Origin of the sequence: Enterobacter hormaechei subsp. xiangfangensis (assembly GCF_001729785.1) — a bacterium.
In the GTDB taxonomy this organism is placed as follows: Bacteria; Pseudomonadota; Gammaproteobacteria; order Enterobacterales; family Enterobacteriaceae; genus Enterobacter; species Enterobacter hormaechei_C.
Genome location: NZ_CP017183.1, coordinates 801,933 through 1,263,305, shown reverse-complemented (window position 1 = coordinate 1,263,305; position 461,373 = coordinate 801,933). Strand labels below are relative to the sequence as shown.

The following is a 461,373-nucleotide window of genomic DNA, read 5'->3' as shown; positions in this document are numbered from 1 at the left end:
ACGTACTGAGCCGCTTTCACTTTGCGCAGCAGGTCAGATGCATCACGGCCGATACCTTCAGCGGTAACTTCGATAGCCTGGATAATGCCCTGCGGGTCAACAACGAAGGTCGCGCGGTCTGCCAGGCCTTCATCTTCACGCATGTTGTCGAAGTTACGGGTCAGGGCGCCAGTCGGGTCGCCGATCATCGCGTATTTGATTTTCGCGATAGTTTCAGAGCTGCTGTGCCACGCTTTGTGGGTGAAGTGGGTATCGGTAGAAACAGAGTAAACGTCTACGCCCAGCTTTTGCAGTTCTTCGTAGTGGTCTGCCACGTCGCCCAGTTCGGTCGGGCAAACGAAGGTGAAGTCAGCCGGATAGAAGAAGAACACGCTCCAGCGGCCTTCGATATCTTTCTCGGTTACTTCGATGAACTCACCGTTTTTGAACGCCTGGTTTTTGAAAGGTTTAATTTTAGTGTTAATCAAAGACATCTGTACTTCCTCCGTGTTTTCGTTGAGATGTAAGGTAACCAACTTTATCCATCGGGGCTAATGCGTATGCTTTATCAAATCAATCAGCCAAACCTTACAACAGCAACAAGACAGCAAGGTGAACCTTTTACAGGAAAGCCTGAAAGTAAAAAAGCCGCCTCAACGGGCGGCCCTGATACCTGAATTCCCCGCAGGTACATTCAGTGCCAGCCGAAGCTGGCGTTGCGTTGCGCTCTACATACCTTGTATCAAGGCCGTAACAGCGCTTTGATTACAGCACCCCTGCGCGCATTGAGCAATGCATAAGAGGGATAGTCCTGCCTATGGCTGTGATAGGCAGTATCGAAGAGGTCTCTGAAAGATTATAAATTTAATTTCATTATGGGTTTCACGCTATATATAAACACCACTTTTCATTCAAATAATTCAATCAAACTTTAAAGATAAAATTATCTTAATTAGTCTTGAAGTTATGTTTCAATAATCCAAAGCCGTGATATATTAAGATCACTTAAATTTTAAATTAAGCGAGTTATTCACACGGATTGTAAAGGGTAACTTCGCTCTGTCGTACTCCAGGATGGGATAACGACAGCAAACTCAACTCACTCAGGACGAAACATGGCAAACCTCTACGACCTAAAAAAATTCGATCTCAATCTGTTAGTCATCTTCGAATGCATTTACCAACATCTCAGTATCAGTAGGGCTGCCGAGACGCTTTATATCACGCCATCCGCCGTCAGCCAGTCGCTGCAACGCCTGCGCGGTCAGCTTAATGACCCCCTGTTTATCCGTTCAGGGAAGGGAATTACGCCAACCACGGTAGGTACCAACCTGCATCATCATCTGGAAAAAAATCTCAATCAGCTTGAGCAGACGATCAACATGATGCATCACTCGGACATCAAAAAAAAGTTTGTTATCTATTGCTCTCAAATGGTGTCTCCTGGTTCGATGCTCGAACCGTTGAAGCTTTTAATATCTGAAGAGAGTTATGAGATAGAGCAAAGAGACATGCTCATTTCCTCCGAATCAGCGGAAGATTTGTTGGCCTATCGTAAGGCCGATCTCATCTTCTCTATCGCACCTATCCACAATCGCTCTGTGGTCTGCACCCACTTCACCACGGTGCCGATAGCCTTAATCTGTAGAGCAGACCACCCAAGGCTCGCTGACGCAGTCACGCTGGAAGTGCTATACCAGGAGAAATTCACTTTTTACCAGAGTGCTCATCCGGGTGTAAAAGAGTTTCAGAGTCGCGCAAATGACGCGTTTCCGGAAAGAAATATTGCTTTTCGTACGGACTCCCTTAGCTCTCTCATCTCCATGGTCTGTTCATCTGATCTGTTAGGCTTCATCCCCGTGTCGATCTATGAAACATATAAAGAACCGTTGAAATTAAAAAGGCTTGAGCCACCGTTTGAGCTGCCTGAATTAAAGATCTATATGCTCTACAGCCGTTCATCACTGAATAGCACTGTTTTTTCAACATTCATTGAAAAAATGCATAAGCTCTGCGTTTCTCCGCCGTCTGCGTAAAATACATTTGCATGGTGAATGCAAATAAGGCAACCCGAAGAAAATGCCCCCGTGAAATTAAGGACAAATAATTCCATAATATCGTTTTGTTTTTTTCCAGACATTTAACACGCAGGACGCGATTAATCATGTCGATCTATAAAATCCCTTTACAGGAAAATGTTTTAGACGCTTCTGCGGAACGCATAGACTGGACGCTTAACAATTTCTCCAGGGTCTGCGTTTCCTTTTCCGGTGGAAAAGATTCTACCGTGATGCTGCATCTCGTTGCCCAGAAAGCACGGCAATTAAAGCGAAAAATAGATGTCATCTTTCTGGACTGGGAAGCGCAATTCTCCTCAACCATTCAGCATGTTGACACGATGAGAACGCTGTATCGGGATGTTATCCATCAGTTCTGGTGGGTAGCGCTTCCGCTCACGACCCAGAACGCCCTGTCACAGTTTCAACCTGAATGGCAGTGCTGGGAACCCGGGACAAACTGGGTTCGCCAGCCACCGGAAGACGCCATTACCGATTACCACTATTTCGATTTTTATCAGCAGGGAATGACGTTTGAAGCCTTCGTGCGCGAGTTTGCCGAATGGTATGCACAAAAACGTCCTGCCGCCGTCATGGTGGGGATCCGCGCCGATGAATCTTACAACCGCTTTCTGGCTATCGCGTCGGCGCGTAAGCAGCGCTTTTCTGACGATAAACCCTGGACGACCGTCGCCCCGGGTGGGCACGCCTGGTATATCTACCCCTTGTACGACTGGAAAACCGCCGACATCTGGACGTGGTTCGCGAAATCAAAATGTTGCTATAACCCGTTATACGACCTGATGTACAAGGCGGGGGTGCCGCCGCGTTATATGCGCATCTGCGAACCGTTTGGCCCGGAACAGCGTCAGGGCTTGTGGCTCTATCATGTCATTGAACCCGAACGCTGGGCGGCGATGTGTGAACGCGCCTGCGGCGTGCGAAGCGGAGGTATTTATGCCGGGCACGATAACCATTTTTATGGCCACCGGAAGATCCTGAAACCAGACCATCTCGGCTGGCGCGAATACGCCATGCTGTTACTCGACAGCATGCCGCAAAATACGGCGGAACATTACCGCAACAAAATCGCGGTTTATCTCCACTGGTATCAAAAGCGAGGCATGAACGATATTCCCGACACGCAGGAGGGTGACATTGGTGCAAAAGATATCCCTTCCTGGCGACGCATTTGTAAGGTTTTACTCAACAATGACTATTGGTGCCGGGCACTTTCGTTTAGCCCAAATAAGCCTAAACACTATCAGCGCTACAGCGACAGAGTGAAAGCAAAACGCAAGGAATGGGGGATTTTATGCAACAACGAATAATCACCGAAATGGAAACGTACCTTCAGGCACTTTCAGAAGAAGAGCGAATAGCCGCTATTAATGCGTTTCGTCAGGCATTACATGAAATCAGCCCTTTTCGCGATCAGCCCGTCGATTGCGTATTGTGGATAAAAAAGACAAACATCACCGCTAACGATTACAACCCAAATAACGTCGCGCCGCCGGAAAAGCGGCTGCTCAGCAAGTCACTGGAGCTGGATGGATTCACACAACCTATCGTTGTGACGGAAAATGCGCCACAGCACTACGAAATTGTCGATGGTTTTCACCGTCATGATATCGGCAGTAACCGGGCGATCCTGAAGCGCCAGCTTAAAGGTTACCTCCCTGTTACCTGCCTGCGTAAAGCGCGCCAGGAAAAGTTCGATCGCATGGCGGCAACTATTCGTCACAACCGCGCGCGTGGACGCCACCAGATCAACGCCATGTCAGAAATCGTGCGAGAACTGGTGCTTATGGGCTGGAGTGAGCAGAAAATTGGCCAGGAGTTAGGTATGGACAGCGATGAAGTGCTGCGTCTGAAGCAGATCAACGGTCTGCTCGAACTCTTCGCAGACCGTCGTTTTTCAGAAGCCTGGACGGTGAAATAGTCAGAGCGTCGCCAGACGCTCTGCCGCAGCGAGCAGCGTCGATTCCTGCTTCGCAAAGCAAAGACGAATCAGCTTATGCGGGAAGGGATCGGCGCAGAACACCGACAGCGGAATGGCCGCCACTCCCACCTCTTTCGTCAACAACTGGCAGAAACTCACGTCGTCCAGATCGGAAATCGCGCTGTAGTCGGCCAGCAGGAAATAGGTTCCTTCAGACGGCAAAATTTCCAGGCGGCTTTTGCTCAGGGCCGCCACAAACAGATCCCGACGTTCACGATAGAAGTGCGGCAGCTCGCGGTAATGCCCGGGTTCCGCACGCAGCATATCCGCCAGCGCCAGCTGAGCCGGTGTGTTCACGGCAAACGTCAGGTACTGATGCACTTTGCGCAGCTCAGCGCTAATGGCCGCCGGGGCCACGCAGTACCCTACCTTCCAGCCGGTCATATGGTAGGTTTTGCCAAATGACGATACCGCGATTGCACGCTCGCGAAGTTGCGGATGCGCCAGCACGCTGGCATGCCCCTCTTCGGCGAAGCAGATATGCTCATACACCTCGTCGCTCAGAACATATATTTCACGTTCGGCGATGGCCTGCCACAGCGCAGCAAAATCGGCTTTTTGCCACACCGTCGCCGACGGATTATGCGGAGTATTCAGGATCACCAGACGGGTTTTGTCACTCAGCAGCGCAGCAAATGCCTGCCAGTCAGGGCGAAAATGCGGTGGCTGGAGCGCCACGCGCTTCACCACGCCGCCGGCCAGTTCAATCGCCGGGGCGTAGCTATCGTAGCTCGGGTCAAAACAAATCACCTCATCACCCGTACGCACCAGGGCGGTTATCGCCGCATACAGCGCTTCGGTCGCCCCTGCCGTCACCGTAATATCGCTGTTCGCGTCAGGCTTATGGCCGTATAACTCCGCCGTTTTATCCGCAATGGCTTCACGCAACGTCTGCACGCCGGTCATCGGCGCATACTGGTTGGCTCCCTGCGCAACGTGGTACGCCAGACGCTCCTGCAAATATTTCGGCCCATCAAAATCCGGGAAACCTTGTGAGAGGTTAATGGCGTTGTGCTGCTGCGCCAGGGCGCTCATCTGCGTAAAAATCGTCGTGCCGAGATTGGGAAGTTTACTCTGCGGGATCAACGGGTTATTGCTCATTGTAGTGTGCCTGCCTGTAATACTTATGTTGCTGACACTATAACACGATGTTAGTCTTTGGCAATCAAGACGCTTAGACGTCTAAACGATATAAATATTCCTGGCCGAGAGGGTAAAAGGAAATGACAGACAACCTGCAACTCACACACCTGGTCGAGGCCTGCCGCTGGATTGGCGCTAAAGGCTGGGCGCCCGCTACCGGCGGCAATATGTCCGTGCGTCAGGATGAACACCTGTGCTGGCTGAGCGAATCCGGAAAAGATAAAGGTAGCCTGACCACCGCCGATTTTCTACAGGTTGAAATCGCCACCAACCGCGCGCCGTCTGGCCGTAAACCGTCGGCAGAGACCGGGCTGCATACCCTCATCTATCGCCTGTTCCCCGAAGCTAACGCTGTCCTGCACGTTCACACCGTCAATGCCACGGTGCTGTCGCGGCTGGTGAACGAGGCCGAGCTGAAGATCACCGGTTTCGAGATGCAAAAATCCCTTACCGGGCAGACCACGCATCGGGATACGGTGTCCATCCCGGTGTTTGATAACGACCAGGACATCGACGCCCTCGCCTCGCGCATCGCCCATTACGCGCAGGAACGCCCGCTTAATTATGGTTTTCTTCTGCGCGGCCATGGCTTAACCTGCTGGGGACGCGACGTGGCCGAAGCCCGCCGTCATCTGGAAGGTTTAGAATTCTTATTTGAATGCGAAATGCGTTTACGACAATGGGAGAGAGTATGATTCGCGCGATTGTGACGGATATTGAAGGGACCACCAGCGATATCCGTTTTGTCCATGATGTTTTGTTCCCCTACGCGCGTGAGCGGCTGGCGGCCTTCGTGACCGCGCAGCAGTACGCCGAGCCGGTCAAATCGATTCTGGACAACCTGCGCGATGAAATCAGCGCTCCGCATGCCAGCGTCAGCGATCTCATCAACGTGCTGTTTACCTTTATGGATGAAGACCGCAAATCGACGGCGCTCAAAGCCCTGCAAGGCATCATCTGGCAGGACGGTTACGTCAACGGTGACTTTACCGGACACCTCTATCCTGACGTACTGCCCGCGCTGGAAAAGTGGAAGGCACAAGGGATTGATCTCTATGTTTATTCCTCTGGCTCCGTCGCCGCGCAGAAACTGTTATTTGGCTACAGCGACGAAGGTGATATTACTCACTTATTCAGCGGCTATTTTGATACCCACATTGGCGCCAAGCGCGAGGTGCAGTCTTATCAAAATATTGCGGCGCAAACGGGCATCGCCCCGTCGCAGATCCTGTTTCTGTCGGATATTCATCAGGAGCTGGACGCGGCTGAACAGGCGGGTTTTCGCACCCTGCAACTGATTCGCGGTGAAGATGACGGCGCAAGCCATCACCATCAGATCCACCAGTTTGACGAGATTAATCCGGAGCAGATCCCTTCATGAGCGCATTGACCATTTATTCCGATAAAGACGCCAGTCAGCACCAGTGGCACAGCACCGACGCCGCCGAGATTGCCCAACAGCTCAACGCAAAAGGCGTGCGGTTTGAACGCTGGGCTGCGGATCGCGATTTAGGACACGATCCCGCGCCTGAAGCCGTGATCGCGGCGTATCAGCATGCGATCGACAAGCTGGTGGCAGAGAAAGGTTACCAGAGCTGGGATGTGATCAGCCTGCGCGCCGACAATCCGCAGAAAGAGGCGCTGCGCGCGAAGTTCCTGAACGAACACACCCACGGCGAAGACGAAGTACGTTTTTTCGTGGAAGGGGCGGGATTATTCTGCCTGCACATCGGCGATGAGGTGTATCAGGTGCTGTGCGAGAAAAACGACCTGATTTCCGTGCCCGCAGGCACGCCGCACTGGTTTGATATGGGCTCAGAGCCGAACTTTACCGCCATTCGTATTTTCGATAACCCGGAGGGTTGGGTGGCCCAGTTTACCGGTGACGCAATTGCGGATGCGTATCCACGCCTGGCCTGATCTTTTCTCCCTCTCCCTGTGGGAGAGGGTCGGGGTGAGGGCACCAGCGCGCACTAAGCGTTAAGCCTTTTCACATACCCCACCAGCTGATCCAGCACAATCCCCCACCCTTCGTGAAATCCCATCTGTTCATGCTGCTCACGAATTTCCTTCGTGGGGTGGCGCGCTATCGCCGTATAGCGGGTTTTGCCCTCGCCCACCTCTTCCAGCAGCAGGATCGCCGTCATAAACGGCGTCTCGGCCGGTTTCCAGCCTTCGGTATAGCCGTCGGTAAAGACCAGCTTTTTCCCCGGGTCGATTTCCAGGAAGACCCCCCGGTTATCCATCCGCTGGCCGTCCACCTCAAACACGGTGTTGAACCGTCCGCCCACGCGCAGGTCGAGGTCGCATTCGGTCACCTTATGGGGAGCAGGAATGAAGAAGTTTTTGATGTGCTCTGGCGTAGTCCAGCAGAGCCACAGCAGATCGCGCGGTGCGTCCACTACGCGCTCCAGTTTTAAGTCTGTTTCAGGATCGAGCGTCACGATGTTGTCCTCTTAAGGGAGCCCCTTAAAGGATAGCCGGACTCAGGCAAATTTCCCTTCCGCCACCTCGTCCGGAGTGACCACGCCTGTATCCAGTACCCAGCCGCTAATCAGCGAGGCGGGGGTGACGTCAAACGCCGGGTTATAGACCTGCGCTTCTTGCGGCGCCCACTGCACCGCGCCAAAGCTTCCGGCGACGCCCGTCACTTCGCTGGCCGCACGCTGCTCAATCGGGATTGCGTCACCGTTCGGGCAGTCCGGGTCGAGGGTCGTTTGCGGCGCGGCGACATAGAACGGAATGCCGTGGAATTTCGCCAGCACCGCCAGAGAGTAGGTGCCGATTTTGTTCGCCACGTCGCCGTTGGCCGCAATGCGGTCTGCCCCCACCCACACGGCGTCCACCTGCCCTTTTGCCATCAGGCTGGCGGCCATGGAGTCGGTAATTAGCTGATACGGCACGCCCAGCTCGCCGAGTTCCCACGCGGTCAGCCTGCCGCCCTGCAATAGCGGACGGGTTTCATCCACCCAGACGTTGCTTACCTTGCCTTCCTTATGCGCGCGAGCAATCACCCCCAGCGCGGTACCGACGCCCGCCGTCGCCAGCCCGCCGGTGTTGCAGTGGGTCAGCAGACGGCTGCCGGGCTTCACCAGCGCGCTGCCCGCTTTTGCAATCGCGTCGCAGAGCCGTTTGTCTTCGTCAATCAGGCGCAGCGCCTCAGCCACCAGCGCCGGAACGAAATCCTCTTCCCACAGCGCAAGCTTCATGCGGTCGAGGTTGTTCATCAGGTTTACCGCCGTCGGGCGGGATGCGCGCAGGGTTTCCATCGCCACCGCCAGCTCGTCGCGGCTTTTGCCGCTTTCCGCTAACAGCGCCAGCAGCAGGCTTGCAGAGAGACCAATCAACGGCGCGCCACGTACGCGCAAAGCGTGGATATGCCCGACCAGCGCCTCGACCGTCGAGGCATCCACCCAGCGTTTCTCCTGCGGAAGCGCCTGTTGGTCGAGAATAAAGAGCTGATTATTCGCCACCCGCAGGCTGGTCGTCTGTAATGTCTGCATGTCGTTAATTCCCTGTTGCGTTGTTGTAGCACATTGTGTCAGGATGAAATCCAGATGTATAGACGTCTACATGTCTTAATTAGCAAAACTGAGGAGCAGGCCATGTCGCAATACCGTACCTTTACCGCTCAGGACGCCGTGGAGTATGCCAGGCAGTTTGGCGGACTTGACGATCCGTCATCGCTGGTAGAGGCGCAGGAAATCGGCGACGGCAACCTCAATCTGGTTTTTAAAATTTTCGACAGCGCGGGCGTCAGCCGCATCGTCGTTAAGCAGGCGCTGCCCTACGTACGCTGCGTCGGCGAATCCTGGCCGCTGACGCTGGATCGTGCCCGTCTTGAAGCGCAAACCCTGGTCGAGCATTACCAGCACAGCCCTCAGCACACCGTGAAAATCCACCACTTTGATCCGGAACTGGCGGTGATGGTGATGGAAGATCTCTCCAGCCATCGCATCTGGCGCGGCGAGCTGATCAGAAATAATTATTACCCACAGGCAGCGCGTCAGCTGGGGGAATATCTGGCTCACACCCTTTTCCACACCAGCGATTTTTATCTGCATCCGCACGAGAAAAAAGCGCAGGTGGCAAAATTCATCAACCCGGAGATGTGCGAGATCACCGAAGATCTGTTCTTCAACGATCCGTACCAGATCCACGCGCGCAACAGCTACCCGGCCGAGCTGGAAAACGATGTTGCCGCCCTGCGCGACGACGCCCCGCTAAAAATCGCCGTGGCCTCCCTCAAGCACCGCTTTTTCGCGCACGCCGAAGCCCTGCTGCACGGAGACATTCACAGCGGTTCGATTTTTGTGGCCGAAGGCAGCCTGAAGGCCATCGACGCTGAGTTCGGCTATTTCGGGCCGATTGGCTTTGACGTTGGCACCGCCATCGGCAACCTGCTGCTGAACTTCTGCGGCCTGCCGGGGCACCTCGGCATTCGCGATGCCGCCGCCGCGCGCGAGCAGCGCCTGACCGATATTCAGGAACTGTGGAACACCTTTGCGGAGCGCTTCCAGGTGCTGGCAAACGAGAAAGCCCGCGACGCCGCACTCAGCGCACCGGGCTATGCCTCCGCATTCCTGAAAAAGGTCTGGCACGATGCCATCGGATTCTGCGGCACCGAGCTGATTCGCCGCAGCGTCGGGCTTTCCCATGTGGCGGATATCGACACCATTCAGGATGAAGCGATGCGTCACGAATGCCTGCGCCACGCGATATCCCTCGGTAAAGCGCTGATTGTGATTGCCGACCGCATCGACAGCGCGGAAGAGCTGGTGACACGGGTGCGGCAGTACAGTTGATTTTCTCCCTCTCCCTGTGGGAGAGGGCCGGGGTGAGGGCATCAAACCGCACTCACCCCAGATACTCAATCACCGACAGCCCGCCGTTATAGTCCGTGCTGTAAATAATCCCCTGCGCGTCCACAAACACGTCACACGACTGGATCACCTGCGGGCGATTCGGCCGCGTATCCATCATCCTCTCCGGCGCCGCGGGCACCAGCGCTCCCGTTTCCACCGGGCGATACGGATTGGAAATGTCATACGCGCGCACGCCCGCGTTCTGATACGTCGCGAAGATCAGCGTGGAGCTGACAAAGCTCCCCGGCCGGTTCTCGTGCAGGTTGTGCGGGCCAAAATGCGCCCCTTTCGCCACGTAGTCGATTTCATCCGGCTGCGGGAAGGTAGAGATACTCACCGGGTTCGACGGCTCGCGAATATCAAACAGCCAGATCAGCTTCTCGCCGTCTTCCTGGTTATCGAGCACCGCTTCGTCCAGCACCACCAGCAGATCGCGGTCCGGCAGCGGCAGCGCGGTGTGCGTCCCACCGCCAAACGGCGGGCTCCAGTTACGGTGGCTAATGAGCTTAGGCTGGGTGCGATCCTTCACGTCCAGCAGCGTCAGGCCGCCGTCGCGCCAGCTGCCGTACGCGGTATCCCCCGCAATAATCGCGTGGTGCAGCGCGTAGCGTTTCCCTTCCGGCCAGTCCGGCTGTTCGCCTGCGGCCTGGTTCATCCCCGGCAGCCACCAGCGCCCCGCCACCTCGGGCTTGCGCGGGTCCGCCAGGTCAATGGTCAGGAAAATGTAGTCGGTAAAACCGTCGATCAGCGCCGACACGTACGCCCAGCGGCCACCGACGTACCAGATGCGGTGAATGCCGATGCCGCTCAGCGACAGAAAGCCGATTTCGCGCGGCCTGTCCGGCGTGGAGATATCAAAAACGCGAAGCCCGGCGCTCCAGCCCCTGTCCTGAACGTCGCTGACGGTCTCTCCTACCTGACGGGTGTAGTAGACCTTCTCGTCGGCGAAGCGGGCATCGGCAAACAGATCCCGGGCGTTGATCACCAGCAGCAGGTCGTCATGCGCCTGGAGGTGCACGTTCCAGGTGCCCGGCGGCGCGGGGACATAGCCCGCGGGTTTCGGATTTTTTGGATCGCGCACGTCGACAATCGAAAAGCCCTGCGACACCATATGGCCGATATACGCAAAGCCGCGGTGCACCATCAGCTGCACGCCATCCGGACGACCGCCCTGGTCGCTATGGCCAATCAGCCGCATATTGCGGCTGTATTCTGGCGTAGGAAGCATGCTCATTTATTTTTCGCTTCCAGCGTCGCAAACCACGGCGCGATAAAATCTTCCGTCTGGCCCCAGCCCGGAATGATTTTGCCCAGCGACGCCACGTTCACCGCCCCCGGCTGCGCGGTCAGCAGCGCCTGCGGGATCGCAGCGGCTTTGAAGTCGTAGGTGGCAGGCGTGGCTTCACCGGCAATCTTGTTGGCGATCAGGCGTACGTTGGTCGCGCCAATCAGCTTCGGATCTACCGCCACGCTCACCTTCCACGGGCTACCCGGCTCGCGCATCAGCTGTAAATCCTGGTTGGAGATGTCGATGCTGTAGAGTTTGATCTCGGTGCGGCCGTTCTCTTTCAGCGCCTTATACGCGCCCTGGCTGAAGGCATCCCAGGTCCCCCAGATGGCGTCGATTTTGCCTTTCGGGTATTTCGCCAGGATCGCACCCACCTTGTTGGCGGTGTCGCCCTGCACGTCAGAGGAGACCGCGCCGATGGACTCCAGCTCTTTAATCTCCGGGTATTGCTTTTGCAACTCTTTATACGCCGCCTGACGACGCTCCATCGGCGGGAAGCCCGCTACCCACAGCTTGACGATATTGGCCTTGCCGTTGAAATCTTTCGCCAGCTGGCCGAAGGAGAGATTGGTCAGAGAGGCATCGTCCTGTTGGGTAACGGTCACGCCCGGGATCTCGCCATTGACGGCGGTATCAAATACGGCGACCTTGATCCCGGCATCCACCGCCTTTTTTACCAGCGCGGTGGAGTACGGATCGCGGCCCTGCGACAGGATGATCCCGTCATATTTCTGGCTGATGGCCTGGTTCACGAAGTCCTGGAATTTAGCGTCATCCCCGTTGCTCAAAAAGGTGCTGACCTTAAAGCCGAGCTTTTTCCCTTCCTGAATGGCCCCGGCAACAAACTGCGTGGTGTTGTCGTCTGAGCCGAGGTTGCGGATCACCGCAATGCGAATGGGGCCGTCATGGTTGGCAATGGCCGCCGGGAGCGGTGCGGGCGTGGCCGCGAAGCCAGGCAGAGCGGTGAATAACCCTAATGCCACCAAAGAGAGTGCAATCTTTTTCATTTTTTATCCCGTTGTGTTGTCAGCGTTTTTGTATGTAGGTAATCGCCAGCGCTACCGCGAGCACCAGCCCTTTTATAATGTCCATGGCGTAATACGGCACGGAGAGCATCACCAGCCCGTTCGACAGCACGCCGAGAATCACCGCCCCGACCAGGGTCCCCAGGGCATTCGGCTTGCCGGACCCGGCCAGCGAGAAGCCGATCCACGCCGCCGCCACCGCATCCATCAGGTAACCGCCGCCCGCGTTCACCTGCGATGAGCCAATACGCGAGGCCAGCAAAATCCCGCCCAGGCCCGCCAGCAGGGAGGCAATCACGTAGGCCGCCACCTTGTAGCGCGTGGTGCGAATCCCCGAGAGGCGCGCCGCTTCCGGGTTACCGCCAATGGCGTACATCCGACGACCGTGAGTGGTCAACGAGAGGCCAAGCTGCGCCAGCACCGTCACCACCAGCATGACGATCACGATAGTCGGTACCTGTCCCAGCAGGCTGAACGTCGCAGGGATGGTGCCTTCCGCCATGTCGCCGCTCGGCAGCACCATGTTCTCAGTAATCGACCCGCCGTAGCTGTAGGTCATCGCCACGCCCTGGATGACAAACAGGCTGGCGAGGGTGGCGAGCATGTCCGGAATGCGCAGGATGACGATCAGGAAAGCGTTAAACAGGCCGACCAGCGTGCAGAGCGCGAGAGTGATTACAATCGACTCGGTGGTGCCGAAGCCGTGCCAGACGAAGAGCGAAATCACCAGCGCGTTCGCCAGCGACGCGGTGGATCCCACCGAGAGATCGAACCCGCCGACGGTCAGGGAGATCGACACGCCGATGGCAATCACCGTCACGATGGCAATCGAGCGCAGAATGTTAATGATGTTGTTCGGATCGAGGAAGCTGTCCGACGCCAGGCCAAAAACGGCCACCAGCGCGACGACGGTCAGCAACATGCCCCACTTGTAGAGAAAATCGAAAATCTGCTGACGGCCAGACGCCGCCGCGCTCACTGAAAGGGCCTTGCTCACGACGCCGTTCCTCCGGTTGAATAATAAAGTAGTGTCTCTTCACGGGCCTCGGCCCCGGCGATTTCCGCCACGATGCGCCCGTCCCACAGGACGCAGATGCGGTCGCACAGCCCGACCAGTTCGGCAAATTCGCCCGAGGCGTAAATCACCCCTTTGCCCTCGCGCGCCAGGCCGTCGATCAGCTGGAACAGATCGGTTTTGGCCTTCACGTCTACGCCTTTGGTCGGCTCGTCGAAGATCAGCACGCTCGCGTCATTGCGCAGCCACTTGCCGATGGCGACCTTCTGCTGGTTGCCGCCGGAGAGACGTCGCAAAACCTGCCCGGGACCGCGGGCGCGAACGCCGACGCGGGCGATCACCTCCTCCGCCCAGCGCCACGCCTGACGATGGCCGAACAGGCTCCAGCGCGAGAAGCTGTTATCGGCGCACACGGCAAGATTCATGCTCACCGTCTCGTCGATAAAAATGCCCTCTTTGCGCCGCTCTTCCGGCACCAGCGCCAGGCCGCGCAGCACCGAGTCTGCCGGAGCGCGCGGTTTCCAGGGCTGATGGTTCAGCTCGCCGTTCGCGACGCGGCTTTTACTGGCGCCAAACAGCGCCTTACAGAGTTCTGTTTTGCCCGCGCCCGCCAGCCCGGCAATGCCGAGAATTTCGCCCTTGCGCAGGTGCAGCGAGATATCTTTCAGCAGCGCGTCGTCGTGCAGCCCTTCTACCCGCAGCAGCGTTTCGTCGCCGTGCGGCGGGCGCGCGGGCGGGTAGATATCGCTCAGCACGTGGCCGAGCATCTTCTCAACGATCGCTTCACCGCTGAGATCGGCCATCGGGCCAGACTCAATCAGCCTGCCGTCGCGCAGCACCGTCAGGGTGTCGCAGATAGCTTTTAGCTCGTGAATGCGGTGTGAGATAAACACCACGCCGATGCCCTGCTGTTGCAGACGTCTTACTACCGCAAACAGACGCTCGCTCTCGTGCGCGTCCAGCGGCGCGGTGGGTTCATCAAGAATCAAAAAACGGCAGTGATGAGATAACGCCCGCGCCAGCAAAATCTGCTGTTTTTCAGCCAGCGTGCAGCTGTCGATGGAGCGGCGAACGTCGAGCGAAACATCCAGCTGCGCCAGCGCCTGCCGCGCCTGCTGGCGGATGTCGCGCCAGCGGTAGCGGTACCCTGGCTGCGCCAGCTGGTCGAGCATGATGTTTTCAGCAATGCTTAACCCCGGGATCAGCGCCACGTCCACCTCCTGCTGCACGAGGTGGATGCCCAGCCGTTTGGCGTCCAGCGGCTCGCGGATGCTTACCGGCTGGTTGTTAATGCAGATTTCGCCTTCATAGTGGTCGTGCGTCCCGCACAGCACCGCCATCAGCGTCGATTTCCCCGCGCCGTTGGCGCCGGTCAGCGCATGCACCGACCCGCCGTTCAGCGTGAAGTCCACGCGCGACAGGGCCTGAAAGCCGGAAAAGGCCAGGCTGATACCGCGCATCTCTAGGCGACTGGAAACCATCCGCGTAAATCCTTCATTACTCTTCTGATTTAGCGAATTTTTCACAGCTCCGGTTGACTGACAACGACGGAAAAGGCATAAGATAAAGCTAAATATTATTAGCCATCCGGATGTCCAGACATAACATCAGGTTAGCGCTTGCTAAAATAAGGACAACTCCATGAGCAACACCGATATCCGCGTCGTGCCCGGCCCGGCGAACTACTTCTCTCATCCGGGAAGCCTTGCGCGCCTGGATGATTTCTTTACCCCGGAACAGCTTTCCCGCGCGGTGTGGATCTACGGCGAGCGGGCGATTGAGGGCGCACGCCCTTATCTGCCGCAGAGTTTTAACGCGACGGGGGCAAAACATCTGCTGTTTAAGGGCCATTGCAGCGAGCGTGACGTCACCCGTCTGGTGAACGAAGCGGGAAGCGAAGCCAGCGTGGTGATTGGCGTGGGCGGCGGCGCGGTAATGGATACCGTCAAGGCCGTGGCGCGTCGTCTGGGCGTGCCGTTCGTGGGCATTCCCACTATCGCCGCCACCTGCGCGGCGTGGACCCCGCTCTCCGTGTGGTACAACGATGCCGGTCAGGCGCTACAGTTTGAGATTTTTGACGACGCCAACTTTCTGGTGCTGGTGGAGCCGCAGATCATCCTTAACGCCCCGGCGGAATACCTGCTGGCGGGCATCGGCGATACGCTGGCGAAGTGGTACGAAGCGGCGGTGCTCGCCCCTCAACCTGAGAGTCTGCCGCTGACCGTGCGTCTTGGCCTGAAAGGTGCGCTGGCGATCCGCGACGTGCTGCTGGAACGCAGCGAAGAGGCGCTTGCAGATCAGCAGCGCGGCGAACAGACGCAGGCGTTCCGGGACGTGGTGGATGCGATTATTGCCGGAGGCGGAATGGTCGGCGGTCTGGGTGAGCGCTATACCCGCGTGGCGGCGGCGCACGCGGTGCACAACGGCTTAACCGTGCTGCCGCAGACGGAAAAATACCTGCACGGCACCAAGGTGGCCTACGGCATTCTGGTCCAGAGCGCCCTGCTCGGCCAGGACGACGTGCTGGCGCAGCTGGTGGCGGCATACCAACGCTTTAACCTGCCGATCACGCTTCGCGAGCTGGACGTTGATGTAAACAACCGCGACGAGCTGGATAAGGTCATTGCCCACACCCTGCGCCCGGTGGAGTCGATTCACTATCTGCCGGTGACGTTAACGCCTGAGGTGCTGCGCGCCGCGTTTGCGAAGGTGGAATCCTTCAGTCGTTAATTGCGCCGACGGGCTATACCTAATGATGATTCTCTCCACTCTTGCAACGAGGTCATCATGCAGATCGATTTAACAGGTAAAAAGGCGCTGGTTACCGGCGCCAGTCGTGGGCTGGGTCGGGCGATTGCGCTGTCGCTGGCGCGCGCCGGTGCCGATGTGGTTATCACCTACGAAAAATCCGTCGATAAAGCCCAGCAGGTCGTCGATGAGATCAACGCGCTGGGGCGACACGGCGAGGCGATTCAGGCCGACAGCGCCAGCGCGCAGGCGATTCAGGATGCGGTCACGCAGGCGGCGCGCGCTCTCGGCGGGCTGGATATTCTGGTCAATAACGCCGGGATTGCGCGCGGCGGCCCGCTGGAGTCCATGACCCTGGCGGACATCGACGCTCTGATCAACGTCAACATCCGCGGCGTGGTGATCGCCATTCAGGAAGCGCTGGTGCATATGTCGGACGGCGGACGCATCATCAACATTGGCAGCTGTCTGGCGAACCGCGTGGCGCAGCCGGGGATCGCCGTCTACTCGATGACCAAGTCTGCCCTTAACTCTCTCACCCGAGGTCTGGCCCGTGATTTAGGCCCGCGCGGCATTACCGTCAACCTGGTCCACCCCGGGCCGACCAACAGCGATATGAACCCGGAAGACGGCGAGCAGGCTGACTCTCAGCGTCAGCTTATTGCCCTGGGCCATTACGGCCAGCCGGAGGATATCGCAGCGGCAGTCACCTTCCTCGCCAGCCCGGCTGCGGGGCAAATTTCCGGCACCGGTCTGGATGTCGACGGCGGTCTGAACGCCTGATCGCAAATTTACTGTATGCCTCTGTCGCCCGGCAGAGGCCTGTTCGAGCCGCCTCGACGATTCGCGTTTTGCCGCTTTCTCGCGGTTATTCTCCGCTCTACAGTACCTCATTAGAAATTCGGAATTTATCTAATAGTCTTATTATTTCCTTATATTTTGTGTGGGCGTACAGTGGAGGTACGGATGAAGATTGTGTGGTCTAAAACAGCAGAGAAGCAGTTTTCTAAAATCGATCCTCGATATCAGAACCGCATTAAATTCAGGCTGGAGAAGATGGACGATAAAACATCACCTGTCGCGGATATCAAGAAATTATCTTCTCCCGAAAACCACTACAGGTTGCGATTAGGTGATTACAGGGTCATTTACACCTTCGGAGACCCGCCGGGTGATATCTGCTACGTAGTGGCAGTAAAACGCCGGACAACCACTACCTACCTTCATGAGGAGCATACGGAATATGACTATTCAGTTCATCAAGGATGAAGAAGGAAAAAAACAGTATGTTGTCATACCCTACGGTGAATATTTTCGCATGCGTTTAGCCATGCTTGAGTACGATGACGATGATGAAAACGACTGGGAAGACATCCCTTACGAATCAGACATCTACGATAACGTAGGTTTACCGGGTGAAGTGTGCGACATCATGCATAACGAGAACGTCAGCCTACAGGCCGCCTGGCGCATTTTACGCGGCATGTCCCAGCAGGAGGTGGCGGAGAAGCTTGGCATCAGCCAGTCCGCCGTGTCACAGCTGGAAGCGCTGGACTCCCGACCGCAAAAGCGCACCCGCGAAAAGCTGGCGGCAATTTACGGCTGTAAACAGGAGCAGATTAGCCTCTATTTACCAAAAGAGGGTTAACAGCACTTCGCCCCGCCCTTGCCGCCGTAGCGGGCGTCCTGACGGTCGCGGAAAAATTCTTCGTAGGTCATGGGCGTCTGGTCCGGGTGGTTGACGCGCATATGCTCGACGTAGTTGTCGTAATCCGGCACGCCAATCATCATTTTAGCGGCCTGGCCCAGGTATTTACCTGCTTTGGAAAGGGTGTCGAACATAATCAGTTTCTCGTTTGTATTCCCCTCACCCTGACCCTCTCCCCAAAGGGGAGAGGGAACTTTAACACCCTCTCCCCTTTGGGGAGAGGGGTGGGGTGAGGGGGTTTGGTAATGTTAATGCGCCCCTTTCGCCTGGGTGACAATCTCGTCCAGGTTCTCAGGCATTGGCTCATACGGCGTCTCTTTCGCCGTCGGTTTGTCGACTTTCAACGCCGCCAGCGCGGTTTTCAGAGAATACAACGCCAGCACCACAACCACCACCATAAAGAAGATGGTCAGCCCGGCGTCCAGACGGTTGTTAAACACCAGCTGCGACAGCTGAGATTCGGTGTACTGTGCCGGGATCTTACCGCTGTCGATCATCGCCTGGAACTTGTTGGCGATCGCCAGGAAGCCCACCTTGTTGTCCGGGCTGAAGGCTTTCTGCCAGCCCGCGGTCAGGGTACAGATCAGCAGCCACGCCGTTGGCACCAGCGCCACCCATGCGTAACGCTGGCGCTTCATCTTGAACAGCACTACCGCGCAGAGCATCAGGGCCATGCCCGCCAGCATCTGGTTGGCGATACCGAACAGCGGCCACAGGGTGTTAATCCCGCCCAGCGGGTCGACCACGCCCTGATGCAGGAAGTAGCCCCACGCCAGCACGCACAGCGCTGTCGCCAGCAGGTTAGCCGGGAGTGAATCGGTACGTTTCAGGTTCGGGGAGATCACCCCCAGCAGATCCTGCAACATAAAGCGTGCCGCACGCGTACCGGCATCCACCGCCGTCAGAATAAACAGCGCCTCGAACAGAATGGCGAAGTGATACCAGAACGAGACATCCATCAGCCCGCCCAGCGCGCCGTGCAGGATGTAGGCCATGCCCACCGCCAGCGTTGGTGCCCCGCCTGCGCGGGAAATAATCGACTGCTCGCCGACCTCATTAGCGATATGCGTCAGCGTTTCAGGCGTAATCGCAAAACCCCAGCCGCTCACCACCTGCGCGGCGGAAGCGACCACGTCAACGGTGCCCGCCGGAGCCAGGACCGCCATCGGGCTGTTCATCGCGAAATACACGCCCGGGTCAATAATGCAGGCGGAGACCAGCGCCATAATCGCCACGAAGGACTCCATCAGCATGCCGCCGTAGCCAATCAGGCAGGCCTGATTCTCATTCGCCAGCATCTTCGGCGTGGTCCCGGAGGCAATCAGCGCGTGGAAGCCCGACACCGCCCCACAGGCGATGGTGATAAACAGGAACGGGAACAGGTTGCCGGTCCAGACCGGGCCGGTACCGTCGATAAATTTGGTCAGCGCAGGCATGGTCAGGGTCGGGCGCATAATCAGAATGCCGATCGCCAGCCCGACGATGGTGCCGATTTTCAGGAAGGTAGAGAGGTAGTCACGCGGGGCCAACAGCAGCCATACCGGCAGCACCGCCGCCACGAAGCCGTAGCCTACCAGCATCCAGGTCAGCTGCACGCCGGTGAAGTCGAAGAACGGTGCCCAGGTCGGGCTTTCCGCCACCCAGCCGCCGGAGATAATGGCGAACACGAGGAATACCAGGCCAATCACCGACACTTCACCAATGCGCCCCGGACGCAGGTAGCGAATGTAGATCCCCATGAACAGCGCCAGCGGTATGGTGAAGGCGACGGTATAGGTTCCCCACGGGCTGTGGGTCAAGGCTTTCACCACGATCATCGCCAGCACCGCGAGGATGATCACCATGATCATAAAGGTCGCCACCAGCGCAATCACCCCGGCGGTTGCCCCCATCTCTTCTTTCACCAGCTCACCCAGCGAACGACCGTCGCGACGGGTGGAGACGAACAGCACCATGAAGTCCTGCACCGCGCCCGCCAGCACCACCCCCGCGAGGATCCAGATCATCCCCGGCAGGTAGCCCATCTGCGCGGCCAGTACCGGCCCCACCAGCGGGCCTGCCCCGGCAATCGCCGCGAAATGGTGACCGAACAGCACTTTTTTATCGGTCGGCACGTAGTCCAGACCATCGTTGTGGCGCACGGCAGGCGTCATGCGCGTGCCGTCTACGCCCAGCACCGTCTTTGCGATATAGCGGCCATAAAAACGGTATGCGATCAGATAAATGCAGACGGAGGCGACGACGATCCACAGCGCGTTGATCTGCTCCCCCCGGTTGAGGGCGATATAGCCCAGGGCAAAGGCTCCCACCACGGAGAGCACCGCCCACGTAAGGTATTTCCCTGAGTTGTTCATAGTTGTTGTCCGTTGTTGTGAAACAGTGAGATGTTACATTTTGTTTCTAGAACAACGGGTAAAATTTAACAACTTTGAAACGCAATAATGCGTGGTCAAACCAGAGATTTACACCACAGTGTTAAGCCGATCACTTTCAGCTGAATGACTTACCCCAACACCATCGTACTCAACCGACAGGTACAGCACCGCCGTCCCTGCTCGTCGAACACCACGATCTCCCAGCTCTGGCTGGAACGGCCCAGATGCAGCGGCTGACACACGCCGCGTACCTTACCGTGTGAGACTGCGCGGTGGTGCGTGGCATTCAGTTCCGTACCCACCACGTTCTGCCCGTCACGGGTCATCAGAAAACCGGCCATCGAGCCCAGCGTTTCCGCCAGCGCCGCCGAGGCGCCGCCGTGCAGCAGGCCAAACGGCTGATGGGTGCGCGCATCCACCGGCATCTCCGCTTCCAGCGTATCGTCCCCGAGGCGGGTATAGACGATGCCAAGGTGCCCCACCATCGTATTCAGGCTGGTGGCGTTCAGCTCCTCGAGCGTTAAATGACGTTTCCAGATCATTACGCCCCCAGCGTGGAGCCGCCGTCCACCACGATATCCTGCAAGGTGATATGGCTGGCGGCATCGGATGCCAGGAACAGCACGGTCGCAGCAATCTCCTGCGGACGGGCAATTTTACCGAGCGGAATGCCAAGCTTGAACTGCTCGCCAAAGCCGCGAATGCGCCGCTGTTCCGCATCGTCGCTGGTCCACAGGGTGCGCTGCATGTCGGTATCCGTTGAACCCGGCGACACCAGGTTACAGCGTACGCCGCTGCCCGCCAGTTCCAGCCCGACTGTCAGCGCCAGGCTTTTCAGCGCCGCTTTCGACGCGCCGTAGGCGCTCATGCCTATGCGCGGCGTGTGCGCCGCGTCAGAGGCTACGGTCACAATCGCCCCGCCCTGCTGACGACGGAACTGGCCCATCGTCTGCTGGAACAGGTTGAACGCGCCGCCGACGTTGACCGCAAAGGTCTGCTGCCAGTCCTCCGGCGAAAGCTGATCCGTCGCGCCCATACGCAGAATGCCCGCTGCGTTAACCAGCACGTCGAGCCGCTCAAGGCTGCTGAGCAAATGCCCGCAGACGTCACTCGCCTGCGCCGCATCCGCCACGTCCAGCGTTTCGGTAGCAAACGGATATTCGCCGTGAGGGAAAGCCAGATCGAACCCGGTCACCTGCGCCCCGGCCTCCACAAATGCCAGCGCGGTCGCATAGCCAATGCCCTTACCCGCGCCCGTCACCCAGACGGTTTTACCGGTAAAATCAAAAGCCATCACTTCACCTCGCGGGAGAGCAGCGCCCACCAGGCATCGAGGGTCGGATTTTTTGCCAGCATCACGAAATCAATGTCGCCGTGCACTTTGCGCCAGCGGGCGGCGAGCGCCATCATCCGTACTGAATCCAGACCATAGTCGATCAGGTTTTCATCATCCATCGGCTCGTCGGACTCGTCCAGCAGCGGCAGGATCAGCTCACGCAGCGCGGCTTTCGTTGCCGGAACGGACGGCAGCAGCTCGTCGGTCATCACCACGCGGCCCGAACGCCCTGCCACGTATTTCAGCGACATCAGGTGCTCGTCGCGGGTGAAATCCGCCAGCGCGTCGGCGATAAAGAACGGTTTAATGTCGCGCATAAAGGCGTCGGTGGCGGTGGTCATGCAGCCGATGTGGGCGTATACGCCGGTGATCAAAAGCTGGTTGCGCCCGGTCTCTTTCAGCATCTGCTCCAGCGGCGAGCGGTGAAACGCGCTGTAGCGCCACTTCACCAGCACGGTGTCCGCTTCATCCGGGGTCAGCTCAGCGACGATGCGCTGCTGCTCCGGCGAACGGGTCAGGCCCGGCCCCCACATGTCGTTCAGCAGGGCACGGTCTTCATCGCTCTGATCTTTCGGCTGCGCGGTGTAGTACACCGGAATATTGTGCTCTTTGCAGTACGCGCGCAGTTTAGCGATGTTCGCCACTACCTGCTGCATCATGTCGCTATTTTCGCCCCAGAAGTTCAGGAAGTACTCCTGCATATCGTGGATCAGCAGCGCGGCGCGCTCCGGTTCAAACGCCCAGTTCACTTTACTGGTCGGCAGTTCGGCGGCGGTTGGCAGCGCGTATGCGGTTAATTTTGGAATGGCCATTCTCTGTTCCTCAGCCCCGGGCGCGTTCAGCAAGCCACAGGCGCAACTGTTTCTTATCAACTTTGCCGACCGGCGTGAGCGGAAGCGCATCCACGCTCTCCACGCGGTCCGGCAGCTTAAATTCGGCAACGCCCTGCTCGCGCAGGAAGCGTCGCACCTCCACCGCGCGCAGGGGCTGTTTCACCACCAGGTACGCGCAGCTTTTTTCGCCCAGCAGGCTGTCCTCCATGCTCACCAGCGCGGCGTGGATCACCGCGTCGTGGCGCAGCAGCAGGTTTTCGATCTCTTCGGCGGCGATCTTCTCGCCACCGCGGTTGATCTGATCTTTCTCGCGCCCCTGCACGGTGATGTAACCCTGCTCGTCGATGGCGATCAGATCGCCCGAGCAGTAGAAACCGTTGGCATCAAAGGCGCTGGCGTTGTGTTCCGGGCTGTTGAAATAGCCGCGGAAGGTATACGGGCCGCGCGTCATCAGACGCCCGACTTCCCCGCGCGGCAGCGGGTTGCCGTCCTCATCCGCCACCCACACTTCATCGTCCGGGCACATCGGGCGGCCCTGGGTATTGATGATGCGCTCCGGCGCATCGTCGAGGGCGGTGTAGTTCACCAGCCCTTCCGCCATGCCAAACACCTGCTGAAGCTGGCAGCCAATTTCCGCCGGAATGCGCGCCGCAAGCGTGGCGGAGAGACGTGCGCCGCCTACCTGGAGCAGTTCGAGGGATTTCAGCTGGGCGTTCCCCGCGCCGTCGGCAATCGCCTGCAACCACAGGCTGACCGCGGGCGGCACCAGCGAGGTGACGTTGATCTGATGCTGCTCAATCAGCGGGAAGCAGAGCGTGGCGCTCGGATCGTTCGCCAGCACCACGCAGCCGCCCGCCGTGAAAACGCCTAACGATCCCGGCGAACTCATGGCGTAGTTGTGCGCCGCGGGAAGCGCGTTCAGATAGCGGGTGTGCGCAGTGATACCGCAGATTTCGTTGCTGCGGCGAATGCTGTAGTCGTAGTCGTTGTGCGTACGCGGGATCAGCTTCGGCGTGCCGGTGCTGCCGCCGGAGAGCTGGAAGAACGCCACTTCGTCGGCGGGCGTCGGGTTCGGGATGAAATTGTCCGCCGGGCGTGAAATCGCCGCCTCCAGCGCGTGTTCGCCCTTATCGCCGCGTAGCAGCACAACGCGTACCGAGCGATGCGCATCCACAAAGGTGTTGAGAAAATCATCGCCCGAGAACAGCGCGTGGTCGCGATCGGCAATCAGTACGGCGGGTTTGATCTGCTCCGCGTAGGCGTTGAGTTCACTGCGCTGATGGCTAAAGAGCGCGTTGACCGGCGCGACGCCGATTTGCAGTAGCGCGAAGAAGGTGATGTAGAACTCGGCCACGTTGCCGAGCTGCACCAGCGCGGTCTCGCCGCGATGCAGCCCCTGCGCCTGAAGGGCGGACGCCAGATTCGTCACCGCCTGATTAAACGCGCGGTAGGTAATGCGGCGATCGCCGTCAATTATCGCGACCGCATCGCTGTCCGCATGGTCCGTCAGGATGTGGGTCAGCGGCAGATCCTGCCAGTAGCCTTTTTCACGGTAGCGCCGGGCAAAATCCTCAGGCCAGCGGGTAAAAGGGATGGTCATGAGTATTCCTTAGTGCAAACCAAACACGTTGAGCATGGTGGAGAGCTTCACGCCCGTCTCGCGCCACTCGCCCACCGGGGAGGAAGCAGGCACAATGCCCGCGCCGGCAAACAGGCGAACGGTATTTTGATGCAGCCGCGCGCAGCGGATAGTTACCACCCACTCGCCGTTACCTTCGCTGTCGCACCAGCCAACAATGCCGCCGAACAGTTCGCGGTCGAAGGGCTCCAGCTCGGCAATGAGTTCTTTTGCCGCCTGATGCGGGAAACCGCTCAGGGCCGGGGTCGGGTGCAGCAGGCAGGCCAGCGTCAGGGCGTTCTCGTTTTCACGCGCGTCACCCTCAACCGGCGTGGCCAGATGCCACAGCGTTGGGGTGGTAATGAGCTGCGGGGAAGCCGGCATGCTCAAATGATGGCTGCGCGGTTCCAGAATGGTTTTCATCGCCTGGGTTACCAGGTCGTGCTCGTGACGGTCTTTTTCGGAGGCCAGCAGCTTAGTGCCCGCTTCGCGATCCAGCACATCGTCCGGCTGACGGCGCGCAGAGCCCGCCAGCGGCAGCGAACTAAAGTGCGCGCCCTCTTTACGCAGCAGCAGTTCCGGGCTGGCGCCCAGCAGCACGCCGCCGTCTTCCAGCGGTACGTGGAAGTTAAAGCTCGCCGGGTTCTGGGCGATAAGACGCTCCATCAGCGCGCTGCTATCAATCTGTTTGTCGGTGGCAATATCAATCAGGCGCGACAGCACCACCTTATTCACCTGCGGCGTGGCTGTGAGCGACGCGGCGCGGGCCACCATCTCCTCGAAAATCGGCTGCGGCGGGATCTCGGTGCGTTGTTGCACGTTCAGCGTCTGCGCGCCGGAGGCGTAGCGTGCGGACTGCTGACGCGCCGGGCGGGAGAAGGTTTGCCAGCGTTGCGGAATAAACAGCGATGACGGTTTGCGGGTATCGAAGGGGATCGCCCCTACCATCACCGGATGGGCAATGCCGCTGTTTTTCGCATTCCGGAAAGCCTGAGCTAATTTCTGCTGAAAGGGACCCGCCGGATCGTCACCGCCGACGGCGGGTTCAGAAAAACGGGCAAAACAGCCGGACGTGGTAAAACTGCGGTAAGGCGACATAAAGAAAAAGCTATCTGCTTGCAGCGTAGTCGCGGTGTGCTGAACTTCCTCAGCCAGGGACGTGTCCATATCATCCTCCTTAAAATGATAAAAGAAGCAATAATGATTATCATTTATATTTTCGTCGGCTAACCTAATCCCACATCGCCCCGCTGTCAACCGTCGGGCAAATAACTTGTGCGACAAACGCTTGCATCCCTTCCCTACAGCCATGAAAATGAGAAGCATTATCTTCAATAAAATCAGGATGCCGCTCTGTGAAAATCGCTGCCGTTTGCCGCAATGCCCTTCTTTTAACAGGACTTTTTGTTTTAGGACTAACCTCAGCCGCCGCCGACGACTGGCCGCGCCAGGTCTCCGACAGCCGCGGCGTTCACACGCTTGAGAGCAAACCGACGCGCATTGTCTCCACCAGCGTGACCTTAACCGGCTCCCTGCTGGCCATTGACGCGCCGGTCATTGCCAGCGGAGCGACCACGCCGAACAACCGCGTGGCGGATGCGCAGGGCTTTTTACGTCAGTGGGGCGATATCGCGAAGCAGCGTAAGGTTGCCCGGCTGTACATCGGCGAGCCGAGCGCCGAAGCGGTCGCGGCCCAGATGCCGGACCTGATTTTGATCAGCGCCACCGGCGGGGATTCCGCGCTTGCGCTCTACGATCAGCTTTCCGCCATCGCGCCGACGCTTATCATCAATTACGACGACAAAAGCTGGCAGGAACTGCTGACCCAGCTGGGGACGATCACCGGGCAGGAGACACAGGCCGCAGAGCGCATCGCTGCCTTCGATAAACAGCTCGCCCAGGTGAAGCAGCAGATGAAGCTGCCGCCACAGCCGGTGAACGCCATCGTTTACACCGCCGCGGCACACACGGCGAACCTGTGGACGACAGACTCCGCGCAGGGCAAGCTGCTGCACCAGCTGGGCTTTACGCTGGCGGACCTGCCTGCCGGTTTGCAGACCTCAACAAGCCAGGGCAAGCGCCACGACATTATTCAGCTGGGTGGAGAAAATCTGGCGACGGGGCTGAACGGCGAAGGACTGTTCGTGTTTGCCGGCGACCAGAAAGACGTGAATGCGATTTACGCCAATCCGCTGCTGGCGCATCTGCCGTCGGTGAAGAACAAGCGCGTCTGGGCGCTGGGAACGGAGACGTTCCGCCTGGATTATTACAGCGCGATGCTGGTGTTAGACAGATTGAATGCGTTGTTTAAGTAGGCATTTTTCCTCCCTCTCCCCGTGGGAGAGGGCCGGGGTGAGGGCATCAGGCCGCACCGTCGTTCAACGCGACCTCCTGCCTGAACCGCCGCAATTCCACCAGCGTCACCAGTAAGATCGCGCCAACCATCGCTAACACAAACCCGCTGCTGCTCGCCGACGCCACCGGGGTCATTATCGCCCCCATCCCGCCGAGGATCGCCGCGCCAATTGCATCGCCCGTCACGTTCTGCGCGGTCCACAGGCCGTTAATGCGCCCGAGCATCCCTTCCGGCGTCTGGGTCTGGATCAGGGTGTACTGTAAAAGCGAGCTGACCGCGCTCAGCCAGCCAAAAATCACCAGACACATCACCCCCAGCGCCCACACCGGCATCAGGCTGAAGAAACCAATCGCGATAAACGAGGCCAGCGTCGCCACCAGCATGATCAGCCCCGGTCTCGCGCTCTGCGCCAGGTTGCCGCTGGTCAGTGCCCCACACGCGGCGCCAAGCGGAATGGCGGCGTACAGCACGCCAATCTCTGAGGCGCTCATCTGCCACTCGCCCGCCAGCGCCGGGTACAGCACGCGCACGGCGCTCGCCATCGTCAGCAGGCCGCCGAGCAGCGCAATGCCGCCAATTAACGGGTTGCTGAACAGAAAACGAATCGCGGCCATCAGGGACTTCAGCGGATGCTCGCGCGGCTGCGGCGGCGGTGGCAGGAGCGGCAGACGCAGCAGCGTCAGGGTGGTGATAAAGGTTCCGGCTGCGGCAAGGCCGTAGTTCCACGCCACGTTGCCGGTCGCCAGCAGCAGACCGCCCACCATCGGCGAAATCACCGAGCCGAGGCGCACGGTGAGCATGGTGATCGCCCCCGCCTGCATCAGGTTCTCGCGCCCGACCAGCGCGGGCGTGGCCGCCAGCAGCGCCGTCACGCCTAACGAGGCAAAAAAGCCGTCCCACAGGCCCAGGGCATAAATCACCATCAGCGACGGCTCCGGCAGCATGGCGTTCAGACACAGCCCGACAAAGCCCACCCCGCAGGTGCCGCGCGCCAGCAGGATAAGCTTTTTACGCTCGTAGCGGTCCGCCAGCACGCCGCCCACCATCAGGCCGATAAACATCGCCCCGCCGGTTAAGGTGACGGATAGCCCTACCAGCCAGCTGGAGTGAGTGATGGTCTGGATTTGCACCGGCACGGCCACACCAAGCAAACCGAGGGACAAAATGGAGATAAAGCGAGCGATAAAAACGGCGCGATACGCCGGGTGTGTTTTGAGCAGGCTGAGGTTAAGCAGCCAGGATTTTTGATTCATGACAAAGCCTTGAGTCTATTTCTACCCATTCCATGGGCGCACATGCTAACATAGCCAAATAAGATAGATAACGATAATCACTATCATTATCAAATCATGGATGTTGCTATGTCGTTTTCCTCTTCTGCGGTGCGCGCCCTTGCCGTGCCCGTTTTATTGCTACTGCTAATCCTTGCGATTGCACTCAGCCTGCTGGTCGGCGCAAAACCGCTGCCCGCGTCCGTTATTGTCGATGCGCTATCCGGTACCTGTCAGAGCGCCGACTGCACCATCGTGCTCGACGCTCGCCTGCCCCGCACCCTTGCCGGCCTGCTGGCCGGTGGTGCGCTCGGCCTTGCCGGTGCCCTGATGCAAACCCTCACCCGCAACCCGCTGGCGGACCCTGGCATTCTCGGCGTGAACTCTGGTGCCAGTTTCGCCATTGTGCTCGGCGCGGCGCTGTTTGGTTTCACCTCTCCGTCTGAACAGCTGGTGATGGCCTTCTGCGGCGCGCTGGCCGCCTCGCTGGTGGTGGCGTTTACCGGCAGCCAGGGCGGCGGACAGCTCAGCCCGGTACGCTTAACGCTGGCGGGCGTAGCGCTCGCGGCGGTACTGGAAGGCTTGTCCAACGGCATCGCCCTGCTCAACCCGGACGTGTATGACCAGCTGCGCTTCTGGCAGGCGGGTTCGCTGGATATTCGTACCCTTGAAACCTTAAAAGTGGTGGTGATCCCGGCGAGCGTCGCTGCCGCCGTGGCGCTCTGTTTAAGCCGGGCGCTGAACAGCCTGAGCCTCGGCAGTGACACCGCGACCGCTCTCGGCAACCGCGTGGCGCGTACGCAGCTGACGGGCCTGCTTGCCATCACCGTGCTTTGCGGCAGCGCGACCGCCGTAGTCGGCCCGATTGCCTTTATCGGCCTGATGATGCCGCACATGGCGCGCTGGCTGGTGGGGGCGGATCACCGCTGGTCCCTCCCGGTAACGCTGCTGGCGACCCCTGCCCTGCTGCTATTTGCCGACGTGCTGGGCCGCCTGCTGGTGCCGGGCGAACTGCGTGTCTCGGTGGTCAGCGCCTTTATCGGCGCGCCGGTGCTGATCTTCCTGGTACGACGCAGACGCGGGGGTGGCGCATGATGGCCCCGTCCCGTCGTTTACTCACCAGCGTCGCCCTGCTGGTCGTCGCCTGTCTGCTGCTGGCGGTCTGGAGCCTGCAAAGCGGTGCCGTAACGCTTGATTTCGCGCAGGTCTTTCACGCTCTCACCGGCAGCGCGCCGCGTAACATCACCATGGTGGTCACCGAATGGCGACTGCCGCGCGTGGCAATGGCGATCCTGGTTGGCGCAGCACTTGGCGTCAGCGGCGCGATATTCCAGTCGCTGATGCGTAACCCCCTCGGCAGCCCGGACGTGATGGGCCTGAATACCGGCGCGTGGAGCGGCGTGCTGGTGGCGATGGTGCTGTTCGGGCAGCATCTCACGGCCATTACCTTTACGGCGATGGCGGGCGGCATTCTCACCTCCCTGCTTATCTGGGCCCTGGCCTGGCGCAACGGCATCGACACCTTCCGCCTGATCATCATCGGGATCGGCATCCGCGCGATGCTGATGGCGTTTAACACCTGGCTTCTGCTACAGGCGTCGCTGGAAACCGCACTCTCCGCCGGGCTGTGGTACGCCGGTTCCCTCAACGGTCTGACGTGGGTAAAAACCTGGCCCGCCGCGCCGCTGATTATCCTGATGTTTATCGGCGCGTTGCTGCTGGTCAGGCGCATGCGGCTGCTGGAGATGGGCGACGACAGCGCCTGCGCGCTGGGCGTGAGCGTAGAGCGCTCGCGCCTGATGCTGATGCTGGTGGCGGTCTTGCTGACCGCAGCGTCTACCGCCATCGCCGGGCCGATCTCGTTTATTGCCCTTGTCGCGCCGCATATCGCGCGGCGACTTAGCGGCACCGCGCGCTGGGGATTAACCCAGGCGGCGCTGTGCGGTGCAGTATTACTGCTGGCCGCCGATCTCTGCGCCCAGCGGCTGTTTACGCCTTATCAACTGCCGGTGGGCGTGGTGACCGTCAGCCTCGGCGGGATTTACCTCATCGTCTTGCTCGTTCAGGAGTCACGCAAGAAATGACAGATTTAACCACCCGCTTGCGCGGCGAAAACTTGACCCTCGGCTACGGCAAAAAAATCATTGCCCGGGACTTATCCGTTGCCATTCCGGACGGCCACTTCACCGCCATTATCGGGCCAAACGGCTGCGGCAAATCAACATTGCTGCGCACGCTGAGCCGCCTGATGTCGCCGGTTGAGGGCTGCGTGTTCCTCGACGGGGAGCAGATCCAGCGCTTCGCCAGCAAAGAGGTGGCGCGCCGAATTGGTCTGCTGGCGCAAAACGCCACCACGCCGGGGGATATTACCGTGCAGGAGCTGGTCTCCCGCGGGCGCTATCCGCACCAGCCGCTGTTTACCCGCTGGCGCAAGGAGGACGACGAGGCCGTGAAGCGCGCGATGCAGGCGACGGGCATCACCGAGCTGGCCCAGCAAAGCGTCGATACCCTCTCCGGCGGACAGCGCCAGCGCGCGTGGATCGCAATGGTGCTGGCGCAGGAAACCTCGATCATGCTGCTGGACGAGCCGACGACCTGGCTGGATATCAGCCATCAGATTGACCTGCTGGAGCTGCTGAGCGAGCTGAACCGTACGCAGGGGTACACCCTGGCGGCGGTGTTGCACGACTTAAACCAGGCGTGCCGCTACGCGACGCATCTGATTGCGCTGAGCGACGGCGAGATTGTGGCGCAGGGCGCGCCGAAGGAGATTGTGACGCCAGAGCTGATCGCGCGGATCTACGGCATGCGCTGCATGATTATTGACGATCCGGTGGCGGGTACGCCGTTGGTGGTGCCGCTTGGAAAACGTGCGGTCTGATGCCCTCACCCCGGCCCTCTCCCACAGGGAGAGGGAGCAAACCATCCCCTCTCCCCGTGGCAGAGGGTTAGGGTGAGGGGCATTTGCACTATCCTAAAATTTCCTTCAGTACCGGCCCAATTTTCTCAAACGCCTGCGGTGAAATAATATCCACGTGGGCGCAGTCCTGGCTGTAGACCTCCAGCTCGCCCACCCACGGCGCCCACGCGGCCTGAGGATCCTGGGTTCGCGTTCGCTCGGCGACAAACAGCGTCGCTTTACCGTCAAAGCGCGCGCTGTGTGCGGTGGTGAGCAGCCGCACCGCGTCGGCGTAGTTGCCCTCAATGGCGTTAAACAGCTCGCTGGAGCCCTGCCCCTGCTGGGCGGCGATAAACGCCTGACGTTCGCGCTCGATCTCTGCCAGCACCGCCGGATCAAGACCGTTGGCCTCTTTCTCCGCCCAGTTCTGGGTTTCCGGCGGCCAGGTATCCAGCAGGCCGAGGAACGCTACGTTTTCACCCTGCTCGCGCAGACGCGCCGCAATGCCCTGCGCCAGCGTGCCGCCGAGGGAATAGCCGAACAGGTAATACGGCCCCTGCGGCTGCTGCTTACGCAACGTGTTCAGATGATGTTCGATCACCCCATCGAGATCCGCGCACTGCTGCATCGGGCCGTTTGGCCGCGGCGACTGAATGCCGACGATGGACCAGCGCGGGCTGAGGTAGCGCGCCAGGACGCTAAACTGCCAGGCAAAGCCGGACGCCGGATGGAAGCAGAACAGCGTCGGGCCGTTGCTTTCACGCAGCGGCAGAAGGGTTTCATACCCCAGACGCTGCGCCTGCTCGTCGCTCATCTGCGAGTCCAGCAGGGCGCTAAGCTTGCTTACCGTCGAGGCGACCATAATCTGCCCCGGCGTGACCTTACGGCTGAACGCACGGCTGAGCTGAGCCGCGAGGCGCATCGCCAGCAGCGAGTGGCCGCCGAGGGCAAAGAAATCGGCCTCGATATCGTTCACCGCGCAGCCCAGCAGGGAAGAAAACGCCTGCGCCACGGCCACTTCGGTTTGCGTCTCAGGTGCGCGACCGGAAGTTCTGCTGGTCAGCTCCGGCAGCGGCAGCGCCTTGCGATCCAGCTTGCCGTTGGCGCTCAGCGGCAGCGCGCTGATTTGCAGCAGCACCACCGGCACCATATGCGGTGGCAGCTGGGCTTTGAGTGATGCAAGCAGCGCGTCGCGGTCCAGCGGTAAGCCAGATTCAGAAACCACGTACCCCACCAGCTGGCGGGCATCGCCACCCGTCGCCGCTGCCTGGTTGAACACGCAGGCGTGCGCCACGGCCTGAGCCACGTCCGGCAGCGACAGCATCGCCCGGTCGATTTCACCCAGCTCGATGCGCTGTCCGCGGATTTTCAGCTGGTCGTCGCTGCGGCCCAGATATTCCACCGCGCCGTTATCCAGCCAGCGGGCAACGTCACCGGTGCGGTACATCCGCTCGCCCGGCGCGAACGGGTCGGCGATAAAGCGGCTGGCGGTAAGGTCGGGGCGTCCCAGATACCCCTGCGCCAGCTGGATGCCGGTGAGATACAGATCCCCCGCCACGCCGAACGGTACCGGGCGCATCATCGCATCCAGAATGCGCAGCCCCGTATTCCATACCGGGAAACCGATCGGCACGCTGTTGCCCTCCACCGCCGCCAGCTCGGGGCCGTACGCCGGATACCAGCTGACGTCCACCGCTGCTTCGGTCGGGCCATAGAGGTTGTGCAGCGGCGCATGGGTGAGCAGTTCCCACTCGCGACACAGCGCAGTCGGCAACGCCTCGCCGCTACAGAACACCTGCTTCAGCGTCCTGCAACAGTGGGCGTTTTCCGGCGTCAGCGAGGCGACGAACGCCGCCAGCATCGACGGCACGAAGTGGGTGGTGGTTACGCCATATTCTGCGAAGAAGCTCTGCATCGCCTGCGGATCGCGGTGCGCGTCCGGCTCGGCCATCACCAGCTTCGCCCCGGCGATAAACGGCCACCAGAACTCCCACACCGACACGTCAAAGCTGCACGGGGTTTTCTGCGCCACCACGTCATGCGCCGTCAGTGGATAATGATCCTGCATCCACTTCAGGCGGTTAACGATGGCGGTATGGCCGACCATCACCCCTTTTGGACGTCCCGTCGAACCGGAGGTAAAGATGATGTACGCGGTTTGCTCCGGCTTCGCCAGGCGCAGAGGTTCAGCATCGGTGGCCGGTAATAGTGTGTTGTAACTAAAGGTGGCGATCGGCAGATCGCTAAAGCGCGGAAGCTGCTCGTCGGTGGTAATGAGCAGGGACGGCTTCGCGTCCTCGAGCATCATCCGCAGGCGATCGTCCGGGTAGCCGGTGTCGAGCGGCAGCCACGCGGCGCCCGCCTCCACAATGCCGTGCAAGGCTAACGTCAGGAATACCGAGCGCGGAAGCGCCACCGCCACGCTGTCGCCCGGCTTCACGCCGCGCGCGCGCAGCAGGTTTGCCAGCGCGACCACCTGCTCGCGCATCTGGCGGTAGTTCAGTTCAGTATGGGCATCCGCCAGCGCGGGGGCGTCCGGCGTTTTGCTCGCCTGCTCCGCGACCAGATCCGCCAGCGTGGTGGACGGCAGCGCCAGCCCGGTATCGTTAATGCGCGCCAGCCGGGCATACTCCTGCTCTGATACGGTTTCCACGTCGCCACAGCGCAGGTCCGGGTTGGCGGCAAACTGCGTCAGCATTGCGTTCAGCCGCGCCGCGTGACCCTTTAGCGTCGCCTCGTCGTAACGCTGCCCGTTGGCGAGGATCTCAATGCTCAGTCCGCCCTGCTCGTCCGGGAACAGCGCAAGCTCCAGATCGTTCACCGGGCCGGTCGCCAGCGTGTGGGTAATGGCCTCCACGCCGTCGATATCCAGCTGATAATCGAACACCTTGACGTTCAGCACCGGACCAAACAGGGCTTCATCGCCTGCGGCACGTCCGCTGTCGCGCACGATCTGTTCGGCGTCGTAACGCTGATGGCGACGCATCTTTTTCAGCTGGTTCGCCAGGCGCAGCGCCAGTTCCGGCAGGCTCTCGTGCGGGCGAATATTCACCGCCAGCGGCAGGACGTTGAGCACCGGTCCGGTCGCGGTCAGCGCGGCGGAGCCCATGCGGCGCATAAAGATAAACCCGGCGGCGTAGTCCAGCCGTCCGGTCAGGCGGCCCAGCCACAGCACCACCAGCGCAAGCGCCAGATCGGTACGCTGCGCCTGGCCTGCCATCTGTGCAAGCTGGCTGAAAGCACGTCCGTCCATCGCCATTTTCAGGCGCAGGATGTCGGTGGTGGCGGCGTGTCCAGGCAGGGGCGCGGAAGAGAGCGAGACCGGAGAAGGAAGCTGTTGGCGCTGTTCGGCCCAGAAAGCACCGTCGCGCTGATACGCCTCACTGTCGCGATAGCGCTGATACTCCTCCACCACCTCGGCGAAAGGGGTAAACGGGGAGGCGGGCGCGGGTTTCCCTTTCTGCCACGCAGCGTAAATGGCGGCGATCTGACGCGTAATGGCCGGGAAACTGAAGCCATCTACCACCAGATGATGATACCGCTGATACCAGTACCAGTGGCTTTCTCCCACCTGAATCAGCTGGTGAAACGCCAGCGGCTGACCGCTGTCGACGCGCAGGTTCTGCTTGAGATCGGCCTCCATCAGCGCCACGGCGGCGTCGTGGGAGTCAACGCGCACGATGGACGGCTCCGGCAGGAGCATGGCCTCATCGATCCACTGCCACACCTCACCGTGATCTTCGGCAAAACGCATCCGCAGGGTGTCGGCCTGCATCATGCCTTCAGCGATGGCTTTTGCCAGCAATGGCGCATCGATAGCGCCTTTCAGCTCGGTATAGTGCGCGACGCTCCAGGCGTTTGGCAGGGAGGAAAGCTGCTCTGCCATCCAAATCCCCGGCTGGGCGGCGACAAGAGGGAGACGGTTCATGCGCGCTCCCCCGCAAAATAAAACGGCTCAAGCGTCTGCCACTGTTCCGCCAGCCACTGCTGGCACGCCTCCTGAGATTGCGGTTCGCAGACCACGCGCCAGCCCGCGGGCAACTCGCACTGCTGCGGCCACAGGCTGTACTGCCCCTGGTCATTTTGCAAAATGGCGAACTGTCCCTGCGGATTATCGAAAGGATTGCTGAATTCCATACAGACTCCGTTATTGAATAAGCGGCTGCCAGAGGGTCATCAGCCCCTGCGTCAGCCCACCGCGCCAGCAAAGCGCATCGTGTCCGCCGTCAACCTGACGCCAGAAAACCGGTTGCTGAGTGTGTAGTTCGGCGAGGATCGCCTGGTTTGCGCGCAAAATAAGCGGCTCGTTGCGCCCGGCCTCAAGGACGATGCGCAGCCCGCGAGCGGTTTTTTCACCCGCTTTGAGTTGTTCGATGAGCAGCCCGTCCTGCTGCGCGCCGCGGTGCGGCCACCAGTAGGATCCGGACTGGCTGAGGATGCAGCCAAAACGCTGCGGCCAGTTGAGGCCCGCATAGAGGGAAGAGAGTCCGCCGAAGCTCTGACCCGCCACCACGGTATGGTCGGCGCGGTCGCTGAACGGGGCCATGCTTTTCACTTGCGGGAGAAGTTCTTCCTGCACCGCCAGCCAGAAATCAGGGTTGCACGGCAGCTCGCGGCTGCGGTGTGCGGTGTCAATGACGTCAATTAAGACATAAACCGCAGGCGGCAGTTTGCCTTCATGGGTGAGCGACGCCAGAGCAGGCCAGACGGGCATGCTTTCGGCCCAGAACTGCCCGTCAAGCAGCACCGCCAGCGGGCGCTCGGGGCTTTCATCCCCGGTGGTAAAAATCCACACGCGACGACGGTTCTTCAGACGCGCGCTGTGCCAATCAATACAGACAGGCTTATTGTAAGGGGTATCGGGATGGTTCCAGCCGGGCTGTACGGGCGCCTCCGGCATCTCCAGCGCCGAGACGGCGTGCCCGCGCCCGCCGCGCCAGCTTTGCGGATTCAGCGGGTCGGACACCGCGTGCGGCAACAGTTTACGCCAGCCTTCGCGCAGCGCCATGCGGTCCGGCTGCTCGCCTTCAAACACTGCATCGGCAAAATCGTTTTCGTTATCGGAGGGGATAAAACAGTAGCTGCCGCGCCATTCGGGACTGAACTCGCCCTGCCACTGCCAGACGTCGGTATCCGGGATACGTTCAAGGGATTGCGGACGGGCATTTTGATGGTGATCGGTCACGCCGGTGACGTAGAGCCAGACGCGTTTCACCGTCGAGGTTTTCTGCGTTCCCGCCGGGTCCCGCCACCAGAATGTCACGCGATAGTTTTCCTGATGACGTTCCCGTTCCGGCCCGTTTTTCGCCTGCCACCACGCTTCACTTCCGGTTGTTAACACCGTCACCCTTATAACCCCATGTTTAACAGTCTTTTTTGTTTCAGAGCAAATTTTATTGATAATATTATTGATAACTATTTGCATTTGCAATAGCGTAATGCCCGCGCTGTGGGAAGCGCGCTCATTAAATAACCATAAAAGCGGGACGTACAATGAATAAGAAGATTCACTCTCTGGCCTTGCTGGTCAATTTAGGGATTTATGGTGTCGCGCTGCCCGCCATGGCAGACGACAACACCGCCTCCGCGCAGCACGAAGACACCATGGTGATCACTGCCGCCGAGCAGAATTTGCAGGCGCCGGGCGTGTCGACCATCACCGCCGATGAGATCCGCAAAAACCCGCCAGCGCGCGACGTGGCGGAAATCATCCGCACCATGCCGGGCGTTAACCTGACCGGCAACTCCACCAGCGGCCAGCGCGGGAACAACCGTCAGATTGACATTCGCGGCATGGGCCCGGAAAACACCCTGATCCTGATCGACGGCAAGCCGGTCACCAGCCGCAACTCCATCCGTCTGGGCTGGCGCGGCGAGCGTGATACCCGCGGCGATACCGGCTGGGTCCCGCCGGAGATGATCGAGCGCATCGAAGTGATCCGTGGCCCGGCTGCTGCCCGCTACGGTAACGGTGCGGCGGGCGGCGTGGTGAACATCATCACCAAAAAATTTGACGACCAGTGGCACGGCTCCTGGAACACCTACCTGAACGCGCCAGAGCATAAAGACGAAGGTTCCACCAAACGCACCAACTTCAGCCTGAGCGGCCCGCTGGGCGGGGATTTCAGCTTCCGCATGTACGGTAACCTGGATAAAACCCAGGCCGACGCGTGGGATATCAACCAGGGTCACCAGTCTGACCGCACGGGCGCTTACGCCAACACCCTGCCCGCAGGCCGTGAAGGTGTGGAAAATAAAGACATCAACGGCGTGGTGCGCTGGGACTTCGCGCCGATGCAGTCGCTGGAGTTTGAAGCGGGCTACAGCCGCCAGAACAACCTGTATGCGGGCGACACGCAGAACACCAACAACGACAACGCGCTGGTGAAGAAGAACTACGGTAAAGAGACTAACCGTATCTATCGTCAGAACTTCGCCGTGACCTGGAACGGCGGCTGGGATAACGGCATCACCACCAGCAACTGGGCGCAGTACGAGCACACCCGCAACTCTCGTCTGGGTGAAGGGTTGGCGGGCGGTCTGGAAGGCCTGTTCAACAGCAATAAATTCACCGATACCGATCTGGCCGACGTGATGCTGCACAGCGAAATCAACCTGCCGATTGATTTCATTGTGAACCAGAACCTGACGCTCGGCACCGAGTGGAACCAGCAGCGCATGAAGGACTCAACCTCCTTTACACAAACCCAGCAGGGGGGCCCCATCCCGGGCATGAGCGAAGATCGTAGCCCGTACACGTCAGCGGAGATCTTCTCCCTGTTTGCCGAAAACAACATGGAGCTGACCGACAGCACCATGCTGACCCCTGCCCTGCGCTTCGACCACCATACTATTGTGGGTAATAACTGGAGCCCGTCCCTGAACCTGTCGCAAGGTCTGGGGGATGACTTCACCCTGAAGATGGGCATCGCGCGCGCCTATAAAGCGCCAAGCCTGTATCAGACCAACCCGAACTACCTGCTGTACAGTAAAGGCCAGGGCTGCTACGCCAGTTCCGACGGCGTGGGCTGCTACATGATGGGTAACGACGATCTGAAAGCGGAAACCAGTATCAACAAAGAGATTGGCCTGGAGTGGAAACGCGACGGCTGGCTGGCTGGCGTGACCTGGTTCCGCAACGACTACCGCAACAAGATTGAAGCGGGCTACGCGCCGATTGGCCAGACGTCCACCGGCAAAGTCACCACCGATATCTACCAGTGGGAAAACGTGCCGAAGGCGGTAGTGGAAGGTCTGGAAGGCTCCCTGAACGTGCCGGTCAGCGACACCATCAACTGGACCAACAACATCACCTACATGCTGCAAAGTAAGAACAAGGAGACCGGCGATCGTCTGTCGATCATCCCGGAGTATACGCTGAACTCTACCCTGAGCTGGCAGGTACGTCAGGATGTCTCATTGCAGTCGACCTTCACCTGGTACGGCAAGCAGCAGCCGAAGAAGTACAACTACAAAGGTCAGCCGGTGACCGGGTCTGAGAAAGACGAAGTCAGCCCGTACAGCATCGTTGGCCTGAGCGCGACCTGGGACGTGACCAAAAACGTCAGCCTGACCGGCGGCGTGGACAACGTCTTCGACAAGCGCCAGTGGCGCGCGGGTAACGCCCAGACCACGGGTAATACCACGACGGGTGCGTATATGTACGGCGCGGGTGCGTATACGTATAATGAACCGGGTCGCACCTGGTACATGAGCGTAAATACGAGGTTCTGATACAGGCAGTGACTTCCCCCTCTCCCTGTGGGAGAGGGCCGGGGTGAGGGCGAGGTAAAAGCAAAACGGCAACCCCGTTGCCGTTTTTAGTGTTTGCTCCCTCTCCCTTTGGGAGAGGGCTGGGGTGAGGGCATCAGGCCGCACAATACAGAAGGAAAACCATGCACACCACCCACAGCACATTTTCTCTCGCTGGCCACACCCTCCACCGCATCACCTTCGACCCCACCACCTTTACGGACGCCGATCTCCTCTGGCTCCCCCACCACGCCCAGTTGGCTAACGCCGGACGCAAACGCAAGGCCGACCACCTCGCAGGCCGCATCGCCGCCGCGCACGCCTTACCTGACTACACCATGCCCGCCATCGGCCCCAGCGGGGAACCGCTCTGGCCGCAAGATATTTCCGGCAGCATCACCCACAGCGGCACGCAGGCGATAGCCGTCGTCACGCAATACCCGGTGCTTATCGGCATCGATTGTGAAACGATCCTCTCCGAAAACGAAGCCAGGGAAATCAAAGACGGCATCATTGATACACAGGAAGAACCTGTGCTTTCCCGCCTGGGTTACCCGTTCGCCCTCGCCCTGACGCTGGTTTTCAGCGCCAAAGAGAGCCTGTTTAAGGCCCTCTTTCCGCAGGTACAGGCCTGGATGGGTTTTGACTGCGCCCGCGTTACCAAGCTCGACGACAAGACGCTCACGCTGGCATTGACCTGTCAACTAGCAGACTTTCAAGAAGGCACCGCCTTCCCCCTGCACTGGCAGCAGCACGGCGAACAGGTCATCACTCTGCTGTCACACGCTCCTGCGACGAGCCTTCACGCTGGTCACCACAAACGTCACGATAAACACCATCGCGAACAGGACCACAATGGTCGGCGCAGGCGCGCTGTCGAGATAAAACGAGGCATACACGCCGCTTACCGACACCAGCGCTGAAACGGCGACCGCCACCAGCAGCGCCATGTGAAAGCGTCGGGTAATCAGCACCGCCACCGCGCCGGGGGCAATCAGCAGGGAAATCGACAGAATGATCCCCACCGCTTTCAGCGTCGCCACAATGGTCAGCGAAACCATGCACAGTAAGCCGTAGTGCAGCCAGCGGGTGCGCAGGCCACTCGCCTGCGCCTGCTGATAGTCAAAGCAGAACAGCAGAAAATCGCGCCACTTCAGGCCAATCACCAGCGCAATCATCCCCGCGACGAGACCGCTTTGCAGAATGTCCATCCCGTTAATACCCAGCATATCGCCGAACAGAATGTGGTCGAGATGCACCTCAGGTTTGACGGCGATATAGAGGATCAGCCCGGCGCCGAACATGCCGGAAAAGACGATCCCCATGACCGTATCCTGTTTGATGCGGCTGTTATCCTTCAGGTATCCGGTGGCGACCGCGCAGAACAGACCGGCCACGAACGCGCCCAGCGCCAGCGGCAGGCCCATCATCCAGGCCAGCACGACGCCGGGAAACACCGCGTGGCTCATGGCGTCGCCCATCAACGCCCAGCCTTTCAGTACCAGAAAAACCGACAGCAGCGCGCAGGGCACGGCCACCAGGAGTGAAATCAGCAGCGCGTTGTTCATAAACGCAAACTGGAAGGGTTCGAGGAGCAGCGTCATCATGGGTGTGCCTCCCGCGCCCGACGACGGCTGGCAAGCAGTCCGTGCTTCGGCGCAAAGACGAACGCCAGCAGGAACAGCAGCGTCTGGGCGACCACGATAATGCCGCCGGTGGCGCCGTCCAGGTAATAGCTGGCCCACGCGCCGAGGAAGCTGGTGATGCTGCCAATGGCGACGGCAATCATCAGCAGGCGCGGGAAGCGGTCGGTCAGCAGCCACGCGGTCGCGCCGGGCGTGACCACCAGACAGATCACCAGAAATGCGCCGACGGTTTGCAGCGCCGCCACGGTAGAGACCGCCAGCAGCGTGAAGAAGAGAATTTTCAGGCGTTCAGGACGCAGACCGATGGCGCGGGCGTGGTTCTCATCAAAAAAGGTCACCATCAGATCTTTCCATTTGAACAGCAGGATAACTATCGACACCACGCCGATAATCGCCAGCTGGACGATATCTTCCGGGTCGATAGCCAGAATATTGCCGAGGACGATGGTCTGAATGTTCACCGAGGTCGGGTTGAGCGAGACCATAAACAGCCCCAGCCCGAAAAAGGAGGAGAAGATCAGCCCGATAATGGCGTCCTCCTTCAGGCGGCTGCGCTGGTTGAGAAACAGCATGCTGCCCGCCGCCAGCCCACCCGATAAAAACGCCCCCAGCGAGAACGGCAGCCCGAGCATGTAAGCGCCCGCTACGCCCGGCACGATGGAGTGCGACAGCGCATCGCCGATCAGCGACCAGCCTTTGAGCATGAGATAGCAGGAGAGAAACGCGCACAGCCCGCCCACCATCGCCGAGACCCACATCGCGTTGAGCATGTACTCGTAGCCGAAGGGTTCGAGAAGCACGTTCATTTGGCCTCCTGACGGTGCGTGACGAAGGGGCGTTCGTCGTCGGTTATGATGCGATCTTCCGAGCCGCTGAGCACCACGTGGCGCAGCACGCCGCTGAAGGCGCGCTCGAGATTCTCGGCGGTAAAGGTGGTTTCCGTCGGGCCGCTCGCCAGCACGGTGCCCTTGACCATCACCGTGTAATCGCAGAATTCCGTGACCGAGCCCAGGTTATGGGTCGAGACCAGCATCGTTTTACCCTCGTCGCGCAGCTCCCGCAGCAGGCTGATGATCCTGGCTTCGGTTTTGACGTCCACGCCGGTAAACGGCTCGTCGAGCAGGATCACCTCGCCCTGCTGGGCAATCGCCCGCGCCAGAAACACGCGCTTCTTCTGCCCGCCGGACAGCTCGCCAATCTGCCGATGGCGCAGCTCGAGCATATCCACACGCTTCAGGGCGTCGGTGACGATCTGCTTATCGCATTCTTTGGGACGACGCAGAAACCCCATATGCCCGTAGCGGCCCATCATCACCACGTCCTCGACGAGCACCGGAAACGACCAGTCGACCTCTTCCGACTGCGGCACGTAGGCGACCAGGTTCTGACGCAGCGCCCGGTGAGGCGGCAGCCCCAGAATGGAGATAGTGCCGCTCGCCGCCCGCACAAACCCCATCACCGCCTTAAACAGCGTGGACTTGCCGGAACCGTTCACCCCCACCAGGGCAGCAATCGATCCGCCCGGCACGCTGAACGACGCGTCGCGCAGCGCCGTGTGGCCATTGCGGTAGGTCACGGTCACGTCGGTTACAACAATACCTTTCTGCATGATTACTCCTTCATCCCGTCGCGGATGCCCTGCACCAGCGTGCGGGTGGTGACGTTCAGCAGATCGATATAGGTTGGCACCGGACCGTTTTCCGCGCTCAGAGAGTCGACGTACAGCACGCCGCCATAGTGGGCGCCGGTTTCACGCGCCACCTGACGGGCGGGCTTATCCGAGACCGTGCTTTCGCTGAACACCGCCGGAATGTGATGTTTTTTCACCAGATCGATAACCTTGCGCACCTGCTGGGGCGTGCCCTGCTGATCGGCGTTGATCGGCCACAGGTAAAGCTCCTTCAGGCCCAAATCCCGCGCCAGATAGGAAAAAGCCCCTTCGCTGGTCACCATCCAGCGTTTGTCTTCCGGTATCTCCGCGACCTGCTTGCGCAGCGGTTCGAGAGTGGAGGTGATCTTCTGCTTGTAAGCATCAGCGTTGCGCTGATACGTCTGTGCGTTGGCCGGATCGTACTTCACCAGCGCGTCGCGGATGTTATCGACGTAAATCAGGGCGTTGTCCGGCGACATCCACGCGTGCGGATTGGGCTTGCCGTTATAGGGCCCTTCGCTGATGCCCATCGGGGTGATGCCTTTGGTGACAATCACCTCCGGCACACCGTTCAGATGCTGATAAAAGCGCTGGAACCACAGCTCCAGATTCATGCCGTTCGCCAGGATCAGCTGTGCCTTCTGCGCGCGTTTGATATCGCCCGGGGTGGGCTGGTATTCGTGAATTTCCGCGCCCGGTTTGGTGATGGAGGTGACCTCTGCGGCATCCCCCGCCACGTTTTTCGCCATATCAGCGATAACGGTAAAAGTGGTGATGACCTGGAACTTTTCAGCCGCCAGCGCGCCCGTGGTGGTCGCGGTCATGAGCAGCGCGCCGAGTAACAGACGCTTCAATCCTTGCCGTGGATGCATCGCAGAAGTCTCCTGAGGTGATTAAAATCAAAGCAAAATTAGCCTGTGCTATAAGGTATAGCACAGGCTATATTTAAATGAAAATAATTATCATTAAAGCTGTGTCAACGGAGGGAGAGCCTGATGGCGCTTCGCTTATCAGGCCTACGGTAAAGCAGTTTTGGAGTTTTGTAGGCCGGGTAAGCGCAGAGCCACCCGGCATAAGGGCGACTCACTGCCCGGCAAGTGCCTTATAAAATGCAGGATTCTCCCGAATCACATTAAGTACCTTCGCCGCCAGCCCGGTTGGGTTGCGACGTTTAGACTCCCAGCTCTTTATCGTATCGACGCTCGTGCCAAGCGCCTTCGCCATTTCGCTTTGCGTGATACTGAGCTGCTCTCTGATGGCGCGCACATCAGCAACTTCATAGCGGGTTACCCGGGAAGCGGCTTTTCTTCCGTTATGGATCTCAACGGCCTCTTCAAGCGAAGATTTTAATTCATTGAAAATACTCATTATCAGCCTCCACCTGCCTGATTAGGGTACATAGTACACCTCAAATTTACGGCACTGGAAGCAGTATTTTTCAGAATGGAAGTCAGCTTTTTAAGTTCTGCTTTCTCTGTCTCTGTCAGGCTGTCCTTTATGCATTTTGGATAGGCCATAATGAAATAGATCACCTCCTCTGTGGCAAGAAAGTAAATCACTCTGATCCCCCCTCTCTTTCCCTTTGAGCCTGCCGCCATCCTTATTTTACGTAACCCCCCCGTCTGCTGGATCAGGTCACCTTTATCAGGCCAGGCAATAAGTTCCTTTTGCAGATCCTTTAATTCATCATCCGTAGCAATGCTTTTAATCTGTCGGGTAAAGAGTGATGTTTCGATAAACTCTATCGCATGACTCATCCATAGTTCCTTCCCTAAACGCAGCAAAAGCCCGAATGCTTCAGCATCAGGCTCTTGCTGCATGGTTACTCTTCCTTGAGTAATGCTGCGCCAAATAACTGTATTTATATACAGTCTGAAGGTATTTTAAGAATCCGTTTAGACATCCGGGAACATCACGCTATTCCCCGGTGCTTCCCTGTGCAGATGGATAAAGTTCAGGTGCCGTTCATACTGGTCCAGAATGTCCGTAATCACCTGCTCCTTGCTGTAATCCATCAGATCATTCCCCTGGCTGCCTTCCAGCAGGAACGTCTCCAGGCGGTAGTAGGTCGACTTCCCGCTGCGCGCGCGGTAGGTGAACCCGGGCACCGAATACTGCTGCGGCCAGATCTGATAGACAAAGTTCTGCTCGTCGCCCATGTGCACCAGCAGATCCAGGTGCCCCAGATTTTCGCCCTCTTCCGGGGGCAGGTTTTTCAGCTCCACGTAGGCGCCACGCAGCTTCAGCTCCTGGGCCACCTCTTCCATCGCCGGGAAACAGACCGTCTCCATCATCTGTTTGGTGTAGCGCGTACCGGGGTAATTCATCAGGCGCGAGAGGCGTTTTTTCCAGCTCAGCCTGTCCTGCGCGCCCAGCGGACGCGGGGCGGTGTCGCGGCTGGCGCTGACGCGGCGGTAGTCTTCCACCTTAAGCGATTTATACAGCCCGGCCATCACGAAGAAGATCACGAAGCTGAACGGCAGGCCCATGATCACCGTGGTGTTCTGCAACGCAGAGATACCGTTGGTCATCAGCATGCCGAGCGTCAGCAGGCCGATGGCGACGGACCAGAAGATGCGCAGCCAGTTCGGCGCGTCGCTGTTAATGTCCTTGAGCTTCGAGGTGAAGTTCCCCAGCACCAGCGCGCCAGAGTCCGCCGAGGTGACGTAGAACAGCAGGCCGGTGATGGTCGCTACGGACGCGCTAAAGGTGAACGCCGGGTACTGCGCCAGCAGGCTGTAGAAGCCGCGCTCCGGGTGCGCCATCGCTTCCTGGGCAAAAGTCGCATTGCCGTGGATGATCTCGTGCAGCGCGCTGTTGCCGAAAATCGACAGCCACAGCAGGGTAAAGGTGAACGGGATGATCAGCGTGCCCATCACGAACTGACGGATGGTGCGCCCACGCGAAATACGCGCCAGGAACAAGCCGACAAACGGCGACCACGCCACCCACCACGCCCAGAAGAACAGCGTCCAGTTGTTCATCCACTCTGTCGGACGGTCAAAGGCGAAGCTGTTCAGCGTCATGCCCATAAAGCGGTTCACGTAATCACCCACGTTCAGTACTAAGGCATTGAGCAGGAACGAGGTGTCGCCCATAAACAGCACGAACAGGATCAGCCCCAGCGCCAGCGCGACGTTCAGTTCGGAGAGCACGCGAATCCCTTTATCCACGCCGGAGGTCACCGAGATGGTGGCGATAATCACCGACAGCGCAATCAGCGCCGCCTTCGCCGCCATCGAATCCGGGATGTCAAACAGCACGCTCAGCCCGTAGTTGAGCTGCACCACGCCAATTCCGAGCGTGGTGGCGATGCCGAAGATGGTGCCGATCACCGCCGCAATGTCGACGCTGTGGCCAATCGGACCGTTGATCTTTTTGCCGAAAATCGGGTACAGCGCGGAGCGGATGGTAAGGGGCAAATTATAACGATAGCTAAAGTATCCGAGCGCCATGCCCATCAGGGCGTACATCGACCAGCCCGTCAGGCCGTAGTGGAACAGCGTCCAGACCATCGCCTGGCGCGCGGCCTCCATCGTCTGCCCTGCCCCTTCCGGCGGCTGCATATATTGCGTGACCGGTTCCGCCACGGAGAAGAACATCAGGTCGATGCCGATGCCTGCGGCAAACAGCATTGCGGCCCAGCTCAGCAGGCTGAACTCGGGCTTAGACTGCTCTGGCCCGAGCTTTACCGAACCGAAGCGCGAGCAGGCAATGCAGACCACGAACACGATGTAAAGCGTCGCGGCCAGCAGATAGTACCAGCCGAAGGTCTTTGACACCCAGTCCAGAGTGCGCCCAATCCACTCGGCAGAAAAATCACGAAAGAAGATGGTCGTCAGGGAAAACAACAAAATCAGCCCGGCGGACGTATAAAAAACGACCGGGTTGATTTTGTCTTTTTCTCTGTCTTGTGAAAGGTCTGTCATCCAGTATCCCCACTGTTTTTGTAACTATTGAAATCCAAAATCGCAACAATTAAGACACATTTTATATTGAACGTCCAATCAAAAACCGCTTTAATAGATTACCAACGCTGATGAATGGAGTGGCAAAAATGCCCAAAGTGGGGATGCAGCCGATCCGGCGCAGGCAGCTAATCGATGCCACGCTGGAAGCAATTAATGAAGTGGGAATGCATGACGCAACCATCGCGCAGATCGCCCGTCGGGCGGGCGTATCTACGGGGATCATCAGCCACTATTTCAAAGATAAAAACGGTCTGCTGGAAGCGACCATGCGCGACATCACCGGTCAGCTGCGCGACGCGGTATTAAGCCGTTTACGCGCCCTGCCGGACGGCAGTGCAGAGCAGCGCTTGCAGGCGATTGTCGGCGGCAATTTTGATGAAACTCAGGTTAGCGGCGCGGCGATGAAGGCCTGGCTGGCCTTCTGGGCCAGCAGCATGCATCAGCCGATGCTCTACCGTTTGCAGCAGGTCAGCAGCCGTCGGTTGCTCTCAAACCTGGTGTACGAGTTCCGCCGCGAGCTGCCGCGTGAACAGGCTGAAGAGGCGGGCTACGGGCTCGCCGCACTGATTGACGGGCTGTGGCTGCGCGCTGCGCTCAGCGGCAAACCGCTGGATAAAACCCTGGCCCAGTCGCTTACCAGCCACTTTATCAGCCAGCATTTACCGACCGACTAACCGAGGAGAATTTATGTCCCGAATGGCAGAACAGCAGCTTTATATCAATGGTGGTTATACATCCGCCACCAGCGGTCGCACCTTCGAGACCATCAACCCGGCGAACGGTGAAGTTCTGGCGACCGTGCAGGCCGCCGGGCGCGAAGACGTGGACCGCGCCGTCGAAAGCGCAAAGCGCGGGCAAAAAATCTGGGCGGCGATGACCGCCATGGAGCGCTCGCGCATCCTGCGTCGCGCCGTCGATATCCTGCGCGAGCGTAACGACGAGCTGGCAACGCTGGAAACCCTCGACACCGGTAAAGCGTATTCCGAAACCTCGACCGTCGACATCGTCACCGGCGCGGACGTGCTGGAGTACTACGCGGGGCTGATCCCGGCGCTGGAGGGCAGCCAGATCCCGCTGCGCGACACCTCGTTCGTCTACACCCGCCGCGAGCCGCTGGGCGTGGTGGCGGGCATCGGCGCGTGGAACTACCCGATCCAGATCGCCCTGTGGAAATCCGCGCCGGCGCTGGCGGCGGGCAACGCAATGATCTTCAAGCCGAGCGAAGTGACACCGCTTACCGCCCTGAAGCTTGCTGAAATCTACACCGAAGCGGGCCTGCCGGACGGCGTGTTTAACGTCCTGCCGGGCGTAGGCGCGGAGACCGGCCAGTACCTGACCGAGCATCCGGGCATCGCGAAAGTCTCCTTTACCGGCGGCGTCGCCAGCGGCAAAAAGGTGATGGCCAACTCGGCGGCCTCGTCCCTGAAAGAGGTGACGATGGAGCTGGGCGGTAAATCCCCGCTGATAGTGTTTGACGATGCGGATCTGGATCTCGCGGCAGATATCGCCATGATGGCCAACTTCTTCAGCTCCGGCCAGGTGTGCACCAATGGCACCCGCGTGTTCGTGCCCGCGAAGTTCAAAGCCGCGTTTGAGCAAAAAATCGTTGAGCGCGTGGGCCGCATCCGCGCGGGCGATCTGTTCGATGAAGCTACCAACTTTGGTCCGATGGTCAGCTTCCCGCACCGGGACAGCGTGATGCGCTACATCGCCAAAGGCAAAGAGGAAGGCGCGCGCGTGCTGTGCGGCGGTGACGTGCTGAAGGGTGACGGCTTTGACAACGGCGCGTGGGTGGCCCCGACCGTGTTCACCGACTGCACCGACGAGATGACCATCGTGCGCGAAGAGATCTTCGGCCCGGTGATGTCCATCCTCACCTATGACTCTGACGAAGAGGCCATTCGCCGCGCCAATGACACCGACTACGGTCTGGCGGCGGGCATTGTCACCGCCAATCTGAACCGCGCCCACGGCGCTATTCATCAGCTCGAAGCGGGCATCTGCTGGATCAACACCTGGGGCGAATCCGCCGCGGAGATGCCGGTGGGCGGCTACAAACACTCCGGCATTGGCCGTGAGAACGGCGTCATGACGCTTCAGAGTTACACCCAGGTGAAGTCCATCCAGGTTGAGATGGGTAAATTCCAGTCCATATTTTAACCGGGAGGTTTATTTGCAATTTGACTACATCATTATCGGGGCCGGCTCTGCCGGCAACGTACTGGCAACACGACTGACTGAAGATCCAAACACCACCGTCCTGCTGCTTGAGGCGGGCGGGCCGGACTACCGCTTTGACTTCCGCACCCAGATGCCTGCCGCGCTGGCCTTCCCGTTGCAGGGCAAGCGCTACAACTGGGCGTATGAAACCGAGCCAGAGCCTTTCATGAACAACCGCCGCATGGAGTGCGGACGGGGTAAAGGGCTGGGCGGCTCGTCGCTGATCAACGGCATGTGCTACGTGCGCGGCAATGCAATGGATCTGGACAACTGGGCGAAAGAACCGGGTCTGGAGCACTGGAGCTATCTCAACTGCCTGCCCTACTACCGCAAGGCAGAGACCCGCGACGTGGGGCCGAACGACTACCACGGCGGCGACGGTCCGGTGAGCGTCACCACCTCTAAGCCGGGTGTGAACCCGCTGTTTGAAGCGATGGTGGAGGCAGGCGTGCAGGCGGGCTACCCGCGCACCGACGATCTCAACGGCTATCAGCAGGAAGGCTTTGGCCCGATGGATCGCACGGTCACGCCGCAGGGCCGACGCGCCAGCACCGCGCGCGGCTATCTGGATCAGGCCAAACCGCGCCCGAATCTGACCATCCGCACCCACGCCATGACCGATCACATTATCTTTGACGGCAAGCGCGCGGTGGGCGTCGAGTGGCTGGAAGGCGAAAGCACCATTCCGTCAAAAGCGACAGCGAAGAAAGAGGTACTGTTGTGCGCGGGCGCCATCGCGTCTCCGCAGATCCTCCAGCGCTCCGGCGTGGGCAACGCTGAACTGCTGAAGCAGTTTGATATCCCGCTGGTACATGATTTACCCGGAGTGGGTGAAAACTTGCAGGATCACCTGGAGATGTATCTTCAGTATGAATGTAAGGAGCCGGTCTCCCTCTACCCTGCCCTGCAATGGTGGAACCAGCCGAAGATTGGCGCGGAGTGGCTGTTTGGCGGCACGGGCGTGGGCGCGAGCAACCACTTCGAAGCAGGCGGGTTTATCCGCAGCCGCGAGGAGTTCGAGTGGCCGAACATTCAGTATCACTTCCTGCCGGTGGCGATTAACTACAACGGCTCGAACGCGGTGAAAGAGCATGGTTTTCAGTGCCACGTTGGCTCCATGCGCTCCCCGAGCCGCGGCCACGTGCGCATCAAGTCGCGCGATCCGCACCAGCATCCGGCGATCCTGTTCAACTACATGTCCCACGAGCAGGACTGGCAGGAGTTCCGCGACGCGATCCGCATCACCCGCGAGATCATGCATCAGCCGGCGCTGGACAAGTATCGCGGTCGTGAAATCAGCCCGGGCGTCGAATGCCAGACCGACGAACAGCTGGACGAGTTCGTGCGCAACCACGCCGAAACCGCCTTCCACCCGTGCGGTACCTGCAAGATGGGCTACGACGAAATGGCGGTGGTCGACGGCGAAGGCCGCGTTCACGGGCTGGAAGGGTTACGCGTAGTGGATGCGTCGATTATGCCGCAGATTATCACCGGCAACCTGAACGCCACCACCATCATGATTGGCGAAAAGATTGCCGACGCCATTCGCGGGCGCGAGCCGCTGGCGAAGAGCACGGCGGCTTATTATGTGGCGAACGGGGCGCCGGTTCGCCGCTGAGTGCGAACTTCTCCCCTCACCCTAACCCTCTCCCCAAAGGGGAGAGGGAACTTGAACACCCTCTCCCCTTTGGGGAGAGGGTTGGGGTGAGGGGTAAGGCTTTTACGTCCGAAATTCCTCTAACCGCCTGACCTGCCGCCCTTCCCCGTCAAAATTCTCCGCTGCCAGCCAGGCCTGCAGAGCCGCATCCTTTTCCGGCCATTCGCCGTCAATAATCGAAAGCATATCGCTGTCGCGGTTGCGTCCTTTGCGTACCAGCTTCTGGCGCAGCCGCCCTTCCCAGACAAACCCCAGACGCTCCGCCGCGTTGCGTGAGGCGATGTTCATCGAATCGCACTTCCACTCCAGCCGGCGATATTGATGCTCAAAGGCATTTTTCAGCAGCAGCCACACCGCTTCGGTACCCACGCGGGTGCCCTTCATTCTGCGCGACCAGGTGACGTGGCCGATCTCAACCGAGCCCTGGAAGCGTTCTATCGCCATATAGCTGACCAGCCCTACCGCCTTTTCGGTGCGCAGATCGATAACGGCAAAGGGCACCAGGTCGTCATCCAGCACCTTTCCCAGCACCCAGTGCGCAGTGGCCTCAACGCTCACAGGCTGGGTGCTGGCAAGCCACGTCCAGTCGCTGTCGTCACCCAGCGCATAGGCTTCAAACAAATCAGCCGAATGGCGGTCAGCATCCAGCGGCTCCAGGCGGCAATACTGGCCGGTGAGCAGAGTACGGGTTAACGCGCGGGCGCATTTCCAGTCTGGGACAATATCGTTAACGGTTTGACCATGTTGATTGATTTCGGGCACGGCGGTGACTCCCTGAAAGGTAAGGAGTTTGTTATAGCAGGTTAAAAAGCGAACGAAAAGAGAGGTGACTCATAACCAGACCGAATGCGTTATTCCCGGATGGCATAAGCAAAGCAGAATTTCGACTTTGAGGAAATCCTCAGCCAGCCTACCGTAACGGTGCATAAAACAATCACAATATATTTTATTCAGGGATCGCTATGACTAAAAAACTGCTGCCGTTACTGGTGCTGGCTGCGCTCTCAAGCGCTGCTCACGCCGCTACCCCGCCCAACACGCTGGTTGTCGCCCAGGGTCTGGATGATATCGTGAGCCTTGACCCGGCCGAAGCCAACGAGCTTTCCAGCATCCAGACCGTGCCAAGCCTGTACCAGCGTCTGGTACAGCCGGACCGCGATAATCCGGAAAAAATCACGCCGGTTCTGGCAGAAAGCTGGGACGCGGACGCGGCAGCAAAAACCCTGACCATCAAGCTTAAACCCGATGCGAAATTCTCCTCCGGCAACCCGCTGCGCCCGGAAGACGTGATCTTCTCTTATACCCGCGCCGTGACGCTGAACAAATCCCCGGCGTTTATCCTCAACGTACTGGGCTGGGACGCCAGCAACATCGCCAGCCAGCTAAAGAAAGTGGACGACCATACCCTCACGCTTCACTGGACGGCCGACGTTAGCCCGTCGGTGGCGCTGAATATTCTCTCCACGCCGATTGCCTCCATCGTCGATGAAAAACAGGTTGCGGCGAACGTGAAGGATAACGACTTCGGCAACGCGTGGTTAAAAATGCACTCTGCGGGCAGCGGCGCGTTCAAAATGCGCGTTTACCAGCCGCATCAGGCCATCGTGCTGGAAGCCAACGACTCCGCGCCCGGCGGCGCGCCGAAGCTTAAAAGCATCATCATTAAAAACGTCCCCGATCCCGCTTCCCGCCGCCTGCTGATCCAGCAGGGTGATGCGGACGTGGCGCGCGATCTGGGTGCAGACCAGATAAGCGCCCTCAGCGGCAAGCCGGGCGTGAAGGTACTGAGCATCCCTTCTGCCGAGCAAAACTATCTGGTGTTTAACACCGGCAACAGCGCTAACCCGCTGCTGAATAATCCAGCGTTCTGGGAAGCCTCGCGCTGGCTGGTGGATTATGAAGGCATCACCAAAGACCTGCTGAAAGGCCAGAATTTTGTTCATCAGAGCTTCCTGCCGGTCGGCCTGCCGGGCGCGCTGGAGGACAATCCGTTCACGTTTGACCCGGCAAAAGCAAAAGCGATCCTCGCCAAGGCGGGCATCAAAGACGCGCATTTCACGCTGGACGTGGAGAATAAACCACCGTTCATCACCATCGCGCAATCCATGCAGGCGAGCTTTGCTCAGGGTGGCGTGAAGGTGGATCTGCTGCCCGCTGCGGGTAGCCAGGTGTACGCCCGCGTGCGCGCTAAGCAGCATCAGGCGGCGATTCGTCTGTGGATCCCGGATTACTTCGATGCGCACTCCAACGCCAGCGCCTTCGCGTGGAACGACGGGAAGTCCAGCACCGTGGCCGGTCTGAACGGCTGGAAAATCCCGGAGCTGAACAAGGCCACGCTGGCGGCGGTTGCCGAGCCGGATCCGGCGAAACGTCTGGATCTGTATAAGAAGATGCAGGAACAGTTACAGCATACCTCGCCGTACGTGTTCGTTGACCAGGGCAAAACTCAGATCGTGGTGCGCGATAATGTGAAGGGGTATCAGCAGGGGCTGAACGCGGATATGGTCTGGTACGATCGCGTTATGAAGTAGCTTTTCCCCCCTCTCCCTCTCCCGTGGGAGAGGGGGTCGTTCGTGCATATTTTCAGGATAACGATTTTCCCATGCCACATCTTTCCACCCGCGTGCTTCAGGGTCTGCTGACTCTCCTGCTCACGCTGTTCGGGCTACTGCTGGTCACGTTTGCGCTCTCTGCCTTTTCCCCGGTCGATCGCGTATTGCAGATCGTCGGCGATCACGCCAGCCAGTCCACTTACGATCAGGTTCGCCAGCAGCTTGGGCTGGATCGGCCCCTGCCGGTGCAGTTCTGGCACTACCTGCAAAACCTCGCTCACGGGGATTTAGGCACCGCCAGCGCTACCGGTCAGCCGGTATTGCAGGACCTGCTGCACGCCTTTCCCGCCACGCTGGAACTGGCAACGCTGGCGCTAATTATCGGCACAGTACTCGGCGTGATTGCGGGTGTGCTGTGCGCCCGCTACGCCGGTTCGCCACTGGACTTAGCGATCAGAACGCTCACCCTGCTCGGCAATTCGGTGCCGATATTCTGGCTCGGCCTGCTGATGCTGGCTATGTTCTACGCGAAACTACAGTGGAGCGCTGGCCCCGGCAGGCTGGACGACATCTGGCAATTCACCGTCGAGCCACGAACCGGATTTGCGCTGGTAGATACCTGGCTTTCCGGCGACCGCGAGGCGTTCCGCAACGCCATCAGCCACCTGGTGCTACCGGTGCTGCTGCTGGCCTACTACTCGCTGGCAAGTATCACCCGCCTGACGCGCTCCGCCTGTCTGAGCGAGATGAACAAAGAGTACATATTGCTCGCCCGCGCCAAGGGCGCCGGAGAGATGACCATCCTGCTGCGTCACGTGCTGCCGAACATTCGCAGCACGCTGCTGACGGTGATTGCGCTGGCCTACACCAGCATGCTGGAGGGCGCGGTATTAACCGAAACCGTCTTCTCGTGGCCGGGCATCGGGCGCTACCTCACCACGGCCCTGTTCGCCGGTGACACCACCGCCGTGATGGGCGGCACGCTGCTGATTGGCGTCTGCTTTGTTCTGATCAATAACCTTACCGACCTGCTTGTGCGGGCGACCGATCCCAGGGTGCGCTAATGCCGTTTTATCTCTTCTTACGCCGCCTGCGCCGCTCCCCTGCCGCGTTTTGCGGGCTGATCGCCATCGCGCTGCTGGTGCTTATTGCCCTGTTCGCGCCGTGGCTTGCGCCGCAGGATCCCAACTGGCAGGACGCCGCCGCGCGTCTGCAACCGCCCAACGCGCAGCACTGGCTGGGTACTGACAGCTATGGGCGGGATCTGCTCTCCCGATTAATCTACGGCACCCGTCCGGCACTGGGGCTGGTGGCCTTAGTCACCGTTATTACCCTCCCCGCCGGTCTGCTGGTGGGGATTTTGTCAGGCTACTACGGCGGCTGGATGGAGCGCATCCTGATGCGCTTTACCGACGTGGTGATGTCGATGCCGCGCCTGATCCTCGCCTTCGCATTTGTCGCGATGCTCGGCCCCGGTCTGGTGAACGGCGCGCTGGCGCTGGCCTTAACGACCTGGCCTGCCTATGCGCGCCAGGCGCGCAGTGAAATCCAGCGTCTGCGCCACAGCGATTATCTGGCCGCCGCGGAGATGATGGGCATTCGCGGCCCGCGCCTGCTGGTCGGCCATATTCTGCCCCTGTGCCTGCCCTCCGCGATTGTGCGACTGGCGCTGGATCTGGCCGGGATTATTCTGGCCGCTGCCGGGCTGGGCTTCCTTGGTCTGGGCGCGCGTCCACCGATGGCGGAATGGGGCGCGATGATTGCCGACGGCATGCAGGTCATTTTTGACCAGTGGTGGATTGCCGCCATTCCAGGCGGGGCGATTCTGTTTGCCAGCCTGGCCTTTAACCTGCTGGGCGATGGCCTGCGCGACGTACTGGAGCCACAGCATGACTGAACACCGCGTCATCGTCGATGCGCTGAATATCGACTACCCCGCCGCGCGCGTGGTCAACAACCTGAGCTTTACGTTGGGCAAAGAGCGGCTGGCGCTGGTAGGAGAATCCGGCTCCGGCAAGTCCATGTCTGCCCGCGCCCTGATGGGGCTGGTGCGCAAGCCCGGCATCGTGAGCGCTAAGCGGCTTAACGTGCTTGGCAACGACCTGCTGACCCTGAACAGCCGCCGCTGGCAGGCGCTGCGCGGCAACGGCATAGCGATGGTTCTACAGGACCCGCGCTACGCGCTAAACCCGGTGAAAACCGTCTCCGCCCAGCTTGATGAGGCGCTGACCCTCCATCAGCGCCTGCCCCGCGCCGAACGACTGGCGCGCATTCACGATATCATCCGCGCCGTGGGGCTGAACGAGCACGTGCTCCAGCGCTATCCCCGCGAACTTTCCGGCGGCATGGGCCAGCGCGTGATGATCGCCATTGCGCTCGTCAACAACCCGCAGGTGCTGATCGCCGACGAACCGACTTCCGCGCTGGACGCACGCCTGCGCAACCAGATCCTGGAGCTGCTGGTACAGCAGTGCGAGGCGCGGCAGATGGCGATGCTGTTAATCAGCCACGACTTGCCGCTCGTCGCGGAACACTGCGACCGCGTGCTGGTGATGTATCAGGGTGAGAACGTTGATGAAATGGCGGCGAGCCAGTTGCCGCAGGCAACCCATCCCTACACGCGCACGCTCTGGACCTGCCGCCCGAACGCCGGGACGTTTGGCAAGATGCTGCCGACGCTCGACCGTTCGCAACCGTGGAAGGAGGACGACAATGGCACTCGTTGAGGTTAACCAGCTCCGGGTGAGTTTTGGTGAAAAAACGGCGGTTTCCGCCGCCAGTTTTGCCATCGAAAAAGGTGAAACCTTCAGCCTGATCGGTGAATCCGGCTGCGGCAAATCGACTCTTCTGCGCGTGCTGGCGGGGCTGCTGCCCGAGTGGAATGGCCACATTTCCGTCCTCGGGGAAAATTTACGGCCAGGACGACGTTTTGAAGGCGCGCTTCGCCGCAACGTGCAGATGGTGTTCCAGGATCCGTGGGCGTCTTTGCACCCGAACCACACCATTGCCCGCACCCTGTCGGAGCCGTTAAACATCCACGGCGAAAGCCAGGTTGCCGAAAAAGTGGCGGATGCGCTGCAACAGGTAGGTCTGGCTGCCGATGCGGGCAGGCGTTACCCGCATCAGCTTTCCGGCGGACAGCGTCAGCGCGTGGCCATTGCCCGCGCGCTGCTGCTGCGCCCGCAGCTTCTGCTGCTGGATGAACCGACCTCGGCGCTGGATATGTCGGTACAGGCGGAGATTCTTAACCTGCTCAACCGCCTGAAGGCGCAGCACGGCATGACCTACCTGCTGGTGAGCCACGATGCGGACTTGATTGCGCATATGTCCGACCGGGCGGCATTTATGGCGCACGGGGAGATCCAGCGGGTATTTGACCGTGAAGCAATGTTACGGGGCGAGCACAGGATGGGGTAAACCGTGCGGCGGCGAGTGCCGCACGCATTTTGTAGGCCGGGTAAGGCGTAACCGCCACCCGGCAAAACGTTACTTCAGCAGCTTCACCGTGGCGTCGATGTCGATCTCATCTTCAGTGAAGATCAGCGTCGTGTTCTGGAAGGTAGTGATCGCCAGCTTCTTCACCGTGCGCATTTCGCCCGGCTTTTTCTCGGTTTTTGGTTTGATGCTGTTCATCAGCAGCCCCACCGACAGCACCGCATTCTCTTTGTCGATTTTAGTATCAACGGGCTCTTCTTCGCTGAACACCACGAAGGATTTAATTGAGGTGAGCTTCACGCGCTCGCCTGCAATATAGAGGTGCTTACTTTCGGGGATCACCTTCACCGCATACGCGGAAAGGCCTTTGCTGTTGGTGGTTGGCTCGAAGGTCACCGCCGCATCTTTCTTAATCAGATCAGGGTTGGCGACCTTAATCACATGAAAGTAGCGGTTGTCGCCGTTTTCATCTTTGATAAATCCAAAGCCTTTATCTTTAAACCACGTTGTGATTGTACCGTTCATCGCTGTTACCGCCTGTCAGATCTTAAGACTAAAGTTTTGCAGCGCGCAGTGTAATGCACAATGGCTGAGGAGACAAAAAAAAGCCCCTGCACGGGAGCAGGGGAAAGTTCATGTCAGAGCTTATTAGAATTTAGTTGAACACCATCCCACCATCAATCAGCAGCGACTGACCGGTCATGTAGTCGGAATCCGGCCCGGCGAGGTATGAGACGCAGGCGGCGACATCTTCCGGCTCGGACAGACGGCCAAGCGTAATGCGTTTGGCAAAGGTTTCTGTCCCGTAGCCGAGCGGTTTACCCGCCGCCTCGGAGACCTGACGGTCGATTTCCGCCCACATCGGCGTTTTGACGATGCCCGGGCAATAGGCGTTAACGGTGATCCCCAGCGGCGCGAGATCCCGCGCAGCGGTCTGGGTTAAGCCACGCACCGCGAACTTGCTGGAGCTGTAGACCGCCAGCTCCGGGTTGCCGGTATGGCCCGCCTGGGAGCAGGCGTTGATAATTTTTCCGCCGTGCCCCTCTTTGCGAAAGGCGTCAATTGCGGCCTGAATGCCCCAGATCACCCCTTTCACGTTGATGTTGTAGACCTTGTCGACAATCTCCGGCGTGATGGATTCGATGGGCGTGGACGGCGCCACCCCGGCGTTATTAACGATGACGTTAAAACCGCCCAGCGCGGTGCGGGCCTTTTCCACCGCCGCGAACACTTGCTCGCGGTCAGAGACGTCCACCTTCACGGCGACGGCCTTCCCGCCGTTGCGGTTGATCTCATCCGCGACCGCTTTCGCCGTCTCTTCGTTATAATCCGCGATAGCAACGGCAAAGCCGTCCTTCACCAGGCGAAGCGCGATCGCTTTGCCAATCCCCTGGCCGGAGCCGGTTACGAGAGCCACTTTTTGCATTTCTCTGTCCTTATATTGATTCACAAAATCTGGCTGAGATGGAGCTGGCCCATCAGCAGCGGGTTATCGCTGTAGTCGACGGGAATGGCCACCACGGCCGGGCCATCGACATCCATTGCCGCACGCAGCGTCGGTTCGAGCGCATCGGCGCTCTCGACGGCAAAGCCTTTTGCGCCGAATGCGTCGGCATAGGCTTTGAAATCGACCGGGCCGAACTCGACGCCGGAAAGACGCTGATATTTTTTCTCTTCCTGAATGGCAACCATGTTGTAGGCGTTATCCACCCAGATGATGTGCAGCACGTTGGCGTTGAGGCGCACGGCAGTTTCCAGCTCCATGCTCGACTGCAAAAAGCCGCCGTCCCCGGAGACCGAGACCACCTTGCGCCCCGGGTTGACCAGCCACGCGCCAATCGCCCACGGCAGCGCCACGCCCATGGTCTGCTGGCCGTTGGAGATCATCACCTGACGCGCCCGGAAGCTGTAGAGGTAGCGGGCGATCCAGATGTGGAAGCTGCCCATGTCGACGGTGAGCGTCACGTCGTTGTTCACGATGTCCTGCATGGCGCGCACGATGCGCAGCGGATGCAGGGCAAACTGGTTAAGCGATGCGCCGCGACGGTCGAGGAGGTCCCGCTGATGCTGGCGATCGACAAGAATTTCCGAGGCGCGCTGGCTGAGTTCAAGTTTGTGCTCGATTCGGCTGGCAAGCAGATTCAGCGTGGCGGCAATATCCCCGACCAGTTCCAGATCGGGAACATATTTGCGCTCCTCATAGGCGGGCAGCACGTCAATGTGCACCAGGGTGGCGTCGCCGCTGTTCCACATGGACGGCTCGTATTCCACCGGGCTGTAACCGATACAGATGATCAGATCTGCCAGATGCAGCAGCCGATCGCCCGCCTGGTTGTTAAACAGACCGACGCGTCCGGCGAAGCGGGTGAAGTGTTCCTGATTCACCGCCCCGGCGGCCTGATAGGTGCTGGTGACCGGAATACGGCTTCTCTCCAGCAGCTTATGCAGCGCGGCGCTGTTGGCGGGCTGGCTGGCCATCAGGCCGAGTAAGATGACCGGGTTTTTGGCCTTCGCGATAAGCTTCGCCACCTCGTTGATGGCTGACTCCGGCGCCGGGCCCATCAGCGCCGCGGTGCTGGCGGGTAAAATCGCCCCCGTGGTGGGCTGGTCGACAATATCCTGCGGCAGGCTGACAAACGCCCCGCCCGGCCTGCCCTGCTCGGCAGCGCGAAACGCGTTCGACACCACCTCGGCAATCGCGTCAGGCGAATTGACCTCCACGGCGTATTTGGTCACCGGGCTGAACATGGCGACGGTATCCATGCTCTGGTGCACCAGCTTCGCTTTATCTGCCCGCTTCACCGCCCCGCCCAGCGCGACCACCGGGTCACCTTCGCTGTTGGCGGTGGCGATGCCGGTGATCAGGTTGGAGCAGCCCGGCCCGGATGTGACCAGCGCGACCCCGGCCTTGCCGGTTAGCCGCCCTACCGCTGCCGCCATAAACGCCGCGTTCGCCTCGTGACGCACCGGGATAATCTCGATGGAGGAGTCCAGCAGGGAGTCAAAGACCTTGTCGATTTTTGCGCCCGGTATGCCGAACACCTGCTTCACACCCTGCGCTTCCAGCTGGCCGACAACCATATCGGCGCCGTGCGCCCACTGACGTGACTGTTTCTCACTGTTCACGGTAGTTCTCCTGTTAGTTTTCGACGGCGCGGATAGCCGCATCAAGGTTGCTGGGGTGCAGATTGGCCTGTAAAAACGCGCTGTCGGCGGGCAGGTCAATCATCAGCTTGTGGATTTCGCCGAAGGTGAGCACGCCGTTCTCCAGCTGATAGTCGAGCAGGTGGCCCCCGCCCTGACGGTCGTCGGTGATAAAGTGTTCGTGATAGCCCGCCACGTTAATGCCCTGCATATGCTGCGGGGTGCGGAACCCGACCAGCACGCCCTCGCGCTGGTTAAAGCGGAACACCGGCTGGTCATCCAGCACGTCGGTCATCGCCCGGTACGGTGGCGTCTGGCGCGGTACGGTGCGGGTGTGCGCGTGGCGGAAATTGCCGTCGATGCGCAGCGCGCAGAACAGGTTATCGGAGGGGATTTGCTGGTCGATCACGTCGTGGATCTGCTGACGGCTGACCGGCCCGTCGAAGGCTTTGCGGTACTGCGGCTGGAACCAGGTCATCACCGCGAACGGCGTTTTTTGCTCCGGCTTCGCGGCGCGGGCGCTGCCGTCGGCGCGCAGCTGGTACACCTGGCTGCTGAAGGCAATCATTTCACCGTCCAGCTCGTTAAAGGTACCGAGACCAAAATCGCCGTGCGCCAGCAGGTCGGCGATGGTGGTCTCCCCTTCGTAGACGCCGCTTAGCAGGGCGCTCATTAGCGATGTCTGATAGATCACGCTGTCAGGATGCTGAGCCGAGAATCCGCGCAGGGTCTCGCATAAGCTCGCCTCACAGTCGCATGCAGATGAATGCATCATCATGCCCGTCCTCTTCAACTTTATTTATAAAGGTTAAATAAATGTTGACCCGATTCAGCAGAGAGTTCCAATATAGAATCCATGCTGGTTTGAGACGTTTTTGATATGGAACTTCGTTATCTGCGCTATTTTGTCGCGGTAGCACGCGAGCGACACTTCACCAGGGCGGCCAAAGCGCTGGGTATTTCACAGCCTCCTCTGAGTCAGCAGATCAAACGGCTCGAAGAGGAAGTGGGCACGCCGCTGTTCAGGCGCCTGACGCGGGGCGTGGAGCTGACCGAGGCGGGAGAAGCCTTCTATGAGGACGCCTGTAAGATCCTGGCGCTGAGCGACGCCGCGCTGGAGAAAGCCCGGGGCATCGCGCGCGGGCTGAACGGCAGCCTGTCGATTGGCATCACCAGTTCAGATGCTTTTCATCCCAAAATCTTCGCCCTGATTCGCCAGTTTCAGGTGCAGAACATGGCGGTGCAGGTTCACCAGGTGGAAGCCAATATGTCGTCGCTGACGACGATGCTGGCGGAGGGTGAGCTGGATATCGCCTTTGTGCGCCTGCCGTGCGAGAGCAGTAAGGTGTTCGAGCTAAAAATCCTCGACCGGGAGCCGATGGTGGTGGCGCTGCATCGCGATCATCCCCTGGCAGCGTGTGGCGATCTGGCGCTGGAGGAGCTGCGGGATACGCCGGTGGTGCTGTTTCCCCAGGAGGTCGCGCCGGGGCTGTATGACCGCGTTTACGGCAGCTGCGAGCGGGCCGGGATCGATATGCAACACACGCTGCAATCTTCACAACTTTCCTCTTCCCTGAGCATGGTCTCCGCGGGCGGCGGGTTCGCGCTGGTGCCGAAATCCATGGCCGCTATTTCGCCGCCGAATGTCACCTACCATGCGCTGCGCTCGCCAGAGCTTTATACCGATATCGCACTCTGCTGGCGGCGATTTGAGCGTTCGCGGACGGTGAAGCGGTTTCTGGCGATGATGAGCGAGGGGTAGCTACGGTGTGGCTGTGCACGGCGGCGCTGCGCTTGCGCGGGCCTACGGTTCGTGTCGCGGGTTGGTTGGCTTGTTGGCGGTTTTGTAGGCCGGGTAAGGCGCAGCCGCCACCCGGCAATGCCCTTTGGAAGCCGCCTCGCAAACTTTTAAGCAACCTTATGTAATTCAGGGGCATCCCTTTTCATCCCTTCTCCGCGGTCGTAAAGTGCCTGCGTTGCGGCACATCCGTAACCGGGCGTAGGAACCCGTTAGCATGACATGACATTTTTTTTGGACAACGAGGATGCTAAATGGCGACTACCCCTGGATTTTCATACGTACACGCTGAAGAAAGCGCTGTTCATCACCTTCTTCACCTGCAACTTCCCGATTCTGCGGATCTCTTTGAACTGGCTGGCACCTGTGCGGCGTACGTGAGCGTACTGGTGGAAATGGACGATGCGGTGACATTTTCTACGCTCTGTAAGCAACTGCTGGGTTGTTAGCGGAGTTTGTGAAGGAGCCTTATATAACGGCTCACTGAGTCGGCCTTACACAAAGGACAACGTTGTTTGATGAATGACGGTTAAGAGCGTTCAGCAGGCTTCGATGCCAGATCGACTTTCAGCCATCTCATGACTAAAAATTACTGTTCGTGCCGGGTGGGGCATGCAATTGTTAGAGGAATGCACAGGAAGGCGGTCACGCCACAGAGGGCGTGACATAAAATCAGGCCTGGTCGTCTTCTTTACCGTAGTAAAGCTTACCGATCTGAATGAGAGGACGGCCCTGGGATTTGCGGTGCAGGTTGCTGTCACGCAGTGAATAAACGCAGCCGCAGTATTCCTGCTGGTAGAACTGCTCGCGCTTGCTGATTTCAATCATGCGCGACGAACCGCCCTGTTTCCGCCAGTTATAGTCCCAATAGACCATACCCGGATAGTGGGCGGCGGCTCGCTGACCGCAGTCGTTGATTTGCTGCATATTTTTCCAGCGAGAGATGCCCAGTGAGCTGCTAATCACGTTGAAGCCATTTTCAGCGGCGTAAAGCGCAGTCCGCTCAAAGCGCATGTCAAAACACATGGTGCAGCGAATGCCGCGCTCGGGTTCCCATTCCATGCCTTTGGCGCGCTCAAACCAGTTATCTGTATCGTAATCCGCATCGATAAACGGTACGCCGTGCTGTTCGGCAAAGCGAATATTCTCATCCTTACGAATCAGATACTCTTTCTGCGGATGAATGTTCGGATTGTAGAAGAAGATGGTGTAGTCGATCCCTGAGGCCTGGATCGCCTCCATTACCTCACCAGAACACGGAGCGCAACAGGAGTGCAGCAGCAGTTTATCAGCCCCGTTTGGGAGTTCTAGTTTAGGGCGTTTGAAATCAGCGGTAGTCATAAATTTATTTGATGAGGTAATGAGGACTGAAAACAGTGTAGCATCAGAGCTGTGCTATCGGGAATGGCGGCCAGTCTCATACATATCCCGCAATGCCTGTTATTGACACATAGCGGACGCATCTTTCACACGTTTCTATATAACCTGGTTAGCAAAACTATCTCCGCTGCACTTCTTCTCAGCAAGCAATTCCTGAATACGCTACGCAAATTAAACAAATATTTCAGACCAAGATAGATCAGGCACGTTAACGCTGGATCATATGCGCGCTGGCGAAGCGTTTTGGTTTGCCGGTGAGTGCGTTTGTAGGGAACTGATGCGAGGTTTTCACCCAGACCAATTCCCCAGACGTTAATACCACTATCTCTCTCACCCCGGCCCCTCGCTCCCCGCCGCCAGCAGCGGCACCACCACATCGCTGACGGGCACCGCAATCCCGTGCCTGCGGCCATAGCGCTGGATCACGCCGTTGCGTATGTCCCACTCCATCAGGCGATCCGCCTGACGGTCGGACAGGATCGACAGCATTAAAGATCTGCACTGGGACATTCGCCCCAGCCCGCACATTAGCACCATGCAGGTGCGGTCGACGGATAAGCCGCTGACGCTCAACAACGCGATTAATATCGCCTGGCTGATCCAGGCCACGTCACACTGGCTGCTGACCACGCGGCCTTATAAGCATCAGGAACGGGATTTTCTGCGGTACCTCTTTACCGTTTTCAGGTGTGTCGCTACGGATAGGTGGATATTCAGACGAGCCGTTATGCGTTTTTAAACAATTAATAAAGAGTCAAATAGACAGAATACCCAATAAACATTCAAGTATTTATTACATCTTCAATTAATATTCACTTAATTATTATTTAAGCAAAACCACCGTATTAATCATTAACAATTTATCCAGATCCAAACCATAAGCCCCCATACTTTCTTAATTTGCATCAACGAAACCGCAGATCGTTTTATATCCACCCTGTACAAAATTGACGGCCAATTTTGTACGCGCTAGCGTTGCACTAGTTACGTAACTCGCTAAACCATAAGGTCTTTTCAGGATTTCCTTAAATGGAGTTTTAAACAAATGGCTATTCCAGCTTATTTATGGCTTAAAGATGACGGCGGCGCCGATATAAAAGGCTCTGTCGATATATATGGACGTGAAGGTAGCATCGAGATTATCGCCTTAAATCACGGCATAATGCAGCCCACGGACAAGCATAACGGCAAGGCGACAAGTCTTCGCATCCATTCCCCCTATTCTTTCGATAAAGAGATCGACGCTTCCAGCCCCTATTTGTACAAGGCTGTTAGCACGGGCCAGAAGCTAAAATCCGCAGAGATAAAGTTTTACCGTATCAACGATGCTGGTCAGGAAGTGGAATATTTTTCCACCCTTCTGGAAGGCGTGAAGATCGCCAGCGTCTGTCCAATGATGCTTGATATCAAAGATCCTGACTATGAGAAGCATAACCATCTTGAGCTGGTAGAGCTGCTCTATGAAAAAATTACCTGGCGCTACGTGGACGGTAACATCATGCATTCAGATAGCTGGAATGACCGTAAGACGGCATAAGGAGAACGTTATGGGATGGAAGTATGAGCAATCAACTGGCAAGATGTATAAAGACGGCAAATTAATTGAGACAGGATATTCCGGTGCCCTTACCAATAAAAATAATCCGGACCGTCAGCATGTGAAGGGTCTGGGTCCATTGCCGCGCGGAACATATAAAATTGCGGGACATTCGAATTCTAAAGGACCCATTACCATTATCCTTGAGCAAACTTCGGGAGAGAGTTTTGGTCGTTCAGAGTTCCGCATTCATGGTGACCATAAGTACGGTCCAGCCGGATTTGCTTCGGAGGGGTGCATTATTCTCTCACTGTCAACGCGACGTAAAATCCTTCGTGACGGCGGTGAGCTTGAGGTAGTGCGATGAAATATCCAATCGTCCTGCTGCTTTGTGCGCTCACTGTCCCAGCCATTGCAGCCAGCACTGACTGGCCATCAGCACTTCATGGAATCGCCTCAGGTGACACACACTGGATTGAGCAAGCCCCAACGCTGGCTGCCACGGCTGACGTCAGGCAGGCGCAACTGCTGGAGGATGCTTTGGCCGCAGCGCTCACAACAAACACCAGCGCCACACTGAAAGCGCTCCAGACCATTGACGCGGGAAAGTGGCCGCACATGGTTGGCAGCGATATCGTCTGCACGCCGCCTCTAGAGAAATCCCCCGCCGAAGTCGACGCGTTCTATCAGCGCACCCGCCGGGCGCTGCTGGATACGGTTGAGGGTGCTCAGTGCCTCTGGATCCTGGAAGCAACAATGGAAGAGCTAAACGCTGAGAAAGCCCGTCAGGGTAAGTAAGAGAGTTACCCGGCGCACAACGGCCGGGTCTTTCCCTTTCGCCAGCCCCTGGCTCACCCCGGCCCCTCGCTCCCCGCCGCCAGCAGCGGCACCACCACGTCGCTGACGGGCACCGCAATCCCGTGCCTGCGGCCATAGCGCTGTATCACGCCGTTGCGGATATCCCACTCCATCGGACGATCCGCCTGACGGTCGGCAAGAATCGACGTGCCCAAATCCACTGGCGCGCGCTGAAAGTTCGCCAGAATCTCCTCCGCCACCGCATCGTCCAGCTTCGCCCCTTCGGCGCGGGCGACGGTCAGCCCCTCGCGCAGGTAGGCCAGCGCCAGCTCGCTGATATCCTCGCGCCTGAACATCCCGGCGCGGCGATTGGCCAGCACCATCAGCCCGGCGACCGCGTTTTGCAGCAGCTTGCGCCAGGCGACGGTGGGGAAATCTTCCGAGAGCTCAACCGCGCAGCGCGTATCACGAAGCGCTTCGACCACCCGCTGCGCCTGCGGCACGTCCGGCAGCGTCAGGCGCGGTTTGGCGCGCAGCCAGACGGAGGCATCCGGCTCGCGCTGGGCAGGGAACCAGACCACCGAGGGCAGTACCGTTGCGCCATTAACCAAAGGCGCAAGCTGGGCTTTCTGCTCCACGCCGTTTTGCAGCGCGCAGACCACGGTGTTTTCATCGCACAGGGCACGCAGCCACCCGGCGCTGTCGGCATTTTGTGTCGTTTTGACCGCCAAAAAAACGAGGTCAACGGGGCGCGTAATGACGCTGGGATCGGTGAGTACCGGACCGGGCACCACAGTTTCACCCTCATCATGACGCAGGCGCAGTTCCGGATGCGCGGTGCGACCACACAGCAGCGGCGTGCGGCCCGCTTCATGCATCACCGCGGCGATGGTGGTCCCAATCGCACCGGGTCCTGTCAGCGCAATGGTTGGATAGTCAGACATGGGTCACTCCCCTTTTGCTAAGCCTGCTATCAGTTATACCACCCTGAAAAGAGCGCGCCACGCCCATTGTCTATACTCAATTCATAACAGACAACGGAGTGCGCCATGCCCTTACCCGACTTCAAATCCTCTGAACCTTATACCCTCGGCATTGAGCTCGAACTCCAGGTGGTTAACCCGCCGGGTTACGATCTGAGCCAGGACTCCTCTGCCCTCATCGCCGCCGTCAAAGACGACATCAAAGGGGGCGAAGTCAAACACGACATCACCGAAAGCATGCTCGAAATCGCCACCGGCGTGTGCCAGACCATCGACCAGGCGGCGGCGCAGTTCTCAGTGATGCAGCAGAGCATCCTGCGCGCGGCGGCGGAGCATCACATCCAGATCTGCGGCGGCGGGACGCATCCGTTCCAGAAGTGGCAGCGTCAGGAGGTGTGTGACGACGAGCGCTATAACGTCACGCTGGAGCGCTTTGGCTATCTGATTTTGCAGGCAACGGTGTTCGGCCAGCACGTACACGTCGGCTGTCGGACCGGGGACGACGCAATTTATCTGCTGCACGGCCTGTCGCGCTTTGTGCCGCACTTTATCGCCCTGGCCGCCGCATCACCGTATATGCAGGGCACGGACACGAAGTTCGCCTCATCGCGTCTCAACATCTTCTCGGGCTTACCGGATAACGGACAGATGCCGTGGGTCAACAGCTGGCAGGAGTTCGAGGGGCTGTTCCGCCGCCTGAGCGCTACCAGCATGATCGACAGCATTAAGGATCTGCACTGGGATATTCGCCCCAGCCCGCATTTTGGCACCGTGGAGGTGCGGGTGATGGATACGCCGCTGACGCTCGGCCACGCGATAAACATCGCCGGGCTTATTCAGGCCACGTCGCACTGGCTGCTGACCACGCGGCCGTATAAGCATCAGGAACGGGATTTTCTGCTGTATCGCTTTAACCGTTTTCAGGCGTGTCGCTACGGGCTGGAGGGGATACTGACGGATGTGCATACCGGCGAGCACAAAACCGTGGCGGAAGATATCGCCTGGCTGCTGGAGCAGGTGGCGCCGTCGGCCGAGAAGCTCGGCGCGACAAGCGCAATCAAGGAAATTGCCCTGCTGTTAAAGCAGGGCAAGAGCGAGGCGCAGCGCATGCGGGACTTTATCGCCGATGGCGGCTCGCTGATTTCTCTGGTGCAGAAGCACTGTGAGCTGTGGGCGACGAGTCCGTAAGGCCGTGGCCCCACTCGCGCAGGCGCTGGAACAGCACGAACAGCGCCGGGATGAACACTATCCCCACTACGGTCGCCACCAGCATGCCGCTGAAGACCGTAGTGCCGATGATGCGGCGGCTCTGGGCGCCCGCCCCGGTCGCCAGCATCATCGGCAGGACGCCGATAATGAACGACACGGCGGTCATCATTACCGCGCGGAAGCGGCGCGATGCTCCCTCCCGTGCGGCATCGACAATCGCCATTCCGTCCATGCGCCGGGCGCGGGCAAACTCCACGATAAGAATTGCGTTCTTGGCGGCGAGGGCTATCAGTAGCACCAGACCAATCTGCACATACACGTCGTTGGCGTAGCCCGCCAGCCACAGCCAGACCAGCGCCCCGCCGATGGCGAACAGCACCGAGAGCATCACGCTCGCCGGCAGCGTCCAGCTCTCGTACTGGGCGACGAGGAACAGCCACGCCATCACCACCGCCGCCAGCACAATCCATATCGCCTGATTGCCGGTCTGCTGCTCCTGATACGACATGCCGCTCCAGGCGTAGTCGTACCCGGCTGGCAGGTTTTCCGCCAGAATCTCGCCCATCGCCGCCATTGCGGTGCTGCTGCTCACCCCTTCCGCTGCCGAGCCGCTCACCGATACCGACGGGAACTGGTTGTACTGCTGAATAAATGGCGCGCCGACGGTCGGCGTGATGGTGACGAGGTTGCTCAGACGCACCCGCTCGCCGCTGTTGCTGCGCACGAACAGCTCGCTGATTTGCTCCGCGCGCTCGCGCCACTGCATCTCGTTCTGCATCACCACGTGGTAGACGCGGTTGTTGACGCTGAAATCCCCGGCGCGCGTGCCGCCAAAAGCGGTTTGCAGGCTGCTGAAGATGCGTGACACCGGCACGTCGAGGCGGGCCGCGCGCTCGCGGTCAACGGTGAGCGTCATCTGCGGCACGTTGCTGCTCCAGGTGGTGAACACGCGGCTCAGCTGCGGGTGCTGGTTGGCTTTCGCCAGCACCTCACGCGTCACGCGCTCCAGCTCCGCCGGGCTTTGCCCCGCCTGCGCCTGAATGCGCAGGTCGAAGCCGGAGGCGTTGCCCAGCCCCGGCAGCGTCGGCGGCGCAAAGGTCATGATGGTGGCTTCCGGCAGGGCCAGCAGCTGTCGCTGAAGGGTGCCCATCACCTCATCCAGCGGCGGACGCTCGCTCCAGTCTTTGAGCATGATGGAGATAAACCCGCCGTTCGATGCGCTGGTGCCGTTGAGGATGTTAAACCCGGAGACCTGAATCACGTCTTCTACCGCCGGGTTTTTAACGATCAGCTCGCGCGCGGTGGTCATCACCGCTTCGGTGCGCTCCAGCGAGGCTGCCTCCGGCAGTTGGACGCTGGCGAAGAAGTAGCCCTGATCCTCCTGGGGCAGGAAGCCCTTTGGCATCGACATAAAGCTGAATACCACCACCGCCGCCGCGCCTGCGGTGGCCAGCAGCGCCAGCCACGGACGGAGGTTGAACACGCTCACGATCCGGGTGTAAAGCATGCGCGTGGCGTCCAGCCCGCGGTTGAACCCACGGAAAACGGCGGCGGGCTGTGCCGGACGCGGGCGCAGCAGCAGCGCGCAGAGCGCGGGCGTCAGGGTCAGCGCCACCAGGCTTGAGAGCGTGACGGCGGTCGAGAGCGTCACCGCAAACTGGCGGTATAGCTCGCCCACTATCCCTGGCAGGAGCGCCACCGGTACAAACACCGCCAGCAGCACCAGCGTGGTGGCAATCACTGGCCCGGCAATCTGACGCAGCGCCAGCGCGGTCGCCGCCGTGCGGCTCTGCCCTTCCGCCATCAGGGTTTCGACGCTCTCCACCACCACGATGGCGTCATCCACCACCATGGTCAGCGCCAGAATGATGGCGAACAGGCTCAGCGTATTGGCGGAGTAGCCGAGCGTATAGAGCACCGCGAAGGTGCCCACCAGCGACACCGGAATGGCAAGGGCGACAATCAGCGTCGCGCGCCAGCTTTGCAGGAACAGGGACACCACGACCACCACCGCCAGCATCGTCAGCGCCAGCGAGACGCCAATCTCTTTGATGGTGGCGGCCACAAACGAGGTGGTGTCGAATTTGACTTCATAGACCAGATCGTCCGGGAAGCGCGTGGATAACCGTTCCAGCTCCGCGCGCACCGCATCGGCCACGCGCAGGGCGTTGGCGGACGGCGTCGGGTAGATACCCAAATAGGCGGAGTCATGCCCGTTCAGCTGCGCGCCAGAGCTGTAGCTGCGCGAGCCAAGCTCGATGGTGGCGACGTCCTTCAGGCGCACCAGCTGCCCCATCTCCCCGGCGCGGATAATGATATTGGCAAAGCCGTCGGCCTGGTTTAAGCGCCCCAGCCCGTTAATGGTCAGCGTCTGCTGCTGGCCGTTAAACACCGGCGGCGTGCCGACCTGGCCCGCCGCCCCCTGCACGTTCTGCTCGCGCAGCGCCTGCGCCACGTCATCGCTGGTCACGTTCAGGGCGTTCATGCGGTCCGGCCTCAGCCAGATGCGCATGCTGTAGTCCCGTGCGCCAAACATCTGTACCTGCCCGACGCCCGGCAGACGCGACAGCGCCTCGCGCACCTGGGTGCTGGCGTAGTTGCTGACGAACAGCGGCGTGTGGGTGTTGTTCGGTGAGTAAAGGCTTACCCCCATCATCAGGTTGGTGGCCCGCTTGCGCACCTGCACGCCGTTTTGCTGCGCCTCGGTCGGCAGCTGCGCCACGGCCTGCGCCACGCGGTTCTGCACGTCGATGGCGGCGAGATCCGGATCGGTGCCCGCCGCAAAGGTGATGTTCAGGCTGTAAGAGCCCTCATCCGAACTGGTGGACTCCATATAGAGCATGTGATCCACGCCGTTCAGCTGCGTTTCCAGCGGCGTGGCGATGGCCTCCGCCACGTCAGCCGAGCTGGCGCCCGGCCATGACGCTGACACATTCACGACCGGCGGGGTGATCTGCGGGTACTGCTCCACCGGAATAATCCTCAGCGCGATGGCCCCCAGCAGGGTGATGACCAGCGCAATCACCATCGCAAAGCGCGGGCGTTTGATGAAAAACGTCAGCATGATGGCTCCTTAATTCAATATCTGGACGGTTGCGCCTGGCTGCACGCGCTGCGCACCGTCAGTAATCGCTCGCTCACCGGGCTTCACGCCGGAGGCAATCTGGAACTGCTGGCCGATCTGCCCGGCGACCTTCAGCGGACGCATTTCGGCTTTATCCTCGGCGTTAATCACCCAGGCGAAGAACCCGTCGCCATTCTGCTGTACGGCAGCGGCGGGCAGAGTCAGCACCGGTAGCTCGCTTGCCGGACGCAGGTAAACGTTCACATTGCCGCCGGGCAGCAGCTGATGGCGCGGGTTGGCGAACTCGGCACGCAGCATCACGCTGGCGGTACGCGGGTCGATGCGGTTGTCCACGGAGGTGAGTTCCCCGCTGATGCGCTGGCCGTTGCTGTCAATCAGCGCCTGCCAGGCCTGCTTCATGGCGCTGATATCCGCATGCTGTCCGGCTTTGGTGGCAAACGCGCCCTCTTCCAGCGCAAAGGCGATACGGATCGGATCGAGCTGCACCACCTCCACCAGCACACCGCTGGCAGGATTCACCAGGCTGCCGACGTGAAAGTTGCTGTGCCCCACGCGTCCGTCAATCGGTGAAATAATGCGCGTGTAGTCGAGAGTGACGCTGCGGGTGTCGAGCCGGGCTTTCGCCTGCTCCAGCGCGGCGCTGGCGACGTCGCGCTGCATGCGGGCGTTGTCCACGTCGTGGCGGCTGATGGCGTTGCTGCTGCCCAGGCTTTCGAAGCGGGACAGCTGCTGCTGCGCCTGACGCAGCGTGGCTTCGGCGCTTTTCACTTCGGCCTGCGCCAGACGCAGGGCGGCGCGCGGCTCGGCGTCGTCCAGTTCGAACAACACGTCGCCTTTTTTCACATACTGGCCATCGCGGAAGTGGATTCTGGTGATGACGCCTTCCGCACGTGCACGCAGTTCAACGGTGTGGATAGCTTCAATGCGGCCCGGAATTTGGCGCTCGGCGGCGTGGGCGGTTTGCTCCACGGTGGCAACACGCACGGGAATGACTGCGGCGAACGCGGGTTGCAGGGTGCAGGCGAGGAGCGCGAACAGGAGTGGGAGTTTCATTAAGAAGTACCTCGGCGTTGTTTTCCCTCACCCCGGCCCTCTCCCACAGGGAGAGGGAGGTCAGGGTTCCCTCTCCCTGTGGGAGAGGGTTAGGGTGAGGGCAAAAAGTTATGCAGCCTTACGGAACCTGCGGGTCAGTCGCTTCTCGATTTCGACGACGAAGAACATCACCCCCGCCACCGCCAGCGTCACGAACCAGTAGCGCAGCGGAAGCGCTTCGGTGCCGAACAGCATCTGCATAAACGGCAGGTAGATGATCGCCGCCTGGAGCAGGAACAGCACGCCCGTTACCAGCCAGATCCCTTTGTTCGCCAGCAGGCCGCGGTTCAGGGAGAACCCTTCGGTATTGCGGCAGTTAATCATGTACACCCACTGGGCGCAGACCAGCATCTGGAGCAGCACGGTGCGGATGAACTCCGCGCTGTGCCCGCGCGGGGCCAGCCAGGCTTCCAGCGCAAAGGCGGCGATGGCAATCATGGTGCCGACGAAGGCCACGCGCCAGACGGCGTAGGCGTCCATTACGTGCTGCCCGGTCTGGCGCGGCGGGCGGCGCATGATGTTGCGCTCGGCGGCCTCGAAGGCCAGGCCGAAGGAGAGCGTGGCGGAGGTCGCCATGTTCATCCACAGAATCAGCACCGGCGTCAGCGGAATGATGTTCCCCGCCAGCAGCGCAATCACAATTAAAAGCCCCTGCGCCAGGTTGGTCGGCATGATGAACAGGATGGTCTTCTTCAGGTTGTCGTAAACGCGACGCCCCTCTTTCACCGCGCTGGCGATGGTGGCGAAGTTATCGTCCGTCAGGACCATGTCCGCCGCCTCTTTGGTGACTTCCGTGCCTTTGATGCCCATCGCGATACCCACGTCCGCCTGGCGCAGCGCCGGCGCATCGTTCACGCCGTCACCGGTCATGCCGACGATTTCGCCTTTTTCCTGTAACGCTTTCACCAGGCGCAGCTTATGCTCCGGGCTGGTACGGGCGAAGATGTCATATTTTACCGCCGCTTCCGCCAGCTCGGCGTCGTCCATTTTCTCCAGCTGATAGCCGGTAACCGCCTGCTCGCTGTTGGTGATCCCAAGCATCTGGCCGATGCTCATCGCCGTCTGCGGGTGATCGCCGGTGATCATCTTCACGCGGATCCCCGCCTGCTGGCAGGCGTTAATCGCCTCAATCGCTTCCGGACGCGGCGGATCCATCATCCCGGCGATGCCGAGGAAGATCAGGCCGTGGCTCAGATCGTCGTGAGTCAATGCCTGCTCACCGTTCGCTGGCTTGAACGCCGCGGCGACCATGCGCAGCCCCTGACGCGCATAGCGCTCCATCTCCGTTTCCCAGTACGCGCGGTCAAAGGCTTGCGCACCGTTGCGGGTCTGCTGCTGCTCACACAGGGCGAAAATCACGTCCGGCGCGCCGGTGATCAAAATCTGCTCCTCACCGCCAATCTGGTAGTGGGTGCTCATGTACTTGTATTGAGAGTCGAACGGGATCTTGTTAACCAGCGTGGTCACGACCGGCTCGAGGTGGGCCTTGGCCGCCAGCACCTTCAGCGCGCCCTCGGTCGGGCCGCCGGTGATGCCCCACAGGCCGCGCTCGTCCTGAATCAGCTGGCTGTCGTTACACAGGTCGATGGTGCGCAGGTACTGCTCCAGCACGGTGCCCGGCTGGATCTGCACCGGCTCATCGCTGCCTTCGAGATAGATGTTGCCCACCGGCTCGTAGCTGTTGCCGTCCACGCGGTAGCAGGTGTCGGCGGTGATGATGGCTTTCACCGTCATCTCGTTCATGGTCAGGGTGCCGGTTTTATCCGAGCAGACCACGGTCATCGCGCCCAGGGTTTCAACCGTCGGCAGCTTGCGGATAATCGCCCGCTTGCGCGCCATCGCCTGTACGCCCAGAGAGAGGATGATGGAGATAATTGCCGGCAGACCTTCCGGTACGGAGGCGACCGCCAGGCTAATCAGGGAGAGCAGCAGCTCGCCCATCGGGATCTCGCGGAACACCAGGCTGAAGACAAACAGCGCGGCCATCATCGCCAGAATGATGGCGAAGATCGCTTTGCCCAGCTTGTCCATCTGCACCAGCAGCGGGGTGCGGTGTTTTTCAATGCCCGCCATCATCTGGTTGATGTGGCCGAGTTCGGTCTCCTGGCCCGTGGCAATGACCACGCCCACGCCGCCGCCCGCGCTGACCGTCGTACCGGAAAAGACCAGGTTCGTACGGTCGCCCAGCGGTAATTCGCCGCTCAGCGGGTTCGTGTGTTTATCCACCACGGTGGATTCACCGGTCAGAATAGCCTCTTCCACGCGTAAATTATGCGCTTCGATTAAGCGCATATCCGCCGGAATACGATCTCCTGCGCGCAACACAATAATATCGCCCGGGACGATTTCCGTCGTCGGGATAGTTTCATGGTTGCCGTTACGAATAACACGCGCCTCGCTGGAGAGCATATTGCGAATACTCTTCAGGGATTTTTCCGCGTTACTTTCCTGAATGTGGCCAATTAAGGCATTGATTACCGCCACGCCCAGAATAACCAGCGTATCAACCCAGTGTCCCATTACAGCCGTTAATACGGCGGCTGCCAGCAGGACGTAAATCAGGACATCGTTAAAATGCGCGAGAAAACGCAGCCAGCCCGGCTTGCCTTTTTTCTCCGGTAGCGCGTTCGGGCCATGCTTCTGTAAACGCGCCTGCACCTCGGCGCGGTCCAGGCCATTAGCCTGGCTCTGCGCCTGAGCAAGCACCTGCTCTACGGTCTGCTGGTACGCCTGCCCGCCTGCGGGTGGCATATTCTGCGAGAAATTTTTTTTGGTCATGGTATTTTTCCTTCAATATCCGGTGGACGGAAGCCGGAATTCCTTTCTGGCTTTAAATAATTCATTTTTAAGTCTTGCGGGTTAAATTGATCTACCGCAATATATTGACTACCCGGTTATTCAAAACTGATTAAAATTATTTCGACGCGTTGATTTTTACAAAATATTTCTAAACCAACACTAAACGAGGAGGAAGCATGTTTGGTATTTATCGCGGACGGCGTCTGGCGTTATACATTGTCGCAGCCATTGTTATTGCGACGTTAATTGGATATAGCACCTATAGCTTTGTAAAATTATTTTCGTGAGAAAGACGTTTATTTACATAACGCGATATTAATTTAATCGCCCCGAAAATATTATTTGTTTTCTGTTATTAATTCGCAGAATAACGGTGGCCTTTCACCCAATTTTGCCAGCGGGGATGATATTGCTTTACGTTTCAGGATGCCGGACAATGACATTTTTAACTGACGATTAACATTACGATGAAACACCCGTTAGAATCGCTGCTCACCGCAGGGGGCATTTTGCTGATGGCCCTGCTCTCCTGCCTGCTGTTACCTGCGCCGTCGCTGGGTCTGGTGCTGGCGCAGAAGCTGGTTCAGACCTTTCATATGGTCGATCTGAATCAGCTGTACACCATTCTGTTCTGTCTGTGGTTTTTGGTGCTCGGCGCCATCGAATTCTTTATCCTGCGTTTCATCTGGCGCCGCTGGTTTTCACTGGCGTCGTAAGCCAGTGAGATCGCGCATCCCGTGGATCAGCGCTTCACACCAGGCCGCGTAGTCGTGGCCGCTGGATGAGGGGTGGAAGCTGACGCGGTAGCCTTTTTCCCTCAGCACCTGTTCAAAATCCTGCGTGGTGCGATAGATGCCGCCGCCCGGCCCCGCGGTTTCAAACTTCCCGGCCTGTAACCAGAAGCGCACCGGATACGGTGGAGACTGTTGGTACTGACGCGTCAGCCAGCCGGGAGTGTCACCTTCTGGCGCCCACCAGTATGAACCGGAAAGGCTCAGCACGTTGCCAAACAGGCGCGGATAGCGCAGCGCCACCCATGAAGAGGCAATTCCCCCGTAGCTGGATCCTGCCAGTACGGTTTTCTGCCGCTGCATGCCGATGCCCTTCTCTCGCAGCCACGGCAGCAGCTCGTGCGCCATAAAGTCAGCAAAATCCGGGTTCGGCGGCAGCTCGTTGCCGCGACGGGCGTGATCGAGGCTGTCGATAAACACCACGTTAATCGGCGGCAGGTGATGCCGGGCAATCAGACCGTCCAGCACGTTGGCAAAATGGTATTCGTCCTGATAAACCTGTCCGTCGAAAAGGATGAGCGTCCAGCGTGCAGGCTGTGCGCCGCGCGGTTGGTAGATCATCACGTCGCGGGCATTGCCGAGGATGTTGCTGGAAAAACTCTGACGGCTCAACGTCCCGTGCACCAGCGGCTTTGCCGTGGCCTGAACGGAGCAATAGCGCGCCGGGCTGAGATCGAGCAGAGAAAAGCGATTCCAGCGATCGGTCTTCTGCTCCCCGAAGGTATTCGGGTTAAGCGGATCGGCCTGCGCGCTTACCAGGATGGCGCGGCGTTGATCGCGTGTGGAACCCTCGACGATCGGCACATCGGGCGCGAGCTTGTACTGCATTACCGTATCAGCGGGGACTACATAGCTGCGGAACCAGACGTCGCTGTTGCCCAGGCGGAACAGCGGATCGTGATCCCCCGCCGGAGAGCCGAGAATGAAGACGTTATCCCGCGCGCCGCGCCACAGAAAGGTCACGCGCTTATGGCTCGCATCTACCGGCTCCACCATCGGCGTTCCCTGTCGACGCTGCGCCTGCCAGAACGCCTCGGTACTTCCACCGGCAGAAATGACGCTTGCCAGCGCCTTCAGCGTCGGGCTTTCAGGCGCCAGCATCTGCACGCGTGGTAACGGAGAGGTCTCTTTCATCCGCCACTGAAAACGCCACGGCTTACCGGCTTCTCCGTGTAGCACCAGCGAGGTGTTCTGTTTCACCGGCAGGGCAAACAGCAGCGTGTGTTCCCCGTCCGCAGGACCATTTTCGATCAGCGTGCGGATGCGGCGGTTTTGCCCATCAAGCAGGCGCGCATCCGTCACGCCATTCAGCGTGGCGGAAACGTAGTTTTCACCCAGTTCAGGCAGGGAGAAGCAGACTTCGCCGCTGGCATCAAACTTTCCCTGAATATCGCCCTGCCGGGACGTCTGCTCGCACGTTGCCGCCACGGCGGGCAGCGCGCCGATCCCCAACAGCAACCCACTCCATACCCTCTTCATTACCGCTTGTTCCCCAACGAAATTTGTTAACAACGCTAATGCAAATGGTAATAATTTGCAATATCATCAACGGCGATTTACCGGTGATTTTATGGCGATAGCAACCAAGGACGTTCAATAAAAATGTTTAAAAATAATAAGATAATGCGGCTCTGGCTACTGAGTCTGGCGACGACCAGCGTCGCGGCTCAGGCAGAAACGAAAGAAGAAACGATTACGGTGACGCAGGGCGTGAGTGAAGAGCCCACTGCGCCCGTAAAAGGCATTGTGGCGACGAAAACGCTCTCCGCCACCAAGACCAGCGCGGAGATCGTGAAGACGCCGCAGTCGGTATCGGTGATCACCCGCGATCAGATGAACATGCAGGACGTCACCTCCGTTTCGCAGGCGCTGCGCTACTCGGCGGGCGTGTTTACCGAGTACCGGGGCTCGTCTAACCGTAACGACGAGGTGTTTGTGCGCGGCTTTAGCTACGTGCCGAAATTCCTCGACGGCTTAAGCTTTGGCGCAACGGCCTCATCACAGACGGGCACAGTTGACCCGTGGCTGCTGGAGCGCGTGGAGCTGGTGCGCGGCCCGGCCTCGGTCCTGTTTGGACAGGTGAATCCGGGCGGGTTAATCAGCATGACCAGCAAGCGCCCGACGGCGGAGGCCATTCACAACGTGCAGTTCCGCACCGGCAATAACGATCTCGCCGAAGGTGCGTTTGATTTCGGCGGCAGGCTGAGCGACGACGGCCGCGTGCTGTATCGCGTGAACGGTATCGCCCGTACGCAGCATAATCAGGTGGACGATTATAAAGAGACGCGGATGGCGATCGCCCCGGCAATCACCTGGTACCCGAACGATCAGACCCGCTTTACGCTGCTGACCAGCTACCAGAAAGATCCGGATGCCGGATACCGCAACTTCCTGCCCGCGTATGGCACGGTGAAAAGTGCCGACGGGAAGTACATCCCGCGCGATTTTAACGTCAGCGATCCGAATTACAATCAATCCTGGCGCGAGCAGACGATGATTGGCTACGAGCTGGAACACCAGTTCGCCGACAACCTCACCTTCCGCCAGAACGCCCGTTACGCCACCATCAAGCAGAAATATCGTTATCTGGTTTACGCCAACAGCGCGGCCAACAGCACGGTGTTGACCCGTCGCGCCCAGCGTGAAGCGCGCACGACCAACGAATTTGGCCTTGATAACCAGCTGGAATATCAGCTGGAGACCGGAAGCGTCAGCCACACCCTGCTCGGCGGGTTTGATTACAAGACCAGCAAGGATAAACAGCTGCTGGCGCGCGGGAGCGGCTCACAGTATGACCTTGACTGGACAAACCCGGTTTACGGCGTGAACGTGGATGAAAGTACCTTCAAAACGGCGTCCGACGAGCAGCAAAATCTCGACCAGATGGGCCTGTATCTTCAGGATCAGATGAGCTGGAATAACTGGGAGTGGCTGGTTTCCGGGCGCTACGACTGGAGCGAAGTGCGTACCAGCGACTTCACCGATAACAGCGTTACGCAGCAGAACGACAGCAAATTTACCTGGCGCACTGGCCTGCTGTACGCGTTTGATTCTGGCCTGTCGCCGTACATCAGCTACAGCACCTCGTTTGAACCGAACCTGCAAACCAACCGTGCGCCGGGCGTTGCGCCATTCAGGCCTACTACCGGGGAGCAGACCGAGATTGGCGTGAAATATCAGCCGGTCGACACCACGCTGATGACCCTGGCGCTGTACGATTTAACTCAGAACAACGTCGCGACCTATAACAGCGCTGAAGGCTGGTTCGAAAATGCGGGCAAGGTGCGTTCGAAAGGCGCTGAAGCGGAAATCCACGCCACGCTGATGGATAACATCAACCTGATTGGCTCCTACACTTACACCGATGCAGAAACCGAAAGCACCACGGTGGCGGGAACTGAAGGCAAAACGCCTGCACGCATTCCGGCACATATGGCATCGGCGTTCGCCAGCTATACCGTTCCGGGCGGCGCGCTGAAGAGCCTGACCGCTGGCGTGGGGATGCGCTACATCGGCACCAGCTACGGCGATGCGAAGAATACCTTCAAGGTGCCATCGGTGGATCTGTATGACGCGATGCTGCGCTACGACCTGGGCGAGATGAACCGCAGCCTGAAAGGGGCAAGCGTGCAGTTCAACGTCAATAACGTGGCAGACACAAAGTATGTGGCGTCGTGCGCAAGCGATACGGCGTGCTTCTACGGGATTGGCCGGACGGTGACGGCGACGGTGAATTACAGCTGGTAAGCATGGTGCGGTCTGATCCCCTCACCCTAACCCTCTCCCCAAAGGGGAGAGGGGACGATTACGCCCTCGCCCCTTTGGGGAGAGGGCCGGGGTGAGGGGATGTTTTTCAGTGCGCCCGACCGTGGTTTTCTTTGCGGTACGCCCCGGGCGGCTGGTTGAAGGTGCGGGTAAAGATGCGGGTAAACGTCTGCTGCGAGTCAAACCCGTAGCGCAGGCAGATATCGTACACGCGCTCGTCTGATTCACGCAGATCGCGCGCCGCCATCAGCAGCTTGCGTTCGCGGATGTAGCGCCCCAGACTTTCGCCTTTGTACTGCATAAACAGACGCTGTAAATGCCATTTTGAGTAACCCGCATGGCGGGCAATCTCTTCGATGCGTAACGGCTGGTGTAGATTGTCATCAATCCATTCGACAATCGTATCAATGACCTGAGCGGAAATCGTCATACTGCTCTCCCCCTCTGCTTCTCGCTTAAACATTATTCCCACCACTCGCGAAATTGTTGCGTGGTATCACTCACCCGCACGGGCTCGCCCAGCTCCGGCGTCAGCAGCCGGTAGTTTTTATCCTTGCTGGCTTTCGCCAGCTGGATCAGTGGATCGTTCCAGGTATGTTTCGCCAGCACAAAACGCCCGTTATGTCCCGGTACGACCGCTTTGGCATTGAGATCTGCCGAGGCCTGCGCCGTTTCCGCCGGATGCATATGGATGTACTTCCAGCCCTGGTCGTACTGCCCGTTTTCCATAATGGCTAAGTCCACTCCGCCAAACTGCTCGCCAATAGCCTTGAAGTGCGGGCCGTAACCGGAGTCTCCGCTGTAGTAAACCTTTCGCTCTGGGGTAACAAACATAAAGCTCCCCCACAGGGTCTGGTTACGCTTAATGCCGCGCCCGGAAAAATGGCGCGCGGGCAGAACATGTACCCTCAGCGCATCGCTGATATGCACCGACTGGTTCCAGTCCCGCTCGTCGATTATCTCCGGGGTCATCCCCCAGTAGCGCAGATGCGAACCCACGCCCAGCGGCGTGACCACGCGCTTAACCTTCGGCAGCAGCGCCTTGATGGTGGCGTAATCCAGATGGTCATAGTGATCGTGGGAGATAATCAGCAGGTCGATCTCCGGCATGCTCTCCGCACGCCACGGGTACTCCCCCGCAAATGCTTTATTGAGAAACGAGAACGGTGCGGCGTAGCTACTCAGAACCGGATCGATCAGGATGCGTTTCCCTGCAAGCTGCATATACCAGGAGGAGTGGCCGAGCCACACCAGCGTGTCCTGTTCAGGCGACAGGCTCGCCAGATCGGTTTTCACCAGCGGCAGCGGCTGCGCAGGACGGGCGTTTTCGGTTTTACGGGTAAGGAACTGCCACCACGCCACCAGCATATTTTGTTGCCCGGTAAAGCCCGGCGTAGGGAGCGTGTTATGGAATTGCCCGTCGCGATAGTGCGGAGAGGCTTCCACTTCAGAGAGGTGCGCACCCTGCGGTGGCTGGCCAAATCCGGCATTCAGTACAAACGGTAAACTGGCAGCTGAAGCAATAATCATGACTAACACCACGCAGATGAATAGAGGCTTTTTCATTTCCTGACCCGCCTACGCGCCCCATCCGATGGTTTGCGCGTGTGATACTTGATTATGAGTGAGTAAGCACTCATTATAGATAGGGTGATTACGCCGTCAAGAAGGTTTTCGATCTTTGACATTCCGCGTTGCAGCGTATCAAGGCTCGTGTTTCAATCAGGGCTTTTACAATTGACGGGAGGAAAAATTTAGTGGCACGTCCGAAGAGTGAAGATAAAAAACAGGCCTTACTGGAAGCAGCAACGGCTGCGTTTGCGCAGTCAGGTATTGCCGCCTCAACGGCGTTAATTGCCCGTAATGCGGGCGTCGCTGAAGGGACACTGTTTCGCTACTTTGCTACCAAAGACGATCTGCTGAATGCCCTCTACCTGCATCTGAAGCAGGATCTCTGCCAGACCATGCTGGCGAATCTCGATCGCACCATCACCGAGCCAAAAGAGCATACCCGCAATATCTGGAACAGCTATGTGGACTGGGGCATTCGTAACCCCCTGGCGCATGCGGCTATCCGTCAGATTGGCGTCAGTGAAAAGCTGAACGCCGAAACCGAGCAGGCGGTGAAAGACATGTTCCCGGAACTGCATGAACTGTGTCGTCGTTCGATCCGCCCGGTGTTTATGTCTGACGAGTTTAAGACCTTCGGTGATGCAATGTTCTTATCGCTGGCTGAAACCACCATGGAGTTTGCCGCCCGCGATCCGTCCCGTGCCGTCGATTTTAAAGCGCTGGGCTTTGAAGCCATGTGGCGCGGGCTTGCTGAGGAAGATAACCATGGACAGTAAATCCTTGCAGGAACATGCCAGACGCGTCGCGCTGGAGATGCCTTTTACCGAACATTGCTGGCCGTTTGGCCCGGAGTATGACGTGTTTAAGGTGGGCGGGAAAATTTTTATGCTGATGGCGACCGCACACGGTCGGGCCCACGTCAGCCTGAAATCCGATCCGGAAAAATCGCTGCTCAATCAGCAGATCTACCGTGGCGTGGAGCCCGGTTACCATCTGAATAAAAAACACTGGATCTCCCTTTATGGCACGGACGACATCACGCCTGAACTGGTCACCGACCTGATTACGGATTCGTGGAATCTGGTCGTTGATAAACTGCCGAAAAAAGATCAGAAGTGGATTCGCCCAGCCTGATTGTTCGTCTCAGACGAACAGAATAAGCGCTCGAATCGCACTTATCTTTTCCCGCTTCGCGCGGTAATCTGCTTTCCTTTCACGCCCGCCCGCGGGCGAATTTCATCACCAGGAGTTGTTATGGATATTATTTCTGTCGCCCTGAAACGCCACTCTACCAAGGCGTTCGACCCAGCCAAAAAACTGACCGCAGAAGAAGCGGAAAAAATCAAAACGCTGCTGCAATACAGCCCGTCCAGCACCAACTCCCAGCCGTGGCACTTTATTGTTGCCAGCACTGAAGAGGGTAAAGCGCGCGTGGCAAAATCCGCGGCGGGCACCTATGTGTTTAACGAACGCAAAATGCTGGATGCCTCTCACGTAGTGGTGTTCTGCGCGAAAACCGCGATGGACGATGCCTGGCTTGAGCGCGTTGTCGATCAGGAAGAGGCTGACGGCCGTTTCGCCACGCCAGAAGCAAAAGCCGCGAACCACAAAGGCCGCTGCTATTTTGCCGACATGCACCGCGTGGATCTGAAAGATGACGACCAGTGGATGGCGAAGCAGGTTTACCTTAACGTCGGCAACTTCCTGCTGGGCGTGGCCGCGATGGGCCTGGATGCGGTACCAATCGAAGGGTTTGACGCCGCGATCCTCGACGAAGAGTTTGGCCTGAAAGAGAAAGGCTTCACCAGCCTGGTGGTGGTCCCGGTCGGGCATCACAGCGTGGAAGATTTCAACGCCACGCTGCCGAAATCTCGCCTGCCGCTGAGCACGATTGTGACTGAGTGCTAAGCGCTTCTGGCACGCCGGCTATCGGCGTGCCCGTTTTCAGTAAAGCGTTATCTGCGGATGCTTTACCCCGCACACCAGCGCATAACGCGTTAATGTATCGAGACTCGCCCGGGTAATATTTGCTTCCATTCGTGATACCGTCGGTGCGCTGACGCCCATCCGCTCCGCCACCTGGGCGCGCGTCAGACCAGCATGATTGCGCCATTGCGCCAGCATCTCCCGCAGACGCTCCTTGCGCTCTTCTGCATCAAAGGAAGCCTGAATTTCTGAATCGCTTAACAGTTCAGCTCTGAGTTCATCCCAGTCAATAATCTTCTTGCTCATCCAACATCTCCTGTTGTCGTTTCAGTGCCAGACGGAGTTCAGCAGAGGGCGTTTTTTGCGTCTTCTTGATAAACATCCGCAGGCAATGAGAGGATCTCCTCTCTGACTGCCGCATGAACGATAAGTCTGAACACTGTATTTCATCCCTGATAATATTAGCATGTAAGGCAATTTGCATTAAAGGCTAATTTTGCCTTTCGTGATTCACCTTACCAGCTTATTCCAGGCAGGACCGGAGCAGCGTTGATTCCCTGAAAGCCCCTCGCAAAAAATTTATATCCCCTGCTCCGCCAGCCATGCCATCGCCCTCTCCCCTGCCTCATCCACGGGTAAATAGACCAGCAGCCGCGATCCGTTTCGCGGGGCGGAGTACCAGTACATCTGCTGGAGATGAAAATCCCCCAGCTCGGGATGGGTGAACAGCTTGAGCTGGTTCTCCACGCCGCGCACGTCGTTACGCTGGTGCCACAGGGTTTTGAACTCTTCGGACACCGCAAAAAAACGCGCCAGCTTCGCTTCCCAGAGCGGGTCGCCACGGTGCTCAGCCATTGCCGCGCGGAAGTAGGAGACGAAAATCGGCAGCACGTCGTCACGTTTGCCGAGCCGCGCGCGCCACGCCGGATGGGTGAGGAACAGGTAAATACAGTTGCGATCTTCCGGCGGGATAGCGTTGAAATCGACGCCCATCAGGTGTCCGAAGCTGTCGTTCCACGCCACGATATCAAAGTTCGGTTTCTGAATGCTGGCGGGTTTCGGCATCAGGGTATCCAGCAGGCGACGCGTGCCTTCGCTGATCCCCTCACAGCACACCGCCTGCGGGGCTTCGCCCGGCGGCAAACCGGCGAGCACAAAAAGATGCCGGGCTTCGGTCGGGGTGCATTGCAGCGCTTTTGCGATGGCGGCCATCACCGCGCTGGACGGATTGACGTCCCGACCCTGTTCCAGCCAGGTGTACCAGGTCACGCCGACATCCGCGAGCATCGCCACCTCTTCCCGGCGCAGGCCCGGCGTGCGGCGGCGGCCGCTGCGCGGTAAGCCGAGGCGCTGCGGATCGAGGCTTTCGCGCCGGGCACGCAAAAACGCGCCCAGCTGCTTGCGGGTGTCATCCTGGAGAGAGGTGACAGGTTCAGACATCAGCGCCATAACATCTCCTGCATGGTAGTGTCAGTACCAGTATAAGTAAGAACTGGTACCCGTTTATCAGATGATTGATGCTACGACTCTACGCTGTTTGACGCAATGGAGTCACCATGAATACGTCAGTTGTTTCACCGGGTCGTGCGGGCCTGATATTGCTGTTAACCGGCCAGATGCTGCCGTTGATTGATACCTCAATCACCAACGTGGCGCTGGATTCCATCACCCATTCATTACACGCCACCGCCACTGAACTGGAGCTGATCGTCGCCCTCTACGGCGTGGCCTTTGCCGTCTGCCTGGCACCCGGCAGCAAGCTGGGCGATAACCTTGGCCGCCGTCGCCTGTTTATGTGGGGCGTGGCGTGTTTTGGCCTGGCCTCACTGCTGTGCGGCATGGCGGGCAATATCGAACAGTTGCTTGGCGCGCGCATTATTCAGGGTGCGGGCGCCGCGCTGATCATGCCGCAAATTCTCGCGACGTTGCATGTGACGTTAAAAGGAACGGCACACGCCAGAGCGATCAGTCTGTTCGGGGGTATCGGCGGAATTGCGTTTATCGTCGGCCAGATGGGTGGCGGCTGGCTGGTGTCGGCGGACATCGCCGGGCTGGGCTGGCGCAACGCCTTCTTTATCAACGTGCCGATTTGTCTGGTGGTGCTGGCGCTGAGCCGTCGCTACGTGCCGGAAACCCGCCGCGACACGCCGTCGCGCATTGACTGGACCGGGACTGTCCTGCTGACGGCAATACTGTGCTGTCTGCTGTTCCCGATGGCGCTCGGCCCGCAGTGGCACTGGTCGTGGCCGCTGAAGGCCGCACTGCTGGCGATTGTGCCGCTGGTCTGTGTAATGGTGCTGAACGCGCGCAAAAAAGAGCGTGAGAATGCCCACCCGCTCATCGCGCCGCGCCTGTTGCAGCTGCGCAGCATCCGCTTTGGCGTGCTAATCGGGATACTCTTTTTCAGCGTCTGGTCCGGGTTCATGTTCTGTATGGCGCTGACCATGCAAAGCGGTCTGGGGATGGCGCCGTGGCAGTCCGGGAACAGCTTTATCGCGCTTGGCGTCACCTATTTTATTTCTGCCTGGTTCGCCCCACGCCTGATTGCCCGCTACAGCACCAGCGCCATCCTGCTGACCGGACTTGCGATTCAGCTTGTCGGTCTGGTGGCGTTGATCGCCACGTTCCGTCACTGGGGAATGCAGAATACCGCGCTGACGCTGGCCCCGGCCACCGGGCTGGTGGGTTACGGGCAGGCGCTGATTGTAAACAGCTTCTACCGTATCGGGATGCGTGATATTCAGCCTGACGACGCGGGGGCCGCGAGCGCGATTTTAAGCACGCTGCAACAGGCTGCGCTGGGGCTTGGCCCGGCCATTTTCGGCGCGATTTTGCTGCACGGGCTGCAAAATCATCACGGAGATTACACCCAGGCGGTCAATGTCTTCCTGATGGTGGAAACGGCCATGATGGTGGTGCTGGCGCTGGTCACGCTGCGTATGCGCCATCGTCTGTGTTTACCGGTCGTCAAGGCCTGTCCGGCGACAAAATAAAACTGCCTGAATTTGCATAATAGATCCGCAGCCGCCATTATGGGGCTGCATCAATACAGGAGACGTTATGCAGGAATTAATTGCTCAGGTTGAAGAGTTAGGGATTGAAATTAATCACACCACCTCTTTAGTGATTATCTTTGGTATTATTTTTCTTACGGCCATTATCGTTCATTTTATTCTGCACAAAGTGGTGCTGCGCGCATTCGAGAAACGCGCCCAGGCCAGCAGCCATTTATGGTTGCAAATCATTACGCAGAACAAGTTATTTCACCGTCTGGCGTTTACCCTCCAGGGGATAATCGTCAACGTTCAGGCGGTTCTGTGGCTGCAAAAAGGCAGCGAAGCGGCGGAATTACTTACCACCTGCGCGAAATTGTGGGTGATGGTTTATGCCCTGCTCTCCTTCTTCTCGTTGCTGGACGTGATTTTCAATCTGTCGCAGAAAATGGCCACCGCGTCACAGCTGCCGCTGAAGGGGATATTCCAGGGCATCAAGCTGGTGAGCGCCATTCTGGTGGGGATACTAATTATCTCCCTGCTGATCGGTCAGTCACCCGCCATTCTGATAAGCGGCCTGGGTGCGATGGCTGCCGTTCTGATGCTGGTCTTTAAAGACCCGATACTCGGCCTGGTGGCCGGTATTCAGCTCTCCGCCAACGACATGCTCAAGCTCGGCGACTGGCTGGAGATGCCGAAATACGGCGCCAACGGCACGGTGACCGACATCGGCCTGACCACCGTTAAAGTGCGCAACTTCGATAACACCATCACCACCATCCCGACCTGGGCGCTGGTGTCCGATGCGTTCATCAACTGGAGCGGCATGTCCGCCTCCGGTGGTCGCCGCATCAAGCGCAGCCTGAATATCGATACCACCAGCATTCATTTCCTCGACGAGCAGGAGCAGCAAAAACTGATTCAGGCGAAACTGCTGAAGCCTTATCTGGCGGCGCGTCATGAGGAAATTAACCTGTGGAATCAGCAGAACGGCGAAGGAGAATCGGTATTAAACCTGCGCAAGATGACCAATATCGGCACCTTCCGTGCCTACCTGAATGAATATCTGCGTAACCACCCGCGTATTCGTAAAGATATGACGCTGATGGTGCGCCAGCTCGCGCCGGATGCTAACGGGCTGCCGATTGAAATATATGCCTTTACCAACACGGTGATCTGGGCGGAATACGAAGATATTCAGGCCGACATCTTCGATCATATTTTCGCGGTGGTGGATGAATTTGGCCTGCGTATTCACCAGTCGCCAACCGGAAACGATATTCGCTCCCTGGCTGGCGTCATCGCGCAATAATCAGGTGCTGGCGCGGGAAATAAAGCGCCAGTCCATCATCACCCTTTCCGTGGGCGCGTCCGGGTTGTCGATCTTATTTAAGAGCAGATCGACCGCCTTGCGCCCGATATCCCGCGACGGCTGTTCGATGGTGGTGAGCGAAATCATGTCCGCCAGCTCCGTACCGTCAAAGCCGACCACGGCAATATCCTCCGGCACCCGAAGACCTGCCTGCTGAATGGCGCGCAGCGCGCCCGCCGCCAGCGTATCGGAAACGGCAAATACCGCATCCGGCGGATTATCTTTTAACAGGTTTTGCATCGCCGCCATGCCCGCCCCGGAGCTGAGATCGCTGGCATACTCCACCGCCTGATAGTCCAGATCCCGCAGGTGGATCACGCTCTTGTAGCCGCGTTCGCGCAGGCGGGCATATTTGTAGCTGAGATCGTGGTTGATCATCGCGATACGCTTGCGGCCGCCGTCGGCCAGCTGGCTGACGGCATGCTGTGAAGCGTCCACATCATTGATGCCGACGCAGGAGACCGCGCCCGCATCGGCGTATTCAGCGCACTGTACCCACGGCGCGTTGCCAATCAGCGCGGCCAGTTCCGGCAGTTTCGAGAATGCATCCATGGTGATAATGCCGTCGACGATTTTGCCGGAGAGCAGGCTTAAGCCCGAGCGGGAGCGCTCAATATCCGAGCCGGAGTTGCACAGCAGAATGCGATAGCCGTTCTTTTCCGCCTCGGCTTCGATGCCCTTCACCACTTCGGCGCAGAACGGGTTGGCAATGTTGGACACCATCACCAGGATCATATAGCTGCGGGCGGTGCGCAGCTGACGGGCGAGCAGGTTTGGCTGGTAGTTGCTCTCCTGAATCGCCCGCAGAACGCGCTCGCGGTTTTTCGCCTTCACGGTGTCGCTGTTATTCAGCACGCGGGAGACCGTCGCCACGGAGACCCCGGCCAGCTGAGCGATTTTCTGAATTGACATAGCGACGACACATCCTGCGGTTAGCGTTTTGTGCAGGCTACCATAAATTTATTGCCCGGCGAACCGGGCAACGCGTTATTGTTCCACGCGCACCCAGCGCTGCTGCTGATGGCTTTTCACAATGGCATCAATGATATACATCACGTTTGCGCCATCGTGAAACGTCGCAAACTGCGGCGTATCCGGCATCGCGCCCGCCTGCACGGCGCGGTAGAACTGCGCCATCATATTTTTGAAGGCGTCCGGCCAGCCTTCGATATGTCCGCCGGGGAAGTGGGCGCTGTCGGCCACGTCAGGGTTCATCAGGCCTGGATCGTCGGTGAGCGTCTGGTTTGCCCGCGCGCGATGGCCGATCCACAGCTGCTGCGGGATTTCCTGATCCCACGCCACCGACTGCTCGCTGCCGTTAATTTCAAAGGTCAGGCGGTTTTTTCGCCCCGCGCTCACCTGCGAGACGCTAAAGCTGCCCTTGCTGCCGTCGTCAAAGCGGAACAGCACCGAGCCAAAATCTTCGGTGGTGACCGGTTTGACTTCATACTCCGCCTGCTCGTCATGGGAGAAGGTCTGATAACCACCCGCGCTGGCCTTGCGCCTCGGCCAGACGATGGATAAATCAGCCATCACCTCGGTAATGCGCCTGCCTGTCACATACTGTACCGTATCGCACCAGTGGGAACCGATATCCGCCACCGCCCGCGACGCGCCGCCGAGCGCGGCATCCACCCGCCAGTTGTAGTCGGTTTCCAGCAGCATCCAGTCCTGCAAATAGCTGCCGTGCGAGGCGAACAGCCGCCCGACGGTGCCCGCGCGCATCATGCTCGCCGCCTGGCGCACCATCGCAAACTGACGATAGACAAAGCTCACGCCATGCACCACGCCCGCCTGCTCTGCCAGCGCCACCAGCTCGCGCGCCTCGTCCGGCGTCATGCACAGCGGCTTTTCGGAAAACACGTGCTTGCCCGCGCGCAGGATCTGGCGGTTAATCTCCGCGTGCAGGTGGTTCGGCGTGCAGTTGTGCACCGCATGCAGATTGGGGTGCGCGAGCAGTTCTTCCACGCTGGCGTAAGCATGCGGGACATTTAGCTGGCGCGCCTTTTCCTGCGCCTTAACGAGCGAACCGTCGCAGAGCGCGACCACCTGCACAAACCCGAGACGCCTGAGCGCCTCGATGTGTGCCGGGCCAATAAACCCGCTGCCGATAATCCCGACGTTAATCATGGCAGCCCCCTGCGGCGAAATCATCAAACGCCCGTCCGGAAACGGGAATAATGTGCCGGCGGATAAATTCGCTGCCCTCACTCGCGCCGGTATCGCCATCCTTCAGGCAGCACTCCCACTCCAGCACCGCCCAGCCGTCGTAGTCGTACTGGGTCAGCTTGCTGAAGATGCCCTTAAAGTCGATTTGCCCGTCGCCGGGCGAGCGAAAGCGTCCGGCGCGGTTGATCCACGGCTGGTAGCCGCCGTAGACGCCGCTGCGCCCGCTGGGGCGGAACTCCGCGTCCTTCACGTGGAACGCTTTAATGCGCGCGTGGAAGATATCGATAAAGGCCAGATAGTCCATCTGCTGAAGCAGCATATGGCTCGGGTCGTAGAGAATGTTGCAGCGCGGATGGTTATCCACCAGCGCCAGAAAACGCTCGAAGGTCACGCCGTCGTGCAGATCTTCCCCCGGATGCAGCTCAAAGCAGACGTCCACCCCCTGCTCGTCGAAGGTATCCAGTATTGGCCGCCAGCGGGTTGCCAGCTCCTCGAACGCTTCCTGAAAACGCTGCTGGTTATGCGGCGGCCACGGATAGAAAAACGGCCACGCCAGCGAGCCGGAGAAGGTCGCGTGCGCCTTCAGCCCTAATCTGGCCGAAGCGACCGCCGCCTGCTTCAGCTTTTCCGTCGCCCACGCCCGGCGCGCCGCCTCGTTACCGCGCACGGCGGCGGGTGCGAAGTGGTCAAACGCCTCGCTGTAAACCGGATTCACCGCCACGAGCTGCCCTTCCAGATGGGTCGACAGCTCGCTGATAACCAGCCCGTGTGCGGCCAGCCTGGCGGTGATGTCGTCGCAGTAGGCCTGGCTCTCTGCGGCTTTCTCGACGTCAAAGATGTGCGGATGGTTGCAGGGGATCTGCACCGCCTTATAACCTTTACCTGCCGCCCATTCAGCAAGCCCGTCGAGCGAATTAAACGGCGCTTCTGCGCCAATAAACTGCGACAGAAAAATGCCCGGTCCTTTCATTGTCCTCATACCACCTCCTGAACGTTACGCCTTGTCATCGTCATACTTAAACGTGAGAAGGAAAATCAGCGCGATCGCCGCGGCAGCCACCGCCGGTATCCACCAGAATGTGACCCACGCCTGCGGCACGGTCTGTCCTGCCACCAGGCGGTTGTAGAGCGCGCCGGAAATCTGCGAGCCGAGCAGCATGCCGACGCCGTAGGTGAACATCACGATCATGCTCTGGGCCTGGCCTTTCACCTTTTCGCCCGCCACGCGGTCGGTATAGATAAAGCCGACGACAAAGAAGAAATCGTAGCAGACGCCGTGCAGCAGAATGCCAAGGTACAGCAGAATGCGCCCCTCTTCGCTGACGCCCAACGCGAACATGGCATAACGCACGAACCACGCCAGCATGCCGATCAGCAGCATGACTTTCACGCCCAGTCGGCGGAACAGCAGAGGAATGACCAACATGAAGACGATCTCAGACATCTGCCCGAAGGACATGGCGGTGCTGACGTCGGCAATGCCGGCATCCGCCAGATACGAGGCGGTGTAGGCGTAATAGGTGCCGAGCGGGACAGAGATCAGCATCGCGCAGACGGAGAAGACGAAGAAGTGGCGGGTTTTAAGCAGCGCGAAGGCGTCCGCGCAGAAGAGATCCCGCACCTTAACCGGCAGGCCTTTTGCCGGCGCTGGCGTGTGCGGCAGCGTCAGGCTGTAGACCGCCAGCAGCACGGAGCTGACCGCCGCCACCTGGAAGATGGTGACGCTGGACGCCACGCCGGTGACGCCGATGAAAATGCCCGCCGCGATCCAGCCGATGGTGCCGAACACGCGCACTACCGGGAAGGTTTTATCCACGTTCGCCAGGCTGTGAAACGCAATGTTGTTGGTCAGCGCCAGTGTCGGCATATAGCAGAGCGTGTAGCCAAACAGCAGGCCAATCAGCAGCGCGCCATTCTCAGCAATCAGCGCCCCCGGCACGAACCAGAGGATCACCGCGCCCGCGAGGTGCATCACCGCCATCACCTTCTGCGAGGCGAAGAAGCGGTCCACCAGCATCCCGAGCACGAACGGCGAAAGAATGGAAGCGATGGGCCCGGCAGAGAACGCGTCGCCAATCAGCAAAGACATGTTGTGCCGGGTCATCACCAGGCCAAGCGTGACCGACCAGCTACCCCAGATAAAAAATTGCAGAAACATCATCAGCGACAGACGCGGCACCAGCAGCCGGTGTTGCGTTATCGCCTTTTCACTACTCTCAGTTGACACCATGATAAGCCTCACCCGGAAAAAGTAATCGATTACAAAACAGTTCAAATAAAAAGTAATCGATTACAAAATAAAGATCCTGTGGATCGAAACGGAATTGGGAGGGGGGTCACGATAAAGGTGGAGTGATACTTTGTAGGCCCGGTAAGCGCAGCGCCACCGGGTGTGAAGGCAGGCAGTGTGGTGCGGTCTGGTTTGGTGCGGTCTGGTGCCCTCACCCCGGCCCTCTCCCACAGGGAGAGGGAGAAAACCGCGCTACTTTTTGCGCGAGAGCTTAAATGCAATAAACAGGAACACCACCCACACCGGCAGCAGCATCGCTGACAGGCGCATCTCATCCATGGTGCACATCAGCACCAGAATCAGGCCGAGGAAGGCGATACAGAGGTAGTTCCCCGCCGGATAAAGCAGCGCTTTGAACTGCGTCTCGCGCCCCTTGCGGCGCATCGCCGCGCGGAAGCGCAGGTGCGCCAGGCAGATCATGATCCAGTTAAGCAGCAGCGTGGCGACAACCAGCGCCATCAGCAGGCCAAACGCCTCTTTCGGCAGCAGATAGTTGATCAGCACCACCAGCGAGGTGATAGCGCCAGAAAGGAACAGCGAGTTGACCGGCACGCCGCGACGGCTGACGCGAGTGAGGAACTTCGGCGCGTTGCCTTGTACGGAGAGGCCAAACAGCATGCGGCTGTTGGAGTAAACCCCGCTGTTGTAGACCGACAGCGACGCCACAAGAATGACGAAGTTCAGCGCCGAAGCGACCACGTTGCTGTTCAAATCGTGGAAGATCATCACGAACGGGCTACTGTCAGATTTCACTTCCACCCACGGGTAGAGCGCCAGCAGCACCACCAGCGAGCCGATGTAAAACAGCAGGATACGGTACACCACCTGGTTGACCGCTTTCGGAATGCTTTTGTGCGGATCGCGCGCTTCAGCCGCGGTGATGCCAATCAGCTCCAGCCCGCCGAAGGAGAACATAATAACCGCCAGCGAGAGGATCAGCCCTTTCCATCCAGTCGCCAGAAAGCCGCCGTGCTGCCACAGGTTATCGATCGTGGCGCGCTCGCCGCCGTGGCCGGAGAACAGCAGCCACAGGCCAAAGCCGATCATGCCGATAATCGCCAGCACCTTGATCAGCGCGAACCAGAACTCGGTCTCGCCATACAGGCGGACGTTCACAAGGTTAACGGCGTTAATGATGATGAAGAAGGCCGCGGCCCAAATCCACGTTGGCACGTCCGGGAGCCAGTACTGCATATAGATGCCGGCGGCGGTCAGCTCGGCCATCCCGACCAGCACGAACATCACCCAGTAGTTCCAGCCGGAGAGGAAACCTGCGAACGGCCCCCAGTATTTATAGGCAAAGTGTGCGAAGGAGCCGGACACCGGCTCTTCAACGACCATCTCGCCGAGCTGGCGCATGATCAGGAAGGCGATAATCCCGGCGATACCGTAACCCAGCAGCACCGCCGGACCGGCCATCTGAATAGCGGGGCCGATGCCGAGAAAGAGCCCGGTACCGATTGCGCCGCCAAGGGCAATTAACTGAATATGTCGATTTTGCAAACCACGTTGCAGCGTCGGATTCTGATCCGACGAGGCTTCAGCGCTACCATGGCCTGAAGCGGATGACGCGTCTTTCACGCCCTACCCCTGTCTCTTTTTTAGAAGGGGCACGTTTTAACACTTCATGCTGGTGGTAGCAAGCTTAACGCCGGGCCAGCGCATGCGCCCGGCGGATAAACGTCACGACCCGATGATCCCGCCGTCCGCTTTGGTAATCACCACCGTTGACGATCGCGGACGCCCGTTCGGGCTGGCGTCTGGCCAGTTGGAAACAGCGCGCGGATTGGCCGGGTCGGTAATATCATCCCCGCCCTCCCCCGGATGCTGAATGTTGATAAACAGCGTGCGGTTGTCCGGCGTAAACGCAATGCCGGTGATTTCGCACCCGCGCGGCCCGGTCAGGAAACGGCGATACTCGTTGGTGCCCGGAATGGTGGCCACCATCTGGTTATTGCCCATCCCCTCGTAGGCTTTCTTATTGATGGTGCTGGAGGAAACGTCGGTCTGGATCCACAGCACGCCCTGGTGATCGAACGACAACCCATCCGGGCTGCCAAATGCCGCGCCCTGCATCGAGCCTTTGGCTTTGGGATCGTCGCCGTCGGTGCGCCCGGCCATGACCAGAATATCCCACTTAAAGCGTGCGGCGGCAGGATCGGCACCCTCTTCGTGCCAGTGCATGATGTGACCAAACACGTTATTAGCGCGCGGGTTGGCGGCATCCACCGGCGCCTTGCCCTCTTTACCGCGATCGCTGTTGTTGGTCAGCGTACAGTAGACGCTGCCGCTGGCGTGCGGATCGACGGCTATCCACTCCGGGCGATCCATTTTCGTCGCCCCCACCACGTCGGCCGCCAGACGGGTTTTAATCAGCAGATCGCCCTGGCTTGCAAAACCGTTGCTTTTATCCAGGCCATTTTGCCCGAAGATCAGCGGCAGCCAGTCGCCGCTGCCGTCCTCGTTGAACCTGGCGACGTACAGCGTGCCGGACGTCAGCAGCTGCATATTGGCTTCCCGGTTCGCGGGATCGTATTTTTTGTCGGAGACAAACTTATAGATGTACTCAAACTTCTGGTCGTCGCCCATGTAGACCACCACGCGATTATCGGCGGCGAGCGTGACGGCGGCCCCCTCATGCTTGAAGCGGCCGAGCGCGGTGTGCTTGCGCGGGGTGGAGGTCGGGTTGTAGGGATCGATCTCCACCACCCAGCCGAAACGGTTGGGTTCGTTAGGGGTTTTATCAACGCTGAACCGCTCATCCACCTCGTTCCAGCGGTACGATTCATCGCTGTCGCTGATGCCGTAGCGTTTTTCCAGCGGGTTGAGATCGGCTTTTTTGACAAAAATGTCCGACCAATTCTCCTCGCAGGTGAGATAGGTGCCCCACGGCGTGTGGCCGTTGGCGCAGTTCTGCATGGTGCCCAGAACGCGTTCCCCCTGCGGGTCGGCGGCGGTTTTCATTAAATCCTGATGCCGCGCCGGGCCGGTAAGCTGCATCGGCGTATTGACGGTAATACGCCGGGCGAAGGAAGACGGACGCACTACCTCCCAGCCGCTGCCCGTTTTTTTCACTTCCACCACCGACACGCCCATCGCGTTCTGCCCCTTGCGGGCTTTGTCGAGACTCCAGTTCGCCGTACCGTCGGTAAACAGCATTCCGTTGTCGATGTACTCATGGTTCAGCGCCAGCAGTCCATGCTCCGGGTTTTGCGCCCCCTGCGGCAGGCTAAACCACGCCATGCCGTCGTGGTGCATGCCCGCCTGCACAGCCTGTTCGTCTGTGGTATTGCTGGCGTCCGGCTTAAAGGCCGGCATGTTGTCTTTGATCCCCGTCGGATCGCCCCAGCGATAGAACGGGCGGGCGATATAACCTTCCGGCACCCTGACCGTGTCTTCCGTAGAGACGTCGATGCTGGTAAAGCCCAGGGAAACCGCTTTTGCCAGCGCGGAAGGCTTCGATACCGCGGCAATCGCATTTTCGGGTGTGATCAGATACGGGAATGATACGGCAGCCCCCGCTACGGCCCCCATCTGGAGAAAACGGCGGCGCGAGAGGAACACTTCTGCAACCTCGGAGAATACCGGGTTAGCGCTGCGGTTACTGATATCGTCGCGATGTTCTTTTTTAAATACGGATTTGAGGGGTCTGCCCATAGCGGCTTCCTGTCATTGGCCAAGAGGTAAGGTTGTGGCGACCAGTGTAAGAAGCTTTTATTACAATTTTATAACACGACAACGAAGGGATTGGGGCGTCCCTGCCCCGGATAACGAGGTGGAACGCTTAGAACTCGTAGCCAACCGAGACCTTAAAGGTACGCGGCTCGCCCTGAGTAATGTAAGTACCGGAATCGTCCACGCTTGACCAGTAGTTCTCGTTGGTCACGTTGTCGATACCTGCCCGTACGGTCATCTGATTTTCATTGTGGTTCACCGCGAAGCGATAGCGCATGCCCAGATCCAGCGTGGTGTAGCTGTCCAGCTTTTTGCTGTTCGCAAGATCGGCATACTGCGTGCCGGAGTGGTTAACGCGCGCGGTCGCCGTCAGGCCTTCAATCGGCTTGATATCGTACTCTGCGCCCAGCACGGCGTAGAAGCTCGGAATACCGATCGCATCGTTGCCCTGATTGACGCCGTTTTTGGTTTTGGTCAGCTCGGCCTGCAACCAGGTGGCGCTGGCGTTCAGACGCATCCCGAGCATTGGCTCGCCGAAGACGTTCAGCTCCACGCCGCGGTTACGCTGTTCTGCATCCAGGCCGTAGTGACCGCTGTCGTCAAGGATCGCCGACGGCATTTTGATCTCAAACAGCGCCAGGGAGCCGCCCACGCGGCCAAAGTCCGCCTTTACGCCCACTTCGTTCTGCTTAGAGTGAACGATACCGGTGCTCTGGCCGTAGTTGTTTGCTGAGCGAGGCGCGGTTTCACCGGGCTGTAACGCCTCGGTGTGGTTGGCGTAGAGGGAAATTTCCTCCCACGGTTTATAGACTACGCCGTAGGTGGGCATCCAGCGGCTGCCGTCGAAACCGTCCGCGTCGTTTTCCGCACCGGTGATTTTGTTGTACCCGCGAATCACCACTTTCTGATGCCGCGCGCCTGCGGTGAACAGCAGCTTGTCGTCCAGCACGCCCAGGGTATCGCTCAGCAGCCAACCCTGCGTGCGGGTGCGCCCGCTGGTCAGCGGATCGCTGTATTTGCCGCCTGAGCCGTTGAGGTTGGAGCTGTCCGGCATATCGACGCCGGTGTTGTGGTAGATGTTGGTGGTCGGATTATCCTTCGTCGCCGACATTTTCCACGCGATCTTTTCGTTTTTGGTCATCGCCGAATAGCCAACATTGACCTTGTGCGAGACGAATCCGGTAGTGAAGTTACCGCGAATGCCCGCCATGCCGCTGACAGAATCGCTGATGCGGTTGGTATCAAGACGGCTGACCACCGCATTACCGCTCTTATCGAGGAGCTTCGGCGCGCTGTAGATCCCTTCTTCGTGCGCGTGCTGCGCGCCGAGACCGGTATACGCCGTCCAGCTATCGGTGATGTCATACTCGCTGCGCCACATCCCGAACTCGTTTTCGATATCGCTGTAGGCCCACTTCTGCGAGAAGTTGCGATCGTTCTTCGGCGGTTCAGGCACAAAATCCACCGCCGAGATGTTGACGCTGGTCGGGCTGCCGTGGAAGGTTTTTTTCTGGTAGCCCAGGTCCAGCGAGGTGCGGAAACGGTCGCCCTTGTAATCCAGGCCGGTGGAGAGCAGCGTGGTGCGGCGGCGGTCGTTCGGCACGCCGGTTTCCCCTTCGCGATGCACGAGGTTCACCCGCGCGCCAAACTGGTCGTTATCGCCAAAGCGGCGGCCCGCATCCAGCGTGGTGCCAATCTGGGAATCCGAGGTGTAGTCCACACCCACTTTCGCCTGCGGGGTGTCGCCCGCGTGTTTAGGCTCAAGGTTGATCATCCCGCCCACGCCCGAGCTTGCGGCACCGTTCATCAGGGAGTTGGCCCCTTTGAAGATCTCGATGCGGTCGACCATCTGGGCATCCACCACCTGACGCGGCAGCACCCCGGACAATCCGCCAAAGGTCATGTCGTCGCCGTCAAACTTCAGGCCGCGAATGCGGAAGGTTTCCGCGCTGTTGCCGTAACCCTGAACGAACTGCACGCCCGCGTCGTTGGCAACCACGTCAGCAATGGTTTTTGCCTGCTGATCTTCCACCAGCTTCGAGGTGTAGCTGATGATGTTGAACGGCACGTCCATGGCGTTCTGCTGACCGAGCATACCCATGCGCCCGCCGTTCGCCACCTGCCCGTCAAGGAAGGCGGGCACCAGCTGGTCGCCGCCGGGTTTGAAATCACTCCCCGCCGTGGACTGGACGACGATGGTGTCCTCTTTTTTCTCATCCGCCGCAAAAGCGGAGTGGGTTACCGCGCCGATGGCAATCGCCAGCAGCGTTTTGTGCATTGTGGTGTTGTTCATAATGAGCTCTTAACGTGCGCGCAAAAATGACCCGTTGTCGGGCCTTAAAAGTTATTAAAAGAAATGCAAATGAGAACTATACGCATTATGTATACGTAATCAAGTGTCAACGGCCTCTCTGAGCGAGAAGCGGCAAGAAACAATGTTGGGAGGGAGGTAGGGCGCGCAACCACCCCGAAACAGGGGTGGTTACTAAGGTATTATTTTTTCTTGTAAATATCGGCGGTGCCGTGAATTTTGTTGTTTGTATTACCGGAAGTCAGCACCAGTACATCAGCACCTTCTTTATCGGCCTTTTCGACCAGCTCTTTTTTCGCATCGTCGACAGAGACTTCGTTAGCCGTGCTCACGGTACCGATTTTTTCATACTGAGACTCAACTTTCTCAAACTCGTTTTTCGTCAGCAGTTCAGCCGCAAAGGTATTGGTGGTAAACAGAAATGCAGCGCCCATCAAAATAGCAGTCGTTTTTTTCATAACCTTTTTCCTTGAGATTAATCAGCAACTACAAAAAGCCCCACGAGTGAGAGTGAGGTGATATGAGCATGGTAGAGGAATAACAAAATTGCCACAGCGTAAGAAAAATACTGTTATAACAGTCAATTGTGCTGTGAAAAATGTGCGTTAACGCTACTTTCGCGATGGGTGTTTCATGAAGAAAATCAGGCTGGCTTGAAACTGGCGTAAGCGCCTGTTTTTAAATGGCACGCCCTGTAGGATTCGAACCTACGACCTACGGCTTAGAAGAACGTAGAGTACTATTTAACGCACTGTAATATCATTGGTTTTTCCGCGCTCGCAACGCGTTTGTGTCATTACGTGTCGTTACCTGCTTTCTCGTTTTCTTGTGATACATCCATGCATGACACATCTATGACACAGAGAATGCATAGCCATGCCACCAGACATCGCTATGTAATTTCCCGATCCACCAACTTTGCGTAGCTCCTTCCAGTTTCGCAACTTGCCGCTTTACGCCCAATGCCTTCATCAGCATAATCACCACCGATCCGATTGTAAGATTTATCAGGTGCGCACCTCTTTTATCGGACAACAAGCAAATCTGAAAATCTCGTAGTATATCGAGGCGACAGCATTTCACGCTTCATCTGCCACTGCTGCTGTATACCCTGCCCGGCAAAATAGAGCGTGCCCTTTCCGTCCTTTGCATTCAGGTGATCCAGTACTTCCATTAACTTCTCGCTACCAGCTCGAGGCGCACTGTCGTCGAACAGATTGAGCTGGGCCACCCCCTGACTGAAGAAGTCACCCAGCATGACGCCCGCTTTCTGGTACCGGTGACCGTCCTTCCATATTTTGTCCAGACACTTTACCGCGGCGTTGATGATGTCTCTGCTGTCCTGAGTTGGCGTGAGCAGCCTTACCGATGCGCTGTTTCCGTAATACGGCTCATTAAGGGCAAATGGAGAGGTCTTGACGAAAGCGGATATAAAACGGCAATACTGGTGCTCGCCGCGAAGCTTTTCAGCACCACGGGCCGCGTAGCTGCAAATAGCCTGCCGCATTTGCTCATAGTCAGTAATGCGTTCGCCAAAAGATCGGCTGCATACAATTTCCTGCTTCACCGGCGCGAACTCTTCCAGATCCAGGCATGGCTCGCCGCGCAGCTCACGGACGGTTCGCTCCAGCACCACATTAAAGTGCTTACGGATAATCCACGTGCTCTGTTCTGAGAGATCCAGCGCCGTTTTGATGCCCATAGCGTTCAGCTTCTTGCTGATGCGCCGGCCAACGCCCCAGACATCCTCCACAGGAACAAGCGCCAGTAGCCTTCGCTGCCGGTCGACGTTTGAGAGGTCAACCACCCCGCCCGTCTGCCGCTGCCATTTTTTCGCAGCATGGTTAGCCAGCTTAGCCAACGTCTTGGTCTGAGCTATGCCGACCCCCACTGTAAGATGCGTTCGCTGTAATATCGTCGCGCGGATTTCTCTCCCAAATTCAGTCAGGTCCCGGCAGTTTCTTACGCCGGTCAGATCGCAGAATGCTTCGTCTATGCTGTAAATTTCCACGCGCGGGCTCATTTCTTCCAGCGTGGTCATTACCCGGCTGGACATGTCTGCGTAGAGTTCGTAGTTGCTACTGAAGCAAACAACCCCGGCTCGCCGGAACAACTCCTTTTGCTTGAAGAACGGCTCTCCCATCGCTATCCCGGCAGCCTTTGCCTCAGCGCTACGTGCTATTACGCAGCCGTCATTATTCGACAGAACGACAACTGGCCGCCCGCGCAGGTCGGGTCTGAATACTGTTTCACAGCTGGCATAAAATGAGTTCACATCGACCAGGGCAAACATCACATCACCGGATTGTCGTCTGTGAACGCCGCAGCGCCATTGATAAAAAAGGTCACAACTCCCATGACATCGACTTCATCTAAAGCATCACCTTCTATGCATTCACCGTCTTCGGTGATGAGCGAACCGCCCATAACGACCGCGAACTGTAGTTGTCCGAACGCATTTACCAGCACGCGTGTTCCGTTGGATGGCACAAGATCAGGCTGAAAAAGCGCATAACCGCCTGACGTTTCAACCAAGCAGGAGTAGCGGTTAACGCCACATAATTTATCAAGCCTGAATCGCTGAGCTTTTGCCTCCATGGCCACCTCCCAAAACAACTGTATTTATATACAGCATCGTCAAATATGAGAGTCGATCAAGTTGGACAGTGATGCTAAACTTCAGACCTTTCCGAATTCACTGATTTCTATAATGTTAAAGTTATTCGCCAAGTACACATCAATAGGTGTTATCAACACGCTCATTCATTGGGTGGTGTTCGCCGTTTGCATTTACGCATTCCATACAGGTCAGGCACTTGGCAACTTCGCCGGTTTCGTCGTAGCGGTGTCGTTCAGCTTCTTTGCAAACGCCAGGTTCACTTTTAAGTCCTCCACAACCACCATGCGCTACATGCTGTATGTTGGATTTATGGGAACCTTGAGCGCAGCTGTTGGTTGGGCTGCCGATAAGTCCGGTATGGCCCCTATCATCACATTAGTCGTGTTCTCCGCCATCAGTCTGGTGTGCGGTTTCATTTATTCAAAGTTCATTGTCTTTAGGGATGCGAAATGAAAATTTCTCTGGTCGTTCCCGTCTTCAACGAAGAAGACGCGATACCTATTTTTTATAAAACCGTTCGGGAATTTGAAGGTCTTAAGCAGCATGAAGTCGAAATAGTCTTCATCAATGACGGCAGTAAAGACGCGACAGAATCAATTATTAAAGCGCTTGCTGTTGCCGATCCGCTGGTTGTTCCACTGTCATTCACAAGAAACTTCGGTAAAGAGCCCGCGCTGTTCGCCGGGCTTGACCACGCAACCGGTGAAGCAATCATCCCCATTGACGTAGATTTGCAGGACCCTATAGAGGTAATCCCACACCTGATTGAGAAGTGGCAGGCCGGTGCGGAAATGGTTCTGGCAAAGCGTTCTGATCGCTCTACCGACAGCAGATTAAAGCGTAAATCTGCCGAGTGGTTCTATAAACTCCACAATAAAATCAGCAATCCAAAGATTGAAGAAAACGTGGGTGATTTTCGCCTGATGTCGCGTGATGTTGTAGAAAACATAAAGCTCATGCCAGAACGCAATCTGTTCATGAAAGGCATATTGAGCTGGGTTGGTGGTCGCACTGATGTTGTTGAATACGCGCGTGCTGAGCGCGTTGCCGGTAATACAAAATTCAATGGATGGAAATTGTGGAACCTTGCCCTTGAAGGGATCACAAGCTTTTCCACATTCCCTCTCCGTATGTGGACTTATATAGGGTTGTTTGTTGCGGGGCTTTCATTCCTGTACGGTGCGTGGATGATTGTTGACACGCTGGCATTTGGAAATCCAGTTCGTGGGTATCCATCCTTGCTAGTATCTATTTTGTTCCTTGGCGGCGTGCAGCTTATAGGGATCGGTGTGCTTGGTGAGTACATTGGCAGAATATATGTTGAGGTCAAAAACAGACCTAGATACATTCTTAAGGGTAACAAATGAGCATTGAAAACAAAAACAACCAATATTTTGCATTATTTTTAATGCTCTTGGTTATTTTTCTACCTTTTATTACGTCAAATATCTACTACATTGATGACATTGGTAGATCTTCCGAAGGATATACCCGATGGGGAATAGACGGCAGGCCTTTTGCCGATGCCGTTATGATTGCATTAAACTTTGGAAAGCATATCGCTGATATGCACCCACTGCCACATATCTTAGCGCTCGGGTTTATTTTATTTACATTTTATAACTTCAGAAATGAATATGTTGGTAAAGACATTTATGCATCACTTGTAATGGTGAGCTTTTTTTCATCGCCTTTTATATTCGAGGTTTTAACTTATAGATTTGACGTGCTAACAATAATGATTGGCATATCGCTTTGCTTTAATGCTTTTTACGTGAGATGTAAATCTCATTTGTTATCATATGTTACACAAACGCTTATCTTAGTTGCAGCGTTATCATCGTATCAAATAGTAATTAATGTGTTCTTGATTCTAGTCGTGATGGAGTTCGCGAGCTCTGTTGCAAAAAATATAAACAATAAAGATATAATTATAAGAGGGGTGACTAGATTATCGCAGGCATCCTTATCTCTTCTTGTTTACATGAAAATAGTATTACCTGCATCTTTCGATGGGGAGCATGGAGATAATCACCCAAGTATATCAAGCAACCTTTTTAATTCTTTAATTGAAAACTCGAACAGTTATTACAAATATTTTTGTGAGTCACTTTTCGGGGGCGCAACTACTTATATACTAGCAATAGTGGTCGCAATTGGGTTTGTTAGTTCATTAATAATATCGTCCGCTTACTATAAACAAAATGGGTCAAGGGGTTTAATTTGCTCACTGCTTTTAATAATTACTCCTTTTTTAGCCATTCCATTGACAATGGTAAGCTTGCTTGCTCTTGATTCATCAATCTCTCACTTCCCAAGAGTATATATTGGTATTTCAGCTTACATAATGTATATATGTTTTCTTTTTTATAAAGCATGCAGTATTTCTAAGCTAGAAACATTAAAGGCCATGATTCTCATCCCAATTATCTATGGAACTGGATATGGTTATTCATATGTCAATGCATTATCCGATCAAGATAAACTTAACAGGCAAACTATCTACTCGATTAAAGAAAGCACGAAGGATATTGATTACAATACTGTATATCCGATATTTGTTGGTAATGCGCCAGAGTCCCCAGTGCTCAGCAACGCAAAAAGGAACTACCCATTAATTTCCAGTATGGTAGTAAATTACTTCAGCACATGGTATTGGCCGCATCGCTACTGGTCATTTAATGGATATCATCAACTGTATCTTAGAAAGAAAACCGGATTGATTGATTATAATAAAAAAATGATGTGTTCTTTTGAAGTATACAAAAAAACCCAGGATTTCACTATAAGGAAGAACGGCGACATAATTATAATCGACTTTAATAGGTCGAAATGTTAAATAAATAAAGGGCGCTAAACGCGCCCTTCCATTCACACATTTCCTACATTGAACTTCTTGTTTGTTAGTCCTAGAGTGGTGTTATTAGACCCTCCTGAATATTCATTGTAAACCATTGCAATATCGCACGTTATGAATGCATCAAGCGACTCCCACCCTGCAAATGTAATTATAATCCTGCCGTCTGTTTCACACCTAATAGACGGATTTAATGCCGTTCCTGTTGTGTACAAAGTATTTGTATTGCCCGTTAATGTTACATTTCCTGCTGTAGTACCTTGTACCAATTGTCCAACTACACTGCCACCCCATGTACTTGTGCTTCCTGATGAAGGGGATGTCGCTTTAATATTAACAGAAAGGAAACAGATTGTTCTATATACACTCATCGATCCAATCTGGAAGCTTGATGCATCACCTGATGCTTTTCTTATCGTACATGTGGTTTTAAGCGATTGATATGCATTTTTAACAGCATTTTTAGTTGTGAAATCATAAAGATTGCAGTTATTAAACATGACCTTATCGCCATAGTTTTGAGCATACAATGCCATTTCTGGTGCAGAGACATTATCCAAAACTATTTGCCCACTAGAGGTCGCCGCCCCTGCTAATTGGTTAGTGTTTAAATATACACTACCACCATTCAACTTTCTTACTACAAGATCTTTTAGGTAAAACCCATTTACGCTATCACCAGATTTCCAGTTATCTCCACTATTGAAATTATATACCCAAGCGTTATTGCCGGAATCCCCACCTCCTAACTCAATCCTACCTTTTATATATATGTTGGAATAAACATATCCTCTTGCTGTCACATCTCCTATAGTTTCATCAATCATTTTAGTAGTACCTATCACACTCCCCCAATTCCCACCAACAACATCGTAATCTATTGTGATATTTCGCATCACTCCTGAGATAAGTGGCTCTGTTATTGAGCTGTCCCATCCCCAATCCAACCATATTGGTGCTACACGATAAGGAAGTGTGTATCGTCCTGTGCTCCGATATTTATACTTAACATATAAATTACTAACCTGATTGTCCATATTTCCGTTAAAGAAATACATCTTTATGGGGGTACCCTGCTGGGTGTCAACGGCATCAACGGTTATCTGTCCGCCTGCGCATTTATTCTGCAAAAAGAAATCTCGTCTACATCCATTATTAGTTGTATAGATATCAACTGTTCCAATGTCAGTAATTGAGTGTGGATATCTGGTGTCGTTGTTTACGCTTCTTGCATAAAGATTTTTTACCGTATGCGCTTCATATCCTTGGTAACACTTATTAGTCTTACCAATAAATGTGAAGTTATCGCATCCATTCAGGCGCAGTGGGGTCAGTCCGCGCTTATCATCACCCACATACTCAAGGGTGGAAGATGCATCCACTTCAAACACCAGATTGGTGATATTCGTCAGGTCGAACACGCGCGTCAGGTCAAATGCACCGGAGTAAAGCAGGGTGTCCCTGATAACCAGTCCGCGGATTTCAAGCCAGTCCATATTGCTCAGGGTTACGATCGTACCTAAGCCACCGCTACCTGGGCCAAAGTTCACAACCTGGTCAAAAATAATTTCAACGTTTTTTAGGTTATTAGATGTGATGTAAGACTGCAAAGATTGCAGCGTACCGAATCGGGAGAAGTAAAGGACACGTTTATTTACAACCGAATCAAGAGCATCTTTTACTGTAGATGAGCCGTAGCCGACCAGACTTGCCTTTTCACCGCTGGCAAGATCAGTTCTTAGTGATGCATCGCCTACGCTAAGCCATGCACCAGGTCCGATTCCTCCTGATGTTTCCGGCGTAGAGCCAGGTGCTACGCTCTTTGGTAACTCGCCATCCCAACGATAATATTCGCCGGTAGCCTCATAGCGTAGCACCTGATTAGGAAGCGTAAGATTATTCCCATCTTCGAAGCTATCAAGAGTGATATACCCGAGGCTTGAAATAGCCGTTGATGCTGTGTAATTGATGCCAGCTATTGTCCAGTGCTGATTACCAAACCTGTCAGCGTATGTATGAGCAGGCGATGTAACGAATTCGTCAATTTTCCCCGCGTTATACTTCAGGTCGCGATAAGATTCGCTTGGTACTGGCAAATTGGTAGGTTGAGTAGCCATATTGATTCCATAAAAAACCCGGCGCGGTGGCCGGGTTCGGTTGGTCGGGGACGGTTCTTATTGGTAGATGGCGTCGCTGTATTCCGCGACGGTCAGGGAAACCGTGTTATCTGTGTTCGGTTTGATGCTGTTGACCGTCCATAGCTGACTGTCCAGTTCCTCCACTGTCGCAATGAGGTAGCGCGACGGAAGCTGCACAGTGTCACCGTTCCATATGTTGAGCTGAATGTTAGGGATAGCCGCGGTGAATCCGTACTTCGTGTCGCTACGGGCGGTGGCCGGATAACGAAGAGTTGGGTTATGGGCCATGCGGCTCATCTGCTCCCGGTCGTGGTTACGCATCTGCTCTGCAAGAGATTTCATCGAATCACCTCATAGGCCCAGTCAGTGTTGTTGAAGTCCAGATCCGGCTTAGCTGCGCGCTGCTCGCCTCCAGAATTACGCTGCATTGTCAGCTTGTCCCACTGCTTACGCAGGCTTTCCGGGCTCAGGATGTTGGTCTGCCAGAAGTGGTGTTTGCTTGCCCAGTCATACAGCGCGCAGATGTCCTGGTGCGACCGGTTGTCTATCTGGCGCATCAGGCGAACGGTGTTAGACCAGGAGGTCATGTCCGGGGCTTTGCAGGTTGGGTTAATCAGCTTCACCCTGGAGGAAATCCACTTAGCGATCTCGAGGTCTTCAGCCGATCCCCACTTCGCACCGGATGGGGTGTAAACCGCAGCTTCTGGATGAGCTGATAAAAATTTCTTCAGGCGTGCGTCAGAGGATTCGTCAGAATTCTCGGACGAAGATCTTTTAATGTTTTTATTGTTGTTATTACATTGTTGTTCATGATTCTCGGTGAAACGCTCGGGTAAATGCGCTCCGTTATGCGCGGCATAACCTTCCGAAGCCGCGCCATTACTGTATTCGCCATGCTCGGCATTAAGCGCGGAGATATGCGCGGTGATACGCTCGGGTATCAAACACCAAATCGAAGCTGGCGTGGATGTACCTGGCGCGCAAATAAAACTCGGCAAACCTTCACTCATCATCAAGTAGGTGGAGCCATGAAACGCACACCCTTCTACCGCAGGCCCGGGCGAACCGGGCAATTCTCAGGCCTCCGTGAGCGCGTTATCTGGATGATTCAGACGCGCGGCCGCCCGGTCACCGGCAGCGAAATCGCTGAGAAGTTTGGCGTAACGCTCATCGAGTTTAACCGTGTCGCCAACGGCATTACCCGCGGCTCCGGACAGATTGCGCAGATCGTTGAGTCGGAAAAATGGCTCAACGAAGACGGCATCTGTGACCGGACATTTAGCCTCGTGACGAAACCGAAGGTAGTGACACCACAAGGTAAATCGCGGCTGTTCACCCGACGCGCCATAGAGCAATCGCAGCAAGGCAGACGGCAGGAGTGCATAGCGCGCGCCGCCCGCCGTCGCCGCCTGATTGCTCAGGGCCTCTACATCGACGAAATGGAGTCCATTCTATGACTCATGCTCACGACGACATCAGGGTTGGCCCTCTGTGCCTTGCCTTCATTGGTAACGGCTGGCTAATGCCATGGGGTGAAGTGGTCAGCAATCCATTAAAGGCGCAGCGGCTCGCTGAGGAATATCGGGAAAGGCAGGAGGCGGCATGACAGCGAAATACTCACTTCTGTATGTCGATCCCCCTTGGTCTTACGGCAACACCATCAGCAACGGCGCCGCTGCCGATCACTACTCCACCATGAAGCTCATCGACATAAAGCGCCTGCCGGTTTGGGAGCTGGCTGCCGAAAACGCGGTGCTGGCGATGTGGTACACCGGCACGCATAACCAGGAGGCCATCGAACTGGCTGAGGCCTGGGGCTTCACCGTTCGCACGATGAAGGGCTTTACCTGGGTGAAGCTGAATCAGAACGCGGAATTGCGCATTAACAAGGCGCTGGACGAGGGTGAAATCACCGACTTTTACGACTTCCTCGATCTTCTGAACGCCGAGACACGCATGAACGGCGGCAACCACACCCGGGCCAATACCGAAGATCTGCTGATTGCTACCCGCGGCGCCGGGCTGGAAAGAAAGCACGCCGGGATTAAGCAGGTGGTCTACAGCCCGATCGGCGCGCATAGCGAAAAGCCGTGGGAAGTGCGCCACCGGCTTGAGCTGCTTTACGGTGATGTTCCGCGCATTGAGTTGTTTAGCCGCTGCGCGGCGCCGGGCTGGGATCACTGGGGAAATCAGTGCGACACCGCCGCGGTAGAACTGCTGCCCGGCTGCGCCATTGATGTTGTGAAAACGGAGGCCGCATGACGCCAGAAACAGACAACGCCATCCGCGCCGCCTGCCGCCGCTGCACCGAGGAAATTCAGCAGGCCATGCGCAAGAAGCCAAAGCCTAACTGGAACGAAACGGTGCCTCCCATCATCAACAAGCATCACAAGAAAATTGAAGCTCTGGGAGTTAGCCTCCTTGAGTTCGTCGTCAAAACTGGCCGCCTTAACGGGCGGTTTGGAGCCGAACAATGAGTAAATACAGAAAAGGCGCGTTTTATTTCCGCAAAATGAAAGCTGGCGATAAATCGAATGACTTTCGCACTTATATGCGCATGGCGATGTTCAGTGACAAAAAGGCGTGGAAACACCCCGAGAAGATTAAGCCTGTCGTGCTCATTCAGTATGGGATGAAGAATATCGTAAGTGTCTTCATGAATATGGATGACGCTACCGGCTGCCTGTTCAGTGGGTCGATTGAAAAGCGTGCGCGTAACTCCCGACACAATCCGCGCCGCGGCACGCGTTACACAAAAGGCGATCTGAAGAAAGCTTTCCGAAAGTGGGCATTCAAACACAACGCGGAGCGCGCCATATGAATGCACTAATCACCCAGGAGCTTAAGGCTCCTTTTTTATTGCTGGCGTTCACCTTCAACCGAATTAACCGACAGTTTCAGGAGTAGTGATTATGAAAGATTTTAAGGGCACTCCGGGAAAGTGGAGCTTTTCTCACAATTGCGTAAGTGACGACAACGTGGCTTGCATAGAAATTAATTCATCAGAATCGCTGCACGAAATTGCTTATCTCCAAAGTACACCACCAAACATCGGAGGAGACGGGCAGACATCTTTCGATAAAACAATTGCGAATGCGCATCTGATAGCAGCCGCGCCTGATTTGCTGGACGCGCTGCAATCCCTGTTCGAAAACTATAAGCAGCTCGCTGATTCAGGCGATGCCGGTAACTGGCGGCTAGAAGATGAACCCGCCGGAAAGAAGGCTCTGCACGCCATCAACAAAGCCCTCGGTAAGGAGTGACCATGGCCGATATCATCGACACAGCAGCAGAGATTGAAGAGCTTCAGCGTAACGCTGCCCTTTCCGCTCACCGGATCGACCGCAACGCCGTATCAGCTGAACGTTGTGAAGAATGCGGCGAACCAATTCCCGAGCCGCGGCGCGCTGCCGTTCCCGGCTGCCAGACGTGCGCGGAGTGCCTGGGTGTTATCGAACTAAGGAATAAGCAGAGGGGGTTCTAACTCATCCTTGCTACCTTACTTAACAGCGGCATTTACGTCCTTCACGGTGTCAGCCTAATATTTGTTAGTCTGTATTCAGGAGATCATAAGATGAAAGATATTATGCTTTTTGGTGCTGGACATGAAGGCACAAAGAAACAGGTTGAACCCGGGAAAGAATCCTACTACTTCAACAGCATGCCAGTACCATCGCCTACAGGCGCAAATATTGTTAGTCATCGTTCAGAGCAGGTTTCATTCCGGGTTAGCACTGTTTATCCAGAAAAAGGTGGTTTTTTGATTGGAGTAAATGGTGAAGAGCCTTCAGATAAAACAATATTAGAAGCCATATTTAAGTACAACCCTACCCCGCTAAACTGAAAACAGTGTACTGAAACGTACCTCGCCCTGGCGGGGTTTTTTATTGGATAAAACTCGCTGCGCCCAGCGCGCGGCATGAGGAGAAATTATGGGAAAGATGACGTTCGTATTTGAGTATGAGGACGGTAAAGAGCCGCCGGTTAGCGCTGGCATGTCGTTTATGGGTGGGAAGATTGTCGCCGCGTCTTTCCGTGACGTGCTAGAGGACAATGAGCCAATTGATAACGAAATGGCAAGCGAAGGGCTGACCGTCGATATCATCGTTTCAGACCTGAAAAACGGCGGCCCAATCAGCAGCGCGCTGACCGGAAACTTCGCGGTGAAGCGGAATAACCGATCGCAAATCTAACTCACGCAACTGATAGCCAGTTATGAGCCGGCTATTGGGTGCGAAAACGCCACCTCTTGATCCCTTTTGCCCGGCCCCGCGCCGGGTTCTTTTTTGCCTGGAGGAAATGCATGGTTGAGGCAAAAACACTGACAGCCAGACAGGCGGCCGATCTACTAATCACCTCACCGAGAACTGTCTACCGTCTTATCGACTCGGGGCAACTGGCCGGGAAGAAGATCGGGAACAAATACCGCACAACCGACGTTGCCTGTATTGCGTATTTACATGACCCGCGCGATCCTGTTTCCGCGAGCGCGGGTGAACATAAAGGAGAAATTTCATGTCAATCACCCTCAGAGGCGGCGTCTGGCACTGTCATTTCGTTACGCCGTCAGGGAAAAGAATTAGACGATCTCTTGGTACGGGGGACAAGAAACAAGCGCAGGAGCTGCACGACAAGCTGAAGGCTGAAGCGTGGCGGGTTGATAAAATTGGGGAACTACCGACGAGGACGTTTGAGGAATGTTGCATCAGGTGGATCCGCGAGAAGGAGCATAAGCGGTCACTCGATGACGATAAGACCAAAATCGAATATTTCCTGCGGCATTTCTCCGGCCGGGATATTTCAACCATCACAGCTGATCAGGTTCATGAGGCTGTTTCGAAGATGGTCAATCGTAAGCATATTCAGGTCTGGGAGTCGCGCAGGGACGCGGCTATACGCCGGGGGAAGGAACCGCCTCCGTATGTTGAGAAACCGGTAAGCCAGGCCACAAAGAGCCAGCACCTTTCGTTCATGCGATCTCTGTTCAAGGCTGCGGCTAATGACTGGGGCTGGATTAAAACGGCCCCGGTTATAAAAACCAAAAAGCCGATCAGCAAACGCATCCGATGGCTGACCAGGGAAGAGGCAGAACGGTTAATTGCCTGCATGCCGGAGTCGATAAAGCCGGTGGTGATATTTGCACTGGCAACCGGCCTGCGCCGCTCCAACATCATTGATCTGGAGTGGCAGCAGGTCGATATGCAGAGAAAGGTTGCATGGGTAAATCCGGAGAACGCGAAGGCGGGCAAGGCTATCGGCGTGGCTCTGAATGATACCGCATGCAGGGTGTTAAGGGATCAGATCGGGAAAAGTTCCAGGTGGGTATTCGTTCACACGAAGCCATCAACGCGCCCGGATAAAACCGTCACTCCGGCTGTCCGAAAAATGCGAGTGGATGACAATGTCGCCTGGCGCATTGGACTGGAAAGAGCGGGTATAGAGGACTTCCGTTTTCACGACCTCCGGCATACCTGGGCGAGCTGGTTAATTCAGTCCGGCGTGCCGTTGTCCGTTCTGCAAGAAATGGGCGGCTGGGAGTCCATCGAAATGGTCCGTCGATACGCTCACCTGGCACCGAACCACTTAAGCGAACACGCACGGAAAATTGATGCCATTTTTGGCAACCATGACACAAATACGACACAAGGAGAAAATCAGGCTGGCTTGAAACTGGCGTAAGCGCCTGTTTTTAAATGGCACGCCCTGTAGGATTCGAACCTACGACCTACGGCTTAGAAGGCCGTTGCTCTATCCAACTGAGCTAAGGGCGCACGGAGAAGAGTGTACTTCGCGGTGGTGAAACGCCTGGAATTATACGGTCAATGCGTAGTGAGTCAATGCCTTTTCCGCCTTCTCTGGCGATAATGACTAGCTGATTGTAAATACGGCTGTTTTTTCAACATTTATCCCTCTTTTACGGGCTGCGAAAAGGCTTAGCCGCTTTTAAGTAACGCCTGCTGTTTTCCTGTTTACTTCACCTTCACACTGTCCTGCGGTATCCCGGCCGCCTGGAGGCTGGAAGTGAACAGGACGACGGAGTGACAGCGCCAGAGCAGACAGGTTTTCCCGCGTGCGTGCAGCACATCTCACACGACATTACAGGCATTAAGCTTGAACCTATTGTCGCCCTCTCCTCTTCACGCGCGGTGGGGGCCGAAGTGCTCAGCGTGCTGTCGCCGCATCAGCAAAGCGAAAGCTTTTTCCAGGACTGGTCAGCCACCCGGGCGCTTATGTTGCTGGAAGCACAGATCGCCGCGTTAAAAAACCCCTTCCCCTGTGACAACCTTTTCATAAATTTGCCGATAACCGTTCTGACCATACCGGAAATGTTCCAGCGTTTACTGCAACTTAACAGCCCACCGCTGAACATTGAACTCGTGGAACCTGCCTCGTTCTTTTCACTCTCAGACCCGGTACGTCAGAGGGTGAGTTGTGCGCTTCAGCAGTTGACCGCGCGGGGACACCGGATCTGGCTGGACGATATTGATGAAGCGTCAGGGCAAGCATTTTTATCCTGTCGCCTGCCGTTATGCGGAATAAAAATCGATAAGATCGCTTTCTGGCGTTTACGTGAAACGCCGGCGCTGACACAGCTGGTCACCCTTTGTTCAAAAATTGCTGCGAATGTGCTTATTGAAGGCATTGAAACAGAACGGGACCGTACATGCGCGCTTCATGCTGGCGCGCGCTTCGGTCAGGGATATTATTGGCCATCCTGGAGATGGCAGGAGGACTGAACGGTCATCGCCAAGAGGGAAGCTATGCGAATGACAGTACGCCGTTACCGGCGTCGTCGGACAGGAAGTGATTCACTGGGTTCTACGCACTCGCCTTTTGCTCTCCCATTTTTTGATCGTCTCGAATATTTGAGCCAGTCAATCAACCAGACCCGCAAAACCGATGCTCCCTTTATCATTCTGGTCACACAGGATAATTATTTCCGTTCCGGTTTTCTGAGCGGGCAGTCGCCCCTGAGCAATTGCTGCGACTATTCCACGCTTGATGCCGCTCTCAGTGATTTAAATCACTGGCCTTCATCGCGTCTGGTAGTTGACATTGAAAGCCGCGCCTCGCCGCTCATTGACCTGCTGGACCGATTACGCCGCCACAGCCTGTTCGCCCCCTACCTGACACCCTACCTGCTCGTCCGCGCCGATGATTATGATGCTCGCCTGTTTTGTAAAGCGGCTGGCCCTTTTCATGTGCTTGAACGCCAGCTTACGGCGTTGGCTATGCAACAAACCTTGCTGGAAGCACCGGCACCCGCCGGCAACCGCAAAGAGTGGTTTTCACGGGATGAATGGCCGATCTTACAGGCGCTGTCACAGGGTAGCTCCTTGCGTCAGATCGCGCAGTTACAGAACCGCCCATATAGCCGCATTATTTACCGTCTCAGCTGCATCCTGGCGAAACTTGGACTGAATCATCGTCATGAGTTGCTACATCTTCTCAACAACCTCTCAGATTTCACGTATTAACGTATTCAGTAACTTCTTAATTCCTAAAGACCTTTAGGAAATTACTTAGGATGCATGTTAAATTTTTGTGTTTTTTAACAAAACTTTCGATTTTATAACTATTCCTAATTCTTGACCTTAAACCATGCGAAATGCTGCTGGTACGCTCAACGAGAGTGATTTTATCCATGCGTTAAGGTTCTGGCGCTTCCGTTAACAGGATGATAATGGTGTAAAAACAAGCGATTTACCTGTAAAAGAATGCGATGAGAGGTGAAGAAAACAGCAGATAGTGCTGTTCTGTTGTTGGGAACGGCAATTTGCCAGGAGACGTTTGAAACGGAGAGATGACGCACGAAATGGCGGATTTCAGGGATGGCGGGCAGGCGGGATGCTGGTTGTCACAGCCCGCTTACTGTTAACATTCATTTAACATACAGTAAAATCGTTTATTTTTTGTTATTACATAAAGATGAAAGTGTGTGGTAAATGCAATATCAGGACATTTTTGCTAATTTTAAAAAGTTAGTGATTCAGATCCAGAACATAATAATCAGCAATATATGGATATTAATTTACAGGCTTTTCGGACAATACTTAAACGGTATAATAAGACGTGTTTGACACGCGAATAAGAAAAATCATTTTGCCATAACCAGCCTTATGAGATAACTGCGCTGAGGCATTGATATCACCACTACGTAAACAAGGATGCTTTCGCTCTTCCCAGGGACATTTACCGTACAAGGATCTGCGCAATTATCCTTCCGGCTTTTCGAGAGTTTTAACAAAACTCAGCATAACGCTTTTAACAATCTGAGGCATAAAAAATGAAACCGGCATCCGTTATCATTATGGACGAACACCCTATCGTCAGAATGTCGATAGAAGTCCTGCTACAGAAAAATAAAAACATCCAGGTCAAACTGAAGTCAGGCGACAGCCACGAAGTGCTTGACTGTATACGCAACCACCCCATTGACCTGGTCATTCTCGATATTGAAATGACGGGCACGGATGGGTTCGTATTACTGAAAAGAATCAGGAACTTAAATAAAGACATTAAGGTTCTTTTCCTCTCTTCAAAATCTGAAGCCTTCTACGCAGGACGCGCCATCCGCGCCGGGGCAAATGGTTTTGTCAGTAAGCGAAAAGATCTGGGGGAAATTTATAACGCGGTGGAAATGATACTGACGGGCTATTCTTTCTTCCCTTCAGAAACATTAAGTTTTATAAACCATCTGGGCTCGCGGACGGGCGCCGCTGTGGATATGCCATTATCGAATCGTGAAGTGACGGTTCTGCGATATCTGGCGAACGGATTATCTAATAAGGAGATTGCGGATCAATTATTACTTAGCAACAAAACAATTAGTGCCCATAAGTCTAATATCTTTTCCAAGCTGGGCGTGCAAAGTATCGTTGAATTAATTGATTACGCGAAAGCGCACGAATTACTGTAATCCCTCTCTCTCCCTGCAACATATAATCGTCACAGGGAGAGTGGATACGATTAATTATAATTGATCATGAACGTTGCATCGGCGTCAGCCCGGCCCGGCTGCGGATTATCCGCCGTGGCGATATAATTGGCATAAAACGACAGTTCTGCATTTCCCTGCGCATCCACCGCCACCGTCTGGCTGGCCTGCTGCAACGCGAGGCGCGTTTTATCCCGGTCAAGGATCTCCACGGCCACGTTGCTGGCCGCGCTGGCATCATTCAGCGCCAGCAGGCTGTTATCATGCCCGTCCATCTTCCCCGTAAATGTGACCGAAGCTGCCCCCGGCGGGCATCCGGTCAGCTTCAGGGTGAACGGCACAGGCTGCGTCCGGCTCCCCGTTGTGCGGAGCTGTTTCGTGGGCCAGGTGCCGAGCGTGACGGTTTTATTGCTGTCGTCCCCCTCCGCCACGCAGGTAAAATCCACGATATTGCCGTAGAGCTGAATGTTAATTTCCCCAAGCGCCGTCTCTGCGTGTGCAGGGGAGCAAAGCGCAAAGAGCGCGACGGCTAAATACCGTATTCCGTTTCGCATATCTGCTCCTTAGTCGTAGTCGACGCGTAAATAGCCGCGAGAGGTAAAACGCCCCTCGGCAGGTTTTTTACCGGTCACGCTGACGGGCCACGCGCGGATCCCCACCTGTGCCTGAGCGCTGTCGTCCAGACGGAACGGGATTTTGCTGGTCAGGTTGTTGGGCGTCAGCGGCACGCCATTACTGTTGGCAATCACAAAACCCACATCCGCGTTATCGGAAACCAGCGTACTGCCTGAAACCTTCTCCGCTTCAACACGCATCGTGAGCATGGCGTTCGCCTCGACGTTGGTGCATTTTATGCCGATGGTTTTGCTTTGCGCTGAGATCCCCTCCGGCTTATTCCCAATGCCCGCTTTACTGAACAGGGAGGCGCCGATGTCTCCGAAATCGAACTCCACCACATTCCCGGCATTAATTTCACAGCTCTGAGGCACCTGAATGGTCCCGCTGTAGCTGATGGTATAAACCGGCGTGGTGAGCGGATCCGAGGAGGTCGTGGTGACGTAAACCCGGAACATGGTCGCCCGGGGGATCACTACCATATTGATAAAGCGTCGGGTCACCTTAAGCCGGAAGACGAGGCTGGAATCCTGTACACCAAACGGTTTGTTTTTAGACACGTTCGGATGGCTCCCCATCTGAATGTACTTTCTGGGTGGATAGAAGGTGCCAGCGTAGCTGTCGGTGATTTTCATCGCTCCGTCCAGATAGTCGTTAAGCTTCAGATACTGGTAGCCATCGCTGGTGCCCGTGACCGGGTAATCGGTAACATAGCTGCGCTTGGTGGTGTTCCCGGACGTTCCCTTAGGACAGACGGCGTTAACACCCACCCACTGAGACTTCTCGCTGAGTGTGACAATCTGCCCCACCTGGTTATTGGAGCTGTTGAATTTATCCGTCAGGTCGTAATACACCTCCGTCGGCACGCCATTTTCATTGACGCAGACGGTGGCGAACGCCTGAGATAGCGGCAAAAATGCCAGCAGGGATAGCCCCAGATAATGGATTTTATTCACAGCGGATCCCCTTAAGTGTGATCGCCTGTTGCAGGCTCTGTTCTGGCAGGCTGTAGGGCGCACGACACTGGGACTGCTTCCCGTCTCCCCACTGAATCAGCAGCTCCCCGCTCAGTGGCAGCCCGCTCAGGTAAATCTGACCGTCATCTCCCACCATGCTGGTTACGCCGCTCTGCGTCTCACGCACCACCGCCCCAAACGGCACAGGCTGGTTATCACGCTTAACGGTGAGCAACGCGCGCACGCCGATGCGGGTGTCAAAACTGGCGCGCACCAGCGCACCGTTCGTCGGCACGACGCTGGAAACGTTATTTTCAATGTCGGTGTTGTTGCTCATGGTGTTAGTGTCGAGCGCCACGCGGTTGTAACGGTACACCGTGGCGTACGGCATCACCGCATAGCCACGCCAGTCGGTTTTGACACCGGTCTGGTTTTCGACGCTCACGCCTGACGCGCCCGGCGCTTTGATCAAGACGTTGGTATCGCCCAGCGGCTGACTGAATGTGATGCCGTCTGAATGCCCTACCACACCGCCGGAAAGCTGCCAGTTGAGGTCGTGCTGATCCCGCGTGTAGTTGTAGCCCACGCCCAGCGTACCGTACGTTGCCTGCCAGTTAGCGCTGGCGCTGCCGCTGGCACCGTTATTGCTGGTGTGGCCCTGCGTAACGCTGTAGTTCAGGTTACGATCTTTTAGCAGCGTTCCGCTGATCCCGGTCTGCCAGCTGGTATCACCGTCGCTGTTACGGCTGGCAGAGGCCGTGGCATAGGCCCGATCGATCGCGTTATCGCGACGGTAGCCGTGACGGGTGAACAGGCTGAACGGGACGGAGACGTTGAACGAGGCGATCCGGTCGGTTCCATCAATGCCGACGGCCTTGTTCCACGACCAGGATAAGGCGTAGCTGACCCCTTTCACCCCGCCCGCGTAGCCGAGCTGATACCAGACGTTGGATTCGCTGGTGCCCCAGTAATTTTGCTGGCTGCCCGACACGTACACCGAGCCGTAATCGCCAAGAGACTGGGAGATATTGAGCTGGAAACGCCCTTTTTTATTCAGCGTCAGGTTGTGATAGCTCTGCACGTCCGGCACGCCGTCATCGTCCTGATCGTCGCCATACTGGTAGCCTTCCATTGTGCGCCAGGCCACATCGTCGAGGGTGTAGAAGCCTTTGGTCGAGTAGCGATAGCCCAGCAGCTGGAAGTTGGTGCCGAATCCGTTAAGGGATTTTGCGTACAGGAACCGCAGGGACTGCCCTTCATGGCGGCTATCATCGGCAAGCTGGCTGCGGGCATGGGTGAGATCAAGTGAAACCGCCCCCCAGTCACCGAGGTTTTTACCCGCGCCAATGGCGATGGCGGTATAGCGCGAGGCCAGCTGCGTTCCGCCGTACAGCGTGTAGCCGTCGGCAAGACCCGCAATCATCGTACCCTGAGTAAAGAACGGCGTGTCCTGCTCGCTGTTGCCGCTGCGATAGTCCCCTGCCACCAGATCGTATTTCCAGCGTCCTTCACGCTGGAGCAGAGGAACGGTGGAATACGGGACGGTGTAGCGCTGCTGGCTGCCGTCCTTCTCTTCCACCGTCACCTCCAGGTCACCGCTTGAGGAGGTCGGGTTAAGATCAGTTATCGCAAAAGCCCCCGGCTGCACATAGCTCTGGTAAATCACGTATCCGTTCTGGCGGATCACCACTTTGGCAGGGGTGCGGGCGATTCCGCGCACGGTAGGCGCGTAGCCTTGCAGGCTGTCCGGGTACATACTGTCGGACGAATAGAGGCGACCACCGCGAAAACCGACGCTGTCGAAGACATCGTTACCGGTGTTGCTGTCACCCAGCACCAGCTCGCTTTTCAGCGGGATGATCGTACGCTGCGCCCAGGTACCAATATTTTGCCAGCTGCTGTGCCGCTGGCCGTTGCTTTCGGTATAACGCCACGCGCCGTTATTGCGTAATCGCCAGGCGCCATAGTTCAACCCGCTTTGCAGGTTCAGATAGTAGCTGTCGTCGTCGCTGCCCCGGTTGCCGGTAAAGCTGTAGTTCAGCAGCGCGGCGGGGATGCCTTCATCCCACTGTTCAGGCGGAATATACCCGCGGGCGCTGTTTTGCATCGCCACCTGAGGCAGGCTGACGTTCAGGCGCAACGAGGCGAAGTTGAACGCTGTTTCGCTGCCCGGAATCGCCGTGGTGAGCGGAACGCAGGTATCACCCTGCACGTTGCTCAGTTCCGGGAAGGCGGCGATATTGACGCCAAAGCGATCGAGCATCGCGCGCGTTATACACGGCGACAAACCGCCCGCGACCGGCGGCGTGTTGTCGGCTTGCTCAAACCGCACGTCCTGCGTGCCAATAAACTCATCGTTACGCCAGATATCGACGCGATAGACGCCCGGTGCCTGCTGGTGGCCTTTTTCAAAACGCGACAAATCCGCGACGTTCGCCGTGTCATCGGAGAGAAACGCCGGGTTAAAGTAGCTTTCGCCCCAGCCAGCGAGTGGCCAGAGCGTTGCCATCAGTGCCAGCGCAACCGGGCAGTAACGCCATTGAGTGTTCATCGCCCTGTCTCTGCTCACAGGCTGACGCTACGCGCCGGCGTAATGGCGCCATAGTCATTCACACTCTGCCAGGAGAGCGTGCCGCTCGTAGCGGCAGGCAGCACCTGCTGCGCCGAGCTTTTAGGAGCAACCATCAGGTTATCCAGCGTCTGTCCGCCGAGCTTCAGATTGACCAGCGTGACGTAATACGGTGAGGCATTGCTCACCTTAAGATGGTTGCCGACGCGCTCAAAGCGCAGCTGTGAGAGCGCCTCTTCCGGCGGCATCGCCAGGTTAGACGGGCGAACAAACAGCTTGATACGTGACAGAATAGCCAGTTGCAGGACGTTGTTGCCGTCCTGATGTTTTTTGCTGACGGAGGGAATCGCTTTGACGTTCATGTAAAAGAGCGATTCGCGATCGGCAGGCAGCGCCGGGCCTGCGTAGATAATGCGCAGGGTGTTTTCGCTGGCCGGCTCGCTGACAAACAGCGGCGGCGTGACGGCAAAGGTTTTTTCCTTTTGCCCGTTGGCATTTTCTATCCACGCGTTAATTAAATAGCGCTCTTGTTTATTGCTGTTGGTGATCGCCAGCGACGTTTGTTTGGCATCGGCCGGATAAATAACGCGCGTCGCGCCCAGCGCAATTCCGCCGGACGCATTCGCGCTGGCAGAAACCATCATCAAAATAAAAGATAAAAACAGTCCAGGTTTAATCAGGGTGTTCATCACAACCGTACCTTTAATAATTAGTTCGCAGGCGTCAGGGATAAATCAACGTAAACCAGACATTCGACTGAATAGTGCCTGGGACAAGGTGTTCGGAAATTGCCCGGTAGCGGGCGCTGAAATGAAATACCAGCTCGCGGGTGTTAATGGGTAACCAGCTCACCGCCGTCGCGTTCGGGATGATCTGACGTTGCTGTTCGTCAAAAAGCGCCAGCCCGACACCACTGCTGACCGCATTTTCCCCCGGCCGCGATGTCGCCAGGAAAACCTGCGGGTCTTCTGCCGGTGTCACTCCCTGGAACTGGATCCCCACGGTGCGGGAGACGTCCACGCTGCAATCCAGCAGACGTACGGTGAAAGGCACATTAACCGTGGAAAAGCTGCCGACGCCGGAAAAGGCGTTTGTGCGGTATTGCCCCATATCCACGCGCATATTCTGGCTGTCCGGAGCCACGGCGCAACCGCCGTTAACCAGCTCTCCCCTGAGGTGTACTTTGCCGCCGTCAATAACCACGGTATGTGCGTTTACCGCTGGGGCAATCGCAAGGGCGCACAGCAGTATCCCAGTCCTTGTCATCCTTCGCTCCCGGTATAGGCGATCAAAAGACCTCTTCCCTGAGGCCAGCCACATCCCTGTACTCAGGCATTACTCGTATTTCATTACGAATGTTGCGTCCGCGTTTGCCTGGCCTGGCTCGGTGGTCGCCGCCGTGGCTTTGTAGCGCGCGGTGAAGTTCAGGGTGTTAGTCCCTTCAATCAGGTTCTGCGCCGCAGAGAAGGTTGCGCCGTCCGGGGTCAGCGTGGAGGATTTGCTGTCGAGGATCTCAATACCTACGCCCTTCGCGGAGTTGTCGTTGTTACCGGAGCTTACCGCCAGCAGCGTTTTGTCGGTGGCGTCGATCTGGCCGGTAAACGCGACAGCAGCGGTTTTCGCTACCGCAGGATCGCAGTCGTTCAGTTCGATGGTGAACGGAATATTGGAGGTGGTGTCACCCACTTTAGTGAATTTCGCGGTACGGTACTGGCCAAGATTAACCGTCTGCTCTGAAGAGTCAGTATTCACTGAACACGCGGCATTCACTAACTCACCTTTAAAATGCACCGTACCACCGTTTACAGATACAGGCGCTACCGGATCTTCTGCGTGAGCGGCACCCGCGACCAGGGCCAGAGTTGCAATAACAGTAGAAGCAATGTTGCTGAGTTTCATGTCTATTCCTTTAAAATGTAAATAACCCTTCCCGCGCATATTCGGGAATAAGAAATACGTTCAATTAAAAAATTGAAGGCTTATTTCGGAGAGGACAAAGTAGCTCAGGAATCTATTTTGTAATATGTCAAAACGCTGCCATTTAGCCAGGTCACATCCTAATCACCTCTAAGAAATTGACCATGCCCTGAGAAGGGATTTTGCGGGACATCGATGAAATCTCGTAAAGGGTGACTGACAGCGGCGCTCGCTTCTGACAAAATACAGGCAATTCCCCCTTTCTAACGTTACAGACGGAATCTTCTCTCTGATGGCAGCAAAGATTATTGACGGTAAAACGATTGCGCAGCAGGTGCGCTCTGAGGTTGCGGAAAAAGTGAAGGCGCGTAAAGCCGCCGGATTTCGCGCCCCCGGGCTGGCCGTTGTGCTGGTTGGCAGCAACCCGGCTTCGCAAATTTATGTCGGCAGCAAACGCAAAGCGTGTGAAGAGGTGGGGTTCGTCTCCCGCTCTTACGATCTGCCGGAAACCACCAGCGAAGCGGAACTGCTGGAATTGATCGACACCCTGAATGCCGATAAAGAGATCGACGGTATCCTGGTTCAGCTGCCGCTGCCTGCGGGCATCGACAACGTGAAGGTGCTGGAGCGTATCGCGCCGGACAAAGACGTTGACGGTTTCCATCCGTATAACGTAGGCCGCCTGTGCCAGCGCGCGCCGCGCCTGCGTCCATGCACCCCGCGCGGCATCGTGACGCTGCTGGAGCGTTATAACATCGATACCTATGGCCTGAACGCCGTGGTGATTGGCGCCTCCAACATCGTGGGCCGTCCGATGAGCATGGAGCTGCTGCTGGCGGGCTGCACCACCACCGTCACCCACCGCTTCACCAAAAACCTGCGTCATCACGTCGAAAACGCCGATCTGCTGATCGTTGCGGTCGGCAAGCCGGGCTTTATTCCGGGCGAGTGGATCAAAGATGGCGCAATCGTCGTGGACGTGGGTATTAACCGCCTGGAAAACGGCAAAGTGGTTGGCGACGTGGTGTATGAAGATGCCGCAGCGCGCGCATCCTATATTACTCCGGTCCCGGGCGGCGTTGGCCCGATGACGGTAGCAACACTGATTCAGAATACCTTGCAGGCGTGCGAGGAGTATCACGACGTAGAGGACGCGTAATCATGGCAACTTTTTCTTTAGGTAAACACCCGCACGTTGAGCTGTGCGATCTGCTGAAGCTGGAAGGCTGGAGCGAAAGCGGCGCGCAGGCGAAAATCGTCATCGCCGACGGGCAGGTAACAGTAGACGGCGCGGTGGAAACCCGCAAGCGCTGCAAAATTGTCGCGGGTCAGACCGTGAGCTTCGCAGGTCAGAGCGTGACCGTGACGGCCTGAGCTGTCTGATGCCCTCACCCTAACCCTCTCCCACAGGGAGAGGGGATAAATATCCCCTCACACCCATCACGGTTAATTATCGATCAACTTCAAATAATCACTATTCCCTCTGGCGAAATGTGAAATTTAAGTTGCGCGATTTTCAGACTTTCCCCACGATAAGTAGAACGTTCTACTAAAACGTTCTACTTACAATAACAGCGCAAAAAAAGCGCTACTCGGGGGAAATCAGCATGAGCCTGATATCAGGGTTTGTTAAATCGCTGTCTAAGTTATCGATGATTGGTCGCGCCTTAATGCTGCCAATTTCACTGCTTCCCGCTGCGGGCCTGTTGCTGGCCTTCGGCGATAAGTTCCACTTGCCGCTGATGATGAACGCAGGCGGGGTTATCTTTGATAACCTGCCAATGCTCTTCGCCATCGGCTCTGCCGTCGGACTGGCTTCGGAATCCGGCATTGCCGCTCTCTCTGCGGCGGTCTCCGTGTTTGTCACTAACATCACCATCAGCACCGTGCTGAGCATTACGCCGGAAATGGCCTCCCAGGGCGGGAAATACGCCATGGTCGTCGGCATTCCGACGTTACAGATGGGCGTCTTTGGCGGCCTGATCTGCGGTATTCTTGCGGCCTGGTGTTACAACCGCTTCCACACCATGCAGCTGCCGGAATTCCTCGGCTTCTTCTCCGGCAAGCGCTTTGTGGCGATTGCGACGGCGTTTCTGTCGTTCCTGCTCGGCCTGCTGCTGCCGTACGTCTGGCAGCATATTCAGTCCGGCATCGACGCCCTGTCCGTGGTGGTGAACGGCGATAACCAGGCGGCCTCGACCTTTATCTTCGGGCTGGTGGAGCGCGCGCTGATCCCGCTCGGCCTGCATCACATCTGGTATCCCTCCTTCTGGTATTCGTTCGGGGATTACACTACCCAGGCGGGCCAGGTGATCCACGGCGACCAGACCATCTGGTTCAAGATGCTGGAAGAAGGGGTGAAATCCTTCAGCAGCGACACCTACCAGAACGCCGGGAAATTCATGCAGGGCGAGTTCCCGCTGATGCTGTTCGCGCTGCCCGCGGCGTGCCTGGCGATGTACCACGAAGCGCACACGAAGAATAAGAAAATCGCGGCCGGTATTCTCTTCTCCGCCGCCCTCACCTGCTTCCTGACGGGCATCACCGAGCCGGTAGAGTTCACCTTTATCTTCGTGGCGCCGATCCTTTACGTCTTCAACGCCATCATGGCAGGCCTGGCGTACATGACCATGTACCTGCTGCATGCGCATATCGCCAAGTCGTTCTCGGCGGGCTTTATCGACTACCTGTCGTTCGGGATCCTGCCGTCGTTTAACGGCTATCAGACCAACTTCCTGAGCGCCATTATCATCGGCATTCCGATGGCATTAATCTACTACTTCACCTTCCGCTTCGTGATCCGCCGTTTCGACGTGAAAACGCCGGGCCGCACCGAAGTGACCGCCAGCGCGAATGACAAGTCCGATTCCGAACTTGCCACCGAAATCATCGGCCTGCTGGGCGGTGCGCAGAACATTGATTCCGTCGGCTCCTGCATCACGCGTCTGCGTCTGGAAGTGGCGAAGAGCGAAGCGGTGGACCGGGACGGGCTGAACGGGCTTGGCGCGCGCGGCGTGGTGTTCGTGGGCGATAACGGGATACAGGTGATTTTCGGGGCCAGAGCACAGTTTATCGCCCAGACGATGTCTACGATGATTGGCAAATAATAAGATGCCTGAAGGAGGCGTCTCCTGTACGCTGGGGGTCGCCTCTTATCTGGCTGATAATCGGTAAATTTCAGGGAGCGGTTTTGAAGAAAGTCAGCATTATTGATGTCGCAAAGCATGCGGGCGTGTCGGTTTCTACCGTTTCGCTGGTGCTGCGCCAGAAAGGGAAGATCTCAGAAGCGACGATCGGGAAGGTCAATGCCGCCATCACAACGCTGGGCTATGTTCATAACGTCGCCGCTGCCAATCTTCGCGCCAACACCTCCAACTTAATCGGCCTGATCCTGCGCGACTTCAGCGACAGCTTTTCCATCAAGGTGATGGCGAGCATCGTTCAGGAGCTGGAGAAGCAGGGTTATATGGTTTTTCTCGGTCAGCCGCTGAATGACGGCGAACATCTTGAGCGTACCCTGCTCTCGTTTAAGCAGCAGGGCGTGGCGGGCGTCATCTACCTGGCGTCGGACACCCGCACCGCCTCTCTCCCGGAACACATTCGCCACTGCCCGCTGCCGCTTGTGGCGGTTTCGCAGTCGTTGCTGGAAGAGAAATGCAATCTGGTGATGCGCGATAACCGCCAGGCGGCGAACCTGGCCGCGCGTTATCTTATCGAACGCGGGCACCGCACCATCGCCTATATTGGCGGGCGCGACGGGTGCCGTATCCGCGAGCAGCGCCTGCTCGGTTTTCGCAGCGCGATGACGCAGAACGGCCTGGTCTGGCGTGAGGAATATTCTCCAGCCTGCACCGATGACACGCAGGCGGCGGCCATGGCGACTCGCCAGCTGCTGGAGAAGAACAACACGATTACCGCCCTGCTCTGCCATTCACCGGACGCGATGATCGGTTCGATCTCAGGTATTCACCAGGTGGGGCGCACGGTGGGTAAAGACGTGTTTTTAACCCAGCAGGTGGCGCTGATTGGTTTTGAAGATATGCTCCACGTTAATCTCACGTCGCCGTCACTGACTTACGTTTCGTCTGCCAGCGAAGAGACCGGCCGCCAGGCGGCAGGGCTGATGATCCGCAGGCTGAAAGAGCCGGACCTGCAAACGCAGCGCATAACCCTCTCCGGGCAGCTTATCGCGCGGGAATCGGCGTAAAATCAGAATTTAGCATGGGTCTTTTAGCGCGAGATGACTGCTATATTTCCATGATTTGCAATGGATAAATGCAATGCCTACCGTTATCACCCACGCTGCCGTACCTCTGTGTCTGGGCTTAGGGCTCGGAACCAACGTCATCCCACCCCGCCTGCTGTTTGCCGGGATCGTCCTCGCCATGCTGCCCGATGCCGATGTACTGGCGTTTAAATTCGGTGTTGCCTACGGGAATATTTTCGGCCATCGCGGTTTCACTCATTCGCTACTGTTTGCCCTGGTGGTGCCGATACTCTGCGTGCTGGCAGGCCGACGATGGTTCAGGGCCAGCCTGACGCGCTGCTGGCTGTTTTTAACCGTGTCGCTGCTGTCGCACAGCCTGCTGGATTCGATCACCACCGGCGGGAAAGGCGTCGGCTGGCTGTGGCCCTGGTCAGATGAGCGCTTCTTTGCGCCGTGGCAGGTGATCAAAGTCGCGCCGTTTGCGCTGTCGCGCTATACCACGCCATACGGGCATGAGGTCATTATCTCAGAACTGCTGTGGGTGTGGCTGCCGGGGATGGTGCTGATGGGGATGTTATGGTGGAGAAAACGTGCGCGCTGATGCCCTCACCCGGCCCTCTCCCACGTGGAGAGGGGGAAAACCTAACAATTCCCTCTCCCTGTGGGAGAGGGTTAGAGTGAAGAGAAAATTACTTACGACGCCAGGTGGTTCCCTGCGGGCCATCTTCCAGAATAATGCCCATCTCGGTCAGACGGTTACGCGCCGCATCCGCCGCCGCCCAGTCTTTCGCCTGACGCGCTTCCAGACGCGCTTTAATCAGTGCTTCAATTTCCGCCACTTCGCCGTCGTCCGCCTGCGCGCCGCTTTGCAGGAACACATCCGGCTCCTGCTCCAGCAGGCCGAGCACGGAAGAGAGCTTACGCAGATGAGACGCCAGCGCATTGGCCGCCGCCATATCTTCTGACTTCAGGCGATTCACCTCACGCGCCATGTCGAACAGCACGGAATAGGCTTCAGGGGTGTTGAAGTCGTCGTTCATGACCTCAACGAAGCGGGCTTCGAACGCCTCGCCGCCTGCGGCCGGAACAGACTTGTCGGTGCCGCGCAGTGCGGTATACAGACGCTCCAGCGCAGCGCGCGCCTGCTTCAGGTTCTCTTCGCTGTAGTTCAGCTGGCTGCGATAGTGGCCAGACATCAGGAAGTAGCGCACGGTTTCCGCGTCGTAATACTTCAGCACGTCGCGCACGGTAAAGAAGTTGCCCAGCGATTTCGACATCTTCTCGCGGTCAACCATCACCATCCCGGAGTGCATCCAGTAGTTCACGTACTCGCCGCCGTGAGCACAGGTGGACTGCGCGATTTCGTTTTCGTGGTGCGGGAACATCAGGTCTGAACCGCCGCCGTGGATGTCGAAATGGTTGCCCAGCTGTTTGCAGTTCATCGCGGAACATTCAATGTGCCAGCCCGGACGCCCTTCGCCCCACGGGGATGGCCAGCTCGGTTCGCCCGCTTTGGACATCTTCCACAGCACGAAGTCCATCGGATTACGCTTCACGTCAACCACGTCCACGCGCGCACCGGCCTGGAGCTGGTCCAGATCCTGGCGGGAAAGCGCACCGTAGGTTGGGTCCGTCGGCACCGAGAACATCACATCGCCGTTGTCCGCCACATAGGCGTGACCGCGCTCGATCAGCTTTTGGGTGATATCAATGATTTCATGGATATGGTGGGTCGCACGCGGCTCGCTGTCCGGGCGCAGAATATTTAAGGCGTCAAAATCCTTGTGCATTTCGGCGATCATGCGATCCACCAGCGCGACAAAGCTTTCGCCATTTTCATTAGCACGTTTAATGATTTTGTCGTCGATGTCGGTGATATTGCGCACATACTTCAGGTTGTAGCCCAGGAAGCGCAGGTAGCGTGACACCACGTCGAACGCGACAAAGGTACGGCCATGGCCGATGTGACAGAGATCGTAAACCGTAATACCACACACGTACATGCCGACTTCCCCGGCATGGATAGGTTTAAATTCCTCTTTTTGGCGCGTCATTGTATTAAAGATTTTTAACATCGAAGATTCCATGTAAACACGTGTGTGGATTGTTTGTTCCTTATAATACCCATAATTCGGAGTACGGTCAGCACACAATGCAAGGTGATCGTGTCCTGTGGTTATGCTATAACAAGCCCCTATATGTGACCCGAGCACGGGTCGACGCACCACAATAACGGAACAGGATGCAAAAATGGTTACTTTCCACACTAATCATGGCGATATCGTAATCAAAACCTTTGATGACAAAGCGCCTGAAACAGTTAAAAACTTCCTGGACTACTGCCGCGAAGGTTTCTACAACAACACTATTTTCCACCGTGTGATCAACGGCTTTATGATCCAGGGCGGCGGTTTCGAGCCTGGCATGCGCCAGAAAGAGACGAAAGAAGCGATCAAAAACGAAGCGAACAACGGCCTGAAAAACACCCGTGGTACGCTGGCAATGGCCCGTACTCAGGCGCCACATTCTGCAACCGCACAGTTCTTCATCAACGTAGCGGACAACGACTTCCTGAACTTCTCTGGCGAAAGTCTGCAAGGCTGGGGCTACTGCGTATTCGCAGAAGTGGTTGAAGGGATGGACGTGGTCGACAAGATCAAAGCCGTTTCTACTGGCCGCAGCGGTATGCACCAGGACGTTCCTAAAGAAGACGTTGTGATTACAAGCGTGACCGTCAGCGAGTAATTCGTGGCGACACTCTTTATTGCGGATCTGCATCTGCAAACAGAAGAACCGGCGATAACCGCCGGTTTTCTGCGTTTTTTACGCGGTGAAGCGAAAAACGCCGACGCGCTGTACATTCTGGGCGACCTGTTTGAGGCCTGGATTGGCGACGACGATCCGAACCCGCTGCACCGTGAGATGGCTGCGGCCATTAAAACGCTGGTGGATTCCGGCGTCCCCTGCTATTTCATTCACGGCAACCGTGATTTCCTGATCGGCCAGCGCTACGCCCGCGAGAGCGGCATGACGCTGCTGCCGGAAGAGCAGGTGCTAAACCTCTATGGCCGCAATATTCTGATCATGCACGGCGACACGCTCTGCACTGACGATACCGGCTACCTGGCGTTTCGCGCCAAAGTTCACACCCCGTGGATCCAGAAAGTGTTCCTCGCCCTGCCGCTGTTTATTCGCAACCGCATCGCCGCCAGAATGCGCGCGGGCAGCAAGGCCGCCAACAGCAGCAAATCGATGACCATCATGGACGTCAACCCGCAGGCGGTGGTGAAGGTGATGGAGAAGCATCGCGTTCAGTGGCTGATCCATGGCCATACCCATCGTCCCGATGTGCATTCCCTTATCGCCAACGGCGAGCCCGCCCATCGCGTGGTTTTAGGGGCCTGGCACAGCGAAGGATCGATGGTCAAAGTCACGCCGGAAGGTGTTGAATTGATCGCCTTCCCGTTTTAACCCTCCCCGTCTTTTCGCCCATTTCCCGACCACGCAACCGTTTTCCTTGCCGGTATTACATGCTATTCTCTGTGCCCTCGAAAGCAGTGTGTTCCGCACCACAGGAGTTTTAAGACGCATGTCTTCCCGCAATAATCCGGCGCGTGTCGCCATCGTGATGGGGTCCAAAAGCGACTGGGCTACCATGCAGTTCGCCGCCGAAATCTTTGAAATCCTGAATGTTCCGCACCACGTCGAAGTGGTTTCCGCGCACCGTACGCCGGATAAACTGTTCAGCTTCGCCGAAAGCGCCGAAGAGAACGGTTACGAGGTGATCATTGCCGGTGCGGGCGGCGCAGCACATCTGCCGGGCATGATTGCCGCCAAAACGCTGGTGCCGGTACTGGGTGTTCCTGTGCAAAGCGCCGCGTTAAGCGGGGTTGATAGCCTTTACTCTATCGTCCAGATGCCGCGCGGCATTCCTGTCGGTACGCTGGCGATTGGTAAAGCGGGTGCGGCAAATGCCGCCCTGCTGGCCGCGCAGATCCTGGCGACGCATGATAAAGAGTTACATCAGCGTCTGGCGGAGTGGCGTAAAGCCCAGACCGACGAGGTGCTGGATAACCCGGATCCGCGGGGTGCAGCATGAAGCAGGTTTGCGTTCTTGGTAATGGTCAGCTTGGCCGGATGCTGCGTCAGGCCGGTGAGCCGCTGGGTATTGCCGTCTGGCCCGTCGGGCTGGATGCCGAGCCGGAAGCCGTGCCGTTCCATCAGAGCGTGATCACCGCCGAAATTGAACGCTGGCCGGAAACCGCCCTGACCCGCGAGCTGGCGCGTCATAACGCCTTTGTAAACCGCGACGTCTTCCCGATCATTGCCGACCGTCTCACGCAAAAACAGCTTTTCGACAAGCTCGGCCTCGCGACCGCGCCGTGGCAGCTGCTTTCCGATAAGCGCGAATGGGATGACGTCTTTGCGATGCTGGGAGACCTGGCGATTGTGAAGCGTCGCGTCGGCGGCTACGACGGCCGCGGGCAGTGGCGCCTGCGCGCGAACGACACCGCCGAGCTGCCGGATGACTGCTACGGCGAGTGCATCGTTGAGCAGGGCATTAACTTTAGCGGTGAAGTGTCGCTGGTTGGCGCGCGCGGGCATGACGGGCACACCGTTTTTTACCCGCTAACGCATAACCTGCATCAGGACGGGATTCTGCGCACCAGCGTCGCCTTCCCGCAGGCCAATGCTGACCAGCAGGCGCAGGCGGAAGAAATGCTCTCTGCCATCATGCATGAGCTGGGCTATGTGGGCGTAATGGCGATGGAGTGTTTCGTCACGCCGTCGGGTCTGCTGATCAACGAACTTGCGCCGCGCGTGCACAACAGCGGTCACTGGACGCAAAACGGCGCCTCCATCAGCCAGTTCGAGCTGCACCTGCGCGCCATCACTGACCTGCCGCTGCCGCAGCCGGTGGTGACCAGCCCGTCGGTGATGATCAACCTGATCGGTACCGATCTGAACTACAACTGGCTGAAGCTGCCGCTGGTGCACCTGCACTGGTACGACAAAGAGGTACGTCCGGGGCGTAAGGTCGGTCACCTGAACCTGAACGATACCGACACGGACCGCCTGAGCGCTACGCTGGAAGCGATTGTTCCCCTGCTGCCGCCAGAATACGCGAGCGGCATTGTCTGGGCGCAGTCAAAACTGAAGTAAGTATCCCCCGCCGGGGAGTTGACCTTCCCCTTCCCCGGCGTACAATTCCCGCCCATTGCTGCTCAGTTTTCTTCTGGAATCACCATGAACGATGGAACGGACTATCGCGCGATCCTCGCGTCCGATACCCCTTTAATCGACGTTCGCGCGCCGATCGAATTTGCCCAGGGTGCGATGCCCGCCGCACTCAACCTGCCCTTAATGAACGACGACGAGCGTGCCGCCGTCGGCACCTGCTATAAACGCCAGGGTCCGGACGCCGCGCTGGCGCTCGGCCATAGCCTGGTCAACGGCGAGACGCGAGAGGCGCGCATCAACGCCTGGCGGGAAGCCAGCCTGGCCCATCCTGAGGGCTACCTTTGCTGCGCGCGCGGTGGCCAGCGCTCACACATCTCCCAGGCCTGGCTGAAAGAGGCGGGAATCGATTATCCGCTGATCCGCGGCGGCTATAAGGCCCTGCGTCAGACGGCGATTCAGGTGACCATTGAGCAGTCACAAAAACCGATGGTGCTTATCGGCGGCTGTACCGGAAACGGTAAAACGCTGCTGGTTAAGCAGCATGCGCAGGGCATCGATCTGGAAGGGCTGGCGCACCATCGCGGCTCATCATTTGGTCGCACGCTCACCCCGCAGCTTTCCCAGGCCAGTTTTGAAAATCACCTTGCCGTCGAACTGCTAAAAAAAGACGCCGCGCGCTGGGTGCTGGAAGATGAAGGCCGGATGATTGGCTCTAACCACCTGCCGGAATGCCTGCGCGACCGCATGGTTGACGCCCCTGTCGTTGTCGTCGAAGACCCCTTTGAAGTCCGCCTGGAGCGCCTGCGCGAAGAGTATTTCGACCATATGTGGGCCGATTTTTCTGCTGCCTACGGCGAGAAAGCGGGCTGGAAAGCGTATAGCGAATATCTGCATCACGGCCTGTACGCCATTCGTCGCCGTCTGGGGCTGCAACGCTTCGCGGAATTTACCGCCCTGCTGGATGCCGCGCTTGTCGAGCAACAGCGTACTGGCAGCACTGACGCGCACTTCAGCTGGCTTGTGCCGCTGCTGAAGGATTATTACGACCCGATGTACGGCTATCAGCTGGAGAAAAAGGCGGAGAAGATTGTGTATCGCGGGACGTACGAAGAAATTGCTGAGTGGCTCGATCGCTGAAAAATAAAGCCGGGTGGCGAGGTAAAAGCAAAACGGCAACCTGGGTTGCCGTTTTTAATGTTTTTTCCCTCTCCCCGTGGGAGAGGGTCAGGGTGAGGGCATCAGGCCGCACCCTACATGACAACTTAGAAGTCGTAACGCAGACGCACCAGGTTCATGTCGCCCAGGTTGTCGGTGCTGGAGGTGAACACGTGTTCGTAATCCACGCGGAAACCGTAATCCAGCTGGAAGCTGATACCCACACCGTTGTCGATGCGCTGGTAGTTACGGCCATTCACGTACTCGATACGGTCGCCCATGAAGTACGGCTGGATGGATTTCACCGCATACTGACCAACAGGGAACTTGTAACCCGCAAAGTATTCAATACCCCATGCATCACCGGCGAAGTAGTCGTTAACGGACACTTTTTTGGTGGTCAGGAAGTTTTGATACCAGCCGCCGCCTGCGGAGAAGGTCCAGTTATCCGGCGTCCAGCTCAGGGCGGTACCAAGGATGTTCTGGTCGTAGGATTTGCTGTCGCCGTTGTCCGGGTTACGCATGTCCGCGCGGGTGTAGTTCCACGCTGCGCCCCAGGTCAGATCGGTGGTCAGGTGATAATCGATACCCAGTGAACCGCCGCCTTTACGCTTGTAGCGCAGGCCGTTGCCCGGCAGGTATTCGCTGTCTTCAAACAGGTAAGAGGCGTAGATGTCAGCATCGCCCACGGTTTTCTTGTACTTCAGCATCTGGCGTGAACGGTAAGAGCCGTCGTAGTCGCCATTAATCCCGTTACCTGGCGCCTGACCAATCATGTCGTAGTCCCAGATATCGGTTTTTGCGCCCACCACGTCATAGTACACGCTGTTCTGCTGGCCGAAGGTCAGCGTACCCCAGGTGTCGCTCTTCAGACCGGTGTAGAGCATACGGCGTGAAGTATCGTGCGCGCCGTCGGCGTAGTGGTTATCCCAGTTAAACTGCGCCGGAATGTTCACACCCAGCTCGTAGTAAGTGATCCAGCTGATGTCATCGAACAGGTAGTAGTCTGCCGCGAAACGGAAGCGGGTACCGCCGTCAAAGCCGTTGCGCTTGTAGCCGTTTTTGCCGTCATCGCCGGTCATGTTCTGGAACTGAGGACGAATACTACCGCCAACGGTGAAGTTCAGGCGGCTCAGCGGGTTACCCGCCTGCGGATCCTGTTTCAGAAGAGTGATTTCCGCCTGGGATGCGAAAGAAGCCAATGCCACTGCTGCGCCGATCGTTGTCGCCAGCGCTGTTTTTCTTATAGTCATTCTTTTTCCTTGATAGACACGCTACTAAATATTTAGCTGGTGAATATTAACCGGAAAAATTCGGGCTGTGTGGGCGGGTTTTTAATGTTTTGTGCTACTAAATGCAGGGACATTAACGATTTGTGCCGTTAAGCAATGACGCACCAGCAGAAATGCCGGTGCGTCATCATCACGTCAGTAAACTAGCTGACAAACTGGCGGAATAGCGCTTTACCTTTCAACAGCCGGGATCCGAGCCAGCCGCCGCACAGGGACAGCAGCACGGCGCCGCAGACGGGCAGCGTGAGCCACAGCCGCCAGTCGGGCTCCCACGGGAAGTCGAAGACTTTGCTCTGGAGTACCGCCAGCGCCGTTTCCGCCCCGATGGCCGCCACCAGGCCCGCCACCAGCCCGAGCAGGGCAAATTCGCTCCACAGCGTGGCGCGCAGCAGCCGTTTACTGGCCCCCAGCGTGCGGTAGACAACCAGCTCCTGATGACGCTGACGCATGCCGACCTGCACCTGCGCCAGCAGCAGCAATATGCCACAGATCGTCACCAGCACCACCATCACCTCCAGCGCGCGGCTTACCTGCTCCAGCACCTGCCCGACCTGTTTAAGGATCGCGCCGATATCCAGCAGGCTCACCGTCGGAAATTCCCGGTTAAGCTGCGTCAGCATGCCGTTGCCGTTTTCCCAGCGGAAGCTGGTGAGCCAGCTCTGGGGCTGTCCGTCCAGCGCACCCGGCGGGAAGATGAAGAAGAAGTTTGGCCGCAGGCTTTCCCAGTCCACTTTACGCAGGCTGGTAACTTTGGCGGTGAAATCCTGGGTATCACCGGTGAAGGTCACGCTGTCGCCGAGGTTCACGTTCAGGCGTGTCGCCAGCCCCTCCTCCATCGACACTTCCCCCGCTTTCGGCGGCCAGGTGCCAGCAACGATCGGGTTATGGTCCGGACGTTTCGCCTGCCAGGTCAGGTTGAGTTCGCGGTTGAGCGATTCATCCTTATTTCCCTCCGTCGACTGGCCGTTGATCTGCGTCAGTCGGGCGCGCACGATCGGATAGAACGACTCGGGAATAATGTGATGCTCGGACAGGAAGCCCTTCAGCGGCGTCACCTGCTCGGGCGCGATGTTGATCAGGAAATAGTTCGGGCTTTCTGGCGGAAGCTGCTGCTGCCAGCGATCCAGCAGATCCCCGCGCAGCACCAGCAGAAGCGCCAGCAGCATAAACGACAGCGAAAATGCCGAGAGCTGGCTGAGGGTAGACCACGGCTGGTGCAGCAGTCGGTTAACCGCTAACCGTATGGAAAGTGATTTAACTGTCAGCTTTCTCAGCACATTAAGCAGTATCCAGCCCACTACGCCGCACAGCAGCGCCAGCACCACCGCGCCCGCCAGCACCGCCCACAGCAGCGTACTGCCGCCCATCAGCCAGGCCAGCAGCCCGACCGCTACCGCAATAATCACCGGCAGGTAGAACTTCAGCGGCCAAACGCTGGCCACCACATCGCGGCGCAGCACGCGCAGCGGCTGGGTGGCGAGTAGCAGCCGGTACGGGCGTAACCCCACCAGCAGGGAGATCGTCGTCATCGCGCCGATTGCCCACAGCCACGGCCAGAGGCTGGCAGGCGGTAATGCGGCGGGCAGTACCGGTTTGAGCAGCACCATCAGAAGCTTTTCAAACAGCAGCCCTATCGCCCCGCCGGTCAGAGCCGACAGCGCCAGCACCATCAGCCACTGGCCGACAATCAGCTTGCGCAGTTGCGCGCGGCCCGCGCCGAGGGTTTTGAGGATCGCCACCAGATCGTAACGGCTGCGGCAGTAGTGCCCCATCGCCACGGCAACCGCCGCAATGGCAAGCAGCAGGGTTAACAGCGCCGACAGCAGCAGGAACTGCTGAGAACGCTCAAGAGATTTGCCGAGCGCCCCGTCATCCTGCTCCAGCCCGTACCAGCGGTGTTCCGGCTTGAGCTGCGGCAGGAGCCATTTTTCGTACGCCTCCAGCTGAGCTGGCGTTCCGCCAAACTTATACCGCCAGGTGACACGGCTTCCCGGCTGGACGACGTGGGTTTTCGCCACATCCGCGGTGTTCATCAGCAGGCGCGGCGCAAGCTGGAACGGATTAAATCCGGAGTCGGGCTCCTGCACCACTTCCCCGGCAATTTTGAGTGTCGCGTCGCCGACGTCGATACTGTCGCCGGGTTTCAGGTTCAACAGCGCCATCAGTCGCGATGCCAGCAGGACCGTACCGGCCGTCGGTTTTAGCCCCGGCGGGCTGGTTTGTAAATCACCGTACATCGGGTAGATGTCATCCACGGCTTTTACGCTGGCAAGCTGCGGCGTGTCGCCCGCAAAGGTCATGGTCTGAAAGGTGATCTGCTCCCCTACTTTCAGCCCCTCTGTGCGCGCTTCCTCAATCCAGCCCGGCGGCACGGGGCGAGAACTTTGCAGAGCCCGGTCCCCGGCCATAAATTCCCGACTCTGCTGGCTAAGCCCTTTCTCCATACGATCGCTGACGCTACCGAGCGCCAGCACGCAGGCCACCGCCAGGCTCAACGCCAGCCAGACAATCAGCAGCGAGGGCGAGCGCCACTCGCGCCAGAACCAGCGGGCAATCATGCTTCCTCCTGAAGAATACCGTTCACCAGCCGCAGGCGGCGGTCGCAGCGGGCGGCCAGCTGCGGGTCGTGGGTAACCAGAATCAGCGTGGTGCCGTGCTCGCGGTTGAGGGAAAACAGCAGATCGGCAATTTTGTCCCCGGTTTTACGGTCGAGATTGCCCGTTGGCTCATCGGCAAACAGCACTTCCGGGCGCCCGTTAAACGCCCTGGCCAGCGCCACGCGCTGCTGCTCACCGCCGGAAAGCTGTGCCGGAAGGTGGTCGAGACGTTTTCCCAGCCCCAGCTGTTCCAGCAACGCCTTCGCGTGATCGCGGCTTTCACGGGTATTTTCACCGCGCAGCAGGCCAGGTAGCTCAACGTTTTCCAGCGCGTTCAGCGTCGGGATCAGCATGAATGACTGAAAGACAAACCCGATATGCCGGGCTCGCAGCGCGGCGCGGGCCTCTTCATCAAGCGCGTGGAGGGGCTGGCCGACCAGGTTCACTTCCCCACTGCTGCCATCGTCCAGACCGGCGAGAATGGCCAGCAGCGTGGACTTACCGGAACCGGATTCACCAATCAGGGCGATGGTTTCGGCACGTTTGACAACGAGTTCAACTCCGGTGAGGATGGAAAGCTCGTGTTCCCCCTGACCGACGGACTTCTTAAGACGATGAACTTCAACAATGTTTTCCGCTGGCATTTGCCCTTCCTGTTTTTGATGCTGATGACCTTCCGCGCGGCGGCTGCGGACACGTTATTGATTCTGGGCGACAGCCTGAGCGCGGGCTATCGTATGGCCGCCAGTGCGGCCTGGCCCGCCCTGCTCAATGATAAATGGCAGTCCCGGGCCTCTGTCGTGAACGGCAGCATCAGCGGCGATACGTCGCAGCAAGGCTTATCGCGCCTGCCTGCCCTGCTTAAGCAGCATCAACCGCGTTGGGTGCTGGTCGAACTGGGCGGTAATGATGGTTTGCGCGGCTTCCAGCCTCAGCAAACGGAGCAAACGCTGCGGACCATTTTGCAGACCATTAAGGCCGCCAATGCCCAGCCGCTGCTGATGCAAATTCGCCTGCCCGCTAACTACGGCCGTCGGTATAATGAGGCGTTTAGCGCGATCTATCCTAAGCTTGCCAAAGAGTTTGATATTCCGCTGCTGCCATTTTTCATGGAAGAGGTCTATCTGAAACCCCAGTGGATGCAGGATGATGGCATTCACCCCAATCGCGATGCCCAGCCGTTTATTGCCGACTGGATGGCAACCCGGCTGGCTCCTTTAGTAAAACATGACTCGTCAAACAGCTGAGAACCTGACAGGTAAAGTTATGCAAAAATCGGTCTTAATAACAGGATGTTCCAGCGGAATTGGCCTTGAAAGCGCCCTTGAACTGAAACGTCAGGGGTTTTGGGTGCTGGCAGCCTGCCGCAAACCCGAGGATGTCGAACGCATGCGAGGGCTGGGATTTACCGGCATTCTGCTGGATCTCGATTCGCCAGAGAGCGTAGAGCAGGCCGCCGATGAGGTTATCGCCCTGACCAACAACCGTCTTTACGGTCTGTTCAACAATGCGGGCTACGGCGTGTACGGCCCGCTACAGACTCTCTCACGGGAACAGCTGGAGCAGCAGTTCTCCGCAAACTTTTTCGGGGCGCATCAGCTTACCATGCGCCTTCTCCCGGCCATGCTGCCGCACGGCGAAGGGCGGATTGTCATGACCTCCTCGGTGATGGGCCTGATCTCCACGCCGGGCCGCGGGGCTTACGCTGCCAGTAAATATGCGCTTGAAGCCTGGTCCGATGCGTTGCGCATGGAGCTGCGCCACAGCGGTATTAAGGTCAGCCTGATTGAACCCGGCCCGATCCGCACCCGCTTTACGGAAAACGTTAACCAGACGCAGGCGGACAAACCGGTCGAAAATCCCGGCATCGCGGCGCGTTTTACGCTTGGGCCAGAAGCCGTCGTTGCCAAAGTGCGCCACGCATTTGAGAGCGATACCCCTAAAATGCGCTATCCGGTCACGCTGGTGACCCATGCCGTCGGCTGGTTGAAACGCCTGCTGCCGGGGCGGATGATGGACAAAATTTTGCAGGGTTGAGTTGAAGCGACCACGCTTACCCCCATGTAAAGAGTAAACCGATAAAAGAGAATGCCGCATGTCCGTACAGAATATCGTCAACATAACTGAAGCTAACCTGCAACAGACGCTCGAACAGTCAATGACTAAACCGGTGCTGTTCTACTTCTGGTCTGAACGCAGCCAACACTGCCTGCAACTGACGCCGGTCCTGGAAAGCCTTGCCGCGCAGTACAATGGTCAGTTCATTCTGGCGAAGCTGGATTGTGACGCCGAACCGATGGTGGCTTCCCAGTTTGGCCTGCGTGCGATCCCAACCGTCTACCTGTTCCAGAACGGTCAACCGGTAGATGGCTTCCAGGGGCCGCAGCCCGAAGAGGCGATCCGCGCCCTGCTGGATAAAGTCCTGCCGCGCGAAGAAGAGCTGAAAGCGCAGGAAGCCATGGCGCTAATGCAGGAAGGCAAGTACGACGAGGCGCTGCCGCTGTTAAAAGACGCCTGGCAGCTGTCGAACCAGAACAGCCAGATTGGTCTGCTGCTGGCAGAGACCCAGATTGCACTGCACCGCCCTGAAGACGCGGAAGCCGTGCTGAAAACGGTGCCGATGCAGGATCAGGATACCCGTTATCAGGGTCTGGTGGCGCAGATTGACCTGCTGAAACAGGCGGCGGATACCCCTGAAATTCAACAGCTTCAGCAGCAGGTTGCGGACAACCCGCAGGATGCCGCGCTGGCAAGCCAGCTGGCGCTTCAGCTTCATCAGGTGGGGCGTAACGAAGAGGCGCTGGAGCTGCTGTTTAGCCATCTTCAGAAGGACCTGGGCGCCGCAGACGGACAGGCTCGGAAGATGTTCCAGGAGATCCTGGCCGCGCTGGGTACCGGTGACGCGCTGGCGTCGAAATATCGTCGTCAGCTGTACGCGTTGCTCTACTAGCAAAAAAATGCCCGGTGGCGCTAACGCTTACCGGGCCTACAAAAGCAGATATTACCCCGTCTTTTTCAACTGCGTCACCACCAGCTGGTGGCGCGCGTTGTAAAACTTCCGATAGGTCAGGTAGCAGGCAATGATGGTGGACAGGCTCGCCGTAGAGAGCAGCATAAACGTCACCATAATCTGGTATTTAATGGCTTTTACCGGATCGATACCGGCAAAAATCAGCCCCGACATCATGCCCGGCAGGCTCACCAGCCCCACCGTTTTGGCGGAATCCACCGTTGGGATCAGCGAAGAGCGAATGCTGTCGCGGATCAACCTCGCCGAGGCCACCTTCGGCGTCGCGCCAAGGCTTAGCTTCTCCTGAAGCTGCTGCTGTTCACTGCTGAACCGTTGCCCCAGATTGTTGTAGCACAACCCGACCGCCACCATCGCATTGCCCGCAATCATCCCGGAAATGGGGATCACCTGCATCGGCGTAAATTCTATCGAGCCGGAAAGCACCAGCACAGCCAGCGTTAACGCGGTCCCGGTAGTGATGGCGATCAACGACGAAATGAACGCTTTATCGATGTATTTACTGCGTTTCTGCGCGTTCCATGCCGCGTTAAAGCAGATAAACAGCACCATCAACAGGGTCAGCACGGCATGATTGACGTTGAAGATGTATTTCAGCACATAGCCGACGATGATGAGCTGAATAACCGCGCGGGCGATACTCCAAAGAATATCTTTTTCCAGCCCCAGCTTTTCCCGGTAGCTGACCACAATCGCCACCAGCACCAGGACCATTGACAGCGCCAGCGATTCGTTAGTTATGTTATGTTCACCCACGGTGAGCCTCCTCCATTTTCCCGCCCTGCGGCCTGAGCGTGATGACATCATCCGCATGGGTAATTTCATTTGAATCATGCGTCACCCACAGCACGGCAATATTCTGCTCCCGGGCGTAGCGATGGATAATGTCATTGACGTTGCGCTTGTTAGCGTCATCCAGCGCGCTGGTGATTTCGTCCAGCAACAGCGCCTTCGGCAAGAATTGCAGGTTACGGATCAGCGAGACGCGCTGCTTTTCCCCGCCCGACAGTTCGGCGATCGATTTGGTCAGCGTCTCCGGCGAAAGCCCGAACCGGGTCAGATCGTCGGTAAACTTTTTCGGATCAGGCGTTTGGTTGCGGATGTGCCAGGGGAAAACCAGATTGTCGTACACCGTGTCGCCAAACAGGGACGGCGTTTGCACGCAGTATGACACCTGCTGGCGATAGCTTTCCGGTGAAAGCGTGGCGATATCTTTTCCTGCAAACAGGATGGTTCCCTCCGTTGGGCTCAGTAGCGAAGCCACGATTTTCAGGAGGGTGCTTTTGCCGCAGCCGGAGGGACCGGTTATCAGTTTAAATTCGCCCGGAGAGAGACAAAAATCGACGTGCTGAAGGATGGTGTTATCACCCACACGAAAGCCAACATCCCTGATATCCAGAAGATTTTTTTTATTATTCATTCCGATTCCATTAACCGCTGTGATAAGAAGAGCCTTAAGCATAATCCTTTCCGCTACGCAGCGCGAATAGCCTTAACCTATAGCAAGTGTTAAACTTTTTGCCTGTTTATTGTCACCTCTATAACTACAGGAAGTCAGCAACATGACACATATCTTTTATGAGTTCTCCTCCCTGAAGCCTGGTGTTCCTGATGTGGAAACATTAATGGAAGTCATCAATTCTTCTGAACTCACGCGTTTTGTCATGGGGGCAGAGGTGGTCGATTTTGTTAAGAAGGCGCTCATCGTTAACACCACAATCGGTAGCTTTAAAAACTGCTATTTTGCTTTCGATGATGGGGCTTACTTTCTCGAGTTTGACGGCAAGGGTAAATCCAGACGCTTTACTGAGGTGCCTGACTGGTTCGTTTCCCCTGCGGAATTTGCCCGCTCGCAATGGCTGATTAACCATGACCTGGCCGATGTGAAGGCGACGGCGTTTATTGACGTGCTGATGTCCTACCCGCTTAAAGAGCGCCGGGCGCACTGCAATCTGCTGTTTGGTCTGGATCTGCATAAGGTCAATGTGGTTCCGGCACCTACAGCCCCTGCCGGAAAAATGGGCAATAAAAACGGAAAAACTACCAAGCCTCGCGTTACGGATCTCGGCTCTTTTGAGCTTTTTACCGCGTTCTTTGCGCGTATGAAAACCGCCGTCAATGCTAATGAATTCCCTACCCTACAGGTGCTGACCGGCCAGGAGGATCTTACAAAAGCGCCGCACAACTTAAAGCAAGGGATCAGAACCTGGTTTAAAGCGATTACTGGCGATCTGCCGCCGAACAACAAACGTGTCGGAGCGGGCAATGCGGTGCTGTTCTGCGCTCCCGTTCGCGAGCAGATCCAGCAGATAGAGGCCATCGGCCTGGAAAAATACTATCAGGGATTATCAAAAGCCATCGCTGACGCCGGGGATGGGTTTATCACTGACTTCAGCTATACCTGGTCTGAAAAGTAACGCTTTGCGCCCCGCATCCCGAACGGGGCGTTTTATTTCTGCCAGTCCGGTTCCCACCTCTTTACAGGGGCGAAATCCTGTTCGTTAGCCGATATACTTACGTTCAACAAATACGCAGTTTTTCTCGTTACGGCATGCAAAACAGGAGGTTTTTATGCTCATCGTTGTTCCCGTCCTTATTTTCGTTGCGCTGGTTATCGTGGGCGCAGGCGTCAAAATTGTCCCGCAGGGTTACCAGTGGACCGTCGAACGCTTCGGTCGCTACACCAATACCCTTCAGCCGGGTTTAAGCCTGATCGTCCCGTTCATGGACAGAATTGGGCGCAAGATCAACATGATGGAGCAGGTGCTGGATATCCCTTCTCAGGAAGTCATCTCCAAGGATAACGCCAACGTCACCATCGATGCAGTGTGCTTTATTCAGGTGATTGATGCGCCAAAAGCGGCCTATGAGGTGAGCAACCTGGAGCTGGCGATCGTCAACCTGACCATGACCAACATCCGTACCGTGCTTGGCTCGATGGAGCTGGATGAAATGCTCTCCCAGCGCGACAGCATTAATACCCGCCTGCTGCACATTGTGGATGAAGCCACCAATCCGTGGGGGATCAAAGTGACACGCATTGAGATCCGCGACGTGCGCCCACCGGCAGAGCTGATTGCTTCCATGAACGCGCAGATGAAGGCCGAGCGTACCAAGCGTGCCTATATTCTTGAAGCCGAAGGGGTGCGTCAGGCTGAAATCCTGAAAGCGGAAGGGGAAAAACAGTCGCAGATCCTGAAAGCCGAGGGCGACCGTCAGTCTGCCTTCCTCCAGGCGGAAGCGCGTGAACGTTCGGCAGAAGCGGAAGCCCGCGCGACGCAAATGGTCTCCGAGGCGATTGCCGCCGGGGATATCCAGGCCGTGAACTACTTCGTCGCACAAAAATATACCGATGCGCTGAAGGAGATCGGCTCCGCGAACAACAGCAAAGTGGTAATGATGCCGCTGGATGCCAGCAGCCTGATGGGGTCTATCGCCGGAATTGCCGAACTGATCAAAGACGGCGGAAACGAGCGTAAAAAATGATTGAGCTCATCGTTGCACATCCTCATGCGTTCTGGCTAAGCCTTGGCGGACTGCTGCTGGCCGCCGAGATGCTTGGCGGCAACGGTTATCTGCTGTGGAGCGGGGTTGCCGCGGTGATTACCGGGCTGGTCGTCTGGCTGCTGCCTGTCGGCTGGGAGTGGCAGGGCGCGCTGTTTGCCGTGCTGACGCTGCTGGCCGCTTGGCTGTGGTGGCGCTGGCTGAACAAACGGGTGAAGGCGCAGAAGCCGGTCGACGCGCATCTCAACCAGCGTGGGCAGCAGATCGTGGGTAAACGCTTTACGCTTGATAACACGCTAATAAACGGACGCGGTCATATGCGCGTGGGGGACAGTTCGTGGCCGGTGGTGGCCGATGATGACCTCAGCGCCGGCACGCGGGTTGAGGTCATCGCGGTGGAAGGTATTACCCTGCGGGTTAAAGCCTGTTAGGCGTGGGTTTTACGGTGGCAGCAGCCGGAAAGATTGTCGATAATCGGGCACTCGGCGCTGTCATCTCCCGGGCAGGATTCTGCCAGCTGTAACAGTTGCTCACGCATCGCCTGTAATTCGATGATATGGCGTTCGATCTCCGCCACTTTTTCCAGCGTACGTTTTTTCACGTCGGCACTGTGGCGTTTCGGATCGTTAAACAGGTTAACCAGCTCGCCGCACTCTTCAAGGTTAAATCCTACCTGTCTTGCCTGGCGCAGTAACGTCAGTTCATCAAGATGCAGCTGCGTATAGCTGCGGTAGCCGTTCTCACTGCGCAACGGTGGCGTCACCAGCCCTTTTTCCTCATAAAAGCGAATCGCTTTGCTGGTTAAGCCGGTTTTTTTCGCAACATCGCTGATATTCACATTTCCCCCTTGACCTTCCCCTTGATGGAAGGTTTAACCTTCATAACAGTTAGCGAAAAGCAGAGTGAAGGTCAACAATTGACCAGAACATTATACGGGAGTTTTGTTATGTCTCACACTATTGACCTGACACTGGACGGCCTCTCCTGCGGCCACTGTGTCAAACGCGTTAAAGAAAGCCTGGAGCAGCGTCCTGACGTGGAAAGCGCTGAGGTGACTATCGATCATGCCGCCGTGACCGGCAGCGCCAGCGCCGACGCGCTGATTGATACCATTAAACAGGCCGGTTACGGGGCGGAGTTAAGCCACCCAAAGGCTAAACCGCTGGCAGAGTCATCATCCCCGTCGGAAGCACTGACAGCGGCCACTCCTGAGCTTCCGGTAGCTGATGACATTGATGACAGCCAACAACTGCTGATCAACGGCATGAGCTGCGCCAGCTGCGTTTCCCGGGTACAAAACGCCTTACAGGCGGTACCGGGTGTAGCACAGGCACGGGTAAACCTGGCGGAGCGTACTGCGCTGGTGATGGGCAGCGCCTCCGCCGCAGAGTTAGTGCAGGCCGTGGAGAAAGCGGGCTACGGGGCGGAGGCCATCGAAGATGATGCCGAGCGCCGCGAGCGCCAGCAGGAAACGGCTGTCGCCACCATGAAGCGCTTCCGCTGGCAGGCGATTGTCGCCCTGCTGGTCGGTATTCCGGTGATGATGTGGGGCATGATGGGTGACAACATGATGGTCACCGCTGACAACCGCACCCTGTGGCTGGTGATTGGTCTGATTACCCTTGCGGTGATGGTGTTTGCAGGCGGGCATTTCTATACCAGCGCCTGGAAGAGCCTGAAAAACCGCACCGCGACGATGGACACGCTGGTCGCCCTCGGGACCGGCGCGGCGTGGCTCTATTCCATGAGCGTGAACGTCTGGCCCCAGTGGTTCCCGCTGGAAGCCCGGCATCTCTATTATGAAGCGAGCGCAATGATTATCGGCCTGATCAACTTAGGCCATATGCTGGAAGCCCGCGCCCGTCAGCGTTCCTCGAAAGCGCTGGAAAGATTGCTTGATTTAACCCCGCCGACGGCCCGCGTGGTCACGGACGACGGGGAAAAAAGCGTTCCGCTCTCAGAGGTACAGCCGGGAATGACGCTGCGCCTGACCACCGGCGACCGCGTGCCCGTCGACGGTGAAATCACCCAGGGCGATGCCTGGCTGGATGAAGCGATGCTGACCGGCGAGCCGATCCCTCAGCAGAAATCTCAGGGCGATGCGGTGCATGCGGGTACGGTCGTGCAGGACGGCAGCGTGCTGTTCCGCGCCAGCGCGGTCGGGAGCCATACCACGCTGTCACGCATCATTCGCATGGTCCGCCAGGCGCAGAGCAGTAAGCCGGAGATTGGTCAGCTTGCCGATAAAATCTCCGCCATTTTTGTGCCGGTGGTCGTCGGTATTGCCCTGCTGAGCGCGGCAATCTGGTATTTCTTCGGCCCGGCGCCGCAGATTGTCTACACCCTGGTGATCGCCACCACGGTGCTGATCATCGCCTGCCCTTGTGCCCTTGGCCTGGCAACGCCGATGTCGATTATCTCTGGCGTCGGACGCGCCGCCGAATTTGGCGTACTGGTCCGTGATGCTGACGCCCTGCAACGGGCAAGCACGCTGGACACCCTTGTTTTTGATAAAACCGGCACGCTCACCGAGGGCAAACCGCAGGTGGTGGCCGTCAGTACCGTTGGCTGTACGGAGACGGATGCCCTGCGCCTGGCCGCCGCGCTGGAACAAGGCTCCAGCCACCCGCTGGCGCGCGCCATCCTGGAGAAAGCCGGTGATGCCCGTCTGCCGCAGGTAAGTAACTTCCGCACCCTGCGTGGTTTAGGGGTCAGCGGTGAAGCCGAAGACCATACGCTGCTGCTGGGAAACCAGGCTCTGCTGACTGAACACGGCGTTGATACGTCCGTGCTGGACGCAGAGCTGAACGCGCAGGCCTCTCAGGGCGCGACGCCGGTTCTGCTGGCGAGGGATGGTCAGGTGGCGGCGCTGCTGGCCGTGCGCGATCCGTTACGCCAGGACAGCGTAGATGCCTTACAGCGCCTGCACCGCGCGGGCTATCGTCTGGTGATGCTGACCGGGGACAACCCGACCACCGCTAACGCCATCGCCAAAGAAGCCGGTATTGATGAGGTGATCGCGGGCGTGCTGCCGGACGGCAAAGCGGACGCCATCAAGAACCTGCAAAGTCAGGGTCGCCAGGTGGCGATGGTGGGCGACGGCATCAACGACGCCCCGGCGCTGGCGCAGGCTGACGTAGGTATTGCGATGGGCGGCGGGAGCGATGTCGCCATTGAAACCGCGGCGATCACCCTGATGCGCCACAGCCTGATGGGCGTGGCGGACGCGCTGGCGATTTCGAAAGCCACGTTGCGCAACATGAAGCAGAACCTGCTGGGGGCGTTCGTCTATAACTCGCTCGGCATTCCGATTGCCGCCGGGATTTTGTGGCCGCTGACCGGTACCCTGCTGAACCCGGTTGTTGCGGGTGCGGCGATGGCGCTCTCGTCAATTACCGTGGTGAGCAACGCTAACCGTCTGCTGCGGTTTAAACCGAAAGATTGAACCTTGTACCCGTACGCGCTAGCATGAACCTTTCCGTTTATGGAGCGCGTATGGGTCTGTTTAATCGTATAAAAACATCGTTTCGCGCCCTTTTTCCCCGCCGTTATGCCTGGCCCGGTATGGATATTTCGCTTCCGGGCGGGCAGCATCTGCACCTGGTGGGAAGCATTCATATGGGCACGCAGGATATGTCCCCCCTGCCCTCCGGCCTGATTAAACTACTGAAGCGCGCCGACGCGCTGATCGTCGAAGCCGACATCTCCGGCCATGAATCGCCGTTTGCCGGGCTGGAAAGCGACCGCCCCCTGGCGGAACGTCTTAACGAGACGCAGCTGGCTGAGCTTACCCGTCTTGCGGATGAGACCGGCGTTTCGCTCTCTATGCTCGACACCCTGCCCCTGTGGCAAATTGCCATGGTGCTACAGGCAACCCAGGCGCAGCGCCTGGGGCTGCGCGGCGATTACGGTATCGATTATCAACTGCTGAATGCGGCAAGGGCGCGCAACCTGTCCATCATTGAACTGGAAGGCACGGACAGCCAGATTGCGCTCCTTCGCCAGCTTCCCGATGACGGCCTGATACTGCTGGATGATACCCTGACCCACTGGCACACCAACGCGCGTCTGCTGCAAACGATGATTGGCTGGTGGCTGGATGCGCCGCCCGCAGACGGTAAGCTGGCGTTACCGTCGACGTTCAGTGAATCGTTGTATGATGTGCTGATGAACGCGCGCAACCAGGCGTGGCGGGAGACGCTATATGCCCTGCCTGCCGGTCGTTATGTTGTCGCGGTTGGCGCGTTGCATTTGTACGGAGAAGGGAATTTGCCGTCGCTGCTGAAATAAAAAAATGGCCAATATCTCTATTGGCCCGTCAAAGAGGAATTTCATCGTTTTTATTATACCGAAGTGACCTTCGGCTACGCCGATTGTCGCTCAAAGTAACCATCACTGCCAATACTATTGCGCAAGATGGTGCTATTTTTTAGACAAACGTCAGGCGTATGCTGCTGGCATGAATCGTCTGTCGTAAGAAGGATAGCCATGACTCCCGCCGTTAAATTACTCGAAAAAAACAAAATTTCTTTCCGGATCCACACCTACGATCACGATCCGAACGAAACCAACTTTGGTGATGAAGTGGTGCGCAAGCTGGGGCTGAACGCGGACCAGGTCTACAAAACGCTGCTGGTCGCGGTGAACGGCGATATGAAGCACCTCGCTGTGGCAGTGACGCCCGTCGCCGGACAGCTTGATCTGAAGAAAGTGGCCAAAGCGCTGGGAGCGAAAAAGGTCGATATGGCAGACCCGATGGTTGCGCAACGCACAACGGGTTATCTGGTCGGCGGGATCAGCCCGCTCGGTCAGAAAAAGCGTCTGCCCACGCTGATCGATGCGCCTTCGCAAGAATTTGAAACGATCTATATTTCTGGCGGCAAACGCGGGCTGGATATAGAACTGTCCGCAGGCGATCTGGCGAAAATGCTGGACGCGAAATTTGCGGATATTGCGCGCCGGGATTGAGAAAATTGTCCGGTGGCGCTGCGAGGTAAAAGCAAAACGGTAACAGGCGTTACCGTTTTTTGTGTTCGCGCCCTCTCCCGGTGGGAGAGGGTTGGGGTGAGGGCATCAGGCCGCACAACACTACTGCCAGCTCACCTCACCTTTCGGCTCATACGCGTTCACGTCAATCGGTGAATTTTGCTGGATAAACTGCTTCAACACTTCCGCATCAATAAACCCGGTATTTACATAGCCCGGTTTGTTATCGATATGCGGATAGCCGTCGCCGCCGGTGGCGTTAAAGCTTAACGTTGCCAGGCGGTAGGTTTTCGCCGTATCAACCGGTTCGCCTTTGATTTTGAGATCGTTAAGCTTACCGTCCTTCGCGACGAAGCTGACGTTAGCAAACTGCGGATACGCCCCGGAATCTGGCTTCATCTGCGCCACGGCGGTCAGGTAGTCAATCACCTCCATCCCGCTCATGTCCGCATAGACCACCACGTTGCCAAACGGCTGCACTTTGAGCACGTCTTTATAGGTGATGTCTCCGCCTTCGATGGAGTCACGAATACCGCCGCCGCTCATCACGGCGAAATCCGCATTCGTGCGCGCCATCTGCGCGGCCAGCACCAGACGCCCCATATTGGTCTGCACGAAGCGGACTTTGCTGCGGTCTCCTTCCAGTCGTCCGTTAAGCGTGCCAATCTTCACGTCCAGCTGCGCTTTCCCTTTGCTCTGGAACGGCGTCAGCAGAGAGAGCATCTGCTGGTTTTCAGCGATCTCTGGCGTGTAGAGTACCCGCTCGCTTTTGCCGTCCGGGTAGGTCACTTTCTTCTTCAGGTTGACCGGGATGAGCTGATAGTGCACCAGCTTCATCTCGCCGTTACGGAATTCGAAATCCGCGCGGCCAACGTATTTACCCCACTCGTGGGCCTGTACAATCCAGATCCCGTTCTGACGATCCGGCGCGCACGGCGTGCCGGGCACATAATCTACCTGCTTTTTATTCTCAGAAGCCATGCAGACCGGATCCTGCGAATGACCGCCCACAATCATCGCCAGCGAGCCCGCTGGAAGGCTGCGCGCCATCTCCACGTCGCCCGGCGCGTTAGAGCCGTGCTGACCGTTATCGTAATGCCCCATGTGGGTGGTCGCGATAATCACATCCGGTTTTTCATTCTGCTGCAACTCCTGGATCACCAGCTTCGCTTCGTCCGCCGGTTTACGGAATTCGATGTCGGTGAAAAATTCAGGGTTGCCAATTTTGGCCGTATCGTCGGTGGTTAAGCCGATGACCGCGATCTTCAGATCCTGACGCTTGAACAGCGCCCACGGTTTAAACAAGCGCTCGCCGGTGCTTTTCTGATAAATATTGGCGGAAAGGAACGGGAATTTGGACCACTTCTCCTGCTGGCGCAACACGCTCAGCGGATTATCAAACTCGTGGTTTCCGACCGCCATCGCATCGTAACCAATTAAATTCATGCCGCGGAAATCAGGCTCGGCATCCTGCAAATCAGATTCCGGTACGCCGGTATTAATATCCCCGCCCGACAGCAACAGCACGCTGCCGCCCTGGGCCGCGACCTCTTTACGAATGCCATCCACCAGCGTTTTTTGCGCCGCCAGGCCATATTCACCGTATTCGCTGCGCCAGAAATGGCCGTGATGATCGTTAGTATGCAGAATGGTAATTTTATAGGTTTTATCTTTTTCATACGCCTGCGCGGGCAGGCTTGTTAGCCCCCATGCGGCGATGAGCGCCAGCGCGACGCCACGCTTCATTAACTTCATCTTCTCTCTCCCTGACCCATAGACAAACGCAAAAATTACAGTGACTCACAAGAATAGACAAATAAGTTTTCAGAATTGCGACTTTCTTCAAATGTCACGGACGGGTATGTTAGTCGGATAATAATTACTCCCTGCATCTCTAATAACAAATCGACGTGGTATTTATGGCAATCAGTGAATCAACCCAGCCCGTCCAGGGCGCTCCGGCGTCGCCGCCGAAATCGCGCACTTCCTTTAAAGTATTAGGCGCAATCAGTCTCTCTCATCTGCTCAACGACATGATCCAGTCGCTGATTCTGGCGATCTACCCGCTGTTGCAGTCTGAGTTCTCATTAACCTTCGTGCAGATCGGAATGATCACCCTGACCTTCCAGCTGGCCTCTTCGCTGCTACAGCCGGTGGTGGGCTACTGGACGGACAAATACCCGATGCCATGGTCGCTGCCCATTGGGATGTGCTTCACCCTGAGCGGGCTGGTGCTGCTGGCCATGGCGGGCAGCTATGAGGCGGTACTGGTTGCCGCGGCGCTGGTGGGAACCGGTTCATCGGTGTTCCATCCGGAATCGTCCCGCGTGGCGCGTATGGCCTCCGGCGGACGCCACGGGCTGGCGCAATCTCTGTTCCAGGTGGGGGGGAACTTTGGTAGCTCCCTCGGTCCCCTGCTGGCGGCGGTGATTATCGCGCCCTACGGTAAAGGCAACGTGGCGTGGTTTGTGCTGGCCGCGCTGCTGGCGATTGTCGTCCTGGCGCAAATCAGCCGCTGGTATGCCGCGCAGCATCGCGTAAATAAGGGAAAACCTGCCGCGAAGATAACCAACCCCCTTCCGCGCAATAAGGTGATCCTTGCCGTCAGCGTGCTGCTGGTGCTGATTTTCTCGAAATATTTTTATATGGCGAGCATCAGCAGCTATTACACCTTCTATCTGATGCAAAAATTCGGATTATCGGTACAAAATGCCCAGTTCCACCTCTTTGCTTTCCTGTTTGCGGTGGCGGCAGGCACGGTGATTGGCGGCCCTGTGGGGGATAAAATCGGACGTAAATATGTGATTTGGGGCTCTATCCTCGGCGTTGCACCGTTTACGCTTGTTTTACCCTACGCAACGCTGGAATGGACCGGAATATTGACGGTGATTATTGGTTTTATTCTCGCATCGGCATTTTCAGCCATCCTGGTCTACGCGCAGGAGCTGCTGCCGGGACGTATCGGTATGGTTTCCGGCCTCTTTTTCGGTTTTGCCTTTGGCATGGGCGGCCTTGGCGCAGCCGTTTTAGGGATGGTTGCCGACCACACCAGCATCTTCCTGGTCTATAAAATCTGCGCTTTCCTGCCACTTCTGGGGATGTTGACCATATTCCTGCCTGACAACCGTCATAAAGCGTAACTTCACGGCTGCCAAAGTTAAACTTTGGCAGCCGGATAACCTGATGCCATAAGGCTTTCCTCTCCCTCCCCTCAGCAAATTTATCAAAATCTGCCTTTTTTCATGCTTATTGCCTTTTTATTGTGTTTTCAACAATTATTCATAAACATAAGCGTAAAAATTGTCATAAACTATTAATCGGCTTTTTGGTATTTGCACCAAAAATGGATCACCCATCGCAAAAGGAGACGGAATGCACCACGCCACACCGCTTATCACCACCATTGTTGGTGGACTTGTGCTCGCTTTTATTCTCGGCATGATTGCCAATAAACTGCGTATTTCGCCCCTGGTAGGCTATTTGCTGGCGGGCGTGCTGGCAGGGCCCTTTACGCCGGGTTTTGTCGCAGATACCAAACTGGCGCCTGAGCTGGCGGAATTAGGCGTGATCCTGCTGATGTTTGGCGTCGGGCTGCATTTTTCCCTGAAGGATCTGATGGCGGTAAAGTCGATCGCCATACCGGGAGCGATCGCCCAGATAGGGGTGGCGACGCTGCTGGGCATGGCGCTTTCGGCGGTGCTGGGCTGGTCAATCATGACCGGTATCGTATTTGGGCTGTGTCTTTCAACCGCCAGTACCGTGGTGCTGCTGCGCGCGCTTGAAGAGAGGCAGCTGATAGACAGCCAGCGCGGGCAAATCGCGATAGGCTGGCTGATTGTTGAAGATCTGGTAATGGTGTTGACGCTGGTTCTGCTGCCCGCCGTCGCCGGGATGATGGAAAAAGAGAATATCGGCTTCGCCTCGCTGGCACTGGATATGAGCATTACCATCGGTAAGGTTGTGGCGTTTATCGCCATCATGATGCTGGTGGGCCGCCGTCTGGTGCCGTGGATCATGTCCCGCAGCGCCGCCACGGGCTCGCGTGAACTGTTCACGCTTTCAGTCCTTGCGCTGGCGCTGGGCATTGCCTTTGGCGCCGTCGAGCTGTTTGACGTCTCCTTTGCGCTGGGCGCGTTCTTCGCCGGGATGGTGCTGAACGAGTCCGAGCTGAGCCACCGCGCCGCGCACGATACCCTGCCGCTACGTGATGCATTCGCGGTGCTGTTCTTCGTCTCCGTCGGGATGCTGTTCGACCCGTTGATCCTCATCCAGCAGCCGCTGGCCGTGCTGGGTACGCTGGCAATCATCATCTTTGGTAAGTCCGTTGCCGCCTTCTTCCTGGTGCGGATGTTCGGTCACTCGCCGCGCACGGCGCTGACCATCGCCGCCAGCCTGGCGCAGATTGGCGAGTTCGCCTTTATTCTTGCCGGTCTGGGGATGGCCCTGAACCTGCTCCCACAGGCTGGGCAAAATCTGGTGCTGGCGGGGGCGATCCTCTCCATCATGTTGAACCCGGTATTGTTTGCCCTGCTGGAGAAATATCTCGAGAAGACCGAAACCCTCGAAGAGCTGACGCTGGAAGAGGCGACAGAAGAAGAGAAACAGATCCCGGTGGATATCTGCAACCACGCGCTGCTGGTCGGTTTTGGCCGCGTCGGCAGCCTGCTGGGTGAAAAACTGATGGCTCAGGGCATTCCACTTGTAGTGATTGAAACGTCACGCACCCGCGTCGACGAACTTCGCGAGCGTGGCATCCGCGCGGTGCTGGGCAACGCGGCTAACGAAGAGATTATGAATCTGGCGCATCTGGACTGCGCTCGCTGGCTGCTGCTCACTATCCCGAACGGTTACGAGGCTGGTGAAATTGTCGCCACAGCCCGTGAAAAATGCCCGCATATCGAAATCATTGCCCGCGCCCATTATGATGACGAAGTGGAGTACATCACCGAGCGCGGCGCGAATCAGGTGGTGATGGGTGAGCGTGAGATTGCGAATACGATGCTGACAATGCTGACGAAACCGCCGGTTGAAGAGGCAGTAACGGGGTAAGTTTTGTGCTGCCTGATGCCCTCACCCTGACCCTCTCTCGCAGGGAGAGGGAACAAACACTAAAAACGGCAACCACAGGTTGCCGTTTTACTTTTACCTGTCCCAGTACGCCTCTTCGAGGCTGTCTTCCCGTTCCGGCAGCCCCCGCGTTAAGCGCGGAGAATGCTGGTTCAGCACCTGATAACTCACGCGGTTCGCGTACTTACACACCTGCGCCAGCGAGGAATAGGTCAGCCAGTCGAAGGTATGTTTGCTGGAATTCGGCACGTTGGTTTTGTGGTAGGCGTTGGCGGTAATGTCGTGCAGCAGCGCGGCCAGCGCGCCGTCGCCCGCGCCGTTGGTGTTCATGATCTTCTCAGGGCCACCCATATACGGTGCGATGTGAGAGAAGATACGCAGCGGGTTGATGCAGTCTTTATGACGCATAGCGCGGCTGAACTCGTACTGGTTAAATTCGGCGATTGCGCCCGGCAGCAGCGGGTGCTGGGTTTTACGCTTGCTCTCTTCTTCCGTGAAGCCCGCCATGTACAGCCCGACCGGCCCGGCGGTGCAGAGCACCAGGTCCACCCAGTCCAGCGCCTTATCAGACGCCAGCAGCGGATCGCTTTCGCCGGTCAGCGCTTCGGCTTCTTCTTCATTCATCGCCAGAATCGAGACGTGTTCTTTCAGGAAGGCCTGCCACCACTCCGGGTTGTCGGCAATGACGAATTTGGTGCCCAGCGTCAGAACCACAGGCACGTTGTATTTCTTCGCGTACTCAATTGCCTTCATGGTTGCGTCCGGCATTGGTTCGCCCGGCTTGCAGCGCACCAGATAGGAGGTCAGTACCAGCGCAGACGCGCCCGCGATCACCTCTTCCGGGATACTTTCAGCGCGCAGCTTATTCATATGGCCGGGGCTGATGGCAAAGGTACGCTCGCCGGAATCGCTTATCAGCGTAAAGCAGCGGCCAATCGGCCCGTCAACGCCCTGTAAATAGTTCAGATCGGTGCGGCTGGAGGTATTGCACAGGTAGCGGTAGGCGTAGCCACCGATTTCGATATTGCTGCACATCACGCCAAGCAGCACCGAGCGGTCGTCTGCCAGTACGGAGTAGTTGTGCATGGTGTTGCCGATAGTGCCGCCGGCAAACTGGTGGGTGATAAGATTTTCGCGCACCAGCTCCTGATACAGCGCTTCAGCAACGTCATCCTCAATCACCAGCGAGTGCCCGGCGCTCAGACCGTAACGTGCGACAAACGCATCATCCACTTTGGCTTCAATGTCCACCAGCGTCTGATCAATACCGACCACCCAGGCAGCGCTGGTTTCGCTTTCCTGCTGAATTTGCTGTAACAGCGGATCGCGGGCATCGACGGGGAAATAGTGTTTGGACTTACGTTTACCGGGAAATTTCATGGTCTGAACTGTGCAAAGAATACGGGCCGGGAATGGTAGCACAAACCCGGCCCGTAACGCGATCAGCGGCGGGTGGTGACCAGTGACACCATCATGTCGATGTGTTCAGGGGAGTCGTTAAGCGCAGGAATATATTCGTATTTCGTTCCGCCCGCCTCCATAAAGAACTCTTTGTTCTGGACGGCAATTTCTTCCAGCGTTTCCAGACAGTCCGCCGAGAAGCCCGGCGACATCACCTGAATGTGCTTCACGCCCTTCTCGCCCAGCATTTTTAGCGTTTCATCAGTATACGGGGTCAGCCAAGGTTCACGGCCGAAGCGCGACTGGAAGGTCATCATCACCTTCTCAGGCGGCAGGCCGAGGGCGGAGACCAGCTCGCGGGTGGTATCGCGGCAACGCTGGGGGTAATCGTCCCCTTCGTTCGCGAAACGCTGCGGAATACCGTGATAGGAGAGCAGCAGCAGATCCGGCTCGCCGTGTTTTTCAAACGACGCGCGCACGCTGCTGGCAAGCGCCTGAATGTACAGCTCGTTATCGGCGTAGTCGCGGATAAAGGTGATACCCGGTATACGGCGGCGGGTCGCCAGAATGCGCCCCAGTTCGTCCCAGACGGCAGCTACCGTGGAGCACGAATACTGCGGATATAGAGCCAGCACCACAATGTGTTCAACGCCCTGCGCCAGCAGAGAGTCAACGGCGCTTTCCAGGGACGGCTTACCGTAGCTCATGCCGAGCGCAACGGGCATGTCCGGCAGGCGGGCGGCCAGCGCCTTCTCCTGACGACGGCTGTACACCATCAGCGGCGAGCCCTCTTCCATCCACACGGACTGATAGAGCTTTGCCACACGCGGGGAACGAATCGGCAGAATGACGCCACGCAGCAGTGGCCACCACAGCAGTCTTGGGGTATCCACGACGCGCGTGTCGCTTAAAAATTGTCGCAGGTAGCGTTTTACCGCCGCTGGAGTAGGTGCTTCTGGGGTGCCCAGATTGGCAAGCAGGATGCCGGTTTTCGCCTGACTCATTCACGCCTCTTAACCATTTGATAGGCTGTCAATTGTAGCGGAAATGCGTTTAAACGAAACCCATTGCTGCAATAGGTAAGATGAGAATTTTTCTCACCCGGGGCTCCGGGTGAGAGAGGTGCGCTTAGCCGAGAATTTTTTCCAGCTCTGCACGTACGTCAGCCACGGCTTTGGTGCCGTCCACTTTCGCGTATTTGGTGTTACCCGCCTGCGCTTCTTTGGTGTAGTAGCCGATCAGCGGTGCGGTCATCTGATGGTATTCCACCAGGCGTTTACGCACGGTTTCTTCCTGATCGTCTTTACGGGTGGTCAGCTCTTCGCCGGTCACGTCGTCTTTGCCTTCAACCTTAGGTGGGTTGAATTTAATGTGGTAAACGCGGCCAGAAGCAGCGTGTACGCGACGGCCAGCGATACGGTCAACGATCAGCTCGTCCGGTACGTCGAACTCCAGCACGTAATCCACGTTGATGCCCGCTTCTTTCATGGCGTCAGCCTGAGGAATGGTGCGCGGGAAGCCGTCCAGCAGGAAACCATTGCGGCAGTCTTCCTGAGCAATGCGCTCTTTTACCAGCGCGATAACCAGTTCGTCGGTCACCAGCTTGCCTGCGTCCATGATGTCTTTAGCTTGTTTGCCCAGCTCGGAGCCAGATTTAACAGCGGCACGCAGCATGTCACCAGTAGAGATTTGCGGAATACCGTATTTCTCCATGATGAACTGAGCCTGAGTTCCCTTACCCGCGCCCGGAGCGCCAAGCAGAATAATACGCATTGCGAAAATCCCCTCAAATGTCGATTCAATTTTTCAAAAGCGCTAAACAATACCACCAGAACGGGTATCGCTCAAGGAAGGCGGGGAGGCTGAAACGGTTAATGAGGGGAGATAATTTGGGAGAGTGCGGTCTGGTGCCCTCACCTTAACCCTCTCCCACAGGGAGAGGGAACTCTTTCACCCTCTCCCTGTGGGAGAGGGCCGGGGTGAGGGAAGATTACGCCAGCAGCAGCGCATTCACACGTTTAATGAACAGGTTAGGATCTTCCAGCGTACCGCGCTCGGCCAGCAGGGACTGATCCAGCAGCAGTTCAACCCACTCCGCAAAGCGGGCGTCGTCCTGGGTATCCGCCGCGCGTTTCACCAGCGGATGATCCGGATTAAGCTCAAAGATATATTTCACTTCCGGCACGGCCTGGCCCGCCGCAGCGAACAGTTTCGCCATCTGGGTGCTCATTTCGTCCGCATCGGTGGTGACAATGGCTGGCGTATCGGTCAGACGGTGCGTGAAGCGCACCTCTTTCACGCGGTCACCCAGCAGGGTTTTCACGCGCTCAATGAACGGCTCCAGCGCCTTCTCGGCTTCTTTCGCGCTTTCGTCCACTTCATCTGCCAGCTTGTCGATGGACTCGTCAGCTTTGGCAACGGACTGGAACGCCTTACCGTCGAACTCGGTCAGGTAGTTCATCATCCATTCGTCGATGCGGTCAGACAGCAGCAGCACTTCGATGCCTTTCTTACGCAGCAGCTCCAGGTGCGGGCTGCTCTTCGCTGCCGCATAGCTGTCGGCGGTGATGTAGTAGATCTTCTCCTGCCCTTCTTTCATGCGGGAGACGTACTCTTCCAGCGACACGGTCTGGGCGGAGGAGTCGTTGTGCGTAGAGGCGAAGCGCAGCAGTTTAGCGATAGCTTCCACATTCGCGGTGTCTTCCGCCGGACCTTCTTTCAGCACCAGGCCAAACTGTTTCCAGAAGGTCTGGTATTTTTCCGCATCGTCCTTCGCCAGTTTTTCCAGCATCTGCAACGCACGTTTGGTCAGGGCGTTGCGCAGGTTACGGGTGACGGTGCTGTCCTGCAGAATTTCGCGGGAGACGTTCAGCGGCAGATCGTTGGAATCGATCAGGCCGCGCACAAAGCGCAGATAGTTCGGCATGAACTGCTCGGCGTCGTCCATGATGAACACGCGCTGCACGTACAGCTTCAGGCCGTGCTTGTGATCGCGGTTCCACATGTCCCACGGTGCCTGTGCCGGGATGTACAGCAGGCTGGTGTACTCCTGCTTACCTTCCACACGGTTGTGGCTCCAGGTCAGCGGATCGGTGAAGTCGTGGGCAATGTGCTTGTAGAACTCATTGTACTCGTCGTCTTTAATTTCAGCTTTGTTACGCGTCCACAGCGCCTGCGCCTTGTTGATTTTCTCCCAGGAAACCACGGTTTCGCCGTCTTTCTCTTCCTGTTTTTCAATCTCAACCGGCAGCGCGATGTGGTCGGAATACTTGCTGATGATGGAGCGTACGCGCCAGTCGTTCAGGAAATCGTCTTCGCCTTCACGCAGGTGCAGGGTGATTTCGGTGCCGCGATCCGCTTTGGTGATGTCATCAACGGTGTACTCGCCTTCCCCTTTGGATTCCCACAGCACGCCGTTCTCGGCGCTGTCGCCCGCGGCGCGGGTGCGCACGGTGACTTTGTCCGCCACGATGAACGCCGAGTAGAAGCCTACGCCGAACTGACCAATCAGCTGGCTGTCTTTCGCCTGGTCAGAGCCCATGGACTCAAGGAACGCTTTGGTGCCGGATTTGGCGATGGTCCCGAGGTGGTCGATCACCTCGTCGCGGTTCATCCCGATGCCGTTATCGGCAATCGTCAGGGTGCGGTTCTCTTTATTGAACGAGACGCGCACGCGCAGTTCGCCGTCGCCTTCATACAGATCCGGGTTAGACAGCGCGCGGAAGCGCAGCTTGTCCGCCGCATCGGAGGCGTTGGAAATCAGCTCACGCAGGAAAATTTCTTTGTTGGAATACAGGGAATGGATCATCAGGTGCAGAAGCTGTTTTACTTCTGACTGGAAACCACGGGTTTCTTGTCCTTTCATCTAAGTCGACCTCAACAATGCCATTTAATGGGGTTGTAAAACGTTGAGTGAGAGATGGGGATAAGGGGGGAAATTTTCAAGCGGAGGCCGCGCGCGCAGCCTCCGTTTGGTCAGAAAATAATCTTGTGACGTCCGGCCAGCGAGTGCGACAGCGTGGTGCCGTCGACCATCTCCAGCTCACCGCCGACCGGCACGCCGTGGGCGATGCGGCTGGCGTCAACGCCGTACTGCGCGCACAGTTCGGCGATGTAGTTGGCGGTTGCCTCCCCTTCCACCGTGGGGTTGGTGGCGAGGATCACCTCTTTGATGGTTTCCGACTCCAGGCGCTGCTCCAGGCGGTCAAGACCGATATCGTCCGGGCCGATGCCGTCCAGCGGGGAGAGATGCCCCATCAGCACGAAATAGCGGCCGGAAAACTGCCCGGTTTGTTCGATGGCGTAGATGTCCGCCGGACTCTCTACCACGCAAATCTGACCGTTTTCCTGACGACGCGGGTTCGTGCAGATGTTGCATACGTCCTGCTCGGTAAAGGTACGGCAATCCGCACAGTGACCAATTTCTGACATGGCGCGGGTCAGAGCCTGCGCCAGGCGCATCCCGCCGCTGCGGTCGCGCTGCAATAGCGTAAACGCCATACGCTGCGCCGACTTCGGGCCAACGCCCGGCAGGCAGCGCAGTGCTTCCATTAACTGCGTGAGCAGCGGACTGGTTTGCATCAGAATGGCATCTTAAAGCCCGGCGGCAGTTGCATACCGCTGGAAACAGAGGCCATTTTCTCTTTCTGGGTTTCGTCGATACGGCGAGCGGCATCGTTAAACGCGGCTGCAACCAGATCTTCCAGCATCTCTTTGTCGTCTTCGAGCAGGCTCGGGTCGATTTCCACGCGACGGCAGTTATGCGCACCGTTGATGGTCACCTTGACCAGACCGGCACCGGATTCACCCGTGACTTCCAGTTGAGCGATCTCTTCCTGCATCTTCTGCATTTTTTCCTGCATCTGCTGAGCCTGCTTCATCAGGCCACCCAGACCGCCTTTTCCACCAAACATAGGCTTCTCTCTTCTTTCACGTTAAGGATTACAACCGTAAGTCAGACTCACGATCAAATGGGGCGAATACTCTCTTCATCCAGATCGGCGTCGAAGAACCGGCGCAGGGTCTGGATGTTGTTATCCGCAATTATCGCCTCGCGCGCCTGCGCGAGCTTCTCTTCATAAATGGCCTGACGCCACTCGAGCGGCGTTTTCACCGCCGGATTATCATCTTCAATGATAGTCAATTCAACCGGCACACCCTGTAATGCGGTAAGCGCCTCGGCCAGCGCCTTTTGCGCGCCTGGGGAGTTGAGGTGCCGCTGGCCAGGGCGCAGGTGCAGACGCACCTGATTACCGTCCTGCTCTTTCCAGGCGTTCAGCGCGACCTGCTCCACCAGCTTCGGCAGCTGAAGTTTGCTGACCTCAGCGGCCCAGGCGTCGCGCTCGATGGACTCTTCCGCGAGCTTCGCGGACAGCTCCGGCGTTTTTTCATGCTCCAGCGCCTTTTTCAGCGCTTTTGGCGTGGCGACCACTTCCTTGACCGTTTCAACAACGGTAGTCGCCTTCCAGCGGTATGCCTCTTCTTTCGCCGGGGCTTTTTGCTCGAGCGCGGACGGTGCCGGACGCGACTGCACGCGCTCCGTTACCGAGGCCAGTCGTTCAAGCGCGGCGTTGTTCACCGGCCGCGCTCTTGCAGGCGCTGCCGGTTCACTCTTTTTTGGTTTGGTTGCTCCCTGCGCACGTTGCAACTGGCTTCGTGCGGCAAGCACCGAACTGGTGGCATCCGACAGCGGCACGTTTTGCGGCGGCGGCGATGCCGGTTGCGGTGGCACCTGCTGCGGTGACATTACCGCGGTCGGCGCAACCGGCGCAAAGGACTGCCGGGGCGTTTCCGGCTCCGGCAGTGGCTTGCGCGGATGGAAGGCCAGTGCGCGCAGCAGCGTCATTTCAACGCCCATCCGGCGATCCGGTGCAAACGGCAGCTCTTTGCGGCCGATCAGCAGCGTCTGATAATAAAGCTGAACGTCAGCCGGCGGCACGGTGCGCGCAAGTTCACGCATCCGCTGCTCAATGGTCGCCATGTCCGCGCCAATGGCCGACGGAGACAGTTGCAGCATCGCCACGCGGTGTAGCAGGCTGAGCATCTCGACCAGCAGCGCTTCCCACTCAATGCCACGGGCAGCGGCGTCGTTGACGAGGGTCATTACCCGCTCACCGTTGGCGGCAATCATCGCTTCAATAAGCGACAGCGCCTGATCGTCATCCAGCGTGCCGAGCATGGTGCTGACCGCGTCGGTGGAGAGTTTACCGTCACCGCTGGCAATCGCCTGGTCGGTCAGGCTCAGCGCATCGCGCAGGCTGCCGTCCGCGGCACGGGCCAGCAGTTGCAGCGCACGCGGTTCATGGACAATGTTCTCTTCATCAAGGATATGCTCAAGCTGAGCGCGGATCTGCTCAACGTCGAGCGCCTTCAGATGGAATTGCAGGCAGCGTGAGAGGATCGTAACCGGCAGCTTTTGCGGATCGGTGGTCGCCAGCAGGAATTTGACATGCGCAGGCGGCTCTTCCAGCGTTTTCAGCAGGGCGTTGAAGCTGTGGCGCGACAGCATGTGCACTTCATCGATCAGATAGACCTTGAAGCGGCCGCGCGCCGGGGCGTACTGCACGTTGTCGAGCAGATCGCGGGTGTCTTCCACTTTGGTGCGCGAGGCGGCGTCGATCTCAATCAGATCGACAAAACGCCCCTGCTCGATCTCACGACAGTTGTCGCACACGCCGCACGGGGTGGCGGTGATCCCGGTTTCGCAGTTCAGACCTTTTGCCAGCAGACGGGCAATAGAGGTTTTACCGACGCCGCGGGTGCCGGAAAAAAGATAGGCGTGATGGATGCGACCTAGCGACAAGCCGTTCGCCAGGGCCGTCAGCACATGTTCCTGACCGACAACGTCAGCAAAGGTTTGTGGTCGCCATTTACGGGCTAACACCTGATAACTCATGGGCAGGCTCTGCAACGCTGGAAGGTGAATTAATGGAGGGGAATGCTATCACAACCTCACCCATTGAGCGAGGTTGTGAGATATGGGATTAATGTCCCGGGAATGGCACCAGGCTGTAGCTGGTAATACCCTGTTTTTCCAGACGCTGCTCGCCGCCGAGATCGAACAGGTTGATGATGAATGCCGCGTCGGTCACTTCCCCGCCCAGACGACGGATCAGCTTCACGGTCGCTTCGATGGTGCCGCCGGTTGCCAGCAGATCGTCCACCACCAGCACTTTGTCGCCTGGCTTGATAGCATCAACGTGAATTTCCAGCTGATCGGTGCCGTATTCCAGCTCATAGCTCTCCGCGATGGTTTCACGCGGCAGTTTGCGCGGCTTACGCACCGGCACAAAACCCACGCCCATCGCCAGCGCAACCGGTGCGCCAAACAGGAAGCCACGGGCTTCAGTACCTACTACTTTGGTGATCCCGGCGTTTTTATAACGCTCAACCAGCAGTTCAATGCTGAGGGCGTACGCTTTCGGGTCTTCCAGCAAGCTGGTGACATCGCGGAAAAGAATGCCAGGTTTTGGATAGTCCTGGATACTTTTGATGCTATTTTTCAGATATTCAAGCTGCTGTGCAGTTGCGGTCATCGGTTTGTGCCTAAATGAAACAGTGTTACTCACGGCGCGCGACGAGTCGGTCAAAGTAACAGTTGTTTAACCTTTGACCAGGCGCACCTGTGCTCGAAAACGGTCGAATTTACTGGCTGTGCGCCATAATTGCAACCGCCATGATGAGGCTTCAGTGCTTTTGTTGCTTTTCATCAACCACGGGGATCCGCCACATAAAGATCAGCAGGCAGGCCAGGATCGCCAGCAGCAGAATGCGCACCCACATCATTTTCACCAGCCATAACGAGACGGCGAAGGTGATCAGGATGAAGGCAATGGCGCGCGGCTTGGCCCCGGGCGGCATAGCCCGGTGTTTTTGCCAGTGCCGCAGGTAGCCGCCGAACCACGAGCGGTACAGAAGCCAGTGGTGAAAACGCGGCGACGAGCGGGCGAAGCACCAGGCGGCCAACAGGATAAACGGGGTGGTCGGCAGCAAGGGCAAAACCACACCCAGCGTACCCAGCACTACCGCGAGCCAGCCAATGATGATTAAAATAGTACGCTGCATAATGCGAATCGTTATCAAACTGAACGGCTACTTTACCACTGGAGAGCGCCTTGAAAACAGCACTGCTTCTTGAGAGGCTGCAAAATCAGCTGATCGCGCTGCGGGCGCAGGCCACACCGCTAATGGGCCACGCCACGCTGAAACCGCGCTTTGACCGGCAGCTCTTCCGCACCCGCAGCACCGTCATTCAGGATTATCTTGCTGAAGCGCAGACCAACCTCGACGAGCTTCGCCACGCGGTTGAGAGTGAACAGCAGGAACAGGTCGCGTGGCTTGCGGAGCATCTTACCGAGCAGATCACCGCCCTGCACCGGGAAATCGCCGCCTGGCCGCTACGGGCGTGGGACAGCGCCTCGCCGGGACTGGGAAAATGGCAGCGCAAGAGGCTGGAGAACCAGGAGTTTGAGCGCCGTCTGTTTGAGATGAAGCGTGAGCGCGAAGCCCGCCTGAACACCAGCGAAACGCTGGAAGAGCAGCAGTTATTAATGCGTGAAATCAGCGCGCTGGAAGGCCGCATCGTCCGCTGCCGTCAGGCGCTGGATGAGATTGAACGCGTCATTGAACGCCTGACCCGTTAACAGGAGCAGCGGATGTCACTGGAAAATGCCCCCGATGAGGTCAAACTGGCCGTCGATTTAATTATGCTGCTGGAGAATCATGCGATCCCGGCTGAGACGGTGCTGAAAGCGCTGGAGATTGTGCGGCGGGATTTTGAGGGGAAACTTCCCCCTTACCCTGCCCTCTCCCCAGAGGGGAGAGGGAAATAATTCAGGCGGGAGTAGGGTCGTCCCCCTTAATTTCGCGCTTCACTTCCGTATGCTCGTCACCTTTCTCGTTACGCAGGTGCACTTCAAGCTGGTTGAAGGCGATATTTATATTGTTTTCACGACACAGACGGTCAATGGTGCGGTTCAGCTCATCGACGGTGTAGCTGCGATCGCGCAGTTCGCGTACGTACAGGCGCAGCTCATGATCCAGCGTGCTTGGCCCGAAGGTGGTGAAGAACACGTCAGGCGCAGGATCGTGCATCACTTTAGGATGTGATTTCGCGGCTTCCAGCAGGACCTCTTTCACTTTATCCAGATCTGAACCGTAGGCCACCCCGAGTCGGATCACCACGCGGGTGGTGGTATCCGAGAGCGACCAGTTGATCAGGCGCTCGGTCACAAAGGCTTTGTTCGGGATGATCACCTCTTTACGATCGAAGTCGGTAATGGTGGTCGCACGGATGCGGATCTTGCTGACGGTCCCGGAGAAGGTGCCGATGGTGACGGTATCGCCGATACGCACCGGACGTTCGAACAGGATAATCAGGCCAGAGACAAAGTTACCGAAGATCTCCTGCAAGCCGAAGCCCAGACCCACCGACAACGCTGCCGCCAGCCACTGAAGTTTATCCCACGAGACGCCCAGCGAGCCGAATACCGTCATCGCCCCGACAATAATAATGACGTAGTTCAGGATGGTAGTAATGGCGTACGACGCCCCCTGACGCAGGTTCAGCCTCGAGAGCACCAGCACTTCCAGCAGACCCGGCAGGTTGCGGATCAACGCCCAGGCAACCACTGACGACACCAGCGCAAAGAGCAGGCTGCCCATGGTGACGCTTTTCATTACCGCAGCGCCCGCTTCGGTACCGTTGTATTGCCAGAGCGTGATACTGTCGAGGTAGGCGAAAACGGTAATTAAATCAGACCAGATGGCCCAGAACATCACCGCAAACAGGGCGATCATCACCAGCATGGTAATACGCATCGTTTGCTGGTTGACCTGCTCCAGGGCGATAGTCGGCTCTTCCTGCGGCTCTGCCCCTTCAGCCCCCTCTTTCACCTGATGCTGCCGACGGGCAACAGCACGACGATACGCAATGCGGCGCGCCGCTACGCTCAAACCACGCAGCACGGTCTGGAACAGCAGGTTCCACACAATCACCAGATAAACCGTTTCGATCCAGCGGCCTGACAGACGCAGCGTGGTATAGAAGTAACCCGTCGCCGTCAGCACCATCAGCGCCAGCGGAATGATCGCCAGCACCGTTACGGTAACCAGACGAAGATTATGGGACTCTTTATCCCGCCAGCTGTCGCGGCACATCGGCCACATAAGGACGGCAATCAGCAGCAGGTTCAGCATAATCACCAGTTGCCCCAGTACGTCATCCATCAGATGCAGCGGCGAAAGCTCGGCCACAACTGACCAGAAGTGCAGCGGCAGCAGCGCGAGGCTGATGCGTACAATCTGGCGACGCCAGTGGCTGGTGAGTTTTTCCGGCATGTTGAAGTGGCGGACGGCGACGCCATCTTTTTCCAGCACTTTCCAGCACAGGCCAAACACCAGCCAGAACAGCGCCAGCTTCTTGCTGAACGCCCACAGCAGATCGCTGATATTCAACTGCATGGTCAGCAGGATCAGGCCCACGGCGAGTATCAACAGGCAGACCGGCAGAGCACGGATCAGATCGATCAGGATCGCTTTCGGGGTGTGCAGCTGGCTGTCGTTACGCAGTTGCCCCACTTCCGAGGCCAGCTTCGCCTGGTACTGTTTCAGCCATTTCAAACGCCAGCGTATTACGCCAGCGATGAGCAACAAAGGCAGTCCCGCCAGGAAGGCAATCATTACCGCAGGCCAGGCTTTCTCCCAGTTCACGGTAATTTTCATGCTTTTTATCTGGGATTTCAGCGTTTCCGGGAAAGATTTAAACCAGTCCCAGTCCATGGGTTTATTGCTGTTCACCCAGAAAATCTGCTGGGTCAGGATCTCCTGGAGGCTTTTAGAAACGCTCACCAGCTGCTGCTGGTTGATTTGCAGGTTAATCGCCATCATCAACTGGTTGCCCAGCTGCTTGTTGAGCTGATCGAGCAGTTCGCGGCGCATGTCCACCACCTGCAACAGCGCGTCGTGAACTTCAGCGTTCACTTCACCTGAATGGCCCTCTTCCACTTTGGCAACGAAGGTATCGCTCTGGAATAGCGCATCGCGCTGCTGGTTGACGTCAAACTGTTCAAGACGCAAATCCGCAATGCGATTGGTCATGTCTTCCAGCTCGTCGGCGGACGGCAGCGTCTGCTGTTGCTGGTAGAGAATGCGCGACAGCAGCAGGCTGCCCTTCAGGACGGCAATCTGCTCCTTGACGTTACGCTCGGCCTGCAACGCGCGATCCAGCCAGTTTTTGACCTTGATATTCTGCTGTACCAGCGCGCTGCCGTTTTCAGTCGCCTGGATCAGACGTTCGCTCAGCTGGTGGTTAATCTCCAGCTCCTGCTTCACCAGCGGGTTGGCCTGAATACGCGCCGTCTCGTCTGGCGAGACCGCTTCCTGGGCCGTTTTTTCAGTCAGGGTCAGGCGCTTGCTGTTTACCGCTTCCTGCAACAGCTGAAGTTGATGCTCAAGCCGGTTGATATTCGCGGTCACGTAGTCACGCTGTTTTTGCAGCGCATCCTGTAGCACCGTGTTGCCTTCCAGGCTCTTACGCTGCTGTTCAATCTCCGCGTTTAGCAGCGTCTGCTGGATATTCAGCAGCGTTTGCTGGGTGGGGCGAAGCGCCCCTTCCCCAACGGTGACGCCATTCAGACGGTTACGTATCTGCTGTAGCTGTTGCGATGCGGAGTACATGGCGTTCTGCACGCGCTCAGGCTGGGTTTGCAGCGAAACCAGCTGGCTGTTATAGGTTGAGAGATCGGACTGCGCCGTTTGCAGATCGTCCAGCAGCTGCGCCACGCGCGACTCAAGCTGGCGCAACGACAGCGTGGCAAGCGTTTTTCGGGTTTCATCGTCGTTGTCGACGTCGCTGAGCGCATTCAGCGCCTCCGTAGCCTTACGCATGTTTTCCGGCGCCTGAGCGACCTTCTGCCTCAGCTGGGCCGTTTCGGCTTTGATGCGCTCTATCTTGTCCAGCGTTTCCAGGGTTTCCGTCAGGTCCTGCTGAACAAGTTTTTCCAGGGCGGACAGATCTTTCTGCTTATTCAGGGTGTCGAGTTGCGCCTGAACATCAGCACGCGTGGGAATGTCACTGCCGTTGTCTGCACGGGCCCAGGAAAGCGGCGCGGCTGCAAAGTAAAACAGCAGGATCAAAAACAGGGCCAGAACAAGATGTTGCGAGCGATTGATGTGCAGCATAGTTGTGAATGTGATGTGAGAAATGACCGGAAATAGTCGGGCATGAAGGATATCACGCCCGGCTGAAGCAGAATAGTACGACGGAAAGGGTCTACGATTTTTCCCGTACCCGATCAGGTAGAACGGGGGTGATGCTTACTTTGAAGGGTCGGACAGAGCTGGCACATCTCAAGAAAAATGTCGACATAGCTGCGCGCCTCTGATCTGAGATCGAACGACTCCGGAGCAAAAAGCCAGTTTTCCATCAGGCCGGAAATATAGCTGCGCATCAGGATCGCCGCCCGGCGGGTGAGTAAGGTAGCAGGAAGCATTTTGGCCTGCATGCACTCCGTGAGGACCTGTTCGATGCGATCGTAGCTTTCCAGACACAGGTCGCGTTGCGCCTGCTGAACCACCGCCATTTCGCCAACGAACTCACATTTATGGAAGATGATTTCCATCATCAGACGGCGGCGCTCTTCAACAACTGTCGCTTCAAGGATATATACTAGAATTTCTCTTAACACAGAGAGTGGATCGTGAGGGAATTTTGCCCGATACTCACTCTCAAGATCGCTAATGCTGGACTCTGAAAGCTCCCAGATTTCACCAAACAGATCGGACTTGTCTTTGAAATGCCAGTAAATCGCTCCCCGCGTGACGCCCGCGGCCTGAGCAATCTGTGCCAGCGAGGTTGCCGAAACACCCTGCTGTGAGAACAAACGCATTGCCACATCCAGAATGTGTTGTCGGGTTTCCAGCGCTTGTTGTTTGGTTTTTCGTGCCATACGTTGATGAATTTACAGGAGTCAGATTTACATACATTTATGAATGTATGTACCATAGCATGACGATAATATAAACGCAGCAATGGGTTTTTAGACTCAGGACCCTTGATCAATTTGAAATCGGACACTCGAGGTTTACATATGAACAAAAACAGAGGGTTAACGCCTCTGGCGGTCGTTCTGATGCTCTCAGGCAGCTTAGCGCTTACAGGATGTGACGACAAAGAGGCTCAACAAGGAGCTCAGCAGGTGCCAGAAGTTGGCGTCGTGACGCTCAAATCCGAACCTCTCCAGATGACAACAGAACTACCGGGCCGCACCAGCGCCTATCGCATTGCGGAAGTGCGTCCGCAGGTAAGCGGTATCATCCTGAAACGTAACTTCACCGAAGGCGGTGATGTCAAGGCAGGTGAGTCTCTGTATCAGATTGATCCAGCAACCTACCAAGCGTCTTATGAGAGCGCTAAAGGCGATCTGGCGAAAGCAGAAGCGGCAGCCAAAATTTCGCAGCTGACGTTGAATCGTTACAAGAAGCTGCTCGGCACGCAGTACATCAGCCAACAGGATTATGATTCAGCCCTGGCCGATGCGCAGCAAGCCAACGCGGCCGTTGTGGCGGCGAAAGCGGCGGTAGAAACCGCGCGTATTAACCTGGCCTACACCAAAGTGACCTCCCCTATCAGCGGTCGCATTGGTAAATCTGCCGTCACCGAAGGTGCACTGGTGCAAAACGGTCAGACCAACGCACTGGCCACCGTGCAGCAGCTTGACCCGATCTATGTTGACGTTACCCAGTCCAGCAACGATTTCCTGCGTCTCAAACAGGAGCTGGCAAGCGGTCAACTGAAACAGGAAAACGGTAAAGCCAAGGTTGAACTGGTTACCAACGACGGTATCGAGTTCTCGCAGACCGGTACACTGGAATTTTCTGATGTGACCGTCGATCAGACCACCGGCTCAATCACCATCCGGGCCATTTTCCCGAATCCGGATAAAACCCTGCTGCCGGGTATGTTCGTACGCGCCCGTCTTGAGGAAGGGACTAACCCAAGCGCCATTCTGGTTCCTCAGCAGGGTGTGACCCGTACGCCACGCGGCGATGCGAGCGCGCTGGTTGTGGGTGCCGATAACAAAGTCGAAATGCGCAATATCACTGCAACGCAGGCGATTGGCGATAAGTGGCTAGTGACGGAAGGTCTGAAAGATGGCGATCGCGTGATTATTACTGGTTTGCAAAAAGTTCGTCCTGGCGCGCAGGTCAAAGCGCAGGAAGTGAAATCTGACGACAAACAACAAGCGTCGGCCGCTGGCCAGTCAGAACAAACCAAGTCTTAACTTAAACAGGAGCCGTTAAGACATGCCTAATTTCTTTATCGATCGCCCCATATTTGCGTGGGTGATCGCCATTATCATCATGCTGGCCGGGGGACTTGCGATCCTGAAGCTGCCTGTTGCGCAATATCCAACGATTGCGCCACCGGCAGTAACGATCTCCGCAACCTACCCGGGCGCTGATGCGAAAACGGTGCAGGATACCGTTACGCAGGTTATCGAACAGAACATGAACGGTATCGATAACCTGATGTACATGTCCTCAAACAGTGACTCAACCGGTACGGTTCAGATCACCCTGACCTTTGAATCCGGTACGGATGCGGACATTGCGCAGGTTCAGGTGCAGAACAAATTGCAGCTGGCGATGCCTCTGCTGCCGCAGGAAGTACAACAGCAGGGCGTGAGCGTCGAGAAATCGTCCAGTAGCTTCCTGATGGTTGTCGGCGTGATCAACACCAACGGCACCATGACGCAGGAGGATATTTCCGACTACGTGGGCGCCAACATGAAGGACGCCATCAGCCGTACGTCAGGTGTGGGTGACGTTCAGCTGTTTGGTTCCCAGTACGCCATGCGTATCTGGATGGATCCGAATAAACTGAACAACTTCCAGCTGACGCCGGTTGACGTGATTAACGCCATCAAAGCGCAGAACGCCCAGGTGGCAGCCGGTCAGTTAGGCGGTACGCCGCCGGTCAAGGGCCAGCAGCTTAACGCCTCGATCATCGCGCAAACCCGTCTGACCTCCGCGGATGAGTTCAGCAAAATTCTGCTGAAAGTGAATCAGGACGGTTCGCAGGTTCGCCTGCGTGACGTAGCGAAAGTGGAGCTGGGCGGCGAGAACTACGACGTTATCGCGAAGTTCAACGGCAAGCCGGCATCTGGTCTGGGTATCAAACTGGCGACCGGCGCTAACGCCCTGGACACCGCGACGGCTATTCGTGCAGAGCTGAAGAAGATGGAACCGTTCTTCCCGTCAGGTCTGAAAATCGTTTATCCGTATGACACTACGCCGTTCGTAAAAATTTCGATTCACGAAGTGGTAAAAACCCTGGTTGAGGCGATCATCCTCGTCTTCCTGGTAATGTACCTGTTCCTGCAAAACTTCCGCGCGACGCTGATCCCAACCATCGCCGTACCGGTTGTATTGCTTGGGACCTTCGCGGTTCTGGCGATATTTGGCTACTCGATAAACACCCTGACGATGTTCGGGATGGTGCTCGCCATCGGCCTGCTGGTGGATGACGCCATCGTGGTGGTCGAAAACGTCGAGCGTGTGATGGCGGAAGAAGGCCTGCCGCCGAAGGAAGCAACCCGTAAATCTATGGGCCAGATCCAGGGCGCGCTGGTCGGTATCGCGATGGTACTGTCCGCGGTATTTATCCCGATGGCCTTCTTTGGCGGCTCTACCGGTGCGATTTACCGTCAGTTCTCCATTACCATCGTTTCGGCGATGGCGCTGTCGGTACTGGTTGCGCTGATCCTGACGCCAGCCCTGTGCGCGACGATGCTGAAGCCGATTCAGAAAGGCGGACACGGCGAGCATAAAGGGTTCTTCGGCTGGTTCAACCGCATGTTTGATAAGAGCACGCACCACTACACCGACAGCGTGGGTAACATCCTGCGCAGCACCGGTCGTTACCTGCTGCTCTATATCATCATCGTGGTGGGGATGGCATTCCTGTTCGTTCGTCTGCCAAGCTCGTTCCTGCCAGATGAAGACCAGGGCGTGTTCCTGAGTATGGCGCAGCTTCCGGCCGGTGCGACGCAAGAGCGTACGCAGAAAGTGCTGGATGAGATGACCGACTACTTCCTGACCAAAGAGAAAGACAACGTCGAATCCGTGTTTGCGGTTAACGGCTTTGGCTTCGCGGGTCGTGGTCAGAACACCGGTATCGCCTTCGTTTCTCTGAAAGACTGGTCTGAACGTCCAGGTGCAGAGAACAAGGTAGAAGCCATTACCGGCCGTGCAATGGGCACCTTCTCACAGATTAAAGATGCGATGGTCTTTGCCTTTAACCTGCCAGCGATTGTTGAACTGGGTACGGCGACCGGCTTCGACTTCCAGCTGATTGACCAGGGCGGTCTGGGCCACGAAAAACTGACGCAGGCGCGTAACCAGCTGTTTGGCGAGGTGGCAAAACACCCTGACCTGCTGGTGGGCGTGCGTCCTAACGGTCTGGAAGATACGCCGCAGTACAAGATCGATATCGACCAGGAAAAAGCGCAGGCGCTGGGTGTTTCCATCAGTGACATTAATACCACGCTGGGCGCCGCCTGGGGCGGTAGCTACGTTAACGACTTCATCGACCGTGGTCGCGTGAAGAAAGTGTACGTCATGTCCGAAGCGCAGTACCGCATGCTGCCGAACGATATCAACAACTGGTACGTTCGCGGTAGCGATGGCCAGATGGTGCCGTTCTCCGCCTTCTCAACCTCGCGCTGGGAATACGGTTCGCCGCGTCTGGAACGTTATAACGGCTTGCCATCGATGGAAATCCTCGGTCAGGCAGCGCCAGGCCGAAGCACCGGTGAAGCCATGAACCTGATGGAAGAACTGGCCAGCAAACTACCTGCGGGTATCGGCTACGACTGGACCGGCATGTCCTATCAGGAACGTCTGTCCGGTAACCAGGCCCCTGCCCTGTACGCCATTTCACTGATTGTGGTGTTCCTGTGTCTGGCGGCATTGTATGAGAGCTGGTCGATTCCGTTCTCCGTTATGCTGGTGGTTCCGCTGGGGGTTATCGGCGCACTGCTTGCCGCAACCTTCCGTGGGCTGACCAACGACGTTTACTTCCAGGTGGGCCTGCTGACAACCATTGGCTTGTCGGCGAAGAACGCGATACTCATCGTCGAATTCGCCAAAGATCTGATGGAGAAAGAAGGAAAAGGCCTGATTGAAGCCACGCTGGAAGCCGTTCGTATGCGTTTGCGTCCAATCCTGATGACGTCCCTGGCGTTTATCCTCGGCGTTATGCCGCTGGTTATCAGCTCCGGCGCGGGCTCCGGCGCACAGAACGCGGTAGGTACGGGTGTAATGGGTGGTATGGTCACGGCGACCGTTCTCGCCATCTTCTTCGTACCGGTGTTCTTTGTGGTGGTTCGTCGCCGCTTCAGCCGCAAAAATGAAGATGTTGAGCACAATCATTCGGTAGAACATCACTGATACCGGTTTCACATGATAAAAAGGCCGCATTTGCGGCCTTTTTCATTTTCAGAAAAAATCATAAAATAGACCTATTGCTTTTCTATTTATTTTCTTCTTTTTAAATGAGGCCTGGCATAATAGGCCGATAACTTACACCAGGAACTCAGCCTTCTTTTATTATCATTTTGCGGCGTAAATTATTCGGACTATTCCTAAGTAACGGAAATTATCTGAAGATATCTGGTTTCGGACTTCACATGAAACTTTGCGCTAACTCAATGAATTTTAAGGAACCGATAAAAAACGGTTTTTTATTTGATTAACGTGGTTGCTGCAAAAGGTACATTTGCGTAAAGGCTCGCACAGTAACGATTTAATTGTAATTTTTCGTAATAGCGCGGTGAAATCTTGATCAGAGTGGCTTATAGTTAGAGTTATCAGGAACACAGCTCCCATGTGGCTAAGCAAGTTGTATCCATCCCGACATGATGTTCGGTGAGTAAAAAATCACTCAGAAGGGGATGCGCTATGGACGAGTACTCGCCAAAAAGGCATGATATCGCGCAGTTGAAATTTCTCTGCGAATCCTTGTACCATGACTGCCTTGCCAATCTTGAAGAAAGTAACCATGGCTGGGTGAACGATCCAACGTCTGCTATCAATTTACAGCTTAACGAGCTGATCGAGCATATCGCCACCTTCGCACTTAGTTATAAAATTAAGTACAATGAAGATAATAAGTTGATAGAGCAAATTGATGAATACCTGGACGACACCTTTATGTTGTTCAGCAGCTACGGCATTAACGCACAGGATTTGCAGAAATGGCGTAAATCAGGAAACCGTCTATTTCGCTGCTTCACTAATGTCAGCAGAGCTAATCCGGTTAGTCTTTCCTGTTAAAATTATTACAATTACTAAGGTGAATTTATGTCTGATAAACCATTAACAAAAGTCGATTATTTGATGCGCCTGCGACGCTGCCAGTCAATTGACACCCTCGAACGTGTTATTGAAAAAAATAAATACGAGCTCTCTGATAATGAACTGGCGGTATTTTATTCAGCTGCCGACCATCGTCTGGCTGAACTAACCATGAATAAACTGTATGACAAGATCCCCTCTTCGGTATGGAAATTTGTTCGTTAATCGTTGAAGAGAGACTGTAAAGGCACTACGCCCGTTGTTAAGCTGAATTTACCTTTCGAATTACGCTTCAAGTGCAAACGCCAGGTTCCCGTATAAAACGTATTTATGCGCATAAATGTTGTGACTCCCGTCACAGCCGCCTTTAGGGAACGTTCCCTTTCTGGTTAATCCTCTTTACGCTGCGTAAAACGATTCCAGAGAGGTTCCCATGAGTGAAGAAAAACAGAAGATGATTGCAGGTGAATATTACCGCCCTGGCGATGACACGCTGAGGGCTGACCGTTTACGCGCGCGTCATCTTGTTCACCGCTATAACCATACCGCACCCGATGAGAAGGCCGAACGTCGCGCCTTATTAGCTGACCTGCTGGGTCAAAGCGAAGGCGCCTATATAGAACCGAGCTTCCGCTGCGACTACGGGTATAACATCTATCTGGGCAAAAATTTTTATACCAACTTTGACTGCGTCATGCTGGATGTCTGCCCTGTCCGCATTGGCGATAACTGTATGCTTGCGCCGGGGGTGCACATTTATACGGCCACGCATCCTCTGGATGCGACCGAACGTAACAGCGGGCTGGAGTACGGTAAACCGGTCACCATTGGTGATAACGTCTGGATCGGCGGACGTGCGATCATTAACCCGGGCGTAACCATTGGCGATAATGCGGTTATCGCTTCCGGCGCGGTAGTGACCAAAGACGTGCCGGCCAATGCTGTCGTGGGCGGCAATCCGGCGAAAATCATTAAAATGCTCTAAGCGCATCCTGAGTAACTGTTATGCTTTTTCCTGGCATAACTGTTACTTTCATCGCGTAAACCCCTCTCATAAAATAAGCAGATCACCTGTATTTTCAACAATCATAAAGGCAAAAAATGACAGAGATACAGCGCCTGCTTACCGCTACCATCGACGATCTCAATACTCGTGAAAAGCGCGACAATCGCCCGCGCTTTAGCATTAGCTTTATTCGCAAACACCCCGGGTTGTTCGTCGCCATGTACGCCGCCTGGCTGGCAACGCTTATCGTCATGCTGAAGTCTGAAACGCTGGTCGATTCCGTCTGGCTGCTGGTAGTGCTGTTCGTGGTGTTTAACGCGTTTTTCTTTTTCGACGTCAATCCGCGTTACCGGTATGAAGATATCGACGTACTCGATTTCCGCGTGTGCTACAACGGGGAGTGGTACAACACGCGTTACGTGCCGAAGGAGCTGATCGACAGCATCCTGCACTCGCCGGCTGTCGAAGCCGGGCAAAAAGAGAAGTTGCAGAAAATGGTCACCACCAAGGGCCAGCTCTCTTTTTATGATGTCTTTACCCTTTCCCGCCCCACTGCTGCGTAATTAACGCCTGAAGACGTCGGATACCCGGCGCAAACTGCGAAGCAGAGGTATTGCCGTAACCTAAAACCAGACCGGTTTGCCCCTGCTTCGTCTCAAGGTAATATCCGCTCAGCGCAGCGGGTGCCAGCTGAAACGCTCTTGCCTGCTCCACCAGCCGCTGGTCGTCGATACCGTCAATCGCCAGCGCCAGGTGCATCCCTCCTTCTCCGGCAAGAACACGGTGCGGCGTATGAAGCTCTGCGCTTAGCACCTCTCGCAGTTGGCGGTATCGCTTACGATAAAGTCGGCGCATGGCGGCAAGATGTCGCGCATAGTGGCCTTCCTCAATAAACAGCGCCAGGGTGCGCTGTTCAGCGCGATGCCCGCCGCGCAGCAGCGAGCCGATGGCGGGACGTGCCGCCTTCGCCAGCGCTGGCGGTAACACCATGAACCCCATTCGGAGCGACGGAAACAGCGTTTTGCTGAACGTCCCCAGATACACAACGGGCGCGTTGTTGACCATACCCAGCATCGCCGGGACGGGCTCACCGGTATAACGGAATTCGCTGTCGTAATCGTCCTCAATGATCCACGCGTTGTGCTGCCGGGCCAGTTCCAGCAGCGCCAGACGCCGCCGCGCGCTGAGTACGCTTCCGTAAGGGAACTGATGCGATGGCGAGGTAAAAATCAGCGTGGGTGAAGGCGCACACAGCCCTTCCCAGCACATCCCTTCGTCATCCACCGGTATGCCGGTCATCGCCAGGCCGGTTTTGACAAAAGCGCTTTTGGCGCCGCTATAGCCGGGATTTTCCACCCAGGCGACATCCCCCGGCTCGCTTAACAGCATTGTGCACAGATTGACGCCCTCCAGCGCCCCTTCGGTTATCACTATCTGGCTGGCGTCACAGTCAATGCCGCGGGAGAGCGCAAGATGGCGGGCAATGGCGGCCCGTAGCGACGGCTCGCCAGCAGGGTCGCCATACCCTAACAGGGCGCTTCCCTCCTCGCGCAGGACGCGATCGTACAACCGCCGCCACAGCGGCAAGGGGAAATAGTTGATGGCAGGCGTTCCCGGCGTAAACGCCATCACCGGAGTGTCACGCGGCACAGGCGCGGGCAGCCGGGCGACACGTTTTGTCAGCCTGACGTCCGGGTCCGGTAATGTCCGGGCAATCGTACGAGGAGCGAATTGCCCCACCCGCGTGCCCTGGCGGCTACGCAGCAAATAACCTTCGAGCGTGAGCTGGTCCAGCGCCGCGTTGACGGTATTTCGGGACACCGAGATCTGATGCGCCAGCGTTCGTGAGCCGGGCAAATGGCTGCCGGACCGAAGCCTTCCGCACAGTATGGCCTCCCGCAAAGCAAGATAGAGCGCGCGCTGGAGCGTCTCTGTCCCACGTTTTTTCAGCGCAGCATGGAGCAAGGTGTATAGCTCATCACCCGGTATATTCATCATTCCTCCTTGTGGTACCAGAAAAACATAACCTGGTGGTTCTTTTTAAGGAACCAGCAATTCATTAATCTGGAGATCTTCTTAACATCATGGAAATAAAGATGAATACATTCAATGAGTTTGGTCAACCTGTAGGGGAAAGCCTTATCGACTGGCAGCCTCGGCCGCCCCCGTCCCGGGTGGTACTTCAGGGTCGCTATTGTCGGCTTGAGCCGCTGCGCATGGAGCATGCCCACGCGTTGTTCTCTGCGTATTCCGTGGCCGGAGATACCCGAAGCTGGACGTGGCTGCTGCGTGAGCCCGATGCCACCGCAGAGGAGTTTGCCGAATGGGTGGCGAGCGTAAGCGAATTAGCCGATCCCATCCACTTTACCGTTATCGATAACCAGACCCAGTCTCCTGTCGGGACGCTGTCCCTGATGCGGATCGATCCTAAAAACGGCGTCGTGGAAGTGGGACATGTTCACTTCTCGTCACTGTTAAGCCGCACGCCCATGTCGACAGAAGCGCAGTATCTGCTGATGCGGTACGTGTTCGATACCCTGGGCTACCGGCGTTATGAATGGAAGTGCAATAGCCTGAACGAACCCTCCCGCAAAGCGGCCCTGCGTCTTGGCTTTCAGTTTGAAGGGCGTTTTCGCCAGGCGCTGGTCATTAAAGGCCGAAACCGGGACACCGACTGGTTTTCAATTCTCGACAAAGAGTGGCCAGCGCTGGCGAGCGCCTTTGAAAGCTGGCTTGCCACCGACAATTTTACTGCCGATGGCAAACAGAAAAGATCCCTGGAAAGCTGGCGAGAAACGCGCGTCTAGCGCCTTTTTTTACGCCCCTGCACCGCCTTAAAGCGCGGGTTAGATTTGCAAATCACGTATAAGCGTCCCTTGCGTTTGACTATCTGGCAATCCGGGTGACGCTGTTTTGCACTGCGCAATGAGTTAAGCACCTGCATGATTAGCCTCGCTTCGCATCAAGAAAGCCGCCAAAACGCTTGCGGAAGCGTGCCGCGCTGCCATCTGTCGAGAAGGTCTTCTGCTTCCCGGTGTAAAACGGATGTGATTTAGAGGAGACATCAAGAGTAACGTAAGGATACGTTTTCCCCTCAAGCTCAATTTCACGATCTGTCTTAATCGTTGAGCCAACTTTAAAATATTCATTAGCCGTGGTGTCGTGAAACACAACGGTGCGATAGGTTGGATGGATATTCGGTTTCATCTCTGGCCTTCATGTATTGTTATAACATAACAAAATACTATCTGAGCTTTGCTGCAAAAACAACCCCTGTGACGCGCAGCCTGTTTTTGAAAGGTTTATTCAGATACCTGCCTGAGACGGTTGCATGCTATAACTATATCATTTACCGATAAAAACTTTTTCCTCTGGCGCGCAAACTCCAGGCCCGGGGCGGGCATATGGGAAGGATAAAACAGCATGCGAACCCGACATCTGGTCAGCCTGGTGACAGGCGTACTGATCTTCTCTGTGCTGGTCCCTGTGTGCCTCAGTATCTGGCTGGCGCATCGTCAGGCTGAGGAGAAATTTGTGGACGCGCTGGACAGCTATGCCTCGCGTGTCCTGATCCGTACCGACAGAGTCGTTGCGCAGGCAAAACAGGCGCTCACGCACCTACAGACATTCCACGCCCCGCCCTGCACTCCCCCGCATTTACGCGAAATGCGCCGGGTCGCGTTCTCATGGCGCTATATCCAGGAAGTGATGTATATCGATAACCTGAAACCGCTCTGCTCATCGCTTGAACAATCCAGTGATACGGCGATCTTACCGCCCCCAATGCGGATCACCGAAGATGGTTATAGCGCGTGGCTCACCTCGCAAAACGACCTCGGCATTCAGCGTTATATGGCCGTTCTGGGGAAAGGACATTATCTGGTAATGGTCGATCCGGCGTCGCTTGTGGATGTTGTTCCGTTTGGTGAAATCTCAATGGATGCCGCCCTGGTGGGCAGCTCAACCCATCATATATTTGCCAGAAGCAATGTTCTCGACCCGTATATTCTCTCTGTCGTTAAGGAGCAGCAGGACGTTACGCGCGTGCAATACAACGGCTCAATGTACGTGATGAAACCTGTACCCGAACTGGGGTTTACGGTGATCGCTTGGGTGTCGTTAAAACCGCTGGCGGCTTCCTGGCACCAGCAACTGATCATCTGGCTACCGGCTGGCATACTGCTAAGCCTGGTTGCTGCCCTTATTGTCATGCGCATTCTCCGCCGTTTGCTGTCCCCGCGTCACCGCCTGATCGACGCGATCAACAACCGGGAGATCGAGGTTCACTACCAGCCCATCGTGGCGCTGTGTAGTGGAAAACTGGTGGGTGCTGAAGCGCTGATGCGCTGGCCGCAGCCAGATGGCAGTAACCTGTCGCCTAATCTCTTTGTTCCGCTGGCTGAGCAGACAGGGCTTATTTCAACGCTGACGCGGCTAGTGGTAAATGAGGTATTTGAGGATCTAGGCGCCTGGCTACACCATCACCCGGAACTGCATATTTCTGTCAACCTTGCGCCATCGGATTTAACGTCCCCCGAGCTGCCTCGCCAGCTGAGTCAGTTGCTCAACAAATGGGGCGTCCACCCGCGCCAGATCGCCCTTGAATTAACCGAGCGCGGGTTTGCCGATCCTGCCGTCAGCGTACCTGCTATCGCTGCATTTCGCCGCGCCGGGCACGCTATCTACATTGATGATTTTGGCACGGGTTACTCCAGCCTGAGCTATTTGCAGGATCTGGATGTCGATACTCTGAAGATTGATAAATCCTTTGTGGATGCGCTGGAGTACAAGCACGTGACTCCCCACATCATCGAAATGGCCAAATCGCTTAAACTGGCGATGGTCGCAGAAGGCATTGAAACTGAAGGGCAGATCGAATGGTTGCATCGCCACGGCGTGCAGTACGGCCAGGGCTGGTATTTCAGCAAGGCGCTGCCTAAAGAGGATTTCATTCTCTGGGCCGCGCACAACCTCAGGAAATAAACCGATTGTGCGGTGTTACGTGCGGCCACGGCAGTGGCCGCACGTTTCGGCTCAGCCGTTCTGCTGCCAGCTAAACGTGTAGCGCAGCCGGCGGTTTTGCAGAATGAAGGCCGGGGCTACGCTCGGGCTCCATGAGTCGTCCCCCCCTACGCCCATGTGAAACGCATCAAGATTCAACCAGCAGCCAGCCTCTTCCCGCAGCAAGTGCTGATGCGTTGTCTCATGCAGCTGCCGCTGGCTATAACGGCTCAGGGAGAAATGGAACTGTCCCTGCAACTGATGGGAGCCAAACGTCAGCTCGCGGGTGTCGCAGCGCAAACCGTTCTCCGTCGGGAAGATATACGGCGTCTGCATCTCTTCCAGCGGTAACGCCCAGCGCCCCTGCTGCGCCGCCAGTTTTCTGTCCGGATAGTTTTCCAGCGGGCCTAGTCCCAGCCAGCGCACCGTTTCCGGGATATCCGCCAGCATAACGCTCAGGCCCACGCGAGCGGGCTCAGGAATGTCAGACGCCACCGTCACCTGCACATCACCGTGCAGCACCCCGTGGTCATCAATCCGCCAGACCTTGCAGCTTATAAACAGCGCTTTACCCTGATGCTCCCAGACGTGCTGCGTGGTCACCACCACCTCACGGTTATGCTGCTCCGCTTCACACTGGAGGAGGCGCGCGGACATCTCATACATCCCTGCCGCTTTCCAGCGTTCCACCCACGCGTTCGGATCGATGCGGGTCGCCTCGCTGACGCCAATGTCATTGTCCAGCGGCGCGCGGGTGAAGTTATCCGTTAGCGGAGAACGGAGCGTTTCAGCGCCCTCGTTCCACCACTGGGTCAAGTTTCCGGTGAGACGGCTAAACTGCCAGCGCTGCTGCTGATGAGTAATGTCCAGCGCCTCGTCCTGCACCGTTAGCTGCGGAGGGGTTCCGCCTGCTTTCGGTGGCGCAAGGTACAGCGGCGCCGGGAGCGGCCACTGATCCCAGGCACAACGGTGGCCGGGCGGCGACCACGGCGTGGCCTGCGGCTGAACGATCTCCACGTTGAGCCAGACCTCGCCCGGCTCAGCGACAAGTTCAGGCAACGGGATCTCAACGTGCTGCGTCCCCTCGGGCGCAACAGAGAGGGGTGTTTCGCCGGAAGCCAGTACCGCACCGTCACGCGCCACCGACCATCGCAGATACTCGTTGTCAGTATGACGGAACAGATAATCGCTCTGGATCTCGACGACCAGCGGAGCGGTGCTCACCAGCGTAAAGGTAAAGAACTGCTGGGCACGCTGCGCCTCGTAAAGGGCAGGATGCGGAGTGCGATCGGGAAACACCAGCCCGTTGAGGCAGAACTGACGGTCGTTGGGCTTATCGCCAAAATCGCCGCCGTAGGCCCAGAATACCGTGCCGTCTTCCGCTTTTTTCGTCAGCGCCTGATCGACCCAGTCCCAGACAAAGCCGCCCTGCAACCGGGGATGGCTGCGGAATGCCTGCCAGTAGCTGGCAAAGCCGCCAAAGCTGTTGCCCATCGCGTGGGCATACTCGCACAGGATCAGCGGACGGGTTTCGTCCGGCATACCAATCCACTTTTTAATCGACCACTTTGGCACCGCCGGGAACGGCTGATCCTGATCGACGCGAGCATACATCGGGCAGACAATATCGGTAGCGGCCGTACTGGCGCCGCCGCCTTCGTACTGCACCGGCCGCGTGGGATCGGTGGTTTTCAGCCAGCGGTACAGCGCATCGTGATTCGCCCCATGCCCGGACTCATTCCCCAGGGACCAGATGATGATGGACGGATGATTCCGGTCCCGCTGCACCATACGCGTTACGCGTTCGCTCATGGCAGGCAGCCAGCGCGGATCGTCCGCCAGGCGGCTCATTGGCACCATGCCATGGGTTTCAATATTCGCCTCATCAACCACGTACAGGCCGTAGCGATCGCAAAGCGTGTACCACAGAGGATGGTTCGGATAATGCGAGCAGCGCACGGCGTTGAAGTTATGCTGCTTCATCAGTTCGATGTCGCGGCGCATGGTCGCCTCATCCATCACCTGCCCCTTCTCAGGATGATGTTCGTGACGGTTCACGCCGCGGATCAGCAGCGGTTTGCCGTTAAGCTTCAGCTGGCCGTTGCTGATTTCGACGCGTCTGAAACCGACATCGCAGGCTTCAGTCTCCAGCACGTTACCCTGCGCATCCCGAAGCGATATTGTCAGCCGATAGCATTCCGGTGTTTCAGCGCTCCATAGCGCAGGAGCGTTCACGGGTATCGCCACCCTAAGCCGTTCTGCCCAACTGCCGCGTTCGTCCACGATGGCCGATCCGGGCTGCTGCGTGGTTTGCGCGCAGGCTTCGCCGTTACGCCACAGGGTAAACGCCACCTCGCATTCGGCGTAGCGTGTGCCTTCCAGCGCAACGTCAACCCGGAGTATCGCCCGATCGCATTCGGCATTCAGATCGGTCACGATCTGATAATCGGCAATTCGCGTTTCCGGCTTGTGCAGCAGCGAGACGTCACGGAAAATGCCACTCATCCGCCACATGTCCTGATCTTCCAGATAGCTTCCGTCGCACCAGCGTAACACCATCACCGCCAGGCGGTTCTGCCCCGGTCGCAGCACCGCGCTGAGATCGAACTCCGCAGGCAGACGGCTGTCCTGCGAATAGCCCATCCACTGGCCGTTACACCACAGATGAAAAGCTGAATTCACCCCGTCAAAAATAATGCGGGTTTGCCCGCTGCACATCCAGGCGTTATCCATCTCAAATGTGAGCGAGTAACAACCGGTTGGGTTTTCAACCGGAACATAGGGCGGGTTCACATTTATCGGATAGGTGACGTTGGTATAGATGGGAGTATCAAATCCCTGCATCTGCCAGTTCGACGGTACGGGCATCTCAACGGCATCAGCCAGATCGTCCGTTATCCATGCCTCCGGAACCTGCTCTGGCGCCGGGAAAAAGCTGAATCGCCAGATGCCGTTAAGCAGACGCTTGCTCCGCGAAGGCTTATCCTCGCGGGCGAAGGTTTCATCGCGCCAGCTATGAAAAGGCGCGTGTGCGGCCAGACGATTCCACTGCGTCACACCCGGGTTTTCCCAGTCACGACGCGCCAGAAGTGCGCTGAGAGTCAGCAGCAATGTAGAAGACATATCAACCTCTTTGCGAAGCGCTCACAATTTTAGCCAACATGCCCTGGTAAACGGTAGCGGTAAAGACTTTGATCGTCACCAGGCGAGCACGATCACAAAAGTGCTAGCTGCGCGCCAGTTTCTCCGCCAGCAGCGCCAGCGTTCTGAGCTGTTGCGCAAGATCTTCACGATCGGCCTGCTGTGCGGCGCGCGGCGCGGTGGAATGACGCACGCTCAACGTAACGGGAAGTTGTTCCTGCCAGCATTCGTCGTGATGGGCAGGTGCCATCAGCCACTCCACGCTGCGCTCACCGGCCTCGCGGAACGCCTGCCGAACGGTGGTGAGCGGAGGTGAAAACCACGCGCTGTCAGCCGTATCATCAAACCCGACAACCGAGATTTGCCCCGGTACCGCAACGCCTTTTTCCGCACAGGCGCGTAAAACGCCAAGCGCCATCTGATCGTTAGCGACGAGGATCGCCTCCGGCAGCTGCGCGCCCGCCAGGAGCTGATGCCCTTTCTCATAGCCCGAAGCCGCGCTCCAGTCGCCCTGCGCCACCGCAAACGCCTCCACGCCGGCCTGAGCGAGCGTGGTTTTCCATCCCGCCAGACGAGCCCGGGCAGAGACAGAACTTTCCGGCCCGGCGAGCAGCGCAATTCGCTGGTGCCCCAGCGAAAGCAGATGCTCTGCCCCCAGGGCAGCGCCCTGTTCGGCATTGAAAACGAGACTGTTAACCCGAGCTGTGGGGGACACATCGAGAAAAAGAACCGGGGTCGGCGAGGCCATTTCCTGAAGCATTTCTGCCAGGGCATCTTCCAGCGGAACGTTCACCAGCAGCGCCTCTACGCGCTGCGCCAGTAATTCCTGCAAAGCAGCCTGACACTGCGCGGGTTGCTCCACCATGGAGATGAGTACGCTAGCCCCCTGCTCCACTGCCCGGGATTTTACAGCTGAGGCGATTTGCGACGGCGCATGTAGCGCCAGATCGCTGGTCATCAGCCCCAGCGTACGGGTGCGTTTCCCGGCCAGCTGCTGCGCGCCACGGTTGGGCACATAGTGTAGCGCCGCCATTGCCTGCCGGACCTTTTCCCGCGTACGGGCAGAAACGTGTTCCGCGTCGTTAATCACCCGGGAAACGGTCTGATAAGAAACGCCTGCCACGCGGGCAACGTCATAAAGAGTGATCGCTTTCATACATTCTGGCGTCGTGAAAAGAGAAGTCTCTATTCTGACACAGTTACGCCATCATAGCCTGTGAGCGCTTCGCAAAATTAAACAATCCGCTCCGGCTGTGCAGCTTTCTGAATGCGCGGTCTCTGGCGAAACCACGGCAAACAGAGCTGGATCAGCGGGCCGATGGTTAATGCATACAGCACGGTTCCAACGCCAAACGCTCCCCCGAGGAGGTAGCCGACGATCAACACAGTCACCTCGATCGCGGTACGCACGCTGCGGATCGACCAGCCCAGCCGGGCGTGTATGCCGGTCATCAGGCCGTCGCGCGGACCTGCGCCAAAACCCGCGCCGATATACATCCCGGTGGCAAGGGCGTTAACCACAATGCCGGAAACCAGCAGGGTGATGCGCACGGGCAGCGAGGTGAGCTCAGGGATCAGCGCCATTGACGCATCTGCCGCCAGACCAATACAAATCACATTACTGATAGTGCCCAGCCCCGGCAGCTGACGCAGCGGGATCCACAGCAGCAGCACCGCTGCCCCGGTTAAAATAATCACCGTGCCGATGCTCATCCCTGTCTGGATGGCGACGCCAAGGTGAAAGACATCCCAAGGGTCGACACCCAGATCCGAACGAATAAACATCGCGGTTGAAAGCCCGTACAGGCCTAAACCGACATAAAGTTGTACCAGACGACGTACCATTTTCTCTTCTCCGAAGAACCAGGTTCCATCTTCGGTGAAAATGGCACTATGATTAATGTCCAGTTTTCAAATAGTGGACTGCACATGTCATCACGTCGTTTTGGAAGCCAGTCTCTGGTACGCCTGTTAGGGCACTGGCAGCAAGCCTCTTCCCGTACCCCGCTGTGGCGCCAGCTGGCTGACGCGTTACGCCTGTTGATTCTGGATGGCAGGCTGGCGCTAAACACGCGCCTGCCCGGAGAGCGGGAGCTGGCCACCGCACTGAGCGTAAGCCGCACCACCATCAGCAGCGCGCTGGCGCATCTGCGGGAAGAAGGTTATCTGGAGAGCCGTCACGGCAGCGGTTCGCGGGCGATCCTGCCAGACAGCCGCGCCGTGCCCACGCTTTCCACAGCCAGTGCGGCGCTGGATCTCTCAACCGCCGCGCTCAACGCGGGGCCAGAGATCCACCAGGCCTACGCCCACGCGCTGACGGCCATCACGCCGAATCTGGCGCTGACCGGGTACGATCAGCTTGGGCTTCCGGCGCTGCGTGAAGCTATCGCCGCCCGCTACACCGCACGCGGTCTGCCCACCCGGGCAGACGAAGTGATGGTGGTGAACGGCGCCGTCAGCGGCTTTGCCCTGATCTTAAGAATGATGACCGGTCCCGGGGATCGCGTGGTGGTGGATCATCCCACTTACCCGCTGGCAATAGCCGCCATTCAGGGAGCGCTATGCCGGCCCGTGGGCGTCTCGCTGCCTGAAACGGGTTGGGATACCGACGGTTTTGCCGCAACGCTCGCCCAGACCGCCCCGCGTCTGGCCTATCTGATGCCGGATTTTCATAATCCGACCGGGCGTTGCATGGATGCCGCGACGCGCCAGACCATAACCGACATCGCCGCGCAAACCCGCACCACGCTGGTGGTGGATGAAACCATGGTCGATCTCTGGTTCGATGCTCCCCCGCCGCCGCCGCTGGCCGCCTTTAACCCGGAGGCCGCGGTGATGACGCTGGGTTCCGCAGGCAAAAGTTTCTGGGGTGGGCTGCGTCTCGGCTGGATCCGCGCCTCGTCCCGCACTATCGCCACGCTCGCGCAGACGCGCGACACGCTGGATCTGGGTTCTCCGGTGCTGGAACAACTGGCCACGCTGTGGCTTATCGAAAACAGTGAAACCTTCCTGCCTGCCCGGCGGGAAATGCTGGCAGAACGTCGCGACCGCTGCGGCCAGATGCTGCGGGAACATTTCCCCGAATGGCGGTTTCAGGAAGCGGAGGGAGGGCTCTCATACTGGATTGAATTACCCGGCATGCTGGCGACGCAGCTGGCGGCACGCGCCGAGACGACAGGCATCATTATGGGCACCGGCACGCGCTTTGGGCTTTCAGGCGCGTTTGACCGCTATCTGCGAATGCCCTTCTCACTCAGTCCGCCGGAACTTGAAGAGGCATTATTGCGGATCAAACCGCTGTGGCGTGCGTTAAATAAAAGTGTAGCGCCAGTAAAACGGAGCCTGGTGTAAATTATTCGCCAGAAACAATAAAAACTGCTGACTGTAACGCATGCAGTCAGCAGTTTTCATGAAGAACAGCTTAATGTTGAGGAGGAATCGGGAAGCCTTTCAGCGAAATAATGAAATTATCCCCTTCTTTCTTTATTTTTGCACCGGTATCACACCAGTCAGACGCAATTCGAAAGAACTCATCACTTCCTACATTCCAGCCAAGACGAACATGTTTCACGTAGCCGGAACGTAACAGATTGCAGGCCTCGTTGTAGTCACTGGCAGTCGATAGTTGTTGTTTCATTTTCTCTTCTTCAGAAGTTTACGTAGTGCTTTGATTTCTTTGGGAGTAAATGGAGTTACGCTCTCTTCTTCCGTATGCTGATTATCAACATCCTCTTCCGATACTCCCGCCTCTTCTACTGCTTCAAATGCCAGCAGCAGCAGTTTCTCTGTGGTCACGCTTAAATTCTCATTATTGTCTTCCGCATAGTGGCGAAGTCTTTCTTTTAGCGCTTCATCAATTTTAACGTTTAAAACCGCAGTAACCATGATTGTCACATCCTTTCGGAACACGTGTTTAATTTAATACACGAAGATAAGTTTGTTATCCAGATATATATTTTTTAGCTTATGACAGAATAAAGGCATCCGAAAATAAAATGACAGTCTATTATTACAGGTTTATGACATTATTATTTCAGTTAAATGAAGGCTGTATTACAGAAAATACAATAGTCACATAATTTAGAAGGTTTATTCAGGGGAACAACTGAGAGGATCACAAATGGGTGGGGGCCCTGCCAGCTACATCCCGGCACCCACGTCGTCTGCCCTGGCTGCTTCCTTCCGGACCTGACCTGGTGAACAGAGTAGCGTTGCGGGAGAACCAACAGAGCCCCCATTGAGAGCGTTGATAACCAACGCGCTGGCGCATTATCCCTGTGGAGCACCTCAATTGCAAGCCGCTGACAACCGGATGCTGGATTATTGCGCAAACTGCCCCGACAATCTTCTTTATCTTCGTATAACATTACCCTTCGCTGATTTCCCGCAGGAGAAACAATGGACGAACATGACACTTTCCCACAGCGAGTGTGGCAAATCGTGGCTTCGATTCCGGAAGGCTGTGTCACGACCTATGGGGAAGTCGCCCGGCTGGCGGGTTCTCCGCGCGCGGCGCGTCAGGTTGGAGGCGTGCTGAGAAGGCTACCGGAGGGAAGCACGTTACCGTGGCACCGGGTCGTCAATCGCCATGGCGCCATTTCCCTCACCGGGCCAGACTTGCAGCGCCAGCGTCAGGCATTACTCTCAGAAGGGGTGCAGGTGTCCGGGGCAGGACAGATTGATATGCAGAAGTATCGCTGGGAGTACTGACGCCCTCTCCCGTCAACATGGAGAGGGCGAAGGAAAATTACATCTGTGTTGGGGGTGTAGGCAGAGTCGGCTGATTGGTTTGCGTTGCAACAGGCACTTCAGTTTGCTGCACCGGTACCAGGGTCAGGTCGATTTTGGTGCCGCCTTTGTTGACCGCTTCCTGTACGGTATCGGTGATAAAGACCAGCTTATCGTTGATCGTTACCGCCGCGCTCAGGAGGATACGCGCGTTAGGCTGGACGTCAGACGGGTTGTACGGCAGCACGAAGCTGAACGGCGCCTGTTTACCCTCTGTACGAACTGCACGCTGAGCAAGGACTTTAGACGGTGCATCCGCCAGAGACGCATCGGATAACGTGACCGTTAAAACCGCGTCCGGCGGCAGAGCGACTTTCTGTTTGATCCAGATGGTACCGGACACGTTAGGCTGTCGAATAGCTTGCTGTGAAAGGGTGTTAATCCCGTTTGGGGTCGCCGTTGGTACCGCTACATCGGCACTCTTATCCGCACAGGCGGACAACGCCACCGCCATTGCAACACCGCTTAACATAGGCACGAGTTTCATTGAAGTCTCCTTATCATCAATGCACCGGCGGGATCGATCCCATCCGATGTCGTTTTATTCACATAACGTAAACAAGTGTGGCACAAATCACGGATTTATGCCTAATTTTGCCCAGGTATTAAGATTATTCTACCCATCGGACCACTATCGTTTCTGCGTTATACTCAGCGTATCTTTCGCCACGGCGTTTATTGAGGACCACTATGAGTCAGGCACTGAACAATCTGCTGACATTGCTGAACCTGGAAAAAATAGAAGAAGGGCTTTTTCGCGGACAGAGCGAAGATTTAGGCTTACGCCAGGTTTTTGGCGGCCAGGTCGTGGGGCAAGCGCTGTATGCCGCCAAGGAGACCGTCCCGGCAGACCGTCTGGTGCATTCATTCCACAGCTACTTTTTACGCCCCGGTGACAGCGCTAAACCGATTGTGTACGACGTGGAAGTTCTGCGTGACGGCCAAAGCTTCAGCGCCCGTCGCGTGGCGGCCATCCAGCATGGGAAACCCATTTTCTACATGACCGCCTCCTTCCAGGCGCCAGAGCCGGGCTATGAGCATCAAAAACAGATGCCGTCTGCCCCGTCGCCGGACGATCTGAAATCGGAAACCGAAATAGCCCGCGCACTCGCGCATCTGCTGCCGCCGCAGGTAAAAGAGAAGTTTCTGTGCGATAAACCGCTGGAGATCCGCCCGGTCGAATTTCATAACCCAATGAAGGGGCATACCGCTGAGCCCACCCGCCAGGTGTGGATCCGCGCCAACGGCAGCGTACCGGCAGACTTGCGCGTGCATCAGTATCTGCTGGGTTATGCGTCGGATTTCAACTTCCTGCCGGTTGCGCTACAGCCGCACGGTGTGGGCTTCCTCGAAAAAGGGATGCAGGTAGCCACAATTGATCATTCCATGTGGTTCCACCGTCCATTCGATATGAATGAATGGCTGCTTTACAGCGTGGAAAGTACCTCTGCGTCCAGCGCGCGCGGTTTTGTTCGCGGGGAATTTTACACCCAGGATGGCGTGCTGGTGGCTTCTACCGTGCAGGAAGGTGTGATGCGTAATCGCGGGTGATGTAAAAAGCCCGGTGGCTATGCTTACCGGGCCTGCAAATTACGCTTTTTCAGGCCGGGTAAGGCGAAGCCGCCGCCCGGCAAGGCACTCAAATTATGCGTTATAGGCATTCTCGCCGTGGCTGTTGACGTCCAGGCCTTCGCGCTCCTGCTCTTCCGGCACGCGCAGCCCAACGGTCATATCAGCCAGCTTGTAACCGATAAAGGCCACAACACCCGACCAGACAACGGTGATTGCGATACTTTCCAGCTGTACCAGCACCTGATGCCCCATGGTTACACCTTCTGCGTAACCCACACCGCCCAGAGATTGGGCAGCAAAGATACCGGTCATGATACAGCCGACAATGCCGCACACACCGTGCACGCCGAATACATCACACGGATCGTCAACGCGCAGAACACGTTTCAGTGCGGTAACGCCCCACAGCCCCGCCAGTCCTGCGACGATACCGATCAGCAGCGCACCGCCTACGCCCACGTAACCGCACGCTGGCGTAATACCTACCAGACCGGCAATCGCCCCGGAACAGGCACCCAGCAGCGATGGCTTGCCGCGAACGGCCCACTCGCCAAATACCCATGAGAGGATAGCGCCGGCGGTTGCCACAACGGTATTCACGAAGGCCAGTGCAGCGATTTCGTTAGCGGCGCTGGCTGAACCTGCGTTGAAGCCGAACCAGCCAAAGTAGAGGATGGCGGTGCCGGTAAAGACCATCGGCAGATTGTGCGGCTTGAATGCTTCCTTCCCGAAGCCCACGCGCTTGCCAATCAGGTAGGCGCCTACCAGGCCTGCTACCGCGGCGTTGATGTGCACAACGGTACCACCCGCAAAGTCCAGCGCGCCATGGGAAGCCAACAGACCACCGCCCCAGACCATATGCGCAATCGGGATATAGGAGAGCGTCAGCCAGACCACCACGAAAATCAGTACCGCAGAGAAGCGGATACGCTCAGCCAGCGCGCCCACAATCAGCCCCACGGTGATGCAGGCGAATGAGCCCTGAAACGCGACATGAATATACTGATAGAAGCTGCCCATAACCGCGGTCAGTTCGATATTTTTCAGCATCGCCCAGTTAACGTTGCCGAAGAAGGCGTTGCCCTCCCCGAAGGCCAGCGAGTAACCGTAAACCACCCACAGCACGCACACCAGCGCAAACGTGACGGCAACCTGCGTCAGCATGGAGAGTACGTTCTTGCCGCGGATCAGGCCGCCGTAAAACAGCGCGATCCCCGGAATCGTCATGAACAGCACCAGCGCGGTGCAAATCATCATAAAGGCGTTATCGGCTTTGTCTGCCACAGCAGGTGCGGCCATTGCCAGGCCCGGCAGCAGTGCCAGCGACCCCAGACCTGTTTTCATTGTTGCTTTCTTCATTTTCTCGATCCCTATCACTGTGTGCCAGGAGTTACTTACAACGCCGCTTCGTCAGATTCGCCGGTACGGATGCGAATAACGCGCTGTAGTTCGGCAACGAAAATTTTGCCGTCGCCAATTTTTCCGGTGTAGGCCGCTTTGCTGACGACATCAATCACCTCATCAAGCTGATCGTCGGCAATCGCCACATCAATTTTCACTTTTGGCAGGAAGTTAACGCTGTATTCCGCCCCGCGATAAAGCTCGGCATGACCTTTCTGACGCCCAAAGCCTTTCACTTCGGTGACAGTCAGTCCCTGAATACCCATGGAAGACAGCGCTTCACGCACGTCTTCGAGTTTGAATGGTTTGATTACCACCGTAACCAGCTTCATATATCCCCTCCAGTCAGAATTCGGTAATGGCCGCAGCTAACACGAGAGTGATATTGCAAAGGGTGTGCCAGAAGTGAAAGGTGAGGAGGAAAGCGCCGCGGCGCGCATGCGCCGGGAAAAAGTGAAAAAAAAAACGCACCATGGCAGTGCAGGGTGCGTTTCAGTTTTGCACCAACGGTTAAGTCTGTTAGCGCATTGCCTTGTTATGGTGCATCAGGCGCTGAGTGACTCTTCCTCGCGCACGCTGGCGGCCAGTTCGTCGCCTGCCAGCTGCAACTGATACATCTGCCAGTAGCGTCCTTTTGCCTCAAGCAGCGCTCTGTGCGTACCCCGTTCAACGGCCTGGCCACGGTGCAGAACCAGAATGGTATCGGCATCGACGATCGTTGACAGGCGGTGGGCGATCACCACCAGCGTAGTGTGATCCCGCACGGCAGCCAGCGCCTGCTGGATCGCCTGCTCGGTACCGGAGTCAATGCTTGCGGTCGCTTCATCCAGAATTAACACCTGCGGCGTCTCAATCAGCACGCGCGCCAGCGCCAGAAGTTGCTTTTGCCCGACGGAGAGGTTGTTGCCCTGCTCACCCAGCCGGGTATTGATCCCCTCGCTTAACCCGCGCGCCAGATCCGCCAGCTGTACCGTTTCCAGCACCTCCCATACCTGCTCAGGGGTGAAAGGACGTCCCAGCGTCACGTTGGCATAAAAGGTATCCGCCAGCACCACCGGATCCTGCTGCACCATCGCGACGCCCTTACGCAACGCGTTGTGGCTAAGCGAGGCAAGCGGCCGTCCGTCCAGACGGATCTCCCCCTGCGTCAACGGATAGTAGCCCATCAGCAAACTGGCGAGCGTGCTTTTGCCGCTGCCGGTATGCCCAACCAGGGCGACAAAACCACGCGACGGTACCTCGAGGTTGATATCCTGCAAGACAAGCTGGTCGTCGCGGTAGGCAAACGAGACATGATCAAACGCTATGGATCCACTTTCCAGCGGGCGTTCGTCATCGCCATAGGTCTGACGCGGCCTGTCCATGAGCTCGAATACACGTTCGCCCGCGACCACTGCCTGTTGCAGCATCGACTGCTGCGTGGTGAGTTCAATCAGCGGTTCGTTAAGGCGTCCGAGGTAACTGATAAACGCGTACAGTACCCCCACCTCGATGGTTCCGCGCGTCGTCAGGCCGAACAGCATCAGCAGTCCGCACAGCACCAGCGCCGAGAAGAGGCTCAGCAGCGGACGTAACAGGAAACCGTCCAGGCGTAACGTCTGCATCCGCGCCATATAATGCGAGCGGCTGGCTTCCCCCATTCGCTCACCAAAACGCGCCTGCTGGCGAAACTGCTGAATAACGCTCATGCCGTTGATCACTTCGTTGAAGCCATCATTGATATCTGCAAGGTAAGCGCGCACGCGGCGCACGATCGGCGTGCTGTAGCGCTGGTAAATCACCATCACGATCAGCACCGCCGGGAAAATGGTGATTGCCACCAGCGCCATCCGCCAGTCCAGGCTGAACATCGCCACCAGCATCGCGCCAATTAGCGCGGCACTGCGCAGAACCGTTGCAACAACGGTTACATAGAGGTCGCGGATCACCTCGGTGTCATTGGTGACGCGCGAAATAACCTGCCCGACCGGCTGGGTATCAAACTCGCTCAGCGGCTGGCGCAGCGCGGCATCCATCACGTCCGTGCGCAGCTGCTGCACCACGCCCACGGCGGCCCGGTTAAAGAGCAGTGACTGCGCGTAATGCAGCCCTGCCGCCGTCAGCTGTAGCCCGACGTACGCCACGCCCAGCCCGGCGACCAGGCCGAGAGGCAAATAGCTTTTCGCTACCATGTTATCGATGAAATAGCTGATAAGCAGCGGACCGGTCACCTCCGCAATCGCGGCGATCCACAGCAACAGCACGGCGATGGAAAGCGGTTTGCGCCACGGTGAGCCATAGGCCAGCAGCCGTTTTAACGTCGGCCACATCTGTCCAAACTTACGCATCGGCCACCTCCTCATCCAGCGCGGCTTCAAGCTGTTGATAGCGGTACATATCCCGATACCAGCCGGTCTGCCCGGCGAGCTGCTCATGCTGACCACGCTGGGCAATATGTCCGTGCTGAAGCACCAGAATTTCACTGGCTTCGGTAAGCGCCGACAGACGGTGCGCGCTGATGATGACCGTGCGCCCCTCTCCCCACTGGCGAAGGTTATGCAGAATTTGATGTTCAGTACGCCCGTCAACCGCGGACAGCGCATCATCCAGAATCAGGATCTCAGCGTCCAGCAGTAGCGCGCGGGCAATAGAGATACGCTGTTTTTGTCCGCCGGAGAGCATAACGCCCCGCTCACCCACTTCCGTGTCGTAGCCCTGCGGCAGGCGCAGAATATCCTCGTGGACGCTGGCCAGACGCGCCACGTGCTCGATCTGGTCCTGTGTCGCCGTCGGACACCCGAGCGCAATATTGTTGGCAATGGTGTCTGAAAACAAAAACGGCGTCTGGCTGACGACCGCCAGGCGGCTGCGCCAGTCATCCAGCAGCAGACGTGGCAGAGGGATGTCGTGGAAACGGATATCGCCTTCGCTCACGTCAAAATGGCGCTGAATCAGTGACAGAATGGTGCTTTTACCGGAGCCCGTCGGGCCGCAGATGCCCAGCATCTGACCAGGACGCAGCGTGAAACTGACGTTCTCAAGCACCGGATGTTCCGTTTGCGGGTAGATAAAGGCGCGGATATCAGCCTTGAGAATACCCGGACCTTCCGGTACCGGCTCGCTGCCATCGTTCACGACCGGCACTTCCGCCAGCATGGCGCGGATACGGCTGTAAGCGGCGCTCCCACGTTCAACGATATTAAACATCCAGGCCAGCGCCAGCATTGGCCAGATCATCAGCCCAAGGTACATCGCAAAGCTGGTTAACTGCCCGAGGGTCATGGTGCCTCGCACCACCATCCAGCTGCCGCCGCCCACCGCCAGCAGGTTCGCCATGCCAATCGCAATATAAATTGTCGGATCGAAACGGGCATCAATACGCGCCACGCGCATGTTTTTCGCGCCGGTATCGGCGGCGTCGGCGGCAAACAGTGCGGACTGACGGTCTTCCAGACCAAACGCTTTGATCATGCGGATGCTGGTCATGCTCTCCTGGGTGCGATCGTTCAGCGACGAGAACGCCGCCTGCGCCAGCTTAAAGCGTTCATGGAGCTGCTCGCCGTAGCGGTTAATTGCCAGCGCCATCAGCGGCATTGGCAGCAGCGCCAGCAGCGTGAGCTCCCAGCTAATTTGCGTAGACATCACAATTAATACCGCACAGCCCATCACCAGGGAATCCACCAGCGTTAACACCCCTTCACCGGCGGCAAACACCACGCGGTCTACATCGTTAGTGGCGCGGGCGATGAGATCCCCGGTACGGTGACGCAGATAAAACTCAGGGTGCTGGCGGCTCAGCTGACGGTAAAAGTCCTCGCGCAGCTCAACGGCAAGCTGATAGGACGCACCGAACAGCAGCACGCGCCAGACATAACGCAGCAGGTAAACCACCACGGCCGTCAGCACCAGCGTACCGACCCACATCATCACCCGTGCGGCGGTGTAATGTTGTTCGGTAACGCCATCCACGACGTAGCCCACCACTTTGGGGGGGATCAGTTGCAGAATGGCAATGATAATAAGCAGGGCCACTGCGCCGAGGTAGCGTTGCCACTCCCGACGAAAGTACCAGCTTAATTGGGCAAATAATCGCACGCGGTCTTTTCCTGAAGGTATTTTAAGAAGTTATTCAATGGGTAACGCTGTGGTGTATTTAATCTGTTCCATGGCGAAGCTGGAGGTGACATCGGACAAGCCCGGTACGCTATTGACCAGCCGCTTGTAAAAATCATCGTAGCGCTTCATGTCTGCCACCTGAACGCGCATCAGATAGTCGTATTCCCCCGCCATGCGCCAGAAGCCGAGCACCTCGGGCATGTCGGAAACCTGCGTGACGAAGCGGCAGTACCATTCGCTGCTGTGATGCTGCGTTTTTATCAGGACGAAGGCGGTCAGTCCAAGCCCCAGTTTTTCGGGATCCAGCAGCGCCACACGTCCCAGCAGAATGCCATCATCTTCCAGCTTTTTGAGGCGCTTCCAGCACGGTGTGGTGGTCAGATTAACGGCATCTGCCAGCGCCTGCAAAGAGAGGGTACAGTCGCTTTGCAGCAAAGAAAGCAGCTTACGGTCAATTTTATCTAACATAGCCACCTCGAAGAGAAAATTATTCTCCTTACATTCTATTTTAAAGGTCAGATAGCAACAATTTTTTCTGTGCTTTTCGCTATGCTGGGCACAAAATGACAAATGGATAACTACGATGAATAGCACCTGGGTTAAACATGCCATCAGCGAAATAAATGCCGACTATCAGCGCTCGGCAGACACCCACTTAATCCGCCTGCCTCTGCCGGGATTTCCCGGTATTCAGCTCTATCTGAAAGATGAAAGTACCCATCCTACCGGTAGCCTGAAGCATCGCCTGGCGCGTTCACTCTTTTTATACGGTTTATGTAACGGCTGGATTAAAGAAGGCACCACGATTATTGAATCGTCGTCCGGATCAACTGCCGTCTCCGAAGCCTACTTTGCCCGCCTGTTGGGTCTGCCGTTTATCGCCGTGATGCCCTCATGCACGGCGAAACGTAAAGTTGAACAGATCGAATTTTACGGCGGACGCTGCCACTTTGTGGACAGCGCCTGCGAAATCTATGCGGCCTCCGAAATGCTGGCCCGCGAGCTGAATGGTCACTATATGGACCAGTTCACCTTCGCCGAACGCGCCACCGACTGGCGCGGCAATAATAACATTGCGGACAGCATTTTCCGCCAGATGACCCATGAGCCGCATCCTGTCCCCTCTTACATTGTCATGAGCGCGGGCACGGGCGGAACCTCCGCCACCATCGGACGTTATATCCGCTGTCAGGGTTATGATACGCAGCTGATGGTGGTTGACCCGCAAAACTCGGTGTTCCTCGATTACTGGCAATCCCGCGATGCGAGCCTGCGCAGCCCCGTGGGGAGCAAGATCGAAGGGATTGGTCGCCCGCGCGTCGAACCCTCATTCATTCCGGACGTTGTGGATGAGATGCTCCGCGTGCCGGATGCCGCCAGCGTCGCGACAGCGCACTGGCTGGAGACACAGCTTGGCCGTAAAGTCGGGGCTTCTACCGGCACCAATATGTGGGGCGCGCTACAGCTGGCCGCGAGGATGCGTGAAGAAGGCCGTACCGGCTCTGTCGTCACGCTGCTGTGCGACAGCGGGGAGCGATACCTGGACACCTATTACAACGCAGAATGGGTGCAGGCCAATATTGGCGATGTTGAGCCGTGGAAAGCGCAGATTTCGCAGCTGGTGAAATAAAAAAAGCCAGGCTTTAGCCTGGCTTGCTGGAAGGGTCTCACTATTCGGGGGAATATGGGAGGTTATTTTTGTCCAGCCAATGCGTCAAAAAATGGGACACCGCTTCGTTACGACAGTGTCCGATAACCGGTAAATGCGGGAGCGCGGCGATAAGCTGCGGCATCGCGTTCCCCATAATCAGCCCACGACCTACGTTGCTCAGCATCTCGTGGTCGTTCATGGCGTCACCAAAGGCCATACAGTCCTGCATCGTCAGCCCAAGATGATCGCTCAGCACCGCCAGCGCGGATCCTTTGTTACAGCCCACCGGCAGCACTTCAAGACAGTCCACCGCCGAGAAGGTCAGGTGCGCCCGTTCGCCCAGCGCCTCGTTAAGCTGAATACGCAGACGGCAGAGATCGTCGTGATCGCCACAGAAGCAGATCTTGGTCACCTTGTGTGCCGGAATGCGGCGCAAATCGATAAGCTGATATTTAAAGCCGCTGTAAACGTGAGCGTGCAGCAAGGCCGGGATCTCACGCCCGGTAAACCAGCCTTCATCATTAAAAACATGCACGCTGGCCTGCGTATCCCAGGTGCTGTGCAGGACAATGTCCGCCACCTCCGGATTCAGATCCTGACGGTGCAGCACATCGCCGTCGACGGAGTGAATGCGCGTTCCGTTGCCGGTGATCAAGAACGCATCGAGGGCAAATGTCCCCAGCAGATGGCGCATCTCCAGCACATGACGACCAGTAGCAAACGTCAGGGTAACTTCACGCTCGCGCAGGCGCTTAAGAGTGTTCAGGGTTTTCTCCCCTAAACGGTGATCCGGCATTAACAGCGTGCCGTCCATATCAAATGCAGCGAGCCGAGCCATGATTACTCCCGAAATGTGATGCGGTTAACTTGTGCATCAGTATTACGTGGGATATACGGAAGTAATAGTGAATAGATGATAATTATTGTTCCGGGTTTTTCATGCGCCAGCTTAACCGTCTTAACCAGTATCAGCGTCTGTGGCACCCGTCTGCCGGCGCACCGCAGCAGGTGACCATCAGTGAACTTGCCAGCCGCTGCTTTTGCAGCGAGCGACATGTTCGCACCCTGCTGCGCCAGGCGCAGGAGGCGGGCTGGCTAAGCTGGCACGCCCGCTCCGGACGAGGTAAGCGTGGGGAATTACGCTTTCACGTCACCCCGGATTCGTTGCGTAATACGATGATGGAAGAGGCCCTGAAAAGTGGACAGCAGCACAACGCGCTGGAGCTGGCCCAGCTCGCGCCTGAAGATTTGCGATCGCTGCTGCATCCGTTTATGGGCGGGCAGTGGCAGAACGATACGCCGACGCTGCGTATTCCCTACTATCGCTCGCTGGAGCCGCTTCAGCCGGGGTTTCTCCCTGGCCGGGCGGAGCAGCATCTGGCGGGACAGGTATTCTCTGGTTTGACGCGTTTTAATGGTAACAGCAGTGAACCCACGGGCGATCTGGCGCATCACTGGGAAGTCTCTGCTGACGGCCTGCGCTGGCATTTCTACATTCGCTCCACCCTGCACTGGCATAACGGCGATAAAATAGAGACGGCACAGCTCCGGCAAAGCCTGACGGCGCTATTATCGCAGCCCGGCATGGGCACGCTGTTCCGCAGCGTCTTACGTATCGAAACCACGCACCCGCAGTGCCTGACGTTTATTCTCCATCAACCTGACTACTGGCTGGCGCACAGGCTGGCAACCTACTGTAGCCGTCTGGCGCATCCCGATTACCCTGTGGTAGGCAGCGGTCCCTTTCGGCTGAGCGTTTTTGAGCCTGAACTGGTGCGTCTGGAAAGCCACGAGCAGTATCATCTTGGCCATCCGTTGCTTAAGGCTATCGAGTACTGGATCACGCCCCAGCTTTTTGACTACAGTCTGGGCACCAGCTGTCGCCACCCGGTGCAAATCGCCATTGGCGAGGCCGACGAGCTGGCCAGCCTGCGGCTGGTGAGTAACAGCACCAGTCTGGGCTTCTGCTACCTCACGCTGAAACAGAGTCCACGTCTAAGCGAACTTCAGGCAAAGCGGCTGATTAATATCATTCATCTCTCAACGCTGCTGCACACGCTTCCCCTGAACGAAGGGCTCATCACTCCTACCGAGGAACTGCTTCCCGGCTGGGCGATCCCCCAGTGGCCTGATTTAACCGACGTTGCGCTGCCAGAGGCATTGACGCTGGTCTACCACCTGCCGGTTGAGCTTCACACCATGGCCAGCCAGTTAAAAGCATACCTTGCGCGGCAGGGTTGTGAACTGACCGTCATCTTTCATGACGCCAAAACGTGGGACGGGTGCCAGCAGCTTGCCGATGCAGACATCATGATGGGAGACAGACTGATTGGCGAAGCGCCGGCGTACACGCTTGAGCAGTGGCTCCGCTGCGATGTGCTCTGGCCGCATCTGCTGAGCGCACCGGCATTCGCCCATTTGCAGGCCACGCTGGATGCGGTGCAGTCGCAGGCCGACGAGCGTGACCGACACGCAGGAATTCAGGCTATATTCAGCCGGTTAATGGAGACAGCCGTCCTGACGCCGCTCTTTAACTACCAGTATCAAATCAGCGCGCCTCCGGGCGTCAACGGCATACGCCTTAACACTCGCGGCTGGTTTGACTTCACCGAAGCCTGGCTTCCTCCACCAAACGCGTGAAGAAGCTGGTCGCCGCTTTAGCCAGGCGTTAACATGACGCTTTTACTGTAACTGTCGAGATGATCTATGAAACGTGCCGTCGTCGTGTTCAGCGGAGGACAAGATTCCACCACCTGCCTGATTCAGGCGCTTCACCAGTATGATGAAGTGCACTGCGTCACTTTTGATTATGGTCAGCGTCATCGCGCTGAAATCGATGTCGCTCGTGAACTGGCTCTCAAACTGGGCGCCCGCGCTCATAAAGTGCTGGACGTGACGCTGTTAAATGAACTGGCCGTCAGCAGCCTCACCCGCGACAGCATTCCGGTGCCTGATTACGAACCGGATGCCAGCGGCATTCCGAACACCTTCGTACCGGGCCGCAACATTCTCTTCCTGACCCTGACGGCGATCTATGCCTACCAGGTGAAAGCCGAAGCGGTGATCACGGGCGTGTGTGAGACCGACTTCTCTGGCTACCCGGACTGCCGGGATGAATTCGTGAAAGCACTCAATCACGCCGTCGATCTGGGAATGGCAAAAGAGACCCGCTTCGAAACGCCGCTGATGTGGCTGGATAAGGCTGAAACCTGGGCGCTGGCCGACTACTGGGGCAAGCTGGATGTCGTTCGCAACGAGACCCTGACCTGCTACAACGGCATTAAAGGGGACGGCTGTGGGCAGTGTGCCGCCTGTAACCTGCGCGCGAACGGTCTGAATCATTATTTTGCGGATAAAGCGGGCGTTATGGCCGCAATGCAGAAAAAGACCGGGCTGAAATAAGGGCTACCTGACCGTGCTGTCGAACAGTTTTACACCGGCAGCACGGGTAATTTTCATCAGTGTAGTCAGCGTTGGGTTACCATTTTCGGACAGGGTACGGTATAGCTGCTGACGTGAAAGCCCCGCTTTGGCTGAAATCTCTCCAATACCGCCGCGCGCTTCGATAACGCGTCTGAGGGCAATCAAATAGGCTGGGATCCCCTGGTCCTCGTAAATTTCATCCAGTGCAATTTGCAGATAGAGTTGCGCGTAAGAAGGATTTTCGCGCAGCATTTTGACTACAGCTTCATCATGGCTGACGGTACTTGAGAATTTTCGCTCACTTTTGCTCATGGAGTTTATCCTTTTGATGATCTTTCCAGTAATCTATTGCCAGCATCACATCCGCTTTCTGGCTCTTTTTGTCACCGCCGATCAGCAACAATAAGATTTCCCGGTGCTGGACCGCAAAATAGACTCGATAACCGGGACCACTATCAACCTTCAACTCCCAGACACCCTCTCTGAGATAACGGTAATCGCCAAAATTCCCCTTCTCAGCGCGGTCGATTCGCAGAAGGATCCGAAACGCCAGCTCCGGATCCTTTCGTCTCAACTTTGCTACCCAATCCTCAAACGATATTTTTCCGTCGCGGGTTCGGTAACGTTTAACAACGTAGTCCCTGTTCATGATTTTATCCCTGAAAACCCTTCTTGTCTTTTATAAAAGACAAAAATTTACGCGATCATCAGCTCCAGCTTTTCGCGCAACTCCCCTTCCAGCGGCAACGCTTTCTGGGTTTTGAGATCGATACAGACAAAGGTGATCAGCGCATCGGCCACAATCTGCCCTTCTGGCTCCAGCGTAACGACCTGGCTCAATACACCACTTTTGCCATTCAGTTGTTGAACCTCACTGGTCACGGTGAGCACATCCCCCAGCACAGCCGGGCGGCGGTAGTTAATGTTGATATTGACGACCACAAACGCGATGTTGTGTGCGGTTAGCCACAGGAAGCTTTCGCTGTTCTCCAGGCCGTCCCAGCGCGCCTCTTCAAGAAATTCAAGGTAGCGGGCGTTATTGACGTGCTGGTAAACATCGAGGTGATAACCACGGACTTTGATTTGTGTCTGCATAGCGCAATAGCCTTTCGTTGTTATAGGTTCAGAGGTCATAACTGGTATGACCTCTTTATCCTGGCAAATTTTTGCCGCAGTGCAAGTGATTACGCGATTACAGCGTCAGGTGTGCGAGATTGCGCTCAACCAGCGCGCTGCCCATACCCGGCACCTGCTTGAGATCGTCAAGGGTTTTGAAAGGACCATACTCTTCACGATAGCTGACGATGGCCTGCGCTTTTTTGAGGCCCACGCCATTCATTACGCGGGCAAGATCGTCCGCAGAGGCAGTATTAATACTGACCCGCGTACCCTCGTCCTCAATGGCTTTCGTGCTGGCCGTCGCGTTGGCTTTAACCTGACCTTGTGACGTTGCATCGGCCTGAGTTTGTGCAGCCTGGGCTTTAGACGAGGGTGACGCCGCCAGCGCGCCCGCACTCATCCCGGAAGTGGCAATAGCCAGTGTAATTAACAGTGCTTTGATTCCACATTTCATGCTGTTTTCTCCTTGTTTGTTGACAGCCATGCCACGATAGCCGCACGGGAAAACAGGGACAAACAGCAGATTGCAGAAATGGAAAAGGCCGCGAAAGCGGCCTTTAGTTTTTGCAGAACGTTACGAAAATCTGCGAGCAGACACGTAATTATTGCTCCTGAGTGACCACATCACCCAGCTTGATTTTGGCTTCTTTACGCAGGTTGCTCATCAACGCTTCGAAAGCAATCTGGGCATTGTTCTGGGTAATTCCCTGAACCATGGCCTTCTTCTGCGCGTCTGGCAGCGTGCCGGCTTTCACTTCATCCAGTGCCAGAACCACCACGTTACCCTGCATATCGGTCGTGGTGCCAAAGACAGGTTTGTCTTTCGCCGGCAGGCTCAGACCAAACGCCGCCTGGCTGACAGGATCCTGACCGGTACGGCTCAGCGTTTTTGCTTCACCAAAGCTCAGGCCAGCCGCTTTCAGCGCATCGTTCTTACCGGCTTTCAGGTCGGCCAGAATTTTCTCTGCATCCAGTTTTGCCTGCTGTGCCGCTTTGTTGTGTTTCACCAGCGCCACCACCTGATCTTTCACTTCCGCCAGGGGCTTCACTGCCTCGGCTTTGTGCTCGCTGACGCGCAGTACGAACGCACGATCACCGTCAACGGTAATAATGTCTGAGTTGCTGCCCGGCGTACCATTCTCACCGACCAGACCACCATTGAAAATGGCATCTGAAACCGGTTTGAAGTTCAGTTCTTCCGGCAGGTTTTCGTGGCTGAACCAGCCCGTCTCAACCGCTTTCACGCCAGCAGCCTGCTCAGCGCCCGCCAGTGATTCGTTGTCGTTGCTTGCGGCATCGCTCACTTTCTGTTGCAGCGCATAGAAGGCATCCAGCGCTTTCTCCTGCTTCACTTTCGCAGCGATATCATCACGAACGTCAGCCAGCGGCTTGGTTTTCGCCGCCACAACATCGTCCAGACGCGCCACCAGGAAGCCGACGGAGGATTTGATTACACCAGACAGTTGGCCTTTCTCTTTCAGGCCTGCATTTTTCAGCTCATCCGGGGTAGTTGACTCTTCCAGCCAGCCCATATCACCGCCGTTTTTGGCAGAAATAATGTCGGTAGATTTTGCTTTCGCTAAGGTGGCGAAATCAGCGCCTTTGTTCAGCTCGTCCAGCACGGCTTTCGCTTCTGCTTCCGTTTTGGTCTGGATCACGCTGTAACGGTTACGCTGCGGCTGAGTGAACTGATCCTGATGCTGGTCGTAATAAGACTGGATCTCGGCGTCAGTCGCATTTTCCTGCATCGCAGCTGCATCCAGCTTGATATAGCTTACGCGGAACTGTTCCGGAGAGATGAAGTTGTTCTTGTTTTGCTCGTAGTAAGCATTAACTTCAGCGTCGCTAACCTGCTGTTTCGCTGCCAGTGCGTTGACATCAATCGTCGCTTCACGCACCACGCGTTGCTGCGCCACCAGTGCCGCCAGCTCTTCAGTTTCGCCTTTCAGCATGAAATCGGTGCCCACCACCGCGTTGATTAGCTGTTGCGTGGTCAACTGGTTACGCAGTGCCTGAGCGTACTGGTCAGCCGTCATACCCATCTGGTTAACAATGCTGTTGTAACGCGCGTTGTCGAACTTCCCATTAGACTGGAAAGCCTGCGTCGAGAAGATGGCTTTTTTAACCTGCTCATCGCTGATGCCCAGACCCAGGCTTTTCGCGTACTGATCCAGCAGCGCCTCGTCAATAAGGCGGTTTAGCGTCTGCTGACGCAGGTTTTTCATATAGCCTTCGTTGGCTGCAAGTTCAGAGTATTGGTCGCCCAGCTGTTGCTGCATGCGGTTACGTTCACCAGCAAAAGCGTTCTCGAACTGCCCACGGCTAATTTCCTGGCCATTCACTTTTGCGGCGTAGTTCGCGCCACCGCCGATGAGGTAACTACTCACACCGGTCAATATGAACGACACGATAATGATACCGAAAATAATCTTGAGCACGAGACTGTTAGCAGCCGTGCGTAAGCTGTCCATCATGGTGTAACAACACTCCGCTGTAGGTGACTGGTTACCTGACGCTGACGGAAAATCCTGACCGTCGCGCGTAAAGGCGTATTGTGACAAGAAAACAGGGCAATTGTCAGCCCACAACTCGCATAAACTCGCACAAATCAGGTCTGGACAAACAAAAAAGGCACATCAAACGATGCGCCCTTGTACTTTTCAGCTTCCCTGGAGCGGGAAAGCAATCAGTTTACTGCGTCTTTCAGCGCTTTACCTGCACGGAAACCCGGCACTTTAGCGGCAGCAATGGTGATCTCTTTGCCGGTCTGAGGGTTGCGGCCAGTACGGGCTGCACGCTCTTTAACCGCAAAAGTACCGAAGCCTACCAGTGCAACGTCGTCCCCAGCTTGCAGAGATTCAGTAACAGAAGCAATTAAAGCATCTAAAGCACGTCCAGCTGCCGCTTTAGAAATATCAGCACCCGCAGCAATTTTGTCAATCAGTTGAGATTTATTCACTGTTCTCTTCCTCTCTTTATAATTTATATCGCACCTGAATCCTTCACAGCGCGACCGCGCAGCAGTTATATCAGTCCTGCTATGACCTTACAACACCCGTTGTTGATGGCTAACCCAATCAGCAATCTAAATTAGCTATACAAAAAAAGGCTGGCAAGTACGAAATGACTTACCAGCCTTGTTTTTATTGGCGCTCTTTGCGCGAGGTCACTATTTTGCGGTTACAACCTGCATTCCGGACGGTTCATTTTGCAGTGCGAGAGTCAGAACTTCCTCAATGCGTTTCACCGGATGGATCTGCAAATCGGCAATAACGTTGTCCGGAATCTCTTCCAGATCGCGTTTATTCTCGTAAGGGATCAATACGGTTTTGATCCCACCGCGGTGTGCCGCCAGCAGTTTTTCTTTTAACCCGCCGATAGGCAGTACCTGACCACGCAGCGTAATTTCACCGGTCATGGCCACATCAGCACGAACCGGATTACCTGTCAGGCAGGAAACCAGCGCAGTACACATGGCAATACCCGCGCTTGGGCCATCTTTCGGCGTCGCCCCTTCCGGAACGTGAACGTGAATATCGCGTTTTTCGTAGAAATCCGGGTTGATACCCAGTTTTTCCGCACGCGCGCGCACCACGGTCAGCGCCGCCTGGATGGACTCCTGCATCACTTCACCCAGCGAACCGGTGTAGGTCAGCTTGCCTTTGCCCGGAACACAGGCGGTTTCGATGGTCAGCAGATCGCCGCCCACTTCCGTCCATGCCAGACCGGTCACCTGACCAACACGGTTTTCGTTGTCTGCGCGACCGTAGTCGAAGCGTTGAACGCCCAGGTACGCATGCAGATTGTCGCCGTTAATCACGATGTGCTTCAGGCTCTTATCCAGCAGCAGCTGTTTCACCGCCTTACGGCACAGCTTAGAGATCTCACGTTCGAGGCTACGCACACCCGCTTCACGGGTGTAGTAACGAATAATGCCGACAATGGCGCTGTCCTCAACGGTCAGCTCGTTGGCTTTAAGCGCGTTACGCTCAATCTGCTTCGGCAGCAGGTGCTGTTTGGCAATGTTCAGCTTCTCGTCTTCGGTATAACCGGACAGACGGATCACTTCCATACGGTCCAGCAGCGGTGCCGGAATGTTCATGGAGTTCGACGTCGCCACGAACATCACATCGCTCAGGTCGTAATCCACTTCCAGGTAGTGATCGCTAAACGCCACGTTCTGCTCTGGATCAAGCACTTCCAGCAGCGCCGACGCCGGATCGCCACGCATGTCTGAAGACATTTTGTCGATCTCATCGAGCAGGAACAGCGGGTTTTTGACGCCCACTTTCGCCATTTTCTGGATAAGCTTGCCCGGCATGGAACCGATGTAGGTACGGCGGTGACCGCGGATTTCCGCTTCATCACGCACGCCGCCCAGCGCCATACGGATGTACTTACGCCCTGTCGCTTTGGCGATGGACTGGCCCAGAGAGGTTTTACCCACCCCTGGAGGCCCTACCAGGCACAGGATTGGGCCTTTGATTTTGTTCACTCGGCTCTGTACCGCGAGGTACTCAAGAATGCGGTCTTTCACACGTTCCAGGCCGTAGTGGTCGGTATCCAGGATCTCCTGGGCCTGACGCAGGTCTTTTTTGACCTTGCTGCGGGCATTCCACGGAACCTGCACCATCCACTCAATGTAGCCGCGTACAACGGTCGCTTCCGCCGACATCGGAGACATCATTTTCAGCTTCTGCAACTCAGCTTCGGCTTTCTCTTTCGCCTCTTTCGGCATCTTCGCCGCGTCGATCTTACGCTTCAGCGCTTCGTTTTCATCCGGCGCATCGTCCATCTCGCCGAGCTCTTTCTGAATGGCTTTCATTTGCTCGTTCAGATAGTACTCACGCTGAGATTTTTCCATCTGCTTTTTGACGCGGTTGCGAATGCGCTTCTCAACCTGGAGCAGATCGATCTCAGACTCCATCATCGCCATCAGGTATTCCAGACGTTCGTTAACGTCGGACATTTCCAGCACGGACTGTTTGTCAGCCAGCTTCAGCGGCATATGCGCAGCGATGGTATCCGCCAGACGTGCAGGATCGTCGATGCTGTTCAGCGACGTCAGCACTTCAGGTGGGATTTTCTTATTCAGCTTGATGTAGCCTTCGAACTGGCTGATCGCGGTGCGTACCAGCACTTCCTGCTCGCGCTCATCAAGTTCCGGTGAATCAAGGTACTCTGCCTTCGCAGAGAAGTGCTCGCCATCGTCTGACAGAGTGGTAATACGCGCACGCTGTAAGCCTTCCACCAGCACCTTCACGGTGCCGTCTGGCAGCTTCAGCATCTGCAAAATAGAGGCCACGGTCCCGACGGTGAAAAGATCGTTTACACCCGGCTCATCCGTTGATGCTTCTTTCTGCGCGACCAACATGATTTTTTTATCATGATCCATGGCGGCTTCGAGGCAACGGATAGATTTTTCCCGCCCTACAAATAAGGGTATGACCATGTGCGGATAAACCACCACATCGCGCAACGGCAATACGGGGATTTCAATGCGTTCAGAACGCTCAGGATTCATAGAGCTCTCTCTTAGTTTAGTGTCCGCCAGGTAAACTGGTCATGTAACTGTGCTTCACACAACCATTAACATGTAATCCAGTATATGGGGATGTTTCCCATACATTCAACGCCATGAATACGGAAAAAGTAAAGGGGAGATAAAATCCCCCCTTTTTGATTAACTGATTGTATGAAATGGTGAATTATTCGCCAGATGCCTGCTGCGCTTCCGGTTTACCGTAAATCAGTAACGGCTTGGTCTGGCCACCAATGACGGACTCGTCGATCACGACTTTTTCGACGTCTTCCATAGAAGGAAGATCGTACATCGTGTCGAGCAATGCTGCTTCCACGATAGAACGCAGGCCACGGGCACCGGTTTTACGCGCCATCGCTTTCTTGGCAATCGCGTCCAACGCTTCGTCACGGAATTCCAGCTCAACGCCTTCCAGATTAAACAGCGCCTGATACTGCTTGGTCAGCGCGTTTTTCGGCTCTTTCAGGATCTGAATCAACGCGTCTTCGCTCAGTTCGTTCAGGGTCGCCACAACCGGCAGACGGCCGATAAATTCCGGAATCAAACCGAATTTGATCAGATCTTCCGGCTCAACCTGCGCCAGCAGCTGGCCTTCGTTTGGTTTTTCAGACGTGGCTTTCACCGTTGCGCCAAAACCAATGCCGGAGCCGGTTTCCACACGGTGAGAGATCACTTTATCCAGGCCTGCAAACGCACCACCACAGATAAACAGGATCTTAGAGGTATCAACCTGCAAGAATTCCTGCTGCGGATGTTTACGCCCACCCTGCGGTGGAACAGCCGCAACCGTACCTTCAATCAGCTTCAGGAGCGCCTGCTGCACGCCCTCGCCCGAGACGTCACGGGTGATGGACGGGTTGTCTGATTTACGAGAGATTTTGTCGATCTCATCGATATAGACGATCCCGCGCTGGGCTTTTTGTACGTCGTAATCGCACTTCTGGAGCAGCTTCTGGATAATATTTTCAACGTCTTCACCCACATAACCGGCTTCGGTCAGGGTGGTGGCATCCGCCATAGTGAACGGAACATCCAGCAGGCGCGCCAGCGTTTCTGCCAGCAGGGTTTTACCGGAACCGGTAGGCCCGATCAGCAGAATGTTACTTTTGCCCAGTTCTACGCCATTGCTGGTATCGCCGTTACGCAGACGTTTGTAGTGGTTGTATACCGCCACCGCCAGCACTTTTTTCGCCTGCTCCTGACCAATGACATAGTCATCCAGGTGGTGGCGAATCTCGTGTGGCGTTGGTAACGCGCTGCGCTCACGGTGCGGCGCGACTTCTTTAATCTCTTCGCGAATGATGTCGTTACATAAATCGACGCATTCGTCGCAGATATACACGGACGGCCCGGCAATCAGTTTACGCACTTCATGCTGGCTTTTGCCGCAAAAAGAGCAGTACAGCAGTTTGCCCGAACCATCTTTGCGTTTATCTGTCATGAGTCCAAACCTCTTTTTAAGTTCTATGTGCCGCACATGACGACGCAAATGCCATTCTCAGACGCAAGCTGCTTACAGGCAACGTGCCGCCCTACCTTAGTATAGCGGCACACTCGCGTCGCGGGCATCAATTACGATGGGTCAAAATGGAGTCGACTAAGCCGTACTCAACTGCCTCTGGCGCAGAGAGGAAGCGATCGCGCTCGGTATCGCGCTCGATCTGCTCGAGAGGTTGACCCGTATGCTGCGCCATAAGTTCATTCATGCGCGCTTTTACTTTCAGAATTTCTCGGGCGTGGATTTCAATATCCGTCGCCTGGCCCTGGTAACCACCCAGCGGCTGGTGAATCATCACGCGGGAATTAGGCAGGCAGAAACGCTTACCTTTCGCCCCTGCGGTTAACAGGAAAGCCCCCATGGACGCCGCCTGCCCCATACAGATGGTGCTGACATCCGGCTTGATGAATTGCATGGTGTCATAAATAGACATGCCCGCCGTAATAACACCGCCCGGCGAGTTGATATACAGGTAAATGTCTTTTTCCGGGTTTTCCGCTTCCAGGAACAGCATCTGCGCCACGATCAGGTTAGCCATATGGTCTTCCACCTGGCCGGTCAGAAAGATAACGCGTTCCTTGAGCAGACGGGAATAGATATCGAAAGAACGCTCACCGCGTGAGGTCTGTTCAATAACCATTGGCACCAGCGCCATATGGGGTGCAAAGTTATCTCGTTCGCCACTGTATGACATTTCCGTCTCCTGGTTCAAAATTGAAAACACCTGCTGTACTGATTGTAACCTTATGGACGGATTATCAGCCAGTCTCAATCATCGTGATTACATACTAATGGGGGTCGCCATGCCCTATTTCAAGCATAACAACGTTTTGTTGTAACGCTAACACTGAAAGGGCGTTTTAGCACCCTTCCAGGACTAAAGCTGTGATAAAAAAAACCCGTCGCCGGAGGGCAACGGGTTTTTTGTTCAAACTTTAAACCGTTGGGGCGAAATTACGCCTGCTGGTTCATCAGTTCGGTGAAAGAGGTCTCTTTTTCGGTCACTTTCGCTTTCGCCAGTACCGCTTCAACAGCCTGCTCTTCCAGTGCGACGTTGCGCATGTTGTCCATCAGCTCTTTGTTCTTACCGTAGAACTCGATCACTTCTGATGGATCTTCGTATGCAGAAGCCATCTCTTCGATCAGGCCTTTCACACGCTCTTCGTCAGCTTTCAGCTCGTGGGTACGAATCACTTCGCCCAGCAGCAGGCCAACAACAACGCGACGTTTCGCTTGCTCTTCGAACAGCTCGCGTGGCAGTTCCATCGCTTGCTGCTGGTTGCCACCGAAGCGCTGTGCAGCCTGACGGCGCAGAACGTCGATTTCGCTGTCGATCAGGGCAGCAGGAACGTCGATGTCGTTCGCTTTCACCAGACCTTCAATCGCCTGAGACTTCACGCGGTTACGTACAGCGCCGTTCAGCTCGCGCTCCATGTTTTTACGCACTTCGGTACGCAGGCCCGCAACAGAACCATCTTCCACGCCGAAACGCTTGATGAATTCTTCAGTCAGTTCTGGCAGTTCGCGCTCTTCCACTTTCTTCAGGTTGATAACGAACTTCGCTGCTTTACCTTTCAGGTTTTCAGCGTGGTATTCTTCAGGGAAGGTCACGTCGATGGTGAACTCTTCGCCCGCTTTGTGGCCTTTGATACCGTCTTCGAAGCCTGGGATCATACGACCCTGGCCCATCGCCAGTACGAAATCAGACGCTTTACCGCCTTCGAACTCTTCGCCGTCTACAGAACCGGTGAAGTCGATGGTTACGCGGTCTTCTGCGTCAACAGCGCCTTCTTTCTCTTTCCAGTTCGCCTGCTGCTTACGCAGGGTATCCAGCATGCCGTCAACGTCTTCGTCGGTCACGGAAACGATCGGTTTTTCAACTTCGATAGATTCCAGACCTTTCAGCTCAACTTCCGGGTACACTTCGAACTCTACGGAGTAGGTGAAGTCTTCGCCCTGCTTGTATTCGCCTGGAACGTAGTTCGGCGCACCGGCTGGATTGATTTTTTCTTTGATGATCGCGTCGATAAAGTTGCGGCTCATCAGTTCACCCAGCACATCCTGACGCACGGAAGCGCCATAACGCTGAGCAACAACATTCATTGGTACTTTGCCCTTGCGGAAGCCGTCAATACGTACTTTTTTTGCTACGTTGACCAGCTCGCTTTTCACAGCAGTTTCGATGCTGTCAGCAGCGATAGTAATCGTTACACGGCGGCCAAGGCCTTGAGTGGTTTCAACTGAAACTTGCATCTTGTTACCTCAAAAAAATCACAGTGCTCGGTCAACTCTGAATCTGTCTGTTATACCGGGATGCTCTCTTATGTGCAGATTCACATTCCCTGTCGCCAGAATCATCCCGAAGACATTCAATAAGACGCGGCATTATAGCGGCATCACTTAGGTGAGTCGAGAACGGTTGGAGCATGTTGCTGCGGCTTTTTTCACACTTTAAGGCTATTTTTAGCCTTAAAAACGCGCCATCCGCTCAAAACTCAGACAAAACAAAACGGCCCGAAGGCCGTCTTGACGAAATCTGTAAGCAACATACTGGAAAAACTCCGGCGGTTGCAAATCCGATTTATCAGGCGATGGTGCCTGCACCCCGACAAGGCGGTGATGCGAATACCGTATCCTGTAGCCCTTCCCATTCCTTAATGGTGTAGGTATGCAGCGCCAGCGCATGTACGGTTGTGGAGAGTTCTTCCGTCAAGGTGCTGTAGATCAAGCGGTGTCGGTTCAGGAAACGTTCTCCCGTGAAGCGATCGCTGACCAGAACCACTTTAAAGTGGCTTTCAGAACCTGCCGGCACGTTATGACGATAGCTTTCGTCGACAACTTCGAGAAACACAGGGTTGAACGCTGCCCTTAATTTTTCTTCTATCTGTTCACGTATCATCATGAAATCACTCCTCCGACAACGCTAAGATGTCACCCATCCCTTTAAATATTAGCCGCTTTTACCGGTTCCATTACACCTTGACAACAAATATTTAGCTTTCGTCTGATTTTCTCACCCAAACGAATGAAGTTCACTATGTGGTTCATACGTTTTGTCACTTACAGGCAGAGAAAAGCGCAAAGGTGGTCAGTTTTCGGACAAGGCGATGAATTTACATGCGTTGACCACTTCCACTGGCCGTTAGCGATGTTATGATGGCGGCAATTTTTCTCTCTTTGCTTACGATTCGTTGAGAACCCGAAAATGTTAAAAAAACTCTTCTTTCCGTTGGTAGCACTCTTTATGCTCGCCGGCTGCGCGACTCCGCCGACGACCATTGACGTTTCACCAAAAATTACCCTGCCTCAGCAGGATCCAAGCCTGATGGGCGTTACGGTCAGCATTAATGGCGCCGATCAGCGTCAGGACCAGGCGCTGGCGAAAGTGACTCGCGACAACCAACAGGTCACGCTGACCGCCTCCCGCGACCTGCGCTTCCTGTTGCAGGAAGTGCTGGAGAAACAGATGACCTCCCGCGGCTACATGATTGGCCCAAGCGGCGCGGTTGATCTGCAAATCATCGTGAACAACCTGTACGCTGACGTCTCCCAGGGTAACGTTCGCTACAACATTGCGACTAAAGCCGATATCGCCATCATCGCTACCGCGAAGAACGGCAACAAAATGAACAAAAACTACCGTGCGAGCTATTCCGTTGAAGGCGCATTCCAGGCCTCCAACAAAAATATCGCTGACGCGGTTAACAGCGTGCTGACTGACACCATTGCCGACATGGCACAGGACACCAGCATTCACGACTTCATCAAGCAGAACGCCCGTTAATCCTGCTGACTGACCCGGTGCTTCACCGGGTCAGTTCATAAGAACATGTCCAGTCACTACTTACGCATTTTCCAGCAACCGAAATCAGCTATTCTGCTGATCCTTGGTTTCGCCTCAGGTTTGCCCCTTGCGCTCACCTCCGGCACGTTACAGGCGTGGATGACGGTTGAGAACATCGATCTTAAAACCATTGGTTTCTTCTCGCTCGTCGGCCAGGCTTACGTCTTTAAGTTCCTGTGGTCGCCGGTGATGGATCGCTATACCCCACCGTTCCTCGGGCGCCGTCGCGGCTGGTTAGCGATGACGCAGGTGCTGCTGTTGCTGGCCATTGCCGCAATGGGTTTCCTTGAGCCGTCAACACAGCTGCGCTGGATGGCCGCGCTTGCGGTGGTCGTCGCCTTCTGCTCCGCTTCGCAGGACATTGTTTTTGACGCCTGGAAGACGGACGTCCTGCCAGCGGAAGAGCGTGGCGCCGGTGCGGCAATCAGCGTGCTTGGCTACCGCCTGGGTATGCTGGTTTCCGGCGGGCTGGCCCTCTGGCTTGCCGACCGCTATCTCGGCTGGCAGGGAATGTACTGGCTGATGGCCGCTCTGCTGATCCCCTGCATTTTTGCCACGCTATTCGCGCCTGAACCGAGCGATGTGATTCCGGTTCCCCGCTCGCTGGAGCAGGCCGTCGCCGCACCGCTCCGCGACTTCTTTGGTCGCAATAATGCCTGGCTGATCCTGCTGCTGATTGTCCTTTATAAGCTCGGCGACGCTTTCGCCATGAGTCTGACCACCACCTTCCTGATCCGCGGCGTCGGGTTTGATGCGGGGGAGGTCGGCGTGGTGAACAAAACCCTGGGGCTGTTTGCCACGATCGTCGGCGCGCTGTACGGCGGCGTATTGATGCAGCGTCTGTCGCTGTTCCGTGCTCTGCTGATCTTCGGCATCCTTCAGGGCGCTTCGAATGCCGGTTACTGGCTGCTGTCGATCACCGACAAGCATATGATCAGCATGGCGACGGCGGTATTCTTTGAAAATCTGTGCGGAGGTATGGGCACTGCGGCATTTGTCGCCCTGCTGATGACGCTGTGCAATAAGTCATTTTCCGCCACCCAGTTTGCCCTGCTCTCTGCCCTCTCAGCCGTCGGGCGCGTGTACGTAGGTCCCGTCGCGGGCTGGTTTGTTGAAGCCCACGGCTGGCCGACATTTTATCTCTTCTCTGTGGTGGCGGCTGTGCCGGGGATTTTATTGTTGCTGGTCTGTCGCCAGACGCTGGAATATACCCAGCGGACGGAACACTTCATGCCGCGCACGGAATATCAGGCTGCTTACCGGTTTGCCCTGCGTCTGCTGATGGCAGGTTGTCTTGCGCTGGTAGTGTGGCTCGCGGTTCTCATTATCAATGCGACGACCACCTTGTCGCTTCCTTTTGAAACCCAGCTGCTTGATGCAGGCGTGTTTCTCGCCATCGTGGGTATCCTGACCGGTGGGATGCTGGATTTCATGTCACTGCGGAAAACGCAGATGACATGAAGTAAAAAGCGAAAGGTTATTTCCCGTTGTAATAACGACACGAAATTATAACGGCGAAATAACCGCCATCGGCAAAAAAAAATATTTGTTGTTTTGTGCGGGATAGCATTCGGAAATTATTGGAGCTTATTTCGCTACGCTATTTTCCGTTAAACGATTCAGCATTCGAAAGATTGAATTTTCGTTTTTTAGTTGTCTTTTTATTGATAATTAATTGTTAATTATTTGTGTATTTTCCGCAATGGTTATACCAATTGTCCCTTTTGCGGTATGCTGGGGCACCCTTTCGTTATAACGCCCACTCCGTGCGGCTTCCCCCGGAAAACGCGACATAATTTGCAACACTTGTGACATGTGCGGCAGAACCCGGTAACACCTTCCTGACACAGGGCTAATGATGTTTACAGTAATGTAACCTTCCCGTAAAATGCCCCCACACTTTAAACGCCACCAGACTCCCGTGGAATTGAGGTCGTTAAATGAGACTCAGGAAATACAATAAAAGTTTGGGATGGTTGTCATTATTCGCAGGCACTGTATTACTCAGTGGCTGCGATTCTGCACTACTAGACCCCAAAGGACAGATTGGACTGGAACAACGTTCATTGATACTGACGGCTTTTGGCCTGATGTTGATTGTGGTTATTCCTGCCATCTTGATGGCTGTTGGTTTCGCCTGGAAGTATCGTGCGAGCAATAAAGATGCGAAGTATAGCCCTAACTGGTCACACTCCAATAAAGTGGAAGCTGTGGTCTGGACGGTACCTATTCTGATCATCCTGTTCCTTGCTGTACTGACCTGGAAAACCACTCACGCACTTGAGCCGAGCAAACCGCTGGTTCACGATGAAAAACCTATTACCATTGAAGTGGTCTCCATGGACTGGAAATGGTTCTTCATCTATCCAGAACAGGGCATTGCTACCGTGAATGAAATCGCCTTCCCGGCGAACACTCCGGTTCAGTTCAAAGTGACCTCCAACTCCGTAATGAACTCCTTCTTCATCCCACGTCTGGGTAGCCAGATTTACGCGATGGCCGGTATGCAGACTAACCTGCACCTGATCGCGAATGAAGCAGGCACCTACGACGGTATCTCCGCCAGCTATAGTGGCCCGGGCTTCTCGGGTATGAAGTTCAAAGCTATCGCTACGCCAGACCGCGCGACTTTCGACCAGTGGGTTGCAAAAGCGAAGCAGTCTACCAACACCATGTCTGACATGGCGGCGTTCGAAAAAGTGGCTGCACCTAGCGAATACAACAAGGTGGAGTACTTCTCTAACGTGAAACCGAATCTGTTCAAAGATGTTATTGGCAAATTTATGGATCACGGCATGAGCATGGACATGACCCAGCCTGAAGGCGAGCACAACACGCACCAGGGTATGGAAGGCATGGACATGAGCCACGCGGAAACCGCTCACTAAGGGGCCGAGGAAGAAAATGTTCGGAAAATTGACACTGGATGCAGTGCCCTACCATGAACCGATTATTATGGTTACGGTGGCTGCAATTATCATTGGTGGCGCGGCCTTAGTTGGCCTGATCACTTACTTCGGTAAGTGGAGCTACCTGTGGAATGAGTGGCTGACTTCGGTTGACCACAAAAAACTCGGTATCATGTACTGCATCGTCGGTATCGTCATGTTAATTCGTGGCTTTGCGGATGCAATCATGATGCGTAGCCAGCAGGCGCTTGCGTCTGCGGGCGAAGCCGGCTTCCTGCCACCGCACCACTACGATCAGATCTTTACCGCCCACGGCGTTATCATGATCTTCTTCGTGGCGATGCCGCTGGTAATCGGTCTGATGAACGTGGTCGTTCCGCTGCAAATCGGCGCGCGCGACGTTGCGTTCCCGTTCCTGAACAACCTGAGCTTCTGGTTCACGGTTGTCGGCGTTATCCTGGTTAACCTGTCACTGGGTGTGGGCGAATTTGCTCAGACCGGCTGGCTGGCCTACCCGCCGCTGTCGGGAATTGAGTACAGTCCGGGCGTGGGCGTTGACTACTGGATTTGGGCGCTTCAGCTCTCCGGTGTCGGTACCACTCTGACCGGTATTAACTTCTTCGTGACCATCCTGAAGATGCGTGCACCAGGTATGACGATGTTCAAGATGCCAGTATTTACCTGGGCATCTCTGTGCGCCAACGTCCTGATTATCGCGTCGTTCCCAATTCTGACCGTCACCATCGCGCTGCTGACCCTGGATCGCTATCTGGGTACCCATTTCTTCACGAATGATATGGGTGGCAACATGATGATGTACATCAACCTGATTTGGGCCTGGGGTCACCCGGAAGTGTACATCCTGGTTCTGCCGGTGTTCGGTGTGTTCTCCGAAATCGCGGCAACCTTCTCGCGTAAACGTCTGTTTGGTTACACCTCTCTGGTGTGGGCAACCGTATGTATTACCGTTCTGTCGTTCATTGTCTGGCTGCACCACTTCTTCACCATGGGTGCGGGCGCCAACGTAAACGCCTTCTTCGGTATTACCACCATGATTATCGCGATCCCGACCGGGGTTAAGATCTTCAACTGGCTGTTCACCATGTACCAGGGCCGTATCGTGTTCCACTCAGCCATGCTGTGGACCATCGGCTTCATCGTGACCTTCTCCGTAGGTGGGATGACCGGGGTACTGCTGGCGGTACCTGGTGCTGACTTCGTTCTGCACAACAGTCTGTTCCTGATTGCGCACTTCCATAACGTTATCATCGGTGGCGTGGTCTTCGGCTGCTTCGCTGGCGTAACCTACTGGTGGCCAAAAGCGTTCGGCTTCACGCTGAACGAGAAATGGGGTAAACGCGCGTTCTGGTTCTGGATCATTGGCTTCTTCGTAGCATTTATGCCGCTGTACGTGCTGGGCTTCATGGGTATGACCCGTCGTCTGAGCCAGCAGATCGATCCGCAGTTCCACCCAATGCTGATGATTGCAGCGGGCGGCGCAGCGCTGATTGCCTGCGGTATTCTGTGCCAGCTGATTCAGTACTACGTGTCTATCCGTGACCGTAACCTGAACCGCGACCTGACCGGTGACCCGTGGGGTGGCCGTACGCTGGAGTGGTCTACCTCTTCTCCACCTCCGTTCTATAACTTTGCCGTAGTGCCGCACATTCATGAGCGTGACGCATTCTGGGAAATGAAAGAAAAAGGTGAAGCGTACAAGCAACCTGAACATTACGAAGAGATCCATATGCCGAAAAACAGCGGTGCGGGCATCGTCATTGCCGCCTTCGCAACGGTATTTGGTTTCGCAATGATCTGGCACATCTGGTGGATGGCGATTGTTGGCTTCGCTGGCATCGTAATCAGCTGGATTGTGAAGAGCTTTGACGAGGACGTGGACTACTACGTACCAGTCCGTGAAGTTGAAAAGCTGGAAAACCAGCATTTTGACGAGATTTCTAAAGCGGGGCTGAAAAATGGCAACTGATACTCTGGCGCACTCGACTGCCCACGCGCATGAACATGCGCACCATGATACAGGACCGACGAAAGTCTTCGGTTTCTGGATCTACCTGATGAGCGACTGCATCCTGTTCTGCTGTCTGTTCGCAACCTATGCCGTTCTGGTGAACGGCACAGCGGGCGGCCCGACCGGTAAGGACATCTTTGAGCTGCCGTTCGTACTGGTTGAAACCGCACTGCTGTTATTCAGCTCCATCACCTACGGCATGGCGGCTATCGCCATGTACAAAAACAACAAGAGCCAGGTTGTCTCCTGGCTGGCGTTGACCTGGCTGTTTGGTGCTGGCTTTATCGGGATGGAAATCTATGAATTCCATCACCTGATCATGGAAGGTTTCGGCCCGGATCGTAGCGGCTTCCTGTCAGCGTTCTTCGCGCTGGTCGGCACCCACGGTCTGCACGTGACCTCGGGTCTGATCTGGATGGCGGTACTGATGTTCCAGATCTCCCGTCGCGGCCTGACCAGTACTAACCGTACCCGTATTATGTGCCTGAGCCTGTTCTGGCACTTCCTGGACGTGGTATGGATCTGTGTGTTCTCTGTTGTCTATCTGATGGGGGCGATGTAATGAGTCATTCTAACGATCATGGCGCTTCCCACGGCAGCGTAAAAACCTACATGACAGGTTTCATCCTGTCGATCATTCTGACGGTGATCCCGTTCTGGATGGTGATGAACGGTTCTGCATCTAAGCCGGTTATCCTGGGCGCAATCCTGGTGACCGCGGTGATTCAGATTCTGGTGCATCTGGTTTGCTTCCTGCACATGAACACCAAGTCCGATGAAGGCTGGAACATGACGGCCTTTATCTTTACCGTGATTATCATCGCTATCCTGGTAGTCGGTTCCATCTGGATTATGTGGAACCTTAACTACAACATGATGGTTCACTAAGAGCGGCGAGTATGTTTAAGCAATACCTGCAAGTCACGAAACCAGGCATCATCTTTGGCAACCTGATCTCCGTAATCGGAGGGTTCCTGCTGGCCTCTAAAGGCAGCATTGATTACACCCTCTTTATTTACACGCTGGTCGGTGTGTCACTGGTGGTTGCGTCCGGTTGTGTATTTAACAACTACATCGACATGGATATCGACAAGAAGATGGAAAGGACCAAAAATCGGGTGCTGGTTAAAGGCCTGATTGCCCCTTCCGTCTCGCTGGTGTACGCCACCTTGCTGGGTATTGCTGGCTTTATGCTGCTGTGGTTTGGTGCTAACCCGCTGGCCTGCTGGCTGGGGGTGATGGGGTTCGTGGTGTATGTAGGCGTCTACAGCCTGTATATGAAACGTCACTCCGTCTACGGCACGCTGATTGGTTCTCTCTCCGGCGCTGCGCCGCCGGTGATTGGCTATTGCGCCGTCACGAACGAGTTCGACAGCGGTGCGCTGATCCTGCTGGCTATCTTTAGCCTGTGGCAGATGCCGCACTCCTACGCCATCGCGATTTTCCGCTTTAAGGATTATCAGGCGGCGAACATTCCGGTTCTGCCGGTCGTGAAAGGCATTTCGGTTGCCAAGAACCACATCACGCTCTACATCATCGCTTTTGCCGTGGCAACGCTGATGCTCTCTCTGGGCGGTTACGCCGGATATAAATATCTGGTGGTAGCAGCTGCGGTGAGCGTCTGGTGGCTCGGCATGGCCCTGCGCGGTTACAAAGTGGAAGATGACAAGGTCTGGGCACGCAAGCTGTTTGTGTTCTCGATTGTCGCCATCACCTCCCTGTCCGTGATGATGTCCGTAGACTTCATGGTGCCTGATTCACAAAACCTGCTGACTTACGTCTGGTAAGCTATAGCAAGGACATAAAGGGGTGCTTCGGCACCCCTTTTTTATTCATGAAATCTATTAGTAACGTATGTAATATTTGTTAAATAACCCATTATTTACCCCGCCCCTTCCCCGCACTACACTATGGCCTGCTTTTGAACTGAGGTGGTAATGAACGATTATAAAATGACGCCAGGCGAACTGCGTGCGACCTGGGGTTTAGGGACTGTTTTCTCGCTGCGGATGCTTGGCATGTTTATGGTCCTGCCCGTTCTGACCACATATGGCATGGCGTTACAGGGTGCCAGCGAAGCGCTGATCGGTCTGGCGATCGGTATCTACGGCCTGGCGCAGGCAATATTCCAGATCCCCTTTGGCTTGCTCTCCGACCGCGTGGGTCGTAAACCGCTGATTGTCGGCGGGCTGCTGGTGTTTGTGCTCGGCAGCATCATCGCCGCCCTCTCCCACTCCATCTGGGGAATTATTCTTGGGCGCGCCCTGCAAGGTTCCGGGGCGATTGCCGCCGCCGTGATGGCGCTGCTGTCAGACTTAACCCGCGAGCAAAACCGCACCAAAGCCATGGCGTTTATCGGCGTCAGCTTTGGCGTCACGTTTGCCATTGCCATGGTGCTGGGGCCGATTATTACCCATTCACTCGGCCTGCACGCCCTGTTCTGGATGATTGCGGTGCTGGCGACCATCGGGATCGCACTCACGCTGTGGGTTGTACCTGACAGTAAAAACCACGTCCTCAACCGTGAATCAGGGATGGTGAAAGGCTGCTTCAGCAAAGTCATCGTCGAGCCGCGCCTGCTTAAGCTGAACTTCGGCATTATGTGCCTGCACATTCTGCTGATGTCCACCTTTGTCGCCCTGCCCGGTCAACTTGCCGCAGCAGGTTTCCCGGCGGCAGAGCACTGGAAAATTTATCTGGTCACAATGCTGATCTCGTTTGTCTCCGTTGTGCCCTTCATTATTTACGCCGAAGTGAAGCGCAAAATGAAACGCGTCTTCGTGGGCTGCGTGGCGTTACTGTTGATTGCCGAGATTGTGCTGTGGGGCGCCGGCCCGCATTTCTGGGAGCTGATCGCTGGCGTACAGCTGTTCTTCCTGGCCTTTAATCTGATGGAAGCCCTGCTGCCGTCGCTTATCAGCAAAGAGTCTCCGGCAGGATACAAAGGCACCGCGATGGGCATTTACTCCACCAGCCAGTTTCTCGGCGTGGCGATCGGCGGGTCACTCGGCGGCTGGGTGGATGGTCTGTTTGACTCCCAGACCGTTTTCCTCGCCGGTGCGCTGCTGGCGATGCTCTGGCTGTTTGTGGCCAGCACCATGAAAGAGCCGCGCTATGTGAGTAGCCTGCGGGTAGAAATTCCCGATGACGTGGCAATCGGTGACGCGTTACAACAGCGTCTGGAAGCGACAGAGGGCGTGAGCGAAGTGCTGATTGTCCCGGAAGAGCGCAGTGCGTATGTCAAAATTGACAGCAAAGTGACTAACCGCTTTGAGGTAGAGCAGGCGCTGAAGGCCTGAAAAAATGCCCGGTTAGCCGGGCATGATTGTCTTAATCGCGGAAATTTTTAAACTGGAATGGCTGACCGAGATCGCCGCCACGCACCAGCGCCATCACGGATTGCAGGTCATCACGGGATTTTCCGGTCACGCGGATCTCTTCCCCCTGGATCTGCGCCTGCACTTTGAGCTTACTGTCTTTGATAAGCTTCACGATTTTCTTCTGCACGGCGCTTTCAATACCCTGCTTCAGCTTCGCTTCCACAAACCAGGTTTTGCCGCTGTGAACAAAATCTTCCGGCACATCGAGTGAGGTCCCTTCAATGCCGCGCTTGAGCAGCTTGGCGCGCAGGATATCCAGCAACTGGTTGACCTGGAAATCAGACTCGCTCAGGACTTTGATCGTCTTGTTCGCGTCGTTCAGTTCAATGGTCGCCTCAACGCCACGAAAATCGAAACGTGACTCAACCTCACGGACAGCATTTTCTACGCCGTTACGCGCTTCCTGCAAATCAACTTCAGAAACAATATCGAAAGATGGCATCTTTTCTTCTCCCTTCATTTTTGTTGCGTTGCATAATACCCGCAACGAGGCATAACGAGAAGCTTAGCTGATGGCGCTATACTTAGCGTCATAGCACCTGGCGCCGTTGCAGGTGAGGAGGAACGATGAAAGTAACAGTGCTTGGATGCGGAGCCCTTGGCCAACTCTGGCTTACAGCGCTATGCAAACAGGGACACGACGTTCAGGGCTGGCTGCGAATTCCCCAGCCCTATTGCAGTGTGAACGTGATGGGTACAGACGGTTCAATTTTTAATGAGTCTTTGACGGCAAACGATCCGGAATTTCTTGCCACCAGCGATTTGCTGCTGGTCACGCTGAAGGCCTGGCAGGTCTCCGATGCGGTGAAAAGCCTGGCCGCCCAGTTACCTGAAAGCACGCCAATCCTGCTGATTCACAACGGTATGGGTACCATTGAAGAGCTAAAATCTGTCCGGCAACCGCTGCTGATGGGGACAACCACCCACGCGGCGCGTCGCGACGGTAACGTCATTATCCATGTTGCCAGTGGTATCACTCATATCGGTCCCGCGCGTGAACAGCCCGGCGATTACAGCTATCTTGCGGATACCCTGCAAAGCACGCTGCCTGACGTCGCCTGGCACAATAACATTCGCGCGGAACTGTGGCGCAAACTGGCGGTGAACTGCGCGATTAATCCGCTGACCGCCCTGCTGGATTGCCCTAACGGTGAACTGCGCCAGCATCCTGATCGGGTAGCGCTGATTTGCCGGGAAGTTGCCGCCGTCATTGAACGCGAAGGCTACCACACCTCAGAGTCCGATTTACGTTATTATGTCGACCAGGTCGTTGAGAGTACGGCAGAAAATATCTCCTCAATGTTGCAGGATATCCGGGCTATGCGGCATACCGAAATTGATTACATTACCGGTTATCTGTTAAAACGCGCCCGGGCACACGGCATTACCGTTGCGGAAAACAGCCGTCTGTTTGAGTTAGTAAAACGAAAGGAGAGTGAGTATGAGCGCATCGGCACTGGTATGCCTCGCCCCTGGTAGCGAAGAGACAGAAGCGGTCACCACCATTGATTTGCTGGTACGTGGTGGTATTAAGGTTACTACCGCCAGCGTCGCCAGCGACGGAAGCCTGGCGATTACCTGCTCGCGTGGGGTGAAGATTCTGGCGGATGCACCGCTTGTACAGGTGGCGGACGGTGATTACGACATTATCGTTCTGCCGGGTGGTCTGAAGGGGGCTGAGTGTTTCCGCGACAGCCCGCTGCTGGTTGAAACCGTTCGTCAGTTTCATCTTTCCGGGCGTATCGTCGCGGCAATCTGTGCAGCCGCAGGTACGGTGCTGGTTCCGCACGACATTTTCCCCATCGGCAATATGACCGGCTTCCCTGGTCTGAAGGATACAATTCCGGAAGACCAGTGGGTGGATAAACGCGTGGTCTGGGATCCGCGCGTTAACCTGCTCACCAGCCAGGGGCCGGGCACCGCCATTGATTTTGGCCTGAAGATTATTGACCTGCTGGTTGGGCGCGAAAAAGCGTACGAAGTGGCTTCGTCGCTGGTGATGGCGGCGGGGATTTATAACTACTACGAATAAAAAAGTCGGGTGGCGCAAGGTAAAAGCAAAACGGCAACCCGAGGTTGCCGTTTTTAATGTTTGCGCCCTCTCCCTGTGGGAGAGGGTCGGGGTGAGGGCATCAGGCCGCACTCCCCGACAATAAACTACGGGCGATACACCTTCACATTCGCGAAGCCCTGCTCGCGCAGATACAGCGCCTGCAAACGGCTCATGACCCCACGCTCACACCACAGCAGATACGTTTTGCTCTGGTCGAGATCGCCAAACTGGGTGCTCAGCTTGTAGAACGGCAGCGAAACCACCTCCACGCCTTCCACCTGCAACGGCTTGTCATCCTGCTCATCAACAGAACGGATATCCAGAATCGTATCGTTAGCACCAAAGCCGCTGACCGTCTCCACCTCAACCACTTCCTGCTCGGTCTGCTGGGCGATCTCACGGATATCGATGTTGGACGCTTCCGCCACCACTTTTTCCAGGATGCTGAAATCGAAGTTCTCTTCTTCCGCTTCGATCTTCGCCTTCACCGCTTTAATGGTTGGACTTTTTGAGATCACACCGCAATATTCCGGCATGGTACGGGCAAAATCTTCAGTACCGATTTTACGCGCCAGATCGATGATGTGCTCTTTATCGTGAGAGATCAGCGGGCGCAGGATCAGCGTATCAGACACGTTGTCGATAAGACGCAGGTTGGTCAGCGTCTGGCTGGAGACCTGCCCCAGCGCTTCACCGGTGACCAGCGCCTGCACGCCGTAGCGCTCAGCCACTTTGGACGCCGCGCGCACCATCATACGTTTCAGGACCACGCCCATCTGGCCGTCGTCCACTTTTTCGAGGATTTCGCCGACCACCGGCTCAAAGTTGATCGCCACGAAACGCACGCGGTGAGAGCTGCCGAAGCGGTTCCACAGGTAATGCGCCACCTGACGTACGCCGATTTCATGCGCCGCGCCGCCCAGGTTAAAGAAGCAGTAGTGCACGCGGCAGCCGCGACGCATCAGCATGTAGCTGGAGACGCCGGAGTCGAAGCCGCCCGAGATCAGCGACAGCACATCTTCCTGCGTGCCGATCGGGAAACCACCAATACCTTCATAACGACCCTTAACCAGCAGCAGACGATCGTTCTCGATCTCAAGATTAACGGTAACGTCCGGGTTAGTCAGGCGCACGCGCGCCGTCTCAACGTGCTGGTTCAGACCGCCGCCAACGTAGCGCTCGACTTCAATCGAGCTGAACTCGTGTTTACCACGACGCTTCACGCGCACGCAGAAGGTTTTGCCTTCGATCTGGTCGCGGTACTGTACCAGCGCCTTTTCGAAGATATCGTGCATATCGCTGAACGGAACGTCTTCCACTTCCAGAATATGATGAATACCAGGAATACGGGTCAGCGCGTCGCGAATATCAAGACGTTTGCTTTCGTCTTTCGCGCGGACTTCAACGTGGTCCCAGTGACGCACCACAGCGAGCGTTTCGTCGTAGTGTTTTAATACGTTACGAATGTTCCCGGTGAGAATTTTAATAAAGCGCAAACGCACAGATTGGCTTTTGATGGTGATTTCAGGGAACAATTTAATGATAAACTTCATGGCGGCAATGTTTCTTAGGCAAGCTTATAAAGGCTTGTAGTGGAAAATGATACAGCAGCCCACACCCGTGGCTGCATCCAGGCGCGCAAGTATACCACCATCGCGCCACTCGCGTTATTTGATAATTGCCCCGAGTCCGTTACCATGTTGGGGCGAAGAATATAAGAGTTAATTCACTATGCCGAAGAAGAACGACGCACCGGCCAGTTTTGAAACTGCGCTGAGTGAGCTTGAGCAGATTGTTACCCGCCTCGAGAGCGGCGATTTACCGCTGGAAGATGCCCTCAACGAATTTGAACGCGGTGTGCAGCTTGCGCGCCAGGGGCAGGTAAAGCTTCAGCAGGCCGAGCAGCGTGTGCAGATCCTGCTTTCCGACAGCGAAGACGCTAAAACCACGCCATTCACACCGGACGCCGAGTAAATGGATTTCTCCAACGCGCTTCAGGCGCGCGTCATCCGCGCCAACGATGCGCTGCGCCGATTCATTGAGCCGCAGCCTTTTCAGAACACTCCACTGGTTGAAGCCATGCACTATGGCGCACTCTTGGGGGGTAAACGCCTGCGTCCGTTCCTGGTATATGCCACGGGCAACATGTTCGGTATCAGCGATAACACGCTGGACGCCCCGGCAGCCGCCGTGGAGTGTATCCACGCCTATTCGCTGATCCACGATGATTTGCCAGCCATGGACGATGACGATCTGCGTCGCGGTCAGCCAACCTGCCATATCAAATTTGGCGAAGCGAATGCCATTCTGGCGGGTGATGCGCTGCAAACTCTGGCCTTCTCCATTTTGAGCGATGCGCCGATGGTTGAAGTGAGCGATCGCGATCGTCTGGCAATGGTGTCCGAACTGGCAATGGCCAGCGGCGTCGCCGGGATGTGCGGCGGCCAGGCGCTGGATTTAGAGGCTGAAGGTCGTCAGGTTACTCTGGAACAGCTGGAGCGCATCCACCGTCACAAAACGGGCGCACTGATTCGTGCAGCCGTTCGCCTGGGCGCGCTGAGCGCGGGTGAACGCGGGCGTAAAGCCCTGCCGATTCTGGACAGATACGCAGAAAGTATCGGTCTGGCATTCCAGGTTCAGGATGACATTCTGGATGTGGTGGGCGATACTGCAACATTGGGAAAACGTCAGGGTGCGGATCAGCAGCTTGGCAAAAGTACCTATCCCGCCCTGTTGGGCCTTGAGCATGCCCAACGTAAAGCCCGGGATCTAATAGACGATGCCCGCCAGTCGCTGAATGAGCTGGCCGCGCAATCGCTGGATACCTCGGCACTGGAAGCGCTAGCGGACTACATAATCCAGCGTGATAAATAAACTATAAATCTCGATGAGCCTTTGATGAGTTTTGATATTGCCAAATACCCGACACTGGCGTTAGTTGACTCCACTCAGGAGTTACGTCTGTTGCCGAAAGAGAGTCTGCCGAAGCTGTGTGACGAGCTGCGTCGCTACCTGCTCGACAGCGTTAGCCGCTCCAGCGGCCACTTCGCCTCCGGACTTGGCACGGTTGAGCTGACCGTGGCGTTGCATTACGTCTATAACACGCCGTTCGATCAGCTGATCTGGGATGTCGGCCACCAGGCCTATCCGCACAAAATTCTGACCGGACGTCGCGATAAAATTGGCACCATTCGCCAGAAAGGGGGCCTGCACCCGTTCCCGTGGCGCGGCGAGAGTGAATATGACGTGTTAAGCGTCGGCCACTCTTCCACCTCCATTTCTGCGGGCATTGGTATTGCCGTTGCCGCCGAAAAAGAGAATAAACAACGTCGCACTGTCTGCGTGATTGGCGACGGGGCGATCACCGCCGGGATGGCCTTTGAGGCCATGAACCACGCGGGCGATATCAAACCGGACATGCTGGTGATCCTCAACGATAACGAAATGTCGATCTCCGAGAACGTCGGCGCGCTGAATAACCATCTGGCGCAGCTGCTGTCCGGCAAGCTTTACTCCTCACTGCGTGAAGGCGGTAAAAAAGTCTTCTCCGGCGTACCGCCGATCAAAGAGCTGCTTAAGCGTACCGAAGAACACATCAAAGGCATGGTCGTACCGGGTACGCTGTTCGAAGAGCTGGGCTTTAATTATATCGGCCCGGTGGACGGCCACGATGTGCTGGGCCTGGTGACGACGCTTAAAAACATGCGCGACCTGAAAGGCCCTCAGTTCCTGCATATCATGACCAAAAAAGGGCGTGGTTACGAACCGGCGGAGAAAGATCCGATCACCTTCCACGCGGTGCCTAAGTTCGACCATACCAGCGGCTGCCTGCCGAAAAGCAGCGGCGGGATGCCAAGCTACTCAAAAATATTTGGCGACTGGCTGTGCGAAACGGCGGCGAAAGACAACATGCTGATGGCGGTGACGCCTGCCATGCGTGAAGGCTCCGGCATGGTGGAGTTTTCCAAAAAATACCCGGACCAGTATTTCGACGTCGCCATTGCCGAGCAACACGCGGTAACCTTTGCTGCGGGCCTGGCGATTGGCGGCTACAAGCCGGTGGTAGCGATCTACTCTACCTTCCTGCAACGCGCCTACGATCAGGTTATCCATGACGTTGCCATTCAGAAGCTGCCGGTGCTGTTTGCTATCGATCGCGCGGGCATTGTGGGGGCTGACGGCCAGACGCACCAGGGCGCGTTTGATCTCTCCTTCCTGCGCTGTATCCCGGACATGGTGATCATGACGCCAAGCGACGAAAACGAGTGTCGTCAGATGCTGTATACCGGTTACCACTATCAGGACGGTCCCTGCGCGGTACGCTATCCACGCGGTAATGCCCTTGGCGTTGAATTACAGCCGCTGGAAAAACTGGACATCGGTAAAGGTCTGGTGAAACGTCGCGGTGAAAAAGTGGCGATCCTGAACTTTGGTACGCTGATGCCGGAAGCGGCAAAAGTCGCTGAAAACCTGAATGCGACGCTGGTCGATATGCGCTTCGTGAAGCCGCTCGATGAATCTCTGATTCTGAGCATGGCGGAAAGCCATGACGTGCTGGTCACGCTGGAAGAGAACGCCATCATGGGTGGCGCGGGTAGCGGCGTGAACGAAGTGCTGATGGCGAACCGTAAAGCCGTTCCGGTGCTTAATCTCGGCCTGCCGGACCACTTCATCCCGCAAGGCACCCAGGATGAGGCGCGCGCCGACATTGGTCTGGATGCCGCCGGTATCGAAGCCAAAATCCGCACCTGGCTGGCCTGATCCCTCCCCTTTTCTGCTCCTGCTATGCTTAAACGTATTGTTTAAACAGCAGGAGCGGAACCATGCAATACACGACATTAGGAAAAACGGACCTTAAGGTGTCCCGGCTTTGCCTGGGATGCATGACGTTTGGCGAGCCTGACCGGGGAAATCATGCCTGGACGCTGCCGGAAGAGAGCAGCCGCCCCATCATCAAGCACGCCATTGACGGCGGCATCAACTTCTTCGATACCGCCAACAGCTACTCCGACGGCAGCAGCGAAGAGATTGTTGGCCGCGCCCTGCGAGATTTTGCCCGTCGTGATGACGTTGTGGTTGCCACTAAGGTGTACTACCCGTCAGGCGACCTGGCGGAAGGCCTTTCTCGCGCGCAGATCCTGCGTTCCATTGATGACAGCCTCAGACGCCTGAACATGGATTACGTCGACCTGCTGCAAATCCACCGCTGGGATTACAACACCCCGATCGAAGAGACGCTTGAAGCGTTGAACGACGTCGTGAAAGCCGGTAAAGCGCGCTACATCGGCGCATCGTCCATGCATGCCTCACAGTTTGCCCAGGCGCTCGATCTCCAGGCACAGCACGGCTGGGCGCGCTTTGTCACCATGCAGGATCACTACAACCTGATTTACCGGGAAGAAGAGCGCGAGATGCTGCCGCTCTGCTACCAGGAAGGCGTGGCGGTGATCCCGTGGAGCCCGCTGGCGCGCGGAAGGTTAACCCGTCCGTGGGGCGAAACCACCGCCCGGCTGGTATCGGACGAAGTGGGTAAAAACCTGTATGACGATACAGAAGCCAGCGATGCGTTAATTGCCGAACGCTTAGCCGGGATCGCCGACGATATCGGTGCAACGCGCGCGCAGGTGGCACTGGCGTGGCTGCTGAGCAAGCGCGGTGTCGCCGCGCCGATTGTGGGCACATCGCGGGAAGAACAGCTGGATGAGTTGTTGAGTGCGGTGGACTTATCGTTGACGCCGGAGCAGATTGCCGAGCTGGAGACGCCGTATCAGCAACATCCGGTGGTAGGGTTTAAATAAACAATTCAGGGAACAAAATCCGTAGGCCGGGTAAGCGCAGCGCCACCCGGCAATACAGAGCGCACAAAATTACGCGAAGTGATCGTACCCTTTCCAGTCAAGCGTAACCGGGGCGCCGTCGCGGACAAACAGCAGCCCTTCACTTTCCGGCATCACCTGCCCGATGCAGGTAAATTTCGCCCCCAGATGCGCTAACGCCACATCCAGTGTTCCGCGATTGAGCTCAGGCACTGTGAAGCACAGCTCATAATCTTCTCCACCGGATAACGCCCAGCGCAGCGCCTGCTCAGGCTCGGCATGGCGACGCAACGGCTCTGACAGAGGAAACAGATCCAGATCGATCCGCGCGCCCACGCCGCTGGCTTTCAGGATATGGCCGAGATCGGAGATCAGCCCGTCAGACAAATCGATAGCCGAACTGGCCCGCTCGCGCAGCGCCTGGCCGTGCAAAATACGCGGCGTGGGCCGGAGATGGCGCTTCACCAGGTACGCCGCATCGTCAGCATCTTCAACCGTTAAACGGTTCTGAAGGATTGCCAGCCCTGCCGCGCTATCCCCCGGCGTACCGGTCACGTAGATCCAGTCGCCCGGTTTTGCGCCCGAACGTTTCAGCGCGCGCCCGGCAGGCACATAGCCGTGGATTGCCAGGGTCATCGACAGCGGACCGGCAGTGGTATCACCGCCAATCAGCTGCATATCGTAATAATTCAGCTGCTCAAACAGGGCATCGCTGAAGGCTTCAAGCCAGGCTTCATCCACCTCTGGCAAGGTCAGAGCCAGCGTCAGCCAGGCCGGGTCGGCGCCCATTGCCGCCAGATCGCTGACGTTAACCGCCAGTGCTTTATACGCCAGATCGGCAGGATCGATGTCGGGCAGGAAATGTCGCCCACACACTAAGGTGTCGGTGCTGATTGCCAGCGTCTGTTTTTCGGGAATATTGAGAAGTGCGCAGTCATCGCCGATGCCGGTTTCAACATCAAGACGAGAGGTTCTGACACGGTCGAAATAACGGGCAATCAGGGAGAATTCGCCACATGCCATACGTTATGCCTCAGCAAATAAAAGAAAAAACCGGAGCCACACTGCCCGTCAGGCAATGCAGAACTCCGGTTTGCGGATCACTTTTTGTGGGGACGGATCGCAGGTGCGGCTTTATCCAGCACGCCGTTAACAAACTTGTGGCTGTCTTCAGCGCCGAAGGTTTTCGCCAGTTCGATCGCTTCGTTGATGGCCACTTTGTACGGCACATCATCACGTTTAGACAGCTCAAACAGCGCGATACGCAACACTGCTTTTTCGACCTGGCCCAGCTCTTCGAGCAGACGGGACAGGTATGGCTTCATCAGACCATCGAGATACGCGCTATTAGTCGCCACTCCCGACAGCAGTTCACGGAAGTACAGAACGTCAACGTCTTTCACGTCCTGTTCTGACAGGAACTGGTATTCAACATCAGCGATGTCGTTCTGGGACAACTGCCAGGAGTAAAGTGCCTGGACGGCACATTCACGGGCGCGGCGACGAGCAGCAGGTTTCACGGAATTCCCCTTACAAAAAAATCAGGCCTTGATGGCTTTCAATACATTGATCATTTCAAGCGCGGTCAGTGCAGCTTCTGCACCTTTGTTACCGGCTTTGGTGCCAGCACGTTCGATGGCTTGTTCAATACTTTCGGTGGTCAGCACGCCGAACGCGACAGGAATTTCAGCATCCTGCGCAACGTGCGCCAGACCATTGCTTGCACCGCCCGCAACGTATTCGAAGTGCGCAGTGCCGCCACGAATAACAGTACCCAGCGCAATCACCGCGTCGTATTTACCGGTTTTCGCCAGCGCGCCCGCTGCCAGTGGCAGTTCGTAAGCACCTGGTACCCAAACGACGGTAATGTTGTCATCTTTAACCTGGCCGATACGTTTCAGGGCGTCAACCGCACCTTCCAGCAGGCTATCATTGATGAAGTTGTTGAAACGCGCAATGGTGATGGCGACGCGAGCGTCCGGGGTAGCTACAGCAGCTTCAATAATGTTCATACTCTTCCTTTACGGGTTCATTTGGCCCCGCAGGGGGGCGGATTTTATCATAATACTTTGCGTACTGCTTCCCTATTTCAGGAGCAATTACGCTGTCGTTAAATGGAGGCAGACATCCGGGCCTACCGGACGAATCTCACTGAATGAGAGTTGCGGCGCATCGGCCAGTTTTTCAAGGCCGGGCAGCACAAACAGGCCGCGCGCGTCGTTACCTAACAGTTTAGGCGCAACGTAGACGAGAAGCTCATCCACCAGCCCCGCCTGAAGCAGTGCGCCGGCGAGCGTCGGACCGGCTTCAACCCAGATACTGTTGACCTGCTGTTTGCCGAGCAACATCATCAGCACCACCAGATCCAGATGCCCGTTATGTTCCGGCACCGTAATGCTGCGCACGCCTTGCGGCCATTCGCGCGTATCTTCTTTGGTGCGTGCAATCCAGGTTTCCCCCGGCTGCTGCACGATGCGGTGCTCCGGCGTCACGCGGTTCTGGCTATCAATAATAATGCGCAGCGGCTGACGCAGGTTCTCCTGCGGATAGAGCGCCTGCGTATCTGCATTCAGCTCTTCCCAGCGTACGGTCATGGCCGGATCGTCAGCCAGTACCGTTTCACTGCTGGTGAGAATAGCATGGCTTTGCGCGCGCAGACGTTGCACATCGCGCCTTGCCTGTGGCGAGGTGATCCACTGGCTCTCGCCGTTCGCCATCGCCGTGCGGCCATCCAGTGACGCGCCAAGCTTAAGCTGGATAAACGGGAAGCCGGTGCGCATACGCTTCAGGAAGCCTTTATTCAGGGCTTCCGCATCCTGCATCATCAGGCCGTGGCTGACGTCGATTCCTTCCTGTTGCAGACGATACAGTCCGCGGCCCGCTACCTGCGGGTTAGGATCCTGCATGGCGGCGACAACGCGCGAGACGCCCGCCGCAATCAGCGCTTCACAGCACGGCGGCGTACGCCCATGGTGGCTGCATGGCTCCAGCGTCACATAGGCCGTCGCGCCACGCGCTTTCTCCCCCGCCATGCGCAAGGCATGCACTTCAGCATGCGGCTCGCCTGCGCGATAGTGAAAACCTTCCCCCACGATCTCACCATCTTTAACAATGACGCACCCGACATTGGGGTTAGGGTGAGTGGTAAACCGACCGCGCTGCGCCAGCTTCATGGCTCGCGCCATGTACATCTCGTCGTGCATGGTCTTAATCCTGTAAGCGGGCGATCTCTTCGCCAAACTCTTTGATGTCTTCGAAGCTGCGGTAAACGGAGGCAAAGCGGATATAGGCGACTTTATCGAGCTTTTTCAGCTGTTCCATCACCAGATTGCCGATCATTTTGCTCGGCACTTCGCGCTCACCTAACCCCCGCAGATAAGATTTAATGTGGTTTAACGCCATTTCGACGTCATCGGAGCTGACGGGCCGTTTTTCCAGCGCCTTGAGCATCCCGCTACGCAGTTTTTCTTCATTGAACGGTTCGCGCACATCGTTACTTTTTACCACGCGCGGCATTACCAACTCTGCCACCTCGAAGGTGGTAAAACGCTCGTTGCACACCAGACACTGCCGACGACGACGCACGGAAGACCCTTCGCCTACAAGACGTGAGTCGATGACTTTGGTATCCACAGCGGAGCAAAATGGGCAATGCATACGATGTCCCTGTTATCTGGTTAACTGATTTCTATTTTACCCTGAACTGGCCCGACAACAAAGGAAGAGCTTTTTGAGACAAAGGATCTATGCCTGACGGCACTATCCTGTCTACCATTGCAGCAATCTGTGATTTCAAGGAATTAAACGCAATGACAAGACGTTACCTGAAAATAGTGCTGGTGGGGAGCCTGTTCACGCTTAGCGCCTGCGCACAGCAAAGCGAAGTCCGCGAGATGAAACAAAGCGTGAATACGCTTAACGTGGCGATGGACAAACTTAATAAAGAAACCGTGAAGATCACCCAGCAGAACGCGCTGAATGCCAAATCCAGCAATGGCGTTTATTTATTGCCAGGTGCAAACACGCCCGCGCGTCTGAACAGCCAGATTGGCACGCTAAAGATGTCTCTGGTGAATGTTGCAGCGAATGCCGATGGTACTCGCGCAACATTACGCATTCAGGGTGAGTCCAACGATCCGCTGCCCGCGTTCAGCGGCACCGTAGAGTGGGGCCAGATTCAGGGCACCACGGAGAGCTATCAGGAAGTGAACGTGAAGAATCAGCTCTTCACCGCCCCCGCCAGCACGCTGGCGCCAAGCGATGTTGACATCCCGCTCCAGCTGAGCGGACTGACGCCAGAACAGCTGGGCTTTATCCGTATTCACGACATTCAACCCGCCGCGCAATAACCCGCCCTTTTAGCGGAGTGAAATGTCACTCCGCTAACATTTACATTTCGTATGGATTGGCAACATAAATGATTGCCGCTACAATCGCGCCCGTCTAAAGTACGCAAACGTGAACGCAATCGATTACGTATGTGAGAGATATGTGAAACAACACATATTTTTGTGAGCAAGGATTCCTATAATAGGCTCCGCAGAAACACGAAATATTTAGAAACGCAATTCGCGCATTTTTCACTCCCGGAAGGGAATTTCAATCAGTGGCATGCTTATGAAAAAAACATTACTCGCAGCCGGTGCAGTTCTGGCACTGTCCTCCTCTTTCACTGTTAACGCAGCGGAAAACGACAAACCACAATACCTCTCCGACTGGTGGCACCAGAGCGTTAACGTGGTAGGCAGCTACCATACCCGTTTCGGACCGCAGATCCGTAACGATACTTACCTCGAGTACGAAGCATTCGCTAAAAAAGACTGGTTTGATTTCTATGGCTACATGGACGCACCGGTATTCTTCGGCGGTAACACCGACGCGAAAGGTATCTGGAACCACGGTTCCCCACTGTTCATGGAGATCGAACCACGCTTCTCCATTGATAAACTGACTGGTACCAGCCTGGCGTTTGGTCCGTTCAAAGAGTGGTATTTCGCAAACAACTACATCTACGACATGGGCCGCAACAAGTCCGGTCGCCAGAGCACCTGGTATATGGGTCTGGGTACAGACATTGAGACTGGCCTGCCGATGAGCCTGTCCATGAACGTCTACGCAAAATACCAGTGGCAGAACTACGGCGCTGCGAACGAGAACGAGTGGGATGGCTACCGTTTCAAAGTGAAATACTTTGTGCCAATTACCCAACTGTGGGGCGGCAACCTGAGCTATATCGGCTTCACCAACTTTGACTGGGGTTCAGACCTGGGCGATAACGATTTCCGCGACCTGAACGGCAGAAAAGCGCGCACTAACGACTCCATCGCGTCCAGCCACATCCTGGCGCTGAACTACGATCACTGGCACTACTCTGTTGTTGCGCGTTACTGGCACAACGGTGGTCAGTGGAACGACGACGCCAGCCTGAACTTCGGCAACGGCGACTTCAGCGTTCGTTCTACCGGTTGGGGCGGTTACCTGGTCGTGGGTTACAACTTCTAATCAGTGCCGGATTGTGCGGGCTGGTGCCCTCACCCCTTCCCTCTCCCACGGGAGAGGGCGCAAACACAAAAAACGGCAACATCGTTGCCGTTTTGCTTTTACCTCGCCACCCGGCTTTTTACTGCTTCACCTTGCGCAAAAAATCCGCCAGCGACCTGTCCGCGCTTTCGCTAAAGCGTCTTTCCGTCAGCGTAATATGCAAACACCGGTCGAGACGGAAGCAGCGATAGTCATCGCGCCGTTCACACCACGCGGCCAGCAGCCAGTGCTCACCCCAGAAGAACAGCCCCAGCGGCTGAACCTCACGCCAGGTTAACTGCCCGGCTTCATCGCGATAGTGCAGCGCCAGCACACGCAGGGCAGAAATTGCCTGGTGGATCACGTCGAAACCACTACGGGAGTGTGGCTGAAGGGCAATATCCGGCGCGTAAATTCGCGTCTGTTCAGCTTTGCGGCGGCTCTCTTCTGGCAGGATCGCCAGCACTTTTTCCTGGGCCGACTCCAGCTCGCGCGACAGCGATTCCCCGCCCCAGGTTTTGAGCAGACGGATCGCCACCATCAGCGCCTCGGACTCCTTGTTGGTCAGCATCAACGGGGGTAAATCAAAACCCGACATTAGCCGATATCCGCTTCCCGCCTCGCCTTCCACCGGCACGCCGGAAAGCGACAGGTCGCGGATATCGCGGTACACCGTGCGCTCGGACACGCCAAGCCTTTCCGCCAGATGCGCTGCCGTTGTCAGACGCCTGCCCCGCAGGATCTGCACAATCTGGAACAAACGGTCAGCGCGTCGGGTCATCGGTTTACTCTCATACCGGTTGATGGAGGCCGACGCGATTACCTTCGCTGTCGGTAAACAGGGCTATAGTGCCAATGCCTTGCGGCAGTTCCAGCGGGCCAAACACGCACTCACCGCCCGCAGAAGCAATACGATCGAGCGTGGCCGCCAGATTGTCAGTATGCAGGTAAATAATAGCGCCCTGCGAAGAGGGTGTAACGCCGTCAAATTTCGCCAGCGCGCCGCCGGTGGCCGGATCCTCGTGCGGGAAAACCGCCAGCTCAGCCACGTCCATCTTCTCGCGCCGCAGCGCGACCTGCATCACCGACTCATAAAATTTGGTGGCGCGATCCATATCGGCGACCGGAATTTCAAACCAGTTAATGACACTTTTCATACGTCCTCCTGCCTGTTGTTAGGGTTCAGAAGGAGTCTACGACAGGGCTCCTGACAGCATACTGTCAGGAGTGTTTGTGAGATGCAGACAAAAAAATCCCGGCCAGCAGGCCGGGATTTCGATACCGCATAAGACGCTTACGGCAGAATGGACGGCTGATCCGCCCCTTCTTTCTCGACTTTCTGCTGGATCAGATGCTCGCGCTTCATGCCCAGCTTCAGCGCCAGCGCGGACGCGACGTAGATAGACGAGGCCGTACCGATAGACACACCGATCAGCATGGTCAGCGAGAAGCCTTCCAGCACCGGGCCACCGAACAGGAACAGCATCAGGATCACCATCAGGGTGGTGCCGGAGGTGATCAACGTACGGTGCAGCGTCTGGGTCAACGACACGTTAAAGATTTCGTACGGCGTGCCGCGACGGATCTTACGGAAGTTTTCACGAATACGGTCAGATACCACGATACTGTCGTTCAGTGAGTAACCGATAACGGACATCAGGGATGCCACAATCGTCAGGTCAATCTCAATGTGGAAGAGGGACAGTATGCCCATGGTGATCACCACGTCGTGCGCCAGGGCGATAACCACGCCTGCCGCCAGTCGCCACTCAAAGCGGAAACCGACGTAAATCAGGATCGAGATCAGCGCCACAAGCAGCGCCATCGCACCGGTCTGCGCCAGGTCAGCACCAACGCTCGGGCCGACAAACTCAATACGCTTAACCGTTGCGTCCTGGCTGGTCGTTTCGTTAATAACCTGAACGACCTTGCTGCCCAACTCCTGGCTGCCGTTGGCATCGTGTACCGGCGGCATACGCACCATGATGTCGCGGCTGCTGCCGAAGTTCTGTAGCAGCGGCTCTTCAAAGCCCGCTTTTTGCAGAGACTCACGCATCTGGTCCATATCGACCGGTTTTTCCAGGGTAATTTCGATCACCGTACCACCGGTGAAATCCAGGCCCCAGTTAAAGCCTTTCACGCCCATAATGACGATGGACAAGATCAGCAGAAAACCTGAAATGCCGAAGGCCCAGTAGTCCCAGCGCATAAAGTCCCAGACTTTACGGCCGTGGTTCAATTGTTCAACAGTATATTCCTGTGCCACAACGCACTCCTCAGATAGACAGCTTTTTGACGCGCTTGCCGCCGTACAGCAGGTTCACGATGGCACGGGTGCCGACAATAGCGGTAAACATCGACGTTGCGACACCGATACCGGTAGTAATCGCAAAGCCTTTGATCGCGCCAGTACCCACTGCATACAGGATAAGAACCTTAATCAGTGTTGTTACGTTCGCATCGAAGATGGAGCTGAACGCCCCTTTGTAGCCTTCTTCAATCGCCTGCTGTACAGAACGACCGTTGCTCAGCTCTTCTTTGATACGTTCGTTTATCAGTACGTTGGCGTCGACCGCCACCGCAAGGGTTAGAACGATACCCGCGATACCTGGCATGGTTAGCGTCGCCCCTGGCAGCAGGGACATGATACCGATGATCAGCACCAGGTTGGCAATCAGCGCGGAGGTCGCAATCAGGCCGAACTTCTTATAGAAGAAGATCATGAAGATGATGGACACCGCCAGACCGGCCAGACACGCTTCCAGACCCTGTTTGATGTTCTGCATACCCAGGGTTGGACCGATGGTACGTTCTTCAACAATCTGAATTGGCGCAATCAGCGCACCGGCACGCAGCAGCAGAGAGAGCTGACGCGCTTCGTTCGGGTTGCTGATACCGGTAATACGGAAGCTGTTACCCAGACGAGACTGGATGTTGGCGATGTTAATCACCTCTTCCTCTTTCACCAGCACGGCACGGCCATTGGCGTCTTTCTTACCGCTGTCTTTGTACTCCACGAACAGGGTCGCCATCGGCTTGCCGATGTTGTCCTTGGTGAAGTTAGACATGATGTTGCCACCTGCGCTATCCAGCGAGATGTTAACCTGCGGCTGGTTGTACTCATCCTGGCTTGAAGTGGAGTCGGTGATATGGTCACCGGTCAGGATCACGCGTTTGTACAGCACAACCGGCTGGCCTTCGCGGGTCTGCTTCACTTCGGAATCGCCCGGCACACGGCCTGAAGCCGCAGCAGCCTGGTCAACGTTGGAGTTAACCAGACGGAACTCCAGGGTCGCCGTCGCGCCCAGAATCTCTTTCGCACGGGCGGTATCCTGGATACCCGGCAGTTCGACCACGATACGGTCTGCACCCTGACGCTGTACCAGTGGCTCAGCCACGCCCAGCTGGTTTACACGGTTACGCAGAATGTTAATGTTCTGCTGAACGGCGTATTCACGTGCTTCACTCAGACGCGCGTCGGTCATTACCGCACGCAGCTGATTGCTGCCCTGAGAGGTGATAACCAGATCGCGGTGACGCTGAGACAGATAGGTCACAGCCTGATCGCGTGCCGCGCTGTCGCGGAACGTGATGCTCATGCCGTAGTTATCTTCTTTACGTACGGTGGTGTACGGAATGCCCTTATCGCGCAGATCGCTGCGCAGGCTGTCGATATTCTGTTCCTGTAGCTTGCCGAGCGCGGTATCCATATCCACTTCCATCAGGAAGTGAACGCCGCCACGCAGGTCAAGACCCAGTTTCATTGGCTCTGCGTTCAGCGCAGCCAGCCAGCGTGGGGTTGCAGGAGCAAGGTTAAGCGCCACGACATATTTATCACCCAGCACGCCCATCAGCGCTTCACGTGCGCGGAGCTGCGTGTCGGTGGTGTCGAAGCGAGCAAGAATTGCGCCCTCTTCCAGTGCCACAGACTTAGCGGTAATTTTTTCTTCTTGTAACGTTTTCTGGACCTGGATCAGCGTTTGCTCACTGGCGGCGACACCGCGCGCGCCAGTGATTTGAACGGCCGGATCCTCACCATACAGGTTGGGAAGCGCGTACAGCAGGCCGACGATAATCACGACGACCAGCATGATGTACTTCCACAAAGGATAACGGTTTAACACGGCAGTTCCCTTTGGGAAAAGTTGGGATTACAGCGCCTTCATGGTGCCTTTCGGCAGAACGGCAGCTACGAAGTCACGTTTGATAACCACTTCAGTGGTGTCGTTGAGGGCGATAGCAATGTAGCCGTTTTCCGCTACTTTGGTTACGCGACCCACCAGGCCACCATTGGTCAGGACTTCATCGCCCTTCGCGATGGAGTTCATCAGGTTTTTGTGCTCTTTAGTACGCTTCTGCTGTGGACGCAGGATCATGAAGTAGAAGATCAGACCGAACACAACCAGCATCAGAATCAGAGACATCGGGCTGCCCTGCGCTGGTGCACCCGTTGCTGCTACCGCATCAGAAATAAAAAAGCTCATTCAAATTCCCTCATTATTAAAATTAATCAACGTTCAACGGTGGAACATCCCGCCCCTGACGTTGGTAGAAATCGGTCACGAAGCTCTCTAATTTACCCTCTTCGATAGCCTTACGTAAACCAGCCATTAAGCGCTGATAATAACGAAGATTATGAATGGTATTGAGACGCGCCCCCAAAATCTCGTTGCAACGATCGAGATGATGCAGGTACGCGCGAGAATAATTGCGACAGGTATAGCAATCGCACTCGGAATCGAGCGGGCTGGTGTCACTCTTATGCTTCGCGTTACGGATTTTCACCACGCCATCGGTAACGAACAGATGACCGTTACGCGCGTTTCGGGTTGGCATAACGCAGTCGAACATATCAATGCCGCGACGTACGCCTTCCACCAGATCTTCTGGTTTACCCACACCCATCAGGTATCGTGGTTTATCCGCCGGGATTTGCGGGCAGACATGCTCCAGAATGCGGTGCATATCTTCCTTCGGCTCACCCACAGCCAAACCGCCGACAGCGTAGCCATCAAAGCCTATCTCTACCAGACCTTTAACCGAGATATCGCGTAAATCTTCGTAAACGCTGCCCTGGATAATGCCGAACAGCGCATTTTTGTTTTGCAGGGAGTCAAAACGGTCGCGGCTACGCTTCGCCCAACGCAGGGACATCTCCATAGAACGCTTGGCGTAGTCCCAGTCCGCCGGGTATGGCGTACATTCGTCGAAGATCATTACGATATCGGAGCCGAGATCGTACTGAATCTCCATGGATTTTTCTGGATCGAGGAAGATTGGATCGCCGTTGATCGGGTTACGGAAGTGTACGCCCTGCTCAGTGATCTTACGGATATCGCCCAGGCTGAAGACCTGGAAACCGCCGGAGTCGGTGAGGATGGGGCCTTTCCACTGCATGAAGTCGTGCAGATCGCCGTGGAGCTTCATGATCTCCTGGCCTGGACGCAGCCACAGGTGGAAGGTGTTGCCGAGGATAATCTGTGCGCCAGTGGCTTCAACTTCTTCCGGCGTCATTCCTTTTACGGTGCCGTACGTGCCCACAGGCATAAACGCGGGGGTTTCTACCACGCCGCGATCAAACACCAGACGACCGCGACGCGCGCGACCATCGGTGGTATCGAGTTCAAATTTCATTTTTTCTCCGACGTCAGAAAAACAGTCCAACGTTGTAACACAGTGCCGCGGACTTATTCCCCGACACGCTCATTCAAAGCCTGCGGATTGTACGTGATAAACATCGCGTCACCGTAGCTAAAAAAGCGATATTTTTGTTCTACCGCAGACTTGTAGGCGTTCATCGTATGCTGATACCCCGCAAACGCGGAAACCAGCATAATCAGCGTCGATTCAGGCAGATGGAAGTTGGTCACCAGCGCATCAATGACTTTGTACTGATAGCCCGGGTAGATAAAAATCTGCGTATCGCCAAAGAACGGTTCAATCAGCTCGCTTTTCGCGGCCTGCGCGGCGCTCTCAAGGGAACGTACCGACGTTGTACCGACGGCCACGACGCGGCTTCCGCGCGCTTTCGCCGCCAGCACCGCATCCACAACCTCCTGCGGCACTTCGGCGTACTCAGAGTGCATGATGTGATCTTCGATGCTGTCCACGCGTACCGGCTGGAACGTCCCCGCGCCGACGTGCAGCGTCACGAAGGCCATCTCAACGCCCTTGGCGCGCAGCTTTTCCAGCAGCGGTTCATCAAAGTGCAGGCCCGCCGTTGGCGCCGCCACCGCACCCGGCTTCTGGCTGTAGACGGTCTGATACAGCTCGCGGTCGGCCTCTTCGTCCGGGCGTTCAATGTACGGCGGCAGCGGCATGTGGCCGATGGCGTTGAGGATATCAAGCACCGTGCGTTCGTCGTTGAACTCCACCTCGAACAGCGCGTCGTGACGCGCGGTCATGGTCGCTTTGATGCTCTCGTCATCCCCCAGCAGCAGCTCCGCGCCCGGCTTAGGCGCTTTGGAGGCGCGAATATGTGCCAGAATACGTTTATCATCGAGCATACGTTCGACCAGCACCTCAATCTTGCCGCCGCTGGCTTTACGGCCAAACAGACGCGCCGGGATCACACGGGTATTATTAAAGACCAGCAGATCGCCAGGGTTGAGCTTGTCGAGCAGATCGGTGAAAGTACCGTGCGTCAGCGCGCCCGTTGGCCCGTCCAGTGACAGCAAGCGACAGCTGCTACGCTCAGGCATGGGGTAGTGAGCAATCAGGGATTCAGGTAGTTCAAAGGAGAAATCGGCGACGCGCATGACGTATACTCGTGACTTAAAAACAGGCGGCATAGTCTAGTGCTCACACCCTTTTGCTGCAACAACTAGCCGCCACCGGACAACGAAAACGCATGAATTTTCTCGCTCACCTGCATCTCGCTCACCTCGCGGACAGCTCCCTCTCCGGCAATTTGCTGGCCGATTTTGTACGCGGCAACCCGGCGGAAGAGTATTCCCCTGAGGTTGTCGACGGGATTTTTATGCACCGCCGCATCGACGTGCTGACCGATAACCTGCCGGAAGTGACGGAAGCCAAAACCTGGTTCCGCCCCGAAACGCGACGGGTGGCGCCGATCACGCTCGACGTCATGTGGGATCATTTCCTGTCGCGCCACTGGTCGCAGCTGTCGCCTGATATGTCGCTGCCTGAGTTTGTGCGCTACGCCCACGCGCAGGTGTCGATCATTTTGCCGGACTCCCCGCCGCGCTTTGTAAATCTGAATAACTATCTCTGGTCTGAACGCTGGCTGGAGCGATACCGCGAGATGGATTTCATTCAGAACGTCCTGAACGGCATGGCGAGCCGTCGACCGCGTCTGGACGCGCTGCGCGACTCATGGCATGACCTGGATGAACATTACGATGCGCTGGAAACCCGCTTCTGGCAGTTCTACCCGCGTATGATGACGCAGGCGAAAAATAAAGAACTGTGATGCCGGTATGATTGATAGGTAAAAGCTGGTGGAACGATTGTTACCACCTCTTTGTCTTATTCCCGTACTGCCTCTATACTGGCCCGCGTTGCGTTCCAAATAACCTTAGTATCTACAGGAGAATCATATGGTTCTGGTAACTCGTCCGGCTCCGGATTTTACAGCTGCCGCCGTTCTGGGCAATGGTGAAATCGTTGAAAACTTCAACTTCAAACAGCATACCAACGGTAAAGCGACCGTTCTGTTCTTCTGGCCAATGGACTTCACTTTCGTTTGCCCGTCTGAGCTGATCGCGTTCGACAAACGTTACGAAGAATTCCAGAAGCGTGGCGTGGAAGTGGTTGGCGTCTCCTTTGACTCTGAATTTGTACACAACGCATGGCGTAACACCCCTGTCGAAAACGGCGGCATCGGTGCGGTGAAATACGCGATGGTTGCGGACATCAAACGCGAAATCCAGCAGGCTTACGGTATCGAACATCCGGACGCTGGCGTTGCACTGCGTGGTTCTTTCCTGATCGATGCAAACGGCATCGTTCGTCACCAGGTTGTGAACGATCTGCCGCTGGGTCGTAACATCGACGAAATGCTGCGCATGGTTGACGCGCTCCAGTTCCACGAAGAGCACGGTGAAGTGTGCCCGGCTCAGTGGGAAAAAGGTAAAGAAGGTATGGCGGCTTCCCCAGACGGCGTAGCTAAATACCTGTCTGAGAACGTATCTAGCCTGTAATCGGCACGGTTTACGAAAAAACCCGCGAATACGCGGGTTTTTTTATGGCTTATGCTGCGCCGTCTTTTTTTACCTCGCGCCAGATGCGCCATGCCATACCCGCAAGCACCATCACCCCCGCAATCAGTACGCCCCAGACCATCAGCGTTTTCATTCTGCTTTCCTGCTCAGCCGCAGACGTCGCGGTTAAACGCGCCTCGCCCCCCAGCGGGACAGGTTCCAGCGTATCCGCCATCGGCAAGGCTGCCAGATCGTAGGTTTTACGCAGTTCGGTCGGGATCAGCATATCCGTCTCCACGCTCGCCGGTTTCGCAGCCCCGTTCCCCCACGCGAGCAGGTACGGCCCCTTCCCCTGCGCGTTAAACACCAGATCGTAGCGCACGCGCTGCCCTATCACGCCCGGCAGGTTCTCGGGCAAACGCGCATTGAGGGTCTTGATTTTTACCGCCTCGACCAGCCCGCCAGGGAGCGGAACAGGTTCAGACGTTTTGCCGCCGAGCTGGTAGATCACCTCTTTTTTCAGCGTATGCCACCGATCCTTATCCGCCCCCCGCCAGGCTATTTCTGCCGGGAGAACGCCGTCGCCATTCAGCATGAAGGCGATCGCACTCAGAGGCTGCGGATGTTTCCAGCGCCACACGGCTTCACTTTCGGATAACCGCTCCCCCTCTCCCGCCAGGCTAATGTGCTCTGATTCCGGCTGCGCAGGCGCGTTAATCGCGTTGACGCCGGTTAACGTCAGGGCAGAACGTCCCGTGTTCAGCACCAGCAGCAGATAGCGATTCGCCTCAGGTGATAACACCAGATCGGTATCGATGCGGTCGAGCTTCAGGCGATCCTGTCCACTCATCACGTCCAGCAGGGGCATCTCTTCGCGCAAGGTATACCAGTTTTTCAGATCCTCGCTGTAATAGACCGATGCCGTTCCCTGCCACGAGCCCTGCGGCGTGTCCCAGAAAAGCTGGAGCTGAGAGAGCGGAACCTCCGTCGCGTTTTCCGGCAGGGTCAGCAGATAGTGCTGTCCGGCAGCCGCAGCGTGTTGCCCTTCCAGCACAATTTCCACACCGTTTCTGGCCCGTAGCATAATTTTATCGCCGCTGTCCTCTTCCCCGCCCGGCGAGGCGTTAAGCGCAAAAAGGCGCAGCGCCGTGGTGGTCGGTGCCGGCTGCGGACGCGTCGTAGTAACCAGGCTGAACGGTACAGGCTCTCCCGACTGATTAAACACGCGCACGTCGCGCAGATCGGGCGATGTGCTCTGCTGATAAATCGCCAGCGGCAGCATGACCCGATACCACGGCGAAGATGCAAAGGTATCAAGGGACAGGCCGTAGGCATAATCCCGCGGGGATTCCGCTGGCGCGCCCTCGCTGAATGCCGGACCGGCCATGGCCAGCAGTGCTGCACAAACAACCGCATTCATCCATTTCATTTTTCTTCTCCTGCTTTAGGCGGTAGCGGCGAGAAATAGCCCACAATCAGGACCAGGATCGCCACGCCAATAAACGCGACGGCGCGCGCCAGGCCGCCACCGCCCGCGCTGTCCACCAGCATCAGTTTGAGCATCACCACCCCCAGCAGCGCCGCACCGCCAAGCCACTGCTGACGGGAGGCCTGACGGGTGGCGCGGATCATCACCACCAGCGCGCAGAACATCCAGAACAGGGCAAAGGTGGTCTGAATAAGCCGCGAATGCCACAGCGATTCCATGTTCCAGGCCACCTCGCCGTACCACGCCAGCGCACGCAGCAACGCGCCGTTGAGCCACCAGAAGCCAAGCGCCATCAGCACAACGGCGGGCCAAGGTCGGGACTGCGCAAGCGATGCCGGATAGTAGCGATCCACTGCCCGATAAAATACTACCAGCCCCAGCAGCGCGAACGCCGCCCCTTCCTCAAGCGGGTTCACCAGCGGCAGCCAGGTCTGTCGATAGACCACACCGTCCTGGAAATTGGTCACGACCAGCAATACCACCAGCGCCACAACCACAGGGATCGCGGCAAGGCAGGCGTAGAGCGCAGGCCATACCCGGAAAGGCCATCCGCGACGCCGTACGGCCGCGGAGAGCGCCATAATCACCCCACCGCCGACAGCCATCGCAATGCCGCTTCCCCAGGCCGCCATGCCCCATGGCAGGGAGCGGGCAAACCAGTAAAGCTCGGCGGCAAGGGCGAGTAAAATCATCCACAACAGCGACAGATGCAGCCCCATTGAGATGCGCGGCAGAAGTTTATCTTCGTCGCGCCGCAGCAGCATCAGGGCGGCAGGCAGCGCGATAGCCCAGGCCAGATTTGCCCAGCCGGCCGCCAGAATCTGCTGGTGCGAGACCTGATACAGCACCATCAGCAGCATCACCGGCCACAGCAGCCATTTGCTGGCATCCAGCTCCCACCATGCCAGACGAGCGGCAGCCTGCCGCCATCCCCAGGCCGACGCCGCCGTCAGCGCCAGCACGCCTGCCAGAAGCGATAACTCCTGCTTCAGGAACAACTGCGACGCGCCCAGCAACGCCACTAACCAGAACAGCAACCCACCGGCCAGCAATGCCCAGCTGCCCGGCAGCGCGATTTTCTGCCACAGCCAGGCCGCAGCCAGCCAGCAAAGACTGAGCACTGCGAAAATAAGCAGGAGGCTCAGCGAAGTGACGCCGTCCATTTGCGCCCATATCGCGCTGCCGAGCGCCAGCACCAGCAACGCCGTCCCGCTATAGCTCATGCGCCGCTGCTGCTGTTGCACGCCCAACCAAAGAATACCCAGCCCTTCCAGCGCCCAGGCCATCGCCGTCCAGCGCGCTGAAAGCGCCAGCGGAATGGCAAGCGTGGCAAACCCGCCGCCGATCGCCAGCGCCGCCATAACCAGCGGTCGTCCGATGGAGGGGTAACGCCGCAGCGCGAGAAACGCCAGCGAGAGGTAAAACGCACCATAGCCCAGCGCGCTTAGCGCCGGGCCGTACGTCCAGTGAGACGTCATGCCATACTGCATCCCAAAACCAATCAGCGGCGGAGCAAACAGCAGTACGCCGTCAATAATCTGTTTGCCTTTTTCCTGCGCCCGCAGCGACAGCGCCACGCTAAACACGCCAAAAATAAGCGTATTGGCAATCAGGAACAGCTGACAAATAACATAGTCTTCCGGCTGGTAGTCGCTCAGTCCCCACACCCCGCCAACGCCAAACGTGAAGAGCAGCCCGAGCAGGTTGAGCTCGCGCCAGTGCTGCCAGATGCTGATGACGAGAATGCCGATGGACAGCAGGAGATAGAAGGAGAATAGCGCCACAAAGCTACCGCCCCCGGTAGACAGGAGCAGCGGCGCAAGATATCCGCCGAGGCTCGCCAGCATGGCAAGGCTCAGCGCCTTTTGCAGCACGGCCAGCCCGACGCTCGCCGCGCAAATCACCACCAGCAGCGTAAACGCCAGCGTCATCGGCAGCATCTGCCACAGCCGGAATGCGCCAAAGACGGTCAGATAAAGCACGCCGGTCGCTCCGCCCTGGAGGATCAGCGCGTAGATCCGCTGCCTGTGCCGCAGCCGCCATCCAACGGCCAGCAGAACCATGGCAAACAGCGCCGTGGCGGCAAGACGCAGCTCAAGCGGAAACAGTGAATGTTCAACGGTATAGCGCAGCAGGAAAGAGAGGCCGAGGAAGAGCAGTACAATCCCCAGTTTTGCCAGCGGATTGCCCTGCATAAACCAGCGCGTCAGCGAGGACAGGATGCCGCCAAAGGCGGAAGGACGTTTTGCCGCCGGTACAGGCACAGGCTCTGCTTCAGTGACGGGCGGTTCGGGACGCCAGGGATCGACAGGTGCGTTAACGGCCTCTGACACCGGCGCTGGCGTCTTCACCGGCGCGGCGGTCTGCACCTGCTCCGGTGCTTTCTCAGCCACACTACGCTGCTCGAGCGCCTCAATGCGCTGGCGAAGCCGGGCGATCTCCTGCCGCGCCGCCGTGCTTCGGTTAAAGCCTATCACCGCGAGCACGGGTGCCACGACCAGCGCAAAAACCAGGAACAAACAGCCAAGGATGTAAAGCTCGTCCATGTTTCCACCTTCACCGTAAACGATCCGTTAAGATTGACACAAATCGTTGCATTTGCGCCATCTTAAAAGGTGAAAACCATTCTGCCTGCGCTTAGCTGCCGAACCAGACCGCAGCGGAGATCGCTGGCAGCGTGAGCACGCTCCCCTGGAACGTCGCTTTACCCTCTTTGCTCTTCCACATTTTACCAGCCAGCAGCGGTGAATCTTCCAGCACGACTTCACACGCCTCGCCCCGGTTGATCGCCACCAGCACGCGCTGCTGGTTATAGACGCGGACAAACACCACCACGTTATCGTGGGCGTACATCACCTGACAGCCCCCGTATCGCAGGGCCTGGCTCTGCTTGCGCAGCGTCGCCATGCGCTGGTAGAGGCTGAACAGATCCTGATCCTGCTTTTCAGGCTCCCACGGGAAGGTTTTACGGCAGAACGGATCGTTGTTGCCGTCCAGCCCGACTTCATCGCCATAGTAGATGCAGGGTACGCCCGGCCAGGTAAAGAGCCAGGTCACCGCCAGCGGCAGACGCGCCACATCCTTACCCAGCAACGATTTAAAGCGTGCGGTATCGTGGCTGTCGAGCTGGTTAAACATCCGCAGCTGCTGCTGATGCGACAGGCCAGCGCGATAGTTTTCCATCCACGCCATGCAGGTTTCGGCGTCAATATGCTGCGGATCGTAAGAGATATCGGTGTTAGCGAGGAAACCCCACAGCGGGAAGGTGAAGCCGCGATAGTTCATCGCCGCGTCTTGTGCATCAGCCTGCAACCACTGACGCGCGTCGCCAAAGTGCTCCCCGAAGACGAATGCTTCCGACCGGGCCGCTTTTGCCGACCGGGTAATGGCGGCGACATGCTGAAGGTTATTCCGCGCCCCGCCTGCTTCACCCAGCATATGCACCACGTCCAGCCGCCAGCCGTCCATGTTCCACGGCGCTTTCAGCCAGTGGCGCACGATGCTGTCGTCGCCGCCGTAGATCTCATTCACCAGCGATGGCGACTGGAAATCGAGCTTCGGCAGGCTCGGGTAGCCCAGCCAGTCCAGGGCGCGGCCATTCTCGTCAAAACTGTACCAGTCACGCTGCGGTGAGTCCGGATTATGGCATGCGCCGCCCATCGACTGATTGTGACGGTCAAACCACGCGTGAGAATCACCGCTGTGATTGAACACGCCATCAAGGATCAGGCGCATACCCTCTTTTTGCGTGTTGTGCCGCAGCCGCAGCAGCGCTTCGTCACCGCCAAACTGCTCGTCAACGTGGCGGTAGTCCTGCGTATCGTATTTGTGCACGCTTGGCGCTTTAAACACCGGGTTCAGGTACAGCGCCGTCACGCCGAGCTTTTTCAGGTACGGCAGTTTTTCGCTGATACCGTCGAGATCGCCGCCGTAAAAGGTCGATCCCCCCGCCTGGGCGGTCAGCGGCTCGTCCCATTTTTTCAGAATGATGTCGTGACCGACCGCATGATGGTAATAAACCTTGTCCTGATCGACGGTGCGCTTTTCACTGCGCGCAAAGCGGTCCGGGAAAATCTGGTAAAAGACCTGATCGTTAACCCACTGCGGGCCGTTATCCGGGTGATCCACGGCAAACTGCTCCAGCCTGGCCGGAGGGAAACGGCTGAAACCCTGCGGGGTAAACCACAGCTGGCGGTTGTTCCACAGCAGCTTGAAGCCGTAGCGGCGACGCGGTTGCCCGCTGCGCAAATCGATATTTGCCCGCCACGCCGTGACGCCCGGCTGCGGCTGGCTGCGCACTTTGTGCATTTTCAGCGACGTTTCTTCGTTATCCACTTCGGCGCGCAGGGTCACACGTTCAGGCTGATTGTCCCCTGCCAGCCAGAGCGTAATCACAAGGTTGTCTTTGTTTTGCTTAACAAATGGGGCAACCGGAAGGTGCCAGGCGTTTAACATCACGAATCCCCTTTGATGAAATTGACGTCACCTTGCCACAGGGTGATTAAGGATAGCTCACCATGATGGGATTTATTGGGGGAGGAGGACGGGGGAGGAGGCATCAGTGCAGCCTGATGCCCTCACCCTAACCCTCTCCCACGGGGAGAGGGGAAAAGAATGTTACTGTGCTTCCGCCAGCTGACGATCGCGGCGACATTTAAACATCCAGCCCACCAGCAGCAGGACGATCCACGCGAAGCCCACGTACAGGGAAATACGGGTATCCGGGTGATAACCAATCAGGCCAATGATGAAGACCAAGAAGATCAGACCGACAATGGTCGTTGGCACGCCGCCCGGCACTTTAAACTTCAGCGCTTTGGCCTCTTCTGGCGACAGGCGGCGACGGAACGCAATCTGCGACAGCAGGATCATGATCCACACCCACACGGTGGCGAAGGTCGCCAGTGACGCAATCACCAGGAAGACGTTCTCCGGCATGATGTAGTTCAGGTAAACCGAGAACAGCAGCGCCACGGTCATGACCAGCACCGTTACCCACGGGGTGCCGCGACGCGACGTTTTGGCAAACACCTTCGGCGCACTGCCCTGCTCCGCCATGCCGTGCAGCATACGGCCCACGCCGAACACGTCACTGTTGATGGCCGACAGCGAGGCGGTCAGCACCACAAAGTTGAGAATGCTGGCGGCAAACGCAATGCCCATATGCTGGAAAGTCAGGACAAACGGGCTGCCGTTGGTGCCCACCTGGTTCCACGGGTAGATGGACATAATCACAAACAGCGTGCCCACGTAGAACACCAGGATACGCATCGGCACCGAGTTGATGGCGCGCGGAATAGACTTCTCCGGATCTTTCGCTTCCCCGGCGGTGATGCCGATAATCTCGATTCCGCCATAGGCGAACATGACCATCTGGAGCGACATGACCATCCCGAGCCAGCCGTTGCTAAAGAAGCCGCCGTTGCTCCACAGGTTATGGATGCCGGTTGGCTGCCCACCGTTGCCGATACCCCAGATGATGATGCCGAAACCGGCGAGGATCATGATGATAATGGTCGCGACCTTGAAGAAGGAGAACCAGAACTCCAGCTCGCCAAACACCTTCACGCTCATCAGGTTAACGGCGCAGATAATCAGCACCACGCTCAGCACCCAGATCCAGTGCGGCACGGCAGGGAACCAGACCCCCATATAGATGCCAAACGCCGTCACATCGGCAATGGCGACAATCAGGATTTCAAAGCAATAAGTCCAGCCAGTGATAAACCCGGCCAGCGGGCCTAAGTTCTCTTGTGCATAGCGTGAAAACGAGCTGGCAGACGGGTTGTGAACCGACATCTCCCCCAGCGCACGCATGATGATATAGGCCGCGGCACCGCCGATGATGTAGGCCAGCAGAACGCTTGGACCGGCCATTTTGATGGCATCTGCCGAGCCATAAAAAAGACCGGTGCCGATAGCCGAGCCCAGCGCCATAAAGCGGATGTGGCGGGTGCTCAATCCACGTTTAAGTTTGTTAGTGCTTTCCATTAAAATCTTGCCATTCAACACGAAAAAAACAAAAAACCACGGGGCCTTAAGCCCCGTGGTTAAACAATTTGTTGCCGTTGATTAATGGGCGTTGGATGTCACCTGACGCCCGGCCGCACGGTCCCAGATAATCGCAAGAACCAGCGCTACAACGGAAGGCATCAGCCAGGCCAGGCCCTGCTCGGACAGCGGCAGACGCTGTGTCCAGGCTGGCAGGATTTCTGCAAATGCTGATGCTTTGATCCCGTCAAGGATACCAAAAATCAGGCTGATAAACATGGCCGGCGCAATAATTCGCGTCGAGTTATGCCACCACGGGCGGGTGAAGCTCAGCACCACCAGCACGATACATGGCGGATAGATAGCCGTCAGCACCGGAATTGACACCTGGATCAGGTGGCTCAGACCGAGGTTTGAAACCGCCATGGAGAAGATGCCGAGGATAAACACCAGCGTGCGGTAAGAGAGCGGCAGATACTGAGCGAAGAACTCCGCGCAGGCGCAGGTCAGACCCACCGCCGTCACCAGACAGGCCAGGAAAATCAGCGCCGCCAGCAGCATGCTGCCTGCACCACCAAAGGTGTGCTGCACGTAAGCATGCAGGATCGCCGCGCCGTTTGCGCTCTGATCGACCAGCGTTGCGCTATCTGAACCCAGACGGAACAGCGCCAGATACAGCAGCGTCAGGCCGACACCGGCCATCAGGCCAGCCCAGATAGTGTAACGAGTCAGCAGGCGCGCTTCGGTCACCCCACGGGAGCGCGCGGCGTTAACGATAACGATACCAAACACCATCGCGCCAAGCGTATCCATCGTCAGATAGCCGTTCACGAAACCGTTTGAGAACGCCGCGTTCTGGTAGGCGTCCATCGCGGAGCTGATGGGCCCCGCAGGCCAGACAATGGCCGCAACCGCCAGCACAATCAGCGCCACAATTTTCAGCGGTGCCAGGAAGTTACCCACGGTATCCAGCAGTTTGCCCGGATAGAGAGAAACCAGAATCACGATGGCGAAGTAAATGAGGCTGTAAATAAACAGTGGCATCGCGCCGTCACCGGTCAGCGGGGCGATACCCACTTCAAAGGAGACGGTCGCCGTGCGCGGGGTCGCGAACAGCGGGCCAACGGCCAGATAGCAGACTGTTGCCAGCAGAACGCCAGCCACTTTGCCAATCGGGGTGCTGAGGCTGTCCACACCGCCACCGACTTTCGCCAGCGCGATAACGGTCAGTACCGGCAGGCCCACGGCAGTAAGCAGGAAGCCAAACGCAGCCGTCCAGACGTGTTCACCCGCCTGTAAGCCAACCATTGGAGGAAAAATGATATTACCTGCGCCAACGAACAGCGCAAATGTCATAAAGCCCAGCGCGATAATGTCACGCGATTTCAAGTGATGGGTCATAAAACCTTACTGCCTGTGGATGTGGTGTTGAATACGTTGAGATTTTCGCCATCCCTGATGGGACGATACAGCGGAAAATTTGCTCAATTTCAGCGGGATATGCTCCCGTCCTGGCGTGGCGAAGAATAGTTTTTCGATTTACCACGCAAATAAAGTCGGTCTGACAGTATATGGGGGGCAATTTAAACGCTTATAACGTTTAAAGGCAAGAAGGGATCGTAAAACCAGAACAATATGCCAGCATGAAAATCCAGACCAACATAATATGCCATGTATAAGAAAAACTCATGGCTAATCATGCGAACAAAAAAGCACCAGCCGTATAATATTCATCCGCGTTTCGCTTGACTGCAAAGCAAACGGGCCAGCAATCGCTGGCCCGTGGAAAGGTAGCCTGACACACACGCTGTCAGGCGCTTTTTTTGGCAATTAATCGTTCCGGAATCACGAAGCTAAAGCGCGTGCCCTTACCGAGGGTGCTTTCGATATTGAGCCGGCTTTCGTGGTGGCTGACGGCATGCTTCACAATTGCCAGCCCCAGTCCGCTTCCGCCGGTCTGCCGCGAGCGCGCCTTATCCACCCGGTAGAACCGTTCAGTGAGACGCGGGAGGTGTTCAGGCCCAATCCCCGGCCCGTTGTCCTCGACGCTAAACTCAGCGCCCGCCGGGGTATGCTGCCAGCGTACCGCGATATGCGTCCCTTTCGGGGTATGATTCACGGCGTTATAGACCAGGTTTGAGATAGCGCTTCGCAGCTCATCTTCACTGCCGAGCACTTTCAGCGTGTTATCAACGTCAAAACTCAGGGTGTGCTGATTATGACTCAGCGTTTGGGCTTCGCGCTCCACCACCCGCAACATCATCGGCACATCAATGATGTCATTTAGCGCCAGCGACGGGGCAGCCTCAATTTTTGAAAGCGTCAGCAGCTGTTTGACCAGCCCTTCCATGCGGAACGTCTGCTCCCGCATGGTATGCAGCGCTTTCTCACGCGGCGCCCCCTCAAGCGTTTGCTCCTGCATCATCTCCAGGTAGCCCTGAAGCACCGTCAAGGGCGTACGCAGCTCGTGGCTGACGTTGGCAAAGAAGTTACGTCTCGCGCCCTCAAGCTGGTGCATCTGGGTAACGTCCCGCGCCACCATCAGCCACTGCCGATCGCTGTAGGGCATCACGCGGATTTCCAGATGGCGACCGTTATTGAGCTTCAGATTGTGCGGGCGCGAAAAATCCCGCTTTTTCAGATACAGCGTGAACTCGGGATAACGCAGAAGGTTCAGGATGTTCTGACCATTATCATCCGGCCAGCGCAGGCCCAGCAGCTGTTGCGCGAGGCCATTGCACCAGAAGATGGTCCCTTCTTCCGTCGTCAGGATCACCGCGTCCGGCAGTGACTCCGCACCGCTACGAAAGCGTTTGATCAGGCTTCCCAGCTCACGACGGCGCTTTTTATTACGCATCTGCATCTGGTGCAGGCCGTAGAGTAGCGGTTCCCAGCTCCCGCTTCCCGGCGGAGGTGTCATACTTCTGTCGACCCACAGCCACCAGGAAAGACGCAGTAAATTCCAGAAATGCCAGACGAGCAATCCCGTCACGGCCACCAGTAAAAACCACGGCAGATAGCCAAAGATAGCCCCCAGAATGAGGGCCGGAATACAGCATAAGATCAGTTCAAAGACGAGCCTTTTCCATGACAGACGTTCCAGCACGCGTCACACTCCTGTCATTGTTCAGAAACGGGTCGAGAAGCGATAACCCGTGCCGCGGACCGTCTGTACCATGCGATCGTGGCCGCTCAGTTCCAGTGCTTTACGCAGGCGGCGAATATGGACGTCAACCGTTCGGTCTTCGACATAGACGTTAGTTCCCCAGACGTTATTCAGCAACTGTTCGCGGCTGTAAACGCGCTCCGGGTGGGTCATAAAGAAGTGCAGGAGTTTAAATTCGGTCGGTCCCATATCGAGGGGATTTTCACCGGTCATGACCCGGTGCGAGGTAGGATCCAGGCTCAGACCCTGCATCTCAATCACCTCTTCCACCGCCATCGGTGAAATACGGCGCATCACGGCTTTGATACGCGCCACCAGCTCTTTCGGGGAGAACGGTTTGGTGATGTAATCGTCCGCGCCGGTTTCCAGACCGCGCACGCGATCCTCTTCCTCGCCGCGCGCCGTCAGCATCACCACCGGGATATCACGGGTCATCGCCTCGCGTTTGATATGCTTGATAAACTGCAATCCGGAACCGCCAGGCAGCATCCAGTCCAGCAGGATCAGATCGGGCCAGGGTTCATTCAGCTGGTTCACCGCGCTGTCATAATCTTCCGCTTCAACCGGCTGGAAGCCATTTTGTTCAAGCACGAAGCACACCATTTCACGGATCGGAGCTTCATCTTCTACGACCAGAATACGTCTCGCCATACTTTGCCCTGTCTTATCGTATTTAAGTTACAAGTCTGTAATGCGGCGTCATTATGCGTCAGATTTATGACAGATTTATGAAAAACATTACCACTATAAATGGCAAACTGTTGTTTTATTACAGCGGTTATTTTCCGTTCCACGAAAGTTTATAATCCTGCTTTCTTATTATTGCCACGGATCTTTTATGCGCATACTTCACACCTCAGACTGGCACCTGGGTCAAAATTTTTACAGCAAAAGCCGCGCCGCGGAACATGAAGCGTTCCTGAACTGGCTGCTGGAGACGGCTCAGGCTCACGAGGTGGACGCGATTATTGTGGCGGGCGACATTTTTGATACCGGATCGCCGCCGAGCTATGCGCGTGAGCTATACAACCGTTTTGTGGTCAACCTCCAGCAAACCGGTTGTCACCTGGTGATTGTCGCCGGAAATCATGACTCGGTGGCGACGCTGAATGAATCCCGCGATATTCTGGCGTTCCTCAATACCACCGTGGTGGCCAGCGCCGGGCACGCGCCGCAGATCCTGAAAAAACGCGACGGCACGCCGGGCGCGGTGCTGTGCCCAATCCCGTTTTTACGTCCGCGAGATATCGTGCAAAGCCAGGCGGGTCTGTCCGGCAGCGAAAAACAGCAGCATCTGTTGCAGGCCATCACCCGCTATTATCACCAGCAGCATACGGAAGCCTGCGCCCTGCGCGGCGATCAGGCCATTCCGATCATTGCCACCGGACACCTCACCACCGTCGGAGCCAGTAAGAGTGATGCGGTGCGCGAGATCTATATCGGTACGCTGGACGCGTTTCCGGCGCAAAACTTCCCCCCCGCCGACTACATTGCCCTCGGGCATATTCACCGGGCGCAGATCATCGGCGGCTGCGAGCATATCCGCTACTGCGGCTCGCCCATTTCGCTCAGTTTTGACGAAACGGGCAAAGCCAAATCCGTCCATCTGGTGAGCTTCACCGAAGGCAAACTTAGCGCCGTTGAGACGCTCGAGGTGCCGGTCACCCAGCCGCTGGCGGTGCTGAAAGGCGATCTGGCCGCCATTACCGCTCAGCTTGAGCAGTGGCGCGGCGCAGCGCTTAATCCCCCCGTCTGGCTCGATATCGAAATCACCACCGACGACTACCTGTACGATATGCAGCGTAAAATTCAGACGCTGACGGAAGACCTTCCCGTGGAAGTACTGCTGGTACGCCGCAGCCGCGAGCAGCGCGAGAAAATACTGCTCAACGCCCAGCGTGAAACGCTTAGCGAACTTCGGGTTGAAGAGGTGTTCGCGCGGCGGCTTGCGCATGAAGAGGTGGACGAGGCCAGACGCACCAGGCTTAACGAGCTGTTTGCCCAGACCCTGCACTCCCTCCATGACGAGGACGAAAACGCATGAAAATTCTGAGCCTGCGTCTGAAAAATCTGAATTCGCTAAAGGGTGAGTGGAAAATTGATTTCACCGCGGAGCCGTTCGCCAGCAACGGGCTGTTTGCCATCACCGGCGCAACCGGCGCGGGTAAAACCACGCTGCTGGATGCCATCTGCCTGGCGCTGTACCACGAAACGCCGCGTCTTAATAAGGTCTCTCAGGCGCAAAACGACCTGATGACGCGCGATACCGCCGAATGCCTGGCGGAAGTGGAATTTGAGGTCAAAGGCGTTGCTTATCGCGCTTTCTGGAGCCAGAACCGCGCCCGCAACCAGCCGGACGGGAACTTACAGGCACCGCGCGTAGAGCTGGCCCGCTGCGAAGACGGCAAAATTCTGGCCGACAAAGTCACGGATAAGCTGGAACAAACCGCCGCACTCACCGGGCTGGACTATGGTCGCTTTACCCGCTCGATGTTGCTCTCGCAGGGGCAGTTTGCCGCCTTCCTGAATGCTAAACCGAGCGATCGCGCTGAGCTGCTGGAGGAACTGACCGGCACGGAAATTTACGGCCAGATTTCCGCCATGGTTTTTGAAAAACACAAAGCGGCACGTAACGCGCTGGAGATGTGCGAAGCGCAGGCCGCAGGGGTTGTGCTGTTGAGCGAGGAACAGCAGCATCACTTGCAGCAAAGTTTGCAGGCGCTCACTGACGAAGAGAAAATCCTGCTGGCACAGCAGCAGAGCCAACAGAAAGATTTTCAGTGGCTTACGCGTAACGACGAGCTGATACGTGAGCAGCAGCGCGCAGCCGCTTCGCAGCAGCAGGCGCAACAGGCTCTGACGGACGCCGCGCCGCAACTGGCGAAGCTCCAGCTGGCGCAACCCGCCGCCCAGCTACGTCCGCTATGGGAGCACCAGCAGGAGCAGACCGCCCGCCTGTCGCAAACCGCAGAGCGAATTGTCGAAGTAAATACTCGCTTACTCGACAGAGCGGCACAGCGCGCGCGTATCCGCAACGGTGCGCAGCGCAACCGTGAACAGTTGCAGACAGAGCACACGGCGCTGACGCAGTGGCTAACCGAACACGATCGTTTCCGTCAGTGGGGACAGGAAATTGCCGGCTGGCGGGCGCATTTTACGCAGCTGAATCGCGATAAAAATCAGCTTGTTGCCCAGGCAGCGCGCATGGCTGAGCTTCGTCAGAAGCTGGCTGAGCTGCCGGAGAGTACGCTGACGCTGACGGCTGAGGATCTCGCGACGGCAATGGAGCAACAGGCACAATCGCGGGCGCTCCGCCAGCGTCTGACTGCGCTTCACGCTCGCTATCAGCCGCTGCAAAAACGACTGCGCCAGAATGCGGAAAGCGTGCAGAAAGCGCAGGCTGAGCAGGGTAAGCTCAATGAAACGCTGATCCTGCGGCGTCAGCAGTTCAAAGAAAAAAATCAGCACTATGCCGACCTGAAAGCGCTCTGTGAGCGTGAGGCGACAATCAAGGACCTTGAAAATTATCGTGCTCAGCTGGAAGCGGGTAAGCCTTGCCCGCTCTGCGGTTCACGCGAACACCCGGCAGTTGTGCAGTATCAGGCGCTTGAACTGACTGACAATCAGCGCCGCCGCGACGCGCTGGAGAAAGAGGTTGCCGCGCTAAAAGAGGAAGGATTGCTGGTGCTCGGGCAGGTGAATGCGCTGACCCAACAGATCCAGCGCGAGACTGAGGAAGCACAGGCTCTCTCTCAGGAAGAACAAGCACTCACTAAAGAGTGGCTGGAGGTCTGCACCTCCCTGAACATAGCGCTGAATATTCAGGATGATATAGCACTCTGGATGAGCGCACAGGAGCAGTATGAACGCCAGCTGTATCAGCTCAGCCAGCGTCTGACGCTGCAAAACCAGCTCATTGAACAGGAAGGTCAGGCGCGCCAGTACCAGCAGCAGCTGACGGCGACGCGTCAGGCGCTGGCGGCCTCGCTAGAGTCGCTGTCGCTTAGCGTGCCCGATGAAGGGGCCGAAAGCGCCTGGCTGAGCGCACGCGAAGCTGAATATACCCTGTGGCAGGAAAAACAGGCCCAGCACGGTACGATTCAGGAACGTATTAACGCCCTGATGCCAATCCTGGAGACGCTGCCGGTTACCGATGATACAGAAGCCGACGCGGTTATACCTGAGAACTGGCGCGGCATCCACGACGAATGCGTGTCGCTGCAAAGCCAGCTCACCACCCTACAGCAGCAGGAGACGCTTGAGCGTGAACGGCTCCAGCAATCACAGGCTCAGTTCAACGCCGCGCTGACCGCGAGCTGCTTTGCCGATCGGGAGGCATTTCTCTCCGCCCTGCTGGATGAAGCGTCGATCCGCCAGCTTGAACAGCAAAAGCAGACGCTGGAAAACCAGCTCCAGCAGACCACGGCGCTTTCGGTGCAGGCAAGCCAGCAGCTTCAGGCGCATCAGGCACAGCGCCCCGAGGGGCTGGAAACCGATGCCGCAACGCTTCAGGCGCAGTTACATCAGCTGGCGCAACAGCTTCGGGACAACACCACGCATCAGGGGGAGATCCGCCAGCAGCTCAAACAGGACGCCGATAACCGTCTGCACCAGCAGGCGCTTATGCAGCAGATTGAGGAGGCGGCGCGTCAGGCCGACGACTGGGGCTATCTCAATGCGCTGATAGGCTCCAGCACCGGCGATAAATTCCGTAAATTCGCCCAGGGGCTAACGCTGGATAATCTGGTGTGGCTTGCCAACCAGCAGCTCAACCGTCTGCATGGCCGCTATCTGCTTCAGCGTAAAGCCAGCGACGCGCTGGAGCTGGAAGTGGTCGATACCTGGCAGGCCGATGCGATACGCGATACCCGTACCCTTTCCGGCGGGGAGAGTTTCCTGGTCAGTCTGGCGCTGGCTTTAGCGCTTTCCGATCTGGTCAGTCACAAAACGCGCATTGATTCGCTGTTCCTGGATGAAGGGTTCGGCACGCTCGACAGTGAAACGCTGGACACCGCGCTGGATGCGCTCGACGCACTGAACGCCACCGGGAAAACCATCGGCGTGATCAGCCACGTTGAGGCGATGAAAGAGCGTATTCCGGTGCAGATCAAGGTGAAGAAGATCAACGGGCTGGGGTATAGCAGGCTGGACAGGGAGTTTGCGGTGAATTGAATGGGGGACGGTGCGGTCTGATGCCCTCACCCTGGCCCTCTCCCTGTGGGAGAGGGTACAAACATCATAAACGGCAACGCAAGTTGCCGTTTTGCGTTTATTCCGGCCACAGCCACGCCGCGCCTCGCACGCCGCTGGAGTCACCGTGGACGGCTTTGCGGATCGGCGTTTCGCACTCGCCGCCAAATACCCACTGTTTCACCAGCGTTGGCACCGTGGCGTAAAGTCGGTCGACGTTGCTCATGCCGCCGCCCAGCACAATCACGTCCGGATCGAGGATATTGATCACATGCGCCAGTGACTTAGCCAGCCGCATTTCGTAGCGGCTGAGCGCCAGTTCAGCCACCGGATCCTGCTCCTCAACCAGACGCATAATCTCGTTACCTTTCAGCGGCTGGCCGCTCAGACGATGATAATCGGTGGCAAACCCCGTACCGGAGATAAAGGTCTCTATACAGCCCTGCTTGCCACAGTAGCACGGCACTTCGGCGCGGTATTTGAGTTCATCTTCATCCATCCACGGCAGCGGGTTGTGCCCCCACTCGCCCGCGGTGCCGTTGCCGCCAATATGCGAGCGCCCTCCGAAGGCCACGCCCGCCCCGCAGCCGGTGCCGATAATTACGGCAAATACGGTCTGCGCGCCAGCCGCTGCGCCATCCACGGCCTCAGACACCGCCAGGCAGTTTGCGTCATTCGCCAGACGCACTTCCCGGTTCAGGCGTTGGCTTAAGTCTTTATCAAACGGCTGACCGTTGAGCCAGGTGGAGTTGGCGTTTTTCACCACGCCGGTATACGGCGAAATGGAGCCAGGGATCCCCATCCCGACTGTGCCCGTCTCGCCCGTTGCCTGCTCTGCCATATCGACCAGGCGGGCAATCGTCTCTATGGTCTGGTGATAATCATCGCGCGGCGTAGGCAGACGGTGGCGAAACAGTTGCTCCCCCTGCTCGCTCAACGCAATGACTTCTGTTTTGGTGCCGCCCAAATCAATCCCAATACGCACAAGACACTCCTCATTATTTTGATTATCAACAGAGTAGAAGCCTGCTTCCCGATTAGCAATGCAAGCGATGCGACAATTCGTTATCATGCCCGCTGATTTAACGACAAGGCCGTGGAAATTATCATGCTGTGGTTCAAAAATTTGATGGTTTACCGTCTCAGCCGCGACGTTTCGCTGCGTGCAGAAGAGATGGAAAAACAGTTAGCCGCTTACTCCTTTACCCCTTGCGGTAGCCAGGATATGGCAAAAACCGGCTGGGTTCCGCCAATGGGTTCTCAAAGCGATGCGCTGACCCACGCCAGCAGCACGGGGCAAATCATCGTTTGCGCCCGCAAAGAAGAGAAGATCCTGCCGACGCCCGTGGTTAAGCAGGCACTCGAAGCGAAGATCTTCAAGCTGGAAGCTGAACAGGGCCGTAAGCTTAAAAAAACCGAAAAAGATTCGCTGAAGGATGAAGTGCTGCACTCGCTGCTGCCGCGCGCCTTTAGCCGCTTTAGCCAGACCATGATGTGGATCGACACCGTTAACGGGCTGATTATGGTGGACTGCGCCAGCGCCAAAAAAGCCGAAGATACGCTGGCGCTGCTGCGTAAGAGCCTTGGCTCATTACCGGTGGTACCGCTGGCGCTGGAAACGCCGATTGAGCTGACCCTGACCGAGTGGGTGCGCAGCGGGACTGCCGCGCAGGGCTTCCAGATCCTTGATGAAGCAGAGCTGAAAGCGTTGCTGGAAGATGGCGGCGTGATCCGCGCGAAGAAACAGGAACTGGTGAGCGACGAAATCGCCGTGCACATTGAAGCGGGCAAAGTGGTGACCAAACTGGCTCTCGACTGGCAGCAGCGCATTCAGTTTGTGATGTGTGATGATGGATCCGTGAAGCGCCTGAAATTCTGCGATGAACTGCGCGATCAGAACGAAGATATCGACCGCGAAGATTATGCTCAGCGCTTTGACGCAGACTTTATCCTGATGACCGGCGAGCTGGCGGCGCTGATTCAGAACCTGGTGGAAGGTCTCGGCGGCGAAGCGCAGCGCTGACAGGCAAAACGTAGGCCGGGTAAGCGAATGCGCCACCCGGCATGCTTTTATTTCAGATAGCGGCACAGATAAGAGGTTGGCTCTGCAACCTGTAAATGGAACTCGCTGTGGCCCGGCACGTTGAAGACCTGCCCGGCACTATATACTTTCCACTCCGTTTCACCCGGCAGCAGGACGTTCAGCGCGCCGCTGACCACCGTCATCTCTTCCGCTTCTGCGGTGCCAAAGGTGTATTCCCCTTCCGCCATTACGCCGACACTGGCGCGGCCAGTGCTGCTGCTGGTAAAACCAATGGATTTCACTTTACCGGAAAAGTATTCGTTACTTTGAAGCATGAACTGGCCCTTATATTTATAGAGAAAAATCCACTATAGGGGCCATGCTCATGACCTGTCACGCAAAATCATTACACCAGTAATTCTGACGCCAGACGCGCCATCAGGACGTTAGAGAGCAGCACCGGAACATCCAGCGCCTTTTGCAATAAATCACGATGCCGCTGATGGAAGCCCAGGCAGTCGAGCATCAGGACATCCGCCCCTCTGTCGATCAATTCCTGCCCGGCCGCAATCAGCTTCGCTTCGCTGTCCCAGAACGGGTTAGCCAGCGCGTACAGCGGGGTGTGCTCCAGCGCAGCCCACTTCACCGTCTGGTTATCCAGCAGTTCCTCAACGGGAACGATGACCCCAACCTGATGACCATCAACAATAGAGGCCACCAGCGGGGGGATAATCCGCATCGGTTCGAGCAGAATGGCATTACGCGCGCTGAGTCCTTTAACGGGTGCCGTGCTCATCAGCAAAATGACGTCATAGTCCTGATTGTCGAGCACTTCGATCACGCCCTGTAGCGCGCGCTCGATTTTCTGGCGCGACACATGCGCCAGTTTACCGTCACTGAGTAACGTTGCCAGGGGATCTTCCCCCTCTCCGACCGCGTAGTCTTCCATGACCTCTTCCCGACTGAGCTTCCCTAACAGACTGAGATGCGTAATTTGTTGTTCAGAGACATGCTCGGTTAAGAGCGGTAATACTTCGCTTACAGGCACCACACCAATCGTGAGGATCGCCAACGTCGCCTTCATTTTGATCGCCTTCCGTTACTACCACAACTGCCACACAGGTGCAGGCTCACTACGCTGCACTGTTCATTTATTCAACAAAACAGCACCAAGCGTAGCAGGGGATCTCAACACCGTAGTGTAAAGATCGACTGGCCTTTCCGAATCCACCTGTAATAACTAAATATTAACTGCTGCTTAACATCAGCGATAAGTTAAAAGTGTGATTCAGGCACGGTTGTAACGAATTCGGATTCCTGTCAGGACTTCTCAGGATCCTCATAGCGCCGTTTCGCATCCAGCGCTTCCTGTTCGGTTTCATGTTCGCTGATCAGCGAATCAGGTTTAGGGTGATCGGCACGCAGCTGGTACCAGGTTACGGTTTGATCACCATTACCTTTTTCAACGGTAACGATGCGGGCTTCACGTGGATAGGGAGGTCTGGTTGGCATAGCTCATCCTTTTTTTATGTCTGAGCTATGAGTATAGACGGCTGTTAGCTGGCGCAAGCCAAACGCAGGGCGGTAATAATCTGAATCGCAACTTTTTCGGGTGACGCCGACGCATCCACAACGTGGTGTGCCGCCTCGCGGTACAGTGCATCGCGTTCGGCGAGGACCTCGCTGACCTCTTCACTCAGCGGTTTCGCGGTCAGCGCCGGGCGCTGCCCCTCTTCCGGAAACGCCTCCAGCCGCCCCACCAGCGTAGAGACCGGGGCACAGAGGTAGATCACGACACCCTTTTCGCGCATAAACTGGCGGTTATACGACGCCAGGATAATGCCCCCACCGGTCGCAATCACGGTTGACGGCGCGGTCACCGCTTCCAGCGTGGCCGTTTCACGCGCACGAAAGCTCTCCCAACCCTCATCTTCAACGATATCGGCGATAGTCTTACCCGCATTCTCCTGAAGCCAGTGGTCAGTATCGACAAACTGACTCTGGCACAAACGCGCCAGCTCCAGACCAACGGTGGTTTTCCCACAGCCGCGAGGGCCAACTAAAAAGATGGGTGGGTTCATAACCAGGTGTTCCCCTTGCTGCCGGATAACTGAAGGCTGTAAAGAAATGATTGCAGTAGATGTTGCGCTAACTTTACTGCAAAGCGGTACGGAATGACAAGCCTGTGGAAGCCACACTGTACCACAAAACCGCCCGGAGGTGGGCTACGCCGGGCGGCGCTTCACTTCCAGCAGCCATTTATCCAGCTCGGCGGCAAACTGCTGGCGATCGCGCTGCGACAGGCTGTCCGGCCCACCGGTTTGCACGCCGCTGGAACGCAGCGTATCCATAAAATCACGCATGGTGAGCTTCTCCCGGATCGTTGCCGGAGAGTAGCGCTCGCCGCGCGGGTTAAGCGCCGCGGCCCCCTTCGCCAGCACGTCGGCAGCCAGCGGGATATCCGCCGTGATCACCAGATCTCCTGCGTCACACAGGCGTACTATCTCGTTATCCGCCACGTCAAACCCGGCCGGAACGCGCAGAGATCGGATGTATCTGGAGGGCGGCACGCGGATATTCTGGTTCGCCACCAGCGTTAGCGGCATCTGCACGCGCTCGGCAGCACGAAATAAAATCTCTTTAATCACATTCGGACACGCATCCGCATCAACCCAAATCGCCATCGTCTCTCCCCATTATGATTCTGGCGACTATTGTCGCCTGCATTTCGTTGTTAAGCTATCAATGAGAGATAACAACGCATAATAACGGAGAGACGTGATGGATAAGAAAATCGGGTTTATCGGCTGCGGAAACATGGGCAAAGCTATCCTCGGCGGACTGATTGCCAGTGGGCAGGTGCTGCCGGGGCAGATTTGGGTCTATACCCCATCCCCGGATAAAGTCGCGGCGCTGCGTGATGAGTATGGTGTCAACGCTGCCGAAAGCGCGCAGGAAGTGGCTCAGGTGGCGGATATTGTCTTTGGCGCCGTTAAGCCGAATATCATGATTAAAGTCCTGAGCGAGATCACCTCCAGCCTTAACAAAGAGACCCTGGTGGTGTCGATTGCCGCAGGCGTGACCCTCGATCAGCTCGCCCGCGCGCTGGGTCACGACCGTAAGATTGTTCGCGCCATGCCAAACACCCCGTCGCTGGTGAATGCCGGTATGACCTCCGTTACCCCGAACGCGCTGGTCACATCTGAAGACGTGGCAGATGTACTGAATATCTTCCGCTGCTTCGGCGAAGCGGAAGTGATTGCCGAACCGATGATCCACCCGGTGGTCGGCGTGAGCGGCTCTGCCCCGGCGTATGTTTTTATGTTTATCGAAGCCATGGCCGATGCTGCCGTATTGGGCGGAATGCCGCGCGCGCAGGCCTACAAATTTGCAGCGCAGGCGGTGATGGGCTCGGCCAAAATGGTGCTGGAAACGGGTAAGCATCCGGGCGAATTGAAAGATATGGTGTGCTCGCCGGGGGGCACAACCATTGAAGCCGTGCGCGTGCTGGAAGATCGCGGATTCCGCTCCGCCGTGATCGAGGCGATGGAAAAATGCATGGAAAAATCAGAGAAGCTCAGTAAGTCCTGATGCGCTACGCCGGGCGTCAGGCGGCCACTTCGGTGCGGCCCCGTCCGGCATTTTTGGCTTTATAGAGGGCCACGTCCGCCGCCTTTAGCCATTCACGATAGTGGGTGAACTGCGCCCCCCAGGGGGCAACCCCAACGCTGATACACAACCTCGCCGTTGGTGCTCCGTGCAGCGGCATGTTGACCAGCCGTTCATGGACGCGCGACATCGCTGCAATCGCGCTGTCGGCAGGCGTGCCGGACATGATCACCGCGAACTCATCCCCACCAAAGCGGCCAATATAATCGCCTGAGCGCAGAGTCAGCTGAAGCTGGCGCGTGATGGCAACAATCGCTTCATCTCCCACGTCATGCCCCCAGGTGTCGTTGATCGCCTTGAAGTGATCGATATCAATGAGCAGTATCGTCGCCTGTCGATGGCTGCGACGGCAGGCCTCAAATTCGTAACGCAGCAGCGTTTCCCAGTGACGGCGATTGAACACGCCGGTCATTCCGTCGCGGGTACTCATCAGCTCAAGCCGACGCTTATGCTCTGCCAGCCGGATCGCCGTGCGGTGGCTGAGCCATGCAAACAGCATGGGGTAGACCACCAGCACGGGGAGCGTCAGCCACAACGCCAGCGGTGCAGAGGTCAATAGCACAGGAGTACCCGTGGATTGCACGGTGAGCAGAGCAGACAGGGCAAGCAGCGCCAGTCCTGTCAGAAATAAGCGACATCCCCCCGATCCCATCATATTCATGCCGATCATCATGATCAGCGCCGCCGTTGGTAGCGCATTGAACCCTGTTAGCCCCATCCAGACGCCAGCAAGAATGGCATCGATTTTCAGATTAACAATTTCACTGCTGTGGGGTTCAGCCGAACGAAAAGCCAGCTGCCAGGCCAGATGGGGCCAGACAAAGACCCAGCCCACCAGCAATAACCACCAGACGCCGGAAAGAAACTGGCTCACCAGAACGCTGGCAAGCGGAACAAATAGCGCCGCCAGACCAACGATGCGTGCCAGCCGTATTCGCCGGGCAAATCGCAGACCGGAACGGTATGAATCATCCTGAGAAAGCTGCTGGTGCCACGCTTCCCGAATGTTCTCGTGACTGTCATAAAACTCATCATTCATCATCTTTGGGAATATTCTGAAACATTTTCCCAAATTATAGAGAGGGGGATAGCGGGGAAAGTATGAAATTTTGGGTGAGCCACAGCCGTGACTCACCCGTTAGCACTACGCCTGTTTTTTCAGGCACGCGCTCATGAACTTGCTGCGATCGTCGCCTTTCAGCATCTGCTGTGTCGCCTGGGCATTGCACTCGCGCATTTTTTGCTGCTGCGGGGTCAGGCTTTTTTCACCGGGTTTTGTCGCACCATTTTTTAGGCAGTCGCTCATGTACGTTTTACGGGCATCCCCTTTCAGGCTTTGCGATGTCGCCTGTTGGTTACAGGTCGTCATGCGTTGCTGCTGGGGCGTCAACGTTTTCTCTTCCGCATGTGCTGATGCCATCAGACACAGGCCAGAGAGCAGGGTAATCAGTATTGTTGTTTTCATTGCACCATCCTTTATGTGAAGTTCCACGTTAAGTCTGGTTCGTTACGGAAAAAAAACCACCCTGCGCACCTGATTTTCGCCGGGCTCCGCGGTTATTTCAGCCCTGTAGCGGCACAATGATCATTATCCGGTTTCGCCGGCAGGGAGGCGGTAATTAATAGCAGAAATTATGCGGTGAAAACTGTGCTCTGTCTCAATTTAATTTACCCTGAAAAATGTGTAAAAATAAAAACAGAGCGACGCCAGGCATCCTGCATGACAATTCTGTGACATGTCATTTCACCTCTGGCCGGTTAAGTGCGAGGATGCCTCAAAAGCTTTTTTACGTATTGCTGAAGCAGCTCCGCATCCTCTGCGGGAACCTGTGAATCAGGACGAGCTTTTTCCAGCGCGCCTTCAACGTTGTCGATCAGCGCCTCCTGCTCTGGTTTTGCCATCTGTCGCAGCAGCGCCGTCACAACGATTTCCAGCGCCTCGACCTGGGCAACCAGCTCTTTCGACTCTTCTTCCTTTTGGGCAAGCTTAACCAACAACTCAGCAATGAGATTTTTCATGGTGCTATTTCCTTATGTGATTTCCTCTGAAATTAACACCCTCACTGAATAATGAAAAGCATGGATTAGCTTTATCTTATGCAAAAGTGACATCGCTGCCAAAAAAGATATTTCGGGGAGAAAGCGAAACGTTTTTCTAAAAGAAAGGCGCCGCATTTCGTTATATAAAAATGCGGCGTTCATAAGAATAAATAATATATTATCGTGTTTACCGGGCCGACTTTGCCTCAGCGATTCGCCTGCGACGGCGTAAGGCGAAGGCCAGTTGAATAATATTCAGCAGTACCACCACCGCCGTAGCGGCAAATACCCAGCGGAAACCCGCCATCGCCGAGACCGAGGCGCCAATAAGCGGGCCCGCTACGTTGCCTAAATACATGAACGACTTGTTGTAGCCAAAAATGCGGCCGGTTACCTGGTCACTGGAATATTTCACCAGCAGCGTCTGAACAGCGGGCAGCATGGCGCCATCCGCGAAGCCAAGCAGGAAGCGCAGGATGCCCAACTGAAGAGGTGTGGTGACGAATGACATGGCAAAGAAAAGGATCACCGCAATGATGAGCGTTGCCATCAGAATACGTGCCGTACCGATCCTGTCGCCCAGTTTCCCCAGGCGCGGAGCAGACATCAGCGCCGACACGCCCGGCACGGCGGCAATCATCCCGCTCAGAAACGCAATGTTGCTGCTGTCCGGCGCCATCGACTTGATAAACAGCGCCAGAATCGGCCCCACCGAGCCATTACAGAGCTGGATCACCATCGTCGTCACAAAGAGGCTAATCATCAGGCCAGGATAAGGCAGCGAGGCGAAAACCGCTTTTCCGCTCAGGCGTTCGGATTTGCTGACAACAGGCCGCCCGCCCTCTTTAATCAGAAAAAGGGTGACCAGAAAGCTGATCGTCAGCAGGATCGCAGTAATGATAAAGACCGCACGCAGCCCGACATGGTCCGCCAGGAAGCCGCCGAGCAGCGGGCCGCCAATGACCCCGCTGATCTGGGCGGTGGAAAGCGTGCTGAGCGCCCAGCCGCTTCGCTCACGCGGTACCTGTGAGGCCACCAGCGCCATGGCATTCGGAATGTACCCAGAGGTCAGCCCCATTATCGCCCGCAGAATAAACAGCTGCCAGACGTTGGTGGCGAAGGCCTGGAGCAAAATGGCTATCGCCATCCCCAGCGAGGCGCGGAGCAGCATCAACTTGCGCCCCTTGCGATCTGCCAGGCTACCCCACATCGGCGACACAATGGCGGAGACCAGAAACGTCACGCTGAACGTCAGGCCGGACCACATGGAGAGCGCTTCATGGGAAGTGACCCCCAGCTGCGACACATACAGCGGCAGGAAGGGCAATATCTGGCTGATAGCCAGTCCGGTGAAGAAGCAGCCGAACCAGACTGAAATGAGGTTAACTTTCCAGGATTCCATAACAGAAATAGTCTTCATTTTTAGGCGAATTCGCCGACAGATTAGCAAGTTACGCGCAATGACATAGCGCCAGAGATGCGGCCTTGCAGACTTTGGTGTTTTATCTTCCCAGTCATCATATTTGTGAAATAAGTCACAATTCATCCAAATTTCGGCGGAAGATTATGCTTCATCGACATAATCCATATCCGCGCATTCCCAGATGGAAATGGTTGGCATGGGCGGCATTATAGTCCGGTCCCAGACTGTTACCGTAATAACCACAGCTTGCCGAGAGCAGCGCCTGTAGCCAGGGCTGCGTCTTTTCCGCTTTCCAGCCGTTTAGAACGGTAACACGCTGTCCGTTTGCCAGCCTGAAAGCGCTGATATCCAGCGCATCCGCCGTGGCATGTTCGCTGCGCCGCGCATCCGGGCGGCTGTAGATATTGCGGCAAGCAAAGCTGCCCAGATGTTCAATACGCGCAAGCTCGCTTCCCGTCCAGGTTTTGGTGAGCGGCCGGGCCTGCTGGCTGACAAACAGCGCCGAACTTAACGCCAGCGGGCAACTGGCAAGAAAGCTGCTGTTCAGGCTGACCGGGCCAAAATCACGTACGCGCACCACGTTACTCAGTGGACACTCCCCGGCGCTGTCAGCGACCGCCTGGGTACGGATAAGCCGACGTTGGTTCGCCTGCGTTAACAGGCTTTCGCACGCCTGGGGGGTTAAACGCCGAAGTTTAAACTGAGTTATTTTTCCGGGCGGATCGTCAAGCGTAAGCGGCACGAAAGGGTTGTACTGCGACGGCAACCAGCGGTAGCCCACCGTGACGATCCCGGCAATAACAATAAGAATAAACAGACCTTTTCCTTTCACGCGCCCCCCTTCAGCATCCCTCAAAACATTATGGCAGAAGGCCGCGAAACCCGCCGGGCATCGTGGTATGTTATTGGCTTTTCGTCAGACTGGAAGAGAGTGAGATGGCAAAGCAGCGCGTAGGTATTGTCTTTGGGGGAAAATCGGCAGAGCACGAGGTGTCATTGCAATCGGCTAAAAATATCGTTGATGCGATTGATAAAAGCCGTTTTGACGTGGTGCTGCTGGGCATAGATAAACAGGGCCAGTGGCATGTTAACGATGCCAGCCAGTATCTGTTACACGCTGACGATCCGGCGCACATCGCCCTTAATCCTTCTGATATCAGCGTCGCAACGGTTCCAGGCGTGGTACAGGGACAGCTTATCGATGCCGGGAACGCGCAGGCGCTGGCACAGATTGACGTGGTGTTTCCTATCGTTCACGGCACGCTGGGCGAAGACGGCTCCCTGCAAGGCATGCTGCGGATGGCGAACCTGCCGTTTGTCGGTTCCGATGTGCTGGGCTCTGCCGCCTGCATGGATAAAGACGTCACAAAACGTCTCCTGCGCGACGCCGGTCTGAATATTGCGCCGTTCGTGACGCTTACTCGTGCCAACCGCGATAAACATAGCTTCGCGCAGATCCAGGCGCAACTCGGCCTGCCGCTATTTGTGAAACCAGCAAATCAGGGCTCGTCCGTTGGCGTCAGCAAAGTCACCAGCGAAGCGCAGTTTAACGAAGCCGTTCGTCTGGCCTTTGAGTTTGACCATAAGGTGGTGGTTGAGCAGGGAATTAACGGACGCGAAATTGAGTGCGCCGTACTGGGCAACGACTTCCCACAGGCGAGTACCTGCGGTGAAGTAGTGCTGAACAGCGACTTCTATTCCTACGACACCAAATATATTGACGATAAAGGTGCCCAGGTTGTGGTCCCCGCCGCGCTCGATCCTGACGTTAACGACAAGATCCGCGCGATCGCCGTTGAAGCCTATCAGGCGCTGGGATGCTGTGGGATGGCGCGCGTCGACGTGTTTCTGACGCCGGATAACGAGGTGGTGATTAACGAAATCAACACCCTGCCGGGCTTTACCAATATCAGCATGTACCCGAAACTGTGGCAGGCCAGCGGGATAAGCTATCCGGAACTGATCACCCGCCTGATTGAACTGGCGCTGGAGCGTCACGCCGCTGACAGCGCCCTGAAAAGCTCCGTTAACTAACGGTTAGTCGGTTTTCTCTGCCGTCGTCGTCTCATCGGGGCGACGGCGGATAATGAATCCCGCCAGCCAGAAACTGATTACCCAGGTCACCAGCCCAACCGCATAGGTTTGCCAGCCTTTCGCTTCAAATCCCAGCAGCCCGACAACACCGTTGAGAATAAAGATCAGCCCGATCGCAAAGGCGTAGTAATGCCAGTCACGGCGTAGTTTGGAAGTGAGCTTCATGACAACTCCGGCAGAAAAAAAACTATCCTCTCACAGTTTGATAAAGGCGTCTGTGGCGGATACGTAAATTCTGAAAAGCAGCGCAGTTTCACTTATGTTATCAATTTGTGACGTGATGCAGAATTCGACAATCCAGGAGAAATCCTGAACCGAATTTCCCACGATTCTGATATTGACAAATGCTATGACCTGTCACACTCACCCTGTACGACGCGTATTAAAACAGAGTGATATTTTCGGGAGGTCTTATGGCAGACTTTACATTGTCGAAACCGATTTTTGGCGGAAAACAACCAAAAACCTCCACGGCGGGGAATATTGCCTATGCCCTGTTTGTTCTGTTTTGTTTCTGGGCAGGAACCCAACTGCTGAATATGCTGGTGCATGCTCCTGGCGTGTATGAGCATCTGATGCAGGTGCAGGATACAGGCCGCCCACGCGTTGAAATCGGTTTAGGCGTGAGCACCGTATTTGGACTCATTCCCTTCCTCGCGGGCAGCATGGTTCTGGGCGTGATTGCCCTCGTCCTGCGCTGGCGCAATCGCCACTGATTACAGTCCCATACAGCGTGCCCGACGATCGTCCACGCGTTTCGCGAACCAGGCGGTCGTCAGGTTACGCGTGATCTTCGGGCTTTCCAGCTGAATCCCTGGCAGAATGGCTCTGGGTAATGCCTTTCCACTTTTCTTCTCGGCCAGCGCAAAGACCTGCTTATAGAGATCCGTTTTCTCAAACGCCAGGCTGTCGCCCTTCTCCAGCTGTCGGCGAATGTCGTTGTTGCTCATCTCCAGCTTCGTCGAGAGTTTTCGCACCGCACGTTCGGTGGTCCCAGCCTCACTGCTGCCGTATGCAATGAGATCGCCATCCAAAGCGAGCTTCACACCGCTGGCGCGGCTTACCGCATTCTGGAAGGCTGCATTTCGGCTGGCATACCAGCCCGCATTAAAGTCGGCAAAGCGATACAGCGGTTTATCGTAGTTGGCCCGATAATTCAGCAGGTGATACGTCCCAAACCAAAGCCCACCGCGCAGGGAGAAGACCTCCTGACGCACCGTACCATCGATATCCCACGGATAGCCGTCGGTATGCTTTTCCGCAAATGCGATACTCACCTGCATCGGACCGCCGGTATGCACCGGATTCAGCGATCCAAACAGCCTCTGCCCCATCGGCACCATATTGATGAAATCATCGAAAATGGCGCTAAGCTGCTTCTCGGTTTTCACCGTATCCAGCCGTTCGCTATAGCTTTTACCGTTTGGCGAGGTGATTTTAAGGGCGGTATGTACCAGGAAAACCGGGATATGCATCGATTCGGCCCGGCGGTCGATCTCTTTCCAGGCGATTTTGTTCAGGCCAGGCACAACAGGATCTGACTGATACATCGATTCCTGCTGCGCCACCGCGAGCACCGAGCAGATATTCTCTTCGGTAGGCGCGATCTTCTGGCTTTTGAAGGTCGTTGCCAGCGCATCAGCCCACTCACTGCGATCCTTCACGCTGGCGGGCATCTTCTGCCGCACCACGCTCGCCACATCCACAGGCTTCTCCCCTTCTTTGAGCGGGGCAGCCCCTTTTTCGGCACAGCCCGCCAGCACGAAAGCGGCGAGTAACGTCAGAGGTAATGCACGTGGTACGGCAAATGGCATAGCAATTCCTTTTTAACCTAATGTATGGGTGACTTCCTGCACGTCCTTATCGTCCAGCTCACGCTCGAAACTGCGTAAACGTTTGTAGATGGACATCAGCTCCACAAGCGTAGTCCAGGAGCTAATCAGATACTGGAACGAACCGCGAACCTGACCAAAGACGTTGGTGATTTGGGTCATCAGACCGAGCGTAATCGTACCCGCAACGATGGACGGGAACAGCAGGAACAACCCGAAAACGTTATCAACCTGAAGATAAAGAATGCGCGCGATATTGAAATACATGTAATGGAAATAGAGGCGGAAGTAGTTACGACGTACGGCGCCAAACAGCTCACGCACGGTAGGCGGTGACGCACGGTTGGCATCGTCTTCACCATACACCAGCTCTTTACGGTAGGCCGCTTCCACGCGCTGGTTTTTAAACTCCAGCCCCGGCAACTTGATCCCTACCACCGCCAGCAGCCCCGTTCCCATCAGCGACCAGACAATCGCGGCAATCACCAGGCCGTAGGGCAGATGGCCGACAATCGGCAGCTCCGGAACGTGCGACGAGAGCGTCACCAGCACCGGCAGGAAGGCGATCAGCGTCATGATGGCGTTGATAAAGCTCACGCCCATATCTTCCAGAGTAGAGGCAAAACGCATGGTGTCTTCCTGCACACGCTGTGCGGCACCTTCGATATGTCGCAGGTGCTGCCAGTGCGCCATATAGTGTTCGTTCATCGCGGTACGCCAGCGGAACACATAGTGGCTGACGAAAAAGTTATTCATCACGCCGATCACCACGGCGATGAGGGCGATGCCGAGGAAGATCCCCACCTCATGGTAGAACTGGTTAATGGTCACTTTATGCGGCGAACTCAGCGCCGTCTGGATCAGATCGTAAAACGGCGCATACCAGGCGTTGACCGCTACGCCCACCTCAACCAGGAACCAGGTGACAAAGATGATTAACGACGTGCCGAGAATCGACCAGTATTGCCAGCGGTGAGGAGAATAGACAAACCAGAACATGGCAAAAAGCCCTACGCAGAGCACGTAATAAGCGTAGAAAAGCAGATAGCTCATGGACCAGAAGCGCGCTGCGCTAATGGGAATATCGCCCGTTGCCCCCGTAAGACGGGTCAGCCACGCGCCGCCACCGGCCTGCCAGAAAATGACAGCCAGCAGTGCCCAAATAAATGCCGACAGGAAAAAGGGCCCCGGCTTTGGGAAAAAAGACTTAAACATTGTGCTTCCTTCTTGTTGTTATGGCTGTTGCTGTGTTCAACATATCGCCACACGAAACCTTGCCTGTGCCAGCCTCCCGGCTCAGGCAAAAAAGTGAGACCTGCGGGTGAATTATTAGTTCGCTTCCCCGTTTTCAGGAATTGTTTCGGTGCGTTTCATTCGCAACAGCGATCGTAGCGTCTATCATACGGTCGATGTCACAAAATGGGAGCCACGCCGCAAGTAAATTGTTCAAATTTACCCACGGTTACGTTTTTCTCGCTATCGTTATGCAAATCGGGCCATTGCCCGACGCCGATTAGTAGTATAACTACCCGTAACTTTCCTTATTCACTTGATGGATGCTTTTCGTTGAAACGTTGTCTGCTCTCTATCGCCGCGCTGTGTGCGGTGAGCCTGTCCACCGCCCAGGCAGCACAGCCTCTGACGGCCCCGGTTCTGGCCTCTGACATTGCCGATCGCTACGCGAACCTTATTTATTACGGCAGCGGTGCGACGGGAATGGCGCTGGTCGTGATCGACGGTAACCAGCGGGTGTTTCGCAGCTTCGGTGAAACACGTCCGGGAAATAACGTTCGTCCGCAGCTGGATTCCGTTATCCGTGTCGCGTCGATAACCAAGCTGATGACCAGCGAAATGCTGGTGAAACTGCTCGATCAGGGCGTGGTGAAACTCGACGATCCGCTCAGCAAATATGCGCCGCCCGGCGCTCGCGTTCCGACATATCAGGGAACGCCGATCAGACTGGTGAATCTGGCGACCCATACCAGCGCCCTGCCGCGAGAACAGCCCGGTGGCGCTGCGCATCGCCCTGTCTTTGTCTGGCCAACCCGTGAGCAACGCTGGAACTACCTGAGCACAGCAACCCTGAAATCGGCCCCGGGCTCGCAGGCCGGCTATTCTAACCTGGCGTTTGATCTGCTGGCCGACGCTTTAGCGACGGCCTCGGGTAAGCCCTACCCTCAACTGTTTGAAGAGCAGATCACGCGTCCGCTCGGGATGAAAGATACCACTTACACCCCCTCCCCGGACCAGTGCAAGCGTCTGATGGTGGCGGAAAAAGGGGCCAGCCCGTGCAATAACACGCTGGCCGCCATTGGCAGCGGTGGAGTTTACTCTACGCCTGGCGACATGATGCGCTGGATGCAACAGTTCCTCTCATCGGATTTTTACGCGCGCAGCAATCAGGCCGACCGCATGCAGACGCTCATCTACCAGCGTGCTCAGTTACGTCGCGTCATTGGCATGGATGTACCCGGTAAAGCCGATGCCCTCGGCATGGGCTGGGTGTATATGGCGCCAAAAGATGGCCGACCGGGGATTATTCAAAAAACCGGTGGAGGTGGCGGATTCATCACCTATATGGCGATGATTCCGCAATCAAACGTAGGTGCTTTTGTGGTGGTCACCCGGTCGCCAAATACACGCTTCGTGAATATGAGTGATGGCGTAAATAATCTGGTGGCCGAGCTGAGCGCCAATAAAGCGCAGGTGCTTACGGCCTCTAACTGATCTCAATAGTCCGTGGGCAAACGGTTGATACTGACCAGTTTGCCCCGGCTCATATTGATGTAGTTCCCCTGACGCAGCGCCGCCAGAACCTCCGCAACGACCGAACGAGAAATACGCGTGCTACGCTGAATATGATTCATAACACCAATTTTTGAACGTAGCGCATCATCCCACTCGGCCATATTCAACAGCATCGCCCGAATTTGGCTATAGGAATTATTTCCAATCAGCTGTATATCACGTTTTCCCAGTAAATGGTTTAGCCATGACAGCCAGCAGAAAGCTTCTTGCCAAACATGCGCTTCTTGAATAAGTTCGCATGCAGTAGAGGCAGGCAAATAAAATCCGGTACAAGGTGTTTGTGCAATCAGAGAATATTCAAGATAGTTGTCATTTATCCATGCGCTTAAACCGTGGATATACGGTGCCCGCGCAATACCCATAAGTAATTCGTCTGATTTACGGTGGACGGCAGTCAGACCGGATTGTATGACAACGGTCAATGGTTCATCATCATTATTGCCGGTAGTTATTAATTGTTGTGGTTCGGTCTTAAATGGGGTACCGGCGATTTCCAGACACTTAATGAGCCGGCTTAATTCAGAAAGTGGTTTCGCATTAACGTTCATGCATACCTCAAGTCATCTGTATCTGTCGGTTCTTTATTATTTTTAAAGCACATAAAAAAGCGGGGGCAAAATCCCCCGCGTTTTTTTCTTACCAGGTATATTTCACACCCAGGTTTGCTCCCCAGTTCTGGTCAACGTCGCCGCCGCCCAGATAAGTCGCATCAGTGTAAGCACTGAAGTTTTTCGTGAAGCTGAACTGAGTACCCAGTCCCACGCGAACCGCAGAGCCTTCTACGCCGTTATCAATGCTGTCGTTGTTGATATCAGCATTGTTGTCAGCATCGTCATACACGTAAGCCAGTTTGAAGTAAGGCGTTAATGCCTGCTCGCCGCCGTAGTTGAAGGTATAACCTGCATCCACGCCGACTTCATAACGCATACTGTCGTAAGACTGACCATCGATACGCATGTCGTTGCTTAACTGGTAGTCATCACCGGACTGGAACAGGCCAGAAATCGCCGCGTAAGGCGTGACGTAGCCAGACAGGTTTGGTTTCCAGTCATAGCCCAGTTTCATCCCGAAACCAACGGCGTCAGTCGTGGTATTACCGTCAACATACTGACCATTGCTCATGGTGGCAGAGAGGTCGTTGTTGAAGCGGGTGTAACTCAGTGAGCTGTCGAGGAAGATATCGTTCATGAACTTCGCCGACGCGTAGATCATCGCAGTCTGGCTGTCCTGATCGACCTGACCCGTACGATCGCTGATATCACCCTTCGCGAAACCAGCCGCACCACCGACAATCCACTTCGCGTTATTACCGTCGATCTGAGTATCCAGACCTACCATAATGCCGCTTACGTCCTGATCGTAGCTAACGGTGCCATTATCCGCGTCAAAGTTGCCGCCGAAATAGCTCACCCATGCGCCGCCGTTATCTGCCAGGCCATGACGGCTGTTGGTCAGACGGGTACCCACGGTATCCTGTTGCAGATTCCAGATGTTGGTATTAGCAGAAGGAATGCTCAGCGCCATGTTGGCGTAGTCAGTCAGCTCTTCCTGCTGGAGAACAACGGTGTCGCCCTTCTGCTGCGCCTGATAGGTGTATGCACCTAAATCAGCTTTATTTGCCGCAGTAAAGCTGGCAGCGGTATCCGCGTTATTGTCATAGACGCGAATGATCTCTTTGTTTTTGTAGTCAGCTACGGAGCCTGCGCCGGTCGCATCGTCGATGCGCACTTTATAGTTACCGGCAACGTCACCGTTCACCGCCAGATGACCGTCAGAGTTCAGCGCGACAACACCATAGTCGTAGTCCGCTTTATTGCGATCGTTGGTGATATACCGTGCGTTGTTCAGGTCGCTGTTCAGCACATAATCGCGGCTGGCAACGTTGAGTACACCGCCATCGGTCAGCACCATATTGTGCGTATCAACCTGACCCAGACCCAGCGCCAGCTCTGCACCGTTGTCCACGGTAATGGTGTTGGCATACAGCTCAGCTGTCTCTTCAGTCAGTGCCGCACGGCTGTAGCTATCCAGATACAGGCTATCGGTTGCTACCGCGCCGTTGTCGCCGATGTTCAGGCTAGACGCATTGGTCAGGGTGATGGAATCCGCCAGCAGGCCGGAGTTTTCAACATTGACCTGAGACTGGTTGTTCACCGTCAGCGCGTCGATGTTGGAGATCTTACGGGTATCCCACTCGGAACCGTTATCCAGCGCCACGTTGAACAGGCCGCTCTGATAAACCTCTTCACCTGCAACGTGACCGTTGCTATCAAAGGTAGAATCAGGCCAGATGCTGTTTGGAGAAAGTGCATGCCAGTCTACATTGCTGTAGCCTTCACCATACATCTGCGCCGTGCCGATGGCCTCAACGCTGGACTGCGCGGCACCCACCCATTTACTGCCGTTGGTCAGCGTGACATCCAGCTTGTCGGTATCATCCCAGCCGTTGGTAGTTGGGTTATAGACGCCATCTTCTGTGGTATCCGTTGCCGGATCGCCATTCTCGTAGAAGTTGTTATCAAAGGTGCTGGAGAAAAGGATGTCGCCGGTAATGGTAGAGTGATCGAAGGTAGCGGTGGTCTGCATAGCGTTATCAGACGCGCCAGCCACAACGATCAGCGCCGCATCATCCGCAGCCGTGGCGTTGGTTTCACCGTAGTCGCTCGGCTTCGCCGTTTGACCGTAGAAGCCGCTGGTACCCAGATCGCTGTACGCACCGGAGGTCAGCACAGAGTCTTTCACCACCAGCGTATCGGTAAAGACATTGCTGCTGTTAGCAACGCCTTCAACACCGTCGTATGGCGTGTTATCCAGATCCTGGTAACCCTGCGTCAGCGTGATACCCGCAACGTGGGAATTGTTCTGAATAACGATATCAGATTCAACGTCCAGCGTGATGGCGTTACCCAGATCATAGGTGTCCAGATAATGCGTTTCAGTGGTTTCGCCATTGACGACATCATACGCGTAATGCTCGTAGGTATCGTTGATGGTGGAGTTATCAACGGTCAGGCTAAAACGATCATACTGGGTATGAGCGGTGCCGTCAGTATCTACGCCATCTGCACACGTCGTGGTCATACACTCTGAGGTGATCATGCCATTAATGGTGCTGTTAGAAATACTCAACGCGTTCGCACGGCCATTGACACCATCATCCAGATAGTATGTCGAAATAACTCCGTTTACGGTTGATTTATTGACGACCGGATAAATGTCACCATCATATGTGGCATCTGAATAATTCCAGTCAGCATAACCATAATACCAGGGCGTGGACGCAGTATTGTCATATCCAAAAGTATTATATGTCGTGCCGGATATATCTTTCGCATTGGCCTGAGAAGCGATAGCCAGTGTGCAGGCTAATGCAAGTTGTGATACAACCAGTTTCTTTTTCCATGTTTGCATTGGGTCATCCCTCCTCAGGGACGTAAGCAAGTTTGTCCATCAAATCATTTAGCAACATTAAATTGCGGAAGGAATTATGCAGTTTCACTTCGAAAAGGTTCAATGAATGATTCCATTAAGTCCGTATTCAGACAAATAAGCTTATAAACCCACGGCAATATCAATCATTATGAATAAATATTATAAATTCAACTGATTGCAAACTACTTTAGTTGCTTCGACACATATAATAAAAAGCAATTAATCATTTATATTTATAATCCCAAACCAATATAGAAGCCTCACCAATATTACACGCCACGCTGAACATCAGAATAAGATTTATAATATAGACTAAATACATGCAGCGTATATTAGTCGATTTCGAAAATCTAAAAGACAACTTTAGTAAAACACCGCTCCCTGCTTTCAGGTACACTATACCTCTTTGTTCCACAAACATCAGGCATACCATGACCGATTTAATTGCACGTCCCCGTCGCCTGCGCAAGTCACCCGCACTGCGCGCCATGTTTGAAGAGACAACACTGACCTTAAACGATCTGGTGTTGCCGATTTTTGTTGAAGAAGAGATCGATGACTACAAAGCCATCGACGCGATGCCGGGCGTGATGCGCATTCCTGAAAAGCATCTGGCCCGCGAGATCGAACGCATTGCGAATGCGGGCATCCGCTCGGTGATGACGTTCGGTATCTCCCACCACACTGACGCGACCGGCAGCGATGCCTGGAAAGAAGACGGCCTCGTGGCACGCATGTCGCGCATCTGCAAAGAGAGTGTGCCGGAGATGATCGTCATGTCCGATACCTGCTTCTGCGAATACACCTCTCATGGCCACTGTGGTGTGCTGTGCGATCACGGCGTGGACAACGATGCGACCCTGCTGAATCTGGGCAAGCAGGCGGTGGTTGCCGCCGCCGCGGGTGCGGATTTCATTGCGCCTTCTGCGGCAATGGATGGGCAGGTACAGGCGATTCGCCATGCGCTGGATGCCGCGGGCTTCACCGACACCGCCATCATGTCCTACTCCACCAAATTCGCCTCCTCTTTCTACGGTCCGTTCCGTGAAGCAGCGGGCACGGCGCTGAAAGGCGATCGTAAAACCTATCAGATGAACCCGCTGAACCGCCGCGAAGCGATTCGTGAATCTCTGCTTGATGAAGCCCAGGGCGCTGACTGCCTGATGGTGAAACCGGCTGGCGCGTACCTGGATATCCTGCGCGACATTCGCGAACGCACCGAACTGCCGCTGGGCGCATACCAGGTGAGCGGTGAGTACGCGATGATCAAATTCGCCGCGCAGGCGGGTGCCATCGACGAAGAGAAAGTGATCCTCGAAAGCCTGGGGGCGATCAAACGTGCGGGCGCGGATCTGATCTTCAGCTATTTCGCGCTGGATCTGGCCGAGAAGAAAATTCTGCGTTAATCCGCTTTAGCGCCGGGTGGCGACTTCGCCTTACCCGGCCTGCTCTCTGCGCTAATCTTCACCAAACTGCAATACAAACGACATCTCCTCCTTCTACTGTCTGGGCAAGACGGCAGGAGGAGTGATCAATGTTTAGTCTCGACAGCGTTCTTGATGACCTTTGGCCTCAGGCGAGGCCCGCACCCTGGCAAAAAAGTCTGTTAAAAAGACTGCTTCACGAAGACGAATTTCAGCAGTTTGCTGCCAGCCACCGTCACCTGAAAGGGCTGGATATGGTGGATCAGGTTCTGGAACACCTTGATATTCACTGCTCCGTTTCCGCCCGCGATCTCGAACAAATCCCCGAACACGGCCCACTCATTGTGATAGCGAACCACCCCACTGGCACGCTGGATGGGCTGGCGTTGCTGTACGCTGTTTCCCGCGTGCGCCGCGACGTCAGGGTTGTTACCAACAGGATGCTGTCCCACCTTGAGCCCCTCAGTTCATTGTTTATTCCCGTGGATAATATGGGCGGCAGAACCGCAAAAGCTTCGCTGATACAGATGGAGCAGCACCTGCAAAACGCCGGTGTGCTGATCTTCTTTCCGGCGGGCGAAGTTTCCCGCCCAACGCGCAAAGGCATACGCGATAAAAAATGGCATCCGGGCTTTATCAAGCTGGCTGGCAAATTACGGGTGCCGCTACTTCCGGTACATATCCAGGCGCACAACAGCCTGCTGTTTTATGCCAGTACCCTGGTCTCGCCAACGGTATCCATGCTGCTGTTGATGCAACAGATGTTTCGCCGCCGTCACAGTCAGTTGCCGATCAAAATCGGCCAGCAGATTGCCTGGAATGACCGGTTTAGTTCTACCCTTTCATCGCGTGAGATGGCCGAGCAGTGTCGTCAGCACGTGATACGTCTTGGCAAGGGATTGCCTGGCGTCTTTAAAACCCAGTGCGCCATTGCCCGCCCGGAAGACAGGGCCACGCTGAAGCGCGAACTGGCGCAGGCCGAGTGTCTGGGAAAAACGAGCGATGGTAAGGCCATCTATCTTTGGCAGCGCAACGGGCAGGAAGAGGCGCCTCTGCTGCGCGAGCTGGGGCGGCTGCGCGAGATTGCCTTTCGTGCCGTGGAGGAAGGCAGCGGGAAGCGGCGGGATACGGACAGCTACGATGATGACTATCTGCACCTCATTTTGTGGGATGACGATGACCTGGAGATTGTCGGCGCATACCGCTTTATGCCAACGGCCATGCAGGTGGAAAAGCGCGGCGTCGAGGGGTTGTACAGCTACAGCTTGTTCCACTACGACGAAAAAATGCAGGACATACTGGAGCACGGCATTGAGCTGGGGCGTAGCTTTATACAGCCGCGCTACTGGGGGCGTCGCGGTCTGGACTATCTGTGGTCAGGTATTGGCGCCTATCTGGCACGCTATCCTCATTACCGTTACCTGTTTGGCCCGGTCTCCATCTCCGGGGGGTTACCGCCTGCCGCGCGGGATCTGCTGGTCGCCTTTTACCGCCTGTGGTTCCCGGCGACGCATCCGCTAGCCGCCTCGCGCCAGCCCTATCCCGCATCCCTGCCAGACGTGCTGGCGCAATTTGGCGGGGTGGATTACGTGGATGACCTGACAAAGCTCAAATCCCTGCTCGGCAACCTGGGTTGCGGCATCCCGCCGCTCTACAAACAGTATTCCGAGCTATGCGAACCCGGCGGCGTGCAGTTTGTCGATTTCGGCAGCGATCCGGCGTTCAATAACTGTATCGACGGGCTGGTGCTGGTGGATTTGTGTTATCTGAAGGCGAACCGCTATCAGCGGTATATTGAGGCCCATTTGTCGTAATGTCGTATTTGTAGGCCGGGTAAGCGCAGCGCCACCCAGCATGAACGGAGCATAATAGCCGGGTGGCGGCTACGCCTTACCCGGCCTACATGAGCCGAAAACGAAGGGTTATGGACGATAAAACGGCTTATCCCCCAGGATCGTCGCCCGCTGCATAATCCTTCGCTGCGGCAGATAATCCGCATTGGCGTAATGCTGCGTGACGCGGTTATCCCAGATCGCCAGATCGTTCTCCTGCCAGCGCCAGCGCACCTGAAACTCGGGTTTCGTGATATGCGCAAACAGGAAGCCGAGCAGCGCCTCGCTCTCTTTCTCCGCTACGTCCACGATACGCGTGGTAAACCCTTCATTCACAAACAGCGCCTGCTTTCCGGTCACCGGATGCGTACGCACCACCGGGTGCAGCAGCGGGGGATGTTTTTCGACCGCATCCAGCCAGCGCTGGTGCTCCTCTTCCGTTTTACGGTACTTATATTCCTGGAATGATTTTTTGAAGTCATGCTCCGCCCGCAGGCCGCTCAGTAGGGTCTGGAGCGGCGCGGAGAGCGCCTCAAACGCTGCGATCCCGCTGGCCCACAGCGTATCGCCCCCCGTCTCAGGCAACAGCTTCGCCGCAAGAATCGCCCCGGCTGGCGGTGTGTCGATAAAGGTCACATCGGTATGCCAGTTATCGTTATCCGGCGGGTTATCGTTGTGGGTGTCGAGGACGATAATCTCCTCCACCCCTTCCGCATGCGGATAGACGGGGTGGATATGCAGGTCGCCAAAACGCAGGGCCAGCGCGCGCTGCTGATGCGGGGTAATGGCCTGTTCACGCAGGAACACCACCTGATGACGCAGCACCGCGTGGTACAGCTGCTCAAACTGGTTATCGCTCAGCGGACGGGTTACGTCCAGGCCCGACACTTGCGCGCCAATGTACGGCCCCAACGGGATAATCGTCAGACGTTCACTCATTGTATTTCTCCATGCCAGGGCGTCAGGCGACGCTGTAGCGCGCGCAGTCCCAGTTCTAATCCAAAGGCGATCGCGGCGATCACTGCGATCCCTGCCAGTACCACATCAGTCGCCAGGAACTCTCCCGCCGACTGCACCATAAACCCAAGGCCGCGCGTGGCGGCTATCAGCTCTGCCGCCACCAGCGTAGACCAGCCCACCCCAAGGCCGATGCGCAGCCCGGTCAATATCTCCGGCAGCGCGCCCGGTAAAATGACGAACAGCAGGACCTGCGCGCGGCTGGCGCCGAGCGACTGCGCCGCACGTATGCGTACCTGCTGCGCACTCTTTACGCCAGCCAGGGCCGACATCGCGACCGGCGCAAAAATCGCCAGGTATATCAGTAAGATCTTTGACGTCTCCCCGATGCCAAACCAGATCACCATCAGGGGCAAGTAAGCCAGCGGCGGGACGGGACGGTAAAGCTCTATCAGCGGGTCGAGAATGCCGCGTACCGTCGGGCTCAGTCCCATCGCGATCCCCACCGGAACGCCAATAATGACCGCCGCCAGCAGCGCCACCAGAATACGCGTCAGACTGGCGCCTAAATGCTGCCAGAGAGTGGCATCCATAAAGCCCTGCGGCCCGGCGATAGTAATCAGTTTTTCCAGAACCTGGCCTGGCGGGGGCAGAAACAGCGGGCTTACCCACTGCTGCGCGGCAACCGCCCACCATACCGCCAGCAACACCACCAGCGTGCTGACGCTTAAAGTGATCTGGCGAGAGAACGGCCAGCGTAAGGCAAGGCGCGTCCGCCGCGTTTTTTCACTGAAAACAATGCTCATGAGAACGCCTCCCGTTGCTCAAACACGCGGCTTAAGACGTATTCACGCTGTTCAATAAACAGCGGATCGGATTTGATGCTGCGTACTGGCTCTCCCGCCACATAGCGCCGGGCAAACTCAAGCGGCAGGCGCTCCAGCACGCGTCCCGGCCCCGGTGAGAGCAGCACCAGCTCCGTCGCCATAAACACGGCCTCTTCGATATCGTGGGTGATTAACAGCACCTGCTTGCCGGTTTCGTGCCACAGGCGCAGCAGCAGGGTTTGCATCTGCTCGCGGGTGAAGGCATCCAGCGCCCCGAAAGGTTCGTCCAGCAACAGCAGCTGTGGGTTAGCCGCCAGCGCACGGGCGATCCCGACGCGCTGACGCTGCCCGCCTGAAAGCTGCCAGATAAAGCGTTTTTCAGCCCCCTCCAGCCCGACCTTTTTCAGCATATCGCGCGCCGTATTCAGGCGCTGTTCACGTGCTACACCGGCCAGTTGCAGACCAAACGCAACGTTTTCCTGAACGTTTCGCCACGGGAGTAACCCTTCGTTCTGGAAAACCACGCCGCGCTCTGCGCCCGGCCCCGTGACCCGTTTCCCTTCCAGTTGGATCGAGCCGTGCTGATACGGTACAAACCCGGCGATCAGGTTCAGCAGCGTCGTTTTCCCGCAGCCGGACGGTCCCAGCACCACCAGCAGTTCACCGCTGTCCAGCGTCAGGTTGATCGCTTCCAGGGCGGGTTTGCCGCCGTAATCGGCAGACAGGTTTGTAATGTTCAGCATTGCAGCCCCCTTATTTCACAAAGCGATCGGTCACGAACTGGCTGTAATCCGCCGCCACCGCAGGCACTTTGCCCTGCTCTTTCAGGAACGTCGCAGTGTCAACAATCGCTTTGCTTACCGGCCCGTTCAGCTGCTGGACCTGCTGAGCAGGCGTCAGATAGGTGTTGCCTTTTACCAGCCCCGGCACGTCAGCTTCCGGCACGCCGCTCAGACGTGAGAGTTTCTCCAGGTTGGTGGGCTGTTTCAGCCATTCATCCGGGTTGCTGATGTATGGCTGCTGTGCGTCGATGGCGCTTTTGGCGAAGGCTTTCACCACTTCAGGGTGTTTCTCGGCAAAGTCCTTACGTACCACCCAGACATCAAGGGTTGGCGCGCCCCACTGCCCCACTTTTTCGGAGTCGGTCAGCACGGTGCCCTCTTTTTCCAGTTCGTTGACGGCGGGCGCCCAGACGTATGCTCCGTCGATGTCGCCACGCTGCCAGGCGGCAATAATGGCCGGAGGTTGCAGGTTGATGATCTGCACCTGGCCGGGCTTAATGCCCCAGTGTTTCAGCGCTGCCAGCAGGCTGTAATGCGTGGTGGAGATAAACGGCACCGCGATGCGTTTGCCGATCAAATCTTCGGGTTTCGTGATGCTTTTCTTCACCACCAGCGCTTCGGAATTTCCGAGCTGCGACGCCAGCAGGAAAACTTCAATCGGCACCTGCTGGCTGGCGGCCACCGCCAGCGGGCTGGAGCCCAGGTTGCCAATCTGCACGTCGCCCGAGGCTAACGCCCGCACAATCGCCGCGCCGCTGTCGAACTTGCGCCAGTCGACGTTCGCCCCGCTCGCTTTGGCGAAGGTGTTATCCGCCTGCGCGACTTTCGCCGGCTCAGCGGAAGTCTGATACGCGACGGTGACGTCCACCGCCTGCGCCTGAAATGCCCACAGCGCCAGTGCGCCGAGAAGTGTGATCCGCGATGAAATTGCCATAATGTCTGCTCCCTTGTTGTTATGAGAGCAGTATTTCCGGCGCGAGAATTTTGATAAAGGAATAAAAAAGAATCGCTAATGACGATTCGTTTTTAGAAAAAAAGCGGGAAAGGATAGTGAATTTTGTGCGGTTGTTTCGCCGGGTAAGGCGCAGCCGCCACCCGGCAAAGACCTCAGCGCTGAACCGTCAGCGCAGCAATATCTTTCGGCGTGGTCCGGCAACATCCCCCGATTAATTTAGCGCCAGCCGCCAGCCACTGCGGTAAATACCCCGCCAGCGTCTCGCACGCTTCACCGTGGTGATGCCAGGTTTTGCTCACCGCATCATAATGCTCGCCGGAGTTCGGATAGACCACCAGCGGCAGCGATGTCAGGCTGTGCAGATGCGTCAGCGCCGAGGTGGTGTTTTCCAGCGCGATACAGTTGATCCCCAGCGCGACAACCTGCGGGTAGTTTTCCAGCGCAGAAACGACATCCCGCAGCGGCGTTCCGTCACTCAGGTGCTCGCTGTCACGCAGGGTAAATGAGAACCATGCCCGGGCGCGGGGATACGCCGTCAGCAACGCCGCCAGCGCCTTAATCTCAGTGAACGAAGGCAGCGTTTCACAGGCCAGCAAATCCGCGCCCGCATCCAATAGCGCCTCTACACGCGGGCGGTGGAAGGCGGTGAATTCTTCAGCGCTACGCACGTAATCGCCGCGATACTCGGAACCATCGGCCAGATACGCGCCGTAAGGGCCCACAGATCCCGCCACCAGCAGCGTGCCTGCATTTGCGTTCTCAGCCAGGTACACTTCCCGCGCTTTGCGTGCCAGCTCTACGCTTTTGCCAATCAACGCCCGGGATTGCGACTCGTCCAGCCCGCGAGCGGCAAAGCCCGCGGGTGTCGCCTGATAGCTGGCGGTGATCGCCACCTGTGCCCCCGCGCGGTAGTAGTCGAGGTGTACGTCACGGATCAGCTCCGGGTTTTCCATCAGCACTTTAGCCGACCAGAGGCTGTCGGCAAGGTTACAACCGCGCGCTTCCAGCTCCGTTGCCATTGCCCCATCCAGCACGACAAACGGCTGGTTTTCAAGGAGGGCGGTAAGCGGATTATTCTGCGACATGTTCAGGCTCCTGCGTGGTCAGGTTTCGGGTCAGATAGTACGCACCATAACACAGGGCGACAAACGGAAGCCCGCAATAAAGGGCAATACGCTGGCTGGGGTCAAACCACAGGCCGACGCAGGCCACCAGGCAGAGGATAAATCCAAGCACGGGCACCAGCGGATACCATGGCGCGCGATACTGCAACGCCGAAAGCGGTTGCCCGGACTGCACGTGACGGCGACGAAACACAAAGTGCGACGCGCAGATGCTGATCCACACCGCCACCACCGCAAAGCCGGAGATAGCGGACAGCGCCACAAACACCGTATCCGGCGCGACCACGCTGGAGAACAGCGCCAGCACGCCGCCCAGCATGGAAACGGAGAGCGCCGTCAGCGGCACGCCGTTTTTGTTGACGCGGGCAAAGCAGCGCGGCAGCGTTTTCTCGTTAGACAGAGACCACAGCATACGGCCAGAGGCGTACAGGCCCGAGTTCGCCGCCGAGAGGATCGCCGTCAGGATCACGAAGTTAAAGATATCCGCCGCATACGGAATGCCGACCTTTTCAAACACCAGCACAAACGGACTTTTCTCCACGCCAGCCTGCTGCATGGGGATCAGCGCCGCCAGCACAAACACGGTGCCAATAAAGAAGATGATGAGCCGGGCGATGGTGGTGCGAATAGCAACCGGAATAACCTTGTGTGGGTTTTCCGTTTCCCCTGCCGCGATGCCGATAAGCTCTGTACCTGAGAAGGCAAAGTTGACCGCCACCATGGTCATCAGGATCGGCAGACCGCCGTGCGGGAACCAGCCTTCGGCAGTAATGTTGCTCAAGCCCGGCGCCGGTGACCCATCCTGCATCGGGATAAAACCGAAGATCGCCGCTCCGCCGAGAATAATGAAGGCGATGATGGTGATGACTTTCACCAGCGAGAACCAGAATTCCCCTTCGGCGAAGAAACGCGTGGAAATCACATTAAGAGCAAAAATCACCACGCAAAAGACGACGCACCACGTCCAGACGGGAACCTGCGGGAACCAGTACTGCATACAGAACCCGGCTGCGGTAAAGCTCGATCCCAGCGCCACTGTCCACGTAAGCCAGTACAGCCACGCCACGGTATACCCTGTCGCCGGGCCGAGATAACGAGCGGCGTAGACGTGGAACGCCCCGGTTTCCGGCATCGCCACGGAGAGCTCGCCCAGACACTGCATAACCAGCCAGACCACCAGCGCACCGATAAGATACGCCAGCAGCGTGCCCGCCGCGCCAGTTGTCGAAATGATGTATCCGGTATTGAAGAATAACCCTGTGCCGATAACGCCACCCAGCGAGAGCATAATCAGGTGGCGGGTTTTCATGGTGCGCTTAAGCTGCCCGTTTTGTTGTTCTGTTTGCATATTACCTTCTAAACGTATGGACATCTAAACATCCAAAGAAGGGTGTTATACCGCGATTGTTAACAAAAAGCCACCCGGCACGACTTCGGCGCAATTATTGGTAAATCCTTAAATCAGTTCTATAGTCGACACAGTTTCTTCTTCACCAGGACTCACTATGCGATTTAACGGACTGACCAAAGGTTTCTTTATTCTCATCCTGGCCCTTGTAACCTGGGCTTTCTTTGACGTGCTGTCACCCTATTTCTCGGCGATTCTGTGGGCCGCGATCCTGACCATCATTTTCAACCCGGTGAAAAACAAGCTGCGTACCGCGCTGGGCGATCGCAACGGGCTGGCTTCCCTCCTCACACTCGGCATTATCTGCCTGATCGTGTTTATTCCGTTGATGGTGATCCTTTCCTCGCTCGCGGTGGAACTGAACATGGTTTACACCAAGCTGCAACAGAACAACACGCAGTTCCCGGAAGTCATCGCTGGTATCTTCAACCGCCTGCCGGACTGGGCCAGCGGCTTCCTGGCGGATCACAACCTGACCAACGCCGCGCAGATCCAGAAAAAGCTTTCCGATGTCGCGTTACAGGGCGGACAGTATCTGGCGGGTAGCGCGTTCCTGATTGGTAAAGGGACGTTCGGCTTTGCTATTAGCTTCGGCATTATGCTGTACCTGCTGTTTTTCCTGCTCAAAGACGGGCCCTATCTGGTGCGCCAGATCCTCGACTCGCTGCCGCTGTCTGACTTCGTCAAACAGCACCTGTTCGCGAAGTTTGTCGGCGTCTCGCGAGCTACGGTAAAAGGTACGGCGGTCGTGGCGGTGGTTCAAGGTACGCTTGGCGGTATCGCCTTTGCCATCGTCGGTATTGACGGTAGCGTACTGTGGGGAGCGCTGATGGCGTTCCTCTCCCTGGTGCCCGCCGTCGGCTCGGCTATCGTCTGGGTTCCCGCCGCCATCTTCCTGTTTGCCACTCACCAGCTGTGGCAGGGTCTGTTCATTGTGGGCTTCTTTGTCATTATCGTCGGGCTGGTGGACAACCTTTTACGTCCGCTGCTGGTGGGCAAAGACACCAAAATGCCGGACTACCTGATACTGATCACCACGCTCGGCGGTATGGAGCTGTACGGCATTAACGGCTTTGTGATTGGGCCGCTGATTGCCGCCCTGTTTATCGCCTGCTGGAACCTCTTCTCCGGCCGCGACCACGCAGGCAACGCCGAGGAGCTGGACGCAGATTTTATCGAAGAAGGAAAAAATCCTCCGGATCTCTAACTAAACGCGTTTTGACAGGCGGCCCGGTGCCGCCTTTTTTTTCGCGATAAATCAGGGGTTTTCTATAATCTTTAATGAACGCTCTTCCACATTTGTCGTAGAAGGATCCAACAGGTGCGAATCGCCACGATCACAAACTGGGCCTATGGTGTCACGGTGTGCCTGACCATTGCTTCCGGTATCGTCATGCTGATGGCTTCCCATGCCGACAATGTAGAACGTCAGGCTGTTAAGCAACGACAAATTTTTGACCAGCTTACGGAAGAGATTGAAGCAGAAACCTGGATGCTCTCCGACTTAGCGCGCCTTTACGCCATCAAAAAAGAGCCCGATGTGCTGAAAACGTACCAGGCGAAAGAAGGCGAACTGAAGAATATCGAGCGCAAGCTGGGCCAGTTAAAAGATACGGGCGCAACGGGCGAAGAGCTGGCGCTGCTGTACGAAGGGCTGAAGATTGTCGATGACCTACAGGATGAACAGCAGGCAGCAATTGCCAGCGTCGCCAGGGGTGAGGAACAACAGGCCATTGCGTTACTCTTCGGCAAAATCTACGAACTTGAAATGGAACGCGCCCAAAGCAAGATTGACCATTTTCGTGTGCTTCTGGATAAGCGCATTATCGCCGATGTCCAGGCAGCGACCAACACGTCAAAAACCCTGCGTACCGCCTCTGAAATGATGGTCGGCCTGACCGCCCTGCTCTTCTTATTCGTGATGGGTTTTATTCTCAAGCACCGCGTGCTGCGCCCTGTGGTGCGCCTCAGTGATGTGGTTCACCGGCTGGCCTCACAGGATTACGCCGTCGAAACGCCAAATTTCAACCAGGTCGATGAGATAGGCGATATGGCGCAGGCTATTCGCATTTTCCGCGAGAACGGGCTGGCAAGGCAGCGGCTTGAAAAAGAACGCGACGCAGACTGGGCCATCCGCGAGCTGCTCGCGCGAATGACCCAGCGCTTGCAGGGCTGCGAGAACGTTAGCGACGTGATTGAGGTGGCAGAGCTGTTTGCTCCCAACATTGCGCCGGGTGTCGCCGGGCGTCTGTATATTCTGGATCGAAACCCGTGGGAGATGCGCTGTGCGGCGGAATGGTTATCTCCCCAGGGAGAAAAAAATGCTTTCCACCCCGATCAATGCTGGGCCATACGCCGTGGTCAGAGCCACCCACCGGTCAATGGCGAGCCGGATATCGGTTGCCAGCATCTGCCTGAATCACAAAAAGACAGTTCACTCTGCGTGCCGCTCATTGCGCAGGGGGAAGCCATTGGTTTGCTGTCGTTTCAGAACATCACGCCTGAAACGGCACCGTCCCGCGCCTATCTCGAATTAATGGCGGAAGCCCTGGGTCTGGCGCTGGCCAACCAGCGTCTGCGCGATGCCCTGCTGGAAAAAGCGCTATTCGACCCGCTCACCGGCTTGCGTAACCGCCACCACCTTGAAGATACCCTGCGCACTCAGATAGCTCAGGCGATGCGCAATGATGAACCGGTGAGCTGCATGATGATCGACATCGATCACTTTAAAAGCATTAACGATCGCTTCGGCCATGAGGCTGGCGATCATGTGATTAAGAGCGTGGCGACAATTGTTCAGCGTGCCATGCACGATGCCGGCCTGGCCTTCCGCTTTGGTGGCGAAGAGTTTCTGGTGCTACTTACGGGTGCGGATGAGGAAGCGGCTCACGCCTGCGCAACGGAGATTTATAACGGCGTCCATACGCTGTCGCTACGTTATGGGCTTGCTGAGATTGGCCCGGTAGATGTGTCGATCGGGATCGCCAGTTACCCGCAGCACGCCCAAAGCGACGACCTGCTGCGCGCGGCAGACGTGGCGCTCTACCGGGCGAAAGAGCTGGGGCGCTCGCGGATCGTCAGTTTCAGTATGCTGGAGGCGGGTTAAGCGAAACTCAGTGCCAACGACGTCAGAGGTACGCGCACTCTCTTATTCCCTCACATTGAGGGTGCGTTATCATTCTTTGTACAAATAAATTCATCTTAACGATGCCACCATTGATAAAAAATGGGGGTGCGTAAATATATCAATAAATCAAAGCGATCATTTTTTAAACTCGGGTGGTTTATTACACTAAGTTTTTATGTTTTAAAAAACGTAAGCTTCAGCCAGCGGTCTGCAATCATGGGGCAAAATACAGCTATCATTTTGATTTTTATGATTTTAATCAAGTAGCGTTTGCAAAAAGGCGTGGCGTTCAACAAAATAGACAAACTTATAGGATAAATAACTTATAATTCTTATACTTCTGTTAAAAAGAGGAGGCCAATATGCGAATAATCCTAATGCTGTGCTGCTTTTTGGTACAAAGTTTAAGCTGGGCTGGCGAACTGCCAAAGCCTGTGGGCAAACCCATCTTAACCATTAGCGGTAATATAGAAAATACGAACGAAAATGGAAATGCCGTTTTTGATATTGCCAGCCTTGAAAAACTGGGCATGGTGAGTTTCCAGACGACCTCTCCCTGGTATAATGGCCGCACGAAGTTTGAGGGTATCCCGATGCGCAAACTCATGGAGTATGTGGGTGCAAAGGGTTCTGTCCTGAATGTGATTGCACTCAATGATTACACTACCGTCATCCCTCTCAGCGACTTCCAGAAATACAACGCCATCCTGGCTTTAAAGGTCAATGGCGAATATATGCGCATCCGCGATAAAGGTCCGTCATTCATCGTCTACCCTTATGACAGTCTTCCTGAACTCAATAATCAGATTTATTACTCGCGATCGGCATGGCAGGTCAGCAAAATGAAGATTGAATAGTAGTTCAGGAGAACATAATGAACAGGATCCTGGTTGGTATCATTTTTTCTCTTTTTATCACTACTGGATATATAGCATTTCTTGTTTACGATCGTCAGCAAGAGTTGCAAAAATTGACTCACTACACTGAGTCCTGGTCTGTAGCCCAACTGGTATCTGAATATTACCGATTTGAATCATGGATTGGACTGTACGCAACCGAGACTGATGACGTTACGGTAGACCAGGTTCGCATGCGCCTGGAAATCATGCTGAGCCAGAATGATTTATTGAAAGAGGGCGGCCTGGGTCGTTATATAAACAGCGAAAAAGCGCACCAGGCGCTCGCCTTACGCCTGGAAAATATACTGAACTATCTGGATGGTCATCTTGAGAAAATGAGCCGTTCAGAGTTAAAGCTCTATCTGAACAATATGCATTCACTGGATGCCCCGCTAAGCCAGCTTTCATCCACGGCTTTAACAAAAGATGTTAATACAATCAATGAAACCAACCTTAAAATACAGGTTCTGTATTATATTTACTCGGCACTTTCTCTGTTGCTGGTTATTTTAAGCTTCATACTGGGCTTTTTGATTATCTATCAAAATAAAAATATCCTGAAAGCCCATATGCAGGTGAAAACGCTGGCTGAAGAACTTCAGCTATCCAAAGAAACCCTGCAAATCCAGAATACAAAACTGGAATACGATGTTTATCATGACTCCCTTACCGGCATGAAAAACCGTCTTTTCTTTTGGGATGATCTCAATAAACTTAATCTACAGGCTGAGAAAAAACATATTTCGGTCACGGTGATGTTATTCGATTTAGACCGGTTCAAAGAGGTGAATGATACCTACGGTCATGATACCGGGGATTTACTGTTACGTGAGGTATCCACGCGCCTTAATGCTTTGGGCCGCTTTTCAGAGACATTTTATCGTTTGGGCGGCGACGAATTTGCGTTTCTCTCCAGTGGCTTAACCGAAACCGCAGCCGTCTCACGCGCGCGAGAAATCAGTGATAGCATCAGCAAGCCCTATACAATCAATAATCAACTCATAAAAATAGCCACCTGTGTAGGTATTGTTTTATCGGATAACGAACGACGTTCAGATTACCTTTATAAATTTGCCGATCTGGCGCTCTATGAAGCCAAGAAAGAAGGTTCTCAGCAAATCAAAGTATTCCGCCAGCGAATGCTACAGAAGTTGCAGGAAAGCAGAACCCTTGAAAATGATATGGCAAGAGCAATAGAGAATGATGAATTTGTTGTTTATTACCAGCCTATTGTGAATTCCGTCAGCAAGGAAATTTACGGCTATGAAGCGCTGATTCGCTGGATGCATCCTGTAAAGGGAGTGCTCTCCCCAGATAGCTTTATTTTCGCCGCTGAAAAAACAGGCATGATCAACGAGATAGGTAAAACCGTACTTAAACTGGCCTGTAGGGAAGCGGTCTCCTGGACTGTTCCGGCCAGGATCTCCGTCAACGTCTCGCCTGTTCAATTGGGCAGCAAATCATTTATTAATACGGTGCAGTCCGTTCTGGCTGAAACCGGGCTCCCGGCTAACCGTCTTGAGTTAGAGGTCACGGAGTCATCCCTCTTCAGTGACAGAAATAACCCCATTGCGATTCTGAAAAAACTCCGCGCACTGGGCGTAAGAATCTCCATTGATGATTTTGGCACGGGCTATTCGTCGCTCTCCAGACTCAGCGAACTGAATTTTGATAAAATCAAGATCGATAAATCTTTTGTCAATCCGATATCTACGCAGGAAGATGCGCTTAATATTGTGAAGCTGATTACCGGTATGGCTAAAAGCCTTAATATGGGCGTCATAGCTGAGGGCGTTGAGACCGAAGAGCAGCTTGAGCGGCTTCAGGCTCTGGGTTGCGAGCTTGTGCAGGGATATCTTTTCAGCAAACCACAGCCTCAGGTCGACAGCAAAATTAAGAGCGGCCAGGAATGATCCCCTCTCCTCAGCCCGATACCAACCGGGATCACATTTTTCACCCCTGGGTATTCACTGACAATAACCAAGTGTTATCATTCACCCCGTAAATACCTATCAACTCAAACCGAGGCTTTGATGCTGGAGAATGTAATCATCCGATAATCAGCTTCCCGACCTTTCCAGGCCGGACTGATTATCAATGCGCCGAAATCGTATGCGGACACCGCTGTGTGTTTGCACGTTTTGCACATGATGATTAAACAGGTTTTCCAGTATGAATTTATCCCGTCAGGAACAACGTACCTTACACGTTCTCGCCAAAGGTGGCCGTATTGTGCACGTCCGCGATACCTCCGGCCGCGTCACCGCCGTTGAATGCTATAGCCGCGAAGGGCTACTGCTGGCTGACTGCACGCTCGCCGTTTTCAAAAAGCTCAAAACCAAAAAGCTGATCAAATCCGTTAACGGTCAGCCCTACCGCATTAACACCACCGGGCTGAACAACGTTCGCGCTCAGCCTGATAATCGTTAAGGAGAGGATGATGGATATCCCACGTATTTTTACTGTTAGCGAAAGCGAACACCGCATTCATAACCCCTTTACACCAGAGAAGTACGCGACGCTGGGCCGCGTGTTACGCATGAAGCCAGGCACTCGCATTCTCGATCTCGGCAGCGGCTCGGGAGAGATGCTTTGTACCTGGGCTAGGGATCACGGTATTACCGGTACCGGCATCGACATGAGCCAGCTCTTCACCGCGCAGGCCACGCGGCGCGCAGAGGAACTCGGCGTCAGCGAACGCGTCCATTTCATTCATAACGACGCGGCCGGCTACGTCGCGAATGAAAAATGTGACGTGGCGGCCTGCGTTGGCGCAACCTGGATTGCGGGGGGCGTAGCCGGGACGATGGATCTGCTGGCAAAAAGCCTCAAGCCTGGGAGAATAATGCTCATCGGCGAACCGTACTGGCGTCAGGTACCCGCGACGGCAGAGATAGCTCAGGCCTGCGGCATCTCGTCGATTGCAGACTTTCTCACTCTGCCCGGTCTGGTTGCGTCTTTCGATCAACAGGGCTATGACCTGGTTGAAATGGTGCTGGCTGACCAGGAAGGCTGGGACAGGTACGAAGCCGCAAAATGGATGACCATGCGGCGCTGGCTGGAGGAAAACCCAGACGATGACTTCGCGCAGGAGGTTCGGGCGGAGCTGACGATAGCGCCTGAACGTCATGTGACGTACACGCGGGAGTACTTTGGCTGGGGAGTGTTTGCGTTAATGGCGCGATAACATAACGCTGGCGGTATAGCCTTTAGGGTTATGCCGCAGTTCAACAGACAGGGTTAAGCATTCAGCCAGAAAGTGCAGCATAGATGGGTTGAGTTGTTTGAAGTGGTCAACCAAAACTGGCCACGGCTTTAGAGTTTTTCCAGTATCGGTTTTCCGATTCGTTTGGGGGTAACCCACCGTTATAGTCATGCGGCCTTACCGACCTGTAATACCCGACGATATAGTCTGTGATCGCATGAGCTGCTTCGCTAAAGTTTATATAGCCTGTCACTGGCACCCACTCGTTTTTCAGACTTCTGAAGAAGCGTTCCATCGGGCTGTTATCCCAGCAGTTTCCGCGTCGGCTCATACTTTGCCTGATCCGGTAACGCCACAATAACTGCCGGATCTGCCTGCTTGTGTAGTGGCTACCCTGGTCACTGGGGAACATCACTCCCGCTGGTTTACCTCGGGTTTCCCACGCCATTTCCAGCGCTTTGATGGTTAGCTTGCTGTCCGGTGAGAATGACATTGCCCAGCCTACCGGTTTCCTGGCGAACAAATCGAGAACAATGGCGAGGTAAGCCCAGCGCCTGCCTGTCCAGATATACGTCACATCGCCGCACCACACCTGATTAGGCTCTGTCACTGCGAACTGTCGCTCAAGGTGGTTTGGGATAGCAATGTGTTCATGGCCACCACGTTTATACCGGTGGGTGGGTTGCTGACAACTAACCAGTCCCAGTTCTTTCATGAGTCTGCCGGCAAGCCAGCGTCCCATTCTGAAACCTCTCAGGGTTGCCATAATGGCGATACTCCTCGCGCCAGCAGAGCCATGGCTAATGTTATGCAGCTCCAGAACCTGGCTACGTAATATAGCCCGCTTGCCGTCTGGCTTTTCGGGGCTTTTCACCCAGTATTTGTAGCTGCTGCGATGAACCCCCGAACACCTGGCAGAGTGTGACCACAGGATACTGCGCTCTGAGTTTTTCGATTAACGAGAACTGTTCAGGGAGTCTGACATCAAAAGCGCGGTAGCCTTTTTTAATATGTCGTTTTCCATTTCAATGCGTTGTAGCTTTTTCTTTAGCTCACGTATTTCAATCTGTTCCGGGGTTATAGGGGAGGCTTTAGGTATTTTACCCTGTCGTTCATCCCGTAACTGCTTTACCCATCGCGTCATGGTAGAAAGCCCCACGTCCATAGCACTGGCCGCAGCTGCAACGGTGTAGTTCTGATCAAGGACCAGTTGAGCGGATTCGCGTTTAAACTCTGCGCTGAAATTTCTTTTTTCATTGGGACACCTGTATTGTTCTGAGATGAGCATATCACCTCTGTTCAGGTGGCCAAATTCAGTAAACCACTTCACACAGCGTTGCGCTGCATGGGGCTATTCTGGTGCTGAGCCTTTCGGTGGTTCAACTTCTGTTTGTTCTCAACCATCCTCAAGCGGATGTATGGAAACAATGGTCACAATGGAATATCAATGTACTGGTGACTTGAAGAAATAAGATTTGGGGGCAGAATGCCCCCTTATTCTTTGGGATAAGAAAATTCAGCAGTGACTAAATACGCCCCTGATTTAGCAGATTGGACGTCATACGCGAAGTTATACCGCTCTCCAGGTGTAAACTTAAATCCGAATACAGGAAGACACTCACCCTTCGGTACATAAACAGGCTTGTCATCAAAAATATTGTGAAGAGAGTCGCTATTATCACTGTTGATTTGGATAGCAGTGATCCGTTCCTGTGGCTCCAGTGGTGACACCACACAAACTTGATTATCTTTGATAAATGCCGTTGTAGATTCACGATCTACCATTCGATCACCAGGCCCAGGGCATCCCGTTAAGAGGAATACAACACCCAGCAACATTTTGTTTTTCATGTTTAACGCCCCTTCCCTGTTACGATTTTCTGGTAAAGCGAAGGGACATCCTGCAATTTGTCTACGCCCCTGTACATCCCCATGCGCCCTGGTCTCTGATAGGAAGACCACTTACTGATCCCATAAACCAGCAGTAACCAGTAATCAGCTAAAATAGAGGCTTGCTGCTCAAGAGAGTAATCAGTGAGCTTTTCTTTATCCAGCCTGTAGGTATATTCAGCAGCCCAGCTAAACGCACCCCGCATTCTCACCCATTGCCCGTGCTGGTGTTGCCACACATGCCCCAATTCATGGATGAAAACATATTTATCTTCAACGAAAACTGAGTTTGCGGAAAAGTCTTCCCTGTACATCTGTTTTCTGTACCACAACTCCCCGTTGGGAGTCATCGCGTAGTTCTGTTTCTGGAGGCCGAACGGTAAATAGCTGTCGCAATGAATCCAGACACGGCTATACACTATCGAATCACCGAACACTCTGCGAGCCATTGCAATCTCGCCTAAGGTCATCCGGCGTAATGTTCCTTCCTCTGCCTGTGCGCTCATAAACTGTCCTCCTTGTATGATTTATATCAGGGTATCCAGAGAGCAGGAAATGCGCAACTAACAGATTTTGGACAATAGAAGCCAATTAGCGGCGTGTTCGGTAGTTTAAAACATGTTGTTAGCCGCTCGCGCCAACTTGATTTCCTCTCGCTCTTCCTGCTTCTTAGCAAGCCAGGCTTTCCCCTCTGGTGTTGCCAGGAATTTACGGGCGTGAATCTTACGGTTGTTGCGCTTAGTGGCTGCTGTATTCGTGGCTTTTGACATGGTATCCCCTCCGCTGAATCTGCCAGCGTTCAACGTACAGCAGAGAGACAGTACAACGAAAGTTACAATGGTGCAGATAATAGATGATCATTACGTGCCGTGTTGGGCACATAAGAAAAGGCGGCGCATAGCGCTACCGCAGGGTGTAATCCCTTCGCAGGGAGGATAAAGCCTTAGCACGTTCTCTTATCAGGTGATCGTTATACTCCGGTGATCGAAACCGTGGCAGAGCCGGATTCTTTCCCGATCCGGTTAGTCTTCCCAACATTACGCCTGTTTATTCTCTGTGACCTTTCACAAGGTGTAGCATCATTGAGCGCCGCACGAAGCGCGGAACGTATCGCTAATGGTTCAAGTGATGTGTTTAGAGAGTCCGGCAACTCTTTCAGCTTCAAGGGATGGCAAAATTTCTAATGCTGTTCGGGCTTGAGCCTGGTAACTACCCGCCAGTACGTTGTACAATCCTTGAGCCGATACAACGGAAAGGCGTTTACCAAGTGTTATCAAGGATGATAATGAAAGATACAATCCTTTAGGTTTTTGACGATAAGTGATTGATTTTCTTAGATGGTGCCGATAATAGGAGTCGAACCTACGACCTTCGCATTACGAATGCGCTGCTCTACCAACTGAGCTATATCGGCCCTGAAAGGCCGGTTACGAGCGTAACCACGGGGCAAAAGAGTAGATCTAACCGGGTGATGCGTCAATGCCCTTTTGAATCAAACGGCTATTTTTGCATCACCCGCGATTATTTACCCACGAATGGTATCATCACCGAAGCCGATCCACTTGTAGGTGGTCAGTGCTTCCAGCCCCATCGGACCGCGGGCATGCAGCTTCTGTGTGCTCACCGCCACCTCCGCGCCCAGACCAAACTGGCCGCCATCGGTAAAGCGCGTCGAGGCATTGACGTAAACCGCAGACGAATCCACTTCATTCACAAACCGATCGGCATTGCGCAGGGTGCGCGTCAGGATCGCGTCAGAATGCTGGGTTCCGTGTTCACGAATGTGCGCAATAGCGTCATCGAGATCCGCAACTACCTTCACGTTCAGATCCAGCGACAAATACTCATCGTCGTACTGCTCCGCGTTAACCGGAACGACCTTCGCCGGACCGTCTTTCAGCAGGGCGAAAGCCTTCTCGTCCGCATGCAGCGTGACGCCACTTTCCGCCATCTGCTTGCTCAGCGCTGGCAGGAAGGTACTGGCGATGCCCTGATGCACCAGCAGCGTTTCTACCGTATTACAGGTGCTTGGACGCTGGGTTTTAGCGTTGACGATAATCTTCAGCGCAGGTTCTACCTCCGCGGTGTCATCCACCACGATATGGCATACGCCAATACCACCGGTGATCACCGGAATGGTAGATTGCTCGCGGCACAGCTTGTGCAGGCCCGCACCGCCGCGTGGGATGAGCATGTCGATGTATTTGTCCATGCGCAGCATCTCGTTAACCAGAGCACGGTCGGGGCTTTCAATCGCCTGCACGGCACCCGCCGGTAAACCACACTCCTCTAGCGCCTGCTGGATGACGTTTACCGTCGCGGCGTTGGTGCGCCAGGTCTCTTTCCCGCCACGCAGGATCGCGGCGTTACCGGTCTTCAGGCACAGGGAGGCGACATCCACCGTCACGTTTGGACGCGCTTCGTAAATCACCCCAATGACGCCAAGCGGCACGCGACGACGTTCAAGGCGTAACCCGCTGTCGAGCACCCCACCGTCAATCACCTGCCCTACCGGGTCGGCGAGGTTGCACACCTGACGGACGTCGTCGGCAATACCTTTCAAACGCGCCGGGGTCAGCGCCAGACGGTCGAGCATCGCTTCGCTCAAGCCGTTGCGACGCGCTTCCAGCAGATCCTGCTCGTTGGCGAGCAAAATTTCCTGCGACTGAGATTCCAGATAATCAGCGATTTTTTCCAGCACGCGGTTTTTCTCGCGGCTGGAAAGGAGCGCCAGTTTATACGAGGCGGCTTTCGCGGCTGCGCCCATTTGTTCCAGCATGTTCTGGCTCCTTAACGAATAATCATGTCGTCACGATGCACGGCAACCGGGCCATATTCATAGCCCAGGATGGCGTCGATCTGCTGGGAATGGTGGCCAGCAATCCGACGCAGCGCGTCGCTGTTATAACGACTTACGCCATGAGCGATGTCGCGACCTTCAAGGTTACGGATTCGGATCACTTCACCACGCGAGAAGTTGCCTGTCACGCTTTTAATTCCTTTTGGAAGTAACGAGCTTCCTCTTTCCAGAATAGCGGCGGTCGCGCCTTCATCCACGGTCAATTCACCAGCCGGGGGCGCGCCAAAGATCCAGCGTTTGCGGTTTTCCAGCGGGGACGCCTGGGCGTGGAAGCGAGTGCCTACAGAGATGCCTTCCATCACATCACCTATCACGCCCGGACGGCTGCCCGCGGCGATGATGGTGTCGATGCCGGCCCGGCACGCCACGTCCGCGGCCTGGAGCTTGGTGCCCATGCCGCCTGTCCCCAGACCAGAAACGCTGTCACCCGCGATGGCGCGCAGCGCATCGTCAATGCCGTGAACGTCTTTGATCAGTTCAGCCTGTGGATTAGAGCGCGGATCAGCGGTAAACAGCCCCTGCTGATCGGTCAGAAGCAGCAGCTTATCGGCCCCTGCCAGGATCGCCGCCAGCGCAGAGAGGTTATCGTTGTCGCCCACTTTGATTTCAGCGGTGGCAACAGCGTCGTTTTCGTTAATGACCGGAACGATATGGTTATCCAGCAGCGCACGCAGCGTATCGCGGGCATTCAGGAAACGTTCTCTGTCTTCCATATCCGCACGCGTCAGCAGCATCTGCCCGACGTGAATGCCGTAGATGGAGAACAGTTGTTCCCAGAGCTGTATGAGTCGGCTTTGTCCCACGGCGGCCAGCAGCTGTTTGGAAGCGATCGTCGCGGGGAGTTCGGGGTAGCCCAGGTGTTCACGCCCGGCGGCAATCGCCCCGGATGTCACAATTACAATACGATGCCCTGCGGCATGCAACTGAGCGCACTGACGTACAAGCTCAACGATATGGGCACGATTCAGGCGGCGCGATCCGCCTGTTAACACACTGGTACCGAGTTTTACCACCAGCGTCTGGCTGTCACTCATGATTCTCTGCCGTTCAACAATAAGGGAAAATGATGTCAGTCAGACGTTTTAACAGGTGTCAGCCCCGTTGCCAACTGCCTTAGCGCATGACCCGTCACTTTGTTGCGCGGGATCAGGAAGCGTAGCGGCACATTTTGACAATTTTATTACCGAAAAATTAAAACATACTTTTTTAGACATATTCTTACTTTGTCATAAAACTTTCACCCACGAACGATAAAACCCTTCCTGTTTTTCACGGGGTAATAAGCCGAATCTTATTACTCAGCGAATATTAGCGCGTTTTTATAAAATCAGGATTGAAAATGAAAAAGAGCACTCTGGCATTAGTGGTAATGGGCGTAGTTGCTTCCGCATCTGTTCAGGCAGCAGAAGTTTATAATAAAAACGGGAATAAACTGGACGTGTACGGCAAAGTAAAAGCAATGCACTACATCAGTGATGATGACGCTAAGGATGGTGACCAGACTTATGTTCGTTTCGGCTTTAAGGGTGAAACGCAGATTAACGATCAGCTGACGGGCTACGGACGTTGGGAAGCTGAGTTCGCGGGTAACAAAGCTGAAAGCGACTCTTCTCAAAAAACACGTCTGGCATTTGCCGGGCTGAAACTGAAAGACTTCGGCTCACTGGATTATGGCCGTAACCTGGGCGCGCTGTATGACGTCGCCGCATACACCGATATGTTCCCGGAGTTCGGCGGTGACGGCCTGGCACAGACCGATAACTTCATGACGAAACGCGCCTCCGGTCTGGCCACATACCGTAATACCGATTTCTTTGGCCTGGTTGACGGCCTGAATATGACCCTGCAATACCAGGGCAAAAATGAAAACCGCGACGTGAAGAAGCAAAACGGTGACGGCTTCGGTACCTCCCTGAGCTATGACTTCGGCGGCAGCGATTTTTCTGTGATTGGTGCGTATGCCAGCTCCGATCGCACCAACGAGCAAAACCTTCAGGCTCGCGGCGAAGGTAAAAAAGCAGAAGGCTGGGCAACCGGTTTGAAATATGATGCCAACGATATTTATCTGGCCACTATTTATTCCGAAACCCGCAATATGGCCCCTATTTCCGGTGGCTTTGCAAATAAAGCGCAAAACTTCGAAGTGGTCGCGCAATATCAATTTGACTTTGGTCTGCGTCCATCTCTGGGTTACGTGCAGTCTAAAGGCAAAGATATCGAAGGTATCGGCGATGAAGATATCGTGAAATACATTGACGTTGGTGCGACATATTATTTCAACAAAAATATGTCTGCCTTTGTTGATTATAAAATCAACCAGATCGATGACGATAATAAACTGGGCGTAAGCAGCGATGATATCGTTGCGCTGGGCATGACCTACCAGTTCTGATGTTGTGGTAATAAAAAAACCGGCGATGAGCCGGTTTTTTTATGCCCGATGATGCTGTGCTTACCAGATCTACGGGTTAATACATTTTACAGGCCGGGTAAGGCGTAGCCGCCCCCCGGCGCTGTGACATCATCAGGCTCTCAATTTCACCGCTTCGCTGGAAAAATCGTCCGCAGGCTCCAGCTTCAGATCCAGCGTGGCCAGCAGGTCGCGAGCTTTGCCGTGAAATTCTTTTAGCGTATGCTCCAGGCGATCGATCACTTCCTGATCTTTGATGCTCGTCGCCTGCCAGTGCCCGTCTTTATTAAACAGGCCAAACTGATAGCTATAGGTAAAACGGTTTTCCTGTGCTTCCATTTCCATCCACCAGCCCCAGAACTCACGTTTTTCGGGTGCAGGCTTCACGTTGACGCAAACAGCCAGGCAGTCGAAAAAAAAGCGATTCTCTTCACACTGCTCTTCTCGAATATACGGGCCAAGAGCCATGAACTTCTTAATCAGTCTACTTTTCGGGTGTCCACTCGGTAACGTCATTGCGATCTCCTTTTGTGAAGCACTGTTTTACCAAACCAACGAAATTTAGCAAACTATTAACACAATCTCTGCGTGATCCAGCGTGTGATCTCTTTCAGCGCTTTGTCAAAATTCTGGTACACCGGGCTGAAGGGCACCTCCAGCAATTTACCATCAGAAGATGACGACGTGATTAAGCGTGACTCCTCTTCCGGGCTAAACGGATCGTTCTTCCAGAAACCGGACATCATCGGGGTTGGGCAGCGGCGGCCGAGTAAGCCCTGCGTTTTTAATGAATAACGATTAAGTTCAATGCGCAACGCTTCGTCTGAAGCATCATGCATGCCAAGTCGGCTCGCCAGTACGTCCAGATACATCTCAGGAACGCTACCCTGACGCGCAGGATCGCTTAACAGAGCATGCACCACCGGACCAAGACAGGCGACGGCCTTCAGGCGTGAAGATTCAAGGTAGGCAAGCCGTACCGCGACGTTAGCGCCGAAGCGGAAGCCAAACGCGCCAACCCGGGTGTGATCAACCCAGGGGATATTCTCCAGCGCTTTTAATGCATGCTGGTGCAGCAGGCTGGAGTCTTGCGTAAGTTTCCATTTGGATGAAAAACCAATGGAAGGCATATCAAGCGTCAGCATGGCGATTCCGTTTGGGGCAAAGTAGCGCTCATACAGGCTGTAATAGTCAATTTGTAACGAGTCCAGTCCACCGCACATCAGAACCGTCGGGAACGGCCCTTCCCCCTCCGGCATATGCAGGAATCCGGTCACCGGGCTGCCGCCGGGAATGGCGAACTCAATTTCACGCATCCGGCCAGGCAACCGCTGCGCAGCCTCTTCATAAGCCCGGTTTGCCAGCGCCTGCGCCTGCTCTGCCAGTTCGTCGCCTTTAAGATGCGGATATGCAGCGATGCTGTAAAGGTTTGCCGCATGCAGCCAGTGCTTGCCGCTGAGAGTGGCATCTTCTTCCTGGCTCGCTTTTTGCTGCCAGAGCATGGCCTGCTTTGACCATTCGTAGATCCAGTTTCCACCACGGTAGCCCACTACCGTATCGTAGAGATCGCTGTCGGTACGCTCGGACTCGCTCATCACGATACGCGCCTGCACGTCGAGGATTTCACGCGGATCGATGCCGCGCCAGATCCACATCAGGCGGTTAATCATTCGATACCAGTGGGGCACGTTTTTACCGTCTAACGCTGACTGAACGGCAGGCATTGTCCCCGGATTAAACCGACGCACCAGCGTCGACGTTTCAGGGTGCTTGAAACGGGGTTTGAAGAGAGTTTCGGTGAGATTCGCCTGCGTCATTGCGTTGCCTCCATGGATACGTCATATGAAGACCATTGTAACGCGTGGCAGGGTAAAAAGAACAACGCCCGGCATAACCGGGCGTGTAAAGTTACGTACTGAAATTAACGGCCAGAGATAGGCGGTACGAAGACCACGCCCATATCCCATGGCTGTTCAATCCAGGTATCCTGCGGGATATCAATGACGTAATCATCAACCAGTGGGCGACCCGCTGGTTTCGCGAAGATAGTGACGAAGTGCGCTTTTGGATACATTTCGCGGATAGCCACCGCAGTACCGCCGGTATCCACCAGATCGTCGATAACGATAAAGCCTTCACCGTCGCCTTCCGCGCGTTTCAGCACTTTCAGTTCGCGCTGGTTGTCGTGATCGTAGCTGGAGATACATACGGTATCGACATGACGAATACCCAGCTCACGTGCCAGCAGCGCCCCCGGTACCAGACCGCCACGGCTGACGGCAATAATGCCTTTCCACTGTTCGGAAGGCATCAGACGCGCAGCCAGTTTGCGTGCGTGAATCTGCAACATGTCCCAGGTGACGACGTATTTTTCGCTCATGTGAAGTGTCCCAGCCTGTTTATATACGGCTTAAAAAAAATGAGGGTGAACCAGGTTGCGCGAGATTATAGAGATCTGACGCACTAAAAACCAGTGTTACGCGCCATGAGCCTGAGTTTTTACATGCTTAATGCTACCAGCCACGGGAGAAAGTGGTATTCTCAGTTGCATCTCGCAAGCCTGACTTGTGGTAACGATTAACCTGCTAACCCTGTGACCTGCAACATTGTTTTGCAGCGCAACGACAAGGAGACCTATCGTGTCTGAACTGTCTCAATTATCTCCACAGCCGCTGTGGGATATTTTTGCCAAAATCTGCTCCATTCCGCACCCTTCCTATCACGAAGAACAGCTTGCCGAACATATTATGGGCTGGGCAAAGGAAAAAGGTCTGCACGCTGAACGCGACCAGGTTGGCAATATTCTTATCCGCAAACCTGCCACCGCAGGTATGGAAAACCGTAAGCCAGTGGTATTGCAGGCGCACCTGGACATGGTTCCGCAGAAAAACAACGACACCGTTCACGACTTCACAAAAGACCCGATTCAGCCGTACATCGACGGCGAGTGGGTGAAGGCGCGGGGCACGACCCTGGGCGCAGATAACGGCATTGGTATGGCTTCCGCGCTGGCCGTGCTGGCTGACGACAGCGTTGAACACGGTCCGCTGGAAGTGCTGCTGACCATGACTGAAGAAGCGGGCATGGATGGCGCGTTCGGTCTCCAGGCAAACTGGCTGCAAGCGGACATTCTGATCAACACCGACTCCGAAGAAGAAGGTGAGATCTACATGGGCTGCGCGGGCGGGATCGATTTCATCTCTACCCTGCCGCTGTTCCGCGAAGCGATCCCTGCTGGATTCGAGACCTTTAAGCTGACGCTGAAAGGGCTGAAAGGCGGTCACTCCGGCGGTGATATTCACCTGGGCCTGGGCAACGCCAACAAACTGCTGGCGCGTTTCCTGGCGGGCCATGCCGCTGAACTGGATCTGCGTCTGGTGGACTTCAACGGCGGTACTCTGCGTAACGCGATCCCTCGCGAAGCCTTCGCTACCTTGGCAGTGCCTGCGTCGAAAGCGGACGAACTGAAAAAACTCTCCAGCGTGTATCTGGAGATCCTGAAAAACGAACTGTCTGCAAAAGAGAAAAACCTGACGGTGGTGCTGGAGTCCGTTACGACGGATAAAGCCGCGCTGACCGCACAGTCTCGTGACACGTTCGTCCAGCTGCTGAACGCAACGCCAAACGGCGTTATTCGCAACTCTGACGTGGCGAAAGGCGTGGTGGAAACCTCCCTGAACGTGGGCGTGGTGACCATGGGTGACGACAGCGCAGAGATCATCTGCCTGATCCGTTCCCTGATCGACAGCGGTAAAGAGTACGTTGTGAGCATGCTGGAATCTCTGGGTACCCTGGCGGGCGCGAAAACGTCTGCAAAAGGCAGCTACCCGGGCTGGCAGCCGGATGCAAGTTCTCCGGTCATGGCACTGGTGCGTGAAACTTATCAGCGACTGTTCAACAGCACCCCGAACATTCAGGTTATTCACGCGGGTCTGGAGTGTGGTCTGTTCAAGAAACCGTATCCGGATATGGACATGGTCTCCATTGGGCCGACCATCACCGGGCCACACTCCCCGGATGAGCAGGTTCATATTGAAAGCGTCGGTCACTACTGGACGCTGCTGACTGAGCTGCTGAAAGCAATCCCTGCGAAGTAATTCGCCGTCTGTTGCCCGGTGGCGCTACGCTTACCGGGCCTACAATTAGCGTAATCTACAGTCCCAACACCAGCTGACGCTCCAGCTGCGGATCCAGCAAGGTGACGTGCAGCCCCACCAGCCTCACCCCTCGCCCGCCCCGCCGTTCTTCCCATGCCTTTTTTGCCGTCGCGATAAGATCCTCTTTGTTGAGGCGTGGCCAGACGTGTTCCTGCGTCGTTTGCTGAAAATCGTTAAATTTCAGTTTGATGCCCTGCCGGGCAATAAGCAGATCCGGTTTGACCTTCAGTAAGCGTCGTTCAAGTTCAGGATAGAGTTGTTCCGTAATAATGGTTTCACATTCGGTCCAGTCATGGATATCTTCACTCAGCGTGCGTTCAACGCCGACCGATTTACGCAGCCGTTCGTTGTTCACATCCCGGTCATCAATGCCCTGACTGCGTTCCCACAGTACGCGGCCAAACTTGCCAAAACGCTTAAGCAGCAGCGCCAGATCGCTGCGCTGAACGTCTTCGCAGGTGCGTAGCCCCATACTTTCCAGCTTCGCGGCGGAGACTTTGCCCACTCCGGGGATTTTGCTGAGCGGCAGCGTCTTTAAAAACGCCGAAACTTCTTCCGGAGTGATAACGTACTGGCCGTTGGGCTTATTTAAATCGGAGGCGATTTTGGCGAGAAATTTGACCGGCGCGACACCCGCCGATGCCGTCAGGTTCAGCTCGTTGAAAATAGTCTGGCGGATCTCCTGCGCCATCAGGGTGGCGGAGCCGTGGCAGTGCACGCTGTGGGTGACATCCAGATAGGCTTCATCCAGCGATAACGGTTCAATCAGTGAGGTGTAGCGGGAAAAGATCTCCCGAATGTGGCTCGATGCTTCTTTATAGGCATCAAAACGTCCGGGCAAAAGAGTGAGATGCGGGCACAGTTTCAGCGCCATCGCTGTCGGCATGGCGCTGCGCACGCCGTATTTGCGAGCAGGATAGTTGGCGGTGCTGATGACACCGCGCTGTACCCGGCTGCCGCCAATGGCAATGGGAATATCCCGCAGCGCCGGGTTGTCACGCATCTCCACTGCGGCAAAAAAGCAGTCCATATCGACGTGGATTATTTTGCGCATAGTAAGCCCTCACTCGTTACTGGATAAGTATACAGTAAACAAATGAGGGTTGAGAAGTGTGCATGGGAATTGTCGGGTGGCGGCGTTGCCTTACCCGACCAGGAAGACTAAATAATGCGTTGCTGCTCGCGAGCCATCCGCTTTTTCCGCGCATCGCACGGTTCCGGACAATCGCACACTTTTTCCATTCCGATGGAAGAGATGCCTCCGCAACTGCCCTGAATGCTTTTACGCTTGATGATCCAGCCTAAGGACATGCCGAAGATCACCAGCACAAACACCGCAAAGGTCGCCAGAAAGGTCAGCATAATCAGCCTCCGAAATCATCGAGCATGATGTTCTCATCTTCCACGCCAAGATCTTTTAGCATCTTAATCACGGCCGCGTTCATCATTGGTGGACCACACATATAGAACTCGCAGTCTTCCGGTGCCGGGTGCTGTTTGAGGTAATTTTCATACAGCACGTTGTGGATGAAGCCCGTATAGCCTGTCCAGTTATCTTCCGGCTGCGGATCGGATAACGCCACATGGAAGGTAAAGTTAGGGTTATCACGTGCCAGTTGTTCAAACTCATCGTCATAGAACATTTCGCGCAGTGAACGCGCTCCGTACCAGAAGCTGATCTTGCGCTTGCTGCCAAGTCGTTTGAGCTGGTCAAAGATATGCGAACGCATCGGCGCCATACCCGCTCCGCCGCCGATAAAGACCATCTCCGCGTCAGTATCTTTGGCAAAGAATTCGCCGAACGGGCCGGAAATCGTCACTTTGTCGCCAGGCTTGAGGGACCAGATATAGGATGACATGACGCCAGGGGGGGCATCAGGCACATTCGGTGGCGGCGTGGCGATACGCACGTTGAGCATAATAATGCCCTTCTCTTCCGGGTAGTTAGCCATGGAATAGGCGCGGAGCGCGGGCTCTTTTACCTCGGAAACGAAGCGGAAGAGGTTAAATTTATCCCAGTCGGCCCGGTACTCTTCGGGCACGTCGAAGTCAGCATACGCGACGGTGTGTGCCGGACATTCAATCTGGATATACCCACCCGCACGGAACGGGACGCTCTCCCCTTCAGGGACACGCAGCTTGAGCTCTTTAATGAACGTGGCTTTGTTATCGTTAGAGATAACTTCGCACTCCCATTTTTTCACGCCGAAGATCTCCTCCGGCAGCTCAATCTTCATGTTCTGGCGCACAGCGACCTGACACGCCAGACGGCATCCCTCTTTCGCTTCACGCTTCGTAATATGGGACAGTTCCGTTGGCAGAATATCACCGCCGCCCTCTTTCACCGTCACACGGCACTGGCCACAGGAGCCACCGCCGCCACAGGCAGACGAGACAAAAATCCCGTTGCCGGAGAGCGTGTTAAGCAGCTTATCCCCTGCCGGGGTACGGATCTGATTCTGCGGATCGTCATTGATATCAATGATCACATCCCCGGAATTGACCAGCTTCGCACGCGCCGCCAGGATCAGCCCTGACAGCACCAGTACTATCAGCGTGAACATCACCACGCCAAGAATAATTTCCATTTGTTAGCCCTTATAGCTGCACACCGGAGAAGGACATAAAGCCCAACGCCATCAGGCCGGTGGTGATAAAGGTGATCCCTAAGCCACGAAGCCCCGCAGGTACGTTGGCATATTTCATTTTTTCACGGATCCCCGCCATGGTAACAATCGCCAGCATCCAGCCGATACCGGAACCGAAGCCATACACAACCGATTCACTGAAGTTGTAATCACGCTGAACCATAAAGGAAACACCGCCAAAAATGGCGCAGTTCACGGCGATCAGCGGCAGGAAGATCCCCAGCGCGTTGTACAGCGACGGGAAGTATTTATCGAGGATCATCTCCAGGATCTGAACAAGCGCCGCAATCACTCCGATAAAGGTGATGAAGTTCAGGAAGCTAAGATCAACCCCCTCCACCAGCGCGCCATCGCGCAGCACGAAGTTGAATACCAGGTTGTTAATCGGAACGGAAAGCCCCAGCACAACGGTAACTGCCACGCCCAGACCAAATGCCGTCGATACCTTTTTAGAAACGGCAAGGAACGTACACATGCCCAGGAAGAAAGCGAGCGCCATGTTTTCAACAAACACCGCGCGCACAAATAAACTCAGGTAATGAGCCATTGTCGGTTACTCCTTTTCCTGCTGTTCAGGCTTCAACGTACGAATCAGCCAGATCAGCAAACCGATAATGAAAAATGCGCTTGGGGCCAGCAGGAACAGGCCGTTCGGCAGATACCAGCCGCCGTTCTGTACCGTATCCAGCACCGGAATGCCAAACAGCTTGCCGCTGCCAATAAGTTCGCGCAGGAAACCAACCGTCAACAGGATTACGCCGTAACCCAGGCCGTTGCCGATACCGTCCATAAAGCTCGCCAGCGGCGGCATTTTCATCGCATAGGCTTCAGCACGCCCCATCACGATACAGTTGGTGATAATCAGGCCGACAAACACCGAAAGCTGCTTCGAGGTTTCATAGGCGAAGGCGCGCAGGAGCTGATCGACCACGATCACCAGCGAGGCGATGATCGCCATCTGCACGATGATCCTTACGCTGTTGGGTATGTGGTGGCGGATCATTGAGATAAACATGCTGGAAAAAGCTGTCACCAGCGTTACCGCCAGCGTCATGACCACCGCCGTTTCCAGCTTGGTGGTGACCGCCAGCGCCGAGCACACCCCCAGCACCTGAAGCGTTATCGGGTTATTGGCTAACAGCGGGCCAATCAGCACCTTTTTAACTTCTTTCAGTTCACCCGTATCAGCCATTATTCAGCGCTCCTTCACGTACATTCTTCAGGAAGGGACCAAAGCCCAGTTCACCCATCCAGAAATCAAAGCTGTGCTGCACACCGTTTGAGGTGAGCGTGGCGCCGGAAAGGCCATCAACGGCAAATTCATCGCCGGGACGCGCGCCCCCTTTTACCACCTTCAGCGCAGGCTGGCCGTTGTCGTCGAGCACTTTTTTACCAACAAACTGTGCCCGCCAATTAGGGTTCTCAACTTCGCCCCCCAGCCCCGGCGTTTCGCCCTGATCGTAATAAGTAATGCCTTTAACCGTACGGCCGTCGGTATCCAGCGCCACAAAGGCGTACATCATTGACCATAAACCGTTGCCATAGATGGGCAACACGATTTTCTGAATGCGTTTTTGCTCGTCACGGACGAGGTAAATCTCCGCGACATTGCTGCGGCGCTTAATGCCTGCCGGATCCTGCGAGGCGTCAAGCGTGGTGCTCATTTGCGGATCTTTTAGCGCCAGCGCCTGGTTGTATTTCGCCGGGTCTTTATCCATTAACTCCCCGGTTTTTAAATCCACCAGCCGTGCGGTAATACGTTCGGCAAACACCGCTGCGACGTCATCCTTCGTCATGCCTTCCTGTATCAGTCCAGCCACGGCCAGGATGTTACGCTGTTTATCCAGCGCTCGTTGTTCCTGCTGGAGAGGTTTTAACCCTACGGCAGAACCGGCCACGACAATGGAACAAACCAGACACAGTACCAGCACCACCAGCAGCGTTTTGCTGATGCTGTCGTTATTTTTGATCTCAGCCACGCGCCTTCCTCCGCTTAATGTTGGCGCGCACGACCAGGTAGTCGAACAGCGGCGCAAACAGATTGGCAAACAGAATGGCCAACATCATCCCTTCCGGATAAGCCGGGTTGACCACGCGAATCAGTACACACATCACCCCAATGAGCGCGCCGTAACACCATTTACCTCTGTCGGTAAACGAAGCCGAGACGGGATCGGTGGCCATGAACATCATGCCAAACGCAAAGCCCCCCAGCACGAGGTGCCAGTACCACGGCATGGAGAACATCGGGTTTGTGTCTGAACCAATGAAGTTGAAAAGCGTGGCGGTGAGTACCATCCCGAGCATGACGCCAGCGACAATGCGCCAGGACGCCACGCGGCCAAAGAGGATGATGGCCCCGCCGATCAAAATCATCAGGGTAGACACTTCACCGATGGAGCCTGGAATATTGCCGATAAACGCATCAAACCAGGTGACAGGCTGTCCGGTTGCATTATTGACCAGCGTTTCGCCGCCGCCAGCCGCCCACTGTGAAAGTGGCGTCGCGCCGGAGAATCCGTCTGCTGCCGTCCACACCAGGTCGCCCGAGATTTGCGCCGGATAAGCAAAGAACAGGAATGCGCGCCCTGCCAGTGCCGGGTTGAGGAAGTTGCGTCCGGTCCCGCCGAAGATCTCCTTGGCAATCACCACGCCAAAGCTGATCCCCATCGCCGCCTGCCAGAGCGGCAGCGTTGGCGGAACAATCAGCGCAAACAGAATAGAGGTAACAAAGAAGCCCTCGTTGATCTCATGTTTGCGAATAATGGCGAACAGCACCTCCCAGAAACCGCCCACGATAAAGACAGTCATATAGATGGGGAGGAAGAAGACAGCGCCCAGCGTCATCATGCTGATCCAGCCGGCATCTGCCGCAAAGCTCACCCCCAGCGACTGTGCCAGACGATAGTGCCAGTCAGACCGAATCACCTGCGCCAGCTGCTCTGCATCATACATATGGTGCAGCGCCGGAATAGTTTGCAACCCAACGTTATACATCCCCCAGAACATGGCCGGGAAGACCGCAAACCAGACCAGAATCATCATTCGCTTGAGGTCGATGGCGTCGCGAACGTGCGCCGCGCCTTTCGTTACCAGACCCGGCGTGTAGAAAATGGTCGTTGTCGCTTCATACAGCGGGTAGTACTTTTTGAGCTTCCCTTCGGTAAAGTGCGGCTCAATTTTTTCAAAGAGGTGTTTTAAGCCCATGTTTATCCTTCCTGCTCAATGCGGGTTAACACCTCGCGCAATACGGGTCCATATTCGTATTTACCTGGACACACATAGGTACACAGCGCCAGATCTTCTTCGTCCAGCTCCAGACAGCCCAGCGCCTGGGCACCGTCGGTATCACCGGCCAGGAGATCCCGCAGCAGCACGGTGGGCAGAATATCCAGCGGCATCACGCGTTCGTAGTTGCCAATCGGAACCATGGCGCGCTCACCGCCGTTGGTGCTGGTGGAGAAGTTAAACAGCTTATGACGCAGGAAGTGGCCGAGCGTGGTGCGGGTTACCGAGTATTTTTCTGCGCCAGGCAGTACCCAGCCGAACAGCTCTTTATCGCGTCCTTCAAGCACCACACTCACCTGAAGATGGAAACGACCCAGCCAGGCCATCGGGCCTGTCGCGTGCCTGCCGCTCAGCACCGAACCGGAAATAATACGGTTTTCACCCTCTTTCGTTTCGCCAGCCAACAGCGCCGTCAGGTCAGCCCCAAGCAGCGTGCGAACCAGACGCGGTTGGGTTGCCTGAGGGCCGCCGATGGCAATAATGCGTTCTGCGCACAGCTCACCCGTGGTGAACAGCTTACCGATAGCGATCACGTCCTGATAATTAAGATGCCAGACCTGTTTCGTCAGGCTTACCGGCTCCAGGAAATGAATATGCGTTCCCACCAGCCCCGCCGGATGCGGGCCGGCAAATTCATTAAAGGCCACCTGCCCTTGCGGATGACCGCCCAGCTTACCGCCGCAGGCCTGGCAGACATGCACTTTGCCCGGCGTCAGGCGTGTTAACACGGCGAGGCCGGCATCGAAAGCTTTTCGTTCCGCCAGGATAAGAGGCTGCGGATCTGCGCTGAGCGGGTTGGTGTCGATGGCCGTAACGAAGATAGCGGCCGGCACAGTGCCTGGCACGGGCGTTTTGCTATAGGGCCGCGTGCGAAGCGCCGTCCACAGTCCCGACTCCAGCAGTTGCGTCTGCACCACGTCGTGGCTGAGGGTGGCGAGATCGGCGGCGTCAAAACGCGCAAATTCGCGTTTCTCATCACCTTCAATTTGAATAACAACCGATTGCAGGACGCGACGCTCACCACGATGGATGGCAACAACGGTGCCGCTGGCTGGGGCTGTAAACATAACGCCAGGATTTTTTTTATCCTCGAAGAGTGCCTGGCCTTTTATTACGCGATCGCCTTCCTGTACCAGCATCGCAGGACGCATGCCCACGTAATCATCACCTACAATGGCGACATGATGAATACTGGCGCCGGTGGTAACGTGCTGTTCAGGCACGCCAGAGATTGGCAGATCGAGTCCTTTTCTGATTCTAAACATGTGGTTAGCAGGTATCCATGAACAACAATCCAGAGAGACCGGAGTGTACCATTTTAGGCCCTGCCAGGGGCAGCAAATCCGCCGTCTGGCGCGCCGAAATGCGAGCTATTGCGCAAAGTTCCTGGAGTCAGGACAATGTGAATGGGTTATAAAGTAAAACTAATTTGTAAACGCAAAGGTTGGCTCTTGCGAAAATCTCCATCGGTGCTAATGTGAGCGCTCCTGTCCAGATTAGTCTGATTTCGGGTGTCTTTTGCCGTTCTGGCAAGTTGGTCATTGTTTTATCAAGGAACCAGTAGTATGCGTAAAATCGCATTGTTCATTGCGATGCTTCTGATACCGTGCATGTCGTTTGCCGGGCTGCTTGGCAGTAATAGTTCAACGACGCCGATCAGTAAAGAGTATAAACAGCAGTTGATGGGATCCCCGGTTTATATTCAAATCTTCAAGGAAGAGCGCACACTCGATCTGTTTGTCAAAATGGGCGAGACGTATCAGCTGCTCGATAGCTACAAAATCTGTAACTATTCTGGCGGGCTGGGGCCGAAACAGCGGCAGGGTGACTTCAAAAGTCCGGAAGGGTTTTACAACGTTCAGCGTAACCAGCTAAAACCGGACAGCCGCTTCTATAAAGCGATTAACATCGGTTTCCCCAATGCCTTCGACCGTGCGCACGGTTACGAAGGGAAATACCTGATGATCCACGGCGCCTGCGTGTCTGTCGGCTGTTATGCGATGACGGATTCCGGCATTGATGAAATCTTCCAGTTTGTCACGGGCGCACTGGTCTTCGGTCAGCCGAATGTTCAGGTCAGCATCTATCCGTTCCGTATGACGGATGCGAACATGGCACGCCATAAGTACTCTGTTTACACAGATTTCTGGAAACAGCTAAAACCGGGCTATGACTACTTCGAGCAGACCCATAAGCCGCCGGTGGTGTCCATCGTCAATGGCCGTTACGTGGTGAGTAAACCGCTCAGCCATGAAGTGGTTCAGCCGCAGCTGGCGTCAAATTACGCGGTCCCCGAGACAAAATAGCGCCCACTCGCCTGGCATGATCTTTTGCCAGGTTTCGTTGCCCGTCAGCGGCTGCGTTGCAATGACAGTGACCACATCGTTCGGTGTGGTCTCCTTCTGAAAATCAATTTCCACATCCTGATCGAGCAGCGTGGCGACGCCAAACGGCGCACGTCGGGTGATCCAGAACAGATTTGTCGAGCAGAACGCCATCACGTAGCGCCCGTCAGACAGCAGCATATTAAAGACGCCCTTCTCGCGTAACTCAGACGCCAGTGACGCTATGTATTTAAAAACGGCGGTCATGTTGCCGGGCGTACGGGGGTAGCGCTCGGTCAGCTTGTGCAGCAGCCAGCAAAATGCTTTTTCGCTGTCCGTTTCACCGACAGGACGAAAATTGCCGGTTTCCAGTGATTTATAGCCCGAGAGCTGCCCGTTGTGCGCATAGGTCCAGTTACGGCCCCACAGTTCACGGGTAAACGGATGGGTATTTTCCAGCGCCACTTCGCCGCGATTGGCCTGGCGGATATGGGCGATCACCGAACAGGATTTAATAGGATAGTCCTGCACCAGTCTGGCAATGGGTGAGTTAAAGCTGGGCTGTGGATCTTTAAACGTGCGGCATCCTTTGCCTTCGTAGAAGGTAATGCCCCAGCCGTCTTTATGCGGCCCGGTTCCTCCACCGCGCTGAACCAGCCCGGTAAAACTAAAGCAGATATCGGTTGGCACATTGGCGCTCATCCCGAGCAGTTCGCACATAGATCACCTCCACAACAGCGGGGGGCACCGGCGCCCCCCAGCGAAGTCTTACTTAACCATCTCTTTTTCGATCAATTGGATCAGGATGTGGATCACTTTGATGTGAATTTCCTGAACGCGATCGGCATAACCGAAGTGTGGAACGCGGATTTCAATGTCCGCTGTACCGTCCATCTTACCGCCATCTTTCCCGGTCAGGGTGATCACTTTCATGCCCTTCTCACGCGCGGCGGCGATCGCTTTGATCACGTTAGCGGAGTTACCGGACGTGGAGATACCGAGAAGCACATCGCCTTCACGGCCTACGGCTTCAACGTAGCGGGAAAAGATGTGGTCGTAACCAAAGTCGTTGCCTACACAGGAGATGTGGCTCACGTCGGAAATCGCAATCGCCGGGTAGCCCGGACGGTTTTCGCGATAGCGTCCGGTCAGCTCCTCGGCGAAGTGCATGGCGTCACAGTGGGAACCGCCGTTACCGCAGGAGAGCACTTTACCGCCGGCTTTGAAGCTGTCGGCAAGCAGGACCGCCGCGCGCTGAATAGCGTGAATATTGGCATCATCTTTCAGAAAGTTCGCCAGCGTTTCCGCCGCTTCGTTCAGTTCGTTACGAATAAGATCCTGGTACATGAGGATAATCCTTCAGTATTGATGAAATAACACAGTGGAGTGTACCGGATAGCAGTAAAAGCGAGAAGCTAAAGCCATGCGAATCGTCCGGCGTTTTGATTTTTTGTGCCGGCTAAAACGCGAACAATGTGAACCAGGTTGTAATTATTTTGTAAACACATTGCTAAAGGAAATGACATCAACTACAACCATATCATCACAAGTGGTCAGACCTCCTACAAGCAAGGGAGCTTTTCTTTATGATGATTTTGAGCATTCTCGCAACCGTTGTACTGCTCGGTGTGTTGTTCTATCACCGTGTCAGTTTATTCCTGAGTAGCCTGATTCTTCTGGCCTGGACGGCTGCACTTGGCGTCGCTGGCCTGTGGAATATCTGGGTTCTTGTTCCCCTGGCCATCATTTTACTGCCGTTTAACCTGACGCCGATGCGTAAGTCGATGATCTCTGTGCCGGTGTTCAGGGGATTCCGTAAAGTGATGCCGCCGATGTCGCGTACAGAGAAAGAAGCGATTGACGCCGGTACGACCTGGTGGGAAGGCGATCTGTTCCAGGGCAACCCGGACTGGAAAAAGCTTCACAACTATCCACAGCCGCGTCTGACCGCCGAAGAACAGGCCTTTATTGATGGTCCGGTAGAAGAAGCGTGCCGCATGGCAAACGACTTTGCCATCACTCACGAAATGGCCGACCTGCCGCCTGAGCTGTGGGCATACCTGAAAGAGCATCGCTTCTTCGCGATGATCATTAAGAAAGAGTATGGCGGTCTGGAATTCTCCGCTTACGCTCAGGCTCGCGTGCTGCAAAAACTGGCGGGTGTCTCCGGGATCCTGGCGATTACCGTTGGCGTGCCAAACTCCTTAGGCCCGGGCGAGCTGTTACAGCATTACGGTACAGAAGAGCAGAAAGATCACTACCTGCCGCGTCTGGCGCGTGGCCAGGAAATTCCGTGCTTCGCGCTGACCAGCCCGGAGGCGGGCTCTGATGCCGGCGCGATCCCCGATACCGGCGTGGTTTGCATGGGCGAGTGGCAGGGCCAGCAGGTGCTGGGCATGCGCCTGACCTGGAACAAACGTTATATCACCCTCGCGCCTATCGCCACGGTGCTGGGCCTGGCGTTCAAACTCTCTGACCCGGAAAAACTGCTGGGCGGTGAAGAAGATCTGGGCATTACCTGTGCGCTGATCCCAACCTCGACCCCAGGTGTTGAGATTGGTCGCCGTCACTTCCCGCTGAACGTACCGTTCCAGAACGGTCCTACCCGCGGTCAGGATATCTTTGTCCCGATTGATTACATCATCGGTGGCCCGAAAATGGCCGGTCAGGGCTGGCGTATGCTGGTAGAATGTCTGTCTGTGGGCCGCGGCATTACCCTGCCGTCGAACTCAACCGGCGGTCTGAAATCGGTGGCGATGGGGATTGGGGCTTACGCGCATATCCGCCGTCAGTTCAAAATCTCCATCGGCAAGATGGAAGGTATCGAAGAGCCGCTGGCGCGTATTGCGGGCAATGCCTACGTGATGGACGCCGCAGCCTCGCTGATTACCTACGGAATTATGCTGGGCGAAAAACCCGCCGTGCTGTCGGCAATTGTGAAATACCACTGTACCCACCGTGCACAGCAGTCAATTATTGATGCAATGGATATCGCAGGCGGTAAAGGGATCATGCTCGGTGAAGGCAACTTCCTGGCACGCAGCTATCAGGGCGCTCCGATTGCCATCACCGTTGAAGGGGCAAACATCCTGACCCGCAGCATGATGATCTTCGGTCAGGGCGCCATTCGCTGCCATCCGTACGTGCTGGAAGAGATGGCCGCCGCGCAGAATAACGACGTGGATGCCTTTGACAAGCTGCTGTTCAAACATATCGGTCACGTGGGCAGCAATGAAGTGCGCAGCTTCTGGCTCGGCCTGACGCGCGGCCTGACCAGCGCGACGCCAACCGGCGATGCGACCAAACGTTACTACCAGCACCTTAACCGTCTGAGCGCCAACCTGGCTCTGCTGTCTGACGTCTCGATGGCCGTTCTTGGCGGAAGCCTGAAGCGTCGCGAGCGCATCTCTGCCCGTCTGGGCGACGTGCTGAGCCAGATCTTCCTGGCCTCTGCGGTTCTAAAACGTTACGACGACGAAGGCCGTCAGGAAGCGGATCTGCCGCTGGTGCACTGGGGTGTACAGGATGCGCTGTATCAGGCAGAACAGGCTATTGACGTCCTGCTGGCGAACTTCCCGAACCGCTTCGTGGCAGGTGCCCTGCGCGTCGTGATCTTCCCGACCGGTCGTCATCACCTGGCGCCGTCCGACAAGCTGGATCACAAGGTAGCGAAGATCCTCCAGGTACCGAGCGCAACCCGCTCTCGTATTGGTCGGGGTCAATATCTGGCACCTACCCCGCATAACCCGGTAGGTTTGCTGGAAGAGGCGCTGCTGGACGTGATGGCCGCCGACCCGATTCACCAGAAGATCTGCAAACAGCTGGGCAAAAATCTGCCGTTTACACGACTGGATGAGCTGGCAAAACAGGCGCTGGCGGGTGGCATCATCGACAACAGCGAAGCTGCGATTCTGGTGAAAGCCGAAGAGAGCCGTCTGCGCAGTATTAACGTGGATGATTTCGAACCAGAAGAGCTGGCGACACAGCCGGTAAAGCTGCCGGAGAAGCACCGCAAACCTGAAGCCGCATAAGACGTTCAGCGTCCATCAACCCCGCTCCGTGCGGGGTTTTTTAATGCCACATTTTCTCGTAATGACGTGCTACAGTGTCAAAAAGCGATCTTTTAAGGAGTCGGTATCGTGCCTGGTTTGAAGATTTCTGTTTTGCAGCAGCCTTTAGTTTGGATGGACGGTCCAGCCAACCTTCGCCATTTCGATCGCCAGCTCGAAGAGATTAGCGGTCGCGATGTGATTGTCCTGCCGGAGATGTTCACCACGGGTTTTGCGATGGAGGCTGCAAAACAGTCGATGCCGCAGGACGAGGTTGTGGCCTGGATGCACGCCAAAGCGCAGGAGACAAACGCGCTGATTGCCGGTAGCGTCGCCCTCCAGACCGAACGCGGGCCGGTTAACCGCTTCCTGCTGGTCGAGCCAGAGGGAAAGGTGCATTTCTACGATAAGCGCCACCTGTTCCGCATGGCGGATGAGCATCAACATTATGTAGCCGGAAACGAACGCGTGGTGTTTGAATGGCGCGGCTGGCGTATTTTGCCGCTGGTCTGTTATGACCTGCGCTTCCCCGTCTGGTCCCGCAACCGCAACGATTACGACCTGGCGCTGTATGTTGCCAACTGGCCTGCGCCACGTTCACTTCACTGGCAGGCGTTATTAACGGCGCGGGCAATTGAAAACCAGGCTTATATTGTGGGATGTAACCGCGTAGGCACGGATGGTAACGGACACCATTATCGCGGCGACAGCCGGGTAATAAGCCCGCAGGGAGAAATTATTGCTACAGCCGAGCCGCATCAGGCCACGCGAATTGACGCCGAGCTTTCGTTAACTGCGCTAACGGAATATCGCGAGAAGTTTCCGGCCTGGCAGGATGCCGATCGTTTTAGCATAGAAAATAAATAAAGGACATCGTCGTTTACTTTAGCCAGGTCGTACGAGAACCTAATGCGCGACCTGGTAAATAAGCAATATTTACATTCACACTGAATCTGACGTTCCCGCCCACCCCCTATTTTCTTTTTATCGAAACATTCTATTCCAACCTTATAAAGTTTAGTCCTTCAATGTTTAACATTATGTTAATTGCAATAGCATTACCAAGTGAAAAAAAATAACCACCCATTAACAAAACAGAAGAACAACAACCCAAAAACCCGTAAATCGGCCATTTAAGAAAACATGTAAGCACTTGAAAAATATAGACTTAAATCTTAAATGCAGCCTGAAAAGGTGTGTTCAGACTATTTAATTAAGACTTATACCAGGTATTCAGTATGATGCCTCACATCAAACGACGAGGTTGATGCTTCGTCCAAAACTAATATCGTGCTTAATCATCGCGTATAAGGTGTAATATGTTATTTCACACTAATAACTCTATTTATTTATCTCATAATGATGGTCAGCAGGTGAGCCACACGCCGTCGATGCATTGCTATGGTTGTGTGAAAAAATGCCTGTTTGGTGACGCTGAAGCGTGCGCTCGTAAAACCTGCACAGGACTTGAATGCTATATTTGGCCTGATAACAATTCTTACCTTGTAGAAGGTATCCGGCACTATTTTGAATGTGTGAGCGACAAATATATTTCTCAGCCAGTCGTGATTATTGATTTTAGCCATAAAAATATCACCTATTTTCTGAACGATAGCTGGCTCGAACAATTCAAAAATATGCGCCTTATCCTCGTCACTGACAAAAAGATGACGGCGATTGCCCATTACTGGTTCTATAACGATACGTTAGAGACCACCATCAGCTCTATTATCTTTTATGATGATTCCGCTGAGGAGGTTGCCACGAAACTGAAGAAAACGTTCCTGGCAAAAACGATCAAACCATCCGGGAGTAGGCCAAAACTGAGCCAGAATGAATTCAGCCTGTTTTCGTTCTTGTTCAATGGATGGACACCTAAAAAAATCGCGTATCAGAACGGTACTAGCGTCAAAAACACCTATGCCATGAAAAACAGAATTGAGCGCAAACTGGGAGTTTCAATCACCCGCCTGGTGAATTAGCCTTAAATGGTATTGCGTAAAAAAATCGACAATCACGGATGGGGATTAATTTCTGTAGAAAATTCCTGGATAAACGATGCTTTATCTCATCACAACTCGTTTTTTTCCTTAATGCATTATTAATATAAATATTGATATATTATAGTAGATTTAACATTTATAATTTTAACGCATAGAGTTTTATCACATGGATATCGTTACTATTAGACATATTGAGCACAACGACAACACTATGCGCTGCTATGGGTGTATGAATAAATGTGTTTTTCCTTCTTTTCGTACTGAACAACAGGGCGAGTGTAATGGTTCTGAATTTTATATCTGGCCTGAAAATAACTCTTTTTTGATAGAAGGTATATTACAATACTTTAACAACATTACGGTTAAAATCATTTCTCAACCCATTGTAGTCATTGATTTTAACTATAAGAATATAAATTTTTTCTTAACAAACAGCTGGTTAGATCGTTTTAAAAACGCAAGACTGATCCTGATAACTGATAAAAAGATGGCCGCGATTGCCCATTACTGGTTTTATAACGACACAAGCGAAACAATAATCAGCACCGTCATTTTTCATGATGATATTATTGATGATATAAAATTTAAAATTCGCCAGTCGTTCCTTGGCAAGATAACGCGACCTTCGGAGAAGAAAGCCAAACTTAGTGCAAATGAATACGCCCTGTTTTCTGAATTGTATAAGGGACAACTCCCGAAAAAGATAGCCATGAAGAATGCTACAAATGTTAAAAACATTTACGCCATGAAGATAAGAATCGAGAACAAGCTGGGCGTACCTATTTCAAGGCTCGCCAGTTAACCCTCAGTTCAAAAAACCTGAAAAAACATAAACCTGGATCAATCCACATATAATATTCTTAATCATGCAGTGGTTTATCTTTATTGTGTACATATACGGCTAACTTTACACTACGATATTGCCAGCGCTTGTAATTTCACTATAACCATCAGCCATAAACTTCGTACTTACGGATGTTCTTGGTCAATTTTAATAGCATGCCTTCACTTTATTTTTAAAGTAAGGAACGTAACTACAGGTCTGGATTCGATAATGAATACGCATCTTTCCACCGTAAAATTTAATTCAGAGCACGATTTCAATAATATTGAAGAACCCAGAAAAGATTCTCTTCTGTGGGGTGTTGAATGGCTTTGTGCACATCACGCTAAGTATGCCAGCAAAGAAGTTCTTTACGCTGGCTTGCCGAAAAGCGACAAGCTTGAGCCGGAAATGGCTTTGCGTATGCTCGACCAGATGGGGATATCTGCTGGCTGGGTAAAACGCGATCTTAATTCAATATCGTCCTGGCTCTTTCCGCTGCTGATCGCCCGCAAAGATGGAACGTATTGCATTATTACCGCGCGTAACGGTAAACGCGGACAATTCACCTATCAGATCGTGGTGCCTGAAAACGAAGGAATACTTACCGTTTCAGCGGCTGATTTGCTGGAAGTTTACGGCGGCTATGCCCTTGTCACCACGCCAAAACCCAGTCTGGATGCGCGTGCCGACGATCTTCTCTTACCGAAAGCGCAGAATGAAGGTCACTGGCTTTATTCTACGCTGTGGCGCTACCGCCACTATTTTTACAGCGCTGCGCTGGCGGCACTGCTGGCAAATATACTTACGCTGGCTGGCACCTTCTTTACGATGAACGTCTATGACCGGGTGATCCCGACGCAGGCCTATGTCACCCTCTGGTCGCTGGCTATTGGCGTCGTGATTGCCAATATATTTGAGTTTTCCAGCCGCCAGATCCGCGCATACCTGATCGATATCGCGGGGAAAAAGGCAGACCTGATCCTGGGCGCGAAGCTTTTTCGCCAGGTGATGTCTATGCGCATGGAATATAAACCACAGTCTTCCGGGACCTTCGCTAACCAGCTGCGCGATTTTGAGGCAGTACGGGATTTTATTACCTCTGCGACGCTCGCCACGCTGTCCGACCTGCCCTTCTGCGTGCTGTTCATGTTCATCATTTATATGATTGGCGGTCCGCTTGCCGTGGTGCCCCTGGTGGCAATGCCGCTCATTTTAATTGCCAGCATCGTTATTCAGTGGCCGCTGGGTCGCTATATGGAAGAAAACGTTCGCGAGATTTCGCTCAAGCAAGGCCTGCTGATTGAAAGCATTGAGGGACTTGAAGCCCTGAAAGCTGCGCAGGGTGAAGGCGTTATGCAAAAGCGCTGGGATGATTTCAGCGCGCTGGCTGCCGCTTCCTCCATGAAAACCCGCAACCTTTCCATGCTGACAACCAATTTTGTCTCCTTCGTTCAGCAAATTACCACGGTCTGTATTGTTGTGCTGGGTGTGTATTTGATCCACGCGGGCGAGCTCACGATGGGCGCCATGATTGGCGTAGTGATCCTTTCCAGCCGTTCTCTCGCCCCGCTGGCATCCGTTGTCGGGCTGGCGTTGCGTTATCAGCATGCCAAAACGGCCCTGAAATCGCTTAACCAGCTGATGGATACCCCCACTGAACGCGATTCCTTAATTACCTATCTACCAACGCCGAATTTCACGGGCAGCATGCGCCTGCACAAAGTGGGGTTCACCTATCCAGTGCCGGGAATGATGGTAGCCCCGCGCATTCTCGAGAATATCAATATCAATATTGAAGCCGGTGAGCAGATTGCGATTCTGGGCAGGATCGGCAGCGGGAAGTCTACCCTGCTGCGGGTGATGGCGCGCCTGTATCAGCAGAGCAGCGGGCAGATATTCATTGATGAAGTTGATGCAACCCAGGTTGATCCGGCGGACTGGCGTGCGGCCGTAGGCTATGTCGGGCAAGACTGCCGTCTTTTTTACGGCACGCTGCGTCATAACATCATTATTGGCAACCCGGGCGTAAGCACGGAAGAGTTTCTGCGCGTGGTTCGCCTGACCGGGCTGGATCAGGTCGCAGCCAGACACCCGCTGGGTTTTGACATGCCCATTGGTGAAATGGGGAACTGCCTGTCGGGTGGACAAAAGCAGCTCGTTGCACTGGCCCGCTGCCTGTTGCTAAGGCCGAAGATTTTACTGATGGATGAACCGACCAGCTCCATGGATGCGATGACGGAGACGTTATTCCTGCGGCGGTTAAAAGAGGCCACAAAGGGGCAAACGCTGATCATTGTCACGCATCGCATGTCCGTACTCAGTCTGGTTGAACGCCTGATTGTGCTGGAAGACGGGCACGTTGTGAAAGACGGGGCAAAAGATCGGGTCATGGAAAGCCTGAATGAGAACGTGCTGAAGAAAAAACAAACGATGCATTCGGTTGAAGAAAAGCAACAGGAACAAGGTGTGAAGGGATGATGAACGAGGACGATGTGAATCAGAACGCCTCAAAAGGAGAGGCCGATAGCGGAGCGGGAGCTTCCTCCACGGCGTTGAGAAAAATTGAGGGCGGCGCCGGAAAAACAGCGCTGGCGGAGCAAAAACCGCAGCCGACAGGAAAGGTAAAAGCGGACGATCTGAAATTCATGCATGACCTGCAGGGCGCCCTGATCGCGCAGAAAACCCCTTTCAGCATGATCATGCTCTATACCATCACGATGGTTGTCGTCGTCGCGCTGGTGTGGGCACATTTCGCTCGCGTTGAAGAGATTACGCGTGGCGATGGAAAAGTCATCCCGGCCAGCCGTGAGCAGCTTATTCAGAGCCTGGAGGGGGGCATTCTTGAGGAGCTGAACGTTCAGGAGGGCGATATTGTCGAGAAAGGACAAATCCTGCTGAAAATCGACCCCACGCGTGCCGGCGCCAGCTACGGTGAATCGCTTTCAAAAGTTCAGGGGCTGAAGGGCAGCATTGCTCGTCTCAGGGCTGAAGCCTATGACACTCCCCTGACCTTCCCGCCGGAAATTGCAGGAATTGAGTCCATCGTGCGTGATGAGACGCAGGCCTATAACGCGCGCCTCAAAACCCTGAATGAAAGCGTACAGGCATTGCAGCGCAGCCTGGCACTGGCGCAAAACGAGGTCAGCCTTTCCGAGCCGCTGGCTCGCAAAGGGCTGATGTCCGATGTGGAGATCCTGCGCCTCAAGCGTCAGGCCAACGAGTTCAGCCTGCAAATTGCCGAACGGACCAACCGCTTCCGCTCTGATGCCAACAGCGAGCTAAACCGTCTGGAATCTGAACTGGCGCAGGCGGAGGAGATCCTGCGCGGACGTCAGGACGTGATGAACCGTACTACCGTTGTCGCCCCCGTGCGCGGCACGGTAAACAATATCCGCGTGACCACGCGCGGCGGAGTTATACAGCAGGGAGCGGAGATCATGACCATTATTCCGCTCGAAGATAACCTGCTGGTCGAAGCCAAAATTAAACCCTCTGATGTGGCATTTATTCATCCGGGTCTTCCCGCGACGGTAAAAATTACCGCCTACGACTACGCCATTTACGGCGGCCTGACCGGCGTCGTCGAACACCTGAGTTCAGACACGCTAATTGATGAAGAGAAAGCCCGTCAGGGACGTGGTGATTCGACCTATTACCGGGTCTTTGTCCGTACAAACCGGGCGGCGCTACAGGTTAAAGATAAAGCGTTCCCGATCATTCCGGGGATGGTGGCAAACGTTGAAATCAGAACCGGGGAGAAGACCATTTTGTCTTACATCCTCAAACCAATACTGAAAGCGCGTGAAGCATTCAGGGAGAGATAATTTATGGTTAAGGCACGTAAAGAGCGCCGTTGGGCCAGGGTTGCAGCCGCGGTTGCACTCTGTTTGCCCTGCTCTTCTTTTGTCACCCCGCTTCACGCGGCTGACGCGGCGCAGATCAAAAACATCCCGGCCTCGCTGCCACCTATGCGCACGCAGTCAGAACTAAACCGCGCATCGCAAACGCAGCCGGTAGCACGCGCGCGTTCTCAGAATGCCGCGCCTGCCACATCCTTGCCTTCTATGCGCACGCAGTCGCAATATGCCAGTACGTCCAAAGCCGTGCCGACTCGGGCCTTCTCCGCGCCGCAACCTGAGCGTTATGCCACCGCACAGCAGGCCGCAGCGCCAATGTCGAAGCCGCAAAGCACGGCGGGTAACAGGGCAGCACTGAAAAAGAATTACGACTTCTTCCCGGCCGTCACCGAATACTATGAGCCCGATCCGGCCTATGCCACAGTTCGTCGCCACAGCGCGTCGGCAAATAGTCGCGCCACCAGCGGCATGGTGCAAGGCAACTTCAACGGCACCAGCACCAGTGATTCGCGGGAGTTTCTTCGCAGCATGGTCGCAAGAGCGCTGGCGTACAGCCCCGAACTTCGTGCAGCCTCCTCTGAGGTTCTGGCCTCGGATTATATGGTGGATCAGGTCAAAGGCCAGCGTTTGCCCCAGGTGCGGCTGGGCGTAACCTCGCCGTTGACGACGATGGGTGGAGATCGGCAGGCTTCTTCCAACAACACGCATTTTAGCGACTCCAGCGGAACCGTATCCGTTAATACCCCGATCATCGACTGGGGCAGGATCGGTAATCAGGTGGATAACTCGCTGGAGACGGCCAAGGCCGCTCGTTATTCAAAAGAGTATTCCCGGGAGCAGCTGGCCTATAACACCGTGTCTGAACTGATGAATATGAGCCGCTATGAGCAAAGCCGAATAGTGGCGAAGCATTACGTTGGTCGGATGAAAGAGCTGGTTAATATGCTGTCGCAAATTACCCAGGCGGACCGCGGCAGAGAGAGCGAACTGGTACAGGCAAAAGCGAAACTGATGTCTGCACAAGCGAGCATGGACAATATCGAACATCAGCTGAGCGCGAGTAAAATTAAGCTGGTGCGCCTGCTTGGCGCAGAGCCATCGCTACCAGACGATCTCAACTGGCAGGATACGATTATTCCGGCATCGGTCGCCATTGCGTCGCTGGATAAGAACCCGATGATGCTGAACCTGCAAGCAAAAGTCCGCGCTGCGGAATATGAAGCGGAGAGCATTAAGGCCGCGGCGCTGCCGCAGGTCAACTGGGTGGTATCTAAAAGCACAGCCAAAGACAGCAACGGCAACGAAAGCGGCTGGTATACCGGCCTTAACGTCGAATGGGAAGCGTTTAGCGGCGGCTCTCAGCGTGCCGCTCAGATGACGGCCCGCGCCAAAGCTAACGTCGCGCAGCAGCAGTATGAGGTGAGTTACCGCGACCTGGAATATCAAATCAACTATCAGGTGCAGGTCCGTGATTCGTCATTCCTGCGCGCCGATGACTACGATCGTCTCTCAGGCGAAACAGACCGCGTGCGTCAGATGTTCTACCAGCAGTGGTATCACCTGGGCAAACGAACGCTGCTTGACGTTTTGACCGCTGAAAACGACCACTTTAACAACCAGCTCTCCGCCATTAATAATCGCTATGACGGATACATTTCCAACGTAAATGTTATTGCCAGCGCCGCGATGATGCTGTCCTGGATGCGAATAACCTGAATCGTATCGACCTGATAAAAAGCCAGACCGTCAGTAATGACGGTCTGGCTTTTTTATTGCCTCTGACGTCTTACCACAGCGGGTTTTCTTTATCGATCTCCGCCCAGCGCAGATACATATCGCTCGACATCATGAAATCGTTATGCCATTTCCACCACGTATGGAGAGCGTAATAGGCCAGGCAAGGGAGGTAGCTGAGCAGGAAGTACACTTCAAACCATACCTTCCATCCGAGCAGGGTAAGCAGCAATCCGACAATCGCCGACCAGGCAAACTCCACACACAACAGCATCACCAGCCTCAGCCACAGCGGTTTCTCAGACAAAGCCCGCCAGGGGATCGCCGGAGAGAAAAAGAGATCGATCTCGTTAAGGAAAAGGTGCCCCAAAAAGATATATCGCTTCGTGAACCGTAAAAACAGAAGATTGATTGCCAGCACCACCGCACAAAGCACCAGCATGGTAATGATGGACTCGAGGGTGAAGTACCGGCCATAGCGCTCAAATTGCTCACTGTTACGTAAGGGACTAATTGTCAGCAGGTTCATCACGATGGACAGGGTAATGGCGATGGCCAGATACTGGGACAAACGCTTATATTTCCCTTTATCCCTTGTCGATGCGATGACCTGTCGAATGTAGATCGTGCGCATCGCGGCGAACATTCCCCAGATAATCAGCGGGGCAACGATGGTCAGCGTCAGCAGCACGATGTCCGGCTGAGCCAGGGTAAGCATCAGTGCACTAATGCCAGCGAAAACCAGCGTGGCGATAACCATAGCAACGAGAGGATCGTAAACAATCGGAGCCGTCGGCCGGGCCTCTTTCTTGAGAAAAATGGACAAGTCGACATTCTTAACCACGCACTTGTACGCCCAGAACGCCTTGAGGTCGGCAGTGAAGCTATACAGTATCAGCGCAAAAATAGCGCTCGCCAGCCAGACATCCTGTCGGGTAAAGGAGAACCCGGCATTTTTCCAGTAAAAGCCCAGCAGCACAAACGTCACGATATAGATAAAAAGAAGGTTCCTTTTATCCTGAAAGCGAATGAACGTTAAATAATCTGGAATCATATCTCGACCTTTACATCTCTAATGCTTTTCTACAGTGCAGAACGCGTTCGGCATTAAAACCGACGAAATCATTCAGCATTTGGCCAAGATAAGGTTTGTTACTCATCTCCAGGAACAGCGGGCTGCCTGGCTGTTCGATAAACCGCGTCATGGATTCACGCCATTTGACCGTGTGGGTCAGGTGCAGCGAGAGGTTTTCCTTAATGGCCTCCGGAACGATTTCTATTTTGCCCGTCACGTTCATCAGCACGTCGTACGCGGGTGAGGTGAAAGGCTGTCCGGCGAGAAAATCGCGCATCAGCTGTACGCCCTCTTCCATCAAACGCGTGTGCCACGCGCCGCTGACGCCGAGCTTAATCGGCTCATAGCCTTCGTCCACCAGCACCTTAGCGAACTCGCTAAGCGCAGCCGGTGTCCCGCCGATAACTTGCTGACGCGGGGTATTATCACAGCTAATATCCAGCTCAAACCCGTAGCGGGTGATGATGTTGCTCAGGGCGGCAAAATCCGCCCCCTTCAGCGCAATCATCGCGCCCTTCTGCCTTTTGCTGACCGCATCCATGGTGCTGGCGCGAAAATGGAGGGTGCGGAAAAGCGTCTCCAGCGAGATCGCACCCGCAGCGTAAAGCGCACTGTATTCCCCCACGCTGTGGCCACAGGCTCCCGTCACCCGAAGCGCCGGAAAACGCTCGCGGCAAAGGGTATACAGCGATACGTTAATTGCCGTGACGGCCAGCTGTTGCACTGTAGTCTGAATCAGTCTGTTCATCGGCCCCTTTAGGCAGAGTCGGCGCAAATCAAGCCCAGAAATATCGCTGGCACAATCCCAAATCTGTTTCGTCGTTGAATTCAGATCCCAGAGATCGCTACCCATCCCAATCACTGGATTCCCTTGCCCGGAAAACAGCAGCACGACAGGCTGCGATGCGTTATTAAGCGTCATTGTCATTTCCTTATAAATAATACTTAAAGCCAACATAGCCACCGGCGACATCGCCGAAGAAGGCAAACTCAGAATTTGCGCTACCCAGTGCTGAATAGACGCCGGTATAGGCCTCCAGCTGGTCATCAATAAAGGTCAGCGGTGCGCTGAGGTGTAGCCCCGTCAGGGTGCTTTGATCCATCAGGTTGAGGATCAAATAGGGTTGCGCGGCGATCTGATGCGTGAACTGCACGCTGGACCAGGCGTTGAGATAGTGTTTCCCCTGCAGCATGCCTTTATTGCCCGTATTGCTTATCTCGGAGGCCATCAGGTACTTGTAGGAATCAAATGCCCTGTCGAGCGGCGCATAGCCTGTCGCGGTGTTCAAAAAGGTCATCAGGTCACGCTGTTTATTCCACTCAGAGCGCGAATAGCCTTCGCTCTGGTAGTAATATTCCAGTCCAAACACGTTGAAGGTATCGGAGGTGTATTGCGCACCAACGGCCACCTCCACGCCCTGTTTATCCTCTGTTTCATACAGCGAGTCGGGGAATTCATATCGCGCCAGCTCAGCAGTTTTTTCGTCCGACAGATGGCGCCAGCGCTGCTCCGCATGCCACGCCACTTCGGCACTGATGGTGAGCTGCGGGGTGTAGTGGTAACTGTCTGAAAGCGCAACCGAATGCGAATCGCCCATCAGAACGCGCATACCCGGCGTATGGTCACGGAAGGCGTGAGAGGTATAGCCCAGCAGCCATGACTCACTGCTGTTGCCGCGCTGGTTTGCAGACCAGTTTCCGGAGGTCAGATAATATTTATCAATTGAGGCCAGCTTCGGAATCACCGTCAGCGAGAACGACTCATCCCGGTTGTCCATCGACAGCGTTGCCGCCCATGAAGAGGACTGATAAGCCGTACGGAGCTCGGGATCGTAAATCCGCGTTGGTTTTGCTCCGTCGTAATAATGCGGCGTGAGATCGGAAGGCGAGCGCAGGAAGAAGAGCCCTTGCCTGGCCTGGAGTTTGCCAACCTCAAGCTGCAGGCTGTCCGACACGGTATAGGCAAGCTTGAGCCGCTCAATTAGCAGACGCGAGCGGCGATCGTCCTCTTCAAATGCCCCGAGCTTGCGCGGCGTGTACCAGGTCAGCCCATAGACGGAAAAGTCCAGATCAAGCGCATTATCAATCAACGAGCAGCGACTTGAAACATTCACTCCGGCATCGTTATAGATATTGTGTCTGGTATATGGGTTTCGACCATTGATTCGCCAGTCTGAAATCTGTTTTTTAACGGCGGACACCTGCTCATATAACGTCACGGACGTGTTTTTTGCGACGTCATTACCCGAGAGGCAGTCAGCAAACACGCTTACCGGCAGAGCAGAAAGCACGAGGGTTAATCCGGTCAACGTGCGCTTCATTTCACACCTCGCTGAATAGACTCGCGAGTGAACGCCGATTCAGGTAACGACTCCAGACGGACGTCGCTGTACTCCATGACGGAATAACTGTTACCGTGACGCACCTCTTTCACTGTAATTTTCATCGGCCGCATCTTGCCTAATACCATTTGGAAATCCTGATATAAAACTTCTTTAATTAACTTATTATCCAGAGAGAAATAGGCCGCCTTATACGGACGGTTATCTCCCATGCTTTCGACGTAATACATCACCTTCGGCCAGGTGACCTCCGCAGATTTGCGGACCAGCTCCAGCACGTAACACCGCGCCTCACCGCAGGCAGTTTCTCCCTTAAGCGAGGCGTCGTAGGCATATTCAAAGTTGGTGACAATCACGTCGCCATTGGATATTTGCCCAATCAGCCGCTGCTGGCGTGAGACGGGAACCGGACGGCGCAGTTCAGGGGTGTAGAACCATAGATCGTACCAGTCTGAGAGCAGCACTTTGCCCTTGTCGCGCGGGGGATAAACAAAGCGCGCCAGGGAGCGGGCATCCGCTTTGATTTCCCCCTCTGGTTTCATAAAGCGCATGGAAATATCCAGCACCTGTTTATTTTCGGGCCGTGTGGCGCCCGCTTTAAATTCATGAATAGTGAGGGTGTAGCGAAACGGCTTATTTGGCGAACGGACTTCATCCGCACGGCGAATAATTTCCAGCGCGCGTTCGTCAGCCGCGGCAGAATAAGCCGCTGCTGAAAAGAGGCACGCCCCCATCAGGAGATGAGCAATAACACGAACTTTCATATCGTTTCCTTACGAGAATTTAAATGCATCCGAAATATTGAGACGTGAAGCACGCAGCGCGGGCAGTACTGAAGCTCCCGTCGCGGCCAGGATCGGCAATACCAGGGTTATCCAGTTAAGCGCGGCGCTGTCGGTTTTGATAAATGCCGTGTAGCCCTGCGATTGCCCTGGCGACGGCGGCATCGCGATACCGTAGAGGTTAATCACGGCAGCAATGGCATAACCAATCGCCAGGCTGCCCAACGCGCCGATAATGCCGATGAAAATGCCCTCCAGCAAAAACAGGCGAGTCACGTGTAGCGGCTTCAGGCCAATCGCCCTGAGCGTGGTAATTTCCCGGGTGCGCTCGATAATATTCATCGTCATCGAGTTACCGATCATAAAGATGACAATCAGACCAACGATGAGCTTTATGAAGAAGTAGATCCCTGATAAAAGCCCCTCGACCTGCTGATAAAATATCGAGGCCTCTTTCCAGTCTTTGACGATTAACGGTAATTTGTGGTCGGCAATAAATTGGCGCAGTTTCGCCGTGAACGCGGCAGTATCGTCCTCTTTTAACAGGATCAGCACCTTACTCACGCTAGCGGTGCCCATAATACGTTGCGCAGTATCCAGCGGAATTTTCATCGCTACGTCATCGTAATCTTTGATGCCCGATTCAAAGATGCCGCGAAGCTTCATTGACAGCGCGCCCTGTCCGCCCTGCGTGTTGACCACCAGCACGTCCAGCCAGTCGTCATAGTGGGCATTGAGCGTTTTCGCCAGCCCGCTCCCAAGCGTGATTTCATCCGTACGGATGCGGGACAGATCGCTGCCGATGATTAATTTATCAAACGAGCCCAGCTTCAGTGCCGGCAGCGGCTCTACGCCCAGCGCGGAGAAATAGCTGGAGGTTTCGCTCTCATACTGCGAAATAACACCGGTGAACTCCAGCTGGCCGGAGAGCGTCGAGATACTCTCGGCCAGAGTCGGATCGTTGAGGATCGCTTTCTTTAATGCCGGGTAATCTTCGATCAGACTTTTGTTTTTATTGGATGTTTCGAAATAGTTTTTATTATAAATCTGAACATGACCAATGTTAGTACGGATGGTTTGCTCTTTCAGGATCCAAAAGGAGTAATCAATAAAACCGCCGTACAGAAAAATCGACACGCCACCTAACATAATGGCGGCAATCGTTGAAAACGAGCGCCTTTTGTGGCGAAACAGGTTTAAGAAAGCAAACTTTACGTCCCGCGAACGAAATAATACACACCAGAGGACAAAAAGCAGGATCAACACAACAACGCTTATCGCGAACACCATTTCCCCGGACATTTATTTCCCTTTCACCAGCGGTAACAGGACTTCTGTCACTTCGTTGATATCCCACTCTGGCGCATTGCCCGATGCCAGAGACGATGCGGTACTGGCATTACGCAGCTCTATTTCAGCCAGTAACGCGTCCGCCTGCTTCTTGCGTTTACAACTCAACAGCGCGCGATAGCGCATTTCGTTAATGTGTTCCACTAAACCGGCATTGAATATGCCAGGGGTTTTCAGCATCTGTTCCGTATCGTTTAACGTCACCACACAGCGTCCGATAGCCGCAGGCAAATACGCATCGACTCGCGCGCGCATGTAGCGCACCAGCGGGTTCTCTGCATAGAGATCGACCGCCTCATCCAGGTAGAAAAAGCCCGTTTTGCCGAACTCAGATGCCCGAATAAAGTCATTGGTTTTAAGGAAATAGTCGGCCTGACGCAGCGTACCGTAGGCATAGAAAACCAGAGACAGAGGATTGTCGTTGGCTTTGTATTCCTTGAAGAGCGACTGCGTCATCTCGGCGAGCATGTCTGCCTCCATCGGGAAACCGCTTTTTATGACGTGCTCGGCTACCGGTGCCGGTGCAGCTTTGATGTTTCCGGCATAGGCCAGGCACAGCAGAAACCAGCAGAGAAGGAAAAAATTACGTTTGTGAATCATGAACTAAAACTCCGTCCTTAATTTCAACCACGCGCCGTGCACGCTCTTTAAGCTGGCTGGAGTGCGTGGAAATAATAAAAGTGGTGCGTGTCTCCTGATTAATTTTCAGCAGGAGATCCAGAATGGCTTCCCCGGTGACCAGATCGAGATTTCCGGTCGGTTCATCGGCAATGACAACCTGCGGGTCGTGTGCCAGCGCCCGGGCGATGGCCACGCGCTGCTGCTGCCCGCCCGAAAGCTGGCCCGGTTTACGTTCGGTAAATCCCGCAAGCCCCACGCTCTCAATAAAATGCAGCGCCCGCTCTCTGGCTTCTTTTTTTCCGACATGGCCGTTTAACACCAGCGGGAAAAAGACGTTATCGAATACGCTCAATACGGGTATCAGATTGAAAAACTGAAAAATAAAACCCAGGTGTCTACCGCGGATCGCCGCGAGCTGTTCTTCCGGCAGATGGTTGAGTAATTTTTTCAGAAACATCACCGTTCCCACGGTGGGTTTATCAATTCCCGAGAGGATATTTAACAAGGTACTTTTACCGCTGCCGGACGGGCCGCAAAGCGCCAGAAATTCACCTTTTTCTATTTCCAGATTGATATTTTTCAGGGCATCGACTTTGCCTTCGCCCGAGCCATAACTCTTATAGATATTGTTCAACGATATCATTGGGAGTTCTTTAATTATTCCGCTCATGGAGATGTCGTTATTCCTTGCAATATTCAATGTCGAAATAGCTGTAGCCAAACTGCTTGTCGGGAACGATGGTTCTTAATCGCCCCGAAAAATCAGCATGTTGTTTGAGCCAGGCGAAACTTAACGCTGGAGTCAGGCAGCCGCTGGCACCGTAGAGATCAACCAGATCCAGCGTGTTATTCGCGGGCAGCGCCGAGCGAGACAGCAGGTCTTTGCGCAGGCCCGAAAACGCAATCTGTTCAGGAACCTGGGTGTGCTCGATGGCATCGGCCATGACGTATTGCCCCCCCTTCACCCGAATAGCGCTCTCCTGCTGGCTGAAGATGAAACATCCGGCGCGTTCAACCGTTAAATTCACGTCTTCGGCCTTGTCCCTGCGTTTCTCCCCCCACTTTAGGGAAATATCTTCATCAGAAAACACCAGGATGGGGATCGCCCGGTAAGCCGTACAAATCACCACAAAATCAAAAACATCCCAGCTCAGGTAATCGTTCGCCAGAGCGATGGCCTGCACGAAAGATTGCTTCTCGCTTCGCAGCTTGAACGTAGGTGCGTTAACCGAGAATTTCTTGACCAGGTTTTTCGGCAGCGTATCGATCGTTGATATGTGCAACGCGCTGGAAATATTCTCAAACGGCCCGGATTCGCCCCAGGAATCGACGTAGATAAATGCCGTACGCTGCTTTAATAGCTTCATACGCTCTTTGGTCGGCAGCGCCATCAGCGCGTCATCAGCCGCCTTCTCCATCGCCTCAAGATATTTTTGATAGTGAGGGTTACGGATCATCTCTCCCGGGTAGAGGTCCGGCTGCGTACCAAAACGTTTTAATCCCCATCCATTGGCGTGGGTAGATTTAAGCGCCTTATTAAATAAATGTGCTTCCCAGGCGTTTAACCAGCTGGGTTGATAGAAATAAAATTTATCTTCCGGCTCAACAAGCGAAAATGAGGATAAATACATATGGCTCTCCACGCTCCTTCAAAGGCCCCGGTGAATATCAGACATCACGGCACCAATGATTGAACCATCCACGCCAACGCCGACTTTAAGAAGATGTTTTTTGTGGTGCCCAATAATGCCCTGGTCAATAAGGACATGCTGCGCAACGCTTTCAATAATGGTGTCATTCCCCACCGGGGAAATAAGCTCTTGCTGCGATAACGTATGGTGTCCAATAATTAAATCGACAATTCCTGAACCGGTGGCGGTATAGCCAATCTGGCCTTTGTAGGCGAGAACCGGAATGGTATTTTCCTCAGCGAAGACCGCTATTGCTTTAGCTTCCGCTTTGTCACTGATGGATGAGCCGTTACCGTGCGGCATGATTGCGCACAGTTCTTCCGCACTCAGGTCCGCTTTTTTCATCGCAGCCTGCATCACCTTCAGGATATTGGTGCTGAGCCATGAGCTGTCATTGCTTCTTCCGGCGCTAATCTGCGTGTAGGTGGTTTGCAGCCGTACGCCGGAGCCTGCCTTCCTTGCGCGGCGGTGACGCGCATTTTCGAGCAGAATCGCGCTGTATCCTTCCGCAAAAAGAACACCTTTACTGTTCTCACCGAAAGGCTGAACCAGGTGCGTATCCAGCATCGATTGGGTATCGAGGAACCAGATATCCTGGGTTTTAATTTTTGAGCAATTCACCACCAGCACAATATCAACGCCGCCATGCTCGATGGCCTGACAGCCTAAATGCACCGCCGTCATCGCTGAATTACTGGTGCAGTTCATATTGGGGGGGAGATACTGCAGGTGATATTTACGCGCAATATGTCCTGCAATCTTGTCCTGCGACATATTGTCGACGTGCAGCGTCATTAATGATTTTGAAAGATAAATATCTTCAACATCATTTTTGTTATAAAAATTCTTGAAGGCCATACCATCGACCCGAGGGCCGATGCCGGTTAAATAAACGCGAGCGTTACACCCGCCCAGCCACTGGACATCCAGCCCGGCCTGGGCGAGTGCATCGTCAATCAGACGATAAAGCAGATCTAATGCGCTATCATCCGTATGATCCAGCGTGGCAATATGCTTATTGCCATCGAACCCACACTTAATTGCCTCGTCGTCGGATTTAAACCAGGGCTTTCTTTCAACGCGTTTGCCCAGCTTCAGGTTTTGCATAAGCTGAAGGCTGTCTTCGGCAAACGGCAGGCAGGAACTGAACCCCGAAATAATAGCGGCATTATCCACAATATTATCCTTTAATCACAAACGCGTAGTAGTTGCCGCCTTCCGTCGCGCCCACCAGCAGCACGTGCTTAAGGGCCAATTTCAACGGTTCACGAACGAAGTTAATTCGCTTATCGAAGAACTCAACGGTATGAGGAATAGCGGGAACCGCCTGCTTCTTAATACAGTCAATGATGACCGCCAGGTTAAGCAGCCCGGCAGCAGACGCGACAAAACCAAAGCAGGCGTTATAGTTCACCACAGGCACGTCCGGTTTTGCCTGCGCGAAGGCTTCAGCGATCGCATCGATTTCAATGCGTGAACTTTCATCGCTGCCTTTGCTGGTGCCGCAGACCAGGTCGATCTCCTGCGCCGTCATGCCGGCATCCTTCAGCGCGCGGGCGATGGCCAGCGCCATAGAGGCAGATTTCTCGCCCTGCTGTGAGGCGTCAAAATAGCTATTGCTACAGGATTTGCCGTAACCAACCACTTCTGCCAGCACCTCGGCGCCACGCTCCGCCGCGCGCTGCGGATCTTCCAGCAGCAGCATGCACGCACCTTCGCCTGGGATATAACCCTTCGGATCGTTACCGTAGATGTGATAATCCCGCGCGTCAGAGGTCATATGGAGCTTCCGGGTGACCGCATCCATGTAGAGAGACATTGAGGGGAAATACTCGTCCGCACCGCCCACCAGCACCTGCGGCTGCAGATCCTGACGCACAATTTCGTAGCCGTAGGTTAATGCGCCGAGTGCCGCGTTTTCCCCGGTCGCCAGCGTGGTGGTATAGCCCTTGATCCCTTCGGAAATGCCGCAGAACGTTGGGATAGAGTTCATCAGCGAGCCCGGGAATTCAGAGGTTCTGACCTTGCGCGGATCGGGCTTCAGGCTTTGCAGATATTTGTAGGTGGTTTCCTGCGGGCCGCTGGACATTCCCATCACCATACCCAGCGCATCGCCATCACGTTTAATTTTACGCTTCGCCTGCTCCAGCGCTTCGGACAACGCGATTAGCGCAAACGTACCGCCACGGGTGGCTTTTCGCGGATCGAAGCGACGCAGATGTTTACGCGGCTCAAGGCCGGTGACCTGGAAGGTTTTGAAGTGCTCGTTCGCTTCCGGACGGGTTGCCGTGAGATCGCTAAACGCTTCACCGAACAGGTCCTCAAACTGACGGGTCGTTTCGAGAACATCCAGCAGCTCTTTCGCTTCTTCCAGCGTGTCTTCCGGGAAGGTGACGCCCCCCAGCTCTACGCTTTGGCTTTGCTTCCAGACGTTGTCGAGGATCTCGTTAACGGTGTGGCCAATCGCGGAGACGGCACCGAGACCGGAGATCGCGACGCGCTTTTCGTCGTAGACGCTGACCGGAACGGAACACGGATCCATGCTGATAATCATGCTGCAGTTATTACCGCCGAACGCATAATTGTTCTTCATGAAGAGGTTGATTTTCCGATCGCGGAAGTCGTTCGGCACGTAGTCCAGATCGCAGTTAGGACGCGCGTTATTGAAGTTCAGCGTCGGCAGCACGCGGTTATCCGGTAGCGTAACCAGGCAGGCGATCAGTTCGACGATCCCCGCCGCACCGATGTTGTGGCCGAAGTAAGACTTGGTAGAGCTAACCAGCAGCTTTTCGTTGTTAGCGAACACCTTTTTCATCGCCAGCGTTTCGATGCGGTCGTTCGCTTCAGTGCCGGTACCGTGGGCGTTGACGTACTCAATCTGCTCTGGGGTGACGCCCGCGTTTTCCATCGCCTTATGCATTACCTGCACAGCGCCGCTGGCGCGCGGATCCGGTCCGGTTTCATGGAACGCATCGCAGGAGGTGGCATAGGAGAGAATTTCACCGTAAATGGTGGCACCGCGCGCAACGGCGTGCTCATATTCTTCCAGCACCACGGCACCCGCGCCTTCGCCAATCGACATGCCGGAGTTGCCGGAAAACGGCGTGCAGGCTTCGGGATGCATCACGTTGAGGGCGTAAAACCCAGCGAAGGTTGGCAGGTAGATTGGCTCTGTCCCAACGGCCAGCATCGTTTTGCTTTTGCCGTTCTGGATATAGTCAAACGCCATCCCGACCGCATTCGGGCTGGCCGTACAGGCGGTCGCCACCAGCTCAACCCCGCCCTGCAGCCCGAGCAGCGTAGAAACGCTGGAACAGCAGGAAGAGAAACCGCCTGAGAATAAGGCTTTACGCAGGGAGAAATCTTCCATACGTTGTTCGAACAGCGGTAAGAACGCCTCGGTGCCGGCGGAAGAAACGCCCACAATCAGGCCGGTGTTTTTCAGGTGAGCCTTATTTTCGGCCAAGCCCGCCTGGTTCAGCGCATCTTTTCCGACCTTGTAGGCCCAGAGTGCAGCATTATCCAGAGATGCAATCACATCATCAGGCAATTCTGAATAATCAATATCATGCAAAACTTCAGCCGCTCTGGCGTTTTCAAACCATTTTGAAAAACGCACGCTGTCGGTCACGCCATTTTTTTTATTTAATAATGCGTCTCTGAAATCCTGCAGGTTATCCGCCAGCGAGGAGAGGATCCCAATCCCGGTAATAACAACGCGTTTCCGGTTTGTCTTCATAACTATGTACCACCGTGTACAGACAAGTAACAGCATGAGAGGAGCCGTGGCATTAATTAATCCACGACTCTCCCTCACTGTTTCAGTGAATAATTAACTACAGCGCGCTTTTTGCTTTAGATGCATCAACAAAGCTGTTCTCGGTCGGATTAACCAGCATGCTCAGGTTATAGATGAAAGGCATCCCTTTGGTTTTCGCGGCGACGTTTTCAGAAGCGGTTTGAATATCAAAGCCGCTAATATCAGACCAGGCAAATTCATTCTCAATCAGTGCCAGCGCAATAACGCACTGCAGGGCTGGAGAGAAAATAGCCTTCGCCACTTTACCGACTTCCTGACCGTCAACCAGTACGCTGTCGCCTGAGGCAATACCCGCACATTCCCCTTCGACAATCATGCCGATTACCTTGCGAGAGCCTTCGCTATGGGACAACGCTTCCGCTGCCTCTTTACCCACAAAGCCTTCTTTGTCGTACTGTACGGCCCACTGCATCTGGAGCTCTACCGGGTTGAGGCGGTAGCCAGCCCACAGCGCCTCGTCCCAGCCAGGGTTTTCGATACGCACGATTTTCTGGTAGTCCAGACCGCCGGTCTTCAGCTGATATTTATCCCCCCGCTCCAGCAGCTGCTGCCACTGCTCCAGCAGCTGTTCCTGCTGGCCCACAACCATATAGGCGAACTCGCCGTGCTTGCCGCAGCGGAATACCATCAGCTCGTCGTCGGTATTCATATACTCATAGTAAGGCAGGCCGATAACGTCGAAACCGTGGATCTCAGACATCAGTTCCCAGGAGTATGGCCCTTCAACCATGATGGCCCCCCAGTTCTGCTCGCGCATATCAGCAATGTCCGGGGTTTCCTGAATATCCAGTTCGTCCGCTTTTACCAGAAGGGCATTCAGGCCAGCGATAATTTCCGCTGCCGGAATGTTTTCAGACATGATGTAGTAGCCGTCTGAAGCGCAAAGGACATACACGTCACCGCGCACGGTACCGTCTTCATTCAGTACCAGAGAGTAAATCCCCTGCTCGTCACGGATAATAGAAACGTCCGCAGAGACATAGTAATTCACCAGAGCCCAGGCATCATCGCCCATCACGCTGACGATGGACATGTGGGAATAGTCCACCAGCAGAGCATTTTCACGCACGGCTTTATATTCCACCATCGGGTCGTGGTAGGCAGAAGGCACGTTGGCATTGTTATAAATGCCCATTTTCGCATTGTTTTTCAAATGAAAATCATAAAGAGACGTCATAACGGGATCCTGTTATTCGCAATGGTGAATTACGCTTTTTTCTTCTGGATGATAAATGTCGCCAGATTGTTGATACTTCTCATATAAGAAGGATCGTCGCTTTCGCTGACTTTAATATCGAAAACTTTATCCAGCATGACCACGATTTCCGTTGCATCAACGGAATCCAGTTTTAAGCCATTACCAAACAGGGCAGTATCATCATCAATTTGAGATTCATCGCGCTGAATATTCAAACGCTGAATAATCTCAGTTTTAATTGTTATCAGCACATCCTTGCGCTGGTCAATTTCGTTTTTCATTGTAGACATGGTATTAACTCTCTCAGGGGTTTACTTACTTTCGCGGTAATTAATAATTGTGCCGTGGCTGATTAATCGCTTTCCGACGTTTGCCGTCACGGAGTAGTGCTTAAAGCCATGAGCATCAGAAAATGCCAGCTTGCTGGTGACTTCAATCGAGTCGCCAGGGTAGGCAATATCCTTAAATTTTAAATTCTGGGCAGCCAGTACGCCGCGCACCTGCGCGCGGCGGGTGCGGATGATCTCCCGCATTTCATCACGCTGAATGAGCGCATGGATATCGCGTAACGATTTGAGTTCGCCACCGTACGTCTCGCCGTAGATGTCGCAGATATCGGTGAGGAACGAGAGGTATTCGCTGGCCTGCCCAAAGATTTCAGAAATAATCACCCCGGGCATGATCGGATCGTCCGGGAAGTGCCCGAGCAGATAAGGTTCGTTATAGGTGATGTGCTTCGTCACCTTCACAAAGCCATTTTCGCCGTATTTGAAGTCATCAATTCTGTCGACCATCAGCAGCGGCTGACGCCAGCCGCCCATTTCCAGAAAGATCTTCGAGGGGATAACGTATTTAGACATAACTCACCGCATCACCAGGCCGCCATCGATAACGATGGTTTGGCCCACAATGTAACTGGACGCTGTCGATCCTAAGTAAACGACGGTGTTCGCCACTTCGTCGCATTTACCCAGCCGGCGCAATGGAATAGACGCGGTAACGCCGCGCACTACCGTGCGGGAAACTTTTTTGACCATTTTGGATTCAATCATTCCCGGCGCAATGGCGTTAACGCGCACGCCGTACGGCGCCAGCTCGGCTGCCAGCGTACGGGTAAATCCGAGGATCGCCCCTTTTGAGGCACTGTAGTTCGCCTGCCCGACGCTTGGGATAATGGCCGCAATGGACGCCACGTTGATGATGGCCGGGCTTTCCGCCGAACGCAGCAGCATTAGTGCCTCTTTGGTCAGGCGGAAAATACTGAACAGGTTGGTGTCTACTACCTGACTAAAATCATCAAAGCTCATCGAGGCGAAGAGGCTGTCTTTGACAATGCCGGCATTGTTGACCAGCACGTCCAGCTTTCCGGCAGCTTGCGTCAGATGAGCACAGAGCGCAGAAACGCTCTGCGGATCGGCAAGATCGCACTGAATAATCGACAGCTTGTTCCCGGCAGGATGCGTCTCTTTCAGCTCCGTTAACTGCACGGCATTCGATTTGTACAGCGCATACACATCGCAGTCCTGATCGAGAAACTTCGCACAGATCGCCAGACCAATATCACCGCTGGCTCCGGTAACCAGAACCGTCTTTGCCTTCAGATCGTTATATTGATACATAATATTCACAAATAATTAGGTTAATAAAGTATGACAACGGCAGTCGCATAATTCTGACAATGCGAAATACTGAGCGAGGCATTCTTGAGCTGCTTGTCGTCAAGCATCTCTTTGACTCGCCCGGAAAAAATGAAATGAGGGCAGCCCAGTTCGTCATGGCTAATTTCAATATCTTTAAACGTAATCCCGTCGCGATATCCACAACCAAGCGCTTTAACCATCGCCTCTTTTGCCGCCCAGAAGCCCGAGGCGCGTTCATAGTTCGGATCTTCCCGGTTAATTTTTATATTTTCCTGCTGGGTAAAGACGCGCTGTAAAAAATCATTTTGCCAGTTTGTTATCGCCCGCTTTATTCGCGAAACCTCCACGATGTCCGTGCCGATACGCATGTGTCATGCTTCCCTGTTCAGAGCTGATAAGAAATATTCAGATTAAAATTAAATTTGTTCACGTCCATGCTGCCGGGGAATTTTATCGGCATTGAGATGGACGAATCATATGCCAGGCTCTTCACGTTCCCCTGAATACCGAGCGTGCTGCCGATGATAATTTCCTGGCCATACTGGCTGTCTCGTCTTATGTGACCCGCGTCAACGCCTAAATAATAATTAGCGTCAATTCCACGCACCGGATGATAAAACGTATTTTGCAGAAAGTATCCGCTGTTTCCGGTAAGGCCAACGCTGTTTTCAAACCCGCGCACGCTCCAGCGATCGCCTATCGTCATCTGATCCTGAAGCGTCAGCTCACGCGGTGCGTATTGCGCCAAAAAAAAGGCGCTATACACGCTGCTGCCGAGCTGGCGGGTGTAGTTGCTTTCAACGTTCACCAGCTGGCTAACGGAACTGACGTCGCCGTAGACCATATCGGGCGTATGTTCTGCCCCGAACCAGGTTAAAAAACGCTGCCAGGAGAGTGAGGAGTCCCAGTGAGCATTCACTAACTGTTGCTTATAGTTAACGCCAACCTTAACGTTATCCATATCACGCTTCTGTAAGACCAGCGCTTCGCCATCAACGGTATAGCCTGATTTCCGGCGTATCAGCTCTGCACTGCCGCTCACCTTACGGGTTTTATCCCGATACAGCGTGCGCGATGCTTTGACGTTTGCGTAATCGCTTTTACCCGCATAGTCTACGCTGGTGTAGAAAAGCGGTATGGTCTGACGCGACCTGCTGGTGCTGTAGAACAGAGAATAGTTCCAGTAGCCTACCGGCAGCGCGTAGTAACCACTCACACTTTCATAGCGGCCGTTTGTGCTTTTTGTTCCCGCCAGATAAAACAGGTCACTGAACCGGGCGATGTTATACAGGTAGCCCACCGCAGAGGTCAGGTATTGCCCCGTCTCTTTAACCCCCCAGTTGTTATAGCTCGCGCGCACGCTCCAGTTTTTCACGCGGTTGGTGCGGATGTGAATCGTGCTATAGCCCTGCCTTGTACCCGGTTCGATGTTGATTTTGACGTCAACGCCCGGCTCCTGCTGGAGGTTTTCCAGCCCTTGCTCGATATCGCGAATATTCAGGATGTCTTCTTTCGCAAAAGGCAGCATCCACGGATTAATGTCGCTACTGTCGATAATAATCTTTTCAATTTTCCCTGCGCTCACGTCAAGCTTCAGCGTGCCGGACGAAATGTTTTGCGTTGGGATCGTAATTCGGGTCGTGATGTAACCCGCATCAATATAAAAGTCCTGCAGCGCCGCGGCAATTTTTACCACGCCAATACTGCCTACACAGCGGCCCAGGATCTCTTTTTTAATGGCCCTGTCGGTCTTACGCTGTAGAAAATCATTTTTAAGAACGAGCGACGTAATCGTAAAGCAGTTCTCTTCTTGCGGTAAATCATTCAGCCTGAATACTTTACGCTCGGTGCTGGAATAAACGTCCTGCCGATAAACCTTTTGCTCTTTGAAAGTATTCAGATCGGCATTTTGCTGCTGTTTGATAAGATTGTTTATGCCATCTTCAGCGAAGGCGTGAAAACTCAACAGCAACAATAGCGGTAAAAATTTAAATCGCGATTCCATTAACTTTCTCAGAAAAAAAGGCAGCAGGGTCTCGTTCTGACTTTGCGCTATCAGGCGATAGCTGCTGCCTTTTGTTACACCTTATAAATTACAGACCTACAACGTCGCCGGTATTAGTGACTTTATTTGCATTAAGTTCCATACCAGACAGACCGCCGAACACGGCGCTGCTACCGCTGTTAGTCAAGTTGTTGACGGTGATACCGGCAACACCATAACTCACCATATTCAGGTAGTTATAAATATTGCCTGCCGTTTTCACCAGCAGGGTATAATCGCTCACGATATTACCGCGGTTGTTAATGTCGGTACCGGCATTAATCGCGATATTCTGCGCGAGGATATTGCTGTTGGCGTTATTGGTGACATGACGCTGAGTATCAATTTTTGCGCTGGTGACGCCTACGATGTCTTTATAGTTCTCAACACCGTTTGCGGCATTAATTGCCAATGCATTACCTGAAGAGATGGCATTGCGGTTAGTCAGTGCACCTTTCAGGACGTTGAAGTTCAGATCGCCTTTACCGCTGATCCAGCCATAGTTGGTGACGTTGTTATCAACGGTCAGATTCAGAGTCTTATCTGACGCGATAACGCCGGTCGCGGTGTTGTTCTCCATGCTGCCGTCGCTGTAGTTATTCAGCGTACCTGCGGTGACGTCAAGGTTGCCCGCACTCCAGGTGGTTGCATAGTTGTTATAGAACGTTCCCGCTGCTTTGATGACGGCATCCGCGCCGCTCACCAGCATTGCACGCGTATTATCCAGCGTCCCATTAGACAGTACGCTCAGCGCACCTTCATCCGCGATGATGCTGCTGTTGTTGTTGTAGACGTTCTGACCGGAAAGCGACGCGCCTTGACGACCAATCATGCCGCCAACATCGCCCGTCACACCGAAGGTTTCGCCGTGATTACGAACAAAGTTGTTACCGTCACGGTTTTCAATATTCCCTGCCGCAGTAACAGAGAGCTTCTTATCAGCTACGATCATGGCGGTGTTGTTGTACACGGTGCCTTTTGCATCGACGGTAACGTTCTTACCAGCAATCAAACCGTTATTGTTGTCAACGGTGTTGGCAGCCAGTTTGATGTCACCAGTCTGAGAAAGGACAGAGCCACGGTTGCTGTCGAAATTACCCGTCAGAGCCAGATCGATATTGCCGTAGGCGGCAACCTGACCGTAATCGTTGTTCAGTCGGTTGGCTTTCAGGGCAATGTCGCTACCGGACAGGATCTGACCGTAGTAGTTATCAACCGTACCACCAGCAGTAATGGTCACGTCGCCAGCCTCAGCGCTGATTTCACCGCGGCTGTTGTTAACATTCCCTGCGGCAGTCAGCGTTAAATCACCGACCGCTTTGATTTTGCGCGAGTTGTTATCAATGGTATTGGCACTTAAGGTCGCATCGCCATAGCTGATCATATTCAGATCGTTATAGATATTGCCTTTCGCGCTCATTGCCAGGCTGCTGTCAGCAACGATATTCCCACGGTTATTGATGTCATAGCCCGCGGAGATCGTAACCTTATCGCCAACCATGTTGCTGTTGGAGCTGTTGGTCACGCCACGCTGGCTGTTCACCACCAGATGCTCGCCAGCAGCGATATCTTTCAGGTTGTCGATACCGGTCAGCGCGGAAACCGTCAGTGATTTCTCGGCAGAAACGGTATTACGGTTAGTGAAAGAGCCGTTCAGAATGTTGACGATGGCATCACCCAGACTGCTGATCCAGCCGTAGTTGGTCAGGCTGCCCTTCACGTTCATGGTCAGGTTTTTATCAGCCGCAATAACGCCCGTTGCATCGTTATCTTCGAGCGCGCCATCGCTGTAGTTGCTCAGGCTGTTGGCGTCGATCGCCATATTACCCATGCTGTAGATGGTCGAGTAGTTGTTGTTCAACGTACCGCCAGCTTTGATGGTTGCATCTCCACCGCTCACCAGTAACGCGCGGCTGTTGTCGATGGTACCTTTCGCCAGAATTGTGAGCGGACCGTCCTCCGAAACGATACGGCTTTGGCTGTTGTAGATGTAGTTGCCAGACAGCGAAACGCCCTGCTTGCCGACCATTCCACCATTTTGCTGCGGCATACCGAAGTAGGTACCGAAGGCAGTGCCGAAATCATCAGCGTAGCGGTTTTCAATATTGTCGCCGGCCGTTACGGACAGAACCTTATTGGCTACAATAAATGCCGTGTTGTTGTTCACACCAGCGTTGGTATTAATGGAGACGTTCTGTCCCATAATGAAGCCACCGCGGTTGTTCAGGGCATTCGACGCCAGGGCAACATCACCTTCTTCAGAGCTGAAGACGCCGATGTAGTTGGTGATATTGCCGCCAACCGCCGCGCTCACGCCGGTACGGCCTGCAACACCGCCGTTGTCGTTACGCAGGGAGGCCGCTTTAGCAATCACTTTGCTGTTGGAGTTAAGCTTGCCAGAGTAGTTATCAATAGCGCCGGCGCTTTCCAGGGAGATATCGCCATTCGACGCCATCTGCCCACCGTTGTTGTTGATGCTGTTCGCTGCAATCTGCACGCCCTTCTCGGCAATAATGCCTAAAGAGTCATCGCTGGCGGTATCTGCCGTTTTGGTTGAACCGTTATTAACGGTACCTTTGGCTGCAATCTTGGTGAAACCACCGGCAGAACGGAGCATGCCGCGGTTGTTATCAACGTTACCGCCGCTGACGACGTTCACATCGCCCAGAGAGTCAACCATACCGCTGTTGTTATTTACCGAAGCAGACTCAAGGCCAACGTATCCGCCGAGGATCTGGCCGTTGCTGTTATTCAGGGTGCCGGTTTTTAACGCAACAATTCCGGCTTCAATCCCTACAGCAACACCTTTTCCATAGTTGGTTAAGGTATTGTTATTGGTATCTACCGCCAGCATGCCTGCAGCCGCAATCTTTCCGTTGGTATTGTCGATAGCACCGCTATTTACATAGAGGTCTGCCATGGTCGAAATATTGCCCGAACGGCTGTTGTTGAGGCTATTTTTATTGGTGTCCAGCGCAATGGTACCGACGGAAGTAATATCCCCGGTGGTGTTGTTCAGTGCACCCTTGGTTTTAATATTGATCTGACCAGAGGATTCAATGCGCGCATTGTTGTTCAGCAGCTGACCGTTAGCGTCAATATTTACGCCGCCGATGCCGCCAGCAATAACGCCCTGGTTACGCACGCCCACACCGCTCTCGGTGCTGATGAGGTTAATTTTATTGGCATACATACCGCCCAGAGCAGCAACGTCAATGCTGTTAGCATTGCGCGTTCCGGCGGCCGTTACCGAACCGGTCACCTGGCCTGCTGCATCAACGTAGTTATTGCCGGCAACAACGTTCAGCTCGTTGGCGGTGACTTTACCGTTCACCACAACGTTGCGGGACAGAATTTCGGTCGGGCTGGAGTTGTTCAGTTTACCCAGCGTAATGGTTCCACCATTCACAGAATAACCGGCTAACGCATCGTTCTGAATATCTGGCGTACCGGTAGTCAGGGTCAGCTTACTGGTGTTAATAGAACCACCGCCGTTAACGGTAATTCCGTTCGGGTTGGCAATGATTAAATCGGCTTTATCACCCGCAACTTCCATCATGCCGTTAATTGCAGAGGCATTTTTAGAAGTGACTTCGTTCAGAATAACTTTTGCTGCACCGGAGGTCAGGTTGCTGTTCCCCTGAATCTGGCCCGCCAGGGTTGTATTCGCACCCCCAACGCTGTTATTAAAGATAAGACCGTTCTTATCTACGTTTAGCTTGTCATACACATTATGTGAAAGCCCCTTATCGTTGGCTTTATTAATGTTGATAACAGGCACGTTGCCGACAGAAGAAACGACACCGTTCTTCATGCTGATCTCTGCAGTGTGCGCAACAAACGGCAGAGCGAGCAGAACTGAAGCGGCAACAGGGTGCCACTTCAGTTCTAATTGAAAGACATTATTCTTATTACTTTTCATTATTACCTACTCTTTATTACGGAATCATTACATTCTCTAGGAATTATAATTTCGCCACTCTAAATAAAATCTTCACTTCCTATGATCATTGACCTCCTGGGGTTCCCTACCTTTTCGTTAATTTAGACTCAAGCGCGTAATTAAGATTAATTTTGTCATTTTTGATCTGGAATGGCATTCAGACTACACCACTTATTCGGCACTTTTGATTAGGAACAAGTCATTTGACATTAGGAATAGTAGACTTCCTGTTGCCTTAATGACTCATCCTTTATTAAAAACAATGCGCTAATCCTGATAAGAATAATCACCATAGGTGTAAGACTCAGCAGCCCTTTTTTCTACACCGTTAAATATCGTACCCTGAATGGCAACATCATTTTGTTCAAAGCGGCGCAGTCCCGCCTCCACTTCTTTTATCGAGTTTTGTTCGAACCGCACCACCATCAGGGAAGTCGATGCATATCTTCCTATAATCGCTGCGTCCGTTACGCTCAGGATGGGAGGGGTATCAACGATTACCACGTCGTACAACGTTGAGCATGCCCTTATCAACTCTGCAAAATTATCCGTCATGATGAGTTCCGCCGGGTGAGTGACCATGCGCCCGCGGCCGATAAAATCCACTCCTGAATATTCGGTTTTCTGAATAACGCTTTCGATATTGCCGCCTTCCGTTAAGAAATCAGCCAGGCCGGCTCTGCTCTCGGTCTTTGAGAAAATGCGATGCAAATATCCTCTGCGTAAATCGCAGTCAATCAACAATGCCCGTGTTCCCGCCTGAGCCATCAGGACAGCCAGGTTGGAGCAGACAAATGACTTCCCTACCCCAGGAGAGGTGCCGGAGATCATTAATATGTTATTACCGGCTTTAAGCATGGCGAAATGGAGACTGGTACGAAGCCCTCTCAGCGCCTCTATCGCAAGCGACGTTGGGGCTGAATTTGCCAGCAGCTCATCAGACTGATACGTCGGGATCGCACGGCACCGTCTGCGCTTCGTCAACTCCGGAGCGAGGGGAACAACCGCATACACTGGAATATCGCGCATCTCAAGTTCCGCCGGCTGCCTGATCCCTTTTATCAGCATGTTGCGAACAAGGATGATCCCCGATGAGAAAAGGAAACCGAGCATGGCTGACAGAATAACAATCAGCAGCTTTTTAGGTTTGACCGGCTTCAGCTGCGTTACCGCGCGATCGATAATACGCACGTTGCCCAGCGTACTGGCCTTACTGATATTTAATTCATGCTGTTTATTCAGTAAAACCAGATAAATGTCATTACCCATCTGCACATCGCGGGTCATACTCAGGATCTCTTGCTGCGTGCTGGGCATCGCGCTAATTCGCTGGTTGAGCTTCTCTTTTTCTGCAACAAGAATCGCTTTTTTCTCTGACAATGCTTTATACGCAGGGTGCGTTCGTTTATACAGCTTGGAGATTTCTGCTTCCTTGAACGTCAGTTCATTAAGTTGAGTGTCAATAGCAACAACATTATCCAGAATAAATTTCGCTTCTAATGATAAGTCAACAGACTCATTATTCTTCCGAAATTCATTAAGTTTACTTTCAGCCTCTATCAGATTACTTTTGATTTGCAGTAACTGTTTATTTAAAAAAGCCAGGCTTTTACTGGCCTCTTCTGACTTCCGCGCAACGTCCTGAGCCAGGTAGTTATGTGCTATATTATCGAGTATTTTGCTGATAATCACCGGTTCGGGGCCAGTCATGCTCAAATGTAACATGCCGTTCCCACCCGATTTGGTATCAATGGAGAGTCTCTCCTTTATTTCTTCGATGACAGAATACTCGTTGCGCTTTATAATAATAAATGAAGTATTTTCAGTGAGCTGAGCGCTGTCAATCAGGAAATCAACGTCGTCAGTGTGGACAGGCACACCGACTTTGCCCTCAACAATGGACTCTCCGACATATAATACGAAGCCTCCAGACTGAACCATGTCCAGCTTCAGGGGCTGATTGATATACGGTTCCGGTACGGAAAGATAGGCAATCGCAATTTTCGCCGGTTGATGACCGAACAGACATTGCAATAGGCCGTTGGCTACAGGATAGGTTTTTTCAGTCGTGACGATATCCAGCCCTAAATCGCGCACCGTTTTTCCAATCACCAGGCGTGATTTTATTAACGACACTTCTGATTCAGAACTTACCCCTGCCCCCTCAGGTAGCACAGGGGACAGCTTGCTTAATATTCCCAGAGAAGGGTTTTTCTCAACCTGAATTAACGCATCACTTTTGTAAATGGGCGTCAAAGTGTTAGCAATAATAATGCCGCACACAATAAACAGGAGAGTCGTGGCCGCTATCCACACTTTGCTATAAAATAAAACCTTGAGGATATGGACAAGATCAATCTCCTCCCCGCGCTGGAGATAATCGGGAGGATCGTTGCTAACGTATCTGTTATTCATACGGTAATCAGCCTTACTTATTCAATCTGCTGAAAAACCTTTACCCATTCTTCAGCAGAGGATAAAAGTTGTTTAAAAATCAAATCTGATATTTCACGTCCCCGGCGGTACGGGTCGGCAATTTCGAGCTGCTGAAGTCAGTAGCCGAATAAAAACGTTTTCCCCCTGGCCTCCATGGCCATCCGGGTTACCGCTTCAATATGATTCTTCTCCATCGTCAGGATAAGATCGTACTCACGGCACATCGCTGGGGTGAGCTGACGTGCGATATGCCCTTCCAGAGAAAATCCATAATTCCGGGCGGTTTGCAGAATAACGGGATCGGCACATTCACCCGATAGTGCTGAAATCCCGGCGGAGTCCACCATCATTTCCGGCAAGCAGGAACGCAATATTCGTTCTCCCGCCGGAGAACGACATATATTGCCCGTGCAAACCACCAGGATGGCGTTATAGTGCCCCTTCACGATTAATTTCCCCAGTTTCTCACAAAGCGAGTCGTTTCCGTCAGGCTGTAGATACCCGTAATGGTCGGCATTAGCTGGTTAATGACCCTGTTCCAGCGCGCAACTGGTGCGGATGTCACATAGACAATGTCGTAAGGCTTGAGCTTAAATTCTGTTCCAAGTACCAGTGCAGTAGCATCTCGCGCGTCGAGCTGGTAGATCGCCGCACGTTTCTCGTTTACGTCTTCTGATTTGGCCTCAGAACGGATCACGAATATCCCACTGGCATCGCTGGTTAGCTGATTCATCCCCTCAGCATTCCCCAGCGCTTCCGTCAGCGTCATGCCTGAGCGATCCATTTTCATGGTGCTCTGCTTAACAACATCCCCCATGACAAACACTTTTAAATCGTCATTGCGTGGGACATAGAGAATATCGCCCGGATAAAGCAATTTATTCTGCTGTAAATCGCCATACTGCATGAGGGCCTGAAGCGAAATTGTCGACTTTTTGCCCCCCTGGGTTAATACCACATTGCTCCAGTCGGCATTTTCCGTCAGGCCACCGGCCTGGTTTACTGCATCAATAATCGTCAGCGGCACGTTAGTAATAGGCTGCTGGCCAGACTGGTTTACCTCACCCGATACCGTGACCTTCTGTGAACGGAACGCAGCAATCCCCACTTCCACCTGAGGAGACTCAATATATTTCGCCAGATGCCCGGTAATCATCTCTCTGACTTCCGTCACCGTTTTATCCTTCACGACAACTTTCCCGATGTAGGGATAAAAAATAGTTCCGTCTGAATGTACCCAGTTTCCCGTATCGCTGGCGCTTCGATACTGTCCTGATGGAGTGGTGAGTTCCGGATGTTCCCAAACGGTCACCATAATAATGTCGCCAACACCAATACGGTATTCATACGCCTCCAGGCGCTTGTTTAGCTCTGCATTGCCCTGGGCAACAGCCACGTTTTCCCGCAGCTGCGCTATCAGCGCAGGTGTGACGGGATAAACATGAATATCCAGCTCGCTCTGCTTATTCTCCTGCGAATGAACCACTTTTTTTCCGGAGGTATCGATATGGCTGCCCGGCGCGATCTGGCAGCCGGCAAGAAGTAAGGTAGAACTTAAAATAAACAGAACCGCGATTTTTTTCATGCTTTTCACAATGTCATCCCTGTACAACGACACTCTCTTTAATTAATCGGCCAAACGACATGCTTCCCGTAAGGAAGAAATCCAGCAAGCCATTATTTATAAAATTATAACCATCACATGTTTTGCCTGTCCTGGATATGTGGATTATTCCTGGTTGAAAACATCGCTTTCTTACATTAATGTCAGCGTGAAATTACATTCCTGCGAGGTTAACAATTCCCATTTACTGAAGGAGTGTTCTTAATTAATAGTTTATTCATGTCGTGTAAAATATAAATATATTCATACCGTAGTACCTGTCTGTCGGTATGCAACATTACGAAGATGGACTCCTTCCATTCAAGTTAACCAAAGGAATACCAATGGATACGTCTAAAGTTATTTTATCACGATGTCAGTTTAGCAATATCGGTCTACATCATTTGCTTTCAGAAACATTCAGGAAAGAGAAAGTCATCTCTTTTGACAATCAACAGAATCTTTTTTCCTGGACTAAAGAGGTCAGGAGGGGCTCTTTTTTTACCCTATATTTAGTTTTACCTGACTCGATATACAGTAATATCATTTACTTCCACTGGCTGATCTCTCTTCGAAAAAAAGCGCATAATGCAACCATATCAGAAGTTATTATCGCCTATCATTCGGATATTTTTCCCACACTGTTTTCCTGCATTTGTTCCCATTTCAGGCATCGTCTTGTAAACATAAATAATCTTACGAACGATGAGATCATCAAAAAAATGCATGCCCAGCGTCACCCCAGCAAAAGCAAGGTAGTTAACAAATACATCGAACTGACGCATATGGAGTTTTGTGTGTTGAAGCTGATGATTGCGGGTTACACCATTGATGACATTAGCCTCGTGCACAACATTAAACCTAAAACAACCTACACCTATACCAATAATATTATGAAGCAACTGGGTTTTAACTCGTTGAAAAAAATATATTCCTGTGGCGAGATCATCCGGGAGTCAATCGAGAACGAGATTATCAGGGAGAAGAAAAAATACTACAGCAGCGCCAGCCCTCTTGCTTTCGAACCCCAGTGTGCATAATCGCCGTTAACCCTTCCTCGCTTCTGCAAAAAAATACGGAAAGCATCGCTGCGATCCGTATTTTCTTTAGGCATAATTAGTGGCTTTTCACTAAAATTTCTACACGACGGCTATTAACGTTACAACCCGCCGCTTGCTGGGTGGCACTGGTTCCACAACCTTCAGCGGTTTGTGCTACCCCCTGTCCAACTGTGTTATTAATAAGCTCTGGCTTAATACCTTTCTCAATCAATAACGAACGAACCGTATTCGCACGCGCTTCAGAGAGACGCTGGTTGGCTTCACGGCTACCAATCGCATCGGTATAACCAATAATCTGAATTTCACGAACGTTATTCGCCTGGCGGATAAATTTCACTACCTCATCCAACTTCTGGCGAGATTCCGCAAAAATGCCCACCGTGTTGCTTGCGGCAAAGCGGAACAGTACCTGCTCCTGAATAAGCACTATGCCGGTATTATTAACGTAATCACAGGGTTTGACCTGCGAGGCTCGATTAATAATCCTGGTCTGCTTATGCATATTTTTCAGAAGTGATTCCGCGCGCGCGCGTTCCTCCAGCGCCGCCGTATTTCCCGTAGTGCCTGGGTTCACCTGAATAAAATAGGTTTGAGCACTTTCGGTATTGAGCTGCTGCTGCGGGTTTTGTTTGCCCTGATAGGTCGGCTGGTCGTTGAACCAGGATTCCACCGTGTGCGCACCGGGTGCGGCACACAGGACGGTAAACTGGCCTGGCAACAGCACCGACTGCAGCTCGCGGTCCACATAGACTGTCGCAGGAACGGTGCCCTGCGGATAATAGACGACAACCTGCGCCAGTTCAGGCGTTACGCCAGCTACCGGACGATAAGGCTGCGGTGCCGTATTTTTCGGCGCTGGTTTAATCACTACCGGTAAATCGATGGCCTTTTCCACTTTTTCGGCTGAATAAGCGGGATTAGCCATAAATGCACTTAAGGCAGCAGCGACACAGAACGCCAGATTAATTTTTTTAAAATTCCGAGGGGTTACTTTCATTTATCAAATTCCCGATTAACCCAGTGATTGATCGTAAAACAACAGAGATGCGCAGAAATCCCGCCATCCGAAGATGGCGGGTTTTACTGGGTTACATCATTATTTGGTTATTCTGCAGCAGCGTAACCAGATCGGTTTGAACATCAGCCAGCGTGACAACCTGAGTAAATCCATGCTGTCCGCCCTGACCGTCACGGTCGATACTGATCACGGTATCGCTTCCGACAACTTCCACCTTGACGTAATCCAGCACGCCGCGGGAGGAGTAATCCAGCTCCAGTTTTCCATCGTCCTCGAAGAAGGAGATAGAGCCCTTATAGTCAAGCAGCTCGCTCATATCGAGCAGGTCTGCATCACTGTCTTTCACCAGATTACCCACCTTGAAGCCGTGGATAGTGTCGTGCCCGTTGCCGCCGGTGCTGTCGTTGGTCATTCCTTCCAGCACGTTGTACATCAGCGTGTCGTTACCGCCGTTGACCAGGTAGAAGGCGTCATTGCCACCGCGACCATCGAACAGGTTATTTGCGGAGTTATCCGTAAACGTATCCTGCTGGCTGGAACCTAAGAGACCCTCGATATTGAGGAGTTTATCGGTGCCGTTACCGGTTGCAGTACCTGTCCACAGGTTCGCGTTGATCGCAGTAGTTGAACGGCTATAGTCAACAACGTCCATACCGGCAGTTTCGCTCCAGACCGGCTTACCGCTCACAATCTGGTTCCAGCCGCCGCCACCGTTGTAGGTGTCGTTGCCTGCAGAACCGAAGAAGGTGTCGTTATAGCCCGTCCCGACGATCCCGCTGTTGCCAGAGGTGTTGTTTGCCGCATTGCCGCTTTCCGCCGTCAGTACGTAGGAGTCATGGGCTTTACCTGTTGTCAGGCCACCCCAGCTCTCATTTACCGTACCGTTGGTGTAACCACCAATGCTGCTCGTTGCGCCAACGTGATCCGCTTCACCGTCGGTAATGCGCAGCATCTGCACGGAGTAAACTTCATTCGGATCCAGCCCGAAGAAGCTCACCAGACCCATGCTGTTGCTGGAACCAGAGGACTGCGGGTTAATCAACTGGGTTGCCACAAGCTCGCCCGCTGAGTTGTATAACTTCACGGTGTTGCTGTAGAAGGTATTGATGCCGTTGCCGTCAACAATACGGATCTGCAGGCTCGTGCCGTCCGCCGCGATATTGGTGTTTTTCACCAGCATCGTGCGTCCCGCGTCGTCTCTTGCCACGACATCAGCATCCGCGCCAGAGCGGTACAGCACCAGGTCCATCGAACCGTCCCAGTCATAGTCGAGTGCGACGGCACCCGTCATGTTGTTGAACGTCGTGCTACCTGTCAGGCTGACTTTATTGGCGCCCCAGTTGTTACTACCGGTATTGGTATACAACATTGGCGAGCCAGTCACGCCAGAGCGTGGCACTTCGATGATGTCCATCTTACCGTCGTGGTTCCAGTCCACTGCCAGCGACGTGCCGCCATCAACGTTATCGCCAAACCACTGCGCCTGGCTGTCCGTTGCATTGAGCTTACCGGTACCATCGTTCAGATAGATACGGCTCTCGTCGCTGTTACTGCCCCCCTTCGAACCACGGCTCAGGAACAGATCCAGCCAACCATCGTTGTTGTAATCCGCATAGGTCATGGAGATAGACAAGTTACCGTAGTCTTCATGGCCATCGTCACGGAACACGTTCGCGTAGTAGCCAACTTCACCGAAGTTGGTCTTCGACGTCCCGGTAGTCTGGTTATACAAGATACCCAGACCGCGGGAGTTGTTGCCGACGAGGTTGCCAGCGCCGTTGTAGTCGATATGTGCCGTAATATCTACGGTACCGTTGTTATCGATATCCACAGCCCCTACTTCGTGCAGCACACTCAGCGACGTTGGCAGTGCCCCGCCAGGATGTCCGTCAGAGAAGCCGGAATTATCCTCGTAACTCAGCGTGCCCTGCGTATTTTTGATGAACGAAATGGAGTCTGCTTCGGAGTCACCCAGCACAAAGTCCAGATAGCCATCACCTTCACGGTCATAGGAAATCACGCCGCCGAGGTGGTTCAGGGTGCCCTGATCCAGCGCCTTCGCGGAGTAACTACCGTCTGCGTTCTGCAGCCAGTAGGCGGTACGACCCGCGTTACTATAGCTACTGATCTGAGACATGACGTCGGCATAGCCATCGCGGTTAATGTCCGCAAAGGCTGCGGAGTTAACATAACGGCTGTATGACGTGCTATCTACGTCGTAACCCGCACCGTTTTCAGTTGACGGTTGGGCAAGGTACGTTGAATCGTAGTCTTCACGCGTGACGGAGTCATAGACACGTCCGGCGTTAGCGGTTGCTGTACCAGAAGTGCCGCGAGCACTCTGGAAGAATGACCACAAACCGTCCTGACTGATGGTCACCGCAGCGGCGTTCAAACCGCGGCTATCCGCATCGGTCGTTCCCCCCCAGGTTTGTTCAATCAGCGTACTGCCGCCACCTTCGGTGACACCTGTACTGGTGCTGGCGCTCATGCTTGAGCGGTTACCCGCTTCATCCCAGACCACAAAGGCCAGGTTATGTGCGCCAGAAGGCAGCGACGTATTCAGACTCCAGGAGCCGTCAGCGTTAGCCTTCACGAAGCCAATGACCTGATCCAGACCTTCCTGATATGTCCCGTTGTTGTTGACGTCACTCACCAGCGAGATAATCGCCCCCGCTTCAACACGACCGTATTGACCGCTGGAGAAGGTGAACGAATCTCCTGTGGTGGTGTGCTGCGGCACATCTGGCGCCCCGGTAATACCGTTCGGAGAATCCAGATCGATAACCACGTTGTAGCTATCGGCAAAGTTCGTGTTCGTACCCGGGTTACCCGCAACGTCAATCACCTGCAGCTTGAAGCTGTGGGTGGTGCTTGCCGTCGCTTCCGGCAGTTCATAGCTCCAGCTCTGGCCGTTGAGCGCCAGCGTTTTCCAGGTCTTTCCGTTATCCAGAGAGATCTGCAGATGTTCGCCCGCCTGCAGCGCGGCGCTCAGGTTGCCGCTGATGGTCACCGTACGGTCACGGGTGACCATGTCGCCGTTGGTTGCCGTTGCCGCGTGGCTGAAGTGATCCCCGGTCGTCAGACCATGGCTGGTATCGGTAGTCACTTTGGTTGTCGTAGACAGACCGTTCATGTCACTGCCGCCCGATGCCACCTGCAGCGCCTGAGAATCGGTGCTGCCGACGTTACCGGCGTTATCCACCACGCGCGCCTGAATGGTGTAAGCACCATCGTTCAGCGGCGTGCTCTGCATATCCACAGTCCAGGATGTGCCGGTTACCGTTGAGGCACGCGTCCAGGTCACACCGTTGTCGAGGCTAATCTCAACCCACTCGTCCGCCTGCAGGGCTTTGTTCAGCTCACCGTTAATCAACAGCGTGTTATCGCTGGTAATGAAGTCAGTATCTGAAGCGCCACGGTCTTCCGAGACAGAGCTGATGTTGATAACCGCGTCAGACACGGTGGTATCGACAACAATTGTCCAGGTGTTGCTCGGCGTACTGACGTTGCCCGCCGCGTCCGTGGAGGTTGCGACCAGATTCCAGGTGCCTTCAGCCAGCTTATTCGCGTCAGTGATTTGTAGCGTCCACTGACCCGTTGTGCTATCGGCAACGGCGGTACCCAGCAGAATGCGGGTTGTCGCATCCACCTGATGGTACACATTCACCGTGCTTCCCTTCTCTGCCGTACCGGTGATTTCCGGCGTGGTGTCGTTGGTCGGCTTGCCGTGAGCAACGGAACCCTGAACCGGGTTGACGTCGTCCAGCACATCGGTGATAGCCGGTGCGACAGGCGCAACCGTATCCACAACCAGATCAAAGTCGATCGGCGTGAGCGGGTTATTGGACGGGTCGGTCCCGGTGATGCGCAGCGTGTGCGCGCCATCACTCAGGCTGCTCGTCGGCGTGAATTCCCAGTTACCGTTGGCATCCGCTTTCACGGTGCCCAGCTGAACGCCACCCACGTCGGTGATGATAATGGTACTGCCCGCCGTCGCCTTACCGACCAGCTGTACCTGGCTGTCGTTGGTGACTTCACCATCGCGAAGCACGCGAGAACCACCCGCTTCCTGGACATCATCCACCACCTGCAGCAGCTGCAGATAGCTTGCGCCCGTAGAGACGTTAACGGTGATATCGTCAACGATCGCGCTGGCGTTACCTGCCGGATCCGTTACCTGGGTCGCGAACTGGTGTTCGCCATCAACCAGCGGCGTGGACGGCGTGAACTGCCAGCTACCGTCTGGGTTGGTGACGGTGACGGTACCCATCGCCTGGCCATTATCATAGATAGTAACCGTGCTGCCCTGCTCCGCTTTACCGGTGAAGGTTGGCTTGTTGTCGTCGGTGGTCATACCGTCGGTCAACTGACCTTTCCAGGCACCCTGATCGTCAGACACCTGCAGTCCGGAAACCGGATTCGGCGCTGTTGAATCAATGGTTACCGTAAACGAACCGCTGCGATCGCTCTCCTGACCCGCGCTGTTGGTATTGGTCACCGTAAAGGTGTAGCTACCGTCAGCCAGTGCCGGAGATGGCGTGAAGCTCCAGGTGCCATCGCTGTTCAGCGTTGTTTTACCTACAACCTGACTGCCGTTGTAAATGGTGATAGTATCGCCCGCAGCACCGTCCGCCGTTCCTTTCAGGGTTGGCGTATCGTCTTTGGTCAACGCATTGTTGGCCAGGTTGATAACGGTTGTGCCGGTATCGTCCAGAACGTTAAGGATCGCTGGCGCATCCGGCGTGTCGGACATAATGACGTCATAGCTGTCAGCCGGTTTCGCCACGTTGCCAACGCGATCGGTTTCCGTCACGGTCAGTTGGTTGATGGAATCACCGTACAGCGATTCAGATGGCGTCAGTTCCCATTTGCCGTTCTGATCGACCGTGGTGGTGCCCAGTACTTTGGTGTTGCCGTCTTTATCCGTGGTGTACACGGTAATAACGTTGCCTACTTCCGCACCAGAGCCGCGAATTACCGGACGTGTATCGTCCAGAACGCCGCCATCTGCAACAATCCCCTGAACGTTACCCACGTTATCCGTGACGGAATCAATGGTCACTTTGCTCGCATCCGGCGCGGTGTAGTCGGTAGTCAGAATAAAGTCCGCAGACTTGTCGCTGACGTTGCCGGCTTCATCCGTGGCCGTCACGTAGAAGGTGTTTTTCCCTTCAGGTAACTTGCTGCCCGGCTTGAAGTTCCATGCCCCGTTGCTGTTCGCGGTGACTGAACCCAGCAGGGTGCCGTCAACGGTGTAAATATTGACGGTGCTGCCCGCTTCAGCCGTACCGTGCAGGATCGGCTGCGGATCGTCAGTGACATCGTTGCTGTTCAGGTCGTCCTTAACGGTACCCACCTGATCCTCCGCGTAATCAATGCTCGGACGATTCGGTGCTTTACTGTCAATTTCGAAGCTGAAGGTGCTGGAGGTATCCTCTTTACCCGTCAGATCTTTCGCGGTTGCCGTAATGTTGTGTACGCCATCGCCCAGATCGCTGGTAGGCGTAAATACCCAGTTGCCGCTGGCATCGGCCTTGACGCTGCCCAACACCACGTTGCCATCCATGATGGTGACAGTGCTGCCTGCTTTCGCCTTACCGATAATTTCCGGACGCGCGTCGTCAGTGACGTCGTTCGCCTTCATTTCACCCGTGACGCTGCCTTTATCGTCCATCACGCGAACGATGGTGACCGGAACGCTGGAGGTATCAAGCGTGACGGTAACACCGGCATTTTCAGCTCCCAGATTGCCTGCTGAATCTTCAGCACGCGCGGTGAAGGTGTATTCTCCATCCGCCAGAGAACCGGTGGTGTAGGTCCAGTTACCGTTCGCGTCTGCAACCGCAGTACCGTTTTCCTGGCCGTTCACGTAGACGTGAACAACGCTGCCTGGCTCTGCCTTACCGCTGATGGTCGGCGTCGCATCGTCAGTGGTGTCGCCATTAGCCAATACGCCGGTCTTCGGACCTTCGTTATCGCTCACGATAAAGCCTGTGACCTCACCCGGCGCGCTGGTATCAACCGTGATTGGGAAGCCGCCAGTCTGCGGGCTTACCTGACCAATGTCGTTAATCGCTTCCGCGACAAACGTATGAACGCCGTCCGCCAGTTTCGGCGTGTTGAAGCTCCATTTGCCCTGGGCATCGGCCTTGGTTTCACCCAGCAGGGTGGTACCGTTCGGGCCGCCATAAATGCGAACCGTCACGTTGGCTTCCGCAGTACCGGTCAGAAGCAGGGTGTTGTCGTTGGTTGTCGCATCCTTCTGCAATGGACCGGTATGCGGCGCGACGTCATCTTCGACACTGCTCAGGGTCGGTGGCAGCGGCTGACCGCCTGCATCGATCTGAATAATGTATTCCGGTGAAGCCGCCGTGGTGTTACCCACGCTGTCGGTCTCTTTCACCGTCAGGTTGTAAGTCCCGTCAGGCAGGGCTTTCGTGACCTGAAGCTCCCAGGTGCCGTCAGCCTGTACTTTGGCGGTGCCAATCACCTTGTCGCCGTTGTACACGGTGATGGTGTTGCCCGCTTCCGCGCCGGTGCCTTTGATCAGCGGCGTGTTATCGTCAGTCTTACCGCCTGACGTCACGGAGCCGGTCACAGAACCAAAGTCATCCACCACGTCAGTGATGCTCACTTTGCTTGCATCTGGTGCGGTGTAGTCCAGGTTCAGCACGAAATCGTCGGACGCTGCGCTGGTATTACCCGCCCTGTCCGTCGCCGTCACGTGGAAGCGGTGCTCACCTTCCGGCAGTTTCGCCGTCGGTGAGAAGCTCCAGGTGCCGTCGGCCTTCGCCGTCACTTCGCCCAGCAGGCCGTTCTGATCGTAGATCTTCACGGTGCTGCCCGCTTCCGCCTTGCCGCTCAGGGTCGGCGTCGGGTCGTCGGTGCTGCCGCCGTTCGCCAGGTTACCCTGCACGCTGCCCACGTCGTCCAGCGCCGCGTCGATGGTCGGCTTCACCGGCGCATCGGTGTCGATGGTCACGGTCCAGCTGCTGCTGCTCGACTCATTGCCCATCGGGTCCTTCGCTGTGGCGGTGAAGGTGTGGTCCCCGCGGCCCAGGTCCACGCTCGGCGTGAAGCTCCAGGTGCCGTCAGCGCCCGCGGTGGTGGTACCCAGCACGTTGCTGCCGTCCATGATGGTCACGGTGCTGCCCGCCTTCGCCGTGCCGCTGATTTGCGGACGGGTGTCGTCGGTGACCGCGTTCTGGGACAGGCTGCCGGTCACGCTGCCGGCGTCATCGGTCACGGCGGTGATTTCCACCTTGCCCGGGACCACGTCAACGGTGATGACCACGTGCGACCCTTCCGGCCCGGTGTTGCCCGACGGATCGGTGACGGTGGTGGTCAGGTCGTGTGCGCCGTTCGCCAGCGGCTGGTCAGGGGTGTAGCTCCAGGTGCCGTCCGGGTTCACCTTCGTGGAGCCGATAACCTGGCCGTTGTCGATGATGTTCACCGTGCTGCCCGGCTCGGCCCTGCCGCTCAGGGTCGGGGTGTTGTCATCGGTGGTGTCGCCGCTCACGACCGGGCCCTGGTACGCACCGACGTTGTCGGTGACCAGCAGGTCGGAGGCCGCGTCCGGTGCTTTTGTATCGATAACGATACCGAAGCCGCCGGTTGGCTCACTGGTGCGGCCCACGCCGTCGGTGACGGTGGCGGTGAAGCTGTGGCTGCCGTCAGCCAGCGCCGTATCCGGCGTGAAGCTCCAGCTGCCGTTGCTGCCCACGGTGGTGGTGCCAATCAGGCGGCCGTTGTCGTAGATGCTGATGGTGCCGCCCGCCACGCCGCTGCTGCCGCTCAGGGTCGGGGTGGTGTCGTTGGTGACGTCACCCTTCTGCAGGTAGTCCGCGTGCGGGGCCACGTCGTCATAGACGGTGTCCAGCGTCGGTGCCTGCGGCGGCACGGTGGCCACGTTGATGATGTACTCACCGGACGGACCGGAGACGTTGCCCACGCCGTCGGTCTCTTTCGCCGTCAGGGTGTACCTGCCGTCCGGCAGCGGCGTGGTCGGCTCGAGGGACCAGGTGCCGTCGGCCTGCACGGTCGCGGTGCCAATCACCTTGTCGCCGCTGTAGACGGTGATGGTGTTGCCAGCTTCCGCACCGGTACCCTTGATCAGCGGACGGTTGTCGTCGGTTTCTTCGCCGGAGGCAATGACGCCTGCGGTGTTCACGTCGTCATAGACTTCGGTGATCGCCAGCTTGCTCGCATCCGGGGCGGTGTAGTCCAGGGTCAGAACGAAGTCGTCTGACGCAGAACTGGTGTTGCCCGCCTTGTCGGTCGCTGTCACGTGGAAGCGGTGCTCGCCTTCCGGCAGTTTCGCCACCGGCGAGAAGCTCCAGGTACCGTCGGCCTTCGCCGTCACTTCGCCCAGCAGGCCGTTCTGATCGTAGATCTTCACGGTGCTGCCCGCTTCCGCCTTGCCGCTCAGGGTCGGCGTCGGGTCGTCGGTGCTGCTGCCGTTAGACAGGGCGCCCTGTACGGTGCCCACGTCGTCCAGCGCCGCGTCGATGGTCGGCTTCACCGGCGCATCGGTATCGATGGTCACGGTCCAGCTGCTGCTGGCTGACTCATTACCCATCGGATCCTTCGCCGTGGCGGTGAAGGTGTGCTCGCCGCGGCCCAGATCCACGCTCGGCGTGAAGCTCCAGGTGCCGTCCGCGCCCGCGGTGGTGGTGCCCAGCACGTTGCTGCCGTCCATGATGGTTACGGTGCTGCCCGCCTTCGCCGTGCCGCTGATTTGCGGACGGGTGTCGTCGGTGACCGCGTTCCGGGACAGGCTGCCGGTCACGCTGCCGGCGTCGTCGGTCACGCCGGTGATTTCCACCTTGCCCGGGACCACGTCAACGGTGATGACCACGTGCGACCCTTCCGGCCCGGTGTTGCCCGACGGATCGGTGACGGTGGTGGTCAGGTCGTGTGCGCCGTTCGCCAGCGGCTGGTCAGGGGTGTAGCTCCAGGTGCCGTCCGGGTTCACCTTCGTGGAGCCGATAACCTGGCCGTTGTCGATGATGTTCACCGTGCTGCCCGGCTCGGCCCTGCCGCTCAGGGTCGGGGTGTTGTCATCGGTGGTGTCGCCGCTCACGACCGGGCCCTGGTACGCACCGACGTTGTCGGTGACCAGCAGGTCGGAGGCCGCGTCCGGTGCTTTTGTATCGATAACGATACCGAAGCCGCCGGTTGGCTCACTGGTGCGGCCCACGCCGTCGGTGACGGTGGCGGTGAAGCTGTGGCTGCCGTCAGCCAGCGCCGTATCCGGCGTAAAGCTCCAGCTGCCGTTGCTGCCCACGGTGGCGGTGCCGATCAGGCGACCGTTGTCGTAGATGCTGATGGTGCCGCCCGCCACGCCGCTGCTGCCGCTCAGGGTCGGGGTGGTGTCGTTGGTGACGTCGCCCTTCTGCAGGTAGTCCGCATGCGGGGCCACGTCGTCATAGACGGTGTCCAGCGTCGGCGCCTGCGGCGGCACGGTGGCCACGTTGATGATGTACTCGCCGGACGGACCGGAGACATTGCCCACGCCGTCGGTCTCTTTCGCCGTCAGGGTGTACCTGCCGTCCGGCAGCGGGGTGGTCGGCTCCAGGGACCAGGTGCCGTCGGCCTGCACGGTCGCGGTGCCAATCACCTTGTCGCCGTTGTACACGGTGATGGTGTTGCCCGGCTCTGCGCCCGTACCCTTGATCAGCGGACGGTTGTCGTCGGTTTCCCCGCCGGAAGCCACCACGCCTGCGGTTTTCACGTCGTCATAGACTTCGGTGATCGCCAGCTTGCTGGCGTCAGGCGCGGTGTAGTCCAGGGTCAGGACGAAGTCGTCTGAATCTGCACTGGTGTTGCCCGCCCTGTCCGTCGCCGTCACGTGGAAGCGGTGCTCGCCTTCCGGCAGCTTCGCCACCGGCGAGAAGCTCCAGGTGCCGTCGGCCTTCGCCGTCACTTCGCCCAGCAGGCCGTTCTGATCGTAGATCTTCACGGTGCTGCCCGCTTCCGCCTTGCCGCTCAGGGTCGGCGTCGGATCGTCGGTGGTGCCGCCGTTCGCCAGGTTACCCTGCACGCTGCCCACGTCGTCCAGCGCCGCGTCGATGGTCGGTTTCACCGGCGCATCGGTGTCGATGGTCACGGTCCAGCTGCTGCTGGCTGACTCATTACCCATCGGGTCCTTCGCTGTGGCGGTGAAGGTGTGGTCCCCGCGGCCCAGGTCCACGCTCGGCGTGAAGCTCCAGGTGCCGTCCGCGCCCGCGGTGGTGGTGCCCAGCACGTTGCTGCCGTCCATGATGGTCACGGTGCTGCCCGCCTTCGCCGTGCCGCTGATTTGCGGACGGGTGTCGTCGGTGACCGCGTTCTGGGACAGGCTGCCGGTCACGCTGCCGGCGTCATCGGTCACGGCGGTGATTTCCACCTTGCCCGGGACCACGTCAACGGTGATGACCACGTGCGACCCTTCCGGCCCGGTGTTGCCTGACGGATCGGTCACGGTGGTGGTCAGGTCGTGCTCGCCGTTGGAGAGCGCCTGATCCGGGGTGAAGCTCCATGTACCGTCCGGGTTCACCTTCGTGGAGCCGATAACCTGGCCGTTGTCGATGATGTTCACCGTGCTGCCCGGCTCGGCCCTGCCGCTCAGGGTCGGGGTGTTGTCATCGGTGGTGTCGCCGCTCACGACCGGGCCCTGGTACGCACCGACGTTGTCGGTGACCAGCAGGTCGGAGGCCGCGTCCGGTGCTTTTGTATCGATAACGATACCGAAGCCGCCGGTTGGCTCACTGGTGCGGCCCACGCCGTCGGTGACGGTGGCGGTGAAGCTGTGGCTGCCGTCAGCCAGCGCCGTATCCGGCGTGAAGCTCCAGCTGCCGTTGCTGCCCACGGTGGTGGTGCCAATCAGGCGGCCGTTGTCGTAGATGCTGATGGTGCCGCCCGCCACGCCGCTGCTGCCGCTCAGGGTCGGGGTGGTGTCGTTGGTGACGTCACCCTTCTGCAGGTAGTCCGCATGCGGGGCCACGTCGTCATAGACGGTGTCCAGCGTCGGTGCCTGCGGCGGCACGGTGGCCACGTTGATGATGTACTCACCGGACGGACCGGAGACATTGCCCACGCCGTCGGTCTCTTTCGCCGTCAGGGTGTACCTGCCGTCCGGCAGCGGGGTGGTCGGCTCCAGGGACCAGGTGCCGTCGGCCTGCACCTTCGCGGTGCCAATCACCTTGTCGCCGTTGTAGACGGTGATGGTGTTGCCCGGCTCTGCGCCGGTACCCTTGATCAGCGGACGGTTATCGTCGGTTTCTTCGCCGGAGGCAATCACGCCTGCGGTGTTCACGTCGTCGTAGACTTCGGTGATCGCCACTTTGCTCGCGTCAGGCGCGGTGTAGTCGGTGATCAGTACAAAATCATCTGATTCCGGACCCGTGTTACCGGCCTTATCGGTTGCGGTAGTGGTGATATGGTGCTCACCCTCTGGCAGCGCGGTGGTTGGCGTAAATTGCCAGCCGCCATTTTCGTCCACCACGGTAGAACCAATCAGCTCCCCGTTATCATAGATATCGACACGGCTGCCCGGCTCTGCGGAACCTTTGAAGGTTGGGTTCGCATCGTCGGTGGTGCTGCCGCTGCTCAGATCGCCACGGCTGGAACCCACGTCATCTGTCGCAAGGCCGACAACCGGTTTTTCCGGTGCCACGGTATCGACAGAGATATCAAAGGACGGAGAGGTCACGTCGTTTCCGGCCGGGTCTTTGGAAATCACGGTCAGGCTGTGATCGCCATCGGCCAGATCCTGCTCTGGGGTGAACGTCCAGTTGCCGTCCGGATCCACCACGGTGGAGCCCAGTACATCGTCGCCATCCATGATGGTTACGGTGCTGCCCGGCTTGCCTTTACCGCCCAGTTCCGGACGCGCATCATCGGTCACGTTGCCCGGCCTCAGGTTACCCACGATCGGCCCCTGATCGTCCACCACTTCGCCCACGGTGACCTGGTTTGGATCCGGATCGACGGTGAAGGAGATCCCCGGTGACGGTTCGCTGGTGTTGCCAGACGGATCGGTCACGGTAGTGGTGATCTCATGATCGCCTTTAGCCAGAGGCTTGTCTGGCGTATAGGACCATTTACCTTCGTCATCAACGATGACGGAACCGATCTTCTCGTCGTTGTCGTAGATGTCCACCACGCTGCCCGGCTCGGCTTCACCGCTCAGGGTTGGAGACTGGTCGTCGGTGGTGTCACCGTCGCCTACCGGCCCCTGCTTGTCGCCCACGTTATCATTGATAACGATATTTTCTGCCGGAGACGGTGCCGCAGTATCGATCACGATCGGGAAGGTACCGCTGGTGCGCGCGTTGCCCGCTGCGTCAGTCGCCGTGACGGTGAAGGTGTGCTGACCATCCGCCAGCGCGGTATCCGGGGTGAACGACCACTTACCGCTGCTATCCGCCTTGGCGGTGCCAATCACTTTCCCGTTGTCGAGGATAGACACAACGTCGCCCGGTGCAGCGCTGCCGCTCAGGGTTGGGGTGGTGTCGTTGGTGGTTTCGCCTTTCTGCATTGGGCCGACGTGCGGCTCGGCGTTGTCCACCACGCTGTTGATGGACGGCTCGGTGCTGACCGGGATCAGAACGGTAATATCATAAGACGGTGCTTCACCCGCCACGCGGTTACCAACGGCATCCTGCGTTTCGAGCGTCAGCTGATTAAGCCCTTCCACCAGCGGTGTATCCAGCGCCAGCGTCCAGGTGCCTTCACTGTTGACTACGGCTGAGCCCAGCAGATGTTTGCCGTTAGCATCCGTGCTGTAAACAAAGACGGTGCTTCCCGCTTCACCAATACCATTGATAACCGGTTTGCTGTCATCGGTGATTTCACCGCTGGCCACGTTACCCTGACGGCCGCCGACATCATCCATTACGGACGTAATGTTCAGCACATCGCCGGTTGCTACAGGTGGGGTGTAGTCGGTCACCAGCACAAAATCATCCGATTCCGGACCGGTGTTGCCCGCTTCATCCGTTGCGGTAGTGGTGATATGGTGCTCACCTTCTGGCAGAGGCGTAGTTGGCGTGAACTGCCAGGCGCCTTTATCGTCCGCAATCGTCGAACCAATATGCTCACCGTTGTCGTAAATATCGACACGGCTGCCCGGCTCTGCAGAGCCGTTGAAGGTTGGGTTTGCGTCGTCGGTGGTGCTGCCGTTGCTCAGATCGCCGCGAATAGTGCCCACGTCATCCGTTGCGGATCCCAGCACAGGTTTTTCCGGCGCGGTCGCATCGACGGTGATATCGAAGGACGGTGAGGTCACCTCGTTACCCGCCGGATCTTTGGACACCACGGTCAGGCTGTGATTGCCGTCAGCCAGATCCTGCTCTGGCGTGAACGTCCAGTTGCCGTCCGGATCCACCACGGTGGAGCCCAGCACGTCGTCGCCATCTTTAATGGTCACGGTGCTGCCTGGCTTACCTTTACCGCTCAGTTCAGGGCGAACATCATCGGTCACGGTGCCCGGCTTTAGGTTGCCCACGATCGGGCCCTGATCATCCACCACTTCACCCACGGTAACCTGGTTTGGATCAGGGTCGACGGTGAAGGAGATCCCCGGCGACGGTTCACTGGTGTTGCCAGACGGATCGGTTACGGTAGTGGTGATCTCATGATCGCCTTTATCCAGCGGTTTGTCTGGCGTATAGGACCATTTACCTTCGTCATCAACGATGACGGAACCGATCTTCTCGTCGTTATCATAGATGTCCACCACGCTGCCCGGCTCGGCTTCGCCACTCAGGGTCGGGGACTGATCGTCTGTGGTGTCGCCTGAACCTACCGGTCCCTGCTTGTCGCCCACGTTATCATTGATAACGATATTTTCTGCCGGAGATGGTGCCGCAGTGTCAATCACGATCGGGAAGCTGCCGCTGGTGCGCGAGTTGCCCGCTGCGTCAGTCGCAGTGACGGTGAAGGTGTGCTTGCCATCAGCCAGCGCGGCGTCCGGAGTGAACGTCCACTTGCCGTTGCTGTCCGCCGTGACGGAGCCAATCACCTTACCGTTGTCGAGGATCGACACGATGTCACCCGGCGCAGCGCTGCCGCTCAGGGTTGGCGTGGTATCGTTGGTGGCGTCGCCTTTTTGCAGCGGGCCAACGTGTGGTTCTGAATTGTCCACCACGCTGTTGATGGACGGCTGAGTGCTGATCGGGATCAGGAGGTTGATGTCGTAAGACGGTGCATCGCCCGCAACGCGGTTACCCGCCGGATCCTGTGTCTCCAGCGTCAGCTGGTTCAAACCTTCCGTCAGTGGGGTTTCAGGCGTCAGGCTCCAGGTGCCATCGCTGCCCACAACCGCTGAACCAATCAGGTGTTTACCGGAGGCGTCGGTGGTATAGACATAGACGGTATTGCCCGCTTCGCCGATACCGCTAATGAGCGGCTTGCTGTCATCGGTGATTTCACCGCTGGCAACGTTGCCCTGACGATCGCCTACGTCATCCGCTACGGCGGTAATTTTCAGAACATCTGCTGAAGCATCAGGCGCGGTAGTGTCAACTTCAAACTCCAGCGCTTCCGAGGGGTCGCTGGTATTGCCCGCCTTATCCGTTTGCGTAACGGTGATGCTGTGATCGCCTTCGCCCAGCGGTTTCTCCGGTTTCAGCGACCAGTTGCCTTCGTCATCGATGACGGTAGAGCCCAGAACTTCATCACCATCATAAATGGTCACGGTGTCGCCCGGTTCACCTTTACCGCTGAATACCGGACGCGTTTCGTCAGTGACGTCGCCGCCCTTCAGCTGGCCGGTAATCGGACCGGTATTATCTTCAGCATCGACCCTGTCCGGTCTTGCCGGCGGCGTGGTATCGACAATGATCTGGATCGGATCGGAGGGTTGGCCGACATTACCCAGCGGATCTTCTTCAATCACCTCAACGTTATGCTCACCCTCGCTGAGATCTTTCTCAGGCGTGTAGGTCCACTTCCCTTCGTCATCGACGATAACGGAGCCGATCTCTTTGTCGTTATCCTTGATAACGATGGTATTGCCCGGCGTGCCTTCACCGCTGAATGAAGGTTTAGTGTCATCCGTCACGTCACCCGGCTTAAGCGGACCCGTTACCGGACCGTTGTCGTCAATAACTGACGGCGTTTCTGCTTTCCCCGGAGGTTCCGTCAGAACAATAAAATCACGTTCATCAGAAGGCTCGCTGACGTTACCCGCTTTATCCGTCTGGCTAACCGTGATGCTGTGGTTGCCGTCAGTCAGGTTTTCTGAAGGTTTGAAATACCAACGACCGTCGTCGTTAACGCTGGTTTCGCCGATCTTTTTACCGTTATCGTAAATGGTAATCGTCGCGCCCGCTTCACCGGTACCGCTCATCTCCGGTTTTGGATCGTCGGTGTAAGCGTCTTCAAGGATCTCGCCGGTGACTTTACCCACTTTATCCATGATGTGCTCAATCGTTGGCGCATCTGGCGCAACGGTATCAACCACGATGGTAATGGGGTCAGACGGCGGGCTCATGTTGCCGTCCGGATCTTCAACCACAACGGAGAGGTCATGTTCACCGTCGCCCAGCGGCTTATCCGGCGTATAGCTCCATTCGCCTTCGTCGTCGACGATGACGGAGCCAATTTCCTTATCATTATCGATGATATGGATGGTATCGCCCGGCTTGCCTTTACCGATTAATGAAGGCGTTGAGTCATCAGTCACGTCTCCGGACTTAAGCGGTCCTTTAATCGAGCCTTCATCATCCACAGCCTTGCCAATGCTCGGTTTTTCGGGGGCGGGCTGGCTATCGCTTTCATCCTTGTCCAGTTCGGACAGAGCAAACGCAGCGCCAACACCTGCCGCCGCAAGCGCAAACCACCCTAACATGCCAAACAGCATGTCATTTTCGTCGTCCGGGGCAGACAAAAGAGGCCCACCGGCGCCTAACGGTTCACCGCCCAGGGCAACCGGAGCCAGACCACCTTCAGCCATGAGATAGCCATTATCGTAGCTTTCACCAGACAAAGGGATATAGGCATAAAGCAATCCATCTTCGGCCATACCCATCAGGGTTGGGTTTTTCGAATCGCCGTCAAAATAATTTTCAATAATAATGCTGGGCTGTGTGTCGCCTTCCTGAATAATATGTAACGCTTTGCCAACGCGTTGAAGCGTAATATTTTCTGGCGCAAAGTCGTCATTCACATTTTTCAGCAAATATTTATTGCCGGGGATAAGCTTTACCTTAACCGTACGGCCTGCATCTGCTGTCAACAACCGCGTTTTACCGTCTCCGTTGTTGACCGCTAAAATGACCTTATTTTCAGTCATACTTAAAGTCCTTGGTGAAATTCAATGCTAAATTAAGGACATATGCACATCGGCGTGAATACATCCTTTAGTGCCATGCTCTTATGCCTTCCTTACATAATTCACGCCCATAGAGTCTATTGACATGATGCTCAAAAATAGCATGACTGGTTTCTTTATAGAGGTAGGAAAAAACCACGAGAGAATCTACGCAGGATTAAGAATAGTTAACACCAGAGGGTTATTAAGAATGACGTGAAAACAGAATTATAAGAGGAGGGAAATGATGTAATTAACCTACACTATTTTTAAGCGGATTAGAATTGATTAAATACAAAAAACAGAATGGTATAAATATGATTTTCAGCAGATGTGCCAGAGCAGAAATTAAGGAAAACATGAGAAAGAGGAAAAACAAAAAGGCCCACGTTACAAGTAACGTGGGCCTGAATAGTGGCGGAACGGACGGGACTCGAACCCGCGACCCCCTGCGTGACAGGCAGGTATTCTAACCGACTGAACTACCGCTCCACTGTTCCCGTGTGGGGAACGAGGCGAATATTACGGTTTGACTCTGAACTCGTCAACGCTTTTTCTTAACTTTTGAATCGTTTGCTGCAAAAATCACCCAAACGATGAATTAACAAACGTTTCGGCACCTTTTCAGGCGCGCCACAGACAGCTCCCGCCCTTCTTCTGCACCAAATCAAGACGAGACTCGTGATTCATCAACTCTTCATCACTGGCTAAAACGACCCGTAAGCGATTCGCCTGACGCACAATGCGCTGAATTCCCCCTTCATCTCGCGTCTGCTGGGATTCATTTTCCATACTGAATTTCATCGACGTTTGCCCGCCGGTCATGGTCAGGTAGACATCGGCCAGGATCTGGGCATCGAGCAACGCGCCGTGCAGCGTTCGCTTGGTGTTGTCTATCTCATAGCGAGAGCACAGGGCATCAAGGCTGTTACGCTTGCCGGGGAACATCTTCCTTGCCAGCGCCAGGCTATCCGTGACTTTACAGAACGTATTCGTCTTCGGAATATCACGGTTGAGCTTGCTGAACTCATAGTCCATAAAGCCGATATCGAACGACGCGTTATGAATGACAAGTTCCGCACCTCTGATGTAGTCGAGAAATTCATCTGCGACGTCGGCAAAGGTGGGCTTATCCAGCAAAAACTCATCGGCAATTCCGTGAACGCCGAACGCTTCCGGGTCCACCAGCCGATCGGGTTTGAGGTAAACGTGGAAGTTGTTGCCCGTAAGGCGACGGTTCACCACTTCAACGGCACCAATCTCAATGATTTTATGCCCTTCGTAGTGGGCGCCAATCTGGTTCATACCGGTGGTTTCGGTATCGAGAACAATCTGGCGAGTAATTGCAGTGCTCATAGCGGTCATTTATGTCAGACTTATCGTTTTACTGAACGTTTCAAATACAGGAAGTCTACCAGAGATGCGTAAACAGGTAGAAATTTTCACCGATGGATCTTGTCTCGGTAACCCAGGGCCCGGCGGCTATGGTGCCATTATGCGCTATCGCCAGCATGAAAAAACCTTTAGTGAAGGCTATTTCCTGACCACCAACAACCGCATGGAGTTGATGGCGGCCATCGTGGCGCTGGAAGCGTTAAAAGAACATTGCGACGTGGTGCTGAGTACCGACAGCCAGTATGTCCGCCAGGGCATTACCCAATGGATCCACAACTGGAAAAAACGCGGCTGGAAAACGGCAGAGAAAAAACCGGTCAAGAATGTCGATCTCTGGAAGCGTCTTGATGCCGCCCTCGGACAGCACGAAATCAAATGGGAGTGGGTAAAGGGGCACGCCGGTCATCCTGAAAACGAACGCTGTGACGAGCTGGCTCGCGCGGCGGCATCCAACCCAACCCGTGAGGATGCAGGTTATCAACCTGAATCCTGATCACGGTTTTTTGTATTGCCGCGTGGCCCCCACGGTCTGGCGGATCCGCGTTTTTGATTTGCTTTGCTTCATTGGGTTTAGCGTAAGGGGGATCGTCCTCTTACGCGCGACAATAAATTGCATGCAGCCCAGCGCGGGTAAATGGGTGCTTAATAAGACCCCGCCTTTACGCGTCCAGGGGATGACCTGAAAACCCCCATAGCTCAGCACTTCGAAATTTAACAGTGAAAGCCAGTCCAGCTGGCGCATCATGGTAAACATCCTGCTGTTATAGGGCGGCATGCGGCGCAGAACGGGCGTCAGTTTACGTAGCCCCATCAGACTCAGCGGATTAAAACCGCTCAGGATCAGCCAGCCGTCATCAATCAAAACGCGGTCGGCTTCCCGCAGCAGACGATGGGGATCGCTGCACCAGGGCAGCGTATGGGCGAGCAGACAGGCATCAATGGATTTTTCCGCAAACGGCAAATGCAGCGGATCCGCTTTCACCTGAACCGGGGAGCCATTAAGCGATACGCTAACCTGATGCGAGATAGCGCAGCTTTCGGTATTGATTTCTGCGCTCAGATTGCCAATCTTAAGCAGGTGAAAACCATACATTTTCGCGAGCCAGGGTTTAAGCTGAAGTTCTAAGGCCTCGCGATAATATTCACCCCAGGGCAACTCTGCCCAACGTTCCGGTGGTGCGACAGTCTGAGGTATCCTTGCCGGTTTCATCAAAACACCCGCCACGCTATAAGAGGTAATGCATGAATCTTATCAGTATTTCCGCCTTTCAGGACAATTACATCTGGGTTTTAGTCGACGACGATCGCAGATGCATCATTGTTGATCCAGGCGAATCCGCACCGATCCTGCACGCGATAAAAGAAAACGGCTGGCAGCCTGAAGCGATCCTACTTACCCATCACCATCACGATCATGTCGGCGGTGTTCCCGATCTCCTTGCGCGCTATCCTCATCTTCCCGTCTACGGACCGGCAGAGACACAGGATAAGGGTACGACGCAAGTTGTCGAAGAAGGCGAAAGTATCCTCATCCTCGGGTGGGAGTTTTCCGTATTTGCTACGCCAGGTCACACTTCCGGTCATCTCTGTTTCTACAGCAAACCTTATCTGTTTTGTGGCGACACGCTGTTTTCTGGCGGCTGTGGAAGGCTGTTTGAAGGCACGCCAGAACAGATGTATCAATCTTTACAAAAAATTAATGCGCTTCCAGCCGACACCGTAATTTGTTGCGCACATGAGTATACATTAGGGAATATGAAGTTTGCTGCAAGCGTGCTGCCTGAGGATCGGGCGATTCAGGATTATTACCTGAAAGTGAAGGAGTTACGTGCAAAAAACCAAAAAACACTCCCCGTAATTCTGAAAAATGAACGACAAATTAATTTATTTTTAAGAACTGATGATGTTGATTTAATTAATAAAATTAATCAAGAAACAAATTTGTTACAACCTGAAGCGCGATTTGCATGGTTAAGGTCAAAGAAAGATAACTTCAGATAATTGCGGGTTGCCTTTTCAAAATTTCGCCGTTATCATCGCTCGTCTTTTAAGCAACTATTGACACACACATGAAGGCAAAAGCGATATTACTCGCCTCTGTCCTGCTTGTAGGTTGCCAGTCACAAAACGGCAGCAACGTACAACAGCACGCACAGAGCCTTTCTGCGGCTGGTCAAGGGGAAGCAGGGAAGTTTACGAGTCAGGCGCGATGGTTGGACGATGGGACATCCTTCGCGCAGGAACAAGACTTGTGGGCCTCTATTGGCGACGAGCTAAAGATGGGAATTCCGGAAAACAGCCGGATTCGCGAACAGAAACAGAAGTATTTGAGAAATAAGAGCTATCTCCACGATGTAACATTACGGGCAGAGCCGTATATGTACTGGATAGCCGGGCAAGTTAAGAAACGTAACATGCCTATGGAACTGGTACTACTACCCATAGTGGAGAGCGCTTTTGACCCGCACGCGACGTCTGGCGCCAATGCAGCAGGCATCTGGCAGATCATTCCGAGCACAGGGCGAAATTATGGTTTAAAGCAGACCCGCAACTACGATGCGCGTCGTGATGTTGTCGCTTCAACGACAGCCGCTCTCGACATGATGCAACGTCTGAACAAGATGTTTGACGGCGACTGGTTATTGACTGTCGCGGCGTATAACAGTGGTGAAGGTCGTGTACTGAAGGCAATGAAAGCGAATAAAGCGCGTGGAAAATCCACAGACTTCTGGTCGCTCTCACTGCCACAGGAAACAAAGATTTACGTACCGAAAATGCTGGCACTGAGTGACATTCTCAAGAACAGCAAACGTTACGGTGTACAACTGCCAACACCAGACGAAAGTCGTGCACTGGCGCGTGTCCGCCTCAGCAACCCGGTTGATATTCAACAGGTTGCCGATATGACGGGTATGTCGGTAAGTAAGCTTAAAACCTTTAATGCAGGTGTTAAAGGCTCCACGCTGGGTGCTAGTGGCCCACGCTATGTGATGGTTCCGCAGAAACATGCGGAACAGTTACGAGAGTCTTTAGCTTCGGGTGAAATCGCAGCCGTTCAGTCCACGCTGATCGCTGATACGTCGCCTGTAAGCAGCCGCAGCTATAAGGTGCGTTCAGGTGATACGCTTTCAGGTATTGCATCACGTCTTGGCGTGAATGCGAAAGATCTCCAGCAGTGGAATAATCTGCGCGGATCTGGTCTGAAAGTGGGTCAAACGCTGAACGTAGGTGCAGGTAGCAGCGCACAGCGTCTCGCTAAAAACAGCGATAGCATTACCTATCGCGTACGTAAAGGCGACTCGCTGTCCAGTATTGCTAAGCGTCACGGCGTAAACATCAAAGATGTGATGCGCTGGAACAACGATACTGACAACCTGCAACCTGGCGACCAGCTGACGTTGTTTGTGAAAAACAGCGCTACGCCAGATTCCTGATAGTACGTTCGCTTGTTAAAAAGGCACCGATTCCCCTCGGTGCCTTTTTTGTTTATCCTGCTTTTTGCGCTTCAGCCATAATGGTGTCGCTAGTAAACGAACCATCGTCATGCAGCTCAAAGTACGCCTTCACATCAGCAGAGGCGCTCTCCTGGTACAATCGGATCGCCTTAGTTAATGCCTCGGGGGTGCGCATCCGCGCAATCCATGACGCAAACTCCAGCGGCAAACGGTCGGTTATCAATGAGCGTGAAATCAAGCCGGCTTCGGTGATAAACGTAAGCCACTCTCCACTGGAGTAGTTTTGCACGTGCGAGGTATCACGCAGCGCTTCAACCGTCTGGAGCCAGATATTTCGTACCGGATGTCCGGGAGACATCACGTCCATGATGATGAAGATTCCGCCCGGTTTGAGTACGCGTTTCACTTCCCGTAATGCCTGCCCCACATCATGCCAGTGGTGTGCAGAGTAACGGCTAATCACAACCTCAAACGATGCATCCTCAAAGGGTAATGATTCAGCGTAGCCCTGGCGCGTCGTGACGTTATTCAGCCCTTTCGCTTTCGCCGCTTCAGCGACCACATCGAGCATCTGGCTCGATAAGTCATACGCCGTCACCTGAGCAACCTGCTCTGCGGCGGTAAAACTGGCATGCCCCGCCCCGCAGCCTAAGTCCAGCACGTGCGCGTCAGGAAACGCGGCGAGCCGCTCGCCGAGACGCACCAGGTCGCGGCCAGAGGCGTGCACGGCGCTGCTCAGGTAGGCACTTGCCTGCGAACCGAACTGTTTATCGACGTTGTCATGATGGGAGTGTGTTGTTGTCATGTTGCTGTCCTTTTATGGGTTAAAAAATAAAGGGCAGCACCCGCACAGGCCTGCCCCACGGCAGACCTGACGCACCATTATTTATCAGGTTTGCCGGGACTGAATTCAACTAGTAGAGGATTATGATCGGAGGCGCGCGTCACCAGAACGGACGCATCGTGTACGCTCAAACCACGATAGAAGACGAAATCAAGAGGACGGCCAAACGCTTTCTTGCGCTGGTCATCGTTAAAACGAACTTCACGCAGCGACATTTCACGCGCGAAGCGGTACAACGCGTTCATACGCGGACGGCTCCAGGCATTGAAGTCCCCTGCCATAATGATCGGCCCACTGTGATGAGCAATCTGATCGCCAATGGGAAGTAACTGCTTACTGTACACATCAACACCGAGGCTGAAGTTCACCGCATGAATGTTTACCACCATCAGCAGACGGGTGTCGGGCAACGGATAGACTGTGACCAGCGCCGATTTTGCCAGACGCAGGATCGGCTCACGTTCACGCAGCGGGCAGCAATAGACCGGATGTGCGGCTGAAAGGGTCATCACCCCAGAAGGATGCTGTGGCAGAACAAAGGCAGGCACCTGATCGGCTGCAAGATAGTTTGTCGTTGCAAACCTGACCAGCTCAGGCGTGGTTTGCGCCTCCTGTAACAGAACCAGATGCGCATCTTTACCAAAATTTTGAAGTACGGATAACCACTCCGCACGCTGTTGTTTAAAGATGTTCCACACCAGTACGCGAATTTTTTCGTCACTGCTTAATGGCGTGCCCGCTGGTAATGCCTGACCCAGGCTCGCAAACGACCCCGGAGGCAAGATCCTCTCCGCGGGCATTCCGGCAACATAACGCATGGCATAGGTATTTTTTCGCACTTTTGGAAACGACCTCTGTAACATGAACCAGCCCGGAAAACGGACTGGTTCTAATGTTATAGGGATTTTAGGTCACACTTTCAACGCAATTACTGAGAAACCGCTTTCCAGTTTTGTAAGCAAGCACTTACTGATACTTATCCAAGCGCGACGCGAGCGGGTTTATCAAGCCGTCCACTCAGACCAATAAGGAGGAAAGCGACAAGCACAATTACCGCACCAATCCATGGCGTTTGGGTTAATCCAACGTGTTCAACCGTCTGCCCGCCGATAACCGATCCGAGTGCGATGCCGATATTGAATGCGGCGATATTCAGGCCGGATGCGACATCCACCGCATTGGGCGTATAGCGTTCGGCTTTCTGTACAACATAGACCTGCAATCCCGGTACGTTACCAAACGCGAATATTCCCATAACCAACACGGTTACCAGCGCGGCGTATTGTATCGACGCGGTGAACTGGAAAATCATCAGCAGGACAACCAGCGCGGCGAAAATGAATTTTAGCGCCGGTACCGCACCATGCTTATCTGCAAGCTTGCCGCCCCAGATATTGCCGATTGCGACGGAGATACCGTAGCCCAGTAAAATCCAGCTCACTGCGCCCGGAGAAAAACCAGCCAGCTCCTGCATCATCGGTGCAAGGAAGGTGAACGCAGTGAACACACCTCCATAACCCAGAGCCGTAACGGCATAGATCAGCAGCAGGCGCGGGTGTGTGAGAACCTTACCCTGATCGCTCAGGCTGGCGCTCGCGCGCCCCGGAATACTGGAGGGTACCAGCAGCAGGCTGGCTACCAGAGCAATCACGCCCAACAGCGATACCGCGAGGAAGGTTTCTCGCCAGCCAAAATGTTGCCCAATAAACGTTCCTAACGGCACGCCGGTGACCAGCGCAACGGTTAAGCCGCCAAACAAAATCGCAATGGCTGACGCCGCTTTCTCTTTTGGCACCAGGCTGGTTGCAATCGTGGAACCGATGGAGAAAAAGACACCGTGCGCGAGGCCAGTCAGCAAACGGGCAATGACCAGCGTGGTGTAGTCCGGAGCCTGCCACGCCAGAATATTGCCGGCGGTGAAGAGCACCATCAGGGCAACTAACAGTTTTTTACGCGCAAAGCGCCCAGTCAATGCGGTCAGCACAGGCGCCCCAACAGCGACGCCTAATGCGTAAATAGATACCAGCAGCCCGGCAGAAGGCAGCGAAATGGCGAGTTGTTCAGCAATGGTGGGAACAAGTCCTACAATAACAAATTCGGTCGTGCCAATTGCGAAGGCACTGATCGTCAGGGCAAGAAGCGCCAGTGGCATAAATACTCCGTCTCTTCAGGATTAAGATGACAGGCAGTATGCGCCAGTGTTTAAATAACAAAAATGGTTAGAATCTCAATAGAATTTTGCGGATGATGCAATAATGAAAGCCACATCGGAAGAACTGACTATCTTTGTTGCCGTTGTTGAAAGCGGCAGCTTCAGCCGTGCGGCCGAACAGCTCGGGCAGGCGAACTCCGCCATCAGCCGCTCGGTGAAAAAGCTGGAGATGAAGCTCGGGGTAAGTCTGCTCAACAGAACAACGCGGCAGCTCAGCCTGACGGAAGAAGGCGAACGTTATTTTCGCCGCGTACAATCCGTTTTGCAGGAGATGGCGGCAGCTGAGACGGAAATAATGGAGACGCGTAGCACTCCGCGTGGATTGCTACGCATTGATGCGGCGACGCCGGTTGTGCTTCATTTTCTGATGCCGTTAATCAAGCCATTCCGGGAGCGTTATCCGGAGATGACTCTGTCCCTGGTCTCCTCCGAGACGTTTATTAACCTGATTGAGCGTAAAGTTGATGTGGCGATCCGCGCGGGAACCCTGACGGATTCAAGTTTACGCGCTCGCCCTCTGTTCACCAGCTATCGCAAAATTATCGCGTCACCGCAATATATTGCAGAGCATGGCAAACCGGAGACCGTTGAGGAGCTGAAGCAGCACCTGTGCCTGGGCTTTACGGAACCTGTCTCGCTGAACACCTGGCCCGTAGCCTGTCATGACGGACAACTTCATGAGATCACCTGCGGACTTTCGTCTAATAGCGGAGAAACGCTGAAACAGCTTTGTCTTGAAGGAAATGGGATCGCCTGTTTATCAGACTATATGATTGATAAGGAAATAGCTGCGGGTCAGCTTGTAGAACTGATGGCTGACAAACGCTTACCTGTAGAGATGCCTTTTAGCGCAGTGTATTACAGTGACAGAGCGGTAAGTACGCGCATACGCGCTTTTATCGACTTCCTTAGCGAACATATAAAAACAGCTCCCGGAGGAGCTGTGTGAGGGTTTAAGGGTACAGAGGGAGGGTTTTTATTAATCCCAGTCTGGTGCTAACCCTTCCGGGCTGACAAGACGATCGTTGCATTCCAGTGCAGCGATCGCGTTTTTATCTTCATCATCAAGCTGGAGATCCCGCGCTAACAGGTTACTTGCCAGGTTTTCACGTTTGGTTGAAGACGGGATCACGGCATAGCCCTCACCCATCGCCCATGCCAGGATCACCTGTGCGGCTGTCGCATTGTGTTTCTCAGCGATGCGCGCAATCACTTCATCTTTCAGCGCCTTACCATATGCCAGCGTCATGTACGAGGTGATGTGAATACTATGCTGTTTCGCCCAGTCCACGACTTTGCGGTTTTGCAGGTAAGGAGAGAGTTCAATTTGGTTGGTGGCAATATTCTCTTTACCCACTGCGGCGATGGCCCTTTCCATCAACGGGATGGTGAAGTTAGAGATGCCAATTTTACGCGTTAAGCCTTGCTCTTTTGCTTCCAGCAACGCCTGCATAAACTCTTCCACAGAGACGGCATCATCAGGAGATGGCCAGTGGATCAGCGTCAGATCAACATAGTCAGTACGCAGCTTTTTCAGACTTTCCTTCAGGCTTGGGATCAGCTTGTCTTTGCTGAGATTCTCAATCCAGATTTTAGTGGTGACGAAAAGTTCGTCGCGCGGTACGCCACTCTCTTCGATGGCCTGGCCTACGGCAGTTTCGTTATCATAAATCTGCGCCGTATCAATAGCACGATAGCCCAACTCGAGTGCGGTTTTAACAGATGCAATAACAACATCGTCTTTCAGGCGGAAAGTGCCCAGACCCAGTGCAGGGATAGTCATATGATTCCTCAATCGTTATGTTCGTAAACTGAGGAAGATTATCGCTGTAGTTGTTATGACGAAAAAGATCGTTAAACGCAGAGGATTTTTGCTAATTTCGCAACAATCAAACGACAGATAAGAAAAAAGCCCTGAGCGTTAGCTCAGGGCTTTTAATAAGTGGCGGAACGGACGGGACTCGAACCCGCGACCCCCTGCGTGACAGGCAGGTATTCTAACCGACTGAACTACCGCTCCACCGAATACTTCTGTAACCACCGGATTCATGCACCGGCTTACTACTTAATTTGATGCCTGGCAGTTCCCTACTCTCACATGGGGAGACCCCACACTACCATCGGCGCTACGGCGTTTCACTTCTGAGTTCGGCATGGGGTCAGGTGGGACCACCGCGCTAAAGCCGCCAGGCAAATTCTTGTGCTCTGTCCTGTGTCTTTCGCACTGATACTGCGTTGGCTGCTCTCGTAAAGTCAGTCACATACCTCAGTATGCTCCTTCCTTTCCTTCGTTTGCCGCCTTGTCTCAGCGCAAAATCCTTCGGACTCTGAATCTAAGCTGAAAATTTCGTCTCTTCGCCAAAACACCTTCGGCGTTGTAAGGTTAAGCCTCACGGTTCATTAGTATCGGTTAGCTCAACGCATCGCTGCGCTTACACACCCGACCTATCAACGTCGTCGTCTTCAACGTTCCTTCAGGAGACTCAAGGTCTCAGGGAGAACTCATCTCGGGGCAAGTTTCGTGCTTAGATGCTTTCAGCACTTATCTCTTCCGCATTTAGCTACCGGGCAGTGCCATTGGCATGACAACCCGAACACCAGTGATGCGTCCACTCCGGTCCTCTCGTACTAGGAGCAGCCCCCCTCAATTCTCCAGCGCCCACGGCAGATAGGGACCGAACTGTCTCACGACGTTCTAAACCCAGCTCGCGTACCACTTTAAATGGCGAACAGCCATACCCTTGGGACCTACTTCAGCCCCAGGATGTGATGAGCCGACATCGAGGTGCCAAACACCGCCGTCGATATGAACTCTTGGGCGGTATCAGCCTGTTATCCCCGGAGTACCTTTTATCCGTTGAGCGATGGCCCTTCCATTCAGAACCACCGGATCACTATGACCTGCTTTCGCACCTGCTCGCGCCGTCACGCTCGCAGTCAAGCTGGCTTATGCCATTGCACTAACCTCCTGATGTCCGACCAGGATTAGCCAACCTTCGTGCTCCTCCGTTACTCTTTGGGAGGAGACCGCCCCAGTCAAACTACCCACCAGACACTGTCCGCAACCCGGATAACGGGTCTACGTTAGAACACCAGCCATTAAAGGGTGGTATTTCAAGGGCGGCTCCACGCAGACTGGCGTCCACGCTTCAAAGCCTCCCACCTATCCTACACATCAAGGACCAGTGTTCAGTGTCAAGCTATAGTAAAGGTTCACGGGGTCTTTCCGTCTTGCCGCGGGTACACTGCATCTTCACAGCGAGTTCAATTTCACTGAGTCTCGGGTGGAGACAGCCTGGCCATCATTACGCCATTCGTGCAGGTCGGAACTTACCCGACAAGGAATTTCGCTACCTTAGGACCGTTATAGTTACGGCCGCCGTTTACCGGGGCTTCGATCAAGAGCTTCGCGTTGCCGCTAACCCCATCAATTAACCTTCCGGCACCGGGCAGGCGTCACACCGTATACGTCCACTTTCGTGTTTGCACAGTGCTGTGTTTTTAATAAACAGTTGCAGCCAGCTGGTATCTTCGACTGATTTCAGCTCCGCCCGCAGGGGCTTCACCTACCTATCAGCGTGCCTTCTCCCGAAGTTACGGCACCATTTTGCCTAGTTCCTTCACCCGAGTTCTCTCAAGCGCCTTGGTATTCTCTACCTGACCACCTGTGTCGGTTTGGGGTACGATTTCGTGTTACCTGATGCTTAGAGGCTTTTCCTGGAAGCAGGGCATTTATCACTTCAGCACCGTAGTGCCTCGTCATCACACCTCAGCGTTAACAAGGTACCGGATTTACCTGGAACCTCCGCCTACATGCTTAAACCGGGACAACCGTCGCCCGGCTGACATAGCCTTCTCCGTCCCCCCTTCGCAGTAACACCAAGTACAGGAATATTAACCTGTTTCCCATCGACTACGCCTTTCGGCCTCGCCTTAGGGGTCGACTCACCCTGCCCCGATTAACGTTGGACAGGAACCCTTGGTCTTCCGGCGAGCGGGCTTTTCACCCGCTTTATCGTTACTTATGTCAGCATTCGCACTTCTGATACCTCCAGCATGCCTCACAGCACACCTTCAACGGCTTACAGAACGCTCCCCTACCCAACAACACATAGTGTCGCTGCCGCAGCTTCGGTGCATGGTTTAGCCCCGTTACATCTTCCGCGCAGGCCGACTCGACCAGTGAGCTATTACGCTTTCTTTAAATGATGGCTGCTTCTAAGCCAACATCCTGGCTGTCTGTGCCTTCCCACATCGTTTCCCACTTAACCATGACTTTGGGACCTTAGCTGGCGGTCTGGGTTGTTTCCCTCTTCACGACGGACGTTAGCACCCGCCGTGTGTCTCCCGTGATAACATTCTTCGGTATTCGTAGTTTGCATCGGGTTGGTAAGCCGGGATGGCCCCCTAGCCGAAACAGTGCTCTACCCCCGAAGATGAGTTCACGAGGCGCTACCTAAATAGCTTTCGGGGAGAACCAGCTATCTCCCGGTTTGATTGGCCTTTCACCCCCAGCCACAGGTCATCCGCTAATTTTTCAACATTAGTCGGTTCGGTCCTCCAGTTAGTGTTACCCAACCTTCAACCTGCCCATGGCTAGATCACCGGGTTTCGGGTCTATACCCTGCAACTTAACGCCCAGTTAAGACTCGGTTTCCCTTCGGCTCCCCTATACGGTTAACCTTGCTACAGAATATAAGTCGCTGACCCATTATACAAAAGGTACGCAGTCACACCCGAAGGTGCTCCCACTGCTTGTACGTACACGGTTTCAGGTTCTTTTTCACTCCCCTCGCCGGGGTTCTTTTCGCCTTTCCCTCACGGTACTGGTTCACTATCGGTCAGTCAGGAGTATTTAGCCTTGGAGGATGGTCCCCCCATATTCAGACAGGATACCACGTGTCCCGCCCTACTCTTCGAGTTCACAACCTGTGCATTTTCGTGTACGGGACTATCACCCTGTACCGTCGGACTTTCCAGACCGTTCCACTAACACACAAGCTGATTCAGACTCCGGGCTGCTCCCCGTTCGCTCGCCGCTACTGGGGGAATCTCGGTTGATTTCTTTTCCTCGGGGTACTTAGATGTTTCAGTTCCCCCGGTTCGCCTCGTTAACCTATGTATTCAGTTAACGATAGTGTGACGAATCACACTGGGTTTCCCCATTCGGACATCGCCGGGTCAAAGGTTCATATCACCTCGCCGGCGCTTTTCGCAGATTAGCACGTCCTTCATCGCCTCTGACTGCCAGGGCATCCACCGTGTACGCTTAGTCGCTTAACCTCACAACCCGAAGATGTTTCACTTCATGGTTGCGAAAATTTGAGAGACTCGAACACACATGAGCTGTGTGTCGTTTCAATTTTCAGCTTGATCCAGATTTTTAAAGAGCAAAACTTCGCAGTGCACCTTTTCAGGTTCACTCTGAAGTTTTCTTGTGTTCGCAGTAAAAGATGGTGGAGCTATGCGGGATCGAACCGCAGACCTCCTGCGTGCAAGGCAGGCGCTCTCCCAGCTGAGCTATAGCCCCATCGTAGTCACCTCTGTACCGGTAATTTTTGTTGAGGCAAGGCGTGGTGACACGAAGCATACTCAGGTATGTGAGTGTCGCCGCAACGCAGCATCAGCAAAAATTTGGTAGGCCTGAGTGGACTTGAACCACCGACCTCACCCTTATCAGGGGTGCGCTCTAACCACCTGAGCTACAAGCCTGTAGAGGTTTTTTACTGCTGTTTTTCATCAGACAATCTGTGTGAGCACTGCAAAGGCAGGTTCTTTAAGGTAAGGAGGTGATCCAACCGCAGGTTCCCCTACGGTTACCTTGTTACGACTTCACCCCAGTCATGAATCACAAAGTGGTAAGCGCCCTCCCGAAGGTTAAGCTACCTACTTCTTTTGCAACCCACTCCCATGGTGTGACGGGCGGTGTGTACAAGGCCCGGGAACGTATTCACCGTGGCATTCTGATCCACGATTACTAGCGATTCCGACTTCATGGAGTCGAGTTGCAGACTCCAATCCGGACTACGACGCACTTTATGAGGTCCGCTTGCTCTCGCGAGGTCGCTTCTCTTTGTATGCGCCATTGTAGCACGTGTGTAGCCCTACTCGTAAGGGCCATGATGACTTGACGTCATCCCCACCTTCCTCCAGTTTATCACTGGCAGTCTCCTTTGAGTTCCCGGCCTAACCGCTGGCAACAAAGGATAAGGGTTGCGCTCGTTGCGGGACTTAACCCAACATTTCACAACACGAGCTGACGACAGCCATGCAGCACCTGTCTCAGAGTTCCCGAAGGCACCAAAGCATCTCTGCTAAGTTCTCTGGATGTCAAGAGTAGGTAAGGTTCTTCGCGTTGCATCGAATTAAACCACATGCTCCACCGCTTGTGCGGGCCCCCGTCAATTCATTTGAGTTTTAACCTTGCGGCCGTACTCCCCAGGCGGTCGACTTAACGCGTTAGCTCCGGAAGCCACGCCTCAAGGGCACAACCTCCAAGTCGACATCGTTTACGGCGTGGACTACCAGGGTATCTAATCCTGTTTGCTCCCCACGCTTTCGCACCTGAGCGTCAGTCTTTGTCCAGGGGGCCGCCTTCGCCACCGGTATTCCTCCAGATCTCTACGCATTTCACCGCTACACCTGGAATTCTACCCCCCTCTACAAGACTCTAGCCTGCCAGTTTCGAATGCAGTTCCCAGGTTGAGCCCGGGGATTTCACATCCGACTTGACAGACCGCCTGCGTGCGCTTTACGCCCAGTAATTCCGATTAACGCTTGCACCCTCCGTATTACCGCGGCTGCTGGCACGGAGTTAGCCGGTGCTTCTTCTGCGGGTAACGTCAATCGACAAGGTTATTAACCTTATCGCCTTCCTCCCCGCTGAAAGTACTTTACAACCCGAAGGCCTTCTTCATACACGCGGCATGGCTGCATCAGGCTTGCGCCCATTGTGCAATATTCCCCACTGCTGCCTCCCGTAGGAGTCTGGACCGTGTCTCAGTTCCAGTGTGGCTGGTCATCCTCTCAGACCAGCTAGGGATCGTCGCCTAGGTGAGCCGTTACCCCACCTACTAGCTAATCCCATCTGGGCACATCCGATGGCAAGAGGCCCGAAGGTCCCCCTCTTTGGTCTTGCGACGTTATGCGGTATTAGCTACCGTTTCCAGTAGTTATCCCCCTCCATCAGGCAGTTTCCCAGACATTACTCACCCGTCCGCCACTCGTCAGCAAAGCAGCAAGCTGCTTCCTGTTACCGTTCGACTTGCATGTGTTAGGCCTGCCGCCAGCGTTCAATCTGAGCCATGATCAAACTCTTCAATTTAAAAGTTTGATGCTCAATGAATTAAACTTCGTAATGAATTACGTGTTCACTCGTTGAGACTTGGTATTCATTTTTCGTCCGAGGACGTTAAGAATCCATGTCACTTTGAGTGCCCACACAGATTGTCTGATAAATTGTTAAAGAGCAGTTGCGACGCGCTTCAGCGCTCTGTCGCGAGGTGGCGTATATTACGCTTTCCTCTTTCAGAGTCAACCCTGATTTTCAGGATTTTTTCTCTTCAACCGACCGGGTTATCTGTGAAGTGATTCACATCCGCCGTGTCGATGGAGGCGCATTATAGGGAGCCGCCGAGGAATGACAAGCGGAAAAATGCATTTTTATTTCAACCGCTCACCTTTTCGCCAAAACGCCTATTTTTGGTGCTTTTTAATCTCTTTTGGCAGTTCTGCCAGACTAGTTATCACCCAGTCGGCTGCATTTTCTGCTTCTGGGGTGACCGGTTTACCGGTACGCACTAATACTTTGGTACCTACACCTGCCGCCGTTGCTGCCTGCATATCTTCCAGTTTATCGCCCACCATATAAGATGCGGCCATATCAATGTGCAGGAATTCCTGTGCAGAGATAAACATGCCCGGGTGTGGCTTACGGCAATCGCAGGTCTGACGATACGCCTCTACACTTCCCTGCGGGTGATGCGGACAATAATAGATGCCATCAAGATCGACGCCGCGATCGGCCAGAGACCAGTCCATCCATTCCGTCAGCGTCTCGAACTGCGCTTCGGTAAATTTACCCCGGGCGATACCGGACTGGTTAGTTACCACCACCAGCGCATAGCCCATCTCTTTCAACTGGCGCATGGCATCTATTACGCCCTCGATAAATTCGAACTCATCAATCTCATGGACGTAACCGTGATCCACATTAATAGTGCCGTCACGATCGAGAAAAATTGCGGGTACAGATTTTGCCACCGGTTTGCTCCTGAAAAAGGCTTGTTCAGCTAGTATCTCATGAATCGCAGCGCAATAAAGTGCTCATCGCAAAGAGGTGGATTGATTTAGACGTCTGGATGCCTTAACATCCATTTTGTTTACGGTCATTCCCCGTATCTGGCAGAAGAAAATGCCACGGCTAACTTACTTACGATAAAAATAATCTAATGATTAAACTTTCCAATATCACCAAAGTGTTCCAGCAGGGGAACCGAACCATTCAGGCGCTGAACAACGTCAGCCTGCATGTTCCTGCTGGTCAGATTTATGGCGTCATTGGCGCATCGGGTGCAGGTAAAAGTACGCTGATCCGTTGTGTTAACCTGCTTGAGCGCCCAACCCAGGGCAGCGTAGAAGTTGGCGGCCAGGAGCTTACCGCTCTCTCAGAAAAAGAACTCACCAAAGCGCGTCGCCAGATTGGCATGATTTTCCAGCACTTTAACCTGCTGGCCTCACGCACCGTTTTCGGTAACGTTGCGTTACCCCTGGAGCTGGATAACACACCAAAAGAAGAAATTACGCGTCGCGTCACCGAACTGCTCGATCTGGTTGGTCTGGGTGATAAACATGACAGCTACCCGGCAAATTTGTCCGGCGGGCAAAAACAGCGAGTAGCAATCGCTCGCGCGCTGGCAAGCAACCCAAAAGTGCTGCTGTGCGATGAAGCCACCAGCGCATTAGATCCGGCTACCACGCGCTCTATTCTGGAACTGTTAAAAGACATTAACCGTCGTCTGGGCCTGACTATCCTCCTTATTACGCATGAAATGGATGTAGTGAAACGTATCTGCGACTGTGTAGCAGTCATCAGCAACGGTGAGCTGATTGAGCAGGACACGGTGAGCGAAGTCTTCTCGCACCCGAAAACGCCGCTGGCTCAGCAGTTCATTCAGTCCACACTGCATCTTGATATTCCGGAAGATTATCTGGAACGACTGAAAACAGAAGCCGTTGCAGACAGCGTTCCAATGCTGCGCATGGAGTTTACGGGTCAGTCCGTTGACGCACCGCTGCTGTCCGAAACCGCGCGTCGCTTTAACGTGAATAACAACATTATTAGCGCGCAGATGGACTACGCCGGTGGCGTGAAGTTCGGCATTATGCTGACGGAAATGCACGGCACACAGGAAGAAACCCAGGCGGCAATTGCCTGGCTGCAAGAACATCACGTAAAAGTAGAGGTACTGGGTTATGTCTGAGCCGATGATGTGGCTACTGGTTCGCGGCGTTTGGGAAACGCTGGCAATGACCTTCGTATCGGGCTTCTTTGGTTTTGTGATTGGGCTGCCGGTCGGCGTGTTGCTGTACGTCACGCGCCCGGGACAAATTATTGAAAACGCGAAGCTGTATCGCACGCTCTCTGCGCTGGTGAACATTTTCCGGTCTATTCCGTTCATTATTCTGCTGGTGTGGATGATTCCGTTTACTCGCGTGATCGTCGGGACGTCGATTGGTTTGCAGGCGGCAATTGTCCCGCTGACAGTAGGCGCGGCACCGTTTATCGCCCGTATGGTGGAAAACGCCCTGCTGGAAATCCCAACAGGCCTGATTGAAGCTTCCCGCGCGATGGGTGCAACACCAATGCAGATCGTTCGCAAAGTTCTGCTGCCAGAGGCGCTGCCTGGGCTGGTGAACGCAGCAACCATCACGCTTATCACCCTGGTCGGTTATTCCGCAATGGGCGGCGCCGTAGGTGCTGGCGGTTTAGGCCAGATTGGCTATCAGTACGGCTATATTGGCTATAACGCTACCGTAATGAATACCGTTCTGGTATTGCTGGTTGTGCTGGTTTACTTAATTCAATTCTCTGGCGATCGTATCGTCCGGGCTGTTACGCATAAATAACGTTACAAACAACACAAACTCGACGAGTTAAGGATATAACATGGCGTTTAAATTTAAGACCTTCGCAGCAGTAGGCGCACTGATTGGCTCGCTGGCACTGGTGGGTTGCGGTCAGGACGAAAAAGATCCAAACCACATCAAAGTAGGCGTTATCGTCGGTGCAGAACAGCAGGTTGCTGAGGCCGCGCAGAAAATCGCTAAAGAGAAATATGGCCTGGACGTTGAACTGGTGACCTTCAACGATTACGTTCTGCCGAACGAAGCGCTGAGCAAAGGCGACATTGACGCTAACGCCTTCCAGCATAAACCGTACCTGGATCAGCAGATCAAAGATCGCGGCTACAAACTGGTTGCTGTCGGTAACACCTTCGTTTACCCGATTGCCGGCTACTCCAAGAAAATTAAATCTCTGGATGAACTCCAGCCGGGTTCACAGGTTGCCGTCCCTAACGACCCAACCAACCTTGGCCGTTCCCTGCTTCTGCTACAGAAAGTGGGCCTGATTAAACTGAAAGAAGGCGTTGGCCTGTTACCGACCGTTCTGGACGTAACCGAAAACCCGAAAAATCTGAAAATTGTTGAGCTGGAAGCACCACAGCTGCCACGTTCTCTGGACGATGCGCAGATCGCCCTGGCCGTGATCAACACCACTTACGCCAGCCAGATCGGCCTGACCCCAGCGAAAGATGGCATCTTCGTTGAAGATAAAGATTCCCCGTACGTCAACCTGATCGTGACTCGCGAAGACAACAAAGACGCGGAGAATGTGAAGAAATTCATACAGGCATATCAGTCTGAAGAAGTGTACCAGGAAGCCAATAAGGTGTTTAACGGCGGCGCGGTTAAAGGCTGGTAATCTCCCGGCAGTGTAATATCATCAAGACGGGCATTTGCCCGTCTTGTCATTTGTGCGGTCAACTGCTTCAATATCTGACGTTTTGATTATCCACTGAGGAATTATTATGCGTGCTTTACCGATCTGTCTTTTAGCACTGATGCTGAGCGGCTGTTCTATGCTAAGCAGATCTCCTGTTGAACCTGTTCAAAGCACTGCAACCCCGCCAAAAGCGGAGCCAGCAAAACCGAAAGCGCCTCGCGCTGCGCCGGTACGTATTATTACCAAAGCCGACGAGCTGGTCGGTAAGCCATTCCGTGAACTGGGCGAAGTGAGCGGCGAATCCTGCCAGGCAACGAATCAGGACTCTCCACCCAATATTCCGACAGCCCGCAAGCGTATGCAAATCAACGCGTCGAAAATGAAAGCCAACGCGGTGTTGCTGCACAGCTGTGAAGTCACCAGCGGCACACCAGGTTGCTATCGCCAGGCGGTATGTATCGGTTCTGCGCTTAACATTACGGCGAAATGAGTTCATTTCAGTTCGAGCAGATAGGCGTTATCCGCTCCCCTTATAAAGAAAAGTTCGCCGTACCGCGTCAGCCGGGTCTGGTCATTCACGGCAGCGGCGAGCTTCATCTTGTCGCGCCGTATAACCAGGCCGATGCAGTGCGCGGGCTTGAGGCGTTCAGCCATTTATGGGTGGTCTTTGTGTTTCACCAGACCATGGAAGGCGGCTGGCGTCCCACTGTGCGTCCTCCTCGTCTGGGCGGAAATGCCAGAATGGGGGTCTTTGCCACCCGCTCAACCTTTCGTCCCAACCCCATCGGAATGTCGCTGGTCGAGCTGAAAGGCATACGTTGTCAGAAAGATCAGGTGATCCTGGAGTTAGGTAGCCTTGACCTGGTTGATGGCACACCGGTCATAGATATTAAGCCTTACCTGCCCTTCGCCGAAGCGCTGCCGGATGCCCGGGCAAGCTATGCTCAGGACGCACCGCAGGCAGATATGCCGGTTCACTTCACGTCTGAAATAACGACGCAAATCAGCGAGCTGGAAAAGCGTTATCCACGTCTGCGTGACTTTATCGTTGAAGTGCTGGCGCAGGACCCCCGTCCCGCCTACCGCAAAGAAGAGGAAGCCGGGAAAACGTACGCCGTCTGGCTGCTGGACTTTAACGTGCGCTGGCGCGTGACTGCGGCGGGTTTTGAAGTGTTTGCCCTGGAACCCAGGTAATTTTGTTCTCCTCTCTTTTGGCATCTTTGCCACACTGGTAAACTAAACCACTTTTTTTGTGTCAGGCTGGTGTTTCAGCCTGTTCCAATCGTCGAAATGGAACCGTAACAACATGCGTACTAGCCAATATCTGCTCTCCACTCTGAAGGAGACACCTGCCGACGCCGAGGTGATCAGCCACCAGCTGATGCTGCGCGCCGGGATGATCCGCAAGCTGGCCTCCGGGTTATACACCTGGCTGCCGACCGGCGTGCGCGTCCTGAAAAAAGTCGAAAACATCGTGCGTGAAGAGATGAACAACGCCGGTGCTATCGAGGTGTTAATGCCGGTCGTTCAGCCCTCTGAACTGTGGCAGGAGAGCGGTCGCTGGGAGCAGTACGGTCCTGAACTGCTGCGTATTGCCGATCGTGGCGATCGTCCATTCGTCCTCGGCCCAACGCATGAAGAAGTGATCACCGATCTGATCCGTAACGAGCTGAGCTCTTACAAACAGCTGCCGCTGAACTTCTTCCAGATCCAGACCAAGTTCCGTGACGAAGTGCGTCCACGCTTTGGCGTCATGCGTTCTCGCGAGTTCCTGATGAAAGATGCTTACTCTTTCCATACTTCTCAGGAATCGCTGCAAGAGACCTACGACAAAATGTACGCGGCCTACAGTAAAATCTTCTCCCGCATGGGGCTGGATTTCCGTGCTGTACAGGCTGATACCGGTTCAATCGGCGGTAGCGCCTCCCATGAATTCCAGGTTCTGGCGCAGAGCGGCGAAGACGATGTGATCTTCTCTGACTCCTCTGATTACGCCGCGAACATCGAATTTGCAGAAGCGCTGGCACCAAAAGAACCACGCGGCGCGGCAACGCAAGAGATGACGCTGGTTGATACGCCAAACGCGAAAACCATCGCCGAGCTGGTTGAGCAGTTTACTCTGCCGATCGAAAAAACCGTGAAAACCCTGCTGGTGAAATCGGCTGAAGGTAGCGCTTATCCACTGGTTGCCCTGCTGGTACGAGGCGATCACGAGCTGAACGAAGTGAAAGCCGAGAAGCTGCCGCAGGTTGCCAGCCCGCTGACCTTCGCAACGGAAGCGGAGATCCGCGCCGTGGTGAATGCAGGTCCTGGTTCTCTGGGCCCGGTGAACATGCCTGTTCCGGTGGTCATTGACCGCACCGTTGCGGCGATGAGCGACTTCGCTGCGGGCGCAAACATCGACGGTAAACACTACTTCGGCATCAACTGGGATCGGGACGTGGCGACGCCGGAAGTGGCTGACATCCGTAACGTGGTCGCAGGCGATCCAAGCCCGGACGGCAAGGGTACCCTGATGATCAAACGCGGTATCGAAGTAGGCCACATCTTCCAGCTGGGCGATAAGTACTCACGCGCAATGAACGCTGCCGTTCAGGGCGAAGATGGTCGTAACCAGGTTCTGACCATGGGCTGCTACGGCATTGGCGTAACGCGCGTTGTTGCTGCCGCTATCGAGCAGAACTATGACGAACGCGGAATCGTCTGGCCGGATAACATCGCGCCTTTCCAGGTAGCGATCCTGCCAATGAACATGCACAAGTCTTACCGTGTGCAGGAGCTGGCTGAGAAACTCTACGCTGAGCTGAGCGCGAAAGGTATCGACGTGCTAATGGATGACCGTAAAGAGCGTCCTGGCGTGATGTTTGCTGACATGGAACTGATCGGTATTCCACACACCATCGTCATTGGCGACCGTAACCTCGACAGCGACGAGATTGAATACAAGTACCGTCGCAACGGCGAAAAACAGATGATCAAGACGGGAGATATTCTTGATTACCTGGTGAAAGCCATCAAAGGTTAAGAAACAAAAAACCCCGCCAGTGCGGGGTTTTTTAATGGCTATATCTTATTTGCTTTCGCAGTCTTTCCCCGCAGCAAACTTCGCGTCTTTATCTGCCACCAGCGTTTTTACCAGCTCGCCGCTATCCGGGTTTGGCTCCAGCGTAAAATGCCCTTCAACCGTCAGCAACACTGGCTTACTGTCGTTGCCGCGCGCAACGGCATAGTCTCGCTCCAGCTGGGCATTGTTCGCCACGCTGACTTTCTTCCCGGTTGCACAGTCAGTGAAGATCGCCGCATCCGCCATGTAGAAATACATTCCTCGCATCGCCATTGGGGTGGCTGGCAGGGTCGCTTTCACCGGGGCCAACGTGTAATTGAACTGGGATTCAATCGGATTGCCTTCGCGATCGAGCATCTCCATCCCCTCGCCTTTGGCGCGGAAGAAGGTTTTATCGCCCGTGGTATCCGTCAATACCAGCTTCTCAGCCGTACGCGCCCATGTTCCGTAAGATGCAAAAGAAGACGGTTCTTTCGCCCCCTGGTAACGCTGGTTCATGACCCAGGTGCCATCTTTTTGCAGGAACAGAGAGGTTTCGATGCCCTCGCAATCTGCACACGGTAATACGCCGCGCCAGCTTTGCTGCATCGGCTTTAATTCTTCATTTTGCGTTGGCTGTAGTACCTGCGTTTCCGAACGGTTATTACAGCCAAAAAGCGCAAACAGGCTTGTCACGGCCAGCGCTGATAATAATGCTTTTTTCACAATACTTTCCTTATGAAAAGGGTATCCCTTTCGTCACATTATGGGTGACGGACTTTGCCACGCAGTGATTTTACGGTGGATTTCTGCGCCTTCGATGACAACCGACGTTCTTTCGATGCCCGCGTTGGACGTGTTGCCCGGCGACTTTTTTGTACAGCCGTCAGCTCTTTGATGACCGCGACCAGCCGGGCAGTTGCCGCTTCCCGGTTAAGCTCCTGGCTGCGATACTCCTGCGCTTTAATCACTATCACACCCTCGCTGGTGATCAGGTGATGGCTGGCGGCAAGCAGGCTTTCTTTATAATACTCTGGCAGGCTGGAGGCCCGAATGTCAAAGCGCAAATGGATAGCCGTTGAGGCCTTGTTAACGTGCTGCCCCCCTGCGCCCTGGGCCCGGATAGCGGTGATCTCCAGCTCGTTATCAGGGATGCTGACATTTCGGGACAATACAATCATGATGCGGGCTGCCAGGCCGTGAGATGAATTTCCAGATTATTCTGAGAATCGGAAAGCCAGATGGCACCGTCCTGAATTGTTGCCTGTAGCGCCATCGTCCGGCTGGCGAACGCACTCAACTGCGCCAGCTGTTCATCATCCAGATACCAGACGGTGAGATTTTTGAACTGCGCACATTTATTTTTATTTTGTTGCCACCAGATCTCCGCCGCGCGCTGGTTGTAGGCAAACAACGCCACTTCAGCAGACTGGGTGCAGGCCTTTTTGATCCTGCGTTCATCCGGCAGGCCAAGCTCAATCCATAAATCGATACCCAGATGATCGTTGCGCAGCCAGGCTTCCGGTTCATCTTCCGCGCTTAAACCACGGGTAAATTGCAGACGCTCGTCGGCATACTTAATCCACGCCAGCAGGCGCAGCATCATGCGCTCCTGGGTTTCAGAAGGGTGACGCGCCAGCGTCAATGACGCATCCAGAAACTGGTTACGGTCAAGATCCGCCACATTGACCACAGCTTTATAAATAGTCGCTTTCAGCGCCATGAGAGAACTCCTTTCGAATCAGGCGTACATTGTAGCGAAAACCGCGGCAAAAGGCTGTTACGAGGTGGTGGCTAACTCTTATCAAGGCGCTGATATTGCTTAAATGAGTATGGTATAGTCACCTTGCTAAACCGAGTTTAACTTCGTAGGCTTAATGATATCTCACAGTAAGTCAGTACGCTGGCAGGAGGTGATGTGAATAATTATTGTGAGTTGATTCGCAGACGGTATGCGGAGATCGCCAGCGGAGATCTGGGGTACATTCCGGATGCGTTGGGCTGTGTATTGAACGTGCTAAATGAAGTGGCCTCTGATGAGAGCCTTTCTGAATCGGTCAGGGAAAAAGCAGCGTATGCTGCGGCGAATTTACTGGTGAGCGATTATGTCGATGAATGATACTTATCAACCCATCAATTGTGATGACTATGACAACCTCGAACTCGCCTGCCAGCATCATTTAATACTGACGCTGGAGCTAAAAGATGGCGAAGTGCTAAAGGCAAAGGCCAGCGATCTGGTTTCCCGTAAAAATGTGGAATACCTGGTTGTGGAAGATGCAGGTGCAACGCGTGAGCTACGCCTCGACAAAATTGCCAGTTTCAGCCATCCGGAAATCGGCACCGTCGTGGTGAGCGAATCCTGATAACCAACGGGCAGCCAGGCTGCCCGTTACGCTTTCCATTCAAAATTAACACCCGCTTCAGCCCACCCCTCTTCAGTGATGAACACCCCTGCCGCCGCGATGAGCGTGTCGCCGTAAAACAGAAGCGGCGTGGTATCACGTCGCCAGGGCGGAACGTTCTGTTCCTGCCAGATTTTCTTCAGCTTACGCCCGCCGTTACGACCGACGATATGCAGCATGCCGCTGGCCCTGAAGCGTATGGTAACGTTCTCGTCCGGCTCAGGTAGACGCACATTGCCCGAATGACTTAACGCAACGACACCGGCATTCATCGGTAGCGTTAATGCTTTTTCCGGCGACGGCCAGTCGAGCACAACGTCAGCCAGCGACGGCACAGATTTTACCCACCAGAGTTGCCCTTTATAACGCCTGACGTCATAACCATTCAGGTGTATACACGGTGCGGCATCTTCCCTCGCCTGTGCAACTTCCTCCCAGATACGGTTGAGCATCGCCCGGGACGGCATAACCGCACGGTGGTAAGCCAGCCAGCGGCGAATCAGAGCAGCCCGACGCACGGGGCTCATCACCTTCAACGGCGCAACGTTCAGGGCACCGTCAGCGGTAATCAGTGTATTCAGCTCCCCGCTCAGCAACTCATCCAGCAAGCTTTCCTGTTCAGCACACAGCATGGCGCTTCTGGCCGCCGCTTCGGAAAAATGCGCCCAGCGCTCACTCAGCAGCGGTAAGACGCGCAGGCGCAGGAAGTTACGGTCGTAACTGTCGTCCTGATTGCTGTCGTCTTCAATCCAGCACAGATGATGCTGCTGCGCCCAGGCTTCCAGTGATGCGCGCGTCTCACCCAGTAGCGGGCGGATGAGCTCTGTTTCAGCAAAATCAGCGCGCTCAGGCATGGCGGATAAACCCGCAGGCCCGCTGCCCCGCTTGAGCGCCAGTAAAAACGTCTCGCACTGGTCGTCCAGATGCTGCGCGGTGACCAACGCTTCTCCAGGCTGTAATGCGCCAGAAAACGCGGCGTAGCGGGCTTTCCGCGCCTGCGCCTCAATACCCAGCCCCTCATCCTCAAGCGTGACGCGTTCAACGATCAGCGGGATCTCCCACCCTGAGCACACCGCTTCGCAGTGCGCCACCCAGTCGTCGGCATGGGGGCTTAAGCCGTGATGGATATGCATCGCCCGCAGCTGGACGTCAGGCTCACGGTCGCGCCAGAGCTTAAGACGGTGCAGCAAAACGGTGGAATCCAGGCCACCGCTGAACCCCACCAGCAGCTGGCGGTAGGGTGAAACGGCGTGCGCGATAGCGGGTAAGGTCATAGGAAATTACACATAAAAAATGCCCGAACTGAACGGGCATTATCACACATGACGGCGATTACTGCTGATAAAGCTCCAGCGGCAGGCCGTCCGGATCGTTGAAAAAAGTGAAACGTTTATCGGTAAAGGGATCGACACGAATCGCTTCGCAGGCCACGCCGTGAGCTTCCAGATGTTTTACCGCGCTGTCCAGGTCATCGACGCTGAAGGCCAGGTGGCGCAGGCCGCAGGCTTCCGGGCGTGAAGGACGCGCTGGCGGGAAAGGAAAAGAGAACAGCTCAATCACATATTGACCGTTTAACGCCAGATCGCCTTTCCAGGAGTCGCGCTCCTCACGGTAGGCCTCGCTCAACAGCGTAAAGCCGAGAACGTCGCAGTAGAATGCCTTACTTTTCGCATAATCGGTGGCAATGATCGCAATATGATGAACCGCTTTTAAACCCAGCATAGTTTCTCCTTTTTATGATGCCCTGAACGTTACAACCGACAACCCGCCCCTGGCAAGCGGCCCCTTTTATTTTAGGACTCTCACCCAGTACACGCCGTTATCGTCGCGTTTCGCGCCATGAATATCCGTTTCAAAGCCGGGATAGTGGCGCCCCACCGAACAGAGCATCAGCAGGAAATCGAGCACCGCCCGGCTCTCCTCAGTGATCATTTCACCCGGCATCAGCAGCGGCACGCCCGGCGGATAAGGCAGGATCATGTTGGCCGATACCCGCCCGACCAGGTTCTCCAGCTCAACGGTTTCAACCTCCCCTTTCACCTGGCGCTGCCACGCCCTGTGCGGCGTCAGCTTCATTTCAGGCAGAACATCAAATGCTTGCAACATCAGGCGCGGCAGATCGTGCTGGCGGATCAGCCTGTGAATCCCCTGGGCCAGATCCTGAATACGCATATTGCGGTAGAAGTCAGGATCTTCCGCGTAGAGATCCGGCAGCATGTTCTTCACCCGCAGGTTCAGATCGTATGCGCGCTTAAACTCCATCAGTCCCCTGAGCAGCCCCATCGCGCGGGTTTTATCGATCCCGATGCTGAACAGGAACAGCAGATTATAGGGGCCGGTTTTCTCCACCACCACGCCGCGCTCATCAAGGAACTTCGCCACCAGCGCTGCCGGGATCCCTTCCTCACCCATCACACCCTGCTCATCCATGCCCGGCGTCAGGATTGTCACCTTAACCGGATCGAGGAACATGTGGTCCGCATCAGCATCCCGAAAACCGTGCCAGCTCTCCCCCGGCGCGACGGGCCAGCATTCTGCCTCATCAATCTCTTCCGGCTGCCAGATATCAAAGAACCAGCCGTCCGCTTCATCTTTAAGTCGCTGAACCTCTTTTCGGAAATGCAACGCCCGCTCCACCGAACGATTGATCAGGCGTTTACCCGGATTACCGCGCAGCATCGCCGCCGCCGTTTCGATGGACGCCACCAGCGGGTAGCTTGGCGACGTGGTCGTGTGCATCATGAAAGCTTCGTTGAAGGTGTCCTCGTCGTACTCACCCTTGATGTGAATGAGAGACGCCTGGGAAAACGCGGCCAGCATTTTGTGCGTCGACTGCGTTTCGAAGAACACCTTGCCCGGCACCCGCTCGCCGCTCATCCCACTTTTACCCGAGTAAATCGGGTGGAAATTAGTGTAAGGCACCCACGCGGAGTCAAAGTGAATCGACGGCACGTCCAGCGTCTGCTTGATCCAGTTCGTGTTGTAAAGCAGCCCGTCATAGGTGGAGTTGGTGATCACCGCATGCACAGGCCAGCTTGCCTCGGGGATAGCCGCGATCTTATTTTCAATGGCTTCATGCGCGAACTCGCGGCGAGGAATGCCGCCGAGAATACCCAGCGCATTACGCGTAGGCGACAGCCAGAGCGGCACCACGTCGCTCATCATCAGCAAATGCGCCAGTGATTTATGGCAGTTTCGGTCAATCAGCAGCGTACTGCCGGCAGGCGCGGCGTACATCCCGACGATTTTGTTCGAGGTTGAGGTACCGTTGGTCACCATGTAGCTTTGCTCGGCGCCAAAGGTCCGGGCGATGTACTCTTCAGCTTCCAGATGCGGGCCGGTATGATCCAGCAGAGAGCCTAACTCGGTGACCGAAATCGACACGTCCGCCTTCAGCGTGTTACCGCCGAAGAAATCGTAGAACAGGCATCCCACCGGGCTTTTTTGATAGGCCGTTCCCGCCATATGGCCTGGCGTACAGAAGGTGTACTTCCCTTCTTTCACATAGGTGAACAATGCGCGCGTAAACGGCGGTGTGATGTTATCGAGGTATTCACCGGTGTACTGCTGAATGCGGGTCGCAATGTCCTCGGCAACGCCGAGTGAGTATTCGAAGAACCACAGCGCCATACGCATATCGTGCGCACTCACGTCCATGGTCGAGTGAGTGTTGATAAAGGCGTACAGCGGAAGATATTCGTTGAGCTTATTGATATCGCTGCACAACTCCATGTCGTATTCGTCCCAGTCGAATATCACGCCACAGATGCGCGGATTGTGTTCGATAAATTTCAGCAGGTCGGCGCTGTTTTGCGGCCAGATCAGCTGATATCCGCGTGCTTTAAGGGCTTGCTCCAGCTCCTTGATGGGTTCGTCTTTATAAAAGACGCCGTGTGGCCCCATGATGGCAATGATGTTCATGGTTTACCTCCTTGAAAACATCAGATAAGCATAGTTAAGGTAAACGGCAGGTATAAAAAAAGCCGCAACAATGTGCGGCTTTTAGGATAATTGTGAGGCTTACGCGTAACCGTAGGTCATCAGACGCTGATAACGACGGTTGAGCAGATCTTCTGTGCTCAGCACGTCCAGGTCCGCCAGGTCTGCCAGCAGCTGCGCTTTCAGGGAAGCAGCCATCACTTCCGGCTTACGATGCGCGCCACCCAGCGGTTCAGGGATAACGGTGTCGATCAGCTTCAGCTCTTTCAGACGTGGGGCAATGATGCCCATCGCTTCAGCAGCCAGCGGCGCTTTATCGGCACTTTTCCACAGGATGGAGGCACAGCCTTCCGGAGAGATAACGGAATAGGTACTGTACTGTAGCATATTCACTTTATCGCCCACGCCAATTGCCAGCGCACCGCCGGACCCACCTTCACCGATAACGGTACAGATGACCGGCACTTTCAGGCGAGACATCTCGCGCAGGTTGCGTGCGATGGCTTCAGACTGACCACGCTCTTCGGCACCAACCCCCGGGTAAGCACCCGGCGTGTCGATGAAGGTGATGATTGGCATATTGAAACGCTCAGCCATCTCCATCAGACGCAGGGCCTTACGGTAGCCTTCTGGTGCTGGCATACCGAAGTTACGACGGATTTTCTCTTTGGTTTCACGGCCTTTCTGATGACCAATGATCATCACCGGACGTCCATCCAGACGCGCGATACCGCCGACGATAGCTTTATCGTCAGCGTATGCGCGGTCGCCTGCCAGTTCGTCAAATTCGTCAAACGCCAGGCGGACATAATCCAGGGTGTACGGACGCTGTGGATGTCGCGCCAGCTGGGCGATCTGCCATGCGCCGAGATCGGCAAAGATTTTGCGCGTCAGTTCTACGCTTTTTTCGCGCAGACGATGCACTTCTTCGTCGATGTTAATATCCAGTTTTTCATCCTGACGGCTCACGGCTGTCAGAGAATCGATTTTCGCTTCCAGCTCTGCAATCGGCTGTTCGAAATCAAGGAAATTCAGACTCATAGTATTCCTGTATTAGTCAAACTCCAGTTCCACCTGCTCCGAACCAATGAGGCCACGGAGATCGTTCAGTAAACGATCGCTCGGAGAGACACGCCACGTTGCACCAAAGCGCAACCGCGCGCGTGCATCCGCCCTCTGATAGTAGAGATGTACTGGAATGGTCCCCGAGCGGTGGGGTTCCAGAGACTGACGGAGTCGGTTTAAAAGCTGGTCATCAATTTGCCTGTCCGTCAGCGAGATAGCAAGCCCGCGAGCATATTTTTCCCGGGCTTCGTCAATGTCCATCACTTCGCGGGCGGTCATTTTAAGCCCCCCGCTGAAGTCATCAAAGCTGACCTGTCCGCTGACGATAAGTATGCGGTCTTTTTCCAGCAATTGCTGGTATTTATCCAGCGCGTCGGTGAACAACATCACCTCCAGACGCCCGGAACGGTCATCCAGGGTACAGATGCCGATACGATTGCCGCGCTTGGTGACCATTACCCTTGCAGCAATCACGAGCCCCGCAGCCGTGGTGATTTTACCACGTTCTGTCGGATGCATGTCTTTAAGCCTGTGGCCGCCGACATAGCGCTCAATTTCTTTAAGATACTGGTTGATCGGGTGCCCCGTCAGGTACAGACCTAACGTTTCCCGCTCTCCATCCAGCACTACCTGTTCTGGCCACGGCTGGCAGTTGGAATAGGACTGCTCGATCTGCTCTGGCTCTTCCGCCAGCACGCCGAACATATCCGCCTGGCCAATGGCTTCCGCTTTCGCATGCTGATCGGCCGCCTTCAGCGCATCGCCGAGCGAGTTCATCAGCGCGGCGCGGTGTGGCCCCAGACGGTCAAACGCGCCGGACATGATCAGTTTTTCCAGCACGCGGCGGTTCAGTTTTTTGGTATCGGTACGGGCGCACAGATCGAACAGCTCACGGAAGTAGCCGCCGTTGTTACGCGCTTCAATGATCGCCTCGATCGGCCCCTCACCCACGCCCTTGATCGCGCCGATCCCATAGACGATTTCCCCGTCATCGTTAACGTGAAAATGATACAGGCCCGAGTTAATATCCGGCGGCAGGATCTTCAGCCCCATGCGCCAGCACTCGTCCACCAGGCCAACCACCTTCTCGGTGTTGTCCATATCGGCAGTCATTACCGCTGCCATAAACTCAGCGGGATAGTGAGCTTTCAGCCACAGCGTCTGATACGAAACCAAAGCATAGGCGGCGGAGTGAGATTTGTTAAATCCGTACCCGGCGAATTTCTCCACCAGGTCGAAGATTTTCATCGCCAGTTCGCCATCGATGCCGTTTTTCTTCGCTCCATCTTCAAAGATGGAGCGCTGCTTGGCCATCTCTTCCGGCTTTTTCTTACCCATCGCACGACGCAGCATGTCTGCGCCGCCAAGGGTATAACCCGAAAGTACCTGGGCGATCTGCATCACCTGCTCCTGATACAGGATGATGCCATAGGTTGGCTCCAGTACCGGTTTCAGGCTTTCATGCTGCCACTGAACGTCCGGGTAGGAAATTTCTTCGCGCCCGTGCTTACGGTCGATAAAGTTATCCACCATCCCCGACTGCAACGGCCCCGGACGGAACAGGGCCACCAGCGCGATCATATCTTCGAAGCAGTCGGGTTGCAGACGCTTAATCAAATCTTTCATGCCGCGGGATTCAAGCTGGAAGACGGCTGTCGTCTCCGAGCGTTGCAGCATGTCGAAACTTTTCTTGTCATCAAGCGGGATAGCCGCGATATCCAGCGGCGGTTCGCCGTTCTTCTCGCGACGGGCGTTGATCATCTCCAGCGCCCAGTTGATGATGGTCAGCGTACGCAGGCCGAGGAAGTCAAACTTCACCAGCCCGGCGTATTCCACGTCGTTCTTGTCGAACTGGGTGACCGGATGCTGGCCCGCTTCATCGCAGTACAGCGGCGCGAAGTCGGTGATTTTGGTCGGGGCGATAACCACGCCCCCCGCATGCTTACCGGCGTTACGCGTGACGCCTTCCAGCTTGCGCGCCATGTCGATCAGCGCTTTCACCTCTTCGTCGGCTTCGTAGATTTCCGGCAGCTGAGGTTCGGCTTCAAAGGCTTTCGCCAGGGTCATGCCCGGATCGGGCGGGACCAGCTTAGAGATACGATCGACAAAACCGTACGGGTGGCCCAGAACGCGGCCCACGTCGCGGATAACCGCTTTCGCCGCCATCGTCCCGAAGGTAATGATCTGTGAAACCGCATCACGACCGTACATATCGGCCACGTGCTCAATCACCTGGTCGCGTTTTTCCATGCAGAAGTCGACGTCAAAGTCGGGCATGGAGACACGTTCCGGGTTGAGGAAACGTTCGAACAGCAGGTCGAATTCCAACGGATCGAGGTCGGTGATTTTCAGTGCGTACGCCACCAGCGAGCCGGCACCGGAACCACGGCCCGGGCCTACCGGCACGCCGTTATCCTTCGACCACTGGATGAACTCCATCACGATCAGGAAGTAGCCAGGGAACCCCATCTGGTTGATCACCTGGAGTTCAATATCCAGGCGCTCGTCATATTCAGGACGCTTCTCTTTACGGACCGCTTCATCCGGGAAAAGGAATTCCAGACGCTCTTCCAGACCCTCTTTCGATTTCATGACCAGGAAATCTTCGGTGGTCATGTCGCCCGTCGGGAACTGCGGCAGGAAGTATTCGCCGAGACGCACGGTGACGTTACAGCGCTTGGCAATCTCTACGCTGTTTTCCAGCGCTTCCGGGATGTCCGAGAAAAGCTCACACATCTCCTCTTCGCTGCGCATGTACTGCTGCGATGAGTAGTTGCGCGGGCGTTTCGGATCGTCGAGGGTGAAGCCGTCGTGGATAGCGACGCGAATTTCATGCGCGTCAAAATCGCCCGCCTCAAGGAAGCGCACATCGTTGGTGGCCACTACAGGCAGGCCACGCGCTTCCGCCAGGGCGACGGCCGCATGCAGATAGCTCTCTTCGTCCGCACGCCCGGTACGGATCAGCTCCAGGTAATAGCGATCCGGGAAATACTCTTCGTAGAACGAGACGCACTGATCCACCAGCGCGTTGTTACCGCGCAGCAGACATTTGCCGACATCCCCCATACGACCACCGGAGATCAGCAGCAAACCTTCGTTCAGCTCTGCCAGCCAGTCGCGGTCAATCCATGGACCCAGTGCGCCGTAGCCGCGCTGGTAGGCTTTTGAGATCAGCAGAGTGAGATTCTGATAGCCCGTGTTATTCATGGCTAACACGGAAATTTGCGTCATCTCATCGCCGAGCAGGTCGCTCTGCACATGAAAATCCGCACCGACGATGGGCTTTAATCCTGCGCCATGCGCCGTTCCGTAGAACTTCACCAGGCCACACAGGTTGGTAAAATCGGTGATCGCCAGCGCAGGCATGCCAAGCGAGGCCGCCTTTTTTACCAGCGGCCCGGTCTTTGCCAGCCCATCGATCATGGAGTAGTCGCTATGCACCCGCAGGTGTACGAAACGTGGTTCAGCCATCTTCAAATCCCGCGTTACTTAATTGCTTGCGTCTTGATTCAGGACACCAGTCCCAGCGCGCGTTTCACCGGGCCAAAGCTGCGCCGATGATGTTCAGTTGCGCCATGTTCAGCCAGCTTTTCCAGATGGAAAGCCGTTGGATATCCCTTGTGCTGGGCGAAACCATACGCGGGATAAGTGAGGTCCAGCGCGGCCATTTCAGCATCGCGCGTCACTTTGGCAATGATTGACGCCGCACTGATTTCTGCGACGCGGCTATCGCCTTTAACAACAGCCATGGAAGGCATCGGCAGCGCCGGGCAACGGTTACCGTCGATCAGTACATACTCAGGCACAATCTTCAGGCCCGCAACGGCACGCTGCATCGCCAGCATGGTAGCGTGCAGAATGTTTAGATCGTCAATCTCATGCGGTTCTGCGCGCCCGAGACTCCAGGCCAGCGCTTTCTCTTTAATTTCATCGAACAGCGCTAAACGACGCTTTTCGCTCAGTTTTTTCGAGTCGTTCAGGCCAACGATCGGGCGGGCTGGATCGAGGATCACCGCCGCGGTCACAACGGCACCCACTAACGGGCCACGACCGACTTCATCCACACCGGCAACGAGGTGGGTATGGGGATAAATAAATTCCATCATTGTGCTAACTCCAGCACCGCATCGGCCGCCTGCTCATCAGCATTACAGCGGATCAGTTGATGCAGTTCACGGAACGTATCGTGCATCTGGTGGCTGGTTTTACCGTTGGCCAGCAGCGGCAGCAGCGCATCTGCCAGCGCCTGCGGCTGGCATTCATCCTGCAAGAGCTCTTTCACCAGCTCGCGACCCGCAAGCAGGTTTGGCAGAGATACGTAATCTGTTTTTACCAGACGTTTTGCCAGCCAGAAGGTAAACGGCTTCATGCGATAACCGACCACCATTGGGCATTTTGCCAGCATACACTCCAGCGCAGCCGTGCCGGAAGCCAGCAGTGCGGCATCGCTCGCAAACATGGCTTGCCGCCCTTTTCCGTCCAGCAGGCGGACGTGAAGATCCGGGGCGACGTCGGCTTTGATACGCTCAAACTGCTCCCGGCGTTTGGCATTCACCAGCGGCACGACCACTTCAAGATCGGGGTAAGTCTTGCGAAGAATTTGCGCCGTTTTCAGGAAATCGGCACTGAGCATTTCAACTTCCGCACCCCGGCTTCCTGGCAGCAGCGCCAGACAATGCACATCATGCGGGATGCCCAGTTCGTCACGCGCCGCGTTTTTATCCGGATCCAGCGGCATGGCATCCGCCATGGTATGACCGATAAAACGGCACGGGACATTAAATCTGTCGTAAAACGCTTTTTCGAAAGGCAGAAAAGCCAGCACCAGATTGGTGGACCGTCCGATTTTGAAAACGCGTTTCTGTCGCCACGCCCACACGGACGGGCTGACGTAATGGATCGTTTTGATCCCCTGCTTTTTCAGGTTCCCTTCAAGGGTAATATTGAAATCAGGCGCATCAATGCCGACAAATACATCGGGCTTGAGGTCGGTAAAGCGGCGGGTAAGGTCGGCGCGGATATGCAGCAGGCGACGCAAGCGGCCCAGCACCTCGACGATGCCCATCACAGCCAGCTCTTCCATTTCATACCAGGCTTCGCAGCCTTCGGCCTGCATTAGCGGCCCAGCCACGCCCACAAAGCGGGCATTGGGTACACGGGCTTTAAGCGCGCGGATAAGACCTGCACCAAGAATATCGCCGGAGGTTTCTCCGGCGACCAGGGCGATGGTAAGCGGACGACTGTCGACCATTAACGAATCAGACCACGGGTTGAACGTTCAAAGAATTCCATGAACGTTTTCACTTCAGGGTGCTTATTCGCCAGCTCGGCAATTTCCGGCTTAGCCTCTTCCAGCGTTTTACCGCTACGGTACAGCAATTTGTACGCGTTGCGGATCGCGGTAATCGCTTCGCGGCTGAAGCCACGACGCTTGAGACCTTCAATGTTCACGCCAAACGGCGTGGCATGGTTGCCCTGCGCAATCACAAACGGTGGGACGTCCTGCGCCACACCGGAGCATCCGCCGACCATCACGTGTGCACCAATGATGCAGAACTGATGGACTGCGGTCATGCCGCCAATAATGGCGAAATCATCGACCGATACGTGTCCCGCCAGCGTTGCGTTGTTGGCGAGAATACAGCGGCTCCCCACGGTACAGTCGTGCGCAATGTGCGCATTAACCATAAACAGGTTGTCGCTGCCCACCTTCGTCAATCCACCGCCTTGCGTTGTACCACGATGAATGGTGACGCTTTCGCGAATGCGGTTACGATCGCCGATTTCCACGCGGGTCGGTTCGCCAGCATACTTGAGATCCTGGTTAACTTCGCCGATGGAGGCGAACTGATAGATCTCATTGTTGCAGCCAATGGTGGTATGACCATTCACGACAACGTGAGATTTCAGTACTGTACCCTCACCAATTTCGACATGGGGTCCAACAATACAAAACGGGCCGATGTGGACATTGGCACCAATGATGGCACCCGTTTCCACAATGGCGGTAGGATGAATAAAGGCGGATTTATCAATCACGTATCAGGCCTCCCGGCTACGCGCACACATCATTGTCGCTTCGCAAACAACTTTGCCGTCAACCATAGCTACGCCTTTGAAGCGAGTCAGGCCGCGACGCGTTTTTTCAAAAGTGACTTCCATGATCATTTGATCACCAGGCACGACCGGACGCTTGAAGCGCGCTTCATCGATACCCGCGAAGTAATAGAGTTCACCCGGTTCCAGTTTACCTACGCTTTTAAACGCCAGAATACCGGTAGCCTGTGCCATCGCTTCCAGGATCAATACCCCCGGGAAGATAGGCTTACCAGGGAAGTGCCCCTGGAAGAACGGCTCGTTAACGGAGACATTTTTCACTGCGCGCAGAAAACGACCTTCTTCAAAATCCAGCACACGGTCTACCAGTAAAAACGGATAGCGGTGCGGCAGAAGTTCTAAAATCTCTTCAATATGCAGAGTATGAGTGTCAGTAGTCAAAATACTCTTCCTGTCAAATGTACTAAGTAGCAATAATAACACGGCCTGCCGGTTTATAAACAAAGCCGACAGGCCGGGAAATTTAGCGTTAAACGGATGAACGCTTAGTCTTGTTGATCGATTTTGCGCTCAATCGCTTTGAGTCGCTTGCTCATATCATCAATATTCATCACCAGTGCAGCTGTTTTACGCCAGACCTTGTTCGGTTGCAGCGGAATACCGGAGGAATAAACGCCAGGCTCAGTGATTGGACGCATCACCATGCCCATCCCCGTCACCGTGACTTTGTCGCATATTTCCATATGGCCATTGATCACGCTGGCACCGCCAATCATGCAGTATCGGCCAATTTTCAGGCTGCCTGCCATGATAACACCACCCGCAACTGCGGTATTGTCGCCAATCACAACGTTATGTGCAATCTGGCACTGGTTGTCTATGATAACACCGTTACCAATAATGGTGTCGTCAAGCGCACCGCGGTCGATGGTGGTGCAAGCGCCGATCTCCACACGATCGCCGATAATCACGCGACCCAGCTGAGGGATCTTAACCCAGTTACCCCGATCGTTAGCGTAACCAAATCCGTCAGAACCAATCACCGTGCTGGACTGTACGAGACAATTCTCGCCAATCTCAACCTCATGGTAGACAGAGACATTGGCCCACAGACGAGTCCCTGCGCCAATTTTCGTATTTTTTCCAACAAAGCAGCCTGGGCCAATCACCACGTTATCACCCAGCACGACGCCGGATTCGATAACGGCGTTTGCGCCGACTGATACGTTGTTACCCAGCTGAGCCGTCGGATCAATCGCAGCACTGGCTGCAATGTTCTGTGCCGGCTGCGGCGTGGTATCAAGAATTTGGGCCATGCGCGCATAGGTCAGGTAGGGATTTTTCACTACCAGTGTAGCGCTAGTGGCAAACGGAAGATCGTCCTGCGTCAGAACAACGGCAGACGCCTGGCACTGGGCCAGGTGTTCACGGTACTTAGGGCTTACCATGAAGGTAATAGTGCCTGCTTTAGCAGATTGCATGGACGCAACAGCGGTGATGACGATATCGCCATCACCGTGTAATTCTGCATCCAACTGCTGAGCTAAATCAGCCAGTCGAATTGAAGGCATTACTTATTTAACCTGTTTCAGAACATCAGCTGTGATGTCTTTAACATCGCTGCTGTTGAATGCAACGGCGTTCGAATCAACAACCAGATCGATGCTCTGATCGGCTGCGACTGCTTTAACGGCAGACTGAATACGCGTCACCAGTTTGCCACGCTCTTCGTTAGAACGACGCTGACGATCCTGCTCGAAAGCCTGTGCTTTCTGAGAGAAGGTCTGGCGCTGAGACATGACGTCTTTTTCCAGTTTGCTGCGCTCGCTCGCTTTCATGGTAGAACCATCACGCTGAAGACGCTGCATCTTGGACTGAAGATCACCTTCCATACGTTGCAGTTCGCTCGCACGGCCTTTGAATTCGTTTTCCAGCGTTGCAGAAACACCGGTTTTCTGTGCAACCTGCTGGAACAAATTACCCATGTTGACGATTGCAATTTTATCCGCTGCCTGAGCAGAAGTTGCCATCGCTAAACCGAGACCTGCAGCTAATAACCACTTTTTCACAATTAACTCCTTACCATCCCATTGGCACCCGAGGGGTACCGTTCTTTGCGTGGCAAGGCGATCGTTTTACCGATCGCCGGTTGTCAGCGCTACACTGCCAACGCATTCCATTGCAGCGGATTATTACCAGGTTTTACCAATGTTAAACTGGAACTGCTCCGCTTTGTCTCCATCGTATTTCTTAAACGGCTGGGCGTAAGAGAAGACCAACGGCCCCAGCGGTGACATCCATTGTAATGCGATACCTGCGGACATGCGAATGTTGCTCGGATCGCTGTAGTCCGGGACCCCCGCCGCACGCATCTGGGCGGTGTTCTCCCAGTTGGTGTCCCACACTGTACCTGCATCCATAAAGAAGGAGGTGCGGACAGAGTTTGCGTACTTGTCGCTGATAAACGGCGTAGGCGTGATGAACTCGAGGCTCGCCACGGCCATAGCGTTACCACCTACTGCGTCATCAGAGCTACATACTTGCTTAGGATCACGGCTTGCGCAGTTATCTTCGTCATTACCGCCGTAATAAACCGCTTTCGGACCAATGTTATTGGACTGGAAGCCACGCACGGTGCTTGAACCACCGGCGTAGAAGTTTTCATAGAACGGCAGTTCTTTGCTTCCAATACCGTCACCATAACCCCAACGGGTACGACCCAGAACAACCCACTTGTGATCTTCATCAATTGGGAAGTAGGACGCCGTATCCAGCGTGACCTTGTAGAACTCGTTATCCGAGCCCGGGATAGTCACTTTACCGTTCAGGTTGACACGTGAACCTTCCGTCGGGAAGTAGCCACGGTCAAGACGGTTGTAGGTCCAACCGTAGTTGAAGGTGAAGTCATCCGCGGCGAAACCGTTGTCATCGCTGGACGTACTCGCCGACTGACCGATGGAGTCCAGGTAACGCCACATCGCCACCTGCGGTTGCATGTTGGACAGGTCGTTATGCACGTACCCTAAACCTGCGCGCAGGGTGTTGTATTCGTTAACCGGGAAGCCGAGCGTACCATCCAGACCGTAACTCTTGTTGGTATACGAGGAGAGGTCCGCGTCATCCGCTTTAAAGTCGTTATAGAAGATACGACCGCCCAGGCTTACACCGTCAACGGTGAAGTATGGGTTGGTAACAGAGAACTCAGAGTAGGTCTGGTAGTCGTTTTTCGTCCCGTTGATACCGACAGAGTAGCCCGTACCCAGCCAGTTATCCTGCTGAACACCGACCTGGAAGCTCACGCCACTTTCAGTACCGTAACCAATACCGAAGTTGAAGCTACCGGTATTACGTTCTTTAACTTTATAAACAACATCAACCTGATCCGGACGACCTGGTACACGCTGAGTATCGGTATCGACCGTTTCGAAATAGCCCAGACGGTTCAGACGCTCTTTACCCTGGTCTACCAGATCGCTTCCCAGCCATGCCCCTTCCATCTGGCGCATTTCACGGCGCAGAACGGAGTCTTTAGAGGTATCGTTACCTTCGAAGCGGATCTTACGCACATAGAAACGGTTGCCCGCATCAACGTTAACGTGCAGCTTAACGGTTTTATCCGTGTCGTTAATTTCCGGCTGCGTTTGCACACGCGGATACGCATAACCATAACGGCCGAGCAGCTTCTTAATGCTGTCTTCCATTTTGGTGACTTTAGATCCGCTGTACAGATCGCCCGGCTGAATTTTGGTCAGAGATTCAATTTCAGCTGAATGTCCTGCCAGGTTGCCGCTGACTTCAACACCTGAAAGCGTGTACTTATCGCCTTCAGTGATGTTAACGGTAATGTAGATACCTTTCTTGTCCGGAGTCAGACTCACCTGAGTTGAATCGATGTTGAAACGGGCGTAACCGCGATCCAGATAGTAGCTGCGCAGGGTTTCAAGGTCACCCGCCAGTTTCTGTTTCTGGTATTTACGATCGCCCACCACGTTCCACCACGGCACTTCGTCACGCAGCTGGAAGTTGGAGATCAGTTCGTCGGTGCTGAACGCGTGGTTACCCACGATGTTGATCTGCTGGATCTTCGCAGAAACACCTTCCTGGAAGACCAGTTTCAGGTCGACACGGTTACGTGGCAGCGGTGTAACAACCGCTTTAACGCTCGCGCTGTATTTACCGACGCTGTAATAGAAATCTTCCAGACCTTTTTCAATGTCTGCAAGGGTTGTGCGGTCCAGAGATTCCCCCACACGAACACCCGATGCCTCAAGGTTCTGCTTGAGCATGTCATCTTTCACCGACTTGTTGCCGGAGAAAGTGATGCTGGCAATCGTTGGACGTTCTTTTACCTGAACCACCAGCGTATCACCATCGCGCAGGACGCGGACGTCCTCAAAGTTGCCAGTGGCAAACAGAGCACGGATGGTGTTACTGATATCTTCATCATTAACCGTATCGCCGGGGCGCACAGGCATACTGAGGAGGGCCGCACCAACGGCGACACGCTGAAGGCCTTCGAAATGAATATCTTTCACTACGAACCCGTCAGCACCGTATACGGTCGCGCTGCTAAACAGCAGCGACGCTATGAGCAACTTTTTCATCGCCATCGTTATTATGCGTTCTTCCTAACTAACTCTCTTACAACCGAGAGAAATCATTGAAAAGTGCAAGCCCCATTAACAGCACCAGCAAAATCGAGCCAATGCGATAACTAAAGTCTTGAACTCGCTCGGATACCGGTCCGCCTTTTAGCTTTTCAATCGCTAAAAACAGCAAATGGCCCCCATCTAGTACGGGAAGCGGGAACAGGTTGATTATCCCCAGGTTCACGCTAATCAGCGCAAGGAACATGAGATAGTAAATCACCCCGAACTCCGCTGACATCCCAGCCCCCTGAGCAATCGAAATTGGCCCACTGAGGTTGTTCAGTTTCACATCACCGGTTATCAATTTCCCCAACATGTTGACCGTAAGCTTCATCAGCTGCCATGTTTTATCCGTGGCCTCAACGATGGCGCTAAACGGCCCATACTGGCGTATTGTCTTGTACTCATCTGGCAGTGGGATCACTTTCGGCACAACGCCGGCAAACCCTTCCGCCTTACCGCCGCCCGATTTGGTATCCGGGGTGAGAGTCAGTGAGAGCGAACTCCCCTGCCTTTCCACTTCCAGCGCGAGCGGCTTGCCTGGATTATCGCGCACCAGAGTAACAAAGGTCATCCATTGTGTTAATGGCTGACCATCGACTTTAACGATCCTGTCACCCGCTTGTAAACCTGCTTTACTCGCTGCCGATTTGGCCTGTACTTCGGCTAATACCGGCTTGATCTGCGCGCCGCGCGGTCGAATCCCGAGTGCGGCGACAGGGTCCTCTTTGTCTGGCTCAAAGCGCCAGTGGCGTAAATCCAGCACTTTTTCCTGCCGCTGGTCGGAACCAAATGGCGATACGCTGACGGTTGTCTGCTCATCACCGATTTTGGCAACCAGTTGTAACCTCACGGCATCCCAATCAGGGGTTTCGATACCATCAATCGCTTTAAGTTCCATTCCCGGTGTAATTTGCGCCGTTGCCGCAATAGAACCCGTGGTGATTTCTCCCACGACCGGGCGCACGCCAGGCACGCCGATGATAAACACCAGCCAGTAGGCGAAGATAGCGAAGATGAAATTGGCTACCGGGCCGGCAGCGATGATGGCAGCACGTTGTCCAACAGTTTTATTGTTAAACGCGCGATGGCGAAGTTCCGGGGCGACAGGCTCAACGCGTTCGTCGAGCATTTTGACATAGCCGCCCAGGGGAATCAGAGCAATGACAAACTCGGTGCCATGCTTATCGGTACGCTTCCAGAGCGATTTGCCAAAGCCAATCGAGAATCGCTCCACCCGCACACCACAGCGCCGGGCAACCCAGAAATGGCCAAATTCATGCACGGTAATCAGTACACCCAGTGCAACAATGAACGCCGCCAGATTCCAGAGAATGCTCAGCATAAAACCTTCCGTTATATCGTCCCAAACACCAGTAAAAGCAGGCAAGCAAATACAGGAACAGCCGCGGTAAGGCTGTCAATGCGATCCAGTATTCCGCCATGTCCTGGAATCAGGTGACCACTGTCCTTAATCCCTGCTTCACGCTTAAACATACTCTCGGTTAAATCACCCAGCACCGATGCCAGCGCCGCGAAAATCGAACATACCAGCAGCGTGGAGGGGGCAACCTCAAGATTCGCCCAGACCCCATAGCCCCAGGAGATAATTGCTGCCGTAAACAGGCCGCCAATGAAGCCTTGCCAGGTTTTGCCCGGAGAAACCTTTGGCGCCAGTTTATGTTTGCCGAACAGTTTACCAAACATATAGGCCCCGGAGTCAGCCCCCCAGACGAGAATCATCACATAAAGCAGCCATATCGCGCCGCTGTAGTGGTTTTCGTCATAGTGCCAGGCGCGCAGCGCAACCATCCCCCAGAAAAAGGGAACAATCGTGAGCAGACCAAAAATAAGGCGCAACACTTTAGAGTTACGCCAGATCGCCGCAGAGCCTGGATAGAAAAGCACTAAAACAAGCGCAGCAATCCACCAGGCCAGCGATATCCATAAGGATCCGGCAACCAGCGGCTGGTGAACATCGTGATGATATTCAGGCAAGGTATACAGCATCAGGGCCAGTAAAAAACCACAGAGTACCGCCAGCCATACCCGCTGAGTGCGCGAGGTAAAGCCGCTAAGCTGCCCCCATTCCCACGCGGCGAGCATACACACCACCAGCGTAACAATAGCGAATCCCACCGGAGGCAGTAAAAACAGCGCTGCGATGACGACGGGTATTAATACAAAAGCGGAAATCAGGCGATACTTCAGCAAAAGCTACCCCCATCAGGCGTTATCGCCACCAGGCTCGGTGCCGCCGAAACGACGCTCTCGATTGGCAAAGGCATGCAGCGCACCTTCAAAGTCTTGTTCATCAAAATCTGGCCAAAGAACATCCGTAAAGTAAAGTTCGGCGTAGGCAATTTGCCACAGCAAAAAGTTACTAATGCGATGCTCCCCCCCTGTCCTTATAACCAAATCCACGGGTGCCAGTTCATTCATGCAGATTTGCTGACTCAGCGCCTCTTCATCAATCTGGTCGGGTCTTAACAGCCCTTCCTGAACCTGCTCAGCCAGATGCCGAACCCCCTGGATAATATCCCAGCGTCCGCCGTAATTCGCCGCGATATTGAGCGTCAGGCCGGTATTATTTTCCGTCAGCGCTTCTGCTTTGCGAATCCGTTCCTGCAAACGTGAGTTAAAACGACTGGTTTCGCCAATAATACGCAAGCGGACGTTGTGGCGGTGCAGGCTTTTTACTTCGCTATCGAGCGCCCACACGAACAGTTCCATCAACGCAGTCACTTCCTGCGCAGGTCGATTCCAGTTCTCACTGCTAAAAGCATAGAGCGTTAACGCATCAATGCCGTTATTGGCGGCAAAAGAAACGGCGCGGCGAACAGATTTCGCCCCAGCTTTATGCCCAAAGGCTCGTATCTTCCCTTGTCTTTTCGCCCAGCGGCCATTGCCATCCATGATGATTGCAACATGGCGACAGCCATGTGCTGGCAAGTTTTCGCTTATTGGTTGATTCGCAGACAACATAACGCGTTTTTAGTCCCTGAAAGGATTTAACGGTACACAGGAATACTGAAGCCTATACATAAAAAAGCCGTGTCAAACCACGGCTTACCTGACCACTTAAAGCCAAATACCTGCGATCAGGTGGCGCAGACTATATCACTGAAGCCCAACGCTAACAAATAGCACGACGACTAGTGCTTGCTTTATCACCAGCTTGCGAGACGTGTCACCTGTTTACGCGCAACAATGCGTGCCTGTTCATCCACGGCCAGCACCTCTTCCACGCTCTGCGGCTCACGCAAATCCATCATCTCCAGCACGGATAAATTCAACGCGGCGATATCAGTAAAGCGGATCTGCTGGTTCAGGAATGCTTCAACGGTCACTTCATTGGCTGCATTAAGCGCCGTTGTCGCCGCCTGCCCCTGATCGAAGGCCGTCATCGCCAGTTTCAGACAGGGATAACGGTCGTAATCAGGCTCGCTAAACGTCAGTGAACTCAGCTTGCAAAAATCGAGAGGCTTAACGCCCGATTTTACGCGGTTTGGCCACGCCATTGTATGAGCAATTGGCGTACGCATATCCGGTTCGCCCAGCTGGGCCAGCACGCTGCCGTCCTGATAGCGCACCATCGAGTGAATCACCGACTGCGGGTGGATCAGCACTTCCATCTGTTTCGCCGACGCATTGAACAGCCAGCGAGCTTCAATGTATTCCAGACCTTTGTTCATCATGGTGGCCGAATCGACGGAGATCTTACGCCCCATTGACCAGTTCGGATGACGACATGCCTGATCCGGCGTCATTGCGCTCAATTCAGACAGTGGCGTTTCACGGAACGGGCCACCAGACCCGGTAAGCAGAATCGACACAACGCCATTCTGCTCCAGGTCAGCGTACCCCAGGTTTTGTTGAAAAGGTTGGGGTAAACTCTGAAAAATGGCGTTGTGCTCGCTATCGACCGGCAAAAGACGTGCCCCACGCTGTTTTACCGCGTCCATAAAGAGGCGTCCGCAGGTGACCAGCGACTCTTTGTTCGCAAGCAGGACATCTTTTCCCGCATCGATCGCGGCAAGCGTCGGCAGAAGACCCGCCGCCCCGACGATTGCCGCCATAACCTGATCAACTTCATCAAGCGCGGCCATATCGCACGCCGCCTGTTGCCCGCTGAGCACCTCGGTACGGCAGCCCTTCTCCTGCAACAGCGCTTTTACCTGGCGGGCGCTCTCTTCATCATCCATCACCGCAAAACGGGGGGTAAACTCCAGGCACTGTTCGACCATTCGCTGCACGTTTTTTCCGGCCACAAGCGCGGCTACGGTGTAGCTGTCAGGATTATGACGTACAACGTCGAGAGTGCTGCAACCGATAGAGCCGGTCGAGCCGAGGAGAGTGAGATGCTTCATGAGATGCCCAAAAGTTAGATCAGATAAAAGCAAAACGCCGCCAGCAAGACTCAATGTCCTTCTGAACGGCGTTTATCAGTGTACAGCGAAAATCAGAACTGCATCAGTTCCGCTTCTTTTTCTGCCAGCGCCGCATCAATTTTCTTGATGGCCGCGTCGGTCATTTTCTGAATGTCGTCCTGTGAACGACGATCGTCATCTTCGCTGATCTCTTTTTCTTTCAGCAGGGCTTTCACTTTATCGTTCGCATCGCGACGCACGTTACGTACGGAAACGCGACCCTGCTCAGCTTCACCGCGAACCACTTTGATCAGGTCTTTACGACGCTCTTCCGTCAGCGGAGGCAGTGGTACGCGAATATCCGCGCCCGCTGAGCTTGGGTTCAGACCCAGGTCAGATGCCATGATCGCTTTTTCAACGGCCGGGCTCATTGAGCGATCGAACACGTTGATTTTCAGGGTACGGGTATCTTCTACCGTCACGCTCGCCAGCTGACGCAGTGGCGTAGGCGTACCGTAGTATTCTACGATGATGCCATCCAGCAGGCTTGGGGAAGCTCGGCCAGTACGGATTTTGCTGATTTGGTTTTTGAACGCTTCTACGCATTTGTCCATGCGTACTTCAGCATCTTTTCTGATGTCGTTAATCACGTTACGGATCCTTGAAAACTTGTCTCAGGCAGACTATCCGCCAGCACAGCGCTACAGGTGTGCTAAGTATAGTCGCGTTTAATTCATGACAACGCCAAAGGCGCGCCCGGGTAAGATACCACGTCGAAATAAAGCGGAATCTTACCTGTATTTATCGCCGACGGAAATTATTCCGTGATCAAAGTGCCTTCTTTTTCGCCCATAACAACGCGACGCAGCGCGCCAGGCTTGTTCATATTGAAGACACGGATCGGCAGTTTGTGGTCACGAGCCAGCGTAAAGGCGGCAAGATCCATCACTTTTAGCTCTTTTTCCAGCACTTCGCTGTAGCTCAGCTGATCGTACATGGTCGCTGAAGGATCTTTTGCCGGGTCGGCAGTAAACACGCCATCTACTTTGGTCGCTTTCAGCACCACATCGGCTTCGATTTCGATACCGCGCAGGCAGGCTGCGGAATCGGTGGTAAAGAACGGGTTACCCGTACCGGCGGAGAGGATCACCACGCGGTTGTTGCGCAGCAGGCTGATGGCCTCTGCCCAGCTGTAGTTATCGCATACGCCATTCAAAGGAATAGCGGACATCAGGCGAGCGTTCACATAGGCGCGATGAAGCGCATCACGCATCGCCAGGCCATTCATCACGGTTGCCAGCATACCCATGTGGTCGCCCACTACGCGGTTCATCCCCGCTTTCGCCAGACCAGCACCACGGAAAAGGTTGCCACCGCCAATGACCACGCCAACCTGAATACCCAGTTCGACCAGTTCTTTGATTTCCTGTGCCATGCGATCAAGGATGCTTGCGTCAATACCGAAGCCTTCCGATCCTTGCAGCGCTTCGCCACTCAGCTTAAGCAGAATGCGTTTGTACACGGGTTTTGCATTGGTAGCCATGTTTCTTTCCTGAGACTGTCAACGATTAAGATGGGGTTAATTCTGGCGACATGATATGTCGCAAATCAGCACAGCGATACTGGAGCCTGTCTGATTTCGTGAGACGGGTGACAAAAAGAAGCCGCCCTCAGGCGGCTCCTTTTCAATCATTAAGACTGCTTGGACATTGCAGCAACTTCTGCTGCGAAGTCAGTCTCAACTTTCTCGATGCCTTCGCCCACTTCGAAGCGGATGAAGCCAGTTACATCAGCGTTGTGCTCTTTCAGCAGCTGAGCAACAGACTTGCTTGGATCCATTACGAAAGGCTGGCCAGTCAGAGAAACTTCGCCGGTGAATTTCTTCATGCGGCCTTCAACCATTTTCTCTGCGATTTCTTTTGGCTTACCAGACTGCATCGCGATGTCCAACTGAACCTGGTACTCTTTCTCTACCACTTCAGCAGACACGTCTTCTGGCTTAACGAATTCTGGTTTGCTTGCAGCGATGTGCATTGCCAGCTGTTTAACCAGCTCTTCGTCAGCGCCTTTAGCCGCAACCAGAACACCGATACGCGCGCCGTGCTGGTAAGAGCCCAGAACGTCACCTTCCAGGGAAGCAACGCGACGGATGTTGATGTTCTCACCGATTTTAGCAACCAGCGCAACACGCTCTTCTTCGAACTGTGCTTTCAGAACTTCAACGTCAGTGATTTTGCCTGCAACCGCTGCGTCCAGAACTTTGTTAGCAAATGCCTGGAAACCAGCATCTTTAGCAACGAAGTCAGTCTGGCAGTTAACTTCCAGAATGATGCCGTAGTTGCCGTCGATTTTGGTGATGATCACGCCGTCAGCAGCAACGTTGCCTGCTTTCTTAGCTGCTTTGATCGCACCGGATTTACGCATGTTTTCGATTGCCAGCTCGATGTCGCCGTTCGCTTCGGTCAGCGCTTTTTTGCAATCCATCATGCCTGCGCCAGTACGCTCGCGCAGCTCTTTTACCAGGGATGCGGTAATTTCAGCCATTCTTAAATCCTCGGGAGATGTGAACTGCCCGGCCGGGAGCCAAACAGTATAAATTGAAAAAAGGGGCCGATAATGGGCCCCTATTCATACACGGTACTAATAAGGGGTAAAACCTTATTATTCAGCTTCTACGAAGCTTTCTTCCGCCTGAGAAGCCAGATCCTGGGAACGGCCTTCACGAACGGTAGCAGCTACAGCGCTCAGATACAGGCTAACAGCACGGATTGCGTCGTCGTTACCCGGGATAACGAAGTCAACACCGTCCGGATCGGAGTTGGTATCAACGATAGCGAATACCGGGATACCCAGGTTGTTAGCTTCTTTGATTGCGATGTGCTCGTGGTCTGCATCGATTACGAACAGCGCGTCTGGCAGGCCGCCCATATCTTTGATACCGCCCAGGCTGTTTTCCAGCTTGTCCAGTTCACGAGTGCGCATCAGCGCTTCTTTCTTAGTCAGCTTATCGAAAGTACCGTCCTGAGACTGGGTTTCCAGATCTTTCAGGCGCTTGATGGACTGACGAACAGTTTTCCAGTTGGTCAGCATGCCGCCCAACCAGCGATGGTTCACGAAGAACTGGTCGCAGCTGTTAGCAGCATCTTTCACAGCTTCGCTTGCAGCGCGCTTAGTACCAACGAACAGAATCTTACCTTTACGGGAAGAGATCTTGTTCAGCTCAGCCAGGGCTTCGTTGAACATTGGTACAGTCTTCTCAAGGTTGATGATGTGAACTTTGTTACGTGCGCCGAAGATGAAAGGCTTCATTTTCGGGTTCCAGTAACGGGTCTGGTGACCGAAGTGAACACCAGCCTTGAGCATGTCGCGCATGGAAACAGTTGCCATGTTTAAAACCTCTATATTGAAAGTTGGGGTTATGCCTCCACGTATCCCATATTACCGACCCCGAAGGGCACCCCGGAATATGTGCCGATACGTGTGTGTTGTTACACAAAGTGAGATTTGTCGCTCCCGTCCAGCCTGTGTATCTGAGATGGATCGGAAGTCCGGCGCGCTTTATATCACAAAACACGGCCAGAAACCAATAATTGTTGGCGGAGTGTGCTGTTAATGATTCTCAATTTGGCACGGGGTGCGCCTGACTGATACCATTGACAACACTTACACTAGTATTGTCGAAAAAATCGACACCGATGGACAGATTACATGGCTATCTCTATTAAGACACCTGAAGAAATTGAAAAGATGCGCGTCGCCGGTCGTCTGGCCGCGGACGTGCTGGAAATGATTGAGCCGTTTGTGAAACCGGGCGTCAGCACTGGCGAACTGGATCGCATCTGTAACGACTATATCGTCAACGAGCAGCACGCGGTCTCCGCCTGCCTTGGCTATCACGGTTTCCCGAAATCCGTCTGCATCTCTATTAATGAAGTGGTTTGCCACGGCATTCCGGATGACGAGAAGCTGCTGAAAGATGGCGACATCGTCAACATCGACGTGACCGTCATCAAAGACGACTACCACGGCGACACCTCTAAGATGTTCATCGTTGGCAAGCCAACGATTCTGGGCGAGCGTCTGTGCAAAGTAACGCAAGAGAGCCTCTACCTGGCGCTGAAAATGGTGAAGCCGGGCATCCGCCTGCGCACCATCGGCGCCGCAATCCAGAAATTTGTGGAAGCGGAAGGTTTCTCCGTGGTGCGCGAATATTGCGGTCACGGTATTGGTCGTGTGTTCCATGAAGAACCGCAGGTTCTGCACTACGATGCAGACGACGGCGGCGTAGTGCTGCAAAAGGGCATGACCTTCACGATCGAGCCAATGGTCAACGCGGGTGATTACCGCATCCGTACCATGAAAGATGGCTGGACGGTAAAAACCAAAGACAGAAGCTTGTCTGCCCAGTACGAGCATACTATTGTGGTTACAGACAACGGCTGCGAAATTATGACGTTGCGCAAGGATGACACCATCCCGGCGATACTGACGAACATTGAGTGATAAGAAGCCGGCGAATGCCGGCTTTTTTAATGGCGATAGCTTTTTCTTATGGGTGGCGCACGATGAGTAATCTCTTACCCGAACAGTATGCTAACACAGCACTTCCCACCCTCCCCGACCAGCCTGATAACCCGGGCGTCTGGCCACCGCATGAACTGACCTGCGCGCATATCAAAGCCCACATGGAGGTTTTCCATCGCTGGCTGGGTAACGCATTTGACGCAGGCGTTTCGGCCGAGCAGCTCATTGAAGCGCGCACCGAATTTATCGACCAGCTCCTGCAACGTCTCTGGATCGACTACGGTTTCGGACAGGTGAGCGACGTCGCGCTGGTTGCTGTTGGCGGCTATGGCCGGGGTGAACTGCATCCGCTCTCTGATATCGACCTGCTGATCTTAAGCCGTAAAAAACTGCCGGACGATCGGGCGCAGAAAATCGGTGAACTGTTGACCCTGCTCTGGGACGTAAAGCTGGAAGTGGGCCACAGCGTACGCACGCTGGAAGAGTGTCTGCTGGAAGGGTTATCTGACCTGACCGTCGCCACCAACCTGATTGAAACCCGCCTCCTGATTGGCGACGTGGCGCTGTTCCTCGAACTGCAAAAGCACATCTTTAGCGACGGCTTCTGGCCTTCGGAAAAATTCTTCGCTGCGAAAGTCGAAGAACAAAACCAGCGCCACCAGCGCTATCACGGTACCAGCTATAATCTCGAACCGGATATTAAAAGCAGCCCCGGTGGCCTGCGCGATATCCACACGCTGCAATGGGTCGCCCGTCGCCATTTTGGGGCAACATCGCTGGACGAAATGGTCGGGTTTGGTTTTCTGACCGAAGCCGAACGTAACGAACTCAATGAGTGTCTGCATCTGCTGTGGCGCATCCGTTTTGCCCTGCACCTGGAAGTCACCCGCTACGATAACCGCCTGCTGTTTGACCGACAGCTCAGCGTGGCGCAGCGCCTGAATTACCAGGGCGAGGGCAACGAGCCGGTCGAGCAAATGATGAAGGATTTCTTCCGCGTCACCCGCCGCGTCTCTGAGCTGAACCAGATGCTGTTACAGCTGTTCGATGAGGCGATCCTCGCGCTGACGGCTGACGAAAAACCGCGTCCGATTGATGACGAATTTCAGCTGCGCGGCACGCTGATCGATCTGCGCGACGAAACGCTGTTCATTCGCGAACCGGAAGCGATCCTGCGAATGTTCTATACCATGGTGCGCAACAGCACGATCACCGGGATCTACTCCACTACCCTGCGTCATCTGCGCCATGCACGGCGTCATCTGAAGCAGCCGCTGTGTTACATCCCGGAGGCGCGCTCGTTGTTCCTGAGCATGCTTCGTCATCCGGGCGCCGTCAGCCGCGGACTGCTGCCAATGCACCGTCACAGCGTGCTGTGGGCCTATATGCCTCAGTGGTCGCATATTGTCGGGCAGATGCAGTTCGACCTGTTTCACGCCTATACGGTGGATGAGCACACGATCCGCGTCATGCTGAAGCTGGAAAGTTTCGCTAAAGAAGAGACGCGATCCCGCCATCCGCTGTGCGTTGATCTGTGGCCACGTCTGGCACACCCGGAGCTGATCCTGATCGCTGCTCTGTTCCATGATATCGCCAAAGGTCGCGGCGGCGACCACTCCGTACTCGGTGCCCAGGACGTGCTGAAATTTGCCGAGCTGCACGGCCTGAACTCGCGTGAAACGCAGCTTATCGCCTGGCTGGTTCGCCATCATCTGCTGATGTCGGTTACCGCTCAGCGTCGTGATATTCAGGATCCGGAAGTGATCAAGCAGTTCGCCGAGGAAGTGCAAACGGAGAACCGCCTGCGCTACCTGGTCTGCCTGACGGTAGCCGATATCTGCGCCACCAACGAAACCCTGTGGAACAGCTGGAAGCAGAGCCTGCTGCGCGAGCTGTATTTCGCTACCGAAAAACAGCTGCGTCGCGGGATGCAGAATACCCCGGACATGCGCGAGCGTGTGCGCCATCACCAGTTGCAAGCGCTGGCCCTGCTGCGCATGGATAACATCAACGAAGAGGCACTGCATCAGATTTGGGCGCGCTGTCGCGCCAACTACTTTGTACGCCACAGCCCAAACCAGCTTGCCTGGCACGCCCGGCATCTGCTGAAGCACGACCTGACGAAACCGATGATTCTGCTTAGCCCGCAGGCCACACGCGGCGGGACGGAGATCTTTATCTGGAGCCCGGACCGGCCTTATTTGTTTGCAGCGGTCTGTGCCGAGCTGGACAGGCGTAACCTGAGCGTTCACGACGCGCAGATTTTTACCACCCGCGACGGCATGGCGATGGACACCTTTATTGTGCTGGAGCCGGACGGCAGCCCGCTATCGTCGGACAGGCATGAGGGGATACGCTTTGGCCTTGAGCAGGCGATTACGCAGCGCAGCTGGCAACCTCCGCAGCCGCGCCGTCAGGCGGCAAAACTGCGCCACTTTACCGTCGATACCGAGGTCAATTTCCTGCCGACCCATACCGACCGTAAATCGTTCCTTGAGCTGATTGCGCTCGACCAGCCAGGGCTACTCGCCCGCGTCGGCCAGGTTTTTGCCGATCTGGGAATTTCGCTTCACGGCGCCCGAATTACAACGATTGGCGAACGAGTAGAAGATTTATTTATAATCGCGACGGCCGACCGGCGTGCCCTTAATAATGACCTGCAACTTGAAGTGCAACAACGGTTGACAGCAGCCCTCAATCCAAACGATAAAGGGTGACGTGTTTTTTAGTGAAATGGAAAGAGTAAACAATGCAGCAGTTACAGAACGTTATTGAGTCCGCTTTTGAGCGTCGCGCCGACATCACTCCGGCAAATGTGGATACCGTGACCCGTGAAGCGGTAAACCAGGTTATTTCCCTGCTGGATTCCGGCGCGCTGCGCGTGGCAGAAAAAATCGACGGTCAGTGGGTTACTCATCAATGGCTGAAGAAAGCTGTGCTGCTCTCTTTCCGCATCAACGATAACCAGGTTATCGACGGAGCAGAAAGCCGCTACTTCGATAAAGTGCCAATGAAATTTGCGGATTACGACGAAGCGCGCTTTCAGAAAGAGGGCTTCCGCGTAGTACCACCGGCAGCCGTTCGTCAGGGGGCATTCATCGCACGCAACACCGTGCTGATGCCATCCTACGTGAACATCGGCGCCTACGTTGACGAAGGCACCATGGTGGACACCTGGGCTACCGTCGGCTCCTGCGCGCAGATCGGTAAAAACGTTCACCTGTCCGGCGGCGTGGGCATCGGTGGCGTTCTTGAGCCACTTCAGGCTAACCCAACCATCATCGAAGACAACTGCTTCATCGGCGCACGTTCCGAAGTGGTTGAAGGCGTGATCGTCGAAGAAGGTTCTGTGATCTCCATGGGCGTGTACATTGGCCAGAGCACCCGTATTTACGATCGCGAAACCGGTGAAATTCACTACGGCCGCGTTCCAGCCGGTTCCGTTGTGGTTTCCGGCAACCTGCCGTCTAAAGATGGCAAATACAGCCTGTATTGCGCGGTCATCGTGAAAAAAGTGGACGCGAAAACGCGCGGTAAAGTAGGCATCAATGAACTGCTGCGCACCATCGATTAATCGGGTATAACAAAAAGCGGGGGCAACCCCGCTTTTTTTATATCCGAAGGTGGCGAAAATAGATTTTTTCGTTAATTATTCATAGGTTATGTTGAGATCAAGGGTACCGCTATGTACGATAATCTGAAAAGTCTGGGCATTACCAATCCTGATGAAATTGATCGTTATAGTCTTCGCCAGGAAGCCAATAACGATATTTTGAAAATCTATTTTCACAAGGACAAAGGAGAGTTCTTCGCCAAAAGCGTGAAGTTTAAATACCCTCGCCAGCGTAAGACCGTTGTCGCTGACGGTATCGGTCAGGGATATAAAGAAGTACAGGAAATCAGCCCTAACCTGCGCTACGTGATCGACGAACTCGATCAAATCTGCCAGCGCGATCGCAGCGAAGTCGATCTGAAACGTAAGATCCTTGACGACCTGCGTCACCTGGAAAGCGTAGTCACCAATAAGATCAGCGAGATTGAAGCGGATCTTGAGAAATTGACGCGGAAATAAGTTATTCCGGTGCGGTCTGATGCCCTCACCCCGGCCCTCTCCCACAGGGAGAGGGTGAAAACCACACACAACATTATCTCTGCTCATCCAGCTGCAACGCCACATACAGCAGTAGCCGGTCGTCAAAATTCCCTAAATCCAGCCCCGTCAGTTCCGAGATCCGGTTAAGCCGATACTCCAGCGTATTACGGTGAATAAACAGCGCTTTTGACGTTGCCAGCGGCTGCACGTTATGCCGGAACCACGCCTGCAACGTGCGGCGCAGCAGCCCGTTGTTGTCCATCGCTTTCAGACGCACCAGCGGGCGCGCCAGCTCGTTGGCCTGCCAGCCACCGCGCAGGCTGTCGAGCAGGACCGGCAGCATCAGATCCTGATAGAAATAACTGCGGCTCTCCGGCATGCGCTGTTTACCCACCATCATGGTGGTGCGCGCCGTTCGCCATGAACGGGCGATACTCCCCGGCCCGGTAAAGTAATTTCCCAGCGCGACGCGAAAACGGAGCTGTCCGTTCTCCTTCATGCGCTCGATGAGCAGCTCAACGCGGCGACGATGATCTTCCGCGTCCCAGCGGCCAAACTGATTAAGCGCAGGCTTGAGCACCACCATTTCCGTTAAAGAGACGATTGCCACAAGGTTGTTACGCTCCGGCGTCGCCAGCATGTTTTGCAGCTGCTGTAGTTCCACCATGGCGCTGTCCACGCCAAGCTGGCCGCTATCCACCTCAATAACGGCAACCACGCGCGGCTGATTCAGGTCGATACCCAGACGCTGCGCCCACTCGCTCAGGGCAGGCGTATGCTCCTCCGCCTGAATCAAATTCATCACCAGCTCTTCGCGCAGGCGGCTGTCCTGGGCGAGCAGGTGCATCAGACGCGACTGCTCCAGCATCATCTCCGCCGTCATGCAGACCAGCTCACCGTATTTACGCAGCGATTCAGGATCGCCGGTCAGACCGATAACGCCAACAATCTCTCCTTCCAGACGCAGCGGCAGGTTGATCCCCTGACGAACCCCGTGCAGATGTTTCGCCACGGCGTCATCGATGTCGACCACGCGCCCCTGAGAGAGCACCAGCAACGCCCCTTCGTGCAATTCCCCAATACGCTCACGATCGCCGCTGCCGATAATGCGCCCACGGGCATCCATTACGTTGATATTGGTATCAATGATGCGCATGGTTCGCGCCACGATATCCTGCGCCATTTTGGTATCAAGATGCCAGCCAGCCATAAAACCCTCCCGTGAGCAGAGCTCAAGCATAGGGAAGTTCAGCTAAGGCTGCATTGTGCAGATGCCCAAAGGCAGAGAGAGATGTATGGAGTTGTGGGAAAGGTCACAGAAACGAGAAAGCCCCTGCGAACAGGGGCTTAAGATGATTACTGCATCAGGAGATAAATAGAAGTATCACCACGCTGAATATTCAGTGCCAGCACGGACGGCTTGCTGTCGAGAATTTTGCGCAGTTCAGCGATGTTTTTCACCGGCTGCTGGTTAGCGCCCATGATCACATCACCTTTTTTCAGGCCGATACGGGCAGCAGGTGAGTTCGCTTTCACGTTGTTCACCACCACGCCTTTATCTGCCCCTTTGTTGCTCATCTCAGCACCTTCAATACCGCTGAAGATGGTGCTGGAATCCACCTGATTCTGACTGCTCTGTTGCAGTTCCAGGCTCACGTTAACCGGCTTACCTTCACGCAGCAGGCCGAGGGTCACTTTACTGCCGATTGGCATAGAACCCACTTCCGCACGCAGGGCGGCAAAGCTGCTGATCGGTTTACCGTTCAGAGAGGTGATCACGTCACCCGCTTTAATGCCGGCTTTCGCCGCCGAGGAGTTCGGCATGACCTGGCTTACGAATGCGCCGCGCTGAGCGTCTACTTTCATCGCTTTCGCCAGCTCGGAGTTCAGCTCGGTACCCATGATACCCAGCTCACCGCGTTTCACCTGTCCATATTGCACCATCTGCGCAGTCAGGTTTTTCACCATGTTGCTCGGGATAGCAAAGCCGATACCGATGTTGCCACCGTCCGGTGCCAGGATAGCGGTGTTGATACCGATCAGTTCACCATTCAGGTTAACCAGCGCACCGCCGGAATTACCACGGTTAATGGCCGCATCCGTCTGGATGAAGTTTTCATAGTTTTCCGCATTCAGGCCGCTACGTCCCAGCGCCGAGACGATACCCGAGGTCACGGTTTCGCCCAGACCAAACGGGTTACCGATGGCGACGGTGTAGTCACCCACGCGCAGCGCGTCAGAGTCGGCAAGCTTAATCGCCGTCAGGTTCTTCGGATCCTGGATTTGAATCAGCGCGATATCGGAGCGCGGGTCTTTACCGACCACTTTGGCATCGAATTTACGGCCATCGCTCATCTGCACCTTAATGGTGTTAGCATTATCCACCACGTGGTTATTGGTCACCACGTAGCCTTTGGCTGCATCAATAATCACGCCCGAGCCGAGTGCCATGAATTTCTGCTGCTGGCCGCCGCCCATGCCGTCATCCCCTGCACCGCCGCCCTGACAGAACGGGGAGCTCTGGAATGGCGAACCGTCCTGGCAGAATGGCGAATTGTCGCCGAAGAACTGCTGGAAATTACGCGGCATACGCGGCGTATTGACGGTTGTGCTGCCCTCAACGTTAATACTCACCACCGATGGCATCACTTTTTCGAGCATCGGGGCCAGGCTTGGCATCTGCTGCGCAGTCGCTGCCGAGGAAGCTGTCTCGGCCGCCGTCGCCAGAGGGGACAGCGCTAAACCTAAACTCAGAGCCAGTGCACTCATTGCTAATGTGGTTTTTTTCATGTTTCTCAATCTCGATTTACCAGATAACGCAAAATTGCTGTGTAACTCAGATTCGTTTTATACCGCTTAGTTCCGGGATTAAGTTTATGGAAAAAGTAAAAATTTATTGGTCGTCTTTACAAAACTCATGGCTTATTCAACGGCCATAAGCTTGCGGTATTCATCCCAGGCATACAAATCTGTCATCCCGCTGATATAGTCCTGGATAAGACGACAGCGATAATAATATTCCATGACTGGCCATTGGGAAGAATGACGATCTATTTTACTGACGGCTTCAATGTATGCCAGCCGGTGGCGCGTTGAAAGCTTCTGATAGAGACGAGATTCAATCGGCAGGCGGCGAACACGTTCATTTTCGACCAGCTCGCTAAACTCATCGACCGTCAGCTGGAGCAGCGGGCCATAAATTTCCAGCAACCCGCTAATAACCCGGTATCCTTGCAGCTCCAGCTGTTCGACATCCGGGTGGCTGAAAACATGGCGGACAGCCACGTTTTTATATAATTCAAGAAGCTGGCTAAAACTGCTCTCATCTTCCAGCAGGGCGTGATTAAATTCCCCGCTAAATATCATCGGCAAATTATCAATGAAACGGGCGGCTGCATACGGCACCAGTTTATTCAGCGTGTTTACTCGCAAATACATAAAGAACTGATCTTCGGTACTGCGGCTCAGCGAATTTGAACGCGATTTATCCCAGGCATTCTCGACGACCTGCGCAAACAGAGAACCTTTTTCATGCTCTCCCCAGGCATCATGAAGATGCTGATACAGCTCCTCGACGCTGAATATTCTTTTTTCCACCGCGTCTTCCAGATCGGCCACGCAATAAGAAATGTCATCAGCCGCTTCCATAATCCATGTCAATGGAAAACGGCCATTGGGGGTCAGAGACAGTTCTTTACGCAACCGCGCGATATATGCTTCTTCCGATAAGTAATAGCCCGGTTTTTTCATCAGGTAGCTATGCGTGGCGGGCGTTTCTCCGGTCCACCACGCGGGACGCGTGTATTTAAGAATACAGCCCACCTGGGCCCAGTTCAGATTCATGCGCATCAGGGAGTGCACCAAACGGATCCCCTGCGCGTTACCTTCGAAATGACACAGATCCTGGCGCACCTTACGGCGCAGATCGTTCAGGCTATCTTCACCTTCACGCAGGCTTAAATCGCGTACCACACAGCGGTCATCGCTGAGCGGCTGGCTTATGGCATCAGAGGGAAAAAGCCGCTGTTTAAACCAGTCATTGATGGCGGCCTCGCCGAAATGACCAAAGGGAGGATTGCCGATATCGTGCATCAGGCAGGCCATCTCAACGATGCTTTCGAACGGGCCGGTGAGTTCATCCAGTCCGTAGGTTTCCAGCAGACGTTGCTCTTTAAGGCGGCTGAGGATCTCTTTCGCAATGTAGCGCCCCACCTGCTGCACTTCCATGGAGTGCGTTAACCGCGTACGCACCGCGGCGTTACGCTCCAGCGGGAACACCTGGGTTTTTTGCTGTAACCGGCGGATGGCGGGCGAATTGATGATGCGTCCGCGATCGCTTTCAAAAATGCGCAGGATCTCATGTTCGCTCTTATCGCCCTGTGGCGAACGGAAACGTCGGTGCCAGTTAATTTTGGTGCGAAAATCGATTGGTGCCATGTGCTCCCCCGCGTGAGAATGCGTTTCCCCTTAACCGCATGATAGACTATGCATCTTAACAAGGCACATCGCGAGTAAATCTATGAAAATCGGCATTATTGGTGCAATGGAAGAAGAAGTTACGCTGCTGCGTGACAAAATTGAGAACCGTCAGACCCTCTCCCTCGGTGGCTGTGAGATCTACACCGGCCAGCTGAACGGTGTTGACGTGGCTCTGCTGAAATCAGGCATCGGTAAAGTTGCAGCGGCACTGGGCGCGACCCTGCTGCTTGAGCGCTGCAAGCCTGACGTTATCATTAATACAGGTTCTGCGGGCGGTCTGGCGCCGACGCTGAAAGTGGGCGATATTGTGGTTTCCGACGAAGCGCGTTACCACGATGCAGACGTCACCGCATTCGGCTACGAATATGGTCAGCTTCCGGGCTGCCCGGCCGGGTTTAAAGCGGATGATAAGCTGATTGCCGCCGCTGAAAGCTGCATCAACGAGCTGAACCTCAATGCGGTGCGTGGCCTGATCGTCAGCGGCGATGCCTTTATCAACGGCTCTGTTGGTCTGGCGAAAATCCGTCATAACTTCCCGCAGGCTGTGGCCGTTGAGATGGAAGCCACGGCCATTGCGCACGTGTGCCATAACTTCAGCGTGCCGTTCGTGGTCGTTCGCGCGATCTCTGACGTAGCGGACCAGCAGTCCCACATCAGCTTCGACGAGTTCCTGGCCGTTGCGGCCAAGCAGTCCACCGTGATGGTGGAAACCCTGGTGCAGAAACTGGCGCGTGGGTAAGGTGTCATTCAGGGCGCTGGTCGCCCTGCTTCTGTTCGCTCCGGCCTGGCTCATCGCCGCGCCGCGGGTGATCACACTCTCCCCTGCCAATACGGAACTGGCTTTTGCCGCCGGGATCACGCCCGTTGCGGTGAGCAGCTTTTCCGATTATCCACCGCAGGCCGCCCAAATCGAACAGGTTGCCACCTGGCAGGGAATGAATCTGGAACGCATCGTTGCGCTAAAGCCCGATCTGGTACTCGCCTGGCGCGGCGGTAATGCCGAACGGCAGGTAAACCAGCTCTCTTCGCTGGGAATAACGGTTAAATGGGTGGACGCGGTGAGCATCGAACAGGTGTCGCAAACCCTCCGTGACCTCGCGCCCTTCAGCCCTACCCCCCAACGCGCCGGACAGGCTGCACAGCAGATGCTCAACGACTATGCCGCGCTAAAAGCCCGATACGGCACGCAACCGAAACAACGCGTTTTTCTGCAATTTGGCAGCCAGCCGCTGTTCACTACCGGGAAAGGTTCGATCCAGAACCAGGTGCTTGAAACCTGTGGAGGTGAAAATATCTTTGCCGAAAGCCGGGTCCCCTGGCCCCAGGTCAGTCGTGAGCAGGTTCTGGCGCGACAACCGCAGGCCATTGTGGTGGTCGGAAATGCGAGCGAGATTCCTAAAATAGAACAATTCTGGCATCGGCAGCTTAAAATTCCGGTCATCGCACTCAACAGCGACTGGTTTGAACGCGCCAGCCCGCGTATTATCCTCGCCGCAAAACAACTCTGCGCCGAACTGGCAGAGAGTCACTCAAACAGATAAATACCCCCTTCGAGGATTTAACGATGCTCGTGTATTGGCTGGATATTCTTGGCACAGCCGTTTTTGCTATCTCCGGCGTTTTGCTTGCCGGAAAACTACGCATGGATCCTTTTGGCGTACTGGTGCTCGGCGTCGTTACGGCGGTGGGAGGCGGAACGATCCGCGATATGGCGCTGGCAAATGGCCCGGTATTTTGGGTAAAAGATCCCACGGATCTGGTGGTGGCGATGGTCACCTGCCTGTTAACCATCGTGCTGGTTCGTCAGCCTCGCAGACTGCCAAAATGGATATTACCGGTGCTGGATGCCGTCGGTCTGGCGGTCTTTGTGGGAATAGGCGTGAACAAAGCCTTTATTGCCGGGACTGGCCCGCTGGTGGCGATCTGTATGGGCGTGTTAACCGGCGTGGGCGGAGGGATTATTCGCGACATACTGGCGCGAGAAGTCCCGATGATCCTGCGAACGGAAATCTACGCGACGGCCTGTATCATCGGGGGGATTGTTCACGCCACGGCGTATTACACTTTTGCTGTCCCGCTGGAAAACGCGGCGATGCTGGGGATGGTGGTAACGCTGGTGATCCGTTTAGCGGCGATACGCTGGCACCTGAAGCTGCCGACGTTTGCACTGGATGAAAATTCAAGATAGGTATCGTTTATAAGCCCGGTGGCGCTTCGCTTACCGGGCCTACAATTTGCATTCAGGTTTAAATACTGAATGAAGAACCACACCCGCAGGTGCTGGTCGCATTCGGGTTAGTCACCACAAAGCGCGAACCTTCCAGACCTTCAGTGTAGTCCACTGAACCGCCCACCAGATATTGCAGGCTCATCGGATCAACCACCAGCGCGACGCCCTGTTTCTCGATAGTCATATCACCATCGTTAACCTGGTCGTCAAAGGTAAAACCATACTGGAAGCCACTACAGCCGCCGCCGGTAATATAAACACGCAGTTTCAGATCCGGATTGTCCTCGTCGGCAATCAGGGTTTTCACTTTTTTCGCTGCTGCTTCGGTAAATTCCAGCGGCAACGCTACGTCATCACTCATCTTATGCTCCCATGAATACTGCGACTGCTATTGGGCAAAAATCACCCAATTCTTTTTGTCATTATCTAATACCCTGGTAATTCATTCAAGTATTCTGCTTCAGGGCCTGTTCAGCTTCCTGTTTCGCCAGGGTACGGGCAAGAATGGTGGAGTATAGCGGTTTTCCACCCAGGAATTGGGCTAATAGTGTCGCGCCGAGACAGGTAATGATCATTGGCAAAATGAGCTGGTAATTGTCGGTCATTTCCAGCACCAGTACGATCCCGGTAAGCGGCGCGCGCAGGGAGGCCGCCAGCAGCGCCCCCATTCCCGCCACCGCAAACGTCCCCGCGTCCAGATGATAGGCCGGGAAGCCAACCGCTGCCGCCATGCCAAACGCCGTGCCCAGCAGCGTTCCCAGCGCCAGCATCGGGGCAAATATGCCGCCCGGTGCGCCGGAGGAGAAGCACAGCACGGTCGTGATAACCCGCGAGATAAACATAAACAGCAGCAGCCCCACGCTGAAATTCCCCGCCGCGGCAATGGGAATCAGGCCGAAACCGCCGCCCGCCGCGTTCGGTTCGATGAAGCCGAGGATCCCGCACACGCCGCCAAGCAGGCCCCCCACCAGCACCCATTTCGTGGTATTTCCGCCATGGATGCGCTGAAACATATCCTGAGCCCGTAAAATCAGGGTGTTAAAAAGCGGGCCAACGACGCCAAAAATCATCCCAAGAACCAGATACAGCCACAAAGTATTGACCGGCGCATTGGTCAGCTTGCCAACTTCAATCACCGCCCCTTCGCCATTAAAGACGCGAAAGACAATGCTCGACATAATCACGCCGGTAAACACCGCTTTAATGGAGATCAGGTTGTAGCGGAACTGGGCGCGCATCTCTTCAATGATAAACAGGATACCCGCCAGCGGCGCGTTAAACGCCGCAGACAGCCCCGCCGCCGCCCCCGTCGCCAGCAACGTATGCCGTGCTTCGGCGCTGCGCATACGGAACAGATCGCCGACCATGCGCCCGACGTTACCGCCCAGCTGTACCGTTGGCCCTTCCCGACCGAGCACCATGCCCGCCCCGAGCGTTCCCATCCCGCCGATAAATTTCACAGGAAGTACCCGCCACCAGCGAACCGGGCGTAGCTCCTCCAGCGCCCCTTCAATTTCCGGGATCCCCGAGCCGCCCGCTTCGGGTGCGAATTTACGTACCAGGAAATAGCCCACCATGGCAAACAGGGCCGAAAGGCCAAAGGCCCACACCCAGACCAGCCATTCCCGATCCGCAAAGCTGGCGACGGTGCCTATGCGCCAGTTGAGCACCGCGTTGACGGCTTTTTCAAACGCGACGCCCACGAGACCGGCCAGCGTGCCCACAACGGCAGCTGCCAGCAGAATGGCCAACGGGGTTTTGTCACGGTTGAGCAGCCGCCGGATGCTGACCCGGCGCTTCGCGCGCGTAAACTGCTGTTGTTCAAAAGACGGAGTGTTCTCGTTCATTACCTGTTCTGTTTCGTCATACAAATGGCCGCAGGGATTTTACCAGAGACAGTCCCCTCGTCCCCTGAAAAATACTTAACAATTGTTAAGCCCTTTACGGGGCAAAAATTTTATAACCTCATCCGGATCACTTAGAATAGTCTCCTTAACTTATTTCTACGAACCAGGAACGACGCCATGAGCAAGTCTGAAAACCTCTACAGCGCAGCCCGCGAGCTTATCCCAGGCGGCGTAAACTCACCGGTGCGCGCCTTTACCGGCGTGGGTGGCACCCCGCTGTTTATCGAACGTGCGGATGGCGCATATCTGTATGATGTGGATGGTAAAGCCTATGTCGATTACGTCGGCTCCTGGGGCCCGATGGTACTGGGCCACAACCACCCGGCGATCCGCAACGCGGTGATTGAAGCCGCTCAGCGCGGCCTGAGCTTCGGTGCGCCAACCGAGATGGAAGTCAAAATGGCGGAGCTGGTCACCGAGCTGGTGCCGACAATGGACATGGTACGTATGGTGAACTCCGGTACGGAAGCGACCATGAGCGCCATCCGTCTGGCGCGCGGCTTTACCGGCCGTGACAAGATTATCAAGTTCGAAGGCTGTTACCATGGCCACGCCGACTGCCTGCTGGTAAAAGCCGGTTCCGGCGCGCTGACGCTCGGTCAGCCTAACTCTCCGGGCGTGCCGGCTGACTTCGCAAAACACACCCTCACCTGCACCTATAACGATCTGGACACCGTTCGCGCGGCGTTCGAGCAGTATCCGCAGGAGATCGCCTGCATTATCGTTGAGCCAGTTGCGGGCAACATGAACTGTATCCCACCGCAGCCGGATTTCCTGCCGGGCCTGCGCGCACTGTGCGATGAGTTCGGCGCGCTGCTGATCATCGACGAAGTGATGACCGGTTTCCGCGTCGCGCTGGCGGGAGCGCAGTCATACTACGGCGTAGAGCCGGATCTGACCTGCCTCGGCAAAATCATTGGCGGCGGCATGCCTGTCGGCGCGTTTGGCGGCCGTAAGGACGTAATGGACGCGCTGGCGCCAACCGGTCCGGTTTACCAGGCGGGTACGCTCTCCGGTAACCCGATTGCGATGGCGGCGGGCTTTGCCTGTCTGACCGAAGTGGCGCAGCCGGGCATCCACCAAACCCTGACGGACCGGACGACGCAGCTGGCAAACGGTCTGCTGGAAGCCGCAGAAGACGCGGGTATTCCGCTGGTGGTAAACCACGTCGGCGGGATGTTCGGGATTTTCTTCACCGAGGCGAAAACCGTGACCTGCTATCAGGACGTGGTGAAATGCGACGTGGAACGCTTCAAACGCTTCTTCCACCTGATGCTGGAAGAAGGCGTGTATCTGGCCCCGTCAGCGTTTGAAGCGGGCTTTATGTCCGTGGCACACAGCGAAGAAGATATCAATAACACCATCGACGCAGCGCGTAAGGTGTTTGCGAAGCTGTAAAATGTGCGGCTTGATGCCCTCACCCCAGCCCTCTCCTACAGGGAGAGGGAGCAAACGCTAAAACGGCAATCTAAGGATTGCCGTTTACTTTTATTACCGACTCTGCTTTCTCAACAGATATATAAAGTACGGCGCGCCGATAAAGGTCGACAGCAGGCCCGCCGGGATCTGATACGGGAACAGCACCATCCTTCCGCACCAGTCAGCAAAGACCAGGATCGCCCCGCCCGTCAGCGCAGAGATCACGATATGTGGCAAAGTCCTGCGGAAGCCCATCATACGGGCGATATGCGGCGCCATTAATCCGACAAAACTGAGCGGGCCAATGGTCATGGTGGCCGTCGCCGTCAGGCACGCGGCCAGCAGCAGCAGGGCGATACGCGTTGGCGTCAGCGCCAGCCCAACCGCGCGCGCGGTGTCCCCGCCCAGCGGCAGAATGGTCATCCAGCGGCGGCACAGCGGCACTATCGCCAGCAGCACGATCATTACAATCCCGGTATACACCACCTGACTGCCGGTGGCGTTGTATGTTGAACCGGAAATCCAGGTCAGGATCTGCGCCATGCGCGGATCGCCGCTCGCCTGCAACATCATCAGCAGCATAGTAAATGCGGTGCTGAGCGCCATCCCGGCCAGCAGCATGCGGTGAGGCGAGAAACCGCCGCGCCCGGAGGCGATCAGGATAATCATCAGCGTCGCCGCCGCACCGATACTCCCGGCAGGCATCAGCCAGCCGAAGGCATTCCCCGGCACGAGAAACAGCATCAACACCACGCCAAACGCGGCGCCGGAACTGATGCCCAGGACTTCCGGGCTTGCCATCGGGTTACCGGTCAGACGCTGGATAATACAGCCCGCCACCGCCAGCATGACGCCCGCAATCAGCGCGGAGAAGATCCGCGGCCAGCGCCACTGCATGAGTTCATGCAGCAAATCCCCCGTCGCCCAATGCCAGCCCGTGGCGTCGCGTCCCAGCGAGAGTGCGGCAAACGAGGCGATAACCAGCACTGCCAGCCCGGCAAGGCTGAACCACACCACCGACTGACGCTCAGCATGTACTTTATCGCCGGCATCCATTGCCGGGGCGCTAATGCTGCGCAGGCGCGGCAAGAGCCACAGCAGCAGCGGCGCGCCGATCAGGGCCGTCACCGAGCCCGTGGAAACTTCCATCCAGACGCGCGCCAGCCAGAGAATGAGCTGATCGGAAAGCCAGAGGATCAGCGCACCAATCAGCGGCGCCAGCATCAGGCGCGCCAGCAGACGGCGTGCGCCGAGCATTTTTGCCAGCAGCGGCGCAAACAGGCCGATAAAGCCGATGATGCCGACGGCGTTAACCAGTAACGCGCTGAGCACAATCGCCAGGGTCAGGGCCGCCAGACGCGCCAGCGACAGCGCCAGCCCGAGATTGCGCGCCACGCCGTCGTCCAGGCCCATCAGCGTGAGCGGACGCAGCAGCAGCAGTGTCAGCACCACGCCGCCAAACAGCTGCGGCCACAGGCGCTGAACGATACTCCAGTCGGTCTGGGTGAGCGTGCCGGTACTCCACATAAACATGCTTTGTAACTGGTCGTGGTGAAACAGCACCAGCAGCTGGTTGATCGCCCCACAGTAGAGGCTGACGACCAGCCCCGCGAGGATCAGCGTGACCGGCGAGAGACGTTTTCCCCAGGCCACGCCAAAGACCAGCGCACCGACCACGCATGCGCCTGCCAGCGCGGCAAACTGCGAGGTTAACGCTCCCGGCAGGGTCCAGAGAGTGGTGATGGTGATCCCCAACTGAGCCCCCGTCGCCACGCCCAGCGTGGTGGGCTCCGCCAGCGGGTTACGTAGCACCTGCTGAAACAGTACGCCCACCAGTCCCAGTCCCGCCCCGACCAGCAGGGAGATAGCCAGACGCGGCAGCAGGCTGTAGTGGAACAGCATTTGCTGAATATTATCGATATCCGGTGCGGCAAACGCGGCTGCCCACTGATCGCGCGGCAACGCCGTTGTCAGGTTAAAGCCGGTTAACGCCAGGGCAGCCAGAAAAATGATTGCTAACAGTAACATCGGGAAACGGGCCATACGCGTGCTCATGCCTTGCCTCCCAGTGCATTGTCCAGCACGCGGGCAAAATGCATGGCCGACAGCGTCGCGCCGTAGAACCATACCGCTGGCGCGCGCAGGAAGCGCTGCTCGCGGACGAACGGCATTGCCTGCCAGAGCGGGGTCGCCATCAGGGTTTGCATCTCGCGCTCATTGCCGTGGTCAAAGCACAGCACGTCCACATCACGAAACGCCGCCAGACGGTCAATCCCCACGGCGGTACTGCCCCAGAACGTCATCTCGCCTTCCCAGGCATTGCGAATGCCAAAGCTGTCGAGCACTTCCTGGAACAGACAGTTATTTCCAAAGACCAGCATATGGCGGGCATCCAGCAGGGTCACCATCAGCAAAGGCCGATCGCCACGGTGGGCAAAGCGCGGCTTAAGGGAATCAATCAGCGCATCAAATTCATCGAGGTGTTTTTTCGCCTGAGCCTCACGGTTGAGGAACTGCGCCATCTCGTGGATGGAATTTTTTGCCATGGTCAGCGGCTTTTTACCGTCGCTAAAGGAAAAGCCCCGTCCGGGCGCAATCTTCGCCATGGTCTCTTCCGACGGACCATACCCCGCAGACCAGAATAAATAAGACGGTTTCATCTGGGTGAGAAGCTCAAGGTTCGGCTCCGTACGCAGACCGATGTCGATGACGGAGTCCGGCAGTTTTGGCTCATTCACCCACAGGGTGTAGTTGGGAATATCGGCCACACCGTAAGGCGTCACGCCCAGCGCCATCATCAGTTCAACGGGCAACCACTCCAGCGCCACGATGCGGTGCGGATCGATAGCGGCAGCGCGGGCCGGGCCCATCTTTAACAGCAGCGGTGAGAGCGCCATGGCCGTCAGCAGGCGACGGCGGCTAATGAAAGTTGAATCCAGCATCAGTAGACAAAGCTCACGGGTGCAGCCCCGGCCGGGTGAGGCAGGATGCCCATAGGAATACCGTAGATATGTTCCAGCGTTTCGCTACGCATCAGTTCGGCAGGCGTACCCTGAGCGATCATTTCACCGCCGCGCAGCGCTACCAGATAGTCGCAATAGCGTGCCGCCATGTTGATATCATGCAGAACGGCAATCACCGTCAGGCCACGCTGCTGACTTAAGCGATGCACCAGCGCCAGGACGTCAACCTGATGAGCAATATCCAGCGCCGACGTGGGTTCGTCGAGCAGCAGGCAGCGGCTGTCCTGCGCCACCAGCATTGCGATCCATGCGCGCTGACGCTCGCCACCGGACAGGCTATCCACCAGACGGTGCGCCAGCGGTTTTAATCCCACCAGCGCGATCGCCTCTTCCACTTTCTCTCTGTCAGCAACGCCAAAACGCCCGAGCGCACCGTGCCACGGATAACGTCCAATCGCCACCAGCTCGCGCACCGTCATCCCCTCCGCCTGCGGCAACTGCTGCGGCAGATAGGCCACCTTGCGGGCAAAGGCCTTACTGCTCCAGCTCGCCAGCGGCTGGTCATCCAGCAAAATGTCGCCCTCGGACGGTGGCTGATGACGGCCCAGCATCTTCAGCAGCGTCGATTTACCGGAACCATTGTGCCCGATTAAACCGGTCACTTTACCTGCGGGAAACGTCAAAGAGAGCGGATGCAGCAAGGTGCGCCCGGGTACGCGAAAGGAGAGATTATTGAGCGTGAAGGTGGAGTCGGATTGCGTTTTGTTATCCTGCATGTCAGCCAACTTAAATAAAAAGGGCACGGCGAACCGTGCCCATAAAGAGGTTAGAAGCGGAAGGTCGCCGTGGCAACAACCTGGCGTCCTGCTCCCCAGTAGCATGCATACTCGCTGTAGCAGCTGGAGACGTATTCACGGTCAAAGATGTTGTTCACGTTGACGCCGACGGAAGAGCCCGGCAGACCGAAGCGCGCCAGATCGTATTTCACGGTCGCATCCGCCAGGGCATAACCCGCGACGTTAAAGGACTCATAGGCTTTAGGCGACGCTGAGGAGTAGTACGTCACCGTGTTACCGATGTAACGCGCGCCTGCACCGACGGTCAGGCCACTCAGCGCCGTCTCGTGGAAGGTGTAATCCGCCCAGAGGGATGCCATGTTGCGCGGTACTTCTGCCGGACGACGACCTTCATACCAGGTATCGTGGGTGTATTCCGCATCGGTGTAGCTGTAGGCCGCCGTCACGTTCACGTTAGCCGACACCGCCGCTTTCGCTTCCAGCTCAAAGCCACGGGAGCGAATTTCACCGCCCTGCACGCTAAAGCCGCTGGTCGGGTTCGCCGGATCGGCGGTCAGGTTATTGTTCTTGGTCAGCTGGTATACCGCTGCCGTCACCACAACAGGCAGATCTTTTGGAACATACTTCACGCCCGCTTCATATTGCTTGCCGCGTGCCGGATCGAACGGTTTACCACCCTGAGTAGTGCCAGAGAGCGGTTCGAAAGATTCACTGTAGCTGAAGTATGGTGTAATCCCGTTGTCGAACAGGTAGTTAATCCCCCCGCGCCAGGTAAATGCCTGATCGTTAATTTCCGCGGTGGTTCCGTTATTACGGTTAAAGGCAGACGTTTTCGCAAAGTCATAGCGGCCACCCAGGGTGAGTACCCACTTATCCCATTCCGCCTGATCCTGCGCATAGAGCCCGGTCTGCTCCTGGCGATTGAGCATGGCATACGGGAAGTTCACATTAACGTTCGCATTGCCGTGCTGCGGATTGTTCATGCTGATCGGATCGGCGGTACCGTAGTCAGCATCAATGTCATTGCGCATACGAAGGTAATCCACACCCGTCAGCAGGGTATGGTCAACGGCGCCGGTCGCGAATTTCGACTGGAGCTGTGTATCAACCGTGAACGAGTTGAGGTCTTCATCTGAGCGCACGTACGCGCGGCTGATCTGGGCCGGGGCGATATAGCCGTTACCGTAAACTGAACGGTAAAGCGTGTTGATTTTGGTATAACGCAGGTTCTGACGCACGGTGAAGGTGTCGTTGAATTCATGCGCGAAGCTGTAACCCACCATTTTCTGACGACGGGAGATCTTATTGTCTTCATCGCCTTCGTTGAAGTCGGTCGGCAGTTTGTGCGCTTTTCCGTTAGCATCATAGTAAGGCACAACGGTACCTTCACGCGGCAGCCAGCCGTAGTAACCCGCATCCGGATCGCTCTGGAAGTTGCTCAGGAAAGTGAAATCGGTTTTATCATCAGGACGCCAGCTGAAAGACGGCGCAATCGCGTAACGAGTAGACTTCACCATTTCCTGCTGCGCATTTTCACTGCGCCCCAGACCGGTCAGACGGTAGGACCACACGCCGTCATCGTCAATCGCGTCGCTGAAATCAAACCCGGTCTGCCAGAGGTTATCCGTCCCCATTTTGAACTGAATTTCTTTCAACGGTTCCGTAGTTGGACGCTTGCTGACCATACTCACTACGCCGCCAGGATGGCTTTTGCCATACAGTACAGACGTCGGGCCACGCAGCAGCTCTACGCGCTCAAGGAAGTACGGGTCCATGGACGCTTCAGAGTAGTTGTCTCCCTGCAACTTCATACCATCCAGATACTGGTTGGTATTCACGGTGCTGGAGGTCGTGAAACCACGAATCGAAACCACATCGTAAGTTGTTGATGCGCCGCGCGTTGCGAAAACGCTTGGGGTATAGGCCAGCGCCTGTTTAACCGTTCCCGGCTGTTTCATGTCCATCTCTTCACGTGTAACCACGGAAATAGACTGCGGGGTTTTCTCGATCGGTGTATCGGTTTTCGTCGCCGTTGCAGTGCGCTTTGCTGCAATCGTCGGTGCAGGACCCCAGGCACTTTCCTGTGCAGCCGGTGCGGCAGTCACGGTGATGGTTTCTTCTTTCTTGGGGGTTTCAGCGGCCTGTGCGTAAGCAGACATGCCGGCAACCGCTGTGGCTACGACGGCTGCGATTTTACGCAGCGACGTGTTAATTGGCTGAGCAGTATTGGAAAGCGCCATGATGGATCTCTGATGGAAAAGGTGAATGATAACGTAAACGAGAATTATTATTATGACCGCAGAATAATATGCGAAACGCTGACGGCATAGCAAGCGATATGCGGCCCTACAAGAATTGAGGGTTTAAGAAATAATCAACGGAAAATGGGTCGTTAATAAGGATTGTAAACAGGGTTAAGGAAATGAGTTACTGAGGTGAAAAAATACCCCCTTCCTGAGAAGGGGGTATCAGTAGGGTTAGTTCCCGCCGAACATATCCTTGATCCAGCCGGCGACGCCGTCGCTGTCTTTCTTCTCTTCCTGCTGCTGCGGCTGTTGCTGCTGCGGCTGCTGAGGTTGAGAAGACTGATCGAACGGGTTACCTGTCGGTTCTTCTGGCTGGCTTTGCTGGCACAGCGCATCCGGGTTGGTCGTCCAGACCGGCAGCGTACGCACGCCACCGCCGCAAATGAAGTTACCCGAGCTGTCCACGCCCATATCGACGATATCTTCCGGAGCAACGAGGTTCAGCGGCACCGGAGACTGATTCGCGAGGTAGCGCTGGTAAATCGACATAGCACCGCTCGCGCCATACAGTTTGGTCGGCTGGTTGTTATCGCGCCCCACCCAGGTGATGACCACTTCACGACCATCAATACCGGCGAACCAGGTATCGACATTGTTGTTGGTGGTCCCGGTTTTACCCGCCAGATGCAGACCAGGATACTTCGCCCCCAGCTGACGACCGGTACCGCGCTGAACCACCTGCTGCATGGTCCACAGCGTCATATAGGCCGCCTGCGCCGGAACAGCGCGCTCCGCCTGCGGGAAGCTCTGATACAGCACGGAGCCATCTTCGGCAATCACCGAACGCAGAGCGGAGAGCGGCGCTCGGTTACCGCCGCTGGCGATGGTCTGGAACGCCTGCGCCACTTCGATTGGCGTCAGGTTAAGCGCCCCCAGGATCATCGCTGGCACAGGGTGCAGCTGATCTTTCGGTACGCCCAGCTTCTGCCAGGTGTCGGTGATGGCTGGCAGGCCCAGCGCCATCCCGAGGTTAACCGTTGGCACGTTCATCGAGCGGGTTAACGCATCCACCAGCATCACCTGACCGCTGAACTGTCTGTCATCGTTCTGCGGTGACCATACCTGGCCGTTAGGCTGGCGCAGGGAGATTGGCGCATCGGCAATCCAGGTGTTCAGTCGATAGAGGTTCGGCTGGCTCAGCGCGGTCAGGTAGGTTGCCGGTTTTGCCAGAGAACCAATCGAACGACGCGCCTGCATTGCGCGGTTATAGCCCGCATACTGCGGCTCAGCACCGCCCACCATGGCACGAACTTCGCCGGTGTTACGGTCAACCACTACCATCGCGGTTTCCAGATCGCTCAGCTTACGCTGCTTTTTCAGCGCCGGAATACCTTCTACCGCCGCTTTTTCTGCCGCATCCTGCGCCACGGAATCAAAGGTGGTAAAGATCTTCACGCCTGAGAGATCTTTCACTTTATCTCCGAGCTTCGACTGCAACTCCTGACGCACCATCTGCATAAAGGCAGGCTGCGGAGAGATCACCCCACCGCGCGGCTGAACGCCCAGCGGACGTGCGCTCAGCATGTCGTACAGCTCCTGGTCAATCACCTGCTGTTGTTGCAGCAGACGCAGCACCAGGTTACGACGCTCCAGCGCCAGTTTCGGGTTACGCCACGGGTTGTAGATCGACGCGCCTTTCACCATGCCCACCAGCAGCGCCTGCTGGTCAAGGCTCAGCTCTTCTACCGGACGGCCAAAGTAGTACAGGCTCGCCAGCGGGAAGCCGCGGATCTCGTTATCGCCGCTCTGACCGAGGTACACCTCGTTCATGTACAGCTCAAGAATACGATCCTTGCTGTAGCGGGCATCCATCAGCACGGCCATGTACGCTTCGTTGGCTTTACGCCAGTAAGAGCGCTCGCTGGAGAGGAACAGGTTTTTCACCAGCTGCTGGGTCAGGGTACTCGCCCCCTGCACCGTACGCCCGGCGGTCAGGTTCGCCAGTACCGCACGACCAATGGAGTAAAGGCTAATACCGTCGTGCTCGTAGAAGTGGCGATCTTCGGTTGCCAGCAGGGTATCCACCAGCAAATCCGGGAAGCCGTTACGCGCCACGAACAGCCGCTGTTCGCCGTTTGCGGACGACAGCATGGTGATGAGACGCGGATCGAGACGGAAGAAACCGAACTGGCGATCGTTATCCATGTTCTCAATGGTTTCAAGACGATCGCCGTCAAAGGTCAGACGCGCGCGAACCTGCCCTTCTTTACTGTCCGGGAAGTCGAACGGACGGCGGATCATCTCAATACTTTTCGCCTGGACGGTAAATTCGCCTGGACGGGTCATTTTCGTGACCTGACGATACTGCGTGGCTTGCAGCAGCTTCACCATCTCGTTCTTGCTGATGGACATGTCCGGCTCAAGGTTCACCATGCGGCCGTACACTGCCGCAGGCAATTGCCAGACTTTCCCGTCAATACGGCTGCGGATCTTCTGATCCAGATAAACGCCGTAAATCGCGATCAGGACAACAAAAACAATGAACAGCTTCAGCAGCAGCCAGAACCAGCCGCGCTTACCACGAGGCTTACGCCCTTTGCCTTTCCCTTTACGCGGCATCGGTTCTTCATCCTCATAATCGTCTTCATAGTCATCGTCATACTCCTCATCTCTGAGGCGACGACGGCTTACCTTTTCTTTCGCCGGACGCGTCGGCTTTCCCTTACGTCCTATTGGCTCGCGGTCATTCCCCGCCATGCTTTTTCTCCGCAACATTCAGGCGCAAAGGCCAGATTTTCTTATCTTGCACAGGTCAGTGAAAGAAGAAATCTCTCAAAGTTTGTTTCTCCCTCTCCCTGTGGGAGAGGGCCGGGGTGAGGGCATCAGCCCGCACTTTCCCCATTACGAATATTTTTTCGTGCGCCGTGTCGGCGCGGTATTCGCCGGATCGTCCGGCCAGACGTGTTTGGGATATCGCCCTTTCATCTCTTTCTGCACTTCACGATAGCTCCCCGCCCAAAACGCCCCCAAGTCGCGGGTGATCTGCAAGGGACGATGCGCAGGCGAAAGCAGCTCAAGCACTAACGGCACACGGCCTTCAGCAATGGACGGCGTGGTGGCCTCACCAAACATCTCCTGCATCCGAACCGCCAGCGCCGGCGGATTATCCTCATGATAACGAATGGCAATCCGGCTCCCGGTTGGCACAGTGTAATGCCCAGGCAGTTCACTATCCAGACGTTGACGTAACGACCAGTCCAGTAAATTCTGTAACGCAGCCTTAACATCAAGCGCCTTCAGGGCGCGCAGCGAGTGTACGCCGCTCATCTGCGGCAACAGCCACTGTTCAAGCGTCGCGAGCAGCGTCTCATCATCCACCGCTGGCCACCCCTGTTCCGGCAGCCACTTCGCGGCGCAGTGCAGACGTATACGATATTGTTCAGCCTCCGGCGTCCAGTTCAGTACGCTCAGCCCTTTTTCCCGAATGCCATTCAGCATCGCCTGGTGTAACTCTTCCTCCGACGGCTTCGCCAGCGGTTTCGTCCCGAGCGTCAGTTTGCCAATCTGGCTACGACGGAACGCCTTCAGCGTGCCCTGGGTATCATCCCATTCCACGATGTCAGATTGCTGAAGCAGCTGCGGGCAGGCACGCGTCAGGAGGTCAATATCCACGGCAACCGCCTGTAAAATACGCGCGTCCGGGGAGTGGCTGCCCTGGAGTAAGAGCGGCGCGATCAGCCATTCATGACGCGTCTGGGCGTCATCGCTGTCCAGCATCGCGCCCATCCCATTTGCCAGCTGATAGCGACCATCCAGCCCGCGACGGCGCGCGATTCTGTCCGGGAAGGCCTGGGCCAGCAGAGGGATAACTTTATCGCTGTCAGGCGAACCGCCCCGGCAATTCAGGCGTTTACACAGCTGCTGCGCCCGCTCTTGCCAGTTTCCCTGATGGCGTGAAAAGGCCTGTCCCAGATCGCTGCCGCCACCGCGCGGCGGCTCCTCAAGAATAGCCGCCAGTTTTGCCGCCGTGGCAATTTCATCGTCGCCCTGTGCTGCTACCAGCATTGCCGCCAGACGTGGATCGTTGCCCAGCGCCGCCATTTTCTGGCCGCGCGCCGTCAGTCGCTCGCCTTCCAGCGCGCCAAGCTGGGTCAGCAGACTGCGCGCGGCGGAAAGGTTGACGACAGGCGGAGGATTAAGCCAGGTGAGCTGGTCAGGGTCCGGGCAACCCCACTGCATCAGATCCATCACCAGTCCGGAGAGATCGCTTTGTAAAATCTCAGGCGTGCTCTGGAATGCCGCACGCTCCGCCTGCTCGGCGCTGGTTAAATGCAGGCAAATACCCGGCTCAAGACGCCCTGCTCGCCCTGCGCGCTGCACCATTGAGGCCTGGCTGATGCGCTGCGTCAGCAGCCTGGTCAGCCCGGTACGCGGATCAAAACTGGCCACCCTCTCCAGCGTACTGTCCACCACCAGGCGAATGCCTTCGATGGTCAAACTGGTTTCCGCGATATTCGTTGCCAGCACCACTTTGCGCTGCCCCGCCGGTGCGGGAAGGATCGCCTTGCGCTGGTCAGCCAACGGCAGCGCGCCGTAGAGCGGGCACAGCATAACGTCACTGTTCACCCGGGATGCCAGCTGCTCCTGTACGCGCTGGATTTCGCCTACGCCGGGTAAAAACAGCAGCAGCGAGCCGGGCTCCTGGCGGAGCAATTCGGCGGTGGCGATGGCAACCGCTTCGTCAAAACGCTGATGGGCAGGCAGCGGCTGATAGCGGCGCTCGACCGGGAACGCACGCCCTTCAGAGGAGATCATCGGCGCGTCAGGGAGCGTCTGCCGGAGCCGCTCGTTATCCAGCGTCGCCGACATAATCAGCAGCCGAAGGTCGTCGCGCAGCCCCTGCTGAACGTCGAGCAGCAGCGCAAGGGCCAGATCGGCCTGGAGGCTGCGCTCGTGAAATTCATCAAGGATCACCAGCCCGACGCCGGTCAGCTCCGGATCGTTTTGCAACATACGGGTAAGAATACCTTCGGTGACCACTTCCAGCCGCGTGGATGGTCCAACGCAGGTTTCGGCGCGCATCCGGTACCCTACCGTCTCACCCGGTTTTTCATTCAGCAGTTCCGCCAGGCGCTGCGCCACATTGCGCGCCGCCAGCCTGCGCGGCTCCAGCAGGATAATTTTCCCGCTGATGTTCCCATCGCGCAGAATTTGCAGGGGCAGCCAGGTGGATTTACCCGCTCCGGTGGGCGCGCTGAGCAAAACCTGTGGCGCATGTTCTAAGGCTGCGAGTAGCTCAGGAAGGACGACGGCGACGGGCAAAGAGGACACTTACGGCTCCAGAGGGTTAACATTAATCGGCGTACATTGTAGCATCGGCGCATATCATTACCGAGTCTTGCGCATGTCTGAGTCTAAACGGCTATTCTTCGCCATTGAATTACCCACCACGCTTCAACGGCAGATTGTTCGCTGGCGCGCCAGCCACTTCCCCGCGGAAGCGGGCCGCCCCGTCGTCGCCGCCAATATGCACCTGACGTTAGCCTTTCTTGGTGAAGTAAGCGCTGAAAAGCAGCGCGCGTTAAGCGCAATGGGCGGACGCATTTCGCAGCCGGGGTTTACGCTGCATCTTGACGATGCCGGGCAATGGCTGCGCTCTCGGGTGGTCTGGCTGGGGACGCGGCAGCCCCCTCGCGGACTGCTACAGCTCGCCAACATGCTGCGGGCGCAGGCCGCGCGCAGCGGCTGTTATCAGAGCCCGCAGCCGTTTCATCCCCACATTACCCTGCTGCGCGATGCGGGTCAGGCCGTTGCCATCCCGCCACCGGGCTTTCACTGGTCCTTTCAGGTGAATGAATTTGCGCTGTACGAATCTGCCTTTGTACAAGGACGCACCCGCTATACTCCGCTCCAGCGCTGGACGCTGGGCGACACGTTAAGGAATCCTGATGAAGTTTAGTCCTGCACTCCAGCCCGCCACGCTGATCCAGCGTTACAAACGCTTTCTCGCTGATGTGATCACCCCTGTGGGCGAAACGCTCACGCTGCACTGCCCTAACACCGGCGCCATGACCGGTTGCGCCACGCCGGGTGACACGGTCTGGTATTCCACATCAGAAAATACTAAACGCAAATATCCCCATACCTGGGAAATGACCGAGACGCAAAGCGGGGCATTTATTTGCGTTAATACCCTGCGCGCAAATCAGCTGGTTAAGGAAGCTCTGACAAATGGAATGCTTCCTGAACTGATAGGTTACGGCACGCAAAAAAGCGAAGTGAAATATGGCGATGAAGGCAGCAGAATTGATTTTATGTTACAGGCGGAAGACCGCCCTGAGTGCTATATTGAAGTGAAATCAGTGACGTTAGCGGAACAGGAAAACGGCTTCTTTCCGGATGCGGTAACGCTACGTGGCCAGAAGCATCTGCGAGAGCTAATGAGTGTAGCGGCGGCGGGCAAGCGCGCCGTGTTGCTGTTTGCGGTTCTGCATTCAGCCATTGAACGGTTTTCCCCGGCCCGTCATATTGATCCTAAATACGCGCAATTGTTGAATGAGGCACAAAAGCAGGGGGTAGAGATTTTCGCTTATAAAGCGGAACTTTCTGCCGATAATATGACTCTGAGATCCTCTCTTCCCATTGTCTTATAAGGGATTAGACGATTGACTAATAAGTGTTCTGGCCGCGTGCGCAAATACGCTTTTCCTCACAGGGTTGTCAAGTGTTACGTTTAGATAATTGCCATACGGAAAAGCATCTGCTATTTATAGCGACCTGATTTTTCCCCCAACACGGGGATCGATAGTGCGTGTTAAGGAGAAGCAACATGCAAGAAGGGCAAAACCGTAAAACATCGTCCCTGAGTATTCTCGCCATCGCTGGGGTGGAGCCGTATCAAGAGAAGCCGGGCGAAGAGTATATGAACGAAGCCCAGCTGTCGCACTTCAAGCGTATTCTTGAAGCATGGCGTAATCAACTCAGGGATGAAGTCGATCGCACCGTTACACATATGCAGGACGAAGCTGCTAACTTCCCGGACCCGGTCGACCGTGCCGCTCAGGAAGAAGAGTTCAGCCTCGAACTGCGTAACCGTGACCGCGAGCGCAAACTGATCAAAAAGATCGAAAAAACGCTGAAGAAGGTCGAGGACGAAGATTTTGGCTACTGCGAATCCTGCGGTGTTGAAATCGGTATTCGTCGCCTGGAAGCGCGTCCAACAGCCGATCTGTGCATCGACTGTAAAACGCTGGCAGAAATCCGCGAAAAACAGATGGCTGGCTAACGCCTGCCCTCTCACTACTCTGCTAAGGCGGGAGTCTCTCCCGCCTTGTTACCGTAGATATGTCTGAATCTCACTATATCGGGCGCTTTGCGCCATCTCCCTCCGGTGAATTACACTTCGGCTCATTAATTGCCGCGCTTGGCAGCTACCTACAGGCTCGCGCCCGTCAGGGTCAATGGCTGGTCCGCATTGAAGATATCGATCCTCCGCGTGAAGTTCCCGGTGCAGCAGAAACTATTCTGCGTCAGCTGGAACATTACGGTCTTCACTGGGACGGCGACGTACTCTGGCAGTCTCAACGCCATGATGCCTACCGTGAACGTCTGGCGTGGCTTGCTGAACAGGGCCTTTCCTATAACTGCACCTGCACGCGGGCGCGAATTCAAAGCGTGGGTGGCGTTTACGACGGCCACTGTCGTACGCGGCACAACGGTCCTGAGAATGCTGCCGTACGGCTGATACAGCGTTCTCCGGTGACGCAGTTTACCGACGTTCTCTCAGGAACCATTCAGGCGGATGAACGCCTGGCGCGTGAAGATTTTATTATTCACCGTCGTGATGGTTTGTTTGCCTATAACCTGGCGGTGGTTGTCGATGACCATTTCCAGGGCGTTACGGAAATCGTGCGCGGGGCGGATCTGGTTGAGCCTACCGTGCGGCAAATATCGCTTTACCAGCAGTTTGGCTGGACGGTGCCGGATTACATCCATCTGCCGCTGGCGGTCAATGAACAGGGAAATAAGCTGTCGAAACAGAATCATGCCCCGGCGCTGCCTGACGGCGATCCGCGCCCGGTTTTGATCGACGCGCTGCGATTTCTCAACCAGAATGTAACGCAGGAATGGCAGGATCTGAGTCTGGATGAATTGCTGAAAACGGCCATAGCTGACTGGGCGCTTATGGCCGTGCCAAAAATCCAGCATTCTCAAATGCGTTGCGCTGAGCTATGATTAGCCGCTTTTTTGATAACAAAACACACTACGAGGTGTACTATTTTTACCCGAGTCGCTAATTTTTGCCGTAAAGTGCTGAGCCGCGAAGAGAGCATGGCGAACGACGCTATTGCACAGCCACACATGTCGGTCATTCCGCGTGAGCAGCACAATATTTCCCGCAAAGATATCAGTGAAAATGCCCTCAAGGTGCTCTATCGTCTGAATAAAGCAGGCTACGAGGCCTATCTCGTCGGCGGCGGGGTGCGCGATTTACTGCTGGGCAAAAAACCAAAAGATTTCGACGTGACGACCAGCGCCACGCCTGAGCAGGTGCGTAAATTATTCCGCAACTGCCGTCTGGTTGGCCGCCGTTTCCGTCTGGCGCACGTGATGTTTGGACCAGAAATCATTGAAGTGGCGACCTTCCGCGGTCACCACGAAGCGGGCGTCAACGATCGCACGACTTCCCAGCGCGGCCAAAATGGCATGCTGCTGCGCGACAACATCTTCGGCTCTATTGAAGAAGATGCTCAGCGTCGCGATTTCACCATCAACAGCCTTTACTACAGCGTGGCGGATTTTACCGTGCGCGATTACGTCGGCGGTATGCAGGATCTGAAAGACGGCCTGATTCGCCTGATCGGTACGCCGGAAACGCGCTATCGCGAAGATCCGGTCCGAATGCTGCGCGCCGTGCGTTTCGCCGCCAAGCTGAACATGCGTATCAGTCCGGAAACCGCAGAGCCGATCCCGCGCCTGGCGACGCTGATTAACGACGTCCCCCCTGCCCGTCTGTTTGAGGAGTCGTTAAAGCTGCTCCAGGCAGGCTACGGGTTTGAAACCTACAATTTGCTGCGTGAATACAACCTGTTCCAGCCGCTGTTCCCGACCATTACCCGCTACTTCACCGAAAACGGTGACAGCGCAATGGAGCGGATGATTGCACAGGTGCTGAAGAACACAGATACCCGTATTCATAACGATATGCGCGTGAATCCGGCGTTCCTGTTCGCGGCCATGTTCTGGTATCCGCTGCTGGAAACGGCGCAGCGCATCACTCAGGAGAGTGGTCTCGCCTATTATGATGCGTTCGCGCTGGCGGCAAACGACGTGCTGGACGAAGGCTGTCGCACACTGGCGATCCCGAAACGTATTACCACGCTGGTGCGTGATATCTGGCAGCTTCAGCTGCGTATGTCCCGCCGTCAGGGTAAACGCGCCTGGAAGCTGATGGAGCATCCTAAGTTCCGCGCCGCGTTCGATTTGCTCTCTCTGCGTGCTGAAGTCGAAAGAAACCAGGAGCTACAGCGCCTGGCGCAGTGGTGGGGAGAATTTCAGGTCTCTGCACCACCAGAGCAGAAAGATATGCTTACGGATCTCGATGATGAGCCGGCACCGCGCCGTCGTCACCGTCGCCCGCGCAAACGCGCACCGCGTCGTGAAGGCACGGCATGACCCTTGCGTATATCGCCATCGGCAGCAATCTGGCCTCTCCGCTGGAGCAGGTTAACGCTGCCGTGCAGGCGCTGGGGGAGATCCCGCAAAGCCGCATCGTCGCGCTGTCCTCATTTTACCGTACGCCGCCGCTCGGCCCGCAGGATCAGCCTGATTATCTGAACGCCGCCGTGGTGCTGGAAACTACCCTTGACGCAGAAACGCTGCTGGATAATACCCAGCGTATTGAGCTACAGCAGGGTCGCGTCCGCAAAGCCGAACGCTGGGGACCGCGCACCCTCGATCTCGATATTATGCTTTTCGGCCACGAGGTGATTAACACCGAACGCCTCACCGTTCCGCATTACGACATGAAAAACCGCGGGTTTATGCTCTGGCCGCTGTTTGAAGTCGCGCCCGATCTCACCTTCCCTGACGGCGCCTCGCTGCAAGCCGTTCTGCAAAATCTCAACGCGGATAAACCGGCCCGCTGGTAATCCCGCCTCCGCATCGATTAACCATTCCTTATTTGCGGTTAATCGATTGCCTAAAATCATTGTTCCCTCAAATGTTACTGTTAGAATGCGCAAAGATTCGCTTTTGGGCCATCAGGAAACACTATGAAACCAACCACCATCTCCTTATTGCAGAAATGCAAACAGGAAAAAAAACGCTTCGCCACTATCACCGCGTATGACTACAGCTTCGCAAAACTGTTTGCCGAAGAAGGGATCAACGTCATGCTGGTCGGGGACTCGTTAGGGATGACGGTACAAGGACATGATTCCACTCTGCCGGTCACGGTCGAGGATATTGCTTACCATACCCGCGCCGTGCGCCGGGGTGCGCCCGCCTGCCTGCTGCTTTCCGATCTGCCGTTTATGGCGTATGCCACCCCGGAACAGGCCTTTGAAAATGCGGCGACAGTGATGCGTGCTGGCGCCAATATGGTCAAAATCGAAGGCGGCGCCTGGCTGGTCGATACGGTAAAAATGCTTACCGAACGCGCCGTGCCGGTTTGTGGTCATTTGGGGCTGACGCCGCAGTCTGTCAACATCTTTGGCGGATATAAGGTGCAGGGCCGAGGCGATGCGGCGCAGACGCTGTTTGATGATGCCGTGGCGCTGGAAGCCGCGGGCGCACAGCTGCTGGTGCTGGAGTGTGTGCCGGTTGAGCTGGCTAAGCGTATCACTGAGGCGCTGTCGATTCCGGTGATCGGCATCGGCGCGGGCAACGTCACCGATGGCCAGATTCTGGTCATGCACGACGCCTTCGGGATCACCGGCGGCCACATTCCAAAATTTGCTAAAAATTTCCTGACAGAAGCAGGCGACATGCGTGCTGCTGTGCGGCAGTATATTGCCGAGGTTGAGTCCGGCGTTTATCCGGGCGAAGAACACAGTTTCCATTAAGGAGTCCAGGTGTGCTAATCATAGAAACTCTGCCGCTGCTGCGCCAGCATATCCGCCGTGCACGTCAGGAAGGTAAACGTATCGCCCTTGTTCCAACCATGGGCAACCTGCACGACGGCCATATGAAGCTGGTCGATGAAGCGAGAGCCCGTGCAGATATTGTGGTAGTCAGTATCTTCGTTAACCCGATGCAGTTCGATCGCGAAGACGATCTGGCGCGTTACCCACGTACCTTGCAGGAAGATTGCGAGAAGCTCAAAAAACGTCATGCGGATATCGTCTTCGCTCCGGCCCCCGCAGATGTATATCCCCAGGGCACCACTGAATCGACCTACGTCGATGTGCCGGGTATTTCGACCATGCTGGAGGGCGCCAGCCGCCCGGGCCATTTCCGTGGCGTTTCTACCATCGTCAGCAAGCTGTTTAACCTGGTGCAGCCGGACATCGCCTGTTTTGGCGAGAAAGATTTCCAGCAGCTGGCGCTGATCCGCAAAATGGTTGCCGATATGGGCTACGACATTGAGATAATCGGCGTACCGATTGTGCGTGCGAAAGATGGCCTGGCGCTCAGCTCCCGTAACGGCTATCTGACCGCCGAACAGCGTAAAATTGCGCCGGGTTTAAGCAAAGTCATGAATACCATGGCAGAGCAACTGCTGGCAAAAGAGTTAACCGCAGAAGAAATTATCGCTCTGGCTGAACAGGCGCTGAACGAGAAAGGTCTTCGTGCTGACGACGTTCAAATTCGGGATGCCGATACGCTTCTGGCGCTTACAGAGACCAGCAAACGTGCGGTAATTCTGGTGGCGGCATGGCTCGGCCAGGCCCGCCTTATCGATAACAAAGTGGTTGAACTGGCGTAGTTTTACTACCCGGAAGTGAAAGGTAAACGTAATGATTCGCAAAATGCTACAAGGTAAGCTTCACCGTGTGAAAGTCACCCAGGCCGACCTGCACTATGAAGGCTCCTGCGCGATCGACCAGGATTTTCTCGACGCGGCGGGTATTCTCGAAAACGAAGCTATTGATATCTGGAACGTTAATAACGGCAAACGCTTTTCAACGTACGCGATTGCCGCTGAACGCGGATCTAAAATCATCTCCGTTAATGGGGCAGCAGCGCACTGCGCGGACGTAGGCGATATCGTCATTATTGCCAGCTTTGTGATGATGTCTGACGAAGAAGCACGTCGCTGGCAGCCTAAAGTGGCCTACTTTGAAGGCGATAATGAGATGAAACGTACCGCGAAGGCGATTCCGGTGCAGGTTGCCTAAGCCAATAGTACTGTTATAAATTACCCGGCAAAATAGGTTGGGTAATTTATACATAATTAAAATGAATAGCGTTCTTTTTATATATTTTTATTAATATATTAAAGTCACCCCGCCGAACACCTGATCATCAAAATGATGAACAATTATTATCACTCACTATTAAATAATCACATTGGCTTAAAGATCGTTTAAGTATTTCTAACATCTTACGGCTTCTCACAACCATTACTCATCACTTAGAATCCTTTTCCCGAAGCATCTGTTCGGAACGAACATAAGCCTTGCTTATGTGCACTTTTCTAGCATTTAAATATGGATATAAAAAATGTCTTTTAATAAATTAGGTCTGGCAACTGTAGTAGCAATGGTTCTGAGTGCGGGTTCTGCAATGGCAGCTGATATTCCTTCAGATACAGGCACTATTACTTTCCACGGTATGGTTTCTAATAACACCTGTAAAGTATCCCTGGATCAGAAGATTGACCAGGATGGTAATGATTTTGACGTTAACCTGGATACCGTGTTTGTAAAAGACTTCGCTAATGCGCTGGGTACCACCAGCACCCTGGGAGAAAAGAAATTCTCCCTCACCCTGACAGGTTGTGATTCTGCTACCGTCAAACAGGCATCCGCTCAGTTTGATTCCTGGGCGGGTTCTTCTTCAACTTCCGGCGGTCTGCTGGTTCCACCATCAAACACTCAAGGCGCCGCTAAAAACGTCAATCTGGTACTGTCAAACGATGGCAACTCCGCTACCGATCAGATCAAACTGGATCAGACCAACAATACCCAGAAAGCAACGATTGATACCACAGGCGCAGGCGCACTTTACTACCGTGTAGCGTATACCCAAGGTCAGAACTGGGATGCGGCCAACAACCCAGTGTCAGCTGGTGTGGTTCAGGCACAAGCTGCATTCACCATGATCTACGAGTAATTTTAAAAGCATAGATAAAATGCTCATATTATCCCCTGACGTACGTCAGGGGACTATTGATATCATTCCAACAGGAAGTGGAAAAATGTTAAGCACATCATTTTATAAAGGATTTAAAGCTGCCTGCTTTACAGTTGCTGCTGTCGCGTCATTCCAGGCAAGCGCAGATATCGTTATTTCGGGAACACGTATTGTTTATCAGCAGTCGCAAAAAGATGTCATCGTTTCTTTAGACAACCGTGGCAAAAAGCCACTATTAGTTCAATCATGGATCGATGACGGTCGCGATGACACCAATCCACAGGAATTAAAACTTCCTTTTATTATTACTCCACCAGTATCCCGAATTGATCCCCAAAAAGGTCAATCCGTTCGGATCTCGTACCTGGGTGGTTCATTGCCGCAAGATCGCGAATCCCTATTCTGGTTCAATGTGCTCGAGATTCCACCGAAGTCAAAAGTGAAAGACGGTGAAAATCCTAACCAGCTCCAGCTGGCATTCCGCACACGTATTAAACTCTTTTTCCGACCTGACGGCCTGAAAGGTACGCCAGGAAATGCAGCAGCCAGGGTAACGTGGTCGCAACAAAAACAAGGTAATACGCTAAACCTGATTGCACACAATGATTCCCCTTACAACGTTTCTATTTCAAATGTAAAGCTGAAATCAGCAAATAAAGAGTACCAGGTTGAGCATAAATCTATTTTACCGTTTAGTACTCAAATAATGCAGGTAAAAGGTTTAGGTAGTACTGCCACCGGCACTGTTGCTTACGAAACCATTAATGACAATGGCGGCTCTGATACTTTTGAAAGCAAAGTAAACTAATAACCGCATCACTGCCACATTATAAATATAATACGTATGAATGATTCATAGCATTCATACGACGACTTGTCTGGATGAAGCATGCTATTTCAACGATCAATTTTATGTCTCGCAATCTGTGCAGCATTTCCTCTGCATGCCAGCGAGACTGAAAAAAAAGCTGTAGACACCTCATCCGAAACAGAATCGGCCATTGAATTTAATGACCGGTTCCTTATCGATAATGGTGGAGGTATCAATGTCGATCGTTATGCTTATGGCAACCCAGTTCTGCCAGGTACTTACCGTGTAAAAGTGAATTTGAATGGCAATTCAAAATCCACGGTCGAGATGGCATTCATTGATAACAAAACGCCACGTGCCTCAGCATGTCTGACTAAACTCACGCTGACACAGGCAGGCGTTGATACCAGCATATTAGGCGATGATGTCAAAGACGACGAAACGTCTTGCGTAGATATCAAAAAATATTATCCCGGTGCTTCTGAAAATTTTGATAGTAGCAAGCAGGAAATGGATCTTAATTTCCCGCAAATCTACGTGCTTAAGCTTCCAGCAGGGTATGTCGATCCTTCATTATGGGATAATGGTGTTCCGGCCGGATTACTTTCATACGATCTTAATACCTGGCACAGCGAGTCAAACGGCACCAATTCAGATACCGCTTATGCGGGCTTGCATTATGGCCTGAACGTGGGGCCGTGGCGTTTACGTTCTCGCGGCAGTCTGAACTGGGACAGTGATAATGGCACACATTATTCCAGCCAGGATATATACCTCCAGCGAGACATCACACCACTTAACGCACAGATGGTAATGGGTGATTCCTACACACGCGGTGATGTCTTTGACTCGGTGAGCCTGCGTGGTGCGCGTATGTATAACGATGACCGCATGCTCCCGCAAGGCACCTCTGGCTACGCGCCAGTAATTCGTGGTGTGGCAAACAGTAACGCCAAAGTTAGCGTTATGCAAAGCGGCAATAAAATCTATGAAACCACCGTTCCACCCGGTGCTTTCGAGATCAATGACCTCAGTACAACAGGCTATGGTAATGATTTGATTGTCACTGTAGAGGAAGCCGATGGAAGTAAACGGACGTTTACCGTTCCGTTCTCCTCAGTTACACAAATGCTCCGCCCAGGCTCCAGCCGCTGGGATGTGGGTATAGGTGAGCTGAATGATGATTCATTGCATGATAAGCCAAACGTTGGCTACGCAACTTACGCTTATGGTTTGAATAATACCTTTACCGGTTACGTGGGTGCGCAATATACGGATATGGATTTCTACGCCGGCCTGCTTGGTCTGGCTATGAATACCCGTATTGGTGCATTCGCTTTAGATGTTACCGGGTCCTATGCCGATATCGACGGGCTGGACACGCTTAAAGGGCAGAGTTATCGGCTGACCTACAGCAAAATGCTTGAAGCCACTAACACATCTCTTAACGTGGCAGCTTATCGCTTCTCAACAGAAGATTATCTCAGCCTTAACGATGCCGCCTCATTGCAGGACAGTATTCACCACGAGGAATATGGCAATCGATCTTATGACAGCAATGCCGAGCTTTATGCTGATTATCAGCGTACCAAAAACCAGATACAGGTCAGCCTGAACCAGCCATTGAATGTTAACGGTGATGAATACGGCTCACTCTATATTAGCGGTACCTGGCAGGATTACTGGAATGATTCCAGCTCCACTTCCGACTACAGCGTGGGTTACAACAATAGTTTTGCTTACGGTAGCTATAGCGTTTCTGTGCAACGCACGTACAACGAAACAGGGGAAAAGGATGACAGCGTTTATTTAAACGTCAGTATTCCATTCAGCATATTCAATAAGGATAACGCGCAGTCAGGCGGATTTAATAACGTCAACATGAGCCTGCGCACTGATTTAAAAGGCGGTACCAGTTTTAACTCTACGGCAAGCGGCAACTCCAAAAACAGTGAAGTGAGCTATTCCGTTAGCGCCTCATCAAGCGGGGGCAACTACGGCAACCTGAACCAGGTCAGTGGCTATAGCTCATGGAACAGTCCTTACGGGCCGCTCGGTGTCTCGGCGTCCTTTGGCGATGACAATAGTAAACAGTATTCCGCGAGTTATAACGGCGGAATGGTTGTTCACTCGGGTGGCGTTGTATTTACATCAGGCAGTATCGGCGAAACGGATTCACTTGCGCTGGTAAAAGCAAGTGGCGCAACGGGTGCTCGGCTGGGTTACGGCCAAAGCCGCATTAACAGTTCCGGGTACGGGATTATGCCGTATATGTCAGCCTACAGAGAAAACCGAGTATCGCTCGATATCAGCACTCTCGAAGCAGACGTTGAAATCAAAAATACAAGCGCAGTTGCCGTACCTCGCAATGGCTCCGTTGTATTTGTGAATTTTGAAACGGATGAAGGCCGTTCGCTTGTTCTGGAATTACAACGTTCTGATAACGGCTTTATTCCGCTAGGTGCTGACGTTCTGAATGAGAAAAACGAATCTATCGGAACGGTAGGCCAGGCAGGACAAGCTTATGTACGCGGTGTGGAAAACAAAGGCGCTCTCCGGGTGGTATGGGGAAGCGATGGTTCCAGCTCCTGCACGGTGCATTATCAGATTCCTGAAAATGCGAAGAAAGCAGGCTTAACCACGATTCTGAGTAATCAACAGTGCCAAATGTAATGATGTTAAAACAGGGAATCACACCCATGGGAAATAATATGAAGAAAAATCATTGCGGTTATTCATTAATCGCATTAGCAATGTTAGCGATGTCAGGTTCTGCTGCGGCAGCCGATCTCAATGTTAACTTTACTGCCAATATCCGCGAAACCACCTGCGATATGAAACTGGTCGGCGATACGGGTTCAGATACGCAGCAAACGCTGACTATCGGTAATAACGGACAGGTACGTTTAGATGATGTCAAAGCCGGAACGGCAAATGCCAATTTCAAAATTGTGCTCGTTGAATGCCCGGCATCACTGACCTCATTGAAAACCAAAGTATCGGGAACAAGATCTGGATATTTGTACTCAGGCCTTATTAACCAAATACAAAAAATCGACGGAGGTGCAGACTACTCTGCTGTTGAGATTGCCAGAGCCAGCGCACCGGATGCCCCGTTTATCATTAACTCTGAGGACGATAACGAGCGCCTGGTCTGGAGTCCGACAGAAATCCAGAATAAGGAAGTTGCTCTGGTGGCCACCTTACGTGAAACACAGGAAAACAGGATGACCATAGGTGATTTTCAGGCCGTGGCGACCTTTGAATTTATCTACGAGTGATTAGTGCAGGAAAACGGAGCAACATTATGAAATTCAATTTTACTTTTATCGCCCTGTCCGTTTCTGCCCTTCTGTTCTCGGGAATGGCAAGCGCAGCTATTACAGGCACCCCTAGTGTCGAATTAACGATTAAATCAAAAATTGTATCAGGCACATGTACCGCAAAAGTACTTAACGATGCAGGCACAGCTTCCACTGAAATTGCGTTCGGCGACGTATACAAATCCGATCTGGTGAACAAAACCCGTGTCGAGCCGCTCAAGATTAGTTTCACCAACTGTTCTGGAGTAACCAAGGCAACGGTGTCCGCTGCGAAAGGCGCTGGTGGTGAATGCAGTGGCGTCAACAAGACGGGTGATTCTTACTCCGGCGGCTTAGCAACGGGCTTTGAGATCTGGTCGGGTGTTGTCGATACTGGCGAGCTTATGAGCTGCAACACGCCTCCGGCTGCTAAGGATGTCACCATTACTGATGGTACCGGTGAATTCCCGATGAATTCCCGTATCGTTATCGGACAAGGCCAAACCATTGCTGAAGTAGGCGCGGGGGCGGTTAATGCGCCAGTCACGTTTACTATCACTTATCCATAATACCAGGAACCAGCATGCAACAATCACCGTTTACTTTATACCAGCCCGGTCTTGTGTTGCTTATGGGCTTGGCTGGTGGCATCTTGCCTGGCGTAGGCCAGGCAAGCTCAGGATTAGACGTAAATATTACCGCTAACATTGTTAATAGCACTTGTAAGATGACCGTGGAAAATGACGGCGAAATTTATCTCCCCAATGTAATGCGCAGCTGGTTTTATAACCCGGATGGTAGCGATCGTTTTACTGCAACCGATGATGCAGGCGGTACGCCTTTTAAGATCCATGTAGATGATTGCTATGGAGACAGCAGTACGGCTAAAAAGCTGAGTTTTAGCTTTTCGCCGCAGTCGGGTTTCTGGCCAGGACAAAATCAGGTTTTCAAAAGTGATGATACCGCCGCAGGCGCGGCAAAAAATGTCGGCGTCGTCGTTTTCTCTGAAAGATATAAAAAGAATGTTTTAAACAACGACGGCACGTCAAAAATCACTTATGACGTAAGCGGTCAGGATACTGCATTTTTAACGGATTATCAGTTCTATGCCCGATATCAAAATATTGGCGTAGTGGCTGGTGGTGTCGTTACCAGTAAAGTATTAGTTGACGTCACTTACGAATAATAATCAGAACAGGAAAAAGGATGAGAATGTTCAACTTTATAAGACAGGGTTTCACCGTGAAAGGCACAATGGCGTTTGCCATGGCGAGCGTGTTATTAACCCTCAGCCACTCCTGCTGGGCAGCCGAGTGTCGCATGAATAATGGAAAAGGCGGCACAACCACGCTGATCAATTCCGAATACTCAGGTGGCACCGTACGTCTTCCCCCTCCGGGTAATTATGCCAGTACTCTTTTTAACGTTAACCTGACACCGGGCATTCAGGCCGAATGTGGTCCAGGGAACGATGGTTTTAACCTCGTCTCACAAACAAACTCGACCTTGCTAAAGGGGGGCAGTTATGGCAGGGCTATGTTTGAAACAAATATTCCGGGGATTTATTATTCCGTAAGGGTCCACACCGCAGAAAGCGATGGAGGCATGGGTGGCTATTTCGCTATGAATACTACTGACTGGACTACCGTTGCATCCTCCGGAAATTCTGATCCCTGGGATAATAAATGGATTAACACCTCAGTTCAAATTTATATTGATGAAGGTTATAGAGGCAACCCGAACAAAGAAACCTCAATCAGACCCAAACCCGGCACTCTGGGTAAAATGGCTATTGGTAATCCAAATGATTCTAACAACCAACCATGGACATTTGTGGTCAACGAAGACTCATTCCAGATCCCGATCGTTCTTCCAACCTGCGACATGGCCATGCTATCGGATGGTACTAATAATGTTAACCTGGGGGAATATTATGTTTCAGACATTAAAAGCAATCGGGTTAAGGATATCCCTTTTTCAATTAGCTTAAGCAATTGTACCAGTGTGGCAAATATCACAACAAAACTCACCACCTCAAAGCTAACCGGAAAAAATAATGATCTTCTTGGAAATACGCTTTCGTCCGGAGCTGAGGGCGCAGGCGTGAAAATTATGTATAACGGAACCTCTCAACTCCTGCCGAATAATCCTGACTCATCCTATGTCATAACGGATTACCAAACCCCGGAATCCAAGCAAATTAATTATGTTGCTCAACTGGTAGCAAACGGAAGCACAGTGAAACCGGGGTCGTTTAAAGCCACCGGCGTATTCACCCTTTCATACGACTAACCGCTATCCCTGCGGCTGATTACTGATCAGCCGCGACATCGTCTCCAGTGAGTCCGTTCTTAATATATACAAACGCTTCAGCAGGAACGGATTATCCCCCGGCTTCACCTTCCCTTTCACCGTGGTCACCGCCAGATGAAACCCCGCATCGTTCGCCGCTTTAATCGCTTTATTGTCATAGCCGCCAAACGGATACGACACATACAACACGCGCGGGTTGAACTGCGCCAGTGCACGACGTGATCGTTCAAAATCAAACAGGATCACGTGATAGCTACGGCTCAACAGGATGGGGTGTTTATAGCCATCCACGCGATGCAGGAAATGGGTGTGAGACTGAATGTCGAACACATCCTGGATGCCCTTGATTTCCTGAACGCTCATAAACTGTAGCGATTTTGGATCCCACTTCTGCGGATGGCCTTTGATACGTGATGAAATTATAAACGCCGTCGCGTTGAAGCCATATTCTTTCAGAACAGGGTACGCGTAGCGGCTCACCGATTTGAGACCATCATCAAAGGTGATCACCACTGCTTTCGCGGGTAGGTTCATCTTGTTACGCACGTACCCTTCAAGCTGGTACATCGTCAGCGTGGTATAGCCTTGATCGCGTAACCAGGCCATCTGATTATTAAACGCACGTACGCTGGTCGTCGTGGAGGTATGTCGAAAACGGGTGTTCTCTTCATCACGCAAAATATGATGGTAAGTCAGAACCGGCAGCCCGTTATCTTCCTGTGCATCGAGGCTGCTGATCCACGCCAGACGATTACCGATACGAATTTGAAACCAGGTCTGGTTCAGGCGGTCTTTCAGCTTATTCAGAATCGGATAGCGAAGATTGGCGCTTAAGGTGCCAAAAGGCGCGCTTCCGCTGCTGGGGGCGTTATAGACCGGCGTGTCTTTCCAGGTGATGAGGTTTTGATTACTGAGCGGCTTGTTCAAGTCACCCAGGCTATCCTCAACACGTTGTTTGCCCTGCACTTTTTCAAGGTGGTCTTTATCAATAAACCCCGTGCCGAATCCGAAACGAAATTCATAGTAATCCGCCGCGGCCGGAAAGACAGCGAGGATCTGCCCGGCGCGGACATTCCCCACATTCACAACGGCATTTCCCACCTGCGCCCAGATGGCCGCATCTTCGGTGGTTTGCATATATTGGGCAGGAAGGCCTTGCTGACTGGTCAGGCTGGCAGACGCACCACCGGAAACCAGCAGCAGAAGGATAAAGATAACGCGCATGAGCATGGGATATAAATCGATACGGAAAATCAGTCGCCATTGTAGCAAAAGCGACATCAATACCAATGTTTAATGCTTATACAGATCGTGAAGCAGAACGAAAGGCGGGTTCTTCTGCTGCTGGTGCCACAGGCTGCTCACGCCCGGGGAGCCCTGCGCCACAATGGCGTGGCGAAACTCAGCGCTGCTCAACGTTGCGCGCAGCGGATACATCGCTTCGAGTAAAGGCAGGCTGATACCGGAGATCACTTCACAATTATCATGCTTATGGCTCATTAACGCTGCTGAACGGTAAGGCGCCGCGCCCGATTTGTCGGTGAGAAAAATCACGCCATCACCGGTGTCGGTTTCATGCAGCGCGTCGCACATCATCCGGCTGAGCATGTTGGTGCTCAGCCCTCGCCAGTAATTTACCGCACGACATTGCGCCAGAGGGCCAAATCGGGCCTCCAGCTTCAGGAGCATTTCCTGTGCCTCTTCATCGTGGCAGGTGATAACCCATCCCAGCATAACGTCTCTCCTTAGCAGGCGAGTAGTTTATCCAGGTGAAGGTTAGTTTACGGTGATAACTGTCAAAGAAAGTGCCCGGCAAACAGAACGTCTGCCGGGCAGAAGGTTAGCTACGCAGCCCACGTCCACGCTGGATCAGATACCAGCACAGCAGGTAGAAGGCGATAATGAACACCACCAGCACCACCACCGTGGTAAACAGCGGGACATCGGTAATGCCGAGGAAACCAAAGCGGAAGCCGCTGATCATGTAGACAATCGGGTTCAGGTGCGAGAGTGCCTGCCAGAACGGCGGCAGCAGCGTCAGGGAGTAAAACACCCCGCCGAGGTAGGTCAGCGGCGTCAGCACAAAGGTCGGGATCAGGCTGATGTCGTCAAAGGTTTTAGCGAACACCGCATTCAGCAAGCCGGCCAGCGAGAACAGAATCGCGGTGAGCAGCAGCGTCAGCGCCACGAAAAGCCAGGAGTGAACCTGAAACGGCACGAAGAACAGCGAAATGGCCGTTACCAGGATACCCACGCACAGCCCGCGCGCCACGCCGCCGCCCACGTAACCGGCGATGATGACGTGCGTTGGCACCGGCGCCACCAGCAGCTCTTCAATGTTGCGCTGGAACTTGGCGCTGAAGAATGAGGACGCCACGTTCGCGTAGGCGTTGGTGATCACCGCCATCATGATCAGGCCCGGCACGATAAACTGCATATAGGTGAAGCCGTGCATCTCACCAATGCGGGAGCCAATAAGGTTGCCGAAAATGATGAAGTAGAGCGTCATGGTGATCACCGGCGGCACCAGGGTTTGCACCCAGATACGCATAAAGCGGTTAATCTCTTTCGCCCAGATGCTTTTCAGCGCGACCCAGTAAAGATGCGTCATGCCTTGTCTCCTTGTTTGTCGTGCACCAGAGAGACAAACAGCTCTTCCAGTCGGTTTGCTTTGTTACGCATGCTTAATACCTGAATGCCCTGCGCACTCAACTGTGAGAACACGCTGTTAATACCCTGCTCGCGCAGCACTTCTACCTCCAGCGTCGAGGTATCGACCAGGCGATAGTTGTAGCCCTCCAGTTTCGGCAGCGCGCTTTTCGCCGCCAGATCGAGGATAAAGGTCTCTGATTTGAGCTTGGAGAGCAGATTCTTCATCGAGGTGTTTTCCACCAGCTCACCGTGCTGAATGATGCCGATATTGCGGCACAGCATTTCCGCCTCTTCCAGGTAGTGCGTGGTCAGAATGATGGTGGTGCCTTTGTCGTTCAGATCTTTCAGGAAACCCCACATGGAGCGACGCAGTTCAATATCCACACCAGCGGTCGGCTCATCAAGGATAAGCAGCTTTGGCTCGTGCATCAGCGCGCGGGCAATCATCAGGCGGCGCTTCATCCCTCCGGACAACATCCGCGCGCGCTCGTTACGTTTCTCCCACAGATCAAGCTGTTTCAGGTACTTTTCGCTGCGCTCAAGCGCCTCTTTGCGCTCCACGCCATAGTAACCCGCCTGGTTAACAACAATCTGCTGTACCGTCTCAAACGGGTTAAAGTTGAACTCCTGCGGCACCAGCCCCAGCTGGCGCTTGGCGTTGACCACATCTTTTTGCAGATCGTAGCCAAACACGCTGACGCGGCCCGAGGTTTTATTGACCAGTGAACTGATGATCCCGATGGTGGTGGATTTCCCTGCCCCGTTCGGCCCCAGAAGCGCGTAGAAATCTCCCGCTTCGACTTTAAGATCTATCCCGCGCAGCGCCTGAACGCCCCCCGGGTAGGTTTTTTTGAGCTGTTCAAGCTCCAGTGCAATCGCCATGAATTCAACTTACCTTAAGTTCTGACACACGTTGTGTGGTTTCATTAAAAGTCGGGTTACCCTATAGTAGCGCAACGCAATCACTTGGTTACAGGTCGCTAACCTCCATGAACGACATAGATACACTCATCAGCAACAATGCACTATGGTCAAAAATGCTGGTGGAGGAAGACCCCGGATTTTTTGGAAAACTCGCGCAAGCGCAGAACCCGCGCTTTCTCTGGATTGGATGTTCCGACAGCCGCGTCCCCGCCGAACGTCTGACTGGTCTTGAACCTGGCGAACTGTTTGTTCACCGCAATGTGGCTAACCTGGTTATTCATACCGATCTCAACTGCCTTTCGGTTGTTCAGTATGCCGTCGACGTTCTTGAGGTTGAGCACATCATTATTTGTGGTCACTACGGCTGCGGCGGCGTGCAGGCGGCAGTCGAAAATACAGAGCTGGGGTTAATCGATAACTGGCTGCTGCACATTCGTGATATCTGGTTCAAACATAGCTCACTGCTGGGCGAAATGCCGCAGGAGCGCCGTCTCGACACGCTGTGTGAGCTGAACGTGATGGAGCAGGTGTATAACCTGGGCCATTCGACGATTATGCAGTCTGCCTGGAAACGCGGGCAGAAGGTCTCCATCCACGGCTGGGCGTACGGTATTCACGACGGCCTGCTGCGCAATCTGGAAGTGACCGCCACCAACCGCGAAACGCTGGAACAGCGTTACCGCTCGGGAATTGCCAACCTCAAGCTTAAGCACGTTAACCATAAATAACAAAGCCGGGGGTTTTCACCCTCTCCCTGTGGGAGAGGGCTGGGGTGAGGGCATCAGCCCGCAATTATTCGTCCAGAATCACCACTTTCCCAACATACGGCAGATGGCGATAACGCTGTGCGTAATCAATGCCATAACCCACCACGAACTCATCCGGGATGGAGAAACCAACGAACTCCACCGGCACCTGCACTTCACGGCGCTCAGGCTTATCCAGCAGGGTACAAATCGCCAGTGATTTTGGTTCACGCAGGCTCAGGATCTCACGCACTTTAGAGAGCGTGTTGCCGGAGTCGATGATGTCCTCAACAATCAACACATCTTTGCCACGAATATCTTCATCCAGATCTTTCAGGATTTTCACATCACGGGTTGTGGACATGCCGCTGCCGTAACTGGAGGCGGTCATAAAATCGACCTCGTGCGGCACCTGCACTTCACGACACAGGTCTGCCATGAACATGAAAGAGCCACGCAACAAACCGACCAGCACCATTTCGCTGCCGCTGTCCTTGTAATGTTCGGTGATTTGACGACCCAGTTCGGCGATACGCGCTTTGATCTCGGCTTCCGGGATCATCACTTCAACAGTATGTTTCATATTACTAACCAAATGATTTTAGTGAAAATCTCTCAATGCGGATGACTCTCGCTCCGGCATCGATACGCAAGCCAGCCATTATACCAGTAAATGGATAAGCCTGGCGTATGAGTTATAAAAAGCAATATTTGTGATTCCGATCACAGTTGTTAATACCTATAATTAATTGCTAGCAAATAATTAACAAAACTGACGAGTACTTTTCTATGGCTGAAACAAAAACTAAACAGCCGCGTCTACTGGTGACATTAACAGCCGCGTTTGCCGCATTCTGCGCGCTGTATTTGTTAATCGGTGGCGTATGGCTGGTCGCGATTGGCGGCTCCTGGTACTACCCGATTGCGGGTCTGGTTATGGTTGGCGTAACCGTCCTGCTTTTACGCAGAAAACAATCTGCTCTGTGGTTGTACGCAGCGTTACTGCTCGCAACCATGATCTGGGGCGTCTGGGAAGTCGGGTTCGACTTCTGGGCGCTGACGCCGCGCAGCGACATTCTGGTCTTCTTCGGTATCTGGCTGATCCTGCCGTTTGTCTGGCGTCGTCTGATTGTCCCTTCCAGTGGCGCCGTGGCCGGTCTGGTCGTTGCTCTGCTGATTAGTGGCGGCATCCTGACCTGGGCCGGTTTTAACGACCCGCAGGAGATCAATGGCACGCTGAACGCGGAATCCACGCCGGCTGCGGCTATTTCGCAGGTGGCGGACGGTGACTGGCCTGCTTATGGTCGTAACCAGGAAGGTCAACGCTACTCCCCGCTGAAGCAGATCAACGCGGACAACGTGAAAAACCTGAAGGAAGCCTGGGTATTCCGTACCGGCGACCTGAAGATGCCAAACGATCCGGGTGAGCTGACCAACGAAGTGACCCCGATTAAAGTGGGCAACATGCTCTACCTGTGTACGGCGCACCAGCGCCTGTTCGCGCTCGACGCGGCCACCGGTAAAGAGAAATGGCACTTTGATCCACAGCTGAACTCCAACCCGTCGTTCCAGCACATCACCTGCCGCGGCGTCTCTTACCACGAAGCGCGCGCAGATAATGCCAGCCCGGAAGTCATTGCCGACTGTCCTCGCCGCATTATGCTGCCGGTGAACGATGGCCGCCTGTTTGCCATCAACGCTGAGACCGGTAAGCTGTGCGAAACCTTCGCTAACAAAGGCATTCTGAATCTTCAGACCAACATGCCGGACACTACGCCGGGTCTGTATGAGCCGACCTCCCCGCCAATCATCACTGATAAAACCATCGTGATTGCCGGTTCGGTAACGGATAACTTCTCTACCCGCGAAACCTCCGGCGTTATCCGTGGTTTCGACGTGAACACCGGTAAACTGCTGTGGGCCTTCGACCCGGGCGCGAAAGATCCTAACGCGATCCCATCCGATGAACACACCTTTACCTTTAACTCACCGAACTCCTGGGCACCGGCAGCGTATGACGCGAAGCTGGACCTGGTTTACCTGCCGATGGGCGTGACCACGCCGGATATCTGGGGCGGTAACCGCACGCCGGAGCAGGAACGTTACGCCAGCTCCATCGTGGCGCTGAACGCAACGACCGGTAAACTGGCATGGAGCTACCAGACCGTTCACCACGATCTGTGGGATATGGATATGCCGTCCCAGCCGACGCTGGCGGACATTACCGTTAACGGTAAAACCGTTCCGGTGATTTACGCCCCGGCCAAAACCGGCAACATCTTCGTGCTGGATCGCAGCAACGGTAAGCTGGTTGTTCCTGCGCCAGAAAAACCGGTTCCGCAGGGCGCGGCCAAAGGCGACTACGTCACCAAAACGCAGCCGTTCTCTGACCTGAGCTTCCGTCCGAAGAAAGATCTCAGCGGTGCAGACATGTGGGGTGCCACCATGTTTGACCAGCTGGTGTGCCGCGTGATGTTCCATCAACTGCGCTATGAAGGCATCTTCACGCCGCCTTCAGAGCAGGGCACGCTGGTCTTCCCGGGTAACCTGGGGATGTTCGAGTGGGGTGGGATCTCCGTTGACCCTAACCGTCAGGTCGCCATCGCTAACCCAATGGCGCTGCCGTTCGTTTCCCGTCTGATCCCACGCGGTCCGGGTAACCCAATGGAGCAGCCGAAAGATGCGAAAGGCAGCGGTACCGAAGCCGGTATCCAGCCGCAGTATGGCGTTCCTTATGGTGTGACCCTGAATCCGTTCCTTTCTCCGTTCGGTCTGCCGTGTAAACAGCCTGCCTGGGGTTATATCTCCGGTCTGGATCTGAAGACCAATAAGATCGTCTGGAAAAAACGTATTGGTACGCCACAGGACAGCATGCCGTTCCCGATGCCTGTTCCAGTGCCGTTCAATATGGGTATGCCAATGCTGGGTGGCCCAATCTCCACCGCCGGTAACGTGCTGTTTATCGCGGCAACCGCAGATAACTACCTGCGCGCGTACAACATGACCAACGGTGAAAAACTGTGGCAAGGCCGTCTGCCAGCCGGTGGACAGGCAACGCCGATGACCTATGAAGTGAATGGCAAACAGTATGTTGTCATCTCCGCGGGTGGTCACGGTTCGTTTGGCACGAAGATGGGCGACTATATTGTCGCGTATGCACTGCCTGACGATGCTAAGTAACGAAAAAGCCCGGTGGCGCTAACGCTTACCGGGCCTACGGGTGCCCTATGTAGGCCGGGTAAGGCGAAGCCGCCACCCGGCTTTTTTTATACGGTAAAACCGAGCATCATCCCCGTATCTTCATGCTCCAGCAGATGACAGTGGGCCATATAGGCAAACTCTTTCGGTGCCTCGTGGTCGAACTTCACCAGCACCTCGCTGACGCCGCCTTCCACCCTCACCGTATCTTTCCAGCCCGCGCGATGCGGCTCCGGCGCTTTACCATTTTCAGACAGAATACGGAACTGCGTGCCGTGGATATGGAACGGGTGCAGCATCATGTCCCCTTCGCCTGAAATCACCCAGCGTTCAAACTGCCCTTTCGTGGCGGCGAACATGGGCGTATTCATATCGAACGCTTTGCCGTTGATGCGGTTGGCATTGTGGAAATCGAAACCATGGCCGCCGTGATCCATGCCGCCCATATTGCCATGATCCATATTCATATGGCCCATCATCTGGCCGTGATGCATTCCCGCCATGGCCTGATTGCCGTACTTCTTCATCAGCGCCTGCATGCCCATCATGTCGAGCATCGGGTCCATGGAAAGCTTAAGTTTACGCTGCGTAAGCCCGTCCAGCGACGGGAGTGCTGGCAGCGTGGTGAGGGTCTCCGGCAGCGTACCGGAGGCGGTGATCTGTAGCGGCTGAATGCGCAGGACCGGATGCGGCTTATCAAACGGCGCGACGGCCATCCCCATCTGGCTGACCGGCAGGGTCACCAGGTCAAACGCTTTGCCATCGCTGATATCCACCAACACCTCGAAGCGCTCGCCCATCAGCATCGGCAGCTCGCTCACCTTCACCGGCTCCGGCAGCAGGCCGCCGTCGCTTGCCACTACGTAAAGCGGGCGTTTATCGCTGGTGGCGAAGTTCAGCGAGCGGGCGTTACAGCCGTTAAGCAGACGTAAGCGCAG

The 461,373-nt window shown here is 55.5% G+C and carries 406 protein-coding genes, 6 tRNA genes, 3 rRNA genes, 1 other RNA gene, 8 pseudogenes and 1 other annotated feature (2 of these 425 running past the window's edge); of the genes and pseudogenes, 176 read left to right on the top strand and 248 right to left on the bottom strand.

Annotated elements, in window-relative coordinates; translation table 11 throughout:
• Positions 1-473, bottom strand: the 5' portion of a protein-coding gene (gene ahpC / locus BFV63_RS05925; protein ID WP_003858764.1) for an alkyl hydroperoxide reductase subunit C. It extends 91 nt beyond the left edge of the window; 473 of the gene's 564 nt are visible here — the first part of the coding sequence; its start codon is at positions 471-473; its stop codon lies off the left edge, out of view.
• 621 nt (positions 474-1,094) lie between these two features.
• On the opposite strand from ahpC, the gene citR reads away from it, so the two are divergent.
• From citR to BFV63_RS05910, 3 genes are all read left to right on the top strand, one after another.
• Positions 1,095-2,015 carry a DNA-binding transcriptional repressor CitR gene (gene citR / locus BFV63_RS05920; RefSeq protein WP_048241167.1) on the top strand — a complete coding sequence of 307 codons (921 nt, stop codon included), beginning with the start codon at positions 1,095-1,097 and terminating at the stop codon, positions 2,013-2,015.
• 128 nt (positions 2,016-2,143) lie between these two features.
• A complete protein-coding gene (locus BFV63_RS05915) occupies positions 2,144-3,367 on the top strand; it encodes a phosphoadenosine phosphosulfate reductase (RefSeq protein ID WP_023315608.1) in 1,224 nt (407 codons plus the stop codon).
• Positions 3,352-3,978 (top strand): IbrB-like domain-containing protein, encoded by a 627-nt coding sequence (locus BFV63_RS05910; protein ID WP_022650584.1) that lies wholly within the window; start codon positions 3,352-3,354, stop codon positions 3,976-3,978. The genes BFV63_RS05915 and BFV63_RS05910 overlap by 16 nt, the downstream gene beginning before the upstream one ends.
• Here the strand turns inward: BFV63_RS05910 and BFV63_RS05905 are convergent, their stop codons facing one another.
• Positions 3,979-5,139: a pyridoxal phosphate-dependent aminotransferase gene (locus tag BFV63_RS05905; protein ID WP_023315606.1), complete on the bottom strand. Its 1,161-nt coding sequence runs from the start codon at positions 5,137-5,139 to the stop codon at positions 3,979-3,981. It lies immediately after the preceding gene.
• Positions 5,140-5,261: 122 nt separating this feature from the next.
• Between BFV63_RS05905 and BFV63_RS05900 the strand changes: the two genes are divergently transcribed.
• The 3 genes from BFV63_RS05900 to BFV63_RS05890 are packed head-to-tail and all read left to right on the top strand — an operon-like array spanning position 5,262 to position 7,101.
• Positions 5,262-5,876, top strand: coding sequence for a methylthioribulose 1-phosphate dehydratase (locus BFV63_RS05900; RefSeq protein WP_048241169.1), 615 nt, complete (start codon positions 5,262-5,264; stop codon positions 5,874-5,876).
• Positions 5,873-6,562 carry an acireductone synthase gene (gene mtnC / locus BFV63_RS05895; protein WP_006809660.1) on the top strand — a complete coding sequence of 230 codons (690 nt, stop codon included), beginning with the start codon at positions 5,873-5,875 and terminating at the stop codon, positions 6,560-6,562. Before BFV63_RS05900 ends, mtnC begins: the two co-directional genes overlap by 4 nt.
• The gene (locus BFV63_RS05890; protein ID WP_023315605.1) at positions 6,559-7,101 is read left to right on the top strand and encodes a 1,2-dihydroxy-3-keto-5-methylthiopentene dioxygenase; all 543 of its coding nucleotides are present in this window, start codon (positions 6,559-6,561) and stop codon (positions 7,099-7,101) included. Before mtnC ends, BFV63_RS05890 begins: the two co-directional genes overlap by 4 nt.
• A 53-nt stretch (positions 7,102-7,154) precedes the next feature.
• Here BFV63_RS05890 and BFV63_RS05885 read toward each other — a convergent pair whose 3' ends face one another.
• Entirely contained in the window at positions 7,155-7,625 is a 471-nt protein-coding gene (locus BFV63_RS05885; protein WP_048241171.1) for an SRPBCC family protein, read from the bottom strand.
• 42 nt (positions 7,626-7,667) lie between these two features.
• A complete protein-coding gene (gene mtnA / locus BFV63_RS05880; protein WP_048241173.1) occupies positions 7,668-8,684 on the bottom strand; it encodes an S-methyl-5-thioribose-1-phosphate isomerase in 1,017 nt (338 codons plus the stop codon).
• 102 nt (positions 8,685-8,786) lie between these two features.
• On the opposite strand from mtnA, the gene mtnK reads away from it, so the two are divergent.
• Positions 8,787-9,986, top strand: coding sequence for an S-methyl-5-thioribose kinase (gene mtnK, locus BFV63_RS05875; protein ID WP_048241175.1), 1,200 nt, complete (start codon positions 8,787-8,789; stop codon positions 9,984-9,986).
• A gap of 52 nt (positions 9,987-10,038) precedes the next feature.
• Here the strand turns inward: mtnK and BFV63_RS05870 are convergent, their stop codons facing one another.
• Genes BFV63_RS05870 through BFV63_RS05855 form a run of 4 tightly spaced genes read right to left on the bottom strand, consistent with a single transcriptional unit; the run spans position 10,039 to position 14,855 of the window.
• Positions 10,039-11,280, bottom strand: coding sequence for an LVIVD repeat-containing protein (locus BFV63_RS05870; RefSeq protein WP_045332393.1), 1,242 nt, complete (start codon positions 11,278-11,280; stop codon positions 10,039-10,041).
• Positions 11,277-12,341, bottom strand: coding sequence for a sugar ABC transporter substrate-binding protein (locus BFV63_RS05865; RefSeq protein ID WP_022650577.1), 1,065 nt, complete (start codon positions 12,339-12,341; stop codon positions 11,277-11,279). Before BFV63_RS05865 ends, BFV63_RS05870 begins: the two co-directional genes overlap by 4 nt.
• A 19-nt stretch (positions 12,342-12,360) precedes the next feature.
• Positions 12,361-13,356 (bottom strand): ABC transporter permease, encoded by a 996-nt coding sequence (locus BFV63_RS05860; protein ID WP_022650576.1) that lies wholly within the window; start codon positions 13,354-13,356, stop codon positions 12,361-12,363.
• Positions 13,353-14,855 (bottom strand): sugar ABC transporter ATP-binding protein, encoded by a 1,503-nt coding sequence (locus BFV63_RS05855; RefSeq protein WP_048241177.1) that lies wholly within the window; start codon positions 14,853-14,855, stop codon positions 13,353-13,355. The genes BFV63_RS05860 and BFV63_RS05855 overlap by 4 nt, the downstream gene beginning before the upstream one ends.
• Before the next feature lie 160 nt (positions 14,856-15,015).
• Between BFV63_RS05855 and BFV63_RS05850 the strand changes: the two genes are divergently transcribed.
• The 4 genes from BFV63_RS05850 (at position 15,016) to BFV63_RS05835 (ending at position 17,770) form a co-directional block, all read left to right on the top strand.
• On the top strand, positions 15,016-16,104 hold the full coding sequence (locus BFV63_RS05850; protein WP_048241178.1) for an oxidoreductase: 1,089 nt from the start codon (positions 15,016-15,018) through the stop codon (positions 16,102-16,104).
• Positions 16,105-16,161: 57 nt separating this feature from the next.
• Positions 16,162-16,905: an SDR family NAD(P)-dependent oxidoreductase gene (locus tag BFV63_RS05845; RefSeq protein WP_047054249.1), complete on the top strand. Its 744-nt coding sequence runs from the start codon at positions 16,162-16,164 to the stop codon at positions 16,903-16,905.
• 183 nt (positions 16,906-17,088) lie between these two features.
• Positions 17,089-17,391, top strand: a complete 303-nt coding sequence (locus BFV63_RS05840) for a type II toxin-antitoxin system RelE family toxin (protein WP_022647393.1) — start codon at positions 17,089-17,091, stop codon at positions 17,389-17,391.
• The gene (locus BFV63_RS05835; protein WP_022647392.1) at positions 17,366-17,770 is read left to right on the top strand and encodes a helix-turn-helix domain-containing protein; all 405 of its coding nucleotides are present in this window, start codon (positions 17,366-17,368) and stop codon (positions 17,768-17,770) included. The genes BFV63_RS05840 and BFV63_RS05835 overlap by 26 nt, the downstream gene beginning before the upstream one ends.
• Here BFV63_RS05835 and BFV63_RS05830 read toward each other — a convergent pair.
• The 7 genes from BFV63_RS05830 to entC form a co-directional block, all read right to left on the bottom strand.
• Entirely contained in the window at positions 17,767-17,964 is a 198-nt protein-coding gene (locus BFV63_RS05830) for a YbdD/YjiX family protein (RefSeq protein WP_006809671.1), read from the bottom strand. The two genes, BFV63_RS05835 and BFV63_RS05830, sit on opposite strands and share 4 nt — an antisense overlap.
• Positions 17,965-18,078: 114 nt before the next feature.
• Positions 18,079-20,184 carry a pyruvate/proton symporter CstA gene (gene cstA / locus BFV63_RS05825; protein WP_015571172.1) on the bottom strand — a complete coding sequence of 702 codons (2,106 nt, stop codon included), beginning with the start codon at positions 20,182-20,184 and terminating at the stop codon, positions 18,079-18,081.
• 149 nt (positions 20,185-20,333) lie between these two features.
• Positions 20,334-20,747, bottom strand: a complete 414-nt coding sequence (gene entH / locus BFV63_RS05820; protein WP_015571173.1) for a proofreading thioesterase EntH — start codon at positions 20,745-20,747, stop codon at positions 20,334-20,336.
• Positions 20,747-21,499: a 2,3-dihydro-2,3-dihydroxybenzoate dehydrogenase EntA gene (gene entA, locus BFV63_RS05815; protein WP_022650573.1), complete on the bottom strand. Its 753-nt coding sequence runs from the start codon at positions 21,497-21,499 to the stop codon at positions 20,747-20,749. Before entA ends, entH begins: the two co-directional genes overlap by 1 nt.
• Positions 21,499-22,353 carry an isochorismatase gene (locus tag BFV63_RS05810; protein WP_017382510.1) on the bottom strand — a complete coding sequence of 285 codons (855 nt, stop codon included), beginning with the start codon at positions 22,351-22,353 and terminating at the stop codon, positions 21,499-21,501. Before BFV63_RS05810 ends, entA begins: the two co-directional genes overlap by 1 nt.
• A gap of 10 nt (positions 22,354-22,363) precedes the next feature.
• The gene (gene entE, locus BFV63_RS05805; RefSeq protein WP_023324293.1) at positions 22,364-23,974 is read right to left on the bottom strand and encodes a (2,3-dihydroxybenzoyl)adenylate synthase EntE; all 1,611 of its coding nucleotides are present in this window, start codon (positions 23,972-23,974) and stop codon (positions 22,364-22,366) included.
• A 9-nt stretch (positions 23,975-23,983) separates the two neighbouring features.
• Positions 23,984-25,159: an isochorismate synthase EntC gene (gene entC, locus BFV63_RS05800; protein WP_023324292.1), complete on the bottom strand. Its 1,176-nt coding sequence runs from the start codon at positions 25,157-25,159 to the stop codon at positions 23,984-23,986.
• A 188-nt stretch (positions 25,160-25,347) separates the two neighbouring features.
• Here entC and fepB point away from each other — a divergent pair, with 188 nt between their 5' ends.
• On the top strand, positions 25,348-26,307 hold the full coding sequence (gene fepB / locus BFV63_RS05795; RefSeq protein WP_023324291.1) for a Fe2+-enterobactin ABC transporter substrate-binding protein: 960 nt from the start codon (positions 25,348-25,350) through the stop codon (positions 26,305-26,307).
• A gap of 46 nt (positions 26,308-26,353) precedes the next feature.
• Here the strand turns inward: fepB and entS are convergent, their stop codons facing one another.
• Positions 26,354-27,601 (bottom strand): enterobactin transporter EntS, encoded by a 1,248-nt coding sequence (entS, locus tag BFV63_RS05790; RefSeq protein WP_045335841.1) that lies wholly within the window; start codon positions 27,599-27,601, stop codon positions 26,354-26,356.
• A gap of 108 nt (positions 27,602-27,709) precedes the next feature.
• On the opposite strand from entS, the gene fepD reads away from it, so the two are divergent.
• From fepD to fepC, 3 genes are read left to right on the top strand one after another with little or no spacing between them, the layout of a single operon-like run.
• Positions 27,710-28,714 (top strand): Fe(3+)-siderophore ABC transporter permease, encoded by a 1,005-nt coding sequence (gene fepD, locus BFV63_RS05785; protein ID WP_022650567.1) that lies wholly within the window; start codon positions 27,710-27,712, stop codon positions 28,712-28,714.
• The gene (fepG, locus tag BFV63_RS05780) at positions 28,714-29,703 is read left to right on the top strand and encodes an iron-enterobactin ABC transporter permease (protein ID WP_072139725.1); all 990 of its coding nucleotides are present in this window, start codon (positions 28,714-28,716) and stop codon (positions 29,701-29,703) included. Before fepD ends, fepG begins: the two co-directional genes overlap by 1 nt.
• Positions 29,700-30,500 carry an iron-enterobactin ABC transporter ATP-binding protein gene (gene fepC / locus BFV63_RS05775; RefSeq protein ID WP_045335842.1) on the top strand — a complete coding sequence of 267 codons (801 nt, stop codon included), beginning with the start codon at positions 29,700-29,702 and terminating at the stop codon, positions 30,498-30,500. Before fepG ends, fepC begins: the two co-directional genes overlap by 4 nt.
• Before the next feature lie 88 nt (positions 30,501-30,588).
• On the opposite strand, the gene entF is transcribed toward fepC, so the two are convergent.
• The 3 genes from entF to fes are packed head-to-tail and all read right to left on the bottom strand — an operon-like array spanning position 30,589 to position 35,865.
• Positions 30,589-34,446, bottom strand: coding sequence for an enterobactin non-ribosomal peptide synthetase EntF (entF, locus tag BFV63_RS05770; RefSeq protein WP_048241183.1), 3,858 nt, complete (start codon positions 34,444-34,446; stop codon positions 30,589-30,591).
• Positions 34,443-34,655, bottom strand: coding sequence for an MbtH family protein (locus tag BFV63_RS05765; protein ID WP_003858806.1), 213 nt, complete (start codon positions 34,653-34,655; stop codon positions 34,443-34,445). Before BFV63_RS05765 ends, entF begins: the two co-directional genes overlap by 4 nt.
• A 10-nt stretch (positions 34,656-34,665) precedes the next feature.
• A complete protein-coding gene (fes, locus tag BFV63_RS05760) occupies positions 34,666-35,865 on the bottom strand; it encodes an enterochelin esterase (protein ID WP_032634439.1) in 1,200 nt (399 codons plus the stop codon).
• A gap of 146 nt (positions 35,866-36,011) precedes the next feature.
• Here fes and BFV63_RS05755 point away from each other — a divergent pair, with 146 nt between their 5' ends.
• Positions 36,012-38,252 (top strand): TonB-dependent siderophore receptor, encoded by a 2,241-nt coding sequence (locus tag BFV63_RS05755; RefSeq protein WP_048241186.1) that lies wholly within the window; start codon positions 36,012-36,014, stop codon positions 38,250-38,252.
• A 161-nt stretch (positions 38,253-38,413) separates the two neighbouring features.
• Positions 38,414-38,995 (top strand): annotated as a pseudogene (gene entD / locus BFV63_RS05750) (enterobactin synthase subunit EntD); the annotation flags it as partial.
• A gap of 54 nt (positions 38,996-39,049) precedes the next feature.
• Here the strand turns inward: entD and BFV63_RS05745 are convergent.
• The 7 genes from BFV63_RS05745 to betT all read right to left on the bottom strand — a co-directional run bounded on the left by BFV63_RS05745 (position 39,050) and on the right by betT (position 45,496).
• Positions 39,050-39,877, bottom strand: a complete 828-nt coding sequence (locus BFV63_RS05745; RefSeq protein ID WP_048241188.1) for a metal ABC transporter permease — start codon at positions 39,875-39,877, stop codon at positions 39,050-39,052.
• Positions 39,874-40,722, bottom strand: coding sequence for an iron/manganese ABC transporter permease subunit SitC (gene sitC, locus BFV63_RS05740; RefSeq protein ID WP_048241189.1), 849 nt, complete (start codon positions 40,720-40,722; stop codon positions 39,874-39,876). Before sitC ends, BFV63_RS05745 begins: the two co-directional genes overlap by 4 nt.
• Positions 40,719-41,525 carry an iron/manganese ABC transporter ATP-binding protein SitB gene (sitB, locus tag BFV63_RS05735; RefSeq protein ID WP_032647626.1) on the bottom strand — a complete coding sequence of 269 codons (807 nt, stop codon included), beginning with the start codon at positions 41,523-41,525 and terminating at the stop codon, positions 40,719-40,721. Before sitB ends, sitC begins: the two co-directional genes overlap by 4 nt.
• A 2-nt stretch (positions 41,526-41,527) precedes the next feature.
• Positions 41,528-42,439, bottom strand: coding sequence for an iron/manganese ABC transporter substrate-binding protein SitA (gene sitA, locus BFV63_RS05730; protein WP_048241191.1), 912 nt, complete (start codon positions 42,437-42,439; stop codon positions 41,528-41,530).
• Between the two features lie 211 nt (positions 42,440-42,650).
• Positions 42,651-42,935: a NadS family protein gene (nadS, locus tag BFV63_RS05725; protein WP_048241192.1), complete on the bottom strand. Its 285-nt coding sequence runs from the start codon at positions 42,933-42,935 to the stop codon at positions 42,651-42,653.
• 2 nt (positions 42,936-42,937) lie between these two features.
• Positions 42,938-43,324: a type II toxin-antitoxin system RelE/ParE family toxin gene (locus BFV63_RS05720; RefSeq protein ID WP_032610190.1), complete on the bottom strand. Its 387-nt coding sequence runs from the start codon at positions 43,322-43,324 to the stop codon at positions 42,938-42,940.
• Between the two features lie 138 nt (positions 43,325-43,462).
• Positions 43,463-45,496: a choline BCCT transporter BetT gene (gene betT, locus BFV63_RS05715; protein WP_003858825.1), complete on the bottom strand. Its 2,034-nt coding sequence runs from the start codon at positions 45,494-45,496 to the stop codon at positions 43,463-43,465.
• A 128-nt stretch (positions 45,497-45,624) separates the two neighbouring features.
• Here betT and betI point away from each other — a divergent pair, with 128 nt between their 5' ends.
• From betI to betA, 3 genes are read left to right on the top strand one after another with little or no spacing between them, the layout of a single operon-like run.
• Positions 45,625-46,212 (top strand): transcriptional regulator BetI, encoded by a 588-nt coding sequence (gene betI, locus BFV63_RS05710; RefSeq protein WP_003858827.1) that lies wholly within the window; start codon positions 45,625-45,627, stop codon positions 46,210-46,212.
• Positions 46,213-46,225: 13 nt separating this feature from the next.
• Positions 46,226-47,698, top strand: coding sequence for a betaine-aldehyde dehydrogenase (betB, locus tag BFV63_RS05705; RefSeq protein WP_048241194.1), 1,473 nt, complete (start codon positions 46,226-46,228; stop codon positions 47,696-47,698).
• Between the two features lie 13 nt (positions 47,699-47,711).
• Positions 47,712-49,376, top strand: coding sequence for a choline dehydrogenase (gene betA, locus BFV63_RS05700; protein ID WP_048209187.1), 1,665 nt, complete (start codon positions 47,712-47,714; stop codon positions 49,374-49,376).
• A 102-nt stretch (positions 49,377-49,478) separates the two neighbouring features.
• On the opposite strand, the gene BFV63_RS05695 is transcribed toward betA, so the two are convergent.
• On the bottom strand, positions 49,479-50,177 hold the full coding sequence (locus BFV63_RS05695; protein WP_048241195.1) for a GNAT family N-acetyltransferase: 699 nt from the start codon (positions 50,175-50,177) through the stop codon (positions 49,479-49,481).
• 200 nt (positions 50,178-50,377) lie between these two features.
• On the opposite strand from BFV63_RS05695, the gene BFV63_RS05690 reads away from it, so the two are divergent.
• The 5 genes from BFV63_RS05690 (at position 50,378) to BFV63_RS05670 (ending at position 55,384) form a co-directional block, all read left to right on the top strand.
• Positions 50,378-51,946 carry an ABC transporter substrate-binding protein gene (locus tag BFV63_RS05690; RefSeq protein WP_048241197.1) on the top strand — a complete coding sequence of 523 codons (1,569 nt, stop codon included), beginning with the start codon at positions 50,378-50,380 and terminating at the stop codon, positions 51,944-51,946.
• Between the two features lie 71 nt (positions 51,947-52,017).
• The gene (locus BFV63_RS05685; RefSeq protein ID WP_032657498.1) at positions 52,018-53,031 is read left to right on the top strand and encodes an ABC transporter permease; all 1,014 of its coding nucleotides are present in this window, start codon (positions 52,018-52,020) and stop codon (positions 53,029-53,031) included.
• The gene (locus tag BFV63_RS05680; RefSeq protein ID WP_003858839.1) at positions 53,031-53,864 is read left to right on the top strand and encodes an ABC transporter permease; all 834 of its coding nucleotides are present in this window, start codon (positions 53,031-53,033) and stop codon (positions 53,862-53,864) included. The genes BFV63_RS05685 and BFV63_RS05680 overlap by 1 nt, the downstream gene beginning before the upstream one ends.
• Positions 53,857-54,693: an ABC transporter ATP-binding protein gene (locus BFV63_RS05675; protein WP_048241199.1), complete on the top strand. Its 837-nt coding sequence runs from the start codon at positions 53,857-53,859 to the stop codon at positions 54,691-54,693. The genes BFV63_RS05680 and BFV63_RS05675 overlap by 8 nt, the downstream gene beginning before the upstream one ends.
• Complete coding sequence (locus tag BFV63_RS05670) at positions 54,680-55,384, top strand: ABC transporter ATP-binding protein (protein WP_048241201.1); 705 nt, start codon at positions 54,680-54,682, stop codon at positions 55,382-55,384. Before BFV63_RS05675 ends, BFV63_RS05670 begins: the two co-directional genes overlap by 14 nt.
• A gap of 69 nt (positions 55,385-55,453) precedes the next feature.
• On the opposite strand, the gene BFV63_RS05665 is transcribed toward BFV63_RS05670, so the two are convergent.
• From BFV63_RS05665 to budA, 4 genes are all read right to left on the bottom strand, one after another.
• Positions 55,454-55,927: a cold-shock protein gene (locus BFV63_RS05665; RefSeq protein WP_032608799.1), complete on the bottom strand. Its 474-nt coding sequence runs from the start codon at positions 55,925-55,927 to the stop codon at positions 55,454-55,456.
• Between the two features lie 130 nt (positions 55,928-56,057).
• Complete coding sequence (locus BFV63_RS05660) at positions 56,058-56,828, bottom strand: (S)-acetoin forming diacetyl reductase (RefSeq protein ID WP_015571194.1); 771 nt, start codon at positions 56,826-56,828, stop codon at positions 56,058-56,060.
• 20 nt (positions 56,829-56,848) lie between these two features.
• Positions 56,849-58,570, bottom strand: coding sequence for an acetolactate synthase AlsS (gene alsS / locus BFV63_RS05655; RefSeq protein ID WP_198925019.1), 1,722 nt, complete (start codon positions 58,568-58,570; stop codon positions 56,849-56,851).
• The gene (budA, locus tag BFV63_RS05650; protein WP_026080550.1) at positions 58,542-59,321 is read right to left on the bottom strand and encodes an acetolactate decarboxylase; all 780 of its coding nucleotides are present in this window, start codon (positions 59,319-59,321) and stop codon (positions 58,542-58,544) included. The genes alsS and budA overlap by 29 nt, the downstream gene beginning before the upstream one ends.
• Positions 59,322-59,426: 105 nt before the next feature.
• On the opposite strand from budA, the gene BFV63_RS05645 reads away from it, so the two are divergent.
• Positions 59,427-60,308: a LysR family transcriptional regulator gene (locus tag BFV63_RS05645; RefSeq protein ID WP_022650550.1), complete on the top strand. Its 882-nt coding sequence runs from the start codon at positions 59,427-59,429 to the stop codon at positions 60,306-60,308.
• 290 nt (positions 60,309-60,598) lie between these two features.
• Positions 60,599-60,793: a hypothetical protein gene (locus BFV63_RS05640; RefSeq protein ID WP_023315576.1), complete on the top strand. Its 195-nt coding sequence runs from the start codon at positions 60,599-60,601 to the stop codon at positions 60,791-60,793.
• Between the two features lie 223 nt (positions 60,794-61,016).
• Here the strand turns inward: BFV63_RS05640 and BFV63_RS05635 are convergent, their stop codons facing one another.
• Both BFV63_RS05635 and BFV63_RS05630 read right to left on the bottom strand, forming a co-directional pair.
• Positions 61,017-61,685 (bottom strand): epoxyqueuosine reductase QueH, encoded by a 669-nt coding sequence (locus BFV63_RS05635; protein WP_023296073.1) that lies wholly within the window; start codon positions 61,683-61,685, stop codon positions 61,017-61,019.
• A 369-nt stretch (positions 61,686-62,054) separates the two neighbouring features.
• Positions 62,055-62,207: pseudogene (locus BFV63_RS05630) on the bottom strand (ketopantoate reductase C-terminal domain-containing protein); the annotation flags it as partial.
• Between BFV63_RS05630 and BFV63_RS23215 the strand changes: the two are divergent.
• From BFV63_RS23215 to BFV63_RS05610, 4 genes and pseudogenes are all read left to right on the top strand, one after another.
• Positions 62,203-62,426, top strand: a pseudogene (locus tag BFV63_RS23215) (glutamate-cysteine ligase family protein); the annotation flags it as partial. The pseudogenes BFV63_RS05630 and BFV63_RS23215 sit on opposite strands and share 5 nt — an antisense overlap.
• A 343-nt stretch (positions 62,427-62,769) precedes the next feature.
• The gene (locus tag BFV63_RS05620) at positions 62,770-63,261 is read left to right on the top strand and encodes an Hcp family type VI secretion system effector (protein WP_003858859.1); all 492 of its coding nucleotides are present in this window, start codon (positions 62,770-62,772) and stop codon (positions 63,259-63,261) included.
• Between the two features lie 10 nt (positions 63,262-63,271).
• Positions 63,272-63,628: a tlde1 domain-containing protein gene (locus BFV63_RS05615; RefSeq protein WP_006809708.1), complete on the top strand. Its 357-nt coding sequence runs from the start codon at positions 63,272-63,274 to the stop codon at positions 63,626-63,628.
• Positions 63,625-64,059: a hypothetical protein gene (locus BFV63_RS05610; RefSeq protein WP_003858863.1), complete on the top strand. Its 435-nt coding sequence runs from the start codon at positions 63,625-63,627 to the stop codon at positions 64,057-64,059. Before BFV63_RS05615 ends, BFV63_RS05610 begins: the two co-directional genes overlap by 4 nt.
• A gap of 53 nt (positions 64,060-64,112) precedes the next feature.
• Here the strand turns inward: BFV63_RS05610 and BFV63_RS05605 are convergent, their stop codons facing one another.
• Entirely contained in the window at positions 64,113-65,003 is an 891-nt protein-coding gene (locus BFV63_RS05605) for an oxidoreductase (RefSeq protein WP_050870372.1), read from the bottom strand.
• A gap of 105 nt (positions 65,004-65,108) precedes the next feature.
• On the opposite strand from BFV63_RS05605, the gene BFV63_RS05600 reads away from it, so the two are divergent.
• On the top strand, positions 65,109-66,230 hold the full coding sequence (locus tag BFV63_RS05600; protein WP_069597464.1) for a YbdK family carboxylate-amine ligase: 1,122 nt from the start codon (positions 65,109-65,111) through the stop codon (positions 66,228-66,230).
• Here the strand turns inward: BFV63_RS05600 and BFV63_RS05595 are convergent.
• The 3 genes from BFV63_RS05595 to BFV63_RS05585 form a co-directional block, all read right to left on the bottom strand.
• Complete coding sequence (locus tag BFV63_RS05595; RefSeq protein ID WP_048241205.1) at positions 66,160-69,315, bottom strand: efflux RND transporter permease subunit; 3,156 nt, start codon at positions 69,313-69,315, stop codon at positions 66,160-66,162. The two genes, BFV63_RS05600 and BFV63_RS05595, sit on opposite strands and share 71 nt — an antisense overlap.
• Positions 69,316-69,324: 9 nt before the next feature.
• A complete protein-coding gene (locus tag BFV63_RS05590; RefSeq protein ID WP_048241206.1) occupies positions 69,325-70,389 on the bottom strand; it encodes an efflux RND transporter periplasmic adaptor subunit in 1,065 nt (354 codons plus the stop codon).
• A 108-nt stretch (positions 70,390-70,497) separates the two neighbouring features.
• The gene (locus BFV63_RS05585) at positions 70,498-73,206 is read right to left on the bottom strand and encodes a cation-transporting P-type ATPase (protein WP_003858874.1); all 2,709 of its coding nucleotides are present in this window, start codon (positions 73,204-73,206) and stop codon (positions 70,498-70,500) included.
• Positions 73,207-73,694: 488 nt separating this feature from the next.
• On the opposite strand from BFV63_RS05585, the gene BFV63_RS05580 reads away from it, so the two are divergent.
• Entirely contained in the window at positions 73,695-73,943 is a 249-nt protein-coding gene (locus BFV63_RS05580) for a DUF1158 domain-containing protein (protein ID WP_003858875.1), read from the top strand.
• Here BFV63_RS05580 and BFV63_RS05575 read toward each other — a convergent pair.
• Positions 73,929-75,497 (bottom strand): alpha/beta hydrolase-fold protein, encoded by a 1,569-nt coding sequence (locus tag BFV63_RS05575; protein ID WP_048241208.1) that lies wholly within the window; start codon positions 75,495-75,497, stop codon positions 73,929-73,931. The genes BFV63_RS05580 and BFV63_RS05575 overlap by 15 nt on opposite strands.
• Before the next feature lie 123 nt (positions 75,498-75,620).
• On the opposite strand from BFV63_RS05575, the gene BFV63_RS05570 reads away from it, so the two are divergent.
• A complete protein-coding gene (locus BFV63_RS05570) occupies positions 75,621-77,765 on the top strand; it encodes a TonB-dependent siderophore receptor (protein ID WP_023324272.1) in 2,145 nt (714 codons plus the stop codon).
• Positions 77,766-77,871: 106 nt separating this feature from the next.
• Here the strand turns inward: BFV63_RS05570 and BFV63_RS05565 are convergent, their stop codons facing one another.
• Positions 77,872-78,213, bottom strand: coding sequence for a RamA family antibiotic efflux transcriptional regulator (locus BFV63_RS05565; RefSeq protein WP_003858880.1), 342 nt, complete (start codon positions 78,211-78,213; stop codon positions 77,872-77,874).
• Between the two features lie 32 nt (positions 78,214-78,245).
• Positions 78,246-79,349: a RomA family MBL fold metallo-hydrolase gene (locus BFV63_RS05560; RefSeq protein WP_069597463.1), complete on the bottom strand. Its 1,104-nt coding sequence runs from the start codon at positions 79,347-79,349 to the stop codon at positions 78,246-78,248.
• A gap of 191 nt (positions 79,350-79,540) precedes the next feature.
• Between BFV63_RS05560 and BFV63_RS05555 the strand changes: the two genes are divergently transcribed.
• The 3 genes from BFV63_RS05555 to nfsB all read left to right on the top strand — a co-directional run bounded on the left by BFV63_RS05555 (position 79,541) and on the right by nfsB (position 81,263).
• On the top strand, positions 79,541-80,131 hold the full coding sequence (locus BFV63_RS05555) for a TetR/AcrR family transcriptional regulator (protein WP_003858882.1): 591 nt from the start codon (positions 79,541-79,543) through the stop codon (positions 80,129-80,131).
• Positions 80,121-80,489 (top strand): MmcQ/YjbR family DNA-binding protein, encoded by a 369-nt coding sequence (locus tag BFV63_RS05550; protein ID WP_003858883.1) that lies wholly within the window; start codon positions 80,121-80,123, stop codon positions 80,487-80,489. Before BFV63_RS05555 ends, BFV63_RS05550 begins: the two co-directional genes overlap by 11 nt.
• Positions 80,490-80,609: 120 nt before the next feature.
• Positions 80,610-81,263 carry an oxygen-insensitive NAD(P)H nitroreductase gene (gene nfsB, locus BFV63_RS05545; protein WP_003858884.1) on the top strand — a complete coding sequence of 218 codons (654 nt, stop codon included), beginning with the start codon at positions 80,610-80,612 and terminating at the stop codon, positions 81,261-81,263.
• Positions 81,264-81,299: 36 nt separating this feature from the next.
• Here nfsB and BFV63_RS05540 read toward each other — a convergent pair whose 3' ends face one another.
• The 3 genes and pseudogenes from BFV63_RS05540 to BFV63_RS05535 form a co-directional block, all read right to left on the bottom strand.
• Positions 81,300-81,587 carry a helix-turn-helix domain-containing protein gene (locus BFV63_RS05540; RefSeq protein ID WP_003858885.1) on the bottom strand — a complete coding sequence of 96 codons (288 nt, stop codon included), beginning with the start codon at positions 81,585-81,587 and terminating at the stop codon, positions 81,300-81,302.
• Positions 81,568-81,669 (bottom strand): annotated as a pseudogene (locus tag BFV63_RS23535) (type II toxin-antitoxin system RelE/ParE family toxin); the annotation flags it as partial. The gene BFV63_RS05540 and the pseudogene BFV63_RS23535, both read right to left, overlap by 20 nt.
• Positions 81,670-81,860: 191 nt before the next feature.
• The gene (locus tag BFV63_RS05535) at positions 81,861-82,730 is read right to left on the bottom strand and encodes a helix-turn-helix transcriptional regulator (RefSeq protein ID WP_003858886.1); all 870 of its coding nucleotides are present in this window, start codon (positions 82,728-82,730) and stop codon (positions 81,861-81,863) included.
• Between the two features lie 107 nt (positions 82,731-82,837).
• Between BFV63_RS05535 and BFV63_RS05530 the strand changes: the two genes are divergently transcribed.
• Together BFV63_RS05530 and BFV63_RS05525 are read left to right on the top strand one after the other, a co-directional pair.
• On the top strand, positions 82,838-84,274 hold the full coding sequence (locus BFV63_RS05530; protein ID WP_003858887.1) for an MFS transporter: 1,437 nt from the start codon (positions 82,838-82,840) through the stop codon (positions 84,272-84,274).
• Positions 84,275-84,341: 67 nt separating this feature from the next.
• The gene (locus BFV63_RS05525; RefSeq protein WP_023315564.1) at positions 84,342-85,586 is read left to right on the top strand and encodes a mechanosensitive ion channel family protein; all 1,245 of its coding nucleotides are present in this window, start codon (positions 84,342-84,344) and stop codon (positions 85,584-85,586) included.
• Here BFV63_RS05525 and BFV63_RS05520 read toward each other — a convergent pair whose 3' ends face one another.
• The 10 genes from BFV63_RS05520 to BFV63_RS05475 all read right to left on the bottom strand — a co-directional run bounded on the left by BFV63_RS05520 (position 85,587) and on the right by BFV63_RS05475 (position 98,689).
• Positions 85,587-86,558: a LacI family DNA-binding transcriptional regulator gene (locus tag BFV63_RS05520; protein WP_032608772.1), complete on the bottom strand. Its 972-nt coding sequence runs from the start codon at positions 86,556-86,558 to the stop codon at positions 85,587-85,589.
• A 75-nt stretch (positions 86,559-86,633) separates the two neighbouring features.
• On the bottom strand, positions 86,634-87,776 hold the full coding sequence (locus tag BFV63_RS05515) for a Gfo/Idh/MocA family protein (RefSeq protein WP_047654101.1): 1,143 nt from the start codon (positions 87,774-87,776) through the stop codon (positions 86,634-86,636).
• The gene (locus tag BFV63_RS05510; RefSeq protein WP_048241213.1) at positions 87,769-88,794 is read right to left on the bottom strand and encodes a sugar phosphate isomerase/epimerase family protein; all 1,026 of its coding nucleotides are present in this window, start codon (positions 88,792-88,794) and stop codon (positions 87,769-87,771) included. The genes BFV63_RS05515 and BFV63_RS05510 overlap by 8 nt, the downstream gene beginning before the upstream one ends.
• A gap of 15 nt (positions 88,795-88,809) precedes the next feature.
• Positions 88,810-90,045 carry an MFS transporter gene (locus BFV63_RS05505; RefSeq protein WP_048241215.1) on the bottom strand — a complete coding sequence of 412 codons (1,236 nt, stop codon included), beginning with the start codon at positions 90,043-90,045 and terminating at the stop codon, positions 88,810-88,812.
• A gap of 252 nt (positions 90,046-90,297) precedes the next feature.
• Positions 90,298-91,686: a phenylalanine transporter gene (pheP, locus tag BFV63_RS05500; protein WP_003858894.1), complete on the bottom strand. Its 1,389-nt coding sequence runs from the start codon at positions 91,684-91,686 to the stop codon at positions 90,298-90,300.
• 102 nt (positions 91,687-91,788) lie between these two features.
• Positions 91,789-93,762, bottom strand: a complete 1,974-nt coding sequence (locus BFV63_RS05495) for a PhoX family protein (RefSeq protein ID WP_022650528.1) — start codon at positions 93,760-93,762, stop codon at positions 91,789-91,791.
• A 127-nt stretch (positions 93,763-93,889) separates the two neighbouring features.
• Positions 93,890-96,073, bottom strand: a complete 2,184-nt coding sequence (locus BFV63_RS05490; protein WP_023324262.1) for a TonB-dependent receptor — start codon at positions 96,071-96,073, stop codon at positions 93,890-93,892.
• A gap of 200 nt (positions 96,074-96,273) precedes the next feature.
• The gene (gene yahO / locus BFV63_RS05485; RefSeq protein ID WP_003858898.1) at positions 96,274-96,549 is read right to left on the bottom strand and encodes a DUF1471 family periplasmic protein YahO; all 276 of its coding nucleotides are present in this window, start codon (positions 96,547-96,549) and stop codon (positions 96,274-96,276) included.
• 566 nt (positions 96,550-97,115) lie between these two features.
• A complete protein-coding gene (locus tag BFV63_RS05480) occupies positions 97,116-98,384 on the bottom strand; it encodes a Y-family DNA polymerase (RefSeq protein WP_057059416.1) in 1,269 nt (422 codons plus the stop codon).
• On the bottom strand, positions 98,384-98,689 hold the full coding sequence (locus tag BFV63_RS05475) for a hypothetical protein (RefSeq protein ID WP_048241219.1): 306 nt from the start codon (positions 98,687-98,689) through the stop codon (positions 98,384-98,386). The genes BFV63_RS05480 and BFV63_RS05475 overlap by 1 nt, the downstream gene beginning before the upstream one ends.
• A 112-nt stretch (positions 98,690-98,801) precedes the next feature.
• Here BFV63_RS05475 and BFV63_RS05470 point away from each other — a divergent pair, with 112 nt between their 5' ends.
• Genes BFV63_RS05470 through BFV63_RS05460 form a run of 3 tightly spaced genes read left to right on the top strand, consistent with a single transcriptional unit; the run spans position 98,802 to position 101,550 of the window.
• The gene (locus BFV63_RS05470) at positions 98,802-99,164 is read left to right on the top strand and encodes a GtrA family protein (RefSeq protein WP_006809735.1); all 363 of its coding nucleotides are present in this window, start codon (positions 98,802-98,804) and stop codon (positions 99,162-99,164) included.
• The gene (locus BFV63_RS05465) at positions 99,161-100,078 is read left to right on the top strand and encodes a glycosyltransferase family 2 protein (RefSeq protein ID WP_006809736.1); all 918 of its coding nucleotides are present in this window, start codon (positions 99,161-99,163) and stop codon (positions 100,076-100,078) included. The genes BFV63_RS05470 and BFV63_RS05465 overlap by 4 nt, the downstream gene beginning before the upstream one ends.
• A complete protein-coding gene (locus BFV63_RS05460) occupies positions 100,075-101,550 on the top strand; it encodes a glucosyltransferase domain-containing protein (RefSeq protein WP_048241220.1) in 1,476 nt (491 codons plus the stop codon). The genes BFV63_RS05465 and BFV63_RS05460 overlap by 4 nt, the downstream gene beginning before the upstream one ends.
• 32 nt (positions 101,551-101,582) lie before the next feature.
• On the opposite strand, the gene BFV63_RS05455 is transcribed toward BFV63_RS05460, so the two are convergent.
• The 3 genes and pseudogenes from BFV63_RS05455 to BFV63_RS05445 all read right to left on the bottom strand — a co-directional run.
• Complete coding sequence (locus tag BFV63_RS05455) at positions 101,583-103,685, bottom strand: tail fiber/spike domain-containing protein (protein ID WP_053071058.1); 2,103 nt, start codon at positions 103,683-103,685, stop codon at positions 101,583-101,585.
• A gap of 57 nt (positions 103,686-103,742) precedes the next feature.
• Positions 103,743-103,985 (bottom strand): annotated as a pseudogene (locus BFV63_RS05450) (hypothetical protein); the annotation flags it as partial.
• 59 nt (positions 103,986-104,044) lie between these two features.
• Positions 104,045-104,488: pseudogene (locus BFV63_RS05445) on the bottom strand (replication protein); the annotation flags it as partial.
• Positions 104,489-104,734: 246 nt separating this feature from the next.
• Here BFV63_RS05445 and BFV63_RS05440 point away from each other — a divergent pair.
• From BFV63_RS05440 to BFV63_RS23335, 11 genes are all read left to right on the top strand, one after another.
• On the top strand, positions 104,735-105,163 hold the full coding sequence (locus tag BFV63_RS05440; protein ID WP_048241244.1) for a hypothetical protein: 429 nt from the start codon (positions 104,735-104,737) through the stop codon (positions 105,161-105,163).
• Positions 105,160-105,312: a DUF1317 family protein gene (locus BFV63_RS05435; RefSeq protein WP_048241246.1), complete on the top strand. Its 153-nt coding sequence runs from the start codon at positions 105,160-105,162 to the stop codon at positions 105,310-105,312. Before BFV63_RS05440 ends, BFV63_RS05435 begins: the two co-directional genes overlap by 4 nt.
• A complete protein-coding gene (locus BFV63_RS05430) occupies positions 105,309-105,968 on the top strand; it encodes an MT-A70 family methyltransferase (RefSeq protein ID WP_048241248.1) in 660 nt (219 codons plus the stop codon). The genes BFV63_RS05435 and BFV63_RS05430 overlap by 4 nt, the downstream gene beginning before the upstream one ends.
• Positions 105,965-106,183 (top strand): hypothetical protein, encoded by a 219-nt coding sequence (locus BFV63_RS05425; RefSeq protein WP_023300422.1) that lies wholly within the window; start codon positions 105,965-105,967, stop codon positions 106,181-106,183. The genes BFV63_RS05430 and BFV63_RS05425 overlap by 4 nt, the downstream gene beginning before the upstream one ends.
• Positions 106,180-106,527: a hypothetical protein gene (locus BFV63_RS05420; protein ID WP_069597461.1), complete on the top strand. Its 348-nt coding sequence runs from the start codon at positions 106,180-106,182 to the stop codon at positions 106,525-106,527. The genes BFV63_RS05425 and BFV63_RS05420 overlap by 4 nt, the downstream gene beginning before the upstream one ends.
• Before the next feature lie 91 nt (positions 106,528-106,618).
• Complete coding sequence (locus BFV63_RS05415) at positions 106,619-106,969, top strand: XkdD/Y8K6 family phage-associated protein (protein WP_045340876.1); 351 nt, start codon at positions 106,619-106,621, stop codon at positions 106,967-106,969.
• Between the two features lie 2 nt (positions 106,970-106,971).
• Complete coding sequence (locus BFV63_RS05410) at positions 106,972-107,190, top strand: TraR/DksA family transcriptional regulator (protein WP_069597460.1); 219 nt, start codon at positions 106,972-106,974, stop codon at positions 107,188-107,190.
• Positions 107,191-107,280: 90 nt separating this feature from the next.
• Positions 107,281-107,550, top strand: coding sequence for a hypothetical protein (locus BFV63_RS05405; RefSeq protein ID WP_048241253.1), 270 nt, complete (start codon positions 107,281-107,283; stop codon positions 107,548-107,550).
• 88 nt (positions 107,551-107,638) lie between these two features.
• Positions 107,639-107,899 carry a hypothetical protein gene (locus BFV63_RS05400; RefSeq protein ID WP_048241254.1) on the top strand — a complete coding sequence of 87 codons (261 nt, stop codon included), beginning with the start codon at positions 107,639-107,641 and terminating at the stop codon, positions 107,897-107,899.
• A 110-nt stretch (positions 107,900-108,009) separates the two neighbouring features.
• The gene (locus BFV63_RS22395; protein WP_071957462.1) at positions 108,010-108,345 is read left to right on the top strand and encodes a helix-turn-helix domain-containing protein; all 336 of its coding nucleotides are present in this window, start codon (positions 108,010-108,012) and stop codon (positions 108,343-108,345) included.
• Positions 108,228-109,385, top strand: coding sequence for a tyrosine-type recombinase/integrase (locus tag BFV63_RS23335; protein ID WP_230031863.1), 1,158 nt, complete (start codon positions 108,228-108,230; stop codon positions 109,383-109,385). Before BFV63_RS22395 ends, BFV63_RS23335 begins: the two co-directional genes overlap by 118 nt.
• A 15-nt stretch (positions 109,386-109,400) precedes the next feature.
• Here BFV63_RS23335 and BFV63_RS05390 read toward each other — a convergent pair.
• Positions 109,401-109,477 (bottom strand) — tRNA-Arg (locus tag BFV63_RS05390).
• A 303-nt stretch (positions 109,478-109,780) separates the two neighbouring features.
• Between BFV63_RS05390 and BFV63_RS05385 the strand changes: the two genes are divergently transcribed.
• The 3 genes from BFV63_RS05385 to fimZ all read left to right on the top strand — a co-directional run bounded on the left by BFV63_RS05385 (position 109,781) and on the right by fimZ (position 112,626).
• Positions 109,781-110,443 carry an EAL domain-containing protein gene (locus BFV63_RS05385; protein ID WP_045343229.1) on the top strand — a complete coding sequence of 221 codons (663 nt, stop codon included), beginning with the start codon at positions 109,781-109,783 and terminating at the stop codon, positions 110,441-110,443.
• Positions 110,444-110,467: 24 nt separating this feature from the next.
• A complete protein-coding gene (locus BFV63_RS05380; RefSeq protein ID WP_022650524.1) occupies positions 110,468-111,184 on the top strand; it encodes a helix-turn-helix transcriptional regulator in 717 nt (238 codons plus the stop codon).
• A gap of 809 nt (positions 111,185-111,993) precedes the next feature.
• Positions 111,994-112,626: a fimbria biosynthesis transcriptional regulator FimZ gene (fimZ, locus tag BFV63_RS05375; RefSeq protein ID WP_003858901.1), complete on the top strand. Its 633-nt coding sequence runs from the start codon at positions 111,994-111,996 to the stop codon at positions 112,624-112,626.
• A 50-nt stretch (positions 112,627-112,676) separates the two neighbouring features.
• Here fimZ and sfmF read toward each other — a convergent pair whose 3' ends face one another.
• The 6 genes from sfmF to fimA form a co-directional block, all read right to left on the bottom strand.
• The gene (gene sfmF / locus BFV63_RS05370; protein WP_023315556.1) at positions 112,677-113,198 is read right to left on the bottom strand and encodes a fimbria assembly protein; all 522 of its coding nucleotides are present in this window, start codon (positions 113,196-113,198) and stop codon (positions 112,677-112,679) included.
• Between the two features lie 9 nt (positions 113,199-113,207).
• Entirely contained in the window at positions 113,208-114,215 is a 1,008-nt protein-coding gene (fimH, locus tag BFV63_RS05365) for a type 1 fimbria D-mannose specific adhesin FimH (RefSeq protein WP_057059147.1), read from the bottom strand.
• The gene (locus BFV63_RS05360; RefSeq protein ID WP_045330173.1) at positions 114,208-116,766 is read right to left on the bottom strand and encodes a fimbrial biogenesis usher protein; all 2,559 of its coding nucleotides are present in this window, start codon (positions 116,764-116,766) and stop codon (positions 114,208-114,210) included. The genes fimH and BFV63_RS05360 overlap by 8 nt, the downstream gene beginning before the upstream one ends.
• A 14-nt stretch (positions 116,767-116,780) precedes the next feature.
• On the bottom strand, positions 116,781-117,473 hold the full coding sequence (gene fimC / locus BFV63_RS05355; RefSeq protein WP_048241261.1) for a type 1 fimbria chaperone FimC: 693 nt from the start codon (positions 117,471-117,473) through the stop codon (positions 116,781-116,783).
• A gap of 34 nt (positions 117,474-117,507) precedes the next feature.
• Positions 117,508-118,050 (bottom strand): type 1 fimbrial protein subunit FimI, encoded by a 543-nt coding sequence (fimI, locus tag BFV63_RS05350; protein ID WP_003858910.1) that lies wholly within the window; start codon positions 118,048-118,050, stop codon positions 117,508-117,510.
• Positions 118,051-118,119: 69 nt separating this feature from the next.
• The gene (fimA, locus tag BFV63_RS05345; RefSeq protein WP_003858911.1) at positions 118,120-118,683 is read right to left on the bottom strand and encodes a type 1 fimbrial major subunit FimA; all 564 of its coding nucleotides are present in this window, start codon (positions 118,681-118,683) and stop codon (positions 118,120-118,122) included.
• A 310-nt stretch (positions 118,684-118,993) separates the two neighbouring features.
• Between fimA and folD the strand changes: the two genes are divergently transcribed.
• The 5 genes from folD (at position 118,994) to BFV63_RS05320 (ending at position 123,509) form a co-directional block, all read left to right on the top strand.
• Positions 118,994-119,860, top strand: coding sequence for a bifunctional methylenetetrahydrofolate dehydrogenase/methenyltetrahydrofolate cyclohydrolase FolD (gene folD, locus BFV63_RS05340; protein WP_003858914.1), 867 nt, complete (start codon positions 118,994-118,996; stop codon positions 119,858-119,860).
• Between the two features lie 2 nt (positions 119,861-119,862).
• Positions 119,863-120,075, top strand: a complete 213-nt coding sequence (ybcJ, locus tag BFV63_RS05335; protein WP_022650521.1) for a ribosome-associated protein YbcJ — start codon at positions 119,863-119,865, stop codon at positions 120,073-120,075.
• Positions 120,076-120,308: 233 nt separating this feature from the next.
• Complete coding sequence (locus tag BFV63_RS05330; RefSeq protein ID WP_003858916.1) at positions 120,309-121,808, top strand: PTS transporter subunit EIIC; 1,500 nt, start codon at positions 120,309-120,311, stop codon at positions 121,806-121,808.
• 83 nt (positions 121,809-121,891) lie between these two features.
• Positions 121,892-122,908, top strand: a complete 1,017-nt coding sequence (gene malI / locus BFV63_RS05325) for a Mal regulon transcriptional regulator MalI (RefSeq protein ID WP_048241263.1) — start codon at positions 121,892-121,894, stop codon at positions 122,906-122,908.
• A gap of 73 nt (positions 122,909-122,981) precedes the next feature.
• Positions 122,982-123,509, top strand: coding sequence for a metal-dependent hydrolase (locus tag BFV63_RS05320; protein WP_022650519.1), 528 nt, complete (start codon positions 122,982-122,984; stop codon positions 123,507-123,509).
• 88 nt (positions 123,510-123,597) lie between these two features.
• Here the strand turns inward: BFV63_RS05320 and cysS are convergent, their stop codons facing one another.
• A complete protein-coding gene (gene cysS, locus BFV63_RS05315; RefSeq protein ID WP_022650518.1) occupies positions 123,598-124,983 on the bottom strand; it encodes a cysteine--tRNA ligase in 1,386 nt (461 codons plus the stop codon).
• Positions 124,984-125,158: 175 nt separating this feature from the next.
• Here cysS and ppiB point away from each other — a divergent pair, with 175 nt between their 5' ends.
• From ppiB to mnmH, 5 genes are all read left to right on the top strand, one after another.
• A complete protein-coding gene (gene ppiB, locus BFV63_RS05310; RefSeq protein WP_000256009.1) occupies positions 125,159-125,653 on the top strand; it encodes a peptidylprolyl isomerase B in 495 nt (164 codons plus the stop codon).
• Positions 125,654-125,656: 3 nt separating this feature from the next.
• The gene (lpxH, locus tag BFV63_RS05305; RefSeq protein ID WP_022650517.1) at positions 125,657-126,379 is read left to right on the top strand and encodes a UDP-2,3-diacylglucosamine diphosphatase; all 723 of its coding nucleotides are present in this window, start codon (positions 125,657-125,659) and stop codon (positions 126,377-126,379) included.
• A 118-nt stretch (positions 126,380-126,497) separates the two neighbouring features.
• A complete protein-coding gene (purE, locus tag BFV63_RS05300; RefSeq protein ID WP_003858921.1) occupies positions 126,498-127,007 on the top strand; it encodes a 5-(carboxyamino)imidazole ribonucleotide mutase in 510 nt (169 codons plus the stop codon).
• Complete coding sequence (gene purK / locus BFV63_RS05295) at positions 127,004-128,071, top strand: 5-(carboxyamino)imidazole ribonucleotide synthase (protein WP_003858922.1); 1,068 nt, start codon at positions 127,004-127,006, stop codon at positions 128,069-128,071. The genes purE and purK overlap by 4 nt, the downstream gene beginning before the upstream one ends.
• Before the next feature lie 84 nt (positions 128,072-128,155).
• On the top strand, positions 128,156-129,226 hold the full coding sequence (gene mnmH / locus BFV63_RS05290) for a tRNA 2-selenouridine(34) synthase MnmH (protein WP_022650516.1): 1,071 nt from the start codon (positions 128,156-128,158) through the stop codon (positions 129,224-129,226).
• 125 nt (positions 129,227-129,351) lie between these two features.
• Here mnmH and BFV63_RS05285 read toward each other — a convergent pair whose 3' ends face one another.
• The 3 genes from BFV63_RS05285 to ybbA form a co-directional block, all read right to left on the bottom strand.
• Complete coding sequence (locus tag BFV63_RS05285; protein WP_022650515.1) at positions 129,352-130,497, bottom strand: porin; 1,146 nt, start codon at positions 130,495-130,497, stop codon at positions 129,352-129,354.
• Positions 130,498-130,679: 182 nt separating this feature from the next.
• The gene (gene ybbP / locus BFV63_RS05280) at positions 130,680-133,094 is read right to left on the bottom strand and encodes a putative ABC transporter permease subunit YbbP (RefSeq protein WP_048241268.1); all 2,415 of its coding nucleotides are present in this window, start codon (positions 133,092-133,094) and stop codon (positions 130,680-130,682) included.
• Entirely contained in the window at positions 133,091-133,777 is a 687-nt protein-coding gene (gene ybbA, locus BFV63_RS05275) for a putative ABC transporter ATP-binding protein YbbA (RefSeq protein ID WP_023315548.1), read from the bottom strand. The genes ybbP and ybbA overlap by 4 nt, the downstream gene beginning before the upstream one ends.
• Between ybbA and tesA the strand changes: the two genes are divergently transcribed.
• From tesA to BFV63_RS05260, 3 genes are read left to right on the top strand one after another with little or no spacing between them, the layout of a single operon-like run.
• On the top strand, positions 133,748-134,380 hold the full coding sequence (tesA, locus tag BFV63_RS05270; protein WP_003858933.1) for a multifunctional acyl-CoA thioesterase I/protease I/lysophospholipase L1: 633 nt from the start codon (positions 133,748-133,750) through the stop codon (positions 134,378-134,380). The two genes, ybbA and tesA, sit on opposite strands and share 30 nt — an antisense overlap.
• Positions 134,361-135,170, top strand: a complete 810-nt coding sequence (locus BFV63_RS05265; RefSeq protein WP_006809829.1) for an SDR family oxidoreductase — start codon at positions 134,361-134,363, stop codon at positions 135,168-135,170. Before tesA ends, BFV63_RS05265 begins: the two co-directional genes overlap by 20 nt.
• A 58-nt stretch (positions 135,171-135,228) precedes the next feature.
• The gene (locus tag BFV63_RS05260) at positions 135,229-136,083 is read left to right on the top strand and encodes a co-chaperone YbbN (RefSeq protein ID WP_003858935.1); all 855 of its coding nucleotides are present in this window, start codon (positions 135,229-135,231) and stop codon (positions 136,081-136,083) included.
• A gap of 51 nt (positions 136,084-136,134) precedes the next feature.
• Here the strand turns inward: BFV63_RS05260 and fetB are convergent, their stop codons facing one another.
• Together fetB and fetA are read right to left on the bottom strand one after the other, a co-directional pair.
• A complete protein-coding gene (fetB, locus tag BFV63_RS05255) occupies positions 136,135-136,917 on the bottom strand; it encodes an iron efflux ABC transporter permease subunit FetB (RefSeq protein WP_017383223.1) in 783 nt (260 codons plus the stop codon).
• Complete coding sequence (gene fetA / locus BFV63_RS05250; RefSeq protein WP_015571235.1) at positions 136,910-137,581, bottom strand: iron efflux ABC transporter ATP-binding subunit FetA; 672 nt, start codon at positions 137,579-137,581, stop codon at positions 136,910-136,912. The genes fetB and fetA overlap by 8 nt, the downstream gene beginning before the upstream one ends.
• A 142-nt stretch (positions 137,582-137,723) precedes the next feature.
• Between fetA and BFV63_RS05245 the strand changes: the two genes are divergently transcribed.
• From BFV63_RS05245 to BFV63_RS05235, 3 genes are all read left to right on the top strand, one after another.
• A complete protein-coding gene (locus BFV63_RS05245) occupies positions 137,724-138,578 on the top strand; it encodes a hypothetical protein (protein WP_023324252.1) in 855 nt (284 codons plus the stop codon).
• Positions 138,579-138,732: 154 nt separating this feature from the next.
• Positions 138,733-139,647, top strand: coding sequence for an SPFH domain-containing protein (locus BFV63_RS05240; RefSeq protein ID WP_003858941.1), 915 nt, complete (start codon positions 138,733-138,735; stop codon positions 139,645-139,647).
• A complete protein-coding gene (locus BFV63_RS05235) occupies positions 139,644-140,096 on the top strand; it encodes an NfeD family protein (protein ID WP_022650512.1) in 453 nt (150 codons plus the stop codon). The genes BFV63_RS05240 and BFV63_RS05235 overlap by 4 nt, the downstream gene beginning before the upstream one ends.
• On the opposite strand, the gene cueR is transcribed toward BFV63_RS05235, so the two are convergent.
• Complete coding sequence (cueR, locus tag BFV63_RS05230) at positions 140,093-140,503, bottom strand: Cu(I)-responsive transcriptional regulator (RefSeq protein ID WP_017383222.1); 411 nt, start codon at positions 140,501-140,503, stop codon at positions 140,093-140,095. The two genes, BFV63_RS05235 and cueR, sit on opposite strands and share 4 nt — an antisense overlap.
• 108 nt (positions 140,504-140,611) lie before the next feature.
• On the opposite strand from cueR, the gene copA reads away from it, so the two are divergent.
• From copA to ybaK, 3 genes are all read left to right on the top strand, one after another.
• A complete protein-coding gene (copA, locus tag BFV63_RS05225) occupies positions 140,612-143,110 on the top strand; it encodes a copper-exporting P-type ATPase CopA (protein ID WP_048241272.1) in 2,499 nt (832 codons plus the stop codon).
• A 50-nt stretch (positions 143,111-143,160) separates the two neighbouring features.
• On the top strand, positions 143,161-143,955 hold the full coding sequence (locus BFV63_RS05220; protein WP_045330198.1) for a TraB/GumN family protein: 795 nt from the start codon (positions 143,161-143,163) through the stop codon (positions 143,953-143,955).
• A gap of 198 nt (positions 143,956-144,153) precedes the next feature.
• Positions 144,154-144,633, top strand: coding sequence for a Cys-tRNA(Pro)/Cys-tRNA(Cys) deacylase YbaK (gene ybaK, locus BFV63_RS05215; protein ID WP_003858950.1), 480 nt, complete (start codon positions 144,154-144,156; stop codon positions 144,631-144,633).
• Positions 144,634-144,753: 120 nt separating this feature from the next.
• Here ybaK and ushA read toward each other — a convergent pair whose 3' ends face one another.
• Positions 144,754-146,406: a bifunctional UDP-sugar hydrolase/5'-nucleotidase UshA gene (ushA, locus tag BFV63_RS05210; RefSeq protein WP_048241276.1), complete on the bottom strand. Its 1,653-nt coding sequence runs from the start codon at positions 146,404-146,406 to the stop codon at positions 144,754-144,756.
• 164 nt (positions 146,407-146,570) lie between these two features.
• Here ushA and BFV63_RS05205 point away from each other — a divergent pair, with 164 nt between their 5' ends.
• Positions 146,571-147,791, top strand: coding sequence for an MFS transporter (locus BFV63_RS05205; RefSeq protein WP_023315543.1), 1,221 nt, complete (start codon positions 146,571-146,573; stop codon positions 147,789-147,791).
• Positions 147,792-148,023: 232 nt separating this feature from the next.
• A complete protein-coding gene (ybaL, locus tag BFV63_RS05200; RefSeq protein ID WP_022650507.1) occupies positions 148,024-149,700 on the top strand; it encodes a YbaL family putative K(+) efflux transporter in 1,677 nt (558 codons plus the stop codon).
• A 93-nt stretch (positions 149,701-149,793) separates the two neighbouring features.
• Here the strand turns inward: ybaL and BFV63_RS05195 are convergent, their stop codons facing one another.
• From BFV63_RS05195 to BFV63_RS05155, 9 genes are all read right to left on the bottom strand, one after another.
• Positions 149,794-151,098, bottom strand: coding sequence for an inosine/guanosine kinase (locus BFV63_RS05195; RefSeq protein WP_022650506.1), 1,305 nt, complete (start codon positions 151,096-151,098; stop codon positions 149,794-149,796).
• Between the two features lie 62 nt (positions 151,099-151,160).
• The gene (gene hemH, locus BFV63_RS05190) at positions 151,161-152,123 is read right to left on the bottom strand and encodes a ferrochelatase (RefSeq protein WP_003858963.1); all 963 of its coding nucleotides are present in this window, start codon (positions 152,121-152,123) and stop codon (positions 151,161-151,163) included.
• A 124-nt stretch (positions 152,124-152,247) separates the two neighbouring features.
• A complete protein-coding gene (gene adk, locus BFV63_RS05185) occupies positions 152,248-152,892 on the bottom strand; it encodes an adenylate kinase (RefSeq protein ID WP_048241278.1) in 645 nt (214 codons plus the stop codon).
• A 217-nt stretch (positions 152,893-153,109) separates the two neighbouring features.
• Positions 153,110-154,984 carry a molecular chaperone HtpG gene (htpG, locus tag BFV63_RS05180; RefSeq protein WP_023324248.1) on the bottom strand — a complete coding sequence of 625 codons (1,875 nt, stop codon included), beginning with the start codon at positions 154,982-154,984 and terminating at the stop codon, positions 153,110-153,112.
• A gap of 110 nt (positions 154,985-155,094) precedes the next feature.
• Complete coding sequence (gene recR, locus BFV63_RS05175; RefSeq protein ID WP_006809843.1) at positions 155,095-155,700, bottom strand: recombination mediator RecR; 606 nt, start codon at positions 155,698-155,700, stop codon at positions 155,095-155,097.
• A complete protein-coding gene (locus tag BFV63_RS05170) occupies positions 155,700-156,032 on the bottom strand; it encodes a YbaB/EbfC family nucleoid-associated protein (protein WP_003858972.1) in 333 nt (110 codons plus the stop codon). Before BFV63_RS05170 ends, recR begins: the two co-directional genes overlap by 1 nt.
• A gap of 53 nt (positions 156,033-156,085) precedes the next feature.
• Positions 156,086-158,014: a DNA polymerase III subunit gamma/tau gene (dnaX, locus tag BFV63_RS05165; RefSeq protein WP_017383214.1), complete on the bottom strand. Its 1,929-nt coding sequence runs from the start codon at positions 158,012-158,014 to the stop codon at positions 156,086-156,088.
• Positions 156,692-156,756 (bottom strand) — a sequence feature (DnaX frameshifting element). (Overlaps the previous gene by 65 nt.)
• Positions 158,015-158,102: 88 nt before the next feature.
• Complete coding sequence (gene apt / locus BFV63_RS05160; protein ID WP_000127359.1) at positions 158,103-158,654, bottom strand: adenine phosphoribosyltransferase; 552 nt, start codon at positions 158,652-158,654, stop codon at positions 158,103-158,105.
• 151 nt (positions 158,655-158,805) lie between these two features.
• Positions 158,806-159,183, bottom strand: a complete 378-nt coding sequence (locus BFV63_RS05155) for a DUF454 family protein (protein WP_022650503.1) — start codon at positions 159,181-159,183, stop codon at positions 158,806-158,808.
• Positions 159,184-159,233: 50 nt separating this feature from the next.
• On the opposite strand from BFV63_RS05155, the gene priC reads away from it, so the two are divergent.
• On the top strand, positions 159,234-159,761 hold the full coding sequence (gene priC / locus BFV63_RS05150) for a primosomal replication protein N'' (RefSeq protein WP_022650502.1): 528 nt from the start codon (positions 159,234-159,236) through the stop codon (positions 159,759-159,761).
• Positions 159,762-159,773: 12 nt separating this feature from the next.
• Complete coding sequence (gene rsmS / locus BFV63_RS05145) at positions 159,774-159,950, top strand: pleiotropic regulatory protein RsmS (protein WP_048241280.1); 177 nt, start codon at positions 159,774-159,776, stop codon at positions 159,948-159,950.
• Between the two features lies 1 nt (position 159,951).
• On the opposite strand, the gene mscK is transcribed toward rsmS, so the two are convergent.
• Together mscK and acrR are read right to left on the bottom strand one after the other, a co-directional pair.
• On the bottom strand, positions 159,952-163,299 hold the full coding sequence (mscK, locus tag BFV63_RS05140) for a mechanosensitive channel MscK (protein WP_023315539.1): 3,348 nt from the start codon (positions 163,297-163,299) through the stop codon (positions 159,952-159,954).
• Positions 163,300-163,412: 113 nt separating this feature from the next.
• Positions 163,413-164,066, bottom strand: a complete 654-nt coding sequence (gene acrR / locus BFV63_RS05135; protein WP_032608669.1) for a multidrug efflux transporter transcriptional repressor AcrR — start codon at positions 164,064-164,066, stop codon at positions 163,413-163,415.
• Positions 164,067-164,207: 141 nt separating this feature from the next.
• Between acrR and acrA the strand changes: the two genes are divergently transcribed.
• The 6 genes from acrA to BFV63_RS05105 all read left to right on the top strand — a co-directional run bounded on the left by acrA (position 164,208) and on the right by BFV63_RS05105 (position 171,045).
• Positions 164,208-165,401, top strand: coding sequence for a multidrug efflux RND transporter periplasmic adaptor subunit AcrA (gene acrA, locus BFV63_RS05130; protein ID WP_022650498.1), 1,194 nt, complete (start codon positions 164,208-164,210; stop codon positions 165,399-165,401).
• Positions 165,402-165,423: 22 nt separating this feature from the next.
• Positions 165,424-168,570: a multidrug efflux RND transporter permease subunit AcrB gene (gene acrB / locus BFV63_RS05125; RefSeq protein ID WP_022650497.1), complete on the top strand. Its 3,147-nt coding sequence runs from the start codon at positions 165,424-165,426 to the stop codon at positions 168,568-168,570.
• A gap of 510 nt (positions 168,571-169,080) precedes the next feature.
• The gene (gene tomB, locus BFV63_RS05120; protein WP_048241282.1) at positions 169,081-169,455 is read left to right on the top strand and encodes an Hha toxicity modulator TomB; all 375 of its coding nucleotides are present in this window, start codon (positions 169,081-169,083) and stop codon (positions 169,453-169,455) included.
• 27 nt (positions 169,456-169,482) lie between these two features.
• On the top strand, positions 169,483-169,701 hold the full coding sequence (locus BFV63_RS05115) for a hemolysin expression-modulating protein Hha (protein WP_015571250.1): 219 nt from the start codon (positions 169,483-169,485) through the stop codon (positions 169,699-169,701).
• 208 nt (positions 169,702-169,909) lie between these two features.
• On the top strand, positions 169,910-170,461 hold the full coding sequence (gene maa / locus BFV63_RS05110) for a maltose O-acetyltransferase (protein WP_048241283.1): 552 nt from the start codon (positions 169,910-169,912) through the stop codon (positions 170,459-170,461).
• A 116-nt stretch (positions 170,462-170,577) separates the two neighbouring features.
• Complete coding sequence (locus tag BFV63_RS05105; protein ID WP_022650495.1) at positions 170,578-171,045, top strand: YlaC family protein; 468 nt, start codon at positions 170,578-170,580, stop codon at positions 171,043-171,045.
• On the opposite strand, the gene pdxR is transcribed toward BFV63_RS05105, so the two are convergent.
• On the bottom strand, positions 171,017-172,477 hold the full coding sequence (gene pdxR, locus BFV63_RS05100; protein WP_032608667.1) for a MocR-like pyridoxine biosynthesis transcription factor PdxR: 1,461 nt from the start codon (positions 172,475-172,477) through the stop codon (positions 171,017-171,019). The genes BFV63_RS05105 and pdxR overlap by 29 nt on opposite strands.
• A gap of 101 nt (positions 172,478-172,578) precedes the next feature.
• On the opposite strand from pdxR, the gene BFV63_RS05095 reads away from it, so the two are divergent.
• Positions 172,579-173,289 carry a GNAT family N-acetyltransferase gene (locus BFV63_RS05095; RefSeq protein ID WP_048241285.1) on the top strand — a complete coding sequence of 237 codons (711 nt, stop codon included), beginning with the start codon at positions 172,579-172,581 and terminating at the stop codon, positions 173,287-173,289.
• Here the strand turns inward: BFV63_RS05095 and ykgO are convergent.
• Positions 173,286-173,426 carry a type B 50S ribosomal protein L36 gene (gene ykgO / locus BFV63_RS05090; protein ID WP_003859006.1) on the bottom strand — a complete coding sequence of 47 codons (141 nt, stop codon included), beginning with the start codon at positions 173,424-173,426 and terminating at the stop codon, positions 173,286-173,288. The two genes, BFV63_RS05095 and ykgO, sit on opposite strands and share 4 nt — an antisense overlap.
• A 2-nt stretch (positions 173,427-173,428) precedes the next feature.
• Complete coding sequence (locus BFV63_RS05085; RefSeq protein ID WP_015571255.1) at positions 173,429-173,689, bottom strand: type B 50S ribosomal protein L31; 261 nt, start codon at positions 173,687-173,689, stop codon at positions 173,429-173,431.
• Positions 173,690-173,905: 216 nt separating this feature from the next.
• On the opposite strand from BFV63_RS05085, the gene BFV63_RS05080 reads away from it, so the two are divergent.
• On the top strand, positions 173,906-175,465 hold the full coding sequence (locus BFV63_RS05080) for a cyclic di-3',5'-guanosine monophosphate phosphodiesterase PdeB (protein ID WP_047654117.1): 1,560 nt from the start codon (positions 173,906-173,908) through the stop codon (positions 175,463-175,465).
• Between the two features lie 51 nt (positions 175,466-175,516).
• On the opposite strand, the gene BFV63_RS05075 is transcribed toward BFV63_RS05080, so the two are convergent.
• The 3 genes from BFV63_RS05075 to yczE all read right to left on the bottom strand — a co-directional run bounded on the left by BFV63_RS05075 (position 175,517) and on the right by yczE (position 180,469).
• Positions 175,517-178,606 (bottom strand): beta-galactosidase, encoded by a 3,090-nt coding sequence (locus BFV63_RS05075; RefSeq protein ID WP_048241287.1) that lies wholly within the window; start codon positions 178,604-178,606, stop codon positions 175,517-175,519.
• A gap of 103 nt (positions 178,607-178,709) precedes the next feature.
• A complete protein-coding gene (locus BFV63_RS05070) occupies positions 178,710-179,780 on the bottom strand; it encodes a LacI family DNA-binding transcriptional regulator (protein WP_023315532.1) in 1,071 nt (356 codons plus the stop codon).
• A 77-nt stretch (positions 179,781-179,857) separates the two neighbouring features.
• On the bottom strand, positions 179,858-180,469 hold the full coding sequence (gene yczE, locus BFV63_RS05065) for a membrane protein YczE (RefSeq protein WP_023324239.1): 612 nt from the start codon (positions 180,467-180,469) through the stop codon (positions 179,858-179,860).
• Between the two features lie 84 nt (positions 180,470-180,553).
• Here yczE and yczR point away from each other — a divergent pair, with 84 nt between their 5' ends.
• On the top strand, positions 180,554-181,975 hold the full coding sequence (gene yczR / locus BFV63_RS05060; protein ID WP_022650488.1) for a MocR-like transcription factor YczR: 1,422 nt from the start codon (positions 180,554-180,556) through the stop codon (positions 181,973-181,975).
• 70 nt (positions 181,976-182,045) lie between these two features.
• On the opposite strand, the gene BFV63_RS05055 is transcribed toward yczR, so the two are convergent.
• From BFV63_RS05055 to ffs, 3 genes are all read right to left on the bottom strand, one after another.
• Entirely contained in the window at positions 182,046-182,261 is a 216-nt protein-coding gene (locus BFV63_RS05055; protein WP_015571263.1) for a hypothetical protein, read from the bottom strand.
• Positions 182,258-182,509, bottom strand: a complete 252-nt coding sequence (locus tag BFV63_RS05050; protein ID WP_006809862.1) for a hypothetical protein — start codon at positions 182,507-182,509, stop codon at positions 182,258-182,260. Before BFV63_RS05050 ends, BFV63_RS05055 begins: the two co-directional genes overlap by 4 nt.
• Positions 182,510-182,755: 246 nt before the next feature.
• Positions 182,756-182,852, bottom strand: an RNA gene (gene ffs, locus BFV63_RS05045) — signal recognition particle sRNA small type.
• A gap of 170 nt (positions 182,853-183,022) precedes the next feature.
• Between ffs and BFV63_RS05040 the strand changes: the two genes are divergently transcribed.
• On the top strand, positions 183,023-183,334 hold the full coding sequence (locus tag BFV63_RS05040; RefSeq protein WP_003859016.1) for an MGMT family protein: 312 nt from the start codon (positions 183,023-183,025) through the stop codon (positions 183,332-183,334).
• A 37-nt stretch (positions 183,335-183,371) separates the two neighbouring features.
• Here the strand turns inward: BFV63_RS05040 and BFV63_RS05035 are convergent, their stop codons facing one another.
• Positions 183,372-183,899 carry a YbaY family lipoprotein gene (locus BFV63_RS05035; RefSeq protein WP_003859018.1) on the bottom strand — a complete coding sequence of 176 codons (528 nt, stop codon included), beginning with the start codon at positions 183,897-183,899 and terminating at the stop codon, positions 183,372-183,374.
• Positions 183,900-184,102: 203 nt separating this feature from the next.
• On the opposite strand from BFV63_RS05035, the gene tesB reads away from it, so the two are divergent.
• Positions 184,103-184,963 carry an acyl-CoA thioesterase II gene (gene tesB, locus BFV63_RS05030; RefSeq protein WP_022647258.1) on the top strand — a complete coding sequence of 287 codons (861 nt, stop codon included), beginning with the start codon at positions 184,103-184,105 and terminating at the stop codon, positions 184,961-184,963.
• A gap of 93 nt (positions 184,964-185,056) precedes the next feature.
• Here the strand turns inward: tesB and amtB are convergent, their stop codons facing one another.
• From amtB to BFV63_RS05005, 5 genes are all read right to left on the bottom strand, one after another.
• Positions 185,057-186,343 carry an ammonium transporter AmtB gene (gene amtB, locus BFV63_RS05025; RefSeq protein ID WP_022650485.1) on the bottom strand — a complete coding sequence of 429 codons (1,287 nt, stop codon included), beginning with the start codon at positions 186,341-186,343 and terminating at the stop codon, positions 185,057-185,059.
• Between the two features lie 35 nt (positions 186,344-186,378).
• Positions 186,379-186,717, bottom strand: a complete 339-nt coding sequence (gene glnK, locus BFV63_RS05020) for a P-II family nitrogen regulator (protein WP_006809867.1) — start codon at positions 186,715-186,717, stop codon at positions 186,379-186,381.
• Positions 186,718-186,930: 213 nt separating this feature from the next.
• Positions 186,931-188,712: a SmdB family multidrug efflux ABC transporter permease/ATP-binding protein gene (locus tag BFV63_RS05015; protein ID WP_022650484.1), complete on the bottom strand. Its 1,782-nt coding sequence runs from the start codon at positions 188,710-188,712 to the stop codon at positions 186,931-186,933.
• The gene (locus tag BFV63_RS05010) at positions 188,705-190,459 is read right to left on the bottom strand and encodes a SmdA family multidrug ABC transporter permease/ATP-binding protein (protein WP_023315528.1); all 1,755 of its coding nucleotides are present in this window, start codon (positions 190,457-190,459) and stop codon (positions 188,705-188,707) included. Before BFV63_RS05010 ends, BFV63_RS05015 begins: the two co-directional genes overlap by 8 nt.
• 30 nt (positions 190,460-190,489) lie before the next feature.
• On the bottom strand, positions 190,490-190,948 hold the full coding sequence (locus BFV63_RS05005) for an Lrp/AsnC family transcriptional regulator (protein ID WP_015571267.1): 459 nt from the start codon (positions 190,946-190,948) through the stop codon (positions 190,490-190,492).
• Between the two features lie 115 nt (positions 190,949-191,063).
• Between BFV63_RS05005 and BFV63_RS05000 the strand changes: the two genes are divergently transcribed.
• The gene (locus BFV63_RS05000; protein ID WP_003859036.1) at positions 191,064-192,110 is read left to right on the top strand and encodes a PLP-dependent cysteine synthase family protein; all 1,047 of its coding nucleotides are present in this window, start codon (positions 191,064-191,066) and stop codon (positions 192,108-192,110) included.
• A gap of 40 nt (positions 192,111-192,150) precedes the next feature.
• Here BFV63_RS05000 and cof read toward each other — a convergent pair whose 3' ends face one another.
• Entirely contained in the window at positions 192,151-192,969 is an 819-nt protein-coding gene (gene cof / locus BFV63_RS04995) for an HMP-PP phosphatase (RefSeq protein WP_003859037.1), read from the bottom strand.
• A gap of 101 nt (positions 192,970-193,070) precedes the next feature.
• Here cof and BFV63_RS04990 point away from each other — a divergent pair, with 101 nt between their 5' ends.
• Positions 193,071-194,771, top strand: coding sequence for an SgrR family transcriptional regulator (locus BFV63_RS04990; protein WP_069597459.1), 1,701 nt, complete (start codon positions 193,071-193,073; stop codon positions 194,769-194,771).
• A gap of 66 nt (positions 194,772-194,837) precedes the next feature.
• Positions 194,838-195,533 (top strand): 7-cyano-7-deazaguanine synthase QueC, encoded by a 696-nt coding sequence (gene queC / locus BFV63_RS04985; protein ID WP_015571271.1) that lies wholly within the window; start codon positions 194,838-194,840, stop codon positions 195,531-195,533.
• Between the two features lie 3 nt (positions 195,534-195,536).
• Here the strand turns inward: queC and BFV63_RS04980 are convergent, their stop codons facing one another.
• The 11 genes from BFV63_RS04980 to bolA form a co-directional block, all read right to left on the bottom strand.
• Positions 195,537-195,866, bottom strand: a complete 330-nt coding sequence (locus BFV63_RS04980) for a helix-turn-helix domain-containing transcriptional regulator (protein ID WP_022650480.1) — start codon at positions 195,864-195,866, stop codon at positions 195,537-195,539.
• Positions 195,853-196,203, bottom strand: coding sequence for a type II toxin-antitoxin system RelE/ParE family toxin (locus BFV63_RS04975; RefSeq protein WP_045346366.1), 351 nt, complete (start codon positions 196,201-196,203; stop codon positions 195,853-195,855). Before BFV63_RS04975 ends, BFV63_RS04980 begins: the two co-directional genes overlap by 14 nt.
• Positions 196,204-196,250: 47 nt before the next feature.
• Positions 196,251-196,649 carry a YbgC/FadM family acyl-CoA thioesterase gene (locus BFV63_RS04970; protein ID WP_003859042.1) on the bottom strand — a complete coding sequence of 133 codons (399 nt, stop codon included), beginning with the start codon at positions 196,647-196,649 and terminating at the stop codon, positions 196,251-196,253.
• A gap of 97 nt (positions 196,650-196,746) precedes the next feature.
• Complete coding sequence (locus BFV63_RS04965) at positions 196,747-197,127, bottom strand: helix-hairpin-helix domain-containing protein (protein WP_003859045.1); 381 nt, start codon at positions 197,125-197,127, stop codon at positions 196,747-196,749.
• Positions 197,128-197,275: 148 nt separating this feature from the next.
• Positions 197,276-199,147, bottom strand: coding sequence for a peptidylprolyl isomerase (gene ppiD, locus BFV63_RS04960; RefSeq protein ID WP_045142051.1), 1,872 nt, complete (start codon positions 199,145-199,147; stop codon positions 197,276-197,278).
• A gap of 212 nt (positions 199,148-199,359) precedes the next feature.
• On the bottom strand, positions 199,360-199,632 hold the full coding sequence (gene hupB, locus BFV63_RS04955; protein WP_002444653.1) for a nucleoid-associated protein HU-beta: 273 nt from the start codon (positions 199,630-199,632) through the stop codon (positions 199,360-199,362).
• 210 nt (positions 199,633-199,842) lie between these two features.
• Positions 199,843-202,197 (bottom strand): endopeptidase La, encoded by a 2,355-nt coding sequence (gene lon / locus BFV63_RS04950; protein WP_006809878.1) that lies wholly within the window; start codon positions 202,195-202,197, stop codon positions 199,843-199,845.
• Between the two features lie 184 nt (positions 202,198-202,381).
• Positions 202,382-203,656, bottom strand: a complete 1,275-nt coding sequence (gene clpX, locus BFV63_RS04945; protein ID WP_006809879.1) for an ATP-dependent protease ATP-binding subunit ClpX — start codon at positions 203,654-203,656, stop codon at positions 202,382-202,384.
• A gap of 127 nt (positions 203,657-203,783) precedes the next feature.
• Complete coding sequence (clpP, locus tag BFV63_RS04940; protein ID WP_006809880.1) at positions 203,784-204,407, bottom strand: ATP-dependent Clp endopeptidase proteolytic subunit ClpP; 624 nt, start codon at positions 204,405-204,407, stop codon at positions 203,784-203,786.
• A 260-nt stretch (positions 204,408-204,667) separates the two neighbouring features.
• A complete protein-coding gene (gene tig, locus BFV63_RS04935; protein WP_015571277.1) occupies positions 204,668-205,966 on the bottom strand; it encodes a trigger factor in 1,299 nt (432 codons plus the stop codon).
• Between the two features lie 331 nt (positions 205,967-206,297).
• On the bottom strand, positions 206,298-206,615 hold the full coding sequence (gene bolA, locus BFV63_RS04930) for a transcriptional regulator BolA (RefSeq protein ID WP_003859051.1): 318 nt from the start codon (positions 206,613-206,615) through the stop codon (positions 206,298-206,300).
• Between the two features lie 303 nt (positions 206,616-206,918).
• Here bolA and BFV63_RS04925 point away from each other — a divergent pair, with 303 nt between their 5' ends.
• The 8 genes from BFV63_RS04925 (at position 206,919) to BFV63_RS04885 (ending at position 215,794) form a co-directional block, all read left to right on the top strand.
• The gene (locus BFV63_RS04925) at positions 206,919-207,497 is read left to right on the top strand and encodes a lipoprotein (RefSeq protein ID WP_003859052.1); all 579 of its coding nucleotides are present in this window, start codon (positions 206,919-206,921) and stop codon (positions 207,495-207,497) included.
• Between the two features lie 45 nt (positions 207,498-207,542).
• A complete protein-coding gene (gene ampG, locus BFV63_RS04920) occupies positions 207,543-209,018 on the top strand; it encodes a muropeptide MFS transporter AmpG (RefSeq protein ID WP_048241296.1) in 1,476 nt (491 codons plus the stop codon).
• 479 nt (positions 209,019-209,497) lie between these two features.
• Positions 209,498-210,445: a cytochrome o ubiquinol oxidase subunit II gene (gene cyoA, locus BFV63_RS04910; RefSeq protein ID WP_003859054.1), complete on the top strand. Its 948-nt coding sequence runs from the start codon at positions 209,498-209,500 to the stop codon at positions 210,443-210,445.
• Between the two features lie 16 nt (positions 210,446-210,461).
• Positions 210,462-212,453 carry a cytochrome o ubiquinol oxidase subunit I gene (cyoB, locus tag BFV63_RS04905; protein WP_022650473.1) on the top strand — a complete coding sequence of 664 codons (1,992 nt, stop codon included), beginning with the start codon at positions 210,462-210,464 and terminating at the stop codon, positions 212,451-212,453.
• The gene (locus BFV63_RS04900; RefSeq protein ID WP_003859057.1) at positions 212,443-213,057 is read left to right on the top strand and encodes a cytochrome o ubiquinol oxidase subunit III; all 615 of its coding nucleotides are present in this window, start codon (positions 212,443-212,445) and stop codon (positions 213,055-213,057) included. Before cyoB ends, BFV63_RS04900 begins: the two co-directional genes overlap by 11 nt.
• On the top strand, positions 213,057-213,383 hold the full coding sequence (locus BFV63_RS04895) for a cytochrome o ubiquinol oxidase subunit IV (RefSeq protein WP_006809888.1): 327 nt from the start codon (positions 213,057-213,059) through the stop codon (positions 213,381-213,383). Before BFV63_RS04900 ends, BFV63_RS04895 begins: the two co-directional genes overlap by 1 nt.
• An 11-nt stretch (positions 213,384-213,394) precedes the next feature.
• Positions 213,395-214,282, top strand: coding sequence for a heme o synthase (cyoE, locus tag BFV63_RS04890; protein WP_003859062.1), 888 nt, complete (start codon positions 213,395-213,397; stop codon positions 214,280-214,282).
• 150 nt (positions 214,283-214,432) lie between these two features.
• Complete coding sequence (locus BFV63_RS04885; RefSeq protein ID WP_032624756.1) at positions 214,433-215,794, top strand: MFS transporter; 1,362 nt, start codon at positions 214,433-214,435, stop codon at positions 215,792-215,794.
• A 31-nt stretch (positions 215,795-215,825) separates the two neighbouring features.
• Here the strand turns inward: BFV63_RS04885 and BFV63_RS04880 are convergent, their stop codons facing one another.
• The gene (locus BFV63_RS04880) at positions 215,826-216,317 is read right to left on the bottom strand and encodes a YajQ family cyclic di-GMP-binding protein (protein WP_017383179.1); all 492 of its coding nucleotides are present in this window, start codon (positions 216,315-216,317) and stop codon (positions 215,826-215,828) included.
• Between the two features lie 125 nt (positions 216,318-216,442).
• On the opposite strand from BFV63_RS04880, the gene panE reads away from it, so the two are divergent.
• Both panE and yajL read left to right on the top strand, forming a co-directional pair.
• On the top strand, positions 216,443-217,354 hold the full coding sequence (panE, locus tag BFV63_RS04875) for a 2-dehydropantoate 2-reductase (RefSeq protein WP_048241298.1): 912 nt from the start codon (positions 216,443-216,445) through the stop codon (positions 217,352-217,354).
• On the top strand, positions 217,317-217,907 hold the full coding sequence (gene yajL / locus BFV63_RS04870; RefSeq protein ID WP_003859085.1) for a protein deglycase YajL: 591 nt from the start codon (positions 217,317-217,319) through the stop codon (positions 217,905-217,907). The genes panE and yajL overlap by 38 nt, the downstream gene beginning before the upstream one ends.
• A gap of 125 nt (positions 217,908-218,032) precedes the next feature.
• Here yajL and thiI read toward each other — a convergent pair whose 3' ends face one another.
• On the bottom strand, positions 218,033-219,481 hold the full coding sequence (thiI, locus tag BFV63_RS04865) for a tRNA uracil 4-sulfurtransferase ThiI (RefSeq protein WP_022650463.1): 1,449 nt from the start codon (positions 219,479-219,481) through the stop codon (positions 218,033-218,035).
• A 178-nt stretch (positions 219,482-219,659) separates the two neighbouring features.
• Here thiI and xseB point away from each other — a divergent pair, with 178 nt between their 5' ends.
• The 4 genes from xseB (at position 219,660) to BFV63_RS04845 (ending at position 223,726) form a co-directional block, all read left to right on the top strand.
• On the top strand, positions 219,660-219,902 hold the full coding sequence (xseB, locus tag BFV63_RS04860) for an exodeoxyribonuclease VII small subunit (protein WP_003859094.1): 243 nt from the start codon (positions 219,660-219,662) through the stop codon (positions 219,900-219,902).
• Positions 219,903-220,802: a (2E,6E)-farnesyl diphosphate synthase gene (gene ispA, locus BFV63_RS04855; protein ID WP_032608639.1), complete on the top strand. Its 900-nt coding sequence runs from the start codon at positions 219,903-219,905 to the stop codon at positions 220,800-220,802.
• Positions 220,803-220,826: 24 nt separating this feature from the next.
• Complete coding sequence (dxs, locus tag BFV63_RS04850; RefSeq protein ID WP_015571294.1) at positions 220,827-222,689, top strand: 1-deoxy-D-xylulose-5-phosphate synthase; 1,863 nt, start codon at positions 220,827-220,829, stop codon at positions 222,687-222,689.
• Between the two features lie 62 nt (positions 222,690-222,751).
• Complete coding sequence (locus BFV63_RS04845; RefSeq protein WP_048241300.1) at positions 222,752-223,726, top strand: aldo/keto reductase; 975 nt, start codon at positions 222,752-222,754, stop codon at positions 223,724-223,726.
• A gap of 69 nt (positions 223,727-223,795) precedes the next feature.
• Here BFV63_RS04845 and thiL read toward each other — a convergent pair whose 3' ends face one another.
• The 5 genes from thiL to nrdR form a co-directional block, all read right to left on the bottom strand.
• Positions 223,796-224,767 (bottom strand): thiamine-phosphate kinase, encoded by a 972-nt coding sequence (gene thiL, locus BFV63_RS04840; RefSeq protein ID WP_023315516.1) that lies wholly within the window; start codon positions 224,765-224,767, stop codon positions 223,796-223,798.
• A 77-nt stretch (positions 224,768-224,844) separates the two neighbouring features.
• Positions 224,845-225,264, bottom strand: a complete 420-nt coding sequence (gene nusB / locus BFV63_RS04835; RefSeq protein WP_006809908.1) for a transcription antitermination factor NusB — start codon at positions 225,262-225,264, stop codon at positions 224,845-224,847.
• A gap of 21 nt (positions 225,265-225,285) precedes the next feature.
• Entirely contained in the window at positions 225,286-225,756 is a 471-nt protein-coding gene (ribH, locus tag BFV63_RS04830; protein ID WP_003859098.1) for a 6,7-dimethyl-8-ribityllumazine synthase, read from the bottom strand.
• A gap of 87 nt (positions 225,757-225,843) precedes the next feature.
• Positions 225,844-226,947: a bifunctional diaminohydroxyphosphoribosylaminopyrimidine deaminase/5-amino-6-(5-phosphoribosylamino)uracil reductase RibD gene (gene ribD / locus BFV63_RS04825; RefSeq protein ID WP_022650459.1), complete on the bottom strand. Its 1,104-nt coding sequence runs from the start codon at positions 226,945-226,947 to the stop codon at positions 225,844-225,846.
• A 4-nt stretch (positions 226,948-226,951) separates the two neighbouring features.
• On the bottom strand, positions 226,952-227,401 hold the full coding sequence (gene nrdR, locus BFV63_RS04820) for a transcriptional regulator NrdR (RefSeq protein WP_003859099.1): 450 nt from the start codon (positions 227,399-227,401) through the stop codon (positions 226,952-226,954).
• 152 nt (positions 227,402-227,553) lie between these two features.
• Here nrdR and BFV63_RS04815 point away from each other — a divergent pair, with 152 nt between their 5' ends.
• On the top strand, positions 227,554-228,093 hold the full coding sequence (locus BFV63_RS04815) for a SadB/YajI family lipoprotein (RefSeq protein WP_003859100.1): 540 nt from the start codon (positions 227,554-227,556) through the stop codon (positions 228,091-228,093).
• A gap of 268 nt (positions 228,094-228,361) precedes the next feature.
• The gene (locus BFV63_RS04810; RefSeq protein WP_032610182.1) at positions 228,362-229,246 is read left to right on the top strand and encodes a nucleoside-specific channel-forming protein Tsx; all 885 of its coding nucleotides are present in this window, start codon (positions 228,362-228,364) and stop codon (positions 229,244-229,246) included.
• 118 nt (positions 229,247-229,364) lie between these two features.
• Here BFV63_RS04810 and BFV63_RS04805 read toward each other — a convergent pair whose 3' ends face one another.
• The 7 genes from BFV63_RS04805 to queA form a co-directional block, all read right to left on the bottom strand.
• Entirely contained in the window at positions 229,365-230,045 is a 681-nt protein-coding gene (locus BFV63_RS04805; protein WP_006809913.1) for a helix-turn-helix transcriptional regulator, read from the bottom strand.
• A 10-nt stretch (positions 230,046-230,055) separates the two neighbouring features.
• A complete protein-coding gene (locus BFV63_RS04800) occupies positions 230,056-230,421 on the bottom strand; it encodes a VOC family protein (RefSeq protein ID WP_032657358.1) in 366 nt (121 codons plus the stop codon).
• Positions 230,422-230,558: 137 nt separating this feature from the next.
• Positions 230,559-231,530 (bottom strand): protein translocase subunit SecF, encoded by a 972-nt coding sequence (gene secF, locus BFV63_RS04795; RefSeq protein WP_003859105.1) that lies wholly within the window; start codon positions 231,528-231,530, stop codon positions 230,559-230,561.
• Between the two features lie 10 nt (positions 231,531-231,540).
• Positions 231,541-233,388 carry a protein translocase subunit SecD gene (gene secD / locus BFV63_RS04790; RefSeq protein ID WP_003859106.1) on the bottom strand — a complete coding sequence of 616 codons (1,848 nt, stop codon included), beginning with the start codon at positions 233,386-233,388 and terminating at the stop codon, positions 231,541-231,543.
• A 27-nt stretch (positions 233,389-233,415) separates the two neighbouring features.
• Positions 233,416-233,748 (bottom strand): preprotein translocase subunit YajC, encoded by a 333-nt coding sequence (yajC, locus tag BFV63_RS04785; protein ID WP_003859109.1) that lies wholly within the window; start codon positions 233,746-233,748, stop codon positions 233,416-233,418.
• Positions 233,749-233,770: 22 nt separating this feature from the next.
• Entirely contained in the window at positions 233,771-234,898 is a 1,128-nt protein-coding gene (gene tgt, locus BFV63_RS04780) for a tRNA guanosine(34) transglycosylase Tgt (protein ID WP_003859110.1), read from the bottom strand.
• Positions 234,899-234,951: 53 nt separating this feature from the next.
• Positions 234,952-236,022: a tRNA preQ1(34) S-adenosylmethionine ribosyltransferase-isomerase QueA gene (gene queA, locus BFV63_RS04775; protein ID WP_003859111.1), complete on the bottom strand. Its 1,071-nt coding sequence runs from the start codon at positions 236,020-236,022 to the stop codon at positions 234,952-234,954.
• Between the two features lie 92 nt (positions 236,023-236,114).
• Here queA and acpH point away from each other — a divergent pair, with 92 nt between their 5' ends.
• Together acpH and BFV63_RS04765 are read left to right on the top strand one after the other, a co-directional pair.
• Positions 236,115-236,696, top strand: a complete 582-nt coding sequence (gene acpH / locus BFV63_RS04770; RefSeq protein ID WP_048241308.1) for an ACP phosphodiesterase — start codon at positions 236,115-236,117, stop codon at positions 236,694-236,696.
• Positions 236,697-236,823: 127 nt separating this feature from the next.
• The gene (locus tag BFV63_RS04765; RefSeq protein ID WP_003859113.1) at positions 236,824-237,426 is read left to right on the top strand and encodes a peroxiredoxin C; all 603 of its coding nucleotides are present in this window, start codon (positions 236,824-236,826) and stop codon (positions 237,424-237,426) included.
• A gap of 49 nt (positions 237,427-237,475) precedes the next feature.
• Here the strand turns inward: BFV63_RS04765 and BFV63_RS04760 are convergent, their stop codons facing one another.
• The 7 genes from BFV63_RS04760 to phoB form a co-directional block, all read right to left on the bottom strand.
• A complete protein-coding gene (locus BFV63_RS04760) occupies positions 237,476-238,855 on the bottom strand; it encodes a DUF3999 domain-containing protein (RefSeq protein ID WP_048241311.1) in 1,380 nt (459 codons plus the stop codon).
• Positions 238,852-241,461: a DUF2339 domain-containing protein gene (locus BFV63_RS04755; protein WP_048241312.1), complete on the bottom strand. Its 2,610-nt coding sequence runs from the start codon at positions 241,459-241,461 to the stop codon at positions 238,852-238,854. The genes BFV63_RS04760 and BFV63_RS04755 overlap by 4 nt, the downstream gene beginning before the upstream one ends.
• 91 nt (positions 241,462-241,552) lie before the next feature.
• A complete protein-coding gene (gene malZ / locus BFV63_RS04750) occupies positions 241,553-243,370 on the bottom strand; it encodes a maltodextrin glucosidase (RefSeq protein ID WP_048241313.1) in 1,818 nt (605 codons plus the stop codon).
• Positions 243,371-243,532: 162 nt separating this feature from the next.
• Entirely contained in the window at positions 243,533-244,906 is a 1,374-nt protein-coding gene (gene proY / locus BFV63_RS04745) for a proline-specific permease ProY (RefSeq protein WP_003859117.1), read from the bottom strand.
• A gap of 81 nt (positions 244,907-244,987) precedes the next feature.
• Positions 244,988-246,307: a branched-chain amino acid transporter carrier protein BrnQ gene (gene brnQ / locus BFV63_RS04740; RefSeq protein ID WP_003859118.1), complete on the bottom strand. Its 1,320-nt coding sequence runs from the start codon at positions 246,305-246,307 to the stop codon at positions 244,988-244,990.
• Positions 246,308-246,716: 409 nt separating this feature from the next.
• On the bottom strand, positions 246,717-248,012 hold the full coding sequence (gene phoR / locus BFV63_RS04735) for a phosphate regulon sensor histidine kinase PhoR (RefSeq protein ID WP_023315505.1): 1,296 nt from the start codon (positions 248,010-248,012) through the stop codon (positions 246,717-246,719).
• Positions 248,013-248,033: 21 nt separating this feature from the next.
• Complete coding sequence (gene phoB, locus BFV63_RS04730) at positions 248,034-248,723, bottom strand: phosphate response regulator transcription factor PhoB (RefSeq protein WP_003859122.1); 690 nt, start codon at positions 248,721-248,723, stop codon at positions 248,034-248,036.
• A 187-nt stretch (positions 248,724-248,910) separates the two neighbouring features.
• Between phoB and sbcD the strand changes: the two genes are divergently transcribed.
• Together sbcD and sbcC are read left to right on the top strand one after the other, a co-directional pair.
• Positions 248,911-250,116 (top strand): exonuclease subunit SbcD, encoded by a 1,206-nt coding sequence (sbcD, locus tag BFV63_RS04725; protein WP_003859124.1) that lies wholly within the window; start codon positions 248,911-248,913, stop codon positions 250,114-250,116.
• Entirely contained in the window at positions 250,113-253,244 is a 3,132-nt protein-coding gene (gene sbcC, locus BFV63_RS04720; protein WP_048241314.1) for an exonuclease subunit SbcC, read from the top strand. Before sbcD ends, sbcC begins: the two co-directional genes overlap by 4 nt.
• A gap of 97 nt (positions 253,245-253,341) precedes the next feature.
• On the opposite strand, the gene mak is transcribed toward sbcC, so the two are convergent.
• The gene (gene mak / locus BFV63_RS04715) at positions 253,342-254,247 is read right to left on the bottom strand and encodes a fructokinase (RefSeq protein ID WP_003859127.1); all 906 of its coding nucleotides are present in this window, start codon (positions 254,245-254,247) and stop codon (positions 253,342-253,344) included.
• Positions 254,248-254,370: 123 nt separating this feature from the next.
• On the opposite strand from mak, the gene rdgC reads away from it, so the two are divergent.
• Positions 254,371-255,285: a recombination-associated protein RdgC gene (rdgC, locus tag BFV63_RS04710; protein ID WP_003859129.1), complete on the top strand. Its 915-nt coding sequence runs from the start codon at positions 254,371-254,373 to the stop codon at positions 255,283-255,285.
• Positions 255,286-255,332: 47 nt separating this feature from the next.
• Here the strand turns inward: rdgC and ppnP are convergent, their stop codons facing one another.
• From ppnP to BFV63_RS04685, 5 genes are all read right to left on the bottom strand, one after another.
• On the bottom strand, positions 255,333-255,620 hold the full coding sequence (gene ppnP / locus BFV63_RS04705) for a pyrimidine/purine nucleoside phosphorylase (RefSeq protein ID WP_003859131.1): 288 nt from the start codon (positions 255,618-255,620) through the stop codon (positions 255,333-255,335).
• Positions 255,621-255,691: 71 nt separating this feature from the next.
• The gene (locus BFV63_RS04700; RefSeq protein WP_003859133.1) at positions 255,692-256,369 is read right to left on the bottom strand and encodes an AroM family protein; all 678 of its coding nucleotides are present in this window, start codon (positions 256,367-256,369) and stop codon (positions 255,692-255,694) included.
• Positions 256,370-256,605: 236 nt separating this feature from the next.
• On the bottom strand, positions 256,606-256,797 hold the full coding sequence (yaiA, locus tag BFV63_RS04695) for a protein YaiA (protein WP_003859135.1): 192 nt from the start codon (positions 256,795-256,797) through the stop codon (positions 256,606-256,608).
• A gap of 44 nt (positions 256,798-256,841) precedes the next feature.
• Positions 256,842-257,366, bottom strand: coding sequence for a shikimate kinase AroL (gene aroL, locus BFV63_RS04690; RefSeq protein ID WP_023315502.1), 525 nt, complete (start codon positions 257,364-257,366; stop codon positions 256,842-256,844).
• A gap of 144 nt (positions 257,367-257,510) precedes the next feature.
• Positions 257,511-257,969, bottom strand: a complete 459-nt coding sequence (locus BFV63_RS04685; protein ID WP_003859141.1) for a YaiI/YqxD family protein — start codon at positions 257,967-257,969, stop codon at positions 257,511-257,513.
• A 97-nt stretch (positions 257,970-258,066) separates the two neighbouring features.
• Here BFV63_RS04685 and proC point away from each other — a divergent pair, with 97 nt between their 5' ends.
• A complete protein-coding gene (proC, locus tag BFV63_RS04680; RefSeq protein ID WP_022650449.1) occupies positions 258,067-258,876 on the top strand; it encodes a pyrroline-5-carboxylate reductase in 810 nt (269 codons plus the stop codon).
• A gap of 16 nt (positions 258,877-258,892) precedes the next feature.
• Here proC and adrA read toward each other — a convergent pair whose 3' ends face one another.
• The 5 genes from adrA to BFV63_RS04655 all read right to left on the bottom strand — a co-directional run bounded on the left by adrA (position 258,893) and on the right by BFV63_RS04655 (position 263,249).
• The gene (gene adrA / locus BFV63_RS04675) at positions 258,893-259,996 is read right to left on the bottom strand and encodes a diguanylate cyclase AdrA (RefSeq protein ID WP_048241317.1); all 1,104 of its coding nucleotides are present in this window, start codon (positions 259,994-259,996) and stop codon (positions 258,893-258,895) included.
• A 102-nt stretch (positions 259,997-260,098) separates the two neighbouring features.
• Complete coding sequence (gene psiF, locus BFV63_RS04670; RefSeq protein WP_022650447.1) at positions 260,099-260,419, bottom strand: phosphate starvation-inducible protein PsiF; 321 nt, start codon at positions 260,417-260,419, stop codon at positions 260,099-260,101.
• A 293-nt stretch (positions 260,420-260,712) separates the two neighbouring features.
• Entirely contained in the window at positions 260,713-260,973 is a 261-nt protein-coding gene (gene iraP, locus BFV63_RS04665) for an anti-adapter protein IraP (protein WP_032608626.1), read from the bottom strand.
• Between the two features lie 208 nt (positions 260,974-261,181).
• On the bottom strand, positions 261,182-262,396 hold the full coding sequence (locus tag BFV63_RS04660; RefSeq protein ID WP_069597458.1) for a multidrug efflux MFS transporter: 1,215 nt from the start codon (positions 262,394-262,396) through the stop codon (positions 261,182-261,184).
• Between the two features lie 169 nt (positions 262,397-262,565).
• On the bottom strand, positions 262,566-263,249 hold the full coding sequence (locus tag BFV63_RS04655; protein ID WP_023324217.1) for an extensin-like domain-containing protein: 684 nt from the start codon (positions 263,247-263,249) through the stop codon (positions 262,566-262,568).
• A gap of 104 nt (positions 263,250-263,353) precedes the next feature.
• Between BFV63_RS04655 and ddlA the strand changes: the two genes are divergently transcribed.
• Positions 263,354-264,451: a D-alanine--D-alanine ligase gene (gene ddlA, locus BFV63_RS04650; protein WP_003859156.1), complete on the top strand. Its 1,098-nt coding sequence runs from the start codon at positions 263,354-263,356 to the stop codon at positions 264,449-264,451.
• 3 nt (positions 264,452-264,454) lie between these two features.
• Here the strand turns inward: ddlA and BFV63_RS04645 are convergent, their stop codons facing one another.
• A complete protein-coding gene (locus BFV63_RS04645; RefSeq protein WP_003859157.1) occupies positions 264,455-264,676 on the bottom strand; it encodes a DUF2754 domain-containing protein in 222 nt (73 codons plus the stop codon).
• Between the two features lie 248 nt (positions 264,677-264,924).
• On the opposite strand from BFV63_RS04645, the gene BFV63_RS04640 reads away from it, so the two are divergent.
• Complete coding sequence (locus BFV63_RS04640; RefSeq protein WP_003859159.1) at positions 264,925-265,227, top strand: DUF2755 family protein; 303 nt, start codon at positions 264,925-264,927, stop codon at positions 265,225-265,227.
• Here BFV63_RS04640 and BFV63_RS04635 read toward each other — a convergent pair whose 3' ends face one another.
• Together BFV63_RS04635 and sbmA are read right to left on the bottom strand one after the other, a co-directional pair.
• Positions 265,228-266,325, bottom strand: a complete 1,098-nt coding sequence (locus BFV63_RS04635) for a DUF1615 domain-containing protein (protein ID WP_045347332.1) — start codon at positions 266,323-266,325, stop codon at positions 265,228-265,230. It lies immediately after the preceding gene.
• A gap of 12 nt (positions 266,326-266,337) precedes the next feature.
• Entirely contained in the window at positions 266,338-267,558 is a 1,221-nt protein-coding gene (gene sbmA, locus BFV63_RS04630) for a peptide antibiotic transporter SbmA (protein ID WP_003859162.1), read from the bottom strand.
• 351 nt (positions 267,559-267,909) lie between these two features.
• Here sbmA and ampH point away from each other — a divergent pair, with 351 nt between their 5' ends.
• A complete protein-coding gene (gene ampH, locus BFV63_RS04625; protein WP_003859164.1) occupies positions 267,910-269,070 on the top strand; it encodes a D-alanyl-D-alanine-carboxypeptidase/endopeptidase AmpH in 1,161 nt (386 codons plus the stop codon).
• A gap of 2 nt (positions 269,071-269,072) precedes the next feature.
• On the opposite strand, the gene BFV63_RS04620 is transcribed toward ampH, so the two are convergent.
• Complete coding sequence (locus tag BFV63_RS04620) at positions 269,073-269,699, bottom strand: helix-turn-helix domain-containing protein (protein ID WP_003859165.1); 627 nt, start codon at positions 269,697-269,699, stop codon at positions 269,073-269,075.
• A gap of 88 nt (positions 269,700-269,787) precedes the next feature.
• Positions 269,788-272,562: an autotransporter YaiT-related protein gene (locus BFV63_RS04615; protein ID WP_048241319.1), complete on the bottom strand. Its 2,775-nt coding sequence runs from the start codon at positions 272,560-272,562 to the stop codon at positions 269,788-269,790.
• A 452-nt stretch (positions 272,563-273,014) separates the two neighbouring features.
• On the opposite strand from BFV63_RS04615, the gene hemB reads away from it, so the two are divergent.
• Positions 273,015-273,989, top strand: coding sequence for a porphobilinogen synthase (gene hemB, locus BFV63_RS04605; RefSeq protein WP_003859169.1), 975 nt, complete (start codon positions 273,015-273,017; stop codon positions 273,987-273,989).
• Between the two features lie 128 nt (positions 273,990-274,117).
• Positions 274,118-275,821, top strand: coding sequence for a bifunctional ornithine lipid synthase OlsF (olsF, locus tag BFV63_RS04600; RefSeq protein WP_048241321.1), 1,704 nt, complete (start codon positions 274,118-274,120; stop codon positions 275,819-275,821).
• A 108-nt stretch (positions 275,822-275,929) separates the two neighbouring features.
• On the opposite strand, the gene tauD is transcribed toward olsF, so the two are convergent.
• From tauD to mmuP, 6 genes are all read right to left on the bottom strand, one after another.
• Positions 275,930-276,778 (bottom strand): taurine dioxygenase, encoded by an 849-nt coding sequence (gene tauD, locus BFV63_RS04595; RefSeq protein ID WP_048241323.1) that lies wholly within the window; start codon positions 276,776-276,778, stop codon positions 275,930-275,932.
• Positions 276,775-277,602: a taurine ABC transporter permease TauC gene (gene tauC, locus BFV63_RS04590; RefSeq protein ID WP_045350620.1), complete on the bottom strand. Its 828-nt coding sequence runs from the start codon at positions 277,600-277,602 to the stop codon at positions 276,775-276,777. Before tauC ends, tauD begins: the two co-directional genes overlap by 4 nt.
• Positions 277,599-278,366: a taurine ABC transporter ATP-binding subunit gene (gene tauB, locus BFV63_RS04585; protein WP_003863171.1), complete on the bottom strand. Its 768-nt coding sequence runs from the start codon at positions 278,364-278,366 to the stop codon at positions 277,599-277,601. The genes tauC and tauB overlap by 4 nt, the downstream gene beginning before the upstream one ends.
• 10 nt (positions 278,367-278,376) lie before the next feature.
• Positions 278,377-279,339, bottom strand: coding sequence for a taurine ABC transporter substrate-binding protein (tauA, locus tag BFV63_RS04580; protein ID WP_003863172.1), 963 nt, complete (start codon positions 279,337-279,339; stop codon positions 278,377-278,379).
• Between the two features lie 173 nt (positions 279,340-279,512).
• Complete coding sequence (mmuM, locus tag BFV63_RS04575) at positions 279,513-280,445, bottom strand: homocysteine S-methyltransferase (RefSeq protein WP_048241325.1); 933 nt, start codon at positions 280,443-280,445, stop codon at positions 279,513-279,515.
• Entirely contained in the window at positions 280,432-281,832 is a 1,401-nt protein-coding gene (mmuP, locus tag BFV63_RS04570) for an S-methylmethionine permease (protein WP_017383140.1), read from the bottom strand. Before mmuP ends, mmuM begins: the two co-directional genes overlap by 14 nt.
• A 157-nt stretch (positions 281,833-281,989) precedes the next feature.
• Here mmuP and BFV63_RS04565 point away from each other — a divergent pair, with 157 nt between their 5' ends.
• From BFV63_RS04565 to BFV63_RS04540, 6 genes are all read left to right on the top strand, one after another.
• Positions 281,990-283,099 (top strand): AI-2E family transporter, encoded by a 1,110-nt coding sequence (locus BFV63_RS04565; protein ID WP_003863175.1) that lies wholly within the window; start codon positions 281,990-281,992, stop codon positions 283,097-283,099.
• Between the two features lie 114 nt (positions 283,100-283,213).
• Positions 283,214-284,998: a diguanylate cyclase gene (locus BFV63_RS04560; protein WP_022650441.1), complete on the top strand. Its 1,785-nt coding sequence runs from the start codon at positions 283,214-283,216 to the stop codon at positions 284,996-284,998.
• A 383-nt stretch (positions 284,999-285,381) separates the two neighbouring features.
• Positions 285,382-285,876 carry a putative pterin-binding protein gene (locus BFV63_RS04555; protein ID WP_023324209.1) on the top strand — a complete coding sequence of 165 codons (495 nt, stop codon included), beginning with the start codon at positions 285,382-285,384 and terminating at the stop codon, positions 285,874-285,876.
• A 17-nt stretch (positions 285,877-285,893) separates the two neighbouring features.
• Entirely contained in the window at positions 285,894-287,831 is a 1,938-nt protein-coding gene (locus BFV63_RS04550) for a putative bifunctional diguanylate cyclase/phosphodiesterase (RefSeq protein ID WP_045337345.1), read from the top strand.
• 259 nt (positions 287,832-288,090) lie between these two features.
• Entirely contained in the window at positions 288,091-288,348 is a 258-nt protein-coding gene (locus tag BFV63_RS04545; protein WP_003863178.1) for a YjhX family toxin, read from the top strand.
• Positions 288,349-288,358: 10 nt separating this feature from the next.
• Positions 288,359-289,105 (top strand): SAM-dependent methyltransferase, encoded by a 747-nt coding sequence (locus BFV63_RS04540; protein WP_048241327.1) that lies wholly within the window; start codon positions 288,359-288,361, stop codon positions 289,103-289,105.
• A gap of 106 nt (positions 289,106-289,211) precedes the next feature.
• Here BFV63_RS04540 and BFV63_RS04535 read toward each other — a convergent pair.
• Positions 289,212-290,411: pseudogene (locus BFV63_RS04535) on the bottom strand (IS3 family transposase).
• Between BFV63_RS04535 and yecR the strand changes: the two are divergent.
• Positions 290,404-290,595 (top strand): YecR family lipoprotein, encoded by a 192-nt coding sequence (yecR, locus tag BFV63_RS22380; RefSeq protein ID WP_071785715.1) that lies wholly within the window; start codon positions 290,404-290,406, stop codon positions 290,593-290,595. The pseudogene BFV63_RS04535 and the gene yecR sit on opposite strands and share 8 nt — an antisense overlap.
• Before the next feature lie 22 nt (positions 290,596-290,617).
• Here the strand turns inward: yecR and BFV63_RS04525 are convergent, their stop codons facing one another.
• From BFV63_RS04525 to proB, 6 genes are all read right to left on the bottom strand, one after another.
• A complete protein-coding gene (locus BFV63_RS04525; RefSeq protein WP_032608610.1) occupies positions 290,618-290,974 on the bottom strand; it encodes a putative T6SS immunity periplasmic lipoprotein in 357 nt (118 codons plus the stop codon).
• Between the two features lie 2 nt (positions 290,975-290,976).
• On the bottom strand, positions 290,977-291,519 hold the full coding sequence (locus tag BFV63_RS04520) for a type IV secretion protein Rhs (protein ID WP_048209309.1): 543 nt from the start codon (positions 291,517-291,519) through the stop codon (positions 290,977-290,979).
• Positions 291,520-291,624: 105 nt separating this feature from the next.
• Positions 291,625-291,783, bottom strand: coding sequence for a hypothetical protein (locus BFV63_RS23210; protein ID WP_023315491.1), 159 nt, complete (start codon positions 291,781-291,783; stop codon positions 291,625-291,627).
• A 568-nt stretch (positions 291,784-292,351) separates the two neighbouring features.
• Positions 292,352-292,427: transfer RNA gene (locus BFV63_RS04515), tRNA-Thr, on the bottom strand.
• Positions 292,428-292,538: 111 nt separating this feature from the next.
• A complete protein-coding gene (gene proA, locus BFV63_RS04510; protein WP_048209333.1) occupies positions 292,539-293,792 on the bottom strand; it encodes a glutamate-5-semialdehyde dehydrogenase in 1,254 nt (417 codons plus the stop codon).
• An 11-nt stretch (positions 293,793-293,803) separates the two neighbouring features.
• Positions 293,804-294,907: a glutamate 5-kinase gene (gene proB, locus BFV63_RS04505; RefSeq protein ID WP_015571369.1), complete on the bottom strand. Its 1,104-nt coding sequence runs from the start codon at positions 294,905-294,907 to the stop codon at positions 293,804-293,806.
• A gap of 305 nt (positions 294,908-295,212) precedes the next feature.
• Between proB and phoE the strand changes: the two genes are divergently transcribed.
• Positions 295,213-296,265 (top strand): phosphoporin PhoE, encoded by a 1,053-nt coding sequence (gene phoE / locus BFV63_RS04500; RefSeq protein ID WP_003863199.1) that lies wholly within the window; start codon positions 295,213-295,215, stop codon positions 296,263-296,265.
• A gap of 132 nt (positions 296,266-296,397) precedes the next feature.
• On the opposite strand, the gene crl is transcribed toward phoE, so the two are convergent.
• The 3 genes from crl to gpt form a co-directional block, all read right to left on the bottom strand.
• Positions 296,398-296,799 (bottom strand): sigma factor-binding protein Crl, encoded by a 402-nt coding sequence (gene crl / locus BFV63_RS04495; RefSeq protein WP_006809999.1) that lies wholly within the window; start codon positions 296,797-296,799, stop codon positions 296,398-296,400.
• Positions 296,800-296,855: 56 nt separating this feature from the next.
• Positions 296,856-298,100, bottom strand: coding sequence for an esterase FrsA (frsA, locus tag BFV63_RS04490; RefSeq protein ID WP_023295967.1), 1,245 nt, complete (start codon positions 298,098-298,100; stop codon positions 296,856-296,858).
• A 104-nt stretch (positions 298,101-298,204) separates the two neighbouring features.
• Complete coding sequence (gpt, locus tag BFV63_RS04485; protein WP_003863205.1) at positions 298,205-298,663, bottom strand: xanthine phosphoribosyltransferase; 459 nt, start codon at positions 298,661-298,663, stop codon at positions 298,205-298,207.
• Positions 298,664-298,922: 259 nt separating this feature from the next.
• Here gpt and pepD point away from each other — a divergent pair, with 259 nt between their 5' ends.
• Entirely contained in the window at positions 298,923-300,380 is a 1,458-nt protein-coding gene (gene pepD / locus BFV63_RS04480; protein ID WP_048241343.1) for a cytosol nonspecific dipeptidase, read from the top strand.
• 55 nt (positions 300,381-300,435) lie between these two features.
• On the opposite strand, the gene dinB is transcribed toward pepD, so the two are convergent.
• From dinB to BFV63_RS04440, 8 genes are all read right to left on the bottom strand, one after another.
• Entirely contained in the window at positions 300,436-301,494 is a 1,059-nt protein-coding gene (dinB, locus tag BFV63_RS04475) for a DNA polymerase IV (RefSeq protein ID WP_003863209.1), read from the bottom strand.
• A gap of 107 nt (positions 301,495-301,601) precedes the next feature.
• Complete coding sequence (gene nqrM / locus BFV63_RS04470) at positions 301,602-301,802, bottom strand: (Na+)-NQR maturation NqrM (protein ID WP_003863212.1); 201 nt, start codon at positions 301,800-301,802, stop codon at positions 301,602-301,604.
• A gap of 2 nt (positions 301,803-301,804) precedes the next feature.
• A complete protein-coding gene (gene nqrF, locus BFV63_RS04465) occupies positions 301,805-303,028 on the bottom strand; it encodes an NADH:ubiquinone reductase (Na(+)-transporting) subunit F (protein ID WP_023315477.1) in 1,224 nt (407 codons plus the stop codon).
• Between the two features lie 10 nt (positions 303,029-303,038).
• Positions 303,039-303,635, bottom strand: coding sequence for an NADH:ubiquinone reductase (Na(+)-transporting) subunit E (nqrE, locus tag BFV63_RS04460; protein WP_003863217.1), 597 nt, complete (start codon positions 303,633-303,635; stop codon positions 303,039-303,041).
• Positions 303,636-303,641: 6 nt separating this feature from the next.
• Positions 303,642-304,280 (bottom strand): NADH:ubiquinone reductase (Na(+)-transporting) subunit D, encoded by a 639-nt coding sequence (locus tag BFV63_RS04455; protein ID WP_003863219.1) that lies wholly within the window; start codon positions 304,278-304,280, stop codon positions 303,642-303,644.
• The gene (locus tag BFV63_RS04450) at positions 304,273-305,067 is read right to left on the bottom strand and encodes a Na(+)-translocating NADH-quinone reductase subunit C (RefSeq protein ID WP_045895633.1); all 795 of its coding nucleotides are present in this window, start codon (positions 305,065-305,067) and stop codon (positions 304,273-304,275) included. The genes BFV63_RS04455 and BFV63_RS04450 overlap by 8 nt, the downstream gene beginning before the upstream one ends.
• Complete coding sequence (locus BFV63_RS04445) at positions 305,060-306,295, bottom strand: NADH:ubiquinone reductase (Na(+)-transporting) subunit B (protein ID WP_048241344.1); 1,236 nt, start codon at positions 306,293-306,295, stop codon at positions 305,060-305,062. The genes BFV63_RS04450 and BFV63_RS04445 overlap by 8 nt, the downstream gene beginning before the upstream one ends.
• A gap of 2 nt (positions 306,296-306,297) precedes the next feature.
• Positions 306,298-307,641 (bottom strand): Na(+)-translocating NADH-quinone reductase subunit A, encoded by a 1,344-nt coding sequence (locus BFV63_RS04440; RefSeq protein WP_045337368.1) that lies wholly within the window; start codon positions 307,639-307,641, stop codon positions 306,298-306,300.
• Positions 307,642-307,941: 300 nt separating this feature from the next.
• Here BFV63_RS04440 and dpaA point away from each other — a divergent pair, with 300 nt between their 5' ends.
• Positions 307,942-308,682, top strand: a complete 741-nt coding sequence (gene dpaA, locus BFV63_RS04435) for a peptidoglycan meso-diaminopimelic acid protein amidase (protein ID WP_023315473.1) — start codon at positions 307,942-307,944, stop codon at positions 308,680-308,682.
• Here the strand turns inward: dpaA and BFV63_RS04430 are convergent.
• Both BFV63_RS04430 and lpcA read right to left on the bottom strand, forming a co-directional pair.
• Complete coding sequence (locus BFV63_RS04430) at positions 308,653-309,420, bottom strand: class II glutamine amidotransferase (RefSeq protein ID WP_017383120.1); 768 nt, start codon at positions 309,418-309,420, stop codon at positions 308,653-308,655. The two genes, dpaA and BFV63_RS04430, sit on opposite strands and share 30 nt — an antisense overlap.
• A 48-nt stretch (positions 309,421-309,468) precedes the next feature.
• The gene (gene lpcA, locus BFV63_RS04425; RefSeq protein WP_003863232.1) at positions 309,469-310,047 is read right to left on the bottom strand and encodes a D-sedoheptulose 7-phosphate isomerase; all 579 of its coding nucleotides are present in this window, start codon (positions 310,045-310,047) and stop codon (positions 309,469-309,471) included.
• Positions 310,048-310,286: 239 nt separating this feature from the next.
• On the opposite strand from lpcA, the gene fadE reads away from it, so the two are divergent.
• The 7 genes from fadE (at position 310,287) to BFV63_RS04390 (ending at position 321,151) form a co-directional block, all read left to right on the top strand.
• On the top strand, positions 310,287-312,731 hold the full coding sequence (gene fadE / locus BFV63_RS04420; RefSeq protein ID WP_048241346.1) for an acyl-CoA dehydrogenase FadE: 2,445 nt from the start codon (positions 310,287-310,289) through the stop codon (positions 312,729-312,731).
• A 108-nt stretch (positions 312,732-312,839) separates the two neighbouring features.
• Positions 312,840-313,616, top strand: a complete 777-nt coding sequence (locus BFV63_RS04415; RefSeq protein WP_048241348.1) for an amidohydrolase — start codon at positions 312,840-312,842, stop codon at positions 313,614-313,616.
• Positions 313,617-314,068: 452 nt separating this feature from the next.
• A complete protein-coding gene (locus BFV63_RS04410) occupies positions 314,069-314,731 on the top strand; it encodes a helix-turn-helix transcriptional regulator (RefSeq protein ID WP_023315470.1) in 663 nt (220 codons plus the stop codon).
• A gap of 187 nt (positions 314,732-314,918) precedes the next feature.
• Complete coding sequence (locus BFV63_RS04405; RefSeq protein ID WP_023324197.1) at positions 314,919-315,554, top strand: hypothetical protein; 636 nt, start codon at positions 314,919-314,921, stop codon at positions 315,552-315,554.
• Positions 315,555-315,806: 252 nt separating this feature from the next.
• Positions 315,807-318,056: a type I secretion system permease/ATPase gene (locus BFV63_RS04400; RefSeq protein WP_048241349.1), complete on the top strand. Its 2,250-nt coding sequence runs from the start codon at positions 315,807-315,809 to the stop codon at positions 318,054-318,056.
• Complete coding sequence (locus BFV63_RS04395; protein ID WP_072203140.1) at positions 318,053-319,402, top strand: HlyD family type I secretion periplasmic adaptor subunit; 1,350 nt, start codon at positions 318,053-318,055, stop codon at positions 319,400-319,402. The genes BFV63_RS04400 and BFV63_RS04395 overlap by 4 nt, the downstream gene beginning before the upstream one ends.
• A gap of 3 nt (positions 319,403-319,405) precedes the next feature.
• Entirely contained in the window at positions 319,406-321,151 is a 1,746-nt protein-coding gene (locus BFV63_RS04390; protein ID WP_023315466.1) for a TolC family protein, read from the top strand.
• A 70-nt stretch (positions 321,152-321,221) separates the two neighbouring features.
• On the opposite strand, the gene BFV63_RS04385 is transcribed toward BFV63_RS04390, so the two are convergent.
• The 20 genes and pseudogenes from BFV63_RS04385 to BFV63_RS04290 form a co-directional block, all read right to left on the bottom strand.
• Positions 321,222-322,223, bottom strand: a complete 1,002-nt coding sequence (locus BFV63_RS04385) for a YcdU family protein (RefSeq protein WP_023324195.1) — start codon at positions 322,221-322,223, stop codon at positions 321,222-321,224.
• A 10-nt stretch (positions 322,224-322,233) separates the two neighbouring features.
• Positions 322,234-323,166, bottom strand: a complete 933-nt coding sequence (locus BFV63_RS04380) for an ACP S-malonyltransferase (RefSeq protein WP_023315464.1) — start codon at positions 323,164-323,166, stop codon at positions 322,234-322,236.
• A gap of 10 nt (positions 323,167-323,176) precedes the next feature.
• The gene (locus BFV63_RS04375; protein ID WP_023315463.1) at positions 323,177-324,565 is read right to left on the bottom strand and encodes a hypothetical protein; all 1,389 of its coding nucleotides are present in this window, start codon (positions 324,563-324,565) and stop codon (positions 323,177-323,179) included.
• Positions 324,562-325,320 carry an outer membrane lipoprotein-sorting protein gene (locus BFV63_RS04370; protein WP_032628354.1) on the bottom strand — a complete coding sequence of 253 codons (759 nt, stop codon included), beginning with the start codon at positions 325,318-325,320 and terminating at the stop codon, positions 324,562-324,564. The genes BFV63_RS04375 and BFV63_RS04370 overlap by 4 nt, the downstream gene beginning before the upstream one ends.
• 39 nt (positions 325,321-325,359) lie before the next feature.
• A complete protein-coding gene (locus tag BFV63_RS04365) occupies positions 325,360-326,670 on the bottom strand; it encodes an ABC transporter permease (RefSeq protein ID WP_023324193.1) in 1,311 nt (436 codons plus the stop codon).
• The gene (locus tag BFV63_RS04360) at positions 326,671-327,318 is read right to left on the bottom strand and encodes a hypothetical protein (RefSeq protein ID WP_023315460.1); all 648 of its coding nucleotides are present in this window, start codon (positions 327,316-327,318) and stop codon (positions 326,671-326,673) included.
• Positions 327,302-328,009: an ABC transporter ATP-binding protein gene (locus tag BFV63_RS04355; RefSeq protein WP_023315459.1), complete on the bottom strand. Its 708-nt coding sequence runs from the start codon at positions 328,007-328,009 to the stop codon at positions 327,302-327,304. The genes BFV63_RS04360 and BFV63_RS04355 overlap by 17 nt, the downstream gene beginning before the upstream one ends.
• A gap of 10 nt (positions 328,010-328,019) precedes the next feature.
• Positions 328,020-328,970, bottom strand: coding sequence for a hypothetical protein (locus tag BFV63_RS04350; RefSeq protein WP_023324192.1), 951 nt, complete (start codon positions 328,968-328,970; stop codon positions 328,020-328,022).
• A gap of 18 nt (positions 328,971-328,988) precedes the next feature.
• Complete coding sequence (locus BFV63_RS04345; RefSeq protein ID WP_023315457.1) at positions 328,989-330,206, bottom strand: beta-ketoacyl synthase; 1,218 nt, start codon at positions 330,204-330,206, stop codon at positions 328,989-328,991.
• 4 nt (positions 330,207-330,210) lie between these two features.
• Positions 330,211-332,769: a beta-ketoacyl-[acyl-carrier-protein] synthase family protein gene (locus BFV63_RS04340; protein ID WP_023324191.1), complete on the bottom strand. Its 2,559-nt coding sequence runs from the start codon at positions 332,767-332,769 to the stop codon at positions 330,211-330,213.
• Positions 332,770-332,866: 97 nt separating this feature from the next.
• Complete coding sequence (locus tag BFV63_RS04335; protein ID WP_032608593.1) at positions 332,867-334,027, bottom strand: aminomethyl transferase family protein; 1,161 nt, start codon at positions 334,025-334,027, stop codon at positions 332,867-332,869.
• Between the two features lie 29 nt (positions 334,028-334,056).
• On the bottom strand, positions 334,057-334,338 hold the full coding sequence (locus BFV63_RS04330; protein WP_023315454.1) for an acyl carrier protein: 282 nt from the start codon (positions 334,336-334,338) through the stop codon (positions 334,057-334,059).
• Between the two features lie 21 nt (positions 334,339-334,359).
• Positions 334,360-334,908 carry a 3-hydroxyacyl-ACP dehydratase FabZ family protein gene (locus BFV63_RS04325; RefSeq protein ID WP_023315453.1) on the bottom strand — a complete coding sequence of 183 codons (549 nt, stop codon included), beginning with the start codon at positions 334,906-334,908 and terminating at the stop codon, positions 334,360-334,362.
• 3 nt (positions 334,909-334,911) lie between these two features.
• Positions 334,912-335,667 (bottom strand): SDR family oxidoreductase, encoded by a 756-nt coding sequence (locus BFV63_RS04320; RefSeq protein WP_023315452.1) that lies wholly within the window; start codon positions 335,665-335,667, stop codon positions 334,912-334,914.
• A 20-nt stretch (positions 335,668-335,687) separates the two neighbouring features.
• Complete coding sequence (gene acpS / locus BFV63_RS04315; protein WP_023315451.1) at positions 335,688-336,056, bottom strand: holo-ACP synthase; 369 nt, start codon at positions 336,054-336,056, stop codon at positions 335,688-335,690.
• 17 nt (positions 336,057-336,073) lie between these two features.
• Positions 336,074-337,693 carry a ShlB/FhaC/HecB family hemolysin secretion/activation protein gene (locus BFV63_RS04310; protein ID WP_057059466.1) on the bottom strand — a complete coding sequence of 540 codons (1,620 nt, stop codon included), beginning with the start codon at positions 337,691-337,693 and terminating at the stop codon, positions 336,074-336,076.
• Between the two features lie 88 nt (positions 337,694-337,781).
• A complete protein-coding gene (locus tag BFV63_RS04305; protein WP_023315449.1) occupies positions 337,782-341,654 on the bottom strand; it encodes a two-partner secretion domain-containing protein in 3,873 nt (1,290 codons plus the stop codon).
• A 288-nt stretch (positions 341,655-341,942) separates the two neighbouring features.
• The gene (locus tag BFV63_RS04300; protein WP_048241356.1) at positions 341,943-344,090 is read right to left on the bottom strand and encodes a polysaccharide biosynthesis tyrosine autokinase; all 2,148 of its coding nucleotides are present in this window, start codon (positions 344,088-344,090) and stop codon (positions 341,943-341,945) included.
• 17 nt (positions 344,091-344,107) lie between these two features.
• Positions 344,108-344,560: pseudogene (locus BFV63_RS04295) on the bottom strand (arsenate reductase/protein-tyrosine-phosphatase family protein).
• Positions 344,560-345,696: a polysaccharide export protein gene (locus tag BFV63_RS04290; RefSeq protein WP_023315446.1), complete on the bottom strand. Its 1,137-nt coding sequence runs from the start codon at positions 345,694-345,696 to the stop codon at positions 344,560-344,562. Before BFV63_RS04290 ends, BFV63_RS04295 begins: the two are co-directional and overlap by 1 nt.
• Before the next feature lie 362 nt (positions 345,697-346,058).
• Here BFV63_RS04290 and BFV63_RS04285 point away from each other — a divergent pair, with 362 nt between their 5' ends.
• On the top strand, positions 346,059-346,754 hold the full coding sequence (locus BFV63_RS04285; protein WP_023315445.1) for a helix-turn-helix transcriptional regulator: 696 nt from the start codon (positions 346,059-346,061) through the stop codon (positions 346,752-346,754).
• A 76-nt stretch (positions 346,755-346,830) separates the two neighbouring features.
• Here BFV63_RS04285 and BFV63_RS04280 read toward each other — a convergent pair whose 3' ends face one another.
• The 4 genes from BFV63_RS04280 to dnaQ form a co-directional block, all read right to left on the bottom strand.
• Positions 346,831-347,700 carry an OmpA family protein gene (locus BFV63_RS04280; RefSeq protein WP_223237575.1) on the bottom strand — a complete coding sequence of 290 codons (870 nt, stop codon included), beginning with the start codon at positions 347,698-347,700 and terminating at the stop codon, positions 346,831-346,833.
• Positions 347,701-347,863: 163 nt separating this feature from the next.
• The gene (locus BFV63_RS04275) at positions 347,864-364,075 is read right to left on the bottom strand and encodes an Ig-like domain-containing protein (protein WP_069597457.1); all 16,212 of its coding nucleotides are present in this window, start codon (positions 364,073-364,075) and stop codon (positions 347,864-347,866) included.
• A gap of 433 nt (positions 364,076-364,508) precedes the next feature.
• Positions 364,509-364,585 (bottom strand) — tRNA-Asp (locus tag BFV63_RS04270).
• A 132-nt stretch (positions 364,586-364,717) separates the two neighbouring features.
• On the bottom strand, positions 364,718-365,449 hold the full coding sequence (dnaQ, locus tag BFV63_RS04265; RefSeq protein ID WP_057979995.1) for a DNA polymerase III subunit epsilon: 732 nt from the start codon (positions 365,447-365,449) through the stop codon (positions 364,718-364,720).
• Between dnaQ and rnhA the strand changes: the two genes are divergently transcribed.
• The gene (rnhA, locus tag BFV63_RS04260) at positions 365,403-365,981 is read left to right on the top strand and encodes a ribonuclease HI (protein ID WP_162184627.1); all 579 of its coding nucleotides are present in this window, start codon (positions 365,403-365,405) and stop codon (positions 365,979-365,981) included. The genes dnaQ and rnhA overlap by 47 nt on opposite strands.
• Here the strand turns inward: rnhA and BFV63_RS04255 are convergent, their stop codons facing one another.
• Positions 365,982-366,698: a class I SAM-dependent methyltransferase gene (locus BFV63_RS04255; protein WP_023324185.1), complete on the bottom strand. Its 717-nt coding sequence runs from the start codon at positions 366,696-366,698 to the stop codon at positions 365,982-365,984.
• Positions 366,699-366,730: 32 nt separating this feature from the next.
• Between BFV63_RS04255 and gloB the strand changes: the two genes are divergently transcribed.
• A complete protein-coding gene (gene gloB, locus BFV63_RS04250; RefSeq protein WP_022650425.1) occupies positions 366,731-367,489 on the top strand; it encodes a hydroxyacylglutathione hydrolase in 759 nt (252 codons plus the stop codon).
• Positions 367,490-367,557: 68 nt separating this feature from the next.
• The gene (gene mltD / locus BFV63_RS04245; protein ID WP_048241361.1) at positions 367,558-368,922 is read left to right on the top strand and encodes a murein transglycosylase D; all 1,365 of its coding nucleotides are present in this window, start codon (positions 367,558-367,560) and stop codon (positions 368,920-368,922) included.
• A gap of 52 nt (positions 368,923-368,974) precedes the next feature.
• Here mltD and BFV63_RS04240 read toward each other — a convergent pair whose 3' ends face one another.
• The 3 genes from BFV63_RS04240 to BFV63_RS04230 form a co-directional block, all read right to left on the bottom strand.
• Entirely contained in the window at positions 368,975-369,748 is a 774-nt protein-coding gene (locus BFV63_RS04240) for a class I SAM-dependent methyltransferase (RefSeq protein WP_048241362.1), read from the bottom strand.
• A 77-nt stretch (positions 369,749-369,825) separates the two neighbouring features.
• Positions 369,826-370,626 (bottom strand): endonuclease/exonuclease/phosphatase family protein, encoded by an 801-nt coding sequence (locus BFV63_RS04235; protein ID WP_003863247.1) that lies wholly within the window; start codon positions 370,624-370,626, stop codon positions 369,826-369,828.
• A gap of 137 nt (positions 370,627-370,763) precedes the next feature.
• Positions 370,764-371,939, bottom strand: coding sequence for an MFS transporter (locus BFV63_RS04230; protein ID WP_048241364.1), 1,176 nt, complete (start codon positions 371,937-371,939; stop codon positions 370,764-370,766).
• Between the two features lie 103 nt (positions 371,940-372,042).
• On the opposite strand from BFV63_RS04230, the gene yafC reads away from it, so the two are divergent.
• Positions 372,043-372,948 carry a DNA-binding transcriptional regulator YafC gene (gene yafC, locus BFV63_RS04225; RefSeq protein WP_048209364.1) on the top strand — a complete coding sequence of 302 codons (906 nt, stop codon included), beginning with the start codon at positions 372,043-372,045 and terminating at the stop codon, positions 372,946-372,948.
• Between the two features lie 30 nt (positions 372,949-372,978).
• On the opposite strand, the gene dkgB is transcribed toward yafC, so the two are convergent.
• The 8 genes from dkgB to gmhB form a co-directional block, all read right to left on the bottom strand.
• Entirely contained in the window at positions 372,979-373,782 is an 804-nt protein-coding gene (gene dkgB / locus BFV63_RS04220) for a 2,5-didehydrogluconate reductase DkgB (protein ID WP_048241368.1), read from the bottom strand.
• A gap of 160 nt (positions 373,783-373,942) precedes the next feature.
• A tRNA-Asp gene (locus BFV63_RS04215) sits at positions 373,943-374,019 on the bottom strand.
• Between the two features lie 55 nt (positions 374,020-374,074).
• A 5S ribosomal RNA gene (gene rrf, locus BFV63_RS04210) occupies positions 374,075-374,190 on the bottom strand.
• A gap of 188 nt (positions 374,191-374,378) precedes the next feature.
• Positions 374,379-377,282: ribosomal RNA gene (locus tag BFV63_RS04205) — 23S ribosomal RNA — on the bottom strand.
• 171 nt (positions 377,283-377,453) lie between these two features.
• Positions 377,454-377,529: transfer RNA gene (locus BFV63_RS04200), tRNA-Ala, on the bottom strand.
• A gap of 105 nt (positions 377,530-377,634) precedes the next feature.
• Positions 377,635-377,711: transfer RNA gene (locus BFV63_RS04195), tRNA-Ile, on the bottom strand.
• Between the two features lie 70 nt (positions 377,712-377,781).
• Positions 377,782-379,323, bottom strand: a 16S ribosomal RNA gene (locus tag BFV63_RS04190).
• The 16S, 23S and 5S rRNA genes sit together here with 3 tRNA genes alongside, the layout of an rRNA operon.
• A 371-nt stretch (positions 379,324-379,694) precedes the next feature.
• Positions 379,695-380,261, bottom strand: a complete 567-nt coding sequence (gmhB, locus tag BFV63_RS04185; RefSeq protein WP_003856122.1) for a D-glycero-beta-D-manno-heptose 1,7-bisphosphate 7-phosphatase — start codon at positions 380,259-380,261, stop codon at positions 379,695-379,697.
• 188 nt (positions 380,262-380,449) lie between these two features.
• Between gmhB and metN the strand changes: the two genes are divergently transcribed.
• From metN to proS, 6 genes are all read left to right on the top strand, one after another.
• Complete coding sequence (gene metN, locus BFV63_RS04180) at positions 380,450-381,481, top strand: methionine ABC transporter ATP-binding protein MetN (RefSeq protein WP_003856124.1); 1,032 nt, start codon at positions 380,450-380,452, stop codon at positions 381,479-381,481.
• The gene (locus BFV63_RS04175) at positions 381,474-382,127 is read left to right on the top strand and encodes a methionine ABC transporter permease MetI (RefSeq protein ID WP_003856130.1); all 654 of its coding nucleotides are present in this window, start codon (positions 381,474-381,476) and stop codon (positions 382,125-382,127) included. The genes metN and BFV63_RS04175 overlap by 8 nt, the downstream gene beginning before the upstream one ends.
• A gap of 40 nt (positions 382,128-382,167) precedes the next feature.
• Entirely contained in the window at positions 382,168-382,983 is an 816-nt protein-coding gene (metQ, locus tag BFV63_RS04170; RefSeq protein WP_003856132.1) for a methionine ABC transporter substrate-binding lipoprotein MetQ, read from the top strand.
• Positions 382,984-383,089: 106 nt separating this feature from the next.
• Positions 383,090-383,494 (top strand): envelope stress sensor lipoprotein RcsF, encoded by a 405-nt coding sequence (gene rcsF / locus BFV63_RS04165; RefSeq protein ID WP_003856133.1) that lies wholly within the window; start codon positions 383,090-383,092, stop codon positions 383,492-383,494.
• On the top strand, positions 383,491-384,198 hold the full coding sequence (gene tsaA, locus BFV63_RS04160) for a tRNA (N6-threonylcarbamoyladenosine(37)-N6)-methyltransferase TrmO (protein WP_048241369.1): 708 nt from the start codon (positions 383,491-383,493) through the stop codon (positions 384,196-384,198). The genes rcsF and tsaA overlap by 4 nt, the downstream gene beginning before the upstream one ends.
• Positions 384,199-384,310: 112 nt before the next feature.
• Complete coding sequence (proS, locus tag BFV63_RS04155; protein WP_003856138.1) at positions 384,311-386,029, top strand: proline--tRNA ligase; 1,719 nt, start codon at positions 384,311-384,313, stop codon at positions 386,027-386,029.
• Positions 386,030-386,074: 45 nt separating this feature from the next.
• Here proS and nlpE read toward each other — a convergent pair whose 3' ends face one another.
• From nlpE to BFV63_RS04140, 3 genes are read right to left on the bottom strand one after another with little or no spacing between them, the layout of a single operon-like run.
• Positions 386,075-386,773: an envelope stress response activation lipoprotein NlpE gene (nlpE, locus tag BFV63_RS04150; protein ID WP_017383734.1), complete on the bottom strand. Its 699-nt coding sequence runs from the start codon at positions 386,771-386,773 to the stop codon at positions 386,075-386,077.
• Positions 386,774-386,811: 38 nt separating this feature from the next.
• Complete coding sequence (arfB, locus tag BFV63_RS04145; RefSeq protein ID WP_045895290.1) at positions 386,812-387,228, bottom strand: alternative ribosome rescue aminoacyl-tRNA hydrolase ArfB; 417 nt, start codon at positions 387,226-387,228, stop codon at positions 386,812-386,814.
• Positions 387,225-387,770 carry a YaeQ family protein gene (locus BFV63_RS04140; protein WP_003856144.1) on the bottom strand — a complete coding sequence of 182 codons (546 nt, stop codon included), beginning with the start codon at positions 387,768-387,770 and terminating at the stop codon, positions 387,225-387,227. Before BFV63_RS04140 ends, arfB begins: the two co-directional genes overlap by 4 nt.
• 195 nt (positions 387,771-387,965) lie before the next feature.
• Here BFV63_RS04140 and BFV63_RS04135 point away from each other — a divergent pair, with 195 nt between their 5' ends.
• Both BFV63_RS04135 and rof read left to right on the top strand, forming a co-directional pair.
• A complete protein-coding gene (locus BFV63_RS04135) occupies positions 387,966-388,166 on the top strand; it encodes a YaeP family protein (protein ID WP_003856146.1) in 201 nt (66 codons plus the stop codon).
• Positions 388,153-388,413, top strand: a complete 261-nt coding sequence (gene rof, locus BFV63_RS04130) for a Rho-binding antiterminator (RefSeq protein WP_003856148.1) — start codon at positions 388,153-388,155, stop codon at positions 388,411-388,413. Before BFV63_RS04135 ends, rof begins: the two co-directional genes overlap by 14 nt.
• A 26-nt stretch (positions 388,414-388,439) precedes the next feature.
• Here the strand turns inward: rof and tilS are convergent, their stop codons facing one another.
• From tilS to rpsB, 20 genes are all read right to left on the bottom strand, one after another.
• Entirely contained in the window at positions 388,440-389,726 is a 1,287-nt protein-coding gene (tilS, locus tag BFV63_RS04125; protein WP_023324181.1) for a tRNA lysidine(34) synthetase TilS, read from the bottom strand.
• Between the two features lie 58 nt (positions 389,727-389,784).
• Positions 389,785-390,174, bottom strand: coding sequence for a VOC family protein (locus BFV63_RS04120; protein ID WP_003856151.1), 390 nt, complete (start codon positions 390,172-390,174; stop codon positions 389,785-389,787).
• A gap of 66 nt (positions 390,175-390,240) precedes the next feature.
• Positions 390,241-392,373: a lysine decarboxylase LdcC gene (locus tag BFV63_RS04115; RefSeq protein ID WP_003856152.1), complete on the bottom strand. Its 2,133-nt coding sequence runs from the start codon at positions 392,371-392,373 to the stop codon at positions 390,241-390,243.
• Positions 392,374-392,472: 99 nt separating this feature from the next.
• On the bottom strand, positions 392,473-393,432 hold the full coding sequence (accA, locus tag BFV63_RS04110; RefSeq protein ID WP_003856154.1) for an acetyl-CoA carboxylase carboxyl transferase subunit alpha: 960 nt from the start codon (positions 393,430-393,432) through the stop codon (positions 392,473-392,475).
• A 12-nt stretch (positions 393,433-393,444) separates the two neighbouring features.
• Positions 393,445-396,927 (bottom strand): DNA polymerase III subunit alpha, encoded by a 3,483-nt coding sequence (dnaE, locus tag BFV63_RS04105; protein WP_003856156.1) that lies wholly within the window; start codon positions 396,925-396,927, stop codon positions 393,445-393,447.
• Between the two features lie 38 nt (positions 396,928-396,965).
• Positions 396,966-397,562: a ribonuclease HII gene (rnhB, locus tag BFV63_RS04100; protein WP_003856158.1), complete on the bottom strand. Its 597-nt coding sequence runs from the start codon at positions 397,560-397,562 to the stop codon at positions 396,966-396,968.
• A complete protein-coding gene (lpxB, locus tag BFV63_RS04095; RefSeq protein ID WP_003856161.1) occupies positions 397,559-398,707 on the bottom strand; it encodes a lipid-A-disaccharide synthase in 1,149 nt (382 codons plus the stop codon). The genes rnhB and lpxB overlap by 4 nt, the downstream gene beginning before the upstream one ends.
• A complete protein-coding gene (gene lpxA / locus BFV63_RS04090; RefSeq protein WP_003856164.1) occupies positions 398,707-399,495 on the bottom strand; it encodes an acyl-ACP--UDP-N-acetylglucosamine O-acyltransferase in 789 nt (262 codons plus the stop codon). The genes lpxB and lpxA overlap by 1 nt, the downstream gene beginning before the upstream one ends.
• Before the next feature lie 3 nt (positions 399,496-399,498).
• A complete protein-coding gene (gene fabZ, locus BFV63_RS04085) occupies positions 399,499-399,954 on the bottom strand; it encodes a 3-hydroxyacyl-ACP dehydratase FabZ (RefSeq protein ID WP_003856165.1) in 456 nt (151 codons plus the stop codon).
• 104 nt (positions 399,955-400,058) lie between these two features.
• Positions 400,059-401,084 carry a UDP-3-O-(3-hydroxymyristoyl)glucosamine N-acyltransferase gene (gene lpxD / locus BFV63_RS04080; RefSeq protein WP_069597456.1) on the bottom strand — a complete coding sequence of 342 codons (1,026 nt, stop codon included), beginning with the start codon at positions 401,082-401,084 and terminating at the stop codon, positions 400,059-400,061.
• 3 nt (positions 401,085-401,087) lie between these two features.
• A complete protein-coding gene (gene skp, locus BFV63_RS04075) occupies positions 401,088-401,582 on the bottom strand; it encodes a molecular chaperone Skp (protein ID WP_003856169.1) in 495 nt (164 codons plus the stop codon).
• Positions 401,583-401,705: 123 nt separating this feature from the next.
• Positions 401,706-404,123, bottom strand: a complete 2,418-nt coding sequence (gene bamA, locus BFV63_RS04070) for an outer membrane protein assembly factor BamA (protein ID WP_003856172.1) — start codon at positions 404,121-404,123, stop codon at positions 401,706-401,708.
• 31 nt (positions 404,124-404,154) lie between these two features.
• Positions 404,155-405,507, bottom strand: a complete 1,353-nt coding sequence (gene rseP, locus BFV63_RS04065) for a sigma E protease regulator RseP (RefSeq protein WP_048241371.1) — start codon at positions 405,505-405,507, stop codon at positions 404,155-404,157.
• Positions 405,508-405,518: 11 nt separating this feature from the next.
• A complete protein-coding gene (gene cdsA, locus BFV63_RS04060; RefSeq protein WP_003856175.1) occupies positions 405,519-406,376 on the bottom strand; it encodes a phosphatidate cytidylyltransferase in 858 nt (285 codons plus the stop codon).
• Between the two features lie 12 nt (positions 406,377-406,388).
• Positions 406,389-407,147: a (2E,6E)-farnesyl-diphosphate-specific ditrans,polycis-undecaprenyl-diphosphate synthase gene (gene ispU, locus BFV63_RS04055; protein WP_003856176.1), complete on the bottom strand. Its 759-nt coding sequence runs from the start codon at positions 407,145-407,147 to the stop codon at positions 406,389-406,391.
• A gap of 185 nt (positions 407,148-407,332) precedes the next feature.
• Complete coding sequence (gene ispC / locus BFV63_RS04050) at positions 407,333-408,532, bottom strand: 1-deoxy-D-xylulose-5-phosphate reductoisomerase (RefSeq protein ID WP_022650418.1); 1,200 nt, start codon at positions 408,530-408,532, stop codon at positions 407,333-407,335.
• A gap of 92 nt (positions 408,533-408,624) precedes the next feature.
• Complete coding sequence (gene frr, locus BFV63_RS04045) at positions 408,625-409,182, bottom strand: ribosome recycling factor (protein WP_003856180.1); 558 nt, start codon at positions 409,180-409,182, stop codon at positions 408,625-408,627.
• 167 nt (positions 409,183-409,349) lie between these two features.
• Positions 409,350-410,075, bottom strand: a complete 726-nt coding sequence (gene pyrH / locus BFV63_RS04040; protein ID WP_003856194.1) for a UMP kinase — start codon at positions 410,073-410,075, stop codon at positions 409,350-409,352.
• Positions 410,076-410,224: 149 nt separating this feature from the next.
• On the bottom strand, positions 410,225-411,076 hold the full coding sequence (gene tsf, locus BFV63_RS04035) for a translation elongation factor Ts (RefSeq protein ID WP_003856196.1): 852 nt from the start codon (positions 411,074-411,076) through the stop codon (positions 410,225-410,227).
• Positions 411,077-411,193: 117 nt separating this feature from the next.
• Positions 411,194-411,919 carry a 30S ribosomal protein S2 gene (gene rpsB, locus BFV63_RS04030; RefSeq protein ID WP_003856207.1) on the bottom strand — a complete coding sequence of 242 codons (726 nt, stop codon included), beginning with the start codon at positions 411,917-411,919 and terminating at the stop codon, positions 411,194-411,196.
• Positions 411,920-412,240: 321 nt separating this feature from the next.
• Here rpsB and map point away from each other — a divergent pair, with 321 nt between their 5' ends.
• The 4 genes from map to BFV63_RS04010 all read left to right on the top strand — a co-directional run bounded on the left by map (position 412,241) and on the right by BFV63_RS04010 (position 417,128).
• Complete coding sequence (gene map / locus BFV63_RS04025) at positions 412,241-413,035, top strand: type I methionyl aminopeptidase (protein WP_003856208.1); 795 nt, start codon at positions 412,241-412,243, stop codon at positions 413,033-413,035.
• 62 nt (positions 413,036-413,097) lie between these two features.
• Entirely contained in the window at positions 413,098-415,773 is a 2,676-nt protein-coding gene (gene glnD / locus BFV63_RS04020) for a bifunctional uridylyltransferase/uridylyl-removing protein GlnD (RefSeq protein WP_032666890.1), read from the top strand.
• Between the two features lie 32 nt (positions 415,774-415,805).
• Positions 415,806-416,630 (top strand): 2,3,4,5-tetrahydropyridine-2,6-dicarboxylate N-succinyltransferase, encoded by an 825-nt coding sequence (gene dapD, locus BFV63_RS04015; protein WP_003856214.1) that lies wholly within the window; start codon positions 415,806-415,808, stop codon positions 416,628-416,630.
• A gap of 111 nt (positions 416,631-416,741) precedes the next feature.
• A complete protein-coding gene (locus tag BFV63_RS04010; protein WP_003856216.1) occupies positions 416,742-417,128 on the top strand; it encodes a DUF3461 family protein in 387 nt (128 codons plus the stop codon).
• A 73-nt stretch (positions 417,129-417,201) separates the two neighbouring features.
• Here the strand turns inward: BFV63_RS04010 and BFV63_RS04005 are convergent, their stop codons facing one another.
• The 3 genes from BFV63_RS04005 to dgt form a co-directional block, all read right to left on the bottom strand.
• Positions 417,202-418,359, bottom strand: coding sequence for a CdaR family transcriptional regulator (locus tag BFV63_RS04005; protein ID WP_003856217.1), 1,158 nt, complete (start codon positions 418,357-418,359; stop codon positions 417,202-417,204).
• Between the two features lie 146 nt (positions 418,360-418,505).
• Positions 418,506-419,939, bottom strand: coding sequence for a serine endoprotease DegP (gene degP, locus BFV63_RS04000; RefSeq protein ID WP_003856219.1), 1,434 nt, complete (start codon positions 419,937-419,939; stop codon positions 418,506-418,508).
• Positions 419,940-420,071: 132 nt separating this feature from the next.
• On the bottom strand, positions 420,072-421,586 hold the full coding sequence (dgt, locus tag BFV63_RS03995) for a dGTPase (protein ID WP_069597455.1): 1,515 nt from the start codon (positions 421,584-421,586) through the stop codon (positions 420,072-420,074).
• A gap of 82 nt (positions 421,587-421,668) precedes the next feature.
• Here dgt and mtnN point away from each other — a divergent pair, with 82 nt between their 5' ends.
• The 3 genes from mtnN to BFV63_RS03980 are packed head-to-tail and all read left to right on the top strand — an operon-like array spanning position 421,669 to position 423,816.
• A complete protein-coding gene (mtnN, locus tag BFV63_RS03990) occupies positions 421,669-422,367 on the top strand; it encodes a 5'-methylthioadenosine/S-adenosylhomocysteine nucleosidase (RefSeq protein WP_003856223.1) in 699 nt (232 codons plus the stop codon).
• The gene (btuF, locus tag BFV63_RS03985) at positions 422,360-423,169 is read left to right on the top strand and encodes a vitamin B12 ABC transporter substrate-binding protein BtuF (RefSeq protein ID WP_023315430.1); all 810 of its coding nucleotides are present in this window, start codon (positions 422,360-422,362) and stop codon (positions 423,167-423,169) included. Before mtnN ends, btuF begins: the two co-directional genes overlap by 8 nt.
• A 23-nt stretch (positions 423,170-423,192) precedes the next feature.
• Positions 423,193-423,816 (top strand): TRIC cation channel family protein, encoded by a 624-nt coding sequence (locus tag BFV63_RS03980; RefSeq protein ID WP_003856227.1) that lies wholly within the window; start codon positions 423,193-423,195, stop codon positions 423,814-423,816.
• A 58-nt stretch (positions 423,817-423,874) separates the two neighbouring features.
• Here BFV63_RS03980 and erpA read toward each other — a convergent pair whose 3' ends face one another.
• Both erpA and clcA read right to left on the bottom strand, forming a co-directional pair.
• Positions 423,875-424,219: an iron-sulfur cluster insertion protein ErpA gene (erpA, locus tag BFV63_RS03975; RefSeq protein ID WP_003856230.1), complete on the bottom strand. Its 345-nt coding sequence runs from the start codon at positions 424,217-424,219 to the stop codon at positions 423,875-423,877.
• A gap of 85 nt (positions 424,220-424,304) precedes the next feature.
• On the bottom strand, positions 424,305-425,705 hold the full coding sequence (gene clcA / locus BFV63_RS03970; protein WP_032608537.1) for a H(+)/Cl(-) exchange transporter ClcA: 1,401 nt from the start codon (positions 425,703-425,705) through the stop codon (positions 424,305-424,307).
• A 177-nt stretch (positions 425,706-425,882) separates the two neighbouring features.
• Here clcA and hemL point away from each other — a divergent pair, with 177 nt between their 5' ends.
• Positions 425,883-427,163, top strand: coding sequence for a glutamate-1-semialdehyde 2,1-aminomutase (gene hemL, locus BFV63_RS03965; protein ID WP_003856235.1), 1,281 nt, complete (start codon positions 425,883-425,885; stop codon positions 427,161-427,163).
• A 93-nt stretch (positions 427,164-427,256) separates the two neighbouring features.
• On the opposite strand, the gene fhuB is transcribed toward hemL, so the two are convergent.
• The 6 genes from fhuB to hrpB all read right to left on the bottom strand — a co-directional run bounded on the left by fhuB (position 427,257) and on the right by hrpB (position 438,521).
• Positions 427,257-429,239, bottom strand: coding sequence for a Fe(3+)-hydroxamate ABC transporter permease FhuB (gene fhuB, locus BFV63_RS03960; protein WP_048241375.1), 1,983 nt, complete (start codon positions 429,237-429,239; stop codon positions 427,257-427,259).
• Complete coding sequence (fhuD, locus tag BFV63_RS03955; protein WP_003856240.1) at positions 429,236-430,126, bottom strand: Fe(3+)-hydroxamate ABC transporter substrate-binding protein FhuD; 891 nt, start codon at positions 430,124-430,126, stop codon at positions 429,236-429,238. The genes fhuB and fhuD overlap by 4 nt, the downstream gene beginning before the upstream one ends.
• Positions 430,126-430,923, bottom strand: a complete 798-nt coding sequence (gene fhuC / locus BFV63_RS03950) for a Fe3+-hydroxamate ABC transporter ATP-binding protein FhuC (protein ID WP_003856242.1) — start codon at positions 430,921-430,923, stop codon at positions 430,126-430,128. The genes fhuD and fhuC overlap by 1 nt, the downstream gene beginning before the upstream one ends.
• A gap of 50 nt (positions 430,924-430,973) precedes the next feature.
• A complete protein-coding gene (gene fhuA / locus BFV63_RS03945) occupies positions 430,974-433,184 on the bottom strand; it encodes a ferrichrome porin FhuA (RefSeq protein WP_023299357.1) in 2,211 nt (736 codons plus the stop codon).
• Between the two features lie 237 nt (positions 433,185-433,421).
• A complete protein-coding gene (gene mrcB / locus BFV63_RS03940; RefSeq protein ID WP_003856245.1) occupies positions 433,422-435,947 on the bottom strand; it encodes a bifunctional glycosyl transferase/transpeptidase in 2,526 nt (841 codons plus the stop codon).
• A 144-nt stretch (positions 435,948-436,091) separates the two neighbouring features.
• Positions 436,092-438,521: an ATP-dependent helicase HrpB gene (gene hrpB / locus BFV63_RS03935; RefSeq protein ID WP_048241378.1), complete on the bottom strand. Its 2,430-nt coding sequence runs from the start codon at positions 438,519-438,521 to the stop codon at positions 436,092-436,094.
• Between the two features lie 73 nt (positions 438,522-438,594).
• Here hrpB and thpR point away from each other — a divergent pair, with 73 nt between their 5' ends.
• The 16 genes from thpR (at position 438,595) to BFV63_RS22360 (ending at position 452,894) form a co-directional block, all read left to right on the top strand.
• On the top strand, positions 438,595-439,149 hold the full coding sequence (thpR, locus tag BFV63_RS03930) for an RNA 2',3'-cyclic phosphodiesterase (RefSeq protein WP_048241380.1): 555 nt from the start codon (positions 438,595-438,597) through the stop codon (positions 439,147-439,149).
• A complete protein-coding gene (gene sfsA / locus BFV63_RS03925) occupies positions 439,139-439,843 on the top strand; it encodes a DNA/RNA nuclease SfsA (protein ID WP_048241381.1) in 705 nt (234 codons plus the stop codon). The genes thpR and sfsA overlap by 11 nt, the downstream gene beginning before the upstream one ends.
• A 176-nt stretch (positions 439,844-440,019) precedes the next feature.
• On the top strand, positions 440,020-440,475 hold the full coding sequence (gene dksA, locus BFV63_RS03920) for an RNA polymerase-binding protein DksA (RefSeq protein WP_001155232.1): 456 nt from the start codon (positions 440,020-440,022) through the stop codon (positions 440,473-440,475).
• A 59-nt stretch (positions 440,476-440,534) separates the two neighbouring features.
• Positions 440,535-441,425, top strand: coding sequence for a tRNA glutamyl-Q(34) synthetase GluQRS (gene gluQRS, locus BFV63_RS03915; RefSeq protein WP_048241384.1), 891 nt, complete (start codon positions 440,535-440,537; stop codon positions 441,423-441,425).
• Positions 441,426-441,467: 42 nt separating this feature from the next.
• Positions 441,468-442,865, top strand: a complete 1,398-nt coding sequence (gene pcnB, locus BFV63_RS03910) for a polynucleotide adenylyltransferase PcnB (RefSeq protein WP_071785222.1) — start codon at positions 441,468-441,470, stop codon at positions 442,863-442,865.
• Complete coding sequence (gene folK / locus BFV63_RS03905) at positions 442,862-443,341, top strand: 2-amino-4-hydroxy-6-hydroxymethyldihydropteridine diphosphokinase (protein ID WP_023315424.1); 480 nt, start codon at positions 442,862-442,864, stop codon at positions 443,339-443,341. Before pcnB ends, folK begins: the two co-directional genes overlap by 4 nt.
• Positions 443,342-443,464: 123 nt before the next feature.
• Positions 443,465-444,256, top strand: coding sequence for a 3-methyl-2-oxobutanoate hydroxymethyltransferase (gene panB, locus BFV63_RS03900; protein ID WP_003856280.1), 792 nt, complete (start codon positions 443,465-443,467; stop codon positions 444,254-444,256).
• 11 nt (positions 444,257-444,267) lie between these two features.
• Positions 444,268-445,119, top strand: coding sequence for a pantoate--beta-alanine ligase (panC, locus tag BFV63_RS03895; RefSeq protein ID WP_045350394.1), 852 nt, complete (start codon positions 444,268-444,270; stop codon positions 445,117-445,119).
• A 31-nt stretch (positions 445,120-445,150) separates the two neighbouring features.
• On the top strand, positions 445,151-445,531 hold the full coding sequence (gene panD, locus BFV63_RS03890; RefSeq protein WP_003856284.1) for an aspartate 1-decarboxylase: 381 nt from the start codon (positions 445,151-445,153) through the stop codon (positions 445,529-445,531).
• Positions 445,532-445,856: 325 nt separating this feature from the next.
• On the top strand, positions 445,857-446,468 hold the full coding sequence (locus BFV63_RS03885) for a fimbrial protein (RefSeq protein WP_023324169.1): 612 nt from the start codon (positions 445,857-445,859) through the stop codon (positions 446,466-446,468).
• 85 nt (positions 446,469-446,553) lie between these two features.
• Positions 446,554-447,297, top strand: coding sequence for a fimbrial chaperone (locus BFV63_RS03880; RefSeq protein WP_032608525.1), 744 nt, complete (start codon positions 446,554-446,556; stop codon positions 447,295-447,297).
• An 81-nt stretch (positions 447,298-447,378) separates the two neighbouring features.
• Positions 447,379-449,973, top strand: coding sequence for an outer membrane usher protein (locus tag BFV63_RS03875; protein WP_048241386.1), 2,595 nt, complete (start codon positions 447,379-447,381; stop codon positions 449,971-449,973).
• A gap of 38 nt (positions 449,974-450,011) precedes the next feature.
• Complete coding sequence (locus BFV63_RS03870) at positions 450,012-450,581, top strand: fimbrial protein (protein ID WP_032610176.1); 570 nt, start codon at positions 450,012-450,014, stop codon at positions 450,579-450,581.
• 26 nt (positions 450,582-450,607) lie between these two features.
• The gene (locus tag BFV63_RS03865) at positions 450,608-451,171 is read left to right on the top strand and encodes a fimbrial protein (RefSeq protein WP_023324165.1); all 564 of its coding nucleotides are present in this window, start codon (positions 450,608-450,610) and stop codon (positions 451,169-451,171) included.
• A 14-nt stretch (positions 451,172-451,185) separates the two neighbouring features.
• Positions 451,186-451,788 (top strand): fimbrial-like protein, encoded by a 603-nt coding sequence (locus tag BFV63_RS03860; protein ID WP_045895257.1) that lies wholly within the window; start codon positions 451,186-451,188, stop codon positions 451,786-451,788.
• A 20-nt stretch (positions 451,789-451,808) separates the two neighbouring features.
• The gene (locus tag BFV63_RS22360) at positions 451,809-452,894 is read left to right on the top strand and encodes a fimbrial protein (protein WP_050871278.1); all 1,086 of its coding nucleotides are present in this window, start codon (positions 451,809-451,811) and stop codon (positions 452,892-452,894) included.
• A gap of 3 nt (positions 452,895-452,897) precedes the next feature.
• On the opposite strand, the gene BFV63_RS03850 is transcribed toward BFV63_RS22360, so the two are convergent.
• From BFV63_RS03850 to BFV63_RS03835, 4 genes are all read right to left on the bottom strand, one after another.
• Positions 452,898-454,145 (bottom strand): polysaccharide deacetylase family protein, encoded by a 1,248-nt coding sequence (locus tag BFV63_RS03850; protein ID WP_003856293.1) that lies wholly within the window; start codon positions 454,143-454,145, stop codon positions 452,898-452,900.
• A gap of 63 nt (positions 454,146-454,208) precedes the next feature.
• Positions 454,209-454,649: a PTS sugar transporter subunit IIA gene (locus tag BFV63_RS03845; RefSeq protein WP_032608521.1), complete on the bottom strand. Its 441-nt coding sequence runs from the start codon at positions 454,647-454,649 to the stop codon at positions 454,209-454,211.
• 106 nt (positions 454,650-454,755) lie between these two features.
• Positions 454,756-455,526: an ABC transporter permease gene (locus BFV63_RS03840; protein WP_023324161.1), complete on the bottom strand. Its 771-nt coding sequence runs from the start codon at positions 455,524-455,526 to the stop codon at positions 454,756-454,758.
• Complete coding sequence (locus BFV63_RS03835) at positions 455,523-456,449, bottom strand: ABC transporter ATP-binding protein (protein ID WP_003856300.1); 927 nt, start codon at positions 456,447-456,449, stop codon at positions 455,523-455,525. Before BFV63_RS03835 ends, BFV63_RS03840 begins: the two co-directional genes overlap by 4 nt.
• A gap of 107 nt (positions 456,450-456,556) precedes the next feature.
• On the opposite strand from BFV63_RS03835, the gene can reads away from it, so the two are divergent.
• The gene (can, locus tag BFV63_RS03830; protein ID WP_003856301.1) at positions 456,557-457,219 is read left to right on the top strand and encodes a carbonate dehydratase; all 663 of its coding nucleotides are present in this window, start codon (positions 456,557-456,559) and stop codon (positions 457,217-457,219) included.
• A gap of 64 nt (positions 457,220-457,283) precedes the next feature.
• Here the strand turns inward: can and hpt are convergent, their stop codons facing one another.
• Positions 457,284-457,820 carry a hypoxanthine phosphoribosyltransferase gene (gene hpt, locus BFV63_RS03825; protein WP_003856303.1) on the bottom strand — a complete coding sequence of 179 codons (537 nt, stop codon included), beginning with the start codon at positions 457,818-457,820 and terminating at the stop codon, positions 457,284-457,286.
• A gap of 206 nt (positions 457,821-458,026) precedes the next feature.
• Here hpt and BFV63_RS03820 point away from each other — a divergent pair, with 206 nt between their 5' ends.
• On the top strand, positions 458,027-460,417 hold the full coding sequence (locus BFV63_RS03820; RefSeq protein WP_003856304.1) for a glucose/quinate/shikimate family membrane-bound PQQ-dependent dehydrogenase: 2,391 nt from the start codon (positions 458,027-458,029) through the stop codon (positions 460,415-460,417).
• Positions 460,418-460,503: 86 nt separating this feature from the next.
• On the opposite strand, the gene cueO is transcribed toward BFV63_RS03820, so the two are convergent.
• A protein-coding gene (cueO, locus tag BFV63_RS03815) for a multicopper oxidase CueO (RefSeq protein ID WP_057059299.1) crosses the window boundary here: on the bottom strand, positions 460,504-461,373 show its 3' portion. The gene runs 690 nt beyond the window's last position; the window shows 870 of its 1,560 coding nt (coding positions 691-1,560); its start codon lies off the right edge, out of view; the stop codon is at positions 460,504-460,506.

Bases quoted from the DNA above. Each gene is read 5' to 3' on its own strand.
- BFV63_RS04520 (WP_048209309.1), bottom strand. From the start codon at position 291,519: ATGAGCGCACAGGCAGAGGAAGGAACATTACGCCGGATGACCTTAGGC.
- BFV63_RS04885 (WP_032624756.1), top strand. From the start codon at position 214,433: ATGAACGATTATAAAATGACGCCAGGCGAACTGCGTGCGACCTGGGGT.
- BFV63_RS05835 (WP_022647392.1), top strand. From the start codon at position 17,366: ATGACTATTCAGTTCATCAAGGATGAAGAAGGAAAAAAACAGTATGTT.
- olsF (WP_048241321.1), top strand. From the start codon at position 274,118: ATGTTTAGTCTCGACAGCGTTCTTGATGACCTTTGGCCTCAGGCGAGG.
- crl (WP_006809999.1), bottom strand. From the start codon at position 296,799: ATGACGTTACCGAGTGGACACCCGAAAAGTAGACTGATTAAGAAGTTC.
- clpP (WP_006809880.1), bottom strand. From the start codon at position 204,407: ATGTCATACAGTGGCGAACGAGATAACTTTGCACCCCATATGGCGCTG.
- BFV63_RS05890 (WP_023315605.1), top strand. From the start codon at position 6,559: ATGAGCGCATTGACCATTTATTCCGATAAAGACGCCAGTCAGCACCAG.
- BFV63_RS04815 (WP_003859100.1), top strand. From the start codon at position 227,554: ATGACAAGACGTTACCTGAAAATAGTGCTGGTGGGGAGCCTGTTCACG.
- entS (WP_045335841.1), bottom strand. From the start codon at position 27,601: ATGAATCAAAAATCCTGGCTGCTTAACCTCAGCCTGCTCAAAACACAC.
- BFV63_RS05360 (WP_045330173.1), bottom strand. From the start codon at position 116,766: ATGAACACTCAATGGCGTTACTGCCCGGTTGCGCTGGCACTGATGGCA.
- BFV63_RS05865 (WP_022650577.1), bottom strand. From the start codon at position 12,341: ATGAAAAAGATTGCACTCTCTTTGGTGGCATTAGGGTTATTCACCGCT.
- glnK (WP_006809867.1), bottom strand. From the start codon at position 186,717: ATGAAGCTGGTTACGGTGGTAATCAAACCATTCAAACTCGAAGACGTG.
- BFV63_RS04405 (WP_023324197.1), top strand. From the start codon at position 314,919: ATGGATATCGTTACTATTAGACATATTGAGCACAACGACAACACTATG.
- BFV63_RS05910 (WP_022650584.1), top strand. From the start codon at position 3,352: ATGCAACAACGAATAATCACCGAAATGGAAACGTACCTTCAGGCACTT.
- recR (WP_006809843.1), bottom strand. From the start codon at position 155,700: ATGCAAACCAGTCCGCTGCTCACGCAGTTAATGGAAGCACTGCGCTGC.
- alsS (WP_198925019.1), bottom strand. From the start codon at position 58,570: ATGCGGCTATCCGCGCCGTCGAAAACTAACAGGAGAACTACCGTGAAC.
- BFV63_RS22360 (WP_050871278.1), top strand. From the start codon at position 451,809: ATGAGAATGTTCAACTTTATAAGACAGGGTTTCACCGTGAAAGGCACA.
- budA (WP_026080550.1), bottom strand. From the start codon at position 59,321: ATGATGCATTCATCTGCATGCGACTGTGAGGCGAGCTTATGCGAGACC.
- BFV63_RS05070 (WP_023315532.1), bottom strand. From the start codon at position 179,780: ATGAAAGCGATCACTCTTTATGACGTTGCCCGCGTGGCAGGCGTTTCT.
- rpsB (WP_003856207.1), bottom strand. From the start codon at position 411,919: ATGGCAACTGTTTCCATGCGCGACATGCTCAAGGCTGGTGTTCACTTC.
- BFV63_RS04975 (WP_045346366.1), bottom strand. From the start codon at position 196,203: ATGAACAGGGACTACGTTGTTAAACGTTACCGAACCCGCGACGGAAAA.
- BFV63_RS05435 (WP_048241246.1), top strand. From the start codon at position 105,160: ATGACTCATGCTCACGACGACATCAGGGTTGGCCCTCTGTGCCTTGCC.
- BFV63_RS04280 (WP_223237575.1), bottom strand. From the start codon at position 347,700: ATGGCTAATCCCGCTTATTCAGCCGAAAAAGTGGAAAAGGCCATCGAT.
- BFV63_RS05115 (WP_015571250.1), top strand. From the start codon at position 169,483: ATGTCTGATAAACCATTAACAAAAGTCGATTATTTGATGCGCCTGCGA.
- sitA (WP_048241191.1), bottom strand. From the start codon at position 42,439: ATGCATCCACGGCAAGGATTGAAGCGTCTGTTACTCGGCGCGCTGCTC.
- BFV63_RS04565 (WP_003863175.1), top strand. From the start codon at position 281,990: ATGCGATTTAACGGACTGACCAAAGGTTTCTTTATTCTCATCCTGGCC.
- BFV63_RS04340 (WP_023324191.1), bottom strand. From the start codon at position 332,769: ATGAAGACAAACCGGAAACGCGTTGTTATTACCGGGATTGGGATCCTC.
- BFV63_RS05560 (WP_069597463.1), bottom strand. From the start codon at position 79,349: ATGAAAAAGCCTCTATTCATCTGCGTGGTGTTAGTCATGATTATTGCT.
- acpS (WP_023315451.1), bottom strand. From the start codon at position 336,056: ATGCGTATCGGCACGGACATCGTGGAGGTTTCGCGAATAAAGCGGGCG.
- BFV63_RS05665 (WP_032608799.1), bottom strand. From the start codon at position 55,927: ATGAACGGTACAATCACAACGTGGTTTAAAGATAAAGGCTTTGGATTT.
- BFV63_RS04755 (WP_048241312.1), bottom strand. From the start codon at position 241,461: ATGGACGAGCTTTACATCCTTGGCTGTTTGTTCCTGGTTTTTGCGCTG.
- BFV63_RS05720 (WP_032610190.1), bottom strand. From the start codon at position 43,324: ATGAGTCATGCGATAGAGTTTATCGAAACATCACTCTTTACCCGACAG.
- metN (WP_003856124.1), top strand. From the start codon at position 380,450: ATGATTAAACTTTCCAATATCACCAAAGTGTTCCAGCAGGGGAACCGA.
- rof (WP_003856148.1), top strand. From the start codon at position 388,153: ATGTCGATGAATGATACTTATCAACCCATCAATTGTGATGACTATGAC.
- tauD (WP_048241323.1), bottom strand. From the start codon at position 276,778: ATGAGTGAACGTCTGACGATTATCCCGTTGGGGCCGTACATTGGCGCG.
- proC (WP_022650449.1), top strand. From the start codon at position 258,067: ATGGATAAGAAAATCGGGTTTATCGGCTGCGGAAACATGGGCAAAGCT.
- BFV63_RS05405 (WP_048241253.1), top strand. From the start codon at position 107,281: ATGAAAGATATTATGCTTTTTGGTGCTGGACATGAAGGCACAAAGAAA.
- phoB (WP_003859122.1), bottom strand. From the start codon at position 248,723: ATGGCGAGACGTATTCTGGTCGTAGAAGATGAAGCTCCGATCCGTGAA.
- BFV63_RS05285 (WP_022650515.1), bottom strand. From the start codon at position 130,497: ATGACTATAAGAAAAACAGCGCTGGCGACAACGATCGGCGCAGCAGTG.
- BFV63_RS05510 (WP_048241213.1), bottom strand. From the start codon at position 88,794: ATGAGGACAATGAAAGGACCGGGCATTTTTCTGTCGCAGTTTATTGGC.
- BFV63_RS05635 (WP_023296073.1), bottom strand. From the start codon at position 61,685: ATGACTACCGCTGATTTCAAACGCCCTAAACTAGAACTCCCAAACGGG.
- BFV63_RS05430 (WP_048241248.1), top strand. From the start codon at position 105,309: ATGACAGCGAAATACTCACTTCTGTATGTCGATCCCCCTTGGTCTTAC.
- BFV63_RS05690 (WP_048241197.1), top strand. From the start codon at position 50,378: ATGACTAAAAAACTGCTGCCGTTACTGGTGCTGGCTGCGCTCTCAAGC.
- BFV63_RS05680 (WP_003858839.1), top strand. From the start codon at position 53,031: ATGCCGTTTTATCTCTTCTTACGCCGCCTGCGCCGCTCCCCTGCCGCG.
- ampG (WP_048241296.1), top strand. From the start codon at position 207,543: ATGTCCAGTCACTACTTACGCATTTTCCAGCAACCGAAATCAGCTATT.
- BFV63_RS03870 (WP_032610176.1), top strand. From the start codon at position 450,012: ATGAAGAAAAATCATTGCGGTTATTCATTAATCGCATTAGCAATGTTA.
- BFV63_RS04900 (WP_003859057.1), top strand. From the start codon at position 212,443: ATGGCAACTGATACTCTGGCGCACTCGACTGCCCACGCGCATGAACAT.
- brnQ (WP_003859118.1), bottom strand. From the start codon at position 246,307: ATGACCCATCACTTGAAATCGCGTGACATTATCGCGCTGGGCTTTATG.
- BFV63_RS05605 (WP_050870372.1), bottom strand. From the start codon at position 65,003: ATGTCTGACTATCCAACCATTGCGCTGACAGGACCCGGTGCGATTGGG.
- dnaE (WP_003856156.1), bottom strand. From the start codon at position 396,927: ATGGCTGAACCACGTTTCGTACACCTGCGGGTGCATAGCGACTACTCC.
- panD (WP_003856284.1), top strand. From the start codon at position 445,151: ATGATTCGCAAAATGCTACAAGGTAAGCTTCACCGTGTGAAAGTCACC.
- tsf (WP_003856196.1), bottom strand. From the start codon at position 411,076: ATGGCTGAAATTACCGCATCCCTGGTAAAAGAGCTGCGCGAGCGTACT.
- panE (WP_048241298.1), top strand. From the start codon at position 216,443: ATGAAAGTAACAGTGCTTGGATGCGGAGCCCTTGGCCAACTCTGGCTT.
- yafC (WP_048209364.1), top strand. From the start codon at position 372,043: ATGAAAGCCACATCGGAAGAACTGACTATCTTTGTTGCCGTTGTTGAA.
- BFV63_RS04255 (WP_023324185.1), bottom strand. From the start codon at position 366,698: ATGAAACCGGCAAGGATACCTCAGACTGTCGCACCACCGGAACGTTGG.
- BFV63_RS04355 (WP_023315459.1), bottom strand. From the start codon at position 328,009: ATGAGCGGAATAATTAAAGAACTCCCAATGATATCGTTGAACAATATC.
- mmuP (WP_017383140.1), bottom strand. From the start codon at position 281,832: ATGCAAACAGAACAACAAAACGGGCAGCTTAAGCGCACCATGAAAACC.
- entF (WP_048241183.1), bottom strand. From the start codon at position 34,446: ATGAACCGTCTCCCTCTTGTCGCCGCCCAGCCGGGGATTTGGATGGCA.
- BFV63_RS05035 (WP_003859018.1), bottom strand. From the start codon at position 183,899: ATGAAACTCGTGCCTATGTTAAGCGGTGTTGCAATGGCGGTGGCGTTG.
- apt (WP_000127359.1), bottom strand. From the start codon at position 158,654: ATGACCGCAACTGCACAGCAGCTTGAATATCTGAAAAATAGCATCAAA.
- BFV63_RS05460 (WP_048241220.1), top strand. From the start codon at position 100,075: ATGAGCATTGAAAACAAAAACAACCAATATTTTGCATTATTTTTAATG.
- BFV63_RS05155 (WP_022650503.1), bottom strand. From the start codon at position 159,183: ATGCAGCGTACTATTTTAATCATCATTGGCTGGCTCGCGGTAGTGCTG.
- hemB (WP_003859169.1), top strand. From the start codon at position 273,015: ATGACCGATTTAATTGCACGTCCCCGTCGCCTGCGCAAGTCACCCGCA.
- adk (WP_048241278.1), bottom strand. From the start codon at position 152,892: ATGCGTATTATTCTGCTTGGCGCTCCGGGCGCGGGTAAGGGAACTCAG.
- nqrM (WP_003863212.1), bottom strand. From the start codon at position 301,802: ATGCTGACCTTTCTGGCGACCTTTGCGGTGTTTGTGCTGGTGATCTTC.
- BFV63_RS05845 (WP_047054249.1), top strand. From the start codon at position 16,162: ATGCAGATCGATTTAACAGGTAAAAAGGCGCTGGTTACCGGCGCCAGT.
- BFV63_RS04445 (WP_048241344.1), bottom strand. From the start codon at position 306,295: ATGGGCTTAAAACACCTCTTTGAAAAAATTGAGCCGCACTTTACCGAA.
- BFV63_RS04410 (WP_023315470.1), top strand. From the start codon at position 314,069: ATGTTATTTCACACTAATAACTCTATTTATTTATCTCATAATGATGGT.
- mnmH (WP_022650516.1), top strand. From the start codon at position 128,156: ATGAACGATGGAACGGACTATCGCGCGATCCTCGCGTCCGATACCCCT.
- BFV63_RS05075 (WP_048241287.1), bottom strand. From the start codon at position 178,606: ATGTCTTCTACATTGCTGCTGACTCTCAGCGCACTTCTGGCGCGTCGT.
- ybcJ (WP_022650521.1), top strand. From the start codon at position 119,863: ATGGCAACTTTTTCTTTAGGTAAACACCCGCACGTTGAGCTGTGCGAT.
- BFV63_RS03820 (WP_003856304.1), top strand. From the start codon at position 458,027: ATGGCTGAAACAAAAACTAAACAGCCGCGTCTACTGGTGACATTAACA.
- phoE (WP_003863199.1), top strand. From the start codon at position 295,213: ATGAAAAAGAGCACTCTGGCATTAGTGGTAATGGGCGTAGTTGCTTCC.
- BFV63_RS04805 (WP_006809913.1), bottom strand. From the start codon at position 230,045: ATGACCCGACGCGCTGACCGTTTGTTCCAGATTGTGCAGATCCTGCGG.
- yczE (WP_023324239.1), bottom strand. From the start codon at position 180,469: ATGGTACGTCGTCTGGTACAACTTTATGTCGGTTTAGGCCTGTACGGG.
- folK (WP_023315424.1), top strand. From the start codon at position 442,862: ATGACCCTTGCGTATATCGCCATCGGCAGCAATCTGGCCTCTCCGCTG.
- BFV63_RS05830 (WP_006809671.1), bottom strand. From the start codon at position 17,964: ATGTTCGACACCCTTTCCAAAGCAGGTAAATACCTGGGCCAGGCCGCT.
- fimA (WP_003858911.1), bottom strand. From the start codon at position 118,683: ATGAAACTCAGCAACATTGCTTCTACTGTTATTGCAACTCTGGCCCTG.
- ispA (WP_032608639.1), top strand. From the start codon at position 219,903: ATGGATTTCTCCAACGCGCTTCAGGCGCGCGTCATCCGCGCCAACGAT.
- tesA (WP_003858933.1), top strand. From the start codon at position 133,748: ATGAACTTCAACAATGTTTTCCGCTGGCATTTGCCCTTCCTGTTTTTG.
- BFV63_RS05505 (WP_048241215.1), bottom strand. From the start codon at position 90,045: ATGGTGTCAACTGAGAGTAGTGAAAAGGCGATAACGCAACACCGGCTG.
- BFV63_RS05095 (WP_048241285.1), top strand. From the start codon at position 172,579: ATGAATACATTCAATGAGTTTGGTCAACCTGTAGGGGAAAGCCTTATC.
- BFV63_RS05240 (WP_003858941.1), top strand. From the start codon at position 138,733: ATGCTCATCGTTGTTCCCGTCCTTATTTTCGTTGCGCTGGTTATCGTG.
- dnaQ (WP_057979995.1), bottom strand. From the start codon at position 365,449: ATGAGCACTGCAATTACTCGCCAGATTGTTCTCGATACCGAAACCACC.
- fhuC (WP_003856242.1), bottom strand. From the start codon at position 430,923: ATGCAGGATAACAAAACGCAATCCGACTCCACCTTCACGCTCAATAAT.
- BFV63_RS05855 (WP_048241177.1), bottom strand. From the start codon at position 14,855: ATGGTTTCCAGTCGCCTAGAGATGCGCGGTATCAGCCTGGCCTTTTCC.
- tilS (WP_023324181.1), bottom strand. From the start codon at position 389,726: ATGACCTTACCCGCTATCGCGCACGCCGTTTCACCCTACCGCCAGCTG.
- aroL (WP_023315502.1), bottom strand. From the start codon at position 257,366: ATGAACCCACCCATCTTTTTAGTTGGCCCTCGCGGCTGTGGGAAAACC.
- cof (WP_003859037.1), bottom strand. From the start codon at position 192,969: ATGGCTCGGCTCGCTGCATTTGATATGGACGGCACGCTGTTAATGCCG.
- tgt (WP_003859110.1), bottom strand. From the start codon at position 234,898: ATGAAATTTGAACTCGATACCACCGATGGTCGCGCGCGTCGCGGTCGT.
- xseB (WP_003859094.1), top strand. From the start codon at position 219,660: ATGCCGAAGAAGAACGACGCACCGGCCAGTTTTGAAACTGCGCTGAGT.
- nqrE (WP_003863217.1), bottom strand. From the start codon at position 303,635: ATGGCTCATTACCTGAGTTTATTTGTGCGCGCGGTGTTTGTTGAAAAC.
- sfsA (WP_048241381.1), top strand. From the start codon at position 439,139: ATGAAGTTTAGTCCTGCACTCCAGCCCGCCACGCTGATCCAGCGTTAC.
- rnhB (WP_003856158.1), bottom strand. From the start codon at position 397,562: ATGATGGAATTTATTTATCCCCATACCCACCTCGTTGCCGGTGTGGAT.
- BFV63_RS05660 (WP_015571194.1), bottom strand. From the start codon at position 56,828: ATGCAAAAAGTGGCTCTCGTAACCGGCTCCGGCCAGGGGATTGGCAAA.
- BFV63_RS05420 (WP_069597461.1), top strand. From the start codon at position 106,180: ATGAGTAAATACAGAAAAGGCGCGTTTTATTTCCGCAAAATGAAAGCT.
- entA (WP_022650573.1), bottom strand. From the start codon at position 21,499: ATGGCTTTTGATTTTACCGGTAAAACCGTCTGGGTGACGGGCGCGGGT.
- sbcC (WP_048241314.1), top strand. From the start codon at position 250,113: ATGAAAATTCTGAGCCTGCGTCTGAAAAATCTGAATTCGCTAAAGGGT.
- BFV63_RS22395 (WP_071957462.1), top strand. From the start codon at position 108,010: ATGGTTGAGGCAAAAACACTGACAGCCAGACAGGCGGCCGATCTACTA.
- BFV63_RS05320 (WP_022650519.1), top strand. From the start codon at position 122,982: ATGCCTACCGTTATCACCCACGCTGCCGTACCTCTGTGTCTGGGCTTA.
- tesB (WP_022647258.1), top strand. From the start codon at position 184,103: ATGAGTCAGGCACTGAACAATCTGCTGACATTGCTGAACCTGGAAAAA.
- BFV63_RS05685 (WP_032657498.1), top strand. From the start codon at position 52,018: ATGCCACATCTTTCCACCCGCGTGCTTCAGGGTCTGCTGACTCTCCTG.
- tauC (WP_045350620.1), bottom strand. From the start codon at position 277,602: ATGAGCATTGTTTTCAGTGAAAAAACGCGGCGGACGCGCCTTGCCTTA.
- rcsF (WP_003856133.1), top strand. From the start codon at position 383,090: ATGCGTGCTTTACCGATCTGTCTTTTAGCACTGATGCTGAGCGGCTGT.
- BFV63_RS03835 (WP_003856300.1), bottom strand. From the start codon at position 456,449: ATGGCGATTGCACTGGAGCTTGAACAGCTCAAAAAAACCTACCCGGGG.
- BFV63_RS04120 (WP_003856151.1), bottom strand. From the start codon at position 390,174: ATGCTGGGTTTAAAAGCGGTTCATCATATTGCGATCATTGCCACCGAT.
- BFV63_RS04925 (WP_003859052.1), top strand. From the start codon at position 206,919: ATGTTAAAAAAACTCTTCTTTCCGTTGGTAGCACTCTTTATGCTCGCC.
- BFV63_RS03840 (WP_023324161.1), bottom strand. From the start codon at position 455,526: ATGACGCATCTTTACTGGGTCGCGCTGAAAAGCATCTGGGCGAAAGAG.
- proS (WP_003856138.1), top strand. From the start codon at position 384,311: ATGCGTACTAGCCAATATCTGCTCTCCACTCTGAAGGAGACACCTGCC.
- BFV63_RS04240 (WP_048241362.1), bottom strand. From the start codon at position 369,748: ATGACAACAACACACTCCCATCATGACAACGTCGATAAACAGTTCGGT.
- tomB (WP_048241282.1), top strand. From the start codon at position 169,081: ATGGACGAGTACTCGCCAAAAAGGCATGATATCGCGCAGTTGAAATTT.
- BFV63_RS05575 (WP_048241208.1), bottom strand. From the start codon at position 75,497: ATGAAGAGGGTATGGAGTGGGTTGCTGTTGGGGATCGGCGCGCTGCCC.
- BFV63_RS04115 (WP_003856152.1), bottom strand. From the start codon at position 392,373: ATGAACATCATTGCCATCATGGGGCCACACGGCGTCTTTTATAAAGAC.
- BFV63_RS04375 (WP_023315463.1), bottom strand. From the start codon at position 324,565: ATGAAGCGCACGTTGACCGGATTAACCCTCGTGCTTTCTGCTCTGCCG.
- nfsB (WP_003858884.1), top strand. From the start codon at position 80,610: ATGGATATTATTTCTGTCGCCCTGAAACGCCACTCTACCAAGGCGTTC.
- BFV63_RS05850 (WP_048241178.1), top strand. From the start codon at position 15,016: ATGAGCAACACCGATATCCGCGTCGTGCCCGGCCCGGCGAACTACTTC.
- queC (WP_015571271.1), top strand. From the start codon at position 194,838: ATGAAACGTGCCGTCGTCGTGTTCAGCGGAGGACAAGATTCCACCACC.
- BFV63_RS04965 (WP_003859045.1), bottom strand. From the start codon at position 197,127: ATGAAATGTGGAATCAAAGCACTGTTAATTACACTGGCTATTGCCACT.
- thiL (WP_023315516.1), bottom strand. From the start codon at position 224,767: ATGGCATGTGGCGAATTCTCCCTGATTGCCCGTTATTTCGACCGTGTC.
- BFV63_RS04895 (WP_006809888.1), top strand. From the start codon at position 213,057: ATGAGTCATTCTAACGATCATGGCGCTTCCCACGGCAGCGTAAAAACC.
- BFV63_RS05615 (WP_006809708.1), top strand. From the start codon at position 63,272: ATGGGATGGAAGTATGAGCAATCAACTGGCAAGATGTATAAAGACGGC.
- ushA (WP_048241276.1), bottom strand. From the start codon at position 146,406: ATGAAGTTAATGAAGCGTGGCGTCGCGCTGGCGCTCATCGCCGCATGG.
- BFV63_RS05755 (WP_048241186.1), top strand. From the start codon at position 36,012: ATGAATAAGAAGATTCACTCTCTGGCCTTGCTGGTCAATTTAGGGATT.
- fimC (WP_048241261.1), bottom strand. From the start codon at position 117,473: ATGAACACCCTGATTAAACCTGGACTGTTTTTATCTTTTATTTTGATG.
- erpA (WP_003856230.1), bottom strand. From the start codon at position 424,219: ATGAGTGATGACGTAGCGTTGCCGCTGGAATTTACCGAAGCAGCAGCG.
- BFV63_RS05675 (WP_048241199.1), top strand. From the start codon at position 53,857: ATGACTGAACACCGCGTCATCGTCGATGCGCTGAATATCGACTACCCC.
- BFV63_RS04310 (WP_057059466.1), bottom strand. From the start codon at position 337,693: ATGGAATCGCGATTTAAATTTTTACCGCTATTGTTGCTGTTGAGTTTT.
- nqrF (WP_023315477.1), bottom strand. From the start codon at position 303,028: ATGGAAATTATTCTTGGCGTGGTGATGTTCACGCTGATAGTACTGGTG.
- BFV63_RS05220 (WP_045330198.1), top strand. From the start codon at position 143,161: ATGGGTCTGTTTAATCGTATAAAAACATCGTTTCGCGCCCTTTTTCCC.
- citR (WP_048241167.1), top strand. From the start codon at position 1,095: ATGGCAAACCTCTACGACCTAAAAAAATTCGATCTCAATCTGTTAGTC.
- yajC (WP_003859109.1), bottom strand. From the start codon at position 233,748: ATGAGCTTTTTTATTTCTGATGCGGTAGCAGCAACGGGTGCACCAGCG.
- BFV63_RS04175 (WP_003856130.1), top strand. From the start codon at position 381,474: ATGTCTGAGCCGATGATGTGGCTACTGGTTCGCGGCGTTTGGGAAACG.
- acrA (WP_022650498.1), top strand. From the start codon at position 164,208: ATGAACAAAAACAGAGGGTTAACGCCTCTGGCGGTCGTTCTGATGCTC.
- fimZ (WP_003858901.1), top strand. From the start codon at position 111,994: ATGAAACCGGCATCCGTTATCATTATGGACGAACACCCTATCGTCAGA.
- fadE (WP_048241346.1), top strand. From the start codon at position 310,287: ATGATGATTTTGAGCATTCTCGCAACCGTTGTACTGCTCGGTGTGTTG.
- psiF (WP_022650447.1), bottom strand. From the start codon at position 260,419: ATGAAAACAACAATACTGATTACCCTGCTCTCTGGCCTGTGTCTGATG.
- BFV63_RS04615 (WP_048241319.1), bottom strand. From the start codon at position 272,562: ATGCAAACATGGAAAAAGAAACTGGTTGTATCACAACTTGCATTAGCC.
- BFV63_RS04810 (WP_032610182.1), top strand. From the start codon at position 228,362: ATGAAAAAAACATTACTCGCAGCCGGTGCAGTTCTGGCACTGTCCTCC.
- BFV63_RS05080 (WP_047654117.1), top strand. From the start codon at position 173,906: ATGCGAACCCGACATCTGGTCAGCCTGGTGACAGGCGTACTGATCTTC.
- BFV63_RS04440 (WP_045337368.1), bottom strand. From the start codon at position 307,641: ATGTTTAGAATCAGAAAAGGACTCGATCTGCCAATCTCTGGCGTGCCT.
- ribH (WP_003859098.1), bottom strand. From the start codon at position 225,756: ATGAACATTATTGAAGCTGCTGTAGCTACCCCGGACGCTCGCGTCGCC.
- proY (WP_003859117.1), bottom strand. From the start codon at position 244,906: ATGGAAAGCACTAACAAACTTAAACGTGGATTGAGCACCCGCCACATC.
- BFV63_RS04620 (WP_003859165.1), bottom strand. From the start codon at position 269,699: ATGAACGTTAATGCGAAACCACTTTCTGAATTAAGCCGGCTCATTAAG.
- BFV63_RS05490 (WP_023324262.1), bottom strand. From the start codon at position 96,073: ATGAACAACACCACAATGCACAAAACGCTGCTGGCGATTGCCATCGGC.
- betB (WP_048241194.1), top strand. From the start codon at position 46,226: ATGTCCCGAATGGCAGAACAGCAGCTTTATATCAATGGTGGTTATACA.
- cyoB (WP_022650473.1), top strand. From the start codon at position 210,462: ATGTTCGGAAAATTGACACTGGATGCAGTGCCCTACCATGAACCGATT.
- degP (WP_003856219.1), bottom strand. From the start codon at position 419,939: ATGAAAAAAACCACATTAGCAATGAGTGCACTGGCTCTGAGTTTAGGT.
- BFV63_RS05440 (WP_048241244.1), top strand. From the start codon at position 104,735: ATGAAACGCACACCCTTCTACCGCAGGCCCGGGCGAACCGGGCAATTC.
- BFV63_RS05870 (WP_045332393.1), bottom strand. From the start codon at position 11,280: ATGAGCATGCTTCCTACGCCAGAATACAGCCGCAATATGCGGCTGATT.
- tauA (WP_003863172.1), bottom strand. From the start codon at position 279,339: ATGGCAATTTCATCGCGGATCACACTTCTCGGCGCACTGGCGCTGTGG.
- BFV63_RS04325 (WP_023315453.1), bottom strand. From the start codon at position 334,908: ATGTCTAAATACGTTATCCCCTCGAAGATCTTTCTGGAAATGGGCGGC.
- folD (WP_003858914.1), top strand. From the start codon at position 118,994: ATGGCAGCAAAGATTATTGACGGTAAAACGATTGCGCAGCAGGTGCGC.
- mtnA (WP_048241173.1), bottom strand. From the start codon at position 8,684: ATGCAGACATTACAGACGACCAGCCTGCGGGTGGCGAATAATCAGCTC.
- proA (WP_048209333.1), bottom strand. From the start codon at position 293,792: ATGCTGGAACAAATGGGCGCAGCCGCGAAAGCCGCCTCGTATAAACTG.
- ybbP (WP_048241268.1), bottom strand. From the start codon at position 133,094: ATGATTGCCCGCTGGTTCTGGCGCGAGTGGCGCTCGCCCTCGCTGCTG.
- BFV63_RS04360 (WP_023315460.1), bottom strand. From the start codon at position 327,318: ATGATTCACAAACGTAATTTTTTCCTTCTCTGCTGGTTTCTGCTGTGC.
- BFV63_RS05000 (WP_003859036.1), top strand. From the start codon at position 191,064: ATGAATAGCACCTGGGTTAAACATGCCATCAGCGAAATAAATGCCGAC.
- BFV63_RS04455 (WP_003863219.1), bottom strand. From the start codon at position 304,280: ATGGCTGATACGGGTGAACTGAAAGAAGTTAAAAAGGTGCTGATTGGC.
- amtB (WP_022650485.1), bottom strand. From the start codon at position 186,343: ATGAAGAAAGCAACAATGAAAACAGGTCTGGGGTCGCTGGCACTGCTG.
- yaiA (WP_003859135.1), bottom strand. From the start codon at position 256,797: ATGCCAACCAGACCTCCCTATCCACGTGAAGCCCGCATCGTTACCGTT.
- BFV63_RS04275 (WP_069597457.1), bottom strand. From the start codon at position 364,075: ATGACTGAAAATAAGGTCATTTTAGCGGTCAACAACGGAGACGGTAAA.
- yczR (WP_022650488.1), top strand. From the start codon at position 180,554: ATGTCATCACGTCGTTTTGGAAGCCAGTCTCTGGTACGCCTGTTAGGG.
- yajL (WP_003859085.1), top strand. From the start codon at position 217,317: ATGAGCGCATCGGCACTGGTATGCCTCGCCCCTGGTAGCGAAGAGACA.
- BFV63_RS04550 (WP_045337345.1), top strand. From the start codon at position 285,894: ATGAACAGGATCCTGGTTGGTATCATTTTTTCTCTTTTTATCACTACT.
- mtnK (WP_048241175.1), top strand. From the start codon at position 8,787: ATGTCGCAATACCGTACCTTTACCGCTCAGGACGCCGTGGAGTATGCC.
- sitB (WP_032647626.1), bottom strand. From the start codon at position 41,525: ATGCAGAAAGGTATTGTTGTAACCGACGTGACCGTGACCTACCGCAAT.
- BFV63_RS03880 (WP_032608525.1), top strand. From the start codon at position 446,554: ATGTTAAGCACATCATTTTATAAAGGATTTAAAGCTGCCTGCTTTACA.
- cyoE (WP_003859062.1), top strand. From the start codon at position 213,395: ATGTTTAAGCAATACCTGCAAGTCACGAAACCAGGCATCATCTTTGGC.
- BFV63_RS05595 (WP_048241205.1), bottom strand. From the start codon at position 69,315: ATGCTGACGTTTTTCATCAAACGCCCGCGCTTTGCGATGGTGATTGCG.
- BFV63_RS05380 (WP_022650524.1), top strand. From the start codon at position 110,468: ATGCGAATGACAGTACGCCGTTACCGGCGTCGTCGGACAGGAAGTGAT.
- BFV63_RS04350 (WP_023324192.1), bottom strand. From the start codon at position 328,970: ATGTATTTATCCTCATTTTCGCTTGTTGAGCCGGAAGATAAATTTTAT.
- BFV63_RS04990 (WP_069597459.1), top strand. From the start codon at position 193,071: ATGCGCCAGCTTAACCGTCTTAACCAGTATCAGCGTCTGTGGCACCCG.
- pdxR (WP_032608667.1), bottom strand. From the start codon at position 172,477: ATGAATATACCGGGTGATGAGCTATACACCTTGCTCCATGCTGCGCTG.
- purK (WP_003858922.1), top strand. From the start codon at position 127,004: ATGAAGCAGGTTTGCGTTCTTGGTAATGGTCAGCTTGGCCGGATGCTG.
- malZ (WP_048241313.1), bottom strand. From the start codon at position 243,370: ATGTTAAACGCCTGGCACCTTCCGGTTGCCCCATTTGTTAAGCAAAAC.
- BFV63_RS05425 (WP_023300422.1), top strand. From the start codon at position 105,965: ATGACGCCAGAAACAGACAACGCCATCCGCGCCGCCTGCCGCCGCTGC.
- fepD (WP_022650567.1), top strand. From the start codon at position 27,710: ATGTCGTTTTCCTCTTCTGCGGTGCGCGCCCTTGCCGTGCCCGTTTTA.
- BFV63_RS05055 (WP_015571263.1), bottom strand. From the start codon at position 182,261: ATGAAACAACAACTATCGACTGCCAGTGACTACAACGAGGCCTGCAAT.
- BFV63_RS04290 (WP_023315446.1), bottom strand. From the start codon at position 345,696: ATGAAAAAAATCGCGGTTCTGTTTATTTTAAGTTCTACCTTACTTCTT.
- BFV63_RS03860 (WP_045895257.1), top strand. From the start codon at position 451,186: ATGCAACAATCACCGTTTACTTTATACCAGCCCGGTCTTGTGTTGCTT.
- yahO (WP_003858898.1), bottom strand. From the start codon at position 96,549: ATGAAAAAAACGACTGCTATTTTGATGGGCGCTGCATTTCTGTTTACC.
- dksA (WP_001155232.1), top strand. From the start codon at position 440,020: ATGCAAGAAGGGCAAAACCGTAAAACATCGTCCCTGAGTATTCTCGCC.
- dapD (WP_003856214.1), top strand. From the start codon at position 415,806: ATGCAGCAGTTACAGAACGTTATTGAGTCCGCTTTTGAGCGTCGCGCC.
- ppiD (WP_045142051.1), bottom strand. From the start codon at position 199,147: ATGATGGACAGCTTACGCACGGCTGCTAACAGTCTCGTGCTCAAGATT.
- dxs (WP_015571294.1), top strand. From the start codon at position 220,827: ATGAGTTTTGATATTGCCAAATACCCGACACTGGCGTTAGTTGACTCC.
- bolA (WP_003859051.1), bottom strand. From the start codon at position 206,615: ATGATGATACGTGAACAGATAGAAGAAAAATTAAGGGCAGCGTTCAAC.
- BFV63_RS23210 (WP_023315491.1), bottom strand. From the start codon at position 291,783: ATGTCAAAAGCCACGAATACAGCAGCCACTAAGCGCAACAACCGTAAG.
- BFV63_RS05480 (WP_057059416.1), bottom strand. From the start codon at position 98,384: ATGTTTGCCCTGGTCGATGTGAACTCATTTTATGCCAGCTGTGAAACA.
- BFV63_RS04370 (WP_032628354.1), bottom strand. From the start codon at position 325,320: ATGGGGGCGTGCCTCTTTTCAGCAGCGGCTTATTCTGCCGCGGCTGAC.
- fhuB (WP_048241375.1), bottom strand. From the start codon at position 429,239: ATGAGCACGCGTATGGCCCGTTTCCCGATGTTACTGTTAGCAATCATT.
- BFV63_RS05205 (WP_023315543.1), top strand. From the start codon at position 146,571: ATGGCAATCAGTGAATCAACCCAGCCCGTCCAGGGCGCTCCGGCGTCG.
- BFV63_RS05085 (WP_015571255.1), bottom strand. From the start codon at position 173,689: ATGAAACCGAATATCCATCCAACCTATCGCACCGTTGTGTTTCACGAC.
- BFV63_RS05105 (WP_022650495.1), top strand. From the start codon at position 170,578: ATGACAGAGATACAGCGCCTGCTTACCGCTACCATCGACGATCTCAAT.
- htpG (WP_023324248.1), bottom strand. From the start codon at position 154,984: ATGAAAGGACAAGAAACCCGTGGTTTCCAGTCAGAAGTAAAACAGCTT.
- BFV63_RS05900 (WP_048241169.1), top strand. From the start codon at position 5,262: ATGACAGACAACCTGCAACTCACACACCTGGTCGAGGCCTGCCGCTGG.
- BFV63_RS05670 (WP_048241201.1), top strand. From the start codon at position 54,680: ATGGCACTCGTTGAGGTTAACCAGCTCCGGGTGAGTTTTGGTGAAAAA.
- BFV63_RS05245 (WP_023324252.1), top strand. From the start codon at position 137,724: ATGACACATATCTTTTATGAGTTCTCCTCCCTGAAGCCTGGTGTTCCT.
- BFV63_RS04660 (WP_069597458.1), bottom strand. From the start codon at position 262,396: ATGGAATCCTGGAAAGTTAACCTCATTTCAGTCTGGTTCGGCTGCTTC.
- rseP (WP_048241371.1), bottom strand. From the start codon at position 405,507: ATGCTGAGCATTCTCTGGAATCTGGCGGCGTTCATTGTTGCACTGGGT.
- gluQRS (WP_048241384.1), top strand. From the start codon at position 440,535: ATGTCTGAATCTCACTATATCGGGCGCTTTGCGCCATCTCCCTCCGGT.
- BFV63_RS05520 (WP_032608772.1), bottom strand. From the start codon at position 86,558: ATGTCAATTCAGAAAATCGCTCAGCTGGCCGGGGTCTCCGTGGCGACG.
- adrA (WP_048241317.1), bottom strand. From the start codon at position 259,996: ATGATGAATGATGAGTTTTATGACAGTCACGAGAACATTCGGGAAGCG.
- BFV63_RS05470 (WP_006809735.1), top strand. From the start codon at position 98,802: ATGTTAAAGTTATTCGCCAAGTACACATCAATAGGTGTTATCAACACG.
- BFV63_RS04525 (WP_032608610.1), bottom strand. From the start codon at position 290,974: ATGAAAAACAAAATGTTGCTGGGTGTTGTATTCCTCTTAACGGGATGC.
- lon (WP_006809878.1), bottom strand. From the start codon at position 202,197: ATGAATCCTGAGCGTTCTGAACGCATTGAAATCCCCGTATTGCCGTTG.
- BFV63_RS04305 (WP_023315449.1), bottom strand. From the start codon at position 341,654: ATGAAAAGTAATAAGAATAATGTCTTTCAATTAGAACTGAAGTGGCAC.
- tig (WP_015571277.1), bottom strand. From the start codon at position 205,966: ATGCAAGTTTCAGTTGAAACCACTCAAGGCCTTGGCCGCCGTGTAACG.
- iraP (WP_032608626.1), bottom strand. From the start codon at position 260,973: ATGAAAAATCTCATTGCTGAGTTGTTGGTTAAGCTTGCCCAAAAGGAA.
- acrR (WP_032608669.1), bottom strand. From the start codon at position 164,066: ATGGCACGAAAAACCAAACAACAAGCGCTGGAAACCCGACAACACATT.
- fimI (WP_003858910.1), bottom strand. From the start codon at position 118,050: ATGACAAGGACTGGGATACTGCTGTGCGCCCTTGCGATTGCCCCAGCG.
- BFV63_RS05040 (WP_003859016.1), top strand. From the start codon at position 183,023: ATGGACGAACATGACACTTTCCCACAGCGAGTGTGGCAAATCGTGGCT.
- BFV63_RS04330 (WP_023315454.1), bottom strand. From the start codon at position 334,338: ATGTCTACAATGAAAAACGAAATTGACCAGCGCAAGGATGTGCTGATA.
- BFV63_RS04700 (WP_003859133.1), bottom strand. From the start codon at position 256,369: ATGAAGGCGACGTTGGCGATCCTCACGATTGGTGTGGTGCCTGTAAGC.
- tsaA (WP_048241369.1), top strand. From the start codon at position 383,491: ATGAGTTCATTTCAGTTCGAGCAGATAGGCGTTATCCGCTCCCCTTAT.
- BFV63_RS04400 (WP_048241349.1), top strand. From the start codon at position 315,807: ATGAATACGCATCTTTCCACCGTAAAATTTAATTCAGAGCACGATTTC.
- BFV63_RS05005 (WP_015571267.1), bottom strand. From the start codon at position 190,948: ATGTTAGATAAAATTGACCGTAAGCTGCTTTCTTTGCTGCAAAGCGAC.
- cysS (WP_022650518.1), bottom strand. From the start codon at position 124,983: ATGTTAAAAATCTTTAATACAATGACGCGCCAAAAAGAGGAATTTAAA.
- BFV63_RS04970 (WP_003859042.1), bottom strand. From the start codon at position 196,649: ATGCAGACACAAATCAAAGTCCGTGGTTATCACCTCGATGTTTACCAG.
- BFV63_RS05580 (WP_003858875.1), top strand. From the start codon at position 73,695: ATGAAACACCCGTTAGAATCGCTGCTCACCGCAGGGGGCATTTTGCTG.
- BFV63_RS05745 (WP_048241188.1), bottom strand. From the start codon at position 39,877: ATGATGACGCTGCTCCTCGAACCCTTCCAGTTTGCGTTTATGAACAAC.
- BFV63_RS04685 (WP_003859141.1), bottom strand. From the start codon at position 257,969: ATGGCGATTTGGGTTGATGCGGATGCGTGTCCGAATGTGATTAAAGAG.
- BFV63_RS05330 (WP_003858916.1), top strand. From the start codon at position 120,309: ATGAGCCTGATATCAGGGTTTGTTAAATCGCTGTCTAAGTTATCGATG.
- can (WP_003856301.1), top strand. From the start codon at position 456,557: ATGAACGACATAGATACACTCATCAGCAACAATGCACTATGGTCAAAA.
- thiI (WP_022650463.1), bottom strand. From the start codon at position 219,481: ATGAAGTTTATCATTAAATTGTTCCCTGAAATCACCATCAAAAGCCAA.
- BFV63_RS04385 (WP_023324195.1), bottom strand. From the start codon at position 322,223: ATGATTCCAGATTATTTAACGTTCATTCGCTTTCAGGATAAAAGGAAC.
- map (WP_003856208.1), top strand. From the start codon at position 412,241: ATGGCTATCTCTATTAAGACACCTGAAGAAATTGAAAAGATGCGCGTC.
- BFV63_RS05195 (WP_022650506.1), bottom strand. From the start codon at position 151,098: ATGAAATTTCCCGGTAAACGTAAGTCCAAACACTATTTCCCCGTCGAT.
- BFV63_RS04320 (WP_023315452.1), bottom strand. From the start codon at position 335,667: ATGTATCAATATAACGATCTGAAGGCAAAGACGGTTCTGGTTACCGGA.
- nrdR (WP_003859099.1), bottom strand. From the start codon at position 227,401: ATGCATTGCCCATTTTGCTCCGCTGTGGATACCAAAGTCATCGACTCA.
- BFV63_RS05810 (WP_017382510.1), bottom strand. From the start codon at position 22,353: ATGGCCATTCCAAAATTAACCGCATACGCGCTGCCAACCGCCGCCGAA.
- BFV63_RS04390 (WP_023315466.1), top strand. From the start codon at position 319,406: ATGGTTAAGGCACGTAAAGAGCGCCGTTGGGCCAGGGTTGCAGCCGCG.
- ppnP (WP_003859131.1), bottom strand. From the start codon at position 255,620: ATGCTTCAAAGTAACGAATACTTTTCCGGTAAAGTGAAATCCATTGGT.
- BFV63_RS05570 (WP_023324272.1), top strand. From the start codon at position 75,621: ATGTTTAAAAATAATAAGATAATGCGGCTCTGGCTACTGAGTCTGGCG.
- pyrH (WP_003856194.1), bottom strand. From the start codon at position 410,075: ATGGCTACCAATGCAAAACCCGTGTACAAACGCATTCTGCTTAAGCTG.
- BFV63_RS04980 (WP_022650480.1), bottom strand. From the start codon at position 195,866: ATGAGCAAAAGTGAGCGAAAATTCTCAAGTACCGTCAGCCATGATGAA.
- ispC (WP_022650418.1), bottom strand. From the start codon at position 408,532: ATGAAGCATCTCACTCTCCTCGGCTCGACCGGCTCTATCGGTTGCAGC.
- proB (WP_015571369.1), bottom strand. From the start codon at position 294,907: ATGAGTGACAGCCAGACGCTGGTGGTAAAACTCGGTACCAGTGTGTTA.
- entH (WP_015571173.1), bottom strand. From the start codon at position 20,747: ATGATCTGGAAACGTCATTTAACGCTCGAGGAGCTGAACGCCACCAGC.
- clpX (WP_006809879.1), bottom strand. From the start codon at position 203,656: ATGACAGATAAACGCAAAGATGGTTCGGGCAAACTGCTGTACTGCTCT.
- BFV63_RS05515 (WP_047654101.1), bottom strand. From the start codon at position 87,776: ATGATTAACGTCGGGATTATCGGCAGCGGGTTTATTGGCCCGGCACAC.
- BFV63_RS04365 (WP_023324193.1), bottom strand. From the start codon at position 326,670: ATGTCCGGGGAAATGGTGTTCGCGATAAGCGTTGTTGTGTTGATCCTG.
- BFV63_RS05265 (WP_006809829.1), top strand. From the start codon at position 134,361: ATGACTCGTCAAACAGCTGAGAACCTGACAGGTAAAGTTATGCAAAAA.
- BFV63_RS05590 (WP_048241206.1), bottom strand. From the start codon at position 70,389: ATGAAACTCCCACTCCTGTTCGCGCTCCTCGCCTGCACCCTGCAACCC.
- cstA (WP_015571172.1), bottom strand. From the start codon at position 20,184: ATGAACAACTCAGGGAAATACCTTACGTGGGCGGTGCTCTCCGTGGTG.
- acpH (WP_048241308.1), top strand. From the start codon at position 236,115: ATGAATTTTCTCGCTCACCTGCATCTCGCTCACCTCGCGGACAGCTCC.
- BFV63_RS05610 (WP_003858863.1), top strand. From the start codon at position 63,625: ATGAAATATCCAATCGTCCTGCTGCTTTGTGCGCTCACTGTCCCAGCC.
- ribD (WP_022650459.1), bottom strand. From the start codon at position 226,947: ATGCACGACGAGATGTACATGGCGCGAGCCATGAAGCTGGCGCAGCGC.
- entE (WP_023324293.1), bottom strand. From the start codon at position 23,974: ATGACCATCCCTTTTACCCGCTGGCCTGAGGATTTTGCCCGGCGCTAC.
- dnaX (WP_017383214.1), bottom strand. From the start codon at position 158,014: ATGAGTTATCAGGTGTTAGCCCGTAAATGGCGACCACAAACCTTTGCT.
- BFV63_RS05465 (WP_006809736.1), top strand. From the start codon at position 99,161: ATGAAAATTTCTCTGGTCGTTCCCGTCTTCAACGAAGAAGACGCGATA.
- maa (WP_048241283.1), top strand. From the start codon at position 169,910: ATGAGTGAAGAAAAACAGAAGATGATTGCAGGTGAATATTACCGCCCT.
- BFV63_RS05905 (WP_023315606.1), bottom strand. From the start codon at position 5,139: ATGAGCAATAACCCGTTGATCCCGCAGAGTAAACTTCCCAATCTCGGC.
- betI (WP_003858827.1), top strand. From the start codon at position 45,625: ATGCCCAAAGTGGGGATGCAGCCGATCCGGCGCAGGCAGCTAATCGAT.
- BFV63_RS04635 (WP_045347332.1), bottom strand. From the start codon at position 266,325: ATGCCATTTGCCGTACCACGTGCATTACCTCTGACGTTACTCGCCGCT.
- mtnN (WP_003856223.1), top strand. From the start codon at position 421,669: ATGAAAATCGGCATTATTGGTGCAATGGAAGAAGAAGTTACGCTGCTG.
- BFV63_RS04430 (WP_017383120.1), bottom strand. From the start codon at position 309,420: ATGTGCGAACTGCTCGGGATGAGCGCCAATGTGCCAACCGATATCTGC.
- BFV63_RS05260 (WP_003858935.1), top strand. From the start codon at position 135,229: ATGTCCGTACAGAATATCGTCAACATAACTGAAGCTAACCTGCAACAG.
- sitC (WP_048241189.1), bottom strand. From the start codon at position 40,722: ATGAACGTGCTTCTCGAACCCTTCGGCTACGAGTACATGCTCAACGCG.
- BFV63_RS05535 (WP_003858886.1), bottom strand. From the start codon at position 82,730: ATGGCGCTGATGTCTGAACCTGTCACCTCTCTCCAGGATGACACCCGC.
- BFV63_RS05565 (WP_003858880.1), bottom strand. From the start codon at position 78,213: ATGACGATTTCCGCTCAGGTCATTGATACGATTGTCGAATGGATTGAT.
- mtnC (WP_006809660.1), top strand. From the start codon at position 5,873: ATGATTCGCGCGATTGTGACGGATATTGAAGGGACCACCAGCGATATC.
- rdgC (WP_003859129.1), top strand. From the start codon at position 254,371: ATGCTGTGGTTCAAAAATTTGATGGTTTACCGTCTCAGCCGCGACGTT.
- dkgB (WP_048241368.1), bottom strand. From the start codon at position 373,782: ATGACTATCCCTGCACTGGGTCTGGGCACTTTCCGCCTGAAAGACGAT.
- BFV63_RS05455 (WP_053071058.1), bottom strand. From the start codon at position 103,685: ATGGCTACTCAACCTACCAATTTGCCAGTACCAAGCGAATCTTATCGC.
- mrcB (WP_003856245.1), bottom strand. From the start codon at position 435,947: ATGGCGGGGAATGACCGCGAGCCAATAGGACGTAAGGGAAAGCCGACG.
- BFV63_RS04760 (WP_048241311.1), bottom strand. From the start codon at position 238,855: ATGAAATGGATGAATGCGGTTGTTTGTGCAGCACTGCTGGCCATGGCC.
- ybaK (WP_003858950.1), top strand. From the start codon at position 144,154: ATGACTCCCGCCGTTAAATTACTCGAAAAAAACAAAATTTCTTTCCGG.
- ppiB (WP_000256009.1), top strand. From the start codon at position 125,159: ATGGTTACTTTCCACACTAATCATGGCGATATCGTAATCAAAACCTTT.
- cyoA (WP_003859054.1), top strand. From the start codon at position 209,498: ATGAGACTCAGGAAATACAATAAAAGTTTGGGATGGTTGTCATTATTC.
- BFV63_RS05525 (WP_023315564.1), top strand. From the start codon at position 84,342: ATGCAGGAATTAATTGCTCAGGTTGAAGAGTTAGGGATTGAAATTAAT.
- BFV63_RS03875 (WP_048241386.1), top strand. From the start codon at position 447,379: ATGCTATTTCAACGATCAATTTTATGTCTCGCAATCTGTGCAGCATTT.
- BFV63_RS05645 (WP_022650550.1), top strand. From the start codon at position 59,427: ATGGAACTTCGTTATCTGCGCTATTTTGTCGCGGTAGCACGCGAGCGA.
- BFV63_RS04300 (WP_048241356.1), bottom strand. From the start codon at position 344,090: ATGAATAACAGATACGTTAGCAACGATCCTCCCGATTATCTCCAGCGC.
- mscK (WP_023315539.1), bottom strand. From the start codon at position 163,299: ATGCTGCACATCAATCGCTCGCAACATCTTGTTCTGGCCCTGTTTTTG.
- BFV63_RS05540 (WP_003858885.1), bottom strand. From the start codon at position 81,587: ATGAGCAAGAAGATTATTGACTGGGATGAACTCAGAGCTGAACTGTTA.
- BFV63_RS04540 (WP_048241327.1), top strand. From the start codon at position 288,359: ATGGATATCCCACGTATTTTTACTGTTAGCGAAAGCGAACACCGCATT.
- BFV63_RS03845 (WP_032608521.1), bottom strand. From the start codon at position 454,649: ATGCTGGGATGGGTTATCACCTGCCACGATGAAGAGGCACAGGAAATG.
- dgt (WP_069597455.1), bottom strand. From the start codon at position 421,586: ATGGCACCAATCGATTTTCGCACCAAAATTAACTGGCACCGACGTTTC.
- hpt (WP_003856303.1), bottom strand. From the start codon at position 457,820: ATGAAACATACTGTTGAAGTGATGATCCCGGAAGCCGAGATCAAAGCG.
- ybbA (WP_023315548.1), bottom strand. From the start codon at position 133,777: ATGCCAGCGGAAAACATTGTTGAAGTTCATCGTCTTAAGAAGTCCGTC.
- BFV63_RS04845 (WP_048241300.1), top strand. From the start codon at position 222,752: ATGCAATACACGACATTAGGAAAAACGGACCTTAAGGTGTCCCGGCTT.
- panB (WP_003856280.1), top strand. From the start codon at position 443,465: ATGAAACCAACCACCATCTCCTTATTGCAGAAATGCAAACAGGAAAAA.
- copA (WP_048241272.1), top strand. From the start codon at position 140,612: ATGTCTCACACTATTGACCTGACACTGGACGGCCTCTCCTGCGGCCAC.
- fhuD (WP_003856240.1), bottom strand. From the start codon at position 430,126: ATGCTGGATTCAACTTTCATTAGCCGCCGTCGCCTGCTGACGGCCATG.
- BFV63_RS05170 (WP_003858972.1), bottom strand. From the start codon at position 156,032: ATGTTTGGTGGAAAAGGCGGTCTGGGTGGCCTGATGAAGCAGGCTCAG.
- BFV63_RS05475 (WP_048241219.1), bottom strand. From the start codon at position 98,689: ATGGAGGCAAAAGCTCAGCGATTCAGGCTTGATAAATTATGTGGCGTT.
- ybaL (WP_022650507.1), top strand. From the start codon at position 148,024: ATGCACCACGCCACACCGCTTATCACCACCATTGTTGGTGGACTTGTG.
- sfmF (WP_023315556.1), bottom strand. From the start codon at position 113,198: ATGCGAAACGGAATACGGTATTTAGCCGTCGCGCTCTTTGCGCTTTGC.
- frsA (WP_023295967.1), bottom strand. From the start codon at position 298,100: ATGACGCAGGCGAATCTCACCGAAACTCTCTTCAAACCCCGTTTCAAG.
- BFV63_RS03865 (WP_023324165.1), top strand. From the start codon at position 450,608: ATGAAATTCAATTTTACTTTTATCGCCCTGTCCGTTTCTGCCCTTCTG.
- BFV63_RS05495 (WP_022650528.1), bottom strand. From the start codon at position 93,762: ATGGGCAGACCCCTCAAATCCGTATTTAAAAAAGAACATCGCGACGAT.
- BFV63_RS04010 (WP_003856216.1), top strand. From the start codon at position 416,742: ATGTACGATAATCTGAAAAGTCTGGGCATTACCAATCCTGATGAAATT.
- fetA (WP_015571235.1), bottom strand. From the start codon at position 137,581: ATGAATAATAAAAAAAATCTTCTGGATATCAGGGATGTTGGCTTTCGT.
- yecR (WP_071785715.1), top strand. From the start codon at position 290,404: ATGAGCATATCACCTCTGTTCAGGTGGCCAAATTCAGTAAACCACTTC.
- BFV63_RS05915 (WP_023315608.1), top strand. From the start codon at position 2,144: ATGTCGATCTATAAAATCCCTTTACAGGAAAATGTTTTAGACGCTTCT.
- rsmS (WP_048241280.1), top strand. From the start codon at position 159,774: ATGTCACTGGAAAATGCCCCCGATGAGGTCAAACTGGCCGTCGATTTA.
- BFV63_RS04645 (WP_003859157.1), bottom strand. From the start codon at position 264,676: ATGAAGCTCACTTCCAAACTACGCCGTGACTGGCATTACTACGCCTTT.
- BFV63_RS04765 (WP_003859113.1), top strand. From the start codon at position 236,824: ATGGTTCTGGTAACTCGTCCGGCTCCGGATTTTACAGCTGCCGCCGTT.
- hemH (WP_003858963.1), bottom strand. From the start codon at position 152,123: ATGAGTCAGGCGAAAACCGGCATCCTGCTTGCCAATCTGGGCACCCCA.
- mmuM (WP_048241325.1), bottom strand. From the start codon at position 280,445: ATGTCGCAGAATAATCCGCTTACCGCCCTCCTTGAAAACCAGCCGTTT.
- BFV63_RS04285 (WP_023315445.1), top strand. From the start codon at position 346,059: ATGGATACGTCTAAAGTTATTTTATCACGATGTCAGTTTAGCAATATC.
- BFV63_RS04880 (WP_017383179.1), bottom strand. From the start codon at position 216,317: ATGCCATCTTTCGATATTGTTTCTGAAGTTGATTTGCAGGAAGCGCGT.
- BFV63_RS05410 (WP_069597460.1), top strand. From the start codon at position 106,972: ATGGCCGATATCATCGACACAGCAGCAGAGATTGAAGAGCTTCAGCGT.
- BFV63_RS03850 (WP_003856293.1), bottom strand. From the start codon at position 454,145: ATGCTCATGCGCGTTATCTTTATCCTTCTGCTGCTGGTTTCCGGTGGT.
- BFV63_RS04555 (WP_023324209.1), top strand. From the start codon at position 285,382: ATGCGAATAATCCTAATGCTGTGCTGCTTTTTGGTACAAAGTTTAAGC.
- entC (WP_023324292.1), bottom strand. From the start codon at position 25,159: ATGGACACGTCCCTGGCTGAGGAAGTTCAGCACACCGCGACTACGCTG.
- BFV63_RS05640 (WP_023315576.1), top strand. From the start codon at position 60,599: ATGGCGACTACCCCTGGATTTTCATACGTACACGCTGAAGAAAGCGCT.
- BFV63_RS05550 (WP_003858883.1), top strand. From the start codon at position 80,121: ATGGACAGTAAATCCTTGCAGGAACATGCCAGACGCGTCGCGCTGGAG.
- BFV63_RS05765 (WP_003858806.1), bottom strand. From the start codon at position 34,655: ATGGAATTCAGCAATCCTTTCGATAATCCGCAGGGACAGTTCGCCATT.
- BFV63_RS04640 (WP_003859159.1), top strand. From the start codon at position 264,925: ATGGCAGACTTTACATTGTCGAAACCGATTTTTGGCGGAAAACAACCA.
- dinB (WP_003863209.1), bottom strand. From the start codon at position 301,494: ATGCGCAAAATAATCCACGTCGATATGGACTGCTTTTTTGCCGCAGTG.
- lpxD (WP_069597456.1), bottom strand. From the start codon at position 401,084: ATGCCTTCAATTCGACTGGCTGATTTAGCTCAGCAGTTGGATGCAGAA.
- BFV63_RS04380 (WP_023315464.1), bottom strand. From the start codon at position 323,166: ATGACGCTTAATAACGCATCGCAGCCTGTCGTGCTGCTGTTTTCCGGG.
- acrB (WP_022650497.1), top strand. From the start codon at position 165,424: ATGCCTAATTTCTTTATCGATCGCCCCATATTTGCGTGGGTGATCGCC.
- ispU (WP_003856176.1), bottom strand. From the start codon at position 407,147: ATGTTGTCTGCGAATCAACCAATAAGCGAAAACTTGCCAGCACATGGC.
- tauB (WP_003863171.1), bottom strand. From the start codon at position 278,366: ATGCTGAACATTACAAACCTGTCTGCCGATTACGGCGGCAAACCCGCC.
- fepC (WP_045335842.1), top strand. From the start codon at position 29,700: ATGACAGATTTAACCACCCGCTTGCGCGGCGAAAACTTGACCCTCGGC.
- sbmA (WP_003859162.1), bottom strand. From the start codon at position 267,558: ATGTTTAAGTCTTTTTTCCCAAAGCCGGGGCCCTTTTTCCTGTCGGCA.
- gloB (WP_022650425.1), top strand. From the start codon at position 366,731: ATGAATCTTATCAGTATTTCCGCCTTTCAGGACAATTACATCTGGGTT.
- bamA (WP_003856172.1), bottom strand. From the start codon at position 404,123: ATGGCGATGAAAAAGTTGCTCATAGCGTCGCTGCTGTTTAGCAGCGCG.
- BFV63_RS05415 (WP_045340876.1), top strand. From the start codon at position 106,619: ATGAAAGATTTTAAGGGCACTCCGGGAAAGTGGAGCTTTTCTCACAAT.
- BFV63_RS05050 (WP_006809862.1), bottom strand. From the start codon at position 182,509: ATGGTTACTGCGGTTTTAAACGTTAAAATTGATGAAGCGCTAAAAGAA.
- nadS (WP_048241192.1), bottom strand. From the start codon at position 42,935: ATGAGTATTTTCAATGAATTAAAATCTTCGCTTGAAGAGGCCGTTGAG.
- BFV63_RS04335 (WP_032608593.1), bottom strand. From the start codon at position 334,027: ATGACGTCTCTTTATGATTTTCATTTGAAAAACAATGCGAAAATGGGC.
- dpaA (WP_023315473.1), top strand. From the start codon at position 307,942: ATGCGTAAAATCGCATTGTTCATTGCGATGCTTCTGATACCGTGCATG.
- betT (WP_003858825.1), bottom strand. From the start codon at position 45,496: ATGACAGACCTTTCACAAGACAGAGAAAAAGACAAAATCAACCCGGTC.
- fhuA (WP_023299357.1), bottom strand. From the start codon at position 433,184: ATGGCGCTTTCCAATACTGCTCAGCCAATTAACACGTCGCTGCGTAAA.
- thpR (WP_048241380.1), top strand. From the start codon at position 438,595: ATGTCTGAGTCTAAACGGCTATTCTTCGCCATTGAATTACCCACCACG.
- BFV63_RS03980 (WP_003856227.1), top strand. From the start codon at position 423,193: ATGCTCGTGTATTGGCTGGATATTCTTGGCACAGCCGTTTTTGCTATC.
- hemL (WP_003856235.1), top strand. From the start codon at position 425,883: ATGAGCAAGTCTGAAAACCTCTACAGCGCAGCCCGCGAGCTTATCCCA.
- BFV63_RS05530 (WP_003858887.1), top strand. From the start codon at position 82,838: ATGAATACGTCAGTTGTTTCACCGGGTCGTGCGGGCCTGATATTGCTG.
- purE (WP_003858921.1), top strand. From the start codon at position 126,498: ATGTCTTCCCGCAATAATCCGGCGCGTGTCGCCATCGTGATGGGGTCC.
- lpcA (WP_003863232.1), bottom strand. From the start codon at position 310,047: ATGTACCAGGATCTTATTCGTAACGAACTGAACGAAGCGGCGGAAACG.
- BFV63_RS04545 (WP_003863178.1), top strand. From the start codon at position 288,091: ATGAATTTATCCCGTCAGGAACAACGTACCTTACACGTTCTCGCCAAA.
- BFV63_RS04230 (WP_048241364.1), bottom strand. From the start codon at position 371,939: ATGCCACTGGCGCTTCTTGCCCTGACGATCAGTGCCTTCGCAATTGGC.
- arfB (WP_045895290.1), bottom strand. From the start codon at position 387,228: ATGATTGTATTGTCCCGAAATGTCAGCATCCCTGATAACGAGCTGGAG.
- BFV63_RS05400 (WP_048241254.1), top strand. From the start codon at position 107,639: ATGGGAAAGATGACGTTCGTATTTGAGTATGAGGACGGTAAAGAGCCG.
- BFV63_RS05585 (WP_003858874.1), bottom strand. From the start codon at position 73,206: ATGACCAAAAAAAATTTCTCGCAGAATATGCCACCCGCAGGCGGGCAG.
- clcA (WP_032608537.1), bottom strand. From the start codon at position 425,705: ATGAACGAGAACACTCCGTCTTTTGAACAACAGCAGTTTACGCGCGCG.
- glnD (WP_032666890.1), top strand. From the start codon at position 413,098: ATGAGTAATCTCTTACCCGAACAGTATGCTAACACAGCACTTCCCACC.
- fepG (WP_072139725.1), top strand. From the start codon at position 28,714: ATGGCCCCGTCCCGTCGTTTACTCACCAGCGTCGCCCTGCTGGTCGTC.
- lpxB (WP_003856161.1), bottom strand. From the start codon at position 398,707: ATGGTCGACAGTCGTCCGCTTACCATCGCCCTGGTCGCCGGAGAAACC.
- BFV63_RS03885 (WP_023324169.1), top strand. From the start codon at position 445,857: ATGTCTTTTAATAAATTAGGTCTGGCAACTGTAGTAGCAATGGTTCTG.
- mltD (WP_048241361.1), top strand. From the start codon at position 367,558: ATGAAGGCAAAAGCGATATTACTCGCCTCTGTCCTGCTTGTAGGTTGC.
- queA (WP_003859111.1), bottom strand. From the start codon at position 236,022: ATGCGCGTCGCCGATTTCTCCTTTGAACTACCTGAATCCCTGATTGCT.
- BFV63_RS04395 (WP_072203140.1), top strand. From the start codon at position 318,053: ATGATGAACGAGGACGATGTGAATCAGAACGCCTCAAAAGGAGAGGCC.
- BFV63_RS04800 (WP_032657358.1), bottom strand. From the start codon at position 230,421: ATGAAAAGTGTCATTAACTGGTTTGAAATTCCGGTCGCCGATATGGAT.
- accA (WP_003856154.1), bottom strand. From the start codon at position 393,432: ATGAGTCTGAATTTCCTTGATTTCGAACAGCCGATTGCAGAGCTGGAA.
- BFV63_RS05600 (WP_069597464.1), top strand. From the start codon at position 65,109: ATGCCCTTACCCGACTTCAAATCCTCTGAACCTTATACCCTCGGCATT.
- BFV63_RS05015 (WP_022650484.1), bottom strand. From the start codon at position 188,712: ATGCGTAAGTTTGGACAGATGTGGCCGACGTTAAAACGGCTGCTGGCC.
- BFV63_RS04140 (WP_003856144.1), bottom strand. From the start codon at position 387,770: ATGGCGCTGAAAGCGACTATTTATAAAGCTGTGGTCAATGTGGCGGAT.
- ykgO (WP_003859006.1), bottom strand. From the start codon at position 173,426: ATGCAGGTGCTTAACTCATTGCGCAGTGCAAAACAGCGTCACCCGGAT.
- metQ (WP_003856132.1), top strand. From the start codon at position 382,168: ATGGCGTTTAAATTTAAGACCTTCGCAGCAGTAGGCGCACTGATTGGC.
- BFV63_RS05235 (WP_022650512.1), top strand. From the start codon at position 139,644: ATGATTGAGCTCATCGTTGCACATCCTCATGCGTTCTGGCTAAGCCTT.
- BFV63_RS05620 (WP_003858859.1), top strand. From the start codon at position 62,770: ATGGCTATTCCAGCTTATTTATGGCTTAAAGATGACGGCGGCGCCGAT.
- BFV63_RS05840 (WP_022647393.1), top strand. From the start codon at position 17,089: ATGAAGATTGTGTGGTCTAAAACAGCAGAGAAGCAGTTTTCTAAAATC.
- ddlA (WP_003859156.1), top strand. From the start codon at position 263,354: ATGGCAAAGCAGCGCGTAGGTATTGTCTTTGGGGGAAAATCGGCAGAG.
- sbcD (WP_003859124.1), top strand. From the start codon at position 248,911: ATGCGCATACTTCACACCTCAGACTGGCACCTGGGTCAAAATTTTTAC.
- BFV63_RS04005 (WP_003856217.1), bottom strand. From the start codon at position 418,359: ATGGCTGGCTGGCATCTTGATACCAAAATGGCGCAGGATATCGTGGCG.
- gpt (WP_003863205.1), bottom strand. From the start codon at position 298,663: ATGAGCGAAAAATACGTCGTCACCTGGGACATGTTGCAGATTCACGCA.